Here is a 461,373-nt window from a genome sequence, read left to right as displayed (position 1 = left end):
AATCCATTGCGCGAGGCATTGCTAACCAGTGTCGCGCCATTACCTGCGCCACTGGCAGCCAAATCAATCGATGAACTGAGAAAACAGACTTCAGATGCTGAGTTGGCACGATTGGCTGGCCCGGTATTGCAAGGCAGTGGCACACAGTTGGAACAACTGACACAGTTACCGCCGTTATGGATGCAGGTTAAGGGGGATGCCTTGCTATCTCAGGCGCAACAACTGTGGCCCGCCAGTCAAGAAGTCAAACGGTTGAGTCGCTTGTGGCAACAACAGCGAGAAGCCGGGGCGGCCCCGCTGGTGGAGTTAAAACACTATGCCTTGGCACAAGAGCGTTTGCGGCAACTGGCAGACCGACTGAATGGATTGGATGAAAAGAAGGGGCGTTATATGACGGTATCGGAGCTTAAATCGGTGGTTTTTGCGATTCAGCAACCACTGACACAGGCATTACCTCTGGAAGAGTTGTTGCGTCAGTATCAGGTGCAGTCCGAGTCAGGGCAAACCCCGTCTTCGGCACTGCGCCAACAGATTGACAGCCGGTTTACTCAACTGCTGAACCGCTATGCGTTGCTGGCCTCATCCTCTAACGCTCGGTAAACCTTCATTTATTAGGGAAGATAGCCTGGTGAATGGAAAGGATATCCTCTCAGAACAACTTTCTTTGCCGGACAGGTATTCGGTTGTTTTTTCGCATCTGGATGCGGTGGAGTATAGCCATTGGCGGATGTAAAACTATCCCATCCCAGTGAGTATCCAGACTCGATTAAAGCACGGCACATCGGCGTGCGAACACCATGCGATTATTGGTAAAAACGAAATCGGGCCCGCTTTATTCGCAAAAGGGTATGGTTTTGAGTGGTTTTTCGTGAACGAGGGTAAGCTGAAGAAAGAGATAACCAATTGATAAAATGCAAAAAAGCAGACGTTTGTAAACGTCTGCTTTCTTTAATTTGGCTCCTCTGACTGGACTCGAACCAGTGACATACGGATTAACAGTCCGCCGTTCTACCGACTGAACTACAGAGGAATCGTGTGAACGAGGCGAATAATAGCGAGGGTGGTGACGTTTGTCAAAGTAGAAAAACACTAAAAATGTGCGTTTGCTGAGAGAATGAGCTTATTGGCTTGTTTTTCAGCAAACTTGTTTGTTTTATCGTGAGTTTTACCGCGAAATGATGATTTTTTAATTAAGTTAGAGGCCCACATCCGTTAGGGTGGTGGGGCTGTCAGGCTTTTGCCCGCCATCAGCAAGGCATTCTTGCTGCCAATACGGTTAATAATCCACGGTGCGCAGAACATTAACAGAGCATTGACCAACTCGCCGATGGTGGTGACGTAACCGAATATCTCGATGCCGCGCTGTTTTGAGGCGAGAACGATTTAAAAAAGCCAGCAAATGTTACGGTGTAACTTTAACTAACTGACTGTTTTTTAGCTGATTGCCAGCATCATCGAAATAACTATAGTTCAAAGTTACTGCACCAGTGAGTGAGATAGGCTGCTGTTCAAAATGATATTGGCGCTCGGCAAATGGGGCGACCATCATGTCCATCTCTTGTGCTATCAGAAAACGTTGCTGTCGGTTTTCTAGCTGAATCTGGCCAAAAGAGACATAGTATGGAGTAGGGTTATGGGCGGTTAGAATGTATTCTCTATTTTTCTTCTGAAGGGTAAAACTGACTTTTTTCATGGCGTCAGCCGGTTTTGGCGTTAACCCATCAGGGCGATAGAATATCTTCATTTGGGTGTTCATCGCCATAGCAACCTGGGCCTGGGCATTGGTATTTTGTCGCGATTTAGGTGGGATTTCATACAAGTTTAGCCAATAAACAGACTCTCGATCCGTTGGCAGATCATCACCTTTATTGATAATGCGCAGACCCTGTGCCGCTCCTGCCTGCATTTTGAAAACGGCAGGTAAGACAATAAAGGGTGCTTTGCTTTGATCTGGCGTGCTGTCCACATCGCCATCATCAATCCAGGTCTGTACCACCACCGGGTAGTCATTGGTATTAGCCAACATCAAGGTGCGTTCGCGCGATTCGGGCTGATAAATCATGCGTGTTGAACCTGCCACTAAACCAGCCATGGTGTGTGGGCTGATACTCAATATCAGCAAAAACAGACAGAGGAGCCTCATTGTATCTTCACCAAAACGTAAGCCGTCGCATCGACCTTACCCGCAGTAGGGGTGCCGTTAGGCAGTTTTTTTAATGTAGCGGTAAAGTGATGTAAATAATTATTGTAACCTGCGCCATTGCTGCCATTAGAACTGGCCCCGGTAAGAACCGGATACCAACCTGCGCCAGTACTGGCGCTGCAATTGCTGGCACATCCGCCCCAACCAACAAAATTCATCGCCGCTCCACTGCTATCACTCAGGCTGATACCCACTCCCGTGGCAATATTTTTGTCAGTGCCATAGTTGTCTGATAGTAGATAACTCACGCCGCCGGCTGTGTTCACCAATCCGAGCCCTTGCGCCTTCAGATAACCCGGTAATGATGTTTGGATGCCCAGTGCAGTTTGCCCACTATTAATACCAGACTCAGTACCGGACTGGCATTCGATATCGACGGTGATATCTGCGCTACGTGATTGGTTATCGTTAAGTTCATTCACGGTAATAATGGGGAAAACCACATAAGGTGTGACGTTACGCACCACACAGGTATTTTTGCGTGTCAGGACTGAAACCGGCGCGGTATTCATGCCAAATGCCATATAGCGGCCACTTCCCCATGTTTGGTAATTGGTTGCTGAGTCATAGCCGGTTTCAGGTACTGGCATACCAGGCCCTTTGAATACCACATACCCATTGGGTTGATTGCAGGAATAGCTACCCGAATAGTTATCAGCCGCAGGACCAGAACATCCCCAACTGGAAGGGCCGGGCGTGCGGTCTACAGAACCCACTTTTTTTAGCTCAGCACGAATTTGGCTGAAATGTTTACCCTTAATTTGAATTTTATTCCCCACTACGTCGTACTTTCTCAACGGGACCTGCTGCCAGATGCGGGTGAATTCGACGCCAGTATCAACATGAATCAGTTTCAATGCAGTATAGGGGAAGAAAGTCTGAAAATAGTTATCACCCATATTGCTGTAGCCGCCGACATTACTGTCGCCATTAGTCGCAAAAACTTCAAATAAACTGTCTTTATCGGCCACATCACATTCATAGATAACCGCTTCTGGGTCTGACCAGAAACGGGCGGGTACTAAGCTGATAATGCTGGAGGCCAGGATTGAATCGACAGGCTGAATGTAATTACTGGTTATATTGATATTGCCTAATTGCAAGGACGCACCGTAGTTATCACCACCGATATTGGCACCTTTCCAAACACATTGTGCATAACTGGGTAAGCTGATGCTCAGTAATGCGAGTGAAAAGAATAACCCCATATAGTGTGAGAATAGGGGCTTGTATTGGTACAATCTGGTGTGGTGAGTCGTTATAGGTTTCATACTGTTTCTCTGATTCAATGCTGGGTAACGACACACAAGGCATCGAGTTTATATAACTGTTTATCGTTATTGGGCGTGCCTAAGTCGTAATCCAACTGGCAGCGTTCATTGGCTGCATCTCCCCATACGAGAATGAGCGTGCCACTCGCTCCTTCAGCTCGAACATAGGCCTGGCTGGCTTGACCGACCATGCCAACCTCATTCTGCTGTTGAGCAGCTTTGCCGCTCTCGGTGGTGGTGCTATACACCACTGCGCCCAGAGGCAGTTGGCTACCATCCGCCAGCCGGACAGTAATAAGCAGTGGATATCCACTGAGGGTGCGAAAAATGACTTTGACGGATGATCCGGCGTAGGGGGCAATTTGCCGTTCACCATCTTGAAGCTCAGTATTGAAATCCATACCATCAGGGCTGAGCGTGATGGTGTTGTAGCGATATGGGGTGAGTGTTGGCACCAGTGCATAGCCAAATCGATCAATACTTGAACCTTGCCCATACATCACTTTGGCTCCACTGGCCCCTTTGGCCTCGATCAAGGCAAAAGTATCGCTTAGATAGGGCCCTAACGTGACACCGCCGCTATGAAAGGCCACCGCACCACGGGCACTGGCTGAACCTTGCCAATAACCGGGGCTGCTGGACGCGCTGCCACTCAAACTGGTTGAGGGGAGCCGTTTCTGTAAGCTGCCACTAAAGGTATTTTCTTTAGTTTGTTCACTGCGGGCAAAATCCATACTGTAACTGGCGGACTGCTCCTCACCCATCACACCGGATAATGAGGTTTGATAGCTGGCACCACTAATCTTACTGTTGACGGCACCGGCCGAGATATAGGGTGCATGCGCACTACCCCCCAGTGGGAATGAGACGGACATTTGCACTACAGTTTCACTGGTACCAAGAATATTTGCGCCATTGGCCGCAGGCATGCCACTGCCGGGGTCGACAAAGTAAGTTTCGTTGCTGACCCCCCCGGTTTTTTGTCGCGAAACGGCAATATTCAAACTGGTATCGCGCCACAGGGTATTGGCATAGCCTAGTTGTAACTGCGAATCCCGCTTGCGGTCATTACGATAATCCTGCGATGAGGCGGTTAAATACAGTGAACCGTAGCTGTTAAGATTTTGATTCAGCGATATTTCTGCTCGGCTGCGTTGCCGATAAGTATCTGAGTTCCAGACTTTGCCATTGTTGGCTGCCCGTACTCCTAATACATCACTTAAATCACGATAACCTTCCGTGGAATAACGGTAACCCGCCACGGATAGCGTGGTATTGGTTGTTTCAAACATGCGGCTGAAGGAGACTCGCGCCATCCAGCCACTCTGTCGTTCACTCGCGGAATCGTTGCTATCAGATAGCCTGGCATTCGAATAGGTGGCATCCAGCCCTAAAGCACCAATATAGTGGGTAAACACACCACCCAACATGATGGCCTGATAACCAGAGGCCATGCGTAGCCCGGTATTAGCGGTAATGGCGTTACTGATCCCACGTTGATAGGTCAGCTCACTGAACACTTCACTACTGTTCAGGTCACGCACCTGCCCGGCGGCGAAACTATAGCGGGAGTAACCGGGGCGCAAGGATTCTGGTACTGAGGAGAACGGCACCTGGAAGGTGCTGACACTGCCATCCGCTTCCTGAATTTCAATCGTCAGGTCACCACCGAAATTGGTGGCAGATAAATCATTAAATTCAAATGGCCCTGGCGACACCGTGGTTTGGTAAATAGGCCGATTGTTTTGATAAACCGTCACTTTGGCATTGGTTCTGGCAATCCCGCGCACAATAGGGGCATAGCCGCGTTGTGATTCAGGCAACATGCGGTCATCAGTTGCCAGTGCAATGCCGTTAAACCCCAAGCTGGAGAAAAACTGACCAGAGCTGAAGGTTTGGCCCAAGGTCACTTCACTGCCCATCGTGGGCAGTGCGCGTTGGCTATACAGTCGGTTGGAAGTCCAGTTGGTTCCTCGGGTCGGGTCGTAGCGCAATGAACCTTGTTGCCGCAAACGCCACATGCCAGCATTGATACCATTGGTCAGGCTGAGATAGGTTGAGTTGGTCGAACGCTTAATCCCATCTTTGTTATAGCCCACGTGATATTGGTTTAAGTTGTAATTGCTGAAACCAATGGTATCCCCTGAGGTTAAGTTCAGAGGATCAACATAACCGCGCGGCACTTTCTTAACGAACAGATGCGGCACCGATAAATCAAAACGTAATTTGGCGTAATCGAAACGGTAGTCACTGGCTGGCAAAATAGTTCTAAAATCCAGACAGTTGTCTTTGGGGTCGCTGTTTTTCAGCGCCTCTTCAGTGACACCGGCTTGTAGTAGCTGCGCGCCTGACAAACAGGGAATAACATCATTATTTTTTGCAATAAATTCTATTTCGACACGATCAACAAACTTGTTGTTAATGTAGAGATCAACCTGATACTTGCCTTCTTGATAGGCGTTTTTTTTATTAAAGCGGGAGATAGAACCTAAGCCGAGTGACGAACCGCGGACTAACGCATCCTCAAACACATATTCGTCTTGATTACTCTGATCTGCTGCTGACACGAAATGGCTGGCCAGTATGCCGTGCGTTAGCAAATAGGATAACCAGGGAGCAAACCTCACTGGTTATCTCTATAGCTGGGCACGAACTGAATTATCATCACGGTTGAATTACAAATGATAATCAGTGGGAATAGTGGTGCCGTAATCATTAACCACATTCAGTGTCAGTAATTCGCCTTTTTTAGCTTTCACCCCTGCGGGTAAGACTAAATCAGTGGTCGAATTGGGTGGAAACATCTCACTGGTGGCGAACGAAATCGTTTTCCCATCGCTGACGAATTTGGCATCACGCAGGCTGATATAGTAACCCGTAGGGTTACTTATCTTGATTTTATCTCCACGAGTGTCGTCTAGCGTAACGCGTATTTTTTCACCTAATGTATCGACGTTTTCTTTTAATGCAGCAGGGCGGTAAAAAACTTTTATCCGGTTATTCACGATCAAAACCAGTTTGTTTTCAGTCTGTTTATCTGCTTTTAATGCGGGGATCTGCAAAAAGTTAAGATAGAAAACTGACTCACGATCTTTGGGTAAATGGCGCTCAATGTATGACAACCGAACGACTTGCCCACTTTGGGCTTCCATACGAAATATCTGTGGTGTCAGTGTAAACGGGACGTCACTTTTTGAAGGTGAAGACTGGTTGTCACCATCATCCATCCATAATTGGACCAAATTTGGGTGTTCATCTTTATTGCTTAGTTGTATTACTTTTTCCCGCGTACCTTCAGGATAAATGATTCGGGTACCGGTCATGACAACACTGGCTTGCGTCCATAAGGGTACGCCGCTGAGCAGCAGCAACGAGCAGGCGATTATTCTGTGGGCAATCAGTGTCATAGCGCTTACTTATCCTTGATTATTCTGGTTTTGTTTAGGCTCCGTTACCGGTTGGCAACGTATTCATGAAACGGCTTGGATCTCATGAATAGTCAGGGGTAGGTGATCGCGTATTGTGCAGAAGCAATAACGCTCCCGGCAGTTGCGCGGCCTTCTTCCGTAATATATTGCGCAGCCAGATCTTGGGATGCTGAGGTTGCACCGGTGGCTAAGGTAATTCCAGGGACTTCAACGCTACCACCTGACATGCGAATCGGTGCACCATTGGTGTCAAGCAACTGAATAGCAACATTTTGTGCTGTACCCACATTGCCTAAATTACCCGCTGGAGTGACATTCATGCCTTGAAAAACCGAACTGATTTTAGTGTCTTGAATGGCAATGTTGCAGCCGGTTAGGTTAATCGTAAAATTGGTTTTACCGGCAACTGAATTAACCTGATTCAGGTTGCTGGTCGAAACGGTGGGTAGCAAAACGACAGGGGTGTTGGCTGTACCATTGATATCCACCATGCAAGTTTGTTCGGCCACCTCTCCTTGAAATTTGATCGTGTTATTTGACGTTGCAGCCAACGCTATGCCCGGTAGGGTAAGCAGCACCAACGTTATTAGAGTTTTTCCCATTTAATTCCTACTTAATTTTATAATTTATATTTTGGTGAACGGAGACCCTCAGCATTCATCAAAATGAGCGATCATTAAGTTGAATAAGGTCAGCCGTTGTTATTGAGTTGCGCTATTCGATATCTGGGCCGAGGCCAGTGTAGGGGGAAATAGAGTCGGGTAAAATGAGATGCGTCCTTGTTTTATATGTGAAATTTCCCACTATAGATGTAGGAAATCCATTCCTTAAGAAAGTGAAAATAATAAATTACTTCTATTCCAAAGACTTGGGCGTTTTTCCGTTATTGGCGGTGAGATGTTTTTTTTTGCAGATGGGCAAGAATAGTGATTATCTAAATAAGAAAGCCCACCAAGTTATACGGGGGGGCTTTAGATGAAAGGGCAATTTTAATATTTATTTAATCGGGCTAGCGCTATCAATTTCTGCGTATACAGTAACTAACTTAGCTAATAACTGATTAGTGCCCGTTAACAGTTCCAGATAATCAGCCCCGAATGAAATGACTGCTGGTTTATCATTAGCGAGGATCATGGATTCGAATTTGATACAATATTCTACCAGATCTTGTGCATCGATCAGTTGTACCGCACCTTTGATCCGGTGCACTAAGCTTGCCATTTCTTTATAAGTATCGGTAGCCACCGTACTGCTCTCATCTGCCTTTAGCTGGTTGTACAGTGCCGTTAGTGCCGCCGCATCCTGCACATTGCTTTCCAGCAACGATTGCAATAACTGCACCTCTACCTCAGTTCGTCCACCTGAGAGCGCCCTTAATTTATCTTGGGCTGCGGCGAAGGAAGTCTGTGGCACTTTGGGGCTTTCACTGTTATCTGCCGCTGAGTGTGTGTTTTCCCGTTGGCTCATCTCCAATGGATTTACGCGATAGTCATCATTGGTGTGATGATAATTTGCCTCCAGATTGATATCGGCAACCTCTTGGCGCAACAGAACGGTACGTAAGGTATCAATAGTCACTGGTTTAACCATACAATCATTCATACCGGCATCAGAACAACGTTCGGCGCTCTCTTGCCGTGCATCCGCAGTGCAACCAATGATGATCATATCTTTTATTGCCGGGCTATTACGGATATGGGCGGCAAGTTCATAACCATTCATCAGTGGCATGTTGTAATCGGTGATGACGACATCAAAGCTGTAATGTTGCAATATCTGCCAGGCTTCAGCGCCATTTTCTGCGCTCATCACCTGTTCGATACCGATAAAAGCCAATTGTTGTTGAAGCAACTGGCGGTTGGCGGGAAGGTCATCCACTACCAGAACCCGCAGGTTCTTCAATTGGCCCAACTGCTTTTCATCGGCATGGATAATGGTTGCATCAGGCGGTAAATCGTCTGTAGTGGCAATCGTCAATGGCAACGTAATAAACAAACTGGTGCCTTTACCAAGTTGGCTTTCCATAGCGACTTGCCCACCCATTTTGTGAATCAATTGATGACAAATCCAAAGTCCCAGCCCCGACCCACCGAAACGAGGTGATTTACCTTCGTTAGCCTGGCTGAAGGGTTGGAACAGCGTTGCCTGTGCCGCTGGCGAAATACCAATACCCGTATCGGTAATATCGATATTCATGACACCCTGTTTGTCATCCGTCGGCTCCCAAGTGACATCCACTGAAACACCACCCTGTTCGGTAAATTTCAGTGCATTACCCAATAGATTCCCCATGACCTGCCGCACTCTGAGCATATCTGCCATCAGTAAGTGCGGGATTTGGTCATCCAACCAGCCAGAGAAGCGAAGTCCACGTTCATCTGCGATAGGTTGATAGATAGTGAGCATCCGCTCCATTTCTTGGCGGAAATCTACTGCGGCGGGATGAACACTCAGTTGCCCGGCTTCAATTTTGGCAGAATCGATGATGTCATCAAGCAGTAACATCAGCGATTGAGCTGATTTGGACACGGTAACCAGCGTATTTTTATCGACCGGCTGGGCACTACGTATCTCCAACTCCAGTAAGCCCATAATGGCGTACATTGGTGTGCGTAGTTCGTGACTGATGGTGGCCAGGAAAGTGCTTTTGGTCCGGTTGGCGCTTTCCGCTTCGAGGCGTGCGGCTTCCAACTCCCGCTCCACGGTTTTACGTTGACTAATATCCAGCCAGCCGCCCAGCAAACTGCGCTCAGCATTATCCAATGGGATAATCCACAGGAAGATATCCCGCAGATCACCATTGATCTCCAGAGATAAATCTACCATTTGTGGTTTTCTGTCCTTCAAGACATAACGGCAGTATTTATCTATTTCGCGATCAAGTGGGCTGGTCATTGGCCAGTTAGCTTGTTCAACGTTCTGATTGAGCAAGTCGTGAAGCTTATCGTGGTGGGCTGCTGCAAAGTGGTTGTTATAAACCGCCAGCTCGCCAGTGGTGGTACGAATAAATACCGCGAAGGGCAATGCATTGATAACCGATTCTTGCTGTAGCAAGCGGGCATGTAACAACTTGGCCTGACGACGTTTATTGAATACCAAGTAGCACAGGTATAAACCGAAGACCAATAATATCCCTGAGCTTATTTTCAACGCCAACATCAGCCATTCATTATCTAATGAGTCCTCATCAAAGCTTGTTGGCTTAGGTTTGAAGGTACTCCATTCGCTGATTAAGTTGTCTAACTCTTCCGGTGGAATAGATTCAATTACTTTATCAATGATGGCTTTTAATTCAGGCAGGTCTGGGCGGATGGCGAATGCCATCATCAGTGGTTCTTCGCCTGCCACGGCGACCGTTTTTATATCTGGGGTAAAGTTCTGGGCTGACAGATAGTTGGCTGTCATCATATTTTTGACGACAGCATCCACTTTGCCTTGCTGCAACCAACGTACCAGTGTCATGGTATCCGGGGCTTGAACAAAGGTGATTTTCTGGGCTAACAGGGGGTTACCAATAATTCCGCCAGAAGCACTACCCGATTGTATCCCCACCCGCTTTCCTGCCAGATCTGCCACATTATTGATATCCAGGCGGTCTTCGCGCGTCATTATGCCCCATAATGATTGAGCTACCGGTGAAGAATAAAGGCTGTTGCCATACATGCCGTTGCGAACGGCCACAATTGGCAGTAAATCAATTTTACCGGCAATAAAATCACGCACCCCTTCCCCGGTATCTTTGGTATAAACTGGCTCAAATTTAATCCCAGTTCGGCGCGCAATAATATCGATAAGATCGATTGAGAAACCAGCCATTCTCCCCGTTTGACGATCACGAAATATCAGTGGGGCCAGATCAAATGGGGCGACATAGGTCACTACCGGATGGCTCTGAATCCAGCTTACCTCTTGTTCGGTCAACAGCAACTTGGCATCAATGTTGTAATGATGCTTGCTACCAAACCAGCGCTGCTGAATATCACCCGTCGCACGGGTAGGTAATAATTCTAAAATCTGATTAATGTAGTTAATCAGCTTTTGATTACTTTCCTTTGCCAGAAAGGTGTAGGGGGCAGGGTGGTAAGGTGTAAAGTTGCGAATTTGCAACGTTAGCAATTGCAACTGATCGATAAGATAGTTAGCCGTTGTGGCATTAGCGACAAAGACATCGGCATTACCATAGGCGACAGCCAGTAACCCTTGTAATTGGTTAGGGTAGGCAACAATTTTATCGGCATGATAATTAAACAGAAACTCAGGTGATAATGGCTCATTATTGACGATAGCCACCGTCTCTGGGTGGGTACGTTTGGTCGGATCCCAATTCTTGCTGCGAACTTCGACATGCCGGTTAGTAAAGAAGGCATGAGACGCTATCAGCCCCGGCTGAGCGGGCATTGGCGTTCCTGCCATTAAGTCAATTTGGCCATTTTCCAGCGCATTCAACACTAACCCGTAATCGCAATAACCGATCATCTGGAAAGATAATTGGCTGGCATCACTGATTATTTTCAGGTAGTCCGCAACAATGCCTTCAATAGCATTATCATCACGGTTAACCACAAAAGGAGTATTGGCATCAATGACCACCCCCACTTTCACCGTACGCCGGCTTGATTGGCGAGTGTCTGTGGAAGGCGTAAGTAATAGGTCTTCACTGTAGCTATTAGCGATACTGTGTATCGTCAATGGTTGTCCAGTATCACACCCCTGACGACCGGTCATCATGGCAGCATTAAGCTGCCCGCTAAGCAACAGCAAACAGTAAAGAAGAATTCGCCAAGAGAACCTACTACGTAAAGATAGCGTTGTCAGCGCTAAAGCAGACCAGCCTGAATTATACCAAATTATGGGTATGTGCATAATCTGCCAGTTCAATTACAGAACTTAGCCCTAATTTGGTCAGGATACGGGTTTTATAGGTACTGACGGTTTTGTTACTGATAAACATTTCGTCAGCAATCTGTTTATTTGACAAACCATTCACCAGATAACGCAAAACATTAATTTCTCGCTCTGACAACAACCTCGCCCGATTGACAGGGTCATGGTTGGAAGGTTGCCCGGCTAATTGGGTCAACGTTTCAGAGGGGAAGAATGAATAGCCGCGTAATACGTTCTGCGCAGCAAAAAGAATTTCGCTAATATCTTTATTTTTACTGATAAAACCGTTAGCGCCTGCCTGTAATGCCCGCACTGCAAACACTTGCTCATTCTTGGCGGACAAGAATAATGATTTACCGGTAAATCCACGTTGCTGCAGTTTTTTCAACAACGAGAAACCATCAAAGTTAGGTAACTCAATATCAATAATAACCAAGTCTACAGGGTTATTTTTTAATATTTCTAAGGCTTCACTACCGTCAACTGATTCATAAATAGTTGAAAAGTCTTCACTTTGTGATAGTAATGCCCGAATGGCGACTCGAATAGCCGGGTGGTCATCAACTATCATCACTGATTTTGTCATGTTCTCTCCGTAAACCGTTATATCTTGGGATTCGCAGAGTTAATTCACTGCTCCTCGCTTGCACCGATCGACTCCAAATGATTACCCAAGACGAGATAAACAAGAACCACTGCTGCCGATGCCCAAAGTACTATTTCGGTGATTCTAATCTCTAATTATAGATTATCAAGAAAAGATTCTTGTTCATGTTTAGATCACTTAAGCCAACTCAGCTCAGCAAGCTTATTCTACCTAGTGAATTGATTATAAACGAATTAGGATTTTTTTTATTAATTTTAAAATGGCTTATTCAGAAAAATAGAGAAGAAATAGTTAATTTATAATTCTAAATGTAAATATATACGATTTTTCAGCTCTGTGTGTAGGAAACTTCTATAATCCATCGCATGGATTATTCTGGTATGAATATCAGGGAGATAGGTCCTATCTGATAATGGTTTTTCAGGCAGTAACGTAATGTAATTAATGATAATACATTACGTATCTTAAAATTGCGGTAGAGCGTGAAAAACAGAATTAAAACAAGAAACCCGCTTAGTTTCCTAAGCGGGTTTCTCTAAATTTGGCTCCTCTGACTGGACTCGAACCAGTGACATACGGATTAACAGTCCGCCGTTCTACCGACTGAACTACAGAGGAATCGTGTGAACGGGGCGAATAATAGCGAGGTATGAGGAACATGTCAAAGGGGAAACAGCAAATTTGGATTGTTTGCTTACAGTTTGCGCAACTTATTGAGATTTTTGGCTTTTAGCTCAATGCTTGCGCAAAAAAATGCAGGCCATTCAACGTAAGGGGGCAGCGCATTTGCGCGCCGCCCACCAATGAGTTTACTGCGGTGTATCAGCCAGTACAAACATGCCATAGGGGTGGATTTGCAGATAGTAGCTGTCACCTGGGGCGGGTTGCAGTTGCGTGGCATTTACCTGCAAGAGCAAAGATTGGCCTTGCCAATCCACCAGAACTTCATACTGCGGCCCCATATAAGCTACTTTATTAATGGTGCAGCGTTGGCTTGGTTCACCTTGCTGACTCAGCGTGATAGCCTCCGGCCGCACACCCACGGTTGACTGTTGCCGTTGGGCTGCGAATCCCTGTGGTTTAGGAATATGATAACCAAAGATTTCAACACTGCTGCTGTGAATAGTAGCTGGGAAGACATTGGCATCCCCCATGAAACTGGCCATGAAATGTGATGCGGGTTGACGGTACAGTTCTTGTGGCGCACCAATTTGCATTATTTTGCCTTTATTCATCACCAGCACGGTATCAGAAACGGCAAAGGCTTCACTTTGGTCGTGGGTGACATACAGTGAGGTAATATTAAACTGTTGCTGTAATTCACGAATTTTATCACGCATGCTGCGGCGCAAGTTAGCATCCAGATTACTGAGTGGTTCATCAAACAGTAGTACTTTAGGTTTGAGGATTAGCGCCCTTGCCAGCGCAACACGTTGCTGCTGCCCACCGGATATTTGATCCACGAAACGATCGGCAAAGCCGTCTAAATCCACTAACGCTAACGCTTCCTGCACACGATCGCGAATCTCATTTTTTGGTCGGCCCAGCATTTTCAGGCCATAACCAATATTCTCACCCAGCGACATATGCGGGAACAAGGCATAGGACTGGAACACCATGCAGATATCCCGCTGCTGGATAGATCGGTCAGTCACATCTTCACCATCGATAAAGATTTGTCCACCGGAAGGCTTCTCTAGCCCGGCAACCAACCGTAATACCGTGGTTTTACCACAGCCCGATGGCCCCAGCAGGGTAACCATTTCCCCTTTAGGGATAGCCAGGTTGAGACCGTCAATCACGATATTGCTGCCAAAGCGCTTGGTAACGTGCTTTAGCTCGACGAAATGTTTCTTATCGGTAGTCACTGTCTGTTGATCTGACAGGTTATTTTGAGTAGATACTGTATTTATAGTAGACATAACATTCAGCCTTATCAGTACGTCATTATTCAGCATTACTGGCTTTCGAGCGGGCAGTTCGTGCTTCGCCGACCAGATAATCAAACAGGAAGATGATGGCGAGCATGACCACTATCAGGATCGAACCATAAGCGATGGCAATGCCATATTCGCCATCTTCCACCCGGTTAAGGATGTAAGAGGTGGCGACCCGGGTATCGGGTGTTACCAGGAAGACGATGGCACTGACGGTCGTCATGGCGCGTACAAAACTGTAAATCAGCGCCGACAGAATCGCCGGGCGTAGCAACGGCAGCAGAATATAAATCACAGTACGCAGCGAACCTGCCCGCAGACTAAGCGATGCCTCATCCAATGACTTGTCCAGTTGCCCCAGCCCGGCAATCCCGGCGCGTATCCCTACCGGCACATTACGCATCACCATAGAGATAATAACGATGGCGGCAGTACCGGTCAGGTATACCGGCGCACTGTTAAAGGCCAAAATGTAGGAAACCCCTGCGACCGTTCCCGGTACCGCGAAGCACAACATGGTGCTGAATTCGATGGTTTTTTTACCACGGAACTGTTGGCGTACCACGATATAGGCAATCAGCAGACCAAAGGCGGCGGTGATAGGGGCAGCAATACCCGCATAGAGCAGCGTATCAAGCAGAGAAGGCCACGCGCCATCACTGAAACCTTGGCCAAATAGCTGATTAAAGTTATTCAACGTCAGAGTGTAATCGACCCCCCAGTTGACGGTGAAACTGCCGTAGAAAATGCTGCCATACAATAAGACGTTAAAGGCAATCCACACATACAGCATGGCGGTGGTCCCCCACACCAGTGATTCCGGTAATGGCTGAACATCGCCCCGAGAAGATTTGCCGGAAATGGTGACGTAAGAGCGTTTGCCTATCCACATATACTGAATACAGAAGATAAACAGTGAAAACATCAGCAAGATAACACCCAGTGTGGATGCCGCCGGATAGTCAAGCTGTGCGCCGGTAATATAGAAGTAGATTTGCGTGGCCAGCACGTCAAAGTTACCACCCAATACTAATGGGTTACTGAAATCCGCCAGCGATTGCACAATGACTATCAGGAATGAGTTGGCCAGCGCAGGTTTTAGCAACGGTAAAAATACCTGCATAAAGGTCTGCCAACGGCTGGCGCGCAAGGTATAAGACGCTTCTTCCAACGACGGGTGAATAGTTTTGATTGCGCCATCGAGGATCATAAATGACATTGGCGTAAAGGCCAGAACTTGTGCCAGCCAGATGCCAGTGAAACCATATAACCAGTTAGTGTTGGTTAGCCCGAACCAGGTGACCATCAGTTCTGTTACATAGCCGGAGCGGCCCATCATCAAGGTTACGCCCAGCCCGACGACAAAAGGTGGGGTAACAATGGGCAGAATTGAGAAGATGCGCCCTAGCAAAGCGGAACGTTTGGCAATCCGCGTAGTGTAGATAGCCAGTACCATGCCGAAGAAGGTACAACCTATGCCAACCGCCACTGACAGCAGGAACGAATTCCAGATAACTTGCAGGATATGCGCTTGTCCGAGGATTGCCATAAACTGCCATGGGGCAAAAGCACCACTCTCATCGGTAAATATTGGGACAAAAATGGCAATACTGGGGAACAGAATAAAAACAGTGATCAGCGCAATAATGGTGACCAGTGATCCGAGCACAAAACGGTCACCGCCGAGCCATTCAAGGCGTGCCAGCGCCAGGGTAATTATTGCCCCCAAGGCGATAAACAGCGCGATAGTGGCAAATCCTAGTCCGCGCCCGAGCCAGGCCGAGGTGACCACCACCAGCAGTGCGCAGAAGAGGGCATAACCTGCATCAAACAGATGGCGGTAACGGTGTTCACGACCACTGGGTGACAATGGCCTGAAAAGCAGCAGTAACGGCAGACCAAACCACAGCATACTGATATTAAGACCGGACCAGCCATAAGACGCCAGTAGCTCGGAACGGCTGGCTTCAAGCAGGCCGTAATCCAGGCTAAAAGCGGGTAATAGGGCAAAAGCAGCCACGGCGAAAGCCAGCCAATAGAAAATGGCATCCCGTGTCTGCGCAAGCCGCAGAGCATGTGCATGTGTCATGGTGTTCCCTAGATACCCTTTGTCCCTGGCGTTGCAGCGATGTTCGCTTAGCTTGCGTGCGAGCATAAATGCTATTCAAACCGGCCCCCCGACCGATCTGTTATTCACTTGCTGCCTTGCTGCAACGCCAATGACTTGGTTATAGAAATAAATTATTTATATGAGTCGGAGTGCTTTGTGGGCTTTTATTGGCCCATCTTGACGTCGTTGACCCACTTGGTGATCAGCTTCTTACGCATATCAGTGGCACCATAAGTGTCCATGTCGTAGTTAATCAGCTTCAGATCATCCAACTTGAGCGAGTTAGGCGAGGTTGCCGCCGTGGTATTGGTCAGAATCTGGTAGGACTGGCCTTTCTGCCATGCCAGTTCCTGTGCTTCTTTTGATAACACCCAATCAACGAATAACTTGGCATTATCCAGATTGCGTGCGCCCTTCAGAATGCTTACTCCGCCAATTTCATAACCTGAACCCTCGCACGGCGAAATCAATTTCAGTGGTGCGCCTTTCTCTTTTTCCAGTGAGTAGTCATGCAGGAAGCCAATACCAATCGTGGTTTCGCCACGGGCAGCATTACGGGCCGGGGCAATACCGGATTTGGTGTATTGCGATACGTTGGCATTCAGTTTTTTCAGGTAGTCGAAGGCAGCATCTTCACCCCATAATTGTGAAAAAGTTGCCAATGCGGTGTAGGCGGTACCGGAACTTTGTGGGTCAGCAATCTGGATTTCACCTTTGTAGACCGGGTTGGTCAGGTCTTTCCAACATTTTGGCTCTGGCAGACCCTTTTCTTTCAAGCGGTCGGTATTCACCCCCATCCCCAAAATACCGATGTAAACTGCTGAGGAGTAGTTACCTTTGCGTTTTGCCGGATCACGGAATTGCGGCATGATTTGCGCCAGATTAGGCGATTGGTAAGGATAGAGCAGGTCCATTTCACCCGCTTGAGACTGCGGATCCAGCGTACCGCCATACCAAATATCGGCCTGCGGGTTCTTTTTCTCCGCATCCACTTTAGCCAACGTGCTGCCAGAACCATTACGAATAAAACTGGTTTTTACATCGTATTTTGCCCCAAAGGCTTTGGCTTCTTCTTCACACATCGCATTGGTGGCACTGCAATAAATCACCAGGCGGCCTTCGGCTTTAGCCACGGTAGTGAAGGCGCTCAGGGCGAGGCCGGCGGCAATCAGAGCTGAGAGTGGTGTAAGTTTCATAACATTATCCTTTTATCCCCTTCTGAACCCGAAACCGAGTGACATACGGGGTTGATATTGTAGGGTTGAGGTATTGTTGATATTTACTTAACGTATTGTTTTATTTTCTTTTTTGGTGCTACTAACCTGCGATCCATTGCGGGCTAAAGATGATTGTTGTCTCTTGGGGCGAATCTCTTCTCGGCAGGCTCAAACCCCAACAAATTCATACCGGTCATCAATAACGGCATCAGTAACAACCCGACGCAGGCTGAAGCCAGTGTCAACAAGGCAAAAAAGCCTTGCCAGCCATAATGTTGCAACACTTGTGCCAGTGGCCATCCCGCCAGCGCTGCACCGAGATAGGCAAATAATCCGAGAAATCCAGTGACGGTACCGGCGGCGTCTTTATGGGTATATTCCGTTGCCGCCAGTCCAATAAGCATTTGCGGCCCGAAAACAAAAAAACCGATACTAAAAAACGTCACTGACAGCAGCGGATAGTTATGTACCGGTGCCAGCCACAGTGCGGTCATCGTCAAAAATAACCCCAGTGCAAATAACAAAATCATCGGCGCACGCTGACCGCGAAATAACAAATCTGATCCCCAGCCAGCAAACAACGCGCCAAATAATCCACCTAACTCAAATAGTGATAACGTGGCGTTGGCACTGAGCAAATTGACCCCATGGCTCTCCGCCAGCCAGATATTGCCCCAGTCGTTGAGGGCAATGCGGATCAGATAGACCAGCACATAAGAGACCCCCAGCAACCAGATGGTGCGGTTACGTAAAATGGCATCACGAAAAATACGCCCCATCGGCATGGGCGGGCTTTGTTGCTCCTGCCATTGATCCTGTGGATCGCGCCGCCATTGGCCGATAGTCGGTAAACCTTGCTGTTGCGGCTTATCGCACAACTGCCAGCACAGCCAAATCCCTAATACGATGCCTATCGCACCCGGTACCAGTAGTGCGGCTTGCCAGCCATAGTGCGAGGCCAGAAAGGCAGACAGCAGAGGCACTGCCGCACCACCGATGCTGATCGAGGTATTCCAGCATCCCCACCAGCTACCGCGTTCACTGCGTGAATACCATGTGCTGAGTAATTTGGCGCATGGCGGCCAGCCCCACCCCTGAAAGAAGCCATTCAATGTCCACACAATTAACAGTGCGGGTAGGGTATGGCACAGGGTGAACACTACATTCAGCACCCCTGTCATCATCAGGCCGATACCCATAATCCAACGGGCTTGAGTACGGTCGCTGACGATACCGGAGACAAATTTAGAACCGCCGTACGCCAGGTAAAACAGGGTGCCCAGTAAACCGATATCCCCTTTATCCAACCCCAGCTCCAGTTGCATCACTGGCATGGCGTAATTGACACTTTTGCGCGTTAAATAAAAGGCGGCGTAGCCCATCACCATGGCGGCCATCAGGCGCGGTCGCCAATAGCGATAACGCGCGTTTACCTGTTCTGGCGTCAAAGGCTCAGGGGGTAAAGTCTTTGATGACATGTGTGATGCAGGCATGGATTCCTCCAGTAAGTGAGTTGAGTGTAGGGAAGGCGCAAGTGAAAGAAATGAGACAAGGTTGTAGATGGCTAGGAATAATGCTTATTTATGAGGATGTTTGATCCAATTTTGTGGGCAGGTTCACAGTGTCATTGCTGCGGACATGTGTGGGCAGATTGACCACCACCCGAGTACCTAATCGCCGTTGCAGTAACCAGTCACCGCCCAGTGCGCGTACCCGTTCTTCAATACCGCGCAAGCCAAATCCGCCGCCGGGGGGTTGCACCGGAATGCCCATGCCATCATCGCGCACGTCCAGGGTGATAATGTTGTTACCCATGCGCAAGCTGACGTGAATATTGCGTGCCTTAGCATGTTTATTAATATTGTTCAGTAACTCCTGTACCAGCCGATACAGGGTAAATATCACCGCATCTTCACCAGGCTCGGGTGGCAGTGCATAATCCAGTTGGAAGTTGATACCTTGCTCGGCAAAGGCAAACTCTTCAGCCAGATGGTGCAGCGCCTGATCCAGCGGCATTTCATCCAATACGGGTGGGCGTAACTGCCGCAACAGTTGACGCGTGGTTTGATGAATGCGCTGTGACAGGGTGCTTATCTGATTCGCTGCGCATTGCGCTGCCGCAGAGGGGGCGCTGCGGTTGACTAACATCGCCTGGATTTGAATTGCGGTGATATTCTGGCCAATTTCATCATGCAATTCGCGCGCGATCTCTTTGCGAACATCTTCCTCGGTATGCACCAACCGCTCCATCAGCTTACGGCGGGTTTGCAGTTCTTGTTCTAACTGATTGCGGTAACGGTGCAGATGTTGGGTCAATTGCTGTTGGCGGCTGATGGCGATACCCAATGTCATTCCCAGTAAGGCTTGGGTCGAGAGAAACAGCTCCAGTTCCGCCAGATCATGAAATGCACCACTGGCCTGGCGGGTGACGGTTATCATCAGACTGCCTAATACCGCAGCCAATACCCCTCCTTGCCAACCGAATTTGTAGGCCATAAACACATTGGGCAGAAAAACAAAAATCAGTAACAGTCGCTCCATATTTGGCGTAATAGCGACCTGTATACACACGCCAATGGCAAAAATCAGCGAGCACCAAATCAGCAGCGAAGTGCGCAGCGGCGGATCAGGCATCTGTTGGGAAAACAGATTGCGGATGTGCTGCTGCTTGAGGTATTCGTAGATAAGATAGGTAAAGGGGACTAACAAAATACCGCCGGTAAAGGTGGCGAGCAGGGTTTGCGTTAGCGGCAAAGGTAACCACAAGCCCAGAAGGATGCCGTGCAGCAAGCTGTTACCCGTCACTGCGGTTAACAGCAGTAATAGCCGTTGCCAGTAAAGCGTGTAGTGATGCCAGAAGCGTTGAGTCAGCCAGGCGGGCAGTAAACTCAATGCTGGAGAAAGTATAATTAAGGCAGTAGCTTGCAACTCTTCGCTATGCAGCCACCACAATACCCCGCACTCGGCCAGCAGCAGTACCGGCCAATAACGGCGGGGTAGCAGAATCATTAAGGCCAGCCGTAGCCCTTGCGGCAGCAGTAAAACAGCGTGTAAGCCGTCATTACTGAGATAAAAACTGATGGTCCACAGGGCGAGCCAACTCAGAGAATAGAAGATAGTCAGAAACAACGACAGCCCCACCGACCGTAGTTGCAACATCCTTAGTTACCTACCAACAACTGATGCTGTAGGGCAAAATGCACCAGTTCGACAGTGGTTTCACAGTGGAGTTTGCCCAGAATATTGGCGCGATGGACGTGGACGGTTTTGTGGCTGAGTGACAATTGATCGGCAATGGATTTAACACTTACCCCGTTGATCAATAACTGGAAAACCTCTTTTTCGCGCGGCGTTAATATCGCCAGTTGTGGCGGATGTTGTGGCATATAGCGCAGCGCTCGCAATGCGTCAGCACACAGATATAAACCGCCGCCACTGACCGTCCGCAGCGCTTGAACCAATTCATCCGGGCCACAGCGCTTAGTCAGATAGCCGCTGGCACCGGCATCCATTGCACTTTGCACAAAGGCGGTGGTGTCATAAATACTTAGAATAATCGCGCGGAAATTCGGCATAGTTTGACGCAGGCGTTTGAGCAGACTTAGCCCACTTTCATCCGGCATCGAAATATCCATAACGGCAACATGTACATCGATAGTCGGTAGCTCGGCCCACGCCTGCGCCGCCGAGCCATATTCACCAATAATGCGAATATCTTTTTCCAGCGAGAGCAGTTGGGCAAAACCAGAGCGGACGACGACATGGTCATCTATCAATGCAACATTAATCATGATTTTTCTGTATTACGGAACCTAACCTGCATGATGCTCATCAATCTTTGTTGTAGCAATAATTGTTATCAAAAATGTTAGAGGCTTAACACATGTAGGAAAGAACTGACGATTAAGTAGACAGTTTTTATCTGAGCAATAAAGCGTTCCACGAGATTGACTGTGGAACGCATTTGCTGTCGAGTGCAGTACCGCGCCGACTACATTGATTTTTTACTGCGATAAATCCGCTGTGGCCGGCCCACCTTGCCATAAATAATTTCTGCCTGTAAGGTTTGATTAGTGGCACAGAATTCTAGATAACGGCGCGCTGTGGTACGGCTTAATCCCAGAATCTGGGCGACGTTTTCTGCGGTGTATTCCGCCGTGTTATTACTGAATAGGGTTTGTATTTTGTCCAGTGTCATCTGGTCTATGCCCAAGGGTAGCGTCACTTTCTGTTCACCACGGGCATAGGTATTGTACATCTCATCGATCTGGCGCTGATTGACCTTGGTGCCATCTTGTAATACCTGATGGCGGTGGCTGTAACGGGCTAATGACTGCTCCAACCGCTCATAGGCTACCGGCTTAATCAGGTAATCAAAAACACCATAACGGATTGCTTCAGATACCGTCTCACTGTCGCTGGCAGCGGTGACAAAAATAATGCCGCCAGAGAAGCCCTGTAAGGTCATTTCACGCAGTAATTCCAGGCCACTACCATCAGGCAGATAGTTATCCAGCAAAATCAAATCAGGTTTGAAGCGTGTCACCATGCTGCGGGCTTGTTGCAAGTTACCTGCGAGCCAGACTTCATGGCAATAGCTGCTTTGCTTGATAAATTCTGCATGCATCTCTGCCAGCGGTGTTTCGTCTTCTACCACTAAAATATTAAGCCATTCCATGGGATCTCCTCGTCTTTGAGATCAACGCGTCTTCGGAATAAAGACCGTAAATAAGGTGCCGCGCGGCGGATTTTCTTCTATCGTAATGGTGCCACCACTTTGCTGAACATAGGTGGCAACCAGATACAGGCCAATCCCGTGTTCGTCCGAGTTTTTAGAACTGATACCGCGTTCGAATAAGTTATCTTGCAGTTGTGGATCGATACCGCAACCGTGGTCGGCAACCTCCAAAATCAAGCTATTACCTTCATCAGATAGATAAATCTCAATCTGTTTATCGCACTCTGGGTTCTTCAAGCTAGCCTCAAAAGCGTTATCAAGTAAATTCCCCATGATGGCGGCTAACTCGTTCTCCCCGATGGTGGGCGGCAGTATGCCTAACTGACAACCAGGAATAAAGTTCAAGCTCAGCCCTAACTCCTTGGCACGGTGGTATTTACCGAAGAGTAAAGCGGCAATTTGCCGGTTACTGAACGCAGTGCGTAACATATCGATCAGCGCCTGATGGGATGAAGACTCGGTTTTGACCATTTCAAGAGCCCGATCAAACTCTTTCATCTGCAATAACCCGCTCATGGTTGACATCCAGTTCAGGTGCTCGTGGCGCACGGTGCGCAGATTCTCGACATATTGCTTAATCTGGCTCAGTTGAGCACTGAGAGTATGGATATCGTCCTGGCTACGAAAGCTGACCACCCAACCTTGAAACACCCCTTCCTCAGACCAGATACCCGCGCGATTGGCAATAGTGTTCAAGCCATTAAAGGTACACAGCTCATCCTGTCGGTTATCGCCGGTTTGATCGAGGAAGAAATGGTCAGGTGAGACCACTTCACTGACGTTGCAACCAATTAACTGTTGTGGCGTGGCTGAGATGTGCAGCATTTTACGCGCATTTTGATTGATTGCAGTGATCCTTCCCTCAGGATCAACGGCCAGTAGCCCTTCAAATACGGCACCGAACAAAGCCTCTTGTTGGCGCAAAACCCGCGCTATCTCTTTCGGCTCCATCCCCATCATTTGGCGGCGGATGTGGTGCGCAAACAGCCATGACAGTAGCAGCAGTACGATCAGCACTATGATAAACGAGCGCGTAAGGGGTAGCAGATAAACGAGCCGCCAATGGTCTATCTTGCTTATCAGGTAGCCCAGAGAAACTATCCCGATGATTTGCCCGTGTTCGTCGCGGATCGGGGTTTTAGCCCGCATCGCTTCCCCCATCGAACCTTTACCGAAAATGATATAGCTTTCACCTCTTTCCAGCGCGCCGGGTTTAGTCCATTGCATCGGATAACCAATCTTTTGCGGATTAGGGTGATACAGGCGAATTGATTTAGTATCGCCAATCACCAAGTAATCAAGATCTGAGGTATCACCCAGCCGACCCACAATTTCTGCTAACTGAGCTTTATCACGGCGTTTTACTGCATCCACCACCGAATCCATCGCCGCGATAATTTTGGCCTGATTCATCGCGGTTTTACTAACCTGATCCAGTAAATATTGTTCAAAACTGTGACTCAGAAAACGATCAAGTGCACCGACTAAAATGATCGAGACGGCTAATAGCAGCAAAAAGATGCGCAGCGGGAAGGCAATATTCTTCAAGCGATTCCATTTTAGGCCGCGCCATTTAAATTTGCGTAATGGGGAAAAACCTGAAGAGGAACTGGGCACGCTACTCACCTTAATTAACATATGAACCATTAGCACAGGCATTAACATAAGTGAATTTAAGCAATAATTAAATAGCTAAGAGAAATAAAAAACCATATTAATAATTAAAGAAATTAAAACCATTAAATAACTTATATTTACTCTCTTATATGTGAAATAGGTCAATTAACCACGCTATTTTTATGTTTAGCATGTGGTCGTAAATTAATTAAAATTAAAAATTAGTTTTTTAGTCTTTATTTTATATTGTTGTTTTTATGTGAATTTTTAATTTAAATCGCACGCTTTGGCTTGCCTGAACATCAGGAATTCAATTTGTGCTTTATTTGTTATGTAAACGTTATGCTAGAGAGTGAATTATGGATACGGTATTTAGTCAAATTAATCGTTCAGAGCATCAGCAAATTGCAGAAATAACACGTTTCTTGCGTGCTAACGATCTGAATATAGATACCACTGTTGACGTATTTATTACCGTAAGCCGTAATGAAAAACTCGTGGCCTGTGGTGGGATTGCAGGCAATATTATCAAATGCGTGGCAATCAGTGAGCAGGTTAGGGGGGAGGGATTGGCGCTGACCCTGGCGACCGAACTGGTCAATTTGGCCTATGAACGTCACCACAGCCATCTGTTTATTTATACCAAGACCAAGAATGAAGACTTATTTAAAGCCTGTGGCTTTTATCCGATAGCCAGTGCTCCGGGGATTGTGGTGCTGATGGAAAATAGCGCCTGCCGCTTGCAGCGATATGCCAAACAATTAAGCCAGTTACGCCAACCGGGGCAAAAAATTGGCAGCATCGTAATGAATGCCAACCCTTTTACCCGTGGACATCAATATCTAGTCCGCCAGGCAGCGGCACAGTGTGATTGGTTGCACCTGTTTTTGGTGAAAGAAGATAACTCGCGTTTCCCTTATGAAGACCGACTGCAATTAGTGCTCAGTGGTACTGAGGATATTGCCAATCTCACCGTGCATCCCGGCTCGGAATATATGATCTCTCGTGCCACCTTCCCGTGTTATTTCATTAAAGATCAAGGTGTGGCAGATGACTGTTATACCGAAATCGATCTGAAAATATTCCGCCAATATTTGGCCCCAGCATTGGGCGTTACTCATCGCTTTGTTGGTACCGAGCCGTTTTGTACCGTGACCGCCAAATATAACCATGACATGGGCTACTGGTTGGAAACCCCGTTATTAGCCTATCCCCCCATCTCACTGGTAGAAATTGAGCGCCTTAAATATCACAACACCGCCATTTCTGCTTCTTGGGTACGCAAATTACTGGCTCAGGGGGATGGCGAAACCATTCGCAAATTGGTCCCCCCCGCCACCTGCCACTACCTACAACGCCTGCTGGCGCAGCGTGCGAAAAAGGTAGTCGGTAGCGAAAGCATAACCTCAGCAAAGGATCCAGCTCTGTTTTAGCTGATAAAGCAGGGCGCAAAGATAGGTACAGATACGTAGATCAGAAACCTCGAATTTGATGACAAGTTAATCAGGTGAAAAATGAAAATTATCAGAGAGGCCGTCGCCGGAACACTGGAGTCGAGCGACGTGATGGTGCGCATTGCACCACTAAATCCACCCGAAATAGACCTGCAAATTCATAGCAGTGTGGATAAGCAGTTTGGTGAAGCTATTCGTTACAGCGTTTTGGCGTTGTTAGAACAGTATCGGGTAAGCGGAGTGCAACTGATTATTGACGATAAAGGCGCACTGGATTGCGTTTTGCAGGCACGGTTGGAAACCGCGCTGCTCAGGGCAAGTGACGAAAAAATTCTGCCATGGAGAGCATCGTGATGAAACCTGAAATGAAACACAGAATGCGTCGCAGCATGTTATTTGTTCCCGGTGCCAATGCGGCAATGGTAAGCAATGCCTTTATTTATCAGGCTGATGCGTTGATGTTCGATCTGGAAGACTCCGTTATTCTGCGCGAAAAAGATGCCGCCCGACGTTTGGTCTATCACGCTTTGCAACACCCGCTTTATCAAGATGTAGAAACCATTGTGCGAGTCAATGCGTTGGACTCAGCCTACGGCTTGGCCGATTTGGAAGCAGTGGTTCGAGGGGGGGCCGATATTGTGCGCCTGCCTAAAACTGACAGTGCGCAAGATGTGACCGATATGGCGCGGGAAATCAGTCGGATCGAGTCAGAATGCGGCCGCGAAGTTGGCAGTACGGGTCTGCTGGCCGCGATTGAATCGGCTCAGGGTATTACTCAGGCACTGGCTATCGCACAGGCATCTCCTCGCCTGATGGGTATTGCATTAGGTGCGGAGGATTATGTTCGTAACTTGCGTACCGAGCGCTCTCCAGAAGGTATTGAGTTGCTATTTGCGCGCTGTTCAATTTTGCAGGCGGCCCGTGCTGTTGGGATTCAGGCGTTTGATACCGTCTATTCCGATGCCAATAACGAAGCCGGTTTCTTGCAGGAAGCTGCATTGATCAAACAACTGGGCTTTGATGGCAAATCGCTGATTAACCCACGTCAAATTGAACTGCTACACAACCTTTACGCCCCAACCGAGAAAGAAGTCCACCACGCGCAACGAGTGGTGGATGCGGCGGCGGCTGCCGAAGCCGAAGGACGTGGCGTGGTCTCCCTGAACGGCAAGATGGTAGATAGCCCGGTGATTGAACGGGCGCGGTTGGTTTTGCAACGTGCAGTCAGTGGCCTGCGTGAGGAATAAAAGATGAATAGGCAACAACGAGTAGAAAGTTTAAGTCACAGTCAGGATAACGGCCCGATGTATCACCTGTATCAAAACACCTCAAAAGCCAATTTACAGGCACAGAAGCCGCGCGATATTAAAATATGTGACTCGCTGGAGACAGTTATCCGCCGTTCCGGGTTGCAGGATGGCATGACTATCTCCTTTCACCACGCTTTCCGTGCCGGTGACTTAACCCTGAATCTGGTGATGGATACCATTGCCGCCATGGGATTCAAAAACCTGCGCCTGGCCTCCAGCTCGCTGAGCGACTGCCATTCGCCGCTGGTGGATCATATTCGCAATGGCGTGGTCAGTGAGATATATACCTCCGGCCTGCGTGGGCCGTTGGCAGAGGAGGTTTCACGTGGGTTACTGGCTAAACCCATACAGATCCACTCCCACGGTGGTCGGGTTAATCTGATTGAATCCGGCGAATTGACCATCGATATCGCCTTTATCGGCGTACCGGCCTGTGATGAATTTGGCAACGCTAATGGCTTTAGTGGCAATGCCTGTTGTGGCTCGTTGGGCTATGCCAGGGTCGATGCAGAATATGCACACTGCGTGGTGTTGCTGACAGAAGCGGTGGTGACCTATCCCCATCATCCGGCCAGTATTACCCAAGATCAAGTTGACCTGATTGTGCAGGTTGAAAAGGTCGGTGATGCCGACAAGATCGGTGCTGATACCACCCGAATGACCTCTAATCCCCGTGAGTTACTGATTGCCCGCCGAGCCGCCGAGGTGATTGCCGGTTCTGGCTATTTTGTCGATGGATTTTCTTTGCAGACCGGGACTGGCGGGGCGTCGCTGGCGGTAACACGTTTCCTTGAGGATAAAATGCTGCGGCGCAACATTACTGCCGCTTTTGCCCTCGGTGGCATTACGTCAACGATGGTAGAACTGCACGAAAAAGGGCTGATTACCAAGTTGTTGGATGTGCAAAGCTTTGATCGGCAGGCCGCTGCCTCACTGGCTCGTAACCCACGTCATATCGAAATCAGTGCCAATCAATACGCCAATTTTAGTTCAAAAGGGGCGTCAGTCGACCGACTGGATGTGGTGGTGCTCAGTGCACTGGAGATTGATACCGGTTTTAACGTCAATGTACTGACCGGCTCCGATGGAGTGTTACGCGGTGCCTCTGGCGGCCATTGTGATACGGCGGTGGCCGCACGGCTGTCTATCATCGTCGCTCCTTTGGTTCGTGGCCGGATCCCGACGTTGGTCAATGAAGTCACCACCTGTGTAACCCCCGGTTCCAGTATCGATATTTTAGTGACCGATCACGGTATTGCGGTTAATCCAGCCCGGCCCGAATTGGCGGAACGCTTGCAACAAGCCGGTTTACCTGTCGTCACTATTGAATGGCTGCATCAGCGCGCGTTGCTGCTGACTGGCGTGCCACAACCAATCGCATTTACTGATCGCGTCGTAGCGGTGGTGCGCTACCGCGACGGCTCAGTGATTGATGTTGTTCATCAGATACAGGAGTAGGCGATGAACACACTCTCTCCTGCGTTAGCGGCCAATCGGCCCATCAGCTTACCGGAGTTGCTTACCAGCCGTGAGTCCCGCCAGAGCAGACAACAGGCGTGGCTGGCACGCCATCAGGTGACGCTGATTTCACTTACGCTGGTGGCACCCGGTGCGGTGAAAGATAACCCATTGACACGCAAGTTATTTGCACTGGCATGGCAGGCAATAACTTCACTAAGCCAACAGCAGTGCTGGCCGGTGTTGCAGCAAGAAATTTTTCCACTGCCGACCGGCTGCGAAGGTTTGATTGCGGTGGATTTACCTGCGGAACAGGTGAAGGACGCTGCGTTATTACTGGAGTTAAAGCACCCACAAGGCCGGTTATGGGATATCGATGTGCTTGATGCATCGGGTCAGATCTTGTCGCGCCGTGATGTGGGGTTAGCGCCGCGCCGCTGCCTGCTATGTCACCGCCCAGCCAATGTCTGTGCCCGCGCGCAAACCCACAGTATTGACCAATTATTGGTTCAGATGGAGTTGATGCTCAATGCCACAACTGCAACGCACTGACAACAAGGTGGCTCAATCGCCTGCTGTGTCGTCTGATTTTGCCAAAAAATATGGCGCACTGGCGTATCGCGCCATGCTGGCGGAGGTGAATCTGACACCGAAACCGGGCCTGGTGGACCGTTTCAATTGTGGGGCACATAAGGATATGGCGCTGATCGATTTTTATCACAGTGCCGATGCCATTGCGCCGTGGCTCCCGCGCTTTATCGAACAGGGTATCAACCACGCTCAGCTTGGTGGGCAGGCTGCACTGAATAGCCTGCGACCACTGGGATTGGCGTGTGAGAACAGCATGTTCCACGCCACCGGGGGGGTGAATACCCATAAAGGTAGCGTTTTTTCGCTGGGGTTAATTTGCTGTGCGTTGGGCCGACTGAAAGCGCGAGGTGAATGGATTAGTGCTGACACCATTTGCCAGGAGGCGGCACGCTTGTGTTGTGGGCTGACAGAGCGTGAGTTGCGCCAATCGAATTCACAACAAACGGCTGGCCAACGGTTGTTCTATCACTATGGACTGACCGGCGCACGCGGCGAGGCAGAATCTGGCTTCGCGACGGTGTTGAATCATGCCTTACCCGCTTACCAACGCTTATTAGCTGACGGGGCGGAGCCCGACCATGCCTTATTGCACACCTTGCTGATTTTGATGTCCGTCAATCGCGATACCAATGTGGTATCCCGTGGCGGTATGGCCGGGCTGCAATGGCTGCAACAACAGGCGACAGAGATTCTGGCTTCACTCTCATCGGCAGGGATGGGTTCTCCTCTCAGCCAGATGCGAGTGCGAATGTTTGATGCCCAATGTATCGCCCGCAACCTTAGCCCCGGCGGCAGTGCTGACCTGCTGATCCTAACCTGGTTTCTGGCGCAGTTCCCTCATCATCTCCCTCACAAAAATAATAGCGTTGCTATTGAACCAGTAACAGCTATAGGAGTAGCTCTATGTTGAAGTCGCAAGAGAAATTATGGAAAGCACTCGCGCCTTTTGTGGTGCTGGCTGTTCTGCTGTTGATTCCCACCCCAGAAGGTATGCCACCTCAAGCCTGGCGCTATTTTGCGATTTTTGTCGCCATGATTGTTGGGATGATTTTAGAACCGATTCCCGCTACCGCGATAAGTTTTATCGCCGTGACGATATGTGTACTGAGTTCAGACTGGGTGCTGTTTAGTGCGGCTGAAGTGGCCGATCCCAGCTTTAACGGTGGCAAAGAGTCTTTAAAATGGGGGCTGGCTGGATTCTCCAGTACCACCGTCTGGCTGGTCTTCGGGGCATTTATCTTTGCGCTGGGTTATGAAGCCACCGGACTTGGCCGCCGTATCGCCTTGTTCATGGTGAAATTCATGGGCAAACGCACACTGACGTTGGGTTATGCCATTGTTATTATAGATATTCTGTTGGCACCGTTTACGCCATCGAATACGGCTCGTACCGGGGGTACGGTATTCCCGGTAGTAAAAAACCTGCCACCCTTGTTTGACTCATTCCCCAATGATCCGTCGTCCCGGCGTATCGGTGGTTACCTGATGTGGATGATGGTGATCGGTACCAGCATCAGCTCTTCGATGTTTGTTACTGGTGCAGCGCCTAACGTGCTGGGTATTGAGTTTGTGAATAAAATTGCCGGTGTTCATATCGGTTGGATGCAGTGGTTCCTGGCGTTTCTGCCTGTCGGGTTAATTTTACTGATCGTGGCTCCTTGGCTCTCTTATGTGTTGTATAAACCCGGCGTGACCAAAAGTGACGAAGTAGCCGCTTGGGCGCAAACAGCACTGGCTGAGATGGGCGCGTTGACGCGCAAAGAAGCAATTCTGATTGGTTTAGTACTGCTGAGCCTGTGCTTATGGGTGTTTGGCGGTAAATTTATTGATGCGACGGCGGTAGGCTTGCTGGCAGTATCTCTGATGTTGGCACTGCATGTGGTGTCATGGAGGGACATTACCAAATACTCAAGTGCCTGGAACACGCTGGTGAATCTGGCCACACTGGTAGTGATGGCTAATGGCTTAACGCGTTCAGGTTTCATTGATTGGTTTGCTAAAACCATGAGTACCCATCTGGATGGTTACTCGCCGAATATGACAGTGGTGGCGCTGGTACTGGTGTTCTATTTCTCCCATTATCTGTTTGCCAGTTTGTCTGCCCATACGGCAACTATGTTGCCGGTTATTTTGGCGGTCGGTAAAGGCCTAAGTGGTGTGCCGATGGAGCACTTATCCATGCTGTTGGTGTTATCCATTGGGATTATGGGGGTTCTGACGCCGTATGCGACTGGCCCTGGTGTGATTATCTATGGCTGCGGTTATGTGAAATCGAAAGATTACTGGCGGTTGGGTGGCATCATGGGGGTGTTCTACATCACGATGTTACTGCTGGTGGGTTGGCCAATCATGAGCCTGTGGTATTAATGACGAGCTAACCATGAGAAGGGCCGGTCAGCGGCCCGACTCATAATTATCGGTTTATCAGCCGGTGTAAACACCAAATACCCTTGGTAGCCACAGTGATATCTCAGGAATATAAGTGACCAACATCAGCACTAGCAGCAATGCACCATAGAACGGCAACATCGCTTTTACCACTTGTTCAATCTTCTGTTTACTCACCGCACTGGCCACAAACAGTACCGAACCAACCGGTGGCGTGATCAGACCAATCCCCAGATTAATCAACATAATCATACCGAAATGGACTGGATCAATACCTAATGAATTGGTCACTGGCATCAGTACCGGCGTTAGGATCAGAATCAACGGTGCCATATCCATCAGCGTGCCAATCAGCAGCAGCATGATGTTGATACACATCAGAATCACATACTTGTTATCAGAGACCGAGGTGAAAAATTCAGTGATACGTTCTGGCAACTGCATGTAGGTCATGATGGCACCGAAACTGGCAGCAAAACCGATCAAAATCATCACAATAGTGACGGTTTTTACTGTGCGGTACATCAGCTTAGGCAATTCGGACCATTTATAGTCGCGATAGATAAACATAGTGACGAAGAACGACCACAAACAGGCTATCGCGGCAGATTCTGTGGCGGTAAATATCCCGGAAAGAATTCCCCCCATGATGATGACAACCGTCATCAGCCCCCAAAGGGTGTCGACAAAGATTTTGAACGCCTGACGGAATGGCACCCGTTCACCTTTAGGGTAACCCCGTTTATAGGCAAAACCGACACACATTAACATCAAGGTAAAGCTCAGCAGCAAACCGGGCAAAATCCCGGCAATAAACAGTGCTGCGATGGAGACGGTGCCGCCAGTTGCCAGTGAATAAATCACCGAATTATGGCTGGGTGGGGTCAATATCGCCTGCACTGAACCACTGGCGGTGACTGCGGCGGCAAAGTCACGCGGATAGCCTTTTTTATCCATTTCCGGGATCATCACCGAGCCGATAGAGGCGGTATCTGCCACTGATGATCCTGAAATAGCGCCGAAGAACGTTGAAGCAACAATGTTAACCAGCGAAAGACCACCACGGATGAAACCAACGAAAATATAAGCGAAGCTCACCAGGCGGCGTGCAATGCCACCTTCGGCCATAATGGCTCCCGCCAAAATAAAGAATGGAATGGCCAGTAAGGAGAATTTGTTGACACCACTGGTGATTTGAATCATTACCGCTTCCAGCGGCAGATCAATCCAAAATGCACCGGCGATGGCACTTAAACCGACGGCATAAGCCACCGGGACACCAATAGCCAGCAAAATTGCCAGAGTAAAAACTAAAATAAATGCGTCCATAAGGCAAAGTTCCCTAAATTATGAATTGCCGATCATCACTACCGGGCGGTGGGTCTGCGGGCCAAAAAATAGCCGCTCGATGATAAACATCAGAGTAATCGCGGAGCCTATTGGCAGCGGAATATAGGTCTGCCCGGCGGTCAGTAATGGGAACTCAGCCACCGGTTGCGTCCAAAGCTCGCTACACAGAATGTAGCTGTAGACCAAAATAAAAAGACTTATCAGTACCATCAGCAAATCAACCAGTAACAGGCATCCTTTTTTACCAGCCCCAGAGAGTCGATCTGTGACCATACTGACTGCAATATGTGAACCAGACCGATAACTGGCGGCGGCACCAATAAAAGTAAATGTCACCATACATAATATGGCGACGGGTTCTGGCCAAGATAAACCATCGTTTTGGACATAACGGGCAAATATCCCCATAGGGATAACGGCAACCATGATGATTAAAGCAATACCGGCTACCCAGATTGACAGGCGATATAACGCATCCATCGTTGATAGATAATAGCGAGCCATAGCGGAGACCTCTGTGTACCCAAGGTCATTGGCTGCAACACCCATGACCTTGGGCAAATATCAGTAGTATTAAAATATTTAATACTGTCAGAAAGATGTTATTGCACGGCGGCAATCTGCTGGATCAGTTCTTGATGATCCTTGCCGAATTCATCACGAACGGGTTGAGTGGCTTTATAATAATAGTCATGATCCATTTCATGATATTGCACACCACCGGCTTTCATTTTGTCATGAGACTGCTGTACATAGGCTTGCCATAATACGCGTTGCTCAGCTTGTGTTTCTTTTGCCAGTTTCAGAATGGTTTGTTGATCTTCAGCAGATAATTTATCCCATTTGGCTTTTGAATAAAGGAACAGTTCAGGAATAATAAAATGGCCACTCAAGGTATAGTTTTTGACAACCGGCAGGTAATTGTGGGCAACAAAGGTCGGTTCATTATTTTCGGTACCGTCAATAACCCCGGTTTGCATACCACTGAATACCTCGCTTACCCCCATACTGAGTGAGTTAGCACCCATAGCTTTAAGGGTTGCCAGTGCAATTGGACTGCCCTGAACACGGATTTTCATACCTTTGAGATCTTCTGGTTTAATCACCGGTTCTTTGGTTATCAAGTTACGGGTACCGGCATCCATCCAACCGAGAAATACCAATTTTGAGTTTTTATTGTTAGTGATTTTATCACCGATTTCTTGGCCGATTTTACCATCAAGAACTTTATGTAAATGATCTTCATCACGGAACATATAGGGCAGGGTAAAGACACTTATCTCTGGCAAAATAGAGGCCACAGGGGTCATAGAAACACGGATAATATCAATTGCTCCCATTTGTGCCTGTTCTATCATTTGCTTTTCATCACCTAACACGCCCCCTGGGAATGTTTTAATTTCCAGGCGGCCATCCGTTGCGATCTTTAGTTTTTCGCCCATATTTTTAACAGCAACCACATTGGGATAATCTTTGGGATGAACATCGGCAGCTTTAATTTGTTGAGCAGAGGCCATTTGACTAAATAATATGGCAGAAATAGCCAGGCACAGTGTGGGCAAAGGCTTTGGGAATTTCATTCAGTGATCTCCAGAAGTCGCTATACAAAAGATAAAATGGATTATTCTTAATAATGGGATAGTTATATGCTCAAAAGATTTCAAGATGCAGGAAGCAGGTACACACCTGTAATCTGAAAGTGACGGATATATCAATATATAAAGAGAGGTTATTCATTTATCCCCCTGACAATTAACCTAGCGTTTTACTTTTGCTTTTAAATTGACCATTGTCACAGAAAAAGAAATGTTAGGAACTGCGTTTCAATAATTGTGAAGTGACATTTCATAATGAATTACGCTAGCCTGCGTTATCCGCCAAAGGTATTGGTGTTTTGGCTTTTAGCTGTAACTGTGCTTTCACGAAGGGGGTTTTAGACGAAGGAAGAGGTTCTGATATTGTGGTGGTGTGGGTTAACTACTATTATAAAGGCCTATGAATCCAGATGATTAGGATAACGCGTGACGTCGGTATTTATTCGTAACTTTACCTTTGCCGCACTGCCAGCCAGCGGTTTAAATGGCCAGCCATTGTTTCACGGCCTGTTGGCAAAATGTGATTTTGATGTCAATGAATACCGGGATGAGTTGTTTGCCGTTTATGGTATTGCCTTTCCTGGCAGTTTACAAAAAGCAGTGGCAAAACGGCGTGCAGAATACCTGGCGGGCCGTTTTGTCGCCCGACAAGTGCTGAACATGCTAGAAGTACGTGATTATCCGTTGGCAAATGGGCTAGATCGCGCACCTCTATGGCCCGCCGGTTTGATTGGCAGTATCAGTCATAACAACCAACGTGCTCTGTGCGCTGCGCAAATTATAACGCCTGCTATAGAGCATTCTGATGAAAGCGGCTATGTCCATGGCGTCGGGCTAGATATAGAAAGCCTGATTGCAGTTGAAAGGGCGAATGATTTATGGCCTGGTATCCTTAGTGAGGAGGAGTACCGCAATCTTCAGGAAGGCCCATTAGCATTCAACCATTTACTGACATTGGCTTTTTCAGCCAAAGAGAGTCTATTTAAAGCGGTGTATCCACAGCTCGGGCGTTATTTTGACTTCCTGGAGGCCCGTTTCCTGAGTTATTCCATGGCGTCTGGGCGTTTTGAATTGCAGTTATTGCGGGATCTGAGCAGTGACTTCCCCGCAGGCCGCATTTTTACGGGATGTTTCACTGTTAATGACAGTGATATTCAAACATTTATTGCTTACTAAGTTGGGCCTATCCACTTTTTGTAATAATGTTTCAAGTTGGAAATTCTAATCAAATACTGGCTGGGGTGCAATTTAATGAGTTCAGCCACTGCTCCCAACGAAGAGGGGGCGGTACCCCAGCTCACTTTTATTTTTTAACGCATGTACTCCGCCGCAAATCTAGACTCAGACAAACAGTTCACCAGAAAGTCATCCTTGAAACCGTCAAAATCCCAATGAAATATTTTATTCTATTAATGATTTATTTTGAAATAAAATAGTTATCTAAGTCACAAAAGTGTAAATTTTTTTTGTAATCACAACGTGAATAACTCGTTTGTCTCACTCCTGCCTTACATTTAATTCAATTATATATCAGTAGGTTATATTGTAATTTTGTGGTGGAATACACCAAGCATCCAAAAAACCTTTATCTTTCAATGAAATCTAAATGCCATATTGTGATCAATATAGAATTTTAATTTCAATTGAAGTGATATGTTGTGTCACAGTGAGTTAACATAATTATCAGTGATAACGCCAGTTCAGGATCGCCAGAAACAGCTAGCGAGCATTCATTGATATTCTATTTTGTCTCGTCAGGAGGATATAGATGAAAGAAGTCAGTTTTGGATTGATTGGCGTTACTCATTACAGCCAAGCCATCGGCTGGGTTCAGGCCGCAACCCTTGTTTCCGCTGTCGGCAAGATAAATGACGGATACTTCGGCTGAGGGGGTAGCGAAATATAACGTATTGCCAGTACGACAACGGTAGTCAGTACTTTTTAAAAATCGGGAGCATAAAAGGATCATGCAAAATAAAAAACTGGCAAGAGTCATATAATATCGCACTCTGGAATGAAATTTATTTGGCTTCAATAACTGTATTTATCTAATTAATAAATCAGAGTGTCAAAAAGTTCTTCATCACCTCCATTTTTCACGGTGGAGAAGGAGTCGTTTTTGTTTTTTAAACCCCTTTTTGACATTAAATGGATAATCAAATAAAAAGGTAACGATATGTCGTTAATGATGAATCTCAATGCACAACAGAGAAAACGATTACATCAAATAACATTAGTCGCTACGTTTGGTGGCTTGCTCTTTGGTTATGATACGGGTGTTATTAATGGTGCCTTTTCTTCATTGAAAGAAAATATGGCCCTGACGCCGACAACCGTAGGTCTGGTAATGAGTGTGTTGTTGGTCGGTGCCGCTATTGGTAGTGTTTTTGGCGGAAAACTGGCTGATTTCTTTGGCCGCAGAAAATACCTACTCTATCTCTCCTTTGTTTTCTTCTTTGGTGCGTTATTGTGTGCATTATCGCCTAATATCACCACTCTTTTGATTGCCAGATTTTTACTTGGTTATGCAGTGGGTGGGGCATCGGTTACTGCACCTACATTTATATCCGAGGTTGCACCGACAGAAATGCGGGGCAAACTTACGGGGTTGAATGAAGTCGCCATTGTTATCGGTCAATTGGCGGCATTTGCAGTAAATGCGATCATTGGCATTGTTTGGGGCCATCTGCCTGAGGTCTGGCGCTATATGTTACTGGTTCAAACCATTCCCGCTATTTGCTTGTTAGTCGGAATGTGGCGTTCGCCAGAAAGCCCTCGTTGGTTGATCAGTAAAAATCGGCGGGAAGAGGCATTAGCGATTTTAAAACAGATTCGTCCTGAGCCACGGGCGATTAAAGAGTTCAACGATATCGTAACGTTAATTGATATCGAAAATGAAAAGCGGTTGTACGCGAAAAACGATCTGGCCATTATTTTCCAAACGCCGTGGATCTTAAAATTAATCTTGGTGGGTATTGCCTGGGCAGCATTACAGCAAACCACTGGGGTCAATGTCATTATGTATTACGGTACCGAAATACTAAAAACTGCCGGATTCTCAGAAAGAATGTCGCTAATCTGTAACGTGTTAAATGGCGTCTTTTCTGTAGGGGGAATGGTTATTGGGGTTATGTTCCTGGTTGATCGTTTTAAACGAAAAACGCTGATTGTGTATGGTTTTGCCCTGATGGCAACGCTACACCTGATTATCGCTGGGGCGGATTATTATCTAGTCGGTGAAATAAAGGCCACCGTTATTTGGCTGCTGGGGGCACTGTTTGTTGGGGTTATGCAGGGTACGATGGGCTTTTTGACTTGGGTAGTATTAGCCGAACTGTTCCCATTAAAGATTCGCGGTTTATCTATGGGGATCTCAGTGTTTTTCATGTGGATCATGAATGCTATTGTGAGTTACTTGTTCCCCGTGCTTCAGGCGAAACTTGGCTTGGGCCCGGTCTTCTTGATTTTTGCTCTCATCAACTATCTGGCGATTATCTTTGTGGTTACCGCTTTACCAGAAACATCCAATAAATCATTAGAACAACTTGAAGAAGAACTGTCTGTCGGTAATTAGTAATATAGTGTTTTATATGAGAAAAGATAAGTCATATCTAAAAGGAGACAGGCAATGATTGATAATATTACTGCTGATAATCTACATCTAGGATGTCATGCAAAAAATAAGGCTGAAGTTTTAGCCATGATAGGAAAAGAGTTTAAATTGAAAGGTTATATTAACCAAGACTGTATCTCATTTCTTGCTGAAAGAGAGCAGCAAGTCTCCACGTTCTTGGGAAATGGTATTACCTTGCCTCATTTGCCTAAGTCGGCCACAAATATTATTGTCAAAACGGGTGTTGAGATTTTTCAATTCCCAGATGGAGTTATCTGGGATAGAAGCAATGTAATGTTTATTGCCATTGGAGTTATTGCTAAAGAAAAAGAACATATTGATGTGCTAAAGGACATAGCGTCGATCTTTAGTGATGAAATCATTGCCAATGCACTTTCATTAATCTCAAATAAGCAAGATTTTCTTCGTATCCTTAATCGTAAATAGTGATGATTTGCCATGTTAACGTGAATGCTTAACCAGAGCGCTGTTAGGGGGATCTGAGAGGGCTACTGGCCGTATCGTTACTCACAAAACGGTGTGGCTTCGATTGATTTTTAGCAGACATGCATTGGCACAATGTAAGATACTATTGTTTTAAATGCCAAAAGCAGGCGCCTGTGGACGTCTGCTTTTCTAAAGTTGGCTCATCTGGTGTAATGTAGGGAAAACAGTTCTAATTAATTTAATGTCCCCCCTTAATCTATTAAGTTAGATTCTCTTTATTTATTCAGCGAAGGGTGAAATCTTCCTTGCTTTAATTCCTCTCTAATTATTGCGTGCTTATCTTCGGTGAATTTATATTTTCTCATAATAAGAATACGGATTACTGCACCCAATGCGGGCAGCAGAGAAATACAGAAGAATAAACCGTTTAATGTCCATTCTGACTGAGTCACATTAGGTATATAGCCTAATATTGACAGGATCAAACCTGAGGCGCCACCCGCAACGGCAACTGATAATTTACCGACAAAAGTCTGTCCAGAGAAGGTGATGGCCGCACAACGTTTACCGGTGTGATAGTAGGAATACTCTACAGTATCAGCAATCATTGCGGAAATAAGTGGGTTGGTCATCATGAAAATTGCAGTGATTATGGTTAACCACACCATGACTGCCATCACGTTATTATACCCAGTGAACCAGAAACCAATACGCGCTATTATTTCCAATGCACAGAGTGCAATGAATAAGTCTCTCTTTTTAAAATGACGAGTTAAAAATGGCGTTCCCAGGCAAGCTAAAGCACAGATGAAAGTAATTAAACCTATAACAGAAACAAGTTCAGCATCTTTCATATTGTAAGTAAAAAAGAAAATATAAAATGCATTAATAATGTTCGAAAAAACGTTCATAAAAAAGGCACTAAGTATAAAAAATAGTGGTTTATTTTGCCAAACGACAATAAATGTCTGCTTTAAAGTTACTTTTTCAACAATAGTGACTTTGACACGTTCTTTGGTATGAAAAAATCCATTCAGCATCAGTATCACCCCTAAAACCATAAGAATGATAACGCCTGCCAGATAGCCACGATCTGCGCTGTTTTCAGCAAATAATCCACTAATATAAGGAAATAAAACCATTGTGGCACCAATACCTGCATTCACACCCAACATCGCACAGGTCGCTGTCTTGGCACGTTCTTGTGGTTCATCCGTCATTACTGTACTCATTGACCAGAACGGAATATCAGAAAGGGCATATAATGTCCCCCACAATATATAGGTGACACCTGCATATATTGTTTTGGTCATCAGACTGGCTTCAATATTATAAAACGCTGCTACGGTGACGATGAAAATCAAAAAGGGTGTAAACAGTAAGTATGGGCGAAATTTTCCACGCCGCATGTTAATCGTATCCATTATGCCAGCAATTAATGGGTCATGTACCGCATCCCACACTCTGGCGATCAAGAAAATCATACTTGCTGCTACCGGTGAGATTCCCATAATGTCAGTATAGAAAAAGAGAATAAAACTACCCACTAGCCCGAAACTAAAACACTGGCCCATGCCATACCCGAAATAAGAAGCGAGTTCTTTCATCGGGATTTTTGTACTTGAATGATTTATGTCCATTCTTAGCCTTTTATATTTTGTAGGATATAGATTTTTTAATTTAAGCTATGGCTATGTATAATATGTTGTGCCATATCCTAATGTGCCGTATTTATTTGTTCGTTAATGTTTTAATAAGTTCCATTTCAGATGGGTCGTAAGCAATGCCATTCTCATTAAAAACATCATGGAACCAACGGGCTGCATAGTTATTATCGATGCGTTTAATTTCAGGCCACGGAATATAAGTTTGGGTTTTCCCTTTGACTAATCCCCATTGGTAACAACCGATTCCTTCAGCTTTAAATAAGGGTAGTTGCTCATGCATTTTCGATTCGGCATGACGTGCCAACCATTCCGTACACAGCATTGGGCGGTTATATTCTTTTAGGATACTGATCGTTTTTTTCATTAAATCTAATGGCACGTAAGCATGAAATGAGATGATATCTGATAATTCCAATGCCCGTTGATCGGTCGGATGCTGATAAATAGGCGCGCTGAGATCCAAAATATTGGCGATATGCCAAGCCCCTACCGTTAATGGCTGTACCGGGTTGATTTCCCTTGCCCATATAAATGCTTTTTCCATTAGTTGGTGGCTGTATTCTTCCAGCGCCGAGTCAAAAGCATATTCCCCGGTTAAGGTGAAAATCATACGATTGGTAGGTTCGTTGTAAAGATCCCAGATAACGATTCGTTCATCGTGGGCGAAATGACCGATAATATCTTTGATATAATGTTCAACTTGCCCCCATAAATAAGGCTGCATAACGATATTGCGACCGGGACTGGCCGCTGCCTGGCTATTATGTAAACCAGCAACAGGTTGTTTTTGTTGCCCAATAAATGGATGGTCACCCGAAAATCCACAGTCATCCATTAGGGTTAACATCACTTTGATACCCGCACGTTGACAAATATTGAGGAAATCTTCAATTCGAGCCATTAACCCATCACGATCATGCTGCCAAACAACAAAGGGTAAATTGGTTCGTAACGTGTTGTACCCGACCTCGGTAGCCCATTGCAGCTCTTGAGCAATGCATGCGGGATCGAAAGTGTCTTGTTGCCACATTTCTGTCCAATTGACCGCAGTACGCGGTAAGTAGTTAAAGCCACGTAGCCATCCCTGCGCTTTGTGCCATTCCCATGATTTTTCTTCAGACCATTTGTTCATCATTACTTTTTACCTAATAATTAATTAACTCATTAGCTAATATATTAGCTAATGAGTTAATCTCAAACGGCCGTATCATTAAAAGCGATGTGCATCACGAAATTATTTTTTGATAAAAAATAAAAATAATCATATATAATTGTATTTGTTAATGTTTATTCTATATGTGGCGACTGGGATGTTAAGCGTGGAGTACCTCATTGAGGTATTAGTCTGGTAGGCGGTTAGGTCTCCAATTTTGTTAGGCTAAAATCTGTTAGTATAAAAAGAGATGAAGCATAGCCAGTATGAGTAAAATATGAGTAAAAAAACTAAAGTCACTATGAGCCACATAGCTGCCCAAGCTGGTGTTTCGCAATCGACGGTTTCCTTAGTGCTAAACGGGTCTTACAGCATCAAATTAGCCGATGACACCAGAGAAAAAGTGCTCCGCATTGCTCAGGAGATGGGTTATGTGCATAAGGCGGTGGAACGCCTGATCGTTAGAGAAAAAATAGCATTAATTATCAATGGGCTAATAAATCATGATCCCTTTATTGAAGCTATTAGTGCTGTTCAACAGGCCGCCTGGCAACATAACAAATTATTGGCAATTTTTGATCAAGAAAATGAACCAGAACATTGTGCCGCCCTCGAAGAAGAGATCCGTGGGGGAAGTTATCATGGGGTGATTTATGCGTCCTGCATGACCAGTCAACTGGCTCCAATGTTCCAGAACCTGTCTATCCCGATGGTAATGCTAAATGGTTACTGCCCAGAGTTACCCGATATCCCCTGTATTTTACCGGCCGATAAAATCGGTGCTTATAAGGCCACTAGCCATTTATTGCAGCAGGGATATAAGCGGATTGCTATTCTGGCTGGTGAGCTGTGGATGGATGCTGCGAATGATCGTATCAGTGGTTACAGACAGGCATTGATCAACCATGATATTTGCCCAGATGAGTGCTATATCCAGGTAACAAACTGGTCATTGAAAGAAGCTTATAAGAAGACACTGGAATTACTGGCGTTACCTTCCCGACCTGAGGCGATTTTTTGTAGTAGTGATTATATTGCGTTGGGATGTTATCAAGCCATTTTGTCACAAGGATTGCATATTCCTGATGATATAGCTGTGATTGGTTATGATAACCAAAGTATTTCCTCTGAACTCACGCCAGAGTTAAGTTCAGTAGATTTACCTTATGGTGAAATGGGAGAAATGGCTCTACACACTCTGCTAAAAATAACTCAGCGACAACCGTTACTGTCGTTGAAAATGAAAGTTGAGGGTGAATTGATCATCCGGCAGTCTTCCCTAAGGCCAGTGAAATGATCTCCCCAGTCCAGTACGAACAAAAATAAAGGGCTCATCTCCCTTTTTTATTCTGCGTTCGAAATTACATATGTGTAATTAACTTTAGTTTTAGCTGCACTAAGATAACCTCAGTATTCAATCTTGGCGTGGCCATGACACAGTTGCACTATTTCTCAGCCAACGAGGTGAGATAGCTTCGCTGGCGAGACGCAATGATAATACCGATAGCCAGCGAAGCACTGGCATATCTATCTCACGTTGTAACGCCATTTTCGGGTGTGTAGGTCACCCTTTCTGCAATTTGGCTAATAACGTTTTCCTTGTGATCTTCAACCATTTCGCCGCTTCCGTTTTATTGCCATCTGTCTTCTCAAGCGCGGCCAGGATAGCTTGTTTTTCAACCTGCTCAAGGGGCTGTATTTCTTCATTTGTTGGGCTACTGTATGGATGCTGCTCAGCGAATTGATGGATGCACAATGGCAGTTCTTTCTCACTGATAAAATCGCCAGTCAGCAGAATAACTGCGCGCTCTACGGCATTCTCCAATTCGCGAACATTACCGGGCCAGTTGTATTTCAACAACAAATCCATGGCTTGTGGCGTAAAACCTTTAACTGACTTCCCATTTCTGCTGGTAAATTTCTCAAGGAAGTGCATGACCAGTGCGGGAATATCTTCACTTCTATCCTTGAGTGCGGGTGTGTCAATGGTCATTACGTTTAAGCGGTAATAGAGATCTTGGCGAAACCTGCCACTGTCTACATCGGCTTTCAGGTCACGGTTGGTTGCCGCGATCAGCCGGACATCGACAGTGAGTGTCTGATTGCTGCCAACGCGCTGAATTTCTCGTTCCTGGATCGCGCGCAACAGTTTTGCCTGCATTAACAATGAAATTTCGCCAATTTCATCCAGAAACAAAGTGCCTTTATCCGCCGCCATAAAGCGCCCCTCCCGGCGTTTATCCGCGCCGGTAAACGCCCCTTTTTCATGGCCAAACAGTTCTGACTCTAGGAGTGATTCGCTTAATGCAGCACAATTCACTATCACCAGCGGCTGATCCCGGCGAGCACTGTTAGCGTGTACTGAACGGGCAATCAACTCTTTACCTGTTCCCGATGCCCCGCAAATTAACACCGTAGCATCGGAAGGGGCAATCATGGCAACCATATCCATCAGTCGACGCATGGGCGGACTGCGGCCAATCATGTTTTGTGGTGAAACAGTCAATTGCTGTTTAAGCTGTTTATTCTCATTTTTAAGGCCTGTATGCTCAAGTGCTCGCGCCAGGGTCAGTTGAAGCATATCGAAATCAAGCGGCTTGGTGAGATAGTCGTAAGCCCCTGACTTAATGGCATCAACTGCCGATTCAATGTTTGAATAAGCGGTCATGATCAGAATAGGAATGGCCGGATTATAAGCTTTGATAGTTTTAAGCGCTTCGATACCGTCCATTTCAGACATGCGAACATCGGTCACGATCAGGTCGAAGGGGATTTCTTTTGTCCGTTCCACGGCTTCACGGCCATTATGGGCAAGACTCACCTGATATCCCCAGCCTGTCATCAGTGCCCGAATAATGGTGCAGTGGCTCAAATCATCATCAACCACCAGTATGTGTGCTTTATGCGTTGTCATTACGGGATACCTTTCTGAGGGTGACACGGTGCATGACCGGGATCGTCAGGCTAAAAATTGTACCCGACTGCGGGGTGCTCGTGACAGATATCTGGCCCTGATGCTCTTCGACCACTTTCTGTACAATAGCCAGACCAAGACCGGTTCCTGAGGCTTTGGTCGTGAAGTAAGGGTCAAAGATATGGGGCAGGTCGTCAGCAGTGATCCCTTTGCCTGAATCTTTAATACTGACTTTCAGGTGTATTCCTTCGACCAATTCGAGAGAAATTGCAAGGGTTCCATTTGCTCCAATGGCCTGGATTGCATTGAGATAGAGATTCAACAAAACTTGTGTAAAACGATCAGGGTCGAGTTCTACCCACGGCAGGTGTCTATCACCGGCGAACAGGATCTTAATGTGCTTGCTTTCCGCATCCTGTCGGACAAGATGCAGTGAATGTTCGATGATTTCATTTATATTGACCCGTTGGAAACGAAGGTCTGTGGGGCGAACCAGTTCGAGCAATTCGGAAATGACACGGTTCAATCGGTCCACTTCTTTGGCCATCACTTTCGCCAGCCCTTGCTCCTCGCTCCCTGGCAATGAACGGCTCTCAAAATACTTGGCAAAACCTTTAATAGAAGAGAGTGGGTTTCTGATTTCGTGGGCCACACCGGCAGCCAGATTCCCCATTACGGCCAGTTTGTCTTTACGCCGTACTTCTTCCTGCAATTCTCGGCTTGATTGCTGATATCGCCTGGCCCAATACAAGGCCAGAATACTCGCCAGTGCTAACAATAGCAGAATAGACACGAATATCAGGGTATTACGAATATCTCTGGCCTGGACCGTATCCAATGTTGTGGTGTCGAAAGCGGCGAAAATCACGTTATTCTCAGCGTCATCAGCCGTAATTGGCTCGGAACTGGCGACATTACGCCGATTCATATGCCCACGGTGCGCCTCGTCGTGTTTGGTGAGTTTAAAAATGCGATAGACCTCAAACGCATTCTGATTGCTGTGTGGTTCGCCCATCAATGTCGTCAGGCGCCATTGTTCGGAAGGCCCTGCATTTAACGATTTCATCACTTCTGGACTGTACAGTTGGGTGCCCACGCGAGTGGGATCACTGTGGGCCACTATCTTCCCTGAAGGGGTTGTCACTGCGATATAGAGCACGCCCGGTTGATAGGCCATTTCTTCCAACAGGGTCTGACGCAAATCGTGACGCCAGCGCATCCCCATGCCGGTTCGGGTACCTGATTCAAACGCGCGGATCAATACGGTACTTTTCTCCAGCAGGGTTTGGGTTTCAATCTCACGCCCACGATTCAGATCTTTTATTGCCATGGAGACGATGATTACCACAAATACCAGCACCGAACTGATAAAAAACCACGATGGAAGCAGGGGCAGTAATCCATGCTGACCTTTCAATTCCTTCACAACACTCTCCCGTTAGGCGTTACCCATCCAGTGATATTGTTTTGCGAGTCATAATGACTCACATGATAAGTTTTATGAGTAATTATTACCCGGTCTCACTTAACGAATAACACCAACAATTGTGACTATTTTGCCAATATGAGTGTATAGGAGGTGATTACCCGACAATGCCTTTAAACCACCAAGCGGCAGCCGGCGGCCTTTTGGCGGCGATTATCGATAAAAACGCATTGTTGCACTGACCTGATGAGTATCAAATTTCATGCCAGAAAAAGATGGCCTGGTTATTGCAAATCTCTTAGGGAGAAACAAAAAAACACCTTATTGATTGATAATCAGACCAAAGGAAAGTCATTATGAAATTCAATAGAACAGTGATCGTCACCCTCATTTCATTGAGCTCTCTGATGGGCATCAGTGGTTCGGTACTGGCTCAACCGGGTATGGGGAATAACATGATGAACAGGGGAGGCGGCTACGCGGCGAATTTGACGGCTGAACAACAAGCGATATATCAAAAGGCGTTTGATAATTTCCAGACAGCAACAGCAAATTTACATCAGCAATTGCTTTCTAAACAATATGAATACAACGCGCTGCTCACCCGTGCTCCTGTCGATGACCAGAAGGTTCTGGCAGTCAGCAAAGAGATTACAACGTTGCGCGATAACATCTACCAACAACGTGTCACCATGGAGACCCAGTTAGCAAAAGACGGCGTGCCGTTGATGGGGCATCATCGTGGCATGATGGGCAATACTGCAAAAATGGGTGGTCAGGGCCCGCACTGTGGCAGAGCTTATCAATAAATATCCGTGTGGGTTAGGGATGATAAGCTGATGTTCCCTATACCCACATAAGTCTCAACAAAATTCGCAGGGCCAATCACTCGGCGACCTAAAGGCTATTTCACCGCCTGGCAAGTGGATGATGCGGCACGGGCTATTGCCGAGCTGGAACTGGCAAACACCCAAGTACGTGTGCTTCATGATGGTCGGGTGGTGGGGCTGACAATCTCTGCTGGGGAATTCGTTGTCCCGAATCAAGTCATAAGAATTTACCTATATAAACGAATCACTTATGTGGAGGATGATGGCAGCTAAAAATACGCATCTACGCCAAAATATGTTGTCTATATTTAATTGTGTTTGCTAATATTGCCTAATAAAATAAGTAATGAGGATATGAATAGTGTCAATATTTACTGATGTAGTTAATGGTATACTCGTTAATTCAATGTTTTTATTCTTATCTTTTTTTGTTTTATTAGCATCCTCTGCATATATTGGAAAGTTTGTCTTTAAAAAAAGACATAACGAGAGCGCCATAGTGGATGATGAAACTAAAGTCATCCTTGGCGCTACCTTATCCCTTCTTGGTCTACTACTCGGATTTATATTATCAATTTCAATTAGTGGATATAATACCAGGCAACAATCACAAGAGATAGAGACGATTGCTATCGGGAATGCTTACCAACGTTCAGAATTATTGTCTGTTAATGACCAGGGAAAAGCTAAAGATATTTTAAAGCAGTATTTAGAAGCGAGAATTCAATTTTTTAAATCAGGCGTGAAAGATAATGATAATCAGTGGCGTGAATTATCTTTAGACAAACAAACGCAACTTTGGAATATTGCCTCTTCAGAGGCAATATCAAATCCTAACCCAGTGACTGTATCAGTGCTATCAGCTTACAGCGATTTATATACTTCTCAGCAAAAAACGATGGCAAGTTGGCGATATCAAATCCCGGTCGCTGCCTGGATTTTACTAATATTCTTTTCTGTGTCTTCAAATATATTAATTGGCTATAATATCAGAGGGCTACATGGTAGTAATATGCTAATGTTAGTTTTACCTTTTCTAACCACTCTTGCCCTTTTTATGATTGCTGAGATTGATATTCCAGGAGAAGGTATCATACATGTCACGCCCGATGATCTTGAAACATTAAAAATAGCAGTTTTTAAATAATGAAATTTATTTTCTATGCAATAATCTTTTTTATTCCCATGACTATTTGCGGGCCTCCCAATCTTCCGAGGCCAATCGCCGCATGGCAATAGTGTACCTATTTAAACAGGTTATTTTTGCACTGCTTCAAGCTTTATTGCTTACTCAAACCATCAAGTTGATCTCAGTCGGAGCACTATCCTATTTTCTCATTAATCTCCACGGCCTGAGTATAATGCGTGCTATGTTTATTACTTGATGAATAAAACCTGCTCACACAGCAATGACTCGTGTATGGGAAGATATTCATTTTGAGCGGTAATTTCTTAATTAAAAAAAATCCAAAAATATATTTCATGTGTAGACGGATTGTGGTTCTCGGATTCTTAGTACCACAGATATTGAGAGGGATTTCAGTATTAATATACGTTGGGGAGAGTTAAAGGATATCCGTGGAGAGCGGCATTTGTGGCAGTATGCGCCTACCAGGGTAGGCGTGATGTATATTTTGATATAGTAAGCGCAGAAGGAGGGGAGTTACCCTCCCTTTTAACTCGTTATGCTGAAGGTATAACAGGCTCAAATACAAACGGTTTTTCTGGTTGGAAATGTGCTGAAACATCGCCAGTATACTGAGCCGCTTGTGGGGTATTTAGCTTCAGCTTTTTAACTCCATCAGATTTTGAAAAGTCAATCTTATTAAAATCAACCCAAAACGTATTTGGCATTAAAGTGGATTCAAAATAGTAGATCTTGTTTTTCTGATCTGAGAGTGTTCTCCAGCGAGTAGATGAAATATTGGGTTCATCGGGGGTGCTGATACCATAAGGAACGGACACCGAGCGAATAACACTCAGTACACTCGCGGTAGCCAGTTGCTTATCAGTATATTTAGGGATCGCATTAATATAAAACTGTGCACGAACAAAACGATCACTGGAGCTATTGGTACCCGGTAGCATGTTAGTACCACCAATTTTTTGCCAATAGGAGTTGATGGCCAGTTGCTTATCATAGGTTGGTGAATTCGTGACAACCTGATACTCCCGGCTATGGTGAATAATGAGTTTTCCATCAATATATTCAAATATAGCACTATCACCACTGGCATCGGACAGCGTGAGGTGAATAGTGCCAAGCCTTTCTTGACCGGGGACTTTACTGGTTAATACAGTAATAGGCTCTTTTTTAAAGGCATTAACGGCTTCATCGACGTTAGCAAAATTATCAAGAACATATTGCCCCCATGCTGCCAGCGAAATATTGGGTTTAGCGGGTGTTGGCTCTGGGTATTGGGATTCAGCCAACCACAACATATTAACCACCAAGCCCTTTTCATTCATCCCGTCAGTGGTGGCAATGTTGTAGGCTGCAGTGATCACGCTACCATATTTTGACGTCCAGGCCACCGAGTTAGGCCCTGCATTTCCTGTGCGCGCCATTCCTCGCGGGAAGACCCACAGATCGGAATGAAGATCCTCTTTCCAATCCATCGACCTACCGGTGATCACTAAATCGTCCGGCCCCAAATACACTGCTCTGGTACAGGCTTGTGCCGCAGGAATCAGTGTAATAGTGCCAATAAAGGCCATAACCCCCAACAGAATTTTAGATATCCGGTTTTTATTCATACATTACTTTTCCTATATCACAATAATCAAAATACTTTAATGGTAATCCGAAGCGGCAAACTTAAGCTAGTGTCATCAAATCTATCTCATCGCCAAGGTTTTAAGTAAGTCGAGGTCGATGAGTTCCTCTAATCGAGATATTGGTTGGCGGTTAACGATCAAGCATAATAAAGTTTTTAGCTGTTGCAAATTAACCGGTTTAAACAGGTGTAAATTCATCCCAACGGCGAGGTTGGGCTAATCCATCGGGAGTAGGTCAGCTATAAAAGCCACGCTTTAAAGGGAAACTATATGTTATCAGCAAGCGTTATATCCAGCGTATTACGCACGATCCACTGAGCTGATTAATACACCACAATGTATGCCCGCCCCCCTTAGCCGACCGCCAGAAACCACTAAAAGCAAAAAGCCCGCTTAGTTTCCTAAGCGGGCTTCTTTAATTTGGCTCTCTGACTGGGATCGCCTTTGCCAGTAACTGGCTAATAAGTAAGCCAAACCTGAATTGCTAGTCTGTCAAGACCACCAGAGTGACCACCAATCGACGCTGATGAGCGAATCAGGGGGCTGGGATGTAGTTACTTATTGTTGGAATTTGGGACATGCTGCTGCATCAATTCAACGATCCAATCAATAAAAACTCGCAGTTTGGCGTTGACATGGCGGTTCGGCGGAAACGCCAGGTGCAGGGGCATTGGACTGATACGCCATTGTGCAAATAACGGAATTAAAGAGCCAACAGCCTGATGTGCCGCCGCCATATAGATTGGCAGCGCAATCACGCCTAACCCGGCTAACCCAGCTTCGAGGTAAGCATTGCCATCATCCACGGCAAGTACATAGCTGCCCGTGATTTCAATATGTTCACTCTCACTGCGCAGTACCAGAGGATCAATCTTACCGGTGCGTGAGGACAAGAATCCCACTATGCGATGGTCGGTGTTTTCCAGCTCTCGCGGATGCGCAGGGGCGCCAAGGCGTTCCACATAACTGGGGGCGACATAAACGCCGATTTGCAAATCCCCGACATGGCGTGCGATCAGGGACTGGTCGTTGATTTCGCCACCGCGCAGGACGCAATCTACGTTGTCGCCGATCAGATCCACCATCCGGTCGCTCACGCCCATGTCGAACTGGATATCAGGGTAGCGTGCGTGGAAAGCCGGTAGCGCCGGCACCAGGATGAGGCGGGCCAGCGGACTGGGCACATCCACCCGCAGCCGTCCTCTGGGCGTAATCGCCGCACTGGACAGGCTGTTTTCAGCATCCTCCATGTCCGCCAGCAGGCGGATGACGCGTTCATAGTAGACCGCGCCATCGGGAGTCACGCCGAGCTTGCGGGTGGTGCGATGGAGCAACTTGACGCGCAGGCGCGCTTCCAACTGCTGAATGAGTTGTGTCACCGTGGTTTTGCTCATATGAAGCGTTTGGGCAGCCTTTGTGAAGCTACCTGCCTCCACCACGCGAGCAAAGGCGCGCATCGCATCGAAACGATCCATTCCTTATCCTCTCTTTTCACCGATTGTTTGGATTTTACAAACAATGATGAACAAAGTCGCTTGTTTATCCGCCCGATCTAGCACCTGTAAAGTGTCTTTATGTTCACCGGGCAGATTTCGCCCAATTGCAAAGGTACAAACATGACAGTACGCGAAGCAGTTTTTCCCTTCGGTCGGCAGGCGCTCTATGAGCGTAATCGTTATTCACCGGCCATCAAATCCAACGGTTTCTTGTTCGTTTCGGGGCAGGTTGGTAGCCGCGAGGATGGTTCGCCTGAGCACGATCTAAAAGCGCAGGTCAGGCTGGCATTCGATAATCTTAATGCTGTTCTCACAGCTGCGGGCTGCACGTTCGGTGACGTGGTTGACGTTACCCTCTTTGTCGTCGATCCCGAGTCAAACCTCGACGCTATCTGGAGTATCCTGCCAGAATATTGGGGGGAAGCGCCTTACCCTACGTTGACCGGGATCGGCGTGACGTGGCTTTACGGATTCAAGTTTGAGATTAAGGTGATTGCCAGGCTGCCCTAAGCGTTACGGGTCTTTATGCCAGTCGAAAATTCAACAGGGCAGCCCGCGCTACCTGTAGAGGCAACAGAGAGATTGCTGACGTGCTATATGCCAGATCGGGATGGTTTGCCAGACTGGTCTGGATTTACTGATGAGACAGAGGGAAATTTATGAAAGCAGCGGTTTATGACGTGGAAGGCGCTCCCAGCGTCCTGAAATATGTCGATATCCCAGAGCCGGTCACGGCCAGAGATACATCAGGATAGGCACCTAAGCCAAGGCGAGATTCTTTTTTGTTGATACGATATTTAAGATACCAGAGACGTGAACCGTTTGGATTGACTAAAAGGTATAGACCGTGGGAATCGGAAACTTTGAAAGGTTTTTCAGAAGGCTTGAGACTGCGGATTTTAGTGTCGTTCAGAGATATAGGGTGGTCACTCCATAATCGAACTGAAATGACCCCAAATCAGACCACCAATCTTGCCCGATGCGGAGGGGGAAATGAAAATGCATCGGGAAGACTTTTCACACTAACTCGTTGAATCTAAATCTTATAAAGATTCGTGAAGATGCATGAAAACACAAATTTGGCTCCTCTGACTGGACTCGAACCAGTGACATACGGATTAACAGTCCGCCGTTCTACCGACTGAACTACAGAGGAATCGTGTGAACGGGGCGCATGATATCTAGCATGCCCGATACTGTCAACGCTAAATTAGTGCATTGCAGCTAACTGCTCAGCATCTGAGCAAAGGCGGTGTAAATAACCGTTGAATAGGGCAATACCGCCATTTTTTATTAGCCATCAGACCGCTACTGCCTCTGCAAATGACGAGGTAACTAGCTCTGCGGCGGTATATTATCGGTATCTTGATTATCCCCTAAGGCATTTTCCCAACGTTTCAGCCGGGCGAGGGGATCTTGGTGATAGAATGCGCAGAAATGCTGATAAACAACAGGAAAACGGCTTTCTAATAGTTCAGGCGCACTGAAAAAGTACTCTGATAACACCGCGAAACATTCGGCCGGATCACTGGCGGCGTACGCATCCATACTGGCAGCCTCAACACCCACCATATCTATCTCGTCTTGAATGCTGTCCATTGCCTGATGCAGGTCATATTCCCATGCTGCCACATCACGCATGGCAATAGGGGGCACACCGTTAGCATTACCACCATTGCGCATATCCAGCTTATGCGCGGCCTCATGAATAACCAGATTAAAACCTGATAAATCAAATGAGTCTTGAATATCTTGCCAGTTCAAGACAATCGGCCCTTGTTCCCAACTTTGACCCGATTGTACTGTTTGACCTGAATGCACCAGGCCGAGATCATCTTGCCAGTTGTCATCAACCACAAACGGAGAAGGATAAATAAGGACTTCATGAAAGCCATCTAACCATTTGGCCCCAAGCTCCATGACGGGTAGTGCGAATAGCAGGCAAAGGCGTGCCTGCATCAACGGTGTTAACTCTAACCCTTGCAATGGTACCAGTCGCTTTTGTTGCAGCAAATAACTGGCAACAGAAGCCAGCCGCTGTTGCTCCTGCTCATTCAGCGGAGCCAACAGTGGGATGTTCAGTGCTTCACGCCACTGCGCAAGCATCTCCGCTTGCGGTTGATTTGCTTTCCACAGCCACTTAATCATCAGGTTGCTCACAAAGTGATAATTCGAATATCTAAAGCAGGGAGGTGTTGCCATAAACATGCCGTAAAAAGGTGCATGATCGCAACCGTTTCATAGAGAGATACCGGAACGGCTGAAGAGGTTGCCCCGAAAATGACTGATAAGATAACCTTTCTGAGAGGGAAATCCCGCATGCTCCACCATTATTCAAGCACTTATAGAAAAAAAATTCAGCGATCCTTATCACACTAAGTCGGCGTAGCAAGATGATAAATAATAGATCTGGGTTGCTGATTGTTTGCTGATATTTAGGCCTATATTTAATATGACATCAGGTAATTCTGGCTGATGAACCCAAGTGTAGGAGAAGGCTATTCGCGGCTTAACCGGATCCATCATAATACTGGCGGTACTTTTGATATCGGGCCGCGTTGCCTATGCAGCGATGGTGGCAGATGGAACGCGTGATGCCAGCATGATAGTCACGCCAATATCGGGTAGCCGCACATCTGACCCGATTAGGGTTGCGCAATACCATTTTGAGCTGATTGAATCCTATCAAGTTAGAGTTAGCTCCTTGTCAGCACAGGGTGATGCGACGGTAATTCGTTACAGCTACCGTAAGCCGGGATATGTGCGCATGGATTTTACTGAACCCCACAATGGAGCCGCGCTGATTTATAGCCCTGACAGCGGCCAGGTCAGATTATGGCCATTCGGAATGAACACGTTACCCGTACTGAGCCTTTTGCCCACGAATACCTTGATACGCGATAAGAGTGGTCACCGTGTGGATAAATCTGATATCGGAACGTTGTTACACAACATCCGTCTCCTGCAACAAGGCGGCAATACCGTTATTCTCGGTGATGAGGTTTTCGCGCACCAGCCGGTATCGCACCTCTCAATAACTGGCCCTGCCGGTTTCACGGTGGATAAGGTACATCGCTGCGACATCTGGTTAGATAATCGATCCCACTTCCCAGTCAAAGTGATCAGTTATGGGGTGGAACAACAGCAACTGGAAACGGTCATTATGGAGGCGATGATTATCAATCTGCATTTTCCTGAACGTTTTTTCACCCCTTGATACGGAGTTCGACGGTATGGCTGAGTACCGGTTTTCCACCACTTGGCAGGTCAAGGCACCGCTTCAGACGGTATGGGATATTCTATGCCACCCGGATATGTGGCCACATTGGTGGAAAAGTCTGGAGCAAATCATTGAGATAGAAAAAGGTGATCTACAAGGTATCGGCGCATTGCATCGTTACACTTGGAAAGGTGTACTTCCTTATCGGATAACCTTTGATATTCATGTCTTAACCATTATGCCGTTACGCTTGCTAGAGGGGCAGGCGAGTGGTGAGGTTGAAGGGATTGGGCAGTGGTCATTATTTTTCAATGGCACCGACACTATTGTTCGTTACGATTGGCACATTCGAACCAATACGCGCTGGATGAACTGCCTGGCACCAATCGCAGCCCCATTATTTCGCTGGAATCATGACAGCGTCATGCGCGAAGGTGCCAAAGGATTAGCGCGTAAATTAGGCACACGGGTGGAGATGCGGTGATGCTAGCCATCCCTTGTGTGGCCGACGGACATTGCCTTATACCCAAGCATTCGTATTTTCACTAATCCCGCAGGTTGGATCAGTCATCTCACCGGCAGTGAATTACCTCAACGCATTCCTTTGTACCAAAGAGAGTTCGGTGGCATAAGTGCGGTACATATTATCCGCTCACTGCAATAACAGTGGGCGTGACATTATTTTTTGCTGTTTTATCTCATCATTGCTTTTTGGGGTGACATTCCCCCCAACTACGGGCTTTGCATGTCTTGTTCGGCGTAACCGGGGAGTTCTGTAAATAGAACACGATATTCAGTAGGTACAGAAGGACGCGACCCCATAAAGCTGAGTTACAAGATATGATAACGAATGAGAATTACTACAGTTAATAATCTAATCTACATGGTTATTTTTGTTAACCATTATGATGATCAATGTTGATAATTATTGATTTTCGCAATAAACAAAATATTTTTTACTTTAAAATCGTTAATAATTTGTAAAGATAATTTTTGAATGAATTTATGTTTTCAATTATTCGATGCGATATATCGAATAGTCGTACTTTTTAAGATATTCTCATTTGCAAGGGTGGGAAAAATCCTACAATCCTGTTTTGTATTGTTTTTTTTATTTGTTAAATATTAGATGTATTAAATATCCCGCATAATCTAATTTTATATATAATTATTTCTTGTATGAATATTCCTACAGATTCGGAAATAAATCCTACAAACAACTCTACTATTCTTTTATTTATATTCATGGGTTCTAATTATTTAACAATGCATTTATAACTTTACGTTTTGGGCTGGATTGACAATATTCTAATTCGCTGAAATAATAACCACTCGAAATAGAATTAACCAATTCAATGATATTAGGTATTAAGTTTAATTAATATTATTGGCCTAAACATTACTTTAAATCACGGGTTTTAAAGCTCGGGGAAATAAATATGAAAATTAAAACTAGCAATGCATTAATCGCGGCTATCGCCAGCGTATTTATTGCACAATCAGCATTCGCTGTTGATGGAACTATTACCATCAACGGTCAAATCACTGATACGACTTGTAGTATCGCTGTCAACAACGGCACTAATGATGGGACGGTTACCTTACCGACTGTTTCTGCAAATGCCCTGAGTAGTATTGGCTCGGTTGCGGGTACCACACCTTTCAATATCGTGTTGTCTGGCTGTGCTGGGTCGACACTGAATAACGCTTATGCCTACTTTGAACCAGGCCCTACTGTTGAGACCAGCACTGGCCGGTTGAACAACAGTAGTGGAACAGCGACGGGCGCTCAGGTTCGTTTGTTAGACAAAGTCAGCACGCCAATCGTGGTCGGCGGTACTAGCCAGGGCGGTGTGGTAGAAGATGTTTCCGGTGGTGGTGCGACATTGGGTTATTACGCACAATATTATGCTAATAGCGCTGTTACGGCGGGTGTTGTTGCAACACAAGTCAACTATACGATTGTTTACGATTAATCAAAACGTTTGATATAGCGTGGCTGATGGCGATGCGTTGTTTATAGCGAATGTTATCTGTTACCCCATGGGAGCTTAATGCTCCCTGTTTCATTCGCTCTATAATGGGAAGTTCTATGCGTAAAACATGTTTTATAGCTTTTTCTTTTGTCGCATTACTGGTTGCTGCCACGGTTGCCCGCGCTGAAGTGATGATCACGGGTACGCGCGTTATATACGATGAGAAGCAACGTGAAGGCGTGGTTAAGGTTTCCAATACCGGTAATATGCCCGTTCTGCTGCAAGCCTGGATTGATAACGGTGATGCGAACGCGCGGCCTGATACTATCAAGGTGCCTTTTAGTGTTACGCCACCGGTGGTGCGTTTAGATCCTAAAAGAGATCAGACTATCCGTTTGTTCCGAACTGGCAGTGGTTTAGCGGCTGATCGTGAAACACTTTTTTGGTTTAACTTGTTAGAAATCCCGCCTAAACCTACTAAAAAAGCCGTGGGAGATGATAACAAATTGCAATTGGCTTTCCGTACCAGAATTAAAATGTTTTATCGCCCGGCAGAATTAGCCATGCCAATAGAACAGGCTATTATGAACGTGACCTTTTTTAAAAAGGGTAATCAACTGGTTATAAAAAATGCGTCACCCTATTATATTACTTTTAGAACACTGGAATTACGTGCATCAAAAGATAGCCCGATTGTGGCAAGTTTGAGCAAAATAAATAATAAGATGATTGCACCTTTTGCTGAGCTTAGCTTACCGGTTAATGCTAACGGCCCAATAAATAATACCACACAAGTTTTTTATTCTGTTATCAATGATCAAGGTGGCGAGACACCGGGTACTCAGAAGTTAGTGCAATAAAAACATAAATATAATTAATCAGTGTTTCTCTGTATCCACAGGGGGCACTTTTATTAAATGGCCTCGATATAATGCTTAATTATTACATGTATTATCAAAAACACGAGCGCCCGAAATATTTTCCGGTATTCTTCTCCCTGGTTATTTCTAGCTTGGGTGGCATGCTATTTAGTTTACCTGTCTGGGCTGAAGATTCTGAACATGTTGAGTTCAGTGACTCTTTCCTGCGATTTTCTGTTGATGCCAGCCGCTACAGTGATGGCAATCCTGTTGCTCCAGGTGAGCATAGCATTGATATCTATTTGAATGAACAGTGGATTGGGCGTCAGACTATGCGCTTTGAATTGCCGTCGCCAGAATCTAAAGTGGCCCTTCCGTGTTTTGATTTAAAGCTGTTTGATGAATTAGGGATTGATACTACTAAGGTTACGCCTGATGTACTGAAAAAACTCGCAAGTGCGGGTGTTTGCTCATCATTGAGCACTCTTCTTGACGGTGGCAATGCCATTTTTGATGAGAATATCCAACGGTTGGATATTCAGGTTCCACAAGCCTTTTTAATCCGTCAGGCGCGTGGCTATGTTAATCCTAAATATTGGGATGATGGCGTGACGGCGGCAACGTTGAAATATGACTACACCGGTTATCGCAGTAATCAGCGTGATGCCAGCAGCCAGACTTATCAATATCTCGGGTTGTTAGGCGGATTCAACTGGCAAAGTTGGCGTTTATATTATCGTAGTGCATTGAATCGCAGTGACAGTCAGGGGTTTGATTATCAAAATCTGGCCACCTACGCTGAGCGTGCAGTGCCATCTTTATACAGCAAAATGACGGTGGGTGATTCCAATACTGATGGTCAAGTATTCGACAGTATTAGCTATCGTGGTATTGCATTAAGTTCGGATGACCGCATGTTCGCTGATTCTCAGCGTGGTTATGCGCCAGTAGTGCGTGGCATTGCTCGTACTAACGCCCGCGTCGTTGTTCGCCAACAGGGCCAATCTATTTATGAAACTACGGTAACACCGGGGCCTTTTATCATCGACGATCTCTACCCTACAGGGCAGGGCGGTAATCTGATTGTCACTATTACCGAAGCTGATGGTAGCGAGCAGTCGTTTACCGTGCCATTTACATCGATTGCCGAGCTATTGCGGCCGGGAACCACTCGTTATTCCTTGATGGCCGGGGAATATCGCGACAATTCAATGGTGGAAAAACCGGCTCTCTTTATGGGGACGTTTCGCCATGGCTTATCCAATTTAATGACGGGTAACGGTGGAGTGGTTGCGGCCGAAGGGTATCTATCTGCTTCTGCTGGGCTGGCATTCAATACCCCGGTCGGGGCGGTGGCCTTTAATCTGACACAAGCGCAAACCAGGTTGCCCGGTGAAAATGACCAAAGCGGTCAGAGTATGGGGATAACCTATGCGAACTCATTGCCGGAAACGAATACCAGCCTGACCATCGCCAGTTACCATTATTCCAGTGACGGTTTTTACACGCCGTCAGAAGCGATGCGTATGCGTGACTATTTGCAACATGGCGAAGTTAATAACACTATTTTCAATTCAAGCCTGCCAGGTGATGGCACCCGCTACGATGACAGTTTTAAATATCGCCGCCGCAATCAGGCACAAATCAGTATTACCCAAGGTTTGCCCGAAGGTTATGGCTCGTTTTATGCCAATGCCAATGCGCAGGATTATTGGGGCGGGCAGCGCCGCGATATGAATTTCCAGTTCGGCTATAATAATAGCTATAAGTCACTGAGTTATAACGTGGCCCTTAATCGGCTGCGCAATATGTCCAGTGAGAACTGGGATAATCAACTGAGTATCTCTTTCTCCATCCCATTGGGGAGCAAACGGGGTTCACCACGTTTGAGTACCAGTTACACCAATACTCGTGATAGCAGTTCAGTTCAAACCGGGGTTTCAGGCTCTGCTGGCGACGATAATCAATTTAACTATGGTGTTTCGGCGGCAAGTAACCGCACTGATGTGAACGGCAATTACAACTCCGTTGGCATGAGCGGTAGTTGGTTGGCCCCTAAAGCGACGCTTGGCGGCAGTTATTCTAAAAGTAAGGATTACGAGCAGGCCAGTGCCAGTGTGTCTGGTGGCCTCGTCGCATACCGTGGTGGCGTGGTTTTTGCCTCCTATTTGGGCGATACCGTAGGGATAGTGGAAGCACCCGATGCTGCGGGTGCCCGTGTCGCCAACTATTCGGGGATGCGTCTCGATGGCAGTGGCCGTGCAGTTGTGCCTTACTTAAGCCCTTACCGGCAGAATGATGTAGAACTGGATCCAACAGGGTTATCGTCTGATGTGGAATTTAAAACCACCAGTCAGCGGGTTGCTCCTACTGCCGGTGCGGTGGCACTGGTGAAGTTTGAAACCTCCAGCGGTTATTCGATGTTATTGACCGGACATCGGGCGGATAACACGCCGTTACCGTTTGGTGCCGAGGTGAAAGATGCCAAGGGTACCAGCGTGGGCTATATCGCTCAGGGTGGGCAAGCCATGGTGCGTGTGAACCAGCAAGACGGGCATCTGCGCGTGATCTGGGGGGAAGGGGTTGGTGAGAGTTGCGGCTTTGATTATAAATTGCCCAGTAGCGCATTGGTTCAGGGTGAATTCCGGCAGTTAGAGGTGATATGCAAATGAGTTCTTATCGAAATATAGCGCAATATTACATCGATAGACTGTGTGGTGCCGTCAGGGATTCGACAGGGCGCGGGTACCGTCAACTCAAACAGTTTTTGCTGTGGTCACTGGTGATGAGTGGTTTAGCGATTAGCCATCATGCTAATGCGTTGGGCTATGCCATGGATTGTGACTATAGCGGGACTTACTATATTTATGGACCGACAACCACATTGCGGGTTCCACCCAATACTGCGGTTGGCTCGCCGATTGGCTCATGGATAAGCTTCCCTGCAGGGGGCTGGGTGTGCCATATATTACCCGATTCAATGAGTGACAGTATTAAGGCTGGGGTAGGACTGTACGCGCCGTACAGTATTGATCGAACCATCAACATTGATGGTAATAGCCACAGTGTATTTTCCTATACCGGTAAAGCGGGCTTAGGGTATGCACTGCGTTTTCGCGTGACTGGCGCAGGTTTTAGCAGCGACTGGAAGCCGATGAATGGCTTTAGCGCGGCAAATATGGTTTATTCTTCACCGCTGTTAGGCCCCATTCCTTACAACAATGGGGCTAATTTTAACTTGAACGTAGAGCTACAAATCAAGTTTGTTAAAATTGCCACGACATTAACCAGTGGATGGGCTGCCGCTTTTGACCCTGCTTATGCCTATGATTACCGTACCTATAACAATGGCACCAGTAGTTATGTTGAAACAACCCGCTACCGATTATTTGATTTTGCGCCAAATTCCCTGAATATCCAATTAATGACACAAACCTGTACCACCCCGAATGTTATCGTCAATTTACCCGATGTCGCTACCAACAAATTTACCGGGATTGGCGATATCAAAGGGTTAAAATTGTTTAATCTCAACTTTAATAATTGCCCCGGTGGGTTGGCGGGCATTAATTATACATTTGGTGCGACAACCAATGTGCTGAATGTGGCAAATGGGGTGGTAGCGCTGGATAGTGGATCCACCGCCAGAGGCGTGGGGTTAGTTTTGCGTAGCCAGACAAATACACCGATCGTGTTGAATACCGAATACACGTTGAGCGGCTATAATTCAGCTAGCACGCAGAGCTACACCGTGCCCATGAACGCAGGGCTTTATCAAACGGCAAGTACCGTGCAAAGTGGTTCCGTCAAAGGCGCATTTACTTTTACGTTGATTTATAAATGAAAACGTTATCTTACAGGCTCATGCCGTATATCCGCAGGTTCACGCATCGGTATAACATATATGCGGCGATGGCCCTTGCCACATTCTTGCTCAGTACCACTGCGCAGGCGGGTATTGCTATTGGTCTGACCCGGGTGGTGGTTACTGGGGGTGATAAATCAGGTAGCGTGCAGATCCTCAATAAGGGCAACCACCCGGCATTATTGCAACTGTGGGTTGATAATAATATTACTGAAATGGATAAATCCATTGAGCAGATAAAGGTGCCGTTTGTCGTTGAGACTCCGGTTTTTCGTCTTGATCCTCAAACCAATAAATCTGTTCGTATTTACTATACCGGTACTGCCAGTCAACTGCCGCCGGATCGCGAATCGATGTTTTGGTTGAATGTATTAGAAGTGCCCCCGAAAAGCGCCTCGTCGCAGGCTGCCAACAATCAGGCTGCCAACAATGAAGTACAAATTGCCTTCCGCTCACGCATCAAACTGTTTTATCGCCCGGCGGGTATTCCAGCCAGTTCAGAGGGTGTGCTTAACCAACTCTCTTTCGGATGGATCCCCCAGGGGAGTGGAGGGATCTTTCGTGTAACCAATCCGACGCCATTTAATGTGACCTTCCAGACTCTGGAGATTGCGCAAAGTAAAAGTGCCACGAGAACCACGGTTAAGTTGGGGAATGACGATATGGTCGCACCGAAAAGTAGCACTGATGGCGTGCTGGTTGGTAACCAAGTCCCTGCAAAGAATATGACGGTATTCTTCTCAATTATCGATGATTTTGGCTCAACAATTGAAGGCCAACAGTCATTACAATAGCCAAGCTGGTGTAGCATGCGGTTTGCCCTCACGGCGGTATTTGCTTATCGATACCGCGCCGCTGTTATTTCATTTATGACCGGAATGTTGGCATGAATACAACAGTGAGCAATATCGTTTCCGCTTAGGGTTACGTTACACCTTCTGATAGATGATAAGATTGCAGTCACAAAAAAGACGGCACAGTGATGCGCCGTCTTACTCTATCAATACCCGTAATACTTCAAGCTGCATGTGTGTTGGCTGCGCTCACTACTCGGCCCATCTGTGGGCCTCACCACGTTGAGGCCGCTGTAACTTGAATTATTTAGGGTATATTCTGACAACTGAAAAGGTTAGCGGTCTTTCTTCTTACCAAAAATCTTCAGTAAAGCGCCAACAGCACAACCAATAACCACACCCAATATGACCCATTCAGTAAATGACATAATCAGACCTTTTGATTTGTTTGGCCTGATTATATAAATTATTGCTCACTTGTCCATGTCAGGCCACTTCTGTCCTTATAGCTTTGCCAGCATCTCACGGGTGACTAATACAATGCCGCTCTCTGAACGATAGAAACGGCGGGCATCTTCATCTGCATTCTCGCCAATCACCATTCCCTCGGGGATAGTACTTGCACGATCAACTACACAACGGTGCAGACGACAAGAGCGGCCGACATTGACATCAGGTAGCAATACGCAAGAGTCAATATTACAGAAGGAGTTGACCCGTACCCGAGAAAATAGCACGGAGTTGACTACCACTGAGCCGGAAATAAAACAGCCGCCAGAAACGAGTGTGTTCATGGTCATTCCGTGACTGCCTGAGCGGTCCTGAACAAATTTCGCTGGGGGTAAAGGTTCGGCATAGGTACGTATTGGCCAATGGGCGTCATACATATCCAGCTCTGGCGTGATAGCCGCTTGATCGAGGTTGGCCTGCCAATAGGCATCCAATGTGCCTACATCGCGCCAATAGTCAGGCGCATCGGGTGACGTAGAGACACAAGACAGTGAGAACGGATGCGCCCAGACATGGCCTTGTTCAGTGATTTTCGGCAGAATATCTTTGCCAAAATCATGACTACTGTGTTCATCAGCATGATCGCTCTCGAGTAACTTGAACAGGAACTCAGCGTTGAACACATAAATTCCCATACTGGCAAGGCTGCGATCAGGGTGACCGGGTAATGTCGGTGGATCTTCCGGTTTCTCCCAAAACATTTTCACTTGTAGATCTTCAGACACTTCCATTACACCGAAGGCCTTTGCTTCCTCTTTCGGGACTTCAATACACGCCACGGTACAGGCTGCTCCGCTTTCCACGTGATCCAACAGCATGCGTGAATAGTCCATTTTATATATATGGTCCCCCGCGAGGATCACCACATATTCAGAACGATAGCGGCGGATAATATCCAGATTCTGGAAGACGGCATCAGCGGTACCGGTATACCAGTGTTCCTGTCCTTGGCGCTGTTGTGCCGGTAACAAATCAACAAACTCATTCATCTCTTCGCTGAGAAATGACCAGCCATGCTGGATATGCTGCACCAAAGTATGTGATTGATACTGTGTTATCACGCCAATTCGACGAATACCCGAGTTGAGGCAGTTAGAGAGCGCGAAGTCGATAATGCGGTATTTCCCGCCAAAGTGAACTGCGGGTTTCGCCCGAACGGACGTAAGATCTTTAAGGCGTGAACCACGACCTCCTGCAAGAATCAGTGCTACGGCTTTGTTTGGCAGTTGTCTTGCCGACATGACTCTGTCGATATCGCCTGTTTTCCGCATGTCAGACTCCTTATGATTTGTATGTATAGCTACCGGATTACGGGCTATATTCTCCAATCCTAATGCGCCAAATGCTTTTATGCGCTAAATGCTTTTCGGACAATGGCCGGAATGATAAAACGGGTTTTTACCCTACCTCCTTTCAATATAAATATCGCTAATGACATCATCGGCTAATTACCGTTCTAACACTGAGAACCGAATCAAGTTTAGCGCCAATTGACGTGTTTTTTTGCTCAATAGCACCAATTACCACTCCTATTGTTTATTGTTTTCACACATTGTGAGGTCAGCGATCGTCGACCATACTCGTTGAGGTAAAAATATTCGTAGTTTTAATAAGGATATAAAATTATGACAATAACAGTAGATAGTCTGCGATTATCCGCACTGACCTTGATACTCAGTAGTTATGCGATTAGTGCCGCGCCGGTTGCCATACAACCCACGGGCTATACATTGGAGCGAGTGGTTATTTTGAGCCGCCATGGTGTTCGCTCGCCAACCAAACAAACACAGTTAATGAATGATGTTACCCCTGACAAGTGGCCACAATGGCCGGTCGCCGCAGGATACTTAACCCCCCGAGGTGCACAATTAGTGACATTGATGGGCGGATTCTATGGTGATTACTACCGTAGCCAAGGGTTACTCGCAGCAGGGTGCCCAACTGACGCGGTTATTTATGCGCAGGCCGATGTTGATCAACGAACGCGTTTAACGGGGCAGGCATTCCTTGATGGAATAGCTCCGGGGTGTGGACTGAAAGTACATTATCAGGCTGATTTGAAAAAAGTGGATCCGCTGTTTCACCCCGTCGACGCGGGGGTGTGTAAGTTAGATTCGACACAAACCCATAAGGCTGTTGAAGAGCGACTTGGTGCGCCATTAAGTGAACTGAGCAAACGCTATGCTAAGCCCTTTGCCCAGATGGGTGAGATTCTGAATTTTGCTGCATCTTCTTACTGTAAATCACTGCAACAGCAAGGAAAAGCATGTGATTTTGCCAACTTTGCAGCGAATAAGATCACGGTGAACAAGCCGGGGACAAAAGTTTCGCTCAGTGGACCATTGGCGCTATCATCAACCTTAGGTGAGATCTTTTTGCTACAAAATTCGCAAGCGATGCCTGATGTTGCCTGGCATCGGTTAACGGGAGAAGATAATTGGATCTCGTTATTATCGTTGCACAATGCGCAATTTGATTTAATGGCAAAAACACCTTATATCGCTCGTCATAAGGGCACACCGTTGCTGCAACAGATCGAGACTGCCCTTGTCCTTCAGCGTGATGCTCAGGGGCAAACATTGCCATTATCACCCCAAACCAAAATTCTGTTCCTAGGGGGACATGATACAAACATCGCCAATATTGCTGGAATGTTGGGGGCTAACTGGCAATTACCACAGCAGCCCGATAATACCCCTCCTGGGGGCGGATTGGTCTTCGAACTATGGCAAAACCCAGATAATCATCAACGTTATATCGCGGTGAAAATGTTCTATCAAACAATGGGCCAGTTACGAAATGCTGAGAAACTAGACCTGAAAAACAATCCGGCTGGTAGGGTCCCTGTTGCAATAGACGGCTGTGAAAATAGTGGTGATGACAAACTTTGTCAGCTTGATACCTTCCAAAAGAAAGTGGCTCAGGCGATTGAACCTGCTTGCCATATTTAAATAGCGCTTGTCCGGTTGGCAGTGATTAATGTCAGCCGGATATATTACTGGAGTTAATCGTAATACGTGTTAATTAGGATTTTACTCCCAGTTTTTATGGTTTTTATGGTTTTTATAGTCGAGCCATCAAATACCGTAATTATATAGATGGTAAGGCCGGGGTAACCGTTTTAATATAGGCTTCCCCGGCGTATTAGTGCCACTGCTAATACAGCATTATCTCATTTCTCGGCAAGCAAACTGCATGTTTAAATTTATTGATTATATACACGCAGCACTATTAGCCTAGTCGGACTAAATCGAAAGGCACGTAACGCTCACCTGTATGCTGCAATTCAACCACTCTTTCCCGTTCGGCCTGCACTGGGGATAGCCCGTCGGCATGGATCGCTTTTGCTACGTCAATTTCCCCAGTTTGTGCGACCATGACACGTTTGCCTGGGATGATTTGGTTTCTGTTTCTATCATAGACCTTAACCATATTAACCTCCAATCGCCATCTGATCAGATTCCATGATTATAGGATGCGGTAATAATCTATATAATAAAACCGACATCTAAGATATATGCCTATAATTAGCGAAAACAGAGCAATAATATACCCTGTATCGATTGCGTACGATGAGGTGAGTTTATTTACCTCAAGTCAACGTATGGTGAAGTTGGCTTACATAATGTGGGAGATTATATTTATTTTTTATCGAGGATCAAGCTTCAGAATGATTTTTTTTTGCTAACTCACTTGCGATATAACCGGTGAGGCTTGGTCAGCAGGCATTTAATATATAGCCCGCCATCTTGGCGGGTTAGCAACATGAATTATATTAGCGACTTGTGCATCAATGATTCCAGTATTTTTAGCGGGGATTGCTCTGGGTATTTCATGCCAGTAACAGGTAGCAGGAACGTTTGTTCTAACATATATTGCCCGCCCATTGCGGCGTGTGGGGTTTGATCTGAAAAACAGATCCAACTGCTGCCTGATGGGAAGTCAATGGCTTGTTGCAGGCCATTTTTTTGATAATCCAAATCGGACTTCATCTTGTCGTGTAGCTGAAGCATCAGATAGTCGTAATGGCTACGGCGGCGTTTAGTGATACCTACTTTATTTTGCAGCCAACTACTAATAGGCGAATAGCGACCCAGTTGTGATAAATAGCGGCTGGCCAGTTGGGTAAAATCTTCACCTACACGCCATGACCGAGGTTCGCCGTGAGGGTTGATATTGGTGAATATACGGATGATACGTTCACCATAATTAGGGCGCGAAGGGAAAGCATCAATATGGAGGCGGCTATCGTCTTTACGCCACGATGTATTATCGCGCCAGGCAGTAACTGGGTGTAAACGTAAGCTGTTAGTTGGGTTGCGCAGGGCAGATTTATATTCTGGCAGTAATTGAGTAACTAAACTTAGGCAACTTTGGTAGTAGCGTTCAAGTAACTGACGGGTTAAGGCAACTTTGCTCTCATCAGTGACTCCGGTTAACGTGCCTTCCAGCGGCTTGAAACTGATATTTTTACGCTTAACATCAACTAAAGCAGGGTTCAGCAGTTGTTTTTCCTGCTCGCTTAGTTCAAAAGCCAGATGAGGTAAAAATAGCACTTTACCTTGTTCCAGAGCCTCAACAGCGCTGGCTCCTTCTGTTTCACACTGATCCCAATGGCTATTGGGGAGCGTTAGAATCAATGACTCTGACGCTTGACTTAGGGTTCCACTGCTCATCAACTATCCGTTTCTTGATATCTATCTAATGGTAGAAAGCATAACTCTTTATTATAAATAAAGTGAGTCTGGAGGCACAGATTTTAGATTTTTTCTCTCTGGGAGGGTTGCATTAATGGGGGTAGTCGCCGCATAACAGGGGATGATTTTACGATTGAGGTATGAATGTCGGCGTGCTCAGCCCAGCGGTCAGTGATGGTATCTAATTGCTCCAACGACTGAATGAACAGACGGCTAATGAAGCAATCGTCGCCGGTTATTTTGTCACATTCAACACATTCAGGTGTTTCCTGAATCATCTGTGCAACCCGGTGCAACATTCCCGTCTGTGGCTTTATACGAACAATGGCCTGCAAATTATAGCCGAAAGCTCTCTGGTCTAAGTCGAGAGTGTAGCTGCGGATGATCTGGCGCTCTTCAAGACGCCGCAGACGTTCGGATGTACTTGGAGACGATAGGTTTACTTGTTGTGACAGATCTTTTAGAGATATCCGAGAGTTTTCCGCTAAAATAGCTATCAGTTGCTCGTCAATTTTATCCATGTCTATCAGCCTCTTTTTATTAGGTATATTACGCTTATTATAGGCAATATTTAAATATATTAACTATATCTGCCTAACAAAACCAATGTACGTGATAGATAAAAAGGCTAATTAGATATTACGATTGAAAGCCCCTGGCGGGGCAACAGTGTTCTAAATACTGGCGTTTACTGCCCGATAACTGACGAACTGGCTAACGATGATATGACGTTTGACTCATTGAATTGTGCGGACTTTTTTTGTAAATAGGCCAAATCATAGACATCATAAAAATCTATTTCGCCTTTATTATTAATAATATGTTTAAAGCGAAGTTTAAAGTCATCACTGATATTTTTGTTATTCAATATTTCATCAATCGCTTGTGCCGATAACGCACGACTAAAGAACCATTCACCGTTGTAGCAAACGCGTAAGTCAAGGATGCCAATATCTTCAAACTTAAATACGGGCTTGATTTCCATCATTAGCACAGCGGACATTAGCGCAAAGAAAGCAGTAAATGCAATCATATATCCAGTGCCAAAATAGGGTGTTAAGTACATTAAAACTAAGACTAAAAAATATGACACCAGCATTGCCAGGCAAAGATAGGGATGTTTGTAGACAAAATCGCTGTTAAACTTTAACCGACCATCTCGTTTTTCTTTTTGATTTATTCTTGCGATGTCGTCAATTAATATTTTTTTAATTATGTCCATAATTATGACCTTGTGATTAATAACTCATAAAAACTAAACCATAATGGTTCGTTCTAGATTAGCACGGAAGGTTAAATCTAAAGTATATCAGTTGAATAAATTAGTTGGTTAAACTGTTATAGGTAGATAAGGGCTAACAGTGATGTATATTATTCATTCGCTGAAATCAACCCCTTGAGTGTCGATTTCAGCGAATGAATGTTAATAATAGCGGTATTTACAGTTCTGTGCCGTGTTAAACGGTCAAAACAATTTTCCCGATATGTGTGCTACTTTCCATTAGCTCATGTGCTTTTGACGCTTCTGCCAGTGGGAATGTTTGGCAGATTTGCGGTTTCATGTTGCCCTTACCCAGCATAGGCCAGACCTGTTGTTCCAGTTCTTGAGCAATCAGTGCTTTTTCTGCAACGCTGCGCGAGCGTAAAGTGGAACCGGTGTGTGTCAGGCGTTTTAGCAACATTAACATTAGGTTAAGATCTTTAGCGTTACCATTTTGTGTACCAATTTGAACAATACGCCCATTCATGGCTGCCGCTTCATAATTACGCCCGACATAATCTCCAGCAATTAAATCAACAATGACATCAGCGCCTTTACCTGCAGTCACACGTTTAGTTTCAGCGACAAAGTCCTGAGTGTGGTAGTTAATAGCGACATCTGCCCCTAATTTCAGGCACGCTTGGCGTTTTTCCTCTGAACCCACAGTGACAATCACTGTCTGTGCGCCAAATGCTTTACTCAGTAATATTGCAGTCGTCCCAATACCCGAAGACCCACCATGAATTAAGACTGTTTCACCAGCGCTAAAATGGCCTCGTTGGAATAGGTTGGTCCATACGGTGAAGAATGTTTCTGGCAGCGCCGAAGCTTCGATATCAGTCAGGTTGGCGGGAATCGGTAAGGCATTGGTTTCATGTATGACGCAGTACTGAGCATAACCCCCGCCAGCTATCAACCCACACACGCGGTCTCCTATCTTAAAGCGGCTAACATCAGCCGCAATGGCGACTACTTCGCCGGCAACTTCCAATCCAGGAATATCTGAGGCTCCTGGCGGTGGCGCATACTGGCCACGGCGTTGCATTACATCAGGGCGGTTAACACCTGCGGCTGAAACTTTAACCAATATTTCGCCCGCAGCAGGCATAGGTGTTGGGCGCTGTACGGCGGCTAAGACTTCTGGCCCACCAGACTGAGTGATTTCAATCGCGACCATATTCGCCGGGAGGTGTGTTAACGATGTCATAATATTCCTCTTGTCGCCTAAAGGTGGTAACTCCGATGCTATGCCGATGATTACGAGAGTATCTTAGTCTGGTAATGGAAATAATTCATGACGAGAATGTGCTTAAGTGATTACAGGGGGGAGGCGTCAGAAAATATCAGTGAAGTAGAAAACAAAAAAGCGCCCAACAGTGTGGGCGCACAAATTTGCAAAGGAGTCGTGCATGTATGGCTTACTTGCAGGGCTACAATCAAGACTAAGAGATGTTTGGAACGCTTTGATTGTATGAACATTACTTTTCTTACGCTATAGGTATAAATCTGAAATTTTTGCCAAAAACCATCCCAAAGTACGGCGACGAGATAGCAGCCGTATTGTCAGCTAAACCTAGCCCTTATAGTGCCAGCAGACCTGATAGTGATAGCTTTCACCTGTTAGCAAGTGATCAGCGTGAACACTTGGACTCCATGAATCGTCACCACCGACCCCCATATGGAACCCATCGATATTCAACCAAGTACCTTGATCTGGTTTTAGTAAGTGCTGGTGGCTGGTTGTCATCAGTTGCTGCGTGCTGTAACGGCTGATACCAAAATGGAAGCGACCGGTTAATTGCCAGTTGCCGTAATGCAGGGTGTGGGTATTACAGCGTAAACCATTTTCACTTGGGAAAATGTAGGGGGTATGCATCTGCTCAAGCGGCTGTGACCACTGACCATATTGTGCCGAAAGCTGGCGGTCAGGGTAGTTTTCATGTGGCCCTAATCCTAGCCAGTCAACATGTGGAGCGAGATCTGATAGTTGGCAGCACATGCCGATTCTGGCCGGAGGGGGAAGTGATGTTGCCACTCTAACCTGAACATCAATGGTCATACGGCCTTGCTGATCAAAACGGTATAGCCAATGTGAATGCAATAGCGATTCATTGGCAAACTCATAGCTGTAGTCGGCACAGATTTGTATTGAATGGGAGAGGCTATCAGCGTGCAACGATAGACATCGTTGTTCCAATTGATACATCCCTGCTTTTTTCCAACGCTCCACCCAGGCATTGGGGTCGATACGGGTTGCTTCGCTAATACCGATGTCGTTATCCAGTGGCGCACGAACAAATTGATCGCACAGCGGGCTAAGTAACATCGGTAATTCACCCACCCACCATTGTTCCAACAAGCCAGTTTGGCGATTGAACTGCCAACGCTGCCGCTGGTGAGTCACCATAATAGCGTGTGCATCTTGGATGAGCTGAAGCTCGCTTGGCTCGGTACTGTTTAGCTCAGTGCTATTTGGCACAGAGCGGCAGGGTATAGATAACGCTTGAGGTAAACGCCATTGCTGCCAGGCGCTGCGATGGTTACTGGCTGACCAAGATGTTTTTGTTCTCAGCCTGACGTCGACGTTTAACCATAAATCACCGGGTTTAGTTGTAAGAGGTAATTGCTCTGCCAGCCTATAGTGCTGCGTAGCCTCAGGAGATAAATCAAGAGAAAAATCACCCTCCAGTATCGATTCGCCGTCTAATTCAATTCGCCAATAGAGCTGTTCATTATCGCTGTGCCTGAACAGATATTCACTGGTAACACTTATCACCAGTGGCGTGGTGCTCAGTAATGAAAATTGGAAAAACTGCTGCGCGCATTGTGCTTCATACAAGCTGGGATGAGGGCTGCGGTCAGGGAAAACTAACCCGTTCATACAAAATTGACGGTCATTGGGGCTATCACCAAAATCACCACCATAAGCCCAATAAGGTTCGCCATTCTCATCATCGCGGACAAGGCTTTGGTCTACCCAATCCCAAATAAACCCCCCTTGTAACCGAGGATATTGGCGGAATGCCTGCCAGTAACGGGCAAATCCACCAAAACTATTCCCCATTGCATGAGCGTATTCACACAGTATCAATGGGCGAGATTCATCAGGCAAACCAATCCATTTCTTGATTGCCCATTTGGGCACCGCTGGGAAAGGTTGGTCCTCATCAACGCGAGCATACATTGGGCATACAATATCGGTCGCGGGCGTGTTTGCTCCGCCGCCTTCGTATTGCACCGGACGTGTTGGGTCATTGGTTTTAATCCAGCGATAGAGGGCATCATGGGTTGCGCCATGGCCAGATTCGTTGCCCAAAGACCAAATAATGATACAAGGGTGATTACGGTCACGCTGAACCATGCGTGTGACTCGTTCGCTGAATGCAGAAAACCACTGAGGATCGTCCGCTAACCGCCCCATAGGTTGCATACCGTGTGTTTCAATATTGGCTTCGTCCACAACATACAGGCCATAGTGATCACACAGGCGGTACCACAATGGATGGTTTGGATAGTGTGAGCAGCGCACGGCATTAAAGTTATGCTGTTTCATCAGAATGATGTCTTGTCGCATGCTCTCTTCATCTATGGTCTGACCGGTTTGCGGATGATGTTCATGACGATTCACCCCCCGAATTAATACCGCTTTACCATTAACCTTAAGCAAACCTTGATGGATGGCAACCTGTCGAAAGCCGACATCATAGGCTTCTGACTCAATCAGTTCTTGCTGCTGCGTGAGCAGTGAAATCACAGCGCGATACAGCGTGGGCTGTTCTGCACTCCATAAAAAGGGGGATTCCACCCGCAGCTTAAGATGGGTACGATCAGTGTATTGCCCTCGCTCATCAATAGCTTGGGTACCTAGCGGTTGCTGCAAACTGCTAATTAACTTATCTGCCAGCCACAATTGTACGCGAACTTGGTAAGCCCCGGTAATGTGCGGGTCGTTGATGCTGAGGGCGGGGATATTTATTGCTGCCATTACTTCTAAATTAGCAGAGCTGAATTCTGGAGATAAATGAGTGGTGATATGAATATCCCGCAAATGAATCTCTGGTTTGTGAAGCAAGCTGACATCACGGAAAATGCCGCTCATGCGCCACATATCCTGATCTTCCAGATAACTACCGTCACTCCAGCGCAGAACCAGAACGGCGATGCGGTTATTACCGTCCTGTAAGTAAGGTGTGAGATCAAACTCTGCGGGCAGGCGGCTGTCTTGGGAATACCCCACCCATTTCCCATTACACCAAAGATAAAATGCGGAACTGACACCATCGAAAATAATGCGTGTTTGGCCAGATGACAGCCAATTTGGCTCTAAAGTGAAATTACGTGAATAACAACCGGTAGGGTTCTCTTGCGGTACTCGCGGCGGATCGACCGGAATAGGGTATTGGACATTGGTGTAAATAGGGGTGTCGTAACCATGGCGTTGCCAGTTGGCAGGGACGGGCAGCAGTGTCGCACCGGGTAAATCGTGCTCAACCCACTCATCTGGTACCCTTTCTGGCTGGTCGAAATAGCTGAATGACCATTGTCCGTTGAGTAAACACCGTTGTGGCGAAGGGATATCATTTTTTGCGCTATCGCTATCACGCCAACTGTAAAAGGGAGGATGTGCCTCAAGGCGGTGATATTGCGTCACCTGCGGGTTTTCCCAATCTCTACGCGACAAAATCTGTGCCAAGGGGGGTTGAACCTGCTGTTGAACCTTTTGCTGTGACGTCATGATATCAGCCTCATTTCTGCGATGTACGTGGATACTTTTTAGCGCTGGCAAGTGATCAAATAGGAAAAATGTTATGCGCTCACAATTCTAATGCGGTAAAGATGAATTCAGCGGCAGGTAAAGTAAATAGCGGTTGGATAAATAGTCGAGAGCGATCGCATTTATTTGTTTTTAAGGATAGAGCGCTTAAAGCGTGCTGTTGTTTGGCGTATTGTCAGTTCAGTGGCTAACAAGAGAGACCCAGACGGTGGCTCAATGGTGTGGTGCAGCCTGACAATCAGGCGGGAAACGCTCTCTTCCCCTAATTGCTTGAAGTCCTGCCTGATCGTTGTCAGTGGCGGTTGGAAATAGGCGCTGTCTGCGGTGTCATCGTAACCAATGACCGAGACTTGCGCTGGCACGTTGATATTGTGCTCATGCAGCGCGCGTAATACACCAAGAGCCATTTGATCGTTAGCGACCAATATAGCGCTAAAAGGAATATTGCTGGCAATGAGCCTCTGTGTGGCCTGATAGCCGCTTCGGGCGTTCCATTCGCCGTAGTAGACCGCCTGAGGGGTTAACGAGGCGTCATTGAGTGCCTGTAGCCAGCCCTGATAACGTAACTGGGCTGAAATCGCGCTTTTCGGCCCACAGATAAAGGCAATCTGCTGGTGGCCTAAGGTAATGAGGTGCCCAGCTCCCTGAATGGCTCCAACCTTGGCGTCAAACAACACACTGAAAGCGGTGGATTGTGGATCCACATCCAGAAACAATACCGGAGTATCCGCACATTGCTGGGCAATTATCGCACTGGCTTTAGGTTTCAGAGGAATATTCACTAAGATGCCATCAACCCGTTGGGCTAGCAGTTCATTTATCGCTTGCTGGCAAGCAGGGGCAGTTTGATCATCGACCATGGCAATCACTACTGCGTATCCTAGCTCACGCGCTTTACTTTTTATTGCTGCGGCTATTTGAGAGGGGGCATGTAACGCGAGGTCTGTGGTTGCCAGCCCAAGCGTAAGGCTATGTTTCCCTGCCAATTGCTGTGCTACACGGTTAGGGACATAGTTTAAGTCAGCCATGGCCTGTTCGACCTTGCTGCGGGTTTTTGGTGAGACATGAGGTGCTTGGTTTAAAACACGTGATACGGTTTGATATGACACTCCCGCCTGGCGTGCGACATCATCTAAAGTGACAGACTTAGGCCTCATGTGTTCCTCTCAGGGGTAGGTGGGCGCATATCATAGCAAATTCATGAGATAAACTTTCAGTACCCGCTGGCAAACATGGCGTAAAACTGCCCATTTAACGCATTTTGTCCTTTTCATTACCATACGCGTTTGGTCAGCAGTAGTTTAGTAACAATAAAAATTATGATTATTCTGCGTAAAAACGGGCTGCAAGAGTATAATTAATAGCTTTTTTGGTTTTATTTTAGCCATGTAAACAAGAATCTACAGTTTGCCAGCTAAAAACAGTTGCTATTAAAAGCCGGTCATGAGTTAATGCGTCTCGGCCTGTGGTACAGACCTATTTATGCACGACATCTTGAGTAAAGTGGTTCATATTTAAAGCGTTATCGTTGATAGCTCTTCACTGACGAATTTCCTTCATAGTGCCTCCATAAGTAACGACTGATAACCGGCTATAACACGCCCATGGTGGCAAATTTTTTTAATAAAGGAAATACACATGTCTAACATGATGAAAGGTCAAGTAAAGTGGTTCAACGAGTCTAAAGGCTTCGGTTTCATCACTCCAGCTGATGGCAGCAAAGACGTGTTCGTTCACTTCTCTGCAATCCAAGATCAAGGCTTCAAGACCCTGGCTGAAGGCCAGAATGTACAGTTCTCTATCGAGAACGGTGCTAAAGGTCCGTCTGCAGCAAACGTAACTGCAATCTAATTGGCCTTTGGCTGATTATAAAAAAACCCGCTAAGGCGGGTTTTTTACTTTCTGCTATCCGGTAAGACCCTCTGCTTCATCTTCCTCTATTCTGATTCACTCAAGTTCCCTTATTAAGTAAACCGGCACGGCTATTATCCGCAATTATATTTAGCGAAAGCATACCGTTGTTTATACGTAAACCTTATCATTCTCACCTGATTCTGTACTACACTAGCAGCATTGATTTAATTGAAGGTAATATCATGAAAGTGAATGATCGGGTGACAGTAAAAACTGATGGTGGCCCACGGCGCGAGGGGGTTGTGTTAGAGGTCGAGCAGTTTAGTGAGGGCATCATGTATTTGGTTTCGTTGGAAGATTACCCGGCAGGTGTCTGGTTCTTTAACGAGATTGATAGCCATGATGGTACCTTTGTCGAGCCGCTACACCAGTAACATTTGCATTCAGCCTGTTGTGCTGTGAGTAATGCAAAAAACCGGAGGAAGGTGAGTGCGCCTTGCCTCCGGTTTTGCTATCTAACTATCTAAATCATAGCTTGATTGAACGATTTTCTAGCGCTAACTCAGAATGTTTCCCAGTTTAGTGCGTCGTCACCGGACTTCTTATTCTTGGCCGCGTTGTTTTGCATGGCAGACATCGGTGCAGGTGTTTTAACTGACGGGGCAGGGTTGTGACCCTTTAAATGGAATACTGCAACAGCTTGAGTCAATATTTCAGCTTGTTGTTCAAGAGAAGCTGCCGCCGCTGATGCTTCCTGAACTAAAGAGGCGTTCTGTTGCGTAACATTGTCCATTTCTGAAACTGCTTGGGCAACCTGGCTAATACCACGGCTCTGCTCATCAGAAGCGGATGCAATTTCACCCATAATATCAGTTACATGAGTAACGGCCGTTACAATCTGGTTCATCGCTTTACCGGCATCCGATACCAGAATTGATCCATCACCAATCAGATCAACTGAGGCCTCAATCAACGATTCTATCTCTTTGGCAGCATCGGCACTGCGTTGTGCCAGATTACGGACCTCACTGGCCACCACGGCAAAACCACGGCCTTGTTCACCCGCACGGGCAGCTTCAACCGCCGCATTCAGTGCCAGAATGTTGGTCTGGAAAGCAATGCTGTTAATTACATTGGTGATTTCAGCAATTTTCATGGAACTGAGGGATATTTTATCCATAGTACTAACAACATCATTAACAATATCGCCACCCTGAGCAGCTTTACCTGAGGCATCAGCAGCCAACTGACTTGCATGATGGGCATTCTCCGCATTTTGTTTCACAGTTGCGGTCAGTTGCTCCATGCTAGCGGCTGTCTGTTCAAGTGATGCGGCTTGTTGCTCGGTACGCGCTGAAAGGTCGGTATTACCCAGAGCAATTTCACTAGAGCCTTGGTAAATAGATTCAGCACTGCTGCGCACGGCTCCAACAGTGATGGATAACGAATCCTGCATTTGCTGAATATTGTTACCCAGCACACCAATTTCGTTACGACCAAATGAGACTGACGTTTGTGTCAAATCCCCCTGAGCAATACGCTGGATACGTTCTACCAGCCAATTAATTGGCTTGATGATGACTTTGCTGATCACTAAAAAAGCCACGATTGTCAGCAAGATAGCAAGAATAAAAGCACCACCCATCAGCATGTAACCAAGCCGTGCTTCTTGTTGGGCTGCTTGATTAATTTGATTAGCCTGTTCGGTACGGTATTTAAGGGCTTTCAGCAGTGGCTCATTATAAGCATCATCTAACTGATTAAGTTTTTCAGTCTCAAGGGAGATAACTTCTTCAAAATGTCCTTCTTTCGTCGCGTCGAGCATGATTTTCATCCCCTCGTCGCGATACTGTTCGTAGGCTTTTTTCAATGGTACATCTAATGCGGTATCCGTTTGGGATTTAACCGGACGGTTATAGTAGAGATCAAACATTTGCTGCGATTGAGTAATACGACTCTCAGCGTTTTTTAGCCCTTGTTGATAACCCTCGGTATCACCGATGCGTGCCGCTGATGCTGCTTGAATCAGAATAAGGCGTGCAGTGCGCAGGTGGTTCGAGCTGTTGGACAGGCCAAGGCGAATATCCAGCTCTTGTGTCGCCTCTTCCAGTGATTGGTTACTCTGTTTTAAGAAATAGCCAGACGTCCCAATTGCGGCTGCAAATAAAAGCAGTATTCCCGCCAAGATGGCGATAAACAAAGTAACCAGACGCATGTTATTGATAAATAATACTTTCGTATCTTTATTCTGTTCTGGCGCTATTTTTATATCCAATGGCTGATGCGTACTTCCACGTTTCATTGTTAGTTCCGTTTCTATAGTCGCTCGAGGAAAGGTCCTGGCCTGATGTACCCGGTATATCTGATGCTATAGCTTTGTGCGCTGTAACACCGATTACTGCGGGTATAGGCATCGCTACTTAAAGTTAATCCACCCCTATATGTAAAAAAAATCTCAACAGTCCTTTAAGAACCTATCGGCAACGGTCCTAAAATAGTTAGGGTTATAAATGAGATCACGATCGCAATTTGGATTAAAGACTCATTATATTTTTGTAATTGCGTCAATGACTTGATGGGGAGAACACCGGAATAGGCGGTGCTGGCTGGATGAGGGGCTATAGACGTTATGCCTCAGTTACCTTTACGTTAAGGTCATTGAGCGAGGCGAGAAGGATATCGGCGTGAGTAACGGCAGGTGAGAGCGCTCAAATTGATTCTCGCATCCCTGCTTTTATTCTTATGCATACCTAATATAGGCTCAACGGCTTGATGATGGTGCGACACAAATAATCGATATATTATAAATATTAAGTTTATTATTTAATTCACTGGAGCTGGTTTAGGTTTTGTTTAGAAATATAGGCTTTACATAATTATCACACGCAACTATACTCTTGGAAAATTTAGGTGGAGAAATTAATGGATACGCAAAGTAGTAGTCAAATAAGCAAGGCAAGCTAACCTATCTCTCTACTGATTTGTTGCTTGCCGAAAATGGCGGGCAGCACCCTCTCTAATATCCTGAGTTGTGCATACCCAAGTAGATCCTAATTAGTTGAAGTTATAGTGGTGTTGATGGTGTTTATTCACTTAAAACACAAACTTGAGCCAGCCGTCGAGATTTATTCGTTTGTGGTCTGGTTATAACTTCAATTACTGTGGGTTTGATATATAACTCGATGTTTAATCATCGAGGGTATTGTTTCGGGTTTCTATTATGGTATTTAACAACCACGCACTATTTCCTCCTGGCATAAATACAGGCTATTGCTGATTCATAACTTTAGGTTATATGTTTCAGCACAATTACCTGTGTGCTAACTAGCACATGATTATTCTACCAATGATTAATTCATGGAGAGAATCATGGCATTAACTCCTTTTGTCGTAAATTTATTACTGGCGATGTGCTTGGGCGCATTAATTGGCGCAGAAAGACAATGGCGTCAGCGTATGGCGGGTTTACGTACTAATGCATTGGTTGCGACCGGTGCCGCAGTATTTATTCTCAGCTCTTATGCTACATCCCCTGATAGTCCTGGCCGTATTGCCGCTCAAGTTGTCTCTGGAATTGGTTTTCTGGGCGCGGGTGTCATTATGCGTGAAGGCATGAATATTCGTGGCTTGAATACCGCCGCAACGCTCTGGTGCTCGGCGGGGATCGGTGTGCTTTGTGGCTTGGGATTATATTGGAATGCGGTGGCTGCCACTGCGGTTATTCTGTGTGCCAATATATTATTACGTGAGGCGGCGCAACGGATTAATATGCAGCCTCAGCAACAAGCTATAGATTTAGAGGTTCGTTACCGGATTCAGGTCACTTGTGGTGCGGAAGATGAGATATTGGTTCGCACCCTTATTTTGCAGGCGTTAAATGGCGTCGCATTACGGTTACAGTCGCTTTGTAGTGCAGATATTGCTAAACCCGGCCAATTGGAAGTGTGCGCAGAAATAATGGCGACACCCGCAGCGCAAAAAGAAATTGAAGGTATTGTTTGCCGTGTCAGTCTGGAGCGGAGCGTCAGTGCAGTTCATTGGCGCATTGCATCTGAATTACCGGTTTAATTGCAAAGTAGTTTACTCACTAATAAGTGACTTAAATTCGCAGTAAATAATTAAATGCTGACCCATGTGGTAGTAAGGAGTTGCTATGGACGATCACCCCGGAGTTAACCAAATTAGCTGCTGCTAATTAAATATAAAATTAGCAGCGCAATAATAGTTCAGCACATTTATCTCTCGGCAATTGAGCGGATAAGCCCTGTGCGTTTAGAATTAAAAGAGAAGCGTTATGACCCAATTCAAAAAAACAGCCACTGGCCGTAGCAATAATAGAAAACCTTTTGCTATTGCGCAGGAAGCCAAAAACAGTCTGGATCAAACATTATCCAAGTTGAATGCTAATTTAAATGGCCTGACAGAAGAGGATGCCCGGGAGCGGCTGGAATTATACGGTATTAATCAGGTTGCGCATGAGAAAGCGCCCCCAGCATTGGTTCAGTTACTGGCGGCATTTAATAACCCCTTTATTTTTGTTTTGATGATATTGGCGGCAATCAGTTTCTTTACTGATTATTGGCTGCCATTACAACACGGAGAGGAAACTGATCTGGTTGGTGCCAGTATTATTGTGACAATGGTATTGATCAGTGGGTTACTGCGTTTTTGGCAGGAGTACCGGACCAATAAAGCGGCTGAAGCTCTGAAATCGATGGTGCGAACCACCGCCACAGTATTACGTCGTAGTAGCCATAGCGCCCAACCGGCAAAGCAAGAAATTGCGATTAAGCAGTTAGTGCCCGGCGATATTATTCTATTATCAGCCGGAGATATGATTCCAGCGGATTTACGGCTGATTAAATCCAAAGATTTGTTTATCAGCCAAGCGATTCTAACTGGAGAGGCTATCCCTATTGAAAAGTATGACGCAATGGGGACCATCAGTTCGAAGTCAGTCGATGCGGAGGTCAATAGTGAGAGTGAGTTACTTGAGCTATCCAATATCTGTCTGATGGGAACGAATGTTGCCAGTGGAACGGCAATGGCCGTGGTTGTGGCTACTGGCGGGCATACTTATTTCGGCTCGCTTGCTAAGTCGATTGTTGGTACGCGTGCGCAGACGGCATTTGATCGTGGCGTCAACAGTGTCAGTTGGTTATTGATCCGCTTTATGCTGGTAATGGTACCAATAGTATTGCTGATTAATGGTTTTACAAAAGGTGATTGGACTGAAGCGGCACTATTTGCACTGGCAGTGGCGGTTGGGTTAACCCCTGAAATGTTGCCGATGATTGTCAGTTCTAACCTGGCAAAAGGCGCCATTGCTATGTCGCGGCGTAAAGTTGTGGTTAAGCGATTGAATGCAATACAGAACTTTGGTGCTATGGATGTATTGTGCACGGATAAAACCGGCACATTAACCCAAGACCGCATCATTCTTGAACACCATCTGGATGCCAGTGGCAGCAATGACAGTAAAGTACTGCAATTGGCATGGCTTAACAGTTTCCATCAAAGTGGTATGCGAAATCTGATGGATCAGGCGGTGATAAAATTTAGCCGTGGTAAACCAGAAATCGATGCTTTGCGCAGCTTTAACAAAGTGGATGAGTTACCGTTTGATTTTATCCGTCGCCGTTTGTCAATTGTGGTAAAAGATGAGCAACAGCATCAGCGCTTAATCTGCAAAGGCGCAGTGGAAGAGATGCTGAGTATCTGCACCCAAGTTCGCGAGGGGGATAAGATATACCCACTGGATGACGTCCGCAGAGCCAAATTACTGGCGTTAGCTACACAATATAATGAAGACGGTTTTCGTGTTTTGTTACTGGCAACCCGTGAGTTAGGGACTCAGATTAGCGAATTACCGTTAAATATTGCTGATGAATGTGATTTGGTTGTTCAAGGGCTACTGACTTTCCTCGATCCGCCAAAAGAGAGCGCCGAGGCTGCTATTACCGCACTACGTGAAAATGGTGTTGCAGTTAAAGTCTTAACTGGCGATAACCCGATTATTACGGCAAAAATTTGCCGCGATGTTGGTTTGGAACCGGGGGAGCCGCTGAGTGGTCGTGACATTGAAGGTATGGATGATGAAACACTCGCGCGTGAAGTGGAGTTGCGCACGGTGTTTACCAAGCTCACCCCTTTGCAAAAATCACGGGTGCTAAAAATGCTGCAAAGCAATGGGCATACCGTTGGTTTTCTTGGCGATGGCATCAATGATGCCCCGGCATTACGCGATGCTGATGTGGGGATATCGGTTGATACCGGCACCGATATCGCTAAAGAGTCGGCTGATATTATTCTGTTAGAAAAGAATCTGATGGTGCTGGAAGAGGGGGTCATTATAGGGCGTGAGACCTTCGGCAATATTATCAAATACCTGAATATGACGGCCAGCTCGAATTTCGGCAATGTGTTCTCAGTATTGGTTGCCAGTGCCTTTATTCCTTTTTTACCGATGTTAGCTATCCACCTGCTGTTACAAAACCTGATGTATGACATCTCCCAGCTCTCTTTACCGTGGGATAAAATGGACAAAGAATTTTTACGTAAACCACGTAAGTGGGATGCTAAGAATATTGGCCGCTTTATGCTATGGATTGGGCCGACCTCCTCAATTTTTGATATTACAACTTATGCACTGATGTGGTTTGTTTTTGCTGCGAACAGCGTTGAGCATCAGGCTTTATTCCAATCAGGTTGGTTTATTGAAGGTCTGTTATCGCAGACGTTGGTTGTCCATATGTTGCGCACGCAAAAAATACCGTTTATCCAAAGTACAGCCGCCTTGCCGGTGCTCTTGACGACCGGATTGGTCATGGCTATTGGTATCTATATTCCGTTCTCACCATTAGGAGCATTAGTCGGATTACAACCATTGCCGTGGCAATATTTCCCATGGTTAGCGGGTACATTGATAAGCTACTGCGTTGTTGCGCAAATGATGAAGCAGTTCTATATCCGCCGGTTCGGCGAGTGGCTGTAATTGCTTCGATTAATGTTTAGGTTTTATATCCGGCAAGGCTATTTGTTGCTATTAGGGTATTGATATAACAGTTTCCGGGGCGAGTTGGCCCCGGAATTATTTCGACTATTCGTTACTGACGCGAATCACCAGCTTGCCAAAGTTCTTGCCTTCCAGTAGGCCGATAAAGGCTTGTGGCGCATTTTCTAGTCCATCGACCAGGTCTTCACGGAACTTGATTTTGCCTTGATCAACCCATTGCGTCATTTGCTGTAAAAAATCACCAAAAAGATGGCCGTAGTCATCAAAGATGATGAACCCTTGCATTCTAATCCGCTTGCGCAAAATGATACTTTGCAACAGCGGCAAACGATCCGGGCCATCCGGTAATTCCGTGTCATTATAGCGTGCTATCAATCCACATACCGGGATACGGGCGCGTGGGTTCAACAATGGTAATACAGCGTCAAATACTGCGCCACCTACATTTTCATAATAAATATCAATACCTTCAACGCATACCTTCTCCAATTGTTGCGCAAAGTCGGTTGCCTTGTGGTCAATACATGCGTCGAAACCTAGTTCTTCCACCACATAGCGGCATTTCTCCAACCCTCCGGCTATGCCGATAACTTTGCATCCTTTTAGTTTACCAATTTGTCCGACAACGGAGCCAACCGCACCGCTGGCTGCGGCAACGACCAGAGTTTCGCCTGCTTTGGGCTGACCAATATCTAATAGCCCCATGTAAGCGGTGAAACCAGGCATGCCCAAAACGCCCAGAGCGCGTGAAGGATGGGAGAGCTGTGGCCCCAAGTTGCGGACACCAGAACCATCCGATAGCGTGTAGTCTTGCCAGCCACTGTTGGCCAAAACCCAATCCCCCACTTGAAACTCTGGGTGATTAGAGGCTTCAACGCGTGAAACGGCCCCACCCACCATGACATCGCCAATTTCCACCGACGCAGCATAAGAGGGGGCATCGCTCATGCGGCCACGCATATAAGGGTCAAGAGACAAATAGCGAGTGCGAAACAGCACCTGACCTGCTGCGGGTTGCGCAATAGGTTGAATATCTAATGCGAAATTTTCACTGCCAGGCGTACCATGCGGTCGAGAAGCCAGCAGAATACGGCGGTTATTGATTTTATCTTGAGGCATCAGATTCCCTTACTTGGACGTAGTAAAAAGGTAGGTAGTGAACATAGCAAATAGTGAACATAGCGAATGTTGAAAATAACGTGTGTTGAAAATAATAGTAGAACTTGGCGGGATGGTTTCAGCTAATAGTGCGACAAGACAGCGAAAGGTATCGCTGTGTTAATCGCATGGTTATCGCATGTGCAACTATGGGTCAATCAAAGTGGGACAATCAACACATCAACAGTACTGGTATTAATCAGCTTGGCAGCAGAGCAGGAGAATTTATTCATCAGCCGGGTACTGTGATTACCGCAGATAACCAAATCAATGTGCTGTTGCTGGCAAACATACGCCATGCTATCAGCGAACTCACCATGCACAATGGATCTATCCGTTATGGGATAATCAGCATTAATCGCCAATTCTTCCATAAATAGCTGCGCTTCTTCTTGTAACACAGATCGCAAATCACCCAACATGGGAGCGGCGTAACTGCTGTACATTTCCGGTTCGGTAGTCAGGGTAATTAACGAAACCTTCCCATTATAGGGCCGTACGATAGAAACGGCTTTATTAACCAACTGCTGACTATCGGGTGAAAGAGCAACTGCGACCAGTACATTCCTGTATCCCATCATTAAGCTCCCATAAGCACGGCTACAGATTAAAGGTTAGGGGAATACACATTTGATAAATGAGATGTCAGTCACATTTGGTTACGAGGTAGCAATAATATGAATTGTGATAGGAACTTAATTAAAATAATGGCAATTTAACGCATTTTGTAACTTATGCTTCAAACATTATTAATTAAACAATATAACAATTTATTTACAATTAATTATCAAAGATGTATCTATGGACCAAAATTTAAAATGTGCCTAAGTGAAATGTATACGCTAGCGTTGGTCTGAAACATGCAGTTACTTCTGTTGCCTTTTTTAATACGTGTTGTCAGGTTTATTAACGTTAAAAGTTGAGTGGGTTAATAAATAAGCGATAAACGTTTTTTTGAAATTGCATAAATATTCGTTAAAGCAAAATAGTTTCGGATTGTTACTGACAGGATAACCGAGCTATAACGGGCTCAATTAGATCTTACCACTACAAATTTCGGGTTATGACAGATTTATGTGCTGCTATTTTGCTTTGGGAATACTTTTGTTCGAAATGATCTAAAAACGCTAAGAATTTGGCCTATATATCTAGTTTTTTAGCTCTTTTCTGACTTGTGAGTGTTTTTTAACCAGTGTGGTGGGTGAAAAATGAACGATTTTGGGGGTAAAAAATGACTTTATATTTTATTTTTGTGATGCATATCACATTACATTTAAAATGAATCACCAGTCACGTTGTATGTGCTAACGATTCGGGAGTAGAGTTGGGCCTCTTTAGGAATAATCCTAATATTTTGTAAGAAAAGTTTCACAGCAAGATGCACTATCAGAGCAGCGTTCAATAAAGCTGCCAAGTTTACGACATGTTATTTCATACCAAAATGGTATTTTTGTAATGTAACACCAGTAGGTTTTAATTACTTTTAGTTCTAAAGGGCTTAATTAACTGTCTATCGGGAAGGATCCCAGGTCTTGGGTGAAAAATACTATCATCCAACTTATGTTTTAAAACATAATCAGTCGGGATGTATAAAATGAGTACGTCTGAATTACTCAAACATATTTATGATATTAATTTGTCTTACTTGCTTTTGGCTCAACGGCTAATTAATGATGAGAAAGCTTCAGCGATGTTTCGTCTGGGTATTACAGATACTATGGCCGACGCATTAGCGCAGTTAACTTTGCCACAAATGGTTAAATTAGCTGAGACTAACCAGTTAGTCTGCCATTTCCGTTTTAGTGATCACAACACTATTCATCATCTGACGAAAGAGTCTCGTGTAGATGACTTGCAGCAAATCCATACAGGGATCCTTTTGTCGAGTCATTTACTCCACGAGCTATCGTTACAAAACGGTAGTGCGCCTAAAAAAAGAGCATGACTGATGGTTGAGAAAAGTATTGTCCAGGAAGCCAAAGACATTCATTTGGCAATGGAGTTAATCACTTTAGGTGCGCGTTTGCAGATGCTTGAAAGCGAAACGCAACTTAGCCGAGGGCGTTTAATTAAGCTCTACAAGGAGCTAAGAGGCAGTCCGCCGCCTAAAGGAATGCTGCCATTTTCGACTGATTGGTTTATGACCTGGGAACAGAATATTCATTCATCGATGTTTTATAACGCTTACAGCTTCTTGCTGAAAAGCGGGCAATGCACCGGTGTCGAGGCCGTTATTAAGGCCTATCGTCTTTATCTGGAACAGTGTCCTGACCAGTCTGGAGTGCCGCCATTACTGGCGTTAACTCGCGCCTGGACTCTGGTCCGATTCGTTGACAGTGGTATGTTGCAACTCTCTGGTTGCAATTGCTGTGGTGGGACTTTTATCACCCATGCGCATCAACCACGAAACAGCTTTGTTTGCAGTCTCTGCCAGCCACCTTCCCGCGCAGTAAAAAAACGTAAACTTTCTCCGCCATCTGCCGATATTACTTCACAACTGCTGGATGAGCAGGTTAGACGCGCAGTTTGAGTTTCTTTGAGTTGTCAGAGTTTTTGGTTGCAGCAGCGGTATGGATACCGTTCCTGTAGCCAGCTAATGGCAATTCATCGTACTCAAAGAGTGCTAACGCCTCACCTTCCACCCATACACTTTGCTAAGGATGTCGCGTGTTAGTTATTTTGGGTTATATCGTGGTCTTAGGTGCGGTCTTCGGTGGCTACATGATTGTTGGTGGCAACCTTGGCGCACTGTATCAGCCAGCCGAATTTTTAATTATCGGCGGTGCGGGTGTTGGTGCATTTATCGTGGGTAACAACGGTAAAGCCATAAAAGCCACAATAAAGGCCATGCCAAAATTGATGCGCCGTTCTAAATATAACAAAGTCCTGTATATGGACTTAATGGCGTTGCTTTACCGTTTATTAGCTAAATCCCGCCAACAGGGGATGCTGTCACTAGAACGGGATATAGAAAGTCCGCGTGAAAGTGAAATTTTCTCTAATTATCCTCGGATCTTGGCCGATAAGCTATTAGTGGAATTTATTACCGATTATTTACGGTTAATTGTCAGCGGAAATATGAATGCTTTTGAAATCGAAGCTCTGATGGATGAAGAGATCGAAACTCACGAGCAAGAATGTGAAGTTCCCGCAGGTAGCCTGGCGATGGTGGGGGATTCGTTACCCGCATTCGGTATTGTTGCTGCGGTTATGGGGGTGGTGCATGCCCTGGCTTCCGCCGACCGGCCAGCTGCAGAACTTGGGGCGCTAATTGCCCATGCAATGGTGGGGACGTTCTTGGGTATTTTGCTGGCATACGGATTTATTTCACCCTTGGCCACCTTGTTGCGTCAACAGAGTGCAGAAACCACCAAGATGATGCAGTGCATCAAGGTGACACTGCTTTCCAGTCTGAACGGATATGCGCCACAAATTGCCGTAGAGTTTGGCCGCAAAACGCTATACACCACTGAGCGTCCATCGTTCATTGAGCTGGAAGAGCATGTGCGCAGAGTGAAAGCTCCGGCACCGCAAGCGACAGAAGAGGACGCATGAAGCATCAGAACCACCCCGTTATTGTGGTCAGAAAGCGAAAAGCCAAGCATGGTGGCGGTCATCATGGTGGGTCATGGAAAATTGCTTACGCTGACTTTATGACAGCGATGATGGCTTTCTTTCTGGTGATGTGGTTGCTATCGGTTTCCAGCCCGCAACAACTGACACAAATTGCGGAATATTTTCGTACCCCATTGAAAGTAGCATTAACCAGTGGTGATAAGAGCAGTTCCAGTAGTAGCCCGATTCCGGGGGGCGGTGATGACCCAACTCAGCAAGTGGGTGAGGTACGCAAGCACATCGATTCGGAAGAAAGCCGCAAAGAAGAGTATCGACTTAATAAGTTGCGGGAAAAATTGGATCAATTAATCGAATCCGACCCGCGACTGAGAGCATTACGGCCACATCTTCTGATCAACATGATGGAAGAAGGGCTAAGAATTCAGATTATTGATAGCCAGAATCGGCCAATGTTTAAGATGGGCAGTGCGCAGGTAGAGCCGTATATGCGCGATATTTTACGTGCGATCGCGCCTATTTTGAATGACATACCAAACAAAATCAGTTTGTCTGGGCATACCGATGATTTGCCGTATGCCAATGGCGAACGAGGTTACAGCAACTGGGAATTGTCGGCTGATCGCGCTAATGCTTCACGGCGTGAATTGCTCGTCGGTGGTTTGGATGAGGGAAAAGTGCTGCGGGTAGTGGGCATGGCCTCGACGATGCGCTTGAAAGAGCAACCAGGGGATGATCCGGTTAACCGTCGTATCAGTATTTTAGTGCTGAACAAACAGACGCAACATGATATTGAGCATGAGAATTTAGATAACAAAGCGCTAGATATAGAAAAAGCCGCGAGCTTAAAGCAGCTTGAGACCAGCGGTACTGCGCCAACCGCTACTCCTGCTGCTGCGAATGCAACAGCGCCAGCAGCGACGGGTACGGCAACGGCCACTGAGCAACCTGTCGCTGCGGGGTCAACAACTGGGGCGGCAACAGTACCGGCGGTAACAGCACCGGTAACGGCAGCACCGGTAAAAACGATAGCGCAGCCGGCAACAGCACCACAAACACAACAATCGAGCACGGGGAACATCACTCGAGCTGCCACTGGACCAACGACATCGTTGCCTGCGGCACCTGCAAGTAATGCACCGGTCTCTCCGACAAGCCGCGACGCACAGTAGAGGTGACACCGTGAGCATGGATATTACCGCGTTTTATCAGACTTTCTTTGATGAAGCAGATGAATTACTGGCAGATATGGAACAGCACTTGCTATTGCTGGACCCGCTAGCACCAGATAAAGAACAACTCAATGCCATTTTCCGCGCAGCTCACTCGATTAAAGGTGGTGCCGCGACGTTTGGCTTTACGGTATTACAAGGGACAACTCATCTGTTGGAAAACCTGTTGGATGGTGCCCGCCGCGACGAAATGCGGTTGAGTACTGATATCATCAACCTGTTTTTGGAAACGAAAGATATTATGCAGGAACAGTTGGACGCTTATAAAACCTCACAGGAACCTAATGCGGAAAGCTATGAGTATATTTGCCACGCATTGCGCCAACTGGCCTTAGAGGCTTTAGAACAACAAAACCCGAGTAGCAGCGTGCCTGTAGCTCAAGGGAGCGGTGGCGCGGTAGCGACCGAAACCAAAGTTGGCGGTAAGTCACCGGCGCTGGTTCAGGGGGGCATGCGTATTCGCTTGTCTGGCCTGAAAGAACAAGAAATCCCGCTGATGTTGGAAGAGCTGGGCAATCTGGGTGAAGTGAAAGATCCGCATCAAAGTGCTGATAGCCTGGAAGCTACCTTGATTACATCTGTCAGTGAAGATGATATCAGCGCGGTGCTCTGTTTTGTGCTGGAACCAGAACAGATCAGTTTTGTTCAAGCTGAGTTGCAACCAGAATCAGAGGCTGAAATTGCTGTGGTTGCACCGGTTCTCGCCGAATCACCGCAAACCGTAGCCGCGCCGGTTGCAGACATCAACAGTACGCCTAAAACGGCGGTTATTGCTGCACCGACCAGCCCGGAACATGTCAGACCAAAAGCGAAGGCTAGCGAGTCGACCAGTATCCGAGTGGCGGTTGAGAAAGTTGACCAGTTGATTAACCTGGTAGGCGAGTTAGTTATCACTCAATCGATGCTGGCACAGCGCTCCAGTACTCTGGACCCTGTTATCAACGGTGATCTGCTCAATAGCATGGGGCAGTTGGAACGCAATGCGCGCGACTTGCAAGAGTCGGTGATGTCTATCCGTATGATGCCGATGGAGTATGTATTCAGCCGCTTCCCTCGCTTGGTGCGCGATTTAGCCAGCAAGCTCAATAAGCAAGTCGAGCTGACGCTGCTTGGCAGCTCAACGGAGCTGGATAAGAGCCTGATTGAACGCATTATTGACCCTCTAACCCATCTGGTTCGTAACAGTTTAGACCACGGTATTGAAGATGCGGCAACCCGTATTGCTGCGGGTAAACAGCCGGTCGGGAATCTGACACTCTCCGCAGAGCATCAGGGTGGGAATATCTGCATTGAAGTCTTGGATGATGGTGCAGGACTAAACCGGCAGAAGATTCTGGCAAAAGCCCAATCTCAAGGCATGGCTGTTAATGAACATATGAGCGATGAAGATGTGGGGATGCTGATTTTTGCCCCCGGATTCTCCACCGCCGAGCAAGTCACTGATGTTTCCGGCCGTGGTGTCGGTATGGATGTGGTTAAGCGAAATATTCAGGAAATGGGCGGCCATGTGCAAGTCAGTTTCCAGGCTGGTCTTGGCACGTCAATCCGTATTCTATTGCCATTGACGCTGGCTATTCTTGATGGAATGTCAGTAAAAGTCAGTGATGAAGTCTTCATTTTGCCATTGAATGCGGTAATGGAATCGCTGCAACCTTTGGCTGAAGATTTGCATCCGTTAGCCGGCGGTGAGCGGGTATTGCAAGTGCGCGGTGAATACTTACCTTTGGTTGAGTTATACCGGGTATTTGATGTTGAAAATGCCAAAACTGAAGCGACTCAGGGCATTGTTGTGATTCTGCAAAGTGCCGGGCGTCGCTATGCACTCTTGGTTGATCAATTGATTGGTCAGCATCAGGTGGTGGTGAAAAACCTTGAGAGTAACTATCGCAAGGTGCCAGGTATTTCTGCCGCAACCATATTGGGTGATGGCAGCGTAGCATTAATTGTTGATGTGTCGGCTTTGCAGGCATTAAACCGGGAAAAGCGCGTAACGGCTGATGATGTGGTCGCTGCCTAACAGGTGGACCTCTATGAAGCCTGTATTAAACCCGTATGAAAACAGGTATAGGGCGCGGAATTTATTCCGGTCCTGAAAACAAACATAAACTCAACCTATTGATTGAAGGGTGAAAACATGGCAGGACTAGCAACCGTCACGAAGCTGGCTGGCGAAACGGTAGGACAAGAGTTCCTGATTTTTACGCTGGGCGATGAAGAGTACGGAATTGATATTCTGAAAGTACAAGAGATCCGTGGTTACGATCAGGTGACCCGTATCGCTAACACCCCAACGTTTATTAAAGGTGTCACTAACTTACGTGGTGTCATTGTCCCCATTATTGATTTACGGGTTAAGTTTGCACAAAGCGGCGTGAGTTATAACGAAAATACCGTGGTGATCGTGCTGAATTTTGATCAGCGCGTGGTTGGTATTGTTGTTGATGGGGTGTCTGATGTGCTGTCATTAACCACTGAACAGATACGCCCAGCACCAGAATTTGCCGTCACTTTGGCAACTGAGTATCTAACAGGTTTAGGTTCACTCGGGGAAAGAATGCTGATTTTGGTTGATATTGAAAAGTTGTTAAGCAGTGAAGAGATGTCGTTGATTGACTCTGTCATTAAAGGGTAAGTTTAAGTTAGTCTGCCCAGAAGGTTTCGGTTGATATTCGTTCAGTGATCAGGTGATCACATGTCTCATATCAACCGAACCAATCACCATCGCGTTCTTCGCCGAAACAGCGGGCCGCTTTTAGCCGATCAAGCCTGATTAGCTCGGTTTCTACATCGATAATAACAAACGGCTAACACTCACACCCATCTCGTTAAAATAATGTCTCTCTCCGGTAAAGTTCCCCCTCCCAGTGCCGATAACACAGTTAATTAGACGTCCTATGTTTTGGCGTACCCGTGTTTTGACGTACTTATGAAGGGATAACATGTTTAAGCGTATGAGAGTGGTCACCAGCCTCCTGTTGGTGTTAGTGCTATTTGGTGCCTTGCAGCTCGTTTCCGGCGGGCTTTTCTTCAATTCCCTGAAAAATGACAAAGAGAACTTCGCAGTCTTACAAGTTATTCGTCAGCAACAGTCGGTGTTGAATGAAAGTTGGGTAAATCTGCTGCAAACCCGTAATACGCTGAACCGCGCAGGCATCCGTTACATGATGGATGTGAATCACACCGGTAGTGGCCCTACGGTGAATGACCTGTTGGCTTCAGCCAAAGGGACATTGGGTGTGGCGGCGGAGCGTTTTAAAAGTTACGAACAGATCCCGTTGGATAGCCAACAAGATGCTGAGTCAGCTAAAAAATTAAAACAGACTTATGACCAATACTTTGGTGCTTTGACCGAACTGATCCAATTGATGGAAGCTGGCAAGATCAATGAGTTCTTCGATCAACCCACCTCTAGCTTCCAAAATGCTTTTGAGCAGGACTACAACACTTACCTGACACAAAATGATCGCTTGTATGCCGCCGCAGTGGAAGACAGCAACCAATCATTTAGCTTCGCGATGGGTGTGATTATTACCGTACTGATTGTGGTATGTGCGGTGATTATTGTTGTTTGGCTTGGTATGCAACACATCTTGATTAATCCGCTTAAGCACTTGATCGAGCATATTAAACATATCGCTAACGGTGACTTAACCCAGACTATCGAAGTGCATAGCCGCAACGAAATGGGCACATTGGCAGCCAGCCTGAAACACATGCAAACGGAATTGATTACTACCGTCAGTGATGTGCGTTTAGGTGCCGATGCCATTTATAGCGGTGCCTCAGAAATTTCCGCCGGCAACAACGATCTGTCGGCGCGTACAGAACAACAAGCCGCCTCACTGGAAGAAACCGCCGCCAGCATGGAGCAGTTAACTGCCACCGTGAAACAGAATGCTGAGAATGCCCGTCAAGCTAGCCAACTGGCCTTGAGTGCGTCGGAAACGGCACAGAAAGGTGGCAAAGTGGTGGCGAATGTGGTGCAAACCATGCATGAAATTGCCGGCAGTTCGCAGAAGATTGCTGATATCACCAGCGTTATCGATGGTATCGCTTTCCAGACCAATATCCTGGCACTGAACGCCGCCGTTGAAGCTGCGCGAGCGGGTGAACAGGGCCGTGGTTTTGCTGTGGTGGCAGGTGAAGTTCGTAATCTGGCACAACGCAGTGCGCAAGCTGCAAAAGAGATTAAGGGCCTTATTGAAGACTCGGTTAGCCGTGTCGATATGGGGTCAGTACTGGTTGAAAGTGCGGGTGAAACCATGGGGGATATCGTTAATGCGGTAACACGCGTCACCGACATCATGGGGGAAATCGCTTCTGCTTCTGATGAACAAAGTCGCGGTATCGATCAAGTGGGTCAAGCGGTCACTGAAATGGACCGTGTCACCCAGCAAAACGCCTCTTTGGTGGAAGAGTCAGCCTCTGCCGCCGCCGCACTGGAAGAACAAGCCAGTATGTTAACCCAATCCATGTCTGTATTCGTTCTGCGTATGGATAACGGTAGTACTACACGAGATGCTAGAAAAATAAAACAGCCGGCACAGGATTTGAGCATCACGGCTAAAAAAACACTGGGAAGTGACCTGCAAGACAATTGGGAAACTTTCTAGACCCTACACAAAAAAATATACCCTAAATAATTCGAGTTGCAGGAAGGCGGCAAGTGAGTGACAAATTGGTTGTAAACCATTTTGAACAGCGCCAGCGCTGGCCCGTAGGGTGGGCCTCTGATGAGGCTCCTAATCCCCAAGAGCTGACACAAGTCAGTGACTGGGGTGATTGAGCGCAGCCAACGTGCAGCTTGAAGTATAACGGGAATAGATAAAGCCGGCCAATGAGCTGGCTGAGAAGAGGTTACGATGTTTGGCCGAATTCGGATTTCTACCAGCTTTTTCCTGTTACTGATATTGATTTGCTCGATACAGTTAATTTCAAGTGGTCTGTCATTTACTGCTTTTCGCTCAGACTACCAAAATTTGAACCGGGTGGATCTCAGTAGTCAGCAACGGGATGCATTAAGCCTCAGTTGGGTATCCTTGCTTCAGGCGCGTAATACCTTAAACCGGGCGGGGACGCGCTCGGCTCTCAAAGTACCTCAGGAGCAAGTCAACGCATTAATGGGCAATGCGCGCAGCTCATTACAGAAAGCTGACCTCTACTTCAATCAGTTTATTGCTGTGCCACGCCTTGATGAGAGTGATAACGGTAGTGAATTGTTGGATGCCACCAAAAACAGTTATCAGAACTTACGGACGTCGTTACGACAACTAATCGATTTTCTGGAAGCCGGTAATTTACAAGGCTTTATGGATCAACCCACCCAGAAAACACAAGATTTGTTCGAAGCCGATTTTTTACAGTATTTGCAGTACGCCAATGAAGTGATTGCTGAGGCCGGTACCCAAAACCAGCAGGCGTATCATCTCTCCATGTGGATATTTGGTGCTGCGATTGTCATGGTAATCGCCATGGCGATTTCGTCGCTTGTTTGGCTGCGCACCATGTTTGTCACGCCGCTGAAAATTATGCGCGCGCATTTTGACCGCATCGCGCGGGGGGATTTATCGGCGCAGATTTATGTCTCTGGGCGCAATGAAATTAGCGAGATGTTTGCCAGTTTACGCATCATGCAGCAGTCGTTGATCACCACCGTTAGCCATGTCCGAGATGGTACTGAAGCCATGCTGACGGGGATTCAGGAAATTTCTGCGGGTAACAATGATTTGTCGGCAAGAACCGAGCAACAAGCGGCATCGTTGGAACAAACAGCAGCCAGTATGGAACAACTGACCGCCACAGTGAAACAGAATGCAGATAATGCACGTCAGGCAACATTACTGGCAAAAGACGCATCAGGGACCGCCGCCAAAGGGGGCGAGTTGGCAGGCAGTGTGGTGACAACCATGCATGATATTGCCACCAGTTCACAGAAGATCGGTGCCATAACCAGTGTTATCGACGGTATTGCCTTCCAAACCAATATCCTGGCGTTAAATGCTGCTGTTGAGGCAGCTCGCGCCGGTGAGCAGGGGCGCGGTTTTGCTGTCGTCGCCGGTGAAGTCCGTAATCTGGCCCAGCGCAGTGCACAAGCAGCAAAAGAGATTAAAGGGTTGATTGATGAGTCGGTCAGCCGTGTTCGACAGGGATCCACTCTGGTCGAAAATGCGGGTACTACCATGGAAGAGATTGTTCGCTCAGTGACTCGGGTTACCGACATTATGGGTGAAATCGCTTCCGCCTCGGATGAACAAAGCCGAGGTATTGAGCAGGTTTCACTTGCAGTAACACAGATGGATCAGGTCACTCAGCAAAACGCCGCATTAGTGGAAGAGGCTGCGGCTGCGGCCAACGCACTGGAAGAGCAGGCAAGTAGGCTCTCCGATGCAGTGTCTGTCTTTCGTTTGGAGCAGGATAGCGACAGCGGGGAGGGGCAGGCAGCAGACGGCAGTGGTAAGCAACCGGCTGTTAAGGAAATTCCAGATTGTCAAACGGCGTAACGAAGACTTTGTTGTGGGGTGAGGCCGGATGAAACCATCATCGATGAAACAGCCATTACCCCAAGAGTCTGGGTCGATCCTGACTCAGATGATTCAACGGCTCCCGCTGTCGGATGTTCACTTCCGACGCATATGCCAACTTATTTATCAACGAGCCGGGATCGTACTGGCCGATCACAAACGGGAAATGGTCTACAACCGCCTGGTCAGGCGACTAAGATTGCTGGGAATTAATGACTTTGGTCAATACCTTGCTTTGCTGGAGTCCGACCCGAACAGCGCAGAGTGGCAAGCATTTGTTAATGCCTTGACCACTAACTTGACGGCATTTTTCCGTGAGGCGCACCATTTTCCGATTCTGGCTGAGCATGTTCGTCAGCGGCCGGGGAGTTATTCGGTGTGGAGTACGGCAGCATCGACGGGTGAAGAGCCTTATTCTATCGCGATGACACTTTCTGATGTGTTGGGAAATCGTGCGGGTTCGTGCCAGGTGCTAGCCAGTGATATTGATACCCAAGTACTGGAAAAAGCGACCAGTGGCATATACCGACAGGATGAATTGCGTTCATTGTCGGCACAGCAGATGCAGCGCTATTTCTTGCGTGGTACTGGTCCACATCAAGGCATGGTGCGAGTGCGCCCGGAATTGGCCAATATGATCCATTTCCAGCAACTCAATCTGTTGGCGCCTGAGTGGGCATTGCCTGGACAATTTGATGCAATTTTTTGTCGTAACGTGATGATTTATTTTGATAAAGAAACGCAGGAGCGCATTCTGCGTCGCTTTGTCCCTTTGCTAAAACCCGGCGGCCTGATGTTTGCAGGTCACTCGGAGAATTTCAGTCAAATTAGTCGGGAATTCTATTTGCGCGGGCAGACCGTTTATGGACTGACCAAGGAGAGGTGATGAGTAAAATCAGAGTATTGTGCGTTGATGATTCTGCATTGATGCGCCAGCTAATGACAGAGATTATAAACAGTCACCCAGACATGGAAATGGTTGCAGCGGCTCCCGATCCGTTGGTTGCCCGTGATTTGATCAAAAAATTTAATCCGCAAGTTTTGACGCTCGATGTTGAAATGCCGCGGATGGATGGTTTGGATTTTCTTGAAAAATTGATGCGGTTGCGGCCGATGCCGGTAGTGATGGTGTCATCACTAACCGGTAAGAACTCCGAGATAACCATGCGTGCGCTGGAATTGGGGGCGATTGATTTTGTCACCAAACCTCAGCTAGGTATCAGAGAGGGAATGCTGGCTTACAGCGAGTTGATTGCGGAGAAAATCCGTACCGCCGCTAAAGCCCGCCTGCCACAGCGCGGACCGGAAAACGCCCCGGTTATGCTTACGCATACGCCGCTGCTTAGTAGTGAGAAGTTAATTGCAATTGGTGCCTCTACCGGGGGGACGGAAGCTATCCGAATGGTATTGCAACCGTTACCACCAACCAGCCCGGCACTATTAATTACTCAACATATGCCGCCGGGTTTTACCCGTTCATTTGCTGAGCGGCTGAATAAACTGTGCCAAATCACCGTGAAGGAAGCAGAAGACGGTGAACGGGTATTACCGGGGCATGCCTATATTGCGCCTGGTGATCGGCATATGGAGCTGGCGCGTAGTGGGGCTAACTATCAGGTTCGCATTCATGATGGGCCTGCGGTTAATCGCCATCGTCCCTCGGTTGACGTCCTGTTTCGCTCAGTGGCGCAATATGCCGGGCGTAATGCCGTGGGGGTTATCTTGACGGGGATGGGCAATGATGGTGCAGCCGGATTATTGGAGATGCATCGCGCCGGTGCTTATACCATCGCGCAAAACGAGGCCAGTTGTGTGGTATTCGGCATGCCGCGTGAGGCGATTGGTATGGGGGGCGTTAATGAAGTTCTGGATTTGAACCAGATAAGCCAGCGTATGTTGGCGCAGATTAGCAGTGGTCAAGCCTTGCGAATCTAGTTCCCTTCGTCCTTGATGTTGCAGCAGTGTGTGCTCACCCGAATCACTGACTTGTGTCAGCTCATCGGGATTCGTTTACTTGCTGGTGTACTGTAACGCCAATGACGTTGGGGTGAAATTTTTCGGGCGTGTGTTTTTAATCGCTCAGCGGTGAGCAACAAACCTTAGGAGTTGGTATGGCGGATAAGAATCTCAGATTTTTGGTGGTAGACGATTTTTCGACCATGCGTCGTATTGTCAGAAACCTGCTGAAAGAGCTGGGTTTTAACAATGTGGAAGAGGCCGAAGATGGCGTCGATGCATTGAATAAATTACGCGCGGGTGGTTTTGATTTTGTGGTTTCTGACTGGAATATGCCAAATATGGATGGCCTTGACCTGTTAAAAACTATCCGTGCCGATGGTGCTCTTGCTACTTTGCCGGTTCTGATGGTAACCGCCGAAGCGAAAAAAGAGAATATCATCGCAGCAGCGCAAGCAGGCGCCAGTGGTTATGTAGTGAAACCTTTCACTGCCGCTACCTTGGAAGAGAAGCTCAATAAGATTTTTGAAAAGTTGGGTATGTAAGGAGGCGAGATGAGTAACCATCAAATGCCCGCAACAGATGCGGCATCAGCCAGTGATATAATAAGTCGCATTGGCCAATTGACGCGGATGTTACGCGACAGCCTACGCGAATTAGGTCTTGATCAGGCGATTGCACAGGCTGCGGAAGCCATTCCAGATGCCCGTGATCGACTGGATTACGTCGTTCATATGACGGCTCAAGCCGCAGAAAGAGCACTGAACTGTGTTGAGGCAGCACAGCCGCGCCAAAATGAGCTGGAGTCATCGGCGAAGGCGCTTAAAATTCGCTGGGACGAATGGTTTGCTAACCCTGTCGAGTTATCAGATGCACGTGCTCTGGTTGCTGATACCCGTGAATATTTGGATGTTGTGCCGCAACATACCTCATTTACCAACGCACAATTGTTGGAAATCATGATGGCGCAGGATTTCCAGGACCTTACCGGTCAGGTTATCAAACGCATGATGGATGTGGTGCAAGAGATTGAGAAGCAACTGTTAATGGTACTGATGGAAAATATTCCAGATATGCCCTCTAAACCGCAAAAACCTGCTGACAGTCTACTTAACGGGCCACAATTGGATAAGAATGGTGCTGGTGTTATTGCCAACCAGGATCAGGTTGATGACCTGTTGGACAGCTTAGGCTTTTAAGCCGGCTGTGGGTCATAATTGGCAGGTGAGGGGGATCTCTCATCTGCCGTTATTTCTCGCTGCATTGTTCTTCGCGATAATTTCATTTTAGACAGCCTATTTCAGGCGTTGTGGCTGGTAGTATCCCCCCTCATCATCTATCACTGGCTGTGTGTTCTTGGCTAGCAGAATTTGACGACAGCTAGCACCCTACAGGCAACTGAAGCTGACACGACGTACTCATCCGAGAAATAACCCCCTAATTGCTGCTTTGTTCCATCCATAACCTTGCTGAATATTTGTCATGCTATACAGCAATTTTTCATTTCCTCATTATTTGACATGGGAACGCTTACGCTGAACAGGAAAACCTGCTGTGGCTGAAGATAGCGACGCGGAAAAGAGCGAGGAACCCACAGCCCACAAGCTGGAGAAGGCTCGCGAAAAAGGCCAAATACCGCGTTCGCGCGAACTGACCTCGATGCTAATGCTCGGGGCCGGTTTGGCGATCCTGTGGGTGTCTGGTGAGTCGATGGCTCGCCAACTGGCGGCTATGATTTCACAAGGGCTGCATTTCGATCATGGCATTATCAGCGATGATAAACAGATGTTGCGCCAGATAGGGATGCTGCTGAGCCAAACGATCATGGCATTGCTACCCATTTTTGCCGGATTGGTGATCGTGGCGTTGGCGGTGCCGATGCTGTTGGGTGGCGTGCTGTTCAGCGGCGAATCCATCAAGTTTGATTTGCAGCGGATGAGCCTGATTGCGGGTTTAAAGCGTATGTTTTCCTCGCAGGCATTGGCTGAACTGCTGAAGGCTATCCTCAAAGCCACGCTGGTCGGTTGGGTCACCGGTATATTCCTCTGGCATAACTGGCCAGATATGATGCGCTTGATGGCCGCCCCCCCAGTGGCTGCTTTGGGTGACGCAGTCCACTTGATTATCTTCTGTGGACTGGTGGTGGTATTGGGCCTGACTCCGATGGTTGGATTCGACGTGTTCTTCCAAATAACCAGCCACATTAAAAAATTACGTATGACCAAACAGGAGATACGTGATGAATTTAAAGATCAAGAAGGTGATCCGCATGTGAAAGGGCGCATTCGTCAGCAGCAACGGGCGATGGCTCGCCGCCGGATGATGGCTGATGTCCCTAAAGCTGATGTGATTGTGACCAACCCAACCCACTATGCTGTTGCCTTGCAATACAACGAAGCAAAAATGAGTGCGCCTAAGGTGCTGGCGAAAGGGGCTGGTGCGGTGGCACTGCGTATCCGTGAGTTAGGTGCAGAACACCGCATTCCGTTATTAGAAGCGCCGCCGCTGGCCAGGGCATTATTCCGGCACAGCGAGGTGGGCCAACATATTCCCGCCACCCTGTATGCTGCGGTGGCAGAAGTCCTTGCCTGGGTATACCAATTGAAACGTTGGAAACGGGAAGGCGGGCTAATCCCGAAAAAACCTGAACATCTGCCAGTGCCGGAAGCGCTGGATTTTGCAACAGAGAGTGAGACTGACTAATGGCTAATTTGGCCGCCCTGCTACGTTTACCGGGCAATTTTAAAGATACGCAGTGGCAAATCCTTGCCGGGCCAATTCTGATCCTGATGATCTTGTCGATGATGGTGCTGCCGCTGCCGCCCTTCATCCTTGATTTACTGTTTACCTTTAATATCGCGCTGTCCATTATGGTGTTGTTGGTTGCCATGTTTACCCAACGCACGCTGGATTTTGCCGCATTCCCAACCATTCTGCTGTTTTCAACACTGCTGCGTCTATCCCTAAACGTAGCCTCCACCCGTATCATTCTGATGGATGGGCATACCGGTGCGGCGGCTGCGGGCCGTGTGGTGGAAGCATTTGGTCACTTTCTGGTTGGTGGCAACTTTGCCATCGGCATCGTGGTCTTTGTTATTTTGGTCATAATTAACTTTATGGTTATTACCAAAGGGGCGGGGCGTATTGCTGAAGTGGGGGCACGCTTTGTTTTAGATGGTATGCCCGGTAAGCAGATGGCGATCGATGCCGACTTAAATGCTGGCTTGATTGGCGAAGATGAAGCAAAAAAACGCCGTTCCGATGTTACGCAAGAAGCTGATTTCTACGGTTCAATGGACGGGGCCAGTAAATTTGTTCGTGGTGATGCGGTTGCCGGGTTACTGATCATGGTGATTAACGTGGTCGGCGGATTACTGGTGGGTGTACTTCAGCACGATATGGGCGTGGGGCACGCAGCAGAAACCTATACATTGCTGACGATCGGTGATGGCCTGGTGGCACAAATCCCAGCATTGGTTATCTCGACGGCAGCGGGCGTTATCGTAACTCGCGTCAGTACCGACCAGGATGTTGGTCAGCAAATGGTCACCCAGTTGTTTAATAACCCACGCGTGATGGTGCTAAGTGCCAGTGTGCTAGGGTTACTGGGGATGGTGCCTGGCATGCCGAACTTTGTCTTCCTGCTGTTCACCGGCGCGCTGTTGGCATTAGCCTGGCGTTTACGTGGCAAACAAATGCAGCAACCCGTGGTGGCGGAATCACCGGTGGTGCAGGACCAGCAACAAGCCGCTGAAGCAACGTGGTCTGATGTCCAACTGGAAGATCCGCTGGGTATGGAAGTGGGGTATCGCCTCATTCCGATGGTGGATTTCCAGCAAAATGGCGAGTTGCTGGGTCGAATTCGCAGTATTCGTAAAAAGTTTGCTCAAGAGATGGGCTACCTGCCACCCGTGGTGCATATCAGAGATAATCTGGAACTGCCGCCAGCAAACTATCGGATATTAATGAAAGGGGTAGAGATTGGCAGTGGTGAAGCTCATCCTGGCCGTTGGTTAGCAATTAACCCCGGCAATGCGGTCGGCTCGTTGCCGGGCGAGGCCACTCATGACCCCGCTTTTGGATTAGCGGCGGTTTGGATTGAAAGTGCATTGCGTGAGCAGGCGCAGATCCAAGGCTTTACCGTGGTTGAGGCCAGCACAGTAGTGGCGACCCATCTAAACCATTTGATCAGCCAATATGCCAGCGAACTGTTTGGCCGTCAGGAAACCCAGCAATTGCTGGACCGGGTTGCACAAGAGATGCCGAAGCTGACGGAAGACTTTATTCCCGGTGTTGTCACCTTAACCACGCTGCATAAGGTACTGCAAAATCTGTTAGTGGAGCGGGTATCAATTCGCGATATGCGTACCATTATTGAGACGCTGGCTGAACATGCACCAAATCAGACTGACCCTTACGAATTAACGGCGGTAGTCCGAGTTGCATTAGGGCGTTCCATCGCACAACAATGGTTCCCTGGAACCGGCGAGATTCAGGTCATTGGGCTGGATGCAGCATTAGAGCGTTTGCTGCTACAAGCACTGCAAGGCGGTGGTGGTCTGGAACCGGGGCTGGCTGACCGCTTGTTGGAGCAATCCAAACAAGCGCTACAACGTCAGGAAATGCTGGGTGCACCGCCGGTGTTGCTGGTTAACCATGCACTGCGCGCACTTTTAGCCCGTTTCTTGCGCCGTAGTTTGCCACAGATGGTGGTGCTATCTAATCTGGAAATTGGCGATAATCGCCAGATCCGTATGACATCTACGATAGGAGCTGCTTGATGCTGATTCGTCTCTCCCAGATAATGTTGGCTACGCTGCTTGCGGTGAGTGTATTGCCGTTGAATGCTGTCGCTTCAGGCACTTGGGTCGCGGACGATATCGGGGTTACACAGGGTTTGCGCGGGGTCGCCACCTCTTCGGCGGTACTAAAACCACCGGTGGCGTTGGCGTCGGAAAATGCGCGTATCGTGTCTGTTGGCTGGCGCTACCAATTGATGTCAACAGCGCCAGAGGGTTTACAGGTTAAATTATGCACCCCGAACCGCTGTATGCCACTTGAGGGGGGCAGCGGGCAGAGCCGAGGGCTGGCGGGGGAGGCTGCGGCAACTCAACTGACGTTTGTTTACTTTATTGCCGGTAAAGGCCGTGTGAACCCGCCGTTGCAAGTGATCAGCAATCAGGTGCTGGTCAATTATCGTTAAAACCAGACTAAGGGGTAATAGCAACTCACACAGAAATAGACCGGATGCTCTAACTGATTGTAGACCTCAACGGCTTGCACCGTTTGACTCATAGTTAGTGCTGCCGCACCACAGAAAACCCACCCCAATAACAGACTTAGATGCCGTTTTTTCATATCTCCTCCTTTAAACTAAGCACATTTGCTCAGTTTCAGCAGATTAATGCATCGGAGAAAAGCAGGAAAACCCATTTTTTGAGTAGGTAATAAGCATTGGAATTACGGCTGAATGGACATGGGAAAACCATACGGATATAAGCCTCGGCTGTGCGACGGGTTATATCCGTAGACATGGGATCTTAAATCCCGATCTTGCGCCCCAGTAGACTGGCACCTTTAGAATGACCATCAGGCCCATACAGTGACTGCCCGTGGCGGGTATTCAATACTGCCAGCGCCTGAGTATTATGCTCAATATGCTGTTGTAACAGTAATCCATTGTGCAAATTGCTGTACTGAAGGTTCTCAGCCAACTGCAAGATACGTTGCCAACGCATCGCCAATTCTTGAACCTCGTCATAAGGCGCCTGGAGATTGGCCGCAATTTCAGTGGTGAGCCGGGTTTGATCCAGATAAGCCAACGTAGCCAGTATTGAACTTTTTTGTTCAGTCACACCTTGCAAGACGACACCTTGAATCCGACCGGAGCAGAGTAATTGCTGCTCTTGCGCTACAACAGTCGTCAGTGACGCGAGAAGTTCCAGTTGCTGGTCCAGGTTGGTCTGTAATCTTTCCACCACCACGTATCCTTTTACGGTTAACGATTGTTCTAGGGTTAACGATTATTGCTACGTTTAGTTATTTTTCAGATCATCTGCGACATTCTTGAGCAAGGCATCGGCAATTTTACCGGTGTCCATCGTCAGTTGACCTGAGCGGATTGCCTGTTTTAACGTTTCTACACGTTCTACATTGATGTCCTGACTGCCCGGTTGCATCAGTTTTGCCTGCGCATCACTCAATTTAACCTCAGTGCCACTTACCTGCGCTTTTGTCTGGGTAGAAGACTTACGCATCTGTTGCGCAATGTCACTGGCTTCCCGTGGCTGCACTTGTGTTACCGGTAATAACGGCTGAGTGCGATCAATACTCATGTTGTGTTGCTCCCTTGATAGCGGGATTGACGTTTATCGACCCGCGAGACTTTTATCTTTTAACAAAAGAAGGGCGGGATAGCCGATGTTTCACCCGCAGATAACTGCATATCAGAGTTATCGGCAAAGGTTAAAAAAACTTTAATCACTATAGCATAATCCGTATTGTGCCATCTTCGCCTACGGTACCACTGACGATTTGGCCTGATGCCATGCGCACCCGAACGTTATCTTGTATGGCGGCGTTGTTCATCGCTTTACCATTACTGTTAACATTAAACCCTTCTCCCTGCGCTAAGACTTGCACTTCTTGCCCTGCTTTAATGACCCACAATCGCCGTAACATATTGCGCGTCAGAGGCTGACCGGCATTGATACGCCGCAAACTCACCGCGCCCTGGGCAAAATGAGGTTCCAGTAAAGCCCCTGGGGGGAGGGTATCCAACCGGCCTTGTTTCATCTGGATATCAGATGCGGCAATCTTCTCGCCAACAGCCAGTTGGCGGCCAGCTACCGCGTAATGCCCACTGACCTGCACTTGTGTCTGAATAAACCGCCGTACCCCTTCGCAGCGCACGGACAAACTGATATTGCCCCACGGGCGGGCATTGGCAGGCAGGGTGATGTCTGGCAATTCACATTGTGGCCATTGACTCTGTGGCGTTTTGATAACCACCTTAACCTGACTCTCTTTATCAGGATATTGCTGTTGGAAGAATTGATTTACCTGCGTTGATAAATCTGCCGCCATTGCTGGATGAGTGGCGGTCTGACTCAGCAACAGCACCCCCCACGCCAACTTTATGACGTCATTTTTTTTCATTGCCATCAATTTCCTCTCCGCCTGTGCAACCAGGTAATACAAGGGCGAACCCCTTTTGCATCTAGTGTACCCGTACCTCGATAAGGTTAAGGGGACAAATAGCGACGCATTTTGCTCTTATTCTGGCGATAGGCTTTCCTATACGGCGTTTATGCTGTCGACTCCAAATTCTAACCTTGCGGGGGGACTATGCTCGACAAACTGGACGGTGCTCTGCGTTTTCAACAAGAGGCGCTTAATTTACGCGCGCAACGGCAGGAGATCCTGTCGTCCAATATTGCAAATGCGGATACACCTGGCTTTCAGGCGCGTGATATCGATTTCTCCAGCCAACTGAAAAAAGTGATGGAGCAAGGGCGTGCCAATGGTACAGGGGTGTCGCTCAGTTTAACGTCAGCCCGTCATATCCCGGCAAGTACGGTTCAACCGCCTGACCTTGACCTCTTATTCCGCGTGCCAGATCAGCCAGCGATGGACGGTAACACGGTCGATATGGATCGTGAGCGTACTAATTTTGCCGATAACAGCCTGAAATATCAGACCGATCTGACCGTTCTTGGCGGCCAAATCAAAGGGATGATGTCAGTGTTACAACAAGGATAAGACGCATGTCTTTACTGAATATTTTTGATATTGCCGGTTCGGCATTATCAGCCCAATCGCAGCGGTTGAACGTCAGCGCCAGTAACATGGCCAACGCCGATAGCGTTACCGGCCCGGATGGTCAGCCTTATCGTGCCAAGCAAGTGGTGTTTCAGGTAGCGGCTCAACCAGGGCAGGAAACCGGTGGTGTACGTGTATCCCAAATCGTTGACGACCCCGCACCGGATCGCTTGGTGTATCAGCCGGGTAACCCACTGGCCGATGCCAAGGGCTATGTCCGCATGCCTAACGTTGATGTGACAGGGGAAATGATTAACACCATTTCGGCCTCGCGTAGCTATCAAGCCAACGTTGAAGTGCTTAATACCACTAAATCTCTAATGCTCAAGACGCTGACACTAGGTCAATAACAGGAGCTTGCATATATGGCCATTACCAATTCTCTGACTGAGAGCGATTACGGTATTACCAACGCAACCGGGGCTAATTCCACCTCCGGTAGCGGTAGCACCAGTCAGGATTTGCAGAACAGTTTCCTGACGTTGCTGGTTGCCCAGTTAAAGAACCAGGACCCGACTAACCCAATGCAAAACAACGAGTTGACAACGCAGTTGGCGCAAATCAACACCGTGAGTGGCATTGAAAAGTTGAATACCACACTAGGTTCCATTTCTGGACAGATTGATAGCAGTCAGTCACTGCAAGCCAGTAGCCTGATTGGTCACGGCGTGATGATCCCCGGCACTACGGTGTTGGCAGGCAGCAAAGATGGCACCGTCACCACCACGCCATTTGGTGTTGAGTTAGAACGTTCCGCAGACAAAGTGACGGCGACAATCAGCAACAAAGATGGTCTGGCAGTACGAACTATTGAGATTGGTGGCTTGTCAGCAGGTGTCCACTCCTTTACCTGGGATGGTTCACTGGATGCCGGCGGCAATGCGCCTGATGGTGCTTACACCGTGACGATTACCGCCAGCAGTGGTAACGAGTCACTGGTTGCCACTCCACTGAGCTACGCCGTTGTTAATGGTGTGACCCGTGGCAACGATGGTTCCAAACTGGATCTGGGTCTGGCGGGGACCATTACCCTGGATAAAGTCCGTCAGATTTTATAGGTCAGCTTTCAGTTTGCAGCAGTAATTAAATATATGCATGGTGAGTTAATATATTGAAAATACTCACTTTAATTTTTAAAGATAGCGATTGATATACCATCAATGCTTAAGGTCTTTAATGGACCCCGAATCTAACGGAGAAGAAAATGGGCTTTTCTCAAGCAGTCAGCGGTTTGAACGCAGCATCCAGCAATCTGGATGTGATCGGTAACAATATCGCCAACTCGGCGACATCAGGTTTTAAAGCCGGCTCAGTTTCTTTTGCCGATATGTTCGCAGGCTCTCAGACCGGTATGGGGGTTAAAGTTGCCGGGATTACTCAGGACTTTAACGATGGTACGCCAACGACCACCAACCGCCGTTTGGATTTGGCTATCAGCCAGAGTGGTTTCTTCCGCATGCAAGACAGCAGCGGCGGTGTGTTCTTTGCCCGTAACGGTCAGTTCAAACTCGATGAAAACCGCAATATCGTTAACATGCAAGGGCTGAGCCTGACCGGCTATCCGGCAACTGGCACTCCTCCTACCGTGCAGCAAGGGGCAAACCCGGTACCCCTGTCTATTCCTCAGGATATGATTGCCGCGAAAGCGACCACCTCAGGCAACATGGTCGCTAACCTGACCTCAACCCATGATGTTATTACCGCAACCTTTGACCCGCAAAAACCAGACACTTACAGCTTTGTGAATAACATGACCACCTACGATAGCTTGGGTAACCGCCACGTTATCAATGTGTACTATGTGAAAACAGCTGAAGATGCAGTAAATGGTAATAGCTGGAATGTCTATACCAAGGACAGCAGCGGGACACTGGCCGATGCGACCAAACCGTTTGACCCTGCTGACCCCGCTGCCGCCTCTCTGCGCGGAACGATGGTATTTGATACCAATGGCGCACTGAAAAGCGTGAAAAATGGTGCGGGTGCTGCCAGTACTACCGATTTCAATTTGACCGTCCCTATGGCGGTGGTAAACGGTGCTCCGGCGCAAACTTTCGCGCTGAATGTGGCGGGCAGCAAGCAGCAAAATACCGGTACTGACGGTATCGTGACACAGAACCAAACGGGCTATGCCGCAGGTGAGTTCACCGGCTTCCAGATCAACAACGACGGCTCGGTTGTAGGTACCTATTCAAACCAGCAGACCCAACTGCTCGGACAAATTGTGCTGGTTAACTTCTCTAACCCTGAAGGTTTGTCTCCTGAGGGCGATAACGTCTGGAAAGAAACCAAGTCTTCCGGTAACCCGATCCTCGGTACTGCAGGCGGCGGCGGTTTCGGCACCCTGACCAGTGGCGCGTTGGAGTCTTCTAACGTGGATTTGAGTAAAGAACTGGTGAATATGATCGTGGCGCAACGTAACTATCAGTCCAATGCGCAAACCATCAAAACCCAGGATCAAATCTTACAAACACTGGTTAACCTGCGTTAATCGAACTGACGGGATAAGCTCATGGATCACGCAATATATACCGCGATGGGGGCTGCCAGGCAGTCGCTGGAGCAGCAAGCGGTTACGGCTAACAATCTGGCTAACGCCTCGACGCCGGGTTTCCGTGCGCAGTTGTCAGCGATGCGTGCCGTACCTATCGACGGGCCGAGCATGGCAACCCGCACTATGGTGACGGCATCGACCCCCGGTGTGGATATTAGCCAGGGGACAATGAACTATAGCGGTCGCCCGTTGGATGTGGCTTTGCAGCAAGATGGCTATCTGGCAGTGCAACTGCCTGATGGCACTGAGGCTTATACCCGTAACGGGAATATTCAGGTTGCGGCTAACGGTCAAATGACCGTGCAGGGCTACCCACTGATGGGGGATAACGGCCCGATTGAAGTGCCACCGCAGGCCGCAGTGACCATTGCCGCCGACGGTACTATTTCGGCGCTGAATGCGGGTGACTCACCGAATACGATTGCTCAACTCGGTCAAATCAAACGCGTTAGGGCCAATGCCGGTGAAGTGATGCACGGTGATGACGGTTTATTCCATCTCACCCCGGCAACACAACAGGCGCGTGGTGCTCAGTTGGCCAATGACCCGTTGATTAAAATTATGCCGGGCGTACTGGAGGGCAGCAACGTGAAAGCGGTTGAAGCCATGACAGACATGATTGCCAATGCCCGCAGTTTCGAAATGCAGATGAAAGTCATCCACAGTGTGGATGAAAACGAACAGCGTGCTAATCAGTTGTTAGCAATGGGCTAAGCGCGCAGGCGCAGAGGAATAAACTGATGATCCGATCATTATGGATTGCCAAAACCGGTTTGGATGCACAGCAGACCAATATGGATGTTATCGCCAACAACCTGGCGAACGTCAGCACCAATGGCTTTAAACGCCAACGGGCGGTATTTGAAGATTTGCTTTACCAGACTATGCGCCAGCCGGGGGCACAATCCTCCGAGCAGACGACCCTACCTTCTGGTTTACAGATTGGTACCGGTGTTCGCCCGGTAGCGACTGAGCGTTTGCACAGCCAGGGCAACTTGTCCAAGACTGACAATACCAAAGATATTGCCATCAAAGGGGAAGGGTTCTTTCAGGTGCAAATGCCTGATGGCACTAATGCTTATACTCGCGACGGGTCTTTTCAGGTGGACCAAAACGGCCAGTTGGTGACATCCGGCGGTTTTCAGGTTCAACCGGCGATTACCATTCCGGCCAATGCCTTGAGCATGACGGTGGGGCGCGATGGGATAGTCAGTGTCACCTTGCAGGGGCAAACCGCCACGCAGCAAGTTGGGCAACTGACCCTGACCACATTTATCAATAACAGTGGCCTGGAAAGTATTGGCGAAAACCTGTATCAGGAAACCGCCAGTTCTGGTGCACCAAACGAAACCACGCCAGGTCTGAACGGCGGTGGCTTGCTGTATCAGGGGTATGTTGAGACCTCTAACGTCAATGTGGCGGAAGAGCTAGTCAATATGATCCAGACGCAACGGGCCTATGAAATCAACAGTAAAGCGGTTTCAACTTCAGACCAGATGTTGCAAAAACTGACCCAACTGTAAATCCGCTTTCAGGGGGCAATTTAGCCCCCTGACTGCAACAGAATAATGAGTATCTGAGGCCGACTGTGTGGCCTCTTACCGGTTACAGGACTGATAATCAGAGATGGACAAAAAGCCGCTGCGCACATCAGGTGGATTGAAATGGGTTTGTATGCCGTTGACGGCGATGCTACTCAATGGCTGCGCGTATATTCCGCATAAATCACTGGTAGATGGCACCACCTCGGCACAGCCGGCACCGGCCAGTGCGCCGTTGCCAAATGGCTCTATTTTCCAGGCGGCTCAGCCGATGAACTATGGTTATCAGCCTTTGTTCGAAGACCGTCGCCCGCGTAATGTCGGTGACACACTCACGATTACTTTGCAGGAAAATGTCAGCGCCAGCAAAAGCTCCTCTGCCAATGCCAGCCGCAATGGTGCAAGCAAATTTGGTGTGGCAACTTCGCCGCGTTATCTGGAAGGATTATTGGGTAATGCGCGGGCTGATATGGATATCTCGGGTGATAATACCTTTGGCGGTAAGGGGGGGGCGAATGCCAACAACACCTTCAGTGGCACGATCACCGTTACCGTCGATCGTGTGCTGGCTAACGGCAACCTGCATGTGGTCGGTGAAAAACAGATTGCAATCAACCAGGGGACCGAATTTATCCGCTTCTCTGGGGTAGTAAACCCACGCACCATCAGCGGCAGCAACACCGTGACCTCAACGCAGGTTGCAGATGCGCGCATCGAGTATGTGGGTAATGGTTATATCAATGAAGCGCAGACCATGGGCTGGTTGCAGCGGTTCTTCCTTAATATCTCACCGTACTAAGAGGCCGTCGATGCGTAAACAGTCACTTGTCACTCTATTTGTTATACAGCTTATTGCGCTGCTCACGCTGGTGTCCTTACCTGCAACGGCAGAGCGTATCCGCGATTTGGTGACCGTTCAGGGAGTGCGTGATAACGCATTAATCGGTTATGGCCTGGTGGTCGGCCTGGATGGTTCTGGTGACCAGACTATGCAAACACCGTTTACCACGCAAAGTCTGAGTAACATGTTGTCACAGTTGGGCATTACCGTACCGCCAGGTACCAATATGCAGCTCAAAAACGTGGCTGCGGTGATGGTCACGGCCAAGTTACCGGCATTCTCCCGTGCCGGGCAAACCATTGATATTGTGGTTTCTTCAATGGGTAATGCCAAAAGTATTCGTGGCGGTACCCTACTGATGACTCCGTTGAAAGGGGTGGATAATCAAGTTTATGCTCTGGCGCAAGGTAACGTACTGGTGGGCGGCGCGGGTGCGTCATCGGGTGGCAGTAGTGTACAGGTTAACCAACTGACCGGCGGGCGTATCAGCAATGGGGCCACTATCGAACGTGAGTTGCCCACTACCTTTGGTACCGATGGTGTGATTAATCTTCAATTGAATACCGAAGATTTCACCATGGCACAGCAGGTCAGTGATGCCATTAACCGCCAGCGCGGTTTTGGTTCTGCGACAGCGATTGATGCTCGCACCATTCAGGTTTTGGTTCCGCGTGGCAACAGCTCGCAGGTGCGTTTCCTGGCAGATATTCAGAATATCCCGGTGAATGTCGATGCGGGTGATGCCAAGGTGATTATCAACTCTCGTACCGGTTCGGTAGTGATGAACCGCAATGTGATGCTGGATTCTTGTGCCGTAGCGCAAGGGAACCTATCGGTGGTGATTGATAAACAAAATACCGTCAGCCAGCCGGATACCCCGTTGGGCGGCGGGCAGACCGTAGTCACCCCGAATACTCAGATCTCCGTTCAGCAGCAAGGTGGGGTATTGCAACGCGTAAATGCCAGCCCAAATCTGAATAATGTGGTTCGTGCTCTGAACTCGCTGGGGGCAACTCCAATCGATTTGATGTCTATTTTGCAGGCAATGCAAAGCGCTGGCTGCTTGCGGGCTAAATTGGAAATTATCTGATGAGTGATCTGATGGCAATGTCTGGGGCGGCCTATGACGCCCAATCACTGAATACCTTAAAGCGTGATGCGGCCAGAGATCCACAAGGCAACTTGCGGCAGGTTGCCCAGCAGGTAGAGGGGATGTTTGTGCAGATGATGCTGAAAAGCATGCGTTCTGCCTTACCGCAAGATGGCGTGATGAACAGTGATCAGACCCGGCTTTATACCTCTATGTATGATCAACAAGTCGCGCAGCAAATGTCGGCCAAGGGGTTGGGGCTGGCCGATATGATGGTGGAGCAGCTTTCAGGTTCTACCTCGCCAAGTGAAACGGCAGGGACGGTGCCAATGATGCTGGATAATGAAGTCCTGCAAACATTACCGGCACAGGCATTGGCACAAATGGTGCGTCGCGCCATGCCAACACCGCCCACCAACAATTCAGCGCCATTGCCACAAGGTACCGGTAATTTCGTGGCGCGGATGTCTATTCCAGCACAAATTGCCAGTCAGCAAAGTGGTATTCCCCATCAGCTTATTGTGGCTCAGGCAGCATTGGAATCAGGTTGGGGTCAGCGCGAAATTCCGACGGCAGATGGCAAAACCAGTTACAACGTGTTTGGCATCAAAGCGGGCAGTAACTGGGATGGCCCAGTCAGTGAGATTACTACTACCGAATATGAGCAAGGTGTGGCGAAGAAAACCAAAGCTCGCTTCCGGGTATATGGCTCCTATGTCGAGGCTGTCACTGATTATGTCAAATTACTGACGCAAAACCCGCGCTATGCCAACGTTGCCGCAGCACGCAGCCCTGAGCAGGGGGCACATGCGCTGCAACAAGCCGGTTACGCCACCGATCCGCAGTATGCGCAAAAATTAGTCAGTGTGATCCAGCAAATGAAAAATACTGGCGAACAAGCAGTGAAAGCTTATAGCAGTGACCTAAGCCAGTTGTTCTAAATAGGCTATTTTATTTGTCATTTTTGGGATTGGACAGTGCTTGGTGCCGTCACGTAGCCATAATTTACCAAGTCATGGTGTACGCACCGTTGCCTGTGCGCTGGCGCACCCAAACTGTCCGCGACAATACGCCTATTGGATTGGTGAGGATCGAGATTTACACCCATATTTTGACTCAAGTTTTCCAAAGTCGAGCCGATAATAATCACAGGCTGTGCGGAGGCTAAGGTCTCCTCAGGCAGTATCCCAATATTAATTAATGCAGGCGCTGCGATGCTCGTCGTCTGTGGTAAAAGGATTTCTTCATGTCCAACAGTTTAATGAATACTGCGATGAGTGGTCTGAGCGCAGCGCAATATGCCCTGAGCACCGTCAGTAATAACATCACCAATTTCCAAGTGGCTGGTTATAATCGCCAGAATACTATTTTTGCACAAAACGGTGGAACCCTAAGTCCCGCCGGTTTTATTGGTAATGGCGTTGCGGTAACCGGTGTTAACCGTGAATATAACTCCTTTATTACCAACCAATTACGTTCTTCACAAACCCAGAGCAGCGGGTTAACCACCTATTATCAGCAAATTTCGCAAATCGATAATTTGCTCTCTAATTCGTCCAATAACCTCTCCAGCACCATGCAGGATTTTTTCAGTAACTTACAAAATTTGGTGAGTAACTCCGGTGATGATGCGGCACGTAAAACGGTATTGGGCAAGGCTGAAGGGTTGGTTAATCAGTTCCAGAACGCGGATAAATATCTGCGTGATATGGATACCGGCGTAAACCAGAAGATCACCGAAAGCGTTACGCAAATAAATAACTATGCTGACCAAATTGCCAAGTTAAACGATCAAATTACTCGTTTGCGCGGCAGCAGTGGCAGTGAGCCAAATGCGTTACTCGATCAGCGTGACCAACTGGTCACCGAATTGAACCAGATTGTTGGCGTAACAGTGACCCAGCAAGATGGCGATGCTTACAACGTTTCTTTTGCCAACGGTTTGCCATTGGTGCAAGGGCCGGACTCTTATAAAGTTCAAGCAATACCTTCCAGTAGTGATGCCACTCGATTAACCATTGGCTATAAATATGGCAGTGGTGACGTGCTTGAAGTGGACGAAAGCCGCCTAACGACTGGCACCTTGGGCGGGACGCTGAAATTCCGCAGTGAAGCACTCGACAGTGCTCGTAACCAACTGGGCCAATTAGCATTAGTCATGGCGGATAGCTTCAATACTCAGCATAAAGCCGGGTTTGATACCAGTGGTGATCCCGGTACAGATTTCTTCAGCTTTGCACAACCTAATGTACTAAAAAACGCAAGAAATCAGGGTGATGCCAGCTTGACTGTGTCTTATACCGATACTTCAAAAGTCAAAGCCAGTGATTATAGCGTAGAGTTTGATGGAACTGACTGGCAGGTCACGCGCCTGTCGGATAACACCAAAGTGCCCGCTAACCCAGTGAAAGACGGCAGCGGTAACACTACGGGGTTGAGCTTTGATGGTGTCGCCGTCAGTGTTGATAACGGCACTACCGGCGCGCAAGCCAGAGATAAGTTTATCGTCAAAACGGTCTCTAGTGTGGCCGCTAATTTACAGGTCGAGATTACTGACTCAAGTAAAATTGCGGCTGCCGGTACCGCTGATGGTGGCGCGAGTGACAACGTTAATGCACAGGCATTGTTAAGTCTGCAAACCAAAAAACTGGTTGATGGTAAAGCCACTCTGTCTGGTGCTTATGCCGGTTTAGTCAGTAATGTGGGTAACCAAACCAGCACCGCGAAAACCAACAGCACAGCACAAGCCAATATCGTCAAACAATTGACCGCCGAGCAGCAGTCTATTTCCGGTGTGAACCTGGATGAAGAGTACGGCGATTTACAGCGTTTCCAGCAATATTATTTGGCGAATGCCCAGGTCATTCAGACGGCTTCGACGCTGTTTAATGCGTTGCTGAGCCTGCGCGGTTAATTTTTTGTCAGCGGCAGAGAGTACCTGCCGCTACTTATCTTATCTAGCGGTTAGTTAGCATCACTGTTTAGACAGATTGATTGTTGCGATAGGGTTGCGGGCTGAACGATTACTAAAAGGAACTGGCATCATGCGCTTAAGTACCAGCATGCTGTATCAGCAAAATATGCAGGGCGTGACTAACGCCCAGTCACTGTGGATGCAGTCGGGCCAACAACTCTCTTCCGGCAAGCGAGTCGTTAACCCCTCCGATGACCCGATGGCAGCATCTCAAGCGGTGATGGTGTCACAAGCTCAATCGGAAAATAGCCAATATACCTTGGCGCGTAGTTTTGCTCGCCAGAGTTCATCGCTGGAAACCACGGTTCTGGCGCAGGCTACCAGCACTATTCAGTCAATTCAGACATTAGTGATCAGTGCCAAAAGCGACATATTGAGTGACGATGACCGTGCCTCTTATGCGACTCAGTTACAGGGTTTGAAAGACCAACTGGTCAACCAGGCCAACACCACGGATGGCAACGGCCGTTACATCTTTGCTGGCTTTAAAAGTGACAAACCGCCCTTTGCGGTCAGTGCGACCGGTGATGTGACTTATCAGGGGGGCAATGTCGCCATTGAACAGAAAGTCGATGCTAACCGCTCGATTACTGTTGGGCACACCGGCTCCAGTGTCTTTATGGCATTGACCAGTAATGCGAAACCCGAACCTAATGATGCCGGTGGTAACCCGGTTGCGTCAGAAAGCAATATTTTCAATACCATTGATACCGTACTCAAGTCGCTGAAAGTCCCGTTACAAGGGGCGACTGATGCGGTTAAAGATCAAGCCACTGCCGATATGGATAAAGGTATCCGTGGGATGTCCAACTCATTGAATAATGTGTTGTCGGTTCAAGCCGAAATCGGTACCCAACTGCAAGAGTTAGACAACCTGGATAGTTTGGGCAGTGATCGTAGTTTGATTAATAAACAGCGTTTGAGTGATTTGCAGGATGTGGATTGGACTGCTGCTATCTCTTCCTATGTGATGCAACAGGCAGCACTACAGGCCTCTTATACCACATTTACCAATATGCAGGGTTTGTCCCTGTTCCAGCTTAATAAGTAATCCGTCTTCTGCCTGTGGGCTTACCCCACAGGTCCCCTATTAAGTGTACTTAAACCGGGTGCACTTTTTGGTATGTCATCTTCTTCCACTAAGGTTTGGGGTGACATACCTTTTTTTTTGTTACCAGTCAACTTTGTTCTATCACTCAAGTCGTTGCTATCACTCCCGTCCCAAGCTGGAAAACTTAGCTCGCCATTCCGCTCAATACGCCTGCTAACCGGTCAAATACCTCACCGAACAGGTGCTCTGCAAAGGGGGGCAGCAATGGCATTATCAGCCCGATTGAGATGATCCCGACGGTCAAGGTCAGTGGAAAACCGATAACGAACACCGAAAGCTGTGGGGTCATGCGGTTAAGCATACCTAACGCCATATTCAGGGTTAACAACAGCGTGATCAGCGGTAATGCCAGCATCAACCCATTCATAAAGATTAATGAGCCAGCCTGAGTCAAGGCCAGAAAACCATTACCATTGAGCGGTTCGAACTGAATGGGTAAGGTATGAAAACTGTCGGCCAACAATGAGATTAGCCATAAATGGCCATCAAAAGTGAGGAATAACAGCAGGGCGAGCAAGTTAAGTAACCGGGCTAAAACTGGCATGTTCGGCCCACCTGACGGGTCAAAGAAGGTGGCGAACGATAGCCCCATCTGTAAACCAATTACTTCACCAGCCAGCCGGATAGCGGCAAAAGCAAACTGCATGGTCAAGCCAATAGCGACGCCAATTAACACCTGCTGGGCGGCGACCCAGACAGCACCGGTTGAGACTAAAGGAATGTTGACCGGGGGCAGCGAAGGGGCAATCAGAAAGGTAATTAATAACGCTAAACCAACTTTGACTTTACGGTTGATCTGCTTTTCGCTTAACACTGGCGCGGTGGTGATTAGCGCCAGCACACGAATTAACGGCCAGAAGTACTGGCTGACCCAGACGCTAAGTTGAGTGGTATCGAGGGAAAGCACCGTTAGCCAATCAACGTGGGCAGGCTGGTGAATAAATTACGCATATAATCCAGTATCAGATTTAGCATCCATGGGCCTGCAATCACCATAGTGGTGAACACCGCCAGTATTTTTGGAATGAATGACAATGTCATTTCGTTAATCTGCGTTGCTGCCTGCAACAGACTAACAATCAGGCCACTTATCAGGGCGGCTAATAGCAAGGGGGCGGCTAGTGCAAGCGCAATTTTCATTGCCTCAACGCCGAGGGCCATTACCGATTCAGGAGTCATGATGAGCCTACCTTAGCTATAAAAACTCTGTGCCAGGGAACCCAGTAGTAGCTGCCAACCATCAACCAAGACAAATAGCATCAGTTTGAAGGGCAGTGAGATACTGGCGGGGGGGACCATCATCATCCCCAGGGCCATCAGTACGCTGGCTACCACCAGATCGATAATCAGGAACGGAATAAATACGGTAAAACCGATTTGAAAGGCCGTTTTTAGCTCACTGGTGACATAAGCGGGTAGCAGTATCCGCATCGGGACCACTTCCGGGCCTTCCAATGGTGGCAGATTTGCCAACCGTGCGTACAGGGCAAGATCCGATTCGCGGGTTTGGCGCAACATAAATTCACGCAAGGGTTGCGCGCCTTTATCTATTGCCACTTCCATGCTTATCTTGTCCTGACTGAAAGGCAGATAAGCATCCTGATACACCTTGTCAAATACCGGCGACATAATAAAGAAAGTCAGAAACAGCGCCAGGCCCAACATCACCTGATTGGGTGGTGCCGAGGGGGTGCCCAATGCGTTGCGCAGCAACCCGAGTACAATAATGATACGGGTAAAGCTGGTCATCATCAGTAAGGCGGCGGGCAAGAAACTCAGCGTGGTGATAAAAACCAGCGTTTGCACCGGTAAAGACCAACTCTGTCCACCATTAGCCAAGGGTTGGCTGATGATGCCCGGCAGTTGAGCAAATACCGCCGGAGAGCAGAGTAAGCTCAATAGTAGCAGGGTGGTTTTATTGGTGAGTACCTTCAGAAAACGACGAAGCAGCAACTGATAATTAAAATCAGTGTTGTGCGTAGCGATTGCTACGATATTTGCTGAGGCAGCCACGGGGCGAAGAGACATCATGCCGATTTTCCCGGATGTTTCAATTTTTTGTTAAACAAATGGTTGTTCAGTAGCTGGCGAAAATCGGCCGGTTTCACATTGTCGGACGACGAAGCCGCGGTGGCTTCATCAACCACAGGGCGTGTCAGAGTGTGGAGTTGTGTTACCTGTTGTGCGGTTACGCCTAACACTAACCAGGTATTGTCGACTTCAACAATGACCACCCGTTCGCGCTGACCTACCTGACAACTGGCCTTCACATTCAATAATTTGTTGTTACGGGCCTGTGGGGCAAAACCTAAACGCCGCACCAGCCAGGCACCACATAAAATCAGCAGTAAAATACCCCCTAGCACGCTGCCAACCTGAGTTAACACCGATCCTGCGGGCATGGCGGGTGCTGCCTGCTGCGCCGTAGTACCGGGGTGGCTGGCCGCAAAGCCAGTAACGGGGGTTTGCGGGGTGGGCACTGCGACATCGGCTGTAGGGGCGTGTGTCACCACCGCAATGGCAGCATCCGCTGGCGCAGTCACCTGTGTCGTAACAACGGGTGCTGTAACCGTGGACGTGGCAGTATCAACTTGCGCTACGGTCATTAGCGGCTCAGACGGCGCATACGTTCTGACGGGGTAATGATGTCAGTGATACGTACGCCGTATTTATCAGCGACCACCACGACTTCACCCTGCGCAATTAGATAGCCGTTAATCAAAATATCCAATGGCTCACCGGCCAGGCCATCAAGGGAGACCACCGAGCCTTGAGACAAGCGCAGTAACTCTTTGATAGTCATTTTGGTGCGGCCTAACTCAACGGTCAGCTTTACCGGGATATCCAGAATTAAATCGATATCCTGTAGGTTACCCATCGCATCCGGTGCTTCCAGTGATTTAAATACGCCCTCGGTGGTGGCCGTTGGTTTATCCGCTGCCTGCTGCTCATTAAACGCATCAGCCCACAGATCGTCCACGGATTCCTTTCCATCGTCAGACGGAAGCTTAGGGTCACTCATTGGGCTGTTCCTCATTCAGAGCATTCAAAATAGGGTTAATCAAATGTTCAACACGTAGGGCATATTGCCCGTTTAATGTCCCGTACTGACTGGTCAGTACCGGTACGCCGTCGACATGCGCAATCAGTCGATCCGGTTTATCTATGGGTAATACATCCCCCGGTTGCAGCTTGAGTATCTGCGACAGTCTCAGCGGGATATCGACAAAATTAGCCACCAGCTCCAGCTCGGAGTGTTGCACTTGCTTCACCAGCGTCTCACGCCAATGGCTATCTTCCTGACGGGAATTTTCCAACGGTGGATTGGTTAGCAGCTCACGCAACGGCTCAATCATGGCGAAGGGAATACAGATATTAAACTCACCACTCAGCGCCCCGATCTCCACATGGAAAGGGGTGGTGACCACGATATCGTTGGGGGAGGTGGTGATATTGGTGAATTTCACCTGTATTTCAGAACGGACATATTCCACATCAATTTTATAGATAGGTGCCCAGGCATCACGATAGGCATCCAGCGCCAGCCGTAACATGCGGTTAATCACACGTTGTTCGGTGTGAGTAAACTCGCGACCTTCTACTTTGGTTGGGAAACGACCATCACCACCAAATAAGTTATCAACCGCAATAAAAACCAGACTCGGGGCAAAAACGAATAGCGCGGTACCACGTAGCGGTTTGAGATGAATCAGGTTGAGATTGGTTGGTACTGGCAGATTACGGGCAAAATCGTGATATGGCTGAATTTTGATCGGGCCGACAGTGATATCAGGGCTGCGGCGTAATAGGTTAAACAGCCCCATGCGGAACTGACGGGCAAAACGTTCATTGATGATCTCCAGCGCTTGCAGGCGTTCACGCACCACACGTCGCTGGGTCGTCGGATCGTAAGGTTTAACGTCTGTTTCATTACCGGTAACCGCAACTGGCTCATCGCCACCGCTGTCACCGTTTAACAGTGCGTCAATCTCTGCTTGTGAAAGAATGCTATCGCCCATAATGATTATCGCAATATAAATGCGGTAAACAGCACATCGCTGACTACCTGATTAGGTTGGCCTTTAACCATTGGCGGGCTAAGTACGTTTTTAATTTCACCCACTAAACGTTGTTTGCCTTCTTCATTCGACAAGCTATCGGCGGACTGACGAGACAGTAGCAACAGCAAGCGGCTACGAACTTCCGGCAGATAGTCGTTGAGTTTTGCACGGGTGGCATCGTCAGGCAGTCTTAACGTTAATCCGATATAAAGCACACGGTCCAGATTGTTATCTGGCGTGATCAGATTGACCGTAAAGGTCTCAAGCGGCATAAACACCGGAATAACCGGAACGGCTTTCGCAGTGGTAGGTTTACTCTTATGGAGTACCCACCAGCTATAACCGCCACCTGCAGATGCTGCCACAGCAATCAGCACTAGCAGGATCACCCAGATCGAACTCTTACGCTTGGCCGGGAAGTTATTATCAGACATGGAGAAGACAAATTCCTGTTTCGGTATCAAACCGGTGAATCACGACAATAACCTGGGGTATATCATTGGTGGGTAGCACAAACAAACCGCTGACCACCGACAAATAAGCCCACGCTATCCGAATTATTACTGATGATTATCCCGCGTATCCATAATGCCAATAGGCAGAATAGATGGGGAAAAACGGCCTAACTTGTCCGTTTGTCACCTTTTGCTGAAACTAACAGCAACTTTAGGCGAAAATATCAACACCACCATTGCCATTAGCCAATGACTGCAAGGCCGCTGGTGTCACCAACGGTGTGCTGGTCGGGGCATCAGTGGATGCGGTGCTACCGTATGCAGGTTGGCCGCGTGAGGCGAAACCTTGCTGGTTTTGTTGGCTCTGCTGTTGCGCCTGCTGCCACTGTCCTTCACTGCCGACGCTGCTTTGGCCCAACTGGATACCACTTTCAGCCAATGCCGAGCGTAAACTTGGCATCGCCGCTTCAATGGCGGCCCGAACCTGGCTGTGTGCTGAAGCAAAGTGCAATTGGGCCTGGTTATCTTCCATTTTCAGGCTGATTTGCAATGCGCCTAATTCTTGTGGATGTAGCCGCAGTTCGGCATTTTGCTGGCCGTTACGGCTAAACATCACCACTTGTTGCCCCAGTGATTGCTGCCATTCTTGGCTACCCAACTGAGCGCTTAAATGACCACTGACTGGCACGCTAACCGGGCCACTGGCTGCCGCTGGCAGAACAGGGCTGGAAACCGGGGGGAGTGATGGTGTCACGGTGGCTGAACTCACTGCTATTTTATCCACAGCGGCTGTGGCAATAGTTTTGTCAGCCTGTACTGCTACAGGAACGGCTTTCGCACTGAGGTTGCTATCTGCATCCTGTGCTGCTGTTAGGCGCACTAATTTATCTTGGGCTGTGGTGGTTTTAGCCTTACCGGGGGTGGCCGGTAGCAGTGCGTTGTTGGTGGCATTGTCGCTTTTCGCATTGCCGACAGTGCTGCCGATCAATGCCGCCAGACCTTTATCTTGTGAGGTTAGACTGGTCAGCGTGGCTAAGTCCTGCTTAGTACTGGTTTTGCCACTTGTCAGGCCATTGCTGTCGGTTAGCAACGGTTTTTGCCCGTTGCTGGCGGTGCCCAGCGTGGTGGCAACTTGGTGAGGTAACATGGCTAATAACGACTGTAACGCACTGACGTCGACTTGCTCAGTCGTTTTATCCAGTTTGCCGTTATCATCTAACGTGGTTTTCTTCACATTATTGGCTTCCCCAGTCTGCCCTGCATGGGTCAGGCCGGCTGGCAGTGTGGCACTGATATCACCTAAGGCGGCCAATAACTGATTCAATTTACTGTTACCGCCGATTGATTTTCCACCGTCTACATCGGCAGTGATATCAGTGGTCGCCGCCAGCGATGATTTCAATGTCGAGGCATCCAGGGCAGTCAGCTCTTTACCCAGTTGGTCGCCCAATAATTTGGCAAAATCAGCCGGCAGCCCAGCATCAGTAAATAACGCAGCAATCGATGAAGAGGATGATGCGCCCTCAGTTTCACTGGCAGTTGCAGTGGCAGGCAATAGGGACAGATTCATGAATTAAGACTCCTTTGTGAGGCGCGCTGTGCGAACTCATCCATCAATTTTTGATCCAAACGGCTTTCTTGCAGACGCAGGGTAGTTTCAGCCCGCTCATTCAAGGTTTCAAATGCATTTAACCGTTGCTGCTTTTCTTGCCAATGCTTAACTGCCTGTTCAACTTTGACATTCCACTGAGCCAATTGATGGCGATGTTGGTCAATGGCTTGTTCCAGAGTTTGAATAAATTGCTGATAGTTTTGCCAACTGGAAGAGGCCATCCCGTTACTTAGCGTGTCATTCAACCGCACCCGGTATTCATCCTGATAAGTTAGCAACATCGTGAGTTGCTGCTCAGCATTCTGATATGACAGGCGAACCTGACCCAGTTGCGTACTTGCCTGTTCGACGGCCTTTTGGGCCAGATCGCGCAGGGTGATGAGAGGTGACTGACTTTTCATCGTATTCCTTATACCCTTCGTACTTGATGCTGCAGGGTTGTTGGCTACGTTCACTTACCAAAATCACTTAACTGTTTAATTTGGCTTTATCCACTTACCGCTTACCTGCAACGCCAATTTCTGTGGATAGGCGACAGGGGCTGTGGTTTGAGTCACTGGCTATCAACCCGGAAATAAACTCTTCAAATGCTGACATGCATCTTCGTAACTGCTGCGTTCAAACATGCCTTGCTGTAAGAAGATTTCCATTTGCGGGTAAAGGACGATGGCCTTATCCAGTAGCGGATCACTACCGGCGGCATAGGCACCCACACTGACCAAATCACGGTTACGCTGATAACTGGCAAGGAGCTGTTTAAACTGGCGAACTTGACTGTAATGGTTCTCATCGATCAGCGATGTCATGGCACGGCTGATCGATGCTTCAATATCAATGGCCGGATAATGGCCGGATTCAGCCAAACGGCGTGATAACACCACATGCCCATCGAGAATGGCGCGTGCTGAGTCGGCAATCGGGTCTTGCTGGTCATCACCTTCGGTTAATACGGTATAAAATGCAGTAATCGAGCCACCTCCGGTGACACCATTACCCGCACGTTCCACCAGCGCCGGTAATTTGGCAAATACGGAGGGCGGATAACCTTTCGTTGCCGGTGGTTCGCCGATAGCCAGTGCAATTTCACGTTGCGCCATGGCATAGCGGGTCAGGGAATCCATAATCAGCAATACGTGCTGGCCACGGTCACGGAAATCCTCTGCAATGCGAGTTGCATAAGCAGCACCTTGCATACGCAGTAATGGCGACACGTCGGCAGGGGCAGCTATTACTACCGAACGGGCACGGCCTTCCGGCCCCAAAATATTCTCGATAAAGTCTTTTACTTCACGGCCACGTTCACCAATCAGACCCACCACAATCACATCTGCTTGGGTATAGCGCGCCATCATGCCAAGTAGCACACTTTTACCCACCCCCGAACCGGCGAACAGGCCCATACGCTGCCCTCGACCCACGGTGAGTAGGGCATTAATCGTTCTCACCCCCACATCCAGAACCTGCTCAATCGCGGTACGTTGCAGCGGGTTAATCGGCGGGGTGATCAATGGGGCGCGATAACTGGTTTCAGGTGCGGGTAGGCCATCAAGGGGTTTGGCACTGCCATCTAATACCCTGCCTAAAAGTTCCGGGCCGAGCGGCAGTTGTTTACTGGCTGAAGCACCGCCAGTGGTCACGCGAGCATAAACTCTGGCTCCTGGCACAATGCCTTCGACTTCTTCCAGCGGCATCAGAAACAGGCGTTGGCCGTTAAAACCGACCACTTCACTTTCAACTTCCTGCACTGTGCCGTTATCGTGGCGTTCAATCAGGCAAGTTGCGCCCAATGGCAGTTGTAACCCTGTGGCTTCCAGGACTAAACCGGTGGCGCGAGTCAACCGTCCGTAGCGGCGGATAGTGGTTGACTGACTGATGCGCTCTTCGAATTTATCTAAAGAGGCGAGCCAACGGCCAAGGCGCGCGGTCATCATAATTCTCCCGGCGCAGCCAGGCGGCATAACTCATGCCAGCGGGTAGCCAAGCTGGCATCCAGATCACCCTCTTCAGCACTGACTTTGCAGCCACCCGGATGAATTTGACTATCACCCAGCAAGCGCCAGCCATGCAGGCTTAAGGTGCTGCCTAAGCGTTGCTCGACGACAGCCAGATCATTAGGATTAACCCGTAATTGTGGCTTACCGGTAAACATGGGTTCCTGCTGGATCAGTTGCTGTATTTGGGCCAATAACGCTGTGCCATCGCAGATTGCGGGTTGGCCCAGAATTTGTTTGGCGGCGGCCAAGGCCATTTGCATCAACCGTGAGGCAATCACGCTGTCGAGTGCATCGAGGGTACTTTGGAAGTCGTTTACCATCAGTTGCCAGTGGGCGGTCATCGGGTCCAATTGCTTTTGAGCATCGGCCAGTGCTTGCTGATGACCTTCCTCCAGACCTGTCTGGTAGCCTTTATCCAACCCTTCTTGTAACCCTTTGGCGAATCCTTGTTGGCGGCCCAGTTTCTCAGCTTCGAGTTGCAGATTGGCTAATGTTTGTTGCTCATTAACCGTGGTTGATTCGCTATCGCTACCCGTATCCGGTTCATCAGTAAACAGCATACTGAGATCCGGCGCTGCCGCTGCCGGCGTGGTATCTGATGTACTGGCAAAGTCGTTGAGTGACCAAGGTTGCCAGGGCAGGGCATTTATCCTGTCAGACATAGATATCCTCGCCACCGCCAATGACTACCTCGCCGCTTTCCGCCAGACGACGGACGATAAGCAAGATGGCTTTCTGTTCGTTTTCCACCAGTGACATACGTACCGGCCCACGGGTTGCCAGATCGTCACGCAAGATTTCTGCTGCACGCAATGACATGTTGCTGAGGAAACGTTCGCGCAATGCTTGGTCGGCGCCTTTCAGAGCGATCAATAGTGATTCGTTGTCGATCTCTTGCAGTAAACGCTGAATGCTGCGGTCGTCGACACTGACCAAATTCTCGAACAGGAACATTTCGTCGATAATTTTTTGAGCCAATTCGCCGTCGTATTCGCGCACCGCGTCCATGACCGTCTCTTCCTGCTGTGTTTTCATCAGGTTGATAATCTCGGCCGCTGTGCGGATCCCGCCCATTTTGCTGCGTTTGAGGTTCTGGCCATCGAGCAGGTTGTTCAATACTTCAGTCAATTCAGCCAAGGCGGCTGGCTGGACACCACCAAAGGTGGCGATACGTAACATCACATCGTTGCGCAGGCGCTCGTCGAACAGCGCCAGAATATCGGCGGCCTGAGCGCGTTTCAGGTGGACCAGGATGGTGGCGATAATCTGCGGATGTTCGTCGCGGATCAGGTCGGCCGCCATCTGCGGTTCCATAAAGTTGAGGGTTTCCATCCCGCTGGTCGTTTCGCGTGACTCCAGAATATCTTCCAACAAGCTGGATGCGCGCTCTTCCCCCAAGGCTTTTATCAGCACACTGCGCAGGTAATCACTGGCGTTCACGCTCAGTGCGGCATATTGTTCAGCATCGTCTTCAAATTCAGCCAATACATCAATCAGTTGCTGGTGAGAAACCTGACGCATACTGGCCATGGTGGTACTGAGTTGCTGCACTTCGCGCGAGGAGAGGTGTTTAAACACCTCGGCGGCGTGGTCTTCACCCAGAGTCATCAGCATGATGGCGCTTTTTTCAGTTCCGGTCAGGCTCATTGGTCATTACTCATCCATTGACGGATAACCAGCGCAACAACACGTGGGTCTTTATCCGCAAGTTCGCGTATACGCTGGGCCTGAACTTCAGCACTCACCCGCTGCTGATTTTTCTTACGCAAGGCCAGCTCTTCTTTACTCTGTTTCGCATTTTCAGACGCTACCGCAGTCTGGACAATGTTATTGATTGATGCCGCAGCTTTATCAGCAACTTGTTTCTTGGCCATCATAGGGCGCACTAATTTGCGCCATAAGATCCAAGCCACCAGCAAGATAAGCAGATAACGGCCAGCGTTTAACATCTGATCAAAGAACGACTGCTGCTGCCAGAATGGCAGTGTGTTACCGCTAGCATCGTCAGTGGCGCTAAATGGCGTATTCACCACATTTAATGTATCGCCACGATCAGTCGAGAAGCCCATCGCTTCGCGCGTCAGGGATTCCACTTGCGCCAATTGATCTTTCGTCAGCGCAACTGGCTTGCCCGCCTTATCACTGCCGTAATTAACGACAACGGCAACAGAGAGGCGCTGCACCATGCCAGCTTGTTGCTGGGTATGGCGGATTGTGCGGTCAACTTCAAAGTTAGTGGTTTGGTCATGGCGGCTATTGCTTGATGTCGCTGTCGATTTAGCGGCGGTGGTGGTGGCCGGGCGATTCGCCGCGTTGGCATTGTTCGCTGTGGCACCAGCAGCACCAGCAGCAGGCGTCGCTTGTGGGGTTTCAATGGGTGCGACCGGTGTGGCAGATGGCTGATTGGATAATGCTCCCGGTACACCGCCGACATTGGTTCCCCCCAGTTGTTCACTGGTACTAACTTGCTGTGAGCGGACCGCGCCTTTATCGGCAGCCTGGTTAGGCTTGTACTCTTCATCGGTCTGTTCACGGCTGGCAAAATCAACTTGTGCCGTGACCTGCGCATGCACATTACCGTTACCAACCATCGGGGCGAGTATGGTTTCAATACGGCGTTGGAAGCGGTTTTCAACTTCGTTAGTAAATTTGAGTTGTGCGGCGTTTAAATCACGACCCGCACTGTCTGATTGCGTCAACAAACGGCCGGTCTGGTCAACGACAGTCACGTTACCCGGTGGTAAACCGGCCACACTGCTGGAAACCATGTACACAATGGCGTTAATTTGCCCGTCATCAAGGGCGCGGCCTGGTTGCAACGCGAGTGTTACAGATGCGGTTGGGGATTTTTGTTCGCGGACAAAAAGTGAGGGTTTCGGCATTGCCAAATGAACACGGACATTCATCACTGGCCCAAGGGTGCTGATAGTTCTGGACAGCTCACCTTCCAATGCCCGTTGATAGTTAACTTGTTCACTGAACTGGCTGATGCCAAATTTTTCCTGGTCCAGCAGTTCAAAACCTACCGCACCACCTTTCGGTAAGCCTTGTTGTGCCAGACGCAGACGGGTTTCATGCACCTTATCTGCCGGGATCAACAACGCGCCACCATTATCAGCGAAGCGGTAAGGGATATTCAGTTGTGTCAGTTGCGTAACGATATCACCACCGTCACGATCATTCAGGTTGCTATAAAGGACGCGATAATCCGGGCTTTTAGCCCATAACATCAGCGCGACAATAATAGCGACGGCCGCAGCCGCAGCAATCAGCAATGGAATTTTTGGATTCGCGCGTAGGCGTGCCAGTGTTGTCGTAAAAACATTTTCACGATTTTCACCGCCAGTTATCGAGGCATTCATACACGTCCTTGGCCAAGCTGAACAACGTTTGAGTTAGTATTTTTTATGTAAAAAATGTGTCGAAACAAAACAGACTCCCAAGTGCTGTGAGCGATAAAGCATCAATAGCTGATCTCCCCTTTTATGGGCATGCCATTATTTGCTGTAAGTGATGAATTCGATGGCTCAATAAGCCGGTATTTTTGTATCTAATTAGCGGCTTTAGTCCAAAAATGATGTGTTAGGGTGTCATCCTGAAAATAGTGATACGTGGCGAGTGGCGAATAACCGCATTAGCGTACTCACTTTCCATGTTGTTATTTGACTCACTACGTCGTCTGAGGATGAGCATGTCTGTTCAAGGTATTGAAGGGGTTTTACAGCAGTTGCAGGTCACTGCGTTGCAGGCATCAGGTTCGGCAAAAATGTTGCCAGCAGAGGCCGGTTTTGCCAGTGAGTTGAAAGCGGCCATCGGCAAAATCAGTGAAAACCAGCAGCATGCCCGCACTCAGGCGCAGAATTTTGAATTGGGTGTCCCCGGTGTTGGCCTAAATGATGTGATGGTAGATATGCAAAAGTCATCAGTATCTTTACAACTGGGCATTCAGGTTCGTAATAAGTTGGTTGCGGCTTATCAGGATGTGATGAATATGGGGGTGTAAGGCGGCTTATACCGTCTCATGTGACAGTGCCCATAGATAGAGGGATGCGGTTGTTCCATAGGGTGTGTAACGGCGGCGGTAGCGTTCAAAACGTTCTCGTGGCAGCGTTTTATGACCATATAAATTCATCATGCCGCGCCGGATGGCTAGATCTCCCCAACTGACAACATCGGGTCGGGCAAGTGAGGAGATCAATAACATCTCTGCGGTCCAGATGCCGACACCGTTGAGGTTTGATAACTGCGCAATAACGTCGTTATCGGGCAGCAGGGATATAGCAGATAAATCCAGCGAGCCATTAAGTGCAGCATCCGCAGCGCCTTTAATATATCCCGCTTTCTTCATTGTCATACCGCATCCTTGAATCGCCTCTACAGAGGCAGCGGCAACAGTTATTGGCGTCACGGCGCCCAGTAATGTGAGCAGCCGTGCGTTGACTGTTAGTGCCGCCTTGACCGAAATCTGTTGGTCGACGATATTTCTGATCAATGCAGCAAATAAATCAGGGGATAGCGGGCGAGTTATCATCCCTAATCGCTCGATGGCTGCCGCCATCTTTTTATCGCGCCGTTTGAGATGGTTAATTTCTGTTTCACCGTAACGATAGAACATGCCAGATCCCCTGTTATATAGCTGAGAAAATGTACGACTGAACAGCATAACGTTAATTCTTGATGTGGCACACTCTGTTTGTTGCTGATGTTTTTTGCAATACCATTCAGATAAATAACGTGCCTTGCGGCTACGCTGTCTGCGCCAATGATATATCCTGGTGACCAATTCGTTGCAATAATACAGGTATATCAATTGGATCAATTTTATCTGCTTGCAGATGAACAACGGCATATTCATGCCAGATACCTGATTGCAGGAACAAGATGAACAGTTCGCGATCCAGGTGATTTTCATTCACCATATTGACCATGATATTGAGTGCTTCAGATAATAATTTCCCCGGTTTATAAGGGCGGTCGGCGGCTGTCAGGGCTTCAAATACATCGGCTATAGCCATCATCCTCACCGGAATACTCATTTGTTTATAGGTGAGCTGATAGGGGTATCCTTTGCCGTCCATGCGCTCATGATGCCCACCGGCAATAACCGGGACATTCGCCATGGTGCGCGGGAAAGGAAGTTTATTTAACATCACTATGGTCTGCATAATGTGCTCATTTATTTTATAGCGGTCCTCGTCGGTTAGCGTGCCACGACGGATACTGAGGTTATAAATTTCACCTCGGTTATAGAGGAACGCGGGTTCCTGTACTTTAAAGTCATAATATTCTGGGTGTTTATTTTTATTATCGCGGTAAATAATATGTTCTTCTTTGTCCGCCAGCATCGGTTCTTGTACTGGCAGTGGAGTAGCGGGTTGTCTGGCTTTGCGTTCTCGCTCTTCATGGGAGATACCCGCATTATCATCTAAGGTGCGAGTCCAACGGTAACCGGCGATTTGCTGAATACGCGCAATGGCTTCATCAGACATAAACTCGCCACCGACATTGCAGTTGGCAATAAAGTAAAAATCTTCATCTAATTGGTGCAATTCATCAGCTAACAACCGTTGATCGGCTTCACTGGCGCTCACCGCACCATATTGGCGTAAGAAAGCGATTTCTTTCTCACGTTTTAATACTTCAAACCGCATGCGTATTTCGTGGATGCGATCATAAATCAGCTCCAATTTTGTTGATTTATCGACCACAAACTCTGGCGTGGTAATTTTGCCACAGTCATGTAGCCAGCAGGCTGTATGTAACTCTTCCCACTCATTTTCTGATAACGTAAAGTTGGCGAAAGGCCCCTCTTTACTATTGACTGCGGCACGGGCGAGCATTTTGGTTATTTCAGGCACCCGCTGGCAGTGTCCACCGGTATAGGCACTTTTGGCATCGATGGCTCCAGCAATAAGCTCAATAAAGGCGTTGAGCAGGTTTTTCTGCTCTTGCAATAATCGCTGTGTTTCTACTGAAACAGATAAACTGCCCACGAGGGCATTAACCAATTGAATTTTTGAGCGTTCACGTTCAGCATTCAGCTCATAAGGATTAAATAGCAGCAGGAATCCGAGCAATTGATCATCATGTGTTTTCATGGGTACGGCAATAAAACGCAGCGGCAGATAAGGCTGTAGAAAATCATGTAGTTGGCTGAAAAAATTATCTTTATTGAGTGTTCCTACAATGGTTTTCCCTTCGAGTACGGGTAGGAAGGTAGCGAGATTATCTTCTTTGATCTGTAATGAAGACATTTCTGCTACCGGGATATTTTCACCATCCCAGCGAAATGCCGTCGGTGTAAAGGTTCCCTCATCTTTATCTGACAAGAAAATAATCCCACCAGTCATGGCTGCAATGTCCGTGGTTTCATTTAGTAGCCCTTGCATTTGACGGGAGAAATTACTTTCTGCTGTCAGCATATTGCCCATCGAAATAAACTGCTTCAGTGTTGACTTCATTTTTGACATCGATTTGTGGAGCTCATCAACTTCCTCAATAATGGAGTGTTCTAATGCGCGCTCTTCAAAATAGAGGTTACTGATGGAATCAGCGTCTTGGCGTAGACGAATAAGGGGCTTGGATATTTTTCGGGAGAAATACCACACTAATGGCAAACTGAGCATTAACAGGATAAATGCGATAAAGGTTGAGTGATTACGGATAGAATTTGCATCGGCTGTCAGATAGCTTGCCGGTGTGGCAATAATCAACTGATAGGTATTACCGTTGCTATTAATCTCAACAACTGAGCCGAACCAATGCTGATTTTGTGCTTCAAACATGATACTACGATTAGTATTGTTTGCTGGTAACTTGCTGCCCGCCTGGTTGTTTTTTTGAGCATTGAGCAAAGCTTGCAATACAGGGATTTGCCGATCTGGATTGGTGCTATCTGCCACCTTATTTTTAGGTTTCGGCAGGCTAGCGATAACTTCACCCTGAGTGTTAGTAATAATGGCCTGGCTACCGGGTGGCAGATTTTGTTTTATTAAAAATTGCGAAAGTGAGGCCAAAGAAACATCCAATCCAATGATTGCTTGTTTATTCTCAGCCTGACGGCTATAAGTAAAACCGACTTCTCCGGTGCCTTTAAAAATATAAATAGGGGAGGTAATCAGAGTAGGACTTGCGGCGGCCAGAATAAACCAATCTCTGTGCCGTGGGTCGTAGCTATCATTGTCTCGTGGCATAACAGCGATGACCTGCTGCTGCTTATTCAAATAAATAAAACGTTTCTCCGGTAAACTATCGAGAAAACGATTACTTTGAACCACCCATTTGGCATCTTCAGGGGCATGGAATAATGCCCTGTTAGCATCCGTCAAACGCCGTAACATAAAGAAATCACCGTTAGCATAAGCACTATAGACGGCACTGGCATAACTATTCTGATTCAGAATTTCAATAAATTTACCGACAAAGGCCATTCGCTGTTCAAGGGTCGCCAATTCGGTGATTTGCATGCTTGCCAGAATATTAACCGACATGATCATTGGCCGCGTTACGGCATCCAATTCTGCAGCAATTGCCTCACCGGTTTTTTGATACTGACGATTAGTGCTGATTTCAGTCAATTTAGTCAGTTGGCTATGACCGAAAATAATAATGACGGTGCCTATTGAGACGATCAGCAAGGTAAAGAGCGCTGCAATTTGAATATGTAAAGGATAGCGGTTTTTTAGCCCGAACAGATTACTTAGCATCGTAGCCATCCCGGAAGTTTATTATTTAATTACTTATAATCATAGAATGCACTGACATAATCAGCATATTCTCCTCTTTTGGGGTGTATTTACCATAACAGTATGATTTTAAATAATTTACTTTAACTTTCATCAGGATTTTGGATGAAAAAACTAATCACAGTCAGAAAAAAATAGTTTTAACGTGCAGAATATCTAAAAGCAGTATTTAGCAGTCCAGTTTTAGACTGTCAAAAGGACTTGGATGGGTTTGAATGGGATGCTACGGTTTTTACTGACAGGTGTTAAAAAAGCTATATCGGAAATTATCAAAATGATCATCTCAAAAAGGGTTATATTGAACCTAAATCAGGCGTATGAAGGCCTAAATAGCGATGATAGCTTTCAGGTGGTGGGTCAATATCTGCTGCATGTAAGCGATGATGCCCACGGATGGCGGTAGGAGCAAAGCCAAAACGTTTGCGGAAACGTTCAGCAAAACGTGATGCACTTTCGTAACCCACCTGGCTGGCGATTAATGAAATTGGCCAATCAGTACCTTGCAATAAACGCAATGCACTGGTCATGCGAACATCAATCATCAAATCACGTAATAATATTTTTTCGGCGGCTAACTTACGCCGTAATACAACTTCACTCATCGCCATATGGTCTGCCACCTCTGATGCCGACCATATTTTGTGCGGGTCAACCGCTAGGCAACGGCGCACTCGCTCACTTAACGAGTCACTTTCATTTAATATGAATTTAACGCCACGCTGAGCCAACCAAAGCAACAATTCAAGCATACGGTGCCTGACGATAGTCGGTGGAATATCACCGGTATCAGATATTGCTTTAAATGTATTGCTAAAAGTATTAATGAATTCAGGTGCCAAATTACGCACGGGCATAACGCCGGTAACATACCCAAGACCAGCCGATGCTGGATGACTGGCAAAGGTTGCAATCAAGCGAGGATCACAGCGAAGTTGGTGGCTAAAAAATAGCCCGTCGTCAGATAAACCATTAATTACATCAACTGTTTGGCCACTGCTCACCGCAACTATTTCACCGGCTTGAATAATACATTCCTGATTATCCCAGCGAATGATCTTGTGTCCACGATTAACCATAATGAGCAAGGGGTGCTCAATATAGACTGAGGTGAGTAGTAGCTCTGTGTGTTGAATAACATGTGCCGAGCTACCCACACCGGGGCAAAAATTAATTGTACGTTCCATCGATATTCATTTCACAATTTTAGCCTGAGAATATCTTTACGCTTTGAGTGGCAGAGTAGCAACTCATTTTAATAGAAAATTTACAGTAACTGGCTATTTTAGCGAAAAAGATTAATGGTGAGAATAATAGCCAGCTCGATATGAGTGATTGTTACTGTCAATATAATCCCATGTTAAAAACAATGACAATAAAAATTAATTGGCATGTTAATAATTGCAGTGACATGTAATTGCTTTACAACAAAAGGTGTAATCGTTTTCGGCAACTGGCCGCTACTGTGTTTCACCCAGCAGCAATGCATGATCAGGGAATTGACCATAAGTATTATTAACAGCTTGCTGCCGGGTTGATTGCCCGACTAATTCACTGAGTGCATCCAGGCGTAACTGTAATAGACGTTTAATTTCTATTTCATTTTCCAATATAGCTCTCAATTTCTCACGTAACAGCTCTTGCAACACCTGAGATGAGCATGAGGATATAGTGACATTTGCCGTGCTTTCTACCGCTTTAAGGTAAGTCATTTCGAGATCAACCAGCGCATCCCAATTCCCCTCAATGGCTAATGCAAGCATTTGCTCACTGAGTGTCAGGATTTGTTGATATTCGGACAAAAGGTGCTGGTGACGTTCCATTAAATGGGGTCCTAATCAGGTTGATAATTGGGGCCGATCTGCCGCCAGGCGTCTGCAATATTTTCGAGCAAAGCAGACACTTCATTAATTGCCTGTTCGTCATTATGCAAATTGGCATGCAGCAAGCGCCGCGACATATAGTCATATAAAGCTGACAAATTCTGTGCCAGCTCACCGCCTTTTTCCATATCCAGTCCTGCACTCAGCCCATTATCAATAATATTAATGGCTTTTGACAACGCAGCACCTTTGGCCGGAATATCTCCCTGACTCATCAAGATGCGAGCACGAACCAGGGCGCTTTGCGCCCCGTCGAAGAGCATCACGATCAATTGATGAGGGCTGGCACTCATTACACCACTTTCGATCCCTACGGTTGCGTAAGCTTGAACCCCTGATCGGCTGTACATGCTCTATCCTTTTGAAGAGAATTGTTGAGTTAAGAAATTGCCGGTATTGGTTAATGAACTCACCAATTTGTCCAACTGGGTAAATTGTGCCTTATAGCGTTCAATAGTAGCATTAATGCTATCAGTGGTTGAGGTAACCTGTTTTTCTAATGATTTTAAGGTCTTGTTGATACCATCAGTGGCTGTTTTTAATGAGCCTTTGGTGGAATCTAATGCAGTATTTAGCAGGTTATCCATCTGGGTGGCGAAACCGGTGGTTTTACCGTCACCGACAAAAAATGTGGTTACACTATTAGGTTGGTCAGTCAACGCCTTATCAAGCTTTTTGGAGTCGATGACTAATTTTCCAGAAAGATCTTGAGTAATACCCATGGCAGCCAGAGTTTTTACATCTCCTCCCTGCGCTGAGGCCAATTGACTTTTTAGCTGTGTCTGAATACTACGTAAGGTCCCATCGCCAACCAACGCGCCATTACTGGTTGATTGATCCTTACCCGGTTCAACCGCAGTATATTTGGTTAAAGAAGCAAACGTGGTTTGTAATGAATTATAAGCATCGACAAATGATTGAATCGCCGCTTTGGTTGCGGAAGAGTCACGCGTAATTGTCAGTTGCTCAGGTTCATCTTTTTTGGTTAAGGCTTTCAGGCTGAGTGTAACGCCTTGCGGTGCATCAGTAATGGTATTGCTTTGGCGGGTAATGGATACGCCATTTACTGTTAGTGTTGCATCTTCAGCTTTTACTTTTTGCGTTAAAGCGCCACTACCACCGGTAGTGCTTGGTGTGTAGTTCAAAAAGTTGTTTAAGGTATCATCACCAGAAACACTGACTGTCATTTCAGACTTAGTCCCTGTTTCCTTGGAGGTTAATGCGAGGTAGTAAGTATCATCATCCGCTTTCATGATACTGGCGCTGACACTACCTTCTTGTTTATTAATCGCATCGCGAATACCGGTCAACGAGGTCTGCTCACTGGTCAGTTTTACTTCCAGTGGTTTTGTTTGACCGGGTTGAGTGATAGTAATTGTCCGGCTGTCGTTACTATTACCCAGTTTATCTGTGGCATTCGGCACATCAGAAGAGAGTAATGATTGCGCTTTAGCCAGATTAGTCACTTCAACCGTATAATTTCCTGCTGTAGCACCACTACTGGTAGTGGCAGCGAAAGCGGTATTGGTGCTGTTAACAGATGTCGAGGCTAGGGTATCGGCTTTTTTTAGTGCTGCAGATGCCGTTTCGACTTTAGCCAGGGCACTTTGTAATACACCATAGGCAGTAAGCTTGCCTTTATAACTGGTCTGCTGGTTGGTTAGCGGAGTTAAGCGGGTTTGTTCCCCGGCACTTAATTTATCCAGTAAAGTGCCTAGCTCTAAATTTGAACCGATACCCAGAGAACTGATACTTGCCATGTCTAATCCTTAATATTCAAGTGTCGTTACAGGGTTATCGGCCAGAGAATTGAAAAGTTTACACATAAAATGGAATTTATGATGGCTGGAATAACGGGGGATAACAGGGCGCTATTTGCCCTATTGAATAGAGTGATAATTAAAGAAGAGAGAGAAAATAATTTTACCTAAATTTAAAATTATTTCACAGAATGGCTAAAGGTTCCTTAAAGAGCGCCGATACAAGTTGTGACGGTGATGAAGCCGTGGGCAGTAAGCCCAAACCATAACCCAACAGCATTTAAGGAATAACATTATGGCGGTAATTAACACTAACATTCTGTCTCTGACGACTCAGAACAACATGAACAAATCCCAGTCAGCTTTAGGTTCCGCCATTGAGCGTTTGTCCTCTGGTCAACGTATCAACAGTGCGAAAGACGATGCTGCGGGTCAGGCAATCGCTAACCGTTTCACTTCTAACATCAAAGGTCTGACTCAGGCTTCCCGTAACGCAAACGACGGTATCTCTCTGGCACAAACCACTGAAGGTGCGTTGGGCGAAATCAACAACAACTTGCAACGTGTGCGTGAGTTGAGTGTTCAGGCTGCTACCGGTTCTAACTCATCTTCTGACCTGAAATCAATCCAGGACGAAATTAAACAACGTCTGGACGAAATCGACCGTGTATCTGACCAAACTCAGTTCAACGGCGTGAAAGTTCTGGCTGGCAACAGTAGCATGAAAGTTCAGGTTGGCGCTAACGATGGCGAAACTATCAGCATCAATCTGGAAAAAATCGACTCAAAAAGTTTGGGTCTGCAAGGCTTCAACGTTGATGGTGCAAAACAAGCCTCTGTTGATGATCTGACTTCTCAGTTCAAAGCTACTGGGACTAACAACTTTGATGTCGGCGGTGTTGCATATAAAACTGATATCAACAGCGGTGCAGTGACTAAAGCCGGTGTAGCACAATATATTGATGCGGGTACCGGTGCATTCTCCGGCACTGCGACTGCTGCTAACACAGCATCAACTGTTTACACAACTACAGCAACCGCTGGCGCAGAAGCTACTTCTGTTGCCTCTGCCTCTCTTGGTAAAGCTGTTGGTGATAAATTCACTGCTCAAGGCATGGAATTTACCGTTAAGACTGCTTCTGATGCAAATGGTAACGGTGTTTTCAGTGCAACAGTTGACGGTAAAAGTGTTGATTTCACCACTACTGCCAGTACTACGGCTGCTGCTGCCGATGCGAAAATCGCAACCTCTAGCGCATTGTACACTTCTGTTGTTGGCGGTGGTTTAACCACTAAAACGGCTGAAACCAACCGTGCTGCAACCTTAGCTGATCTGGATTTACAAGGTGCTACCAAAACTGGCAGTACTTTGACTGTTAACGGTACTGCATACACCGCTAACGCCAAAGGTGATGAAATCACTAATGGTGCTGGCAAAGTAATGTACATGTCACGTACTGCTAACGGCAACACCACCCTGATCAATGAAGATGCTGCTGCATCTCAGAAATCAACTGATAACCAACTGGCGACTGTTGATAAAGCGCTGGCACAAGTTGATGCGCTGCGTAGTGGTCTGGGTGCGGTACAAAACCGTTTTGACTCAGCTATCACCAACTTGGGTAACACCATCAATAACCTGACTTCAGCTCGTAGCCGTATCCAGGATGCTGATTACTCTACTGAAGTTTCTAACATGAGCCGTGCTCAAATCCTGCAACAAGCAGGGACTTCAGTATTGGCACAAGCAAACCAAGTACCACAAACTGTGCTGTCTCTGCTGCGTTAATTCGCCAGAAAGACCACATTATGTCAACCCCGCTGCGGCGGGGTTTTTATATTACTCACTGGAAATAGAAAAGAGCGCTCTTTCCAGTGGGAATAAGTTTAACCCGGCGCTAATGGCTTATTTTTAGCGGTTTTAATCTCTATTTATCGCTCTGTTTTTTCAATGACGGCAATAGGTTAACGGTAAAACTAATGGGCATAAGCCAAATAGCCGCCCTTTTATAGGCCTATTCAAGCGATTGTCTGGCTGACCTGACAGGATAATGGTACGACTCTCTTACCCTTAGGTGCCTGTCTAGTGAGCGATCTGTATACCGCCGAAGGCGTGATGGACAAAAATTCCCTCTGGCAACGCTATGTTCCTTTGGTGCGCCATGAGGCACTGCGTTTGCAGGTTCGCCTGCCGGCCAGCGTGGAGTTGGATGATTTGTTGCAGGCCGGAGGTATTGGTCTGCTGAATGCTGTCGAGCGTTATGACGCTTTGCAAGGGACTGCGTTTACCACTTATGCGGTACAGCGTATACGGGGTGCCATGCTAGATGAACTGCGTAGCCGAGATTGGGCTCCACGCAGTGTGCGGCGTAATGCACGTGAAGTTGCCAGTGCCATGCAAAAGGTTGAACAACGGGTGGGGCGCCCTGCAACTGAGCAGGAAGTCGCGCAAATTCTTGATATTGATTTGGCGGAATACCGCCAGATTTTGTTGGATACCAACAATAGCCAGCTTTTCTCCTATGACGAATGGCGGGAAGAGCATGGCGAAAGTGTCGAACCCTTGCTGGAAGGGCATGAGGATGCCAACCCATTGCAACATTTGTTGGAAGGAAATCTGCGTCAACGCGTGATTGAAGCGATCGAGGCATTGCCGGAGCGTGAAAAGATGGTGCTGACGTTGTATTACCAGGAAGAGCTGAACCTGAAAGAAATCGGAGCCGTGCTTGAAGTCGGGGAATCCCGTGTCAGTCAGCTTCATAGCCAGGCGATAAAACGCTTACGCGCCCGCTTGAATAACGACTCTTAATTCACTTCCGCTCACTGATATCACCGTTTCTATTTTATTAATGTAGGTCTTCTTATGCCAGGACTTCAGTTAAAAAAACGGCCACTGAGCCGTTATTTAAAAGATTATAAGCACGGCCAAACCCATTGTTCACATTGTCATAAAGAACTTGACCGTATGGCGTTGGTTTTCCGTGGACAAATCATTAATAAAGAAGCTATCTCCGGTATGGATCAGCCTATTGACGATCAAGTCTGGTCAAAACTTCAGCATGAGTTGACCGCATTATGTCGTTTTTGCAGCGAAATATATTGTAATAGCACGCCAGGTTACTTTGATATTATGGCGTTCAAGCAGTATTTATTTGAACAAACTGAGATGAGCCACAGTACAGTTCGCGAATATGTTGTGCGCTTACGTCGTCTGGATGAAATGTTGGTTGCCACTAATTATCCGGCAGAAAAGTTTGCTAGTGAAACTATGCATCAGCGCATTATTGATGAATTGCCTAATGCGGCGCATAACAATTATCGTATTGCTTTGCGTAAATATGATCAGTATTTAGAATGGCAAAAAAATTACTGAGACTTACGGGGGCATTCAGGTAGTTGAGAAAACTCTGTATTTTTATTAACGACACCTTGTGTGCAATGCAAAACCCACCAGTCATTATTTTACGCCCGGCAAGGTTCCTCGTGCCGGGTTAATACCCTTCACTCTGTACGCTGTAGGAGGGTTAGCAACCCTTGCTCACGTAAGTGACTTTCTGAGTTAAGCATTATCAATGCTGCCTTCTGCCGCTCGCAATCGATGAGTATCGTCTATTTATCCCGCATCTTACGTTATTCCCCTGTGTTATCGTCAACGACATCTATAATAAAAATAAGTGATTATTCGTGTTACATCTGATAAATCTATATTTCCCCTTGGTGCTTGTAGCCGTAGGGTGGCTAGTTACGTTGACTTATCCGAATCATTCGTTTGCTACCTACCAGTACGCCAAGTTCTTTGGGCAACAGTTGACTTATTAATTCCCCTGGGGGAAACGTGACGTTTCAACACAAACTGGCGCAATTTCCGCGTCTGGATCTGGTCGGTAACGCGACGCCATTGGAAAAACTATCTCGACTCTCCGATTATCTGGGGCGCGAAATTTATATCAAGCGTGATGATGTAACACCTCTGGCATTAGGGGGGAACAAATTACGTAAGTTAGAGTTTTTGGCCGCAGATGCGTTGAGTCAGGGGGCGGATACACTGGTTACCGCAGGCGCTATTCAGTCTAATCACGTTCGCCAAACGGCGGCAGTCGCGGCGAAATTAGGGCTGCGCTGTGTCGCATTGCTTGAGAATCCAATTGGCACGACTCAGGAAAATTATCTGACCAACGGCAATCGGTTGCTGTTGGATTTATTTAACGTTGATGTGGTGATGTGCGACGGGTTACATGACCCGAACCAACAACTGGCAGAGTTGGCAACTCGTCTGGAGGCTCAGGGCTTTCGGCCATACGTGGTGCCAGTTGGCGGTTCTAATGCCTTAGGCGCTTTGGGTTACGTGCAATGTGCATTAGAAATTGCGGCTCAGTCGGCCGGGAATGTTGCCTTTAGCTCGGTGGTTGTGGCATCGGGCAGTGCAGGTACCCATGCAGGTTTGGCGGTAGGGTTACAACAGTTATTGCCGGATACGAAACTGATTGGGGTAACGGTATCGCGTAAAGCGGCTGAGCAACGCCCTAAAGTGGCGCATATTCAGCAAGAGTTAGCTGTGTCTCTGGGGATTACAGGAGAGCAGGCAGAAATTATCTTGTGGGATGATTATTTCGCCCCGCAGTATGGCATGCCGAACGAAGAAGGGCTGGCGGCTATTGGGTTGCTGGCAAGGCTTGAGGGTATATTGCTCGATCCGGTGTATACCGGTAAGGCGATGGCAGGCTTACTTGATGGTATTGAGCAGAATAAGTTTGTTGATGATGGTCCAATTCTGTTTATCCACACCGGTGGTGCACCAGCATTGTTTGCTTACCATCCACGGGTGTAACCTTTGGTTATGGCTTATTCCGTTTATAGCTATCGTTATTAGTTTATATTCCTTTATTCCATTAACAGCACTGATAAAGTGTTGAATATCAAAAAATAAACATGACAGTCGGGGTATTTATGGGTTTTTCAATGGTTCGTCGCCGGGTAGTTCTGGGCATGGTGGCAGTCGCACTGGCAACAGGCTTGAATGTGAAGTCTTATGCTGCAGGCGATTTGCTGAGTCAGGTCAAGGATCGAGGAACCCTGATTGTTGGGCTGGAGGGCACTTATCCGCCATTCAGTTTCCAAGGTGAAGATGGAAAACTCACTGGGTTTGAAGTGGATTTTGCCAATGCATTGGCAGAACACATGGGCGTTAAGGCCAAAATCACCCCGACTAAATGGGATGGCATGTTGGCTTCATTGGAATCCAAGCGTATTGATGTGGCGATTAACCAAGTCACCATTTCTGAAGAACGTAAGAAAAAGTATGATTTCTCAACGCCTTATACCATCTCTGGCATTCAGGTATTGACTAAAAAAGGCAATGAAGGCAACTTCACCAAGCCTGAAGATTTGGAAGGCAAAAAAGTCGGTGTTGGTTTGGGCAGCAACTATGAGCAGTGGTTACGTGACAACCTGAAAGGTGTTGATATTCGTACCTATGATGATGACCCAACTAAATATCAGGATCTGCGTGTAGGCCGTACTGATGCCATTTTGGTTGACCGTTTAGCTGCATTGGATCTGGTGAAGAAAACCGGCGGTACTCTTGCTGTTGCTGGCCCGGCGTTCGCTCGTCAAGAGTCCGGTGTGGCATTGCGTAAAAACAACCCTGAGTTGTTAGCGGCAATCAATCAGGCAATCACTGAGATGCAAAAAGATGGCACGTTGGCCAAAATCTCTGAGAAATATTTTGGTGCGGACGTAACTAAATAATGCAAGAAAGTATTCAATTGGTGCTGGATTCAGCACCATTTTTATTGAAAGGTGCCTGGTTTACCCTCCAGCTCAGTCTGGGGGGGATGTTTTTTGGTCTGGCATTAGGTTTTATGTTGGCCATGATGCGGTTATCTCGTTTCTTGCCGTTATCACTCCTTTCTCGTTTCTATGTCTCCATTTTCCGTGGCACCCCATTAATTGCCCAACTGTTTATGATCTATTATGGTCTGCCACAGTTCGGCATTGAACTGGATCCGATGCCTGCTGCATTGATCGGCTTGTCACTTAATACTGCCGCTTATACATCAGAGACATTGCGTGCCGCTATTTCGTCAATTGAAAAAGGGCAGTGGGAAGCCGCCGCCAGTATCGGTATGACGCGTTGGCAGACTCTTTATCGGGTGATATTACCGCAAGCCGGGCGCACCGCATTACCCCCGCTAGGTAACAGTTTTATCGGTCTGGTCAAAGATACCTCTTTGGCGGCAACGATCCAGGTTCCTGAACTTTTCCGGCAGGCACAATTGGTCACTTCCCGTACATTGGAAGTTTTCACTATGTATCTGGCGGCTTCGTTGATTTATTGGATTATGGCGACGTTATTGTCAGCATTACAAAATCGGCTGGAAGCCCATGTTAATCGTCAGGATCAGGAGTAGCCATGAGTGCCATAGACATTAAACAACTGACTAAACAGTTTAAAGGTCAGCAGGTGCTGCACGGTATCTCACTTGAAGTAAATAGCGGTGAAGTGGTGGCGATCATAGGGCCGAGTGGCTCAGGTAAAACGACTTTATTGCGCAGTATTAATCTGCTGGAGGTCCCTGATTCAGGGATTATTCGTGTTGGTGATATTGAGATTGATGGCAGCATACCTATCAGCAAGCAGCAACGTCAGGTGCGAGCGCTGCGCCAACAAGTCGGGTTTGTGTTTCAGAGCTTCAATTTGTTTCCACACCGTTCGGTGCTGGAGAATATTATTGAAGGGCCGGTTATTGTTAAAGGCGAAAAACGAGCTTCTGCGGAGAAACGCGCTCGTGAACTGCTGGCAAAAGTAGGGCTAAGTGGCAAGGAAGATGCTTATCCACGCCGTTTATCCGGTGGTCAGCAACAGCGGGTTGCCATAGCACGAGCATTGGCCATGCAACCACAGGTTATTCTGTTTGATGAGCCGACGTCAGCGTTGGACCCTGAACTGGTGGGGGAGGTTCTCAACACTATCCGCGCACTGGCTGAGGAAAAACGCACCATGGTTATTGTGACGCATGAAATGAGCTTTGCCAGAGATGTGGCTGATAGGGCGATTTTTATGGACCATGGGCGGATTGTTGAACAAGGCCCAGCGAAAGAGTTGTTCGCCCACCCGCAACATGAGCGTACTCGGTTATTCCTTGATAAGTTTCTGAATAATCACTGAGCAGTTTTCTTGCGACGTTATAACCAAACCTATTGAAGTATGGGGGCATTTTGCCCCCAATTTTATCAAGCAATGCTACAAAAAAGCCTCCAACTTAAGGCGGAGCGCGGTGGCTTTAACCTCTTTCATCTGCCCATGGCCCGGTAATACTTTTTGTTCAACCGTGACTAAACCGGCCTTTTCCAAAATGGCTACATCACGAGTAACAGCACTGCGATCCCTTTTTAAACGTGTTGAAAGGGAGGTGATTGAGCCGGGGTACATTTTTACCGCCCGCAGTAGGACAATACGCGCAGCACTTAATGTCCTAACCATCTCTAAGGGATCTTCAAAAGTAATCGTGTGTTCTTCTGGCAAGGCTTTCCCCGCATCCGCCAAGGCTGCAAGTTGCTTGCCTCGTTTGAAAAAATCACCTTCCGTTGCTGTTTTGATGACAAGTTTGTCCATTAACTTCTCCTTAGTGAAGTCCAATCCTTCTGAAAGCAATCCTCTATCTGTTCAAAACTGACAAAATCAACTGTTTCAATACCGCCTAAGTAATGGCGATGGTGAAAACCATGCGCGTTGTCATAACCCACTACGCGGCCATTATCACCCTGTGATAAATGGTGATTGATATAGGCTAAATTATAGCGGGTGATAGTACCAACCCGGTTAGCCCATATTTCACGGCGTAATTGACCATTACCCCGTCGCTTAGCAATTTGATGAGTCTCATCGACAATTTTTTATCAGACATGAATATTATTATCACTCCTGGAAGGGTTTGTACATAAGATCTTCACTAAGAAGAAAGCTAGGGACGTATGCAGTCCAGTAATTTGTCAGGATTAATAATGGGTTAGTTAGAGGGAAACACTCAAGAGAACGATAGGCAATGTGCGAGAGGCTGCCAGAACAAAATAGTTTCATACCCATTTTACATCAGGGAATGCGGCACATATCGAATACTATCCCGCCAGTTGCTACCCAAGTCTGCGTAAAGAATAAGGCCCCGCAGGACCTTATTGGTGAGTCGTGATTCAGCATTACATGTGCGAAAAGGCGTGTGCTTATTAAGCTAGCCGATGGTCATCAGGCTGGCATTTCCTCCCGCTGCGGCGGTATTCACACTCAATGAGTGCTCAATTAGCAGGCGTTCCAGCAGTATATTTGTTTCACCACGGGCGAAGCCCTGTACCGAGACAATTGGCCCCTCAATTTGAGCTATCTGCTCACACAAGGTGCGCAATTGATCCGCATCACCGTGATAGATAACGGCATCAAACGGTACGTTAGCGGTTTGCCAGTCATGGGTAAGGGTAATTCGGGATTGCACTACCGCAGGTAATTGGCGTAACAGATCCTTTTGTATCCCTTGTTCTGGCCATAAGATCTCACAGCCAATTGCCAGGACGGCTGCCAGTTGTATTAGAGCATCAGCGTCATTATCCGCCAGGCAAAGAACACGCTCACGTGGTAGTAGGGTATAACTGTTGCGTTCACCGGTTGGCCCTGGCAACAATTGGATGGTCCCACTTTGTGCCAGTTCGCCATAGCGCTGCGCCAAGGGTACTAATTCACCGTATTGTTGTTTGTCAGCCCATTGTATTAGGGCGCGATGGGCTATTTGTAATGCTTCGCGACCCGCCATATTCTGTGGTTGCTCAATATTTTGATGTGCCAGCGTATTAAGAACCGCATCTTCTGGGCGGCTGCACAACAGGCGATACAGATACAGTGGACCACCGGCTTTAGGGCCGGTTCCTGACAACCCTTCACCACCAAAAGGTTGTACGCCAACCACCGCCCCGACCATATTGCGGTTAACGTAGAGGTTGCCTACTTTCGCTTTTTCAGTGACTTGAGCGATAGTTTCATCAATACGGGTGTGAATGCCCAAAGTTAATCCATAGCCAGATGCGTTGATTTGATCGACTAAGGAACTCAGGTCCTGACGTTGGAAACGCACGACATGCAGTACCGGCCCAAAGATCTCTTTTTTCAACTCATCAAAGCTATCCAGTTCTATTAATGTTGGCTTAATAAAGGTACCGCGTTGCCACTCTGTCTCGTCCTGACTGTTGGTGCGGGCAGCCTGGTAAACTTTACGCCCTTTGGCGCGCATGGCCTGAATATGGCGCTCAATCCCGGCTTTCGCCTCGGCATCAATCACCGGCCCGATATCCGTGGACAGGCGTTCTGGATTACCCATCCGGCACTCTGCCATCGCGCCGCGTAACATTTGCAATGTGTGCTCAGCAACATCCTCCTGAATACACAGAATGCGCAAAGCCGAGCAACGTTGACCCGCGCTGTCAAAGGCTGAAGCGACGACATCAGTCACCACTTGTTCCGTCAATGCAGAGGAATCAACAATCATGGCATTGAGACCGCCGGTTTCGGCAATCAATGGTGTTGGGCGGCCTTGGGGGTCAAGACGGCCTGCAATACTGCGCTGCAAAATGGCGGCGACTTCGGTTGAACCGGTAAACATCACGCCGCGCACACGGTTATCATTGACCAGCGTCGCCCCGACACTGTCGCCTCGTCCAGGTAACAGTTGCAGCACGCCTTGAGGAATGCCGGCCTCTAGCAGGATACGTACAGCCTGAGCGGCGATCAGTGGCGTTTGTTCTGCCGGTTTTGCCAATACACTGTTACCGGCAGCTAATGCTGCGGCAATCTGGCCGGTAAATATTGCCAACGGGAAGTTCCACGGGCTGATACAAACCACAGGGCCAAGAGGGCGGTGGCTATCATTGGAGAAATCGTTTCGTACCATTCCAGCATAATAGTGCAGGAAATCAACAGCTTCACGTACTTCTGCAATGGCATTACTGAAGGTTTTACCCGCCTCTCGTACCAGTATCCCCATCAATGCTTGCATCTGACTTTCCATCAGCTCAGCGGCGCGAACTAAAATAGCCGCACGTTCGGCTGGTGGCGTTGCAAACCATATAGCCCCGGCGCTGCCAGCTACATCCAGTGCACGACTGACTTCTACTCCCGTTGTTTCACGAACGTAGCCGACGATATCAGTAGGTTCTGCCGGGTTGATAACCGCTTGTTCTGTTAGGTTATCAAGCACTATACCGCTATCACTCTCTGCGCCAATGATGGGTTCTGCACGCCATATCTGGCTGGCACTGGTGAGTAGGGCGCTGGAGAGTGAAGCCAGACGATGTTCGTTCGCTAAATCTAACCCGCTGGAATTAGCGCGATCTTTACCGTATAACTCGCGTGGTAACGGGATCCGTGGATGAGGTAAACCGAGCTGTCCTTCACTTGCGGCGATGGCTTCAACAGCACTAACGGGATCTGCGACCAGCTCATCCAGTGGCAACGTGGCATCGGCAATGCGGTTTACAAACGACGTGTTGGCCCCATTCTCCAGCAGGCGGCGTACCAGATACGCCAGTAAGGTTTCGTGGGTACCTACCGGAGCATAGATGCGGCATGGGCGATTAAGCTTGCCATCGGCAACTTTTCCGACAACCTGTTCATACAGCGGTTCCCCCATGCCATGCAGGCATTGGAACTCATACTGGCCGGGGTAATAATTTTGCCCGGCAAGATGGTAGATGGCAGATAAGGTATGTGCGTTATGAGTGGCAAATTGTGGGTAAATCAGATTGGGTACGGCCAGTAATTTGCGTGCGCAAGCCAGATAAGAAACATCGGTATATACCTTACGGGTATAAACCGGATAACCTTCCAATCCATCAACTTGAGCGCGTTTAATTTCGCTGTCCCAGTATGCGCCTTTGACTAAGCGAATCATCAGCCGGCGGCGGCTGCGCTGGGCCATATCTATCACAGCATCAATAGTGGCGGGGCAACGTTTTTGGTATGCTTGAATGACAAAGCCGATACCGTTCCAACCCGCCAATTTTGGTTCGAAACAGAGTTTTTCCAGCAGATCGAGGGAGATTTCCAGACGATCGGCTTCTTCTGCATCAATGTTAATACCGATGTCATACTGCCGCGCTTGTAAGGTCAGCGATAATAGCCGTGGATACAACTCATCCATTACCCGTTCATATTGGGCACGACTATAGCGAGGGTGCAGGGCAGATAGCTTAATTGAGATGCCCGGCCCTTCATAGATACCTCGGCCATTTGAGGCTTTGCCAATAGCATGGATTGCTTGCTGATAAGAGAGCAGATAAGCCTGAGCATCAACCTCTGTCAGTGCCGCTTCACCCAGCATATCGTAAGAGTAACGGAACCCTTTATCTTCCAGTTTGTTCGCGTTCGCCAATGCTTCGGCAATGGTTTCACCGGTCACAAATTGCTCGCCCATCAGGCGCATAGCCATATCCACACCTTTGCGGATTAATGGCTCACCACCTTTACCAATAATACGATTTAATGAACCGGAGAGCTTAGCCTCATTATGAGTAGAAACCAGATGGCCGGTAAAGAGCAGCCCCCAGGTCGCCGCATTAACAAACATCGATGGGCTGCGCCCCAGATGAGAGTGCCAGTTACCGTTGCTAATTTTATCGCGGATCAGTGCATCACGAGTGGGTTTGTCAGGAATACGCAGCAGCGCTTCTGCGAGGCACATCAATGCCACGCCTTCCTGTGAAGAGAGGGAGAACTCTTGCAGTAAACCTTGCACGATACCCGCGCGGCCATTGGTACTTTTCTGATTACGTAACTTCTCGGCAATGGAATAGGCCAGTTTGTGTGTTTCTTGTGCTAAATCTGCCGGTAAACGAGCCTGTTCCAATAACATCGGAATGGCTTCAGTTTCTGGGCGGCGATAGGCCGCAGTGATGGCCGCTCGAATAACGGACTGCGGCAACACTTGCTCCGCAAAATCTAAAAATGGTTGGTGGGCGCTTTCAGTGACTTGCGGCATAATATCGTCCGCTTCTGCGATAGGGGTCACATGCGTTGTTGGCAGCTCGGGTAGCACACTGCCATTTTCCAGTCTTTCCAAATAGTTAAAAATGGCCTGCTTAATCAGCCAGTGTGGTGTGCGGTCGATACGCTGTGCTGCGCCCTTGATACGGTCGCGTGTTGCTTCATCGAGTTTCACGCCCATTGTGGTGCTACCCATGCTGTCCGGCTCCTTTTAATAAGGGTGATTATGATTTGATTCCTGACAATATCAGGCATGTTGCAACTTTGTGCAACTGTGTTAAATCAGGGCGTGAATGAAGTGTGAATTGCGTCTTGTTTTTAACAATTAAGGGGAGTGACGGATTATTCGGATATTATGTTTGATAGAGGCTAATGCTAACAATAGTAGGAAAGATGAGGCATTAACCTTAGGTGTAACTCATTTTTCAATGGAAGGTGTAACTTCCAACATGGCTTAATGTGATGTGGCGTGAATTTTTTGTAAAAAATTTGTTTAATTTGTTGTGGGTGAGGAAACTCCTCCACTAGGATAGCAACCGCGAGATAGCCGCTCGCCAGCGAATAGTTGCGCTGGTAGTTTATCTGAGGTTCTACATTCATCTCTGGTGCCACTCAGTGTCACGTTCCGACGATCCAGAGTGAATACATGACACCGCACTGAGCGGAAAGAACTCAAAATAGCGGGATATATTAAAACGATAATACGCACTATGGAGACGTTGCATGACCATGAATACACCAATGCTGGTGACTTTTTTAGTTTACATTTTTGGGATGATATTTATTGGCCTCATGGCCTACCGGGCCACTAATAACTTTGATGATTATATTTTGGGCGGGCGGAGTTTAGGCAGTGTTGTGACTGCATTATCTGCTGGTGCTTCTGATATGAGTGGTTGGTTATTAATGGGGCTACCAGGGGCCATTTTCCTATCAGGTATTTCCGAGAGTTGGATAGCCATTGGTTTAACGATTGGTGCTTATCTTAACTGGAAGTTGGTTGCAGGTCGTTTGCGGGTCCATACCGAAGCCAATGATAATGCTCTGACATTACCGGATTATTTCACTAGCCGTTTTGAAGATAAGAGTAAATTACTGCGAGTGATATCAGCCGTAGTTATTTTAGTCTTCTTTACTATTTATTGTGCTTCAGGGATCGTTGCCGGTGCGCGTTTATTCGAAAGCACGTTTGATATGAGCTACGGCACTGCATTGTGGGCAGGTGCTGCCGCAACCATCGCTTATACCTTTATTGGCGGCTTCCTCGCGGTAAGCTGGACGGATACTGTGCAAGCGACGCTGATGATTTTTGCTCTGATCCTGACCCCGATTATCGTTATTCTGGCCGTGGGCGGTATCGACACTTCCGTGATGATCATTGCCGCGAAAAATCCCGCGAATATCGATATGTTTAAAGGGCTGAATCTGGTTGCTATCCTCTCTCTACTTGGTTGGGGATTGGGTTATTTTGGTCAGCCACATATTCTGGCGCGTTTTATGGCCGCAGACTCTCACCGTACCATTCGTAGCGCCCGCCGTATCAGCATGACCTGGATGATCCTCTGTCTGGCGGGGACCATTGCAGTCGGCTTCTTTGGTATTGCTTACTTTGAAAACCATCCTGAGCAAGCAGGGAACGTGAGCCAGAATGGTGAGCGTGTCTTCATCGAACTGGCTAAATTACTGTTCAACCCATGGATTGCTGGTATTTTATTGTCCGCCATTCTTGCGGCAGTGATGAGTACCTTAAGCTGCCAGTTGCTGGTGTGTTCTAGTGCGTTGACCGAAGATCTGTACAAAGCATTCTTGCGTAAAAAGGCCAGCCAGAAAGAGTTAGTATGGGTAGGTCGTGCCATGGTGTTATTGGTGGCATTGATAGCTATCGCACTGGCAGCGAACCCTGATAACCGGGTTCTTGGTTTGGTTAGCTATGCATGGGCAGGTTTTGGTGCTGCATTTGGTCCAGTCGTTCTTATCTCAGTGATATGGCCGCGAATGACTCGTAATGGTGCGCTGGTGGGGATGTTGATCGGCGCGATTACAGTTATCGTCTGGAAGCAATATGCCTGGTTAGGCTTGTATGAAATTATCCCTGGTTTCTTATTTGCGAGTATCGCCATTGTGGTGGTGAGCTTGCTGGGGCGTGAGCCAAGTAACACCATTACAGAACGTTTCCATAATGCCGAAGCGGAGTTTAAAACCGTTTAATAGCCTGCACGGGTTGTTATTAATCGTTTTTACGTTTGCTTAATATCGCCTCCTGTTACACAGGAGGCTTTTTTTTGCTGGAAATTTCACCTGATGCCGCTAAACCGACGAAGAGAACAGTGTGATGTGAAAATTCATATCATAATGAATTTACTCGTTATTTAACTTGACGGAAACAACTTGCCACAGTTTGTTTAACAATATTCTTATTCAGCCACTTGAATTTCTTTTTTCCAGAATGATAATCACTATCGTTCTTAGTTTTACTTTTCTTTACGTAAATTGACGCTACTTATAATTACACCTTTATACCCATATCCAGCGCAGGGGTGCTTAGTATGTTTGTCCCATTTCTTATTATGTTTCGTGAAGGGCTGGAAGCCGCGCTGATTGTTAGTTTGATCGCCAGTTATCTTAAACGTACTCAACGCGGTCACTGGATGGGGGCGGTGTGGATTGGCGTGATAACAGCGGCAGCGCTGTGCCTGGCTATCGGCATCTTTATTAATGAAACCACCGGTGAGTTTCCGCAGAAACAGCAAGAGCTGTTTGAAGGCATTATTGCGGTGGTCGCAGTTTGCATTTTAACTTATATGGTGTTCTGGATGCGCAAGGTATCCAAATCAGTCAAAGTCCATTTGGAAGGGGCAATTGATCATGCACTTAATTCAGGCCGTAGTCAGGGCTGGGCATTAGTGGCGATGGTCTTTTTTGCTGTCGCCCGAGAAGGGCTTGAATCCGTGTTCTTCTTACTGGCGGCTTTCCAGCAAGATGTTGGGATTGGTGCACCTATTGGCGCAATACTTGGCCTGGCCTGCGCTATTTTGGTGGGCATGGCGATCTACTGGGGTGGCGTTAAGTTGCATCTGGCTAAATTCTTCAAATGGACCAGCCTATTCATTCTGTTTGTCGCCGCAGGCTTGGCCGCCGGAGCCATTAGAGCTTTCCATGAAGCCGGTCTGTGGAATCATTTTCAGGATATCGCATTCGATTTGACTAATGTGCTCTCCACGCACTCATTACTTGGCACCTTCCTTGAAGGCATGTTTGGCTATCAGGAGGCTCCGACAGTCAGTGAAGTCGCAGCCTATTTTATCTACCTGCTTCCGGCGCTGATCCTATTTTTCCTTCCACCACGCACCACTGCAGCCACAACTGCCTCTGTTGCGCGGAAAACTAACCAATAATTCAGGGATTTTCACATGTCTAACCGGTTCTTCCGTCGCACCGCCTTGCACGCTGCACTATTGGCACTACCTGTTGTTGCTAGCAACGTACATGCGGCTGATATTCCACAAATTAAAATTACCGTTAACGACAAGCAGTGTGAGCCAATGGTGCTGTCTGTTCCTGCCGGTAAAACTCAATTTATTGTTCATAATGCCAGCCAGAAAGGGCTGGAGTGGGAGATCCTCAAAGGCGTTATGGTGGTTGAGGAGCGTGAAAATATTGCACCGGGCTTTACTCAGAAGATGACGGCTAATCTGGAGCCGGGTGAATACGATATGACCTGCGGTTTACTCAGCAATCCGAAAGGCAAATTGACTGTGACTGCGGCAGGGGATCAGACTGCGGTAAAACCAGATGCGATGGCATTGGTTGGGCCGATTGCAGAATACAAAGTCTATGTGACACAAGAAGTTGCCCAATTAGTGACGCAAACTAAAGCTTTTACTGATGCAATCAAGAAAGGCGATCTGGCTCTGGCCCGTAAGTTGTATGCGCCAACCCGCCAGCATTATGAGCGCATCGAACCTATTGCTGAATTGTTCTCAGATTTGGATGGCAGTATCGATGCTCGTGAAGACGATTTTGAGCAGAAAGCTGCTGATCCTAAATTTACCGGTTTCCACCGTTTAGAGAAGATCCTGTTTGGTGACAACACCACCAAAGGTGCGGATAAATTTGCCGACCAACTGTATAAGGACACCCTTGAACTACAACAGCGCATTAGTGGCCTGACATTTGCGCCAAATAAAGTGGTCGGCGGTGCTGCGGGCTTAATCGAAGAGGTTGCGGCCAGCAAAATCAGTGGTGAAGAAGACCGTTACAGCCGTACTGACTTGTGGGATTTCCAGGCTAACGTTGATGGTGCACAGAAAATTGTTAATCTGCTGCGGCCATTGCTGGAAAAAGCCGATCAACCGCTGCTGCAAAAAATTGATGCTAATTTCAAAACCGTCGATAGCGTATTGGCAAAATATCGTACGAAAGCGGGTTATGAGTCTTACGAGAAATTAACTGATGCTGATCGCAATGCCATGAAGGGCCCGATTACGGCACTGGCGGAAGACCTTGCTCAGCTTCGTGGCGTATTAGGTTTGGATTGAGGCGTTCAGATGAGTAAGAAAACCGGCCCGCAACACGGGCCGTATCCACATGATAACGGGGCGGCCTTGCTGTCCCGCCGGCGTTTATTGCTGGGTATGGGCATGATGAGTGGCACTTTGGCGCTTGGTGGGGCAAAAATAGCCCGTGCCGCTGATTGCCCGGCACCTGAAGCCGCGCTTGCGCAAGATGAACGCTGGCAGAAGCAGCCCTTTTATGGTCAGCATCAGTCAGGGGTATTAACCCCACAGCAAGCGGCCATGATGCTGGTAGCGTTTGATGTACTGGCCACCGATAAGGCGGCTTTGACCCGATTATTCAAACTGCTGACTGAGCGACTGGCCTTCCTGACCAGTGGCGGGCATGCACCTTCGGTGAATGCCAAATTACCCCCGCTGGACTCTGGGATCATGGGGCCGGAAATTTACCCGGATAACCTGACCATCACAGTTTCTGTCGGGGATTCCTTGTTTGATGAGCGGTTTGGTTTGCAGGGGCAAAAACCCCTACGGCTACAAAAAATGGCGCGTTTCCCCAATGATTCACTGGATGCAGGCTTGTGCCATGGTGATATCTTGCTGCAAATTTGTGCCAATACTAATGAAACAGTGATTCATGCGCTACGCGACATTATCAAGCACTCGCCGGACTTACTCAGCGTAAGGTGGAAGCGTGAAGGCTTTATTTCCGCTCATGCGGCCCGCAGTAAAGGCAAAGAAACACCAATCAATTTGTTGGGCTTTAAAGACGGTACGGCAAACCCGAAAACCAGTGATAAGCCATTGATCAATCAAGTGGTATGGGTTCAGAGCAATATGGGGGAGCCTGCGTGGGCCGTCGGTGGTAGTTATCAGGCTGCGCGGATTATTCGCTTTAAAGTGGAGTTCTGGGATCGCACACCGTTACAAGAACAGCAAACCATCTTTGGCCGTGATAAACACAGCGGTGCGCCCTTGGGTAGCATACATGAACATGATGAGCCGGATTACACCAAAGATCCCGATGGCAATGTGATTAAGCTGGATGCACATATTCGGCTGGCAAATCCGCGTACCGCGGAAACCCAGAATAACCTGATGTTACGCCGTGGCTACAGTTACTCGCTGGGGGTGTCAAATTCAGGGCAACTGGACATGGGCTTACTGTTTATCTGCTATCAATCTGATTTGGAAAAGGCGTTCCTGACAGTACAAAAGCGCTTGAATGGTGAGGCGCTAGAAGAGTATGTCAAGCCGATCGGTGGGGGATATTTCTTCGTTTTGCCAGGGGTGACTGATGCTAACCACTATCTGGCTCAAGGGCTGCTTGAAGCCTAAATCTGTTTAATGAGCAAATGAGAGCACCGCTTTTATGCGGTGCTTTTTTTATTACCAGACAGCAGTATCTGTGCTCAAAGCAGATTAGAACGCTGTTTACGAAACCCGAGGCGAGGCCAGATATCGAGCAAAACTAACCGCTGTAGCATCAAGTCCAAAGAGAATTAGCTTACCAGTTTGGCGGTAATTTTCGCTACATGCTCACCCTGGAACCGGGCAATGGCAAGCTCTTCAGCACTTGGCTGACGGGAACCATCACCACCGGCAATAGTTGTTGCGCCATATGGAGTGCCGCCACGGGTTTGTGAAACATCAAATAACTCTTTGGCCCCATAACCGATTGGCACGATGATAAAACCGTGATGGGCTAGTGTGGTCCACGTGGAGGTGATGGTGTGCTCTTGCCCGCCGCCAGTACCGGTGGAGGAGAACACACTGGCAACTTTGCCGAACAGTGCGCCAGAAGCCCATAGCCCGCCGGTTTGATCAAGGAAGGTGCGCATTTGCCCTGCCATATTACCGAAACGGGTTGGCGTACCAAAAATGATACCATCGTAATCTGCCAGTTCTTGCGGCGTCGCGACCGGGGCTTGTTGGTTAGTTTTGCCGCCTGCGTTGGCGAAAGCGTCTGGCGGCATGGTTTCAGGGACCCGTTTGATGGTCACTTCAACGCCGTTAACTTTTTTGGCACCTTCGGCAATCGCACTGGCAAGTGTCTCGATATGCCCATACATGGAATAGTAAAGCACTAAAATTTTCGCCATCTCGCTATGCTCCAATCAAATTTATTGAATAATGCTGATGATGTAATCATAGTCGCTGCTAATGACACCTATTAACCATACGCCAATACAATCAGGCTGCAACTTATTAGTCGAGTGGGAAGTGCATAGGTTATGAGATAACCTTCTCTTTCTGCTGATTTTTTAGTGCAATATCATTACAGATTACGTAACTTTTTTTGTAAGCGTTTTTGCTGCCAGCGCTCTACCCAATTGCCTAGCAAAAACTGATTTATTGCCCGCAGACACAGCGGAATACTTAGCCCTAGGACTACCCACCAGGCCCACATATAGCCAGGTGAAGTAAACCAATTGATAGCAAACAGTACCGCACACAGGATAACCGCCCGCAGCAACTGCCGCACGAAAGCCATTTCATCCTCAACCGCTTTGCGGGCATCAATGACGCGCTGGTCAACGGCTTGCGATGGGGTATCTTGTTCCTGAGAAGCATGTGGGCAATACAGTTCACCGACTTTCAGATCCATGACTGCTGCAATGGCACTCAGTGTTTCCAGACTGGCTTGTTCACCATTCTCTATGCGTTGAATCGTGCGCACACTCAAACTACAAAGCTCAGCCAATTGTTCTTGTGACCAGGCCCGGGCCAACCGTAATTCACGAATACGATACAGGTTCATACAAAGTTTCCTATGAGGTTTGAAGTGATATCAACAAACCTATGCCTAAGCCCTCGTCACTGCCACGACAGCAGCATGACATGTTCCCGACTCCTATCTGACAGTGTTACCACGACTTATTTAACTGACGCTTGTGAGCATTTCACCGTATTGCGTCACCTCTCCAGTATAAAACGTCTTAACGCTCTTGATTGAGCTTTTTGGCACAATAACAGAGCGTTATGGCACAATGTAAAAAAGCCTGTTTGCGTAAGCTACTCACTTACCTCATAGGAGAACCATCATGAAAAAAATAGCACTGTCTCTGGCGATTATCGCAGTATCGTTATCTGCTCAGGCACAAACCTTCAGCGTCAAAAGTAGCGATATGTCTGAAGGTAAGCCTTTACAAACCCAGCAGGTTTTTAACGGATTTGGCTGTGAGGGCGGGAATCAATCGCCACAGCTTTCATGGCAGGGCGCGCCAGCAGGAACCAAAAGTTTCGCCATAACCGCTTATGATCCTGATGCACCAACGGGGAGTGGCTGGTGGCATTGGACGGTGGTAAATATACCCGCCGATGTTCATTCATTGGCAACTAACGCTGGGCAGAGCAAAAATGGCACGTTACCTGTTGGTGCCGTTCAGGGGCGTAATGACTTTGGCTATGCGGGATTCGGGGGGGCTTGCCCACCAGTAGGGGATAAACCCCATCGCTATCAGTTCACGGTGTGGGCATTGAAAACCGATAAGTTACCTCTCAATAGCGACGCCAGTGGTGCATTGGTGGGGTTTATGCTCAACAGTAATGTGATTTCGAAAGCGCAACTGGTGGCCACCTATAGTCGCTAATTATTAACCCAAGAGCAGAAAGTATGCAGCAGATAAATCATAGCCAGATGGTCATCTCCAGCGCTGAAATTGTTGCCCGCCGGGCGCATACGTTGCATCAGGTCACGGTGTTTGCACCTGCACTGTGCCATGTCCGTCAGGGCAGTAAATTGGTGCAATGGGGGGCTCAGGCAGCGAGTGCCGGCCAGTCGTCGCTGATTTTGTTTCCTGCCGGTGCCGAAGTCAGTATCGCTAATACCCCGGAACGTGGGCATTACTGTTCTGATATGGTCTATCTGCCGCAAAGTTTATTACGCCGGTTTCGCCACTGGTACGGTGCCTTGGCGGTGACGCCAGCGCCTGCGCCATCGTTATGTGTTCCTCTGGATATCCATACTCGCCTTGCGTGGGATAGCTTATTACTCAATGTGAAGGGGCATGCGCCGGATGCACTATTACAGCATGCAGCTATGGGGGTTTTATTGGCACTTTATTTAGCCGGGCAGGCAGGGGTGCTATTAATCGACCGCCGGGATAAATGGGCGGAACAGGTACAACAAGTTTTACTGCTCGATCCGGCACGCAACTGGAGTGTGAGTGACGTCGCCCGCTCTTTGCATATTGGGGATTCAACTTTGCGGCGCAAACTGATGCAAGAAGATCGCAGTTTCCGCATGATTTTAGAGGAAGTCCGTATGGGGTGTGCGTTACATGCGTTGCAAACCACCTCACTTTCGATCGGCGAGATTGCCGCACAACACGGTTATATTTCACCGTCCCGTTTTACGTCGCGTTTTCAGCAGCATTTTGGCTTAACGCCACGCCGATTACGCGAAGCAATTACGACAGCGTAAGTCTGTAGGTAAAAAGCTGACTCCCGCGCCGGGAGTCAACTGATGATAATAAAGCAACCGCTATACCTGATGATGGCGACTTACTGATTACGATTGTCGTACAAGTAGGTTCTGCGTTTTTTCAAGATGATATAACCAATGGTCAGAATGACAAACCACAGCGGTGTCACCATCAGCGCTTGGCGGGTATCACTTTCCAAGGTTAATAGCACCAAGACAAAGGCAAAGAACGCCATGCATACCCATGACATGAAAATACCGGCTGGCATTTTGTAGATGGATTTTTTATGCAACGCCGGGCGTCTTTTGCGATACACCAAGTAAGAGCAAAGGATAATGGTCCAAACGAACATAAACAAAATCGCTGAAACCGTGGTGACCAGTGTAAAGACAGTCATTACGTTCGGGATTAGGTAAATGAGAACCACACCGCCTAGCAAACAGATACAAGAGAATGTCAGGCCAGATGCAGGGACGGAACGGCGCGACAGCTTACCAAATTGCTTTGGAGCATCACCTTCTTTTGCCAAACCGAACAACATCCGGCTGGTAGAAAATACCCCGCTGTTAGCTGACGACGCCGCCGAGGTCAGGACCACAAAGTTGATCACACTCGCAGCGGCGGGTAACCCGACCAGAACGAATAACTCAACAAACGGGCTTTTATCAGCAACCACTGAACTCCATGGCGTTACTGACATAATCATAATCAATGAGAAAACATAGAACATGATGATGCGGATAGGGATGGAGTTGATAGCACGCGGTAATACCACTTCAGGATCTTTGGTTTCAGCGGCGGTGGTGCCAACTAACTCAATACCAACAAAAGCAAAAACGGCGATCTGGAAGCCCGCAAAGAACCCACTGATTCCTTTCGGGAACATCCCGCCATCATTCCATAAATGGGTAAATGACGCGGTGGTACCCGAAGGGGAGTGATAACTCATTAACACCATGGTTAAGCCGGCAAAGATCAGCGCCACGATTGCCACAATTTTAATCATGGCAAACCAGAACTCCATTTCACCGAACATTTTCACCGTGGCCAAATTCAGTGATAGCAACAGTAAAACTACTAGCAATGAGGCAACCCACTGGGAGAACCCGGGGAACCAAAACTGGGCGTAAGCCGTGATGGCAACCACGTCAGCAATACCGGTGATGACCCAACAAAACCAGTAGGTCCAGCCGGTGAAAAAACCTGCCCAAGGGCCGAGTAAGTCGGCAGCAAAATCACTGAATGATTTATATTTCAGATTCGATAGCAGCAGCTCACCCATAGCCCGCATCACGAAAAACAGCATAAAACCGATTATCATATAAACGAAAATAATCGACGGCCCGGCAAGGCTGATGGTTTTACCCGATCCCATAAACAATCCGGTACCTATAGCCCCACCAATAGCAATTAGCTGGATATGGCGGTTGGAGAGGCTCCGTTGAAGGTGCTCTTCAGGTTCCGGCAACTGTTCTGCCACTATTTTGGATTGGTCTACCATCTTTCCCATTCCCTCTTCCTGTATTTGTGAAGTTGTTGAGCTCTATGTTGGCTCTTTGGTCTTAGCATGTCTGTCTGTCTGTCTGTCTGTCTGTCTGTCTTTTGGATTTTTTGTATGCTTTAAGTACAATCAGTGAATTATTTAATATCTTCGCAACAATAATTACACAATACGCCTCGTTTTCCAGTGTTTATATTTCACACACTGAATTTTGTTAAGTTCATCACAGCATCTGGAATTACAACATGAAGTTACATAACTAACAATAATCGTAAAGGACAGATGAATAAATAATCTCCAGAGAGGGATATAAAACAGTATAAACAGAAAAATCTGATGAAATGTTTGACAGCCAAGGCTAACAGGAGAATAATTAACGCCGTTGGGTCGTTAGCTCAGTTGGTAGAGCAGTTGACTCTTAATCAATTGGTCGCAGGTTCGAACCCTGCACGACCCACCAACAAACACATAAATATCAATAAATTACAAAACCCTCAGTTAAAACCCCCAAAAGTAGTGGCGACAAAATGGCGACAGAAATCTGTGGCAATGGCGATATTTTGACGCAAAAAAACCCGCGAGTTCGCAGGTTATTTTTTAGCCAAATAATATAATTAGAAATTGAGCGTAGATTATCTTTGGGCCGTTGAATGTGGCGGAACTTTATTAATAATACCCGGCGTCATAATAGAGCGAATAAATGTCTCCATTGTAATAAAGGTGTGTCCGCAATTAATATTGGTACACTGATTATATCTCTCTTTAGTTTCGGCAGATATTTCACGACTGGATCGAGTATGTGCTGTGCAACGGCAAATAGGGCATCGCATCATAATAAACACCTCAACGTTCATTTGAGCTTATTGGCTATTTTAAATTATTCAAATGAATAAATCATCTGTTTGTATTCAACAAGTTATCCATCAATAGCTTCATAGCTTATATCTGATAGTAGAACTTCAAGTTCGAGGTTTGTCGTATAACCGCTATTATTGAGCGAATGAATAACTTTAGTAATTATCCACGGCTGGTTATCGATCACTGACTTAAATCCTTTCACTTTGACAGGGGTTTCCGGGTATAGCTCTGGCCTGCCAACGGCCAAAGTAATAGAAAATTCCGCCACACCACGTTGTAATTTATCCCATTTTGCCTGGGCAGCGCGTATGGCTTGCGCTTTGCTGGCATAAGTTGTCGTCAGGGTAAACGTGTTATCCGCTTCGCCCACCATATATTCACCCTCGCGAGTTTCCTGCTCTTTAGTGGTTTTTTTCTTCGCTTCCGGTTTCGCTTTGGGGTGTTGTAACGCCCTTAAATGCTGTTCCTTGGGTTTGCGCTGGAGCTTCACTTTTTGCTTTTGCGGCTTCGGGTCTTTGGTGTGTAACCACTTAGCTGTAACGCCGGTGTAAGCGCCCCGATCAGCGATGGCAAATTGGTGCCGATCGCCGTCGCTGCGAGTGAGAGTGACTGGTGGAATGGGGTGACCACTGGCCGTTACGCCGCGACCAGCTACGAGAAACAACAGCTTCCCCGCTTTGACGGAGACTTCGCCTCCGTTCCGTTCTGCAAGGCGAGTGAGGAATTTAGCGTCGGACTCCTGCGACTGGTCGATGTGCGGAATTTTAATTGAGGCTAATGCCGGAGCTACGCTGGCAATGAGTTTGTTCCGCGTGGCGATGGCTTCAACGATAGCGCCGAGCGTGGTGTCATGCCATGATCCCTCGCGTCTGGAATTTAGTGTTCCACGAAAATCTGCACTTCTGGCACGGATGGTCACGGTATCCGGTGCGCCGCGATGTTCCACTTCATCAACGGTAAAGCTGCCTTTACCGATCAGCGCAAATCCTTTCCAGCCGAGAAACAACGTCAAAACAGCACCGCGTAGCGGCAACTCAACCCGTCCGTCTGCGTCATCAAGCTCAATATCAAGCTGGTCGGCTTCAAAGCCGCGATTATCAGTCAGCGTTAGATTTATCAAGCGGTTGCTGATATTTCCGGTAATATCACGACTATCAAGCGTTAACATAAAATCCGGCATCAAGATGCTACCCGCATATTTTGTCAGCACATCTAACATTAACTCGCCCCCACTGCGCCAGCCAGTTTTGCGATCATATTGCCGTTATTGCCGATGAGCGTTTCGCTCTGTTTACCTATATCGCCATATAGCGCTGCGAGCGATTCATCCACGCGGGTGAGAGTTAGCGTAAAATCGATTTTGCGCGGAGTACCGTCGGCAAAAAACACGCTACCGGTTTCATTCACCGAGTTAATGACATACATACCGTAAATCATGCCGGTGCCATCCAGCAATGGCCACGCGCGGCCTTCTTCCGCCATCAGTCTAAGTGTGGTCATAGTCATTTTACCGCCCGTGAGTTCGGGATAAAGCACACCCCCAAGTGTGATTTTCTCTTCGCCAACCCCAAGAAACTGAAAAGCATCACGCTGACCAACCCGACTATTAGACGGCCAGCGATACTCCGCATTACGCTGAAAATTCTGGTAGGGCAGTGTCTGCCGCATAAAAACAAACATACCGAGTGCGAGCATCATGGTGTGTTATCTCCTTATCCATCGAATGTCATGCTGGCACGCATACGGGCGCGCTTTTCCCGTTCATATTGTTCGAGAGCATCGCGAAGCTGGCGGTTAAGATTGTCACTCGTTGAGACGTCACCAGAGAGCGTGATGTGGTAATCGTTTTTGCTCTGGTCAACGAAAGAGCGGCCCGCAGGTGCGGTAACTGGCTGATAGGCCTGATAGCCACCATAAGTACTGGTCGCTGGAATGTAGGAGCCGCTCTGGGTCACGGCACTGGCTTTAGCCGCAGTTTGGTCAAGTGTGCTGGATTCCTTATTGATAATACCGAGCTTTTCCAGCACCCAATCAATACCACTGCGCAATTTGTTAAAGGCATTGAGCGGCAGCATCAGCGCATCAGCCAGCGCCTGACCAAATATCACGCCTGCATTGCGGCAACTGTCGAGTGTTTCTTTACTGGATTTCACTGGTGCAATGAGGTCTTTAAACCATTGCCAGACCTTTTGCAGGCCTTCGCCGAGGGAATCAAACATCGGCTTAAGCGGCGCGAACATTCCACCGATCGGTGCAAATGCTGCCTTGAGTCCAGCAACTACACCACCAAAAAATGCGCTGATAGGTTGCCAGTATTTACGGATAAGTAACGCGCCGGCGGCAATGGCTGCTACAACAGCCACCACCGGCCAACTGATCGCACCAATGGCAGTCATAATCGCGCCGCATACCGAGGTGAACACGGTGCCTAGCGCGCCAGCCGCAGCAATAATGGCATTCACACCAGTGATAACCGGCCACGCCACGAGGCCAATGGCTCCAATTATGCCGACAATGCCAAGGGTCACCGCAGCAATAGTGCCTAATGTCTGAGCCAATCCTTTGTTTTTCTGGATCCAGAGATCCAGTTTCAACACATATCGGGTGGCCGTGTGTACCAGTTTGCGCAGTGAAGACTCCTGTTGGTCATATAGGTCAGTCCCCACGGCCTGATATGCCGACTGAAATGCTTTAAAGTTGCCGCCGAGGTTGTCCTGCATAATGTTGACCAGTTCCTCGGTTTTGCCGTCAGAAGCTTTAAAAGCAGCGGTAAGCTGGTCGAGTTTACCGGTTACCGCAGCGGTCATTAAAACTGCAGCGGCCGAACTGGCTTCCTCGCCAAAAATGGTTTTCATGTATTCGGCGCGTTGGGCAGTACCCAGTTTATTTTGCTCAAAGCTGGCCTGCATCTCTTTCAGGATGGTAAAAATTGGCCGCGTGTTGCCTTTGGGGTCGGCAGTTTTTACCCCCAGCTCTTTTATTGCATCCCACGCCTTACCGGTCGGAGCCTGTAAGCGACTCAATACTGCACGACTTCCCGTACCCGCCATTGAACCGGTGATTTTTGCATCATGCAGTGCGCCGACCATAGCGGCGGTTTCCTCAATACTGACACCGGCATTTTTCGCCACCGGGGCGGCGTAGGTTAATGCATCACTGAGACCATCAAAATTAGCGGCGGTCTTATTCATGGCCATTGAGATCACATCACCTATATGCGCGACCTTATTGTTTGCAAGCTGAAAGGCTGATTTCATCCCCATCAGCAATCCGGCGTTTTCCTCCATCGTGCGTCGATTCGCCAGAGCCATATTTAGCGTGACCGGTGTCGCAGCCTGAATGGCGTCCACATCACCGCCCGCTTTGGCGATAATAATCTGCGCACCCGCAGCATCGTCGGCAGAGGCTGCGGTATTATCGCCAAGTTGGCGCGCCTGTTTGCGTAATGCCGCCATTTCTGTGGAGTCTTTTGCCACGCCGAGCACCGCCTGTAACTCGGAATTTTTCTGTGCAAAGTCATAACCGGATTTCAGCAGCGCAGCACCGGCTAACGTGCCAGAAGTTGCAATCCCTACACCAGCAGCCCCGATTGATGCCGCATTACCCGCCAGCTCTTTACCCGCCTGATAGCGCTGCTTTACCGCGTTGAGTTTTGCCTGTTGCGCACTGACCCGCGCCAGCGCTTCACGCTGACGATTGAGCTGTGCCGTGGTTTCGCTAATGGTGCTTTTCAGACGTCGTTCATCTGCCGCCAATGTGCGTGTATTAATACCCGTCTGGTTGAGTTCCTGACGCTGGCGCTGTACTGCCTGTCGTAAGCTATTATGTTTGAGCTGAAGAGCGGCGGCATTTTTGCGGGCGGCCTCCATCGCCTGAGCCTGTGCGCGGGTCGGCTGTTCGGTGTTTCTAAACTGAATAGCTAACGCGTGAGCTGCTTCTTTTGCTCTTTTCAGCTCCTGACCGGTGACGGCAAGCTGCGCGCTGGTCTTACGGAATCCCTCAATACGGGATGCCTGACCGCTCAGTTCGCGTAATGATTTTTGCGTTTCCCGAATATTCCCAGACAGCGATTTACTCGCTGTCTGAATGGATTTAAACGGGCGCGTTGCTTGGTCAACAGCCTTGAGTAATACCTGTAACTTAACGTTGTTACTCATGGGTATTTCCACTTCGCTGGAGCGCTTTTTCGCGCCATGTGATGAGTTCGGTCAGACTCAGGGGATATAACTCTGATGGTGGCCAGTGGAATATCACGGCAATATCTGCCATCAAATCATCGACCGAAAGTTTCTTCGGGAAATCTACTGCACCGAATTCGGCGATAAAAAACCCACCACCTTACCAGCCAGTGCCACAAGGTCGGGCAGTTCTAATGCGGCGATTTCCTGTTCAGTCAGTGACGGATAAGTCATACGCGGCAACACCTTAATCAGCGCGTCAACCTCAGAGTTCGCTACTGCCGCCAGACTGACACCGCGCAGGGTCCCGGCATTGGGTTTGATCAGGGTGATACTCGCGACTTCCTGCCCGCCACGTTTAACTGGGCTTTCCAAAGTGACGATATTCTCGTTTTCTTTCGTCATAATTTTCTCGTTTCACTTAGTTTCAGGGGAAACCGACCAGCCTGACTGACCGGGTAAAAATTACAGGCCGATATTGCGGCGATGCTGTTCGAGGCGGTCGACGCCATTCACCTTCTCAATCAGATTAAGGGTGTCTATTTCGACCAATTCTTTACCGTCCAGCGTCAGCTTGAAGTAAGTGCAGACCACCGAGATTTTCGCTTCAGTATCCTCTCCCTCTTTGCCTTCGCCGGTGTCGATCTCTTTCTGGCGACCGCGCATCACGACTTCGACGGCCACCGTTTCGCCACTATCATCGCGCTGGTAAGAGCCAGAAAAACGAATCGGTACCGCATTGATACCAGTGGCAGCATACAACTCCCAGATAACCGCATCAGGGAAACCGCCAAGCGACCATTCCATTGACAGGGCATCATCATCCAAACCGAGATCGACCGGAGCACTGCCATTCATGCCCGCACCGCGATAGTTTTCGAGCTTACGGGTCAGTTTGGGTAACGTAATTGACTTGGCGACGCCCTGATAACTGTAGCCATTCAGGAACACATTCATCATTTTCAGTTTGCGTGGCATTGCCATTGTTCAGGCTCCTTATTTGCTGTTAACCGAGGAGACTAGATTTGCCAGATACTTATCGGTGATACGCTGGCGTAAGGTCAGGTTTTCTAGTGGCGGTACCGGCGTATAGTCATAATCAATATACAGTTTTCCGGCTTTCAGGGTTTCGGCGTCATTGGCTTCTTCATCAAACCAGCAGCTTGCATCGATGATATAGCCGTTAGTTTTCAGCTCGCGAAATTTGGCATTGATGCCATCTACGATGTCGCGAATCAATGTGGCGGTGACAGGTTTATCCACCGCCCATCTATGCCCCTCGGCCAGGGTATCGGCGATAACCTGTGCGGTGCGGGTATAGTTTTCAAATAGGAATAGTGGGTCATCCGCGCAGGTACGGTTGCCCCAAAAACGAAAACCATCTTTGCGGATCAGCGTGGTGACACCGGATTCATTGAGCAGGTCGGCATCAGTACCCGGTTCTTGTAAATCCCAGAATACCGAGGCGCTGATACCGGTGACGCCATTGATGCCGACGTTAGACAGCGTTTTGTGCCAGCCCTGTTCATGGTCGATCTTGGCACGCAGACCAAGTGCGCGAGCGGTGGCGTAGGCAATAGTTGTCGTGTTAGTCGCAGTATTCCATGCCAGAAAATCCGGCCAGATCACCATCAGCTCACGCTGGTTGAAACTCTCGCGATAGGCTTTCGCTTCGGAAACAGTCTTACAGTCCCACGCGCTGACATAACCAAATGCACGTAGTTTCTGGCAAATTGGTGCCAGTGCGGCAGCGACCTCTTTGGTGTCCAGTCCCGGTACCCCAAGAATACGCGGCTTAACACCAGTGACCGCCTCGGCGGTGAGTAGGGCTTTCAGGCCGGTGTATTTACCGTTTTCGTCAGTGGTGCCAATGATGTTGGAAACTGTCTGCGCGAGTTTGGCTTCATCATCATCGCCGGAACCCTCCTCCACACGCACAACAACAATGACGGGTTTCGACTGATCGGCAATAGCTTGTAATGCTGCGGCCAATGTGCCTTTTTTACCAGCTTTGGCGATGGCGCTCTGTACATTGGTAATTAACACCGGCTCATTGAGGGGAAATGTTGCTGCATCTGCATCGCTGGCCGTGCAGACCATACCAACAATCGCGGTTGAGACAGTAGAAATGACACGGGTACCGTCGTTGATTTCGATGACCTGTACGCCGTGGTGATAGTCACTCATCTGTTTAACTCCGTGGTTAAGAGATGAGTGTTATTGTCCAGTTGGTCTTTATAAGGTGCTATTTATCCGGGTTGGATAAGGTCTGACACAACAGCAAGAATAAGAAACGCGGGCAACTGCCCGCCCGAATTACTCCGGTTGCTCCGGCCAATCAATATCCGGTGCCGCTGATATATCTAACTGATTAAGCTGAACGCGATATTTACGCCATGCTACCAACTCAGATTCGGCTGTTGGAGTGGCTATATTAAACTCAATACTGTCTTTGAGGATTTCAATTTGAGTCTTGGCTTCCTCCAGTAAAATACTTTTCTTTTGCCTCGCTTCGGTTAGGTAATATTGTTTTTCTGCATCGGTATCTTTAATCCATTGGGTGCCATTCCAGCGATCAAACTGGCTTGTTGGAGCAAGTGGTGTGGTATTTTCTGGTAAGAAACCGAGCTGACTGATGGTTTGCGGCTCCCCAGTTTGTGTGTTGTACACTTCGGTTTGGCGATGATCTTCGATATATTCCCACTGTTGGGTTTCTTCATTAAAAATAACCGCATATCCCTTTTTAGCGGGTAAAGGTTTTATTTCTGTGCAGGATGCGGGTAGCCCAGTATAGGGCGCAATGTAGTAATTACTTTTCCCAACAAATTCTTTAGTCTCATAATGATAATTAAAAACAGTAACAGTCTGCTCTTTGTCTGACATTACAAAAGCCATGATTATGCAGCCCTCACAATGTAGTTAAATGCCATATTGACGGGACGGTTTTCATTGGCAGTAGGCACTACGCGGGAAGCATCAAATCTCTTGGTTGTTGCTCCATTACCACCACTATTATTGGCATGGTGTCCAAAAGCATTACCTTCCTGATAGAACGCTCCCCCACAGCCATTCCAATATGAGTTACCGGCCAGATTTTGTATGTAGAATCCGGTAATGTTCCTGATGGCATCCCCCTGAAAACTCAGCAATGTACGACCGCCATCAAGGTTGCGTCCATTGTCCCAACCACGAATAAACAGGCCACGCAAATCAGGTAATACACCGCTCGGATAGGCCAGCGCCAATTGTGGGCAATGTGCTTTATCAAACGCCTGACCATTACAAATTATCCAACCTGTTGGCGGTGTGGCTAATGGCCACGGCAGTGGAATACCGACAGGTAAATTATCTTGTGCGCGTAAATAACGAGAATCGCTTTCTGCTTTGTTGTAAACCCCAATGTTATGAGCAAACAACGGTTTGTTGGGGATGTCAGAGCCATTACTGTCTTTTGCCAACTTAGTATCAAGAGCGTCTGCAAGTGCCTTCAAGCTACCAAGTTCAACCGGAACATCACCTTTCAGAAAATTAATCCATGTACGCACAAACTCGGTGGTCGCTATTTGCTGATTATTGGTATTTTGTACTGGTGTTGGTGCTGTTGGTATTCCCGTCAAAGCTGGGCTGTGTTTGAACGCGTATTGGCTATGTGGGTTCGCGGCATCAATATGCTTTTGATGTAAAGCATCGGCGTACTGTTTAACCTCAATGATTTTATTATCAACATGTTGACGCGTTGCCAGCACTACTGACGGATCAATTTTTAACTCTACTGCACTGGCACTGGAAACAATTAAAATCATTCGAATAGTTTGAGTTCGTCCACTTCCCTCCTGTAACAATGGCTTGTATGTTTCAGGGCAGTTTGCGACGGCAATTAACATTCCTTCACTGTCAAACAGACCGATTTCACGAATAAACCAGCCGCCCTCATTTTCGGGAATAACCTGCTCGACAATAATCTGATTTATATTTTGCGGGTAGAGCATATTAACTACGCCTCGCCTGACTTCATTTATTAGCGTTGTTTGTTCTGGATTTGGCGTTACAGCCTTTCCGCCACCATCCCCGACAGACATATGGGTAATTTTTAACGTTGTCTCTAATGCTGCTGCATTGGCCAACCGGGCCGCACCCTGATTAGTCAAAATTGCAAAATATTTCGTAGTCATTGGTTTACACGTTCAGTGAGTCAATTAAATGTATAGCTGAAGCTGGGAAGAACTCGCCCCCGACGGTGATTTCATCCGCTATATAGGGGTAGATGGTCAGCGTTTCACCGTGATAACAACTTGCACCGACAAATAGGCTACCGCTTGAACTTAGACTGATATTAAGGCCTATTAGGTGGCGGCTTGCTGGTTTGGCATCATTAATTAAAAGCTCGAGCACCTGATACATTTCGTCAGTAATACCACTGTCGAGCACTCCAATAACGAGGCGAAAAGTGCCGGGTTCCTCGTTAAGCTGCCACCACTCTTTAATCTCAATCAGATAGCCAAGCGGTTCCACCGCCCGCCGCAATGCACTGATAGTGCCTTTGTGTTGATGGATAAAAAATGAGGATGCAATAACATGGCGTTTAGTCGCTTCCGGCCAGTTAAAATCCCACCGGTCAACCGACAGCGCCCACGCCAAATAAGGTAACAGTGCGACAGGACATCGCTGCGGATCCCACAATGTGCGCAGTGGCACTGGCACTCGGCTAATTTCAGCCGCAGCCATTGCGGTGGCGACTTCCAGCACCGACGAACCCACGGGCAACAAGCGATTATCACTCATCCGTCCCCCCTATAGTGATCGTATATTCAGTGCAATAAGATGCCTGGTATTTATCGAGCACCATGTCATGTGCCGGCGAAGCCAGTTCCACACGCTGCACTCCTTCAACGTGAAGCGCGGCATGGATGGCCGACAAGCGAATATCCCTCCCGATCCGATGCTGCAAGCTGATATAGGTTTTGAGTTGCTGTTCTGCCGCTTGTCTAATGGGTTCTTGCTCGGGACCGGGGTAAAAATATAACGTCGCATTAATCTGATATGGCACAATCTTGGCGCTCTGTACTGTTACACGGTCGCCCACCGGGCGCACGTCATCAGCATTGAGCGCTTTTTCTACGGCGGCCAGTAGATCAGAATTAGCAGTGCCGTCATCTTCACGTGATAGCACAGTAATGGTCACACAAGCAGGGGTAGGACTGACAACAGAAATATCCGCAACACGCCCGTCAGCGCTGCGACCATGATACTCATAAGCCCCGACCGGCCCCGCCACACTCAGCCCCTCGAATGCCTGCTGTGCTCGCAGACGCAAATCGGTGTCAGACTCCATCACTGCCGGTGTGGGTGGAATTGTGGTGTTATCTGCCGGGGTGATGGTAAGCCGCTCGGTATTGTTGTTTGCCGCCATCACGTCAAGATCATGACCAACGGCATAGGCCAGCATATTGGCGCGGGCTGCTTCGTTAACTCGCTGACGCCAGATAACCTCACGGTAAGCATTTTCTTCAAGGAGTTTGGTCAGCGGTTCTGACTCCAGTGCTAGCGTGCGTGCAACGGCTTCCTGCTGTTCTTCGGGGAACAGAGAAATCAGTGTCGCTTTGCGCTCGGTGAGGATGGTTTCGAAATCAAGCTTCTCTACCACATCCGGCGCGGGGAGCTGGTTCAGGTCGATAATCGGCATGGTTTCAACTCACAGGAAGGGTTAACAAAAGATTTTCGCCCGTTTCAGCGTGTTGGCCAGTCAAGTTGACCACCATCTGACCGTTAAACCGGTGTTCTGTGGTCACCGAGGTCAACTTTACGCGCGGTTCCCATTTGAGGATCGCCATGTAACAAGCCACCTTGATTTGCAGCTCAAGGGCGGGAGTTTGCGGCTGGTCAATCATGGAAGACAGCAACGAACCATAATCACGGCGCATCACACGCGAACCAATGGGCGTAAGCAAAATATCACTCACACTTTGACGAATATGCTCTGCATCGGTGATCGCCCGACCAGTAGTGCGACTGATACCGATGTAACCTGCGGTCATAGTGGCGCTCCTGTTGTGCCGCCGCTGTCGCCTGGGTGTTGGTGGGTATGCAACACTTTGCCGTTTGACGACAATGAACCGCCGCTATGTTCAATATTGCCGCTCATCTTGCCGCCTTTTTGTACCTCTAGTGAGCCAGCAATCAGCGTATTGGTGCAAATCACTTCGGGCGAGTCGAGAGTAATGCGGGTTGATGCGCTAACCCGTACTTCTGGCACGGAGGCGATAAGAGTTTGCGATGCGCTGATATCGGCGGTTTTAATGCCGCACACCTTCAGGGCGCTGGTTTTCGGTTCATACTCAATAATGGCACCATCAGGGAAAGCTAGATGTAGGGCATCCGCCGATTCCGAAGGCGCGGGATGGTCATCAGAAAAAATCCCCGGCAGCACAAAAGCAGTGTCGAGTTCACCGCCGACCGCCAGAATTAATACCTGCTCACCTACCGATGGAGCCCACCATATGCGCGAACGTCCAGCGCGGTGAGTCAACCACTGGAGCCAATCGGTATAAATACCCCCCGTTTGCACACGGCAGCGGCCAGCAATCAGGTCGGTTTCGACAATCACGCCAGTGCGGATCATATTGCGCAGCATGCGGGCAAGTTCTTGAATATTAGCGAGTGTGTTCATAACAAATAGATTGCATAAGATATTGTTGTAAACCAATTAGTTGATGCTCTGCTATCGTTGATACAACCTGATTAGAGATTATTATTCTGAGTTCAACTAAAAGATTAAGGAAAGAACATGAAGGAAAGTGACTACAACAGGGCGTTTGGGATTAGGAAGTTCTATGCCAGAAAGGCAAGATACGACAGAAATTTGCTGGCGCTTGAAAAGGCACATGAGATTAGAAAATTTGAAATTGAGCTGTATTGGAAGCGAACTGCTTATTTTTGGACATTAATCGCAGCAATGTTTGCTGGGTTCTTACTGTTAGCTTCAAAGCATTCTGAAAAAGCCATTGATAATGCTGACCTGTACCTTATTTTCATTGCCTCAACCGGTTTTGTCTTCTCATATGGTTGGTTTTTAGTTAATAAGGGCAGCAAGTTTTGGCAAGAAAATTGGGAGTTTCATATTGATAGGCTTGAAGATGAAATAACGGGTCCACTTTATAAAACAGTTCTACACCGACAAAACTGCATGGAAAAAAATAAAAAATGGAAAGAGTTGATGCATGCACCACAAAATTTTTCAGTATCCAAAGTTAATCAGTTTATAGCGGTATATACAATGTTTTTGTGGGCGATATTGATGAGTATTCCAAGCATGTCATTTGGGAACTATTTATTTATTATGCTATTTATCTTTTTTATTCTTAAACTCATGAATAAGCATTGTCAGAGCGAGATAAAGGCTGAGGAAGAACCAATGAAAATCAAAACTATAAATAGGAAAACTGAGTTTTAAAGTACATTGAAAGTGAAAGTATATTGCCAATAATCATGACAGAATTTCGGTAATTATTTTCTCAATGACTTTATAATCCTCAGAGTTAAACCCCATCAATGGTCGTTCTGGATATTCCACCGCAGCACTGTTGCGACCCGGTTTATCCTTTAGGCCATATTGATGCACTCGGGCAATACGCTGTACCTTGCTGGTAAACTCCACCACGGCAGCATTGTCATCGCCTTTGGCTTTCATAAAGCGGTTGGTACGCAATTTTGTGAACATCTCCCGCTTGATTCGGCCTTTCTTTGCTTTGATCGGTTGGCGTTTTCGCGGAGCATAGGGCGTGCCATCAGGCGATTTTTGGGATTTGATTCGCTGCTGCTGACGTTGGCGCAGCTTCTTCGCAATTTCGACAGTCATACGGCGACGGCTTGCGGGTGATAGTGCAGCAATCAGACCAGCCAACTTATCTTCAAATGGTTTAAATTCATTCATTCCACTGACTCACCAGTTCACCATTAATCCACATTTTTGCCGGTCGCGTTATCGGTTCTGGTCGCGGTGGCTCCGGTATGTTTTGTACATGTAACGCGCCGTCGCCCTCCCTGACAAGGGTACGCTCGGTCAGTAACAGGTTGATACTGATATCAATGCTATTGTCGTTATTGATATCGGTATACCATGTAAAGCCTTTTTTCTGGCCTTCATCAGTGGTCATAATGTCGGGCTGACTTTCACGTAACCATGCCATTATCGGCACCAGCAGTAAATCAATATCACCAGTGAAATCCGTCACCACTACATTGAGAGTGTACTGTTTTTCAAATGACAGTGAGGCGGCCAGTGTGGCGGCAATTTTGCCGTTATCGACAAATAAACGCAGCATATCGGGATTGGTACGCAACACCGGCACAGCATCAGTGAGGGTCTTGCGCAAACTGTCGGGTTTCAGCATCTAATTCATCCTGACATTGTTTAACAATTTCAACCTGTAACGCACAACGTTCAAGTGCATGCTCAAGCTGACGAATATCGGCACTCAAATCGCCGTTAGTTGTCGGGTCGCTGCCGGGCATCGGGCAAAGGCTGACTCTCGGGCATCCGCTGTAAACAATGACTGGCGGATGCACAGGCGGGGCGTCGGTGCATCCGGCGCACAACATCAGGCAAATCAGTGCGGTACCAGCGGCGAAAGGTTTCGTTTTCATTGAGTAATCTTGTGATGGTTTGTTCTCGCTGTGCTGCCAGTTTTCCGGCGGCATCAAGCTTCCGACGCAGGGCAACCTGTGCTCTCTCATTTTTCTCAGCTCGGTTGGCAGCAACGTTAAGTTGATTTTTTAGCATGCTAATCGTGTTTTTTTGCTCGTTAGTGACACGATTAGCTCCCTCAAGCGACCGGCTTAATTTGTCGTTCTCGTCACGCAGCCATAGCACACCGAACACGGCCAGAATTAGCAACACGATGAGTGTTTTCATTGCGTTCCCTTAAGACAATAAGCACGTTCACGCTGGCGGCGATTCTCCAGCCCTTTACTTTTGACTCCATTGACGTATACCCAGCGAGAGAGTTGATTACATGCCTGTTCCCATTGTCGGTGTTTTAGATACGAAACCAGCGTTGAGCGACAGGCGGCTGCCGTACCGACGTTAAACGAGAAACTGACAAGTGCATCGTAAACCGGCTGCGGCATGTCTACCGGCACACAAGCCGCCAGTTGTTGCTCAACATGGAGAACATCGGCGACTAAGTTTTCCGCCGCATCACGCTCGGTAATATCTCTTTTAGGTACAACGCCAGCAGTGTGACCAATACCTGATGTCCACACTCCTGCGCTGCATTGATAGGGCCGTAGACGGCATCCCTCAAGGTCTGCGATCAGATCAAGACCTTCCGGCGAGGTCTGTAGCAAATGAAAATCGGGCATCAATATCGTCAACGCCAGCACCACACCGATACTGCAACGTTTAACGATTGAGTTCACGAGTCACCCCTGTATTAAGCCCCATAGATCTGAGGTAATTAAAGGTTTTGCGGCGATACCAGAAATTAACCAGCGCGGTAAAAATGGCGCAGCTCCCACCGATATAGAGTGCAAACCTATCTGGCGTCTGTGTACCGAACCATGCAAGTGCTACTGATAACCAGTAAGTAATAAATGTGCTGATCTTCTCCATTGTCAGTCCCACAGGTTTACAGTCTCTGTGACAGGTGAGGTTTGAACATCTGGCAACTCAACGGGAGTGCCATGTGACAGCACTGCCCCAAGTTCTGCCAGCCCCGGATTCGCGGCGAGCACCGTTTCAAATACTCCCTCTGTGTACCCGTAATATCGAGCGCAAATGAGGTCAAGGGTATCGCCTTGTTGTGCAATGATTTGCATCAGATGTGGCCCACAATACAGCGTGGTTTATCTTGGATGCGCGAGACCGACCAGCGCATATCCCGCCACAATTCATCAATAGTACTGTCGATACTGTCAGCTTTTTTGTCGCCTTTGGCACTGGCATCCACGCCGCGATAACGTTCATACAAGGTCGCGGTCGCCATTGCACAAACGGCGCGCACATAATGGAAAACACGAATATTCTCCCCATCGACTTCATCCGACGGCACATCTATAAGGCGGTTAAACCCAGCGGCGACTTGCTGTTCGCGAAAATCGTGTAACTCTGCATTGGTTTCTGCCATACCGGTTTTAATGGCCTCCCGTAACCGGGCTGGGGCGATGGTTTGCTCAAGGCGCATCAGGTCACGAACGCGCTTCGGATCAATATCGGGAAAGAAGAATGTGTTCTTTATCAGTGGCTCGTCATGTGCAGATGGCGGAATGACTACGGTACCACCATGTGGCTGTTTATCTTTTGGGGAAATAATCACTGTCGTCATGACAACCTCAAAATAGAGGGCGGTGAACGCAAGCGTTGATCTGGCAAGTTGTCGCGGCTTGCGTGCCGCCCGGCGCGGGGCGCGTTTGGTTAGCGGCTGGCTCTGCGCAGTTGGCTCTCCAACCGTTCAATATCTTTTTTCACACCGCAATGGCTATTGAGCTGTAACGCGCGCCTGAGATGTACCAAGGCTGATTCGGTTTTGCCATTGTCCCGCAGGACTATACCAGCGATTTTGTGTAGCTTGGCGCGCACTTGATCGGGCATATCTTCGGCATCGGTCAGTTCCATTGTGGCCAGCAGGTGGTCGATATTGACGGGCTGGCCAGCACTATGGGCGCGAGTGGCGGCATCGGCCACATCTTCAGCCAATAAGTAAGGCGTAGAACGTTTATAGCGATCTGGCATCACGAGGCGATGGTGCAAAGCATAACGGGCAATCTCCAGCGCACCGGCAATATCGCCAATATCCAGCTTCCACACCATAACCGTCATCAATACCGCATCTTGTGCGCCTCGACCTTCGCTCAATACTCCGTTCACCCAAGGGGCGTAATAGGGCAGCATTTCCCGTTTGCGTTCAGCTTTGCGCTCCATTGAATGCACATTTTTCAGAGCGCGAATATCTTCAGCCAGTTTTAGTAGCATCAGTTCATAGCGATTGGCATGGCGCAGCGGCTCATCAATTTGCTGCGCCGCCTCCGCCGCTAAAACTCGCATCATGTGCCGTCTGGCGGGGCTTAACATGGTTTAGGCTCCAGTCTCTGAATGTTCGTTTTTTGTTTCAGTCAATAGTTGGATATTTTCAATCAGGCAACCACAACCGTATTCCTCCACCACATAATCCTGTTTGATGGATTCGTAGTTTTCGATGCGATCGCGGCGGGCAACTTCTTCGATATGACGGCGGTGGCTGTCGTCCATAAAATAGATCGATAGGTTGTCCAGACGGGTTACTAACATGGCGTTGGCAGGGAAGTAGGGTACGCGCACCGCTGGCAAGTTGCCGATACGTTTCTGGCTGACAATCACATCCGCTGTCAGCATTTCGCTATTGGGTTGTTTTTGGTTAATCAGTGGGAAATATTTATCGACTAACAACTCACGGCCACAGATCACCACTAAATCGGGGTCTTCCTGATGCCAAGGGTCAATCATGGTATTGGTGGCATCAAATACCAGCGCATCGAGGTTTTTATAGTCGCCATTTTCGCCGACACGAATCACGCTGGAAATTATCGCACCCTCTTTACCGGTCACTTTATCCATCACCCGTTGCGGTGCTTCGTTGCGGTATTTTTGCAACCAGCCTACGGCTACATCTTGCAGCATTGGGTTTTGCTGACGATTGGAGGTAGCCGCACGTTTCACACCGTTAAAGCCCGCCATGATGTAATCCAATGCCTGACGTTTGGCGATGGCATCACGTAGCCGTAGTTGAAAATCCTGATACCGCGCCCACAGATCCAGCGTGTTATAGCGGATATGAAAATCGAAGTTCATCTGTTCACACTGATAACGGCGAGCTTCTAGCGCGGCAAAGTCAGCGGTTTCACGCTCGTCGCCAGTCGCGGTATCGGTAGTGCTGGCAATAGAACCGGTGACGCCGATACCGATTTTCTCACCCGTTAACTCGGCCACCGGCACCATATTGATACGGCTGAGAAACTCGGATGACTCCTGCACTCGGGTCATCAGGGTTTGGGTAACCGACGGCTCGACGCTGAATTTCTTCGTCACATCGCTCACCTCAATGCCATTCAATTTGGCAACCTGAGTCAGGTAAGCGTTGAATTTGATTCGGGTATTAGGTCGCATGAGGCTCTCTCAGTCTGGTTATTAACAGTTAGTCAGAAAGGTTTCGTCACCATTACCGCCGTTGGCCATCGGGCGGCGCAGTTGGATCAGGCTTTCGCTCTGGTCGAGGCTGGCGTGCAGGTGAGAAAGTTGCTGCTGATTGGCTTCAATCTGTTGCTCAATTTGTTGAAAACGCTGCTCGTTAGCATCAGCCTGAACTTGCAGCTGTTCGGCTACGGTGGTCACAGCGGCGTGGATATCAGTAAAACGGGCATCGTCAGAGGATTGCTTGCGATTAAACAGCTCTTTTACCCGGCTAAGTAGACTGATTCCGGGTTCAGGAATTTCTTCAAATTCAATCGCGGCCTCAACGGCAACAGAGAACAGATCGGTGGGTTCCAGTTTCTTACCCGCCAGCGGATTAGTTTTGGCGCGGGCGCAGAATTCCAACATTTCAGTCCCCAAGCTGGCTGGGTCATCAGTCACCGCCAAGCCAATCAGATAGCATTTACCGCTGTTGGAGAAATTCGGGCGAATCTCCATTGAGGTGTAAACCTTTTGTCGGGCTTGCACCATCGCGACCAGATCGTCGGTCGGCACCACCTTGGCATATAACGCCCACTTACCGTTTAGCGCGGAATCATCGTTGATTTTCTCGGCTTTTAGCTCAACCACATCACCGTAACGACGAAAAGGGCTGTCAGGCAGTAAACCTTTAATGTGTTCCAGATTAATGCGGCAGCCATACACGCGCGGGTCAAAGGTATCGGCCATTTGCTGAATGTCATTACCGTCGATAATACGACCATCGCAAGTATCACCTTCGACGCCGATACGGAAAAACTTAGAAATTTTCTTGGCCATAATGGGAGTCCGTGAATGGGTCAGTTAAATCAGCGCTAGTTTCCTGACTCCCAAGCTCCATCGCCACCACTCTAAATCCTTTAATCACTGACACAACAGTGAGTTGAGGAAGAATTAAACTCGTTTTCGTAGCCTTGCGCTCATGATGACGACCCCAACTACTCTTATCAGTGACCCACGGCGGCAGGCGGCTTTGCTTTACTGGCAGGGCTTTTCTGTGCGCCAGATTGCCGAGATACTGAACCAGAAAGCGCCAACCGTGCAGAGCTGGAAACAGCGGGATGCCTGGGAGGACGTTTCCCCGGTATCGCGCGTGGAGAGCAGTCTGGAAGCGCGGTTGATTCAACTGATCATGAAAAATAACAAGGAGGGTTGCGACTACAAAGAGATTGACCTGCTAGGCCGCCAGATTGAGCGATTGGCACGAGTTAACCGCTACAACCAAACCGGCAATGAAGCCGATCTGAATCCGAAGATACGTAACCGTAATAAAGGGGAACGTAAGGCAGCCGAGAAGAATGTGTTTAGTGACGCGGCTATTGACGCGCTGAATGATATTTTTCTGGAAACTACGTTTGAATATCAGAAAGGTTGGTATCGGGCTGGCTTGCAGCACCGTATTCGCAATATTCTTAAATCGCGCCAAATTGGCGCGACCTTCTACTTTGCCCGTGAAGCACTAATAGATGCGCTAACCACTGGGCGTAATCAGATCTTCCTGTCAGCCAGTAAGGCACAGGCCCATGTATTCAAAAACTACATCATTGATTTTGCCCGGCAGGTAGAAGTTGACCTGAAAGGCGATCCGATGGTGCTGGCCAACGGTGCGCGGCTGTTCTTTCTCGGCACTAATATCCGCACCGCTCAGAGTTACACCGGCAACCTGTATCTTGATGAATACTTTTGGATACCCAAGTTTCAGGAGCTGCGCAAAGTGGCTTCGGGTATGTCATTACACAAAAAATGGCGTACCACCTATTTTTCCACGCCATCCAGTCTGGCCCACAGCGCTTATCCGTTTTGGTCTGGCGAACTGTTTAATAAAGGGCGTAAAAACAAAGAACAACATATTTATGTCGATCTCAGCCATAGCTACTTGATGCACGGTGCGCTGTGTGGCGACGGTCAGTGGCGGCAGATTGTCACTGTCGAAGATGCGTTGGCAGGCGGCTGCAACCTGTTTGACCTCGACCAACTCGCGCTGGAATACAGCCCAGCGGAATATCAAAACCTGCTGATGTGCGAATTCGTCGATGATAAAACCTCGGTATTTCCGTTCGAAGAGTTGCAGGGCTGCATGGTCGATAGTCTGGAGGAGTGGGACGATTTTAATCCTTACTCCTATCGACCTTTTGGTTATCGGGCGGTTTGGTTGGGTTATGACCCATCTCACACCGGTGATAGTGCGGGATGTGTGGTATTGGCTCCACCGCTGGTCCCCGGCGGCAAATTCCGCATTTTGGAACGCCATCAATGGAAGGGAATGGACTTCGCCACTCAAGCTGAATCCATCAGAACCCTAACTGAAAAATACTGTGTGGAATATATCGGTATCGACGCCACGGGCATTGGGCAGGGCGTTTATCAACTGGTGCGGGAGTTCTTTCCGGTGGTGCGGGAAATTCGTTACAGCCCGGAGATTAAAACCGCGCTGGTGCTGAAAGCCAAAGACCTGATCACCAGTGGGCGGCTGGAGTATGACTCCGGCCACACCGATATCACCCAATCTTTTATGGCTATCCGCAAAACCATGACCGCCAGCGGTGGCCGAGCCACTTACCAAGCCAGCCGCAGCGAGGACGCCAGTCATGCAGATATCGCATGGGCGGCGATGCACGCGATGATTAACGAGCCGCTAACCGCCGGTAACGGTTATACCCAATCTTCAATTCTGGATTTTAACTGATGAGCAAACGCAAAGGCCGCAAGGCAGTAAAATCAACCAATCTAACTCGGCAACCGCAGCAACCAATGGAAGTGTTTAGCTTTGGCGAACCTTCTGCTGTGTTGGATCGCCGTGACATTCTGGATTACGCCGAATGCATTGGTAACGGCAAATGGATTGAGCCGCCGATCAGTTTCACCGGGTTGGCCAAAAGTCTGCGTGCGGCGGTACATCACAGCTCCCCGATTTATGTGAAACGTAATATTCTGACCAGCACTTTTATCCCACATCCGCTGCTCAGCGCCCAAGAGTTTAGCCGCTTTGCACTGGATTTCTTAGTATTCGGTAATGCCTTTTTGGAGAAGCGCTTCAATCGCTTAGGCAAGTTAATGCGGCTGGAATGTTCACCGGCCAAATATACCCGCCGTGGAGTAGAAGATGATGTGTATTGGTTCGTGCAATCTTTCCGCGAACCGCATCGCTTTGAGCCAGGCACGGTATTTCACCTGATTGAACCGGATATCAATCAGGAGCTTTACGGCTTGCCGGAATATCTCAGTTCACTCAACTCAGCATGGCTGAACGAATCGGCCACGTTATTTCGTCGCAAGTATTTCCAGAATGGCGCACATGCCGGTTATATCATGTATGTCACCGATGCGGCCCAAAGTAATACCGATGTAGAAACCTTACGCAACGCCATGCGCAGTACCAAAGGGTTAGGGAATTTTAAAAATCTGTTTTTCTACGCCCCAAATGGCAAACCTGACGGTATCAAGATCGTCCCACTCAGCGAGGTGGCCACCAAAGACGATTTTTTTAATATCAAAAACGCCAGCCGCGACGACCTACTCAGCGCCCACCGCGTACCACCGCAGATGATGGGTATCATCCCCAATAACACCGGCGGATTTGGTGACATAGAAAAGGCCAGTCAGGTGTTTGTAAGGAATGAGTTGATGCCGTTGCAGGAACGAATGAAAGAGGTGAATGAGTGGGTAGGGGAGGTGGTTGTGGGGTTTAGGGGGTATCTTCTGTGATCCATATCTTATCAGTAATAAACGGAAGTCAATTATTGTGCCACATTGCATTGATTTGCAGCGTGGCACATGGAAAGTTTATTTTATAAACAGAGAAACCACGTCATCAAATTCCAAGCAGGCCCCTCCTTGCTCAAGTAAATTTAGAATGGGCGAATATTTGGGGGACACAATATATTGTTCAAAGTTTGGTTTTTTCTTGTCAATATATTCTAATATTATTTTGTTTTTTATTAGCGTGGGCAAAAATCGAGAGGTAAAGACTTTAGATCTAACCTGTTCTTGTTTTTTAGGATAGAAATTTCCTCTCTCATGAAATATTTTAAATAACCTTATTAAATCGTCTCTTATGATTTTTAATTGGTCTGATACGTCATCATTCCGCGTTGTTATTATTTCTTTTATACCATTGATGTCACAATCAGGGCCAAAAGTATCTTCATAGAATGTTGGTTTCAATCCACTCCTTGGTGTTAATGCGTTGAAGTATCCTGATTTGAATCTGGTATTTTCATTTAATTGGCAATCCCAAAAATACTCATAATTATCAAAAGTACAGTTTTCAAGGGTTTTATTTCTAAAATCAAAAGTTGGTTTTGATGCTTCATATCCAAATATATTTATCAAACTCATTTCTTTGATAGATCCTTTTTCTTCAAATAGATCCAACATTATTTTTGTTCTACTCTCTAAATTACTATTTAAACTATTGGACACTATTAATAATGTCAGGGGTAACATGAATATAGATGACATGAAATGAGGTTTGTTGATGATTTTTTCATTAGATTCAATTGATTCAATACATTCTATTATGAATAGAGTCAAAGCTTCTGATGAATTAATTCTCTCGCAAACGGCGCGTGAAAAGCTATTATTGTATCTAACGTATCCAGAAATTAAGTTTATAGTTTTATCATCTAGATTTTTTATTTCAGATGAATTTAAGAAGTTAGAAATGTATAGTGATTTGAAATACGAGTTGAAGAAGTCATACCGAAATGATAATGAGTTACCTGAACATGTTAGTAATGGATGCCCTTTTATTTTATCAACTAAAATATCATCAGCATTAATGCCTTGCTGGTTGAGTATTAATTTTACATCGTATAAACTAATAGAGCTGTTGTCAGAAATAGCTATGTTAATAAGAAGTTTTAGCTGAGCATCAAGATCTAATGTCTCTAGCTTCTTAACTTCTCTAGAACATACGCTTGCGACCACAAAATCATCTTGGAAATTGGAGTTTATAATTTCACTCTTTAAATTTTCTTTAAGGCCAATATTCTCGTCTTTACTTTTCACCAAATACTTAATTATGTCTAAAACATAAGGAATATAAACAGCATCAGAATATTCATCATCATCATTACTTTGGATTGCAATTTTATCTGCTATAGCAAGAGCTCTGTTTGTTTTTATTTCATCATTTGAGAAAGCTTGATTGAAAAAATTTGTTGCTAGAGAAATATTAAATGGTTTTAACGTTACCTCTGGTATTTGCATATCCATACCAGAGTTATCCCAGAAGTGATCTCGACAAGTAATAAGTATTTTAGCCTTTTGTAATGTATTTGAATAGTTGCTAAAAATAGAACTGAGGAATGCAGTTGTATCAAATCTAACTCCAAGTCTGGCTATCACTTCATCTAAACCATCTAATACGATAATTAAACTACCATTATCAATCGATAGCCGTAACAATTCTTTTGAAAAAATTTGTTCATTCGAATCATAGAATCCGACCTGAGCACTGTAAAAATCAAAGATATCGTCAATTTTTCCAGTGGAGTCACTTATTTTTGCTAATTCATTTATGATTTCGTTAGAGTCAATAAATAGAATTCCAGATTTGGGATTTAATCCATATATATGGTCTAAAAATTGTTTGGCTAGAGTTGTTTTTCCAATGCCACCATGCCCTTTAATGACAAATATAGGTTCTGCATCTTTAATGTACCACTCATGAAGGTATGAGTGCGCTGATTTATTATCTTCAGAGTTTTCCACCATACTATCAACATAGATAGGTAAGTTGTATTTTATATAATCTGCAATGCAATCTTTATATAGATACTCATAGCCAAATTCATCTATAAAATAAACTTTATCAGACAAAAATTGAGACTTAATATTTTCTTTTCTCTTTTCATTGTCCTTTATATTCGGTCTTTCGGTTAATATTATCAATCTATTATTTGTTTTTTCATCTAATATATTTTTATGCTTTAAGTAACCAAATGTTTTTGCTTGAGTGGAACTTTCATGTAAATATAAAAAATATATTTTATCTGATAATATATCAGATAATCGATAGAATTCAAAAATAATGTTTTCGTCCCAATCTTTATGCTTTATGGGGTAATCAATATCAAGTGAATAATTTTTGTTTTTATCGATGAAAAGTTGAACTGTTTTTTCGATGCTTCTATCTTTACTGGTATCTCTTACTTTTGTCTTTGTTTTTTCGTTTTCAAATAAAGATTTCTGTTCACGGTAGGTTTTTAATTCATAATTGAGTTTTTTAGTTTCTTCTTGGGTTGAAGTTCTAACTTGTTCGTTAGATTGACCTTTTCTAACGAGAATAGCACCTTCATCATGGTGCCTGGTTTTAGTTTTGAGTTCTTTTTTTAGTTCAAATAAATACGATGGAGGTTCAATAATAAAAACAAGAATTTCTTTTCCTTTAATTTCTAGAAACTCAATGGAAAAATTATTTAAAGCAGGCTTTGTAATTAATTCCAATTTTTGGATGATACTTTTTTTAAATTCCCTTTTATCAGATAGTTGTTTTATATTGGTTCTATTAATATCAAAAAAATCACCATCTTCGTCGGAATATCCAATTATTAGATAGCGTTTTTTTCCTTGCTGTTCAAGATAAGCATTACTTAGAGATATTAGATCTTTTTGAAACTCCCCCCATTTAGCAGCCATTTCATTCACTGGGGTACTATTGTCCCAATACCATTGGCGTTTAAACTCTAAAATTGGAGATTCATCTTTTCTTGTAAGCTCGATAACTTCTTCTACAAGTGACATTGTAAAATTACCCATAAAATTGAAAATAATTATGTATGGTAAATTAATATCATCAACTTGCATGAATTCAAAGATAATTCATCAAATTTATTGATATTTTACAGTGGGATATCACATAATTGCATGCATAAATTATGTAACGTCATATCTCAATTTATAACTGTATAGTTTGTGTACAAAAAAGAGATCATTGCGTGTTTTACTTACTTTGCAGATATGAGTTGCATGTATAAGCATTAATAATACTATTCTCTATGAGTGATTAATGAGTTGAAATGTAATGACTTTTACCCATAAAGATATCAGTATCTTCATTAATTCATTGATTGAGTTATCGGTAACTTGAACGGCAACAGTAGTGCCTGATGGCACTCAGATTCTTATCTATGTTTAAGCCATAAACTCATATATCGTTTATTATCTTTTATATTACAGTCATCTATAATTTAACCCCGCAGGCAGCAGAATAGCGTTCCAAAGTGAGCATACTGTCACTCAATGGGTTGCCTTCTAATTGATTGATTACCTGTGGTTTAGCGCCTAAACGTTCCACAAGCTCGGTTTTGGTCAAACCTGCTTTTTCTCGCATATTATCGAGTAACTAGACGAGTTTTAGCTCGTAATCTGTTTTATCGCTGGTCTGTTTAGCTTCAGGGTTACTGATTATTTTAGTCTTCAGGTCATTAAATGCGATGCCTTTCATTAACCTACATAGCCTTATTTTATTAGTAGGCTCTGAATCATAAATGCTGCTTACTATGAAGCATTCAGGTGGTGCTAAATATATAACTGATTGAATAATCAAGTATATTTCTGCATAACCAGATCTGCACCTTCATTCAGTAGGTCATTGATCGAATGACCGGTAGCTTGAGCGGTAACAGTGAGTGCCTGATGGCGCTCAGGTGTTAGCCGTGCAGTGACTTTACCGCTATAAGATTTATACGGCTCGATACCGTCTTTTTTGCACTCATCTAAAAATACCGATAGGGAGAGTGAACCCTCTTTTTTCAGTTCTTCCACACTATAAGCGTAGAAATCAGCGCCACCATTCAAGCCGATAAACTCACCCCGAAACATTTCAATTTCTGGATCAAAGTTGATGATGGCAGTGTGGCCGTCAATTTTCATTGTGTTGTTCATGGTTTTATTCCTAAACTGTCAAGCCATAACCTGATGGAGTTAACCGCTCCCTTATCAGTGGTCGGTCTGGGGTGGGGGCGGTGAAAAATACGCTTTTCACCTTTTAACAGCACCGCAATCCTTGAGCCTTCCCGTTCGTGTATCTCTGCCCCTAATCCAATAAAAAGCGCTTCAATATCAGACCACTTTATTGAACCACTTACTGGTCGAGCATATACATCTAATAACGTCTTTTGGTGTCGTTTGTTCATAACTATTATGGTACCAGATTTTGACACTATGACAACCTAATAGTGGTGTCACTTTATGGTGCCTATTTGTTAAGAATAGATAATTTCGTTTACTCTGTAAATGTCACAGTCCATCCATATAGTGATGACCAGCAGAACCCATCGCGCGCAATCGTATCCCCGCCACTCCTGCCCGCTTTATAGGGCCTTTTCATGCAGTTGAGTGATCATGGTAGATCCGCGCCAGTACTGGCTTAGTACGCTCAAATCTGGCAGCGGATCGTCATGCAAATTCATGCGCTCAATGCATGCATGGGTTGCGAATAGCATCTACCGTTTCAATCAGGGTTTCTTGCCGGTGATGGATAGGTTTTCACCCTAGTAGAAATACGTTGCCAATATAGGCCTATGGTGCGATTGCTTTTCGTTGGGTTTAACTCATAAAGCCCTTTAAAGCGGTAAAGAGTCATTCCTAAATTATCTTTGGCTTTTGCAAAAACCAGACGTTTATTTCTCGTTTCTGCCATCCATTTATCAAAGTGAGCCGCTTGGGCGTCTTCGGACTTAGGTATTTCAGTAATGACGTTTTCATCATTAGAGATCTGATTGCTCCAGTGCTCATTATCAAAAAGTTTGGGCAACCAGATAAGTATATCGTCATGGTAGGGATGTTTGGCTCCGGCTTTCTGGAGAAACTTGTAGTTATGTCCGAAACAGTTACAGGCATCAGTAATCCTGCGGAATGCTACGTTATCTTTCACATCGATATAGCCTCTGTGGATGTGAGGTTCGACAGATAGCTCTTTATCCATATCCCAAGGCTCAAAGCAATCGCCTAATGCACCGATCTTAGACTTGATTGCAGCAACACAATCGTCTATACGTTCGTTCATCTGACGTAATGAACCATCAACTGAGATGCGAATAACCTCATGGCCAGTAGCATCAATAATATCAGCTTCTCGAAGATTATCGTGTTCGGCTTGTTTGAGATGGAAGGGTTCATCGATCTCAATATGCAGGTTAATGGCTGGGAAATAAAGATCGGTCAGTGCTCGCCCTGATTCTCTTTTCACGTACTGCTGAGTAACAAATTTTATGTCATCGCGGTTTAGCTTATGCACAATGCCAGTAACGACATATTGCTCGTGTTTTTTGTTTTTCGTCCTAGCTAATTGGCGAACGACGTATTCATATTGTGAAATCATTTAGCTGCATATTCTCAAGGTTCACAGATGATTAATGATATCACCTGTAGTTTAAGGTGGTCCAAATAGGGTTTTAAACTCTGAAGGTATACTACTTGGGAATGTCCCTAGGCAGTTGATGTATATCAATCCCCACTTTCTATGGTATAGCGTCATGAGTTGAATGATAAAAAGTGACAAAGTACCCATGTTACTCACCGAAGTTTGGCCTACATCACATCAAGGGAGCTAACGATTGGGTCTTTGTCACTGTTTTTGGCCCGGAATACGTCTAGTGGCGGTTTAATGTGGCCATCAATAAAAGCGACAGAGACAAAAAAGCGATTACGTTATTCATGGTATTCCTTTCTGCGTGTGCTGATGAAAAATGCAGGCACATATTAGCAAACATGAATTTACTATTGGAATATCGCCAGTTTCACGTTTGGGATTCACTCCTGATAAACATTTTTTAATCATCGTGTGCAGTCAGGTGAAGCCTTATAGAACACTTCCTTATGCCCATTATTCGGCAAGCATTCGTCCGCTAAATCAGAGATTAGGTAGAGTGCCATTTCCATTTCTTCATGCTTGCAGCATGCGGTGAGGGAAATCTCAGCGATGAATTGTATACGTGACAGGGCAAGATAGATTTGTTCAATGTGTTCCATATTTATCTCTCCTTACTATCTGTATAAATATACAGTATTATTGTTTCGAGCGATTTCGTTAGTCAAGTACATCAATGTTTTTATGAGACTTTGTTCGGATATGGCGATTTAGCTATAAATCTTTAGTCATATCTCCCCATGTATCTAGCCGTGGATAGTGAAACACCAGATCGCCAAAGTGGATTTTGGCTCCGCGTGTCAGTGCCTCCAGTTCCCACCGTGTAGGCTGAATACCTTTAGCGGTCAGTTCGGCTCGAATTTTGGGCAAACGTGCCCGTTCTTCTTGTGTCAGGCGGGCAGAAGGAGCGGCCTCGCGACAGTGATACGGATCATAGGGGCGCTGTTTATGGTTAATAGTGGGAGTTTGCCCGCGTAAAATTGACTTAATCAGCAGCACATTGCCTTCATCATCCCAATCTATCGGGGTATTTACCGGTGAATAGATGCTTTCAGGTGGTAATTTTTTCGGTTCAATGGTGGTTACTTCAGCAGCCAACCCACAGTTATTGACAGAACTCCGAGGCGCGCCAGAGGCGCTTTTTAAAGTCAAAAGCTCAACGTCAACGGCCTTGGCGACAATACGCCATTGGGTTGAACGGGTTTCATAAATCTTAGATTCGCCGAGATGAGGGGCATAAATGCCGATCACCTTTTGTACTTCTTCGTCATAGGCGTTGAGTTCTTCGGCTACCTTACGGGCTACACGAATGGTTTGCTGATCGCGCGGTACGTTGGCCCCACCTTGTTGAGTGATATAGGCGGCAAAATCAGCGGCATCAGCTGCAGCACGTACCGCCTCAACCTGATCATCGAAACTTTCGGCAAGGCTTAGACCACGAATGCGGCGGCATTCACGGTAAGCACCCATTGTCGGAACACCAATCGGATGAAATTGAGGTATGCGCCACGTTGCCGCCCAAGCGGTGACGGCAGTAGCAGTTTCAGTTAGCGGCTGGCCAGTTTCATGATCCAATTCGCCATCCAGTGCATAACCGTCGATATTCTTGGCAATGTATTTCGCGATATAGCCAGCCGCACCGCCTTTTTTCAGATGTTTGCATTCAAAGCGATTTTTTTCTGCGCCACGTTCGTCACCATCTTCCATTAGAGAATAACGGCGCATGATGTCGATCACCTGTCGGCGTTGCTGACGCTCACAAAACAGCATCATATGCCAGTGAGGGGTGCCATCGTGGTGAGGCTCGACCACGCGCATGCCGTAAACTTTCAGGTCGTTATCTTTGAACGCTGTGCGCATCTTACTCCAGATTTTGCACAGGTAACGCTGACCATCTTTGGGCGTAAACGCCTCTTTATCCCATTTGTGATTAAACAGGACTTTCTCTTTTTCACTATTCTCTACCACGCGAGTTGGGTGGTATTTGGAAGGGGTTGTGATGGTGATGAACATGCCGACGTGTTGCATATTAGCGGCATATTTCTCAATACCGGCGATGGTATTCATCAATTCCATGCGGCGAATTTCTGGATTAGAGATACTGGCCAACACTTTATCGATCAGATCAATACGCTCACCGGTATCAACATTTTCCAGTTCGCAGCCCTTCAGAAATTCCATATTAGACAAACGGCGCGATTGAATATCTTTAATCGCCTGCTTGCTGGCATAACCGGATTTGTGACGATTTACTTCGCCGACGGCAATTAATAGTGCTTCCCGCCAACGAATGCGCAGGGCTTTAAGCTGACGTGTCCACCATTCATCATTGACCAATCGGGCAATAGCGGAGAAAGCGTGGCGCATGGTTAACTTACCTTTACGATATTTACGCCAGTGTAGCGGGGTAACATTTAATGACCGTGCCATGCCAGCAATATGGCCATAGAGTTTGGTTTGTGCGCTATCGTTGAAGAGTGCTGTTTTATCGCCATTATGTTCAGCAATATAGGTATCGCTAAGTTCTTCATAGGCAGAAAATAACTGTGCAGAAATACGGCCTGCAAATCTAACCAGTTCTTTATCATTCATGCCTGGCAGACTTAAATAAGTCTCTTCCTCGCTTAAAAAGCCAAGGGCGATATCGTGTTTTAAACCATGCTTTTGGTTTACGGTTTGAATGCGTGGCCAAATAAGCTGCATAAAGTTGAGAGCCAGATACTTATTAGCAGCTAATTGGCCTTGGTGCTTTTGTAGATTGGCATGGCGGCTGATAAACAGCGAGCGCAGGAAATACGGCAGACTGTTGATTTTATTTAAAACAGCTTGCCCCTGAAGGTATTCTTCACGGGTAAGTTGTCTTTCACGACCTATGGCTTTGCGTGGTGCATTCCACGGATAAGCGCCGACGAAAGTCTCGCGGCAACTTACCGTAAATGGCGGCGGTGGCGAGGGGGCAAAACGCCCCCGATTAACTGAAGTCATACGCGGACGTGTTTGCGTTTTATTTCTCGGATCTGCTGGCAGTGGACACAGCACTGCACACCCGGCAATGCGGCGCGACGTGCTTCAGGAATTGGAGAATCACAGTCGGCGCATATAAAAGCGGATGGCATCAGGGTGTTGGTTCTGGCTGCTGCTATCTGGCGTTCCAACTGGAGCAGTTGCAGCTCTTGAGAGTGATCGAACATATCGGGCATTTCAGATCTCCTTAAAAATCACTCTGGTGGCATTCAAAACCACGCTGTTGAAATTGTTCGGATTCTTGATGCAGCAACTCGACAATTTCATTGCTGGAAAGCTGTTGATTGGCGGCATGGGTAGCGAGACGGTCTAAATATGAAGAGAAACTGATAGCTGCATCGGCTTTAGCCTCCTTACGTGCTTGATGGAGTTGGTGTTGGCGCGCCTGTTCAAGGGCGCGGGTATGCATATCTTGTCCTATGGTTTTATACATGTGCATGGTTATGGCCTTATTCAGGGCGTAGGCAACCCGGCGGGTCATACGCCAATTAATTTAAATACGATAATTAGTTGAAATAAGCGTCAGGTTTAACCGCAGTTAAAATATCCGGCGCATCCTCGAATAAATTAAGTAATTCACGTAATGCTGCTATTAAAGTTTCCCGCCACGGGCAAGCGTCTTCTTCTAGATAACTGGCCGGTTGATTAAACTCTTTGTGACTTAATCCAGCATGAAGAAATAGGGTTTTACGCACGCTGATAGGCAGTCGTTGAATAAAGGCGACATTGCTAATGGCGTGTTTGCGATATTTAGCAAAGTGATGTCGTAATTCATCCAACGCACTGACGATGCGTTGCCGCTCGTTATCATCCATTTCCGCCAGTTGGAGTAGGGCGTAGCGTTTTTTCAGTTCAGCATGAAAACAGACGGTTGCCCGGTAACGTTCAGGCATCGAGTCGTAAAAGTTACAGGTATCCCGCCAGCGAGAGCCAGCAAAGTGTTTGCCAATAACGGCGCGCAAAGGAAGTGGCATTGCGCGAAGGTGTTCTGGACCGAAAGCGCAGCGAATATTCATTTACTAATCCTCCGATGAGAATCAGTAAAAGTGCCTTGTGGTGGTGCCCAACGGCGACCATCAGGGCGAATAATAATGCCTGGTTTACCTTTACCGTGTTTAATCTCAACGCGGCCAGCATTGTGGCCTTGTTGACGCCAGAGTAATGGGGCAATTGAGATTGGGTTTTGCATTTTTCGACTCCTAAGATATTGATACCGGGATATTTCCCCACGCCCGGTTCGTGGCTTTAGTGGTATATTTGTCGTGCCAACAATCAACCAACCACTTAAAGGAGAACTTCCATGGCAGATACTGAAGACTTCCATGTGTTACACCGTCCGGCTCCAAAACCACAACCGGAGCCAAACGAAGACAAAAAATAAGGAACCGTTATGGATGAACAAAGCTCCGCCATTTTTCAGTTACGTTATTCCTACTATCTTGAAACTATGACGGCGGTTTTTCACAACCGGGCCGACAAGCTAATGACAGCAATTCAATTGATCAGTGGTACGGCTGTTTTCGCCAGCACTGGCATTGAATGGCTATTTGCGTTACCGGTTGTCGTTATCGCTACTGTTCAATTGGTATGGCAGCCGTCTATCGTTGCAGAACGAGCTTCTGTTCAGCGTCGGCAGTATGCCGATTTGCTGTTTAGCAGCGATGAGATGACAGACGATGTGATTCGAACGCATCTGAAAACTCTCCATCACTCCGATTCAACACCTTTCGGTGCTTTGTTAAATCCAGCTTATAAACGAGCGGCAATTGCATCGGGTCTGCCGGATGACCACAAACTGACATTCTTTGAAAAAGTAATGGCGTGGTTTGCTGGAGATCTCCCTCGTTAATTAATATGTCAATCCCGGTAGACCAGAATTACAGGCAATATCGAAAGTGGTACTGAGTACCGGGATTGAGTGAAATTTCTCTTCAATGGCATATGCAAATAGCATCAGGTCACGGACCGCTTTATTAGCGCGGCTGACAATAGCGTCTTTGCGTTTTTTGGTGAGCCGACTGCCGGATATTAATTGCAGTGATTCGCTAGCCAATTCTCCTGCGACTGAACTGATTTTGAGAGCCTGGGTTGGAATATCAGTGGCTTCCTGCGGATTTTCCAACGGCAATGAAGGTAAGCGACCCAGTTCAGCCAGCGCACCATCCAACAGGGTGTAATTCTGCGTAGCGTGGGTGATACGCAGCAATTCCACTGTTGTCAGTTCGTGCGGCTGTGCCGGATTCAACTTATTGCGCAGTGTCTGGGGATTCATGCCAATGGTTTCGGCGACTCGCTTGATCTCGACAGTATCGGCAAAGCGTCGCAAGGCTGAATCCCAATGAGGGTGTTTGTCAGTTCCATTTGCAAACATGGCGCTAACCTCAATAATTCAGGAGAATTACCGTAATGGTTTATCGTTCAAGCGAACATCAAAATTAGACTCAGCAAGAGCGCGTAACGTCAGCTCGACCATATTGATTTCGATTTTAGATTTGGTTTTGGGCCTACCGGTTTTCTCGCTGATGGTATCGGCTTTACGTTTGATGGTAATTCGCCCGTCTTTGACCATATCAACCACGGTTGTTTTTGCGTGGCCAGTCTGGCGGCAGAACTCTTCAATAGGGAGGTAGGGGTTAGGAATTACAAGATTGATTGAGATCACTGGTTTCATAAGGCATCATTCCATTTACGTCGATGAAATATGATTAATGAAAAAAGGTCTACGTGGCCCTGAAAATAAAATTACAGGTTCATTTGGCCTTGGTCAATAGGGGTTAATGAAAAAAATGAAGCTATTTGACCCAAATGGAGGTGGCAGGGATGCAATTGAAAGAACGATCAAAGCGTTCGGTTTGAACAAAAGAACGGAGCTTTCTGAAAGAACAGGGATCAGTATTGCTACTATAGCCACTTGGTGGAAAAGGGATTTTTACCCTGCTAACTTGTTGATTGGCTGTGCTTTAGAAACTGGTGTTTCACTTCGCTGGTTGGCAACTGGTAATGGGCCAATGTACGACGATGCAAAAGATGATGTGATTGCACTGAAATCGGAAAGGCTGTTTAAGGGAAAACTCGAAGATAGTGGTTACAGGGTCATCGATAAAAGATTATTAGAACAAGAAATTAAAGAGGCCAAGGCCATACTCTATGGAGATGAAACTTATATAGTGGATTGTTCATTTGAGCCTGTTATCGATGGTGTCTGGCTGGTTGAAATTGAAGGGCAGACTAGCATTCGTACTCTTGAACTAATACCTGTAGGAAAAGTAAGGGTCAGTAGTAGCGAATTGAAATCGCCATTTGAATGTGCTTTATCTGATATTAAGGTATTAGCCCGAGTAGATAGTGTTTTAAAGAAGGTGTAAGCACGCTGTATGGCAGTAAGAAAGTTGATTTCCGGGAAATGGATTTGTGAGTGTTATCCGGCAGGTAGAGAAGGGAAGCGAGTAAGAAAGCAGTTTGCGACTAAAGGTGAAGCATTGGCATTTGAGCGCTTCACGATGGAGCAGGTAGATAACAAACCTTGGTTAGGTGAAAAGCAGGACACGCGGTTGTTGTCAGAACTGATCGAGATTTGGCATCGGGCGCATGGCATCACTTTGAGCGATGGCAAATCTCGTCATCAGGTTTTGCTCAATATGTGCCGTGACCTTGGTGATCCGCGCGCCATAGATTTTACTGCAAAAGCATTTTCGCAGTACCGTGAACAACGCCTCAATGGGAAAATATTACGTGGCACCCGCACTATAGGCGTAACACCACGCACGTTGAATATTGAATTGGCGTACATGCGGGCGATGTTTAACGAACTCTCCCGCCTGAGTGAGTGGCGCTACGATAATCCCCTCCGTGGTGTGCGCCAGTATCGAACTCATGAGCAAGAGATGGCGTTCCTGACCAAAGAGCAAATAGCCAGCCTTCTGAAAGAATGTGAAAACAGCACAGTACCTGAGTTGGCTACCGTTGTACGGTTGTGTCTGGCCACTGGCGCACGTTGGTCTGAAGCGGAAAGCTTGACTCATACGCAAGTAATGCCATATAAAGTCACTTACACAAAAACCAAAGGGAAGCGCAATCGTAGCATCCCAATTAGTGAAAAATTATTTAACGCTTTACCCAAAAAGACCGGTCGTTTATTCCCCTCATGTTATGCCGCTTTCCGCACCGCACTCAAAAGAACGAACATAAAACTACCAGATAGACAGTGTTCACATGTTCTACGTCACACTTTTGCTAGTCATTTCATGATGAATGGTGGAAATATTCTTGTTTTACAAAGAATATTAGGGCATAGCGATATAAAGATGACAATGCGTTATGCGCACTTTGCGCCAGAGCATTTAGATGATGCAGTAAAATTTAATCCTTTGATAAAACAATTATAGGAATCTGTTATGGTTACTCTACCTAATGATTTGGTGAGGCAAGCAGATGGTCATTGAAACAAACAGGAGCAATGGAATTGCTGGTACAGATCCAAGTATATCGGTAGAACCTAATACAGCACCTGTTGAGAACGATGCATCTAATGGCTCAGGTAGTGCATATTCTGAACCCGTAAATGAAAATAGTAGGTCTCCTGAAGAGCCTGCGCCAGCTAATGCAACTAAAGATTCAACAGTTAATAAGTATCATAGTACTAATGTCACTTTTTTGACGATTGCTTTTTGCTCTGTTGCAACCATTTTGATCTGGTTAGTTGTATTGCATTCTGTTTTAGAACCAAGTTTCTTTAAAAATTTGGGTTTTGCGAAAGATTACGTACTGAAGAAGCCAGATCAACAATTCGATCCTGTAATGATGCACAATATTGGGGAAATGGTTACAAATGGCACTCTTCTCAGCTTAGATGACTTTTGGTCATTTCAAAGTAATCTATATCAAACAATTATCACCTTCCTAATTGCTTTGAACGGTGTTATAGCCGCATTCTCATTTTTCATTATTAAGACCTCTTCAAATGCGAAAGCTAGAGAAGAGGCAAGGGCTGAAGCGAGTAATGAATTAAAAAAATATTTGGAGAGTACTCGTTTCGTTGATGAAGTGAAACGTGTCGTAAGGAACAAAGTCGAGGCTAATTTAAGTGAAATTGTTAGGTCATTTCAGTTCGATCTCGAAGAGAAAACAGCTGATATAGCAGAACAGATTGATGCAATTGCATTACTGAGGAAGGATCTTAAGCTAGATATTGATACAATTGAACGTATTAATAAAGAGCATGAAGATTTTAAACGCTATATAGCAATATTGGCGAAGAGCTTATCCTTAGTGGATAGAACAGAAGATGCTGGTGCTGATTTGACTTTAGGAGGTAAATAAATGGCATTTATAAAAAACAAAGAACGATTTAGCCAAGAATTAGATGATCAGGTATTTGCCTTGAATTCAGTTGATGAACTCATAGCTTTTGCTAAGCAGCATCAAATAGTAACATCCCCTTTAGATGTATCACGCCTCACTAAGGAATTAGGGATTACTATGCGTATGCAGCCAATGGAAGGGGAAGAGTCAGGTTGTTTAAAGCAAACTAGAGATGGTAGCTGGGTTATGACAGTGAACTCATTACATCATCCACATCGCCAACGCTTCACTATTGCTCATGAATTAGCCCACTATGTCAAGCATACCATACATACTAAGGAGTTCATTGATAAGGCCTTTTTTAGGGATGGACAAATAAATGCGATGGAGTCCGAGGCTAATAGGTTTGCAGCAGAACTGTTAATGCCAGAAGATGAGTTTAAGAGGTATGTGACTGAAAAATCTAAAAAAGTTATGGATATAGCTAACTATTTTCAAGTATCTTCTATGGCCGTTAGGATTCGAGCTAAGCAGTTAGGCTACTCTGGACATGACATATAATGAGCGAATATAAATATTTCCCGCTGATAAAAACAAGAGATGCTGAGCTGAAGGCCCTCTCAAAATTTGATTCGAAATATTTTAATGAGACATTACCCATATATGAGTTGACTAAGTCCCGAAAGGCTAAAGTAGCCCCTGATGGTGATATTCATCGAAGAATGTCAACTATAAAAGAGGTTCAGGGGGATCGTCCATTTATTCTAGATTTGACTTCAAATGAAAAATATATCAATCCTCAAATTGAGCAGTTGTTAAATGAATCCAAAGGATTCTCTGAGTGGAGATATTTTCTGGATTTTTATCGAGACTTAAATATCATCCCTATGGTTCATATTTATGATGATGACGACTTTACGCAGGTGCAACATTTTGTACGTGAAATATCATTGATTAAAGATTATTTAGCTGTAAGGCTTCCCTATAATCTTGATGAGTATAAAAAATATATACGCCCAATTGTAGCCTCTTTAGATCGTGGTTGTAAGATTTTCGTTATTATTGATGGTGAACAGGCTACTCGTGATAATGTAAATGATATTACTAATGGCTGTATTTTTGCATGTGAAGAGTTAGATGAGTTTAATGCAAGTATTGAGGATATTGTCACTGTTTCGACATCTTTTCCTTTAAATCCAAAGGATTATGGAACTGACGAGGCCGGAGACATTCCTATACTTGAAGAAACGATCTTTAGAGATGTATCTGCTCAATATCCGATTAAATATGGAGATTATGCATCAATTAATATCCAACAGGTCGAAATTAGAGGTGGAACTTTTATTCCAAGAATAGATATTGCTTTGGACCAAATATTTATCTACAAGAGATATCGTCGAGAGAAAGGAAGCTACCCGTTATGTGCAAAAATGGTCCTTTCCGATGTAAGATATCATCAATTGGGGATTTGGGCTGATAAAGAAATTGCGTTAGCAGCAGCTGATTCTCCTAGTGGGATAAGTCCATCGTTTTGGATTGCTGTTAGGATAAATTATTTTATGACTAGTCGTGTTTTGTTGAGAAACAAAATATTATGATAGAGTTCCAGATGACGTTCTTGTCAGTGTGAGGATGTCATCTGGTGTAATAATGTCCCCTAGTTCATTATAGAATGTCGAAAAGCTATCCGATATTTTTCTCTTTAAATTACTTCGTGATAACGACTTTATTTCATCAAAAGAGTTATATAGGCAGGCGGATAAACAAAGTTCATATTTAGATTTCGCTGCTTTATCATGCTTTAATTTTTTTAACTCTGGCACGGGAATGGTACTGCAAAGCGATAATTTATCTTGTTTCTTGAAAACATAGGCTTTCCTGACGATCTCTATATAGGAGTCTGTTACAAGAATAATACCAATTCCCTTCGAAGTAAGTTTTCTTACCGAGGATATATTACTTTCTACACATACTACGTAACAAACGTCAAAATAGCTGATATAACTAGCTATCTGATATTGTAGTCTCTCGACAGAATCTCTAGCACTTTTTATTTCGAACGCAATGGCAATGTCATTATCCAGAGCGATAACATCCGCTCTTCTAGAACCAAAGTGAAATCTGACCTCACTAGAAACCAGCGCCCCCTTAAATTTATCTAAAATGAATCCAATTAGTTTTATTTTTAGCTCTAATTCCTTCATCATAATATCTTTTCTAAAAGATTTTGTTTATTTTATCTGATGTCTGTTTATTTGTACAGTGCTAAGGTGGACACATTATTTTGGGCTACTGATACCAATACGTAAATGGCGACAAAATGGCGGCAGAGCTTCGCAAAACTCATAGTTTATCGAACTTTGCCGTTCTTTATCTAACTGATTTATAAGTAAATTGTTGATTTTAAAAATCTGTTAGATTTACTCTTAATCAATTGGTCGCAGGTTCGAACCCTGCACGACCCACCAACAAAATCAATCACTTAGCATTAATCTCTAATTTCAAATCTGTTTCATGGGACATATTTGGGACACAATCATTAAATATTGCGTCTATTTGTCTGGCATGTTCATTTAAATTATTCGGTGAAAGATGGGCATATCTTTTCACCATTTCAATATCGTCCATCCTCACATTTTTTATAATATATAAATAGTGAACCCCGATTAGGCTAATCAACTTCTTTATGTAAGTCTTAACCATAACAATGGGTAGATACTTTAAAACGCCAATATCAATTGAATAAATAAAATTGAATAAATATCAACCATGATTATCGGCTTGTGCTGGTGACTTTATTTTTCTGTGTGGTTGTGATAATCGTAATAATTTATTTGCTAAGATTGTACAATAAAAATCTTAGTTTCCCATAATATCCAGGGGCAGTGATAATGAGGGGTTTGTGATCAGTAAATACCCATGGTGATCGAAAGCGGAAATCGCTCAAACGTTTGATACTGCCTTTCCTGAGCATATCCTTTCTATTTTAGGCTAAACGTCGAGGCACGATGGCTGGATGCCAGCCATGCTGGGCGGGGTTCAATGAGTCAAACAACTATTTTTTGTATTAACACGACAATTTATTGTACTTTTTATCTCGGATAAAACAAAAGAGCCGCGCGTTAGCGTGACTCTTATAGTGGTTACTGAAAAATAAAATTGATGGTTCCAGCAACCAGTAGCAAAAATACAGCATATTGTAAGTAGTAGGCAGACATTGTTTTCATATTTTTCCTCCTGGGTATTGTTACTCTTAGTTAAGCAATATCTGCGCCATATCTAACTAATTGAAAAATTGGTTATTTCTATTATGGATAACTAAGGTGGTGCCCCTATTTAGGGAGTTGGCACCATTTAGGGGCATATCGCCTATCTCTCTTCTGGCTGATTTATTGTTTAGGCCGTTAGTTTTGATTTGATTAATTATTAACTCGACGGCTTGCTGATGCTTTGATAAGTGTAATAGCACATGAAATTAACTCTTAGATAAAGGGGGCTTTTTAGTGCGTAACTCTAACTTATGCGTGTACATGGAAGAATCGGCGGCAGCAAGTAATTCATTAATCGGTGTGTCTTTATCTAAGTTGCAATTGGCATATCCCACACTAAAGCCAATATTATAACCACGCAATTCTTGGCTATTACGTAATTCTAAGGCAATTTTAAAGCGATTTAATATTTCTGGTATATCGTTGCAACTCGATGCCGTTAGTAATGTGACAAATTCATCGCCACCCAGGCGGGCGACAACATCCGTCTCACGAAAGAAAAGCTGTAACTCTTCAGCGAAAGTCACTAATGCCTTATCACCTTCGGCATGCCCATAACAGTCATTTATTTCTTTAAAATCATTTAGATCAAAGAAAATCAAAGTGGCAGGAATATTATTATGCGAACAAAACGTTAGTGCATGCTGAGCTAAAATCTCAAAACCCCGACGATTGGTTAACTGTGTTAACTCATCAATAGTTGCCAATTGAACAGCAGCAATTTCTTGCTCGGCCATTTTTGCTAAATCACATAAAAGTTGCTGATCGTATTCATCCAAAATGCGTGGTTTAAGGTCGATAAGACAAAGTGTCCCAAGTTTACTGCCATTGGGAACAACCAGTGGACAGCCTGCATAAAAACGAATGCCAGGATCGTCGGTAACTAATGGATTGTCACTAAAACGGATATCGTCAAGGGCATTGGGCACTAAGAGGATATCGTCACCTAAAATGGCATGACCACAAAAAGATATATCTCTGGGCGTCTCGCTGGTTACCAACCCTGGATGTGATTTAAACCATTGACGATTTACGTCAACGATAGATATGAGCGCAATAGGCACATCAAATAACCGTTTAGCTAAGCGGGTGATACGATCAAAGCGTTCTTCAGGAGAAGTGTCGAGAATATTATAAGCGCGTAATGTAGCAATTCTCTTAGCCTCATCTTGAGGTATTAGGGGAGCTTGCATATTCATCCTCTCCTGTGGTTTACCCTACCCACTAAGCGCAGAAGGTTGCTAACAAGGATTAGCTACAGTGAACAATAATTATTTGGCATGGACACAAATTAGTATCATAAAAGAAAATAAACGCGTTGAAAAATAAAGAATTTTATCAACTATGAGACAACACTTAGTCGCCGTAAACTCAATCCAAAAGTCGATTTAAAACATCACACGTTGGCAACCATAACCATGCAGTGTTCACTGTCATCAGACTCAATTCCCCGGCCAAATGATCGCTTGTGCCGCAATTATCGTCTTTTTCTCTGTGTCATAAGCGATTGAGGGGGAGCCGTATAATACATAACCAAGCATCAATTGATCTGAAACTCGGTTACAAAATGATGAGTCATCGGGTCCGGTAATCAATCGGTACATCGGTAATCCATCTGGCGGTATAGTGTTCATATACAACCCTCATTTTAGTTCACTAGTCGTGAGTATGTTTTTGTACATTTTCTCTGGCCGCTGCTTTGGCGTCTTCAGCCAACTGCTCAATTTGCTCTTCAGTAAGTTGTTCTGAAGCTTCATGAATTTTGGCTAACCCTTCATTAACTGTTGTTTCTTCGTGATTTTTATCAGGCATACTGCACTCCCTTCTCGTGTTAGATTCAATCTATACTATAGGTCATTTAACCCTATTAAGGGTGTTTATAATGAGAGAGTGGATCAAATTGTAACGACCAAGATCTACAATTTTATTCTACTAACAGCGGCGGCAACATCTGACGAATGGTTTCCCACGCTGGCGCGCCAGCTAATCTATCAACGGAACGGTTACGTTTTACATAATTTGGAAAACAGCCTGATTGTCATAAATATTTTGAGTCATATCGCTTTCCCTTTAAATTAACTTCTAACGACTGAATGAAAATAATCAATAGTTTAGCACTAATAGTAGGATATTAAATATGCAGGAGGGAAACGAATGTTATTCTTTCGTTGTAAATACGTGATGTCTGAGATTAGCCAGATGCTATTGAAATAGAATATCGAATAGTTAAAACTATTTAATATGGGCCGTGGGATAAGATTATCACTATTCGGATTCTGTTATTTATCGGAAAATAGCCTAAACTTTATACAGTGCGTGTTGACGACCTTGGTTAACCGTTCTGGAAGGGGTTCCTTCCGTTTGGCGTTTCCCAAAGACTGATAAAGCGTGAATATACTGCGAGGGCAGGTAGTCACTATGCCAGATTAAGGCACTTTATCCCTGATTAGATGCTTCTCTTGAAGGAGATAGCGATGACTCCCGCACAAATACTGATTATTCTGGTGCTAACACTCTTTGCATTATACCGCCAGTCGGTCAGCCATGAGATGTCTTTAGGCCCCGCCCGTTTTAAATGGGCCTGGGTTTACGGGATGGTCGGTCTGGTAGTTGGTGGAACATATATGCCAGCTACAATGACTTCCTGGGTAGTTCTAGGTAGCGCTGTTTTATTTAGTGTTGTTGTTGGTGTTTTGCAAGGCCGCCTTATAGAGATTTGGCGTGAACCTGATGGACGTATTTTTTGCAAGGGTACACCATTGACGATAACTTTATTTCTGTTACTGGTTGGTTCTAAATGGATTATAGGGACACTGCAATATCTTTATAATCAACCGACTGAGCAAGGTGGATTTGGTGAAATCCTGATCATGATTGCAATAATGGCAGCATTTCAGGTTGAAATTGTCAGGCGGCGTATTCGGGTCTTATACCCTGATAATCCGGTTGATTCATTGCCTGAAGGACAGTAAGAATGCCTATTTTGGCTAACAGTCGAAGGACTGACTGCTAGCCGAATATAGCGGGCCCATAGGCATTTTCAAAAGCTGTATCAATCGACAATGAAAAGTTTGGCCCCTGATACTGTTGATGAACGATGTGCTTCTGCGTCATCAGCAACCTGATAACTCATACCTGCTTTCAATACGAAAACTCGACCATCGTTCAATTCAGTGCTCAGTTCGCCGTCGAGGCATAGCAAAATATGCCCTTTAGAACACCAATGGTCAGCGTTGTATCCGGCACTGTACTCAACCATACGGACTCGAACACTTCCGAAAAACTGTGTTCGCCAGTAGGCGACCCCTTGCTCCCCTTTATGCTCGGTTTTTTCTATTACTGACCAATCGGTGATACCGAAGGGGATATCCACTATTCTCATTTAAATTACCTCTTGTTAATGCTGGCAAACCTTACATTAACTCACTATTAAAACGAATACACAGTCTATTACTTTATTACCAATCCAACTTTTATAAAGTGGGCCATACTGTGAGATATACGGTTAAATGGAGTCATCAAGTCTATGAATAATCCGACAATTTTCCAGTTTTTTCATTGGTACTATCCTGATGGTGGTAAGTTATGGCAGGAAGTCTCAGAGCAAGCTGCACATATTAGCCAACTAGGAATTAATATCGTTTGGCTTCCTCCTGCATATAAAGGTGCTTCAGGAGGATATTCTGTAGGATATGACACCTATGACCTGTTTGACTTAGGGGAATTCAATCAAAAGGGCACTCAGGCAACTAAATATGGCGATAGAGAAGGTTTACAGAATGCAATTAATCGATTGAAGGAAAATGGCATAAAAGTTCTTTTTGACGTGGTATTCAATCACAAAATGGGGGCGGATGAAAAAGAACAGGTAAGTGTCCGTAAAGTCAATCCTGACAACCGAACTGAAATAGACGATGATATTATTGACGCTCTAGCCTACACCCGTTTTACCTTTCCTGGTCGCAATAAAATTTATTCATCCTTTGTTTGGGATAAACAGTGTTTTACCGGAGTCGATTATATTGAAGAACCTTCAGATGACGGTATTTTTAAGATAGTAAACGATTACAGCGATGAGGGGTGGAATACAGAGGTTGATGATGAGTTAGGTAATTTTGACTATCTGATGGGGGCAGATATAGATTTTCGTAACCCTGACGTCATGTCGGAGTTAAAATACTGGGGAAAATGGTTGCTGGAGACACTGCCAATTGATGGTTTTAGACTGGATGCAGTAAAACATATCCCTGCATGGTTTTTTAAAGCGTGGATAGAATATATACAAAATGAAATAGACCATGATTTACTGATTATTGCGGAGTATTGGTCCCCTGACATCGAAAAGTTACAACAATATTTGGCACGGGTAGAAGGCAATGTAATGTTGTTCGACGTTGCTTTACATCACACGTTTCATGAAGCGTCAAAACAGGGTGAAGATTTTGACCTGACGCAAATATTCAACGGGTCCTTGCTTGAAGTTGACCCGTTACATACCATTACTTTAGTGGCCAATCATGACACTCAGCCACTTCAATCACTGGAAGCACCGGTAGAACCTTGGTTTAAGCCTTTAGCTTACGCGTTGATTTTAATCCGAGAACAAGGTATCCCATGTATTTTTTATCCCGACCTGTTTGGTGCTAATTATCAAGATAATGGCGAAGATGGGGGGACTTATCAGATAGAAATGCCGGTTGTTGCTGAATTGGAGGCGTTAATTCAAGCCAGGCAACGTTTTGCCCATGGTGCACAGACTGATTATTTTGATGATAAAAACTGTATTGCTTTTGTGCGTGCAGGCACGGCGGAGGCACCGGGTTGCGTAGTGATTCTTTCTAATGGTGCTGAAAGTGAAAAAACAATCACCTTTGGCGAAGGTTTTGAAAATAAAGAGTTTGCTGACTATTTAGGTAATCGTCAGGATATTATTACTACCGATGAGGGCGGTGGGGCAATATTCCCTGTCAATGGTGGGAGTGTTAGCCTTTGGGTATTGAAAGAGCTTCTGTAGCAAATGGGAATGAACATTTTCATATAATAAGATGAAATATCACCTTAAATGAAGCGCTAAGCCGTTATGTTTTGCACGACTTAGCGCTCAGTCATTATTTTCTTAGTTCAATGATGGCTGATTAATTTGAAAGAAGCGGATAATCTGACGCAATTCTGCACCTTGCTCAGTTAATGATTGAGCAGCAGCAGCAGCCTGCTCAACCAACGCCGCATTTTGTTGAGTAACTTGATCCATTTGCTCTACGGCAATACCGATCTCTTGAATACCAATATGTTGTTCATGTGATGCAGTAGATATTTCCCCGACAATATGGGCAACTTTCCCCACCGAATCGACAATCTCTCCCATCGCTTGACTGGCATGGTCAGCGCGTTCTGAACCCGCATTGATTTTTTCAACAGTACCGACAATTAATTGTTTTATCTCTTTGGCTGCATTTGCGCTTTTCTGAGCCAAAGTGCGCACTTCGCTTGCGACAACGGCAAATCCCTTACCTTCAGTGCCAGCTCGTGCGGCTTCAACTGCAGCATTTAGCGCTAATATATTGGTTTGAAAGGCAATACCTTCAATAACAGCAATTATATCGACAATCTTCTTCGAGCTTTTCGTTATTTCCTGCATGCGAAGTAGCATTTCATCAACAATAGCCCCGCCTTCAGTCGCGGTCGCTGCTGTATTAACCGCCAGCTCACTTGCTTGTCGGGCATTATCCGCATTCTGACGTACAGTTTGGGTTAATTCTTGCATATTAGCGGAGGTTTGAATCAGAGAGGATGCTTGCTCTTCAGTTCGTTGTGATAAGTCCGCATTTCCCTGAGCAATCTGATTCGAGGCGACAGAAATTGATTCACTGCCGTGCATGATCTCATTAATGGTTTTCTTCAATTGCTGGTTCATGATGTTCAGAGAAGCCAGCAAGCTATGATTATCTCCTGGGCGAAGTTTTATTTCAGTCGATAAATTCCCGGCTGCGATATGCCCCATAATAGCTACCGCGTAGGCCGGTTCGCCCCCTAATAAACGAGACAAATTACGGGCAATCATGACCGCAAGCAGTGCGGAGATGAAAACAGCGAAAAGTAATAAAGCGATGAGTACGTTTTTGGCGGTATTAAAACTTTGTTGACCATCCGTTGCAGCTTGTTCTCCACCTTGAACTTCCAGTACGACTAATTCAGCGAGATCTTTCATCAACTGCGTACGGTATTTTCTTGATGTATCACCACTAATTTTAGTGGCTTCAGCTAATTGATTATTATTAACCGCATCAATAACGAGACTGTTTGCCTGAGAGAAATGGTCAAAATCTGACGTTATTCTCTTGAATAACATTGAGTGATTGTAACCTTCCGGTAATTTTATAAATCTATCTTGTGCAGCACGGAAATTATCTACAGCTTGTAATATCTCCAGACGATGCCCTTCACGCTCTTTTTCTGTCGATGAAGCGATGTACTGAACTTGCTGTAGGCGCAATTCTGCTAAGACGCCCCGCATTTCTAATGCATAGCGAACACCTGGTAACCAACTGTCACGGTAAGCTTCCAGTCTGGAGTTATTATTGCTTAACTGCGATAGGGCCACTGCACCTAGCAATAACATCATGACAATAACGACAGAGAAACCTGAGAGTAACTTTGTCAGAATGGAGAGGTCGGAGAACTTTTTCATAAACATTACGCATATTAAATTTAGGTATAATGTATAACGGCAAATGACATGAATTCTTGATGTAATAAAACTACTTAATTTAATTTTTTAAACATTTTTCATGTCATTACAAAACATAGAGTAATGTTACATTTTTAGGCTTTTTTATCGTTTTTTATATTAGGTGTAGATGATTAGTCTTATAATTTAGTTATTGCTCTATCTTCTGCTTTAAAATTATGAAGGTTTGATACTGTTGTATTTTTAAATTAACTATTTATTAACGTTATTCTGGTGTTTATGATGTTTTTAGACAGATATTTTATATTTTCCGCATCCCTTCCTTTATCTTGTCTGTGGGCCTTAATCGTTTTTAAGGAGTGTGCTAAGCTCGAAGTATCAAAACTTTAGGTGGTTCATCATGGTCTTTGTCATTCTTTGGTTTGCTATTGCAGGGTTAAGTGAGTATCTGGTGTGGGGGTATCCACTGTTGGCAGTGTTTCTGGCTCTGTTTTTTGTGGTGCTCGGTGGGTACTGGGTTTACAGAATCAGAAAAATTCAAGTAAGTGATGAGCCTTCTGATGAATTAAGATCAAGATCTATCAGTAATTTGAACCTGACCTTCTCTGTGATCATGCTGGCTATTCATGCTCTCGTTTTATTACTACTACGCTGAAAATGGTATGGTTTTCGCTAACGGTGCCATTGGCTCCAAACGGATATGAGTATCCAGGCAGCGATGACCCAACATAAAACGGCAGCGGTCAAGGCAAGTGGTAAGCGTAGATGGTTAATTAGAAAATAAAGTGATATCAAATAGATAAAGTAAGGAATTATAGCCCATAAGCCGAATATAATTGTTGTGCGTAGTGCTTCGATACTACGTTCACTGGCTACAATATAGTGTGCGATGAGAGCAAACGTAGGGAATAGTGGGATTAAACCGGCAATATAGTAATTGCGTGTCTTTGATAATAACCCAATCAATACTACAACCGCAGCTCCGATTAACGCTTTAAGTAACAGTCCCATCACTATCTCGAAAGATTAAAAAAGAAGCTGCCAATAGAATATATCTCAATGAAAAAAAAGAAATTCCTATATCTGGCAGCATAATAGAATAGGACTATTGCATCTTGTTGCTTATTGACGATAGCCGTTTTTGATTTGCGCAAGGGTATTGGTGAAAACTTCAGCTTGAGCACTGTCTTCGATACCGGCAATGGAACGTTCGATATTCAAGATTACTTTCCCAGCATCGGCTTGGCCGATCGCTTTTAGCATTAGCGTTAATGTTGCTTTCAAGCACGCAACTTCATTTGCTAAAGTTTCTGGGTCAGCAGAAGTGGTAAAGTCTGGATTACTCATTTTTTTTCCTGAAGTGAGAGCTTGCCTGTGGACAAAGTGATTTGGGTTAACCCAGCATCGCAGTGAACATTCGCGGCATTATTAAACAGTTATACCATTATATCATAAACTGATGGTCAGCTTTGATAACCTGTGCTCAATCTTTATTTCGTGGTTAAAAACTGGGTTGGTGGCGGGCAGGGAGGTGAATGCTTGAACGATGATTCCTACGATCATGTGAGTATTATCTTAATTAAGTAAGATTTGTTCATAAAAATCATATCATTTCTGAATACATAATTGGTGTCAAAAAATCACTCATTTTGAGAGTGAATATGAGATAAACAATAAATAAACAAAACTAAGAATAATTCCTATAGCGTAGAAATAGCCGATCCTGTGTGGTATCAATATGTTGTGCTTTTTTTCGTGAAAATAATTTTCAGAATGTCAGCAATTAGCATTTTTATGAAAAACGGTGCTGTGCCAAGAAAACTCTCAAAAAAACTTTTCTTTTTTATCATGTCGTTAATTGATAAGTCAGCGATTTTATGTACATAGTCAAAATGATGATAAAAATAATATCTGTCAAACAATATAGATATGAATTTGCAATTATTCTGTATTCATTCTTTGGCCGAAAACAAGTAATATCATTGTCGTAAACATAGCGTGATTAGGTTACTCCCTTATTTTTGGAGAATTTTCTTTGATTAGCGTTCTTCTTGTTGATGACCACGAACTGGTGCGCGCAGGGATTCGACGCATTCTTGAAGATATCAAGGGTATCAAAATAGCGGGCGAGATGCAGTGTGGTGAAGATGCGGTAAAATGGTGCCGTAGCCACGCTGTCGATATCGTTTTGATGGATATGAATATGCCCGGTATCGGCGGGTTGGAAGCAACCCGCAAGATTTTGCGTTTTTCTCCAGATACTAAAGTTATTATGCTAACTATCCATACTGAAAACCCATTGCCCGCAAAAGTCATGCAGGCTGGCGCCGGTGGGTATTTGAGCAAGGGTGCGGCACCTCAGGATGTTGTTACGGCGATCCGTGCTGTTCATTCGGGGCAACGTTACATAGCTTCTGACATTGCACAGCAGATGGCGCTGGGCCAGTTGGAACCTCCGGTGGAGACGCCTTTTAGTTGTTTATCAGAGCGTGAGTTACAAATTATGCTGATGATCACAAAAGGGCAAAAGGTGAATGACATCTCGGAGCAACTTCATCTGAGCCCGAAAACGGTGAACAGTTATCGCTACCGGATGTTTAGCAAACTTAATATTAGTGGTGATGTTGAATTGACCCATCTGGCCATTCGGCACGGTCTGTTTAACGCGGAGACGTTGTCTAATAGTGACTGATTGTTTTGATTCTAAAGAGTTTTTGAAAACTGTCACCAGCCAGCCTGGCGTTTACCGTATGTATGATAAAACGGGGACAGTTATTTATGTTGGTAAAGCAAAAGACCTTAAGAAGCGTCTGACGAGCTATTTTCGTGCTCAGGTTGCCAGCCGAAAAACGGAGACCTTGGTTAAGAATATTGCTCAAATTGATGTGACCGTGACGCATACTGAAACGGAAGCATTACTGCTTGAGCATAACTATATCAAGCTTTATCAGCCTCGTTACAACGTATTGTTGCGTGATGATAAGTCATATCCTCTTATTTTCTTGAGTGCGGATACTCATCCGCGCTTAGCAATTCACCGTGGAGCTAAGCATGAGAAGGGGGAGTATTTTGGTCCGTTCCCAAACTCTTATGCTGTCCGCGAAACATTAGCATTATTGCAAAAACTTTTTCCAGTAAGACAGTGTGAAAACAGTGTCTACCGCAACCGTTCACGGCCTTGTCTACAGTATCAGATTGGCCGCTGTTCTGGCCCCTGTGTCGCGGGGTTGGTGAGTGATGACGAGTATCAACGTCAGGTCGATTATGTGCGTTTGTTCCTTTCGGGCAAAGACCAACAGGTGCTAACACAACTGATTTCCCGTATGGAAGAAGCCAGTAAATTGTTACATTTCGAGGATGCGGCACGTATTCGAGATCAAATACAGGCTGTAAGGCGTGTTACGGAACAGCAGTTTGTTTCTGGCGACAGTGAAGATCTGGATGTTATCGGTGTGGCGTTTGATGCCGGATTAGCTTGCGTTCATGTGCTATTTATCAGACAAGGAAAAGTGCTGGGCAGTCGAAGTTACTTCCCAAAAGTTCCCGCAGGGACTGAACTAAGCGAAGTGGTCCAGACCTTCGTCGGGCAATTTTACTTGCAAGGAAGTCAAGGGCGAACGCTTCCTGGTGAGATTTTGCTGGATTTCACCCTTGAGGAAAAGGATCTGTTGGCCTCCTCACTTTCTGAGCTGGCCGGAAGAAAAATTCAGATTCAAAGCCGCCCGAGGGGGGACCGAGCACGCTATCTTAAACTTGCACGCACCAATGCCTCAACCGCATTGATAACTCGCTTATCACAGCAGTCAACAATACATCAGCGAATGAAAGAGCTAGCTAAGATTCTTAATATTGATGAGATCAACCGTATGGAGTGTTTTGATATCAGCCATACGATGGGAGAGCAGACTGTTGCGTCTTGTGTCGTATTTGATGCAAATGGTCCTGTACGTTCGGAATATAGGCGCTACAATATTAGTGGTATAACGCCCGGTGATGATTATGCGGCTATGTCTCAAGTGCTTAAGCGCCGATATGGTAAGGCATTAGATGACAAAAAAATTCCTGATGTTATTTTTATTGATGGCGGGAAAGGCCAGTTATCTCAGGCTTTTGACGTATTTGCTTCTCTTACTGTTCCTTGGGATAAGCAAAAGCCTTTATTGGTTGGTGTTGCCAAGGGCAGTGATCGCAAAGCAGGGTTGGAAACATTGTTTCTGGAGGCTCAAGGGGAGGGTTTCTCGTTGCCGCCAGACTCACCAGCATTGCATTTGATTCAACATATTCGTGATGACTCGCATAATCATGCGATAACCGGACATAGACAGCGTCGTTCTAAAGTAAAAAATACCAGTGCATTAGAAACGATAGAGGGAGTTGGCCCTAAACGGCGGCAAATTTTGCTGAAGTATATGGGGGGACTGCAACCTTTACTTAATGCGAGCGTCGAGGAAATTGCAAAAGTGCCGAGTATTTCACAAGCATTGGCAGAAAAGATCTACAATGCATTGAAACACTGAGGCTAATGTTGCACCATACTCATAATATCCACCCCAGCCAGATAGTTATCGTAGCATTATGCAATTGAATATACCGACTTGGCTTACCCTGTTTCGTGTTGTACTCATCCCATTCTTCGTTCTGGCGTTTTATTTGCCATTCGTTTGGGCTCCGATGGTTTGTGCCATCATATTTGTGTTTGCAGCAGCAACCGATTGGTTTGATGGCTTTTTAGCCCGCCGCTGGAAACAAACTACCCGTTTTGGGGCTTTTCTTGACCCTGTAGCGGATAAAGTTATGGTTGCCATCGCATTAGTGTTGGTTGCTGAGCATTATCATGTCTGGTGGATCACTCTACCGGCGGCAACGATGATTGCCCGTGAAATTATCATTTCTTCCCTGCGTGAGTGGATGGCTGAAATCGGTAAACGCAGCAGTGTTGCGGTATCATGGATTGGTAAAGTGAAGACAACGGCTCAAATGGGATCTTTGGTGGGGTTACTTTGGCGTCCAGACCATAACATAGAGCTTGCCAGTTTTGTTCTTCTCTACATTGCTGCGGTACTGACATTCTGGTCAATGTTTCAATATTTAAACGCTGCCTGGAATGATTTGCTCGAACCTTGATCGAAGCGCCGCAAAAAGCAGCAAACGAACACATTAGTCAGATAATTTTATTGACTCATTGCGTCAGGTAAGTAGAATGCATCGCATCAGACGGCAGCAACCAAATGTCGAAAGATAGCAAAAGAATCAGTAAGTTCTGATGTTGCGGGAATAGCTCAGTTGGTAGAGCACGACCTTGCCAAGGTCGGGGTCGCGAGTTCGAGTCTCGTTTCCCGCTCCAAATTAATAGGTTGGCTTAAAAGCGGACCTAAGCTGTAAAGGCAAAGAAGAATAAGGCGCGTTGGCAGAGTGGCCATGCTACGGATTGCAAATCCGTCTACCTCGGTTCGACTCCGGGACGCGCCTCCAGTTTTCCAGAGCCCGGGTGGTGAAATCGGTAGACACAAGGGATTTAAAATCCCTCGGCTTATGGCTGTGCGGGTTCAAGTCCCGCCCCGGGCACCATGGAAAATATTCTAAGTAAAACAAAGTAGTATGAGTATGTCGTTAACCGCCGAGAGGCGGTTTTTTTGTGCCTAAAATCACCTTTCACCATTGTTTCGCCATATCACTTCGCCACATCTTGCCCGCCCACAACTGGAACAATATTAATTTTTCTATCATATCTTGCGGTCTGTGATGCGTTTTTGTGCCCAGAGATTGCCTGCTTGTCATATAGCGAACCAGTTAGATCTGAGATACCTTTTGCTTTCAGATCATGGAACGTGAAATTAAACTCCAGTTCTGGATATTTCACAGCAGCCGCTTTTTTTGCTTTCATCCAGTGTGCGTTAAAACTATCGCGGGTGAAGCGTGATCCCGATTGCTGGTGTAACAAATAGATACTCATAACACCGTGGTTTAGAGGAAGGGTACCCGCCTGCCGTATAGACTCATGCAGCCTAGGTGCCCAAGCTTTAATTTGGGCAATGCCAGTTTTGCTCTGTTGTATAAATATACCATTCTCCAGCAACTAAATCGCCGCATGTCTATCGGTGAGGAAATGCAGCATCGGTTTGCTATTAAAGAAACTCGGTCAAAATTGAAAGGTACTATTGGCAGTCGCCTGATGAATGAGAGGAAGAAGGAAAAGAGTATCTTGGTAGTTGAGCATGACCACATAATGCAGATTACCGCCCCTGCAATGCTTTCCATCATGGAAGCTAAAGACTGTTCACATCATCAATAATACAAAATCCCAGATCGTTGATTGATGTAGGGCGTTTAGGCATTCTCTTCTCTAGTTGTAGTGGCAAAGGCGGTACTCCTCGAACGGTATAGTATACTATACTGAGCGCTGTCATCTAACGAACAATCCAAGCCACTGGCCTTATAAGCTGGTGGCTTTTCATTTGAAATATTTATCTAGTGGATCGAAGTATCTGTACTTTCTGTAGAAAGCTAACCAGTAAGCTAGTCCCATCAAGCCCCCGACAGCAGAAAGCTTGAAACAAGTTATTTTTCGGTTTGTAAGAAACTTAAAAAATGAGTATTCACCTTTCCATATATCAACCAGATCACCACCAATAATCAGATCTAGTACCAGATACATTGCTGGGATAGCGGCAGCATAGGCTGCTGTTAGATAGATGAATAGAAATAGTCGATACTTTGTATCAATATGCATGCAAAAAACTCGTTAAAAGAAATAGTAATACCAAGCCATCGAGACATCTTAGCAAGTATTTCAGAGCTTCGGCATAGCCCGAGGCTTTTCTATTTTGAGTAATACCATGCCACCCACAATACCGCGACCGCGAGCCTGATGTAAGCATGGTTGCCGTCATACTACCACTGACCGTTCGAGCTACTGCACCTAACACCAGATGTTATGATGCCCCCAAGAATAAAGAAGCCCTGTAGGCACAGCGGCTGCGCAGCTCTAACTATTGATATAACGGGCTACTGTGATAAGCATAAGCCTGAACATGCGAGTGATGGCTGGAAGCGGCATAAGCCGGGACAATCACGGCATGAGCGTGGTTAACAGCGCTTTCATACCGGTATAACGACAATCCGGCGTGGATCCACCAATAATATTGGATGTGGTTTCAGCTTCGGTTTCACCCTGTGCCACACGAACAACTACGGTGAGTGGCTTGGTCTGGTCGCTGATGGCATCCAGTGAATGGGCCAATGTGCCGGTTTCACCGGCCTTGCCGCTGGCGGCCAGCACATCGGTGAGTAATACCGGGGTATTGAGTGGAAACAGGGTGGCGTCAGCATCATCGGAGGTACAGACCATCCCGACCACCGCCGTACTGACAGTGCGGATCGGGCGAGTGCCTTCGCTAATTTCAATGACGCGCACACCGTGGTGGTAATCGGTTGCAGACATGCGGTTTTCTCCGGTTAAGCGTTCATTCGCTATGATGCCGGATTACTACGCGCGGGGCAGGTGGTGGTGGTTGTGTGAGGGATGACACAAAAAACCAGATACGCAGATCAGCGATATTATCGGCATGAAAACCGACTACATCACGAGTATTATTACTATGCCAATCAGGGATTGGTGTGCCGTGCTGTAGCCGATTTTTGCAGTATAACCCTTAAATATCGTTGTATTTACAGCTCAACTCCTACAGCTTCAAGGCTATTGCGGATAGGTTCACTGTCAATTCATTTCTATGGCGGCCTATCCGATGATTAATGGGGCGTTAAAACAAATTAAGCCACTTCGAGCGGCTCCTCACTATCCCGCAGATAAGTACTGCGTAACGCATCAATTTGCTGCCACAAAATAAGAGAAAGAACCTCTTTAGCATCATCACGATCAGTTGTCACGATGGCGTAAATCAGCGCACGGCAGTGGTCGATAAGTTCTTCTACTTCGCGGGGAGTGTCATCGTACATAGCGCACCTCCGGCAGCAGAGGGGCAGATGAAGCAACAGGTGTGGGAATAGCAACGATAGTGCAGGTCAATAATGACAGGTGTTTAGTCGTCAGATCCATGATGACTACCTCTTCGATGGGGACAATTATCACCACCAAGAACTGTCAATTTCTTATGGGTGGTGAACTGGGCGGGGTTGACAGACCGGTCATCGAAGAACCCGGCGCATCTTGCGATGCCCCCGCCCAGCTCACCATTGCTTACTTATTACAGGTGTCACTGTGCCCGCACATAATAGCCGAAACTACGGTTGTGCGTTTCAATGAATTCCGGACTGTCAAATCCGGCAGCGGATTTTGCCGCTGCGGCGTGACTATAGCCCAGCGACGTTCTACCGTGCAATCAGCCAGCATCACTTTAGGACAAACATTTTTTCTGTAAAAATAGTGAGTTATCGCGGTGATGCTTTAAACGATGGAAGAGGTAACAAGTAGTAAGGAAGAAAAAGGGAAAGGGGTAATAAACAGCGCAAACAGACGACGTTTAAGGCAACATCGCCTGTTAAAAGTAGGGATTTAGCTAGCAACTTAATGGCAAATTTGTGCCAGTTCTTTATCGCTTAGACCGGTCATTTTCATTACTGTGGCACGGTCAAGACCATTGGCTAACATAGTTCGGGCAATTTTCAGAGTGGCATTCTTCTCGCCTCTGGCTTCACCTTTTTGTTCCAGTTTTTGTGCAATTGTCATCAGTGACTCCTCGTGCTGCGGTAAGCGGTTGGCCAGGCTGCGGAGGAACGCTTCTGGGTCTGCCGTATCACCAACCTGTATGATGTAATTTATCGCCGCTTTTAGTTGATCTTCTGTAGTGTAACCACTTGCTATCACCATGACCAGTTGATCCGATAATTCAGATAACTCACGCTGACGAATATGTTTTTGCAACAGTTCCAGCAGAGCAATGCGTCGATGGGTCATGATTTCGTTATCGGGGATTACCGTCACATCGATCAGCGGGAAGTCACGACTGTACAACCTCCCGGCGAGTGCGGGTTGGTTAAAGGCATGCAGCCAGCTCATGGGATACGGATACGGCGTGACCATGCCATGATAGAACAACATGGGAATGACCAGCGGCAACTGGTCGTTCCCCGCTTCCAAGTGGCTCTGCATGGCGGCAATAGCGTAGCGCATCATGCGAAAAGCCATGTGTTTATCAGGGGAGCTTTGATGTTCAATGAGGGCGTAAACATAACCGTCCCCCGCAGTCGTTTTGAGCGAGTAGAGCACGTCCGAGTAACAAGCACGCAGGTTGTTTTCAATAAAACTGCCAGATTCCAGCCGTAAGGTGCTCAGGTCACAAAGTTGCCGCAATTCAGGCGGTAAATGGAACTCCAGCAGGTCACACGCCGTCGCGGGCTGGGGTCATAAAATTCTTAAAAAGTGCATCATGGGGTGTAGGGGTCGTTTTCATCGGGCGATAATAGTCATGGGGATCAGTGTGAACAATCACTCCGTACCACTTTAGGATAAACATTTTTTCTATTTAAAATAATGAGTTATCGATATGAATAAGAGAGAAAAAACAATCACAGAGCGGAATAAATAGGGTGCGAAAAACTGGCAGAAATAAGGCAACGTCTAACACAACATCGCCCGTTAGAATGGGGGTTAACGCGTTATTGCGTCAGGTCTTCATCACGTAGGCCAGTGACTTCCTTTACCAGAGTGCGATCAACACCTTCGGCCAGTAAAGACCGGGCGATTTTCAGTATCGTCTCCCGCTGACTTTCCTGATAGCTTTCAGTGTATCCTTTCAGATAGCCTTCTAGTTCAAGTGATTCTGCAATTGCCATCAGTGCTTCCTTGTACTATGCCGAGTTGCTATTAGTCTTTCTCAGTTGACGGTGTTGATACTCACCATCTTGAGATTTTCATCTCTATGGGTGGTGAACTGAGCGAGGTTGGAACTACCGGCCACCAAGAAACCGGTGCATCTTGCAATGCCCCCACCCAGCTCACCATTTCTTGCTTATTACCATGTAACCGTATCTATATCATGCGCTTTGGTCTATGCCGGACTGCCAAATCCGGTAAAGGATTTTACCGCTGCGGTGTGACTATAACCCGATGAGATTCTGTCGAGCAATTAGGCAACGCCACTTTAGGACAAACATTTTCCCACGTTAAAATAACGAGTTACAGGTGTAATTAAAGGAGTTTCATAGCGTTTTCACTGAATACAATATTAGCTCCATGAGTCTCTATTGAGCACAGACTTAATCCCAAATTAGGACAAAAATTTCCCCATTAAAATCACCCCTTATTGCGGCAACTCCGGCCAGTCAATCTCTGGCGCAGCGCTGGTGTTGATGCGCATTAACGCGACGCGGTAATGTTTTAACGCCGCTACAGTGTGATTTTTACCGAGGCAGTACAGGTGATATTGGGGGCGATAACATCCACCGATTTACTGGCGTCAATCACTGCCGTTGCGATCCCGGTTACTGTCAGGTGGCTGGTTTCCGGTTCATATTCAAAGCGAGCACCATCAGGAAAAATGATCACCACAGCATCCGCCGATTGTGACGGTGCGGAATTAGCATCCGAAAAGATGGCGGACAGCACAAAGCCGGTGGTGAGTTCACCGCCGATACTGAGCACCATAACTTGCTCACCCACTGACGGCGCAGACCAAAAACGCACCCGACCAGTGCGTAGGGTTAACCAATTGAGCTAATCGGTTTCAAGGTTGCCTATTCTGACCCGGCATAATCCGTTGGTGAGATCGACGTCGGAAACGATACCAATACGGATAATGTTAGCCAACAGGCGTTTAAGACCAGCAATGAGGATATTAATGCGACCAGTGTGCCGTCTACGGGCGCGCGGGGCATGTGATGGGTTTTGTGTGAGGGATGGCACAAAGGAAAAAATAAGAGGTATTGGGTAGGATAATAGAAAGGAAGAGCTATTTATTACATGAATTAATCAAAGGATGACTGTAAACAGTCATCCTTTGATTTTAGATATATTTATTAGGCATTATTTTACATGATACAAAAAATACAATCACAATTGTTACTAATGTCAGCTTACCAAAGTGATTAGGAATGAATTCTAAATAGAAAACTGCGAATAAAACTATAAAAATAAATGGAATCGTCGAAAATAATATATTATATAATATCCTTTTCATTACCTTCCCATGCCATTAAGTATATTCACAATTTCGTCAAAACTTAAATTGGCGTTCGAACGTATCTTCTCCATGGCTTTAGAAATAGCCGGATCGATATATACATAAAGCATTTCTATATTATTGATTCGTAATAAATTATAATATCCAAGGTTAATGATTTGCAGCTTCCTGAACTTTGCCATATAAATCAGCAGCATTAATTAAAAACAAACCTTTTTTATTTATTTCCGCTCGAACAATATTCGATACAGAGAGTGACCCAGAAACCGTTTTAGCTATAGAGTAAGCCATTGATTTTTTTGTAGCCATTGAAACTGCGAGATTGGCACCCACATGGGATGAGTGATAAGCAGAACTCTGCGCATTCTCACGCAGCGTATATTTATCAAGGACATACTCGACATAAAGCTTTATCATATCAAAGATAACATCAGATCTTTTGTATATCTCTGATATTGCCTTTATTATTCTTGCATCCTCAGCCTTTATCTCCTGACATTCACTCGCATATTTTTCAAAGAAACAAGATGTATACCAACTGGCTCTCTCTACGCCACTGTATACACTCTCGATTGTTCCCTTGGCAGAATTCATAGTTCCTTTTATCCCACGATCTAGTGAGAGTGATAACATACTATCTGCATTTGGCTTTTCTTTTAAATAAATAGAAGCATTCATTAACTAGCACTCCATTGATTGTTAATAATCGTGTACTATACGTTATAATTATGGATTTTAAATACTACAAAGGAGCTGTATGATGCGATTGGCTAAATTTGGGACTTTTCTCGTTTTATTTGTTATCTTGACCTTCCTTATTCCAGAGGTGCTAGTCTTGGTATTGTCAAGCGATCAGTTTGGCGATGCAATCAGTTATTTTAACTTTCTTAATACGAATATTCTGATAGCGCTCTATTACGAAATGGCTATTCTTGCTCTTATTCTGTCATATCTAATGACAAAAGTGATTTTTTATTTAATGAGAAAAAATAAATAACTTAAGCAGGAATAACTAGTTAGCGATGTGTTCTAATGCCAGATCCCCAATCCATTCACTATCGCCGTCAGTAAAGCCTAGCAACTGGCGGCATTCGTATTTCACTGTTGGCCCGTTCTTTGTGACTTTATCGCGCAAGCCGTAGTGATGCACTTGCGCCAGATTATTGACCTTACCGCTAAGGGTAACGACGGCTTCATCGGCGTTGGATTCGTTTTTGATATAACGGGTGGTGCGCAGCTTAGTAAACATCTTGCGTTTGATACGTTCTTGCTTATCGCGGCGCTTTATTCACTCCATCCTATGATGCATTTAAACATGCATTGAAAAGGGCGGTTTTTTTGTGCCTGAAATCTCATTCCTAAGATGTTCCTAACGTCATTTCCTAACATGATTTTGGTAATCTGAATAAAAGCTCACTTTTTCTGTCCGCCTACCACTGGCACGATTTCTGTTTTTCTATCATATGTTGCTGTTTGAGCCGTATTCTTATGTCCTGAAATGGCTTGCTTCTCTTCGAGCGTTCCCTCTAAATCGGATATTTCCTTTGCCTTTAAATCATGAAACGTGAAATCAAAATCCAATTCAGGAAATGTTTTTGCGGCCAGTAATTTTGCATTGCACCACCGACTACACCTGAGGAGGCAATGCCGCGTCTTCGGGATTTTTGCGCTTATCAGCCGTATAGCTGTGGTATTGCAGTTGCAAATAGCTAAAATGCATCTTGGTGGTTATTTCATGAACAGTTTATGGTGGTGACCAATTTTTGTTGACCACTACTCAGTAGATATTGCTACAAAAAGAGGATGTATTTGTATTGAAGTACACAAACACTCCGCAGAACTGATACTCATTGATTTTATTACCGCCAGAGATATTCAAAGTTTCCTGAATATGTATGTGAATCAATAAATAAAGGTTGGGTGATATGATTTCTATCAGAGTAGCAATAGTGAGTGATGCAACACTGTTACAGGATCTTTTCCTACAGTTAGGGTATCAAACAAAATGTGAAAATCTTGAATCCCAACTTAAGAGGGAAAGCGATAATCGATGCACGTTAGTTGCTGTATCTGGTAAAAATATATGCGGTGTGATTGTTATTAACTTCATTATACCTGTTCATGAAGAGGGTCTTTGGGGCGTAATTTCTGCGCTGGTAATCGATGAAGCATACCGTGGGAAGCGGATTGGCCAGAGACTTCTTACTGAAGTAGAGTCTATTGCAAAAGATAAAATGTGTACGCATATTGAACTTTCGAGTAGCGAAGTTAGAACGAAAGCTCATAAATTCTATGAATCTAATGGCTTTAAAGAAGTCCGAAAGCGTTTTGTTAAGCAACTGAAGTGATAACGCTATAATGATTTTAACGTGACACTGAACTCTTAACGCTCTCTTGAATAGCATAGCCGCCAAGTAAGGCGGCTTTTGACTGCACGCTAGCTGCGAAACGTGAATTGCGGAATCTGTAAGGGGTGATTCGATGAGGTCATTAGCGGGCGGCTGAACACCAAGGGGATATAATGAACTACCTCAGTTCTATTGGTAGCTATACTATTTTAAAATAGGACCATTCCATATAGCTTATATAGATAGTATTGACTAGATTTAAGCTATATCTGATGACCATTGAAGGTAGTAAAGAATGTTTAAGCAACGTTTGTCTGTTATTGCATTAGCGCTGATTGCTTCTCTATCGCTATCTTCAGCCCCTTCCATGGCTAACCCCGGCAATGGGAACGGGAATGGTGGTGGGCACGGAAACAGCGGCGGGAATCACGGGAATCACGGTAATAGTGGGGGCGATGGTCCCGCTAATAAGGGGAGTAAAGCTAAGACAGGGCGTGATAATTTGGTGTCAGTGAATGTAACCTATGACCGCATACGTCCATTGGCTGTTAATTACGGGTTAACTGGGTATCAATCATTACCTCCGGGCATCGCTAAAAATTTAGCCCGTGGTAAGCCACTTCCTCCCGGTATTGCTAAAAAAGCAGTTCCTGCATCTTTACTGGAACAACTACCTTCTTATCCAGGGTATGAGTGGCGTATTGCTGGTAATGACTTAGTGCTTATTGCATTAAGCACGGCCATTGTTGCATCCGTTATAAACGGCGTATTTGATTAAATAGTTAACTAAGAATACGCATCGGCGGCTAAATCTAAGCATCTGCGACCGAGGGCACTGGTCGCAGACCTGCGCCTCGACAAGAGCATGCTGTAGGATGTAATGTCAAAAGCGCTGACGCTGGCTAGGATCAGGGATTTGCAGGTATGGTATGTTGCCAGCCAGTGGCAGTTTTTTGCGCTTAGAATCTGCCCAAATTCAGCATGCTACCAGTCAGTTAAGCGGAGAACAGCGCCCTGTGACTGCGTATCCGCGAGATCACCGACAGGCGAGTGCATTGGCTCCTTGGGTATACATAATACTACGACGTGAGGGCTGGCCGGATATCACTATTAGTTTTCTCTTCGACTGCATTCTTGTCATAAACTTGTCCTTAAGCCCTGTTTCGAAGAGCAACACAGGAAAAATATTTTCGCTGAAAGCAGCCTTAAATCAGGGAAACAGTGTACACCAGACAGATCTCTTACTGAGGACAACGATAGATCCCGAGTTCAATCCCTGTACCTTAGGGGAGCGACAGCGTTAGCGTGGTAGAGCCAGAGACCGCACCAGATGATGTGTAGTTATTTACAATATTCAATATACTGCGGATCTCAAAGTTTGTTGTGCCCGTGGTGACATTTACCTGATTACTCCCCAACGTACCGTTGAGTGCCAGCATAGTGCGTAAAGTCCCCCCCGAGTCAGTGGCAAGACTGAGGAAACCAGTGTTAGGCACGGATAAATTGACTGTACCACTCCCACTTCCGGTACAAACAATGTTGCCTGTGATCGTTTTTATGGCATTGTTAGCGTTATTTTTGATATCAGTAATAGATACATCCCCGTGGGCAATAATAAAACTTGAGGTTGAACCGAAATTACAACTCAGCGGTTGAACTATCGGGGGCGTTTGGCAAGCCAAATTATATTCATTTAATATTCCGTAATCCAGATACCTTACCGTAGGGCATACGTTCTCCCTAACCAGACCGAGTGGTACTCTCAGTTCTACAATGTCCATCAGCCATTGGCTACTATACTGCCAACCATTCCAGGTACATTGTGCGTATGAGTTTGGCCCTGGGTAGCCATATCCTGGATAACCAATATCCCATGATCCACCAGGGTTTGTCGGGGAACCATCACCCATACACAGCACTGGTAATGTAGTTGATGCGGCGTATTTAAATACCACAACCCCATTAGAGACGCTGGAACTGATAAAACCTAACATATATGACGCTTGGCAGTTCGAGGTAAATACCAGCCAAAAAGTGATAAATATATGCAAAAAAATTGGCATTTTTAAGGATGAAAATATAGTCATCGTTCCACCAGTTAATTATCGTGAAAGATAAGATCTGTTAATTAATTAACCTGTAAACAGTTGGTTCCAGGTATTCATTTTAAGAGTCAGAATATTATTATCTATGCCTGCAACTCTTGAGCACCGCGCATTATTCTTCTGTTATAACCGGCTAGAAGTATTCAAGGGTAAACGTGGCTGTGGACGTGAATGATCCCGGACTGATAGTCTGGTTAAGCAGCGCATTAGGTTCTCCCTGAAGATAGGCATTCAGCTTAAGTACATTATTTCCTGCTAGCAGGGCATAATTTTCACTACTTCCCAACGTTAATGCTTGCCCGCTAGGTGTCTCCAGGCCAATTGCTACGCCGCGAACCGTTGAGCCATAGACAATCAAGAATGTGGGTAAATTTGCATTACGCACACCATCAAATGTTATTTTCACCTTATTGGTATGGGTAAGATCGCAAGATTTTAAAAGTAGCTCAAATGGCGTGCCTACCGTCCTCTGATATTTATACAGATATTGTGTATATGTCATACCCATATTGACCGGGATGGTGTCTTTATCAAGGGAGCAGGCAGGCTCAATTAACTCACCGGAAAATGCCATATTGGCCGCAAATACCGAACTGCTGCAGATGAGAGTGCCCGCGAGCAATAAAGCAGGTTTAAAAGAATGTAACCTCATTGCAGCATGCCCCCTTTATGGATAATCAATTGACATCGTTGCTGATGCTGTAAAAGCCTGAGCTGCTAATGTGCTTGCTGGCTTTTTTACCGGTACTGCATAGAGTGCCGGTTTAGTTCCCGCAGGATTAAATGACCAGGCGGTGTTTAAGGTAATGGGTGTTGACCCTAGTTGCAGTTGAATACCTAAATCACTCACCGAGGTTTGTAGGGTTCCAGAGGACGTAAAACTTGTTGCGGTTCCCGAAATCTTCATATTGATCGGAATGGAGGCCTGACAAGTCAGTGTGTATGGCACCTCCATTCTTTTATAGGTTCCATCGACCTGGGTCGTCACGACGTTGCCAAAAGCTACGGTAATTGGCCCCCCGTTATTAATCACACATGGAGCTTCCACTAGGTTCCCGGTGAAAGACATTGCGGCATCAACCGCATGTGCGGAATGACTGATTGCACCCGAAAAAAGTAATGTCAGTACTATGGTGTATTGTTTCATTGCAAACATGCTCCCGTTGTTAATATCTTCCTAAGGGAATTCAACTCTCATCGTTGCACTGGCAGAGTAAAAAACGGCTGCACTCAACGAAGAACCGGTGCGTTTTACCGGCACAGCATACAATTTCGGTGGCGTCGAAGAGTTAAACGGCATGGCATCATTAAAAACCACGGCTGTACCGCCTTCCTTCAACAACTGGATACCCAAGTTTTGATTATTTAATCCAACCGTCGCTAATGTGCCGTTTCCGTACCATGTTGCAGCACTGCTGGTGAGGATGGTCATCTTCAGGTTGGTCGGGGTCGTGCATTTCACTTCATAAGGGATCAGCATTTTTCCGCTAATCCCGTTGACTTGAGTCGTGACCATTTCACCCAAATCCAGTGGGTTGACCTTACTGACGTCAATCGTACAGGGTACTCCCCCCAGGATATTCGCCGTCACAATCAGTGGTTTTATGTCTGTGCTTGCTGCCTGTACTGGCTGTAATAGAGAGAGGTACACCCATAAAATTCGGATAGGGATTACCCTTAGGTTTACCGCTTTTGCAGCGTATCCTTTTAATCCCCACCATCGCGCGGGTAATGCGAGGAATGTCATTTGCATACTCTCTCCTTGCAATACGGAATATTTCCGCATTATTAACTGCGCTTTTCTGGTATCACATGACAAGTCGTCGAAGGGCAACTGAATGTAAGCGCTGGTCTGCCACCGTAATCATTGACATAAGTCAGCACTGGGGCTGAGCCCAGCGTATTTGCACTGATGTTAAGCGTCCCACTATCTTTGGGTGCAACCATCAATGGCTCGAAACCTTTTATACTCCCCGCACCTTTTTTGGCGGCGGCATCGACGATCGTTACATAGTAAGGTGTGGGATTATTGACCTGATACCTATCTCCAATCCGCGTCAGCGTTACCTGCTCTTGCCAAGGATTAGCTTGGTTTGCTGTGGTAACTTCAATGGCTTTTGGGCGGTAGAACAATTTGATACGCGTTTGCAGGGCAATTTGCAGTGTATTTCCCTCCTCACTACGTGGCGGGACTTCACGTAAGTTGAAGTAAAACACGGACTCTCTATCCTGCGGCAATTGTGCGACGGCTGGCAGTGACTGAACCTTTATTTGACTCTTTGCTCCAGGTTCAATCCGTTGCAACGGTGGCAGTACCATCAATGGACTTTTTATCTTTTGACCTTCTGCATTTTCAATCCACCCTTGTGCCAGATAGGGGTACTGTTTATTGTCGTTGCTGACGTTGAGGCTGACAGATTTATCGCCGCCATTAAAAACTACCCGTGTCCGATCGAGTGCTATGGCTGCCAGTGCTGACTGTGACGCCACTGCATAAATCAGTACACTCAACGTTGATATGACACCTACATGCATTTTCATCATTTTTCTCATTAGTAACGTTTTCAATAACCCATCTGTGCTATGTACGGGAATGACACCATCCCTTTCACAGCATGATTAAGATGGCTTGCTTTCTTTCATCTGATGGCAAGGCAGCAATAGCTCCGCCATGGCGTTGTTGGGTAATGTTTGCGGTAACGAAATGACGCACTGGGCGCTACCACTCCAATAAACGGTCAGTTCATCCCCAAGCAAGACCCCACTCAGATACGTGCTCCCCCCATCACCTACCATGCCGGTCGTTTTCTCTTTCCGGTTAACCACGGTTGCACCAAATGGGGGTGACGAACCATCAGCTAAACGGATCAGTGCCATAATTTTCTCACCGGAGGCGACGTCAAAGCGACGATAACCGATAGCGCCTTCGGTCAGGGTGGCCTGGACCACTGAACTGACGACTTCGGTATCGTCCGATAGCCGATTCAGGTCAATGTTGACATTGTCACGGTAGTAACTGGTCATATCGGCCACTACCGCCTTGCCGAAATAGTTACTTCGAGTACGGCCGACGCTGTTACCATAAATAGGAACATTCGGGACACCATCGGTATCCAACAGCAAGCGAGCCCCCCCCATAGAACCGACGCGGTGTAAAGCACCACCTTGCGCTGTCATGGTTGCCCCCCCTTGCAACGACATGCCCAATGAGGTGTAAAGTCCTTGTGAGTAGCTGGCACTGGCACTCATCAACGCACTATCTCCATAGTGGTTATAGAATCCTGCCAGTTTCACGCCATTACGGTCGCCACCACTACTGAGCTGATAATTGTCTTCTTCATTAATTTGGCCAAAATAGCTCACGCGGTGGTCGTTATTTTCTTTAGAGTACGTACTGCTGTAACTTATCGAATCGCCATTTCCCCACGGCAGGGCGAGTGATATAAACGCGCCATCGTCATTGGCATTGTTGTATTGATTACGGTAGGCGTTAAGTGACAAACTAATGTTTTTGAAACGTCCTATATCAAAATAGCGTGCCAAAGACAGGCTATAGCGGTCGTTGTCAGCACGATCCCAATACGTCTGATGTTCATAGTTCAGGTAAGCACTCACCCCTGATTCTATAAACTGTTTGGTTAGTGACACCGTGTACATTTCTTTACTGTTCTTCGACCGAATGCCACCGGAATTACGCATATCCAGAAACTCAGACATGCTCATAAAACCCTCTTGTGAAAAGCGATATCCGGCAAATGCCACTTCACTGTTGTAATCATCAAAGCGTTTCGAATAGCTGAGGCGATACGAATTCCCTGAGAGCGTATTATTTGGTTTAGTCAGGTTTGCACGCGAATGGGTCGCATCAAATGCCAGCGCACCGAATATATTCAAATCGCGACCTATACCTAACGCTTGTGAGTTGTATTTTTCTGCCACCATGCTGCCGCCATAAAGTGACCAGCCGTTACTCACCCCCCATGAAAACTCGCCAGCAGTAAAAACTGAGCCATTGATATTGTGCTGGGCATTGGACGGACGCCCTGCAACCAGTTTGTATCTTAACGTCCCAGCTCTGGTCAGATAGGGGATGTTAGCCGTGCTCATGCTGAAAGATTGCACAGTGCCATCTTGCTCTTCCACGCGCACATCAAGCTGGCCGGAAACCGCACTGTTGAGATCCTGAATGCGAAATGGGCCGGCAGCCACTAACGCCTCGTACAGTACGCGCCCCTGTTGACTGATAATCACTTTGGCATTAGTGCGAGCAATTCCCCGTACCTCTGGTGCATAACCGCGGAGGTTTGGCGGTAACATTCGGTCATCTGTGGTCAGGTTAATGCCGGTAAAACGAAAGCTATCAAAAAGATTAAAATCCAGAAATTGCTCACCTAACGTCAATTGTGCTTTCAGCCGCGCGATCGCTCGGTATGCGTAGAGGCGTTCCCAATCCCAATCCCAGTTCCTGTTGCTTGATTGCCCAGTTCCGGTCTTATGTTCCAGTTGGCTCTGCCAATTGGCGCGCAGCCGCCAGGCTCCCAGATTGCTTCCCAGAACCCCGTTACCGCTCAGGTTCTGGTTTTGGCTACCCTCTTGTTGATTCTGTCGCTGCAACTGGGCATTGATGTTGTAATCCAACAATATGCCAGGGATACCGTTATCCCATCGTGACGGCGGCTCCCAGTTAGCCGCAACATATTCGAGGTAGGCCTGCGGAATACTGATATAAAGTGTTGATGTCGCTAAATCCCCTCGTGCACTCATCCCCTCAAGGCTGCTGACCAGCAAACATTGCCCTTGATGCCACCAACCCAGATTGGCCACAATTGAGGTTTTAAACCCGAGTTGTTCTACTAGCGTGGGAGAAATACAGGCTTCACTGCCTTTCGGGTCATCTTCCGGTGGGTAAAACGGTACGCTCTGTTCTGGTAAGCTCACGTCATTAATCTGCACTGCCATACTGTATTCGCCGGGCATAATGTAACCACTTCGGGAAAACTGGCCCAGATCGATTTGAGTATCTTCTTTTAAATCTAAGACATCAGTATTGAACTGAACATCTTCAGCATTCACCCGACAGTTTCCTCCCCATAAGACAAGGAAAATGAATCCACGTAACAATCGAGACTGAAAGATTGGTAACGAGAAGTAGGGTGAGATCATCATTATCCGTTGACCTTTAATTATATTAATTAATAATCCAACCATTATTTGTTTTACGAACGCGACTGCCGTGCAGGGCAATATCGCCTATCTTTTATAGTTATTAGGTAGTGTCGAAATAAAACAAATTCAGTATTAGTAATAATCTATTTTGAATCGTATAACCGAGGAATAGCCTCCCACTTGTAGTTGCTGTGAGTTACTCACCAGTTGTACATTATATTTTAGGGCCATATCCTCGGAACTGAGTTGCCCGATTGGTAAAGGGATACCTGGGACAGCAATATTCCCTTGACGATCAGAAATTTGTACTGCCACCCCTTTAGCATTTCCTTCGATACCAAATTTTCCATTATCATTTCGACCATCAAAGGTGATTCGGAAAAAACGCCATTCAGGCAGTTGATTATTAATCTGAGATAAAAGGCAGTTCATGAGTTTTATTGTAAATTCCTGGGAAAACCCCTGACCCTCACGGAGGATTCTCTTGGTTGATAAGACTCCCATGTCCAGTGTCTGATCAAAACTGCCGGTATCAATGGAGCAGGGCACATCAATAATCGAACCAGATAGCGTGACTTCTCCAGCCTGGCAGTTTTTGAATAGGGCACTTCCACCTAACATGCACAGCGAAGAAATCATGGCTAAAGTCGACATTTTCCAGAACATACAACGGCTCCATAGCTGACCGTACTGCAAACAGAATAGACATCCATTCGGATGCAGTACGGCCAAGAACTACAAACTACTGTGCCAATTACTCGTAATTCATAATGAAGTTAACTGTAGAGGTAAAGTTGCCTTCCACAATGTCTGAGGCCGCTACACCTGGATTTGGTTTCAGATAGGCGGTGAACTCCAAATCTGTGTTACTGCTTTGAGCGAGTTCTTGCAGGGTGGTTTTTTGACCCAAAATTACTGGTTTACTGGAATAATCAATAAGTTGGATGCTGGCACCTTTTGCTGAACCGGTGATGCCCAGTAAGGTGTTGGTCACCCCTGTACCTGGGTACCCACCTTGAGGACCGGTAAAGGTTACACTTACATTATTGCCTATCGGGGATCCTGGCGCAGGAGTTGACATCGCGAATGAGCAGTTCAATAGTTGAATCTTGAACTTCTGCTCTGGACCACTAATACCGCTAGCTAAGCCAGGTTTAGACACAGCCCCTAACTTCACAGTTTGTTTTACACTGTCAGGATGTATGGAGCAGGGGGTATCAGTGATTGAACCCTCGAAATTAACCTGTCCTCCGGTCGCTGCGTTTGCCAGTGATATAGAACCACACATCAGCATAGTAGCCAGCGCCATCTTATTCATATTCATATTTCATCCTTAAAAGATTCATTAAATTTAATTAAAAGTGGCGGATTCAATTCTAAAGTGCAGAGCTAAGCCGCCTTTCTTTGCCCTGCATACATTACCCAGACTGCCTGCTCCCAAAATTCGTGTGGTCAACCATTCAGGACTGCCTGATAGCGTATTAAATCTTCTTCTGGCATGGTTATCAGGTCCGCTCTTACCTAGATAAACAGCGGTAGGAAGCCGTCGGTGCTCCCATTCAATCCATGCTCATATGGGGCATACTGATAGGGTCGTCAGCCCACATTCGTTACTGCAAATATCAATGAATTTGACGGAAAAGCTCTGCATTACTGCACACCCCAAGCTTTTTCATGGCTGACCGTTTCTGACCACTGATGGTCTTTTCACTTCTGCCCAGAATTTTGGAAATATCTTTTCCCGTAAATCCCTGTTTAAGCAGGTCAATAACAACCGACTCACAGGGTGTAAGTGGCGTAAAGTAATTCGCTGTGGCTGGTGTTGGCCTTTCACGTAATGGTGTTAACGGGTCAACCACCCGAGAGCCTTGCCGGTTTAATACCTGTCTGATTTTGTGCTTAATCTCAGCTTTTTCGTCCGTTTTATACAGGATGCCTGCGACGGCATTGGGCGAAGCAACCCACGGCGAGAAGGCATTTTTTGAACTGGAAATAATGAAAATAGTCAACGGATAGGTCAACTTAAGGTAACTGGCCTGCACAAATACTGAATAAAAAGAGGCAGAATCGGCATCAATAAACGCCACTTGGGTCTTTTCATTTAACTTATCCGTAAGAATAGCTGTCGATTCAAATGGGTATTTCGCCAGAGCTTCATTGATCAAGAGCAACAGGCCGTGCCGAAAGTAATTATCTGTCATTGCTATTGTACAATTAAACATATCTCCACCCTGCGGAATAACCTGCGAGTCAGGTTGTTAAATAAGGCAATGCAATAAGAATATTTAACAGATAAGTTTTATCTGTTACTGAATAGGGCAATAACGGAAGGTGCTAATTAGCAATCATAAATAGCCGACTTCCTGAATATAGAGATTGTGGTGATAGGTCTCAGTAGTAAGCTTTTAACGTAGCTATCACACACATCGCACCTTTTACACGCTTACACGATTTATCCATCCATTCGTACTCATTGCGACAGATTATACAAGTAAACATCATTTTTGCGAAAGATCAGATCGATAACGCAAATTGTGCGATATAAAATTCTAAATAAATATGCTATTACGTGTTTTTACAAAATAAAAAACTATATACTATAAAGTATATAGATCTATAGAATGTATAACGAAACAATTGAAAGATTTAAAACTAAATATGTATTTCATTGTCCCCTCCCTAAAATGATAATAAGAAAACGTCTGTGATAATATGTATTGGCCTGTTTTTTAAACACTGCAACTCGCTACGGATAAATAATCTCTTTGTTTTGTAAGGTGTTATTTTTTTACGCGGTCATATTTTAATGATAAAGATGGCCAATTATGAACCATTATTATTACAATATAACATTTTGATTCCTACAGTTAAAATGTGAAATATCCTACAAAAAAAATATAAATTAAAACATTGTTGGCGCTGTTATTTTGCTTATTAATCATCTCTCGCCTCTCATCTAAAGGCTTACAGAGAAAAAATACTCTGAGTGGTGCTGCTGTTGAACGGCAATTTTGTGCACATTGCGCACGCAGGCTGTATTTTGTTGGCGGAGATACAGCAGTGTGGAGGGGCGGCTTGGCGCATGAGTGGGGGGGGGGCCATCTTAAAGCGTTTTCTGGTCTGCGGTTCACGATATTCCAAATGCCACCAGACAGTTTTTCGGAGTTACCGATATGTGGGCAATATCAATAATGTAAGCATCACTTTAGTTTCTTATTCATAATATAAATTGGATTTACACTACTGCGAGATAGTTCGAAATAAAGCGCGACTTATTTAAGTCAGCCCTATCGATAGCAATATAAAATCTGTTGGGAATGATACGGTCACACGGCCTGTTAATGGGGATTACTCTGGTGGGGAATGGGTTGGGTACGTAGAAACTATTGTTCGATTATAAATGCAAAAGACCGCCACTAGCACCGGGTTACCAGTGGGTACGATGTTTCGTGGCGGAAGAAAAACCGAATCCATAACCTTTTACAGGGTCTTATAGCGTGCTCGCAGGTTGACAGACATGAAAGCGCTGTGGATTTGGCACTGAGATGATTGATCAAAAAATGATCAGTATCAATGAGTTTGAAATGATACATATCACATAACGGCAAGTTTACTGGCTGGTCAGATTGTTTATACGGCAGGGCCCACTCAAGGTATCGGGGTGAGCTATATATGTAGGGTGCATTTAAGCATTACTTTGCTGAATGGTTTTTCAGGGGGGTATAGAAGGATTACAACCTTCGCTTTGATACTTCAACCTGATGAGGTTAAATCAGAAGATAATCATAGGCCATCATTCAGTAATCATCTTCAACGTCTTTAGCGGCTGAGCGAAGGACGAGCCAGATTATCACCGCGATGACCACAACCACACCGACTATTATCAACGTTATCTTCAATTCCCGAATAGCCTTATTCAAAGTGGTACTATTACTCATCGCGGTAGAGTAACGAATAAAATAGCGCATAACGCCCGACATTGCTGGATTGAGCGCGTTTTCTAATCAATTAAGTTGTGTGGTAGCGCTGACAGGGATGCTAGCAGATATTAAAAGCATAATCGATATGCGACATAGCGATTAAGATTTTTGCTTAGCACCGATGGCGGATATCAAAATTGATGAGCAAAGGCCAAGCATATCATCGGGGAATAGGCATTCTGATTAGATCTAGCCTTTATAGACTATTTACCATGGTAAACCGCTTCAATATTGTAACCATCAGGATCGAGAATAAATGCAGCATAGTAGTTTTCATGGTAATGAGGGCGATAGCCTGGTTCCCCATTCGATACTGCACCAGCTTCCATGGCAGCACTATAGAATTGATTGACCTCATTTTTGCTTGCAGCACGGAAAGCGATATGGCTTCTTGGGGTATAAGGAATACCTTGCATGATCCAAAAGTCGCCACCGGGGTCATCCCCATTTGCTGAGATTTTTACACCAAAACCATAAGCATCACCAAGGTTTAGACGTATTTCGTAATTGAGAGGTGCAAGAATGGCGCTATAAAAATCCTTGCTTATTAATATGTTAGTTACATTAAGCCCAGTATGGTCTATCACTTTTTATTCCTTTGGTTAAATGCTAGCCATTAATCTCACCAGAGTATAACTCACACTGAACATCTTATAATTTGATGCTAATCTCAATCCTTATTAAGACATTGCATAACTTGCAGCCAGGCTGTTTCTGTTTCTTTTCCCAACTGTTGGAATACCTGCTGTAGCAGTTGTATTTGTGTATCTGTTAATTGAGATTCAAGCTTTTTACCGGCAGGGGAGAGAGATAACTGCCGCACTCGTTGATCATATTCGGCGGTGGTAACCGTGATTAACTCCATTTTAACTAATTGTTTTAATGGCGCATTAAGCGCTTGTTTACTGATTTTTAAAATTCCCAACAAGGCATTGATGGCGATATCAGGATTGTGTCCGACAAAGTACAAGATGCGGTGGTGCACCCGACCTAATCCTCGCTGGGCCAGTAATTTATCCGGCAGTTCAGTAAATTTCCGATAACCAAAATAGAACTGTTCGATGGCTTGATGAAGTAATAGGTCTTCCTGTTGTGGGGCTTTTTTGGAGGTTGCCATCGGATTTTTATCACAAATTAAAAAAATAATTAGGTCAATGGTATTGACGTAATTGGCCGCCCAATTTACTGTCCATAAAGGTCAAATGTGTTGACCTTTATGGAAGGACTGCCATGAATAAGACTGTAGTGGATCAGAATAATCGATTTTCCTCACGGCTGCACGATCTTCACCCCTCGCCTATACGGGAAATACTCTCTGTTATTGAACGGCCTGGGATGATCTCATTTGCTGGCGGCTTGCCTGCGGTTGAGAGTTTCCCGCACTTGCATCTGGAAGGAATGCCGCAATCGATGTTGCAATACGGGGCCAGTGAAGGGGAAACAGAATTGCGCAGGGATATTGCGCAGAATTTATGTAAGCGCGGTTTATCTTGCACTGAGGAGCAGGTACTGATTATTTCAGGCTCGCAACAAGGAATTGATCTGGTCGCTAAGTTATTTATTGATGCAGGAACACCTGTCGCTGTTGAGTCGCCCACTTATTTAGCCGCATTGCAGGTATTTCGCTTCTTCGGGGCACAGTTTGTAGCCTATGATTCGGCGCAACCGGATATTGATAAACTTAAAACAGAAAAACCGGCTTTTGCCTACAGCATTCCAACGTTCCAGAATCCAAGTGGTCACTGTCTTGATAGTACGCAGCGAGCGACATTGGCAAAGGCATGTGATGACATTATGTTGCCACTGTTTGAAGACGATCCTTATCATGACCTGGTTTATGATCCGTGCGAGCGAAAACCGGTATGCGCCTTATTACAGCACGCACCGTGGATTTATCAGGGGTCCTTTTCCAAAAGTTTATCCCCGGCACTGCGGTTAGGCTATCTTGTTGCTTCGCCAGAGTTAATTCCCTATCTGACACGGTTAAAGCAGGCGGCTGATTTGCACAGTAGCCGAATCAGTCAATGGCTGGTATTACAACAGTTGCGTGCTCCTAATCATGCTGAGCATATGAATGAACTTGCTGCATATTATAAAAGTCGTCGTGATGCATTTGAGATCTCTTTACAGCGCCATTTTGGTTCTCTTGCCTCTTGGGAGAAACCTGCTGGTGGGCTATTTTTCTGGCTGACGCTTAATCATTGTATTGATACTCGTAAGCTATTGCCTAAAGCACTCGAAAGAAATATTGCATTTATGCCGGGCGAGTCGTTCTTGCCCTATCCGTCAGAAGGCTGTGGCCAGTTACGACTTAACTTCAGTCATGCAACAGAGGAGCAGGCTGATATGGGTTTACAGGTACTAGCAGCGTTGGTGAGAGAGTATTGTTAATATTCTAAAATAGACTACAAATAGAGTGGCGAAAGCTGCAATAACAAAGAAAAATGGTTAATAGGCGGGAGCCATTCCCGCCAATTTATTTCCGGTCATTAAATACGGCTTATACGAAAGGAGGTTGTTTTTTTAGAATTTCATCAATTATATTTAATACACCAGAGTCGTTATTTGATTCGGCCTGATATTTTGCTATTTGTTTAATGTTATCTGGCGCATTTGCCATAGCATAACCAAAGCCTGCGTACTGCAACATCTCAATATCATTACCACCATCGCCAAAAGTGACAACCTCTTGATCAGTTACATTCCACATTTTTTGGAGCAATTTAATGCCATTGGCTTTGTGAATACCCGGTATTATAAGGTCTACAGAACCATGCCCACTTGAGACTGGTGTTACGATACCTGCGAGTTCCTGCTCAATAAATATCATAAAGTCTGCCAGTTTCTCATTGGGTAAACTTATCGCAAATTTGAATGCAGGCTCTGTCACTTGTTCGAAATCATCGATGATTTTGAGACGATGGTAGTATTTACTCATGGTCGTATAGAAATAGTTATCTGAGGAACGCAGCATGTAAGCGCTATTTTTCCCACAAACAATCACATCAAGATAGGGGATGGGTAGTAGCGTTTTTAGCACTTTATTGCCCTTTTCCGCGGAGATTGCACCGCAGAAAATTTCAGTATTTTCGTTACTGACATAAGCCCCATTTTCAGCAACAAAAGCGATTTCATTGGCTATATCAGGGAAAAAGGAAATTAACTGGTAATATTGATTGCCACTGGCAACCACAAATTTTATTCCATTCTCCTTTAGTTGTGAATATTGAGTACTAAACCGCGCCCTATCAAAACTCATTTGATCATTGAGAAAGGTTCCGTCCATATCAACGGCAATTATTTTAATGCTCATATAAATTCCCTCTTTAACATATTGGTTTGATAGAAAATATTTTGGCATAGTCCATTGAAAAAAAAGCTAGCATAATTTTGCTAGCAGGTAAAATTACCATACTCAGTCAAATTTTTATCTTCAAAAAACGGGTTGCCCCACAATCCTGCTACTTTATTTTCGGTAGAGAAATGTTTAGTCAGTGGGGTATTTCAGTTTAAATGCTCCTACTGCTATGACAATAAATGTCAGAGCAACAACGGTGAATGCCGTGTAAAGGTCAGTTAAGTGCGCAATAAAACCGATCAGTGCCGGTCCGCCCAAGATACCGAAGTAACCCAGTGTTGCTACCATGGCGACTGACATGTTTACCGGCATTACTTTTTCCTGCCCAGCAAGAGTGATAAGTACCGGAACAATATTAGCTGCTCCTATACCTACCAGAGCAAAGCCAAGCAATGTGGATTTCCAGTCAGGTATGATGACGGCAATGGCATAACCGATCATGGCGATGACACTGCTAAAAATCAGCACCTGCTTACGTCCCAAAATACTGACAACTTTATCACCAGTAAAACGCATTACAGACATGGTGCCACCGAAAATAGCAAACCCCCAGCCAGCATGTGCTATATCAAGACCACGGTTATTGGTTAGAAATACGCCACTCCAATCTAATACTGCGCCTTCTGCCATAAAACAAATCATGCACATAAGTGCCATTAATATGAGCCGGAAGTTGGGACGTGGTTTTGCTTTGGGTTGTTCATTAGGTTCTTTATGATCGCCAAAAGGGATTAATTCCTTGAAAACGACGGATGTGATTATAACCATTATTGCAACGGCAATGAGTGTTACAGGGAGGGGCATCAAGCCAAGAGTAAATAAAATTGCACCACCGCCAGCACCTGCAATTGAACCCATGCTGAATAAACAGTGGAAGCCTGACATCAGTGGTTTATCCGAGGATTGTTCAACCAGAGAGCCTTGGACATTAACTGCGACGTCCACTAAACCAATACCTGCACCAAAAAGGAATAGACATAATGCCATGAAAGGGAACTGATCAATAATTGCTAATGTGGGCAGGAAAACAGCACTAAAAGCGATGCCTAATAGTATTATTTTTCTACACCCGAAGCGGCCGATCAGTTTTCCAGAGAATAACATAGCGAGCAGGGAGCCCGTTCCCAGGCAAAGCAATAACATCCCCAAAGAACCTGCATCAAAATGAAGTCTATTCTGTGCATAGGGTACTAACGATGCCCAAAGGCCCATTGCAAATCCGGCTACAAAGAATATTGAGCGTGTCGATGTGCGCTTAGCCTGTGTATCCAGAGGGTAGTCGATGACATTGCTAGACATTTAAGCACCTTTTTCTGGTCAGTGGCAGCATGCAAGTAATGAGTACAAACCACTTAATAAAAGACTTATATTAAGTTATGAAATATACAATGGACACATGGCCTGTCAAGAACATTTTTGCCTATTAAGGTGGTTTACAGACTAGAGAGCAGGGGATACGGCGGTTAAGATAGCCTGAAGGCGCGAAAGGGGGTTCTAGAAAATTTTATCATCATAGATACCGGTGGGCACTAGATCTCAAATACCCGAAAATTATTGTAGGCATCAAGAGTGTATTCTGATATTCCATTGTGATAATCGTATTTAATGTCGTCGCGATAGACAAAACGGGGTATGTGTTTGCAATCAAATTTTTTGAGTAATTGAGCCGATAATTCTGCAATACAATTCTGACTGATATGCTCCCCCGAGATAGCTATGGTTACAGGGTTAATCATGGCGATCAACGATGAAGTAATATAAATAAGTCTTTGTTGCACCAGTTCATAGTGAGAATTTATTTTGCTTCCCAAATTGTCATAAAATGGCAGTTTCGACACTTCACCTGCAAATTGGCTTGCACCACGCAGCATTTTACCTGAAATAACAATGCCACAACCGGCACAATGTCTCGGCGGCATAAAAATATAGGCGATAGGCTCATTTATATTACGGCAGTGATTACGATAAAAGCCAAATGCGGTATAATTCATGTCATTTCCAACCTGAACAAAAACACCGAATCGGTTACTTAATAATTCAGTTATTGCCAATCCCTCCAGGCAGGTAATATCGCAAGTAAGTATTTTTCCATCCACAATAACTCCGGGCAGACCTAAGCCTATTGCTTTGATATTACTGAATTTATCTGCGAATTCTTGGATTTGCGCGAGTAACGTATCTTCAGTTAAATCAGTATATATTTTATCGTGCTCTACAATAGTTTTACCATCTGCAGATCTTAGGGATGACGATATAACGCCGGAGGTATCGTTCCCTTCAATATAAATGCTTAATATGCTAAAGTAATTTGAATTATATATATAACGCTTTGCTGGCCGACCACCACGTGATTCATCAATGGATTCTTCAATGATTTCACCCTTTGAGCATAATTCATTCAAAATGGTGCCGCATGTAGCCAAACTTAATCCAGTTTGAGCAGATATATCGCCTTTGGTTGCCGATGACAGCGATTTTAATGTGCTCGCAACCAGCATGATATTTTTTTGTTTCATCTGCCGAGTGGTATTAATCGGTATTGTGGTCATTTTGTTCACCAATGATTCAACTGAAATAAATATAACATGTTCGTTTTTATGAAGAAATAATTATCATGGCATTTACCTGTAGGACGTGGCGATTAAACTTTGCTATTAATACCCTTGACCCTACAGGGTGTTGACCAGATACAGCTAAAATTTCCGGTATGGAAAGTGGTGACGTATTTAGGTGCTTCAGCCGTAACCGAATGAATAAAATCTGTGGTTGGGCGACAGACTCTTGTTGATAGGGTTGCTAACATGGTGCATATACCGGACAAAGGAGAAGTACAACGATGGAAAATCGCATCACTTTAGCGCGAGTTTACGATGTTCAGCCACCATATCAAGCTAATACTTTTCTGACTGATCGGCTGTGGCCGCGAGGCATTAGCAAAACCCGCCTGCTAGGGGTGGTATGGTTAAAAGAAGTCGCACCAGAAAATGCATTACGAAAATGGTTTCATCAATGTTTAGATTGGCCAGAGTTTGTGGTGCGTTATCAGGCCCAGCTTGATAGCTCAACGGCCTGGCAACCTTTACTGGACGTACTGAAACAGCAGCCAATTACGTTACTGTATGGCAGTCGTGATGCGCAACAGAATCAGGCGGTGGTGTTGCGTGATTTTCTGCTTAGCAAGTTATAGTATTTTCTCTTGTAATACCCATACTGCGGCTTCAACCCGTGATTTCAGCTTCATTTTTTTCAACAGATGTTTGACATGAACTTTAACGGTGCTCTCTGCAATCAGTAGTTTTCGGGCAATGGTTTTATTCGGTAATCCTTTGGCAATGAGCTTCAGGATGTCGCGTTCGCGTGGGGTGAGGGTGTTAATATCGCGCTCATTATCAGACCGATTCTCGCGTAGGTTGATCGCCAGTATCGACATCAATGCGTCGCTAAGAACCATTTGCCCTGCTGCCGCATCATACAATGAGACCAACAAATCTTCAGGATCCATATCTTTTAGCAGATAACCATCGGCCCCGCGTTTTAAGGCACTGATGACATCATCTTGATGGTCAGAAACGGTAAACACAACAATTCGCCCGGATAGTGGCTGCTGACGCAATCTATCCAGTGTTTCCAATCCATTCATGCCTGGCATGTTTAAATCCAGCATGATCAAATCAGGATCAAGATTGGTGGCGAGAATAATGCCCTGAGCACCGTTACTGGCCTCACCTGCGATGGATAATCCAGGTGCCATGCTGATTAATTGCTTAATACCGTGCCTTAGCATCGGATGGTCGTCAATCAACAGAATGGTCGCGGCGTCTTGTTCACTCATGAATAATTCCTGTAGCTGAGAGGGTAAATACCTCGAACGGAATGACTTATCGATATTCTTCCTCATACTTGGCTATTACCCCATAACCAATAGGGAGTACTCCCTAATAGCCAGCAGGTGTATTACTCAGTTTCAAGAAAATATTCGCATCGGCAACCAAATGAAAATAGGCTATTTTTTGCCAAAAAAGCCACTACCCATAAATGATGTGTGGTTATTGTTAGCTGAAAGTTAACTTCACATCCTCTTGATGTAAATCAACTTTGTAATAGCCTCTGGTGCCTAGGGTGACGCATTACTTCCCGTTTGTGGTCACCCTGACTGAGGTTTTTATGTCGCACTCTCCGACGCCATTAACTAACTCATCACCTTCAGCTATCCCGACAAAATTGGCCGGTGGCCAATCAATACAGCAGTGGTACCCGGAAGATCCACAGTTCTGGCAACAGGTAGGGCATCGTGTCGCCCGGCGAAATTTGTGGATTTCAGTACCGGCATTGTTACTGAGTTTCTGTGTCTGGATGCTGTTTAGTGCGGTTGCAGTAAATCTGAATAAAGTGGGCTTTAACTTCACCACCGATCAATTGTTCATGCTGACAGCATTACCCTCGGTATCGGGGGCGCTGTTACGTGTTCCATACTCGTTTGTTATACCGGTCTTTGGTGGCCGTCGCTGGACGGCTATTAGCACACTGTTTCTGGTTATTCCCTGCCTTTGGTTAGGTATCGCGGTACAAGACAGCGATACCCAGTATGGAACATTTGTATTGATTTCATTGTTGTGTGGTTTTGCTGGTGCGAATTTTGCCTCCAGCATGGCTAATATCAGTTTCTTCTTCCCGAAAGCAAAACAGGGGGGAGCGTTGGGCCTCAACGGGGGATTGGGGAATCTTGGCGTCAGTGTGATGCAGCTTATCGCCCCTATGGCTATTTCAGTTGGGGTGTTCAGTGCTTTTATGGGGAGTGGCTATCCGCAAGCGGATGGTAGCCAGCTCTGGTTGCAAAATGCCGCCTATATCTGGATCCCATTTTTGCTGATATTCAGTGTGGCGGCCTGGTTTGGGATGAATGATTTGTCTGCTGCCAAAGCTTCGATCATCCAGCAATTACCGGTCCTAAAACGTGGGCATTTGTGGATTTTGGCCGTGTTATACCTGGCAACTTTTGGCTCATTCATTGGTTTCTCAGCTGGATTTGCTATGTTGGCAAAAACACAATTCCCTGATGTCGTTATCCTGCATTACGCCTTCTTCGGCCCGCTATTGGGTGCACTGGCTCGCCCGATGGGTGGTGCGCTTTCTGATCGCTTTGGCGGCATTCGCGTCACCTTAGTCAATTTTATCCTGATGGCAATATTTGCGGCATTACTCTTCCTCACCTTACCGGGTGCCAATGTTAACGGCTCCTTCTTTGCCTTTTTTGGCGTATTCATGCTGCTGTTTCTGACGGCGGGACTGGGCAGCGGATCAACGTTTCAGATGATTGCGGTGATCTTTCGCAAGCTAACTGTCGATCGGGTGACCCTCGCGGGGGGGAGTGATGAACAAGCGCAGCACGATGCCGTTAGAGAGTCAGCGGCGGCACTGGGTTTCATCTCAGCCATTGGCGCTATCGGCGGTTTCTTTATTCCTAAATCTTTTGGTACGTCGCTGGCCCTGACCGGTTCACCGGCCGGCGCGATGAAGCTATTCGTGGTTTTTTATGTGGTTTGCGTATTGATCACCTGGTTTGTCTACGGGCGCAAGCTTAACGCGGGTATGGCGACCAAAAAAACACGTTGACCGGTACGGTCCGATAAATAAGCAACATTGAGCAATGTTAATCCACTTATAAAAATAAACAGGGCTGTTATGTCCCCAATCAGGAGATCTCCCGATGAGCAAATTTCTTGACCGATTTCGTTATTTTAAACAACTTGCTGAGCCTTTTGCACAAAGCCATGGCCAGACACTGGACACCAATCGTGATTGGGAAGATGGCTATCGTAGCCGTTGGCAGCATGACAAAGTGGTACGTTCAACTCATGGTGTGAATTGTACAGGTTCATGTAGCTGGAAGATTTATGTCAAAAATGGTTTGGTCACTTGGGAAACCCAGCAAACTGACTACCCGCGTACCCGCCCGGATTTACCTAATCATGAACCCCGTGGCTGCCCACGAGGAGCCAGTTACTCCTGGTATTTGTACAGTGCTAATCGGCTGAAGTACCCGATGATGCGTAAGAATCTGTTGCAATTGTGGCGTGCCGCCAAAGTGCTGCACAGTGATCCGGTGGATGCATGGGCTTCAATTGTTGGTGACAGTGTACAATCAAAGGATTACAAGCAAGCCCGCGGCCGGGGAGGTTTTGTCCGTTCGAACTGGCAGGTAGTGAATGAACTGATTGCCGCCGCTAACGTCTATACCGCCAAACAGTATGGGCCAGATCGGATTATCGGTTTTTCACCTATTCCGGCAATGTCGATGGTTTCCTACGCGGCGGGTGCGCGCTATCTCTCGCTGATCGGCGGTGTTTGCCTCAGTTTTTATGACTGGTATTGTGATTTGCCTCCGGCATCACCGATGACCTGGGGTGAGCAAACTGACGTGCCAGAATCCGCTGACTGGTACAACTCATCCTACATTATTGCCTGGGGGTCAAATGTTCCGCAGACCCGTACACCTGACGCCCACTTCTTTACCGAAGTCCGTTACAAAGGGACCAAAACTGTAGCAGTGACGCCGGATTATGCAGAAGTCGCTAAATTGTGTGATCAATGGCTGAATCCGAAACAAGGAACAGACAGTGCCATGGCTATGGCAATGGGGCATGTGATCCTCAATGAATACCATCTACAACGACAAAGCAGCTACTTTGTTGAATACATGCGTCAGTACACTGACATGCCGATGTTGGTATTACTTGAGCCTCGTCATAGCGGCGATTATGCCGCCGGGCGGTTACTGCGCGCCGCCGATCTGGTGGATAATCTGGGAGAGGGGAATAACCCAGAATGGAAAACCATTGCCATTGACGGCAACAGCGGGCAGTTAGTCGCGCCGCAAGGATCTATCGGTTATCGCTGGGGTGAGAAGGGCAAATGGAATCTTGAGCAGCGCGATGGCAAAACGCAGCAGGAAGTCTCATTGCAACTCAGTTTATTGGGTCAACATGATGCTATTGTTAACGTCGGATTTCCCTACTTTGGTGGCGAAATCAGTGAGAATTTTCAAAGTGTTGCACTTGAGGAAGTACTGCAACACAAGTTGCCGGTAAAACGGTTGCAATTAGCCGATGGCAGTGAAGCACTGGTGACCAGTGTTTATGACCTGATGATGGCAAACTATGGCCTGGATCGTGGTTTGGTTGATGACAACTGCGCCAGTAGTTATGACGATATAAAAGCTTATACCCCTGCCTGGGCTGAAAAAATTACTGGCGTTGCACGTCAGGATATTATCCGTATTGCGCGTGAATTTGCGGATAATGCAGAGAAGACCCATGGCCGTTCGATGATTATCGTCGGGGCCGGTATTAATCACTGGTATCACATGGATATGACCTACCGTGCACTGATTAATATGCTGATTTTCTGCGGCTGTGTTGGGCAAAGTGGTGGCGGTTGGGCGCACTATGTGGGGCAGGAAAAACTGCGACCACAAACCGGCTGGTTACCTTTGGCATTTGGCCTCGATTGGCAGCGCCCACCGCGCCATATGAACAGTACGTCATTTTTCTATAATCATTCCAGTCAGTGGCGTTATGAGACCGTCAGTACCACCCAATTGCTCTCTCCGTTGGCCGACAGTTCGCGCTTTAGCCCAAGTCTGATTGACCTTAATGTGCGCGCCGAACGTATGGGGTGGTTGCCTTCGGCCCCGCAACTGAATTGCAATCCATTAACCCTTGCCGCCAGCGCCCAACAAGCCGGTCAAACACCGGTGGAATATACCGTCGATAGCCTTAAAAATGGGTCACTGAGATTTGCCGCCGAACAGCCTGATGATCCACAAAACTTCCCACGAAACTTGTTTGTCTGGCGTTCCAACCTACTGGGTTCCTCCGGTAAAGGGCATGAATATATGCTCAAGTATTTGTTGGGTACGGAAAATGGTATTCAGGGTAAAGATCTGGGCCAGCAAGGTGGGGTGATGCCGGAAGAGGTTGAATGGCAGGATCAGGGGGGGGAAGGCAAACTGGATTTAGTTGTGACATTGGATTTCCGCATGTCCAGTACGTGCCTCTATTCAGACATCATTTTACCCACCGCAACCTGGTACGAAAAAGACGACATGAATACCTCGGATATGCATCCGTTTATTCACCCGTTGTCTGCGGCGGTAGACCCCGCCTGGGAGTCTAAAAGTGACTGGGATATCTACAAAGGTATTGCCGAAACCTTCTCTCGCGTTTGCGTCGGCCATTTAGGTCAGGAAACTGATGTGGTGACCTTACCCATCCAGCACGATTCGCCAGCCGAACTGGCACAGCCATATGGTGTGAAGGACTGGAAAAAAGGTGAATGTGAGCTGATACCGGGCCAAACCGCGCCGCACATTTTGGTGGTCGAACGCGATTACCCAGCAACCTATGCTCGCTTTACTGCCTTGGGTCCTCTATTGGATAAATTAGGTAATGGCGGCAAAGGGATTAACTGGAATACTCAGACTGAAATTGATTTCCTCAAAAAACTTAACCATACCCAGCCTGACGGCCCTGCCGCCGGACGACCAAGAATTGATACTGCTATTGATGCCGCAGAGGTGATTTTATCCTTGGCCCCTGAAACCAACGGCCAGGTGGCGGTAAAAGCCTGGCAGGCTTTGGAACAACTTACCGGTCGCCAACATGCCCACTTAGCACTGAATAAAGAAGATGAAAAGATTCGTTTTCGCGATATTCAGGCGCAACCGCGCAAAATCATTTCCAGCCCAACCTGGTCTGGTTTGGAAGATGAGCATGTTTCCTATAATGCATGTTACACCAACGTTCATGAGTTGATCCCGTGGCGCACCCTTTCAGGCCGGCAACAACTTTATCAGGATCATGAATGGATGCGTGCTTTTGGTGAGAGTTTGCTGTGCTATCGCCCGCCAATAGATACCCGTGCGGCTCAGCCTTTGCTTAATAAGAAGCCGAACGGTAACCCAGAGAAAGCACTTAATTTCCTGACACCACATCAGAAGTGGGGCATTCACTCAACGTACAGTGACAACCTGTTGATGCTGACATTGTCGAGAGGTGGCCCTATCGTTTGGCTGAGTGAAGATGATGCCAAAGATCTACTGATAGAAGATAACGACTGGATTGAGGCGTTTAACAGCAATGGCGCATTAACTGCTCGTGCTGTTGTCAGTCAGCGAATTCCGTCAGGCATGACCATGATGTACCACGCGCAGGAGCGCATTATTAATATCCCCGGTTCTGAAATTACCGGCCAACGTGGTGGTATTCATAACTCAGTCACCCGTATCAGTCCGAAACCAACCCATATGATTGGTGGATATGCGCAATTAGCCTACGGCTTTAACTACTACGGCACGGTAGGGTCCAATCGCGATGAATTCGTGGTGGTGCGCAAGATGAATAAGATTGATTGGCTGGATGACGAACAGCAGAACGAGAGCAAAACCGGGGGCAAACTATGAAAATCCGTTCACAAGTTGGCATGGTTCTGAATCTGGACAAATGCATTGGCTGTCATACCTGTTCAGTAACCTGCAAAAATGTTTGGACCAGCCGTGAGGGTATGGAATATGCCTGGTTTAACAACGTTGAAAGCAAACCGGGACTGGGTTATCCGCACGATTGGGAGAATCAGGATAAATGGAAGGGAGGCTGGATCCGCAAGATTAATGGCAAACTGACCCCGCGCATGGGGAGCCGAGTCGGTGTCCTCGCCAAGATATTTGCTAACCCTGATGTGCCAGCATTAGATGATTATTACGAGCCTTTCGATTTTGATTACCAGCACTTGCACAACGCACCTGCTGGGAAACATCAGCCAGTAGCTCGCCCGCGTTCGCTGATTACGGGTCAACGAATGGAGAAAATCGAGAATGGTCCTAACTGGGAAGAGATCCTGGGCGGAGAATTCTCTAAACGTTCCAAAGACCAGAACTTCGCCCATATTCAGAAAGAGATGTATGGGCAATTTGAACATACCTTCATGATGTATTTGCCACGTTTATGTGAACACTGCCTTAACCCCGCCTGTGTCGCAACTTGCCCTAGCGGGGCAATTTATAAACGCGCTGAAGACGGTATTGTGCTGATTGATCAGGATAAATGCCGCGGCTGGCGTATGTGTCTGACCGGTTGCCCGTATAAAAAAATCTATTTCAACTGGAAAAGCGGCAAGTCAGAGAAGTGCATTTTCTGCTATCCGCGTATTGAGTCTGGTGAACCGACCGTTTGTTCAGAAACCTGTGTGGGGCGCATCCGTTATCTGGGGGTACTGCTGTATGACGCGGATGGCATTGAACAAGCCGCTGCGGCTACTGATGAGAAGAACCTCTACCAACGGCAAATGGATATCTTCCTTGATCCCCATGATCCGCTGGTGATTGCCGAAGCGCAGAAACAGGGTATTCCCTTAAGTGTCATTGAGGCTGCTCAACGCTCCCCAGTTTACAAAATGGCAGTGGAATGGAAATTGGCGCTGCCGTTGCACCCCGAATACCGAACCTTGCCGATGGTATGGTATGTCCCGCCGTTATCGCCCATTCAGTCAGCGGCAGACTCTGGTGCGCTGCCCCACAGCGGCGTGCTACCGGATGTGGAAAGCCTGCGTATCCCGGTACAGTATTTGGCCAACTTACTGACTGCCGGTGATACCCAACCGGTATTAATGGCACTGAAACGGATGTTGGCAATGCGGCACTATAAACGTGCTGAAACCGTTGAGGGTAAAACCGATCTCAGTGCACTGGAGGCGGTTGGACTGACGGAGGCTCAAGCGCAGGAGATGTACCGCTATCTGGCGATTGCTAATTATGAGGATCGCTTTGTCATACCATCCAGCCACCGTGAAATAGCCCGTGACGCGTTCCCGGAAAGTAAGGGGTGCGGTTTCAGTTTCGGTGATGGTTGCCATGGCAGTGACAGCCGTTTCAATTTGTTCAATAGCCGCCGCATTGATGCCGTTGATGTCACACGTAAGACTGACCAGGGGGCCACTCATGATTAGTTTGAGAATAATTTCACGTTTGCTGGAATACCCAGATGTTGATCTGTGGCAAAACCGGCAAGAACTTGTTGAGGCGCTCGACAACGCCGACGAACTCACGACGGAACAGGCTCATCTGCTCAGGCAATTTATCAACACATTATGTCAGAACGAATTGCTTGAGTGTCAGGCTAGCTATTGTGGCTTATTTGACCGGGGACGAGCCACCTCACTGTTGTTATTTGAACATGTGCATGGTGAGTCGCGCGATCGTGGTCAGGCCATGGTGGACCTCATGGCACAGTATCAACGTGCGGGGTTAGTACTCGACTGTAAAGAGTTGCCTGATTTCCTGCCTCTTTATCTTGAGTATTTGGCTAATCAGCCAGCGCAGGATATCACCTTGGGTTTGCAGGATATCGCACCCATTTTGGCGCTGCTGGGGGCACGGTTACATCAGCGGGATAGCGACTATGCCCAGTTGTTTGATCTGCTGTTAGTGCTGTCTGGCAGTGCTATCCGCAGTGAAAATCTTGGCGATAAAGTAGCGAGTGAAAGCCGGGATGACACAGCCAAAGCACTGGATGCGGTATGGGAAGAGGAGCAAGTGAAATTCCTCGGCACACAGGGGTGTGCATCAACTCAACAGGGGATGCCGCCAAAATACGTTGCTGATGCCGTACTACCACAATATCTCAGTATTCAGTCTGCATCAGAGGGCAAAAAAGTCGTTCAGTCCCATTTGGTGGCGGACAATAAAGGAGCCATCTTATGAGCTTTCTGAATAAATTCTTTTTTGATATTTATCCTTACATGGCTATGGTGATTTTCTTTGTGGGCAGTTGGTTGCGCTACGACTATGGGCAATATAGCTGGCGAGCAGGTTCCAGTCAGATGTTAGATAAGAAAGGTGTATGGCTGGCATCTAATTTATTCCACATCGGTATTCTGGGGATATTCTTCGGCCATGTGCTGGGTATGCTGACACCACATTGGATGTATGAATCTTTCTTACCGATAGAGATAAAACAAAAAATGGCGATGATTGCTGGCGGTGCTTGCGGTCTTATGATGTTAGTCGGTGGTGCCATGTTGCTACACCGCCGCTTGACTAACGCCAGGATCAGGGCAACCAGTACCCGGGTAGATATCCTGATTCTGATATTGCTGGTGGTGCAAGTTAGCTTGGGGCTACTGAGTATTCCGTTTTCCGCTCAGCATATGGATGGTAGCGAAATGATGAAATTGGTCGGTTGGGCGCAGTCAATTGCGACTTTCCGCACCGGTGCCTCTGGCTATCTGACGGATGTAGCCTTGATTTTTAAGTTGCATATTGTTTTGGGATTGACTCTTTTTGTCTTGTTCCCGTTCTCACGCTTGGTACATATCTGGAGCGTACCCATCGAATATTTAACTCGCCGTTATCAACTGGTACGTAACCGCCACTAAGCGTATCGATCCAGCCCGTAGGTATCGTGCTATCGACCTACGGGCTAACGATGGGCTTTAACTGGTGGAGTTTTGTTCGCGTAACTTAGCCAGAGCCACTTCTGAAGCGCTTATATCTTCCCGCGGGCGCTGTTTGGGCATTGTATCTATCGGTGCAGCAGCGACCTCAGTGGCGCGTTTACGTAAGCTAAACCAACCAGCAACCAATAATAGGGCCACCACCGGTAATGTGGCTATGGTCCAAGTCCCATTTGGATAGTCAAAAGCCATCATCACTAAAACACCCGCCAGGAAAAATAGTGTTAGCCAGGATGTGACTGGCGCACCGGGCATTTTAAACGAGACAGGTTTTGCCGTTCCCTGTTTTATTGCCTGACGTAATTTCATCTGACAGACGATGATAAATGCCCATGAGCTTATTATGCCCAAAGAGGCAATATTAAGAACAATTTCAAATACCTGTGATGGTACCAGATAGTTAAGTAATACCCCGAAGACATAGATACCCACCGTAACCAATATGCCGGCATAGGGAACAGATTGTGGGCTCATTTTAGACATAAATTTAGGTGCTGATCCGCCCATGGATAATGAGCGCAGAATTCGTCCTGTAGAGTAAAGCCCAGAATTTAAACTGGAAAGTGCAGCAGAGAGCACCACGATATTCATAATGGTCCCGATATAGGGGACGCCTAAATTACTGAAGAATGTAACGAAAGGGCTTTGACCTGCCTGATAAGCATTCCATGGTAGTAGGCACACCAACAGCACCACGGAACCGACGTAAAAGAGCCCAATCCGCCAAATCACACTATTAATGGCTTTTGGCAGCATTTTTTCTGGGTCTTTACATTCACCGGCCGCCGTACCAATTAATTCAATACCAGCAAAGGCAAATATCACCCCTTGAACCAGTATCAGCGCAGGTAATAGCCCGTGAGGGAACAACCCGCCATTGTCGGTGATTAAGTTTAGACCAGAAGAGTGCCCGGCAACACTTTGCCCTGTGCCGAGGAAGACCACACCGACCACCAGAAAGATTGAAATGGCTGCGACTTTGATCAACGCAAACCAAAATTCCATTTCTGCAAACCATTTAACGCCAATCATATTCATGGTGGCGACAATTGAGAGTGCGCCCAGCGCAAATAACCATTGGGGAACATCAGAGAAGGTTCCCCAATAGTGCATATAAAGAGCTACTGCGGTGATATCGACGATCCCGGTCATTGCCCAGTTGAGAAAATACATCCATCCGGCAACATAGGATGCTTTCTCACCGAGGAATTCGCGGGCATAAGAAACAAAGCTGCCACTGGTTGGGCGGTGCATAACTAATTCACCGAGCGCTCTAAGAATAAAAAACGAGAAAATTCCACATACCAGATACACTAAGGCCAGTGCAGGGCCAGCCATTTGCAAACGGGCACCGGTACCCAAAAATAAACCCGTACCAATAGAACCGCCGATGGCTATCATTTGTATATGACGCCGCCCCATACTTTTGTGATAGCCCGTTTCATGAGAATCTAGCCAGCGTTTTTTAGCGGCTTGATGGGCCTCCACAGTGTTTTTTCCTGACATCATAGCTTTCCCTATTTTCCTGTCTGTCGTGCAATCATCGTGAATGTATTACAGCAACTGATTGCTAAAGGTTAATGCATAAATAGCGTCTTAGCGCCTTCGGTTATTATGGTTTTTATTGCTGCCACTGGATTCTGGGAGGGCATGCTATCGTTTCTATCGAGATGAGGCAAAAAAATATTCACTTATAAATTATTTTTTTTGTTCTATTACTGTAATCAGTAATTGCAAGTGAATGGTTAATTTATGTGCAGTGGGAATGCCTCGGTGCTCATGTATTGGTTGTATTTATAGGATGAAAAGTAAAAAAAACGTAACTCATTGTTACGCCCGTGAAAATAGAAGAATTACTTCCCGAAAATATATCTTGACTACATATAATTTAGCTCTAAATCATTTTCGTACTGAGTTTATTTTTTAAGACTATTTCTTGACATAGAATTGCAACTTATCTTATTAAAGATAAAAATCAGATATGGGTTTTATAGATATTTATTTGTGAATTTATAATTTATTTTTATGTAGCACAGTTAATATTCAGTATGATATTTATCTAGCAACTAGATTGTTGTATTAACGCGAGTCCATCTAATAGGTAAGTTGCAGAAACTCTTAATTTGTAAGATCGTGGGTTAGCGCTCAACGTGGAAAAGGGCAGTGGAATCCAGTCACTGGGCGGTAGGATTTTGTCGCAGTCAACTAATCATTCATTTAGTGTGTATCACAGGTTCACCAATAGACGAAGAGTAGCACCAAATAACAACAGGTCGTATTCAGTGTGGGTTTGTCTGTCAGCGACTGAAAAGTATAACAGACAAATCTCATCATCTTCAGATTATTTAATTACAAAACACCAAGTTAAGTTAATTAAAATAAACTTGACGATATCCTCGCAAATACAATATATCGCCACGGCTTAACTGTTTTTTTATTTTAAAGAGAGTGGTAGTTTGCCATTCTATATTCACATTTTAATCTTTTGTGTTGTTTTTAACATCAATGATGATTTTTGAATGCCAGATTGGTGGATGTTTCTCAGAGAAACATCAGTCAAAAGAATATCAAACCACTATAACTGGCTAAAGCAGTAGATCCATTACCTCCCGTTCCTTAGGTGCTACCCAACAGTAGGTCTAAAATGAAAAAAATAAATCAGGATATCGCTCTTACTCCCGTTGATGAGATTGACATGACGGGGAAACCTGCAATCAAGAGATTTATTGCGCATGTAAATCAAATGAGCATAAATACTATGCCAATGGCATTATTTATGACTATTTCAGCCATTGTATTCATTTCGGCTTATGCGAGCTATTTACCGAAAAACATGATTGGTGGCCTGGCCGTGATCATGACAATGGGCTTTGTTTTATCACATATTGGCCGTCATATACCTGTGTTGAAAGATATCGGTGGGCCAGCTATTTTGTGTTTAATGGTACCCTCGGTTTTGGTTTACTTTGGCATTTTCCAAACTAACACCTTGGATACGGTCCACTTGCTGATGAAAGAGGCGAACTTACTCTATTTTGTCATCGCCAGTCTGGTGGTTGGTAGTATTCTCGGGATGAACCGTGTGGTGCTTATTCAGGGGATGACCCGGATGTTTGTCCCGCTGGTGGTGGGCACCATTACGGCGGTGGTTACGGGTTTGTTGGTCGGTAAACTATTTGGTTTTACCCTTTATCACACCTTCTTCTTCATCATTGTACCTATCATCGGTGGCGGTATTGGTGAGGGTATCTTGCCATTGTCGTTGGCTTATTCGGCTATCCTTGGGCAAGCTCCTGATGTGTATGTTGCTCAACTGGCACCGGCTGCGGTGGTGGGGAATATTTTCGCTATTATTTGTGCCGGGGTGCTGGCTCGCATTGGTATGCGCCGTAAGGATCTCAATGGCGAGGGGATGTTAATTCGCTCGGCACAAGATAACGCAGTGTTCACCGCCCAAGAAGCGCCAAAGCAAGCCGATTTCCAACTGATGGGTGGCGGGCTACTGATGACCTGTGCTTTCTTTATTGTCGGGGGCTTGTTTGAAAAGATTGTTCATATTCCCGGCCCGGTGCTGATGATTCTAATTGCGGTGATGTGTAAATATGCGCAGGTTATTCCGTCGAAAATGGAGCAAGGCGCGCACAGTTGGTATAAGTTTGTCTCCACCACACTGGTGTGGCCGTTGATGATTGGGTTGGGGATGCTGTATGTCCCACTGGAAAGTGTCGTCGCCGTATTCTCTGTTGGTTACGTGGTGGTGTGTGGTGCCGTGGTGTTGTCGATGGCCGCAGTCAGTTTTATTATTGCGCCCTATCTGAATATGTACCCGGTTGAAGCCTCTATCGTCACCAGTTGCCACAGTGGGCTTGGTGGTACAGGGGATGTCGCTATTTTGTCCGCTTCGAACCGGATGTCACTGATGCCATTTGCCCAGATAGCAACCCGTATCGGCGGCGCATCTACCGTCATTGGGGCTACGTTACTATTGGGTTGGATTATGTAAATAATCGCCCAATAAGACTGACGTCATCAGCGGCATCCCTTAACGGATGCCGCTTGTTTTTTATGAAGACAGTTTTTGCGTGTGTTGTTTTATAAAAACAGGTTCCGGGCAGCGCGGCTCATTACTGGCAATACTGCTTTAATACTTCTTGCTGGCTGGGTAGCAACTTGTAGAGATAAACTGGCCGACCTGTCGCACCGTAAAGTACCTTAGTACTCAAAACTTCAGTATCAGAAAGGTAAATCAAATACTTGCGGCAAGAAACTCGTGAAATACCAATGGCGTTCGCCATCTGCTCGGTTGAAAATTCCCCATCCTGCATACCCTGAATCCATTCACACACTGTGCGCAGTGTTTGTGCTGTCAGCCCCTTTGGTAACTTCTTGCGCTCGGTTGGTGTCGCATTGCTACGCCGCAGTAATGAGTCGACATCTTCTTGAGCACAATATTCACGTTGCCCCAGCAAACTCTGTTTTTCACGGTAAGTGGAGAGTGCCTCTTCGAAACGAGAAAACTGGAAGGGTTTAATTAAATAGTCCACTACGCCGTATTGCAGTGCTTTCTTGATGGTATTCACATCAGTGGCAGATGAAATAACAATCACGTCAGTATGTTCGCTGAATTCACGCAACACTGGCAGCAAATCCAACCCATTGTCTTGGCGCATAAAAACATCCAACAACACCAGGTCAATGGGTTGTTCTGTCGTCATCAAATGTTCTTTAGCTTGCTGTAAACTGGAAACTGTACCACAGCAGTTAAAGCCTGCCACTTGGCTCAGATAACACTTGTTCAGCTCAGCTACCATTGCATCATCATCTACTATCAATACATTAATCATGATTTACCGCGCTGATGTTGTAAGGAAGGTTGATAAAGAACTGGGTAAAAACGCCAGCTTCAGAATCAAATTCTATATTGCCACCAATACTCTCTAAACTCTGGCGGACCAGACTCAAACCGATACCGTGTTCAGTCCCTTTGGTGGAGAAACCATTATCAAAAATACGGCTTTGCAATTCTGATGCAATACCTGGCCCATCATCGCTGACAACACAATGTACCCGGCCATTTTGATAGTGGAAGCTGACATTGATCTCCCGTTGACTCAGGCTACCGATGGCGTCCATAGCATTCTCAATCAGATTGCCCAACACCGTAATCAAGGTGGTGGTCACTTGTTCATTATCCGTATCGGGGAGCAGGCTATCGTCGCTGATGGATAAGGTTATCCCCAAATCGCGTGCACGGTTAATTTTCCCCAACAGAAAACCGGCTATCACCGGCGATTTTACTTTACGCAACAGTGATCCAATTTCTGCCTGATAATTATTGGAGGTTTTCACAATATAATCTTCGAGTTGCTGATAATACTTCATATGCAACAGGCCCAGAATGACATGAAGTTTATTCATAAATTCATGTGACTGCGCCCGCAACGCATCTGCATAGTGCACCATACCGGTCAAACGTTGCATCAGTTGGCTCACTTCAGTTTTATCGCGGAAGGTGGCGATTGCGCCGATAATATCGCCTTTTACTATTACCGGAACGGTGTTGGTCAGTAATATGCTGCCATTAAAGTTTATCTCTTCGTCACGGCGAGCGATGCCCGTTTCCAATACCTGCTGTAAGTACAAGCGCACCGGCCAATATTTGCTGGCATTACTGAGTAATAAGTTCTCCATCGGCCCACTTTGTTTAAATAAGCGCCGCGCTTCATGGTTAACGACGGTAATGCGTGAGTTGGTGTCAACCGCGATGACGCCTTCCTTAATTGATTGCAACATAGCGTTGCGCTGTTCGAATAAATTCGATATTTCATAGGGTTCGAAGCCCAGCATAATTCGTTTAAGTGCTTTGACCAAAAACCAGGTACCCAAGGAACCAATCAACGCACCAAATAATATGGTCCACGGAATGGTCCAACGCGTTTCGCTCACCACCGAATCAATACTGGTAAGTGAGATACCAATAGCAACTACACCTATCTGTTTGCCGTGCGGTTCATAGACCGGAATAAAAATACGCAATGCCCGTTCAAGCACCCCACGGTTTATCGCAATATTCTCTTTCCCGGCTAATGCTGGTTGCAGGTCATTACCGATAAAATGCTGACCGATCATTTCAGGATTAGGATGTGAGTAACGGATACCTTTTATATCGGTCACTACGATGAACAACAGGCCATTGGCTTTTTGAACTTCACTGACATAAGCCTGAATCTGTTGCCCGGCAGCCGGGTCACTCAATCCGTTAATAATGGTTGGCGAGAAAGATAATGCGCGTGCAACGGCGACGGCTTTGTTTTGCAAACTATCCTGTGCCATTTGACTGAGCTGAATAAAGAACAATGTGTGAACCACCAAAAGCACCGAGACAATTACCCCAGAAACCATCAAGGTAATGGTGGTGCTGAGCCGTAACGGCACTTTTTGCTTTGCTGCCGTTGTTGCGTTGTTCATGTCATGCTCCAGAGACACTGGCCAGGGTGATGCATAGACCGCTAAATTGAGGTAATGGGTATGGTGCGAATCAGCAGTAAGCTAAATAAACGGTCAAACTCAATGATTGCTTAGTTTACGCCGTTTATTTATTAGGATGCTAAGACTTAGAATTACTTTAACTACATAACGATTTATATAATTATTCAAACTGAACACGGTCAGGTGGTTTTATCATTTGCCCCAAAAGGGACCGCCAGAGGCTGTTTTAACATCAGTTCGGCTGGTGGAGGGCGGGGGCGATGATCAGTTCAATCTCTTTATCGGCCAGTTCTTCATGGGCAGTTGCTGATAAACTGCTATCAGTGATGACCACATCGAAGTCTGCAAGGGGTAATGCCAGATAGGTAGCTATTTTGCCGTATTTTGATGCATCAGCCAGTAACACGCGTTTACTGCTGACGTCACAAACGGCCCGTTTGACCACCACCTTATCTTCGTCTGGCGTAGATATGCCACGCAACCCCCAGCAGGATGCCGAAATAAACGCGATATCAATAGATAAGTTTCGTAGTGCTCGTGCCGCTGCCTCCCCGACACATGAACGGTTTTCACGGCACAGCGTACCGCCGGAGTGAATCATTCTGCATTGGCAGGATTCAATCAGAAAGTTGGCGATGACGAAGTCATTAGTCACTACCAATAAATCATCTCTGGCTTCCAATTGGCGCGCCAGTGCCAGTGTGGTTGTTCCAGCATCAAGATAAATACAGCTATTACGGGGAATATGCAGCGCGGCTGACATGCCAATGGCATTTTTTTGGCTGCTGTACATCTGTGTCTTATCCAGATGTGACGGTTCGGCGGCCAGGCGCTCAGTGGAGCGTACTCCGCCTGACACCGATAATACCGCACCTTGCTCTTCCAGTTTCTGCACGTCGCGGCGAATCGTCATGTGCGATACGCCTAAACGATCGGTCAATTCAGCAATGCTAACCACTCCACGCTCGGCAACCAGTGCCAGTATCTGTTGGTGACGTTCAACCGGTATCACATTAACTCCTCGCCAGGTTCGCCCCTTTCGGGGATAGGATGGTAATTAATGTGATTATACGCCAAGAGTGAAAATTTCTTTCTCATTTTTTAACGTAAATGTTACGTGGAGCAGCGAAATTCGCGAGGTAAATGGCTAAAGAATACAGTCAAAAATGGCTAATTGATTAATTTAACTGCTGAATATAGAGGTGCATTGCAGAGTGATGGGATGTGAAACGATGTGATTTAATGTTTTTTAGTGTTAATTACTGTGATTTAACTCACGACGGTTACCCCTTCTTGCCGCTATGCTTAACATAAGAAATCAAATTATCACCAAAATTAACATGGAGAGAATATGACTCACGCAGAAACATTATTAGTATGCGTTATTGGGCTAGGCTCTATGGGGATGGGGGCAGCACAGTCTTGTATTAACGCCGGGCTACAGACCTACGGTGTTGATCTTAATCCGGTGGCATTGGAAACCTTACAAAAAAATGGCGCTATTAGCGCACAAGTCAGCGCGGATGATTTTGCCAACAAATTGGATGCGGTCGTCGTGCCGGTGGTGAATGCCACCCAGGGAAAACACATTACCTGGCCGGAAAAACAGGAGAATATCTGATGCGACTCGGTGTTATTGCGGATGACTTTACCGGTGCGACGGATATCGCCAGTTTTCTGGTGGAAAATGGTATGTCGACGGTTCAAATCAACGGTGTGCCCGATGCCGGTTATCATGTGGATGCTGATGCGGCCGTGGTTAGCCTGAAATCACGCTCTTGCCCAACGACAACAGCGGTGGCGGACTCACTGGCGGCACTGGCATGGTTACAAGCGCAGGGCTGCGAACAGTTCTACTTCAAATACTGCTCAACGTTCGATAGCACCGCGCAAGGCAACATTGGCCCGGTCACTGATGCATTACTCGATGCACTGGATCAGCAACAAACCATCATCTCTCCGGCGCTACCGGTGAATGGAAGGACGGTATATCAGGGCTACCTGTTTGTGATGGGGCAACTGCTGTCGGAGTCGGGAATGCGTAACCACCCGGTAACACCGATGACAGACAGCAATCTCTTGCGTCTGATGGACGCGCAGGGGCGTGGCCGCAGTGGATTAATCAATAGTACGGTGATGGACCAAGGGGTTCAGGCGGTGAGGTCACAGCTCGCTCGCTTAAAGGAAGAGGGCATACGTTATGTGGTGCTGGATACCTTAAATGAGAGTCACTTGCTAACACAGGGTGAAGCAGTACGCGACATGGTACTGGTGACCGGGGGATCCGGCTTGTCCATCGGTCTGGCCCGGCAATGGGTGGCTAATGAGCGCCATCAACCGCAAGCCACATCTGCTGGCGCACCACAAGGTAAACTGTGTGTGGTTCTGTCGGGGTCGTGCTCGGCGATGACCAACCGTCAGGTGGCTCGTTATGCACAGCAAGCACCTTGCCAATCAGTCGATATCGCCCGTTGTCTAACCGAGCCTGAATCTTATGCTGAAGAGTTATGCGCATGGGTAATGGAAAATGCTGTCGGTCCGCTGGCGCCGTTACTGTATGCCACCACTGAACCTGAGGTGTTACAAAAAATTCAACAGCAATGGGGGGCGGCCGCCAGTAGTGAGGCGGTAGAGCGGTTGTTCGGCACCATTGCACGCCGTTTACAACAACTTGGTTTCCAACGCTTTATAGTTGCAGGTGGCGAAACTTCGGGAATTGTCGCGCAATCTTTGGGTATTCAAGCTTTCCATATCGGCCCGGCAATTTCACCGGGAGTCCCTTGGGTAAAATCTACAGATCATCCGGTTTCACTGGCGTTGAAGTCAGGTAATTTTGGTGACGAAAACTTTTTTGCCAGAGCACAAACGGAGTTCGCAGTATGAATGAGCAGCAAGCGCGGGAAGAGATGGTTAAGTTAGGTGCGTCCTTTTTCCAACGGGGTTACGCCACAGGCTCTGCGGGAAATCTGTCAATGAAACTGGCTGATGGCACATTATTGGCCACGCCAACAGGTTCCTGTCTGGGGGAGTTGCATGCGGAGCGGTTATCAAAAGTCAGTTTGGAAGGTGAATGGATCTCAGGTGATAAGCCGTCAAAAGAGGTCAGTTTTCATCGCGCAATCTACCTTAATAACCCTGCGTGTGAAGCGGTTGTTCACCTCCATTGCCTCTATCTGACGGCGCTGTCCTGCTTACAGGGGCTGGATAGCCGTAATGCCATCAAGCCCTTTACACCTTATGTGGTGATGCGGGTCGGCGATGTTCCGGTGGTGCCATATTACCGTCCTGGCGACGCTCGGTTGGGGGAGGAACTGGCAATGTTGGCCCCGTACTATCGTGCTTTCCTGTTGGCAAATCATGGCCCGGTTGTGGTGGGTAAAAGTCTGCGGGAAGCCGCTGATAATATGGAAGAGCTAGAGGAAACCGCCCGCCTGATATTTACGCTGGGTGACCGGCCTGTTCGCTATTTGACGGATGACGAAATTGCAGAATTAAGGAGTTAAAAATGCCTAAGTTTGCTGCTAATCTATCAATGATGTTTACCGAAGTTCCTTTCCTTGAGCGCTTTAAAGCGGCTAAAGATGCCGGTTTCAGTGCGGTGGAATTCCTATTTCCATATGACTATCCGGCGGCACTACTTGCACAGAAACTGGCAGAAAATAGCTTGCAGCAAGTGCTGTTTAATACTGCACCCGGAAATACCCGTCGCGGTGAATGGGGGCTGACTGCACTACCTGGGCGGGAGCAGGATGCACGGCGCGATATTGATTTGGCGTTGGAGTATGCATTAGTGCTGGAGTGCCCGTCAGTCCATGTGATGGCCGGTGTAGTGCCAGTGGGTGCTGATCGGGCACCTTATCAGCAGACGTTTGTTGACAATATTCGCTATGCGGCAGACCGCTTTGCCGAACATAATATTAAGGTAATGATCGAGGCGTTAAATCCGAAAATAAAGCCTAATTATCTTTTTTCCAGTCAGTATCAGACCATAGAACTGGTTAATATTATCGATCGCCCTAATGTATTTACTCAATTGGATCTCTTCCATGCGCAAATAGTGGATGGCAATCTCAGTCACTTAATTACCTCTTTAGCTGGCCGCTATGGTCATATTCAAATTGCGTCGGTACCGAATCGTCATGAACCGGATGAAGGGGAAATTAATTACCCGTACCTATTCGATTTGCTCGATAGCATTAACTATCGCGGTTGGATTGGTTGCGAGTACCAACCACGAGCTAATACGGTGGCAGGGTTAAGTTGGATAAAACCTTATCAATCATAGCTGCTGACCCTGTGGCGGCGCTGATGAGTGACGCTCGTTTTACAACGTCAATATCGTAATCGACGGGAACTGCAAATGATGCATAAACTCACGCAGGATCAGCAGGCGTGCGGCAAACACATTATCTGCCGGTATCCCTTCAGATGCTGCGGGCCTGCCCATCATCACCGCCGCCAGCCTGTCAAACATCCGCTCTACGGCCTCAAGTGATAAGTGCGTTTCACCCTGTAATGGTAAACCCGCGAGTTGAGCTATCTCGGCTATCTCGCTATCGGTGGTGACTAATTGCGAGGTTTTATTCACCGCAGAGCTAATACGGATAACTTCATCTTCAACCACCATAATGGCGGTTTCCATCTCATCAGCCGTCGGAGGATTGTGGTGGAAATAGTGTTGAGCGGTATTGGTATCACCCACGGTAAGCTGCCATTGTGGGCTAGTTGGGTCAGTGATTACGGTGCTTGTATCACGACCAATGTGCAGCAGGATGATCTGCGCGCTATCACTGAGCGAAGCGCGGAGAGTTTCATATTCTGTCTGAATGCGATGCATCATCTACCACCTAAAGGGCTAGCGTTACTCTATTAATCCGTGTGGAACAACCAAATTACCCCGGAAAACCTGCGGATTTACATGTTTACCCGCGCGGGCATCAATTAAGTCGACAACCTTTCTCGCCAATGTTTCTAATGAATACTCTATTGCCGGTACTGCCGGGATACCGGGTAATTGTACTGAACCATCCAGGCTGAAAACCATCACTTTATCAGGAACGGTACGCTTGAAGACATGCAATAACGAGATGGCTTTTTGCGCTTCGATTTCATCCATTACCAACAGCGCATTAAATTGTGCGCCGTTATTCAATAGCGTCTGTAACGCCTCTGAAGAGGAGTGAACGTTACCCATGACTAAACTACGGTTATAGGGAATCAGGTAATTTTCCAGCGCCCTTTGATAACCCAGTAGCGTCTGTTCCGCTACCGTGCCAGAGGCATGATTTAGCAGCGCAATATGGCGGCGGCCTTGACTGACCAAATAGTGGCAGGCCGTTTCTGCCGCAAATGAATGATCGAATAAAATACTGTTCGGGGTCGAGGACTCAAGACAATCAATCATGATGGTATTTTCATCAGGAGATGGCAGCGGAAAGCGCGCGCCGATGATGATAATGGCATCACACAAACCATTGGCTAACTCAGCGACGGCATTTGCCACCCCGACGCTATTGTCGGCAAAGCGCAGTAATAAGTGCTTTTGATGCTGGCTGAACTGTTTTTCCAAGGCAAACAGATAACTGGTTGTTTGCTGAATGTGTTCAGTAGCGCAAATCACACCGACACACCCGGTTGACTGTGCGGTCAGAAACTGAGCGATAACGTTCGGTTTATAATTTAAGGTTTCAACGGCTTTCATCACTGCCAGGCGGCTCTCTTCCTTGACGCCGCGTGAACCGCTTAACACCCGGGACACTGTAGCTTTAGATACGTTGGCTAACCGCGATACATCATTAATAGTCGACATAACTTAACTCCACTTTATCTGATCAATGGCCAGAGGGCCTGGTCAGTTCCCTATTTCCTTGGTTCCAGTCTTACTGCATCTATTCTATACCGTGATGAACATAACGGAAACCGTTGTTACGCGAGAGTATCCAATAAAACAGCATCCGGTGCTTAGCTTTTTGTGACGTCTTTCACAACTGCATATCTTTCAGTGGTTAAATATTTGAGCGCGCTCTCATATCTATTCTGTTTGAATGGAAACCGGTTTCCATTTTGTTTCCAATGAGGCTCAATATGACAAAGTTACTCTGAGGCGAAACGTAATGAAAAAGATAATGTTGTGCTGCTCCGCCGGGATGTCTACCAGCATGTTAGTGAAAAAGATGTTGGCTGAGGCAGCAACGCGCGGACTTGAGGTTCAGATTGATGCTTTTGGTGCCAGTGAATTCAATGAACAGTTTAGCCGCTATCAAGTTGTGCTATTGGGGCCACAAGTGAAGTATATGCAACGGGATTTGGCTGCAATCGCTGAGCCTTTGGGCATTCCGGTGATGACTATCGACATGATGGATTACGGTATGCAACGTGGTGATAAGGTGCTCGATTTTGCCTTATCTCTTATTAATGCAGTGAAATAAAAGGTATCTGCAATGAGTTCTCTTTACCAAACAATGGTTGGGATGATTGAACAAACCATCACACCACTGGCCGGGCGGCTGGGGCAACAGAAGTACATAATCGCTATTCGTGATGGATTCACCTCGGCACTGCCGTTTATGATTATCGGCTCATTTATGCTGGTGTTTATATTTCCGCCGTTTTCTGCGGATACCACATGGGGGTTTGCCCGTGGCTGGTTGAACTTCTCTAGCACCTACCGTGAGCAATTGATGTTGCCTTTCAATCTCAGCATGGGGGTGATGACCTTCTTTATCTCGGTTGGGATTGGTGCCAGCCTTGGGCGGCAATATAAGTTGGACCCGATCATGACTGGACTACTGGCATTGATGTCCTTTTTGCTGGTAGCAGCACCTTATGCTGATGGGCACATTTCAACCCAATATTTCTCAGGGCAAGGGATTTTCACCGCCATCGTTACAGCGGTGTATTCCACAGAGTTGTATGCATTCCTAAAGCGCCACAATATTACTATCCGCTTGCCGAAAGAGGTGCCGACTGGGGTTGCACGATCTTTTGAAATTCTGATCCCCGTAGTGGCAGTGGTTGCGACATTGCATCCACTGAATTTATTTATCGAATCCTCCACAGGAATGATTATTCCTGAAGCGATTATGCACCTGTTGGCACCTTTAGTTTCTGCCTCGGATTCGCTGCCTGCCATTTTGTTGTCGGTTCTGTTATGCCAAATTTTGTGGTTCGCCGGTATCCATGGTGCATTGATTGTCACTGGTATCATGAACCCGTTCTGGATGACCAATTTAGCGTTAAATCAAGCGGCTTTAGCTGCCGGAGCGCCGTTACCTCATATCTATTTGCAAGGTTTTTGGGATCACTATTTATTGATCGGTGGTGTGGGTTCGACTTTACCTCTGGCCTTCCTGCTATTACGCAGCAAAGCTATTCATCTGCGCACTATTGGTAAAATGGGGATAGTCCCAAGCTTCTTTAATATTAATGAACCGATTCTGTTTGGTGCCCCCATCATCATGAACCCGGTGTTCTTCCTGCCTTTTATCTTCGTTCCGATGATCAACGCCACATTGGCCTATATAGCGACCAAATTGGGGTGGATCGCTCAAGTTGTGTCATTAACGCCTTGGACGACGCCTGCGCCGATTGGTGCCTCTTGGGCCGCTAACTGGGCATTTAGTCCGGTAGTTATGTGCCTGTTATGCATGGTGTTCTCTGCGGTGATGTATTACCCGTTCCTCAAAGCTTATGAGCGCAGCCTGCTGAAAACTGAGCAGGAAAAAGAGCAACAACAGAGCTTTGCTGAATCAGCCGAAACTCGCTAAGTCGTGATTCGATTAATCTTTACGGAGAGTATGATGAAGTATCAATTTCCACGTGATTTTTGGTGGGGCAGTGCCAGCTCAGCCCCACAAACCGAAGGTGAAAGCTTGAATGGTGGCAAAAGTGCTACTGTCTGGGACACTTGGTTTGATAAACAGCCAGGTCGTTTTCATCAGCAGATTGGGCCGCAACAGACATCAACGTTTTATCAGCACTGGCAGCAAGATATTGCTTTGTTGAAACAGTTAAATCACAACAGTTTCCGCACCTCCATCTCATGGGCACGGCTGATCCCTAATGGACGAGGTGAAGTAAATCCGCAGGCCGTAGACTTTTATAACGGTGTCATTGACGAACTGCTGGCGCAGGGGATAACACCATTTATTAATCTGTTTCATTTTGATATGCCAACAGTCATGCAAGAGTTGGGGGGCTGGGAGAGCCGCTATGTGGTGGACGCCTATGCTGAATATGCCGATACCTGTTTCCGTTTATTTGGTGACCGGGTACAACATTGGTTTACCTTCAACGAACCTATCGTGCCAGTCGAAGGTGGCTATCTCTATGATTTCCATTATCCGAATGTCGTGGATTTCAAACGGGCGGCTACGGTGGCTTATCACACTGTGCTGGCTCATGCTTTAGCGGTAAAAAAATACCGTCAACGTGAGTTAGGTGGTGAGATTGGTATTATTTTAAATCTTACACCGTCGTATCCGCGTTCTGAAAATCCTGCTGATGTAAAAGCAGCTAATATCGCCGACTTGCTATTTAATCGCAGTTTCCTTGATCCGGTATTGCGCGGTGAGTATCCGGCTGAGTTGATCGCATTACTGAAAGATTATGATCAACTGCCTGCTTGCCAACCCGGAGACAGTGAATTAATCGTTGAGGGTAAAGTAGATTTACTCGGTATTAATTATTATCAGCCACGTAGAATTAAATGTCGCGATAGTCGAGTCAATCCAGAATCTCCCTTTATGCCAGAATGGCTGTTTGATTATTATCAGATGCCAGGCTGTAAAATGAACCCGTACCGGGGTTGGGAAATTTATGAACCAGGTATTTACGATATCCTGACTAACTTGCGCAAAAACTACGGTAATCCGCGCTGTTTTATTTCAGAAAACGGTATGGGGGTTGAAAATGAACAGCGATTTAGCCACAACGGCCAGATCGATGATAGCTATCGTATTGAGTTTGTTTCTGAGCATTTAAAATGGGTGCATCGTGCCTTGGCGCAAGGGAGTCATTGCCTTGGTTATCATATGTGGACGTTTATTGATAACTGGTCATGGTGTAATGCCTATAAAAACCGCTATGGCTTTGTGCAGTTAGATTTGAAAACACAGCAACGTATTGTGAAAAAAAGCGGCGAATGGTTTGCAGCAACAGCAAGCAATCAAGGTTTTGATGAGGTAGAGAGAAATGATTGATTTGGAAGAAGCCGTAATGGAGATCATTGTCAATGCCGGTCAGGCCAGAAGTCTTTGCTTTGAGGCATTGCGCGCCGCCCGCGAAGGTGATTTTGTTCAAGCGCATGCACTGTTATCGGAATCAGATGGTTTTACCAAAGCGGCTCATCGGATGCAAACCAAGCTTATCGAGCAAGATGCCGGTGAAGCCAAAGCACCGATGACATTGATAATGGTCCATGCTCAAGATCATTTAATGACATCGCTATTAGCCCGTGAATTAACCAATGAATTAGTGTTGTTATATCAGCGAGGATAAATTTTATTGTAAAAATTAAATTAATTGTATAAGTCAAATAAAAATTCAAATCAATTATTGCATTGAGGTCAAATATGAATATTTAGCCATTGGTCATTATTTGCCAAAAGATACTTCTGGGTATAAAAATAAATAAATCATTAACTCTTTAAATTAAGGGGGGATAAGTATCATCCTTATTTAAATGAGTAATATTTCACTTCACATTATCCTAAATAGAGATGGTTATTATGAATAAGTTTATACTGGTTGGACTTACCAGTCTTTTATCATTGCCTGCGTTAGCTGAAGTATCCTGGGAAACTCCACAAGGGAATCTGAAATTATACGGTGATGTTGAGATTAATATGGATGCTGCCAGTAAGAGCGGGCAACTCACATCTCTACGTACCAGTGCAAATAAGGACTGGAAAGCAGGCAGTAGAGAACAATGGGATATTAATGGACGGATATTGATTGGCCTGGATGGTTATCGGCGCATGAATAACGGCAATTTCGCAGGTTTCACTGTACAGCCACTGGCTGATATTGGTGGACATATGAACCTCGATGACGCAGCGTTCTTCTTTGGTAATGAAAAAGATTGGAAAGTTAAAGTCGGTCGCTTTGAAGCCTATGATATGTTCCCGCTAAATCAGGATACTTTCGTCCAACATTCGGGGAATACCGCGAATGATCTCTACAGCGATGGTTATGGCTACATCTATATGATGAAAGAAGGCCGTGGGCGCAGCAACAATGGCGGTAACTTCCTGGTGAGTAAATATCTGGGTAACTGGTATTTTGAAGTTAACACCATTCTAAAAGACGGAACCACGTTATTCGCCGATAAAAATTATCATGGCAATACGTTGGAAAACGAAAAAAATGTGGCATATATTCGCCCAGTGATTTCGTGGAAACAAGATAGTCTTTCTGCGGCTATAGCAATGGAAAGTAACGTTATCAGTAATGCCTATGGTTATCGTGATGATCAGGGTCAGTTCCAGGATCAATCGAAACGCAATGGTTATGGGGCAACATTGACTTGGAATAATCAGGATAAAGATCCTGAGAATGGTATTGTCGCTAATCTGAGTTCAGCTTATATGGATGCTACCAATGAGAAGAACTTCAGTGCGGGGGCTAATATCTTATGGCGAAACTTTGAAATTGGTTATATTTACGCACACAACGACATCGAATATTTCAACAGTGCAAATGCAGGGTTGGTTACTTCAGGATTATTGACCTCGCCAGATAAATATGATGTTCACACGATTCATACTTCCTATAAAATTGCCAATATTATGGATATGAATAACTTTAATTTATATCTTGGTGCTTACTGGTCTAAATTGGAAGTATCACCTGACAATAAAGTGGTCAATGCTGAAAATGATGACCGCTATGGTGTCCGCGCCAGATTTAAATATTTCTTCTAATAGGTTACTGGCGACCAGGTGCTTTAATTAGCCATTAAGTATTTTTACTCAGATAAATATTTCACTTACATAAACGCCTGTCTGCGGAATTAGGTTATGCACGCCTGTGGTACTTCCGCAGCAGGCCAGGTGATTTTCTGTCTCACCGCAACTCACTGAATGAAAAAATCTGCTGTTTGCCTTGCGTTTACTCTTTCCCAATATGAAATTGCGGGGTGCTCCGCATTTTTAAACAAAAATTCAAGAAACCAAATATTTTTTGATGCGGATCAAGACACATTTCGATTGTTTAGTGGTAATGTAAATAAATCTCATTATCAACATCATGTGCGTTACTTAAATATGCGAATTTGGCACAAGCTCTTTCTACTTTGCTGCTGTTGGTGGCTATCTGCGTCAGTAACCTGGGCTGCTGTGGATTACCCGCAGTTGGTTAATGATATCCAATCCCGTCTTGATAAAACGTCTCAGTTGTACCAACAACAGAACAATGATGAAGCCCGTACTACGGTGCAGATGGCTTATTTTGAGGTATTTGAGAACCTCGAAGGCCCGATTCGTATCAATATCTCCGCCCAGAAGAGCTACCAGATGGAAGCCGCATTTGGCGAAATCCGGCGCATGATTGGTGAGGGCAAGCCGCAAGCTGATGTTGATAGTAAAATCGATTGGCTTAAAAGTGAGCTAACGGCGGTGCTGCCGGTATTGGCCGATGGGCATAGACTTAACGCAGAACAGCAACATGCTGCCTATGAAAACAGCGAGATTGCGCTGTACTGGCAGCAGAGTTTCAAAATCATTGATGACTTGCTGGCACAAGCCATCAGTGAATATCAAGAAGGGAAGTTCGCGGCAGCCAGTAACAGCGTGCAACAGGCTCATTATCAAGGTTTTAAAAACTCTGAAATGGAAATGTCAGTACGGGGCAACCGTTCCGCACAAGCAGCGGCAGCGATTAACCAACAATTTACCGCATTAATCGATCTCACCCGCAAGCCAGACCAAATGACCGACGTGGCCTATCGTGTCACCGCTTTACTGCAAACTATCGAAGATACCCTTCCGGGCTTACCAACAACGCGAGAACAACAACAAGTCACCGCAGATCAAGCCAATGTTGGGCAATCATCGGCGTCAGATGCCAATGCTGATGGGCAAGCGAATGCGGATTGGGCGGCGGTTTCCAGCAAAATAGATCAGGCAATTAGCCGGGCTATCGGTCAGTACCAAAAGGGCCAGACCACACCCGCAATGATGGCGGTGCAGGATACCTACTTTGATTTGTTCGAAGCCAGTGGCATGGAGAATAAAGTTGGTTCACGTGATGCTGCGTTTAAATCGACGTTAGAAGGGCATTTCACCCGTTTAGTTAGTCTGATGAAAGCCGGTCAGCCAGTCGAACAGTTACAAGCTGAAGCCGTCACGTTGCAAAAGGATCTGGCCAGCGCTGTAGAGATGCTGGGTGGGGGGGATGAAACTAACTGGAGTCTGTTCATCTATAGCCTGCTGATTATTGTGCGTGAAGGTCTGGAGGCCTTACTTATTGTTGCAGCAATAGTGGCTTATCTGGTGAAAAACAACCATCAGGATAAATTGCCGCTCATTCGCCAATCCGTCGTAGTGGCCTTAATCGCCAGCGTGCTAACCGCTTTCGTCTTCCAGTGGCTATTTGCCAATTCAGGGCAAAGCCGGGAACTATTAGAAGGTTTCACCATGATGATTGCCGTGGTGATGCTGTTCTCAATGAGTTACTGGCTACTGTCGAAGACTGAAGCGCGCCAATGGAAAGCCTATCTTGAAGGGAAATTTTCTAAATCACTCAGTAGTGGTTCGATGGTCGGGTTATGGCTGACAAGCTTCCTGGCGGTATACCGTGAAGGGGCTGAAACCGTACTGTTCTATTTGGCCCTGATGGGCGATGCCAGCACCACCAGCGGCCACTTGTCCATTCTGGCGGGTTTTGGCGTTGGCTGCGTATTCTTGCTGGCCGCTTATCTGGTCATGCGTTTTACCGTCGTCAAATTGCCACTTAAACCCTTCTTTATGTTTACCGGCGGTTTTATGTACCTGATGGCGTTTGTGTTTGCCGGTAAGAGTGTCCTTGAACTAATTGAAGGTAAATTATTTGAGCCGACACTGCTAGCTGGCATACCTGAAATCAGTTGGTTGGGGATCTATCCATATCTGGAAACCCTGATCCCTCAAGGGATATTACTGATTGCTGCGCTGGTTGCTCTTTGGGTAATGCAACGGCGTGGTCGTACTGTCTTAGCGTAATGGTCCGGCATGATGCCGGTGTGAATAACGACAATGTAATTATCATTTGATACCAGAGGGTGTGCTACATGACCATGAAGAAAACGATTATTGCCAGCAGCATTATCGCCAGCATTTTTGCAGCGCCTGCAGCTTTCGCCTTTAAAGAGTATCCGGCTGGCGAGCCTATCAAGATTAATGATATGGAAATTGCTGCGGTTTACTTGCAGCCAATCGATATGGAACCGCGTGGTATGGGGTTGCCAGCCGCGAAAGCTGACATTCATCTGGAGGCAGATATCCATGCCACCGAAGGCAATAAAAATGGGTTTGGTGCGGGTGAATGGATGCCGTACCTGACTATCGCTTATACCTTGGTGAACACGGACACTGGCGCAAAACAAGAAGGCACATTCATGCCGATGGTTGCCAGCGACGGTCCACACTACGGTGCCAACATTAAAATGATGGGTGTAGGTAACTATAAAGTCACTTACCACATCAGTGAGCCATCTAAAGCTGGGTTACATCGCCATACTGATAGCGAAACCGGTGTTGGCCGCTGGTGGAAACCGTTTGATGTGAGTTATGACTTTAAATATACCGGTTTGAATTGATAGTAATGACCGCGATGGCTTAAACAGTTATCGCGGTTTTTTCTTAATGCTAGACGGTCAGAGCGTTTTTATTAGAGCATTGTTATCAGCGCGATGTAAAAGCTGGTCAGTGATAACTGGCAGGTGTTGTGATTTTCTTGCCCAAGGTGTGTGCTAATGAGTTATTTTTTTGTTTCCGTGCTACAAGCCTTTTTACCGGTAGCGTTGTTATTGGGGTTAAGTTGGGCATTCAGGCCAGCCCCTGCATTGAACCGGGTGGTATGGATAACGGTACTCATGGCTATCGTGGGTATTTGGGCCGGTACTCATTACCCAAAATCGCAGCAATTGCAGCTAGTTCTGGCGGGAGGGCAACTTCTCGCACTGCTGTTATTCTTGTTAAGTCAATTTACGCTCCGCCAGTCGTTAGGTTATGCCTGGCAAGCCCTGTTGGTATTGGGGGCGGCCTTCAATTGGGGCAATAACCCGAATCTCGGTGCCTTTACCAATACCCATGTCATCAACACCGATTTACTGCTCAATCTGGCGGCTATTGTCGTGGCATTCGGCTGGGTTATTTTCAGTGCCGTATTATTGCTGATGATGGTCAGGCAGTTGCCTCGTTGCCGTTGGCCGTTATTGATACTGATCACGGTATTACTGATTTTGCCACTTAGTGGCAATGGCATTCTGTTATTAATGAAGTTACAGGTTGTGCCACTGACTAAATCACTACTCAGCTATGTCGCTTTAGTTACCAATGGGCATGCCTGGCTGAGTTACATTTGTGCGCTGCTTCTGGCCTTTACGACCTTTTGTTACTTGATACCGTTACGTAATTTCCGCCGGGTTGTCGGTGAAAATTCAGACCCGATTGCTCACCGTAAAGCCTTAGCTGATTACCGTAATGTACGCAGAATCTTTGTTTTTTCCTTGCTGGCATGGGTTATGGTCGCCGGCGCTCAACTGTACTGGGACAACGTCGCCTCTCAACCACCGCAGTTGTCTGAGGCCTTGCCTGTGACACTCTCGGCTGATGGTTTAGTCCGTATACCAGTCGAGCAGGTACGCGATGGTAAGTTGCATCGTTTTGTCTGGGTCGCCGAGGATGGCAAAGCAGTGCGTTTCTTTATTATTAACCGTTATCCCGATCGTCTGCGCCTGAGTGTGGTCTTCGATGCCTGCTTGTTGTGTGGTGATCAAGGGTATGTCATGGAAGGCAACCAGGTTATTTGCGTTGCCTGCGCAGTGCATATTTTCATTCCGTCGATCGGTAAAGCAGGGGGCTGTAACCCGATACCGTTGGAGGGTTGGAAAAGTGATGATAAAGAGTTAGTGATTCCCAAAGCCTCTTTAGAGGCGGGAGTCAATTACTTCACCACGGTAGTGACGCTTGATGTAATTGATCCGGTTGATAAGACTCGCCTCACCAATCAAAAGGCAGAATTTAAGTACAGCTATGGCGATAAAACCTACTTCTTCTCCTCTGAGGCGAATTACAACCGTTTCCGCGAACACCCGGAGCTGTTTGTGACACCCGTTGCCAGTAGTGAAGGCAGTGACACGCAGGAGAATCCATAATTATGTTATGGCGCATGCTCAAGCAGTCTTGGTTCAGGAATGTCCGGCGTAAATCCCTGGCGGTATTTACGGTCTTCCTCGCTGCCGGACTCATCTCGTCATTGTTGGCGGTGTCGATAGATATTGGCGATAAAATGTCGCGTGAGTTGAAGTCTTATGGTGCCAATATTTTGATTGAGCCTGCTGGACAGGTGGCACTACCTTCACTGTTCGGTGAGCAGAGTAACCCACTTAGCGGGCAGGATTTCCTTGATCAAGCTGAGTTACCCAATATCAAAGATATTTTTTGGCGTAACAATATTGTCGGTTTTGCGCCACTACTGAGCGGTGAAACTGATGTTAAAGGCCAGATTATTCCGCTGCTGGGGACCTATTTTAATCAGCCGGTTGATGTACCCGATGAAGAGGACTATCACACCGGTCAGCAAATTATCAGCCCGTATTGGCAGGTTAAGGGTAACTGGCCGCAGGAGCCAGTTAAAGCCGATGCTATAGCGGTTGAGGCGTTGTTAGGTAAACAACTGGCACAGCAAACTGGCTGGAAAGTCGGTGATGAGTTGCACCTCAACGGTGCCTCTGGCCCACTAACGGTGAAGATAAGTGGGGTGCTGAGTAGTGGTGGTGAAGAAGAGAGCCGCCTGGTGTTACCCCTAAGCGCAGTACAATCACTACTCGGTCTACCAAGGAAAATCCAAGCGGTGCGGGTTTCAGCATTGACTGTGCCGGAAAATGAGTTGTCGCGTAAAGCGCGCGAAAACCTTGAAGCCCTCAATGCCGAAGAATATGACCTGTGGTATTGCACCGCCTACGTTTCTTCAATTGCGCACCAACTAGAGGAGGCGATTTCCGGCTCAGTAGTGCGGCCTATCTGGCAGGTTGCTGCATCTGAAGGCGTGGTGATTGAAAAAATACAACTCCTGTTGGCGGTGGTTACGCTGGCTGCGTTGATAGCTGCGGCAATGGGAATAGCATCGCTGATGACCAGCACGATTATGGAACGTGCTAAAGAGATTGGTTTGATGAAAGCATTGGGGGCGCGTCAGTGGCAAATTTTGATGCTGTTTTATCTTGAAGCAGCAATCAGTGGCTTGATTGGTGGTTTAGCGGGCTGTTTGGCTGGCTGGGGCTTGGCAAAAACTATTGGCCTGATGTTGTTCGGCGCTCCGCTCAGTTTTGCCTGGATGGTGGTGCCTTGTGTGCTGGTGATATCCGTGTTGATTGCCATCATAGGTACCTGGTTCCCTGCCCGGCGTATTGCCAGTCTCTATCCAGTGGAGGTGCTTTATGGCCGCTAATCATCGCGCAATACAGCATAAAGGCAGTAATAGTATGTTCTGGCGATTGGTATTACGTGCACTGCGCCTGCGGATGCAACGGGTCAGTGTGGTATTTGCCGCACTCACTGTTGGCGCGGCAATTGTCACCGCGATGTCGGCAGTTTATTTCGATATTAATGCCAAGATGAGCCAGGAGTTAAGAACCTTTGGTGCCAATTTCTATATCGGCCCAGGGCATGGTAACTCTTTTGAACAACAGCGATTTCAACCGATTATAGATGCGGCCCCAAAAGGGCTTATCAATGCCTCCAGCCCCTATATTTATGGTATGGCCCGTACCGAATTAGAAAAAGTGGTGCTGATGGGGGTGTGGTTTGAATCTCTACAACAGCTCGTTCCCTACTGGCAAGTAACCGGCAACTGGATCGGCGTCAGTTTTGATGATCGCAATGCCATGATTGGTGTCAAACTTGCCGAACGCTTGCACGTCAAAGTAGGCGATAGCATTACATTAGTGAATGGAGCGACTCGCCAGCGTCTACAGGTCAAAGGTATTGTTGAAGCGGGTGACGCCACGGATAACATGTTAATCGTCAATCTTGAACTGGCGCAAAAATGGCTCAATCAACCGGGGCATATCAGCAATGCGCTTCTTAGCGTCAGTAATGATGTTGGGCAGGTTGAAACATTCGCCAGCCATCTGCGTGAACAATATCCTGATCTTGAAATTCGGCCAATCCGTAAGGTCTCCGCTTCTGAAGGTCAGGTGCTTGATAAAATAAAAGGGCTGATGGGGCTGGTCTCCGTAGTGATCCTTATTTTGTCATCCCTGTGCGTTAACACCACCTTAATGGCGATAGTGGGTGAGCGTTCGAAAGAGTTCGCCCTGCAAAAAGCATTGGGTGCCAGTGATGCCGATATTATTCGTCAGATGCTGACTGAAACGCTGATTATATCACTGGCTGCCGCAGTCTGCGGTGCTCTGCTTGGCTATGTATTGGCGCAAGTATTGGGTCAGACGGTGTTCAGTGCGGCAATCGCTTTGCGGGCACCAGTACTGCCATTGACCCTGGTATTGTCATTGTTAGTCGCCGCCGTGGCGGCAATTGTTCCCACCCGCCGGGCTATTCATATTGAACCCGCTAAAGTCCTGAAAGGAGAGTAGCAAATGACATCGCCACTAACACGGGTGAAACCTGAACACCCCACGGATGCCGTCATTGAAACCCGACATTTATATAAGCGTTTTGGGCAAGTTACAGCGCTGGAAGACATTAATATCCGCATTAATCGTGGTGAGTTTGTGGCGATTATGGGGGCATCGGGTTCAGGTAAAACAACATTAATGAATATCCTGACCTGTCTGGATACCGTTAGCGAAGGGCAGGTGTTACTTGATGGTATTGATGCCGCAGGCTTAGACGAAGAAGGCCGCAGACAGTTTCGGGCTGACAAGATAGGGCTGGTTTTTCAACAGTTTCACCTGATCCCTTACCTGACCGCGTTAGAGAACATTATGTTAGCGCAGCATTATCACAGTGTGGTTGATGAAGACGCGGCGCGGCAGGTTTTGGAACAAGTCGGGATGACACCGCGTATGGGGCATTTACCTAGCCAACTCTCTGGTGGTGAGCAACAGCGGGTATGTATTGCGCGTGCACTTGTTAATCAGCCTCCTATCATTTTTGCGGATGAACCGACCGGCAACCTTGATGAAGAGAATGAACAGCGGGTGCTGGATCTGCTAAATCATATTCATCGTCAGGGTAGAACCATTGTCATGGTCACCCACAATCCAGATTTAGGGTGTGTTGCTGATCGGGTAATCCGGCTCCAGCACGGCAAATATCTTAATGAAGAGAGCCGTCATCATGTGGCGTAATCGGTTAAAAATTATCGGTGTGTGTGGTGTGTTATTGCTACTTAGCGCATGTAAACAAGAAGAGTTAGTGGTGGGGGAAGTTGCCCCTCAATTGGCGGCTTATGACCTGCAAGGCAAGCCGGTAGCACTTGATCAATGGAAAGGTAAGCAGGTGTACCTCAACTTCTGGTCAGCTAGCTGTGGCGGTTGCCTGGCTGAAATGGCGGCGCTGGATAAACTGAGTCAGGAGTATCGGAATGATATCGTGGTTGTGGCGATTAACACCGATCCTGAGCAGGTGGATATCAATCCTGTGCTGGCTCAGAGGAATATTAGCTATCCGGTCATTCGTGATCAATTAGGTATCACACAAGAACGTTACCAGGTTATTGGCACCCCCACTTCTTTCCTGATTGACCGCAGTGGTAAAGTGACGCAACTGCATCAGGGCGCACGTAATGAGCAGGCGCTGGTTACGTTGTTCCAACAATGGTCGGCGGGTGCATAATGAAGGTAGTGCTGTTGTTAACCGCCGGTGTCCTGCTGCTCAGTGTCACGGTTCAGGCAGCCACTGACGGTGAACATATTTATAAACAAACTTGTTCAAGTTGCCATGGGCGCTCGGCTGATCGCAAAGGCTTGGATAAAGCGCCGCCACTGATATCGTTATCGCGTGATGAGATTGTTGATGGTCTCACTGCTCGCCGCGATGGCAAGATTGTTGGCCGAGGCAATAAGGCCAAAGCACATCTGACGGATGACGATATTCAAAAACTGGCCAGCCATATCGAAAGTTTAAAAACGATTAAACGCACGATGCCTTGATGTAATATTATCTTTTATTTCAATTTGTTGACTGATTTAAACAAACCAAAGTCCGTGCCGAATTTGTTTGTTCCGACGACTTCATTTGATAATGTTAATGCTGTACTATATGTTGCATATTAAATGCATCTTTAAGTTATCTGAGGAGTATCAGTATGGAAAATACATCAGCGCTGCTGTGTTATAAAGAGTTACCTGTCTGGAACAGCGCCGCTGTACCGGCGATGTTTCGGGAAAAACACAATACCAAGGCAGGTACTTGGGCCAAACTGACCATCCTAAGTGGGGAGATGGATTTTCTGATCCTCGATGAAGCAGGGAACACTCTGGCAAGGCATAGCTTCTCTTGTGAGCAGCAACCGCCGTTTATTGACCCTCAAGTCTGGCACCGTATTGCCTCCTGTTCAGATGATCTGCAATGCCAGCTCAGTTTCTATTGCACGGCGGAAGATTTTTATCATAAAAAATACGATTTAACCGCGACGCACTCTGAAGTTATTGAAGCGGTGAGAACGGTTAAACCGGGCAAAGCATTGGATTTAGGCTGTGGTTCCGGTCGGAACTCGTTGTATCTGAATTTGTTGGGTTTTGATGTCACGGCGGTAGACAAAAATAGCTACAGTATCAGTAACTTGCAGCAAATTATTGCACAGGAAGAACTGCAAAATATTACCGCCAGCACTTACAATATTAATGATGCCAGTGTAGATAACCGCTATGATTTTATTCTGTCGACCGTGGTCCTGATGTTCCTGCAACCGGAAAGAATTCCCTCTATTATTAATAATATGCAAGAGTGCACCTTGCCCGGCGGTTATAATTTGATTATCTCTGCCATGTCTACCGATGACTTCCCTTGTACTGTGCCGTTCTCCTTTACATTAAAGTCAGGTGAGTTAAGTCATTACTATAAAGATTGGGATATTATCAAGTACAACGAAGATGTTGGGCAATTACATAAGACTGACGCCCAAGGCAACCGGATAAAATTGCGCTTTGCGACATTACTGGCGAAAAAGCGATAATTGTACCGCAGGTACCCAACCAGCCACTTAGTGGGGGTTAATACAGCAGATTAAATCGCTGGTAGTTTAACCGCAGCGGGGGGTAAGTTGGGTTCATCATGTAAACAATTGACAATATAATCAATAAACACGCGGAGTTTGGGGGGTAAATAGCGGGTTGGTGGGTAGAGTAACCACAAGCCGCCGCTATACGAACTGGTAAAGCGCCACCCCGGTAATACCTGCACTATCAACCCCTGTTGCAATGCTGTTCTGGCCGTAAAATAAGGCAGGCTACCAATACCTATATGCTGTAAGACGGCATCTAGTCTGACACCGGTATGGTTAGCTGCGTAGCGGCCCCGTACTGCGACAGTCGCCGCTTTGCTACCTTGGCGGAATTTCCAGCGGGCATCCCCCGGTGTTTCTCCGAGATAAATACAACTATGGTGTGCCAAATCATGAGGATGTAGGGGAACTCCATGAATAGAGAGATACTCGGGTGTGGCACACAGCAAGTGTTCGATAGTCATCAATTGGCGGCCAATCATTCCCGGTGGGGGTTGGTCAGTAATGCGAATTGACAGATCTACATTTTCTTCAATTAAATCAACGTAGCGATCATCTAAGATCAGTTGTACATCTATTTTACTGTGGCGGCGCAAGAATTCAGGTATATGCGGGTGAACGACAAAGCGGCCAACAGCTTTTGGCACACTGATACGGATGAGTCCTTCCGGTTCCTGATTGTACTGACCACTCACCTCCATCACTGAATTGGCTGCGTTAAGCATCATATGACAGCGTTTAAAAACTTCCTCGCCGCTTTCGCTCAAACGCAACTTACGTGTAGTTCGGTGTAATAAGCGCGTTGCCAGTGCTTTTTCGAGCCGGCTGACGCTGCGACTGATTGCTGAGGGTGAAACACCTAGCTGGCGTGCGACAACAGAGAAACTGCCGGTTTCTACCACTTTAACGAAAACAGCCATCTCACTTAGCAGAGTCAGAGATTGATTTGTGCTCACAACGCAACAGTCCTTTGAGTTCATGATGGATTATCACGACAGACTGACATCAATATAATCATAATGGAAATGATAAAAGGACAATGACTATGACAATTCGCCTATTTTTTGACAACGATACACTGGCTGCGGATGTAAATGTCCTGAGCTGCACGCCTGACGGTGAACAATTCGCCCTAATATTGCAGGAAACTATTTTCCATCCGCAAGGTGGTGGGCAACCTTCCGATATCGGTTCAATTGGCGGTAGTCCGGTATTACATGTGGTTCAGCAACAAAATCAAGTGGTTCACTATGTGGCCCTGCCTGTTGCCTTGGGTAAACAGCCTGCGCATGTCGACCGTGAACGGCGCATCTTGAATACACGCATGCATTCCGCTGGACATGTGATTGGTAATATTGGCGAAAGCTATGGTTGGTTGCCAATAAAAGCCCATCATTGGCCAGGGGAGGGGCGAGTCTCATTTAAGCGGGCCGAGAAGCAACATCCTATTGATATCAATATTATTCAGACAGCCTTAGAGCAATTTATTGACCAGGATTTACCAAGACAGACGCGGATACAGGGTAATTTCCGCGAAATTGGATTTGGCAAATTACCGGCGTATGCCTGTGGCGGTACCCATGTTTGTTCTCTGCGTGAGTTGGGCCATGTTGTTATACAGTCTATTTCGGAGAAAAAAGGGGTAATGTCGGTGAATTACACTATTGATTAGTCGGCGATAAATTGTATTGGTTCCGTACCTGCACCTTCAATGACTTTAGGTATATTATTCAACACACAAATAAAGTAAATCTTGAAGGACAACGTGGTGAATAAAGAAAAGATTGCACATCTTGATGCGGTAAGTCGCAAAGCCCGCACGGTCATGGAGCGAGAAGGGCTCGACGCTCTGGTGGTTACAGTATGTGATAATTTCTATTATCTCACTGGGTTCGCCAGTTTCTTTATGTATACCTTCCGGCACACCGGTGCGGCGGTTGCGATTATGTTCCGTGATGCGGCAATTCCTTCGCAAATCATCATGAATGAATTTGAAGCAGCCAGCACCCACTTTGATATGCCTAATATGGTGCTAAAAACCTTTCCGGTGTGGGTCGATGTCGACTCTCCACGTAATCCGCTTAATCACCAGAAAAAGCGTGAGCGGCCGATAGGCCCGCCAGTTGAAGCTGTTTTTAGTTTAGTGAAAGCCGCTCTTGATGATGCTGGAGTGCTGGGTAAGACCATTGCCATTGAATTACATGCCATGTCTAACGGGGGAAAAGCTGTTCTGGACAAAGTAGCGCCAGGGCTGAAATTGGTTGATTCGACTCCGTTGTTTAATGAAATAAGGATGATTAAAAGCCAGTGGGAGATTAAACACCTGCGCAAAAGTGCTGAGATCACCGAGTTTGGTATTGCCAGTGCGGTGAAAGAAATTCGCGTCGGTTGTACTGCAGCACAACTGACAGCGGCATTCAAAGCCGCAGTGATGACGTTCCCAGAAACAAACTTCTCCCGTTTCAATCTTATTTCTGTTGGCGATAACTTCTCGCCAAAAATGCAGGCGGATGACACCCCAGCCAAGCTGGGAGACTTAATTAAGTTTGACTGCGGTGTGGATGTTGCAGGCTATGGAGCCGATCTGGCCCGAACTTTTGTTCTGGGAGAGCCGGACCCACTAGCAAAGCAAATATATGACACCATTAGAATTGGTCATGAACATATGCTCTCGAGGGTAGCTCCGGGGGTTAAATTAAAAGATGTTTTCGACTCGACGATGGATGTCATCAAGAAATCTGGCCTACCACATTATAATCGCGGTCATCTTGGGCATGGTGACGGTGTATTTTTGGGGTTAGAAGAAGCCCCTTTTATTAGCACATCAGCAACTGAAACCTTCCAGCCTGGGATGGTGTTAAGCCTTGAAACCCCCTATTACGGTATTGGGATCGGTTCGATCATGTTGGAGGATATGATTCTGATTACTGACAACGGTTATGAATTTTTAAGTAAACTCGATCGTGGCTTGCAGCGTTGTGATTGATTTGTGCTGAACACTGCGCTTTATATGAATTAAATTCATCTTTGAAAATAGACTCTTGCCATTTTAACAGAGTCTATTTTTATTTCGTCAAAGACATGGATACCAAATAGTTAAATGCTACTGGAAATTAACTATATGAAATGATGAGTTAAAATATAAAGGTATGTTACGGTTTGATTGTCAGGATCCTATCCGTGATACTCGGTTTTCTGACAGTTTGATTCTTAATGATAACGTCTGTAATAATCCATTATTGCTAATAATAGCAGACTTGTATTTTTATTATAATATAAAGAATATGTTAGATATTTAAAATCTAACCTGGCTAAAACAGGCCAAACCAGCCTAAAAATCAAATCGTGCTGCGCTTTGCAGAACACTGTATCGCAGGATTGACTTAGTAAAAAAATTTAATCTCTAAATCTTATCTTTTTGCAGAATTTTAACCTAGGATTATTCTTGATTTCATCAAGATTAACCGCTATAACACATTTATACCTCCATTAATCGCTGGAATAACAATATCCTATAATAATTCGACAACAGTATTTTCTTTCAACTATCCTATGTAACATGCTGTAATACATTTTAAGGACTTCATTTCATCATAATCGATAATGAAAAATGGACGTTCGGGAAGTAACTTTCCTTAATTATCAAACAAGTTGCTGGCTTAAGGGTTATATAATGTATAACGCATTTACGACACTACTGCGCCCGTTGCACCGGCACAGAATAACTTTATTAGCGCTATTAATTTCCGGCCTTTCAGTTAATCCAGTTTTGGCGGATACACAGTATGATTCGTTAATCATCCAAGCCAGATCAGGAGATACCGCGCCGGTCCTTGACTACTTACAAAAAGAATCCAAATCTGGCCCTCTCAATAGTGGGCAGGTCGACGACTGGTTACAAATAGCCGGTTGGGCAGGGCGCGATCAAGAGGTTATTGAAGTTTACGAAAGATACCACTCGTCAATGAATCTTTCTTCGCGCGGCTTAGCGTCTGCGGCACGTGCATATCGCAATGAAAAACGTTGGGATCAGGCGTTGGCATTGTGGCAAAGCAGTTTAAAGAAAGACCCAACCAACCCAGACCTTATCACTGGCATGATAATGACTCAGGCGGATTCTGGGCGTGGTGGTGAAGCTTTACAGCAGGCAAAAGACTTGGCTGCGCGTGACCCTTCCGCAAAAAACTATATGACCCTTTCTTATCTTAATCGAGCAACCAACCGCAATTACGATGCTTTGCAGGCCTCCAGCGAGGCGGTGCGACTGGCACCTGAATCTGAGGAAGTATTAAAGAATCACCTTGAGATTCTGCAAAGAAACCGTATTGCCGATCCTGCGTTGCAACTTGCTAAAGAGAATCCAAAATTAGTGACCGCAGAGCAATATCGACAACTTGAGCGAGATGCTGCTGCAGAACAAGTCCGTATGGCGGTGTTACCAACGCGCAGTGAAACGGAGCGATTCTACATCGCTGATCAAGCGTTGGCTGATTACCAGGATTTGTTAACCCGCTGGAGCAAAGATCCTGAAGCACAGGCCGACTATCAACGTGCGCGCATCGATAGATTAGGCGCATTATTGGTTCGCCGTAATACCGAACAACTTATTAAAGAATATGAAGGCATGGAAGCCGAAGGCTACAAAATGCCGGATTATGCGCGTCGCTGGGCGGCATCTGCTTATATCGATCGCCGGATGCCAGAAAAAGCAGCACCGATCCTGACCAGTTTGTATTACGCCGATGGCAAAACATTCCGCAACAGCGATGATTTGCTTGATGCGGATGATCTCTATTACGCGTTGAATGAAAGTGAGCAATTGGACAAGGCGCATCAATTCGCTAAAAACTACAGCGAACAAACGCCGTATCAGGTGGGGGTTTATGGTCTGCCGGGTAAAGAGCCAAATGATGATTGGATGGAAGGGCAGACCTTGCTGGTTCAATCCCTGGTGGCACTCAATGATCTGCCTGCGGCACAGAAAAAATTGGAAACGCTATCTAGTACCGCGCCTGCTAACCAGAATTTACGTATTGCATTAGCCAGTGTTTATTTGGCAAGAGATTTACCACGCAAATCTGAACAAGAGTTGAAAGCAATAGAGTCATTGGCCCCGCGCAGTCTTATTCTGGAACGCGCACAAGCTGAAACTGCGATGGACTTGCAGGAATGGCATCAGATGGAGTTACTCACTGATGATGTGATTACCCGTTCTCCTGAAGATGTCCCCTCTCAGGAACTCGATCGCCAGCGCAAAGTGCATAACATGTATGAATTGCGTGTGACCGGTAATCGAACTATTTCTTCTAATAGCCCAATTAGTGGCAACAAGGACTTTGGCGTTGAAACGTTGCTGTATAGCCCTCCGATAGCCGAAAACTGGCGAGTATTCGGTGGTGGTAGCTACGACAATGCGCAATTTGAAGAAGGAAAAGGCATTAATCGTGCTATGCGGTTAGGGGGCGAGTGGACTTCCCGTGACCATTGGGTTGAGGCCGAAGTGAATAATCAGAATTACGGTTTTGGTAACAAAACCGGTGCTCGGTTATCGACTTGGTACGATTTTAATGATCACTGGCGGGTGGGCGGGCAGGTTGAGAGATTGGCCAAAGATACCCCATTGCGTGCCTTGAAAAATAATATATCCGCTAACAGTGCGTCAGCTTATGTGTTTTGGAAAGCGGATGATCGGCGCGATGCTGAACTTAGCGTGACACCGTCACGTTTCTCTGACGGCAACAACCGGTGGGAATATGAGTTCAATGCACGCCAGCGTATTTGGACTGGCCCTTACCTGACGGCAGATCTTAGCTTAGGGTTAGCGTCGAGCCATAACACCAAAGAAGACGTAATTTACTATAACCCGAAAAGTGATTTCACCTACGTCCCTGCCATTACCTTAAATCACATCATGTATCGCCATTATAAAACCGTCTGGAGCCAACAAATTCAGTTCGGTGTCGGTGGTTATTGGGAGAAAAACTACGGTAATGGTCTGGTAACCACAGCAGGCTATGGGCAGCGTATTCAATGGAATGATGTCGTGGATACGGGAGTGGCAGTGACCTACGATAAGCGCCCTTATGATGGTGCTCGTGAGCACGATCTCTCGCTCGCTTTCGATTTGAATTACCGTTTCTAAGGGATCAGCGTCATGGTGAAGATACTATTTTTTATACGAATACTTGTAGTAGGAATGATAACGGTACTGGCCTCTGTCTGCTATGCAGAGAAACCGGTATTTGTTCCCCCGGCTGAGCGTGCATTGCCGCTAAGTGAACGGCCGTGGCAAAAAAATACCTTTGTGGTTATCGCTTATCACGACGTTGAAGATGACTCCGCAGACCAACGTTATCTGTCGGTAAGAAGCAGCGCATTAAGCGAGCAATTGGCTTGGCTAAAGGATAACCGCTACAACGTGGTGTCAGTTGATCAAATTCTAGCGGCCCATAATGGTGGTGCACCACTGCCGAATAAAGCCGTTTTGCTGACCTTTGATGATGGTTATAGCAGTTTCTATAACCGTGTTTACCCATTGTTAGAAGCCAATAATTTGAGCGCAGTACTGGCTCCGGTGGGGACTTGGATAGATACACCATCAGATAAAAAGGTCGATTTTGGTGGTTTGAGTACCGATCGCGATCGTTTCCTTACCTGGAAACAGATCAGTGAAATGGCTAAATCAAAACTGATTGAAATAGGCGCTCATACTTACGCTTCGCACTACGGTGTGATAGCCAATCCACAAGGCAATACCGAGCCGGCAGCAGCCAATTTGATTTATGACCCTAAAACGAAGAAATACGAAACTGAAGCAGCCTTCAAGCAGCGGATGGAAAAAGACGTAACCTTGATAACCCAGCGCCTTATTCAGGCTACAGGGAAACAGCCGAGAGTGTGGGTTTGGCCATACGGTGCAGCCAATGGAACCGTGATAAATATCTTACGCCAACACGGTTACCAAATGGCGATGACGCTGGAGCCGGGCATTGGCAACGTCAATGATCTGATGAATATACCGCGTATTCTGATCAGTAATAATCCGTCGTTGAAAGACTTTGCCCAGTTGGTTACCTCCGTGCAGGAAAAAGACATCATGCGGGTAGCGCATGTCGATTTGGATTATCTCTACGATCCAGACCCGGTACAGGAAAAGGAAAATCTCGATAAACTGGTTCAGCGGATTTCTGATCTACGTGTCACGACCGTGTTCCTGCAAGCCTTTTCTGATCCAAAAGGGGACGGCAATATCCGTCAGGTTTACTTCCCTAATCGCTGGATACCAATGCGTCAGGATCTGTTTAACCGCGTTGCCTGGCAATTGGCATCACGCCCTGATGTGGATGTTTATGCCTGGATGCCCGTGCTGGCGTTTGAGATGGACCCGTCGTTACCTCGGATTAAACGTATTGATCCGAAGACAGGTAAAACCAGCATCGACCCGGATCAATATCGTCGCCTATCGCCATTTAACCCGGAAGTCAGGCAGCGCATCATCGATATTTATCGCGATATGGCCTACAGCGCCCCAATTGACGGGATTCTCTATCATGACGATGCTGTAATGTCTGATTTTGAAGATGCATCGCCGGATGCTATCCGCGCATATGAGAAAGCCGGTTTCCCAGGCTCTGTTGCAGAAATACGTAAAGACCCGGAAACCATGGCCCGCTGGACGCGATATAAAAGTAAATATCTGGTTGATTTTACTAATGAGTTAACACGCCAGGTGCGTGATATCCGTGGCCCGCAAGTAAAATCCGCCCGTAATATATTTGCTATGCCGATCTTAGAACCGGAAAGTGAAGCATGGTTTGCGCAGAATCTTGATGATTTCCTGGCTAACTATGATTGGGTTGCCCCGATGGCAATGCCGCTAATGGAGAAGGTGCCGTTATCAGAGTCTAATGAGTGGCTATCGCAACTGGTTAATAAAGTTGCACAGCGCCCTGGAGCCCTGAATAAAACCGTATTTGAACTGCAATCGAAAGACTGGACCAAGCCTGAGGGCAGCAATGCCATCAGCGGCCCGATACTGGCGGGATGGATGCGCCAGTTGCAGTTAAATGGCGCGCAAAATTTTGGTTACTATCCGGATAACTTTATCACTGGCGAACCACCGCTAAAAGATGTCCGCCCTGTGCTATCTTCTGCCTGGTATCCTTTATATGATCGATAGAATTATTGCGTTACTCATCCTATGCCTGGTACTGAGTATACCTGCGGGTATGATCCTGCTCTTTACCGGTGATGTGTTACTGAATTTTGTTTTCTTCTATCCGCTCTTTATGTCCGGTATTTGGATAACCGGTGGTGTTTATTTTTGGCTACGCCGAGAAAGACACTGGCCATGGGGCGATGATGTGCCAGCACCGGAGCTGAAAGGCAATCCGTTAGTGTCTATTTTAATCCCTTGTTTTAACGAGGGGGAGAATGCGCGTGAAACCATCCACGCGGCGTTGGCGCAGACTTACACCAATATTGAAGTTATCGCTATTAACGATGGCTCCAGTGATGATACTGCGCAAGTGCTGGATAGCCTGTTGGCCGAGGATCCGCGTTTACGTGTTATTCATCTGGCTCATAATCAGGGTAAAGCTATTGCTCTGCGTATGGGGGCGGCAGCGGCACGTAGCGAATATCTGGTATGTATCGATGGTGATGCCTTACTGGACAGCAAAGCGGTGCCTTATTTGGTCGCGCCGCTGATTGCGAATCCACGCACGGGTGCCGTTACCGGTAACCCACGTATCCGTACGCGTTCAACGTTAGTTGGTCGGGTACAGGTTGGTGAGTTCTCTTCTATCATCGGGCTGATTAAACGGACACAACGTGTCTATGGCCAAGTTTTCACGGTATCGGGTGTCGTTGCTGCGTTCCGCCGTCGAGCATTGGCCGATGTGGGCTACTGGAGCCCGGACATGATCACGGAAGACATCGATATCAGTTGGAAATTACAAATCAGGCACTGGTCAGTATTCTTTGAGCCTCGAGGTTTGTGCTGGATTTTGATGCCGGAAACCCTACGTGGTTTATGGAAGCAGCGCTTGCGTTGGGCGCAGGGTGGGGCTGAAGTTTTCCTGAAAAATATGTTTAAGCTGTGGCGCTGGCGTAATCGCCGTATGTGGTTACTGTTCCTTGAATATTCACTGTCGATAACCTGGGCGTTTACTTACCTGTTCAGTATTATCCTGTTCCTGCTGGGATTGGTTATTACTTTGCCGCCAGGTATCCATGTTCAAACCGTCTTCCCGCCAGCCTTTACCGGGATGGTTCTGGCGTTGACCTGCCTGATGCAGTTCGCGATAAGCTTGGTTATTGAACGGCGCTATGAACCTAAACTGGGTAATTCACTGTTTTGGATTATCTGGTATCCCATGGTCTACTGGATGCTGAGTTTGTTTACCACAGTGGTTTCGTTCCCAAAAGTTATGCTCAATACCAAGCGTAAACGTGCGCGTTGGGTTAGCCCTGACCGTGGGATCGGGAGGGTTAAACCATGAGTGCTCCTCTTATTCATACTGAACAACGGCTGATACCCCGCTGGATTGATATTATTATCACGGCATTGGCTTGGATCGGTTTTATCTTTCTGTTCGTGAAGGGTTTTCTCGATATAATTGGCAGAGCGCCAAATATGGGGCCGATTCCGTTCAGAATATATATTATTAGCGGTCTTACTACCCTGGCATTGTATCTGGCAATTGCGGTATTCAACGCCGTGGTCATCATCATCTGGGCCAAATACAATCAGGTGCGTTTCCAGGTGGAACGCCGTGGGCACCGGCCACACCTGAATGACGATGAGTTGGCTAGCAGTATGGAGCTTTCAGCAGAGATGATTGCTCAGCTTAAAGCCGGCTCCTGCCTCACGTTATATAACGATGAACATGGGCAATTGCTGGAAGTCAAAGAAGGGCTACAGCTTCCCACCGTTGCACCGGTAGTCAATCTACGCCGGGGGTGATGGGCCACAACTAACACCTCTGAATACCTGATAATAAGCCATCCTGTGCTTATATCGGGTATTCAGACCCAACTGCTATTGTTTCAACTATTCCCTGCCAAAAAACGCCACTTTCTTTTGCCATTCTTGCTTTATATATTGCTATGATCTAGCAGGGATTACCGCGTGCGAAATCATTGAGTATCGTGATAATTGATATTCCTCTGTCAGTTGCGTTTAAAGGGATCATACAGTGAAGCAAAATCATTTCGGGCAAACTATTGGCACTGAATTACCGGATTGGCAATCAGCGCAACAACCTCAACGTGAAATTTTACCAGGCCATTTTTGTTATCTGGCACCAGTTGATGCAGATAAGCATGAAACATCGTTATACCAGGCATATCACATGGTGGAAGATGCACATGACTGGACTTACTTTTATTGTGAACGGCCTGAAAATGAAGCTGACTTTCATCACTATCTGCAAACACTGATCAAGGCGAAAGGGGCGCTCCACTACACGGTTATTGATGCACAAACTGGCCTTGCAATGGGGACGGTTGGTTTGCAGCGGATTGATGAGGTTAATGGTGTTATTGAGATAGGTTCAGTGAATTGGTCGCCGCGTTTAAAACGTAACTCGGCGGGGACGGAAGCAATATATTTACTATTACACTATGTCTTCGATAAATTAGGCTATCGGCGCTGTGAGTGGAAATGTGATTCATTGAATGAACCTTCAAATGCTGCTGCGGCTCGATTTGGTTTTCAATATGAAGGCCAATTTCGGCAGGCCATTGTGATTAAAGGGCGCAACAGAGATACCAATTGGTACTCCATAACTGACCGTGAATGGCCATTAATTAAGCAGTCATTTAATGACTGGCTAGCGATGGAAAACTTTGATAGTCAGGGTAAGCAAATAGCGCGTTTACAGGATTTAAGAATCAGCCGCTAGCAGGGTTCAGTAAATTACATTTTAGTTTATTTAGTTGTATTAACTATATTTTTTTATTTTCGTCTTTACTTATAACTCAAATAAAAAGGGTAAAGACGAATTTATGCAGATTGTTTAATGTGGCTGGTAAAACAGGGCTTAATAGTATAGCGCGATGTAAAAAATAATTAGAGGAAAAAATGAATAAATAAAAAAATTATATTTTTTTACATTTTGGGATCGCGAAACTTAAGAGTGTCATTATACTGTAATCATCTGGCGGTATTTTTCACACGGTGCATAGCTTAGGCTGTTGTTTATCACTGCGGGGATCGCTAATGGTAGAGTCCATGATTGGGCTGTTAAGACAAGACCACTGTTTTACTCCAGCAACTCGTTGTTACGAGTGCTCCACCTCCGACTCTCATTTTCCCGCAGTACTGTCATTATCTATTCCTACTATATTTTTGTTCCCAGCGTTATTGTTTCAAGTATTCATGTCACGTAACACTCCCCCTTGCGATACTGTTCTCACCTCTGTCCTATTTTTACCCAAGTCATTCTGGGGCTTAGGTGCTGAGGCTACTCGCATTTTTAATTGGCTATTATTGGCTGCGAAGGAAGCCAAAACCTCATCCGTATGTGAAACATATACCCAAAATAATTCGAGTTGCAGGGAGTCAACACACATGCAGCTTGAAGTATGGCGGATATAATCGCGCAGGCAAGCGCTGCTGCGGTTGGTGAAACAAACTGTAAGGTGCCACTATGGGAAGACAGAAAGCAGTGATCAAAGCTCGTCGTGAAGCGAAACGCGTAATTAGACGTGATTCACGTAGTCATCGTCAGCGTGAGGAAGAAAACGTGACATCGTTAGTGCAAATGGGCGGTGTTGAATCAATAGGTATGGCACGGGATAGCCGTGATACCTCCGTTATTCAGGCGCGTACGGAAGCTCAAGGTCATTACTTATCAGCCATAGACAATAAACTGCTCATCTTCGCGACCGGCGAAGCTGGGTGTGGTAAAACCTTTATCAGCGCGGCTAAGGCCGCAGAAGCACTGATTCACAAAGAAGTTGATCGGATAATTGTAACGCGACCGGTATTACAGGCAGATGAGGATCTGGGGTTCTTGCCTGGTGATATCTCTGAGAAATTCGCGCCTTATTTCCGCCCGGTGTATGACATTCTGCTGCGCCGACTCGGCTCATCTTTCATGCAATATTGTCTGCGCCCGGAAATCGGCAAAGTGGAAATTGCGCCTTTCGCCTATATGCGCGGGCGTACCTTTGAGAATGCGGTAGTGATCCTCGATGAGGCACAAAATGTAACCGCCAGCCAAATGAAGATGTTTCTGACCCGTCTCGGTGAAAATGTTACGGTCATTGTCAATGGCGATATCACCCAATGCGACCTTCCGCGTGGTGTGAAATCAGGTCTCAGCGATGCGCTGGAGCGTTTTGCTGAGGATGAAATGATTGGTATCATCCGCTTTGATAAACAGGATTGTGTTCGCTCTGCACTCTGCCAACACACCCTAAATGCCTATTCATAACTCAGTGTTATGAATGGATGACCCGATAAAAAAGGGCAAGCGCGATAAACGCTTGCCCTTTGCTTATCCCTGCGGGCATGAAGCTACAGCATGATAGTCATCATATAAGCCGCAAACAGTGCCAGATGGGCGGTACCATTAAGTACGTTGGTTCTGCCGGTGGAAAATGATATTTGCGATAAAATCAATACGCTCACCATCACCACGATATGTGGTGCTTCCAGACCAAAGTTCAACTCTTGCCCGGTGAGTACCGCAATCAAAGTAACCGCAGGAACGGTCAGTGAAATGGTTGCCAGCACTGAGCCGAAGAACAGGTTCATCGCGCGCTGTACCTGATTAGCCAACACCGCTTTTAATGCACCTAACCCTTCAGGGGAGAGGATAAGCAGGGCAATCAGGAAACCGGTAAATTTAGCGGGTGCATTTAACTCAGTTAGCAGCGCTTCTAATGGGTTGGCATCAAATTTGGTCACTGCAATTACTGCCACTAAATGAATTAGCAACCAAAAGGTGTGCCACAAACTGCTGTGTGAGGATGGCTTACCATGATGAGGGTCACTCGGGTCGTCACCTTCATCCTCATGTTCATAGACAAACAGGCTTTGGTGCGTTTTGGTTTGAATCAACAGGAAAACACCGTACATCGCTGCTGAAATTGCTGCGACAACCAGTGATTGTGCCACACTAAAATTACCGTCGGGCAGTGTGCTGGGTAATACCAACACAATGATCGCCAACGGGAATATAGCCATCAGATACTGCTTAATACCCACCAGATTGACATGTTGGGTAGCAAATTTGCGCCCGCCGAGCAGCAGGGAAACACCGACTAATCCACCAATTACAATCATGATGATTGAATAGAGGGTATCGCGCATCAGGGCAGGTGCCGCATCCCCTGTTGCCATCATTGCTGAGATCAAGCTAACCTCAAGCACAACAACGGACAGACTGAGGATTAAGGAACCATAAGGTTCACCCAAACGGTGTGCCAGTACGTCTGCATGACGTACCACGCTAAAAGCACTGCTCAGGATACCTACCAGCGCTATCAGGTTGATGATGATAACAGCAGCAAAATTACTGGTATTACCCCAGATATTAAGAATAACCAATGCAATGATTGGCAGAATAAGGGAGTATTCGTGATGGCGGGATTTAGATCGGCCGGGATCATTTTGCGACTTCATTTCGAGAGCGCTCCTAATAACTTTACTGCATTAAACGGGCGTTAGAGCCATTTAACGATAATTAAGTGCCATATTGTAGGCTAAGTAGCTTTAAGACTAACAAATAACAGGGAATTGTCGCAGAAAATTTACAAGGTTTTAACTGGAAAGGGTAAAAAAAAACGGCCATGAAAATGGACACTACAGGTAATGTCCATTGATTTTATAGATATTAATTAATCTTACTCGTCAATATTGTCCATAACTTCATGGCGCTTATGGTGATAATCTTCTTCATTCAGGCCTTCGCGCCAGTAGGGCACAGCATAGAGTTGTTGCCGCTCACATCCCCTTTCTCGGCGTAGATAACGGCGCAATTTCACCACCATACTATCCTCACCCGCCAGCCAGAATGTTGATGCTTCCATCAGCAAATTGAGTGCACAGAACTGGGTTATCACATCATCTGTTTTTTCCGTACCGCCAATGACCCAGCTTAGCTCCAATCCGGCAGGTTTGATCAGGTTCAATACATCTTGCGGACTATCTACACGGATGATGGCATGGCCTTCGGCATTTGCTGGCAGGGTTTCCAGTAATGCGGCGATGGCGGGCAGTGAGGAGGGGTCACCCACCAGATAGCTGTATGCCGCTGCTGGCAACATTGTTTCTGGCCCACCGGGATTAGTAATCCCTAACCAATCACCGACTTTGGCATTGCGGGCAAAATCGACCGCCGGGCCACGGTGATCATGGATAGCAAACTCAATATCCAGCTCACACAGATCAGGGCGAACAGCACGAACAGAATAGGTACGAACAATCGGACGCCGCTCGGCGGCAGGCCAGATCGGACCTTTTTCGCCCAATACTGGCAGTTCCGGTTGAGTTTGGCTTGCCAAAGGTAGGAAGATTTTCAAATGAGCGCCCGCACAATCTGATGGATAATTCTGCAATGTCGGGCTATGGAAGGTGATTCGACGTAAATGCGGCGAGGTATCTACTACCTTTTTCACCTGAACCAGACGTGGCGGAACTGGGCGATACGCGGGTTTTGCTGCAGTTGATCCTGTGGTCACAGTTTATCCTTCTTATCCTATGGTGTTTTACTCTTAGCCACTAGCCAGCAGAGGTTGTGGCTTATAAGGGGATAAACTATAACATTAACCAATGTTAATGATAATTATTTGCATGAGAGGAGTGTGATAAATACAAAGGCTCATTTGCCCGACAAAAGTGTAGGGCAAGATGAATTGATTACTTAATTGATGGGTTGCACAATTGCCGTCCGACGGAAATGCAATCTTAAACGCAACATAGTGACCAGTGCGACTGCCATTACAACCATTGCAGCCAGTGGAAGCTGTTGTAACTGCAGCCCAAATGCCAGCAAGGTGCCACCCAACCAGGCACCTAATGCATTGCCTAAATTGAACGCGCTTTGGTTAAAGGTTGATGCCAGATTAGGGGCGTCGCGGGCCTGATCCACCACTAACAGTTGTAACATTGGGCACAAGGCAAAGGCCACAATGCTCCAGATAAACAATGTCAGTAGTGCCGGTAAATAAAAACCAATGGTGTAATGCAGTGCTAGTAGGATTGCTATCAGTATAGCTATTAGCCGGGTCATGGATCCCACCAGATTTTTGTCGCCTAAACGACCCCCCATTACGCTACCGATGGACAAGCCAATCCCAAGAATCAATAACACCACGGTAACGCCATGTTCAGAAACACGAGTCACCTCACGCAGTAATGGCGCAATGTAAGTGAAAACAGTAAACAGGCTGGTATTGGTTAATACTGATAGCAGTAAGGCCGTTTGCACTTTTTTCTGCATCAGAGTTTTGAATTCCAGCTTAGGGCTGATTCTCTTCATTGGAATATTTTTTGGTAACCAGGCGATCACTGCGATGATAGCCACAATACCGATAGCACTGACCCCCCAGAAAGCTGCTCGCCAACCAAAAGCTTGCCCAACGGCTGTACCCAACGGCACACCTAGCACATTTGCCAGGGTGACTCCCATAAAGACTAATGCTATTGCCCGTGCACGGCGGTTAGGTTGGACCAAATCGGTTGCAACCACCGATGCCAAACCAAAGAAAGTGCCATGGCAAAGGGCTGCAATAATACGGGCAGCCATCAACAAGTTATAGGTTTGTGCCAATGCACACAGGATATTGCCAATAATAAACAGGACAATTAAGCCCAAAAGTGTGGATTTACGCGGGATTCGTGCCGTTGCGATAGCCAATAAAGGTGCACCGATTACCACACCCATGGCATAAACAGAAACTAGCATCCCGGTTTTAGGGATACTGACCCCCAGATCATGGGCAACTTCCGGCAATAACCCCATAATTACAAACTCGCTGGTACCAATGCCAAATGTAGCAATGGTGAGTGCGATAATAGCCAATGGCATGAATAACTCCTGATCAGCCTCATATACATAAAAAGGCTGAATAACATCAATATCAACTCACTCCCTGGCATGAATATGAAGGAGATAAAGTCTTGGCAGGTGAATTTAATTGGGCGATTCTAGCACCGAGCTAAAAGGGCGTCTAACGGCAAAGTGCGATCCTACCTGAAGCCGCAGGGGATAGCTGGCGGTCTATCGGCAACGCCAACAACTCTTAGTATATTAAAAAGTAATTAAATATAGCTGACTTTAATGTTTATCCCAAACCTCGCTCAAAACGAGACGGTCATCTATCTGCCTATCATTTTGATAAACTTGGTTATTTCAATTTTTATCGCAACGATATAGTAATTAACATATGTCATAAGCTTTACTTAGCACAAAAAAACATAAGCAACGGTTTTTTTGTATTTGTTGTTAGCCATTTTCCCCCGTAAATCTATCTATTAAATAGCGTGAAATCGAAAGGGGCTAAATGTGAATTTCCAACAGCTTAAAATTATTCGGGAATCAGCCCGTTGCAACTATAACCTGACCGAAGTGGCTAATACCTTATTTACCTCACAATCGGGGGTTAGCCGGCATATTCGCGAGTTAGAAGAAGAACTGGGTATTGAGATCTTCGTTCGACGGGGTAAGCGGTTGCTGGGGATGACTGAACCGGGCAAGGAGTTGCTGACAGTAGCTGAACGCATGCTGAATGATGCCAATCAAATCCGCCGCCTGGCTGATGTATTCAGCAATAATGATAGCGGACAGTTGCATATTGCTACCACACACACTCAAGCCCGCTATAGTTTGCCACGAGTGATTAAAGAATTTCGCCTGTTATACCCACAAGTTAAGTTAGTTATTAGCCAGGGAAACCCGCAAGAAATTGCAGCTATGCTGCATTCGGGTGAAGCGGATATTGGTATTGCCACTGAGCTACTAATGAGTGACGCATCAGTCGCAACATTTCCTTATTATCGCTGGCACCACGCAATTGTCGTGCCCGAAAATCACCCGTTAACACAAGAACCTCATATCACCCTTGAAACCCTGAGTACGTTGCCATTGATTACATATCGTCAGGGGATTACTGGCCGCTCACGATTGGACAATGCTTTCAAAAATGCCGGTCTGACACCGGATATTGCGCTCAGTGCGCAGGACTCAGATGTTATTAAGACCTACGTTGAATTAGGTATGGGGGTAGGCATCCTGGCGGATATGTCCTATGAGGCACATCGTGATAAAGGGTTAGTACGACTGAATGCAGAACACCTGTTTGATGCAAATACTGTCTGGCTAGGACTAAAAAGAGGCCAGTTACAACGTAACTTTATTTGGTTCTTTATACAGCTCTGTAATCCAACACTTTCTTTGCATGATATTAAAGAGAAAGTGCTGGCAGAGGCAACGGATGATGTGGTGATTGATTACCAGATCTAGGCGCTAACTAAGTAGTATAGGCCGGTAATTTAGGCGGAAGCATCAGTCAAGAGAGTCATTATCTGGAGCAAATCGCACCTGAACCTCTGTTCCGCCATCGTCCCGTTGGCGGATGTTACAGTCACCATTCAGGCTATTTGCTCGATCCTGCATAATCATCAAACCATAATGATTTGGCCGCTCGCTGTCCTGCCCAATCCCGCAGCCGTTATCCATGATCGACATGACGACATCACCTTGTTCAAAAGTGACCCGAACCAACGCCATACTGGCATGAGCATGCTTATAGATGTTGTTCAGTGCTTCACGGGCAATGTTAACCATGTGGATCGCTTGATGGTCGGGAACGCAGTCAGATGGCAAGTCAAACTCAAGGGTAATGGGCAAGTTGGCCCGTTCACTGAATTCATTTACCAGTGTTTGAAGCGCCGCTTGTAGAGTCGCCTCATTTAGTTTCAGACGGAAGGTTGTCAGTAATTCACGTAGCTGGCGGTAGGCAATGTTAAGCTCATCGCGCATTTGCTGTACTAAAAGTTTACTGGGTTCAGGCATGTCGGGCGCTTGCATTTGCAAACAACTAATTTGAATTTTGAGGCAGGAAAGAGACTGGGCGATGGAGTCATGTAACTCCCGCGCAATGGCTGAACGCTCTTCCATCAATAATAATTGCTGCTGATGCCGGGCTTGGCTTTCCAGCGCCAATGTGCTGCTCAGTTGCTCCACCAGCATATTGACCAGTTGCTGCTGATCAGAATTGAGTGATTTATCCGTGGGTAATTTTGCCAGTAGCAACCCATATTGACCAAGCTTATCACTCAGACTCCAACTCAGAGACTCCCGCAAAACGGCACTACTCACTCCGTCAGATGAGCTGCTAATCGTTAATTGTGTTGGGCGATTCTGTGGCGGCAGATACTCACCATCGGCATTATCTATGAGATGGGCGCGATAAAGATGATTTTCATATAAACAGATCTGCACATTTTCCAGCGGTGTCAGTGTTTGTAGCTGCTCGATAATTGGAACTAAGCGCTCGCTTAATGGCTGGTGGGTATGTAATTGACGGCTGCTATGATACAAAAAGGCCAATACTTGATTTTTTTGTTGTAAATCAGCCGTTTTCTGGGCGACGCGCTGCTCCAAATCACTGTATATCAATGAAAGTTCCTGCGACATTCGATTCAATGCGGTACCCAGCGTCCCCATTTCATCTCGTTGATAAGACAACGTGTAGCGCTTGCTGAAATCACCGCGACCAATCGCATTCGCCATAGAAATTAATTGCAGCCATGGGCGGAGTAGGCGACGGCGCAAATAATAGATAGTAGCCAGTAGTAAACTCATTGTCAGAACAATGAATACCAGTTGGATCATGGTAACTAATAACAAGCGTTGTTCAGTTTTATGGTCAATAGCCAATACCAGTGCATCTAGCTGGTGGACAAAATCGGCCACATTGGCGGCAACCTCGTCGGGATGTTTAGCTTGCAGCAACTGTGTTTTTAGCGTGGTTTGCCAGTAACGCTCTATTTGTTGATATTGGCTGGTTAAACCTTCTCGCTGTAATGCTTGCTGCAAGTCGCCACTGGTTTTGTCTTGCTCCAGTGCAACCAAATAGGGCAAATCACGCTCATCCAACGGTACCATTGAAAGCAGCCGATAGCTTTGCATGCGTAGCGATCCTGCTTTGTTGATGGCATGCGCGTTACCTTGAATGCTTTGTGCCATCCATGACGAGATAGTCATGCCAGCAAGGCCCAGCAAACCCAGTAATATCATCAGCAAAGCGATCTGATTAACTAAGGGGATGAGGAAACGTTTCATAGCATAGTATTCCTTTGACCAATAAACGCGGCAACCTTACCGCATTTTAATCACGTAATGTTAGCGTTAGTGGGACTTCATACCTGCCGCAGTCATCATCATACGAAACAGCATTGAAACGGCTAATAAAGCCAGTACGCTACCGCACCAAATAAGCAGCATCCAGCCGATTTTCTTCCACCAAGGTAATTTTACGTGTTCAGTTGGCAAAGAGGGTGTTGTTGATTTTATCGTTTTATTTTCAGACATATAAGTCTCATGCATACAAATTATAATATTCACTATAAGAAAATATCAGGGCCAGCGAACTAGCCCATGATCGTCATTATCTACTTGGTACTCAGTGGTAACCTTGATCGTGATTGATTTTCCCCCGGAATACGTAGTAGCTCCAGAAGGTGTAAACCAAAATAATAGGAATAATAAAGAGTGCGCCGACCAGCATAAAACCCAGACTTTGCGGCGGAGCTGCCGCTTGCCACAAAGTAATGGATGGTGGAATAAGATAAGGCCAGATGCTAATACCCAAGCCGCTATAACCAAGGAACACCAGCAATAACGTCAATAGGAAGGGGGCATAATGCCCACCCTGCTTAACTGATCGCAATAATGCCAAACTTGCCAGTGCTACCAGTAATGGCACCGGTAGGAACAAAAACAGATTGGGTAAAGTAAACCAGCGTGCGGCAATTTGTGGATGTGCAAGCGGAGTCCATAGGCTAATGATGGCAATAACTAATAACATCACGAATGTCAGTGGTATGGCTAGCTTATGCATGACCTGCTGCACATGCCCTTCGGTTTTCATAATGAGCCAGGTACAGCCAAGTAGTGCATAGGCTATGACCAGACCAAAGCCGCAAAACAGAGCAAAAGGTGTCAACCAATCAAATGGGCCGCCACTATAACTCCGGCCCGTTACTGGGAAGCCGTGAATAAAAGCACCGACTACCATGCCCTGAGTAAAGGTGGCAATCAATGAGCCACCGATAAAGGCTTTATCCCAGATATGCTGTTTTTCAGCGCTGGCCTTAAAGCGAAATTCAAAGGCTACACCACGGAAAATTAAACCCAACAGCATCAAGGTTAGGGGAATCGCCAGCGCATCCAGAATAACCGCATACGCCAACGGGAAAGCACCTAATAAGGCTGCTCCCCCGAGAACCAGCCAGGTTTCGTTGCCATCCCACACGGGGGCGACGCTGTTCATCATCAAGTCCCGGTCACGGCTGTGTTTTACCAGTGGAAACAGGATCCCGATACCTAAATCAAAACCATCCATAACCACATACATCATGGTACTGAAAACGATAATGACAAACCAAATCAGTGGAAGATCAATACCCATAATTAGCTCCTGTTTTGGTGGTTGTCAGAACTAAATGACTCACTTACTGCCGACAGCGGTCGTGATGGCGTATTGGGCTGACCGGGGCCGCCGGATTCTTGCTGGGCACCTTCATGGGCTTTTGGCCCCTTGCGAATAAGCCGCATCATGTAAGCGTAACCAACACCAAATACCGAACCATAAACCACAATAAAGACCAGCAGGCTGATACTCATATGCATTTCGCCATGAGATGAAACTGCATCACTGGTGCGTTGCAAACCATAGACTATCCATGGTTGGCGGCCCACCTCGGTGGTGAACCAACCGGCCAGAATAGCAATCAAACCAGATGGCCCCATCCACAGCACAAAATAGAGGAAAGGGCGCGATTGATATAAGCCGCCGCGCCAGCGTAGCCATAAACTCCAGCAACCGGCCAAGATCATCAACATGCCTAATCCGACCATAATGCGAAAGGACCAGAAGACAATGGTCGAGTTAGGGCGGTCTTCCACTGGGAAAGATTTCAACGCTGGGATCTGTTTCTCCAAACTGTGAGTGAGGATCAAGCTACCTAAATAAGGGATTTTCAGCGCAAAATGGGTTTTCTCCTGCTTCATGTCTGGCCAGCCAAACAGAATCAGTGGTGTGGGTTCACCCGGTTTGTTTTCCCAGTGCCCTTCAATCGCTGCAATTTTAGCTGGTTGATATTCCAGTGTATTTAAGCCATGGGCATCGCCAATAACCGCCTGTAGTGGGGCAACAATCAGTGCCATCCACATTGCCATGGACAGCATTTTCCGCATGGCGGGAGTATCCCGTTTACGCAGTAAATGCCAGGCGGCAGAGGCACCGACAAAGAATGCAGATGCAAGGAAAGCTGCCGTTGACATATGCAGTAACCGATAAGGGAAGGATGGATTAAATATCACTTTCAACCAATCGACAGGCACCACTTGCCCGTTAATAACTTCAAAGCCTTGTGGGGTCTGCATCCAGCTATTGGAGGCGAGTATCCAGAAGGTAGACATCAACGTGCCTAATGCCACCATGCAGGTTGCAAAGAAATGTAAACCAGGCCCAACACGGTTCCAGCCAAAAAGCATCACCCCGAGGAAACCGGCTTCAAGGAAGAACGCAGTCAGCACTTCATATGTCAGCAACGGGCCGGTGATACTGCCGGCAAATTCGGAAAAAAAGCTCCAGTTAGTGCCAAATTGGTAAGCCATGACCAGGCCGGACACCACACCCATACCAAAGTTAACGGCAAAGATTTTCGACCAGAAATGATAAAGGTCGCGATAATCTTCATTTTTGGTTTTTAACCATAAACCCTCCAAAACCGCAAGAAAACTGGCCAGCCCAATAGTGATGGCCGGGAAGATGATATGGAATGAGATGGTAAAAGCGAATTGGATTCGGGCCAACTCAAGAGCGGTTAAGCCAAACATAGTGACCTCGCTGCAAACATGGTACTGCCTCATCAATCTATAAAATGAATCACGCCGGTATTAGTCATCCTGACAATAGGTAGTGACAACAGGCGATTATTTCGGGGTGTAAACTTGGCAGTTAGTTAACCATAAGTTAAAGTGACTATAATAGTGACAATTAATTCAATCTTACCTATAACAGTTGGCCTATGACTCGATATGAACAGTTAGCTCAGCAAATACGAGCACAAATACAATCCAAGGTCTGGCAGGCGGGTGACAAGCTGCCTTCATTGCGGGAAAGTTGTAAACAATCAGGATTAAGTCTGATGACCGTAGTGCAGTCTTATCAGCTATTAGAAAGCCAGGGTTGGATCGTGGCCCGGCCGCAGTCGGGATATTATGTTGCTTCACGCCCGACACAATTACCCCAGCCACAGCGAGGGAAAAAACTGCATCTGGATGAACAGGTAGACATTAATGCTTTTATTTTTGATGTTCTACAGGCAGGGAAAGATCCAGCAATAATGCCATTTGGCTCGGCATTTCCCGATCCGAGTTTATTGCTACAACCCCGATTATCACGGGCGCTGGCCAGCGTTGCACGTAAGATATCACCACAAAGTTCGGTGACTAACTTGCCACCGGGTAACGAAAGTTTACGCCGCAATATTGCTCAGCGTTATGCCGCCAGTGGAATGAATGTCTCTCCCGAAGAAATTGTTATCACTGCGGGCGCAATGGAGTCACTAAGCCTGAGTTTACAGGCGGTTACTCAGCCCGGAGATTGGGTAGTGATTGAGTCACCCGCATTTTATGGTGCATTACAGGCGATTGAGCGTTTGCGGCTAAAAGCGATTGCCATTACAACCCACCCGCAACAGGGTATGGACCTCGATGCGCTCGAACAGGTGATCAACCAATATCCCATCAAGGCTTGCTGGCTGATGACGCATTTTCAAAATCCATTGGGTTGCACGATGTCATGGCCACAGAAAGAACGGCTCGTCGCCCTGTTACAGCAGAATAATATCTCGTTGATTGAAGATGATGTTTATGGTGAGTTGTACTTTGGCACGGATCGCCCGTTGCCCGCTAAAGCACTCGATCAGCATCGGCAAATTCTGCATTGCTCATCGTTTTCTAAATGTCTGGCGCCGGGGTTCCGTGTCGGTTGGGTCGCCGCAGGGGAACATGCGCAGCGAATTCAGCACTTACAACTGATGAGTACAGTTTCGGCCAGTGTGCCAACTCAGTTGGCGATTGCAGATTATCTCAGCCAGGGGGGATATGACACTCATCTGCGCCGCCTGCGCCGCTTAATGGAACAGCGGCTCAATACGCTGCATCAGGCAGTTATTGAGCATTTTCCTAAAAATGTCAAAATCAGCCATCCTGCGGGGGGATATTTCCTTTGGCTGGAGTTGGAACCACCGTTTAATGCCAGTGAATTATACCGGCGGGCCTTGGAACAGGGCGTTAGCATCGCGCCGGGGAGAATGTTTACCACGGGGAATCAGTTTGATCACTGTTTCCGCCTGAATGCTTCGTTTGCCTGGTCGGAACAAAGCGAACAAGCCATCCGCATACTGGCGCAACTGATTAATCAACTCACCAGCGCCACAGATAATAGTCGTGCGCGTCGATAACAATCTGATGTCCACTATGAGTCTATTTACCTGGCTCCAGAAAATGGAGCCATAACAGCATTATCTTCTGCCACTATTTCTGCAATATCCCTCATTCCATTATGCATAAACGGCGTAATTCCTTTCGTATCGCCTGCTTTGTTAGCAGAAGAAATGCACTTAATTGATGCATGCACTGCCCATTTATAGGGCATTGGAAACCTTAATTGTTATTTTTGTGTTGCCATAATGTGATCTGACAGAGCAAAAATCAAAATTGATGTCAAATGCATATAATTTCTACTCAAACCCACCTGGCTGGCTTGTTTATCAACCAAAATGCAGTATGAATGCGACCAATCTGCATAGTTATGCATTTTAAATTATTGTTTTAATGGAATTTGTACAATTTATTCACATTGGATCTGGTGTGGCATGAAAGCTGCTGTACACTTTATATCAGGTGAATATATTTCATTTTTTATTGTTAACAGAATAAGAGATTTTTGTTGAGGCATGGTGACCTCAAACGATGAGTCTCTCAACCCCATATTTACGCTGATCAAAGAGGCCACTATGGAACACCCAATCCCCGTTACCCGACAGTCTTTTGATGAATGGATCGTGCCAACCTATGCACCAGCAGATTTTATTATCGTGCGGGGGGAAGGGGCGACACTGTGGGATCAGCAGGGCAAATCTTATATCGATTTTGCTGGTGGTATCGCCGTAAATGCCTTGGGGCATGGCCATCCGGCAGTAAAAGCGGCACTGATTGAGCAGGCCGACAAAGTATGGCACCTGGGTAACGGCTATACCAATGAGCCGGTACTGCGCCTGGCAAAACAATTGATTGATGCCACTTTCGCCGAAAAAGTTTTCTTTTGTAATTCTGGGGCTGAAGCCAATGAAGCGGCACTGAAGCTGGCCCGTAAATATGCCTTGAACAATTTTGGTAATAAGCCAGGGCTGGCAGGCGAAAAGAACCAGATTGTGGCATTCAGAAATGCGTTTCATGGCCGGACGCTGTTTACCGTTTCTGCGGGCGGGCAGCCGAAGTATTCGCAAGACTTTGCTCCGCTACCGGGGGGGATCAGCCACGGTATTTTCAATGATATCGCCTCGGCTGAGGAACTGATTAATGACCAAACCTGTGCCGTAATTGTGGAACCGATTCAGGGCGAAGGTGGTGTGCTACCCGCTGATAGCGAGTTCCTGCATGGCTTGCGGGCTTTGTGCGACCGTCATAACGCATTACTTATTTTTGATGAAGTACAAACTGGGGTTGGCCGCACCGGAGAACTCTATGCCTACATGCACTACGGTGTAATTCCTGATGTGCTGACCAGTGCCAAAGCACTTGGGGGCGGCTTCCCGATTGCGGCAATGCTAACAACGACCAAATATGCCAGCGCACTTAATGTCGGCAGTCACGGTACAACCTACGGCGGTAATCCACTGGCCTGTGCCGTGGCGGGTACTGTCTTGTCCCTTATCAACACACCAGAGCTTCTCGCAGGCGTAAAAGAGAGACATCAGTGGTTTTTGGCTGGATTGGCTGAAATAAACGCTCGCTACAAAATCTTTTCTGAAATCCGTGGGCGCGGCTTGCTGATTGGCTGTGTGCTCCACAAGGATTATGACGAGAAGGCTAAAGAGATTGTTCAGGCCGCCGCACAGTACGGGCTTATTGCTCTGATTGCTGGCCCGAATGTGGTGCGTTTTGCTCCGTCCCTGATTATTTCTCAACAGGATATTAAAGAGGGCTTAGCCCGGCTTGCCATGGGTATTGAACAGGTTTGTCGACAGGCTAAGTCATAACATTGATGCAGTAAGCAAGGGACCTTGACTATGATGATAGTTCGCCCGGTAGAACGCCGTGATCTGGCCGATATCCTTGAGTTGGCAGGAAAAACTGGCGTTGGCATGACTTCACTGCCACAAAATGAAGAACACCTCGCCGCTCGGATTGAGCGTGCGTTAAATACCTGGCAAGGTTCTTTGGCTGCGGGTGAACAGGGCTACCTGTTTGTTCTGGAAGACAGTGAGCGAGAAAAAGTGGTGGGCGTTAGCGCTATTGAGGTGGCCGTTGGTTTGCATGACCCTTGGTATAACTTCCGTGTCGGCACGTTGGTTCATGCATCCAAAACCCTCAATGTGTACAAATCGGTACCGACCCTGTTTTTAAGCAATGATCACACCGGGTATAGCGAACTCTGTACGTTGTTTCTCGATCCTGAATACCGTAAAGATAAAAATGGCCCCTTCTTATCAAAAGTGCGTTTTCTCTTCATTGCCGCATTCCGCCAGTATTTCTCCCGCAAAGTGATTGCGGAAATGCGCGGCTATACCGATGAACAGGGGCGTTCGCCATTTTGGGAAAATGTAGGGCGGCACTTCTTTGCCATTGAATTTGCGAAAGCTGATTATCTCAGTGGTACCGGGCAGAAAGCGTTTATTGCTGAATTAATGCCAAAACACCCGTTATATGTGGATTTTTTGGCAGAAGAGGCGCGGGCAGTCATCGGGCAGGTCCATCCACATACGGCTCCTGCACGTGCAGTGCTGGAAACTGAAGGCCTGCAATATCAGGGATACGTGGATATCTTTGATGGCGGCCCAACGCTGGAGGCCAACACAGATGAAGTGCGGGCGGTGCGCGACAGTAGTAAGCGAATCGTGGTTATTGATGACATTGATGTTGACCCGAGTGGCACTGCTTATTTAGTGGCTAATGATAACTATCAAGATTTCCGCTCAATATTGATTACTACTCATCTTTCAGACGAGCTACTGCATTTAACGACTAAAAATGCGGCAGCGCTGGGTGTCGTAGCCGGTGATTCGGTTCGGATAGTCAGCCTTTTTGCCCCGGAGATTAAAAAATGACTCACCCAGCACTGTTTATTCAAGGGGAATGGCGCACCGGTAACGGCGCGCATTTCGATAAACTTGACCCCATAGATCAGCAATTATTGTGGCAGGCGCGCGCCGCAGACAGCCATGATGTCGCAATGGCTTGTCGTGCGGCACGGCAAGCTTTCCCTGCTTGGGCACGAGCACCGTTGGAACAGCGGGTCGCGGTGATACAGCGTTTTGCTGCATTACTTGAGCGGCACAAGCAGCAACTGGCTTGCACTATCAGTTTGGAAACCAGTAAACCACTCTGGGAAACACTGACAGAAGTGCAGGCCATGATTGGCAAAGTGGCTATCTCGTTGCAAGCCTATCAAAGCCGAACTGGGAGTAGCCAAATGCCGATGGCTGATGGCATGTCTGTGTTACGACACCGTCCCCATGGCGTATTAGCAGTATTTGGCCCCTACAACTTCCCAGGACATCTCCCTAATGGGCATATCGTTCCTGCATTGCTGGCAGGTAACACGGTGGTATTTAAGCCCAGTGAATTGACACCAAAGACGGCGGAAGAAACCGTCAAATTGTGGCAGCAGGCAGGTATGCCTGACGGGGTATTAAACTTAGTACAAGGTGGGCGTGAAACGGGCGAAGCCCTTGCTGGACAACATGATATTGATGGTTTGCTGTTTACCGGCAGCGCTAATACCGGCTATCAGTTGCATCGCCAACTGGCCGGCCAACCGGAAAAAATCCTGGCACTGGAAATGGGTGGCAATAATGCATTGATTGTTGAGCAGGTAGCAGACTGTGATGCGGCAGTAAATCTTGCTATTCAGTCGGCGTTTATCTCTGCTGGGCAACGCTGTACCTGTTCGCGCCGTCTATTGGTTAAATCTGGCGCTGAAGGCGATGCATTTTTACAACGGTTTGTCGCTATTGCCAAAGCCCTGCGTATTGGGCGCTGGGATATGCAGCCAGCACCCTTTATGGGGGCGGTAATTTCATCACAAGCAGCAGAAAAAATGCTGGCAGCGCAACAACATTTGCTGGATTTAGGTGGTAAGTCATTATTAACCATGACTCGCCCTGATAGCCAAAGTGCGGTGCTTACGCCGGGTATCATTGATATTACCGGTATCAGCGATGTCCCTGACGAAGAGTATTTTGGCCCGCTGGTCAGCGTTATTCGCTATGGTGATTTTACGCAAGCATTACAGATTGCGAATCAAACCCGGTTCGGTTTGGCGATAGGGTTAGTTTCTGAGGACCGGCAACAATTTGAACAACTGTTATTGGAAGCCCGAGCGGGTATTGTTAACTGGAACAAACCGTTGACCGGAGCATCAAGTGCTGCGCCCTTTGGTGGGGTTGGGGCATCAGGTAATCATCGACCAAGTGCCTTCTATGCTGCTGACTATTGTGCCTGGCCAATGGCATCACTCGAAAGCGAAAGTTTGACGCTACCAGCAACATTGTCACCGGGTATCTCTTTCGATTTGCCCGATAGCCATTGAGCCATGAACGGAGAATACGATGGCAGGATATGAGGTTAATTTCGATGGATTGGTTGGGCTGACACATCACTATGCTGGATTGTCATTTGGCAACGAAGCTTCTACGGCGCATCAAAATAGTATTTCCAACCCTCGTCTCGCTGCGCGGCAGGGGTTGCTAAAAATGAAAGCATTAGCCGATTTAGGTTATAAGCAAGGCATTTTGCCACCACAGGAACGGCCAGCCATAAGCGTTTTGCGCCAGTTGGGCTTTAGTGGTTCAGATGAACAAGTATTGAGTGAAGTGGCGCGTAAATCTCCACGCCTGTTATCTGCGGTAAGTTCCGCATCATCAATGTGGACGGCGAATGCGGCGACGGTATCACCTTCTGCGGATAGCGCGGATGGGCGGGTTCATTTTACTGTGGCCAATTTAAATAACAAATTTCACCGGGCAATTGAGGCGGAAACTACGTCGGCTTTGCTCAAAAGCGTTTTCAATAACCATCGCCACTTTGTTCATCACGATGCGTTACCTGCGGTGGAATTGTTTGGTGATGAAGGTGCGGCTAATCATAATCGTCTGGGGGGAGAGTATGACTCGCCGGCGGTTCAGGTCTTTGTTTATGGCCGCAACGCGCTGGAAAACGGAGTAAGCCCTAGCCGATACCCTGCTCGCCAAACGCGAGAGGCCAGCGAAGCAGTGGCTCGGCTGCATCAACTGGCGCCAGACCGAACTGTTTTTGTGCAACAGAACCCCGCCGTGATTGACCAAGGGGTTTTTCACAATGATGTCATCGCTGTCAGCAATCAGAATGTGTTATTCCATCATCAGCATGCATTTGTCCCTGGCATTCAAGCTATGGATGAGATTCGCCGTAAAATGGGTAACATTGAACAGCAACTGATCAGTATCGAGGTTCCTGACGCTGAGGTGTCTGTTGCTGATGCGGTATCAAGCTATCTGTTTAACAGCCAATTATTGAGTAAACCGAACGGCAAAATGCTGTTGGTTATCCCGCAGGAAGCACAAGACAATCCGGCCGTGTGGCGATATCTGTCGGAATTGATCAATAGCGGTGGTCCGATTGATAGTGTCAAGGTATTCGATTTGCGCGAGAGCATGCGTAACGGAGGAGGCCCTGCCTGCTTACGCTTACGCGTTGCCTTAAACGATACTGAATTGCAAGCCGTTAATAGTCGAGTAATGATGACACCCGCGCTGTTTGTGACGCTGAATAACTGGGTTGACCAACATTATCGTGATCATTTGCAATTTAAAGACTTGGCTGACCCTCAGTTATTGCAAGAAGGGCGGCAAGCATTAGATGAATTGACACGGATACTTAATATTGGCTCGGTATATCCGTTCCAGCAGAATTAAAAGGAACAATGATGCTAGATCTCCTGGCGATAACACTTTCAGGCCATCCGCCAAAACAGACCCGAGGTGCGACACCGGGTATTGAGTGGCAATGGCTCGATGAAGGGATACTGATGCTGACACCTGTTGGCAATTGTACTCAGTCGGTGGTGTTATCTGCCGGTATCCATGGAAACGAAACGGCTCCGATTGAAATCTTGAATCAATTGGTATCAGATTTGTTAGCTGGTGAATTAACGCTGGCCGTCCGTTTGTTAGTCATATTTGGCAATCCAGCGGCGATAAGTGCAGGGAAACGTTATCTCTCAGCGGATATCAACCGTATGTTTGGTGGGCGGTACCGGCGTTATCCTCCAGGTAATGAAACCCGACGGGTTGAAATTGTTGAGCAAGCTGTGTTGGCGTTTTTCCAGGCAGAGTCTCAATTGACGCGTCAGCATTACGATTTACACACGGCAATTCGCGGATCTCATCATACTCGATTTGGATTGTTGCCTTATCAAACAACACCATATAGCGCAGCAATGCTGCGGTGGTTACAAGATATTCAACTGGATGCATTAGTGATGCATACCTCGGCTGGAGGGACTTTTGCTCACTTCAGTAGTGAGCACTGTCAGGCAGCAAGTTGTACCCTTGAGTTGGGAAAAGCGCTGCCATTTGGCGAAAATCAGCTTGCTGAATTTACGCATATCATCGGTGGATTACGTTCATTAGTTAGCGAAGAACCATTGCCTGTGCAACCCTCTGGAGGAATGGTGTTTTATCGCGTGGTGCAATCACTGCTAAAACAGCATCCTGATTTTAAACTGTGGGTTGACGAGGAGACAGTTAACTTTACTCGTTTTAGCCAAGGAACATTGTTGGCAGAGCAATCAGGTGAGCATTATCGTGTTAAACATAACGAGGAGTGGATCTTGTTTCCAAACCCTCAAGTAGCCTTGGGGTTACGTGCAGGGATTATGTTGGTACGAATGGATAAGAGTGAGATACCAACGGTATAAATAAGGCTGTGTTACCAATCCCGCCATAGATAGTTACTTGGGGTAATATCACCACCAGAACTACGACTTAAGCCAAATTTTAAGTAGTATATTGTTTCTAACCTATAAGAAATGAGCTTTTAGCCATGGCAGTTCATTTCTTATGCATTAAATTAAAGTTTTTCTTATTGCGATTTTTATAAAAAATCCACTTCCAATGAAAATTCCGATAATTAATAACCAGACAAACCCATACTTTCTATAATCCTATTAACACACTTAATGTTTAACTTTTATGTTATTGCACCAAAGGTGATACGACAACACTCTCTATTTATACTTTAAATAGTCATCTAATCACTTTGGATATATAAAAAAGTACATTAGAGCTGTGATATTCGCCCCATGTCACAAATATGATGCCCAAATAGAACAAAAAAGAAACAAGCTGAAATGAATTTGCACCATTTTGGTGCGTATGCACTATTTTGGTTATATGTAATTGCTTAAAAATAAAGATAATCAGTAAGTTATGGAAAGTTCCATTAAAAATATTTTGTTACAATTGATTACCTGTTTATACCTGTATTTCTTCAATTTTATCGTTTTAACTTTTCGTGCTTAGTGATAATGTCTCTTCGCTTTACAAGACAGGTAATTATAAAAAATTAAAAGCTAACTTTTATGAGGCTGAAAATTTAATTCAGTCCGGCGGGTTAGTTTTATTAAAATTTAAAGGAAAAATAATGATGAAGCGCAGTGTACTGGCCTTGGCGGTCACCTTGAGTATCATTCCTACTCTTTCAAACGCAGCAGAAATTTATAATAAAGACGGCAATAAGCTGGATCTTTATGGCCGCGTAGCCGCTAAATATCTTTTCTCAAACCATAATAACGCTGACGATACTTATGTGCGTTTCGGTTTTAAGGGTGAGACACAGATTAATAGCCAACTGACCGGTTTCGGCCAGTGGGAATATAACGTAGCTGCTAAAAATGCAGAATCTCAGGGCGATAAAGGCAATAAAACCCGTTTGGGTTTTGCAGGTCTGAAATTTGCTGAGTTTGGTTCTTTCGACTACGGCCGTAACTATGGTGTAGTTTATGATGCGCTGGCCTATACCGACATGCTGCCAGAGTTCGGTGGCGACTCAATTGCTTATACCGACAACTACATGACTGGCCGTTCTACCGGTTTGGCAACTTACCGCAACTCTGATTTCTTCGGCCTGGTTAAAGGCTTGAATGTTGCTGCTCAGTATCAAGGCCGTAATGACGACGGTGATACCACTAAGAACGAGCGCGCAATCCAGAAAGCCAATGGCGATGGTTTTGGTCTGTCCGTTGATTACCAAGACATTGAAGGCAGCGGTATCGGCTTCGCAGGTGCATATTCTTCTTCCAATCGTACCTTAGGCCAGAAAACATTGGCTGGCAGTGCGACAGGTGATAAAGCTCAGGCTTGGGCTACTGCGCTGAAATATGATGCAAACCAAGTTTATATCGCAGCAATGTACGGCGAAACGCTGAACATGACGCCATATAAAGCACTGATTGCAAATAAAACCCAGAACGTTGAATTGGTTGCTCAATACCAGTTCGAAAATGGTATTCGCCCGTCCATCGCTTATGTTCAGTCTAAAGGTAAAGAACTGGCCGTTGTTGGCGATGCAGACTTACTGAAATATGCTGAAATCGGTGTGACTTACTATATTAACAAAAACATGTTTGCCTATGTTGACTACCAGATTAACTTGCTGGATGAAGACAACAACCCACTGGGTCTGGGCACTGATGATACTGTTGCAGTTAACCTGACTTACCGTTTCTAAGTTAACTTAGCAGCAATTATTACCCTTTTCTGTGTCGGAAATAGGTGAATTTAAAAGGCGGGATTAACCCCGCCTTTTTTGCATTTCTTACCGACTGAGACTCAGTGAGTGGGATGTGACGTTTCAGCGTTGATAGCGTTGTTCGCCCCAGGACAACATAGTATGAATTAACTGTTCGAGTAACTGCTGCAAATGCACTGCCCGTTCAGGCAGGTAGTGATAAGGCTCAGTTTCGGACATATAGTTTAACTGTGATAGCTCCAGTTGCACGGCGTGTTGTTGATTTTGGGGAAGACCATATGATCGCGTTATGTGACCACCTTTAAAGCGCCCGTTCAATATATGGCTGAAGGTAGATTGATGTTGGCAACATTCAATTAATTGATCGCTTAATGAAAGGTCACAACTAACACCACTATTGGTACCAAAATTCAAATCGGGTAATTGTCCTTCAAATAATCTTGGAATCACTGATGCAATTGAGTGTGCATCTAACAGCAACGCATAACCAAACTGTGCTTTAAGCCGATCCAATTCTGATTGAAGTTGCTGGTGATAAGGCCGCCAGATATGTGACAGGTAGGATTGACGTTCCTGAGGCGACGGTGTTTTGCCTGAGATAAAACAAGCTCGCCCATCGAACAACGTTTCGGGGAATAAACCGGTTGTCGCGGTGGTATACAGTGGTTGATCGTCCTCTGGGCGATTAAGATCGACGACTAAGCGGGAGTAATTACCGATTAGTAAGCTGGCCCCCATATTTCTGGCAAAGTCATAGAGACGAGGAATATGCCAATCAGTATCTGATAAAGGGCGAGCGGCATCCGTTAGTCCGGCCTCAACAACGGGTGTTAGCTGAGTCCCTGCATGAGGAATACTGATTAATAAAGGCAGTTTACCAGAGTGGAAACTTAGCGGTTCGGTGAGATTCATGAGCGAACTTCTCCTTGGAAAACGACCGTCGCAGGTAATTGGCCACCTAGCCAGTAAGCTAACTCGGCCGGGCGGGATAGTGGCCAATGAACCCAGTTTGCCTGTTTGCCTATTTCTAATGTGCCTTGAGTCTCTTGCAGGCCAAGTGCCTGAGCAGCATGGCAAGTGACCCCAGCCAGCGCTTCTTCTGGTGTCATGCGGAATAATGTGCAAGCCATATTGAGCATCAAGCGCAAAGAGAGTGCAGGGGAGGTTCCTGGATTAGCGTCGCTGGCCAAGGCCATTGGCACACCATACTGGCGAAACAGGTCAATAGGGGGACATTGAGTTTCGCGTAACAGGTAATAAGCCCCCGGCAGCAGCACCGCCACTGTACCCGCCTGTCTCATCGCCTGAACATCAGACTTCGTGGCATATTCAAGATGGTCGGCCGACAATGCCTTAAATTTTGCTGCGAGAGTACTGCCACCAAGTGCTGACAGTTGTTCGGCATGCAGTTTGATCGGCAAACCCACTTTTTGGGCGGCCAAGAATATTCGCTCGACCTGTGCCGGTGAAAATGCAAGGTGCTCACAAAATGCATCAACGGCATCGGCTAACCCCTCTTCGGCTACCCTAGGAATTATGGTATTACAAACGAAGTCAATGTAGTCGTCAGCCCTGCCGGCAAACTCAGGCGGTAAAGCATGTGCTGCCAAACAGGTTGTTTTAACTGTAATGGGGAGTAACTCACCTAAACGGCGGGCAACCCGCAGCATTTTTATTTCACTTTCAAGACTAAGGCCATAACCGGATTTAATCTCAATACAGGTTACACCCTCCGCAAGTAGAGGCTTTAGCCGAAATAAAGCTTGTGCGAGCAATTGTTCTTCACTGGTGTTCCGCGTTGCCCTAACCGTCGAAATAATTCCACCACCATTGGCGGCAATCTCTGCATAGCTAACCCCGTTAAGGCGTTGCTCAAATTCAGCGCTGCGATCACCGCCAAAGACGAGATGCGTATGGCAATCAATTAAGCCAGGGGTAATCAGACCACTTTGAAAGACAACCTCACGTGAGGCATGGAATGCGGGCAACTCTTTATGTGGCCCAATCCAGACTATTTTACCGCCTGTGACCGCTATTGCCCCTTGCGGTATCAGATGATATTCCCCTCCACACATGGTCACGATATCGGCACCGTACCACAAACTGTCACAGTGAATTACTGACACCATCTCACTCCTTCAAGCTATACCTTGGTATCCGACGCCACAGCGATGCTCACCAGTTGAATCACTGACGTGAGTCAGTGCTCCGAGATTCATTCATTTGTTGCTGTAGCATGAGCAATGCGAGTATGCAGCGAAATTAAGTTGTATATACAATCATGGACAACCTAGCGCATAAAGTCATTATCAGCAAGATAGAGATTTAAACAATTGCGTAACACTTCGCAGTTCTCAAAGAGAAATAAAATTGATCAGGACGTCACAGTACCTTGTGGGGTAAAACGACCATAGAGTTGATAGCGTGAACCTGGATACAGTAATTGCGCAGCGGTGACGATTGCTTTTCCATACCAAGTTCTGCGGCGAATTAATAGACAAGGCTCATGCTCATCCAGTTGGAGTAGTTGTCGCTCAGTCTGGCTCGGGATCACGGCTTCAACAATATGTTCACCTTCGGTAAGAGGAGCGGCTTGTGTGAGATAGCTGTAAGGGGTTATGTGATTGAAATCCTGCTTCATATAGTCGGGGGCAGTGCTTGGGTTAACACAGCGATTTTCGACTTGAACGGGGAAGTCATTCTCATAATGCACAATTTGTGAGTAGAACAACTGTTGGCCGGGCTGAATTCCTAACGCTATCGCTTCTTCAGGGCTTGCCGGGCGAGCTTCTAATTGCAGAATTTTACTGCTGTGACGATGACCTCGAGCGGTTATCTCGTCAGCAATGTTATGAACTTCAAGTAAGGCACTGTGCGCTTTTGCTTCAGCAACAAAAGTTCCCACGCCTTGCATACGGATAAGGAAACCTTCATTGGTTAATTCACGTAATGCACGGTTGATGGTCATACGGCTAACCCCCAATTCTGTGACGAGCTCGCTTTCTGAGGGGACTCGCTGATGGGGCAGCCAGACCCCGGTTCGGATCTGGCGGATAATAGCCAACTTAACCCGTTGATAAATCGGCGCAGGAGTATCGTCCATTGCGGCACTTAATTGTAAGACTTTTTGTTGTTCCGCCATGGCGTTAACCTCGTCAAATAAAAAATTTATATGCTAAGTCTACGGTTGAATTTAGCGTATGTATATGTCTATACAAGTGGGTGGTTTAATTAATTGACGCCGCTGCTGCTTAGCGGGTTTGACTCTGAACAAAATATTGGGATATCGCCATGCCAGTTTATTTTACCGAGCGTGCTTTCTTACCGAATGGATGGGCTGATAACGTACAGATTACTGTTGACGAACAGGGGTATATTCAGCGCATTGTGACCGATAGCAATGGTACTGGTTGTCAGGTTTTATCCGGCCCAATAGTGCCGGGTATGCCGAATCTTCACTCCCATGCCTTTCAGCGCATGATGTCAGGATTAGCTGAAGTCGCTGGCAATCCGCAGGACAGTTTCTGGACTTGGCGAGATCTGATGTACCGCTTGGTTCAGCAATTAACACCGGAAGATGTTGGCGTGATTGCCCGCCAACTGTATATCGAGATGCTGAAAGGCGGCTACACCCAAGTTGCAGAGTTCCACTATCTACACCATGACCCTGAGGGTAATCCATACAATTGCCCCGGTGAAATGACTGCTCAATTGAGTCAGGCTGCGCAAGAGGCCGGTATTGGGATGACGTTGTTACCTGTACTTTACAGTTACGCGGGGTTTGGCGCTCAGCCTGCTCAGCAGGGGCAGCGCCGCTTTATTCAGAACACAGATAGCTACCTCAAACAGCAGCAGATCATTAGTAAACAATTGGTTAATCAACCATTACAAAACCAAGGTTTATGCTTCCATTCATTGCGTGCCGTAGAGTTAAGCCAAATGCAGGAGATCCTGCAAGCTTCGGATAATCAATTACCGGTACATATTCATATTGCTGAGCAGCAAAAGGAGGTTAACGATTGTCTGGCGTGGAGTAGCCAGCGCCCCGTGGCATGGTTGTATAACCATTTGCCTGTCGATAGCCGCTGGTGTTTGGTTCATGCTACACATCTGGATCAATCCGAGCTTATCCGCTTGGCTGAAAGTCAGGCGGTGGCAGGATTATGTCCAACAACAGAAGCTAACCTTGGGGATGGCATTTTTCCAGGTGTTGATTATGTACATCGTCAGGGGCACTGGGGTATCGGTTCAGATAGCCATGTCTCGTTAGATGTAGTGGAAGAGTTACGGTGGTTAGAATATGGGCAGCGCCTGCGAGATCAACGCCGCAATCGTCTGACTGATGAACAACATCCTGCTGTTGCTGACTTACTTTATAGCCAAGCTTTAGCGGGGGGGCGACAGGCTTGTGCCAGCAAAATTAGCCAGTTAACGGAAGGATACCGCGCTGACTGGTTAGTATTGGATGGTGATGATCCCTATATTGCGGGTACAAAATCGGCATCTTTGTTGAATCGGTGGTTATTTGCGGGGGGCAAATCGCAAATTCGCGATGTTTATGTGGCAGGTAAAGCGGTAATAGTGGATAGATATCATCCAATGCAACAGCAATCTGCACAGGATTTTCTGACGGTATTGAAAGCCTGTCAACAGGAGGTCTGATGAGCTTTACCCTTTTTGATTTTGCCAGCTTACCCGTTAGTCGTTGGCGAAATGGTGGCGGCGAAACCCGTGAAATAGCATGTTGGCCCGTTGGCGGCGATGATTTTGCCTGGCGCGCCAGCATTGCTACTATTGAACGAGATGGTCCATTCTCAATGTTTTCGGATATCGATCGGTCAATTACGTTGCTCTCAGGTGATGGGGTTGAACTCTCCAGCCCCGGCTGGGAGGCTCATACTCTTTCCCAGCAATTACAGCCGTTTGCTTTCCCTGGCGACATTCCTATTCACGCGCGTTTGTTAGGGGGAAGTAGTCAAGACTTTAACATTATGACACGGCGTGGTTGCTGGCAGGCGACGGTTTTGTCAGTAAGTTCAGTACAAGAACTGCCCGCATCTCATGGTGGGTTGATCTACGTTGTGAAGGGGAACTGGCTTATTTGCCATACGGAAACGCACCAGCTTACTGCTTCGCAAGGCTGTTGGTGGTTGCCTGCAATTAAGGGCGGGCAATTGCAGCCTCTTACTGCGGATAGCATGCTGTTATGGGTAGATTTATTCCCTTGTAGGTAAAACCGTCACTTTGCTAATTTTCATTAAAACTAAAGTGATAAATTTTTTGAGATTATTTGTTTTCATCACATACAAGATTCCTATAACTGATGCTCACATAGATACTGTGAGCATCACTCAAATGCTTTTGACTGTATCCCTCTCTCACTCAAACTGCAGCTAAGACGATTTCCTCATTACCAAGGTGTGTCTTTGGTCACTCTCCATGTTCAAATTACGAGCATTTGTTAGATCCCTGTCATATTTTTGTTATTTGCTCTGTGCAAAACACACATTTCGATTGTTTGGTGTTAAAAATTTCAATAATCTTAATTATGAAATAAACATTTAAAAAAAGAAGGTTAGCTTGAGTAGGATGTAAGAGATAGTTAATTTATTGTTTAACAATGGTTATTAGTGATTTATAGGCCGGGGATGGTGCAGTTGCATTCACGGGAGCGCATTGAAGTGCCTACAGTAACTATTTTTACCTCCTGCTGAGTTAGGCAGTTGTAAAAAATTATTTTCAATAAGTGGCACTGAGATGTTAATGCATTCCATTTTTGAAGGATATAGACCATGAAGCTGAAAAAAATCATTATCACCTCACTCGCTATTTGTATGTTGCCATTGGGTGCTTATGCTAAAGATCTAAAAATTGGCGTTTCTATGGCTTACTTCGATGACAACTTCCTGACAATATTACGTCAGTCCATGCAAAACAAAATGAAAGAGGAAGGAAATGTCACTGGCCAATTCGAGGATGCAAAAGGGGATATTGCCCAACAAATTCAGCAGGTAGAGAATTTTGTCAGCCAAGGGGTAGATGCCATTATTCTGAATCCGGTAGACACTCAAGGTGTAAAGCCAATGATCAAATTAGCTGAACAGGCGAAGATCCCCTTGGTTTTTGTAAATCGCCGTCCTGAAATAACGTTGCCGGCTGGTATGGCCTATGTGGGCTCAGATTCTGAACTTGCTGGTCGCCTACAGATGGAGGAATTAGCAAAATTGATGGGTGGTAAAGGTAACGTAATGATCCTGATGGGGGAACTCTCTAGTGAGGCTACTCGCGATAGAACTCGGGGAGTAGAGAAAGTTGCCGCTCAGTATCCAGATATTCATATTATTGATAAGCAAACTGCAAAATTTTTCCGCAAAGAAGCAGTGGACGTTACTACTGATTGGGTTTTGTCTGGGCAACAAATAGATGCCATTGCGTCAAATAATGATGAAATGGCTATTGGTGCTATCTTAGCCTTAAAACAAGCGAAGAAAAAAGGCGTAGTGATTGGAGGTATTGATGGCACACCCGATGCACTTGAGTTTATTAAGAAAGGCGACTTGAGTATTAGTATTTTCCAAGATGCTAAAGGTCAAGGGGAAGGGGCTGTAGATACCGCGATTAAATTAGTTGCCGGCCAAAAAGTTGAAAGCAGTGTTATGATTCCTTACCAGCTTATCACGAAAGATAATTATCAAGATTTCGCGAATAAAAAATGAAAATATCCGCTGCTCCCCAGACGAATAGTTAATTATAAAAACACAGGGAATAACTTAATTTCTTGAAATTCGGCTTTTATACATGAATAAGTAAAGCATTAATTAAATCTATTTTAATAAGTAGACTGTGCCGTATTTATCATTGTCATTTATTTGATAAATACGGCACTTACTAACTGAACGTATTATAATGACCCCGGAGATGATGATATGCATCCTTACATTCTCGAGGCTGAAGGCATCAGCAAGCAATTTCCTGGTGTAAAAGCGTTGAATAAAGTGGGCATTAAAATAAAAGCAGGAAGTGTCCATGCATTAATGGGAGAAAATGGTGCAGGGAAATCAACCTTGATGAAGTGTCTGATAGGAATATATCATCCCGATGAAGGAACAATAAAAGTAAAAGGTGAAGCGATTACCTTCAGTGATACATTAGATGCACTCCATGCCGGTATTGCAATGATTCATCAGGAGCTAAATCTAGTCCCCCATATGACGGTGGCAGAAAATATTTGGCTGGGGCGTGAGCCTGTTCATTATGGTTTTGTTAACCATGATTTGCTCAACAGCAAAACTAAGGATTTATTAAAACATTTAAATATAAATTTGAAACCAGACGTATTGGTTGGTGAATTGAATATTGCTAGCCAACAAATGGTGGAAATTGCTAAAGCGGTTTCTTATGATGCAGATGTTTTAATCATGGATGAACCAACATCGGCACTGACTGAAGGTGAAGTTTTTCATCTGTTTGCAATTATTACTGAGTTAAAAGAGCAAGGGAAAGGCATTATCTATATCAGCCACAAGATGGATGAAATATTCGAAATTACTGATGAGGTTAGTGTATTTAGAGATGGTATGTTTGTTGCCACAGATAAAACTGCAAACCTGACAAAACAGTCACTAATTACGATGATGGTTGGTCGTGAACTCACCCATATGTTCCCAAAGTTTAATAATAATATTGGTGAAGAAGTGTTACGGGTTAGTGGGTTACGACGAGATGGGTTATTTCGCGATATCTCCTTTTCCATAAAACGAGGCGAGATATTGGGTGTTGCTGGCTTGGTTGGTGCTGGTCGTAGTGAAGTTATGGAAAGTTTATTTGGCATGCATCCCGCAGACAGCGGCGAGATCTTTATCGAGGGTCTTCCAGTCAATATTGACTCCCCGTCAAAGGCTATCGAACAAGGACTGGCTTTCCTTACCGAGGACCGAAAGAAATCAGGCTTATTTTTAGTTTTGTCTGTAGTTGAGAATATGAGCATTGTGAATCTTTCGGAGTACATTAATAAAAAAGGGTTTGTCAGTCACGGGCAAATGGCCCAAGACTGTATGGATCAAATTAAAAGATTAAATATCAAAACACCTACGATGGATCAAATAATTAATAATCTAAGCGGTGGTAATCAACAAAAAGTGCTCATAGCACGCTGGTTATTAGCTCAGCCAAAAATACTTATTCTGGATGAACCTACGCGAGGTATTGATGTCGGGGCAAAATCAGAGATTTACCGTTTGATTAGCGAACTGGCAAACCGTGGTGTTGCCATTATTTTAGTTTCCTCTGAGTTACCTGAAATTCTGGGCATGAGCGACAGAGTCATGGTTATGCACAGTGGACACATCACTGGAATACTCGATAAGCAAGATGCTAGCCAAGAAAAAATAATGGCACTGGCCTCAGAATAATTACTGGGAGGTAACGATAATGAGTAATGTTAAAATTGAGAAATCATTAACGGTTGAGTCAACAAAAGCATATTCATTCATGTCTGGATTTAAAGGGAGATTACCTAAAGATACCGGTATTTTTATTGTTATGATCGGTATTGCATTGATTTTTGAGTTTCTTGGCTGGTTTATTCGCGACCAATCATTTTTATTGAACCCTAATCGATTATTATTAATCGTTCTACAAGTATCTATTATAGGTATTATTGCCGTCGGGGTGACACAAGTTATTATCACTACCGGTATTGATCTCTCATCAGGCTCTTTAATCGCATTAACTGCTGTCGTCGCTGCGAGCCTGGCTCAGACATCAGAAAGTATTTCACCTATGTATCCGCACTTATTAGATTTACCTGCTGCTATTCCCATTACTGCTGGAGTAGGGGTAGGGATACTGTGCGGATTTATTAATGGCTTTTTGATCACCCGTACAAGTATTCCACCCTTTATTGCTACATTAGGGATGATGGTTTCTGCCAGAGGGCTTGCCCAATATTACACTAAAGGCAATCCGGTAAGTTTTCTCTCTGATGATTTTACAGCGATTGGGCAAGGTGCTATGCCTGTTATCATCTTTTTGGTTATTGCAGTGATATTCCATATTGCACTGAAACACACCCGTTATGGTAAATATGTCTATGCCATCGGCGGGAATATGATTTCAGCAAAAGTCTCTGGTATTAACGTTAATAAATATCTGGTAACGGTTTATACCATTGCCGGGGGATTAGCTGGCTTGGCTGGCGTGGTGCTGGCAGCGCGCGTCAGTAGTGGGCAATCAAGCATGGGCCAATCTTACGAGTTGGATGCGATCGCGGCTGCCGTTATTGGTGGTAGCAGCTTGATGGGTGGGGTTGGTCGTATTACCGGTACGGTAATTGGTGCTGTGATTTTAGGACTGATTAAGAGTGGTTTTACTTTTATTGGTGTGGACTCCTACATTCAGGACATTATCAAAGGCATCATTATTGTCAGTGCCGTCGCCATCGATATGCATCGTAATCGTAACAAGCGCTAATGCATTACTCTGGCTTGGCTTCATGTTCACGAACAGACTGGGTTATCTACCCGTACCGATAACCACAGTAGTTTAATAAGATAAAATCGAATGGCAGATAGGTAGTTATTAGTAATAGAGAGCAAATTGGCTGATTGGTACATTCTTATCAACAGCCAGTTGCTTTATCGCAAGTAAATGCATTGTCTCACACCCCCGGAGTTTTTCCCAAAGCGTCTATTGATTATCATTTATGTTATAGTATAACATAACATCTTTGGTGTTCAACAAGGAGCTATTTATGCCTAAAAAATATAACTACCTATCCATAATTACATTGAGTATTTGTGTTTCATTGATCAGTTTTAAATCATTTGCGCATGGTAAACATAGTCACTCACATGAACACCATCAATCAGACGCTGCACGCAAAGCAAGCGAGGGGATTTTTGCAGATAAAGATGTTAAGGATAGGGGGTTGAGTGATTGGGATGGAGTCTGGCAATCGGTTAATCCTTATTTATTGAAAGGGGATCTCGACCTGGTATTAGTCAATAAAGCGAAAAAAAATAAAGATAAAACAGTTGAAGAATACCGAGAATATTACCGCCAGGGCTACGCTACAGATATCACTATGATTGGCATTGAGAAAAACACCATTGATTTCCACACCGCAGATGCTGTTAATTCATGCAAGTATAGCTACTCTGGCTTTAAAATAATGCACTATGACTCAGGGAAGAAGGGAGTACGCTATTTATTCGAATGTAAAGATACTAACTCAAAAGCACCAAAATTTGTCCAATTCAGTGACCATATAATAGAACCACAAAAATCCCATCATTTTCATATTTACACGAGCAATGCGTCGCATGAAGTATTGCTTAAAGAAATGGATAACTGGCCAACGTTTTATCCAATCACATTAGGCAAAGATGAAATAGTTCACGAGATATTGCACCACTAAAGTTGGTGTTACCCATTTTTTGCCAATAAGAGAAGACCATGCATCTGCATGGTTTTTTTGTATGTTATTCAAGCGAGTATTTTGGTCGGCAGGCTAAATATTAACCCATTTGATTTTGTATTTGCCACAGATGAGCGACGCACACAGCTACATACACCTGCTATTTTTATGGTTATTCGGTAGGATACATGGCGGCTAAATCTCAAAATGTGATATTTATAAAACATCTTTTCATTAAAATTGAAATTTTGTTTTTAGAGTGCTATGTTCTGCACAGTCAAGTCTAACTATCACATCCAATGGGCCACAGCTCATTGGCGCAAAGGAGAGAACATAATGAAAATTGCACTGATGATGGAAAACAGTCAGGCAACTAAAAACGCCATCATTCTGAAAGAGCTGAACGCTGTAGCCTCGGAAAAAGCGTACCCGGTATACAATGTGGGCATGAGTGATGAAAACGACCATCATCTGACTTATATTCATCTGGGGATCATGGCCAGCATTCTGCTCAACTCCAAAGCAGTGGATTTTGTGGTCACTGGCTGTGGTACTGGCCAAGGCGCAATGATGTCATTAAACATCCATCCAGGTGTTGTATGTGGGTATTGTATCGATCCTGCTGATGCTTTCCTGTTTGCTCAGATCAATAACGGTAATGCATTGTCACTGCCATTTGCCAAAGGTTTTGGCTGGGGTGCTGAATTAAATGTGCGTTATATCTTTGAAAAAGCATTTACTGGCGTGAAGGGGGAAGGTTACCCGCTGGATCGTAAAGAGCCACAGGTGCGTAATGCCGGTATTCTGAACCAAGTGAAAGCTGCGGTAGTGAAAGAAAACTATCTTGATACACTGCGTTCTATCGATCGCGAATTAGTGAAAACCGCCGTAAGCGGTGCACGTTTCCAGCAGTGCTTCTTTGATAACTGCCAAGTTGAAGAGATTAAAGCTTTCGTGAAAGAAGTGCTGGCGTAACGATAGCCTCAAGTGCTTACAGAATAAAACAAGGCTCCTGAAAAGGAGCCTTTTGCTTATTTGATACCGCTATACTCTAAATAATTCGAGTTGCAGGAAGGCGGCAAGCGAGTGAATCCCGACGAGCTTACTGTAGTAAGTGATTCGGGTGATTGAGCGCGGCCAACACACATGCAGCTTGAAGTATGACGAATATAAAACACCTAAGGCCAACTGTTAACACTTAGGCGATGCCCCCTGTGGTGGTAGATAGCGTAGTGGGTCAAGAGCGGTTGCCCGGTAACGGATTTGGAAATGCAACATCACCGTATCTGTACCTGTGCTGCCCATGGTGGCTATTTTTTGCCCTGCTTTTACATCTTGAGCATTATTCACTAGCATGGTGTCGTTATGGGCATAAGCGGTGATGAAATCCTCACCGTGTTTAATCATTATCAGGTTGCCATAACCACGTAACTGATTCCCGACATACACAACTCGCCCTTTGGCCGACGCGTAGATTGGCTGCCCACGTTTAGCCGTAATATCAATGCCTTTATTGCCACCGTCGGCGGTGGAATAGCGCGATATTATTTGGCCATTAGTCGGCCAGCGCCAGCACCGACTCGCACCTGGTGGTGGTGTCGATTTAGCGAGTACAGTACTTGAGGATTTACGCTTAGTTGATGTTAGTCGCCCTGACGCAGCAGAACTGCTGAGCTGAAGTTTTTGTCCAACTTCAAGTCTATAGGGGGGGCGGAGCTTGTTGATGCGGGCCAGGTCACTCACTTCGCTGTCACTGATCCATGCAATAAAATAAAGCGTGTCGCCTGATTTAACGGTATACGACTTATCGTTATAACTGCCTTTTGGCAATTTGGTGTAGTCACGATTGGATTTGTTTGAGCACCCAGCCAATAGCAAGACAACCATTGCATATACCGCCAACCATGGCCACAACTGCATTCTACTTTTAGTGTTCAAAACTTTTCCTTTATCATCATCATCGTGATATCAAACTCCCTCAGCCGCTATATTAACATTTGAACTATAAGGTTCAAAAGCCTGTGTAAGGTTATCGTTTAGGATCTATGGTAATTGGCAAGACTAAGATGGTTCACAAAATTTTGTGATACGGTAGTAACCCCAGATGAGCGCTTTCCCGTGGAATGAAGCTCTCTGGCGGGTAGTCGCCGTTGCTGCTTACAGTTTGTGAGCTTATGAGTCGTATAATATCATCATGGCTAATATAGTTGAGCCGGTTTATTATTTTGTGATAAATATGTCATTACTAATTAGATATGTCTTATTCATAAAATATTAATCTGTATATAAATAAGCGTATATGCTTGCTAATGAATATGATAGGCGAAATTAAATGTAAGGTTGTAGGTGAGGGTAATATAGACAGCGCCAGACAAGATAACGAATAAAGGATTTTTATGTACAGTAAACATACTCTGGTGTATTTACCCGCGCTGATGACTGCGGTATTTCTGCTTACCGGGTGCCCACCACCACCTGATCTAACTCAATGGCAGCGCCCTAATACCACGGTGGATGAGGTGCGCGTAGCAATGGGGCAATGTGGTATTCCTCTGCCAGGGCCTGAGCCAGATTTTACTGATAACGAAACGGCCCTGTATTACCAATGCATGGAACAAAAAGGTTTTACTTTTAAACACGGATTTAAAATTTGTGATGTGTACAAACAAACACCGGCCTGTATTAATAAGATACAGGGGTATCCATTAAGCTTGCAGCAACTCGAAGCCCTGCCTTTTGTCGCTGATAGTGGATTTCACCCTATTAAGGCAAGTTCAGGTGTCGATGAATCTTCGCTGATAAGTTGGCGTAAGGCAGGAGCTTCACTGCATTTTTCACACGCGCTTGATAATAACGCGGAGGCGTTACAAGTAATGTATCAATGTGGTTATCCACAACCACTGGGTTCAAATCCTTTCGATCCTACAATTAGAAAGGCCGCCGAAGTGCAGCGGTGCATGTTGGATAAAGGCTTTGAGCCCAAAAAGAAACTCGCTTTAGTTTGCCATAACTACCCACAAGTAACGGGTTGCCAGTAATGATATTTTCATTTTGCGGTGCTAAATACCGTAACATCCATACCGCTGGATATTCTGGTTTAGGCACATGTAAGAGTGGTTAGCTCAGGGAAAAATTCAGCCCTGGCTAATTCAGGGGCATATTTAGCTAAAATATCTTTAGACTCCCATCTATGACATAAAAAAACCACGCGATCGCGTGGTTTTAAAGTAATAACTGAAGCTTGTGGAGGCGAGAGTATTAGACGTTAAACAAGAAGTTCATCACGTCGCCATCTTTTACGATGTACTCTTTACCTTCTGAACGCATTTTGCCGGCTTCTTTCGCGCCTTGCTCACCCTTGTAGGTGATAAAATCCTCAAAGGCGATAGTTTGCGCGCGGATAAAACCTTTTTCGAAGTCAGTGTGAATTTTACCGGCAGCTTGTGGTGCAGTTGCACCTACTGGGATGGTCCAGGCACGCACTTCTTTTACACCGGCAGTGAAATAGGTTTGCAGATTCAGCAATTCATAACCGGCACGGATCACACGGTTCAGACCGGGTTCTTCAATACCTAACTCAGCCATAAATTCAGCACGGTCTGCATCTTCCAACTCAGCAATATCAGACTCAACAGCAGCACAAACGGCAACCACTACAGAACCTTCCGCCGCAGCGATGGCACGAACCTGATCCAAATATGGGTTGTTTTCAAAGCCATCTTCATTGACGTTAGCAATGTACATGGTTGGCTTCAGGGTCAGGAAACTCAGATAACGGATAGCGGCTTTATCTTCTGCAGTCAGGTTCAACGCACGCAGCATGCCAGCATTTTCTAAATGTGGCAGGCATTTTTCCAGCGCTTCCAGTTCCGCTTTAGCGTCTTTATCGCCGCCTTTGGCTTTCTTCTGAACACGATGCATCGCGCGTTCACAGGTTTCGAGATCAGAAAGCGCCAGTTCAGTATTGATGGTATCAATGTCATCAACTGGATCAACTTTACCAGCAACATGGATGATGTTGTCATTTTCAAAACAACGAACTACGTGACCAATTGCTTCAGTTTCACGGATGTTGGTCAGGAACTGGTTACCCAGGCCTTCGCCTTTGGATGCGCCTTTAACCAAACCTGCAATATCGACAAATTCCATGGTCGTTGGCAAGATGCGCTGAGGCTTAACAATCTCGGCCAGTTGGTCCAGACGCGGGTCCGGCATTGGCACCACACCCGTGTTGGGTTCAATGGTACAGAACGGGAAGTTAGCTGCTTCGATACCCGCTTGTGTCAACGCGTTGAACAGGGTGGATTTACCAACGTTAGGCAGGCCCACAATACCGCATTTGAATCCCATGTTTTATATCACCTTAAATAACTTAAAAATCAACTCGTTAGGGTTAACGTGCTGATGTAATCAAAATTTATATCGCCATTATACACATAATGATGATTTATCTCGATCATGCTGTTTCACCACCGCAAACGCTTATGCCGTAAGGGCAAGTAGGTAATTGATTTTTCTAACTCTGTGGCCAAGGTCACGCTTATGCTATCTGAAGTTTCCTGGGCAATGTCCGATAACTAACTATTACAGTCCGCATACTGAATTTGGATAGTTCCAATGGAAATGAGTATCTATAAATGGCTGATAGTCATCTTGTTCGCAGGCATGGTGGGTATTATGGGAATGCGCTTTCTAACGGCAGATGTTGAGCCTGCAGCACCTTCATTTGCCGAGTTAGTTGATCAGTATGGTGTAGAAATTGAAAATCACTCGGGCAAGAGCGTTAGGTATGTAGGATACAAAAAAAATACTCTTTATGAAGATTTCGACAGTATCCAGTTGAAATTTTCCGCAGTAACCGACAGGTTTGAACGCAGCCATGATCTGTCGGATAACAAAAGAAAGGCATCGGATTGGGATACGCTTTTCTGTACCGATAAACTGGGTGATATTGCGGATGAATATGATGGTAAAAGTAACAATTTTCTCGGGCGGGTGAGGGTGATATTCTCCGGTGTGGTGCTAACGGCTGAGGGGCAACAGGGAATTAATGCGCTGTGCAACAAAAATGAGTAACAGCTGGTACAGGCACCCCGGCTAATGCTCGTTCGCCGGGGAACCGGGCAAGTGTTATAGACTGGCCTTAAAGGAGTGCAGGCGATTCATAGCCTTGGTAATATCTTCTTTGAGCAGTATTTCAGTACAGCGGATAGATTCATCAATGGCATCGTCAATTAAGGTCTGTTCGCTGCTTGGCGGTTTACCTAAGACAAAACCAGTAACTTTGCTTTTATCACCCGGATGACCAATGCCGATGCGCAAACGGTAGAAATTAGGGTTATTCCCCAACCTGCTCTGAATATCTTTCAGGCCGTTATGACCACCGTTCCCACCCCCTAGTTTTAATTTAGCCACGCCCGGCGGGATATCCAACTCATCGTGCGCGACTAAAATCTCTTCCGGCAGGATACGGTAAAACCCAGCCATGGCGGCTACGGCCTTACCACTGAGATTCATAAAGGTAGAGGGTACCAGCAAGCGAACATCTTGCCCTGCCAGATTTAGCCTTGCAGTATAACCGAAGAATTTGCTCTCTTCTTTCAGTGGTTGATTATGGCGCTGCGCCAATAAGTCCACATACCAGGCACCCGCATTGTGGCGGGTTTGGGCATATTCAGCACCCGGATTTGCCAGCCCAACGATTAATTTAATACTGCTCACGTCGCCATTCGCTATAACTAAAGGAATTAAAGTGCCATAGTTTACCTGTCATGGGGCGTAATAACAAAACCAAGCGGTAATGGAAGTCGTAAGGGAGCTACGCGGCCCATCCTTCCTGTGGGGTTAATAGTTCAAGATGTGAATAGTTACCAATATGTATAATTCAAGTTTGATGCCAAATGTCTGGATTATGTAAAGATTTGTTGAAATATATCTGCCAGTTGTGATCACAAGCGCAATACCTTCATCACAAGCCTGACTATACTTAGTTATTAAGTGGACATGAATAATCGCATTAAGCAAGCAGTTTCCAGTGCTCGGCTCAGTGATTATTTATTGGCAACCTAAGTGGAGGTGGCATATGAAACGTAAAAGCGCAGCAATGGTTGGTAATGTGCTGATGGGATTAGGTTTGGTTACCATGGTCGGAGGGGTAGGTTACTCAATCCTGACCGAGGTTTCTCAACTGGGTCTACCGCAATTCTTTGCCCATGGTGCCGTAATGAGTATTTTCGTCGGTGCACTGTTGTGGTTAGTCGGCGCACGTATCGGTGGGCGTGAGGAAGTTGCAGATCGCTATTGGTGGGTTAAGCACTTTGACAAACGTTGTAATCGTAATCAGCGCCATTCATAGCAATTAACGAGCCATTAGCGGCTAATAATCGCGTAATAGCGGAGCTGCAAACATAGAACCTGTTTTTTTGGCTTTTAATTGAGCTAATGGTCAGGAGGGGTAAATAATGGCTCGACGAGCTATTAGACAAGAATTTACTGATCAAGGTGTTATTGATCAAGAGTAGAAAACCCGTTGTCGCATCTGCTTCAACGGGTTTTTCTTTATCTGCTTTAGCTCACGCATTATCTGCATCAGCTAATGCATTGCACAATATCAACTCGTTATGAATCCCGTTTGCAATGCCCACCAAGTGACCTGTCGCAAAAATAGCCTAACGGTTAACTGCGGCCAAATAGCACCGCAGGGATATCCACAACCTAATACTGATTAATGCTCAAACATCGCAGAGATAGACTCTTCATTGCTGATACGGCGGATAGCTTCAGCCAACATGCCAGACAGAGTCAGAGTACGTACATTTTTTAATGCCTTGATTTCAGCCGACAACGGGATCGTGTCACAAACAATCACTTCATCGATAACTGAATGTTTGATATTTTCAACCGCATTGCCAGAGAAGATCGGGTGAGTCGCGTAAGCAAATACACGCTTGGCACCACGTTCTTTCAGGGCTTCTGCTGCTTTACACAATGTGCCACCGGTATCGATCATATCGTCAACCAACACGCAGTCACGGCCAGCCACGTCACCGATGATGTGCATCACCTGAGAAACGTTAGCGCGTGGGCGGCGTTTGTCGATAATCGCCATATCAGTATCGTTTAGTAGTTTTGCAATGGCTCTGGCGCGAACAACGCCGCCGATGTCTGGAGAGACAACAATTGGGTTTTCCAGATTCTGCTGCAACATATCTTCCAGCAGGATTGGGCTACCAAATACGTTATCAACCGGAACATCAAAGAAGCCTTGGATCTGTTCAGCATGAAGATCCACTGTCAATACGCGGTCAACCCCAACACTTGAGAGAAAATCGGCAACAACTTTGGCAGTGATAGGTACACGGGCAGAACGCACACGGCGATCCTGACGAGCGTAACCGAAGTAAGGAATAACAGCAGTAATACGTCCTGCGGAGGCGCGACGCAGGGCATCAACCATGACAACCAGTTCCATCAGGTTATCGTTCGTGGGTGCGCAGGTGGACTGGATGATGAAAATATCACCACCGCGTACATTTTCGTTGATTTGCACGCTCACTTCGCCGTCGCTAAAACGACCTACAGCGGCGTCACCAAGACTGGTGTACAAACGGTTGGCAATACGTTGTGCTAGTTCCGGGGTGGCGTTACCAGCAAAAAGCTTCATATCAGGCACGAGAAGAACCTCAGGCATGCGTCCAGAGAAGATATTGTCATATCAGTAATCAGGGGCGATTATTCATACTGATTGCAATATACATACGGGTATTTAAAGCCCAAACACGGTGAATAACCGTCATCATTCAAATTACAGGTGTGTCGACTGCTCTCGTTCACCCGCATCACTCACTCATGTAAGTTCATCGGGATTCGCTCGTTTGCCGCTTTCCTATATCTTGAAATCTATTGGGTACAAAACAGTATTATGAACCGGCTTTCAATCAAGTGGGACAGGTATTTTCAGAACTCAAGGTGAGTAGAGCCATTACATCGGCCGTACTCACGCTGTAAATCGCTACCTGTGCTCACTGCTTTCAATTTTCCCAGAGCGTACACGATGCAGGGGCGAAACATTCACACCACGAGCAACAAAACCATGCAACCACTGCGGGGCAATACTTAACACCTGCCGGGCCGATGCTTCAGTGTCGAATTCTGCAAACACACAAGCGCCGGTTCCGGTAAGGCGTGACGGAGCGTATTCTAACAGCCATGAAAGAGCCTGTTCAACCTCGCGAAAACGTTTTCTTGCGATCGGTTCGCAATCATTTGCGTATGGAGTGCTTAAAAGCGCCGCCAGTGGGCGAACTGGCGTATTTCTTTTTAATTCAGGATCGGAAAAAATAATTGGTGTTGGGATGCTTACACCGGGGTGTGCGACCAAATACCACTTCTCTAAAGGCTCGGCTGGCTGCAATTTCTCGCCAATTCCTTCAGCAAAGGCCGCATGTCCACGAACAAACACCGGTACGTCGGCACCTAATGTTAGCCCGAGGGTGGCTAATTTTTCATCAGACAAACCACATTGCCACAGCAAATTGAGTGCAACCAACACCGTTGCCGCATTGGAAGAACCACCACCCAGTCCTCCCCCCATCGGCAAGCGTTTATCAATACTGATATCGGCCCCCCGAGGTATTTTTACCGCGCCGGGTTGTTGTTGTGAGTGTTGTTGCAGCAATCGTGCCGCTCGCATTATCAAGTTCTGCTCGTTGGCAACACCCGCAACTGGCGTTAATAAGCGAATCTGATTGTCATCTCGTGGCACAATAGTCAACTGGTCGCCATAATCGAGAAACTGGAACAGGGTTTGTAACTCATGATAACCATCAGCCCGTTGCCCGGTGATGTAAAGAAACAGATTTAATTTGGCCGGTGAGGGCCACACATGTTGCTGCGTGCTAACCATGTTATTTGACAGTCCAATTATCCATTTTTAGTTTAATTCGCTGCCCGCCCTGGCTCAGTTCCATGCGGCTTGGTAATGCTGGCGTCACTTGAGTATTGTATTCCTGATAATCCACCACCCACGTCATCCCATTTTGTTTATACGTCAGTTGCTTAAGGCGGTATTTATCATCAAGGATGAAGTCAGTGGTATCACCAGGTAACCCGAGAATCCATTGGCGTAGGCTTTCTAATGGAATGGACATCCCGGTCAACTTCTGAATCATTTCTTGTGGGTCATCACTGACATAGCGTTTACCTTGATTATCAGTTAACTGGGTCACGCCGGGTTGTACCACTAATTCCAGTTCCGTGCTGCCCAACGGGTTGGTCAGTAATAGGCGATAACGCTCAGGTGCGGTTTGCTGCCAGAAAAAACGCGCATAGACTTTTTGTTTTTCAGAGATATAGGCAAAAGCACCCCGCGTCTGGAATTGGCTCAATTGCTGTAATTGTTGCTCATGTTGACGCCACTGTGGCGATGTTGGGCTGGTCGCTGGCCCTGTCGGTGGGGTGGTGCTACAGGCAGCCAGTAACAGTGTTGCTAAAGGGAGCAGGCGATAAAAACTGATTTTATACATCGACATATGGCTATAAATCCTATCGGCCGCAGGGTTTTCACTGGCGACGCGTCTTTGATGAGGTCATTTCGATAAGTAATCATTATTGATAAAACAAATCATTTGATACGTAGCTTATTGGTATCTGAGGTGCTCACGCTAACGGGCTGAAGGCCTAGCGTCAATATCTTGTTCTATTTTGTACTGGGTCTACACAATATTGTTGTACAACAGATAACCAAATTATGACCATAATGTATGATAATAGTTAGGATATTGCACTGTGACTTTTATTGAACCCGCGCATCAAGTAGAATGCGGTTCAGACGAGAATCCATACTAACATCAGTATTACTCGAAGCCGTTCTCATGACTCTGCTCGCATTAGGCATTAATCACAAAACTGCTCCTGTATCGTTACGTGAACGGGTGACATTTTCACCGGAATCGATCGATCAGGCGCTTGTCAGCTTGCTCCAACAACCGTTGGTGCAGGGCGGTGTCGTATTGTCTACGTGTAACCGGACTGAGTTGTACCTCAGCGTAGAACAGCAAGAAAATCTGCATGAACAACTTATCGCCTGGCTGTGTAGCTATCACAAACTCAGCCCGGATGAAGTGAGAAAAAGTCTGTATTGGCATCACGGAAATGACGCAGTCAGTCATTTAATGCGCGTTGCCAGCGGGTTAGACTCGTTGGTCTTAGGCGAGCCACAAATCTTGGGGCAGGTGAAAAAGGCCTTTGCTGAATCTCAGCGTGGTCAATCATTGTCTGGTGAGTTGGAGCGCTTGTTCCAAAAATCTTTCTCGGTGGCCAAGCGAGTTCGGACAGAAACAGAGATCGGTGCCAGTGCCGTTTCGGTGGCTTTTGCTGCCTGTACCCTGGCGCGTCAGATATTTGAGTCGCTTTCTGAACTGAATGTGTTGTTGGTTGGTGCCGGGGAAACCATTGAGCTGGTGGCACGTCATCTGCGTGAACATCAAGTCAAGCATATGATTATCGCTAACCGTACCCGTGAGCGAGCACAAGTGCTAGCGACAGAAGTGGGGGCCGAAGTGATCACGTTGCCGGAAATTGATGCCCGGCTGGCCGATGCCGATATCATTATCAGTTCAACTGCCAGCCCACTGCCTATTATTGGTAAGGGGATGGTCGAACGTGCGTTGAAAAGCCGCCGCAATCAGCCGATGCTGTTTGTCGATATCGCCGTACCACGGGATATCGAACCGGAAGTGGGTAAACTGTCTAATGCCTATTTATACAGTGTTGATGATTTACAAGCGATAATTCAACACAATATGGCGCAACGTCAGGCCGCTGCAGTACAGGCCGAATCGATAGTACAGCAGGAAAGCATGAATTTTATGGCCTGGCTCCGTGCGCAAGGAGCGGTTGAAACTATTCGTGATTATCGCTCTCAGGCCGAACAGGTTCGCAGTGAAATGACGGCTAAAGCCTTGGCCGCCATTGAGCAGGGCGCTAGTGTAGAACAAGTGGTGAATGAATTGGCCCATAAGCTCACTAACCGCCTGATTCATGCTCCTACCAAATCCCTCCAGCAAGCCGCCAGCGATGGCGATATGGAGCGGTTACAATTATTACGCGACAGCCTCGGGCTGGATCAGCATTAGTTTCCTCTAATTACAGGGTTTAAAACCACGGATGAAGTCTTCTATTGTTGCCAAACTGGAAGCGTTACAAGAGCGCCACGAAGAAGTGCTGGCGTATCTTGGCGATGCCAGCGTTATTGCCGATCAAGACCGTTTCCGCGCGTTGTCACGTGAATATGCGCAATTGACGGATGTCACCCGCTGTTTTAAAGAATGGCGCAGCGTGCAAGATGATCTCGAAGCCGCAGAAATGATGCTGGAAGATCTTGAAATGCGCGAAATGGCTCAGGAAGAATTGAAAGAAGCAAAAGCGCGCAGCGAAGAACTGGAACAGCAGTTGCAAGTGCTGCTGTTACCCAAAGACCCTGATGATGAGCGCGATTGTTTTCTGGAAATCCGTGCAGGAACCGGTGGTGATGAAGCGGCTATTTTTGCCGGTGATATGTTCCGCATGTACAGCCGTTATGCCGAAGCGCGTCGCTGGAAAGTTGAAATCATGAGCGCCAGTGAAGGCGAGCATGGTGGGTATAAAGAAGTGATTGCCAAGGTTTCCGGTGATGGAGTGTTTGGTCAGTTGAAATTCGAGTCAGGTGGTCACCGTGTGCAACGTGTGCCTGAAACCGAATCACAAGGGCGTATTCATACATCTGCTTGTACCGTCGCGGTAATGCCCGCTATTCCTGAAGCCGAAATGCCAGAAATCAATGCCGGTGATTTACGTATTGATACTTTCCGCTCGTCAGGTGCCGGTGGTCAGCACGTTAACACTACCGATTCGGCAATCCGTATCACCCATATTCCAACGGGTTTGGTGGTGGAGTGCCAGGATGAGCGCTCACAGCATAAAAACAAAGCCAAAGCGATGTCGGTGTTGGGTGCACGTATCCGTGCCGCTGAAATGCAAAAACGCCAATTAGCAGAAGCGTCCGAGCGCCGTAATTTACTTGGTTCTGGTGACCGTTCTGATCGTAATCGGACCTATAACTTCCCGCAGGGCCGTGTGACAGATCATCGGATTAACCTGACCCTCTATCGTTTGGATGAAGTGATGGAAGGCAAGCTGGATATGCTGATTCAGCCGATTGTGCAGGAATATCAAGCTGACCAGCTCTCTGCGTTGTCAGAGCAAGATTAATGGACTATCAGCAGTGGCTGTCGCTGGCGGCAGCCCGTTTCAGCCAGAGTGACAGCCCCAAGCGCGATGCCGAGATTCTGTTGAGTTTTGTCACCGCAAGGGCGCGAACTTATGTGTTGGCGTTTGGAGAGACCGAGCTGGCAGCCGATCAGTTACAGGTATTAGAGCAACTGGCAACCCGGCGTGAGCAGGGGGAACCCATTGCTTACCTGGTCGGGGAGCGCGAGTTCTGGTCACTACCTCTGAGTGTCTCTTCTGCCACGCTTATTCCACGCCCTGACACCGAATGTTTGGTTGAGCAGGCGTTGGCGCTTCTGCCAGTCACTCCTTGCCGTATTCTGGATTTAGGTACTGGTACCGGTGCTATTGCTTTAGCGTTGGCCAGTGAGCGGCCAGACTGTGCTGTGGTGGGTGTGGACATCCAAGCCGATGCTGTTGCTCTGGCTTGCCATAATGCAGAAAAACTTGCGATAGAGAATGTGTGTTTCTTGCAAAGTAGCTGGTTTGACACGGTCAGTGGGCGGTTTGCGCTGATTGCCAGCAATCCTCCTTATATTGATGCTAATGACCCCCACCTTAACGAAGGCGATGTTCGCTTTGAACCACACAGTGCACTCGTCGCACCTGCCGAAGGTATAGCTTCGCTGGATGAAATTATCCGCCGGGCACCTGCTTATTTAGAGGCTGGTGGCTGGTTATTGTTGGAACATGGTTGGCAACAGGCCGATGCAGTACAGAAATTACTTAACACCGCCGGATTTAGTGCTGTAATGACGCATAAAGATTATGGTAATAATGATCGTGTTACTGTGGGGCAATGGATCGCCTAATCAAGAAAAGTCCGATTTTTGGATGGCATTTATTCTGCAACGAATAAAAAAAGCGACAAATAACTAACGTAAATAAGGAAGCGAGAGTCATGTGGGTTGATTACATCGCCATGAAGTATTTGCATTTACTCACAGTGGTTATCAGTATTACGCTGTTTGTATTACGTTTCTTTTGGAAATGTCGCGGTTCAGCTATGATGGACAAACGCTGGGTAAAAATAACACCGCATATTAATGATACGCTGTTATTTGTCAGCGGCATTGTGCTGATTTTTATTACCGGGTTTTACCCTTTCAGTCCACAAGGAACATGGCTGACTGAAAAGCTGTTTGGCGTTATTATCTATATCCTGCTTGGCTATGTCGCATTAGGTAAGCGAACCCGCAGCCAGAATCGTCGCTGGCTTGCCTTTATACTCGCATTGGGTTGCCTGTATTTAATTGTCAAACTGGCAACAACTAAGTTACCACTGCTGATGGGATATCTATGAGTAGCATTGCTGATTTTGAATTTAACAACGCGTCCCTGTGTGATGGGGTGCTACTGGTTACCCAGGAGATTCGACAAAATTTTCCACTGGCTGATGTACGCAAGCAATTGCAGCAGCTCGTTGATGATGCACGGGCTGCGATGCCCGCCGATCTCAATCAGGATCAGCAATTAGAAGTGCTTATTGATCTGTTTTACCGTAAATGGAAATTTGGTGGCGCTGGTGGCGTTTATCGCCTGTCCGACGCGATCTGGCTTGATAAAGTGTTGGATAAACGCCAAGGGACTCCGGTATCGTTGGGCGTTATTTTCTTACATATCGCCCATCAATTGGATCTGCCTTTGATGCCAGTTATCTTTCCCACTCAATTAATTCTTCGAGCTGATTGGCTAGATGAAGAAATGTGGCTGATTAACCCGTTGAACGGTGAAACACTCAACGAGCATGTGCTGGAAGTGTGGATCAAGGGCAACCTTGGTTTGAGTGCTGAACTGGAAGATGAAGATCTGGAAGAGGCAGAAAACACGCTGATTGTGCGCAAAATGCTTGATACCTTGAAAGCGGCATTAATGGAAGAAAAACAGATGGAATTGGCATTGCGCGCCAGTGAAGCGGTATTGGCTTTTGATCCCGATGACCCCTATGAAATCCGCGATCGCGGCCTGATTTATGCCCAATTGGATTGCAACCATATCGCCATCTCTGATTTAAGCTATTTTGTTGAACAGTGCCCTGAAGATCCAATTGCTGAAATGATAAAAATGCAGATCCACTCCATTGAGCAACAGCGAGTGACATTGCACTGATTTCTTTTATACAGCGGTTATGTGGCAATCACATTTTGCCGCATAAATCGTTGTAATTAATCTCGATTTACCCTTTATAAAGGTATTAGTATGAAACAGAAAGTGGTTAGCATTGGCGATATCAACGTAGCGAACGACCTGCCTTTCGTGCTGTTTGGTGGCATGAATGTGCTTGAGTCGCGCGACCTGGCGATGCGCATCTGCGAACATTATGTCACGGTGACCCAAAAGTTGGGCATTCCTTATGTGTTCAAAGCCTCGTTCGACAAAGCCAACCGTTCTTCAATTCATTCTTACCGTGGTCCCGGCCTGGAAGAAGGGATGAAAATTTTCCAAGAGCTGAAACAACAGTTTGGCGTTAAAATCATCACCGATGTGCATGAAGCCAGCCAGGCAAAACCGGTATCCGAAGTCGTTGATGTTATTCAATTGCCAGCATTTTTAGCTCGTCAAACTGATCTGGTTGAGGCCATGGCCCGCACTGGCGCGGTTATCAACGTGAAAAAACCTCAGTTTGTTAGCCCTGGGCAGATGGGGAATATTGTCGATAAATTTAAAGAAGCCGGCAATGATCAGGTCATCTTATGTGATCGTGGCAGTAACTTCGGTTATGACAATCTGGTGGTTGATATGTTAGGTATCAACGTTATGGTCCAGGCTACTGGCGGTCATCCGGTTATTTTCGATGTGACACACGCATTGCAATGCCGTGATCCGTTTGGTGCCGCCTCCGGTGGTCGCCGTGCTCAAGTGGCTGAATTGGCGCGTGCTGGTATGGCCGTTGGTTTAGCAGGGCTGTTTATCGAAGCGCACCCAGAGCCTAACAGCGCCAAGTGTGATGGCCCATCAGCCTTGCCATTAGACAAGCTGGAGCCGTTCCTGGTGCAGATGAAAGCTATCGACGACTTGGTGAAGAGTTTCCCTGTGTTGGATACCAGCAAGTAACAAGTATTTACGCATAAAGTCTTAATCGAAAAAAGGCAGTGTAGTTACCTACGCTGCCTTTTTTGATACCCGTATCGCTAACTCAAACGTACTAGCTTCTCACGCGTAAAGCCTCTAGCGCCTCTGGCAGTGATCCATAAAAACTCAACTTGCCTTCAATTGGCTGCACTCTGGCTCTTGCCAGCGTCTTCAGCGGCTGGAAAGGAATATCAGTGATAACGAGTTGTTGTTGCTCACTCAGCGCCTCTGTGAAGCGCAGGAACGCATTTAGGCCACCGGCATCCAGAACCGGTACCGCATCCCATTGCAAAATAATGGTCTGATAATTCTCACTGCGGCTGAGTAATTCATTAAATATCCGCTCTGCGGCAGCGAAAAACAGCGGCCCGTTCACTCGCAAAACCAATGTATGCTCATCAACTGCTGCGGGTATCTCACTCAGGCGCGTCATGCGGGCAATACGCCGCATAAACAGCAGTGAGGCCAACACAATACCTACGGTTATTGCGATCACCATGTCGAATAATACCGTTAGGCTCATGCACAGCAACATCACGATAATGTCATCTTTAGGCGCTCGGCGTAGTAGGTCGACGACTTTATGTGCCTCGCTCATATTCCAGGCCACAATCAGTAGCAGGGACGCCATCGCTGCTAAGGGCAGATAAGACAACATCGGTGCCAGCACCAGTAAGGCCAGCAGGACTAACAGTGCGTGGATAATGGCTGATACCGGAGAGGTTGCGCCAGCGCGAACATTAGCCGCAGAACGAGCAATGGCGGCGGTCGCAGTGATCCCGCCAAAGAACGGTGCGACCATATTCCCCAGTCCTTGCCCCACTAACTCACTGTTGGAGTGATGCTTTTGTCCCGTCATGCCATCCAACACTACCGCGCAGAGTAACGATTCAATTGCTCCCAGCATTGCCATGGAAAAGGCTGCAGGCAGTAATGCAGAGAAGGTTGCCCAATCCAATACAAATGGCTGACCATTGGCGGCAGGTAAATTCCACGGTAAGACAAATTGCGGCAGTATTGGCGGAATACCGTGGCCTTGGGTACCATCGGCCAGTAAATAGCCAAAGCGCGAACCGATAGTCGCCACTTGATGATCAAATAGGGATAACACCGCCATGACGGCAGTACCCGCAACCAATGCCGGTAAGTGACCCGGTAACTTTAGTTTTAACCGTGGCCAGAGAATTAATACCAGCAGGGTGACGGTTGCAATTAACGTATCACTGAGGTTGATGGTTGGCATGGCCTGTGCCAGAGCGGCAACCTTGCCGACATAATTTTCCGGCACTGCTGTTAGGTGCAGACCAAAAAAATCTTTTACCTGCATGGTGGCAATGGTGATACCAATGCCAGAGGTAAAACCGAGGGTGACTGACAGCGGGATATATTCAATCAATCGGCCAAGTCGCCCCAAGCCCATAAATAATAGAAATATACCGGAGATCAGTGTCGCCAGGAGTAAACCCGCTAAACCAAACTGCTGTGATACGGGATAGAGAATAACCACAAAAGCGGCAGTTGGGCCGGATACGCTGTAACGGGAACCGCCGCTAACAGCAATGACAATACCCGCGATAGCTGAGGTATATAAGCCGTACTGTGGTGGGACACCACTGGCAATCGCCAGTGCCATCGCCAGTGGGATAGCAATAATACCGACTGTAACACCGGCAATTATATCTTTTAGAAGCCTTTGAAAGGTATAGGTTTCTCGCCAGCAAGCGTCTATAAGCGCGCTGAACGGCCTAATGCCGTTAATTCCGTGCGTTTTCATCTAAGGTGCGAACCAAATAAAGAAAAGACAAAATAAATGGCGGGCCAGTAAGGGTCCGTCTCGAAGTAGCAGAACACAACGATACGCCAATTAGACGACTAAGATCTAGATGTATATCAATCTCAGCCGGAAAATTAGATAACTGCTGGTTTTATGAGAGGGTGGAAATCAACGGATTCATGGTAGGCCAGTGAATTTCTTCTGTGATTAAATGAAAAGTGGTTATTATCGCCCCTAGCTCTTTCTTTTGGCCCCAAGCATCGGAAACTGAATTATAGGCATCCAGTTCAGAGGGTTATCCTGTGTGTACCGCTGAACTAGTGTGATGAGTAGATATCTTGTTACATGAATGGAATAGCTGGCCTCATAATGAAATTATTCAAGAATAAAACCAGCCTCACAGCTAAGATTTGAGTTAGGAACTGTGACTATTAATCAGAATCAACTTTTAGGATTTCCAATGAATAAATTCAACGTAAAATGTGATTTAATATTGGTGGTAAATCAGCCAAACCGATGCCAGTCAACATCCACGCTGAGGATTCAAAGGATTGATACAACGCCATGAGCGAATTAGAGTCTCTCTCGACACTATACCGGGATGCATGTGTTACCTATGCTACTCTCTCAATCAGTTATTTCGCCTTAAGTAGGAATAGTGCATTTTCTTACAATGGGGACGTTTGGAAACGTATTCTATTTGGTCTCACATCGGGGCTGGTTTCACTTTATCTGAATCAGGATCAGTGGGTGATTTCAGGTACATTTTTCTATAGTTTCGAATTGATTCCGATTATTTTGGTCACCTTCTATGGTGGGTGGTTAAGTGGCTTGACTGCATTGTTAATTAATTTTGCTTTCACAGGCTGGCTTACACTCGATAATATACTCATAACCATAATATTTATTCCGCTCATACTGTCGCGAGTATGGGAGAAAAAAAGTAATCGTATTTTTTATACCACAATCTTCGCTATCGCGATTTATCGTATAGTTGCTGCTCTATTCGTTGTCCCGCATACGCTGTCCTGGGCTCCGATCGTGGTTTATCAACTGATTTCCGCGCTCTGTCTGGCGATTTGTTACCATGCGCTGAATTTTAAAGAGCGCCATATCTACGCTTATTTTTCGATGAAAAATCGGGTCAATATCGATAAATTGACCCAGTTAAATAACCGGTCAAGTATCGATTATCGTTTAACGGCAATTCACAACAGTCGCCAGGCGTGTGGCTTACTGATTCTGGATCTTGATCATTTTAAGTCGGTAAATGATACCTATGGTCATAATGGTGGTGATTTACTTCTGACAGAAGTGGGGAAGTTATTGACTTCAAGCATTCGTGATGAGGATTTTGTTGGCCGTTATGGTGGTGAAGAGTTTATCGTTATAACCCGCCGCCACGAACCACAAACGATTAAAGCGGTTGCGGAACGAATTCGTCAACAAGTTGAAAATCTGGCGGTGGTTTTGCCTGATGGCCGTAAAATTAAGGCCACGATATCGATAGGCGCTTCACTTTATTTGCCAGGGATGTCGATGCTAAAAGCATTGAAAATGACCGATGAAGCACTCTACCAAGCGAAGAAACAAGGGCGTAATCAAGTTGTGTACAGCCGACTAATGCCATTTTCCCCATTGGGAGACAACATAAATAAAGAAAAGCGCCGCCGCAAGTCGTAGTGCTAAAAATCCCTTATTAACACAAAAGAAAAAGGCCCTGACTTTCGTCAGAGCCTTTTGCTCGAATATGGCGGTGAGAGAGGGGTTCGAACCCTCGATACACTTACGCGTATACACACTTTCCAGGCGTGCTCCTTCAGCCACTCAGACACCTCACCGTTATGTTACCGCGCTACGCACTGCAACGGGGCGGTACTATAAGGACCGGCAGGCTGATGGTCAAGAAGTATTTATCCGTTGTCATTCATCTGGTTATTCTGCGTGCACATAGCGTAAATCACAGACAAACCTGAGGGGCTAACGCCACTCTTTTGCCTGTAGTGGTGAATCAACCATCACATAATCGGCACCTAAATCTTTAGCTAATTGATAATCTTTGGCAGAATTTATGCCGATCAGCATGATTTTCGCATCTTCATTGTCCTTGAAACAGTCCATGGCCTGTTGATTCCAAACCAATTGGGTCCGGGTTGTCCCTTTACCCAAGGTGAATTTCTCCACAACTTTCACATCGCGTCTTAATTCAAAAGCATAATGCCTATTCTGACTGCTAATGAATGAATTACCCTTATTTTTGGCGATAATGCACTTATCTGCCATAATTGCATTCGCCAATATTTTACGGGTTTTATTACGTGACTCGAATTTACTTATATAATCAGGTAGCGCATCAAGATATTTTTTCTCCGTGGAATAGAAAACAAGGCGGTCAGGTGACAGAATATTCCCCCTCATTTCTGTTATGGCACTTGCTAGTATTTTGGGATCGGCGTCAGGGGATTTTATATCAATAGTGAATTTTGCTTGTGGGAATGATAATAACATATGATGTAATGAGGGGATCTTCACTCCCCAGCCGCGAAATACATATTGATCGTTACTTTTAAAATGATAGGCAGCATCCAATAACTGTAACTCTTCCCAAGAGTGGTCAGAGACAAGGCCGCTACCGTCAGTCAGTTCACTCAAGTCCTTGGGCCGGTATAACACCAAAACACCATCTTTACTGAGTTGGACCGAGACCCAAATAATATCGGCATCATTTGATAGGGCTTTACTGATGGCATATCGAGTATTCTCTGGGAAATCGGCTGTTCCTGCCCGGTGAGCAACAATTAAGGGCGAGGCTGATAGTGGGCTAATACACAACGTTAATAATAAATAAATAAAATAAAATCGATTACGTTTCAATTTACACCTCGATAGTTGCTATTGAGTATTTGAAATACGTCTTATCTTGTAGCATGTAAATTTGAAGTGAAATAAAACAATTAATAATAGGGGTGTTTAATAAAGTGGTTGTGTTTATACCGTCATACTTCAAGCTGCATGTAGCGTTGGCTACGCTCAACAACCCGAATCGCTTACAAATGTAAGTTCATCAGGATTAATGAGCCTCATCCTACGGGCTAGCATAAGTGCTGTTCAAATCGGTTCCCGACCGATTTGTATTTCGTTTTCCGCCTTCCTGCAACTCGAATTATTTAAGGTATATATGTCTGAAACGACATTCGGCAGGAAATAAAGCTATTTGAAGACAAAAAAAAACGGCAATCGATAACAGCCAGATATGAAACCAGACATGTTATCGATTGCCGCTTCGTTTGCTGTAGAGACCGACGCTCATCTACTGGCAAAATATGGCGGTGAGGGAGGGGTTCGAACCCTCGATACGCTTACACGTATACACACTTTCCAGGCGTGCTCCTTCAGCCACTCAGACACCTCACCGTGTTACAACAATCTACTGTGTTACAACAATCAACCGTGTTAACGCGGTCGACCGGCGTAATGTAGGCAAAACTATGTCCAGCGTCAACCCTCTTATGTTGGCTTTGTTACTGTTTAGCTAAAGTTACAACAGTTTGCTGATTTCATCGGCATTTATTGCGGGTAGCACTTGCATCTGATAGTTAATCGCGGAAATCTAGCAGGTACTTTCGCAAGGAGCTGGCAAATAATGAATATTATTTTTTATCACCCGTTTTTTGAAGCAAAACAGTGGTTGTCAGGCATCGAATCTCGCTTACCCTCGGCGAAAATTAGGCAATGGCGGCGTGGCGATACACAACCAGCGGATTATGCCCTTGTCTGGCAGCCGCCTCATGAAATGCTCGCCAGGCGCGTTGACCTGAAAGGTATTTTTGCATTAGGGGCGGGGGTGGATGCTATTTTGGACCAAGAGCGCCGCTATCCAGGCACATTACCCACTGGAGTGCCGTTGGTACGTTTGGAAGACTCAGGCATGTCAGTACAAATGCAGGAATATGTTGTTGCTAATGTATTGCGATATTTCCGCCGAATGGATGAGTATCAACTGCAACAACAGCAAAAAATGTGGCAACCGTTGGAGCCGCATCAACATGATAACTTTACCGTAGGTATTCTTGGGGCTGGGGTTTTAGGAAAGAGTGTGGCCCACAAATTAGCTGAGTTTGGTTTTACTGTGCGCTGTTGGAGCCGAACACCAAAACAGATTGACGGTGTAACCAGTTTTGCGGGTAACGAGAAATTACCGGCATTCCTGCAAGGAACACAATTGTTGATTAATTTGCTACCTAATACCCCTGAAACGGTAGGTATTCTGAATCAATCACTGTTTTCACAACTGAATAACCGTGCTTATGTCATCAACATTGCGCGTGGCGCACATTTATTAGAGCGTGACCTATTGGCTGCAATGCGTGCTGGGAAGATCGCGGCGGCAACCTTGGATGTCTTTGCCGAGGAGCCATTACCGCCGATGCATCCTTTCTGGACCCACCCACGTATTACTATTACACCGCATATTGCAGCAATAACGCTGCCGGAGGCGGCGATGGATCAAGTGGTTGCCAATATTCATGCCATAGAAGCAGGAAGAGTGCCGGCGGGCCTGGTTGATGTGGTACGTGGTTACTGATTTACATACTGACTCGGTTTGATTGGATATAGTGATAGCCCTGCAAGTAAGGGCTTTTAGCGCTGCTGATGAGAAGAATTCCTGCTATCATTATCGGTCTATGCTTTACCTGCAAAAAAGCCATCCTGCCTTAAAAGATTTTGTGGAGTAGTCATGTATCCTGTTGATTTACATATGCATACCATCGCCAGTACCCATGCTTATAGCACCCTGCACGATTACATTGCCGAAGCTAAGTTAAAAAATATTAAGCTGTTCGCCATTACAGACCATGGCCCGGATATGGCTGATGCCCCGCATTACTGGCACTTTATGAATATGCGTGTCTGGCCACGGTTGGTGGATGGCGTGGGTATTTTGCGTGGTATTGAGGCCAATATTAAGAATCTGGACGGTGATATCGATTGTACCGGTCCGATGCTTGATGCTATAGACCTGCTGATTGCTGGCTTCCATGAGCCTGTATTTCCGCCACAAGACAAAGCCGCCAATACTCAGGCGATGATTGCGGCGATGGCACAGGGGAATGTGCATATCATTAGCCACCCGGGGAATCCTAAATATCCTGTTGATATTCCAGCTATTGCTGAGGCTGCGGCAAAATACAATGTGGCGTTGGAATTGAATAACTCATCCTTTACACATTCACGCAAGGGTAGCGAGGCGAATTGCCGGGCGATTGCCGAAGCGGTTCGTGATGCTGGTGGCTGGTTGGCATTAGGCTCTGACTCCCATATCGCCTATTCGTTGGGAATGTTCGAGCATTGTGAACGGATTATTACTGGGGTTAATTTCCCGCAAGATCGTATTTTGAATGTTAGCCCGCGTCGGTTGCTGAATTACCTTGAGCAACGTGGTGGCCCGGTAATTACTGAGTTGGCAGATTTATAAAACATATTAATACGATAAGATGTGACGTTGTCACATATCATTTGAAAGTTTATAAGACACAGGAAGATGTAAATGAATGATTTCTCTCTGGTATGCCGGGTTCTCGGGTCACTGTTTTACCGCCAACCACAAGATCCGTTACTGGAACCCCTGTTTGAGCTGATAAGTCAGGGAAAATTAGAGCAGCATTGGCCACTAGAGCAAAGTGAACTTCTGGTGCGTTTGCAACAAGACTATCAGCCTCAGGCTGTAGCTGCTGACTATAACGCGTTGTTTGTCGGCGACGACCGTAGCGTCTCACCTTATGGTAGCGATTATGAGGATGCTTGCCCAGAAGCTGAGGTTAGAGCATTTTTACAGCAACGCGGGATGCCATTGGGTGACGGGCCAACGGATCATTTTGGCGGATTATTACTGGCTGCCTCTTGGCTGGAAGATCAGGCGGCGGAAGATGAAGTTGTGGCCCAAATCGCACTGTTTAATGACTATTTACTGCCCTGGTGTGGTCGTTTTCTCGGCAAAGTAGAAGCCCATGCCACCACCGGTTTTTATCGGACGTTGGCACAGTTGAGCCGCGAAGCGTTGCAAGCGATGTGGGATGAGTTGTCTGAAGATGCTCCACTTTGAGGATTTATCCGTTGGCTGTCTTGCTGCAACTCCAATGATGTTTGATATCAGTGAAGATGCAGCAGACTATCTCGTGTAAACCTCGACGTGCAGTCAGTTAGTCAGTCAGTGGGATGACTAACTGGCCTGGTTTCACTTCTAAACCTTTTGCCAGCTTTTTCGCCATTCCCTCTGCTTTACTCTTTTCACTGTCCAACACATAGGCAGGTTGCTGATCAAAGTAGGATTTCAATGACTGGTTCAGATAAGGTGCCAGTGCTTTCATCACTGAATCCATTTTCTCTGGCTTAACCGTATAATCAGTCAATTCCATATCTTTCAGGAAGATAGCGCCTTTTTCACGATCGAATGTTGGCTGCGCTTTTAGGGTTAGCGTCATATCAGCGCTTTGTGGCCCAAGGATCGAGGTAATATCTACTTTGGCATTACCGGTTAACGTAACTTTGCCAGGTTCTGCGCGGCCAATCTGGCTCTGTAATTGTGTCAAGGTAATGTGAGCGTCAACCAAACCGGGTATGCCAATCTGCTTTTCATAGTTATTGTGTTTTTGCAGATATTCATTGATTTCCTGCTCACTCAATGTGTATTGAGTTAATTGGTTACAGCCGACCAGAGTAGTGGTCACGATCAGCGCAGCAGCGCCCCACGTTAATGTCTTCATCAAAGCCTCATAGCAATATGTACTGAACAAACAAAATAGATTCGTCAAATCAAACCAGCCAAACAGGCCCAATAGTAACCGGTTAATCCACAGTTTTGTATTATTAACCGTATTTGTTCAGCCAGTGTTCAGGATAACGGACAATAATGCGGCGGTGTGGGGCACAGGCCAATCAGATAAGCCTGAATTACAGCTTATGTGAAAATAATAGAAAGTGATGCCGGAGGGCTTGGCTACTCCGGCGATAGTGCTAACGGCAGAAGGGTACTAACGACAGAATCGTGTTAACTGCCACTCAGCATGGCTGACTCAATGCGGCGCTGATTAAACTGCCAATAAAGCCCCACCAACGTCACTAATCCAATAATCCCCAGCAGGAACCACGGTAACTCCGGCATTTCCAGCGTGCGGCCGGTATCGTACATCCACCCGCCGCCGGTATAGCCTAATGCGCCACCCAGTGCCAAACCTAAACGGCTAAAGCCCATGTAGCTGCCACGGGCGCGGGAATCGGCCAGCGAAGCCCCCAGCGTTTCACGCGCCGGTTCAGCAATAATTGAACCCATGTAAAAGAAACAAATAAACATAAACAGTGTTTGCAGATGGGAGATCAAGCCGATCGGGAATAGGCTTAATGTCATGATTAATAGCCCAAACATCAGGCGTTGTTCAAGGCGAAAACGTTTTTCGCTCCAGCGAGCAAGCGGATAAAGCAATGTCAGAGAAAGTGCGGCCTCAATGGCGTACATCCATTTTACGGCTGCCGGTGATCCTGCAATTTCATTTACCACGATTGGTAGCATGAGCATCACCTGTACTGACAGCATGTAATAGCCTGTTAGCGTCAGGACGTAAGTCACAAAGCGGCGATCACGTAGTACCCGCATCAAACCTTCTTTCATTGGTGCGCGCACAGTGGAAATGCGGTACGCGGGCAGCAACCAAAGGTTCCAACCTGCCGCCAAAATGAAGATTACTGCGCCGGTCCAACAGACAAAATGGAAGTCGTATTGCAGCAACCAACTGCCGATCAATGCGCCGATCACCGCACCGGCACTGTCTTGCATCATCAGCAGGGAGTAAAAACGGCCACGTTCATGGGGGCGGGTTAACTTGATAACCAACGCAGTTCGCGGCGGATCAAATAGAGTGCCACCTAAGCCAGACAGCGCGCAAGCGAGCAGGAGTATCCAAGGTTCATCGGCCATTGCCATAAATGCGAAGCCAGCAGCGCGCATCAGCATACCGGTGACAATCATTGGCTTGGCACCAAAACGGTCAGCAATCGCCCCACCAAAGATGCCTAAGCCCTGTTGGACAAGTTGCCTTAATCCTAAGGCAAGACCAACGAGCACCGCAGCCCAACCCAGTTGATCGACAAATCGGATAGAGATGAGTGGGAAGACAACAAAGAAGCCCAACACAACTAATAAGTTATCAAGCAATAAAAAATACTTACCCAAGCTCCGAGCTTGCGATACCAAGGCCATGCTTCACCGTCAGAAATTAAATAGGGAGGGAATAAAAAATACGCTTATAGTTTGTACCCAAATTGCCAGAAACGATAGAGGCTAGATTGATAATATTTTTTTATCGTCAATACGTTATCTCATCAAAAATTCATAATAATATGTATTTTGGCGCTTTAGCTGCGTGATTTCATTGTGCCCCTGTATGCAAAGTTTGCAAGGGTGGTTTTACGCAGGGTATGAGCAACAGGTATATTGAACTAAAAGATTGTCGCTAAATTAAGTACAGAGTGCAGCCCAAGGGGAGCAGATGTTCGGCTATCATTCAGCAACACCTAAAATACGCCTGACGACGGACCGTATGTCATTGCGGTTGGTTTATGAACGTGATGCTTACCGCATGGCGGAGTATTACGCTGAAAATCAGGTATTTCTCAAACCGTGGGAGCCGGTACGCGATCAAAGCCACTGTATGCCTTCCGGTTGGCAGGCGCGGCTGGGAATGATCATGGAGCTGCAAAAACAGGGGAGTGCCTACTATTTTATTCTGCTGGACCCCGAAGAGAAAGAAGTGCGTGGGGTGGCGAATTTTAGCAATATATTGCGAGGTTCGTTCCATGCCTGTTTTCTGGGCTATTCACTAGGTGAGCGCTGGCAGGGGCAGGGTTTAATGTTTGAAGCGTTGCAGCCGCTGATTCGCTATATGCAGCGGCAGGAACGGATGCACCGTATCATGGCTAATTATATGCCGCACAATCATCGCAGTGGCAAGTTACTGGAACGCCTCGGTTTTGAGCGTGAAGGTTACGCCAAGGATTATTTACTGATTGATGGTCAGTGGCGCGATCATGTGCTGACTGCTTTGACTAATAAAGAATGGACGCCAACTCGCTGAGGTCAGGATGAAACACAGTTTAAACGCACTGGAAGCCAGAGTTATTGGCTGTTTGCTAGAAAAACAAGTGACAACACCGGAGCAATATCCGATGTCGCTCAATGGTGTGACCGTCGCCTGTAATCAGAAAACCAACCGTGAACCGGTGATGGAGTTATCTGACTCAGAAGTCCAGCAGACACTGGATTTCTTGCTCAAAAAACACCTTATCCGCACCCAGAGCGGTAACCGAGTAATGAAGTACGAGCACCGCTTTTGCAATTCAGAATTTGGCAACCTAAAGTTCTCATCCGCTGAGTTGGCGGTGATTACCACGCTATTATTGCGTGGTGCACAAACACCTGGAGAGTTGCGTACCCGTACTAACCGGATGCATGAGTTTGCTGATGTTACTGAAACGGAAGAGGTATTAAACCAACTGGCAATCCGCGAAGATGGGCCATTTGTGGTGCGTTTGGCCCGTGAGCCGGGTAAACGTGAAAGCCGTTTTATGCATCTTTTTAGTGGTGATGTGGCCCCGGCATCAGCAATAGCAGAGAATGCTGAGGGGGAAAGCAGCGCCCTTGAGGAAAGAGTTGCCCAACTTGAACGGCAAGTGATCGCACTGACACGTCGGCTGGATGAAGTATTGATTCAGTTGGATGATTAATAAGGATCCTATGGAAAAGCTACGTATTGGTATTGTCGGCTTGGGCGGTATTGCGCAGAAAGCCTATTTACCTATCTTGACTCAAGCACGGGACTGGCAACTGGTTGGTGCGTTCTCCCCCAATCAAGTCAAAGCGCAACCCCTGTGTGACAGCTATCGTATGCGCTATTTTTCTCGATTAGATACGTTAGCTGCTGAATGCGATGCTATTTTTGTTCACAGCAGTACTGCCAGCCATTTTAAAGTGGTAAGTGAACTGTTGCAGGCAGGGATTCATGTTTATGTCGATAAGCCGTTGGCCGAAACACTTGAGCAATCAGAACAATTGATAGCGCTGGCCGCGAAACGGCGTTTGGCACTGATGGTCGGGTTTAATCGACGTTTTGCTCCGCTCTACCAGCAGCTTAAACAACAAGTCATCCACCCGGCATCGCTGCGGATGGAGAAACATCGCCAGAACAGTGTGGGCCCGAATGATCTGCGCTTTACCTTGCTTGATGATTATCTGCATGTGGTGGATACCGCACTGTGGCTTGGTGGCGAGGCGGCAAGGCTCCTAAGTGGAACGGTTCAGACAAATGCTCTGGGGCAGATGTTGTATGCAGAACACCATTTCCAAGCGGGGAATGGTCTGATAACCACCAGTATGCACCGCCAGGCAGGGACACAGCGCGAAAGTGTGCAAGCAGTTAGTACCGGAGCCTGCTACCAGATAAACAACATGAGCCATTGGCAGCAGGAGTCTGATGGGCAGGTGCTAAGTTTGCCTGCACCCAGTTGGCAAACCACGTTAGATCAGCGTGGCTTTACTGGAGCAGTGCAGCATTTTATTGATGCAGTAAGCAACCAAACGGCACCACAAGTTTCGGGCGACCAGGCTATTTATGCACAACGGATGATAGAACAAATTATATCGCAGGGTACTGTTCAATAAGTCGGTAATGCAGATCATTACGGTGCAAAAAGCGGGCTAAGTCAGTAATTTGTTACACCTTGCGATGGATATTCATCGCCGGATACGTAGACTGGCGGCTGTGTTCAAACCGTTTCAGGGGCACCTTAATTTTGGCACCTCAACAATTGGGTAGAAGCAACGCCTGCTAATGCAGGCGTTGATATTTACGACGTATTAAAAAATAGATCGGAAAACAGATCAGAACCCCATATCAGACAACCTATGAATCTACTGAAATCACTGGCAGCCGTCAGTTCCATGACCATGTTTTCCCGCGTATTGGGCTTTGCCCGTGATGCGATAGTGGCGCGGGTTTTTGGTGCCGGGATGGCAACGGATGCCTTCTTTGTGGCGTTTAAATTGCCTAACTTATTGCGGCGTATATTCGCTGAAGGGGCATTCTCACAGGCTTTTGTCCCCATACTGGCTGAATATAAAAGTCAGCAAGGTGAAGAGGCAACGCGGACTTTCATTGCTTACGTCTCTGGTCTGTTAACGCTGATACTGGCCGTCGTAACCGTATTGGGGATGTTAGCCGCACCTTGGGTGATTTTTATTACTGCCCCTGGTTTTACTGATACACCGGATAAGTTTGCGTTAACCTCCGCGTTGCTACGCGTGACTTTCCCCTATATCTTGCTGATTTCGCTGGCCTCTTTAGTGGGGGCTATCCTTAATACTTGGAATCGTTTTTCTATTCCTGCCTTTGCACCCACCTTCCTTAATATCAGCATGATAGGTTTTGCGCTGTTTGCTGCTCCCTACTTCAATCCACCGGTAATGGCTCTGGCCTGGGCGGTGGTGGTTGGCGGGGTGCTGCAATTAGGCTATCAACTCCCTCATCTGAAAAAGATTGGCATGTTGGTGCTGCCGCGGTTATCACTGCGAGATGCTGGTGTCTGGCGAGTTATGCGCCAAATGGGGCCGGCGATCCTTGGTGTGTCAGTCAGCCAAATTTCTTTGATTATTAATACCATTTTTGCTTCATTTTTAGTGTCAGGCTCCGTTTCCTGGATGTACTACGCTGACCGTTTGATGGAGTTTCCATCAGGTGTGCTGGGTGTAGCACTAGGCACTATTTTATTGCCCTCACTGGCAAAAAGTTTCTCCAGTGGCAATCATGATGAATACTCCAGGTTGATGGATTGGGGCTTGCGTTTATGTTTCCTACTGGCGTTACCCAGTGCTGTCGCATTAGGGATTTTAGCTAAACCGCTGGTGGTGTCATTGTTCCAGTACGGTAAATTCAGTGCTTTTGATGCAGCAATGACGCAACGAGCGTTAGTGGCTTATTCCATTGGTTTAATGGGGCTTATTGTGGTGAAAGTGCTGGCTCCTGGCTTTTACTCGCGCCAGAACATTAAAACACCGGTAAAAATTGCCATTATCACACTGATATTGACTCAGGTGATGAACCTGATATTCATTGGGCCGCTCAAGCATGCAGGGTTATCACTCTCTATCGGTTTGGGGGCCTGCCTTAATGCTAGCTTGTTATATTGGCAGTTACGCAAGCAGAAAATATTCCAGCCACAACCGGGTTGGGCTGTGTTCCTGACTAAGTTGGTTATCGGTGTAGTGGTGATGTCGGCTGTGTTACTGGGGCTGCTCTGGGTGATGCCTGCGTGGGATGTGGGGGGGATGGCCTATCGCTTGTTACGGTTGTCTGCTGTCGTTGCCGCAGGGGTGATTGCCTACTTTGCCGCGCTGGCGTTACTCGGATTTAAAATTCGGGATTTTGCCCGGAGAACGTCTTGAGTCAATCAATCAAAATATAATTATATGTTAAATAAATAGTTTAGCGAAAGCCCCGATAATTTATTGGGGATTTTTTTATACTTTAATACCTTACATTCATTGCTTTGCATAATACAATTTTTATTTCTATTAAATAAATACAACTAAATCGACTAATTGCATTACTAATCATTAAAAATCATTTCATTAGCTTATCATGTACTTTATTGGGTTAGGGCATTATGTATTTTGAATAGGTGCTGACATGTGCACCAATTTAAATAAAATCGTCCATATTGACCTTTCACTATCCGTGAATTTACTCGTCTCTATGTATATGAAATAGTTGAAGTGCGTATTCAAGGTATTTGATAAATGCATATTTTACGGTTATCTATTTTAATCGCTTTCTTTACATGTAATATTGCTCATGCAGATAAGACTGATTTGACCGGGAATGATAAAAGAAAACAGTGTTTGGCAATATCAGGTCTCTTTGTTCAAGGAAATACACTTATCTCATTAAAGGAGATAGAGCGACTCATTAATGTCAAAAGCAACTGTATTACAAATAATGACATTAACGCTCTGGCCAAAGACATCACTAACGAGTATATAAAAAAAGGCTATATTGCCGCGCGTGTCAGATTTATCCCCATAAATGCGCAGGGACAGCTTGGATTGCGGGTGACCGAAGGTATTGTTGAAAAAATTACCGGTGGGGATAAACGCACACATTACAACATGTTATTTCCTGGCGTGGTGGGTAACCCCATCCAAATATCACAACTTGATCAAGCCATAGACCAGGCCAACAGATTGCAATCTAACCAAGTTACGCTGGATATATTACCAGGCAGTAACGAGAATAACTCAATTATTCTGATAAAAAACAAACAGGCTATGCCATGGCATTTATCAGGTTCAATTGATAATTATGGTTATAAAAATATTGATGAGTGGAAGAAAAAGATGTCTTTTACTCTGGATAGCCCACTCGGGCTGTCAGATGTGATCAGTGTTAGTCTGAATAAAACATTAGATAACGAGAGAGTGCGCTATAAAAATGAAACAATAATATCTTATTCAATCCCTTGTGGCGCATTTACATTCAGTGCCTTTATTAACCAAATGCAATATAGGCGTTATGAAACACTGACTTATAATAGGGTTAAGTTTCATGGGAATGTAAGAGCTGTTAATTTTCTCTCTGAATATACATTTGAACGCAGCAAGAACAAGATAAATACACTCAGTGTGCAGTTAAAAAATAAGAAAACAAATACCCATCTTAATGATAAGAAAATCGAGGTAAGTAGTTATCAATTTACTACACTGAAACTTGGTTTAAACCAATTTTTCATCAAGCCAGCAAGAATAATTGATATTAATACTTATATCGAAAGAAGTATTCCATGGTTTGGTGATGATAAAACTCGTGGTAATAAAAATGCGTTTCAAATAGATAATAAATTCACAAAAGGAGGTGTCAACTTTAATTTAAATTATGGATTTATGGTTCTTAATTCCCGGTATCAACTAAACAGTATTTTATCCTGGCAATATAGTTATGGGCAATTGCCCAACTCGGAGAAATTCAGCATAACAGAACGTGATGCTATTCGCGGATTTAGCCGAGAAGCCAGTAAAGGGCACTTAGGTTGGTATATCAAAAATACACTTTCACGACATATCTCGAGCGCTAATTTAACCTTTATACCCCGTGTGGGCATAGATGTTGGGCGAGTATTGCAACGTGATAATAAACAAGGTTGGCAAAGCAGTGCTGGCTTGAGTGCCGGTGTCGGGCTTTACTACAAAAAGGTAAGTCTTGATGCCGAGGTAAGTCGTGGTTGGCTGTTATCAGAACGTTCAACTCGTAAAGAACCCATCCAGATATTAGGACGGCTAAGTTACGCATTTTAATTTTAATACAAAACTGATTAATAAGGATAATAATTCATGGGGAAAAAAGAATTTAAACTTTCGCCAGCAGGTAAATTAACCGTTCTATTGGCGATGATGCTAACGCCTATCTCTGTTATTCACGCAGCGGAGTCGAGTCTGGCAGCAACAGCGGGGGCACATAGTCCTGATATTCATGTTGCCACTAATGGTGTGACCGTGATTGATATCACCCCACCTTCGGAATCGGGAATGTCTCACAATCAGTATGAGGAGTTCAGTGTGGGTCATGAAGGTATGGTATTTAATAACTCATTGGAAAGTATTAATTCAAATGCGGGGCAACTCAGTGCCAACCCTAATCTGCAAGACAAAGCCGCCAGCTTGATTCTAAATGAGGTGGTTGGTCGTAATGCCTCGCTGTTACTGGGGCAACAGCAAGTTGTTGGTATGGCCGCTGACTACATTCTGGCAAATCCGAATGGTATTAGTTGTGATGGCTGTAGCTTTGACCCTAATTTCAATCAGGTAACCATGGTGGTGGGACAGTCTGTGGTGAATGACGGGGTATTACAGCAATTTGATACTTCAAATAATACACAAAGAATGACAATAAAGAACACCGCAGCCGCCGATCTGGCGACTGTATTGACGTTAATCACCCCGACTCTCGATGCTCACAGTGATATTCGGGCAACTAAGGATATAAATGTTATTGTTGGGCAAAACACGGTTTCTAGCCAAAATGTAGTGCTCGACTCTGATGCTGGTGACGCCAGCAAGACGATGATTGACGGATATTACCTTGGCAGTATTGCGGCAAATCGTATTCAACTCATCGATACCCGTAAAGGGAGTGGTGTGGCGTTGAGGGGCGATATCACGGCTCAGGAGGAATTAAATATAAATGCAGCAGGCACTATCTGGCTACAAAGCGATGTGGTAAAGGGAGGGACTATTGATCTACACGCCAAGAATGTAATCATGGCTAAAGACTCTTCAACCTTACAAGAACCGAATCAAGTAGTTAAAACTATTTCTGTGGACGGCGGTGATGTCAATATTATCGCTAGCGATAAAACCCAACTAACCAGTGTTCAAATTAGAGCAAGTGACATATTGGTCAAAGGTTCTACAGTAATAATAGAAGGTTCAGCACGCGAAAAGAAAACCATTATAGATTCAGACAAACAGGGTGATGGTCTTGGTGATAAAATCACCGAGTATACTCAAAGTGTGAAGAAATTTGACGAGAGTGTAATACTCGGTGACAGTAGTTTAAATATTGAGGCTACTGATGGTGATTTGGTTATAAAAGGGGCGACTCTGCGAAGTTTTGATGGGGTAAAATTGGATGCAAGTCGTGATTTACTTATCAGCGGGAATATTGGCAAGGAAACGACTGATAAATTGGTTGTAATGAAGAGTTTTGGTTCGGATCTAAAAAATGGCAATAAAAGAGAATTGATTACATTTGAGAATTTAGGTAAAGCAAACATATATGCTAATGGAAATACTGAGTTGAAGGCTGGGCGAGACATCAATGTTGCTGGCGTGAAAGTTAATGTCGATGGGGGGGGGCATCTTAAGTTAAATAGTGGCAATAATATTAGTGTGAATCCACAAAAAATTGAAGATTCCAAAGTGAATTATACGGGCTTTACTCAATGGGACGCGTTAGGTGGCAGTGAAAAAGATTTAGATAAAAAACATACTTATATCCATAAGCCGTCAGAATTATCTGGCGGCAATGTTTATATCAACGCCAAAGAAAATGTTTCTATTGTTGCTAGTAAAGTTAATGCGTTAAATGACACGTCGATTAAAGCAGCAGGCGATCTGATTTTGGCGGGGGTGCTTAATAAAATAACCGAATATCATGACAAAAAAACCGGTGGTGCATTTAATATCATTACTGATTCTAGCAATAAGGAAAACAGCAATGAGCGTTTTGTTGATACTGAAATAATATCTGGGGGCAGCGTTGCTTTAGACTCAAATAATGTCTTTATTGATGGTGCACTGGTTAATACTGGCGGGGCATTAGGCGTTGATGCCAAGGGTAATTTTGTTGTCACAGCAGCTCGCCAACAACAGCAGAGTGATGAAGAAAATAGTCGCCTTAGCTGGGAATGGTTTGCTAACAAACAGAAAGATAAGCAATTTCGGGCAGGATTTGAAATTAAACATGTTAATAACAAAGAAAAAAATAGTAAGACAAAGAGTCATTTCGCTACATTAACGGCAAATAAAATTAATATTAATGCAGATAAAAACATTAGGTTTTACGGTACTGCGATAAAAATAAATCAGGGGGATTTAGCGTTGTCGGCTAAAGAGGGAGTTCAATTTCTGGCGGCGATTGATTACCATCTGACGGATAAAGAACGCACGATTTACTCTGGCGGTGCACATTATGATGGTGGAATAGATATGTTTGGTAGTGGTGTTGAGGGTAAATATAGTTATTATGAACACCATAAGATGACCAACACCAGTATTGCCTCAAAGACTGACATCAATGGTAACATGTTAATTACCGCTGGAGAGGATATAACTCATCAAGGTGCTCAGCATCAGGTTAATGGGGAATATCATGAAAGTGCAAAAAATATCTATCATATGGCAAGCAATGATAAAACCATCAGTAACAGTACAGAGAAAGAAATTAAATCGGGGTTAGGTTTTAATATTAATTACAGTAAATATACCCGGCAAATAGAAAAAATCATAAAGGACCCGGCGAATGTGCTTCATCATTTGGGGGGCACAGGGAGTATCAAAGGAATTTCAGATCCTAATGCTGGTGTAGATATCTATGCCAGTGGTGGTAAGACGACTAAATCAGGTCTCAGTTCATTGGCTTCAGTAACTGAAATAGCCGCTGCAGATATTACTTTACTGGCAAGAGAAAATATCATCGATGATGGGACGCAGTATCATGCCAAGGGTCTTAATAAGGAAGGCGGGCTGTTTAGTTTGGATGCAGGCCATCATTTCAGTCATGCAGCAATAAATTCAAGTCAGTCAGAGGTTGATGGTGAGAAAGGTGAGGGCGCGATTCGGGTATCAACCATGACGGGTAAAGATATAAAAGTTGTATTATCGGGTGCAGCCGAGACGTCTAAAAAAATAATGCTAGTAGCATGTTGTTACCCTCATCTATTAAGGCGGGTAGTCATATTCTGATTAAAACAATCGGCAATGCTTATTATCAAGCGACTGAGTTCTCTTCTGAGCAAGGAGGGGGGCATATTAAATCTGGTGGGGATATATATTTTGATCAGGTCATTGATAGCCGCAGTAATAACGCCACAGGCACTCATGGGAAAGGCAAGTTAACACTGGGCGGTGGTATGGGGTCTAAAGAGTTACGCCTTGATTTGGGGGGAGGTTACCAAAAGAATGATGATCATGAGTCTAATGCAAAAGTGAGTCAAATTAATGCACGGCATGATGTCATTTTTGACGCTGCTAACATTACTCTCATCGGGACTGAAATAGGTAATGAAAAAGCCAAGGTTGGCAATGTTCAGATGATGGCAGGCCAAAAATTAATATTAGGGGCCTCGCTGTCAGACAGTGCTAATAATGGTCTTAAAGCCGGTGGGAATATCAGAGTTGGGGGCAAGGTCTCCGCTTCTGTGACTGATAGCAGCAAAATGGGTTTCATTGGCGGTGATGGTAATGCAGATAAAGTCAATGAATCCCAAGTGGTCCGTAAAGGAATGAAAATATACAGTGCCGGGGTGCTTTCATTACAAGCGGGTAGCGATGATAATCAGGCTATTTATACTCAAGGGCTACAGGTTGATGCAAAAAAAGTAGATGTCAGTGCCAATAAAGGAGGCATATTTATGGAGTCTGCGTTAACTATTTTACCAAAAGACAATTGGAACTTTGATATTAACGCCGACTTAGTGCTAACCAGTAAATTTAATAAAGATAGCGATGGTCTTATTGACAAAAGTAGTGGTAGTAAAAGCCATTATACTGGTGCAGGAATAAAAGTGGGTATCGATAAGCAAGATATCGTTGAGCACCAAAACACCCATATAAAGACGGACACTTTCACACTCAAAAGTCATAAAGATACCCGCATGGTCGGTGCTGATGTCTCGACTGATATCGCACTGGTTGATGTTGGCGGTGATCTCCATATAGAAAGCCAGAAAGATAAACAAGATATCACTAAGGTATTGGTCAATTTTGCCCTGAGTCATACAAATGATAAAAGTAGCAGTGTGGTCAGCAATATATCGAAAATCGGCACCAAGCGTTTTGAGGGGCAGATTAAGGATATATTAACCAGAGGGATTAACAAGACAGGTGCGGCGTATAATAAAAGATTTCCACCCAAAGATACCATGGGAGGGGTTAGTTTTAGCAAAGATAAGCAAACTGTAGCATTGCCGCCACTATCAAGCAAAACTCAATCACAAAACCTTGCAGATAAGACGGCCCGTTTTCTTGGCGATAAATTTAAATCGGGATTAACCGGCCCTGCAGGATTAGCCGGTCATGCTAATTTAGATGTCAATATAGTTAAAAATGATGCCATCGATCATGTGTCAGGCATTTTTGCGCAAAAAATGGCTGATATTAAGGTGCTAGGAAAAACGACATTGATAGCCGCTCAAATAAATAACACGGAGAATAAAGTTATTGCTAATATCAAAGAACTGCACGTTGGGAATATAAGTAATAGCTATCATCAAGGTGGTGGTGGATTTAATCTTGCATCTACTATACTGGGTGTTGCCCGAGGCACTATCTCTGATTCAGCTTCAGGGAAAAAATTACTGATACGCACCCCCTATAATACTAACAAGGATAACAATGTTCAGGGCGGAATTTTTAATTATTCAAGCGGTGAGTATATTATGCCTGACGTCCCTGAGAGTAATTAGCGGTCGGTGATTTAGTTTGTTGGCTCGTATTATAACAAAGGCACCAGAAGGTGCCTTTTTCACTGAGATACGACTCACTTTCACCCTGTATTTGGCAGGGCGAAAGTGAGTTGATGTCGCCACCAATTACATCCGTTCTACCGTTTGAATACCTAAAGTATCCAGACCTTGTTTCAGTGTTTTTGCTGTTAGCATCGCCAGTTTCAGGCGGCTTTGTCGGATTTCTTCACTTTCTGCATTCAGGATCTGGCAGTGTTCGTAGAAGCTGGAGAACAAGCCTGCTAAATCATACAGGTATGAACACATCACATGTGGTGTGCCTTCACGGGCCACCGTGGTGATGATCTCTTCAAATTGCAACAGGCGGGTAGCTAGTGCCGCCTCACGGTCTTCAGTGATAACCAATGGCAATGTCAGGTTGCTTTCATCAATACCGGCACGTTTAAAGACTGAAACCACGCGGGTATAAGCATATTGCATATAAGGCGCCGTGTTACCGTCCAGTGCCAGCATGTTATCCCAGTCGAAGATATAGTCAGTGGTGCGGCTCTTAGACAAGTCGGCATATTTCACTGCACCAATACCAACGGCGTCCACCACCTGCTTCAGCTCATCTGCGGGCATATCGGGGTTTTTCTCGGCAATCAATTTACCAGCACGCTCAATAGCTTCATCCAGTAAATCGGCAAGCTTCACTGTACCGCCTGAGCGCGTCTTAAACGGTTTACCGTCTTTACCCAGCATCATGCCAAACATATGGTGCTCAAGGGGCACTGACTCAGGAACATAACCGGCTTTACGAACGATAGTCCAGGCCTGCATCAGATGCTGGTGCTGACGGGTATCGATGTAATACAGCACGCGGTCTGCGCCCAAGGTTTCATAGCGATATTTGGCACAAGCGATATCAGTGGTGGTGTAGAGGTAACCGCCATCCTTTTTCTGAATGATGACACCCATTGGCTCACCATCTTTATTTTTATATTCATCCAGATACACCACCGTTGCCCCTTCGCTTTCCACCGCCAGCCCTTTGGCTTTCAGATCAGCAACAATACCCGGCAACATGGCGTTATACAGGCTTTCACCCATCACATCATCTTTGGTCAGTGTGACATTTAACCGATCGTAGGCAATCTGGTTTTGCGCCATGGTGATATCCACCAACTTGCGCCACATCTGACGGCAATACTCGTCACCACCTTGCAGTTTTACCACATAGGCGCGGGCGCGTTGGGCAAACTCTTCATCTTCGTCATAGGTTTTTTTGGCTTGCTGATAGAAAAGCTCCAGATCCGATAAGCCCATATCACTGGCATTTTCATTCTGCATTTTTTCCAAATAGGCTATCAACATGCCGAATTGGGTACCCCAGTCACCCACGTGGTTAGCGCGAATAACATTGTGGCCCAGGAACTCTAAGGTGCGCACCGCTGCGTCACCGATGATGGTCGAACGCAGGTGCCCAACATGCATCTGTTTAGCCACGTTGGGTGCCGAGTAGTCAACCACGATAGTTTGCGGTTCTACCGGTGCGACACCGAGTTTCGGTGCCGTCAGCGCATGTTCTACTTTTTCTGCAACCCATTGGCGGTCCAGAAAAATATTGATAAAACCGGGGCCGGCAATCTCAACTTTGCTGGCAATGCCTGAAAGATCAAGCAGCTCGATGACTTTTTCCGCCAACTGCCTCGGTTGCATGCCAAGTTTTTTGGCAACGGCCATTACGCCATTAGCTTGATAATCGCCAAATTGAGCTTTAGCAGATTGGCGAACCTGAGCTTCGCTGTCTGCTGGAGCACCTGCTGCAATCAGCGCCTGGCTGACTTTATCTGAGAGAAGAGCCTGAATATTCACCGGGTTACCTTAATTACGCACAAAAGACAGATTAATGACGCACAAGAGAATCTCTGTGCCAGTTAATTCAAACAAAGCCAGAGCCTTGCACCGCAAAAGACTGACGGGCGGCAGAGTGGCTTGGTGGATGGTTAGTCACAATATGGCAGGATTTATACCATATTTGACCCTCGGCGTCAGCATCAGGCCAATGGTTGTGGTGAATCTCATGGCTAAATAGATTAACCGGTTATTTTATTAGCAATGGCGGATGTGAAATAACAGAACGGTTAGATTAAATATGGCTGATAAGCGGTAATAACGGTAGATTATGGCCGCGTTACTGCACGCAATAACAATTCAAAAGGAGATCCGAATGCGCAGCCTGAAAGATATTGTTGAGCTACAGGACTTATTAACTGACCTGCCCTATTTTGAGCAAAAATTGGCTAACTTCGCCGCCAGATTGAATTTGGATTTAATGCAGTTTAGCGCTGACCATATTTCGCTGCGTTGCCACCAAACCGAAACCGCGCAACGTTGGCGCACTGGCTTAGCCCATTGTGGTGATTTGATGTCCGAGACACTCATTAATGACCGAGTCATTTGCCTGTTTGATCTGGCTCAACCACTGGTGGTCGGGCCATGGTTGATAGATTGCGTTGAACTGCCCTATCCGGGGAAAACCCATTACCCGCATCAGGGATGGGAGCATATCGAGCTAGTCCTGCCTGGCTCTCCAGATACCTTGAGGTCACGTGCCCGTGCTTTATTGCCAGCCACATTGCCGGAGGGTATTAGCGAGAAATTCAGTTCTCCACAAGGGGAACATGAGCGCTTAGCCAACCCGACACTGGCGGTGAGTGATGGTGAGATAACTATTAAGTTTCATCCCTATACGTTGCGCCAGATTGTGGCCAGTGAGCGTAATGATTAACGTGAATGGGTTATTTATTTCGATAGCGACTTTCACTTATGGTTATCACTGTGACTGACATCTACTCATAGATTCAAAATGAGTGCCATAGTAAACACTTAAGTATGATTTATTAGTTTGTGTTTTAGTTCGAGAGAGGTTTGGCTATTTATTCATTCAATAGATGAATTATTTAATTCTTATTAATATGCCCGCAACTCAGCAGGGTATAGATACTGTCGCTGTGGCGTTCGTCAAACGGGAGAGAGAATGACTATATTGGAAATTTGTTGCTATAGCGTTGATTGCGCGCAGATAGCAGAAAAGGCAGGAGCCGACCGGATTGAATTATGCTGCGGTCAGTCCGAAGGGGGGTTAACACCTAGCATTGGCATGTTAATGCAAGCCAATGAAACCGTCACTATTCCGGTGCATCCTATCGTAAGACCACGGGGTGGCGATTTCTGTTATAGCAATAATGACTTTGCAATCATCAAGAATGATATCGCGCGAATCCGTGATATGGGATTTGCGGGGGTAGTGGTTGGCGTACTGGATGAAGATGGCCACATTGATATGCCACGGATGCGGGAGATAATGTCCATCAGCGGCCCGTTGGCGGTCACTTTCCACCGGGCATTTGATATGTGCCAGAACCCCATGACTGCCTTACAACAATTGGCCGACCTGAGAGTGGCTCGAATTCTGACTTCGGGCCAGCAGCCAAATGCTGAACTGGGACTGGCATTATTAAAGGACTTGCTTGCTGCAACCCAGGATTCCGGGCCGGTGATTATGGCTGGTGCGGGAGTCCGCTTGACGAATATGCAGAAGTTTATCGATGCCGGTATCCGTGAGCTGCACAGCTCTGCCGGGCGGGCTGCCCCATCGACCATGAGATATCGCAAAGCGGGCGTCACAATGTGTGCCGACAGCGATGCTGATGAGTTTGCCCATTATTGTGTTGATGGTGACGTTGTGGAAGCGATGAAGAGTCTGTTAGTGATGGGCGCACCTCTTTCGCAAAGCGCCTAGATCCTGCGTACTTGGCTCACCGGTTGTACACCGCCCCCGGCTGATTAAATCGGGGGCGGTTTTATTATGGCTTACGCGCGATTAATACTGCTCTGAGAGGGGCAGGGTAGCCTTCTACCGTTTTGCTTGGGTCATGTGGGTCAAGGAATTCGGCTAACGATTCGCTGGTCATCCAGCCGGTTCGGCGCTGTTCATCGGTGGTGGTCAGCGCCATATCAGCGATCCTGACATCGACAAACCCGCACTTTTCCAGCCAGGCTTTTAATGCCGGTGCTGATGGAATGAAATAAACGTTGCGCATCTGGGCATATCGGTCACCGGGGACTAATACCTGCTGGCTATCACCTTCAACGACTAAGGTCTCAAGTACCAGTTCGCCGTCGTTGACCAACTGATTTTTGAGCTGATAAAGGTGGTCCAAAGGTGAGCGGCGGTGATACAGCACCCCCATTGAGAACACAGTATCAAAAGCTGCCAGCTCCGGCAGTTGTTCAATACCCAGCGGCAGTACATGCGCTCGCTGATCCCCCCCCAACAGTTTACGAATAGCTTCGAACTGGCATAAAAACAGTTGCATTGGGTCGATGCCAACAGCCAGGTGGGCACCTTCACCAATCATGCGCCACAAATGATAACCACTACCGCAGCCGACATCCAAAATGCTACGACCAGCCAGTGGGCTGATATGGGGTAACACGCGTTGCCATTTCCAGTCAGAACGCCACTCGGTATCAATATCCAGCCCATAGAGAGAGAATGGGCCTTTGCGCCACGGCATCAAAGTGCGCAACATATTCTCCATCCCTTCCCGCTGGCCGGCTGAAAGGGGGGGCGACATCTCAGCTCGCACACCGTCACGTAAATCCAATGTGGTCGGTGTAAGTAACGGCAAATGCTCTACCGCGTTAAACCAAGTTTTAAACTTACCGTGTAACGACTCCCGCTGCCAGGCACTGAGCTGCGCGGGCAGGATATCTAACCATGGACTTAATGGGCCTTTGGCAATCAGCCGGTAAAAATCGCCAAATTCAATCATTGCGCCTCTCCTGCTTTCAGCGCGATCAACGAGCCAAAGTTAAAGCATTGGAACCAGACTTCTGCGTGTTCAAAACCCGCCTGATGCAAGCGTTGTTTATGGGTTTCAACCGAGTCGGTTAACATGACGTTCTCCAGCATGCTGCGTTTCTGACTGATTTCCAGTTCGCTGTAGCCATTGGCGCGCTTAAAATCGAGGTGCATATTGAACAGCAATTCACCAATATCGTTATCTTCAAAATTGAATTTTTCGGATAATACCAAGGCACCTCCTGGGCGTAACCCTTGGTACACTTGATTAAGTAGCCGCTGGCGATCTGCGGGTTCAAGGAATTGCAGTGTGAAGTTCAGCACCACCATGGAGGCATTTTCTAGCTGAATATCCAGAATATCGGATTCTATGACGTCCACCGGCGTTTCCGCCCGGAAAGCATCCAGATGGCGGCGGCAACGTTCAACCATTGCTGGCGAATTATCCACGGCAATAATTTTGCAGCCCTCAGCCTTAATATTACGGCGCATTGACAGTGTTGCCGCACCCAGCGAGCAGCCGAGATCATAAATCTGGCTGTTAGGCTGCACAAAACGTTGCGCCAACATGCCTATCATCGAAATAATATTGGAGTAACCTGGGACCGATCGCTGGATCATATCGGGAAATACTTCAGCGACCTTTTCGTCGAAGGTCCAGTCACCTAACTGGGCAATAGGGGCTGCAAACAGGCTGTCACGCTGTGGCTCTATCGCCTCAGACGGATGGCGCTGTGTGTCGTTTTGAGATTGAGTGTCGCGATTTGGCATGACTGTCATTGGCATTAACAAGAAATTTAAGGCGCATATTATAACAGAAATCTGTGTAGATCAGCGCGATAATACGAGTGACGGGAGCAGATGGGCATGAAGGCGGTAGTCAGCCGCCCAAACTAACGGTGTTGCGGCGATGTCACTCTCGTAACGGATCAAGCGACAATTCAGATCAGGTCAGACTGAAAACCTGATCCCAAGGCAAATAGTAAATATTAGCAATAACCATTAATACCAACGAAACGTAGGTGGCACTCATCCCGGAGCGACGCCAGCGAATTTCACGATGGCGCAAGCCATAATAATGCAGCAGACGGCCAATTATCAGCATTAATCCACAGATATGGATCATCCACGTTTCAGCACCGTTCATCTCCATCATAATGAGTAAAATAACAGCAATAGGGATATATTCTACGGCGTTCCCATGTACTCGGATGGCAGTTTGTAATTCATAAAAGCCGCCGTCGCCATAAGCGACCCGGTACTGGTTTCTCAATTTAACCACATCAAATGAAAGCTTTATCAATAACAGTGCGCCCAACACGACATAAAGCGAGCTAACCATTTTCAACTCCATTGCCCAACCATAACTGGCTGAATAATGATAACCGCCTGTTGGGTTACTGTCGCTAGAAAAATCGCTGGATTATCATTTCTTGAGGTTCAGTTTAGTGTTTGGAAAGATGAGGTTAAAACAACGTCGCTTGTTCGGGCCAGTCAGGTGCAGTTGCTAGCGTCGGTATGCGTGCTGCTAACTGTTGCCATATCTTTTGCGCTTGCTGCGGCGAATCACTGTTATCAGGGGTATGAATGAATAAATAAGGCTGATATTGCTGTTCCCACTGTGGCAGCCTTTGTAACCATGGCGAAAATAGCGCTAAATTATCATCCATTTGGTCACCACCAATAAATCGTACTAAGGGCTGATTGCCAGTGACGACGGCATGTACGGGGAGGCGGGGTTTCTTGCTTTGCGCATCCCGTACTGCCGTTGTTGCCGGTTTGGCTGCATGAATAGCGCGGCTATCTAATATCACCCGATTGATTGACCGTTGGTGCAAACCTTGGTTGAGCGCCAACTCAGCGGCCCCTTTGGCAAAAAACTCAGGATGGCGTACTTCGACCCCATAATTGAAGCCAGCAGGCAATTTATCGAGAAATTGCCACAGATGATTCAACGCATTAGGCCCAAAAGCTGCGGGCAACTGTAACCACAACTGACCAATGCGTTCATGCAATGGGGCCAAACAGTGATAAAAAGCCTGTAGATCCGGTTCACATTCGCGCAACGCAGACTGATGGCTAATCGTTGAGGGGAATTTAAAGCAAAAGCGGAAATTGTCCGGCGTCATATCGCGCCAGCGCTGTACGATCTCCAGCCGTGGCAATGCATAAAACGTCGTATTCCCCTCTACACAATTAAAGTAGCGGCTATAGTCAGCTAAATCCTTGATACCCAGCCGGTTCCAGGTTGGGTGTTGCCATTGCGGCAGTCCGATATACATTTTTTACCCTTCTTACTCGGCGCTACAGCGTTGTTAGCTGCACTGACGTTATAGCGTTACGCGCTAAGGGCCGCAAGAATTTCGCGGCTACTGCGCACGCGGGATATCCGGGGGAAAATATGCGTAAATGCGAACTGCTGCATCTCATTGCTCGCCGTACTGCAACCGTCTTCGGCAATCACCAATTCATAACCGTGCTCCCAAGCTGCACGAGCTGTTGATTCCACACCGACATTGGTGGCAATCCCCGCCAATACGATGGTTTTGATGCCGCGCCGGCGCAATTGTAAATCCAAATCTGTGCCGTAAAATGCGCCCCACTGGTGTTTAGTTATTTTGATATCTTGATCAGCCACCGCGAGTTGTTCGGGGAACGTCCACCATGAGTCTGGCAACCCGCCTTTGGGGGCAGGGCTTGGCTGATCTACCGGTTGTTTTAGTGCCTCGGCGAAGGAATCGGACCAACCCACACGCACCAAAACCACCGGAGCATCCAGCAAGCGAAACTGTTCTGCCAATTGCGCGTTGGTCGCGATGATCTGTGCTGCCGTGTAGGGGCCTTTGGCAAAAGGTAAGATCCCTTGTTGTAAGTCAATCAGCACCAGTGCGGTGGTTTTTACATCAAGTTTCATTCTGCTACGCCTTAATATCATTATGCGAAAGTTGGGATGAGCGGTTTCACCCGTTGCCCTGTTTATGCCAGCATATGTTATCGAGCGGTCCTTGTGAGGGGATAAATTTGTTAAATGATGTGTTAAAACATCGCTGAAAGGGATTTTGTCGTGCCTGAGCTGTGCGTTCGCTCTTATCTATACCATGAAATTCCTTTATAATGACCCCCATTTTTCAAGACTCTTTAATCCAAAACACCTAAGAAAACAGTCGCACGGACAGTGCATAGCGCGTGCGGCATCGGCTGAGTAAAAGGATATTGTATGCGTACTGAGTATTGCGGGCAGTTGAATCTGTCCCATGTGGGCCAAAGCGTTACACTTTGTGGTTGGGTTAACCGTCGTCGTGACCTGGGTGGTCTGATTTTTATTGATATGCGTGATCGCGAAGGCATCGTTCAGGTATTTTTCGATCCAGACCATAAAGCCGCTTTTGAACAGGCTTCAGAGTTGCGTAATGAGTTCTGTATCCAGATTACCGGCACCGTGCGCGCCCGCCCTGATAGCCAAATCAATAAAGATATGTCGACGGGCGAAGTGGAAATCTTTGCCAATGCGCTGAATATCATCAATCGTTCTGAGCCGTTGCCACTGGACTCAAATCAAACCAACAGTGAAGAACAGCGTCTGAAGTATCGCTATTTGGATTTGCGCCGCCCGGAAATGGCTGATCGCCTGAAAAGCCGTGCCAAAATCACCAGCTTTGTCCGTCGCTTTATGGACAGCCATGGTTTCCTCGATATTGAAACCCCAATGCTGACCAAAGCAACCCCAGAAGGTGCGCGTGACTATCTGGTGCCAAGCCGTGTACACAAAGGCAAGTTCTATGCATTGCCACAATCACCACAGCTGTTTAAACAGTTACTGATGATGTCTGGCTTTGACCGCTATTATCAGATCGTAAAATGCTTCCGTGATGAAGACTTGCGTGCTGACCGCCAGCCTGAATTCACCCAAATTGATGTTGAAACCTCTTTCATGACCGCCGATCAAGTGCGTGAAGTGATGGAGAAGTTGGTGCGTGAATTGTGGCAGGAAACCAAAGGCGTGGATCTGGGTGACTTCCCGGTGATGACTTTTGCTGAAGCTATGCGTCGTTTCGGTTCTGATAAACCAGACCTGCGTAACCCAATGGAATTGGTGGATGTTGCGGATCTGGTTAAAGACGTTGAGTTTAAAGTCTTCTCTGGCCCGGCAAATGATGCCAAAGGCCGTGTTGCCGCACTGCGTGTTCCCGGTGGCGCACAGGTTACCCGTAAGCAAATCGATGAGTACGGCCAGTTTGTCAGCATCTATGGCGCGAAAGGCTTAGCATGGTTGAAAGTCAATGACCGTGCAGCAGGTGTTGAAGGTGTGCAAAGCCCAATTGCGAAATTCCTTAGTGCAGAGGTGCTGGAAGCCATTCTGGTTCGCGCTCAGGCTGAGAGCGGCGATATTCTGTTCTTTGGTGCCGATAGCAACAAAATCGTCACTGATGCGATGGGGGCATTGCGTCTGAAAGTAGGTCGTGACCTGGAACTGACCAAACTGGGGACATGGGCACCGCTGTGGGTTGTTGACTTCCCGATGTTCGAAGATGATAGCGAAGGTGGCCTAACGGCGATGCATCATCCGTTTACCGCACCAAAAGAGATGAGCCCAGAGCAATTGGCTGCGGCACCGACTACGGCTATCGCCAATGCGTACGATATAGTGATTAACGGTTATGAAGTCGGTGGCGGTTCAGTGCGTATTCACCGTACCGAAATGCAGCAACAGGTGTTTGGTATTCTGGGTATCAATGAACACGAGCAGCGTGAGAAATTTGGCTTCCTGCTGGACGCATTGAAATATGGCACACCGCCACACGCAGGTCTGGCTTTCGGCCTGGATCGTCTGGTGATGCTGCTGACCGGTACTGATAACATTCGTGATGTTATTGCTTTCCCGAAAACCACTGCGGCGGCTTGTCTGATGACCGATGCGCCAAGCTTTGCTAATCCTGCTTCTCTGCAAGAGCTGTCAATCAGCGTGGTGGCGAAGAAAGGGGCAACAGACGTAGCGGAAGAAGAGAATCAGTAATGAATTATATATACCCAATAGATTTCAAGATGCAGGAAGGCGGCAAGCAAGAGAATCCCGGAGAGCTTACACCGGTAAGTGATTCGGATGATTGAGCGAAGCCAACACACTTGCAGTTTGAAAGATGACGGGTATAAGCGCCCAGAATCAATACTGGCGGTGATCTACGCCAGATCCAGTGGTCGGGTGCTGATGTTGCAACGGCGTGATGATCCTGATTTCTGGCAGTCGGTGACCGGCAGTCTGGAAGAGGGGGAAGCGCCGTGGCAAACCGCGCAGCGCGAAGTAAAGGAAGAAGTCGGCATTGATATACTGGGTGAAAACCTTGATCTGTTCGACTGCCAGCGTTGTGTGGAATTTGAACTCTTTGTGCATTTGCGCCGTCGCTATGCGCCGGGTGTTACGCGGAATAAAGAACATTGGTTCTGTCTGGCGTTACCCGAAGAGCGGGATGTGGTGATCACCGAACATCTTGCTTACCAGTGGTTAGATGCAGCGACTGCCGCAGCATTAACTAAATCCTGGAGTAATCAGCAGGCGATTGAAGAGTACGTTCTTTATTCAAGCTAGTATTTTTGGAGATACTTATTTATGGCAGGTCATAGTAAATGGGCCAACACAAAACACCGCAAAGCGGCACAGGATGCCAAGCGCGGTAAGATTTTCACTAAAATTATCCGTGAGCTGGTGACTGCAGCACGTCTGGGTGGTGGTGATCCCGGTGCAAACCCACGTTTACGTGCGGCCATCGATAAAGCGCTATCGAATAATATGACGCGTGACACGCTGAACCGCGCCATTGCCCGTGGTGTTGGTGGTGACGAAGATAACAACATGGAAACTATTATTTACGAAGGCTACGGCCCTGGCGGCACTGCCGTGATGGTTGAATGCCTGAGTGATAACCGTAACCGTACCGTATCTGAAGTCCGCCATGCATTCACTAAGACCGGCGGTAATTTGGGAACCGATGGTTCTGTTTCCTATCTGTTTACCAAAAAAGGCGTCATTTCTTACGCACCAGGGCTGGAAGAAGATGCCGTGATGGATGCGGCATTGGAAGCGGGTGCTGATGATATCGTGGTATATGATGACGGTGCTATTGACGTGTTCACGGCTTGGGAGTCACTGGGTGCGGTGAAAGATGCGCTGGATGCGACAGGTCTGGTGGCTGAAGGTGCTGAAGTTGCGTTGATTCCATCAACTAAAGCAGATCTGGATGCAGAAACAGCACCAAAACTGCTGCGTTTGATCGATATGCTGGAAGATTCTGATGATGTACAAGAGGTTTACCATAATGGTGAAATCTCTGATGAAGTGGCGGCAACATTGTAAAACAGCGTCATCCCATCGGGCTGTTCAATGAGTTATGTCATTCTCTCTGGCCGCACTATGTGGCCAGTGTTTTTAGAGACACCCACGGTATTGCACAGGTGCGGTGCCTTTGCTCATTAATGTTACTCAACATAATATTAATGAGAAGCAATGCAGCGAATAAGGTAAAGAAACTGGTATGGCGATCGTATTAGGCATCGATCCCGGTTCTCGTGTCACCGGTTATGGCGTTATTCGTCAGCAAGGCCGTCAGCTCACTTATCTGGGCAGCGGCTGTATCCGCACTGTTGTTGACGATATGCCTACTCGTCTGAAGCTAATTTATGCCGGTGTGACTGAAATTATCACTCAGTTCCAACCTGATTTTTTTGCTATTGAACAAGTGTTTATGGCAAAAAACCCGGATTCGGCGTTAAAGCTGGGGCAAGCACGTGGTGCTGCAATTGTCGCTGCGGTCAACCTGAATTTACCGGTTTCTGAGTATGCAGCCCGCCAGGTAAAACAAACCGTCGTGGGGACTGGGGCGGCAGAAAAAAGTCAGGTTCAACATATGGTGCGCTCACTGTTGAAACTGCCAGCGAATCCTCAGGCCGATGCTGCCGATGCATTGGCTATTGCAATAACCCATTGCCATCTTAGTCAAAATACCTTGCGATTGGGTAATGACCAAATGACATTGGCGCGGGGCAGAATACGCTGATCATCCCCTTAGACTTGAGAGCGCAGGGTGGTGCGGTGTTTATTACTCGGCCTTGCCTCTAAGAGGCTGCCTCCCTGCAATCCCAGGTTCTTTGAGTAAAGCCTCATTACTAGACGAACAGGTTAACAGTAATTGTTGGCTGTATATCCATCCAGCCTTTTTTGTGCTATAAACAGCCATTATGCTTATACCCGGTTGTGGGTAAACGAGGAGAGAGTCAACGTGATAGGGCGCCTCAGAGGTATCATTCTGGAAAAACAGCCACCGTTGGTGCTGTTGGAAACAAACGGTGTTGGCTATGAAGTCCAATTGCCAATGACCTGCTTTTATGAGCTGCCGGATCTGGGGCAGGAAGCCATTATTTTCACCCAATTTGTGGTGCGAGAAGATGCCCAACTTCTGTATGGCTTTAATGATAAGCAGGAGCGCGCGTTGTTCCGCGAACTGATTAAAGTTAACGGTGTTGGGCCTAAACTGGCGCTGGCCATTCTCTCCGGCATGTCTGCGCAGCAATTTGTTGCCGCAGTTGAACGGGAAGACATTACTACTTTGGTTAAATTACCGGGTGTCGGCAAGAAAACTGCTGAACGGCTGGTGGTGGAAATGAAAGACCGCTTTAAAGGCCTTAATGGTGATCTGTTCAATAATACCGGCGATATTCAGTTACCCGCCAGTTCATCGCAAACATCGGATGCTGATATAGAGGCGGAAGCCGCTTCTGCACTGGTCGCTTTAGGCTATAAACCACAGGAAGCCAGCCGGTTGGTGAGCAAAATTGCTAAACCGGGTGCTGACTGTGAAACCCTGATCCGCGACGCTTTGCGTTCCGCACTATAAAGTGAGTCATACAGGATGATTGAAGCAGACCGCCTGATCTCCGCAGGTATCATCAGTGATGAAGAGAGCATTGATCGGGCTATCCGACCGAAGCTATTAGCTGAATATGTCGGGCAGCCCCACGTCCGCGAGCAAATGGAAATCTTCATTCAGGCGGCAAAACAGCGCGGCGATGCGCTGGATCATGTCCTGATTTTCGGCCCGCCAGGGCTGGGCAAAACCACATTGGCAAATATTGTTGCTAATGAGATGGGGGTGAACCTGCGAACGACCTCCGGCCCAGTCTTGGAAAAAGCTGGTGATTTAGCGGCGATGCTGACCAATCTTGAGCCACACGATGTCCTGTTTATTGATGAAATCCATCGATTATCGCCGGTTGTAGAGGAGATCCTCTATCCGGCAATGGAAGATTACCAATTGGATATCATGATTGGCGAAGGCCCAGCCGCCCGTTCAATCAAACTTGATTTGCCGCCATTTACCCTGATAGGTGCGACCACCCGTGCCGGCTCGTTAACCTCTCCACTGCGTGATCGGTTTGGTATTGTGCAGCGCTTGGAGTTTTATCAGGTGGCAGATTTAGAACATATTGTCGCGCGCAGTGCCAGGTGTATGGGGTTAGAATTGACGCCAGAAGGGGCTCATCAACTGGCGCGTCGCTCAAGAGGGACGCCACGTATCACTAACCGCCTACTGCGGCGGGTGCGAGATTTTGCTGAAGTCAGAGCCGATGGCGCGATTAACGGCGATGTGGCGATGAAAGCTTTGGATATGCTTAATGTCGATGCCGAAGGGTTTGACTTTATGGACCGTAAGCTGTTGCTCGCCGTAATCGATAAGTTTATGGGGGGGCCGGTAGGGCTGGATAACTTGGCCGCCGCAATTGGTGAAGAGCGGGAAACGATTGAAGACGTGCTGGAACCTTATTTGATCCAACAAGGTTTTATTCAACGCACACCTCGTGGGCGAATTGCCACCAATCATGCCTATAAACATTTTGGTATTACCCGCGAAGAGTAAATTCTTTTGATGCAGGGCTGAGCCAATGCCAGCCCTGATGGTGTGATAATCAGGCAGTTGCTTGTTCGCCGACCGGTATGTTAATCATTCGGTTAAGCCATGGAATGAGTAGCGCCATAACCAGTGCAATGGCCAGTGTAGTCATGCCAATCTTACCAAAAACATCGGTATAGATAGGCAGTGTCTCGAGTGGGTCCGTTATCCCTTCAGGTGTTGCGGTAAAGGTGGCAACATAACCGCCAATCAGGAACGATGCAGCTTGCGTCAGGAACCACATCCCCAGAATAAAGCCCATCAGATATTGTGGTACCAGCGCTGCTACCATCGCTAAACCTAACGCACTGATCATCAATTCCCCCAAGCTCTGGAATAAATAAACCAGAACAATAAACCAAGGTGATGTTAGACCTTGTGCATCAGCAAACCACATCCCCGCAGCCGCCGCTGTCAGAAAACCCAGTGAACATAAAAACATGCCTAAAGTAAATTTGGCCGGCATCGATAAGTCACGGTTTTTACTGCCTAAACGAGTATAAATTGAGGCTAAAATCGGGCTGGCTACCACCACCCAGAATGGATTCAGCGCCTGGAAACTCACCGGGTTTATAGTGAAGCCCAGAATTTCATGATGAACATTATTGATAGCGAAGAAGTTGAGTGACGTCGGCATTTGTGCGTACAGCACGTAGAAGACGATCGCTTCAATCATCAGAATAAAAGCGACATACATTTTATTGCGGCCTAATTTATCTTGCTTAAATGCTTCTTTGAAAAAGATAAATACGACAATCAACGATAAAACGATTAGCACCAGATTGGCAATCACCACATGGTTCATTAACCAGGCACAGATACATATCATCACCGCACTGCCAGCCAGTACCAGTAGCAAGTTTCGCCAATTTAACGGTTTGGCATCAGGCTCGGAACCGATATGGCTCACCATATGGCGGCAGCAAAAATAGACCAGCAGGGCAAAGATCAGACCAATGCCGCACAAATAATAGGTCACGGTATAACCGAAACGTTCGGCAATAACCGGAGCCAATGACAGTGAAATCAAGGAGCCGATATTGATCGACATGTAAAACAAAGTGAAAGCCCCATCAAGGCGTGGATCTTTGGGGGGATAGCATTTTGACAATAAACTGGCCGGGTTAGCTTTAAATAAACCATTACCAACAGCAATGGTCCCCAAAGCAAAGAAAATCAGATTTGGGTTATACAATGATAAACCGGTAGCGAAGTATCCGAGAGCCAGCACTATAGCCCCTAATACCATGGTGCGTTTAGTGCCTAATAAATGGTCGCCGACATATCCACCAATCGAAATCAGGCCGTAAACCAAAGCGGCAAAAGCACCAAAAGTGACAAAGGCTTGTTCTTGTGAAAACCCTAACTGTTTGACGAAGAAAACAGCAAGAATACCCTGAACACCGTAATAACCGAATCTTTCCCATAGTTCGACAAAGAAAATCATAAAGAACGGTTTGGGTTGCTGAAGTAAACCAGTTGGTGTGGATCTATCCATGAGAGGCCGCCTCTGCGGAATAATCATTCTGCATAAATTGGGAGCATACAAGCCCACGCAGAGACGAGATACGTATCTGCATAACCATTATATTGCTCATTGGTTTGAGTGTTAGGCAGGGTATTACACTGCAATTATATTGTATTTGTGGTTGATCACACTAATTAAAATATAAAAAGTAGAATTGATGATTGTCGATATATTTGGCAATAGGCGTTAATAGTGAGCCTGGTTATTGCTAGCAGTGGCGGGAATACATGGTTTGATAAGATTAATGGCAAGGGTGGATAGGGGTTTATCACGTTAAACCCCATCTAATTGAGCAATTATCCACGCGCTTTTTGTGACAGGCTCAGTACAAACATGACGGCAGCACAAAGTACCACTGAAGGCCCAGCGGGAGTGTCATAGAAAGCAGAAAATGTCAGGCCACCGGTCACCGCAACAATACCGATACCAATGGCAATTCCAGCCATTTGTTCGGGAGTTCGAGCAAACCGACGAGCCGCAGCGGCAGGGATTATGAGCAGCGAGGTGATGATCAATGCACCGACAAACTTCATCGACAACCCGATAGTCAGTGCGGTTACCAGCATCAACAGCATCCGTACCCGTTCCAGATTGACTCCATCGACATGAGCCAGTTCCGGGCTAACGGTCATTGACAGCAGTGCCCGCCATTGCCAGCCAAGTACCGCCAAAACCACAATCACACCCGCAGCAATCAACCAGATATCACTCAGTGTTACGGAAAGCAGATCACCAAACAGATAGGCCATTAAATCGACCCGGACGTTATGCATCAGGCTGACCACCACCAGACCCAGTGATAATGCACTGTGAGCCATAATCCCCAGCAGAGTGTCGACTGCAAGCTGTGGGCGACGTTCTAACCACACCAGAATCACAGCTAGCACCATAGTCATCGCAATTACTGCATAAAACGGATTTACATTTAGCAGCAAACCGAAGGCAACACCCAGTAAAGAGGCATGGGCCAGAGTATCACCAAAATAGGACATTCGACGCCAAACGACGAACGACCCCAGCGGGCCTGCCGCAGTTGCCAGCAATACTCCCGCTAACCAGCCAGGCAACAATAATTCAATCATGCCTCGCGACTCCCACTGTTTTTCAAAATAATCTTTCCGTGCAAATCGTGTCGATGATTATGGTGATGACGATAAACCGCTAACTGTTCAGCACCACGATTGCCAAACATGGCGATAAATTCAGGGTGAGTGGAAACAACCTCTGGCGCGCCAGAGCAGCAAATATGTTGGTTAAGGCATAATACTTCATCGGTTTTGGCCATGACTAAATGCAAGTCATGGGAAACCATCATAACAGCGCAGCCTAACTCTTTACGCAGTTGTTCGATTAAGTCGTATAGCGCTAATTGACCGTTAACATCAACACCTTGCGTTGGCTCGTCCAGTACCAGTAACTGCGGTTTGTTCAGTAGCGCACGGGCTAACAGCACGCGTTGGTTCTCACCGCCAGACAATTTTTGCATAGGTTGGTCTAATAAATGCGCGGCATGTACGCGCTTGAGGGCGGGTAGGATATCCGCCTGCTTGACACCTGGTTTCAAGCGCATAAAGCGGCTTACAGTGAGTGGTAATGTGGCATCCAAATGGAGTTTTTGCGGAACATAACCGATACGTAAACCCGGCTGACGGATAAGGGTACCGCTGGTGGGCGGAATTAGGCCCAACACCACGCGAACCAGCGTTGATTTACCCGCCCCATTTGGCCCAAGCAGGGTGAGAATTCTCCCTGGGCGCAGCGAAAGGGAAATATCATTCAGTACCCGTCGACTACCAAAAGTGACGGATATATTACTTAGAGTTACCAATGTGGACATTATGATTACGTTTGCAGAACCGAGTGAATGTTATAATATTACGCTTTACCCAACAAAACGTCGAGAATTCGTATTATGTTACATAAAAAAAAGTGGTTAAAGCGGGCGATGTTAGCCAGCGCAATTTTACTTGCTAACCCATTTAATATTGCCTCTGCTGCGGTCGTTACATCGATACGACCGTTAGGTTTTATTGCTTCAGCCATTGCCGATGGCGTTTTGCCAACTGAAGTCTTATTGCCTGATGGCGCGTCGCCGCACGATTATGCGCTTCGTCCATCGGATGTCCAGCGGTTACGCAGTGCCGAGCTGGTTATTTGGGTCGGACCAGAAATGGAAGCATTTTTAGCAAAACCGTTGACACAAGTTACTGATAATAAAAAGATTGCATTGGCTGAGTTACCTTCAGTTACACCTTTATTGATTAGAGGTGACGAACATGATGAACCTGAAGGTGAGAGCGCAGGGCATGACCATGATCATGCTGAAGATAATCACAGTGATGAGCACCATCATGGCGAAAACAACATGCATATTTGGTTGTCGCCAGTAATTGCGAAACAATCTGCAATCGCTATTCACGATAGATTATTGGAACTTATGCCACAAAATAAGGACAAATTAGATGCAAACCTGCGCCGATTCGAGGATCAACTAGCGCAAAATGAAAAAAATATTGTTACTATGCTGAAGCCTGCCCAAGGTAAGGGATACTTCGTTTTTCATGATGCTTATGGCTACTTTGAAAAATACTTTGGCTTGAGCCCGTTAGGGCATTTTACAGTCAATCCCGAAATACAACCTGGTGCGCAGCGTTTACATCAAATTCGAACACAGTTGGTTGAGCATAAAGCGGTATGCGTTTTTGCTGAGCCACAATTCAGGCCGGCCGTCATTAATGCCGTTGCTAAAGGAACAAATGTGCGTTCAGGCACCTTAGATCCCTTGGGCAGCGGTATCGTATTAGGCAAGGACAGCTATGTGAACTTTTTGTCTCAGTTGTCGAACCAATACGTGAGCTGCCTGAAGTAAGATTAAAAGGATACTCATAAGTGCAGCAGATAGTCCGAACTATCACCTTGGCGTATAACAATCTTCCTCGGCCCCACCGCATTATGCTGGGGTCGCTGACTGTAATGACACTGGCCGTAGCTGTTTGGCGGCCTTTTGTTTATCACCCCGAGCATGAACCTGTCGCCAAGAGCGTGGTATTAGATAACAGTCAACCCCGCATTTTATTACCAGAAGCCAGTGAACCCATTGATCAGCCCACGCCTGATGATGAAATCCCGCAAGATGAGCTAGATGCTAAAGATGCCAGTGAAACCGGTGTCCATGAGTATGTGGTTTCAACTGGGGATACCTTGAGCAGCATTCTTACCCAGTACGGTATTGATATCTCGGATGTTTCCCTGCTGGCCACGCAAAACCGTGATCTGCGTAATCTGAAGATCGGGCAGCAAATCTCTTGGACCGTCAATGATACAGGTGATTTACAGAGCTTGACTTGGGAAGTTTCTCGTCGTGAAACGCGCACTTATGATCGTGTTGGCAATAATTTCAAAGAGACCAAAGAGCTACAAAAAGGTGAGTGGAGCAACAAGGTTCTGACGGGCCGCCTTGATGGCAGCTTTGTCACCAGCGCCAGGAAGGCGGGCTTGACGGCTTCCGAGATTCGCGCGGTCACTAAAGCATTACAGTGGCAGCTTGACTTCGCCAAACTGCGTAAAGGTGATCAATTCTCGGTTTTGATGTCACGTGAAATTCTTGATGGTCGCAGTGAGCAAAGCCAACTGGTCGGGGTGCGTATGCGTTCCGGCGGTAAGGATTACTTTGCTATCCGTGCCGATGACGGTAAATTCTATGACCGCCAAGGCTCTGGTCTGGCCCGTGGTTTCATGCGTTTCCCAACCATGAAGCAATTCCGTGTGTCCTCAAACTTTAACCCGCGCCGGCTTAACCCGGTAACAGGGCGTATTGCACCGCATAAAGGTGTGGATTTCTCTATGCCCGTCGGGACGCCAGTACTCGCCGTCGGTGATGGTGAAGTGGTCATCGCGAAACGCAGTGGAGCAGCCGGTAACTATGTCGCTATCCGCCATGGTCGCCAGTACACCACCCGTTATATGCATTTGAAAAAGTTATTGGTCAAGCCTGGTCAAAAAGTCAAACGTGGTGATCGTATTGCACTGTCAGGTAATACTGGCCGTTCAACCGGCCCTCATCTGCACTATGAATTCTGGATGAACCAGCAAGCCGTTAATCCATTAACCGCTAAATTACCGCGTTCAGAAGGCTTGAGTGGTAAAGACCGCAGTGAATATCTGGCTATCGCTAAGCAGGTCATTCCGCAGTTACAACTGGATTAATCGTTATCCAGTCACCACTATCTACCTGAGTGTTATACCCAGAAAGTGGCGTCGCAGGGGCGGCAAACCAACGAAACTCGATTAACATGACGTTAATGGGTGAGTGAGAGGCGTAACCAACCCTGCGGCTTCATAGATGAAAGGTATACTATTATTAGCCCACAGAATTCCAAGAGCTTCCCCATGCATAAAGATAAAAACGACGCCGCAGGCTTTATTCCGGTATTTAAGCCCTCTTTCCTCCACCCACGGTTTTGGGGGGTATGGCTGGGGGCCGGGACGATGGCTGCGATGGCTTATGTGCCACCGAAATTCCGTGATCCTTTATTGGCAGGAATAGGCCGTCTGGCGGGCAAATTTGCCAAGAGCGCCCGTCGTCGCGCCCGTATTAATCTTCTTTATTGTATGCCAAATCTGCCGGAAGCTGAGCGCGAATATATCATTGACCAGATGTTTGCCACTGCGGCGCAACCGTTGATGATGATGGCAGAACTGTGCTTTCGTGATCCAAAGAAAGTATTAACTCGGGTTCATTGGCATGGGTTGGAGATTCTGGATGAGCTGCAACAGCAGCAACGCAATGTCATTTTGTTGGTGCCACACGCCTGGTCGATTGATATTCCTGCAATGCTGCTCGCTGAACAGGGTAAACCGGTTGCAGGCATGTTTCATCACCAGCGCAATCCGTTAGTCGATTATTTATGGAATAGTGCCCGCTTGCGGTTTGGTGGGAGAATTCATGCGCGTGAAAGTGGTATTAAGCCATTTATCAGTTCAGTGCGTCAGGGGTTTTGGGGCTACTATTTGCCTGATGAAGACTATGGCCCTGAGCAAAGTGAATTTGTTGATTTCTTTGCTACCTATAAGGCGACCTTGCCCGCAGTAGGGCGTTTGATGAAAGTGTGTCGTGCGGCGATCGTCCCCATGTTCCCAGTCTATAATTATCGTGAACATCGCCTTGATATCTATATTCGTCCACCGATGGATGACTTAGCCGACGCTGATGACGCCTATATTGCTCGCCGTATGAATGAAGAGGTTGAGCTGTTAGTTAACCCTAACCCAGAGCAATATACCTGGATTCTTAAGTTGTTGAAAACCCGTAAAGAGGGTGAGATAGAACCTTATGTCCGTAAGGATATCTAGCCGCCGCTATCGCGATTAAACATAAAAAAGCCCGCATATCTGAGTTGCGGGCTTTTGTGTTTAATGGTTTACAACAAATTACTCAACGCGCAGGATGCGGCTAGTATTGGTGGTCCCAATCGTTCCCATCACGTCGCCCTGAGTAACGATAACCAGATCACCAGAGACCAGGAAACCTTTATCTTTTAATCGGTTAACCGCTTCACTGGCCGCCAGAACACCATCAGTGTGAGTATCACAATAAACCGGGGTAACACCACGGTAGATTGCCGTCAGATTCAATGTATGATCATGACGCGACATGGCGAAGATAGGTAAACCGGAGCTGATACGGGACATCATCAGCGCGGTACGGCCTGATTCGGTCATTGCGATAATGGCCGTGATACCTTTCAGGTGGTTTGCTGCATACATGGTCGACATCGCGATGGCTTCTTCGACATTGTCGAATTGCACATCCAGGCGGTGTTTAGACACATTGATACTTGGGATCTTCTCTGCACCGAGACAAACCCGTGCCATCGCCGCAACGGTTTCTGCTGGATATTGGCCGGCAGCGGTTTCTGCTGACAACATAACCGCGTCAGTACCATCCAGCACGGCGTTAGCAACGTCCATCACTTCCGCACGGGTTGGCATTGGGTTGGTTATCATTGACTCCATCATTTGCGTCGCGGTGATAACCGCGCGGTTAAGCTGGCGCGCACGGCGGATCAGTTTCTTCTGAATCCCCACCAGCTCTGGGTCACCAATTTCCACACCCAAATCACCACGAGCAACCATTACTACATCAGAGGCCAGGATGATGTCATCCATCGCTTCATCGGTTGCTACCGCTTCAGCACGTTCAACCTTTGCCACGATTTGTGCATTACAGCCAGCATCACGCGCCAAACGACGGGCATAATTCAAATCTTCACCCGTCCGTGGGAACGAAACGGCCAGGAAGTCCACCCCGATTTTAGCGGCGGTAATAATATCGGCTTTGTCTTTTTCTGTTAGCGCTTCTGCGGACAGACCGCCACCGAGCTTATTAATGCCCTTATTATTGGAGAGCGGGCCGCCGACGGTAACTTCGGTGAAGACTTTCATACCCTGAACTTCAATAACTTTTAGCTGTACCCGACCATCGTCCAACAGCAAAATATCACCAGGAACCACATCGGCTGGCAGGCCTTTATAATCGATGCCGACTTTGTCTTTATCACCTTCGCCTTTTGCCATATTGGCATCAAGCAAGAATTTATCATGCACATTAAGGAATACTTTACCTTCCTTAAAAGTAGATACCCGGATTTTAGGACCTTGCAAATCGCCAAGAATAGCAACATGACGCCCTAATCTTGCAGCGATTTCACGGACTTTATTGGCCCGTAATTCATGATCTTCGGCGCTACCATGGGAAAAATTCAGGCGGACTACGTTAGCACCAGCAGCAATAATCTTTTCCAGATTATTGTCGCGGTCAGTAGCCGGCCCCAGTGTAGTAACAATCTTGGTCCTTCTGAGCCGTCTGGACATCTCTTACTCCGTTGACTGATGAAGCATGGTGTTGTTAAAACAGCGGATAATGAATCCGATAGTAAAAAATAATTAAGATCAAATTTTACGACGACATGCTATACGACAACCCTGTGTTACAACACGAACCCTGCGTTAAAACACGGTGCCATGCATGTTATCCGCTTGCGGATGTAAAACGATTGATGCAACAAATGGCCCCATTCGGGTGCTACCTGCACATCAATGACAACATTACAAAAGCGCGCTATTTACCCCTTATCGGTTTTGGTAACGCTTACCGTCACCATAACAAGGACTATTTTCTAATAATACGTCAAATTATTACTCCAGAAGATGCGCTAACACAAAACAAAGCGACTTCTGCCTCTGACGCTATTCGCCGCTGTTGACACGCGGCGAACCTTTATCAAAACGTGATTCTTTTAATGCATCTTTTACGCGTTTCAGGTTATCCCTGAACTTTGCCCCGCGCCGTAGGGTAAACCCGGTTGCCAGTACATCAATTAATGTCAACTGAGCAATACGGGACACCATCGGCATATACATATCGGTGTCTTCCGGCACATCCAGCAGCAGTGATAGCGTCGCTTCACTTGCCAACGGTGTATCGCGTGAGGTAATAGCAATCACTGTGGCATCGTTTTCACGGGCTAACTGCGCCAATTCGACCAAACTTTTTGTTCGGCCAGTGTGGGAGATCAAAACCACCACATCACCCTCACTGGAATTCATACAACTCATACGTTGCATAACGATGTCATCGAAATAAATTACCGGAATATTGAAGCGGAAAAATTTATTCATTGCATCGTGGGCAACAGCGGCAGATGCGCCAAGGCCAAAGAACGAAATTTTCTTCGCCTGAGTTAATAAATCTACTGCCCGATTAATGGCTGGAATATCTAAATTGTTCTTCGCCATATCCAGGCTGGCCATGGTCGATTCGAAAATTTTTGCCGTGTAAGCGCCTACACTATCATCTTCTTCAACATTGCGGTTCACATAAGGTGTGCCATTTGCCAGACTTTGCGCCAAATGAAGTTTAAAATCAGGGAAACCTTTGGTGTCCAGTCGGCGGCAAAAACGGTTTACCGTGGGTTCGCTAACGTTCGCCATTTTGGCCAGTGTCGCGATACTTGAATGGATAGCAGTTTGTGGGGAGGCGAGGATCACCTCAGCGACTTTCCTTTCTGATTTGCTCAGGAGGTCCAGACTATTTTGGATATTTTCCAGCGTATTCATATATCGAGAGTCACCCATGGGTTTTACCGATTTCATTTAAAGGAGAAATCTATGCCAGTTTAATGAAAATATACTACGAGCTGGGACCCGTTGGCAGTGGCATAGGGGGTGAAGTAAGGTTTTTTCACCAGAATATGACCTGTGTCTAATTTTCATAATGGTAAATAGTTGTCAAAAACGTCATAAAATTACATTTTAAAGTTGCACGGCCTGATTTGGCGCGGTCTGGCACCATGATGAGTGTTTTTTAACCTTTTTTGCTCTGCTTTTATCTGGGTTTACTGGCTATAGTCAAAGAGAGTACATTAGTAATGTAAGAAAATTACAAATATCCTGCAACGAGGAGAATAACATGGCGGTAACTAATACAGCCCAGGCAGCCCAGGCGTGTGATCTGGTGATTTTTGGCGCTAAGGGAGACTTGGCTCGCCGGAAACTGCTGCCTTCCCTTTACCAATTAGAGAAAGCGGGTCACATCCACCCAGATACTCGCATCATTGGCGTAGGCCGTGCCGAGTGGGACAAAGACGCGTACACAGCCGTGGTAAAGGAAGCCCTCGATACCTTTATGAAAGAGAAGATGGATGATGAATTGTGGCAAAAGCTCAGTTCTCGTCTCGACTTCTGTAATTTAGATGTCAATGACAGCAAACACTTTGCCAAATTGGGCAAGATGCTGGATCAAAAAAATCGCACCACCATTAACTACTTTGCTATGCCACCCAATACGTTTGGTGCAATTTGTAAAGGATTGGGCGAAGCAGGGCTGAATAAAGAGCCTGCTCGTGTGGTAATGGAAAAACCGTTAGGGAAGGATTTGGCCTCTTCTCGGGTGATTAACGATCAAGTGGCAGAATATTTCAACGAGTGTCAGGTTTACCGTATCGACCACTATTTAGGTAAAGAGACGGTACTGAACCTGTTGGCTCTGCGCTTTGCTAACTCACTGTTTGCCTCTAACTGGGATAATCGCACTATTGACCATGTGCAGATCACGGTTGCAGAAGAAGTCGGGATTGAAGGGCGTTGGGGCTATTTTGATCAGGCCGGTCAGATGCGTGACATGATCCAGAACCATTTGTTGCAAATTCTGACCATGATCGCGATGTCACCGCCAGCAGATCTCAGTACTGACCGTATTCGTGATGAAAAAGTGAAAGTACTGCGATCGCTGCGCCGTATCGACCACACTAATGTGCGAGAAACCACAGTGCGAGGTCAGTATACCGCCGGTTTCGTCCAGGGTAATAAAGTGCCCGGCTATCTAGAAGAGGAAGGGGCGAATAAGAACAGCAACACTGAAACGTTCGTTTCTATCCGTGTTGATATTGATGACTGGCGTTGGGCTGGGGTACCGTTCTATCTAAGAACCGGTAAGCGCCTGCCAACAAAATGTTCTGAAGTGGTGGTTTACTTTAAGAATCCTGCACTGAATCTGTTCCGCGAGTCTTATCAGCAATTGCCTCAAAACAAGCTGACGATCCGCTTGCAACCAGATGAAGGCATTGAGATTGAAGTGTTGAATAAAGTGCCAGGTCTGGAGCATAAGCACCGTCTGCAAACCACCAAACTGGACCTCAGCTTCTCCAAAACCTTTAACGAGCAGCATATTGCTGATGCCTACGAACGTCTGTTGCTGGAGACCATGCGTGGGATCCAGGCGCTGTTTGTGCGCCGCGATGAGGTTGAGGAAGCCTGGAAATGGGTCGATTCCATTATGGATGCATGGGCAGCTGATAATGACGCACCTAAGCCATATCAATCAGGAACCTGGGGTCCGGTGGCATCCGTTGCCATGATTACCCGTGACGGTCGTTCATGGAATGAGTTCGAATAAAAATTTAGGTTATGACTATACCCTAAATAATTCGAGTTGCAGGAAGGCGGCAAGCGAGAGACAAATCGGTCGGGAACCGATTTAAACAGCATTTATGCTAGCCCGTAGGGTGAGCCTCAAGGATGAGGCTCACCATCAGTAAGTGATTCGGGTTATTGAGCGTAGCCAACGTACATGCAGCTTGAAGTATGACGGATATATTCCCGATAACAACGCCGCACCTAGGCGCAATAATAAAGAGTCGTTAGCTGGCTCGCATTGTGATTCTTTATGGCAGACAGAAATCCGTTGTAAGTGTTCTGCCTGCCATATTTCAACTGGCACCTTAGGGTGAGTACATGCCAATCGGCATAAGTGGAGATAACAACTGATGAAAAGCTGGAAAACGAGCGCAGAACAGATCATGACCGCAGGCCCTGTTGTCCCGGTGATTGTGATTAATAAGCTCGAGCAGGCGGTACCGTTGGCAAAAGCCCTGGTGGCCGGCGGTGTTCGGGTGCTGGAAGTGACGTTGCGCACCCCTTGTGCTGTTGAGGCTATCCGCGCTATCGCAAAAGAAGTCCCTGAGGCGATTGTCGGCGCAGGGACTGTGCTTAATCCGCAGCAATTGGCTGATGTGGTTGAGGCTGGTGCGCAATTTGCTATCAGCCCAGGGCTGACGGCTGAATTACTCAAAGCGGCAACTGAAGGTTCAATCCCATTAATTCCAGGGATCAGCACTGTTTCAGAATTGATGCTGGGCATGAGCTATGGCCTGCGTGAGTTTAAATTCTTCCCTGCGGAAGCCAACGGTGGTGTTAAAGCATTGCAAGCCATTGGCGGCCCATTCTCGCAAGTGCGATTCTGCCCAACTGGCGGCATTACACCTAACAACTACCGTGATTACCTGGCGCTGAAAAGCGTACTGTGTATTGGCGGTTCATGGTTGGTTCCGGCTGATGCGCTGGAAAATGGTGACTACGCTCGCATTACTGAATTAGCCAAACAGGCTGTAGCGGGTGCAACAGCGTAAGTTGCTCTAACGCCATGAACTGACGAGATAATCTCAATATTCTCGTAAAGTAATTAACCTCTGCCATGCAGGGGTTTTGTTTTTTTAGAATAACTAACTTATTATTTTTTAATCTCTTTTTTTAAACTATTTATAAAATTGATGGTTTGCTTTATAAAATTGACTGTGGTAAAAATACAGCAGTTAATTATTCCATTTTGATGAGGGTTTTAGGCGTATCACACTAGGTTTGGCAAACAAGTATGTGGCTAAAGCATGTGTGGCTAAAAAAAAGAGATATATTATGATTAAAACTAATGGAATTACTTTCAAACCTTCTACCTGCCAACTTTTCCTGTCAGCCATTCTGGCCAGTGAGCATCACTGGTGCAGTGAGCTGTAGCGTCTTTCTTCTTCCATCTTAAATACCCGTCATGCTTCAAGCTGCATGTGCGTTGGCTGCGTTCAATCACCCGAATCACTTACTGATGTAAGCTCATCGGGGGCTCTCGCTTACCGCCTTCGTGCAACTCGGATTATTTAGGGTCTAAAAGTTTATACGCCAAGTGAGTTTCTATTTCTTACGGCCTGCGCACATCTGTTCCCAGTGAATAGGGTGCCGAGTGAGGATAACCGTAACAAATAGACCTTAGCGTGCGTTTTACCCGTGATTGTTCAAAAAGCTGGGATATTTCCCTGCACGTTGAAATCGATAGGGTAGCTGTGTGTTAGGAGAAGAATGATGATTTATTGGATATTTTTAGGTTTAGCGATTGTCGCAGAAATTATCGGCACGTTATCAATGAAATACGCCAGTGTCAGTGGTGAGATGGCCGGACATATCGTGATGTATTTTATGATAACCGGTTCATATATTTTACTGGCTCTGGCAGTGAAGAAAGTCGCGTTAGGGGTGGCCTATGCCCTGTGGGAAGGGATTGGTATCCTGATTATTACGGTCTTCAGCGTGTTGTGGTTTGATGAAAGTTTATCACCACTGAAAATTGCCGGTTTAGTGACCTTGATTGGCGGCATAATGCTAGTGAAATCAGGGACGCGTAAGCCGAAGAAACCAAGCAGTCCGCGCAAGAATTCAGGTGATCAGCATGCAACAGCTTGAGTTTTACCACATCGCGTTTCTGATTTTGGCGGTCATCCTGGAAATCATTGCCAATATCCTGCTGAAAATGTCAGATGGTTTTCGCCGGGTATGGTTGGGCATATTATCACTGCTGTCAGTGTTAGGGGCATTCAGTGCTTTGGCACAAGCAGTAAAAGGCATTGAATTATCAGTGGCTTATGCGTTATGGGGTGGATTTGGTATTGCCGCCACCGTGGCAGCAGGTTGGATTTTGTTCAATCAGCGCCTGAACTATAAAGGCTGGGTCGGTTTAATACTGCTGCTGGCCGGGATGGTGATGATTAAGCTGTCCTAATCTGGCGTTTGCGGGGTGACTGCACCGATGGGCGCTCCGGCGGCTTATGCCGCTACGGCCCATTCGGTACATTTCCCCGCGTTCTCACTTTGTGATTAGTTTGAGAGAAGCCAGGTACATTTAGCGGCTAATCAGAGCGCTGCAATAATTTTGATTTCAACTTTATACTTCGGATTCATCAATTTGGCTTCGACGGTACAACGCACTGGTGCATTGCCATCAACCACCCAGGCATCCCATGCCGCATTCATCGCCGCGAAGTCCGCACTGTCTGCCAGAAAAATGGTGGCATCCAAAATACGGCCTTTATCTGAACCGAGCTGATTCAGCATCATATCTATCGCTGCCAGAGTGTCGGCCGTCTGTGCCGTGGCATCTGCATCCAAATTTTCCGGTACGCTGGTGTAATAGATAGTGTTGTTGTACACCACCGCATCTGACCAACGTTTTTCTGGATTAATTCGTTCAATACTCATTTTCACTCCCTTGTGTGAATGTCAATGTCAGTTATCAGCAGTAGGGTAGCATAGCTTGTGATGAGAATGTGTGGTCGCGGGGCGATAGGCTTGGCATAATCACCGCTGATTTCGCCCGGAAGAGAACGCGTGACAGACGATTTTGCTACAGACGGCGCATTAGCGCAGGCCATTACAGGTTTTAACCCCCGAGAGTCTCAGCGCCGAATGGCTGCGGCCATCAGTGAATCTATTGATGCCAAACAACAATTAGTGGTAGAGGCAGGTACCGGTACCGGTAAAACATTTGCCTATTTAGCGCCCGCACTGCGTGCTGATTGCAAAGTGATTATCTCCACAGGCTCGAAAGCGTTACAAGATCAGCTCTATTCGCGTGACTTACCCACGGTAGCCACTGCTCTCAAATACAAAGGGAAGTTGGCCTTATTAAAAGGGCGCTCAAACTATCTTTGTCTGGAACGCCTTGAACAGCAATCATTGGCCGGAGGCGAATTAGCCAGTGAGACATTGGTTGATTTGGTTCGTTTGCGTGGCTGGTCAGCCGAAACCATCGACGGTGATATCAGTACCTGTGGTCAGGTTGCGGAAGATAGTTTTGTCTGGCCGTTGGTCACCAGTACCAATGATAACTGCCTGGGCAGTGATTGCCCGCTGTATAAAGATTGTTTCGTGGTAAAAGCCCGCCGTAAGGCGATGGATGCGGATGTAGTGGTGGTTAACCATCATCTGTTCCTGGCGGATATGGTGGTGAAAGAGAGCGGTTTTGCCGAACTGATCCCCACTGCGGATGTGATGATTTTCGATGAAGCCCACCAGATCCCCGATATTGCCAGCCAATACTTTGGTCAACAACTGACCAGTAGACAACTAATGGATTTGGCAAAAGACATTATTATTGCCTATCGCACCGAAGTGCGTGACTCGGCCCAATTGCAAAAAAGCGCTGACCGCCTGACGCAAAGCACACAAGATTTCCGTCTGGTACTCGGCGACCCAGGGTATCGTGGCAATTTACGCGATGTGATGGAACAACCGGCGATTCAGCGGGCGTTGCTGTTGCTCGATGATGCGTTAGAGTTGTGTTATGACGTGATGAAACTTTCCCTTGGTCGCTCAGCCATGCTGGATGCCGCTTTTGAACGTGCAACGGTGTATCGCAACCGCCTTAAGCGCTTAAAAGATGTCACTACGCCTGGCTACAGCTATTGGTATGAGTGTAATTCACGCCATTTCGTGCTGGCGCTGACACCGCTGTCGGTTTCTGATCGTTTTCGTGAACTGATAGAAGAAAAACCGGGAAGCTGGATTTTTACCTCAGCCACGCTATCGGTTAATGATCAGTTGTCACATTTCACCTCAAGGTTGGGGCTAACGAACGCCAAAACGCTACTACTGCCCAGTCCGTTTGATTACGCCAATCAGGCATTGCTCTGTGTACCACGCAATTTGCCGTCGGCGAATGAACCTGGGGCTGCCCGTAAACTGGCGGTGATGCTAAAACCATTGATTGATGCCAATAAAGGGCGTTGCTTCTTTTTGTGTACCTCACACCAGATGATGCGTGGTTTAGCCGAAGAGTTCCGCGCCAGTATGACACTGCCAGTTTTGGTTCAAGGCGAAACCAGCAAAGGGCAATTGCTGGCACAGTTTGTCGCAGCAGGCAATGCGCTGTTAGTGGCGACCAGCAGTTTCTGGGAAGGGGTGGATGTGCGGGGCGACGCGTTATCTTGTGTCATCATCGACAAGCTGCCGTTTACCTCACCGGATGACCCTTTGTTGAAAGCCCGTATCGAAGATTGCCGCCTACGCGGCGGTGACCCGTTTAATGATGTGCAATTGCCTGATGCCGTTATCACGTTGAAACAAGGTGTGGGGCGTTTGATTCGTGACATCGACGATCGTGGGGTGCTGGTTATCTGTGATAATCGCCTGGTGATGCGCCCTTATGGCGCGATGTTCCTTAATAGCCTCCCGCCCGCACCCCGCACCCGTGATTTGGCGAAAGCCATCGCTTTTCTCAAGCAACGCGATTAAGGGAAAAGCGAGGAGGGGTGTGCTATCATGCGCGCCCTGTATTGAATTCATACTCTTTTCCTGCCGAGGTTGGCATGTCCACGCGAATTTTAGCGATCGATACCGCAACAGAAGCATGTTCTGTTGCACTGTGGAATAACGGCGAAGTTCAGGCGTTGTTTGAGCTTTGTCCACGGGAACACACCCAACGAATTTTACCGATGGTGCAGCAAGTCCTGGCTGAATCGGGTTTATCACTGACGCAACTCGATGCATTGGCCTTTGGCCGTGGCCCAGGCAGCTTTACCGGTGTCCGTATTGGCATTGGTATTGGCCAGGGATTAGCATTGGGAGCTGACTTGCCGATGATCGGTGTTTCCACCTTGCAGACTATGGCTCAGGGCGCATTTCGCCTGACGGGAGCATCTCGCGTATTGGCTGCGATTGATGCCCGCATGGGGGAGGTTTACTGGGGTGAGTTTGAGCGTGGCGCACAAGGCGATTGGCTTGGTGAACACACTGAGGCAGTCATGACGCCGGCACAAGTATTGGCGAGCGTACCATCACTCAGCGGCCATTGGGCAACGGTAGGCACTGGCTGGCAGACGTATCCTGATCTGGTTAGCAGCGATAATGTGGTGCTGGTCGACGGGCAGATGCTACTGCCGCAGGCAGAAGATATGTTGCCACTGGCGTTATCATCATGGGCGAGTGGGCAGGCTGTCAGTGTAGAAAATGCCGAGCCGGTATATCTGAGAAATGAAGTAACCTGGAAAAAACTGCCAGGCCGCTAGAACTGGCCTGCGCCACAGTCATGTGAAAAATTAAGGATATAGCAACTTGTCATCCTGTTTAGAGTCTAAAATATTCAGATAGCTATAGATATGATAAGGAGCAGCACACGATGGCGATAAATACGTCAACAACTCAATCTATAAAGAATAGAAGCCGTAAATGGACGTGTGGCTGGCTAGGATTGGGCGTTTTGCTCCTGTCCGGCTGTATTACGGTCCCGCCCGCTATTCAGGGTACTACTGTGACGCCGCAGCAAAATCTTAATTTGGTTCGAACCGATCCGAAGGTATTTGTAGGTCAGGAAGCGCGTTTTGGTGGGACAGTCATTAATGTGGCTAACGAAGCGCATCGCACCCGGCTTGAAATCGCCAGCGTACCCTTAGATTCAGGTGCTAGGCCTATTTTGGGGGAGCCTTCACAAGGGCGAGTGATCGCCTATGTTAATGGTTTCCTTGAACCAGTTGATTTTCGTGGTCATCTCGTGACCGTGGTTGGGCCGATTACCGGTGTTGAAGCCGGTAAAATTGGGATGACACCGTATAACTTTGTGGTGATAAATGCCACCGGTTACAAACGTTGGAATCTTGCACAACAAGTGATGATGCCACCAGCAATGGGCCCGTGGGGTTATCATAACCCTGGAATGTGGGGGCCGGGATGGGGTGGTTGGTACAATCCAGGGCCCGCGCAGATTCAAACTATCGTTACGGAGTAGTTAACCTAACCGGTTTGGATTACTGTCAGAAGTTATAACGTAATACATGAAAGGCGCTGAATTTAGCGCCTTTTTTACGTGGATAAAACATAAAAGAGTCTATAATCAAAGGCTTATAGTGTAAAATGATAAGAATTTCTTGTAATATTTTGATTTTATTGAATTTTAATGGGCGGCATTGGCCGCCTTGATTATTTTTGAGATCTCAGCGCCAGAAAATAGTGATGTATATCCCAACCTCAAAATTGTTTAAAAGCAAACTGGTAAGCTGAGTTAAAATATTGTTAAAGTTCTGGTGCTAATTTGCGTCTTACCCTGGCGACCAATAATAATTTCAGGAGTACTACCTTGGAAAAAGTATGGTTAAAGCGCTATCCGGCGGATGTCCCCGCAGAGATTGATCCGGACCGCTATTCTTCTTTGGTGGAAATGTTTGAGAATGCCGCACTGCGTTATGCGGACCAACCTGCATTCATCAATATGGGGGAGGTGATGACTTTCCGTAAGTTGGAAGAGCGCAGTCGTGCTTTCGCCGCCTATTTACAGCAAGGCTTAGGGTTGCAAAAAGGCGACCGTGTCGCATTGATGATGCCCAATCTGCTGCAATATCCTATAGCATTGTTTGGCGTTTTGCGTGCAGGTATGGTGGTGGTGAATGTTAACCCGCTGTATACCCCGCGCGAGCTGGAGCATCAACTGAATGACAGTGGGGCTGCGGCAATTGTCATTGTCTCGAATTTCGCTCACACACTGGAAAAGATCGTTTTTAAAACCCAGATCAAGCATGTCATCTTAACGCGTATGGGTGACCAGCTATCGACGGCTAAAGGGACGCTGGTTAATTTCGTGGTGAAATACATCAAACGACTGGTACCAAAATATTATCTACCTGATGCTATTTCGTTCCGTACCGCGCTGCAAAAAGGCCGTCGCATGCAGTATGTTAAGCCAGATGTTATCAATACTGACCTGGCATTTTTGCAATATACCGGTGGTACTACTGGTGTGGCGAAAGGCGCAATGCTGACACACCGCAATATGCAGTCGAACCTGGAACAGGCGAAAGCGGCTTATGCGCCTTTGCTGCAACCTGGTCACGAACTAGTGGTCACGGCGTTACCCCTTTATCACATATTTGCCTTAACCATGAACTGCCTACTGTTCATTGAGTTAGGTGGGCGCAGCTTATTGATAACCAATCCGCGTGATATCCCAGGGATGGTAAAAGAGCTAAGTCGCTACCCATTCACGGCAATGACGGGAGTGAATACCTTATTTAACGCCTTGTTAAATAATGAAGAATTTACCAAGTTGGATTTCTCTACATTGCGCCTTTCTGTTGGTGGTGGCATGCCAGTGCAGAAAGCGGTTGCTGAGCGCTGGGAAAAACTGACCGGGAAACATCTGTTGGAAGGCTATGGTTTGACCGAGTGCTCGCCGCTAGTGACTGGCAACCCTTATGATTTGAAACACTATAGTGGCAGCATTGGCCTGCCTGTACCCTCTACCGATGTTCGGTTGATAAATGATGAGGGGAACGAAGTGGGATTAGGCGAGCCGGGCGAACTATGGGTGCGTGGGCCACAAGTTATGTTAGGCTATTGGCAGCGACCAGACGCGACGGATGAAGTGTTAAAAGACGGTTGGCTGGCAACAGGCGACATCGCGACGCTTGATGAGCAAGGTTTTTTGCGCATCGTTGATCGCAAAAAGGATATGATTCTGGTTTCTGGTTTTAACGTTTACCCCAATGAGATCGAAGATGTGGTAGCGTTACATTCGAAAGTGCTGGAGTCTGCTGCGGTTGGCGTGCCTAATGAGGTCTCTGGTGAGACGGTAAAACTGTTTGTCGTGAAAAAAGATGCCTCACTGACACCCGAAGAGCTGCTAACCCATTGCCGACGCTACCTTACAGGGTATAAAGTACCGAAAATAGTAGAGTTCCGTGACGAGTTGCCGAAATCAAATGTCGGCAAAATTTTGCGTAGGGAACTGCGTGACGAGCAAGTTAAGGCTAACGGTAGCGAACAAAGCGCCGCCTAATTTAACAGCGTCACTCCATTATCAACAACGCCGGTCATCGCCGGCGTTGTTGTGTTTGTCATAGACTAACGACCAAGAGAATCACGTTTTGAATTATCAGTTGATCACGACCAATAGTGCGTTGCAGCAGGTCTGCGAGCAAGCCCGGACACATGCTCATGTTGCGTTGGATACGGAGTTTGTCAGAACGCGCACCTACTATCCTCAGTTGGGCCTGATTCAACTGTATGACGGTGAACAACTTTCACTCATTGACCCCTTACCCATTACTGAATGGCAACCTTTCAGTGAGTTACTGCAAGATTTGAATGTGGTGAAATATCTGCATGCTGGTAGTGAAGATCTCGAGGTATTTTTAAATGCCTTTAGCCGGATGCCGACGCCAATGATAGATACTCAGATATTGGCGGCATTTTCTGGCCGAACCCTATCTTGCGGTTTTGCCATGCTGGTAAATGAGTTTGAAGGTGTCGAGTTAGATAAAAGTGAATCACGTACCGACTGGATTGCCCGCCCACTCAGTGAAAAGCAATGTGATTACGCCGCCGCCGATGTTTTCTACCTATTACCCTTGGCAGCTAAATTAGTTGAAGCCACTGAAGCCGCAGGGCGTATGGATGCGGCAATAGATGAATGCCAATTGCTGTGTCGCCGCCGCAGTGAAACACTTGACCCAGAGCTTGCCTATCGTGAGATAACGAATGCCTGGCAGTTACGCGGCCAGCAGTTGGCATGTTTGCAGAAACTGGCGGCATGGCGCTTGCGCCAAGCGCGTGAGCGTGATCTGGCGGTTAACTTTGTGGTGCGTGAAGAGAACCTGTGGCAAGTTGCCCGTTATCAGCCAACATCGTTGGGTGAGCTAGATTCCCTGGGCCTGAGTGGGCAGGAGATTCGCTATCATGGGCGTATTTTGTTGGCGCTGGTGGCTGAGGGGAATGCTGTACCCGAAGAGCAGCTCCCGCAACCGGTGGCTAACCTGATTGACCAGCCAGGCTACAAGAAAGTCTTTAAAGATATTAAAGCGTTAATCCTGTCAGTTAGTGAGCGTAGCGGGTTGAGTAGTGAGTTACTGGCGTCGCGCCGTCAAATAAACCAATTACTCAGTTGGCATTGGAAACTAAAATCAACGGATACGCAGCCTGAATTATTAAGCGGGTGGCGGGGCGATTTGTTATCACTGGAATTGACTGAGATTTTGAAGCAGTATTAATCTATATTCGGGGTGGGGGGTAACTTCACTCTGAGTGTTTCAATTTAATTCATATGTACTTTATGGTTAATTGAAATGGAGATTAAGAACTTTCTTGTTTTGGTGGCGGATATATTTATTAACGTTATTTGCTGGATGTATATACAGTTAATTAAACGAAAGTACCCCCTGTAAATAAATACAGGGGGTAGTTATTGCGAAGAAATCATTTAGGCGTTTCTTCCGTTTCCGGTAATGTCACGTTAAGTTCAAGTACCGAAATATCATCTCCTTTCTGCTCAAATTGCACATGCAGCATTTCAGGATCGATCTGTATATATTTACAAATAACCGCCAAAATATCGCGTTTCAAGTCAGGCAAATAGTGGGGCTCACTGTCCCCACGACGACGCTCAGCGACGATAATTTGCAGCCGTTCCTTGGCTATATTGGCTGTCGGTTTTTTGCGGGACAGAAAAAAGTCTAACAAAGCCATGGTTTATCCCCCAAAAAGGCGTTTCAGGAAGCCCTTCTTCTCTTCTTCAATGAAGCGGAAGGGGCGTTCTTCTCCTAGCAAACGGTCAACGGTATCGTCATAAGCTTTACCGGCATCTGACTCTTTGTCCAGAATCACAGGCTCGCCCTGATTCGAGGCGCGCAATACAGATTGATCTTCTGGAATAACGCCAACCAGTGGGATCCTCAGAATGTCGAGGACATCTTCCATGCTAAGCATATCGCCGCGATTAACACGCCCAGGATTGTAGCGGGTCAACAGCAGGTGTTCTTTAATTGGATCTTGCCCATTTTCAGCACGGCGTGACTTGGACGACAGTATCCCGAGGATGCGGTCAGAGTCACGAACCGAGGAGACTTCAGGGTTAGTGGTGATAACGGCTTCGTCAGCAAAATAGAGTGCCATCAAGGCACCGCTTTCGATACCCGCAGGGGAGTCGCATACCACAAACTCGAAATTCATATCGCCAAGATCGTTTAAAATCTTTTCAACACCCTCTTTGGTCAGGGCGTCTTTGTCACGGGTCTGAGAAGCCGGCAGGATATACAGATTATCTGTACGCTTATCTTTTATTAATGCTTGGTTCAAAGTGGCATCACCTTGAATCACATTAACAAAATCATAAACTACCCGGCGCTCACATCCCATGATCAAGTCTAGATTCCGTAGGCCGATATCGAAATCGATCACCACGGTTTTTTTACCTTTTTGGGCCAAGCCGGTTGCGATAGCCGCGCTTGATGTGGTCTTGCCAACGCCCCCTTTACCCGATGTAACAACAATAATGCGTGCCATGAAATGGATTCCTTGTCAAAAGGGCTTAATTTAAAGGTTGTATAGTTAATGCGTTATCCAGCAGATGCAAACGCGCAGCCTGACCAAAATAGTTACGCGGGATCTGATCACTCAACCAGTACTGCCCCGCGATAGAGACGAGTTCAGCGCCTAGATGTGTGCAAAAAATCTGGCATTGGGCATCACCGGATGCACCTGCTAGCGCACGGCCTCGCATCATTCCATAGATATGAATATTGCCGTCGGCAATTAATTCAGCACCGGCACTGACACTGCTGATAACAATCAAATCGCAATTACGGGCATAAATCTGTTGGCCGGAACGAACAGGTGTGTTGATGATGCGTGTCTTGGTAGGCGCGTTTTCCGGCGGGCTGGTAATGGATTCGGGGGCCATCTTCTGGCCTTTACCCTCACTCAGTAACGGCAAACCTGCACGTGCTATCGCCCGTTTTTGGCGCTCATCCTGACAACCACTAATGCCAACAATTCGCAGACCTGCTGAAGTGACAGCCTGTTGGAGATCCTTCCAGTTAGCACCGTTTGGTAACGTTGCAACGTTAATCACAACAGGGGCGTTTTTCAAGAAAGCGGGGGCTTGATCCACCTTTTCTTGTAATGCCTGACGGATTACCTCCGGCCGTGAATCGTGTAAATGAACGACCGATAGGGTAAAACTACTGCCTTTTAACTCAATTGGCGATTGTGACATCTATCCTGACTCAGTTTCAGCTACGTTTAATCCCCAAAATACCATTCGGGGTACAATATTCTGATGTTCCTAAGCATGTTATAGGTAATATAAAGATAAATCTATCCGTATCAATATATTGAAATCCTAAGGTCAGAATAACTTCAATCTGACAAGAAATTACAGCATAACTTCTGCTTATTCGCTAGCCCTGACATGCCTATATTTGGCGGTTATCACTTCCATTGTTAAATTGTGTATTTTTTCAACAAGAAAACCTGCTTATGGCCGGTTTAGCTCCACCCATAAAAGTCGCAATTTTTAATCTGATATGGGCATTTTTTTATCAAGTGAAGCCGATTTTTATAAAATAAAGTAATGGTTCACCATTATTATCACTTTGAAGCTGATGAAATAGGGATATTGAGTGGGGCTATTAACGACATAGTGAAATAGTTCACACTATTATTTCAGAGAAATCTCACTCAGTAATCTGCGCATCGTGACATTCCACGAGCAAGTAGTAATTTAAAACACAGCAGAGCCTATCTTTCGTCTCAGTGATAAATGGCACTAACCACTATTATTTCTTTTAGTGATTTTTCATTGAGAATGATAATCATTTTGTGATATTTTTCAGTTTCTGCACTCATTGTTCTGAAGGAAATCAGTAATGAAAAGGAGTTTCATCCCACTACCATTTATCTGCTTTATGTTTTTACCGATTTCATTTACTGCATTAGCGGACTTTGGCTATCACGCTGAAATCCCAAAAGACAGTAAGGTTCCCACCGATTATCTTGAAAAACGTAAGGCGCTTGGATCCGCGGCGCCAAGTGCTGAGTCATGGCAAAAGCAATTGGATGAGGAAAAAGCGCGGATAGATGCCGAAGCGGCAAAGCGGGAAAACGAAAAACAGGCCAAATGTCAACAGCAGGAATATTACCCACCTCGGCGCGCCGAAAATGATAAACGCCAATATGCTGTGCCTGATCCCTGTGCCGGCAGTATAGGCATCAATATCTATTGATATCCCAAGCCTCTCTGCGAGGCTTGCGTGTTATAATATCTACAGTCTACTTATGAATTCATCAAATAGAGTCCAGAACATGCTTTGTGCTATCTATAGAAGCCCTAAACGGGATCAAACCTACCTGTATATTGAAAAGAAAGATGATTTTTCGCGGATACCGGCTGAATTACTGATCAGTTTTGGCAAGCCACAGTTTGCTATGTTGCTGTCATTAAATGAACGCAAAACCTTGGCAACGGCGGATATCGAGAAGGTAAAGAGTGCACTCATTGAACAGGGCTTTTATCTGCAAGTCCCACCGCCACTTGAAAGTTTATTAAAAATGCATTTGGGCGAAACTAACGTATAGCGTTGATTGTTCATAAAAATTACCTGCCGTTATGGCATCCATCACAACACTAAGGTGGATGCCCATGTATCAAATCTGACCTAACTTTAAATTTCCAGCTTCCTCTCTGGTTGTTTTTTACACAGGAACGCGTCGATGAAATTGTCAATGATTGCGGTTGCTCTGCTAACGCTTATCTCGGTGGGATGTACCAATAAGAATGCTGCGGCCCCACTAACCAAACAAACGGCAGCAACAGCACCACAAACCATGCTGAATCCACCCGCTGCTAATAGCAGTACAAAAATGACATTATCCCAGCAAGGGCGCGATCCGGCGCAGTTTCCTGCTTATGTCGAACAGTTAAAGGCACAAGCTCGCGCCAAAGGGATCAGCGATGCTACGCTTGATAAAGCGTTTGCTAATATTCATTTTGTGGACCGGGTCATCCAATCAGATCGCAATCAGCTAGAAAAAAAAGTCACATTGGATGATTACCTGAACAAAGTTTTGACTGATGCAAAAGTCGCACAAGGTAAAGAGATATATCAGCGCTATCAGCCTCAGTTATCACAAGTTACTGCGCGTTATGGCGTGCCTGAGCGCTATATCGTGGCGCTTTGGGGCATGGAAAGTGGGTTTGGCAAGTTTCAAGGCAAAGAGGATGTCATCTCTGCCTTATCAACCATGGCATTTGAAGGGCGGCGAGAGGCGTTCTTCACCAAAGAGTTGATAGCTGCATTGCAAATCATTCAGCAAGGCAAGATTGACGATCCAGAGTTGAAAGGATCATGGGCCGGAGCAATGGGGCAGAGCCAATTTATGCCTAGCTCTTTCCTGACCTATGGCGCTGACGGCGATGGCGATGGGAAAATTGATATTTGGAATAATATCGATGACGTATTTGCTTCTACTGCTAATTATCTGTCTACTGAAGGTTGGACGCCTGGTATTGATTGGGGCCAGGAAGCAACGTTGCCTGAAGGGTTTGACGTTAAGCTTGCGGGCTTAAAAGACAGTCAGGCCAAAAGCGTTACGCAATGGCAGCAACTCGGGGTAATTCCAGTACCCGGTGGCAACTTTGCCAACTCAGATCTACGGGCTTGGGTCATCATACCTGATGATGGACAAGGGCGGGCATTTCTGGTTTATGATAATTTCCGCACTATTATGCACTGGAACCGTTCTTACTATTTCGCCATCAGTATTGGTATGATGGCAGATAGAGTAAGTCAATAATGTCTGCGAACACATAATCATTGCGGATAGGTTGTGTAACTGTGGCGCAATGGTTAGCGGAATGCAAATTCAGGCAGGATGTCAATTCAGGAGAGCAGTATGTATCAACATAGAGACTGGCAAGGGGCTTTGCTGGATTTTCCAGTGAGTAAAGTGGTTTGCGTTGGCAGTAACTATGCCGAACATATTAAAGAGATGGGAAGCACCAAGTCAGTTGAACCGGTGCTGTTTATTAAACCTGAAACCGCGCTATGCGATATTCGCCAGCCCGTGTCGATCCCGAAAGAGTTCGGTGCAGTACACCATGAAGTAGAATTGGCCGTTTTGATCGGAACGCCGTTAAAACAAGCCAGTGAAGACCGTGTGGCGCGTGCAATAGCCGGTTATGGCATCGCATTGGATTTGACTCTGCGCGAGCTGCAATCTGACTTAAAAAAAGCGGGTCAGCCGTGGGAAAAATCTAAAGCATTTGATGGTTCTTGCCCGATTTCCGGCTTTATTCCGGTGGCTGAATTTGGTGATGCACAACAGGCTGACTTAGCGCTGATCATCAACGATGAGGTTCGCCAGCAAGGCAACACTCGCGATATGATCACACCCATCATTCCGCTAATCAGTTACATCAGCCGTTTCTTTACTTTGCGTGCTGGCGATATCATTCTGACGGGCACCCCACAAGGGGTCGGGCCGATGAAATCAGGCGATATGCTGAAAATTATGCTAAATGGTAAAACGTTGAACACCCGCATAATCTAAGCGGCTTTTTGCCGCTTAAGCCAATAGGCTGGGCGGCAAAACTTGCATCTGGCGGCCAAAGCGTCTATAACGACCCGCTCATTTATTCACACCGGATACCGATATGTCACAACTTCCTTTTTGGCAACAAAAAACACTCGCTGAAATGTCAGATAGTGAATGGGAATCACTGTGCGACGGATGCGGCCAATGTTGCTTGAATAAACTGATTGATGAGGACACGGATGAAATTTATTTCACCAATGTGGCCTGTGATCAGCTCAATCTCAAAACCTGCCAGTGCCGCAATTATGAGCGCCGCTTTGAATTAGAAGAAGATTGCATCAAGTTAACCAGAGAGAATCTGGTGACGTTTGAGTGGTTACCCCCTACGTGTGCTTATCGCATGGTGGGCGAGGGCCGTGGTCTGGCGAGTTGGCATCCCTTGTTAGCCGGTTCAAAATCCGCGATGCACGGTGAGCGGATCTCGGTACGTCATATTGCCGTACGTGAGAGCGAGGTTATCGATTGGCAAGACCATATTTTGAATAAACCGCAGTGGGCCAGATAACCATTGATATATAAGTAATTTATATCGTAGTCTCTCAGGTAACTGATACCTATTCAGAAGCCAGATATGGCATACTAACGCCGAAATTTAACCAAGAAACTTAATAAAATGAAATATTCAACGTTAGCCGCGATTATCGTCGGCATATCCGCTACTGTAGGTAGCGTTTCGCACCAGGTCCAGGCCGCTGGGACCACTCTGATTAATCTTGATTGTAAATTGAAAGAGGGAGCCAACTTGACCGCAGTGTTGGATGGCCCGAATCAACAATTGACCATTGATAAATCAGTGTTCCAGTTTGTAAAAGTTAATCCAGAAGGCCAGGGTGAGGCGTTAATATTCCAGAAAGCCAACAGCCAAGAGCAAGTTATCGCTTCTCTCAATATCTCTGCGATGCCGATTCGTTTGGCGGTGGTTGATGGTGAGCAGGCTAACCAGTACATTTGTACCCACACTGAAGCTTAACTGGTTTATAATCGAATTAAAGTGAGGCTGCCTTCTGGTGGCCTTTTTTTGTATGACCATTTATGGCTGTAAATTTGATTAAACCACCGGATGGATTAGTCCTGAGTTGATGTTGAAGTTACCCACGAAGTAGTAACGTGAGTCCTCCATCTGGAGAGTGAAATAGCTTGATTGATAACACCGCGATAGTTTCGGCCTCTGCAATTATTGAGAAGGGTGCGGTGATTGGTGCGAATGTGCAGATTGGTCACTTTTGTTACATTGGTTCTCAAGTCACTATTGGTTCCGGCACGGTGCTTAAATCGCATATTGTAATTAATGGTATTACCGAGCTTGGATGCGACAATAATATTGGACAATTTTCCTCTATTGGAGAGGTTAATCAGGATCTTAAATACCAGGGTGAGCCTACACAGGTTGTGATTGGCGATCGCAACGTGATTCAGCAAAATGTCACGATACATCGCGGTACGGTTCAAGGACATGGTAAAACCCGCATCGGTAATGACAATAGACTGATGAATCATGTGCATATCGGGCATGACTGCATCATCGGTAACGACTGCTTATTGGCGTCGAATGTGGGATTAGCCGGCCACGTAGAGGTCGATAGTTTCGCCATTATCAGCGCGGCCAGTGCCGTGCATCAGTTTTGTGTTATTGGTACCCATGCATTGATTAGTGAAAGCGCCTGTGTGGTACAAGATGTGCCCCCTTATGTTATTGCCGCGGGTAATCGCGCTGTACCGATAGGTATCAGAGGGGCAGGAATGGGCGACGCTTGGCTGAACAGTGATGATTACCGAGCCGTTCAAAATGCCTATCAGCTTATTTATCATAACGGTGGGCTGGTGGGGGATGTCAGTCTGGAAATTGAGGTTTTGGCCAGAGAATGGCAAATACTCAAGTCCTATAAGCCTTTTTTCTCTCGCTCTGCGCGTGGGATTATCCGTTAATACAGTCTTACCTAAAAACAATGGCACCGAGCGGTGCCATTATCAGATAAAGATATGTATGAAAATTATCGACTGAACAGGTCACGTCTTTTCGGTTTAACGAATTGGCTGATCAGCACCAATACGCCAATCAATAAGTATGCAGCAAAGATACCCACCAACCATTGCGGCATTTCTAATGACATAAATGCCCATTGTTTTACCGAACAATCACCACTGGCAACAAAAATCGCCGGCAACCATTTGTCCAACGGTAACCATGATGGGAAGCTGACAAAGAAATCACAGGTCGTGAAAGGTGAAGGATGGAGTTGCAGCATAGTATGTACCCAGGCGAGCTGAACGCCGCGCCATGCGCTGTAAATCCAGATGAAAATTGCCAGGTAGCGCAGGGGTGATTTAGGTGCAATTGCACCCAATAACGACGCACCGAGAATACCGAACAACGCGGCACGTTCGTAAATACACATTACGCAAGGCTGTAACAACATCACGTGTTGAAAATAGAGTGCAACCAATTCTAGTGCAAGTGCAGTCAGGGCCATTAAAAGCCAAGCACCGCGCCCTTTAGAGCAGCGGTTAAGGAATTGCAACATATCTTTATTTTCCATGCAGTAAGCAATTGTACCGGCAGTGTAAACCAATTCATCTTTGCTGCCAGCCACCCAAAGGTAAAATTAGGCAAAAATCAGCTCTTTCTCGCGTGTAACATGCTATCACAAGCATGAATTTTACTTTAGGTGAGATATTTGGTTTGTTTTGCCAGCCCATTATTCCTTGAAGCTAATAACAGCCCTCGCGGCGACGAAAAGTGTAGGGCTGGCAGATACTGTAATGCAAGCGATCAATGAGTGATGCTAACCTCGGTTGCCAGATGAGGCAAACTTATCCAGCCACTTTGCATCATCCATTCGGTTATTGGCACTAATAAGTACTCTACACCTAACAGGCCGACGATGGTCATCACAATAGTATAGGGTAGTGCCATATACACCATACGCCCATAAGAAAGGCGAATTAAAGGGGCCAGCGCTGAAGTTAACAGGAACAGGAAAGCGGCTTGACCATTCGGTGTGGCAACCGAGGGGAGGTTGGTCCCGGTATTGATGGCAACCGCCAATAACTCAAACTGCCCAAGCGAAATAATGCCGTGTTCAAAAGCTGTGCGCGCCTCATTGATATAAACCGTACCGACAAAGACATTGTCTGATACCGAAGACAGTAAGCCGTTAAACAGATAAAACAGTGATAACTGTGCTGATGGTGACGATTGTAGAACAAACTGAATAATCGGCGAGAAGAGGCTTTGCTCAATAATGACGGCCACCACGGCAAAAAATACCGTGAGTAGGGCAGTAAAAGGCAATGCTTCCTGAAACGCTTTACCCAGTGCATGTTCATTAGTGATACCGCAGAGGGAGGTGGCGAGAATAATCACTGACAAACCGACCAAGCCTACCTCAGCTAAATGCAGTGCCAAGGCGAGCACCAACCAGACACCAATCAGTGCCTGAATCAGTAGCTTCACCTTTTCTTGTTTGCTGCGTTTCGCACTGGCTTGTTGATCATAGTCAGTCAGAACCTGGCGAACGCGCTCAGGAAGCGCTGCACCATACCCAAATAGCTTGAATCGCTCGACCAACAGACAAACTAATAGCCCGCAAAACAGAACGGGTAGCGTCACGGGCAGCATGCGAATAAAGAAGTCGGCAAAGTTCCAACCGGCACTTTTAGCGATAATCAGGTTCTGCGGCTCGCCCACTATGGTCATCACGCCCCCCAGTGCAGTACCTACCCCGGCATGCATCATCAGGCTGCGCAAGAATGCGCGGAACTGTTCCAACGTTTTACGGTTTTCCTGATTATCGATCCAGCTGTCATCAGAAAGGTCTTTCTCGGTATGGTTTGATGCAACATGATGATAGATAGTATAAAAACCGACAGAGACACTGATAACCACGGCAATAACGGTTAAAGCATCAAGGAATGCCGAAAGGAATGCAGAGGCGACACAGAAGGCTAATGAAAGAATGATCTTGGAGTGAATCGTCAGCAGCAGTTTGGTAAAGACAAACAGCAATAATTGCTTCATAAAATAGATGCCTGCCACCATAAACACCAACAACAGCAAGACTTCCAGATTATTAGCAATTTCTTCTGCAACCTGATGCGGACTGGTCATACCGATGGCGACGGCTTGGATGGCCAATAAACCGCCGGGTTGCAGTGGGTAACATTTTAGCGCCATCGCCAATGTAAAGATAAATTCAACTACCAGCATCCAGCCAGCAACAAATGGGCTGACAAAAAAGAATACCAGTGGGTTAATAATGAGAAACCCGATAATTGCCAGCTTGTACCAATCAGGTGAATTACCCAGGAAATTCTTAAGTACAGCTTGTCTAATGGTCATATCCATTGTGAGTTATGGTCTCCTTAATAAAATTATAATGGCGCAATTACTGCCCAAAGTTACATTTTACTTTACGTTGTTGCTCTAAAAGCAACACGTATAATCTGTACATCATTGCATCTGCGCAATTTTTACAACTTTATGACTGCTTTCATCATTTGTTCGGCCCTGACGCTATATCACAATAGCGTCGTCTGGTATGATGAGCGTTCTAAATTGCTGATATGTATCGCTACGGAACGTCAAAAATATGGTTATAAAGGCGCAAAGTCCTGCCGGTTTCGCGGAAGAGTATATTATTGAAAGTATTTGGAATAATCGCTTCCCTCCAGGCACTATTTTGCCCGCGGAGCGTGAACTTTCAGAGCTGATTGGAGTGACCCGCACTACATTGCGTGAAGTGTTACAACGCTTAGCCCGCGATGGCTGGCTCACTATTCAGCATGGTAAACCGACGAAAGTAAACAATTTTTGGGAAACGTCTGGTCTTAATATTTTGGAAACACTGGCGCGGCTTGACCACGACAGCGTGCCGCAATTGATAGACAACTTACTGGCTGTTAGAACAAATATCGCTACCATCTTCGTTCGCACCGCAATCCGTAATCATCCCGAAAAGGCACAGGAAATCCTGGGGCAAGCCCAAACTGTTGATGATAACGCTGAGGCATTCACTGCACTGGATTACGGTATTTTCCGTGGTTTGGCTTTTGCTTCGGGTAACCCTATTTATGGGTTGATTCTGAATGGCATGAAAGGGCTTTATACCCGTGTAGGGCGTTACTACTTCTCTAATCCTGAAGCCCGTAAACTGGCACTGACCTTCTACAGCAAGTTGTCAGCGCTGTGTGATGAGAAAGCCCATGATCAGGTGTTAGAGTGCCTTAGAGCATACGGTAAAGAAAGTGGTGCTATTTGGCACAGTATGCAGGGCACTATGCCAAGTGATTTGGCAGAAGCGCGCCGTTAGGTGAATACCGCGTAAAATAGCAACGTAAAAGGGGCATTAAATGCCCCTTTTTCATGGAAAGATGTGGCTAATAGTTGGCGCGGTTACCCACATCAGGCTGGCGCGGGCTAGAGTTTATTGGCTTTGGGCGGCACACTGTCGAGTAGCTCAATTGAACCGTCGTCATTCAGTTGCTCCATATGAATATCAAAACCCCATAACCGGTGAATATGTTTCATCACTTGCTGGCGGCTTTTGTCCAGTGGTGCCCGGTCATGAGGAATATAGCGTAGCGTTAGGGAGCGGTCTTCGCGTAGATCAACGTTCCATACCTGAATGTTTGGTTCGTGATTACTCAAATTATATTGAGCAGACAATTCATTACGTATAGCTCGATAACCTTCTTCATTATGAATGGCTGAAATCTCCAGATAGTTATGCTTATCATCATCCAGTACGGTGAATAGCCGGAAGTCACGCATCACTTTCGGTGATAAGAACTGGCTAATGAAGCTTTCATCCTTAAAGTCGCGCATGGCAAAATGCAGCGTATCCAACCAATCTTTACCGGCAATATCCGGGAACCAATAATAGTCCTCCTCAGTCGGTGACTGGCAAATGCGCTTGATATCTTGGAACATGGCAAAGCCAAGGGCATACGGGTTAATACCGTTGTAATAAGGGCTGTTATACGGCGGTTGATACACAACGTTGGTATGGCTGTGCAAGAACTCCATCATAAAGCGGTCAGTGACCTGACCTTCGTCGTACAGGTGGTTAAGAATAGTGTAATGCCAGAAGGTCGCCCAGCCTTCATTCATCACTTGTGTCTGTTTTTGTGGATAAAAATATTGGCTGACTTTGCGCACTATTCGCAGCACTTCTCGTTGCCATGATTCCAGCAGCGGGGCATTTTTCTCCATGAAATAGAGCAGGTTCTCCTGCGGCTCACTGGGATAGCGCTGAGCCTGGGCTTGGACTTCCCCCCGATCTTTGCGCGGCAGCGTTTTCCACAACGAGTTCACTTGGCTTTGCAGATACTCCTCGCGGCTTTTCTGCCGGGCGGTTTCCTCAACCAAAGAGATTTTTTGTGGGCGTTTATAGCGGTCCACCCCATAATTCATCAAGGCATGACAGGAATCGAGTAGCCGCTCAACCTCTTCTACGCCATAGCGTTCTTCACATTCACTGATGTAGTGACGCGCAAACAACAGATAATCCACTATGGAGCTGGCATCGGTCCATGCCCGGAATAAGTAATTATTCTTAAAGAAAGAATTATGACCGTAGCAGGCGTGAGCCATGACTAAGGCCTGCATGGTAATGGTATTTTCTTCCATTAAATAAGCAATACAAGGATTGGAGTTAATCACAATCTCGTATGCCAACCCTTGTTGGCCGTGCTTATATTTTTGCTCTGTTTCGATAAATTTCTTACCAAAAGACCAGTGGGTATAGTTGATAGGCATGCCGATACTTGAATAGGCATCCATCATTTGTTCTGAGGTAATAACCTCTATCTGGTGGGGGTAGGTATCTAGCCGGTAATGTTTTGCCACCCGATCTATTTGGTCCAGATAGACCTGTAACAATTCAAATGTCCAGTCCGGGCCGTCAGTCAGGCGCTTATCTTGCGCGGTTTGTTTCGGTGTTGAAGTTGTCATTAGCGCATCCTCACGGTTTTATAACCCTGCAAAATACTGGTCACTTCAATAATCCTAGCTCAATATAAACAAATTGAGGCATGGCAAGACCTTATGTCAATGAATATCCGTCATCTTTCAAGCTACAGGTGTGTTGATTACTCCCTCTTAGCCGCACCAGACCAATGAGTCTTGTCCTAATGGCTCCCTTGTGGGCTAGCATTCATGCTATTCAAATCAGCCCCAACCGATTCGGTTCTTGGTTATCATCGGCCTGGTATCTGAACCCTAATGGTGTGCGCAGAAGGGATAATCTTAAATTGATTTTTTTCAGATTATTATTCTGAGTTTATCGCCATTTTGCAGAATATAAACCCAACAAAATCACCTTGCACAACATGCTAATTATTCATGCTGTTAATCATGATATTTACGGCGGATTCTCGCCTTTCTAGCGCTTAATCGGCCAAAAATAGCATCTTATCGTTATTTCTCTAAAACGATTGAACTGAAAAGTAACTGCATTGTAAATTAATTGTGAACTAACTCACGATCTATAATTAATATGTTGGCTAGTTTTTTCTGCTGGGTTAATTTTCTGTCAACAGAACATTATGCTTTTGGTGTTATTTGGGGTGAGGATGATATGCGAATTGTCATTTTAGGAAGTGGTGTGGTTGGGGTCGCCAGTGCCTGGTACTTAGCCAAAGATGGTCATGAGGTTACGGTTATCGATCGCCAGGCGGGGCCAGCTCAGGAAACCAGTGCCGGTAATGCAGGCCAGATATCACCGGGATATGCAGCACCTTGGGCCGCGCCGGGTGTACCTATTAAGGCCATAAAATGGATGTTCCAGCGGCATGCGCCATTAGCTATCCACCTTGACGGCAGTAGCTTCCAGTTACGCTGGATGTGGCAGATGCTAAGAAACTGTGACACCTCCCATTACACCCTTAACAAAAGCCGTATGGTGCGCCTGGCAGAATATAGCCGCGACTGTTTAAAAGAGCTGCGTGAAGATACTGGTATTCAATACGAAGGCCGCCAGGGCGGAACACTGCAACTGTTCCGTACTGAACAGCAATTTGATAACGCTGCCAAGGACATTGCGGTGTTAGATGAGGCAGGTGTGCCATATTCACTGCTAACGGCTGATCAACTGGCAACAGTGGAACCGGCATTGGCAAAAGTCGCCCACAAACTGACTGGCGGTTTACGTTTACCCAATGACGAAACCGGTGACTGTAAGCTGTTTACCGAGCGCCTGGCCAAAATGGCCGAGCAGGCTGGGGTAAAGTTTGTATTCAATCGTTCGGTGGATAAACTGCTGGTGGACGGTGACCAAATCGCGGGTGTGTTATGCGGTGACGATATTATTAAAGCGGATGCCTATGTGGTGGCGTTTGGTGCTTACTCTACAGCACTGCTGGCTGGGCTGGTGTCGATTCCGGTGTATCCACTAAAAGGCTACTCACTGACTATTCCGATTACAGACCCAGACTCGGCACCTTTCTCCACGGTACTGGATGAAACCTACAAAATTGCCATTACGCGCTTTGATGATCGGATTCGGGTTGGGGGAATGGCTGAAATCGTTGGATTTAATACGCAATTGGCGCAAGCGCGTCGTGAGACGCTGGAAATGGTAGTGGGTGATTTGTACCCTCATGGGGGCAATATCAGTCAGGCTACGTTCTGGACCGGGCTACGCCCGATGACTCCTGATGGTACGCCTATTGTCGGGCGAACCTCGCTGAAGAATCTTTATCTGAACACCGGTCATGGCACCTTAGGTTGGACCATGGCCTGTGGGTCGGGGCAATTATTGGCTGATATTATGTATGGGCGTCGCCCAGCTATTTTGGCGGATGATTTATCTGTCGCGCGTTATAGCGCTGGCTTTCGGCCACTGAATATTACGCCCTTACACGACATTCACCCTGTGCGCTAAAAATGCGCCGATTGGTCATTACAGCCCACCGCCGGGCTGTAAATAGTTGAATACCGTTCTGGAAGGAATAAGCATGTCTCGCCCGATATCCGCTACGCTGCATTTATCTGCCTTGAGTCATAACCTCAGTATTGTCCGCCGTCATGCGGGGGCCGCTAAAATCTGGTCAGTAGTTAAAGCCAACGCCTACGGCCATGGTTTGGCCCGAATTTGGCAAGCATTGGACGCAACCGATGGTTTTGCTTTATTGGATTTAAATGAAGCCATAATGTTGCGTGAACAAGGCTGGCAAGGGCCAATTTTGCTGCTTGAGGGGTTCTTTCGCACACAAGATTTAGCCCTGGTGGATCATTACCGGTTGACTACCGTGGTACACAGTGACTGGCAGCTTGACGCCATCAATGCGGCGCGTCTGACCGCACCGCTCAATATTTATTTAAAACTTAATAGCGGCATGAACCGCTTAGGTTTTCCCATCGGGCAGGCAGATGCTGTGTGGCAATGGGCCAACAGTATAAGCAACATTGGTGAGGTGACGTTAATGAGCCACTTTGCTAATGCAGATAATCATATGGGTGCCAGCGAGCAATTCACCCGTATTCAGCAGGCCAGTGGGCATATAGCGGCTGCGCGCTGCTTTGCCAACTCGGCAGCAATATTGCGTAATCCTGAAACCCACTACGATTGGGTGCGGCCAGGTATTATCCTCTATGGCGCATCACCCAGTGGTGATGTAAACGATATCGCTGGCATTGGATTGCGGCCGGTCATGGGGCTGCACAGCGAAATTATTGCCACGCAGATGCTCTCAGCAGGGCACAGTGTTGGCTATGGCAGCCGCTACAGTGCCACAGGCACACAGCGCATTGGCGTTGTTGCCTGCGGTTATGCCGATGGTTACCCACGGCTCGCCCCCAGCGGAACACCCATCAGGGTGGATGGCATACTGACCCATACTGTGGGATCGATTTCAATGGATATGCTAACTGTCGATTTAACACCCTGCCCGCAGGCGCAAGTGGGGAGTAAAGTTGAGATCTGGGGCGATAATCTGCCGATAGATGATGTGGCAGCGGCGGCAGGAACCGTGGGGTATGAGTTGATGTGTGCGCTGGCGAGTCGCGTTAGCGTCATCACCGAGCGCACTTAGGTTGTTTTTAGTTTATTTTCTGCAAATTACCGCGAACATGCCTACTGGCACGGCGCGCCTGCCATGCCAGCAGGCACCCTGCCAGCATCACGATGGCGAGTGACAACTTAGGCTCAATCGGTAAGGACATCGCCAGTAAGCCTAATCCAGCGCCCCCGGCCATCTGCACAAAACCCACTAACGCGGAAGCGACACCTGCTTCATTGGCATAGGGTTCCAGTGCGTAACTGGTAGCTGGCCCCATCATAAAGGCTAAACCGGCACAAGCACTGGCAACGGGTAACATGTACACCAGCCAATGCTGCTGTATTTCTGCCGATAACTGCGTCAGACCAAATAATAACCCCAGGCACCCCAACGCCATCAATACGCTGCCCATCATCAGGCAGGTCGGGCGGCCAATCTTTTGGATAATCCGGTTGGCAACAAAGCTGACTGCCATGATCCAAAAACCATTGGCCCCGAACGCCAACGAGAATTGTAATGGGCTGAGCCCTGCACCCACCATCAACACGTTAGGTGCCAGCGAAACATAGGTTAAGGCCATGCCCATAGCCCCCGCGTTCACCAGAGCGAAAATTAGAAAACGGTCATCACGTAAGATGCGCAGATAGTTTTTTATCGGCAAGCTCTTTACGGGTTGCGTATCCACCGGACGTGTTTCTGGCAGGAAGAGAATTATCAGAATTAATACCAGCAAGCCATATAACGCCAGGAACCAGAATGGGGCGCGCCAGCCAAAGGCTTCTGCCAGCAAACCACCGAGCAATGGGGCCAACGCCGGTACGATATTTAACGTCCCGTTAAGAAAACCAAAGGCTCGAGCGGCCTCATTACCATTAAGGCGGTCACGCACGCCACTGAATGCCACCACCGCAGTACAGCAAACCGCAACACCTTGTAATAGGCGGGAGCTGACAAACATCAGCGGGCTGACTGCCAGTGCAGCCATGGCGGCACCCAGCATGTAAAGAATAATACCAATGATGGCAATTGGCTTACGCCCATACTTATCAACCAATGGCCCGGCAATAAGTTGACCCATACCCAGCACCAGAATAAACAAGGCAATAGTGGATTGAATCAGTGATTCGCTACTATTTAAGCCCTTGGCGATAGCGGGAATAGTGGGTAAGTAGAGATCGATGCCCAGTGGGCCGAGTAGAATCAGGCTTAACAGCAGAAAAAGAAATTTTTGCATAACAAAAAAACAACATCCAGATTACAAGGGTGACAAGGATAAAGATTTTATCGATGAATGAAAAGGTTGGACATAGCCAAACCTAACGGTAGTGACAACGTCACTTATTAGTGGTCTAAATCGATTAATAGGGTACTACAACTAATAATTTATCTCTTGTTATTCATTAGCTACTGGCCGTGCGTTGTTCCAACCACTGCTCTAGTTTACCGGCAGATAGGGCCTCGGAAAAAAGAAAACCCTGACCAATCTTATAACCTTGACGGCTCAATAACGTGCGTTGTGCCTCATTTTCTACTCCTTCGACAATCACGGAGAGTTGCAAACTCTCGCCAATACGGATGACCGCTTCACTTAACGTTCGGCTGGTTTCGTCATGTTCAAGGTCATGCACAAAACTTTTATCCAGTTTGATTTCATCAAGATCCAAACGGCGCAGATAACTTAGACTGGAATAGCCAGTACCAAAATCATCCATTGATAGGCGTACACCCAGGCGATGAATCTTTTCTATGATGGCAAAGATCGCCTGATTATTTGTAATTAAGATATCTTCAGTAATTTCCAGCGTGAGATCCTGCGGCGGCAAGTGATAATGCTGCAAGATATGCAAAATCATGTCTGGCAACCCCTGATTATTGAAATTGGTCGGTGACAAATTCACTGAAATTGAGGGAACATCAATACCGCGTAAACGCCAGTCAGCTAACTGGTGGCAAGCCGTTTCGATCGCCCACAGTGCCAGTTCGTTGATCAGGCCGCATTCTTCAGCGATAGGAATAAAACGCTGTGGGGGGATGTTCCCCAGTATGGGATGCATCCAGCGGCTGAGAGCCTCTACGCCATATATATTCCCATCTTTTAGCATCACTTGTGGTTGATAAAATAACTCAAGAGAACCGATATGAAATGCCTGACGCAGGGCATCTTCCATATCCTGACGCTGCTGATTGAGAGTATTCATCTCCGCACTGAAGAAATTAAAATGCCCACGCCCCATATCTTTGGCTTTATGCATGGCAATGTCAGCGTGGTTCATCAGCGCATCCATTTCTAAACCATTTTCAGGATACAAACTGATCCCAACACTGGCCGAAGGAATAATATTGACGCTGGCGATCTGGCAGGGTTGAGATAGCAGACTAAGCATTTTCTCAACCTTCACTGTAGCTTGCTGCATCGTACAGGGGGCTAAAATGATAATAAACTCATCGCCCGATAAGCGGCCGATAATGTCATCTTTTGACATTTCACTCCGCAGACGCTGGGCAATCAAGGCCAACAGCTCATCACCGGCGGCAAGACCGAGTGAATCATTAACTTGTTTAAAACGGTCCAGATTAATGACTAACACTGCCAGCGTGTAATTCGTTTCAGTGGCAAGGGCGAGGGCCTGTTTGGCATAAATCAGAAATTGAGTACGATTAGGCAGACCGGTCAGGGAGTCATAAAAAGCCAAACGCTGAATTTGCTTGTGTGATTGTTCCCGCTCCATCGCCAACGAGCACAAGTTTGCGATCAATTTCACCAACTGAATGTGGAACTCACTGGGGCCGCGAACTTCTTTGTAGTAAAAAGCAAGTGTGCCCAGAACATTCCCCTGGCTCGATATAATCGGGCTGGACCAACAAGCTAGCCAACCATAAGGTAGAATCAGGTGCCGATAGCTCTCCCATAAGGGATTGGTGGCAATATCACGGACTTCGACCGGTTCTTTACGAAACGCGGCAGTGCCGCATGAGCCAGATATCGGGCCAATAGGCACGCAGGCCAGCGCTGCGGTATAAATCAGGGGCAGGCTGGGTGCTGCGAGATGATTGAGGTGGTTTTGCCCGCTGACTTGCAAAATACTGGCGGTCACCTCTGGCGCAATCCGTTCAACTTCGTGGCACAGCAAAGACATCACCTCTTCCAGTGGGCGTTCTTTGACTAGCGCTTCCAGCACTTTATATTGCAACACTTCATACATTTTGGTCAGTGTGATATCAGTCAACACACCGATGCTATAGCTCGGTTTACCTTGCTCATCAACCAGCGAGTTGATGATGGCAGAACACCAATGCGGTTGCTGGTCTTTACTGTAGAACAACTCTTTGGGTAGCAATTGTTGGCGCGAATTTGGCGAAGTAGAATCCATTAACCTCAGTTGTTCTGGGTGTGCACTTTGGAGTAAATCGACCATGTTCTGGCCCAAAGCCTGTTCTGGGGTATAACCGAATAACTTGGTAAAGCCTTGATTAATATATACTGCTTGTTGCCCTTGCTCACTATTGGCAGCAATAAACATCGCGCTATCGCTGCGGTCAGTTAATTGCGTTAAAAGTTGTACCCACTCTTGAGTGGCTTTTTGTTGCTCAATTAAAAAAGTAATGTCCTTAGCGATTTTCACCATCCGGGTAACCGTACCATCCGGGCCAGGGACCGGTTGATAAATGGCGGCCAGCCAGACTGTTGATCCGTTTTTGTGCAATCGCTCAAAACGACCCTCAACAGATTTCCCTGCCAGTAAACATTTCTTCAGCGTTTGATATTCTTCACTATTGGCATATTGTTGATGGCAAAACATAAGATGATGTTGGCCAATGACTTCATCACGTTGATAGCCAAAATAATCAAGGTAGTTTTGATTAACCGCGATGATACGACTGTTAAGATCAAACTCAATAATGGCTAATGAGCTATCTAATGCGCTTAATAGCGCATAATTCTCATCGTACTCAGACTGTGTGGCACCCTGTAATGCTGCTGTTTTTCTGTGCTCCATAATAAATTCCTATGAAAAATAAGCGCTTGGCAGTCATGTCGCGTTAACAAATTATCACTGTGAACATTGAGATAGCATTATTCATAAATCAATAAAATAGGATAAATGACAAATATTCAAATATGAATTAACAGCTCCGATGTTAAAAAATATGGCAGTCTTATTTAACGGACGATATACCCATACGCAGCTCATTGGCGAGAGGCGCGAACTGCTGGATACAGAACATAACAACACCCCCAATTTTGTTAATCAGCCAGTGCTAAATAGATAAAATAGCCAATAAGTAATATTAAGTTTAGTCGATATACAGATAACTAAATGTGGGACTGATTGCTGCCTCGTGACAGCAATCAATCTCTTTTTCACTAAGGTCTATTTTTAAACGGGGATACTTTGCTGGACGGTAACCTGCCATTACCCGATAAGAACGGCGTCAGGTAATGGCAGACAGATGAAGGGGTATGAGTGGGCATCCATTGAAGCCAAACGACCGCTGTTAAAATCAGCGATAGCGCCGGTTATCTGCTGCCTCGATCATCTGGCGGTGCGTTTTAGCCAAAAGAGCGATAACCAGGCATCTACATAACTGAGCCGCTGGTAAAGCGGCAAGTTATATCGACTCAATGCTTGTGGCGGTGATGTGAATCCGGGTAGTGCGGGTGAGTGTGGGCTAGCGGCCGGTGTTGATGGTGATGCTTATGCGCCACACCGTCTGCAACAGGGAAGTCATGTGTATGCTGATGATGCTCGTCATGGTGATGTTCATGTTCATGCATTAATTCGTCATGGATATGTTGATGGGCATGCTGTTCGGTGAGATGTAACGCGATCCCGACTGCCATCAGTAAACCCGCCACGATGAGTGGCATTGTGACAGTGTCACCCATAATGACGGCCAATACAGCCCCTAAAAATGGGGCAATAGAGAAATAAGCACCAGTGCGAGCAGTACCAAGATGGCGCAGGCCGATAACAAAGAGTGCCAAACTCACGCCGTAGGCAAAAAATCCCACCAGAAGAGCACCGGCCAGGTTGGTCAGTGGTGGCAATGTTGCGCCCAGTACAAAAGCCAGTCCGAGATTGACGATACCGGCAACCAGTCCTTTGACCGATGCAATCCAGGTGGCATCGGTCAATGAAACCTTACGGGTCAGATTGTTATCAATCCCCCATGCAAAGCAGGCCCCCAGAATTGCCAGTGTTGGCCACCATCCGGCAAAGCGCGCTTCACCCGGCCAACTTAAAATAGCCGCACCGGCAACAATCACTATCATGCCAAGGGCGATGCGGCGGTCAAAATTCTCTTTGAACGCGAACCAGGCCAGTAGGGCGGTAAATACGCCTTCGGCATTGAGCAGTAATGATGCGCCAGATGCAGGCATACCTGTTAGCCCTATCATCAGCAGAACCGGGGCGATAATCCCCCCAGCCGTAATAGCGCCGATAAACCACAGCCGTTCGTTGCGAGGCAGGCTCACGGCCTCTGCACGGCTGATCAGACGGTAGAGCGCCAGACCAGCGCCGGAGCCAAAATAGAGCAGGCCCGCCAGTAGCCACGGACTGACCGTATTGAGTAACTGTTTTGCCAGCGGGGTGCCAGCGCCAAACAACACCGCAGCAGTCAATGCAGCTAATACACCGGGCTGTCGTAGTCCATCATGCCATTTCATCAATTCAACTCTGAAAATAAGACAGTAGTGGCAATTTTAACCCATGAAAAAGCCGGGAAACCATTCCTGTAATAGAAAAAGTTGACCGGCTAATTTTAGTATTAATTATCAATGGTTTGTTTGTGGAACAACTCACGAAATACCGGGTAGATATCTTCAGGCTCCCGGATATGTTGCATCGCAAAATTGTCAAATTTTGCCTGTAAGTCTTCATATTCCCGCCACAGAGTCTGGTGTGCGCGGCGGGTTATCTCAATGTAGCTATAGTAACGCACCATGGGCAGGAGCTTTTGGGCCAGTAACTCATGACACAGTGGTGAATCATCGGCCCAGTTGTCGCCGTCTGAGGCTTGGGCAGCATAGATATTCCACTGTGTTGGGTTGTAACGTTCCTGAACCACTTCATCCATTAATTTCAAGGCACTGGAAACAATAGTCCCGCCAGTTTCCTGTGAATAGAAGAACTCTTGCTCATCAACTTCTTTAGCTTGAGTATGGTGACGGATATACACGACATCAACGTTTTTATAGGTGCGGCTCAGGAACAGATAAAGCAGGATGTAGAAGCGCTTTGCCATGTCCTTGGTGGCCTGATCCATCGAACCTGATACATCCATCAGGCAGAACATTACCGCCTGACTGGATGGCTCAGGACGCCGTTCATAGTTTTTATAACGTAAATCGAAGGTATCGATAAACGGTACCCGTGCGATTTTTTGCTTTAACTCAGCAATGGCATTACGGACACGTTCTTCTTCCAGCAATTGCGCTGGCTCCGTATTTTCCAGTACGTTCAGCGTTTCTTCCAACTCACGTAACTCACGGCGCTTACTGGCCGTCATAGCGGTACGACGGGCCAGAGAGTTTTGCAGTGATCGCACTACGCTGATATTGGCGGGCACGCCATTAGAGGTATAACCCGCACGATGGGTCTTGAATTCGGTCAACTGCTTATACTGATTTTTCTTCAGATTGGGCAGCGCAAGGTCTTCAAACAGTAAGTCCAGGTATTCATCTTTGGAAATCTGAAAGACAAATTCATCCTCACCTTCACCGTCTTGACCCGCATTACCCTGACCACTGCCGCCGCCTCCACCGCCACCTTGAGGGCGTTCCACCCGGTCATTGGTGACAAAATGGTCATTGCCAGGATGCACCCGATGGCGTGACCCACCACGACCCTGATGGAACATCGGCTCATTGATATCATCAATAGGTATCGAGACTGACTCGCCGCTCTCAATATCAGTAACTGACCTTTTATTGATGGCATCGGCAATCGACTGTTTAATTTGCGACTTATAGCGGCGCAAAAAGCGTTGGCGGTTGACCATGCTCTTATTTTTGCCGTTAAGTCGTCTGTCAATAAAGTAGCCCATATATCCCCCAAACGACTTTGTCACTGTCCCTGCATCTTTCACGCTGTAGCTGCGTTGGCTGCCATCACTCACCCCAGTCACTTAGTAGACTAAGCTCCTGGGGCTTCGTTCAGTTGCCGCCTGATTACAACGCGAAATCTATTGGGACTATCCCTGCATCTTTCACGCTGTAGCTGAGTTGGCTTTACCCTTCACACTTGACGTCGCAGGGGTGTTAGCTGCACCCGTTACTCGGCCCATCCTTGGGCCTCACCTCTGCGAGGCCGCTGCAAGCAGCGTTCAAATCTGCTCCCGGCAGATTTGTCACCTGAATCACTTACCTGAGTAAGCTCATCGGGATTTGTTCGCTTGCTGCCTACCTGCAACGCCAATTGTTTTGGGTATAGATTCAGGCGACTTCGTTCAGTTGCCGCCTGACTACAACGCGAAATCTATCGGGACTGTCCCTGCTATGCCGTAGTGAATCGGTTAATGGATTATGACGACTTCCTTACCCGCAGATACCATTCGCACAGCAAACGAACTTGCTTACGGGTATAGCCTTTCTCCATCATCCGATCGACAAAGTCATCATGTTTTTTCTGCTCATCCGTTGAGGTCTTGGCATTAAAGGAGATAACTGGCAGTAACTCTTCGGTGTTAGAGAACATCTTTTTCTCGATAACCGTGCGCAGCTTCTCGTAACTGGTCCAGTTTGGATTACGACCATTGTTATTGGCTCTGGCGCGCAACACAAAATTGACGATTTCATTACGGAAATCTTTCGGGTTGCTGATACCCGCTGGCTTTTCAATTTTCTCCAGTTCAGCATTCAGCGATTCACGGTCAAACAGTTGCCCAGTATCTGGATCACGGTACTCTTGATCCTGAATCCAGAAATCGGCGTAGATAACATAACGGTCAAAAATATTCTGACCATACTCCGAGTAAGACTCCAGATAGGCGGTCTGAATCTCTTTACCAATAAATTCGGCATATTTCGGGATTAAATAGCCTTTCAGGTGTTCGAGATATTTTTCCGCAACATCTTGCTGGAATTGTTCGCGCTCGATCTGCTGTTCCAGTATGTAGAACAGGTGCACTGGGTTGGCTGCCACCTCAGCGTGGTCAAAGTTAAATACTCTGGAGAGGATTTTAAAGGCAAAACGGGTAGAAAGACCGTTCATACCTTCATCGACCCCAGCGTAGTCGCGATATTCTTGATAAGACTTGGCTTTAGGATCGGTATCTTTCAGGCTCTCACCGTCATACACCCGCATCTTGGAGTAAATACTGGAGTTTTCCGGCTCTTTCATCCTCGATAGGATAGAGAAGCGGGCCAGCGTTTCCAGCGTGCCGGGCGCACAAGGCGCATGGGTCAACTCACTGTTATTTAACAGTTTGTCGTAAATTTTGATCTCTTCTGATACCCGTAGGCAATAAGGCACTTTGACAATATAAACACGGTCAAGGAATGCCTCATTATTCTTGTTATTGCGGAATGCTACCCACTCTGATTCATTAGAATGCGCGAGAATTATACCGCTGAATGGTAGGGCGGATATCCCCTCGGTCCCGTTATAGTTACCTTCTTGCGTTGCGGTCAGCAGTGGATGCAACACCTTAATGGGAGCCTTGAACATCTCGACGAATTCCATAATCCCTTGGTTAGCGCGGCACAAAGCACCGGAATAACCATAAGCATCAGGATCGTTTTGAGCGTGATTTTCAAGTTTACGGATATCAACTTTACCGACCAGTGCAGAGATATCCTGGTTGTTTTCATCACCGGGCTCAGTTTTCGCTATCGCAATTTGTTCAAGGATAGAAGGCCAGACCTTGATAACCTTGAACTTGGTAATATCACCGCCAAACTCGTGCAGACGTTTTGCCGCCCATGGCGACATAATCGTACCGAGATAGCGGCTTGGAATATTGTATTCTTTGGCCAGGATCGCCGCATCTTCCTGCGGATTGAACAGACATAACGGGTGGTCATTGACCGGGCTACGCTCACCGTTAGCACTCAAAATATAGATAGGCACCCTTTGCATCAGAGCTTTCAGCCGTTCAGCCAATGATGACTTACCACCACCCACCGGACCCAGCAAATATAGGATCTGTTTCTTCTCTTCCAGCCCTTGGGCGGCATGCTTGAGATAGGAAACAATCTGTTCTATGGCTTCCTCCATGCCATAGAACTCTTCAAAAGCAGGGTAGCGAGCGATAACTCGATTAGAAAATAGTCGAGACATGCGGGACTCAAGCGCGGTATCGACCATGACTGGCTCACCAATAGCCATCAGCAAACGTTCAGCCGCATTAACATACGCGCTGCGATCTTGCTGGCAGATTGTGAGGAACTCTTGGAGTGTGAACTCTTCGTCCTTGGCCGCCTCATAGCGCTGGCGATAGTGATCAAATATGTTCATAGCGATGCCCGTCCTGTTTGAATGGTTGGGAACATAAAATAGTAGTAGCGCTTTATTGGGTTAAAATTTTGAAACTACTACCTTATTGTTATGGTCGTGTCTCCTCCAAAGGTCAAGTTAAGCCAGACCATAGATTTGCCACCCCTCAAACAATAAATAACCATTATTCGGTAATTAAATCTATTTTTTATTTGATTAGTAGTGTTTTATATATGATTTATGGGTCTTATCTGTTTGAATATCTCGATATTTTATTGTAATCAAATCTACGTAAATTTTTAGGTTGTAAGCCTGCCGGTTATAGGCGATAAGTTATACAAGCAATATTGATATCTGGTCGACATGTGTAAAGATTTCGCCACGAGCAACCATTTGATTTACACTAAGTTAACTAATTATTTTGTTACTAATGGGATTTAATCCGTGAAAAAACACTACATAAAAACCAGGCAAATAAAAACTCTGGCTGCGTTGGCGATTGCTACGGTGGTTTGCATGCCAACGGCAATGGCTGGGACTTGGTCTGTGGGGGCTTCTGCGTTAGTCAGCCCAGATCCATATCGTGGCAAGAACGACCGTGTCTATCCGGTACCTATTATTTCTTATGAAAGTGATAATTTCTATTTCCGTACTTTGGCTGCGGGCTACTACTTGTGGAAAGATGACAATAATCGCTTATCAATCGATGCTTATTACTTACCACTGAACTTTAAGCCGGGTGACAGTAATGATCAGCAGATGAAACAGTTGGATAAACGCCGCAGTACCATGATGGCCGGTATGTCTTATTCTCATATTGAGGATTGGGGGACTCTGCGTGCTATGTTCTCTGGCGACGTGCTGGATAACAGTGGTGGTTTTGTCGGCGATCTGGCTTATCTCTACCGCTTTAATGTGGATAGCTGGACATTGACACCGGGCGTCGGTGTGAGCTGGAACAGTGAAGATCAGAATAATTATTACTATGGTGTGAGCCGCGGGGAGTCTGCCCGCAGTGGCTTAGCACAGTACAGCCCTAATGATAGCTGGTCATCGTATATGGAATTGACGGCTAACTATAATATCAATCCAAACTGGAATGCTTTCTTTACTGGCCGTTATATCCGTCTGGCAAATGAAGTGAAAAATAGCCCGATGGTGGACGCATCATGGACTGGTGTGCTGTGGACCGGGGTAACTTATACCTTCCGCTAATTAATGGCAGCGTACTGTTGAGTCATAAAAAATGGGGCATCGCGCCCCATTTTTGTGCCTGATGGTCTATCGCGTATTAGCTATTTTTACGGCTACGGATGGTCATGGCGAGGCGCGCAGGGGCATCTGGTGTTGCAACCAATGGTTTATTAACTCGCGCTGTTTCCACGCAAACCATGGTCTTATAACCCTCATTTGGCATGTCAACCATGCTACTGGCTACCTCTGCACCTGGATTCCATGCCACAACATCACTTTGATGATGATGATGTATTTCAATGGTGCGTTTGAGTGCCGCATCTTTGATTAAACTATAAGCTTCGGGGTGCGTGTAAATACGATCAGTCTGGCCGTTGAACACTAAATCGCCTTGTTGTGTGGCATCAGCAATTTTTAGCACTTTATCGAAGTATTTCTCACCCAAACCACTGACTTTAATCTGGTCGATATCGCCAATTTGGAAGTAAGTATGTAGCGCAGCGACTGCTTGGTAATCACCGTGTGATTCCAATTCCATCTCGCATTCATCACCCAGCTTGAAGCGGGCAATCAATGTGAAGGCATGTGGCCAATATTTACGTGATTCATCACTGTCTTCCAGGGTGAAGGTCAGGATAACCCCATTTTCATTTTCGTCATGGGCACTGAGCGTCCATGGCAGTAAGCGGGCAAAACCATGGGAAGGTTGTGCTGATGGACCAAACCATGGCCAGCAAATCGGCACGCCACCACGAATAGCGACGCCATCTTTAAATGGCGTGTTATTGCTCAGCCAAATAACAGGCTGTTCTCCGCTAGGCTGATAGGCCAGCAAATGAGCACCTTGTAGGCATACAGCGGCACGCACCTTCGGATGAGAAACAACCACCACCGGCAATTCATCCAGTTGGCGTTGGCTGATGTAAGGCGAAATTTGTTCAACAACAGGGAGGGTGAATACTTTCTCGTTCATTCGTTTGGCCTTATGGGAAAGGGAGCAGGGATCCTTTGAACTTCAGACTTTCGATAATATCACAGGCTGTAAATGTTGTAGCAAATGGACGACACAGTAGTGGTGAATCATTGATATTGCGCAATTTATTATAGCTACAAATAAAAAAGCCACCCGAAGGTGGCTTTTGACAGAAATCTACATCAATCCATTATTACTTGGAGATGTGAGAGATCAGGTCCAGAACTTTGTTTGAGTAGCCAGTTTCGTTATCGTACCAAGAAACCAGTTTCACAAAGTTATCGTTCAGTGCGATACCGGCTTTAGCATCGAATACTGAAGTCAGTTTTTCGCCGTTGAAATCGGTAGAAACAACGTCGTCTTCGGTATAGCCCAGAACGCCTTTCAGCTCGCCTTCTGAAGCCGCTTTGATAGCAGCACAGATTTCTTTGTAAGAAGCTGGTTTTTCCAGACGTGCAGTCAGGTCAACAACTGAAACGTTAGGAGTAGGAACGCGGAACGCCATACCAGTCAGTTTGCCGTTCAGTGCTGGGATTACTTTACCAACTGCTTTAGCTGCACCGGTAGAAGAAGGGATGATGTTCTGGGATGCGCCACGACCGCCGCGCCAGTCTTTGTGAGACGGGCCATCAACAGTTTTCTGAGTTGCTGTAGTTGCATGCACAGTGGTCATCAACGCTTCAACGATACCGAACTTGTCGTTGATAACTTTAGCCAGTGGAGCCAGGCAGTTAGTGGTGCAAGAAGCGTTAGAAACGATTTCTTGACCCGCGTATTCTTTGTGGTTGACGCCCATAACAAACATAGGGGTGTCATCTTTAGAAGGACCAGTCAGAACCACTTTCTTAGCACCAGCAGCGATGTGCTTACGTGCTGTTTCGTCGGTCAGGAACAAGCCAGTTGCTTCAGCAACAACGTCAACGTTAACTTCGTTCCACTTCAGGTTAGCCGGATCTCTCTCTGCGGTAACACGGATGGTTTTACCGTTAACAACCAGATGGCCGTCTTTTACTTCTACAGTACCGTCGAAACGACCGTGGGTAGAGTCGTATTTCAGCATGTACGCCATGTATTCAGCGTCCAACAGGTCGTTGATTGCAACGATTTCGATGTCAGAACGTTCCTGAGCAGCACGGAAAACAATGCGACCGATACGGCCAAAACCGTTGATACCTACTTTGATAGTCATATATTCCACCAGCTATTTGTTAGTGAATAAAAGGTTGGTTGTAAAATTACAAAAACCTTACCGAGCGTCAAGCGGAATCGTGTCAATTATTGCTACAAATCAAACCAACGACGTTAGATCGAACATTAATCACGCGTTTCCAGATACGATTAGCCTCATTTTTATATTGGGGCGAATTATTCAGTTTAAAGTGAGAATCAGTAATATTTGCGATTTTTATCGTATTTATACCCAAAATGTTGGGCGTTGCAGGTAGGCAGCTAGCGAACGAACCCCGATGAGCTTACATGAGTAAGTGATTCAGGTGAATGAGCGTAGCTAACAACCCTGCAGCGTCAAGTATAAAGGGTATATGCGGTTGTCACTTTGATGGCATACAGTTTAGGACAATTTTAACTGCTTTGTTGTTAATTTTTTGTTATTATTAGGCATTGTTTTCGTTGACTTTATTCCCTGCCAGAGAACCGCACAAATGGCTAAACAACTGAACCCTGTACCAGATATTGAGAAACTGTCCGATATTCAGCGTCATGTGACCCAACAGCGCGGGACAGAAGCCCCTTTTAGTGGCAAATTGTTGCATAACAAACGTGATGGCATCTATGAGTGCCTGTGTTGTCATCAACCTTTGTTTGTCTCAGAGTCGAAATTTGACTCTGGCTGTGGTTGGCCGAGTTTCTACCAACCCATTAAAGATGACTCTATCCGCTATATTGATGATAATTCACATAATATGAATCGAGTTGAAATTCGCTGTGGTCATTGTGACGCGCACTTAGGCCATGTTTTCCCCGATGGCCCGCAGCCTACGGGCGAGCGCTATTGCGTGAATTCGGCGTCATTGAATTTTGTTGATGACCAGAATGGCGAGCAGATTGCCGGTTGATACTCAACGATTATGCATGTTGAAAAATCGATTCAGCTTATTATTCGTTTTGTTAAGGATACTTTGATGGAGCTTGAAGACCTGATTTCAGTGATGACCCCCGAAATTTACCAACGTTTGATGCAAGCGGTTGAGTTGGGTAAATGGCCTGATGGTGTAGCGCTGACGCCTGAGCAGAAAGAGAATAGCTTGCAAATGGTAATGCTATGGCAAGCCCGCCACAATGAGGATGCCCAGCATATGAGCATTGGCACTGATGGCCAAATTGTGATGAAAACCAAGCAAGAGTTGAAACAACAATTCAGCCAGCCAACATTGGTAAAACTGAAGCCACAATAGGGTGGTTGCCCGCAAAATTTATCAACATTAACGGAGCCGAGTAAGGCTCCGTTGGTTATGTTTTTACTGCCAGTTATTTTCTTGCTGAATCAATTTCAGCAAAAAATTGTTCTAGTGTTTGTAAGTTTGCCCCTGCTTTACTCATCGAATTAAGGGCATGTTGGCTGTCATGTGGTTGTAGATTGACCCCACGACAACCGTCACTGATGACCGTTGTTTGATAACCCAGAGACAATGCATCCAAGACGCTGTATTTCACACAATAGTCAGTTGCCAGCCCCATAATGAACAGCCGATGGATTCCTTGCTGCTGTAGCCACCCATCCAAAGGCGTTTTTGCCCGCCGACCATTGTCGAAAAATGCACTGTAGCTATCGATATCAGGATCTTGGCCTTTGCGGAAAATGGCCTCAATGGCATTTTGTTTCAATTGCGGATGCAAGGCTGCCCCTGATTCATTTTGCACGCAATGCATGGGCCACCAGACTTGTGGCAACCCATTCAACTCACCCACAGTACCTGATTCTGCATTTGAATTGATGGCAAAACTGCGGTGCTCGGCAGGGTGCCAATCTTGACTGGCGATGACAGGTATCTTTTTGCTAAGACAAGCATCAATCGCCTGATTCGCAATGGCAATAACTTGATCACCCTCAGCAACAGCCAGTGCTCCTCCCGGACAAAAGTCATTTTGTAAATCAATTAAAAGCAGTGCTGCGTTCATTGATGTTCCACCAAATCAGTTAGTGTCAGTGAGTTCGCCACGCAGGTTCTGTTGCATTAACCGGCGAATGTCTTCAGGGGTTAAAGATTGACTCAATAAATAATGCAGTTTGGTCAGTGCGGCCTCAACCGTCATATCAAAGCCACTGATAACACCCGCGTTGGCGAGCGCGTTACCGGTTGCATAGCCTTCCATATTGACTCGACCGGAAATACATTGCGTCAAATTCACCACCACAATACCTCGCTCACTGGCATTTTTTAATTCATCCAGTAACTCGGCTTTCTGAGGTGCGTTTCCCACACCATAAGAGCGCAAAATCAAAGCCTTGACGGGCTGCAACAGGAAGTTGCGCACCACAGCACCTGATATCCCAGGATAAATAGTCACCACACCAATCGGTTGAGGGGTGATGTTATGGACAACCAGTGGCCCGTTATTCACCGGTGACTCAACTGATGCCATGCGCCGAATATGAATACCTGCCTCAAGCAGTACTGAGAGATTAGGGGAGGCAAAAGCATCAAAACCATCCGCATGGGCTTTCGTGGTGCGGTTACCACGGAACAGTTTGTTGTTAAAGAACAGACTAACTTCATTCACTGGGTGGTTAGCGGCCAGATAAAGTGCGTTGAGCAAGTTGGTTTGCCCATCAGAACGCAATTCTGCCAACGGGATTTGAGATCCGGTAACAATCACCGGCTTGGCCAGATTTTCTAACATGAATGAAAGGGCCGAGGCAGTAAATGCCATGGTATCTGTGCCATGTAAAATAACAAAGCCGTCGTATAAGTCGTAGTTTTGCTCAATATCGTTGGCAATATGCTGCCAGTCCTCAGGTGTCATATCTGAGGAGTCAATCAATGGCGCATATTCATGGATAGTGAAATCAGGCATTTCGGGCCGGTGGAACTCAGGCATCAGAGCAAGTTGGCGTTGCAAATGACCGGAGACTGGGATGTATCCATGATCCGAGCGTTGCATACCGATAGTACCGCCAGTATAGGCAACATAAATAGATTTCTTCTGCATGAGCATGAGAACCTGAAAGTAGGACTGAATGAGATGGGTGAATTATAGGGAGACTGGCGAGGAAAAAAAGCCCGACAGATGCCGGGCGGAGTTTTTTGATTGATTTTCTAGCGAACATCACCACAGGTTAGGCATAACGCATAGCGATTCTGCGGATCATTTAATGTGCTCAGCAAACTTGGCTGATCTTTCACGGCCTGTGCCATGGCAGATATTGGCGCGGGTATCCAAGCCTGAATGGCAGCCGGTAACATGGCCTGTACCGATGCGCTCATTTGGCCGAAAATTAAGTCACTAAGACTCGGCTCATCAACAAACCAATTCAACTGCCAGGTTTTCAGTTTTGCCAGTTCCGCAACTTTTTTCACTGCGTCGTCAAAGTCACCTAACTGATCCACCAGACCGTTATTTTTGGCATCAATCCCCAGCCACACATGACCCTGTGCGATTTGATCGACTTGTTCAGGCGTTTTATGACGTGACGTTGCGACCAGGTCAATAAAGGTCTTGTAGCCATTTTCGATATTGATTTGCATCATCTGCGAGAACTCAGGTGGCAAGTTTTTGGTAACCGAAATATCTGCTAATGGCGACGTGGCTACACCGTCAGTATGGACACCAATACTTTCCAGTGAATTTTGGAAGGTATTAATAACACCGAAAATACCAATCGAACCGGTAAGGGTGCTCGGGCTGGCAACGATATAGTTAGCAGGTGTGGAGATCCAATATCCACCCGATGCCGCCATTCCCCCCATTGACACCACTAAGGGTTTATTGGCTGCGCGTAATGCGGCTAATTCAGAACGAATCAGCTCAGAGGCACTGACACTGCCGCCGGGGCTATTTACCCGCAGGATAACGGCTTTAATCTTCGGATCTAAACGCGCTTGGCGAATCTGTGCTGCCAGCGAGTCGCCACCCACGTTGCCTGGGGTTTGTGGACCATCAATGATGGCACCGTTAGCAAAAATAACGGCTATCTGCTCACCTTGCTGTGGTGTAGGTACCGGTTGATAGTCATAAATACTGACGTAATTGAAGTCGTTATTCTTTTTATCCCAACCAAAAGTTTTAACTAACTCGGTTTCTACCTCAGGGCGTGACGCCAATGTATCCACCAGTTTACTGTCCAGCGCATATTTTGCCGGAGAGCCGCCAGCGGTTTGCAACCCACTGATAACGCCTGCGGCACCAGGGAACAGTTGCTCCGGCGTTAACTGCCGATTAGCAGCAACAGCAGTAAGATAATTTTGCCATAACCCACCAATCCAGCGGCTGTCTGCTTCACGTGCAGCCGGTGACATATCATCACGAATCATCGGTTCAACCGCAGATTTATAGGTGCCCACCCGGAAGATATTCGTGGTGACTTTAAGTTTTTCCAGCAACGACTTGTAGTAGAGGTTATTGCTGGCGAAACCATGCAGATCGACCGCCCCTTGTGGCGAGAGATAGATTTTATTAGCAAAGCTGGCTAAATAGTATTGGGTTTGATTATAACTATCGCCAATTGCATAGATGGGTTTGCCGCTATCACGGAATTCCCGCAGCGCCTTACCTATATATTGCAATGAAGGTTGGTCGGCACCGGTAAAATCACTCAGCGACAGCACTAAACCGGTAATATTGTTATCGGTTTTTGCCAGACGAATAGTTTCGACGATATCAAACAGAGAGTTTTCCTGTAGGCGATTACTGGATGCACCTAAGAACTCACGCCCCAGTTGACGTAACTTATTATTCACTGCGGGCTGATCCACCACCACGCCACTTAAATTCACCAGCAGCGCGCCTTTAACCGGTTCTGCCGGTTTACTTTGGAACTGAAGGTAAATACCCACGCCAACTAAAATTAACAGTATCAAGAACAGATTAAGAATAAATTCCCTGACGAAATTCAGCAGACGCCAAGTCCACTTGAAAAAACCAGCAATAATTCGCCACAAAGTGCGCATGTTATCTCCAACAAAACCGGGCAAGTACGGTTATCCTAATGACCTGACGAACAAAAGTCAGCTTTAAATCACTGTTAAGCCTAGCTGAAAGGTCAACACTGGCAACAAAACGACAACTTATGCTACCGTGCTGAAAATGAAAATCGTTATCAGGAGAAAATGATGGATGCGTTAGAACTGTTACTTAACCGCCGTTCGGCGTCCCGTTTGACCACCCCAGCCCCAACGGGTGAGGCATTGGACCATATTATCCATGCGGGCATGCGGGCACCTGACCATGGCACATTACAACCATGGCGCTTTGTTTTGATTGAAAATGAGGGTCTGGAACGTTTTAGTCAATTGTTACAACAAGCGGTGCAACATGATGGTGCTGATGACGCGGTATTGGAAAAAGCAAAACAAGCGCCGTTTCGTGCGCCGCTGATTATTACCGTTATTGCCCATGTCACTGAAAACCCTAAAGTGCCCAATTGGGAACAAGTGGTTTCCGCTGGTTGTGCGGTACAAGCGATGCAAATGGCGGCACTGGCTCAAGGCTTTAATGGTATCTGGCGTACCGGTTCCTGGACCCATCATCCCGTGGTTCGTCAGGGATTTGCCTGCCGTGAACAAGATGAAATCGTCGGCTTCCTTTATCTTGGCACGCCACAACTGAAATCAGCGACGAAAGTTACCCCACCCGATTACACCACTTTTGTTCGCTATTTCTGATAGTTATACGGTCTATAATCAACAGGTTCCAAGGTGCGGCAAAGCGGCAACGGAGAGCCGCATCGTTTAGGGCCGTCTTGGGCAGCGCAGCTTATGCATTTTGCGGTTATAAGCTGCGTTTGTGCCTGCTTTGTGACCAACCTATCTGCCCGACTGCGGCCTCTACTTACCAAGCCACGCCATAGGCGCTACCATAGGCTGTCTGGATACCAGGCCTACGAGCATAATTCCTGAATAAATAGCTTATTACTGAACCATCACACGGGAGAGTGTTATGACATCGCCAGCGATACGTCTTACTCAATACAGCCATGGAGCCGGCTGTGGTTGCAAAATTTCGCCCAAAGTTTTGGATAAAATATTGCACACCAACCAGCAGAAGTTTCTTGATCCTCATTTGTTGGTGGGGAATGAAACGCGTGATGATGCAGCCGTTTATGATATTGGCGGTGGTGTTGGGATAATCAGTACGACCGATTTTTTTATGCCGATCGTGGATGATCCCTTTGATTTTGGCCGAATTGCAGCCACCAATGCCATCAGTGATATCTATGCGATGGGCGGTAAACCTATTATGGCCATTGCCATCCTGGGCTGGCCGATAGATAAACTATCGCCTGAAGTTGCCCAACAGGTTATTGAGGGCGGGCGTTATGTTTGCCAGCAGGCAGGTATTTCTCTGGCAGGGGGGTATTCCATTGATGCGCCTGAGCCAATTTTCGGTCTGGCGGTCACTGGCATCGTCAGCACGGAGCAGGTGAAGAAAAACAGTGCTGCACAGGTAGGCTGTAAACTGTTTCTGACCAAACCACTGGGGATTGGTATTCTGACTACGGCAGAAAAGAAAAGTAAGTTGCGGCCTGAACATCAAGGGGTAGCAACGGAAACCATGTGCCAGTTGAATCGTTCAGGCGCTGACTTTGCCAGTGTTGCCGGTGTCACTGCCATGACCGATGTTACCGGGTTTGGCCTGTTAGGGCATTTAAGCGAAATTTGTCAAGGATCCGGTGTTCAGGCCAGGTTACATTTCTCGGCTATACCACGGTTACCGGCGGTTGAAGAGTATATTGCTGCGGGTTGTGTGCCAGGGGGAACAGGGCGCAATTTTGACAGTTATGGTCACCTGATTGGCGAGATGACCGAGTTACAGAAAACGTTATTGTGTGACCCACAGACTTCCGGTGGTTTGCTGTTAGCCGTATTACCTGAAGCGGAGGCGCAGGTACAAGCTATTGCGGCTCAGCACGGCATGACGCTCAGTTCTATTGGCGAGTTAAGCTCTGTGGATAATCACCGGGCGTTGATTGAGATTACAGAATGACCTTTTCTTTGATGCATTTTTGCGGTGAATGATGCGACTTTTTATTGCTGAAAAACCCAGTTTGGCGCGGGCGATTGCCGATATTCTGCCAAAGCCGCATCGTCGAGGCGATGGATTTATTGCCTGTGGTAGTGACCAAATGGTGACATGGTGTGTTGGTCACTTGCTGGAACAGGCCCAACCTGATGCTTATGACAGCCGCTATGCACGCTGGTCGTTAGCTGATTTACCCATTATTCCTGAAAAATGGCAGCTACAGCCTCGGCCCTCAGTCAGTAAGCAATTGAATGTTATCAAACAACTTTTGCAACAGGCCGACGAAGTGGTTCATGCAGGTGACCCGGATCGCGAAGGGCAACTTTTGGTTGATGAGGTATTGGATTACCTCGATTTGGTGGCAGAGAAGCGGCAAAATGTCCGCCGTTGCCTGATTAACGATCTCAATCCGCAGGCAGTGGAACGTGCGGTGGAGCGTTTGCGTTATAACCGCGAATTTATCCCGTTATGTGTTTCGGCATTGGCACGCGCCAGAGCAGACTGGTTATATGGCATCAATATGACTCGTGCCTATACCATTCTTGGGCGCAATGCAGGTTATGATGGCGTTTTGTCAGTAGGGCGGGTGCAAACGCCAGTATTAGGTTTGGTTGTTCGCCGTGACGAAGAAATTGAAGATTTTATTCCCAAAGACTTTTTCGAAGTCAAAGCCCATATTGTCACACCTGCGGATGAGCGTTTTATTGCCCTATGGCAGCCGAGTGATTCTTGCGAGTCGTATCAGGATGAAGAAGGGCGCTTGTTGCATCGGCCACTGGCTGAACATGTGGTTAATCGCATCACCGGTCAGCCTGCATTTGTAACTTCCTATAATGATAAACGGGAATCAGAAACCGCACCGTTACCCTTTTCCCTTTCAACATTGCAGATTGAAGCCGCCAAACGCTTTGGTTTGAGCGCCCAGCAAGTGCTGGATATTTGTCAGCGTTTATATGAAACGCACAAATTGATTACGTATCCGCGTTCAGATTGCCGATACCTACCAGAAGAGCATTTCGCTGGGCGTCATTCGGTCTTAAATGCCATTAGTATCCATCAGGCTGACTTATTGCCGTTAGAGGTAATGGATAGCGATCGGCGTAATCGCTGCTGGGATGACAAAAAAGTCGATGCCCATCACGCGATTATCCCAACAGCGCGGGCCAGTAAGGTGAATCTAACCACTGATGAGAGCAAGGTTTTCCGATTGGTAGCACAGCAATATCTGATGCAATTTTGCCCAGACGCACAATTTCGTAAATGCGTCATTGAACTCGATATTGCTGGTGGGAAGTTTGTTGCTAAAGCCCGTTTTCTGGCGGAGGCTGGCTGGCGTACCTTGCTTGGCAGCAAAGAGCGCGATGAAGAAAACGAAGGCGCACCTTTGCCAGTGGTGGAAAAAGGTGCTGAATTATTATGTGAGCGGGGTGAGGTTGTTGAACGTCAAACCCAGCCGCCAAGGCCATTTACCGATGCCAGTTTGTTGTCGGCTATGACCGGGATCGCGCGATTTGTGCAGGACAAAGAGCTGAAAAAGGTGTTACGCGCAACGGATGGTCTGGGTACTGAGGCCACGCGCGCCGGGATTATTGAACTGCTTTTCAAACGTACTTTTTTATTCAAAAAAGGGCGTTATATCCACGCAAGCCCAGCGGGAAGAGCATTGATTCACGCGCTGCCTGATATTGCAGCACGGCCAGATATGACTGCACATTGGGAATCGACACTGACACAAATCAGTGAGAAAAATTGCCGATATCAGGATTTCATGCAGCCACTGGTGGCAACATTGCAACATTTAATCAGTCAGGCAAAACAAAATCGCTCACCTCAGGTATTTCGTGGGTTGCCAGCGGCACCGTCTGGGGCGATAAAGAAACGTAAAAAAGCACCATCTAAAGCCAAGGAGAATAAGTCATGAGAACATGGTTATTGCTGAGTTGTATTGGTTTTTCCTCGTTTATGTCTGGTGCTGCTATGGCTAATCGTAACAATGTTGATGTTGTTGTTCCTCTGCCACCAGAGGTATGGAATAACTCATCCAATCGCAACACGAACAACAATCCTTGTACCCGCTGCTGTGTGTATCAAAATCAGAATTATTCTGAAGGTGCTGTATTGCGCGTTGAAGGAGAAGTGTTGCAGTGTGTGCGTGATAGCAGTGTAGTAGGTACCAATCCATTGATTTGGAAGCGGTTGACCAGATAACGGGCTACTGTTTTTGGGCAATAAAAGCATCTAAAAGCGGAATATCGGCAGGTGCCAGAGGGTAACGGTAAGCCTCCTCTGGTGCCAGCCAAACGATAGCGGAGTGACAATGCAGTACCAGCTCACCGCTGAAACTCTCAATCAGCCAGGCGTGTAATCGGATGGTCTGTTTATCTGAATGCCATTGATTAGTGGCAATATATCTGGTCACTGATGCCTCAATATTCAATTCTTCGGTCAATTCACGTATTAGAGCCTGAGGCTGGCTTTCTCCTGCCTCGACTTTCCCCCCTGGAAATTCCCACAATCCTGCTTGATCACGGCATGAGTCCCGTTGAGCCAACAAAATTTTGCCATTTTGTTCAATAATGGCGGCAACAACATCAATCATTTTTTTGTTTATCCAGCTTTGGTCGCGTATTTGCCAGTGGTAGGCCTGTGCTGCCAGGACTACCACTGCCGTTATCAGAGGGCGAATTCAGACCATACTGGCGCGTGGTCTGAGGGCTTTTCCATACCGCGAATTTCGTAATCAATCCCTGTCGCAATGCAACGGGTAGCCAGTGGCTGGCTTGCTAACAATAAATCTATGCGCAGGCCTCTGTTCTCATCAAAACCACGAGAGCGATAATCAAACCACGAAAATTGATCGTTACATTCAGGATTGGCTGCGCGGAATGTATCAACCAGCCCCCAGTTTTGTAATCGCGCCAGCCAGGCCCGTTCTTCTGGCAGGAATGAACACTTCCCGGTTCGCAGCCAACGTTTACGGCTATCTTCGCCGATACCAATATCGAGATCAGTTGGGCTGATATTTAAATCCCCCATAATCAGTACCTGAGCATCCGCTGAAAGTTGTTGCTCCAGGTATTGCTGTAGGTCAGCGTAAAAACGCTCTTTTGCTGGGAATTTTATTGGGTGATCACGGCTTTCTCCCTGAGGGAAATAACCATTAATAACAGTGAGGGGACCATTTGATGTTGCGATATCAGCCATAATAATACGGCGTTGAGCATCTTCTTCATCTGTTGGGAAGCCACGACGAACCGCTAAAGGCTCATTTTTGGTTAACAGCGCCACACCATAATGGCCTTTTTGCCCATGATAAAAAACGTGATAACCATGCTGACTGACATCCTCAAGGGGAAACATATCATCATGGACTTTCGTTTCCTGAAGGCCAATCACATCTGGTTGATGTTGCTCGATGATCGCGGCTAGTTGATGTGGTCGAGCACGTAGGCCATTGATATTAAAAGAGACAAACTTCATGGTCAGCACCGTTTATTCGATAGAAATGATTTCAGATATTAGCAGATACTGAATAAAAATGTAACGCACGGAGAAAGAATAAAGAAAGTTAATAATATTTTTGACAATAAGAATTAAATAAAGTCGTGCTAATGACTTAGGTAATAAATGTACTTATTCTTGCTGGTTTTTAATTTCTTTAAAAATATTTTAATATCTATCGTTGTGTTTTTTTAGTTAATCGTGACAGATGGTGGGAAATATGGTTTTTAAGGTGATTTGGTTATTTTTAAATGTATTAATTATAACTTTCATCATCTGTTTGATTTAAATTCAGCCCGTTATTTTCAAGGGGTAACCACAAACTAAGTTGAGGCTAAAAATATAATATTGCTTGCGTCTTGTAACTGTGGTTTGCGATTTAACCCCAAGAGTCCTGCTGTTTTATCTGCGCAGGTTAACTGATTTTGTAATGGGGTGGATAAAAAATAGTTATTAAATATCATAGAACTACGAATGGTTGTCTGTTAAAAGTATGTGTAATGTCGAGCTGTTAATAGGCAGGATTTTCCAGTTTTTTGTAAGAAATACTGCTTTACAGTGTTAATTTCTGCGCGGTCATAAATTTTTATAATTTACCTCTCAATTATTTTAAATGCAATTTATGCAATTAATTTATTTAATATTGAATAATATCTACAGCTAGCCTTGTGCATGTTTACATGCCTGTCATTTTTTTTGGATAAATTTTACGCAAAGGATTAGTGAATTATGTTTCTATCTCGAAAGTTAGAAGCCTTTATGGCCGTAGTTGAAAATGGTTCGCTGAGTAAGGCTGCAAGAGTGATGAACAGGACGACACCTCCGGTAGCTAAGTCGATAAAAGATTTTGAAAATATAATAGGGAAAAAACTGTTTAAAAGAGAGAAGTTTGGTATGAGTTTAACCAGGGATGGTGAGATTTTATATAATGATCTAAAAGATTTGTATCAGCAAGAAAAAGAAATCACAAAAAACATCTTACAGGCCATGTATCTAATGTTATCAATATTTACTACGATTGGGGTAAAAGTGAAAACTTAACGAAACTGTATAAAGAGGCAGAAAAGAATAACATTCAAGCTAATATAATTAAGTTTTATTATGAAAATATTGATGAAATCGGAGACTATGATGGTAATTCACTTATCCTTTCATCAGAAAAAATCGCCAGCGAAAGGTTTACGTTGTTAAATGAAGTGCCAGACAGTGGTTTTGGTATCTATGGGCGTAAAGATATAATAAATGAAAGTCAAGATATAATAAATATTCTACATAAAAACGTTTGGTTGTGTAACCCAACACTGTATAGAAGTGATTTCGTTAAGAATCTTGAAGAATCAGTTAAAAAACAGCATGATAAAGTTAGTGTTAGGCAGGTTGATAGCCTGGCATGCTGCTTGAATTTTATTTATTCAGGCCGATATATATGCATTACCGATTCAGTAATGGATGATTTTAACGGCGACTCAAAATTGGATTTCATAAACTTGGCCAGTTTTCAAAGCGAGAATAAATTGTATTTTTATAAGTCACGCTCACATTCAAGTGTATTAAATAGGCTTATTGAATATATTCATTCGATGGTGTAAAGCTATCTGGATTATCAGTAAGTTGTCTCGCTACGCTCGGCGCGAACCTTGTCGAAGGTTCTTACCTTCCCCGATGATAATATCTTTGATTTTTATTGTTTTTATCGAATGGGAGTATTTTTCTGAGAAATGGTGGTGGGGGAAGGATTATTCGTCACTGTGTTCCTCACCCTTCGGGCCGCCGCTGCGCGTCGTTGTCTCGCTACGCTCGGCGCGAACCTTGTCGAAGGTTCTTACCTTCCCCGATGATAATATCTTTGATTTTTATTGTTTTTATCGAACGGGAGTACTTCTGAGAGATGGTGGTGGGGGAAGGATTATTCGTCACTGTGTTCCTCACCCTTCGGGCCGCTGCTTCGCAGCGTTGTTTCGCTACGCTCGGCGCGAACCTTGTCGAAGGTTCTTACCTTCCCCGATGGTAATATCTTTGATTTTTATTGTTTTTATCGAACGGGAGTATTTCTGAGCGATGGTGGTGGGGGAAGGATTCGAACCTTCGAAGTCGATGACGGCAGATTTACAGTCTGCTCCCTTTGGCCGCTCGGGAACCCCACCACTGTATTTGTGGTTTTTGTAACTAAGATACTTGGCCGTATCTGTGGTACGAACCTTATCGAAGATTCTTACCTTCCCTTAAGTGGCTCATTTTGATTCCTAACTCTGAATCGATTTGAGACTCAAGGGTAAAAATGGTGGTGGGGGAAGGATTATTCGTCACTTCGTTCCTCACCCTTCGGGCCGCCGCTGCGCGTCGTTGTCTCGCTACGCTCGGCGCGAACCTTATCGAAGATTCTTACCTTCCCCTTAAGTGGCTCATTTTGATTCCTAACTCTGAATCGATTTGAGACTCAAGGGTAAATATGGTGGTGGGGGAAGGATTATTCGTCACTTCGTTCCTCACCCTTCGGGCCGCCGCTGCGCGTCGTTGTCTCGCTACGCTCGGCGCGAACCTTATCGAAGGTTCTTACCTTCCCCTTAAGTGGCTCATTTTGATTCCTAACGCTGAATCGACTTGAGACTCAAGGATAAAAATGGTGGTGGGGGAAGGATTCGAACCTTCGAAGTCGATGACGGCAGATTTACAGTCTGCTCCCTTTGGCCGCTCGGGAACCCCACCACTGGCCTAACCGCTTATCAAGACTGTCTTGGTAAGCGGGGCGCATCATATCAAATGAAACGCCCCTGTAAAGACTTGAAATGAAAAAAATAAGTCGTTCGGTGCTTTTTTGTTCTCAGCGATGTTTATCTGGACAAAAAACATCTGCTTATTGTGCGCTTACAGAATAACAGTACGGTTACCGTAAACAAAAACACGTTGCGCCAAAACACGATACAGGGCGCGACTCAGAACGTTCTTTTCCACATCTCGCCCGGCTCGCATCATATCCTCAGCCGTATACGAATGATCAACGTGAATAACGTCCTGCATGATGATTGGGCCTTCATCCAGACTATCGTTTACATAGTGAGCTGTGGCACCAATAATCTTCACACCTCTTTCATAAGCCTGGTGATAAGGGCGAGCGCCAATAAATGCAGGTAAGAATGAGTGGTGAATATTAATAATCTGATAAGGGAAACTCTGGACAAAGGCTGGCGTCAGCACGCGCATATATTTAGCCAGTACCACGTAGTCAGGTTGGTATTGTTCAATTTGCTCAATCAAACGTTGATCATGTTGATCTCGGGTTAGACCTTCGTGGCTGATAAGGTGGAAAGGTATATCAAAGCGCTCCACCAAATTCTGCAACGCGTCATGGTTACCAATCACTGCCGCAATTTCTACATCCAGACCACCATAAGCACTCTTCATTAATAAGTCGCCGAGGCAATGCGCCTCTTTGGTGACCATAATGACAATGCGGCGGCGCCCTGCAGTATGCAATTCACGGTTAGTGCCTTCTGGCAAAGCATCATCTAAGTCTGCCAGCAGGGTGGTATCGTTGAAAATACCTTCAAGCTCGGTACGCATGAAAAAACGACCAGTCAGATGATCAACAAATTCATTATTCTGCACGATATTTAACTGGTGCTTGTAACAAATATTGGTAATTTTTGCGATTAAGCCTTTAGCATCTGGGCATATAGTGCGTAACACTTTCTTTTGTACATTCTGGTGTGGCATAAGGTGGTAAATCCTGTCTTAACAGTATTTGATGTTATGTAAATGTTTGATGTTACGGTCAGTAATGAAACGATTTTACTGTTAATGCCCGCAGCATTTCTTATATTTTTTTCCTGAACCGCAAGGGCAGATATCATTTCTACCTACCGACGGCCGGACTCCGTCGATATAGTACCAGTGTTCTTTTATTCGAAGGAAGCGGGAACGTTCGTGCACTACGCTTATCTGTACATTGTTGGGATCTGTAAAACGAGCAATGAACTCCACAAATGCTTCGTCATCATGACTGCCAGCGGTTTGTGCGATGACGGTTAATCCATGCCAGACAGTATTGGTGAAACTTTGAATTATCCCATCTCGCCATTCTTGTGCTTTGCAGTCGGGATGCCAGGTTTTAACGAGATAATCCGCCTCCTTTTTTACATAGGCACTATAGCGTGAGCGCATCAGTATTGCAGGTTCGGTCGCGACTTGCGTGTTAAGAATATAAGGCGCACAGCATTGTTGATATTCAAAGCCGCTGCCGCATGGGCACTGTTCTGACAAAATTTCTCCGAAAAATCAATAATGCCATCGTGTTTGCTACTGAACGGTCAGCAACAGAAGAGGGCGGGTAATCCAATAGGGGGCAAATAAGGGCCCATCTTACCTAATCATGTGGAGAGGTTCAAAGTTGATAACGTTGTGCAGACTAGTTGATGGGCTAAAGTTTTGTGATGTTGCTCACAAAAATAGTTGACCGGTGTTTCATTATGGAGTAACTTAATAACTGTGATGTGTGTCACATAAAAATAATGATATTTACAGGAGCAACCCATGAAACTGATCAATAAAGTTATCGCTATGTTCGAAAAAATGAGCGTATCATTCGGTACTATCAACGGCTAATAATCCGTAATATTTCATAATATTCTGATAAGGGTCGAAATATAGTTAATAACACCATAGCCAGTGAGAGCTAAAGGTGAAATGACAGCATGTAATGCGATTATCTATTTATCGAGTGCCATATTATTAGATAATATTAAATCTTATAATTTCTCTTAACTCAGAATATTTACTCTGAATAGTCACTATTATAGTGGCTATTTTGCTTTTTTATATAGAAAATCAAAACAATAAAATTCAAAATAGCAACGGTTACCAAGTAGCTGAGTGCTACCTCTCTATTTTACCTTTCACTGAGTACTACTCGTCAATTTTTTTACCCTATATAGGCTAAGTGGATCGTATTGATAACAACCAAATGCCGACGTAAGTTCAAAATCCAACCGCTGGTATAATTTTACCGCTACAGGTTGATGAATTCCTGATTCCAAATAAAAACATTTAAATTCAAACAGATGGAATTATAGAGCAACGCAGTCCCTAACATTGATGCGATACCAATACCTCGACTGTCAGGTTTTTTTTCTGAACCATACTCTCAATTGACTCTACATGGTTGCTGTCAGCCGGGTAGCGTGATTCTTGATAGGCATCTAATTGAGTAATTAATGTAATAAGATCTCGATTAAACAGATCGGTTTGGCATATTTCGATATTTACTGTATATCCCTCGGCTTTAACCCTATATCTTAGTAATGATATGTAAACTATTTGTATCAATTCACCAGAAGGATAAATGTTCACTATAGTTCAATCAGTAAGATTATAACGCGGGCTTGGGAATATGAGCTTTTCCTCTGAGTGACAGCTACTTTGTAGCCGTTTGCGTTAAGAAATATGCGGCAGTGCCGATAACAAGATTAGAATCGACCTTATTTTGTCGAGCGGTAAAGTGCCCAATTGATCGGAAATGGACGAAATAAAATGAGAAAAATTAAGATTGGACTGGCTCTTGGTGCGGGGGCTGCGAAGGGATGGGCACATATCGGGGTGATCAACGCACTGGAAGAGATGGGTGTTAAAATCGATGTTGTTGCTGGTTGTTCGGTTGGTGCGTTGGTTGGTGCAGCGTATGCCAGTGATCATATTAATATCATGGAACGCTGGGTCCGTTCGTTTAAGTATTGGGATGTTATTCGATTGATGGATTTCTCCTGGCGTCGTGGTGGATTACTGCGGGGGGAGCGGGTTTTTAATGCAGTCAATCAAATAATTGAAGTGCAGGATATCGCTGAATGCAAGTTACCCTTTGGTTCTGTCGTAACCAATTTAACCACAGGCCGTGAGTTATGGCTTACTGAGGGGGACATTAAGCAGGCTATTAGGGCCTCATGCAGTATGCCTGGATTGTTTTCCCCTGTTTGGTTCGGCGGTTATTGGTTGGTTGATGGCGCAGTAGTCAATCCTGTTCCTGTTTCTCTGGCAAGAGCGATGGGCGCTGACGTCGTGATTGCTGTTGATTTGCAACATGATGCGCATTTGGTCCGGCAAGATCTGTTTTCCTCTCAATTATCCCCTGAAGGCAAACCCGCAGATATGCCCGCGAGTTGGCATCGGCGCTTGACAGCACGAATAACCAATATGTCTGGTAGCACAACAATGGCCGTTCCCAGTGCCATGGAGATAATGTCTACATCAATACAGGTGTTAGAGAACAGGTTAAAACGCAATCGGATGGCGGGGGATCCTCCAGATGTGTTGATCCAGCCCTACTGCCCACAAATATCAATGCTGGATTTCCATCGTGCCGATGAAGCAATTGCCGCTGGGCACTTGGCGGTGGAGAAGAAAATTGAACAGTTAAGCCCTTTGATAAGGGGTTGATGAATCATCAATGTATGTCCGTAAAGTAGTACGTAACAATTTCAGTCAAGCATAAACAATCATTTTGAGCCACTATTACCTTAAGGTTAGCAAGAGAAGCAGTGCATGGAAAAACCATTAGCAGGTAAGAATATTTTAGTCGTCGAGGACGAAACGGTCTTCCGTACAGTAATCACGGAATTTTTAAAATCACTCGGCGCGATGGTCCAGCAGGCAGGAAATGGCCTGGAGGCGCTAGCGCAGATTAAGGTCCAATCACCGGACTTGATACTTTGTGATCTTGCCATGCCTAAGATGGGAGGAATTGAGTTTGTTGAGCGTTTACTCGCTCAAGGAGTGAATATCCCTATTTTAGTTATATCGGCCACTGATAAGATGACTGACATTGCTAAGGTTATGCGTCTGGGGGTTAAAGATGTGCTGCTAAAGCCAATCGTGGATTTGAATCGATTACGTGAAGCAGTGCTGGCTTGTCTTTATCCCTTACTGTTTACATCCCATGCGATTGAGGAAACAGAACTTATTCAAGATTGGGAAGCGTTACGCAAGAATCCTCATGATGCTGCGCAGTTACTCAAGCAATTACAACCTCCAGCACAGCAAACCATTGCGCGGTGTCGGGTAAATTACCGGCAATTAACCATGGTCGAGCAGCCAGGGTTAGTGCTTGATATTGCCGCATTGTCAGATAAGGATTTGGCTTTTTATTGTCTGGATGTTACGCGTGCCGGAGATAACGGTGTTTTAGCCGCATTATTATTACGAGTATTGTTTAACGGAATTCTTCAAGAGCACTTGGCACACCAACAGCAGCGCTTACCGCAGATGTCAACGTTACTCAAACAGGTAAACCAACTATTAAGGCGTACCCATTTGGATGGGCAATTTCCTTTGCTCGTTGGTTATTATCATGTGGAGTATAAAAATTTGATTTTGGTTTCGGCAGGCCTGCATGCGAACGTTAGCGCGGGTAAAAATCAGATTCAACTTAGTAATGGTGTGCCTTTAGGTACGTTAAAAACAGCACATCTAAATCAAATTAGTCAGCGCTGTGAATCATGGCAATGTCAGGTATGGGGGGGAGGAAGTCGTTTAAGGTTGATGCTTTCAGCCGCTGAATAGTTCATGTTTTGAAAATACTACTCAATAAATAGTTCATGTAACTAATGTATTTCTCTCACTTGTTTGCCGCTAAAACCCCCAAAGTATAAATGGTTCTATAACGAATCTGCGAAATAAACCTCATTTGTTTCAATCAATGATTATGACAGAGAAGTAAGAAATATCGGTTGATATACTTTCTTCCTTGCTTTTGTCTGAAAATTTCCAGGCAACTTTTATTACTTGCTGGCAATAAGGTTGACTACCTCAGGCTAAATTAAGGTTAGTTCCTTATAATGGTTGTAGGTATGTCCCTTATCGAATTTCAACTCGAGGATTGATTGAATGAAAGTGACAGTTTTTGGTATTGGTTATGTAGGGCTTGTTCAGGCGGCAGTGCTTGCCGAAGTTGGTCATGATGTCCTATGTATCGATATCGATGCAAACAAGGTTGCTGATTTACAAAAAGGCCGTGTCGCTATTTTTGAACCAGGATTAGCACCACTGGTAAAAGAAAACTTCGACGAGGGTCGGCTTCGGTTTTCAACAGATGCGGCAGCAGGCGTTGCACATAGTACCATTCAGTTTATTGCTGTTGGTACACCTCCTGATGAGGATGGCGCAGCTGACCTTAAATATGTGTTGGAGGTCGCCAGTACCATTGCAAAATATATGGATGCGCCAAAAGTTATTATCGATAAATCAACCGTACCGGTGGGTACGGCGGATCAAGTGCAGCAACGGGTGAAAACGATTTTACAGCAGCGGGGGCAGGATATTGCATTCAATGTGGTATCGAATCCCGAATTTTTAAAAGAAGGTGCAGCAGTTGCTGACTGCAAGCGCCCTGAACGTATCGTTATTGGGATTGATAGTAATGACAATGGTGTCATCGATTTAATTAGTGAACTATACGAACCATTCAACAGAAATCATGACCGCATGATAATTATGGATGTTCGCAGTGCAGAATTGACCAAATATGCAGCAAACGGTATGTTGGCAACAAAAATCAGTTTCATGAATGAAATTGCTAATATTGCTGAACGATTAGGCGCAGATATCGAAAAAGTACGGCAAGGCATTGGTTCAGACTCGCGCATTGGTTACCATTTTATTTATTCTGGCTGTGGCTATGGCGGTTCCTGTTTCCCAAAAGATATCCAGGCATTAATTCGTACCGCCGAAAATTGCGGCTATCAACCACAGTTATTGCGTGCGGTGGAGCAAATCAATAACGAACAGAAGTGTAAGTTAACTGAATTTATTCAGTATCATTTTGATTCGCAGCTTGCAGGAAAAACATTTGCACTCTGGGGGTTGGCATTCAAACCCAATACTGATGACATGCGTGAGGCTCCCAGTCGGATTCTGATGGAAGCCTTATGGCGTGCTGGCGCTATTGTTCAAGCTTATGATCCAGAGGCAATGGATGAAGCACAGCGCATTTATGGTGCAAGGGATGACCTAAGATTAATGGGCACGAAAGAATCGGCGCTACAGGGAGCCGATGCTCTGATTATTTGTACTGAGTGGCAGAATTTTAGAGCGCCTGACTTTGATATGATCAAACTTCGATTAAAACAGCCAGTTATCTTTGATGGGCGTAATTTGTACGATCCTGAGCGATTAAATAGCCGGGGCTTTACCTATTATGGGATTGGTCGCGGTAGCTCGATTAATCGAGCGTAATAAGCGTCGAAGATGATTTTATGTGTGAGCGCAAAACAAAATTAGTTTCTGTTTTGTGCTCAATTCTCATGCAGAGCGGCAGCACAACCTTTTCACGTCACGATTCTCAGATATCACAATATTATGGGGAATTTAGTCAGTTATATCGATTGTTGTATTGCTATAAATTAGCAGAGCATTCTTATAGCTTTACAAACAGAGTGATAACTAAGGGTTATTTATCGAATACGATATGTTTAGGCCAGTTGCTCTCTGCCAATTGTATGTTAATGCTGCAATCGCATTGGTGAGCATTTCAACTGTGATTGTTGGATAAGATATCATTGCTGGGTAACATAGAGGCAAAAAAATACCCCCCGTATAATAGGAGGGCATTTTTATCATAATAGTAAATTAACTAATACTATTACAGCAGGAAATCATCCAATGATTTACCTTCGTCTTCAATGGCTTTCTTAATCACTGCTGGAGTGCGGCCTTGGCCTGTCCAGGTTTTAGTTTCGCCATTTTCGTCTACATACTTATATTTAGCTGGGCGTGCAGCACGCTTAGCTTTAGTAGTAGCTTTAGTTGCACTCATAGTATGCAGCAGTTCATTTGGGTCAATACCGTCTGCAATTAGCATTTCACGGTACTGAGCCAATTTACGTGTGCGTTCTTCAATTTCAGCTTGTACTTGAGAATCTTCTTCGCGGCGTTCGTTAACGACCACTTCAAGTTTCTCCAGCATTTCTTCTAAAGTTTCAAGAGTGCATTCACGTGATTGTGCACGCAGAGTACGGATGTTGTTAAGAATCTTTAACGCTTCGCTCATTGTCCTGGTCTCAAATTATAATTGGTGGGGGGGCGTCTGGATAATAATAGAGTGCTATTTTAATTTCTGCAATAGCCAATTTGATTAGCATCCTCGAATTTACGTATTTTATTAGCGAAAAGTTGCTGCTTGCTACTAATAAGCGATAGCTACTTGTTATTCTCTGTAGTGTTTTTAACGGAAAAGTTCATTTTGCTCGCTAATGACACTACATGAGAACATGATTTTCTCACTAAGTTATAAGTTTGCTTTATATCAATAAAGCGGAAATAGGCGACTTATCACTCTGGCATGAGCAATAACGGATCATGTCAAAAAGTGCGATAACGATATAGTTGTGATGAAAGATTGAGTAAGGAAAAAACAGGCTGTATTGGATTTGTCAGGTTATGACAATATTTGTTATCACTATTTTACGAATTAACCATGCCCATACATTACTTGTATCATTAATGAACCAATTGCCGTGTACCTTGGCAAACCCTATCGCCAGGTTGGGGGGCTAATCCGGTTAATGTTCAAGCGAAATGTGTTTGCTGTACCAATATTGTGAGATTGGTCATGTAATGAACCTAATAATAGCAAGGAGTTTCAAATGAAAGTGCCAGCAACTACATTAGCGCTTTCATTACTTAATATAGAAAACAGTAATATAGCGCCGTAGTCTGCTCATCGTAACATCTGAATTTATGATAAACTTGCTGTTCGTTGTCATTGTGACCATTTATTATACCATTGGAGTTACGGGCCCATGGCTCAACTTTATTTTTATTACTCTGCGATGAATGCAGGGAAATCCACCGCGCTGTTACAATCCTCATATAACTACCAAGAGCGGGGTATGCGTACCTTGGTGTTTACAGCAGAGATAGATAATCGCTTTGGGGTAGGGACCGTAAGTTCGCGCATTGGTCTGTCCTCGCATGCGCTGCTTTATAATAGTGAAACCCCACTATTATCTATTATCGCCGCTGAGCATCAGGACAAAACCGTTCATTGTATTTTACTCGACGAATGCCAGTTTTTGACCAAAGAGCAAGTTCAGCAATTGTGTCAGGTAGTGGATGAACTGCATATCCCGGTATTGTGCTACGGTTTGCGTACCGATTTTCTTGGCGAATTGTTCCCCGGTAGCAAGTATTTGTTATCATGGGCTGACAAATTGGTTGAACTGAAAACAATCTGTCATTGTGGCCGTAAAGCAAACATGGTGTTGCGTTTAGATGAACAGGGCAGAGCGGTGCACGATGGCGAACAAGTCGTTATTGGTGGCAACGAAAGCTATGTTTCTGTTTGTCGCCGCCACTATAAAGAAGCAATTAAAGCCGCCTGCCTCCAACATCCTTCTTAGATACTCATTATCCACAAAGGATACCCCACGGGATTTCTTATTGAAGCTGTGGGGTAGCCAGCCTCTTACTGCGTTCGCGCCATACGCGGCCATACAGCTTAACACCATGCATTTATACTGGGTAATAAGCTTCAGCCTAATGCTATATCCCATGCTGAGTCTATATAGGGGTTTTATCGCTTCATTTCTTCAATTCGAATAAATAGACAGAACATAACGACGGTGATGTTAAATTTCTAAACAATTGTGGATGCATGGCATGACATTTAACTTATTAAACGCCGTTAGCGGGGGTTGGTAGCGGCATAGTAAGCCTTACAGCGAAGAAACCAGGGGATTGGATACGCTATCCGTGGAGGCCAGCTACAGAGGTTTGAGCGAGCATATGCGGAATATCATTATGTGTGATTATAAAAAGAAACCCCCAACAGCAATGGCCATTGGGGGCTATATCTTCCGTTGCAAACCCCAGCAGACAGTGGGGTTTACACCTTAAGATTACTTCTTAGCTTTCTTTTCAGCTTTTGCTGCTGGAGCTGCTGTAACAGCAACCTCTTCACGGTCAAGTTCTTCGCTAAATTCACGGCCGTAATAAGTATCCATCAGAATCTGTTTCAGCTCAGAGATCAGTGGGTAACGTGGGTTAGCACCGGTACACTGGTCATCAAATGCATCTTCAGACAGTTTGTCTACTTTAGCCAAGAAGTCAGCTTCCTGAACGCCCGCTTCACGAATTGACGCAGGGATACCTAATTCCGCTTTGATTTCATCTAACCAAGTCAGCAATTTCTGAATTTTCTGCGCAGTACGGTCGCCCGGTGCACTCAGACCCAGATGGTCTGCAACTTCAGCATAACGACGACGCGCTTGTGGGCGGTCATATTGGCTGAAAGCAGTCTGCTTCGTTGGGTTGTCATTCGCGTTATAGCGAATAACGTTAGAAATCAACATGGCGTTTGCCAAGCCGTGCGGGATATGGAACTCAGAACCCAGTTTATGGGCCATTGAGTGACAGACACCCAAGAAGGCGTTAGCAAACGCGATACCAGCGATGGTCGCGGCATTGTGTACACGCTCACGAGCTACTGGGTTCTTAGCCCCTTCATTATAGCTGGCTGGCAGGAATTCTTTCAGCAGTTTCAGCGCTTGCAGAGCCTGACCGTCAGAATATTCATTTGCCAATACAGAAACATAGGCTTCCAGCGCATGGGTTACTGCATCCAGACCACCGAAGGCACACAGTGACTTAGGCATATTCATAACCAGGTTGGCATCAACGATTGCCATATCTGGAGTCAATGCGTAGTCAGCCAATGGATACTTCTGACCTGTTGCATCGTCGGTGACGACTGCAAATGGAGTCACTTCTGAACCAGTACCTGATGTAGTGGTTACAGCGATCATTTTCGCTTTCACACCCATTTTCGGGAACTTGTAAATACGTTTACGGATATCCATAAAGCGTAATGCCAGTTCTTCGAAGTGGGTTTCAGGGTGTTCGTACATAACCCACATAATTTTGGCAGCATCCATCGGTGAACCACCACCCAGCGCGATAATTACGTCTGGTTTGAAGGAGTTCATCTGCTCTGCACCTTTGCGCACGATGCTCAGGGTAGGGTCTGCTTCAACTTCAAAGAAGACTTCAGTTTCGATACCGTGAGATTTCAGCACACTGGTGATTTGATCGGCATAACCGTTGTTGAACAGGTAGCGGTCAGTCACGATGAAGGCACGTTTTGCACCGTCAGTTGCCACTTCTTCCAGCGCGATTGGCAGAGAGCCACGGCGGAAGTAAATAGATTTCGGTAGTTTATGCCACAACATGTTTTCTGCTCGCTTAGCCACAGTTTTCTTGTTGATCAAGTGTTTCGGCCCAACGTTTTCAGAGATGGAGTTACCACCCCATGAACCACAACCCAGCGTCAGAGATGGCGCTACTTTGAAGTTGTACAGGTCACCGATACCACCATGAGAGGCAGGGGTGTTAATAAGAATTCGGGCGGTTTTCATTTTATCGCCGAAATACTTAACGCGTGCAGGTTGGTTATCCTGGTCGGTGTACAGGCAAGATGTATGGCCGATACCACCCATTTCTACCAGTTTTTCCGCTTTATCAACCGCGTCTTCAAAACTCTTCGCACGATACATCGCTAAGGTAGGCGACAGTTTTTCGTGAGCAAAAGGTTCTGACTCGTCAACAACCTTAACTTCACCGATAAGAATTTTGGTGTTGCTAGGAACTTTAATACCTGCCATTTCAGCAATTTTAGTTGCTGGCTGACCAACGATAGCTGCGTTTAGGCCGCCATTTTTCAGGATGATATCCTGAACCGCTTTCAGCTCTTTACCTTGTAACAGGTAGCCGCCATGAGAAGAGAAGCGCTCACGGACTGCATCGTAGGCTGAATCAACCACGATGATAGACTGCTCAGACGCACAAATCACACCGTTATCAAAGGTTTTAGACATCAGGATAGATGCAACAACACGTTTGATATCAGCGGTTTCGTCGACCACTACAGGGGTGTTACCAGCGCCAACACCGATAGCCGGTTTACCCGAACTGTAAGCTGCTTTAACCATGCCTGGACCACCGGTTGCCAGAATCAAGTTAATGTCAGGGTGGTGCATCAATTGGTTAGACAACTCAACTGTTGGCGCATCAATCCAACCAATAATATCTGCTGGCGCACCTGCGGCGATAGCGGCTTGAAGCACGATATCTGCGGCTTTATTGGTTGCGTCTTTAGCACGTGGGTGTGGAGAGAATACGATACCGTTACGCGTTTTCAGGCTAATTAATGCCTTGAAAATAGCGGTAGAAGTCGGGTTAGTTGTTGGTACGATACCGCAGATTAAACCAATAGGTTCAGCGATAGTAATAGTACCGAAGGTTTTATCTTCTTCTAAAATGCCACAAGTCTTTTCATCTTTGTAAGCATTGTAGATGTATTCAGAAGCAAAGTGGTTCTTGATCACTTTATCTTCAACAATACCCATACCTGATTCCTCTACAGCCAGTTTGGCCAAGGGAATACGGGCATCCGCTGCAGCCAAAGCTGCGGCACGGAAGATTTTATCAACCTGCTCTTGAGTAAAGTTGGCATACTCGCGCTGGGCTTTCTTGACGCGTGCTACTAGCTCGTTAAGTTCAGCGACATTCGTTACAGCCATAATGCTCTCCTGATAATGTTAAACTCTTTTAGTAAATGAGCTGTTGAAGCAACTAGTATAGACAGGCTCTAGTATGCCGTAAGGTCAAATAGAGATAGTTTTATAGCTTACTTTCTCATTTTTTACCGCTGATTTACTGAAAGAGCTTCTGTTTCATTAGAAATAAGGTGGGCGGGGAAATGCCAATTTCAACCTTTATACGCTATTTCTCAGTGAACTTACTCTCGACCACTGCTCAGAGCTTAACTATTCTTAGGTATGTTTTTCGTGATTTATATCACAAAATCGGCAAGCTGACACCATTCAGCAATTATTTGTTGATAGTAATTATCATTAACACGAATAAATTGATAATTCATGACGTTAAAGCTTCATTAACGCCACAGGGCATTAACAAGAGTTATCATTTTAAGCGGTAAAATTTAGTCTTCTATAAATGCTGCTTTATTACATAGATTCCTGCGACTAATTCTATTACATTAGCGCGCACACCTGTAGATGGGGGCCTTAAGGGTAATTTTTAGTGAAAAGAACTGCGGTGAAATGCTTGAATAATGTGGGTGCAATTCTGCATGTTAACGACATTATTTTTGTCGCAAATTTTCCAGGCTCGGGCCATAAGATGTGTTGTCCTGGGGCATTAAGTTATAATGGCCTGTTATCTGTGTCGTTTTTATCAGCAATTGCGCGGAGTGATGTGTGAGTCAATCATTGTTGGACCTTTCAGGTTACATCAAGTTTTTTGTTGGCTTATTTGCGCTGGTGAACCCGGTTGGCATATTGCCGGTATTTATCAGTATGACCAGCTATCAGGCGGCAGCGGGGCGGGATAAAACCAACCTGACAGCTAATCTGTCAGTGGCGATTATCTTATGGATATCCTTGTTTTTAGGGGATGCCATCCTGAAAATTTTCGGTATTTCCATCGACTCGTTCCGTATTGCTGGTGGGATACTGGTGGTCAGCATTGCGATGTCGATGATCAGCGGTAAACTCGGTGAGGATAAGCAGAACAAGCAGGAAAAAACCGAAACTGCGGTTCGTGAAAGTATCGGTGTTGTCCCACTCGCATTGCCGTTGATGGCGGGGCCAGGAGCGATCAGTTCCACAATTGTTTGGAGCTCCCGCTACCATAGTTGGCAAAATTTGTTGGGATTGACGCTAGCGGTGGCCTTGTTTGCCTTCTGTTGCTGGCTGCTGTTCCGGGCGGCGCCACTGCTGGTCCGGTTGCTAGGGCAAACTGGTATTAACGTTATAACGCGTATTATGGGGTTATTGTTGATGGCTCTGGGCATCGAGTTTATTGTTACAGGCATCAAAGCGATTTTCCCCGGATTGCTTTAATCCATCCCCACATCCCGCAGTATGGAGGCTACCCGTGTGTTACTGGTGGCCTTTTTCGTTTTTCCAGCCTGATATTTAAATCATAAAGCATTAATTTGGTGCGAATAATGTATTAATTTTAATCTGTTGCACTTAAATAATGCAATAAAAGCCATTCTATATAACTAATTTAGCTTAAGGCCTATTTGTTCATCTTTAATGAATCACCCATTGCCCGGTAGCGTGAATTAAACACCCGAGTTGTTGTTAAAATGCTCACATCATTCTGTAGAGCTTGTGCGGAATTTATCTAGATGTTATTAGTGATTACACCGCAATGATTAGATGTTTATTCTGACATTGGTGCTAATGTTAACTTTATGTTTCTAGAACGGTTTTTTAGACATTTTTTTTGACGTGAATTTAAACTTCAACCCAATATAATTTAATAAAATCATATTGTTATCTTGTCTTTGGCTGGCAAAGTTAGTTAGCTACTATCGTTAGCTACTCGGTAGAAAAGAGAATTACTTAACATTTCTGTAAAATTTATTGGCGTCAGATTTCGGGTTCTGTTAGTTTTCGGACAACTCTGTGATAAGAGATATCTTATTTTTTAATAAAACTAAACTGAATTTTAATTTTTGGAATAGTTATTGCTAGTCGTTGTTGGTAGCCGATTGACATAAACCTTGAGAAAAACATCACCAAATCTCGTAAAAGGCGGTTTGAAATGCAAATAAAGTTTACGCGACGACCACTGGCAATAATTGGCACTGTGTTGGGTTTGTCATTTTCGGCTGTATCGATGGCGGCGGCAGTTCCGGCCGGTGTGATATTAGCTACAGATCAAAGCATTACCATTAATAATGGTTCTGAGGTCGCCTCATTAGACCCCCATAAGGTCGAAGGTATCCCTGAAACCAATATTATTCTGAATCTATTAGAAGGCCTGGTAAGCAATGATGCCACTGGACATATTATTCCAGCCGTTGCAACTCGTTGGGACAATGAAGGTTTTAAGGTCTGGACTTTCCATTTGCGTGACAACGCCGTGTGGAGTGATGGTACTCCGGTCACCGCGCAGGATTTTGTCTATAGTTGGCAGCGCTTGGCTAACCCAAAAGTGGGTTCACCTTATGCCAGTTATTTGCAGTATGCCCAAATTGAGAATGTCGACGAGGTATTGAAAGGCACCAAAAAGCCGGATGAGTTAGGTGTTAAGGCATTAGATGCCAAAACGTTGCAAGTTACCTTGACGCAACCCGTGCCTTATTTTATCAGCATGTTATCCCACACCTCGATGAAGCCAGTTAAGCGTGAGGTCGTTGAAAAGTATGGTGATAAATGGACTCTGCCACAAAACTTTATTAGCAATGGCGCTTTTCAGTTAAAAGATTGGGTAGTTAATGAGCGGATTGTGCTGGAACGTAGTCCGACTTACTGGAATAACAAAGAAACGGTTATCAACAAAGCGACCTTTTTACCGATAACGTCGGAAGTCAGTGATATTAATCGCTATCGCAGTGGTGAAATCGATATTACCAACAGCGCAATACCCCCTAATTTATTTGCCAAAATGAAAAAGGATCTGCCATCGCAGGTTCATATCAGCCCATATCTCTGTACTTTCTATTACGAAATTAATAATAAAAAACCACCATTTACCGACGCCAGAGTAAGAACGGCAATTAAGTTAACGCTGGATCGTGACATCATCGCAACGAAGATTATGGGGCAAGGGCAGATTCCTGCGTATGGCTTTACCCCGACATTTACCGATGGCGGCAATTTCGCCTTGCCAGAATGGTCCAACTGGACTCAAGAACAACGCAATGCTGAGGCGAAAAAAGTGCTCGCCGAAGCCGGTTTCAATGCCCAAAATCCCTTAAAGTTTACATTGCTCTATAACACCTCAGATCAAAACAAGCAGCAGGCTATTGCCGCTGCATCTATGTGGCAGAAAAACCTGGGTGCTACCGTCACTTTACAGAATCAAGAATGGAAAACCTCATTAGAAAGCCGCCATCAAGGGCAGTTTGATGTTGCCAGAGCAACCTGGTGTGGTGACTACAACGAGCCGACTGCTTTTCTGAATATGCTGCTGTCTGATAGTAGCAACAATACTTTCTTCTATAAAAATCCTGAATTCGATGCGCTGTTAGCAAAAACGCTGACCATGCCGAATGCCACTGCGCGCACTGCTTTGTATCAAGAGGCTGAGAATTTACTGGATAAAGATTCTGCGCTGGTGCCGGTTTATTATCGAGTGAGTGTCCGTCTTATCCGGCCAACCGTCGGTGGATTTACGGGTAAAGATCCACAAGACTTAGTGGACTTAAAAAATCTTTATATTCGCAAGTTGTAGAAAAGTTGAGCAATAAAACGCTATGGCAGTAAAACAATCTTATATGCCAATTGTTCACAACCGAGAGTCGCTGTGGCGTGGCAGTAAATAAGAATATAGACAAGATAATAGGGGTGTATAGCACAGCACCGATTTTAGTCTGATGCTAATACATATAGGGCATTACATGGCCGGGTTCGTTCCCCGTGCAATGTGATTTAAAGATACCTTTTAAAGGTGAGGCTTGCTCAGTTTCTGAGCGACGCAATAATAAAATCTGGAGTAGATATCAGCATGACCAACATCACAAAGAAAACTTTCCTGGCCGCAGGCATTGCTGCTGCTATGGGTATGATGGCTGTAGGGAATACTTTTGCAGCCAATGTGCCAGCAGGTGTCCAACTGGCTGAGAAACAAGTTTTAGTTCGTAATAACGGCTCAGAACCTCAGTCATTGGATCCGCATAAAATTGAGGGTGTGCCAGAATCTAATATATCGCGCGATTTGCTGGAAGGGTTGGTCGTTAACGATCCAAACGGCAAGATTTTGCCTGGTGTAGCTGAAAGTTGGGATAATAAGGATTTTAAAGTCTGGACTTTCCATCTGCGTAAAGATGCTAAATGGTCAAATGGTGACCCTGTAACGGCACAAGATTTCGTTTATAGCTGGCAACGACTGGCAGACCCTAAAACAGTTTCTCCTTATGCCAGTTATGTACAATATGCTCATATCGCGAATATCGACGATATTATTAGCGGTAAAAAATCACCTGATGCCTTGGGTGTAAAAGCGTTAGATGACCATACGTTGGAAGTCACGCTGACTGAACCTGTTCCTTATTTGGATAAACTGTTAGCTCACCCCTCTATGTCCCCGGTGAATAAAACCGTGGTTGAGAAGTTTGGTGAGAAGTGGACTCAGCCACAGAGCTTTGTCGGTAATGGTGCCTATAAATTAAAAGATTGGACCGTTAACGAACGTATTGTGTTAGAACGCAGCCCGACCTATTGGGATAATGCTAAAACGGTTATCAATCAGGTTACTTACCTGCCAATCTCGTCTGAAGTGACTGATGTTAACCGCTACCGTAGCGGCGAGATCGACATGACCTATAACAACATGCCGATTGAATTATTCCAGAAACTGAAAAAAGAGATCCCACAAGAAGTTCATGTTGACCCATATCTGTGTACTTATTATTACGAAATCAATAACCAAAAAGCGCCATTCACCGATGCACGCGTTCGTGAAGCACTAAAACTGGGCATGGATCGCGATATCATCGTGAACAAAGTGAAAAACCAAGGTGATTTACCTGCCTATGGTTTTACGCCGCCATATACCAGTGGCGCTGAATTAACACCACCAGAATGGTTTGGCTGGACTCAGGAAAAACGTAATGAAGTGGCTAAGAAGTTACTGGCTGAAGCGGGTTATACACAAGATAAACCACTGAAGTTCAATCTGTTATACAACACTTCTGATTTGCACAAAAAGCTGGCTATTGCTGCGGCCTCTATCTGGAAGAAAAATCTGGGCGTTGACGTTAAGCTGGAAAATCAGGAATGGAAAACCTTCCTTGATACCCGCCATCAAGGGACTTTCGATGTCGCGCGTGCTGGCTGGTGTGCCGACTATAACGAACCGTCTTCATTCCTGAATATGATGCTATCTGACAGCAGTAATAACACCGTACATTATAAAAGCCCGGCATTTGACAAGCTGATCCAAGATACGCTGAAAGTTAAATCCGAAAAAGAGCGCGCAGGTTTGTATCAGCAAGCTGAAGTATTGCTGGATAAAGATTCTGCTATTGTGCCGTTGTTCTATTATGTTAATGCCCGTTTAGTTAAACCTTATGTCGGTGGATATACCGGTAAAGACCCACTGGATAATATGCACGTTAAAGATCTGTATATTATCAAGCACTAATATATTAAGGGCAGCCGCTGCATCAGCGTGTTGCCCTTTTTGTTTTGATAATATCTACCCAGAGTAGTTGGTATGACAGGGTCGGCAACCAGCGAACGAAGGGGATAAAGTGCAGTAAAAGGCTAAAGGTACAGGCAATGTTAAAATTTATTCTACGCCGCTGTCTGGAAGCGATTCCGACACTGTTCATTTTGATAACCATTTCATTTTTTATGATGCGTCTCGCCCCAGGAAGTCCCTTTACCGGCGAACGTAATCTTCCTCCAGAAGTTATGGCCAATATTGAGGCGAAATATCACCTCAATGACCCCGTCTATAAGCAGTATTTCAATTACTTGGGTCAACTTGCGCACGGCGATCTTGGGCCTTCGTTTAAATATAAAGATTACACCGTGAACGATCTGGTTTCTGCATCGTTTCCTGTTTCGGCAAAGCTTGGTTTTGCCGCATTTATACTCGCAGTCGTGTTAGGTGTGAGTGCCGGTGTTATTGCGGCATTGAATCAAAATACCAAATGGGACTATACGGTAATGGGATTTGCCATGACCGGAGTGGTCATTCCAAGTTTTGTGGTAGCTCCTTTATTGGTGTTGGTCTTTGCCATTATATTGAAATGGTTACCGGGTGGCGGTTGGAATGGCGGATCACCAAAATATATTATTTTACCGATGGTCGCGTTGTCGCTGGCTTATATCGCCAGTATTGCGCGTATCACACGCGGATCAATGATTGAAATTCTCCACTCTAACTTTATCCGCACGGCGCGAGCGAAGGGATTGCCACTGCGAACCATTGTATTCCGTCATGCACTGAAACCTGCATTGCTGCCGGTGTTGTCCTACATGGGACCTGCGTTTGTTGGGATTATTACTGGCTCGATGGTTATTGAAACCATTTTTGGTTTGCCGGGCATTGGTCAGTTGTTTGTCAACGGGGCGTTAAACCGCGATTACTCTTTGGTGCTGAGTTTGACCATTTTAGTCGGCGCTTTGACTATTTTATTCAACGCGATTGTTGACGTGCTGTATGCCGTTATCGATCCTAAAATCCGTTACTAGCACTGGAGCACGCCAATTATGTTGAGCAATAAAAATAGCGAAGCTCTGGAAGTTTTCAGTGAAAAACTGGAAGTTGAAGGGCGCAGCCTTTGGCAGGATGCCCGCCGCCGTTTTATTCATAACCGCGCGGCGATCACCAGTTTGGTGATCCTGATGTTAATTACCTTATTTGTTATTCTGGCCCCCATGTTGGCGCAGTTTACCTATTCGGATACGGACTGGGGCATGATGTCAGCCGCCCCCAATATTGAGTCCGGGCACTATTTCGGTACCGATTCCTCAGGTCGCGATCTGTTAGTTCGTGTTGCTATCGGTGGTCGAATTTCATTGATGGTGGGGGTGGCTGCGGCTTTGGTTGCCGTGGTTGTTGGCACCTTATATGGTTCGTTATCGGGGTATCTCGGTGGGAAAATTGATTCACTGATGATGCGCCTGCTGGAAATTCTTAACTCATTCCCCTTTATGTTCTTCGTTATTCTGCTGGTGACCTTCTTTGGCCAGAATATTCTATTGATATTTGTGGCAATCGGCATGGTGTCCTGGCTGGATATGGCGCGTATTGTGCGCGGGCAAACATTAAGTCTAAAACGGAAAGAATTCATTGAAGCAGCAGTAGTTGGTGGTGTTTCCACTCGCAACATCGTATTACGCCATATTGTTCCGAACGTTCTGGGTGTGGTGGTGGTGTACGCTTCGTTACTGGTTCCTAGCATGATTTTGTTTGAATCCTTCTTGAGTTTCCTTGGGTTAGGCACACAAGAACCTTTGAGTAGCTGGGGTGCATTGCTCAGTGATGGTGCTAACTCCATGGAAGTGTCGCCGTGGTTACTGATGTTCCCTGCCGGTTTCCTGGTAGTGACTTTGTTCTGTTTCAACTTTATCGGCGATGGCTTGCGTGATGCCCTCGATCCGAAAGATCGCTGAGGAGTAGCACTATGACGACTATTGATAATCGGTCTGCTGTTCAGCAATCTGCATTGTTGGCGCAAGATATACTGCTGGATGTAAAAGATTTAACCGTGACTTTCGGCACGCCAGACGGTGATGTGACCGCAGTTAACGCCCTTAATTTTGACCTGCGTGCTGGCGAAACATTAGGCATTGTAGGGGAATCTGGATCTGGTAAATCACAAACCGCTTTTGCATTGATGGGGTTGTTGGCCAGTAATGGCCGGATCGGGGGGTCTGCAAAGTTTAATGGCCGTGAAATCTTAAATCTGCCAGAAAAACAATTGAACCGCTTACGGGCTGAGGAAATCTCGATGATATTCCAAGACCCAATGACCTCTCTGAACCCGTATATGCGCGTCGGTGAGCAGTTAATGGAAGTGCTGCAACTGCATAAAAAGATGAGCAAAAGCGAAGCATTCGAAGAGTCGATCCGTATGCTTGATGCGGTAAAAATGCCGGAAGCGCGTAAGCGCATGCGCATGTATCCCCATGAGTTCTCTGGTGGTATGCGTCAGCGGGTAATGATTGCGATGGCGCTGTTGTGCCGCCCTAAATTATTGATTGCCGATGAGCCAACAACCGCACTTGATGTAACCGTTCAGGCGCAAATCATGACTTTGCTGAATGAGCTGAAGCATGAGTTCAATACTGCAATCATTATGATCACCCATGACCTTGGCGTCGTTGCGGGGATCTGCAATAAAGTTCTGGTGATGTATGCAGGGCGAACTATGGAGTATGGTCAGGCTCGCGATGTGTTTTATCACCCAAGCCACCCTTATTCTATTGGTTTGCTGAATGCTGTTCCTCGTCTTGATGCTGAAGGCGAATCTCTCATGACGATACCGGGTAATCCGCCGAATTTATTACGCTTGCCTAAAGGTTGCCCATTCCAGCCGCGTTGCCAATATGCAATGGATCGCTGCGGAGTTGCTCCGGCATTGGAGCATTTTGGTGAAGGCCGTTTACGTGCCTGCTATAAGCCAGTGGGGGAATTAGTATGAATGTCATGACTGAGAAGAAAGTATTGCTAGAAGTGGCTGATCTGAAAGTTCATTTTGATATTCATGATGGCAAACAATGGTTCTGGCAGCCAGCGAAAACACTAAAAGCCGTTGATGGTGTAACACTGCGCTTGTATGAAGGCGAAACCTTAGGTGTGGTCGGCGAGTCTGGATGTGGCAAATCAACATTCGCCCGCGCCATTATTGGTTTGGTGAAAGCGACCAGTGGCAGTGTGGCATGGTTAGGTAAAGACTTGCTGAGCCTGAGTGATGCGCAATGGCGTGAGACCCGTAGCGATATTCAGATGATATTCCAGGACCCGCTGGCGTCATTAAACCCGCGAATGACCATCGGTGAAATCATCGCTGAGCCGCTGCGGACTTATCATCCCAAAATGCCGCGTCAGGAAGTCAAAGATAAAGTTAAAGCCATGATGCTGAAGGTTGGCTTGTTACCTAACCTAATCAACCGTTATCCTCACGAGTTTTCGGGGGGGCAGTGCCAGCGTATTGGTATTGCCCGGGCATTGATTCTTGAACCTAAACTGGTGATTTGTGACGAACCGGTTTCTGCACTTGATGTATCAATTCAGGCGCAAGTGGTGAACTTGTTGCAGCAATTGCAGCGTGAAATGGGGTTATCACTGATTTTTATTGCCCATGATCTGGCGGTGGTAAAACACATTTCTGACCGGGTGTTGGTGATGTACTTGGGCCATGCAGTAGAGTTGGGAACCTATGATGAGGTTTACCATAATCCGCAGCATCCGTACACCAAGGCGCTGATGTCGGCGGTACCTATTCCTGATCCTGACAAAGAAAGGGCGAAAGTGATCCAGTTGTTAGAGGGGGAGCTACCTTCACCAATTAACCCGCCATCAGGCTGTGTATTTCGTACTCGTTGCCCCATCGCCGGGCCAGAGTGCGCGAAAACCCGCCCACTATTAGAGGGCAGCTTCCGCCATGCGGTATCTTGTCTGAAAGTTGATCCGCTATAGCATGCGCTGAGTGATCGCCCAATAGCAAAATCCCCGCCAGAGAACTGACGGGGATTTTTGTCATTACAGCATTAACAGCCATGGGGTAAAGGGGGTATGACGATCACTCTTTCCACAAAATATGGCAAAGCTTATGGTCTTTTTCACGGCACAAGAGAACACGCGCAAACACATCATTAATCTCTTCACCATCACTATCAGCAAGACCAATAACAACTTCGGCAAAAAAATCAGGGTTTACATCAAAATCGACATGTTCCTGCCAATCTTCGGCTGGGTCAAATAACTCTGCACCGCCACGCTCTTCAAACTGAAGGTTAAACAACAAGATATCCGCTGGGTCAAGGTTGTCACCCGCCAGCTCCAGAAAGATATCGTAAGCCTGTTCCAGTGTTTCATCTTCAGTCAGGCGGTTATTGAGATCCATTAAGCTTGGCTCTTGTCTGTTCTGGTCCATTTGCCGATTCCCATTTGTTATTTGCAGATTGCGCTCATTAAAACATTCTCTATGCAGCTTTTACAATTATTATGCTATCTGAAGTCAATAACTCAGAGAATCTACAATTTGATGGCCCTGCGGCCTAAGTTACTTACAGTAACGGACTGAAAAAGTAGAATAATCGTTCAGTAACGCGGTGCCAGAGAGGGCGCTTATTCCATAATTCACCATCTAACAACACCGAGCGGGCAATGTAATCGTCTTGAACTTGTGCCAAATCTGCACCAAAACCATCATCATCAATGACCAGCGTGATTTCAAAGTTCAACCATAAGCTGCGCATATCCAGATTGACCGTTCCAACCAAACTCAGTTGGCCGTCGACCAGCACACTTTTGCTGTGCAACAGCCCGCCTTCAAACTGATAAACTTTAACGCCCGCTTCCAACAATTCAGAGAAGAATGCTCGGCTTGCCCAGCGGACCATCATCGAGTCGTTATCTCGAGGAACAATAATGCTGACATCAACTCCACGCTGCGCTGCGGTACAGATGGCATGTAGCAGGTCATCACTAGGCACGAAATACGGTGTCGTCATGATGAGCTGCTCACGGGCGGCATATACCGCCATTAATAAGGCCTGGTGAATCATTTCCTCAGGGAAACCAGGACCAGAGGCGATAACCTGGATGGTATGGCCGCTCTCTTCCTCAAATGGCATGATATTCGCATCAGGTGCCGGAGGCAGAATGCGTTTGCCGGTTTCAATTTCCCAGTCACAGGCATACACAATACCTATGGTGGTAGCCACCGGGCCTTCCATTCTGGCCATCATATCGATCCATTGACCCACGCCAGCATCTTGCTTGAAAAAGCGAGGATCAACCATATTCATGCTACCGGTATAAGCAACATAATTATCAATCAACACGACTTTGCGGTGTTGGCGTAAATCCATTCGGCGCAGAAATACCCGGAATACATTAACTTTGAGTGCTTCGACTACTTCAATTCCCGCATTGCGCATCATAGCCGGATAGGGGGTGCGGAAGAATTGCTGGCTACCGGCAGAGTCCAGCATCAGTCTGCAATGGACACCTCGCCGTGCTGCAGCCATTAAGGATTCGGCGACCTGATCAACCAAGCCACCTGGTTGCCAGATATAAAACACCATCTCGATGTTGTGACGGGCCAGTTCAATATCACGCACCAGCGCTTTTAATGTGTCATCGGTGGTGGTTAATAACTGTAATTGATTACCTTTAACGCCACTGATGCCTTGGCGGCGTTCACATAATTGAAATAGTGGGGTGGCGACCTCGCTATTTGAAGTGGCAAAAATATGCTGGCAGTCTTTCAATTCACTAAGCCAGCGGGCGGTGGAAGGCCACATCGCTTTTGCACGCTCAGCGCGGCGCTTGCCCAAATGAAGCTCACCAAACGACAGATAAGCAATTATCCCAACCAATGGCAGAATATAAATAACCAGTAGCCATGCCATGGCCGAAGGAACGGCTCTGCGTTTCATCAGAATACGCAATGTAACCCCGGCAATAAGCAACCAATAGCCAAAAACTGAGAGCCAACTGATTACGGTATAAAATGTTGTCATAAGGGCGGAAGTCCTGTTCACAAACGGTCACTAAAGAGTGTACGCACAGTATTGCAAAGGCGAAACCTTTAATCAGAGATATTACTGGATAAAATCTTTTAAGCTAAAGGACTTGCAACGGTAAATTAAACATTTAACGGTATTATTTTGATCTTCTCACACTGAGATACACCGGCTATTTAGGCTAAACCCACGATTTTGCCGCGCAGCGACTTGGCTCAAGAGATGAATGGTTTATAATAGCCCAGTTCTCAGCTTTGGAAGAAATGTTTCATGAGACGGAGTAAGAATGAGGTGGGCCGCTGGCGTATGCTGCGGCAAAATCAGCGCCGAAGAAATCGCTGGCTTGAAGGGCAATCACGGCGCTATCGCCATATCTATTGTGTCAGGCAACTCCACGAGCATCAGCATCGTAGGGCGTTATTGTTCACTGTGGCTTATGAATGGTAGTTCACTGTGATGGTAATAAAAACAGTCTCTTTATGAGGCTGTTTTTGTTTTCATCTCCACCAATTCCCAGCTTTTATTAACTTTTTACTACAGGAAATCTCATATTACACACGTTGCTACTGGATTATTCCTGATGAACTTGTCAATAATTTGTTGCCTGCGTTAAAATCTAGAATGATATTTTCCACTTAAAATATCGTTTTTGTTCGAAGAAAAATCACTCATATCCTAAATTATCAAAATGCGATAATTCTGATGTTACTATTAATAATAAAAGGTGCACAATAATACTTTATAAGTTTATTTCACATCAGAATGACATCGCGCTACCCTATATATTAGGCCGCTTCGTTCTAATCGTTCAGTTTCAGGGGTGTTACTGTTCGGTTGTTCGATGCGGCCATTCCGCTATGAAATAAATGATTATGAAATAATAATCTTAGTCATTATCATGATTGAGTAACACTTTCTTATCTATCAATGGGTTGTTCGTTTTTGTTGCTTCTTTTAGCGATTTCTTATATCGTTTTTAGTGATCAATAATAAAAAATTGATCAATTTTATCAATTGATCAATACTGCTGTTCTAATCAAATAAAAGGGTTTTACTGTGGATAGCAGGCTAAACATTGCAGTTGATTGCACTTTTATCTGTGAACCAGTTTACCGGCAGAACGGTAAGTTATTTGCTGTGGAATTATTGAGTCGTTTCACAACGGCCTCTTTTAAATCGCCTATTTATACCGAGCGTTTCCTCCATCAACTTAATGCTCAGATGAAGGCTAAACTGCTACTTGACCAATTATGTGCAGTAAAAACACAGCAGGAATGGTTTATTGACCAACAAATAATACTCTCAATTAATATAGATTTTGATATGGCCCAAGCGGTGCTGTATGACGAGGAAGTCATCTCATTATTAGCTATGATGCCTTTTATCCGGCTGGAGATAATGGAGAGCTTCCCCAATCTCAGTGATGGGCCAAAGAACACATTATTAAGTAAGTTGGCTGAACGATACTCGCTGTGGCTGGACGACTTTGGTAGTGGCAATGCTCACCTGGCTGCGGCTGCCAGTGGTTTCTTTGAATGTGTCAAGATTGATAAGCATTTTTTCTGGCAATGGGGAGGGAGTGTCACGTTTGATAATTTGCTTATCCAACTACGTGAACACTGCCAGTATGTGATAGTTGAAGGGGTAGAAACCCACCAGCAACTTACTCAACTATCTGACCAGGGAGTGGATGCCATGCAAGGTTACCTATTTAGTTCATTTTCATTGAGTGAGGTGAATAAGTTATCACTCGGATAATTTCAGATTTTGCCGATAGGACATCAACTTAGGGTGCTTTTGCTGCGAATATCACAGTTATATGCGGCAGATGAGCGGATGATAAAGTCCCTATTTCAGTAAAGGCTATAGTTCATGTCTCAATATAAATTAGCTAAAACAGTATTCTTCGGGGATTTAAAAGTCAGCACTGCACTTTATAAGTACGAGATTTATTGTGAAGAATCTGAGCTGATATATCATGCTGCTATTTATTGTGAGCAAGTCATTGCTGCTGGCAAACACACTTATTCGGTTTGGGTAAGAAAAGACCATATGATTTTAAAGGCACCGGCGCATATGTTGGATAAAGCTGTTGATGCATGCGAAGAGCACTGGCTTAAACACTACAAAGCCTGATGAGCGTAGCCTTAGATCATCTGTTTTAAATAACAGCATAAATCAAATACGCCTGTGTTCAGGCGTATGATCACGTTAGGTACTGTTCACGACCACATCAGAAAATTACCTACTGAGTTAATCAAATAACTCTGACAGGAAACTTTTCTTTTTGTAGTGCTTAGGCTTTGAATATCCGTGATTATCGCGATCGTGTTCACGGTCTCTGGCGTCAGTGTATGGTGCTGATGTTGATGTCGGTGTACTTTCAACTGATTTTTCAATGATTTTATCTAGCTCGCCACGATCCAGCCATACACCACGGCAGTTCGGGCAGTAATCGATCTCAATGCTTTTACGTTCAGACATCACCAGTTGGGTATCTTTGCATACTGGACACTGCATAGTCTTCATCTCCGCATTTAACAAAAATGACTTAACGTCACGATAGAAAAATCGATATGTGATTAGACAATGATTCTCAGTAATTATAAGTAAAGATAATTAAATACATGTAATAACCCGATGGGGAACGTATATTCAACCTGAGTTGCCTATGGCTGAATATACGTCACAAACTTGTCGTGATTCAGAATACCCGTTTATAGGGTTTTACAATAACCGACTGATACACGCCAGCGGCAATATAAGGGTCTTGCTCCGCCCAACGCTCGGCCTCTGGTTGCGATGTAAATTCGGCAATAACAGTAGATCCTGTAAATCCGGCGGCACCAGGGTCTGCACTATCAATTGCAGGGTTTGGGCCTGCGGTCAGTAAACGCCCTTGATCCTGCAATGCTTGCAGGCGGGCCAGATGTGCAGGGCGAACAGATAAGCGCTTCTCCAGCGAATCAGGAACATCAGTTGCAAAGATTATATAAAGCATGTTTCACCTTTAAAATTATCATACCCGCCATACTGCAAGCTGCATGTGTGTTGACTGCCTTCCTGCAACTCGAATTATTTAGGGTATATACTTCAATATGATGGTTTGTACTCGGTGTGCCATAACACCATGTTCTACCCATAAATTCAATAATATGCGGGAATGTCACCAACCCTGGTTAGCAGACGAATACACCGGTAGTTAATAATGGAATAGAATGATAACTAAGCGTAAATGGAAAGTGTTATTCCGTTAATATTGCCGTTTAAAGCATCATTTAAGGCTGTTGAGGAAGATTGTTTGCGGTTGCTTATTGAATATGATTGCTATTTGCATTTACACTTAGCTGCATTAGAGGACATTGAATTATTATGCAGCTAAATAAATTTTTCTTGGGTCGTCGGCTTACATGGCCAATCGCATTTTCAGTTGGTTTACATGGTAGCGTAATTGCAGCTCTGCTGTACGTTTCAGTAGAGCAAATGAAAATACAACCTGAAATAGAGGATGCGCCGCTTGCCGTTACGATGGTTAATATAGCCACCTTTGCTGCGCCACAACCTGCGGCGGCAGAGCCACAGGTTGAACCTGAATCTGAAAAGATTGAAGAGGCACCGCCAGAGCCTGAAGTGCTGCCTGAGCCTGTTGCTGTCCCCATTCCTGAACCGGTGAAGCCAAAACCGAAACCTAAGCCGAAACCGGTAAAAAAAGAAGTTAAAAAGCCGGAAGTGAAGAAGACCGAGGCACCACCGGATGACAAACCGTTCAAATCTGATGAGCCAGCACTGGTTGCCAATAATGCGCCGGTAAAAGCAGCGCCGAAAGCGTCAGTGCCGGGTGCATCAACCACTGCCGGGCCAAAAGCCTTAAGTAAGGCAAAGCCAACTTATCCGGCAAGGGCACTGGCTTTGGGTGTCGAAGGGCAGGTTAAGGTTCAATACGATATTGACGAAAATGGCCGTGTCACTAATGTGCGTGTTTTGGAAGCGACGCCGCGTAATACCTTTGAGCGTGAGGTGAAGCAAGTGATGCGTAAGTGGCGATTTGAAGCGGTTGCCGCTAAAGATTATGTCACCACCATCGTATTCAAAATCGGTGGCAATATGGAAATGAATTAAGGTTATTAGGGTATTGGTGATTGAATAACCGGTAAATACCGTAATAAGAAAAGGGTCGCTCTTATGCAAGGCGACCCTTTTTTGCGTCAGGACAAACTCGGTCAGCGGTTATTGCGTCGCGCCAACTTCGAAATTCCCTCTACCACTCGGCAAGGCGCGGGCCTTACCCGCATCATCTACAGCGACATAGGTAAATACCGCTTCAGTGGCACGGTAGCGCTGCCCGATTGGCTCAGAAGAGACCTTTTTCACCCAGACTTCAATATTGATAGTAATTGAGCTACGACCGGTTTTAATACAGCGGGCATAGCAACAAACCACATCACCAACAGCGACCGGCTTGAGGAAGGTCATGCCATCAACCCGTACCGTGACAACTCGCCCCTGAGCTATCTCTTTAGCTTGAATGGCACCGCCGATATCCATTTGTGACATTAACCAACCGCCAAATATATCTCCATTTGCATTGGTATCGGCTGGCATTGCCAGGGTACGAAGTACCAATTCACCGTTAGGTAATGATTGCTCACCGCGAGGTGATAATTGTTCTTGAGTCATCTCTGCCTACTTCTAAAAGTAAATCTATTCACCTGGAATGGCTCACTGAAATTTCAATAAGCATAAAATATACCAACGTCATTGAGGCCCCTGCGGTGTTGCCTGCCTGTGGCCTCAATGATGTTGGGGGGTATTATTTAAATTATGACTTTTTCTGTTCTTCCGGCATATGTCGGTAAATATAAACGCCGCTGATCAATGTGAATATCAGGGTGAGTGCGGTTAAACCAAAGACTTTAAAGTTTACCCAAATATCTTGCGGTAACCAGAACGCGACATAAATGTTTAGCAGGCCGCAGGCCAAGAAGAACAGCGCCCATGACATATTCAGTGTTGACCATACCGCATCTGGTAGCGTTAGCTCTTTCCCCAGCATGCGCTGAATCAAGGGTTTTTTCATGACCCATTGGCTTACTAATAAAGCCACGGCGAACAGCGCATATAACACTGTCACTTTCCATTTAATGAATAAGTCACTGTGGAATGTAAGCGTCAAAGTACCGAATACCAGCACCATAACTGCGGTAACTAACGTCATCTTTTCTACTTTACGATACTTAAGCCAAGTAAAGGCTAACGCGAGTAATGTTGCGACAATCAGCGCCCCTGAGGCGACAAAAATGTCGTACATCTTGTAGAAAATAAAAAATACGACTAACGGAAGAAAATCTAAAAGTTGCTTCATGAATCAATCCATCATTTGTACACAGCCCGACTATACCGGATTCAGTGAGGTGAGGGTACCAGCGCTAAAACGCTATTATCCTTAATTATCTATCGGAATGCGCGCTCTGCCAGTGGAATTTGCAGAAACTTACGATAAACAAGTAACAGATTTTGTCAGCATATTGCCAGTAGTGCGTTAACCCAGCATGATAAGTAATAAATATTGGGTTAGGGTGTGTGGAGTCGCTATGCAGAAAAAAACACTGCGGTATTGGATGCCGGGTTTGACCCAATTGATGGCATATGAACGCGACTGGCTCAAACCAGATGTCAGGGCTGGCCTATCCGTGGCTGCCGTCGCATTACCTATCGCTATTGCTTATGCTGAGCTGACCGGTGTTAGTGCCGCCGTCGGCTTGTATTCATGTATTTTACCGATGATTGCCTACGCTTTTTTTGGTTCATCGCGGCAATTAATCGTCGGGCCTGATGCGGCGACTTGTGCGGTGATTGCCGCCGTGGTTGCGCCACTGGCGGCGGGGAATAGTGAAGTTCACTGGCAACTCACCATCATGATGACATTAATGATGGGCACATGGTGTCTGGTGGCCAGTCGTTTCAAGTTGGGGGCTTTGGCTGATCTATTATCACGACCAATATTGACCGGGTTACTTAATGGGGTAGCAGTTACCATTATTGTCGATCAGCTAGGTAAGGTTTTTGGTTTTATGACCCGACCACCGCAACTGATTGAGCGGGTACTGGCGCTACCCCATAACTTAATTAACAGCCATTTGCCCACGGTCGCTATTTCGCTACTGACCTTTGTGGTGTTGTATGGCGTTAAGTGGTTACGGCCCAACTGGCCTGCGCCGCTGCTGGCAATTGTCATTGCGACCTTTGTTTCCTGGGCTGCCAATATGCAGCAATTTGGTGTGGCGGTGGTAGGGGGGTTCGATGGGGGCTTGCCAATGGTGCATTGGCCTGATTTCCAGCCAGGCTTGCTGCGCGATATGGTTATTCCTGCACTTAACCTGGCAGTGGTCAGTTTTGTCAGTATGATGCTGACCGCCCGTAGTTTTGCCGCCAAAAATGGTTATGAGGTTGATGCCGATGTAGAACTGCGCGCATTGGGGATTACCAACATTGTTTCCGCGTTATCGCAAGGTTTTGCTATCAGTGGGGCCAGTACCCGCACTGCAGTGAATGACGCCAATAATGGCAAAAGCCAGTTGGTTTCTATTATTGCTGCGTTGATGATTGCGATGGTATTGCTATTTTTAACCCGACCGCTGCAATTTATTCCGATCGCCGCATTGGGCGTGGTGCTGATTTATGCTGCCTGGTCGCTGCTGGGGTTCAGGAGTTTATGGCAATTACGTAAACGTAATTCTCAGGCTTTCTATTTGGCGATATTTACTTTCGTCAGCGTAGTATTGGTCGGCGTGATTAGTGGTATCGGATTGGCGGTTCTGTTGGGGCTATTGCAGTTCTTGCGCACAGTTTTTCGCCCAACAGAGCAACTGTTAGGCGTTAATGCTGATGGGATGATCCATTCAATGCGCAGTGGCAATGGGATCAAATCGGTACCCGGCGTGATGATTTACCGCTTTAACTCACCTCTGACCTATTTCAATGTGGCGTATTTTAAGCGGCGGATTTTGAATTTGGTTGATAGCACACCACATCCAGCGGACTGGGTGGTTATTGACGCCGTTGCCAGCTTTACCTATGCCGATATCAGTGTACTGTCGGCGATTGATGAACTTAAACGTGACCTAAAACAACGTAATATTAAGTTGATACTGGCCGGTCGGCGCACCGAGTTGACGCGCTGGTTCCGAATTAATCGCTTGAAAAGCCAGGATAATGATCTGATCCTGGTGCCTGATCTCTACTTGGCACTAAAACTGATCCAAAGTAAGCAACGGGTGGCAGAGAAACAGGAAGCAGAGATAACTGCGGAGCCTGAAATTAGCTGATAGGCATAGAGCATTAGATAAGCAAAAAGGGCCGTAATGGCCCTTTTTGTTTTTATCTGAAGGGGTATTTATTCCGCTGGAGTTGCAGGGCGCAGCAACATATATAAACGGAACAGATACACCAGTAGTAATGCGGAAACCAGATTACTAAGTGCGCTTAAAATAATCGTCGCAATCGGTGTTGGCAAAATAGTCAGGTGGCTGACCAGATACAACAGAATCAGTTTAGCGGCTATCCACAGCATCATAGCGGGTACGATTAATCGCACATTGGCAAAGGCCAATTTGATACTGACTCTTATTGCAGAGAAAACTCCCATTTTCTCTGTGGTCACGATAATCGGTGAGAGTGATAACGCGACAGCAATGACCACGCCAGGCACGATAAATATTGTTAATCCTAATTGAATCAACAAGGTACCGATAAACATCAGCAACAGTAAACGTGGCAAGATCGGTACTGAAATACCAATAGCTTGCAAGGCACTGACCCGGCGGCCCATCGATACCATAGAAATCAGGGTTAGCATTCCACCGACTAATAACACGTTACCGACTAAGGCAGAAAAGGTCGCCGCAGCAGAGACTTTCAGCAGTACCATCTGCTGCTCTGGTGTCATCTGCGAGACTATCTCACTGATGCTGACACTTGCGGATGACGCAATATCACTGTCCGCAGCACTTAAAATACCCAGTTGTTCAGCATCAGGGATAAATGCTTGGTTCAGCATGACGGTAATGAACGCAGTCAGCAAAGCCAGCAGCAGGATTGCTGGCAGTTGATTACGTAAAAAGTTAAAACTGTCACGGTATAAACTGTTCGCCGTGATAGGCATGAAAGCTCCTTGAGATCGAAAAAATAGCGCTAGCCGATGATTATACCTTGTTATGGGGCGCTGTGGGATCCTGTCATTAATCTAGCTGTGATTTCTTCTAATCTGATTACCTCGAAGTTATCAATAGGTAACGGCGGTAACCCATAGCGTGCGCGGGCGCGATCACAGTGCGGATTATGAATCCCGGCATCTCCTGACCGTTCAAATTCATGGCAGGGGGATGGGCGGTCACTATAAATTGAACAGGAAACAACGTGACCGACTTCGCCCTGAAGTGCACTGCAACGGGGGGATTTACAGTTAGTGCCGGACATACAACTGATAAAGGGCGTGACTTGTTCGGTCATGGCATCGGGCACTGTACCGCCTCCCTCTTTGGCTTCAGCCCAATAGAACGACACTCTAAAATAGGCGCAACAAGCGCCACAATTTTCACACGGATTAATTTTAGCGCTCATCTTGAATCTACTGCTCCTTACAAAGTAAACAGCCAACCGATCGCGATTTCACACATACAACATCCAAGCATAGCAGCATGACAACGGTTCTATTTTTCAGCAATGGGCGTTAGCACTATTTGCCCCAAAGTGGCTTTTATGATCCAGATCAATTTCAACGTTATTAAGGAATTAAATAACCTTACATAAAATAGGATTTATTTAATTTGTTACCAAAGATGTGATCCCGATTGGATCATGAATACTCATTTATGGGTATATTTTGTCCGCGAATAAACCTACAAATGGAATGGATAATGAAAAAAGTCACTTTGGCATTGTTAGCTGTAGCAGCTCTGGCTCCCACTGCGGCAAGCGCGCATCAAGCAGGCGATTATATTTTCCGGGCAGGGACAGCAACTGTCAGACCAAATGCCGGGTCTGATGATGTACTAGGTTACGGTTCCTTCAAAGCGGATAACAATACTCAGTTGGGCCTGACTTTCAGCTATCTGGTTACTGATAACATCGGTGTAGAACTTTTGGCAGCCACACCGTTCCGCCATAAAATTGGTCTGGAGGCAACCGGTACTATTGCTGAAGTTAAGCAATTGCCACCAACCTTAATGGCGCAATACTATTTCCGCGATAAACAAGACAAACTGCGCCCGTACCTGGGTATCGGCCTGAACTACACCACCTTCTTTGATGAGAAATTCAACAACACAGGGCAAGGTGCCGGTTTGACGGATTTAAGTGTTAAAGATTCGTGGGGTATTGCCGGGCAAGCGGGTATGGACTACATGGTCAGTGAAAACTGGATGCTGAATATGTCGGTCTGGTGGATAAATATCGAAACTGACGTGAAATTTAAACAAAATGGTCAGGAACATAGTATCAATACCCGTCTTGATCCATGGGTGTTTATGTTTGGCGCGGGCTATCGTTTCTAATTACCCTTCGCTCTTGCCGCTGCAGGGGTGTTGGCTGCGCTCACTTACCCGAATCACTGACCTGAGTCAGCTCATCGGGATGCGTTTGCTGGCCGCCTACCTGCAACGGCAATAACTTTGGGTAATAGCTTTCGCTCTTGCCACTGCAGGGGTGTTGGCTGCGCTCATTTACTCGAATCACTGACCTGAGTCAGCTCATCGGGATGTGTTTGTTGGCCGCCTGCCTGCAACGGCAATAACTTTGGGTAATAGCTTTCGCTCTTGCCGCTGCAGGGGTGTTGGCTGCGCTCACTTACCCGAATCACTGACCTGAGTCAGCTCATCGGGATGCGTTTGCTGGCCGCCTACCTGCAACGGCAATACCTTTTGAGGAATCTCTGATGTGATTGCGGGGGGGCCTGCAAAGGAGGCGCGCAAAGCGCCTCCGATAAGGGGATTATTTGATTTGCATCTTATCACTAACAGATTTCACCCCTGGTACGGTACGGGTGATCTGTACTGCACGGTTTGCATCCTGACGCGAACTAACAAAGCCGCTTAACTGGACCCGCCCTTTAAAGGTCTCAACACTGACTTCAGTAGATTTAAGATTCTTCTCAGCCAGCAACGCCGATTTTACCTTGGTGGTCACCACGGTATCATCCAGGTAGCCACCGGTGCCTTCTGATTTTGGGGTTGGTGCACAGGCCGCTACTGCCATGGCCATGATTACTGCGATACACAAAGCTGAAAGGGTCTTAAAAAGCTTCATAATTACTCTCCATGTTTACCAATGTCTTAACTGAACATGACGAAAAAAATAACTTGTCGAAAGCGCAATTAATTCATATTAACGTCGTATTACTGATCACTCATAGCATCCTAAATGTAAAGAAATGCTTAACGTGTTACATAATTATTGGTTATGAATGATGTTTATTCAAATTTGCAGCAGATATATAGCGTGGCAGGCGAGAATTTCGAGCGAATATAGCGCCTGATTTGAACGGGTAATCAGGCGCTGATAGTGAAATTAACGGCGAGTCGCCGCTTTCATTTCGGTCACAAAACGGGACAATTGGGCCAACATCTCTGCGGGCTGTGAGACATTGTTTTCAATGATTTTTACAATTGCGGAGCCAGAAATTGCCCCGGCAGCACCTGCTGCCAGGCTGGTTTTCACTTGTTCCGGCTCTGAAATACCAAAACCTTGCAGTGCTGGGGCGGCATGGTACTCACGCAGTTTATCAATCAGATGATTCAGCGGAAGGTGGCCATGATTCTCAGCACCAGTGACACCTGCGCGTGACAGTAAGTAGGTGTAACCACGGCCATGAGAGGCTATCTCGCGCAGTAAATCATCGTCCGCATTTGGCGGGCAAATAAAGATAGGCGCGATGCCGTGGCGCAGTGCCGCTGCGCGGAACGGGGCTGACTCTTCAAACGGTACGTCAGCAATGAGCACTGAATCGACACCGACAGCAGCACAACGCTGGTAGAAACTATCAATTCCATTGTGGAATACCAGATTCGCATACATCAGTAGACCAATGGGAATAGTAGGGTGTTTTTTGCGGATTTCTGCCAGCATCTCAAAGCAGATACCGGGCGTCACGCCAGCGGCAAACGCACGCAATGCTGCATTTTGAATGGTTGGGCCATCAGCCAACGGATCAGAGAATGGAATACCTAACTCCAACGCATCTGCACCCGCCGCAATTAATGTATCAATAATGTCTAAAGATAGAGCAGGTGTTGGATCACCTAACTGTACGAAGGGAACAAATGCACCTTCTTTTTTTGCTGCCAACTGATTGAAAAGCTGCTGATAACGCTCCATTAAATCTCTCCCCGTGCTTTCAGAATATCGTGAACGGTGAAAATGTCTTTATCACCGCGCCCGGACAGATTCACTACCAATATCTGTTCTTTTTCCGGCGACGCTTTAATCATTTTTAAGGCATGAGCCAAGGCATGGGAGGATTCCAGCGCTGGAATAATCCCTTCTTTGCATGACAGTGCTTTAAAGGCATCTAATGCTTCGTCATCGGTAACGGAAACATAATCAGCACGACCAATACTATTTAAATAGGCATGCTGTGGCCCTACGGATGGGAAGTCTAACCCGGCAGAAATAGAGTAGGACTCTTCGATTTGACCGTCACTGGTCTGCATCATCGGCGATTTCATACCGAAGTAGATACCCACTTTACCGTGCTTGAGTGGAGCGCCATGCTGGCCGGTTTCAATACCCAGCCCTGCCGGTTCAACGCCAATCAGACCAACACCTGGCTCATCGATAAAATCAGCAAACATACCAATCGCATTCGAACCACCACCTACGCATGCCAGTACCGCATCCGGCAGGCGGCCTTCTCGGGCTAACATCTGCGCTTTGGTTTCTTCGCCGATCATCCGTTGGAATTCACGCACGATAGTCGGGTAAGGGTGTGGGCCTGCTGCGGTTCCCAACATATAGTGGGCGGTTTCGTAGCTGCCAGACCAATCGCGCAGTGCTTCATTACAGGCATCTTTCAAGGTGGAAGAACCGCTGTGCACCGGGATCACTTCAGCCCCCATCAGGCGCATACGGAACACGTTTGGTGACTGGCGCTCAATGTCTTTGGCACCCATATAAATACGGCATTTCAAGCCGAGCAGGGCGCAAGCCAGTGCTGAAGCCACCCCATGTTGACCTGCGCCGGTTTCCGCAATGATTTCGGTTTTACCCATGCGTTTGGCCAATAAAGCCTGACCCAGAACCTGATTGGTTTTGTGCGCGCCGCCGTGCAACAGGTCTTCACGTTTCAGATATAACTTGGTTTTTGTCCCGGCGGTCAAATTCTGACACAGGGTTAGTGCGGTCGGGCGACCAGCATAGTTCTTTAACAGATCTTGAAATGCTGCCTGGAACTCAGGGTCCAGTTGAGCACTGACAAAAGCCTCTTCCAGTTGCTTCAATGCTGGCATCAAAATCTGCGGCACATACATGCCACCGAACTCGCCAAAATAAGGATTAAGTGTGGTCATTTTTCTGTCCTATGGGGTTACTAAAGTGTGTCCATGAATAAAGTTAGCCAGCAAAATCATCCATCAGTAAGCGCGTAACGTCTGGAAAACAGCGGCGATCAGTTGTGGATCTTTGATGCCGGGGGCACTTTCTACACCGGAGTTGAAATCAAGACCGGCACAACCCAGTTGGGCTGCTGCACAACAGTTGTCAGCACTTAACCCACCCGCCAGCAGCACATTATCCAGCGGTTGACCGGCCAATAATGACCAATCAAAGCGTTGACCAGTGCCACCGTTGCCGTGGTCCAACACATAACGCTCGACATGCTGTAAGTTGCGTTGCGGCACGGCATCGTCAACACGCAGCGCCCGCCAAATTTGGCAACTGGCCGGCAGTATCGCCCGCAGTTGATTGATATAGCTCTGATCCTCTTGCCCGTGCAATTGCACTGCTGTTAGCGACAGCCGCTCGGCTGTTTGCTGCACGGTTTCAATTTTGGCATCACGGAATACCCCGACATACTTCAATGGTGCTCCGCTAATAACAGTACGTGCTTTGGCAATATCGACATAACGCGGCGAACTGCCAACAAAGATCAAGCCACCATAGACGGCACCTGCGTGATAAGCCGCCGCGGCGTCTTGAGCGCGGGTCAGACCGCAGACTTTATTTTCACCCAATAACACGCGGCGCACGGCAGCGTTGAGATCAGGTTCAGACATCAACGCACTGCCAATCAGGAACCCATTGGCAAAATGGCTCAGTTCACGCACCTGTTGGTAATTGTTAATGCCCGATTCACTAATGACCGTGACACCTTTTGGTAGCCGTGGAGCCAGTTCGCGGGTGCGATCAAGGCTTATCGACAAGTCGCGCAGATCCCGATTATTAATACCGACCACTTTGGCACCCAATGCAATAGCACGATCCAGCTCTTTAGCGTTACTGGCCTCGGTCAACACCCCCATATTCAGGCTGTGTGCTACGGCGGCCAGTTGGCGATAACGGTCATCATCAAGCACCGATAACATCAGTAAAATGGCGTCTGCCTGATAAAACCGCGCTAATTGAATCTGGTAGGCGTCGATAATAAAGTCTTTACACAGCACTGGCTGAGTGACGGCTGCGCTGACGAGTGGCAAGAAGTCAAAGCTGCCTTGGAAGTACTTCTCATCGGTTAATACCGAGATGGCCGACGCATAATTTTTATACACAGCCGCAATATCAGCCGGATTAAAGTTTTCGCGAATAACCCCTTTGGACGGGGATGCTTTCTTACATTCCAGGATAAAAACGGTCTTACTGCCTTGCAGCGCGTGATAAAAGTCGCGCTGGCTCAGGGTGATATCGTTTTGAAAGCTAGCCAGAGGCTGTTGCAATTTCCGCGCGGCAACCCAGATTTCCTTATCGTGCACAATGTTGTGGAGCACGGTTTTATTAAGCCCAGTTTCCTGCATGATTTATCCTCTCGCCGCCAGAGCGGTAACACGATCAAAAGCCTGACCGCTGTGAATCATTTCCAATGCCTGCTGCGCGTTATGGCGCAGGTTTTCCTGACCGTGCAACTTCAGCAATAACGCCACGTTAGCCGCCACGGCTGCGGCGTGTGCCGGTTCACCTTTACCTTGTAACAACCGTGCTAAAATGTCACGGTTTTCTTCCGGTGCGCCGCCTTGTAACGCGCCAAGTGGATAGCGGTTCAGACCAAAATCTTCCGGTGCCAATTCATAGCTTTCGATGCTGCCGTTATTCAGCTCAGCAACCTGAGTCGGTGCATGAATTGCCACTTCATCCATTCCGCCACCGTGCACCACTGCGGCACGTTGGTAACCCAACACTTGCAGGGTTTGCGC

At 46.4% G+C, this 461,373-nt stretch carries 412 protein-coding genes, 11 tRNA genes, 4 other RNA genes and 12 pseudogenes (2 of these 439 running past the window's edge); 214 read left to right on the top strand and 225 right to left on the bottom strand.

Going from position 1 to position 461,373, the window contains the following annotated elements; all coding sequences use genetic code 11:
* Positions 1-600, top strand: the end of a protein-coding gene (locus A6J67_RS17395) for a VasL domain-containing protein (RefSeq protein WP_050297593.1). Its footprint begins 798 nt before the window's first position; the window shows 600 of its 1,398 coding nt (coding positions 799-1,398); its start codon lies beyond the left edge, outside the window; it ends in the stop codon at positions 598-600.
* Positions 601-954: 354 nt separating this feature from the next.
* Here the strand turns inward: A6J67_RS17395 and A6J67_RS17390 are convergent.
* The 18 genes and pseudogenes from A6J67_RS17390 to dpiB all read right to left on the bottom strand — a co-directional run bounded on the left by A6J67_RS17390 (position 955) and on the right by dpiB (position 23,934).
* Positions 955-1,030: transfer RNA gene (locus A6J67_RS17390), tRNA-Asn, on the bottom strand.
* 209 nt (positions 1,031-1,239) lie between these two features.
* Positions 1,240-1,400 (bottom strand): annotated as a pseudogene (locus A6J67_RS17385) (MFS transporter); the annotation flags it as partial.
* Positions 1,401-1,402: 2 nt separating this feature from the next.
* Positions 1,403-2,143 (bottom strand): molecular chaperone, encoded by a 741-nt coding sequence (locus tag A6J67_RS17380; RefSeq protein ID WP_042569527.1) that lies wholly within the window; start codon positions 2,141-2,143, stop codon positions 1,403-1,405.
* Complete coding sequence (locus A6J67_RS17375; protein WP_390898231.1) at positions 2,140-3,411, bottom strand: fimbrial protein; 1,272 nt, start codon at positions 3,409-3,411, stop codon at positions 2,140-2,142. The genes A6J67_RS17380 and A6J67_RS17375 overlap by 4 nt, the downstream gene beginning before the upstream one ends.
* A gap of 77 nt (positions 3,412-3,488) precedes the next feature.
* On the bottom strand, positions 3,489-6,101 hold the full coding sequence (locus tag A6J67_RS17370) for a fimbria/pilus outer membrane usher protein (protein ID WP_032906436.1): 2,613 nt from the start codon (positions 6,099-6,101) through the stop codon (positions 3,489-3,491).
* Between the two features lie 48 nt (positions 6,102-6,149).
* Positions 6,150-6,881: a molecular chaperone gene (locus A6J67_RS17365; RefSeq protein ID WP_042569529.1), complete on the bottom strand. Its 732-nt coding sequence runs from the start codon at positions 6,879-6,881 to the stop codon at positions 6,150-6,152.
* 92 nt (positions 6,882-6,973) lie between these two features.
* Positions 6,974-7,504: a fimbrial protein gene (locus A6J67_RS17360; RefSeq protein WP_032906438.1), complete on the bottom strand. Its 531-nt coding sequence runs from the start codon at positions 7,502-7,504 to the stop codon at positions 6,974-6,976.
* A 394-nt stretch (positions 7,505-7,898) separates the two neighbouring features.
* Complete coding sequence (locus A6J67_RS17350; protein ID WP_050288067.1) at positions 7,899-11,660, bottom strand: response regulator; 3,762 nt, start codon at positions 11,658-11,660, stop codon at positions 7,899-7,901.
* 79 nt (positions 11,661-11,739) lie between these two features.
* Positions 11,740-12,372 carry a response regulator transcription factor gene (locus A6J67_RS17345; RefSeq protein WP_005185509.1) on the bottom strand — a complete coding sequence of 211 codons (633 nt, stop codon included), beginning with the start codon at positions 12,370-12,372 and terminating at the stop codon, positions 11,740-11,742.
* Positions 12,373-12,935: 563 nt separating this feature from the next.
* Positions 12,936-13,011 (bottom strand) — tRNA-Asn (locus A6J67_RS17340).
* Positions 13,012-13,202: 191 nt separating this feature from the next.
* Positions 13,203-14,315, bottom strand: a complete 1,113-nt coding sequence (fbpC, locus tag A6J67_RS17335) for a ferric ABC transporter ATP-binding protein (RefSeq protein WP_050072944.1) — start codon at positions 14,313-14,315, stop codon at positions 13,203-13,205.
* A 25-nt stretch (positions 14,316-14,340) separates the two neighbouring features.
* On the bottom strand, positions 14,341-16,419 hold the full coding sequence (locus A6J67_RS17330) for an ABC transporter permease (protein WP_050297591.1): 2,079 nt from the start codon (positions 16,417-16,419) through the stop codon (positions 14,341-14,343).
* Between the two features lie 185 nt (positions 16,420-16,604).
* Entirely contained in the window at positions 16,605-17,636 is a 1,032-nt protein-coding gene (locus tag A6J67_RS17325; protein ID WP_005185514.1) for an ABC transporter substrate-binding protein, read from the bottom strand.
* 143 nt (positions 17,637-17,779) lie between these two features.
* Positions 17,780-19,150, bottom strand: a complete 1,371-nt coding sequence (gene uhpC / locus A6J67_RS17320) for an MFS transporter family glucose-6-phosphate receptor UhpC (protein WP_074006553.1) — start codon at positions 19,148-19,150, stop codon at positions 17,780-17,782.
* Positions 19,151-19,238: 88 nt separating this feature from the next.
* On the bottom strand, positions 19,239-20,816 hold the full coding sequence (locus tag A6J67_RS17315) for an MASE1 domain-containing protein (protein WP_042569533.1): 1,578 nt from the start codon (positions 20,814-20,816) through the stop codon (positions 19,239-19,241).
* 2 nt (positions 20,817-20,818) lie between these two features.
* A complete protein-coding gene (locus A6J67_RS17310) occupies positions 20,819-21,448 on the bottom strand; it encodes a response regulator transcription factor (protein ID WP_005185521.1) in 630 nt (209 codons plus the stop codon).
* A 200-nt stretch (positions 21,449-21,648) separates the two neighbouring features.
* Entirely contained in the window at positions 21,649-22,335 is a 687-nt protein-coding gene (dpiA, locus tag A6J67_RS17305) for a two-component response regulator DpiA (protein ID WP_005185524.1), read from the bottom strand.
* 21 nt (positions 22,336-22,356) lie between these two features.
* Positions 22,357-23,934 carry a sensor histidine kinase DpiB gene (dpiB, locus tag A6J67_RS17300; protein WP_042570137.1) on the bottom strand — a complete coding sequence of 526 codons (1,578 nt, stop codon included), beginning with the start codon at positions 23,932-23,934 and terminating at the stop codon, positions 22,357-22,359.
* Positions 23,935-24,371: 437 nt separating this feature from the next.
* Between dpiB and citC the strand changes: the two genes are divergently transcribed.
* From citC to A6J67_RS17265, 7 genes are all read left to right on the top strand, one after another.
* The gene (citC, locus tag A6J67_RS17295) at positions 24,372-25,445 is read left to right on the top strand and encodes a [citrate (pro-3S)-lyase] ligase (RefSeq protein ID WP_042569534.1); all 1,074 of its coding nucleotides are present in this window, start codon (positions 24,372-24,374) and stop codon (positions 25,443-25,445) included.
* An 81-nt stretch (positions 25,446-25,526) separates the two neighbouring features.
* Positions 25,527-25,820, top strand: a complete 294-nt coding sequence (gene citD / locus A6J67_RS17290; RefSeq protein WP_032906444.1) for a citrate lyase acyl carrier protein — start codon at positions 25,527-25,529, stop codon at positions 25,818-25,820.
* Complete coding sequence (gene citE, locus A6J67_RS17285) at positions 25,820-26,713, top strand: citrate (pro-3S)-lyase subunit beta (protein WP_005185530.1); 894 nt, start codon at positions 25,820-25,822, stop codon at positions 26,711-26,713. The genes citD and citE overlap by 1 nt, the downstream gene beginning before the upstream one ends.
* A 3-nt stretch (positions 26,714-26,716) precedes the next feature.
* Positions 26,717-28,234, top strand: a complete 1,518-nt coding sequence (gene citF, locus A6J67_RS17280; protein ID WP_042569535.1) for a citrate lyase subunit alpha — start codon at positions 26,717-26,719, stop codon at positions 28,232-28,234.
* Positions 28,235-28,237: 3 nt separating this feature from the next.
* Positions 28,238-28,786, top strand: a complete 549-nt coding sequence (gene citX / locus A6J67_RS17275) for a citrate lyase holo-[acyl-carrier protein] synthase (protein ID WP_005185535.1) — start codon at positions 28,238-28,240, stop codon at positions 28,784-28,786.
* Positions 28,764-29,735 carry a triphosphoribosyl-dephospho-CoA synthase CitG gene (citG, locus tag A6J67_RS17270; RefSeq protein ID WP_050297590.1) on the top strand — a complete coding sequence of 324 codons (972 nt, stop codon included), beginning with the start codon at positions 28,764-28,766 and terminating at the stop codon, positions 29,733-29,735. Before citX ends, citG begins: the two co-directional genes overlap by 23 nt.
* Entirely contained in the window at positions 29,729-31,192 is a 1,464-nt protein-coding gene (locus tag A6J67_RS17265) for an anion permease (protein WP_050088142.1), read from the top strand. The genes citG and A6J67_RS17265 overlap by 7 nt, the downstream gene beginning before the upstream one ends.
* Before the next feature lie 57 nt (positions 31,193-31,249).
* Here the strand turns inward: A6J67_RS17265 and A6J67_RS17260 are convergent, their stop codons facing one another.
* The 3 genes from A6J67_RS17260 to A6J67_RS17250 all read right to left on the bottom strand — a co-directional run bounded on the left by A6J67_RS17260 (position 31,250) and on the right by A6J67_RS17250 (position 34,143).
* Complete coding sequence (locus A6J67_RS17260) at positions 31,250-32,542, bottom strand: TRAP transporter large permease (protein WP_005185544.1); 1,293 nt, start codon at positions 32,540-32,542, stop codon at positions 31,250-31,252.
* Between the two features lie 18 nt (positions 32,543-32,560).
* Positions 32,561-33,067, bottom strand: a complete 507-nt coding sequence (locus tag A6J67_RS17255) for a TRAP transporter small permease (RefSeq protein ID WP_005185547.1) — start codon at positions 33,065-33,067, stop codon at positions 32,561-32,563.
* A gap of 98 nt (positions 33,068-33,165) precedes the next feature.
* Positions 33,166-34,143: a TRAP transporter substrate-binding protein gene (locus A6J67_RS17250; RefSeq protein ID WP_005185550.1), complete on the bottom strand. Its 978-nt coding sequence runs from the start codon at positions 34,141-34,143 to the stop codon at positions 33,166-33,168.
* Between the two features lie 441 nt (positions 34,144-34,584).
* On the opposite strand from A6J67_RS17250, the gene A6J67_RS17245 reads away from it, so the two are divergent.
* The 3 genes from A6J67_RS17245 to A6J67_RS17235 all read left to right on the top strand — a co-directional run bounded on the left by A6J67_RS17245 (position 34,585) and on the right by A6J67_RS17235 (position 38,218).
* Positions 34,585-35,334 carry a 4'-phosphopantetheinyl transferase family protein gene (locus A6J67_RS17245; RefSeq protein ID WP_050297588.1) on the top strand — a complete coding sequence of 250 codons (750 nt, stop codon included), beginning with the start codon at positions 34,585-34,587 and terminating at the stop codon, positions 35,332-35,334.
* Between the two features lie 1,000 nt (positions 35,335-36,334).
* On the top strand, positions 36,335-37,732 hold the full coding sequence (locus A6J67_RS17240; protein WP_005185558.1) for a sugar porter family MFS transporter: 1,398 nt from the start codon (positions 36,335-36,337) through the stop codon (positions 37,730-37,732).
* 54 nt (positions 37,733-37,786) lie between these two features.
* Positions 37,787-38,218 (top strand): PTS sugar transporter subunit IIA, encoded by a 432-nt coding sequence (locus A6J67_RS17235; RefSeq protein ID WP_005185561.1) that lies wholly within the window; start codon positions 37,787-37,789, stop codon positions 38,216-38,218.
* A gap of 275 nt (positions 38,219-38,493) precedes the next feature.
* On the opposite strand, the gene A6J67_RS17230 is transcribed toward A6J67_RS17235, so the two are convergent.
* The gene (locus tag A6J67_RS17230) at positions 38,494-39,858 is read right to left on the bottom strand and encodes an MFS transporter (RefSeq protein WP_042569539.1); all 1,365 of its coding nucleotides are present in this window, start codon (positions 39,856-39,858) and stop codon (positions 38,494-38,496) included.
* 91 nt (positions 39,859-39,949) lie between these two features.
* Entirely contained in the window at positions 39,950-41,017 is a 1,068-nt protein-coding gene (locus tag A6J67_RS17225; protein ID WP_105165882.1) for a cellulase family glycosylhydrolase, read from the bottom strand.
* A gap of 298 nt (positions 41,018-41,315) precedes the next feature.
* Between A6J67_RS17225 and A6J67_RS17220 the strand changes: the two genes are divergently transcribed.
* The gene (locus A6J67_RS17220) at positions 41,316-42,335 is read left to right on the top strand and encodes a LacI family DNA-binding transcriptional regulator (RefSeq protein ID WP_032906454.1); all 1,020 of its coding nucleotides are present in this window, start codon (positions 41,316-41,318) and stop codon (positions 42,333-42,335) included.
* 267 nt (positions 42,336-42,602) lie between these two features.
* On the opposite strand, the gene A6J67_RS17215 is transcribed toward A6J67_RS17220, so the two are convergent.
* Together A6J67_RS17215 and zraS are read right to left on the bottom strand one after the other, a co-directional pair.
* The gene (locus A6J67_RS17215; protein WP_042569540.1) at positions 42,603-43,952 is read right to left on the bottom strand and encodes a sigma-54-dependent Fis family transcriptional regulator; all 1,350 of its coding nucleotides are present in this window, start codon (positions 43,950-43,952) and stop codon (positions 42,603-42,605) included.
* Entirely contained in the window at positions 43,939-45,378 is a 1,440-nt protein-coding gene (gene zraS, locus A6J67_RS17210) for a two-component system sensor histidine kinase ZraS (RefSeq protein WP_080608303.1), read from the bottom strand. The genes A6J67_RS17215 and zraS overlap by 14 nt, the downstream gene beginning before the upstream one ends.
* A 356-nt stretch (positions 45,379-45,734) precedes the next feature.
* Here zraS and A6J67_RS17205 point away from each other — a divergent pair, with 356 nt between their 5' ends.
* The 3 genes and pseudogenes from A6J67_RS17205 to A6J67_RS17195 all read left to right on the top strand — a co-directional run bounded on the left by A6J67_RS17205 (position 45,735) and on the right by A6J67_RS17195 (position 47,355).
* On the top strand, positions 45,735-46,187 hold the full coding sequence (locus tag A6J67_RS17205) for a periplasmic heavy metal sensor (protein ID WP_050297586.1): 453 nt from the start codon (positions 45,735-45,737) through the stop codon (positions 46,185-46,187).
* Positions 46,188-46,271: 84 nt separating this feature from the next.
* Positions 46,272-46,430: pseudogene (locus tag A6J67_RS17200) on the top strand (multidrug transporter subunit MdtN); the annotation flags it as partial.
* 184 nt (positions 46,431-46,614) lie between these two features.
* Complete coding sequence (locus tag A6J67_RS17195; protein WP_042570140.1) at positions 46,615-47,355, top strand: membrane protein; 741 nt, start codon at positions 46,615-46,617, stop codon at positions 47,353-47,355.
* A gap of 536 nt (positions 47,356-47,891) precedes the next feature.
* On the opposite strand, the gene A6J67_RS17190 is transcribed toward A6J67_RS17195, so the two are convergent.
* A complete protein-coding gene (locus A6J67_RS17190; RefSeq protein WP_390898740.1) occupies positions 47,892-48,926 on the bottom strand; it encodes a linear amide C-N hydrolase in 1,035 nt (344 codons plus the stop codon).
* Positions 48,927-49,540: 614 nt separating this feature from the next.
* Entirely contained in the window at positions 49,541-50,461 is a 921-nt protein-coding gene (locus A6J67_RS17185; protein WP_005185600.1) for a LysR family transcriptional regulator, read from the bottom strand.
* Positions 50,462-50,602: 141 nt separating this feature from the next.
* Between A6J67_RS17185 and A6J67_RS17180 the strand changes: the two genes are divergently transcribed.
* Positions 50,603-50,992 carry a RidA family protein gene (locus A6J67_RS17180; protein WP_050297584.1) on the top strand — a complete coding sequence of 130 codons (390 nt, stop codon included), beginning with the start codon at positions 50,603-50,605 and terminating at the stop codon, positions 50,990-50,992.
* 223 nt (positions 50,993-51,215) lie between these two features.
* On the opposite strand, the pseudogene A6J67_RS17175 reads toward A6J67_RS17180, so the two are convergent.
* From A6J67_RS17175 to mtfA, 3 genes and pseudogenes are all read right to left on the bottom strand, one after another.
* Positions 51,216-51,401 (bottom strand): annotated as a pseudogene (locus A6J67_RS17175) (Arm DNA-binding domain-containing protein); the annotation flags it as partial.
* Between the two features lie 161 nt (positions 51,402-51,562).
* A tRNA-Asn gene (locus tag A6J67_RS17170) sits at positions 51,563-51,638 on the bottom strand.
* A gap of 179 nt (positions 51,639-51,817) precedes the next feature.
* The gene (gene mtfA, locus A6J67_RS17165) at positions 51,818-52,630 is read right to left on the bottom strand and encodes a DgsA anti-repressor MtfA (RefSeq protein ID WP_050072958.1); all 813 of its coding nucleotides are present in this window, start codon (positions 52,628-52,630) and stop codon (positions 51,818-51,820) included.
* Positions 52,631-53,024: 394 nt separating this feature from the next.
* Between mtfA and A6J67_RS17160 the strand changes: the two genes are divergently transcribed.
* The 7 genes from A6J67_RS17160 (at position 53,025) to A6J67_RS17130 (ending at position 61,197) form a co-directional block, all read left to right on the top strand.
* Positions 53,025-53,699 carry a DUF1571 domain-containing protein gene (locus A6J67_RS17160; protein WP_226718932.1) on the top strand — a complete coding sequence of 225 codons (675 nt, stop codon included), beginning with the start codon at positions 53,025-53,027 and terminating at the stop codon, positions 53,697-53,699.
* 16 nt (positions 53,700-53,715) lie between these two features.
* Positions 53,716-54,186, top strand: coding sequence for an SRPBCC family protein (locus A6J67_RS17155; protein WP_005185616.1), 471 nt, complete (start codon positions 53,716-53,718; stop codon positions 54,184-54,186).
* Between the two features lie 955 nt (positions 54,187-55,141).
* Positions 55,142-55,678 carry a fimbrial protein gene (locus tag A6J67_RS17150; protein WP_050072960.1) on the top strand — a complete coding sequence of 179 codons (537 nt, stop codon included), beginning with the start codon at positions 55,142-55,144 and terminating at the stop codon, positions 55,676-55,678.
* A 116-nt stretch (positions 55,679-55,794) separates the two neighbouring features.
* On the top strand, positions 55,795-56,538 hold the full coding sequence (locus tag A6J67_RS17145; RefSeq protein WP_050072961.1) for a molecular chaperone: 744 nt from the start codon (positions 55,795-55,797) through the stop codon (positions 56,536-56,538).
* A 71-nt stretch (positions 56,539-56,609) separates the two neighbouring features.
* Complete coding sequence (locus A6J67_RS17140; protein ID WP_080608301.1) at positions 56,610-59,210, top strand: fimbria/pilus outer membrane usher protein; 2,601 nt, start codon at positions 56,610-56,612, stop codon at positions 59,208-59,210.
* Positions 59,207-60,382 (top strand): fimbrial protein, encoded by a 1,176-nt coding sequence (locus A6J67_RS17135; protein WP_158505890.1) that lies wholly within the window; start codon positions 59,207-59,209, stop codon positions 60,380-60,382. The genes A6J67_RS17140 and A6J67_RS17135 overlap by 4 nt, the downstream gene beginning before the upstream one ends.
* Positions 60,379-61,197 (top strand): molecular chaperone, encoded by an 819-nt coding sequence (locus A6J67_RS17130; protein WP_080608300.1) that lies wholly within the window; start codon positions 60,379-60,381, stop codon positions 61,195-61,197. Before A6J67_RS17135 ends, A6J67_RS17130 begins: the two co-directional genes overlap by 4 nt.
* Positions 61,198-61,700: 503 nt before the next feature.
* Here A6J67_RS17130 and glgC read toward each other — a convergent pair.
* Complete coding sequence (gene glgC, locus A6J67_RS17125; protein WP_005192479.1) at positions 61,701-62,978, bottom strand: glucose-1-phosphate adenylyltransferase; 1,278 nt, start codon at positions 62,976-62,978, stop codon at positions 61,701-61,703.
* A 354-nt stretch (positions 62,979-63,332) separates the two neighbouring features.
* On the opposite strand from glgC, the gene A6J67_RS17120 reads away from it, so the two are divergent.
* Positions 63,333-64,658 carry an AppA family phytase/histidine-type acid phosphatase gene (locus A6J67_RS17120; RefSeq protein WP_050297581.1) on the top strand — a complete coding sequence of 442 codons (1,326 nt, stop codon included), beginning with the start codon at positions 63,333-63,335 and terminating at the stop codon, positions 64,656-64,658.
* Between the two features lie 280 nt (positions 64,659-64,938).
* Here the strand turns inward: A6J67_RS17120 and ydfZ are convergent, their stop codons facing one another.
* From ydfZ to A6J67_RS17080, 7 genes are all read right to left on the bottom strand, one after another.
* On the bottom strand, positions 64,939-65,139 hold the full coding sequence (gene ydfZ / locus A6J67_RS17115) for a putative selenium delivery protein YdfZ (RefSeq protein ID WP_032907920.1): 201 nt from the start codon (positions 65,137-65,139) through the stop codon (positions 64,939-64,941).
* 338 nt (positions 65,140-65,477) lie between these two features.
* Positions 65,478-66,383, bottom strand: coding sequence for a Kdo hydroxylase family protein (locus tag A6J67_RS17110; RefSeq protein WP_005192483.1), 906 nt, complete (start codon positions 66,381-66,383; stop codon positions 65,478-65,480).
* An 83-nt stretch (positions 66,384-66,466) separates the two neighbouring features.
* Entirely contained in the window at positions 66,467-66,925 is a 459-nt protein-coding gene (locus tag A6J67_RS17105; RefSeq protein WP_050297580.1) for an Lrp/AsnC family transcriptional regulator, read from the bottom strand.
* 167 nt (positions 66,926-67,092) lie between these two features.
* Complete coding sequence (locus A6J67_RS17100) at positions 67,093-67,626, bottom strand: YlaC family protein (RefSeq protein ID WP_005192485.1); 534 nt, start codon at positions 67,624-67,626, stop codon at positions 67,093-67,095.
* Positions 67,627-67,861: 235 nt separating this feature from the next.
* Positions 67,862-68,872, bottom strand: coding sequence for an NAD(P)H-quinone oxidoreductase (locus A6J67_RS17095; RefSeq protein ID WP_042569580.1), 1,011 nt, complete (start codon positions 68,870-68,872; stop codon positions 67,862-67,864).
* A 366-nt stretch (positions 68,873-69,238) separates the two neighbouring features.
* On the bottom strand, positions 69,239-72,400 hold the full coding sequence (locus A6J67_RS17085) for a beta-galactosidase (protein WP_050297578.1): 3,162 nt from the start codon (positions 72,398-72,400) through the stop codon (positions 69,239-69,241).
* Positions 72,401-72,561: 161 nt separating this feature from the next.
* Positions 72,562-73,596: a LacI family DNA-binding transcriptional regulator gene (locus tag A6J67_RS17080; RefSeq protein WP_042569583.1), complete on the bottom strand. Its 1,035-nt coding sequence runs from the start codon at positions 73,594-73,596 to the stop codon at positions 72,562-72,564.
* Between the two features lie 481 nt (positions 73,597-74,077).
* Here A6J67_RS17080 and cspE point away from each other — a divergent pair, with 481 nt between their 5' ends.
* A complete protein-coding gene (cspE, locus tag A6J67_RS17075) occupies positions 74,078-74,290 on the top strand; it encodes a transcription antiterminator/RNA stability regulator CspE (protein ID WP_002210893.1) in 213 nt (70 codons plus the stop codon).
* A 245-nt stretch (positions 74,291-74,535) separates the two neighbouring features.
* Positions 74,536-74,727: a protein DsrB gene (gene dsrB, locus A6J67_RS17070; RefSeq protein WP_005192489.1), complete on the top strand. Its 192-nt coding sequence runs from the start codon at positions 74,536-74,538 to the stop codon at positions 74,725-74,727.
* A gap of 128 nt (positions 74,728-74,855) precedes the next feature.
* Here dsrB and A6J67_RS17065 read toward each other — a convergent pair whose 3' ends face one another.
* Entirely contained in the window at positions 74,856-76,595 is a 1,740-nt protein-coding gene (locus tag A6J67_RS17065) for a methyl-accepting chemotaxis protein (protein ID WP_050297577.1), read from the bottom strand.
* 1,067 nt (positions 76,596-77,662) lie between these two features.
* Here A6J67_RS17065 and A6J67_RS17060 point away from each other — a divergent pair.
* Positions 77,663-78,361: an MgtC family protein gene (locus A6J67_RS17060; protein ID WP_005192492.1), complete on the top strand. Its 699-nt coding sequence runs from the start codon at positions 77,663-77,665 to the stop codon at positions 78,359-78,361.
* Between the two features lie 226 nt (positions 78,362-78,587).
* A complete protein-coding gene (gene mgtA / locus A6J67_RS17055) occupies positions 78,588-81,287 on the top strand; it encodes a magnesium-translocating P-type ATPase (protein WP_050297576.1) in 2,700 nt (899 codons plus the stop codon).
* A 105-nt stretch (positions 81,288-81,392) separates the two neighbouring features.
* Here mgtA and A6J67_RS17050 read toward each other — a convergent pair whose 3' ends face one another.
* Positions 81,393-82,427 carry an NADP-dependent oxidoreductase gene (locus A6J67_RS17050; RefSeq protein WP_050297575.1) on the bottom strand — a complete coding sequence of 345 codons (1,035 nt, stop codon included), beginning with the start codon at positions 82,425-82,427 and terminating at the stop codon, positions 81,393-81,395.
* A gap of 197 nt (positions 82,428-82,624) precedes the next feature.
* A complete protein-coding gene (uspC, locus tag A6J67_RS17045) occupies positions 82,625-83,044 on the bottom strand; it encodes a universal stress protein UspC (RefSeq protein WP_042570145.1) in 420 nt (139 codons plus the stop codon).
* A 1,016-nt stretch (positions 83,045-84,060) separates the two neighbouring features.
* On the opposite strand from uspC, the gene flhD reads away from it, so the two are divergent.
* From flhD to A6J67_RS16965, 15 genes are all read left to right on the top strand, one after another.
* Positions 84,061-84,411 (top strand): flagellar transcriptional regulator FlhD, encoded by a 351-nt coding sequence (gene flhD, locus A6J67_RS17040; protein ID WP_032907926.1) that lies wholly within the window; start codon positions 84,061-84,063, stop codon positions 84,409-84,411.
* 3 nt (positions 84,412-84,414) lie between these two features.
* Complete coding sequence (flhC, locus tag A6J67_RS17035; protein ID WP_005192497.1) at positions 84,415-84,996, top strand: flagellar transcriptional regulator FlhC; 582 nt, start codon at positions 84,415-84,417, stop codon at positions 84,994-84,996.
* Between the two features lie 137 nt (positions 84,997-85,133).
* Complete coding sequence (motA, locus tag A6J67_RS17030; protein WP_005192498.1) at positions 85,134-86,021, top strand: flagellar motor stator protein MotA; 888 nt, start codon at positions 85,134-85,136, stop codon at positions 86,019-86,021.
* A complete protein-coding gene (motB, locus tag A6J67_RS17025; RefSeq protein WP_050072969.1) occupies positions 86,018-87,211 on the top strand; it encodes a flagellar motor protein MotB in 1,194 nt (397 codons plus the stop codon). Before motA ends, motB begins: the two co-directional genes overlap by 4 nt.
* 16 nt (positions 87,212-87,227) lie before the next feature.
* Complete coding sequence (gene cheA, locus A6J67_RS17020; protein WP_005192501.1) at positions 87,228-89,288, top strand: chemotaxis protein CheA; 2,061 nt, start codon at positions 87,228-87,230, stop codon at positions 89,286-89,288.
* A gap of 117 nt (positions 89,289-89,405) precedes the next feature.
* Positions 89,406-89,903 carry a chemotaxis protein CheW gene (gene cheW, locus A6J67_RS17015; protein ID WP_005192503.1) on the top strand — a complete coding sequence of 166 codons (498 nt, stop codon included), beginning with the start codon at positions 89,406-89,408 and terminating at the stop codon, positions 89,901-89,903.
* Positions 89,904-90,210: 307 nt separating this feature from the next.
* A complete protein-coding gene (locus tag A6J67_RS17010) occupies positions 90,211-91,884 on the top strand; it encodes a methyl-accepting chemotaxis protein (RefSeq protein ID WP_032907928.1) in 1,674 nt (557 codons plus the stop codon).
* A gap of 249 nt (positions 91,885-92,133) precedes the next feature.
* Positions 92,134-93,771 carry a methyl-accepting chemotaxis protein gene (locus A6J67_RS17000; protein ID WP_005189295.1) on the top strand — a complete coding sequence of 546 codons (1,638 nt, stop codon included), beginning with the start codon at positions 92,134-92,136 and terminating at the stop codon, positions 93,769-93,771.
* Between the two features lie 88 nt (positions 93,772-93,859).
* The gene (gene cheR / locus A6J67_RS16995; protein WP_230678711.1) at positions 93,860-94,678 is read left to right on the top strand and encodes a protein-glutamate O-methyltransferase CheR; all 819 of its coding nucleotides are present in this window, start codon (positions 93,860-93,862) and stop codon (positions 94,676-94,678) included.
* Positions 94,678-95,727, top strand: a complete 1,050-nt coding sequence (locus A6J67_RS16990) for a protein-glutamate methylesterase/protein-glutamine glutaminase (protein ID WP_005189298.1) — start codon at positions 94,678-94,680, stop codon at positions 95,725-95,727. Before cheR ends, A6J67_RS16990 begins: the two co-directional genes overlap by 1 nt.
* 176 nt (positions 95,728-95,903) lie before the next feature.
* A complete protein-coding gene (gene cheY, locus A6J67_RS16985; RefSeq protein ID WP_032907145.1) occupies positions 95,904-96,293 on the top strand; it encodes a chemotaxis response regulator CheY in 390 nt (129 codons plus the stop codon).
* Between the two features lie 9 nt (positions 96,294-96,302).
* Positions 96,303-96,947, top strand: a complete 645-nt coding sequence (gene cheZ / locus A6J67_RS16980; protein ID WP_005189306.1) for a protein phosphatase CheZ — start codon at positions 96,303-96,305, stop codon at positions 96,945-96,947.
* Positions 96,948-97,302: 355 nt separating this feature from the next.
* The gene (gene flhB, locus A6J67_RS16975) at positions 97,303-98,451 is read left to right on the top strand and encodes a flagellar biosynthesis protein FlhB (protein WP_032907147.1); all 1,149 of its coding nucleotides are present in this window, start codon (positions 97,303-97,305) and stop codon (positions 98,449-98,451) included.
* Positions 98,451-100,529: a flagellar biosynthesis protein FlhA gene (flhA, locus tag A6J67_RS16970; RefSeq protein ID WP_050084360.1), complete on the top strand. Its 2,079-nt coding sequence runs from the start codon at positions 98,451-98,453 to the stop codon at positions 100,527-100,529. The genes flhB and flhA overlap by 1 nt, the downstream gene beginning before the upstream one ends.
* Positions 100,529-100,951 (top strand): flagellar protein FlhE, encoded by a 423-nt coding sequence (locus tag A6J67_RS16965; protein WP_042569586.1) that lies wholly within the window; start codon positions 100,529-100,531, stop codon positions 100,949-100,951. The genes flhA and A6J67_RS16965 overlap by 1 nt, the downstream gene beginning before the upstream one ends.
* On the opposite strand, the gene A6J67_RS23525 is transcribed toward A6J67_RS16965, so the two are convergent.
* The 4 genes from A6J67_RS23525 to flgA form a co-directional block, all read right to left on the bottom strand.
* On the bottom strand, positions 100,948-101,106 hold the full coding sequence (locus A6J67_RS23525) for a hypothetical protein (RefSeq protein ID WP_153802301.1): 159 nt from the start codon (positions 101,104-101,106) through the stop codon (positions 100,948-100,950). The two genes, A6J67_RS16965 and A6J67_RS23525, sit on opposite strands and share 4 nt — an antisense overlap.
* Before the next feature lie 182 nt (positions 101,107-101,288).
* Positions 101,289-101,729, bottom strand: a complete 441-nt coding sequence (locus A6J67_RS16960; protein WP_050072830.1) for a flagella synthesis protein FlgN — start codon at positions 101,727-101,729, stop codon at positions 101,289-101,291.
* 54 nt (positions 101,730-101,783) lie between these two features.
* A complete protein-coding gene (gene flgM, locus A6J67_RS16955; RefSeq protein WP_050084357.1) occupies positions 101,784-102,083 on the bottom strand; it encodes a flagellar biosynthesis anti-sigma factor FlgM in 300 nt (99 codons plus the stop codon).
* A 148-nt stretch (positions 102,084-102,231) separates the two neighbouring features.
* Positions 102,232-102,912, bottom strand: a complete 681-nt coding sequence (gene flgA / locus A6J67_RS16950) for a flagellar basal body P-ring formation chaperone FlgA (protein WP_005189317.1) — start codon at positions 102,910-102,912, stop codon at positions 102,232-102,234.
* A gap of 183 nt (positions 102,913-103,095) precedes the next feature.
* Here flgA and flgB point away from each other — a divergent pair, with 183 nt between their 5' ends.
* The 11 genes from flgB (at position 103,096) to flgL (ending at position 113,620) form a co-directional block, all read left to right on the top strand.
* The gene (flgB, locus tag A6J67_RS16945; RefSeq protein ID WP_005189319.1) at positions 103,096-103,509 is read left to right on the top strand and encodes a flagellar basal body rod protein FlgB; all 414 of its coding nucleotides are present in this window, start codon (positions 103,096-103,098) and stop codon (positions 103,507-103,509) included.
* Between the two features lie 5 nt (positions 103,510-103,514).
* Entirely contained in the window at positions 103,515-103,919 is a 405-nt protein-coding gene (gene flgC / locus A6J67_RS16940; RefSeq protein ID WP_005189321.1) for a flagellar basal body rod protein FlgC, read from the top strand.
* A gap of 15 nt (positions 103,920-103,934) precedes the next feature.
* The gene (flgD, locus tag A6J67_RS16935; protein WP_050297574.1) at positions 103,935-104,627 is read left to right on the top strand and encodes a flagellar hook assembly protein FlgD; all 693 of its coding nucleotides are present in this window, start codon (positions 103,935-103,937) and stop codon (positions 104,625-104,627) included.
* A gap of 146 nt (positions 104,628-104,773) precedes the next feature.
* Positions 104,774-106,060, top strand: a complete 1,287-nt coding sequence (gene flgE / locus A6J67_RS16930) for a flagellar hook protein FlgE (RefSeq protein WP_042569588.1) — start codon at positions 104,774-104,776, stop codon at positions 106,058-106,060.
* 21 nt (positions 106,061-106,081) lie between these two features.
* Positions 106,082-106,837, top strand: a complete 756-nt coding sequence (locus A6J67_RS16925; RefSeq protein ID WP_005189342.1) for a flagellar basal body rod protein FlgF — start codon at positions 106,082-106,084, stop codon at positions 106,835-106,837.
* A 26-nt stretch (positions 106,838-106,863) separates the two neighbouring features.
* On the top strand, positions 106,864-107,646 hold the full coding sequence (gene flgG, locus A6J67_RS16920) for a flagellar basal-body rod protein FlgG (RefSeq protein ID WP_005189344.1): 783 nt from the start codon (positions 106,864-106,866) through the stop codon (positions 107,644-107,646).
* A 103-nt stretch (positions 107,647-107,749) separates the two neighbouring features.
* Positions 107,750-108,463, top strand: a complete 714-nt coding sequence (flgH, locus tag A6J67_RS16915) for a flagellar basal body L-ring protein FlgH (protein ID WP_005189346.1) — start codon at positions 107,750-107,752, stop codon at positions 108,461-108,463.
* Positions 108,464-108,473: 10 nt separating this feature from the next.
* Positions 108,474-109,595 (top strand): flagellar basal body P-ring protein FlgI, encoded by a 1,122-nt coding sequence (locus A6J67_RS16910; RefSeq protein ID WP_005189350.1) that lies wholly within the window; start codon positions 108,474-108,476, stop codon positions 109,593-109,595.
* On the top strand, positions 109,595-110,536 hold the full coding sequence (gene flgJ, locus A6J67_RS16905; protein WP_032907151.1) for a flagellar assembly peptidoglycan hydrolase FlgJ: 942 nt from the start codon (positions 109,595-109,597) through the stop codon (positions 110,534-110,536). Before A6J67_RS16910 ends, flgJ begins: the two co-directional genes overlap by 1 nt.
* Before the next feature lie 305 nt (positions 110,537-110,841).
* Positions 110,842-112,509: a flagellar hook-associated protein FlgK gene (flgK, locus tag A6J67_RS16900; protein ID WP_042569589.1), complete on the top strand. Its 1,668-nt coding sequence runs from the start codon at positions 110,842-110,844 to the stop codon at positions 112,507-112,509.
* 130 nt (positions 112,510-112,639) lie between these two features.
* Complete coding sequence (gene flgL, locus A6J67_RS16895) at positions 112,640-113,620, top strand: flagellar hook-associated protein FlgL (RefSeq protein WP_050089625.1); 981 nt, start codon at positions 112,640-112,642, stop codon at positions 113,618-113,620.
* 184 nt (positions 113,621-113,804) lie between these two features.
* On the opposite strand, the gene fliR is transcribed toward flgL, so the two are convergent.
* From fliR to fliF, 13 genes are all read right to left on the bottom strand, one after another.
* Positions 113,805-114,587: a flagellar biosynthetic protein FliR gene (fliR, locus tag A6J67_RS16890; RefSeq protein ID WP_005189358.1), complete on the bottom strand. Its 783-nt coding sequence runs from the start codon at positions 114,585-114,587 to the stop codon at positions 113,805-113,807.
* Between the two features lie 2 nt (positions 114,588-114,589).
* Positions 114,590-114,859, bottom strand: a complete 270-nt coding sequence (fliQ, locus tag A6J67_RS16885; protein WP_004700941.1) for a flagellar biosynthesis protein FliQ — start codon at positions 114,857-114,859, stop codon at positions 114,590-114,592.
* Between the two features lie 12 nt (positions 114,860-114,871).
* Positions 114,872-115,711 (bottom strand): flagellar type III secretion system pore protein FliP, encoded by an 840-nt coding sequence (gene fliP / locus A6J67_RS16880; RefSeq protein ID WP_226967851.1) that lies wholly within the window; start codon positions 115,709-115,711, stop codon positions 114,872-114,874.
* Positions 115,708-116,286: a flagellar biosynthetic protein FliO gene (fliO, locus tag A6J67_RS16875; protein WP_005189360.1), complete on the bottom strand. Its 579-nt coding sequence runs from the start codon at positions 116,284-116,286 to the stop codon at positions 115,708-115,710. Before fliO ends, fliP begins: the two co-directional genes overlap by 4 nt.
* Positions 116,286-116,702, bottom strand: coding sequence for a flagellar motor switch protein FliN (gene fliN / locus A6J67_RS16870; RefSeq protein ID WP_032907154.1), 417 nt, complete (start codon positions 116,700-116,702; stop codon positions 116,286-116,288). Before fliN ends, fliO begins: the two co-directional genes overlap by 1 nt.
* Positions 116,695-117,699 (bottom strand): flagellar motor switch protein FliM, encoded by a 1,005-nt coding sequence (gene fliM, locus A6J67_RS16865; RefSeq protein WP_005189361.1) that lies wholly within the window; start codon positions 117,697-117,699, stop codon positions 116,695-116,697. Before fliM ends, fliN begins: the two co-directional genes overlap by 8 nt.
* Before the next feature lie 5 nt (positions 117,700-117,704).
* The gene (fliL, locus tag A6J67_RS16860) at positions 117,705-118,175 is read right to left on the bottom strand and encodes a flagellar basal body-associated protein FliL (RefSeq protein WP_005189362.1); all 471 of its coding nucleotides are present in this window, start codon (positions 118,173-118,175) and stop codon (positions 117,705-117,707) included.
* Positions 118,176-118,407: 232 nt separating this feature from the next.
* Positions 118,408-119,766, bottom strand: coding sequence for a flagellar hook-length control protein FliK (locus tag A6J67_RS16855; protein WP_050072825.1), 1,359 nt, complete (start codon positions 119,764-119,766; stop codon positions 118,408-118,410).
* Positions 119,763-120,209: a flagellar export protein FliJ gene (gene fliJ / locus A6J67_RS16850; protein ID WP_005189365.1), complete on the bottom strand. Its 447-nt coding sequence runs from the start codon at positions 120,207-120,209 to the stop codon at positions 119,763-119,765. Before fliJ ends, A6J67_RS16855 begins: the two co-directional genes overlap by 4 nt.
* Positions 120,210-120,371: 162 nt before the next feature.
* Positions 120,372-121,736, bottom strand: coding sequence for a flagellar protein export ATPase FliI (gene fliI, locus A6J67_RS16845; RefSeq protein ID WP_080608299.1), 1,365 nt, complete (start codon positions 121,734-121,736; stop codon positions 120,372-120,374).
* Entirely contained in the window at positions 121,736-122,464 is a 729-nt protein-coding gene (gene fliH / locus A6J67_RS16840) for a flagellar assembly protein FliH (protein WP_032907157.1), read from the bottom strand. The genes fliI and fliH overlap by 1 nt, the downstream gene beginning before the upstream one ends.
* Positions 122,457-123,449: a flagellar motor switch protein FliG gene (fliG, locus tag A6J67_RS16835; RefSeq protein ID WP_032907159.1), complete on the bottom strand. Its 993-nt coding sequence runs from the start codon at positions 123,447-123,449 to the stop codon at positions 122,457-122,459. Before fliG ends, fliH begins: the two co-directional genes overlap by 8 nt.
* Positions 123,446-125,164, bottom strand: coding sequence for a flagellar basal-body MS-ring/collar protein FliF (fliF, locus tag A6J67_RS16830; protein ID WP_005189372.1), 1,719 nt, complete (start codon positions 125,162-125,164; stop codon positions 123,446-123,448). The genes fliG and fliF overlap by 4 nt, the downstream gene beginning before the upstream one ends.
* A 329-nt stretch (positions 125,165-125,493) precedes the next feature.
* On the opposite strand from fliF, the gene fliE reads away from it, so the two are divergent.
* Positions 125,494-125,805, top strand: a complete 312-nt coding sequence (gene fliE / locus A6J67_RS16825; protein ID WP_005189374.1) for a flagellar hook-basal body complex protein FliE — start codon at positions 125,494-125,496, stop codon at positions 125,803-125,805.
* 6 nt (positions 125,806-125,811) lie between these two features.
* On the opposite strand, the gene A6J67_RS16820 is transcribed toward fliE, so the two are convergent.
* From A6J67_RS16820 to fliD, 6 genes are all read right to left on the bottom strand, one after another.
* Positions 125,812-126,417 carry a DNA-3-methyladenine glycosylase family protein gene (locus A6J67_RS16820; RefSeq protein WP_042569598.1) on the bottom strand — a complete coding sequence of 202 codons (606 nt, stop codon included), beginning with the start codon at positions 126,415-126,417 and terminating at the stop codon, positions 125,812-125,814.
* Positions 126,418-126,547: 130 nt separating this feature from the next.
* Positions 126,548-129,508 (bottom strand): HD domain-containing phosphohydrolase, encoded by a 2,961-nt coding sequence (locus A6J67_RS16815; RefSeq protein WP_005189378.1) that lies wholly within the window; start codon positions 129,506-129,508, stop codon positions 126,548-126,550.
* A gap of 332 nt (positions 129,509-129,840) precedes the next feature.
* Positions 129,841-130,731, bottom strand: coding sequence for a helix-turn-helix transcriptional regulator (locus A6J67_RS16810; RefSeq protein ID WP_005189381.1), 891 nt, complete (start codon positions 130,729-130,731; stop codon positions 129,841-129,843).
* A gap of 273 nt (positions 130,732-131,004) precedes the next feature.
* On the bottom strand, positions 131,005-131,367 hold the full coding sequence (gene fliT, locus A6J67_RS16805; RefSeq protein WP_005189383.1) for a flagella biosynthesis regulatory protein FliT: 363 nt from the start codon (positions 131,365-131,367) through the stop codon (positions 131,005-131,007).
* A gap of 11 nt (positions 131,368-131,378) precedes the next feature.
* On the bottom strand, positions 131,379-131,777 hold the full coding sequence (fliS, locus tag A6J67_RS16800; RefSeq protein ID WP_032907161.1) for a flagellar export chaperone FliS: 399 nt from the start codon (positions 131,775-131,777) through the stop codon (positions 131,379-131,381).
* 3 nt (positions 131,778-131,780) lie between these two features.
* Positions 131,781-133,187 (bottom strand): flagellar filament capping protein FliD, encoded by a 1,407-nt coding sequence (fliD, locus tag A6J67_RS16795; RefSeq protein ID WP_005189388.1) that lies wholly within the window; start codon positions 133,185-133,187, stop codon positions 131,781-131,783.
* Between the two features lie 292 nt (positions 133,188-133,479).
* On the opposite strand from fliD, the gene A6J67_RS16790 reads away from it, so the two are divergent.
* From A6J67_RS16790 to tcyN, 7 genes are all read left to right on the top strand, one after another.
* A complete protein-coding gene (locus A6J67_RS16790; protein WP_105165847.1) occupies positions 133,480-134,976 on the top strand; it encodes a flagellin in 1,497 nt (498 codons plus the stop codon).
* 297 nt (positions 134,977-135,273) lie between these two features.
* A complete protein-coding gene (locus tag A6J67_RS16785; RefSeq protein WP_005189394.1) occupies positions 135,274-135,996 on the top strand; it encodes an RNA polymerase sigma factor FliA in 723 nt (240 codons plus the stop codon).
* A gap of 54 nt (positions 135,997-136,050) precedes the next feature.
* Positions 136,051-136,560 carry a flagella biosynthesis regulatory protein FliZ gene (gene fliZ / locus A6J67_RS16780; RefSeq protein ID WP_005189397.1) on the top strand — a complete coding sequence of 170 codons (510 nt, stop codon included), beginning with the start codon at positions 136,051-136,053 and terminating at the stop codon, positions 136,558-136,560.
* A gap of 462 nt (positions 136,561-137,022) precedes the next feature.
* Positions 137,023-138,015: a D-cysteine desulfhydrase gene (locus A6J67_RS16775; RefSeq protein WP_005189399.1), complete on the top strand. Its 993-nt coding sequence runs from the start codon at positions 137,023-137,025 to the stop codon at positions 138,013-138,015.
* Positions 138,016-138,134: 119 nt separating this feature from the next.
* Positions 138,135-138,935: a cystine ABC transporter substrate-binding protein gene (gene tcyJ / locus A6J67_RS16770; protein ID WP_042569601.1), complete on the top strand. Its 801-nt coding sequence runs from the start codon at positions 138,135-138,137 to the stop codon at positions 138,933-138,935.
* On the top strand, positions 138,935-139,597 hold the full coding sequence (gene tcyL, locus A6J67_RS16765; RefSeq protein WP_005160319.1) for a cystine ABC transporter permease: 663 nt from the start codon (positions 138,935-138,937) through the stop codon (positions 139,595-139,597). The genes tcyJ and tcyL overlap by 1 nt, the downstream gene beginning before the upstream one ends.
* 2 nt (positions 139,598-139,599) lie before the next feature.
* Positions 139,600-140,355, top strand: coding sequence for an L-cystine ABC transporter ATP-binding protein TcyN (gene tcyN / locus A6J67_RS16760; protein WP_005189402.1), 756 nt, complete (start codon positions 139,600-139,602; stop codon positions 140,353-140,355).
* 75 nt (positions 140,356-140,430) lie between these two features.
* Here the strand turns inward: tcyN and A6J67_RS16755 are convergent, their stop codons facing one another.
* The 3 genes from A6J67_RS16755 to putA form a co-directional block, all read right to left on the bottom strand.
* Positions 140,431-140,802 carry a hypothetical protein gene (locus A6J67_RS16755; RefSeq protein ID WP_005189404.1) on the bottom strand — a complete coding sequence of 124 codons (372 nt, stop codon included), beginning with the start codon at positions 140,800-140,802 and terminating at the stop codon, positions 140,431-140,433.
* Entirely contained in the window at positions 140,802-141,080 is a 279-nt protein-coding gene (locus A6J67_RS16750) for a DUF6516 family protein (RefSeq protein WP_071843543.1), read from the bottom strand. The genes A6J67_RS16755 and A6J67_RS16750 overlap by 1 nt, the downstream gene beginning before the upstream one ends.
* Positions 141,081-141,415: 335 nt before the next feature.
* A complete protein-coding gene (putA, locus tag A6J67_RS16745) occupies positions 141,416-145,405 on the bottom strand; it encodes a trifunctional transcriptional regulator/proline dehydrogenase/L-glutamate gamma-semialdehyde dehydrogenase (protein ID WP_080608298.1) in 3,990 nt (1,329 codons plus the stop codon).
* 527 nt (positions 145,406-145,932) lie between these two features.
* Here putA and putP point away from each other — a divergent pair.
* The 4 genes from putP to efeB all read left to right on the top strand — a co-directional run bounded on the left by putP (position 145,933) and on the right by efeB (position 151,061).
* Positions 145,933-147,417 (top strand): sodium/proline symporter PutP, encoded by a 1,485-nt coding sequence (putP, locus tag A6J67_RS16740; RefSeq protein WP_042569603.1) that lies wholly within the window; start codon positions 145,933-145,935, stop codon positions 147,415-147,417.
* Positions 147,418-147,755: 338 nt separating this feature from the next.
* Entirely contained in the window at positions 147,756-148,604 is an 849-nt protein-coding gene (efeU, locus tag A6J67_RS16735; protein WP_032907163.1) for an iron uptake transporter permease EfeU, read from the top strand.
* Positions 148,605-148,619: 15 nt separating this feature from the next.
* Positions 148,620-149,747, top strand: a complete 1,128-nt coding sequence (efeO, locus tag A6J67_RS16730) for an iron uptake system protein EfeO (RefSeq protein WP_005189427.1) — start codon at positions 148,620-148,622, stop codon at positions 149,745-149,747.
* A gap of 9 nt (positions 149,748-149,756) precedes the next feature.
* Positions 149,757-151,061, top strand: a complete 1,305-nt coding sequence (efeB, locus tag A6J67_RS16725) for an iron uptake transporter deferrochelatase/peroxidase subunit (RefSeq protein ID WP_005189430.1) — start codon at positions 149,757-149,759, stop codon at positions 151,059-151,061.
* Positions 151,062-151,225: 164 nt separating this feature from the next.
* Here efeB and wrbA read toward each other — a convergent pair whose 3' ends face one another.
* Both wrbA and A6J67_RS16715 read right to left on the bottom strand, forming a co-directional pair.
* Complete coding sequence (gene wrbA / locus A6J67_RS16720) at positions 151,226-151,825, bottom strand: NAD(P)H:quinone oxidoreductase (protein ID WP_005189433.1); 600 nt, start codon at positions 151,823-151,825, stop codon at positions 151,226-151,228.
* 176 nt (positions 151,826-152,001) lie between these two features.
* Positions 152,002-152,484, bottom strand: coding sequence for a helix-turn-helix domain-containing protein (locus A6J67_RS16715; protein WP_005189436.1), 483 nt, complete (start codon positions 152,482-152,484; stop codon positions 152,002-152,004).
* A 283-nt stretch (positions 152,485-152,767) separates the two neighbouring features.
* On the opposite strand from A6J67_RS16715, the gene A6J67_RS16710 reads away from it, so the two are divergent.
* Positions 152,768-153,316 carry a kinase inhibitor gene (locus tag A6J67_RS16710; RefSeq protein ID WP_005189438.1) on the top strand — a complete coding sequence of 183 codons (549 nt, stop codon included), beginning with the start codon at positions 152,768-152,770 and terminating at the stop codon, positions 153,314-153,316.
* A gap of 23 nt (positions 153,317-153,339) precedes the next feature.
* Complete coding sequence (locus tag A6J67_RS16705) at positions 153,340-154,149, top strand: helix-turn-helix transcriptional regulator (RefSeq protein WP_005189441.1); 810 nt, start codon at positions 153,340-153,342, stop codon at positions 154,147-154,149.
* 80 nt (positions 154,150-154,229) lie between these two features.
* Here A6J67_RS16705 and cycA read toward each other — a convergent pair whose 3' ends face one another.
* A complete protein-coding gene (gene cycA, locus A6J67_RS16700) occupies positions 154,230-155,651 on the bottom strand; it encodes a D-serine/D-alanine/glycine transporter (RefSeq protein ID WP_186004461.1) in 1,422 nt (473 codons plus the stop codon).
* 384 nt (positions 155,652-156,035) lie between these two features.
* Between cycA and A6J67_RS16695 the strand changes: the two genes are divergently transcribed.
* Positions 156,036-156,111: transfer RNA gene (locus tag A6J67_RS16695), tRNA-Lys, on the top strand.
* Positions 156,112-156,283: 172 nt separating this feature from the next.
* On the opposite strand, the gene A6J67_RS16690 is transcribed toward A6J67_RS16695, so the two are convergent.
* The 14 genes from A6J67_RS16690 to A6J67_RS16625 form a co-directional block, all read right to left on the bottom strand.
* Positions 156,284-156,484: an ogr/Delta-like zinc finger family protein gene (locus A6J67_RS16690; RefSeq protein ID WP_080608297.1), complete on the bottom strand. Its 201-nt coding sequence runs from the start codon at positions 156,482-156,484 to the stop codon at positions 156,284-156,286.
* 83 nt (positions 156,485-156,567) lie between these two features.
* Complete coding sequence (locus A6J67_RS16685; RefSeq protein WP_080608296.1) at positions 156,568-157,728, bottom strand: phage late control D family protein; 1,161 nt, start codon at positions 157,726-157,728, stop codon at positions 156,568-156,570.
* Positions 157,728-158,207, bottom strand: a complete 480-nt coding sequence (locus tag A6J67_RS16680; RefSeq protein WP_050877693.1) for a phage tail protein — start codon at positions 158,205-158,207, stop codon at positions 157,728-157,730. The genes A6J67_RS16685 and A6J67_RS16680 overlap by 1 nt, the downstream gene beginning before the upstream one ends.
* Positions 158,208-158,221: 14 nt before the next feature.
* Positions 158,222-160,666: a phage tail tape measure protein gene (locus A6J67_RS16675; protein WP_080608295.1), complete on the bottom strand. Its 2,445-nt coding sequence runs from the start codon at positions 160,664-160,666 to the stop codon at positions 158,222-158,224.
* Positions 160,659-160,778, bottom strand: a complete 120-nt coding sequence (locus A6J67_RS16670) for a GpE family phage tail protein (RefSeq protein ID WP_071777697.1) — start codon at positions 160,776-160,778, stop codon at positions 160,659-160,661. The genes A6J67_RS16675 and A6J67_RS16670 overlap by 8 nt, the downstream gene beginning before the upstream one ends.
* A gap of 32 nt (positions 160,779-160,810) precedes the next feature.
* Entirely contained in the window at positions 160,811-161,092 is a 282-nt protein-coding gene (locus tag A6J67_RS16665; RefSeq protein WP_080608294.1) for a phage tail assembly protein, read from the bottom strand.
* 60 nt (positions 161,093-161,152) lie between these two features.
* Positions 161,153-161,671, bottom strand: coding sequence for a phage major tail tube protein (locus A6J67_RS16660; protein WP_080608293.1), 519 nt, complete (start codon positions 161,669-161,671; stop codon positions 161,153-161,155).
* Between the two features lie 12 nt (positions 161,672-161,683).
* Positions 161,684-162,874, bottom strand: a complete 1,191-nt coding sequence (locus A6J67_RS16655; RefSeq protein ID WP_080608292.1) for a phage tail sheath protein — start codon at positions 162,872-162,874, stop codon at positions 161,684-161,686.
* Between the two features lie 129 nt (positions 162,875-163,003).
* Entirely contained in the window at positions 163,004-163,570 is a 567-nt protein-coding gene (locus A6J67_RS16650) for a tail fiber assembly protein (RefSeq protein ID WP_226967850.1), read from the bottom strand.
* Positions 163,571-163,584: 14 nt separating this feature from the next.
* On the bottom strand, positions 163,585-164,859 hold the full coding sequence (locus A6J67_RS16645; protein ID WP_080608290.1) for a phage tail protein: 1,275 nt from the start codon (positions 164,857-164,859) through the stop codon (positions 163,585-163,587).
* Between the two features lie 4 nt (positions 164,860-164,863).
* Entirely contained in the window at positions 164,864-165,469 is a 606-nt protein-coding gene (locus tag A6J67_RS16640) for a phage tail protein I (protein ID WP_050162476.1), read from the bottom strand.
* The gene (locus A6J67_RS16635; protein ID WP_080608289.1) at positions 165,462-166,370 is read right to left on the bottom strand and encodes a baseplate assembly protein; all 909 of its coding nucleotides are present in this window, start codon (positions 166,368-166,370) and stop codon (positions 165,462-165,464) included. Before A6J67_RS16635 ends, A6J67_RS16640 begins: the two co-directional genes overlap by 8 nt.
* Positions 166,371-166,374: 4 nt before the next feature.
* A complete protein-coding gene (locus tag A6J67_RS16630) occupies positions 166,375-166,722 on the bottom strand; it encodes a GPW/gp25 family protein (protein WP_080608288.1) in 348 nt (115 codons plus the stop codon).
* On the bottom strand, positions 166,719-167,354 hold the full coding sequence (locus tag A6J67_RS16625) for a phage baseplate assembly protein V (RefSeq protein WP_080608287.1): 636 nt from the start codon (positions 167,352-167,354) through the stop codon (positions 166,719-166,721). The genes A6J67_RS16630 and A6J67_RS16625 overlap by 4 nt, the downstream gene beginning before the upstream one ends.
* Positions 167,355-167,471: 117 nt before the next feature.
* Here A6J67_RS16625 and A6J67_RS16620 point away from each other — a divergent pair, with 117 nt between their 5' ends.
* Positions 167,472-168,137, top strand: coding sequence for a hypothetical protein (locus tag A6J67_RS16620; RefSeq protein WP_080608286.1), 666 nt, complete (start codon positions 167,472-167,474; stop codon positions 168,135-168,137).
* Positions 168,138-168,170: 33 nt separating this feature from the next.
* Here the strand turns inward: A6J67_RS16620 and A6J67_RS16615 are convergent, their stop codons facing one another.
* From A6J67_RS16615 to A6J67_RS16565, 11 genes are all read right to left on the bottom strand, one after another.
* Positions 168,171-168,617 (bottom strand): phage virion morphogenesis protein, encoded by a 447-nt coding sequence (locus A6J67_RS16615; RefSeq protein WP_080608285.1) that lies wholly within the window; start codon positions 168,615-168,617, stop codon positions 168,171-168,173.
* Positions 168,610-169,077, bottom strand: coding sequence for a phage tail protein (locus A6J67_RS16610; RefSeq protein WP_080608284.1), 468 nt, complete (start codon positions 169,075-169,077; stop codon positions 168,610-168,612). Before A6J67_RS16610 ends, A6J67_RS16615 begins: the two co-directional genes overlap by 8 nt.
* Complete coding sequence (gene lysC, locus A6J67_RS16605) at positions 169,040-169,285, bottom strand: Rz1-like lysis system protein LysC (RefSeq protein ID WP_080608283.1); 246 nt, start codon at positions 169,283-169,285, stop codon at positions 169,040-169,042. The genes A6J67_RS16610 and lysC overlap by 38 nt, the downstream gene beginning before the upstream one ends.
* A complete protein-coding gene (gene lysB, locus A6J67_RS16600; protein ID WP_080608282.1) occupies positions 169,173-169,598 on the bottom strand; it encodes an Rz-like lysis system protein LysB in 426 nt (141 codons plus the stop codon). The genes lysC and lysB overlap by 113 nt, the downstream gene beginning before the upstream one ends.
* A complete protein-coding gene (locus A6J67_RS16595; protein WP_080608281.1) occupies positions 169,595-170,104 on the bottom strand; it encodes a lysozyme in 510 nt (169 codons plus the stop codon). The genes lysB and A6J67_RS16595 overlap by 4 nt, the downstream gene beginning before the upstream one ends.
* Positions 170,088-170,309 (bottom strand): primosomal protein, encoded by a 222-nt coding sequence (locus A6J67_RS16590; RefSeq protein ID WP_080608280.1) that lies wholly within the window; start codon positions 170,307-170,309, stop codon positions 170,088-170,090. Before A6J67_RS16590 ends, A6J67_RS16595 begins: the two co-directional genes overlap by 17 nt.
* The gene (locus A6J67_RS16585; protein WP_080608279.1) at positions 170,300-170,503 is read right to left on the bottom strand and encodes a tail protein X; all 204 of its coding nucleotides are present in this window, start codon (positions 170,501-170,503) and stop codon (positions 170,300-170,302) included. Before A6J67_RS16585 ends, A6J67_RS16590 begins: the two co-directional genes overlap by 10 nt.
* Positions 170,503-171,009, bottom strand: coding sequence for a head completion/stabilization protein (locus A6J67_RS16580; RefSeq protein ID WP_080608278.1), 507 nt, complete (start codon positions 171,007-171,009; stop codon positions 170,503-170,505). Before A6J67_RS16580 ends, A6J67_RS16585 begins: the two co-directional genes overlap by 1 nt.
* Before the next feature lie 89 nt (positions 171,010-171,098).
* Complete coding sequence (locus tag A6J67_RS16575) at positions 171,099-171,755, bottom strand: terminase endonuclease subunit (RefSeq protein ID WP_080608277.1); 657 nt, start codon at positions 171,753-171,755, stop codon at positions 171,099-171,101.
* Positions 171,756-171,758: 3 nt separating this feature from the next.
* A complete protein-coding gene (locus A6J67_RS16570; RefSeq protein WP_080608276.1) occupies positions 171,759-172,826 on the bottom strand; it encodes a phage major capsid protein, P2 family in 1,068 nt (355 codons plus the stop codon).
* 21 nt (positions 172,827-172,847) lie between these two features.
* Entirely contained in the window at positions 172,848-173,669 is an 822-nt protein-coding gene (locus A6J67_RS16565) for a GPO family capsid scaffolding protein (protein WP_080608275.1), read from the bottom strand.
* A 142-nt stretch (positions 173,670-173,811) separates the two neighbouring features.
* On the opposite strand from A6J67_RS16565, the gene A6J67_RS16560 reads away from it, so the two are divergent.
* Positions 173,812-175,575 carry a terminase ATPase subunit family protein gene (locus A6J67_RS16560; RefSeq protein ID WP_080608274.1) on the top strand — a complete coding sequence of 588 codons (1,764 nt, stop codon included), beginning with the start codon at positions 173,812-173,814 and terminating at the stop codon, positions 175,573-175,575.
* Positions 175,575-176,594 (top strand): phage portal protein, encoded by a 1,020-nt coding sequence (locus A6J67_RS16555; RefSeq protein WP_105165846.1) that lies wholly within the window; start codon positions 175,575-175,577, stop codon positions 176,592-176,594. Before A6J67_RS16560 ends, A6J67_RS16555 begins: the two co-directional genes overlap by 1 nt.
* A gap of 78 nt (positions 176,595-176,672) precedes the next feature.
* On the opposite strand, the gene A6J67_RS16550 is transcribed toward A6J67_RS16555, so the two are convergent.
* The 10 genes from A6J67_RS16550 to A6J67_RS23520 all read right to left on the bottom strand — a co-directional run bounded on the left by A6J67_RS16550 (position 176,673) and on the right by A6J67_RS23520 (position 186,478).
* A complete protein-coding gene (locus A6J67_RS16550; protein ID WP_192945337.1) occupies positions 176,673-179,636 on the bottom strand; it encodes an NACHT domain-containing protein in 2,964 nt (987 codons plus the stop codon).
* 801 nt (positions 179,637-180,437) lie between these two features.
* On the bottom strand, positions 180,438-180,779 hold the full coding sequence (locus A6J67_RS16540) for a type II toxin-antitoxin system HicB family antitoxin (protein WP_080608272.1): 342 nt from the start codon (positions 180,777-180,779) through the stop codon (positions 180,438-180,440).
* Entirely contained in the window at positions 180,776-181,030 is a 255-nt protein-coding gene (locus tag A6J67_RS16535) for a type II toxin-antitoxin system HicA family toxin (RefSeq protein WP_050162496.1), read from the bottom strand. Before A6J67_RS16535 ends, A6J67_RS16540 begins: the two co-directional genes overlap by 4 nt.
* Before the next feature lie 317 nt (positions 181,031-181,347).
* Positions 181,348-182,217, bottom strand: coding sequence for an AbaSI family restriction endonuclease (locus A6J67_RS16530; RefSeq protein WP_080608271.1), 870 nt, complete (start codon positions 182,215-182,217; stop codon positions 181,348-181,350).
* 455 nt (positions 182,218-182,672) lie between these two features.
* Positions 182,673-182,867 carry a hypothetical protein gene (locus A6J67_RS16525; protein WP_080608270.1) on the bottom strand — a complete coding sequence of 65 codons (195 nt, stop codon included), beginning with the start codon at positions 182,865-182,867 and terminating at the stop codon, positions 182,673-182,675.
* A gap of 112 nt (positions 182,868-182,979) precedes the next feature.
* Positions 182,980-185,250, bottom strand: coding sequence for a replication endonuclease (locus A6J67_RS16520; protein WP_080608269.1), 2,271 nt, complete (start codon positions 185,248-185,250; stop codon positions 182,980-182,982).
* Positions 185,247-185,465, bottom strand: a complete 219-nt coding sequence (locus A6J67_RS16515) for a TraR/DksA family transcriptional regulator (RefSeq protein WP_080608268.1) — start codon at positions 185,463-185,465, stop codon at positions 185,247-185,249. Before A6J67_RS16515 ends, A6J67_RS16520 begins: the two co-directional genes overlap by 4 nt.
* An 11-nt stretch (positions 185,466-185,476) precedes the next feature.
* Complete coding sequence (locus A6J67_RS16510; protein ID WP_192945372.1) at positions 185,477-185,722, bottom strand: DUF2732 family protein; 246 nt, start codon at positions 185,720-185,722, stop codon at positions 185,477-185,479.
* A gap of 73 nt (positions 185,723-185,795) precedes the next feature.
* The gene (locus A6J67_RS16505; protein ID WP_226967849.1) at positions 185,796-186,305 is read right to left on the bottom strand and encodes a replication protein B; all 510 of its coding nucleotides are present in this window, start codon (positions 186,303-186,305) and stop codon (positions 185,796-185,798) included.
* Positions 186,302-186,478 carry a hypothetical protein gene (locus A6J67_RS23520; protein WP_176393549.1) on the bottom strand — a complete coding sequence of 59 codons (177 nt, stop codon included), beginning with the start codon at positions 186,476-186,478 and terminating at the stop codon, positions 186,302-186,304. The genes A6J67_RS16505 and A6J67_RS23520 overlap by 4 nt, the downstream gene beginning before the upstream one ends.
* 201 nt (positions 186,479-186,679) lie before the next feature.
* On the opposite strand from A6J67_RS23520, the gene A6J67_RS16500 reads away from it, so the two are divergent.
* Positions 186,680-187,138 carry a hypothetical protein gene (locus tag A6J67_RS16500; RefSeq protein ID WP_080608267.1) on the top strand — a complete coding sequence of 153 codons (459 nt, stop codon included), beginning with the start codon at positions 186,680-186,682 and terminating at the stop codon, positions 187,136-187,138.
* Here A6J67_RS16500 and A6J67_RS16495 read toward each other — a convergent pair whose 3' ends face one another.
* Complete coding sequence (locus A6J67_RS16495; protein WP_105165845.1) at positions 187,139-187,660, bottom strand: phage regulatory CII family protein; 522 nt, start codon at positions 187,658-187,660, stop codon at positions 187,139-187,141. It abuts the gene before it with no gap.
* A 27-nt stretch (positions 187,661-187,687) separates the two neighbouring features.
* Entirely contained in the window at positions 187,688-187,960 is a 273-nt protein-coding gene (locus A6J67_RS16490) for a hypothetical protein (protein WP_074008262.1), read from the bottom strand.
* A 106-nt stretch (positions 187,961-188,066) separates the two neighbouring features.
* Here A6J67_RS16490 and A6J67_RS16485 point away from each other — a divergent pair, with 106 nt between their 5' ends.
* From A6J67_RS16485 to A6J67_RS16465, 5 genes are read left to right on the top strand one after another with little or no spacing between them, the layout of a single operon-like run.
* A complete protein-coding gene (locus A6J67_RS16485; protein WP_080608266.1) occupies positions 188,067-188,654 on the top strand; it encodes a phage repressor protein CI in 588 nt (195 codons plus the stop codon).
* A gap of 9 nt (positions 188,655-188,663) precedes the next feature.
* A complete protein-coding gene (locus A6J67_RS16480) occupies positions 188,664-189,674 on the top strand; it encodes a tyrosine-type recombinase/integrase (RefSeq protein ID WP_080608265.1) in 1,011 nt (336 codons plus the stop codon).
* Between the two features lie 46 nt (positions 189,675-189,720).
* A complete protein-coding gene (locus A6J67_RS23710) occupies positions 189,721-190,608 on the top strand; it encodes a hypothetical protein (RefSeq protein ID WP_226967848.1) in 888 nt (295 codons plus the stop codon).
* On the top strand, positions 190,609-191,151 hold the full coding sequence (locus A6J67_RS16470) for an ImmA/IrrE family metallo-endopeptidase (protein WP_080608264.1): 543 nt from the start codon (positions 190,609-190,611) through the stop codon (positions 191,149-191,151).
* On the top strand, positions 191,151-192,188 hold the full coding sequence (locus A6J67_RS16465; RefSeq protein WP_080608263.1) for a beta family protein: 1,038 nt from the start codon (positions 191,151-191,153) through the stop codon (positions 192,186-192,188). Before A6J67_RS16470 ends, A6J67_RS16465 begins: the two co-directional genes overlap by 1 nt.
* Here the strand turns inward: A6J67_RS16465 and A6J67_RS16460 are convergent.
* The 5 genes and pseudogenes from A6J67_RS16460 to A6J67_RS23515 form a co-directional block, all read right to left on the bottom strand.
* Entirely contained in the window at positions 192,183-192,797 is a 615-nt protein-coding gene (locus A6J67_RS16460) for a sce7726 family protein (RefSeq protein ID WP_226967847.1), read from the bottom strand. The genes A6J67_RS16465 and A6J67_RS16460 overlap by 6 nt on opposite strands.
* 271 nt (positions 192,798-193,068) lie before the next feature.
* Positions 193,069-193,215: pseudogene (locus A6J67_RS23705) on the bottom strand (integrase); the annotation flags it as partial.
* 850 nt (positions 193,216-194,065) lie between these two features.
* Entirely contained in the window at positions 194,066-195,058 is a 993-nt protein-coding gene (locus tag A6J67_RS16450; protein ID WP_005189450.1) for a sensor domain-containing diguanylate cyclase, read from the bottom strand.
* Between the two features lie 243 nt (positions 195,059-195,301).
* The gene (locus A6J67_RS16445; protein WP_226967904.1) at positions 195,302-195,463 is read right to left on the bottom strand and encodes a DUF1737 domain-containing protein; all 162 of its coding nucleotides are present in this window, start codon (positions 195,461-195,463) and stop codon (positions 195,302-195,304) included.
* 52 nt (positions 195,464-195,515) lie between these two features.
* Positions 195,516-195,671, bottom strand: a complete 156-nt coding sequence (locus A6J67_RS23515) for a hypothetical protein (RefSeq protein ID WP_005189453.1) — start codon at positions 195,669-195,671, stop codon at positions 195,516-195,518.
* Between the two features lie 662 nt (positions 195,672-196,333).
* Here A6J67_RS23515 and A6J67_RS16435 point away from each other — a divergent pair.
* Positions 196,334-196,831: a hypothetical protein gene (locus A6J67_RS16435; protein WP_005189458.1), complete on the top strand. Its 498-nt coding sequence runs from the start codon at positions 196,334-196,336 to the stop codon at positions 196,829-196,831.
* An 80-nt stretch (positions 196,832-196,911) separates the two neighbouring features.
* Here the strand turns inward: A6J67_RS16435 and A6J67_RS16430 are convergent, their stop codons facing one another.
* A complete protein-coding gene (locus tag A6J67_RS16430; RefSeq protein WP_032907169.1) occupies positions 196,912-197,241 on the bottom strand; it encodes a DHCW motif cupin fold protein in 330 nt (109 codons plus the stop codon).
* Between the two features lie 144 nt (positions 197,242-197,385).
* On the opposite strand from A6J67_RS16430, the gene amyA reads away from it, so the two are divergent.
* The gene (gene amyA / locus A6J67_RS16425) at positions 197,386-198,873 is read left to right on the top strand and encodes an alpha-amylase (protein ID WP_050089643.1); all 1,488 of its coding nucleotides are present in this window, start codon (positions 197,386-197,388) and stop codon (positions 198,871-198,873) included.
* A 102-nt stretch (positions 198,874-198,975) separates the two neighbouring features.
* On the opposite strand, the gene A6J67_RS16420 is transcribed toward amyA, so the two are convergent.
* Positions 198,976-200,547, bottom strand: a complete 1,572-nt coding sequence (locus A6J67_RS16420; RefSeq protein WP_032907171.1) for a methyl-accepting chemotaxis protein — start codon at positions 200,545-200,547, stop codon at positions 198,976-198,978.
* Between the two features lie 400 nt (positions 200,548-200,947).
* Between A6J67_RS16420 and A6J67_RS16415 the strand changes: the two genes are divergently transcribed.
* Entirely contained in the window at positions 200,948-201,202 is a 255-nt protein-coding gene (locus tag A6J67_RS16415; RefSeq protein WP_005189472.1) for a hypothetical protein, read from the top strand.
* 17 nt (positions 201,203-201,219) lie between these two features.
* Here the strand turns inward: A6J67_RS16415 and A6J67_RS16410 are convergent, their stop codons facing one another.
* Together A6J67_RS16410 and A6J67_RS16405 are read right to left on the bottom strand one after the other, a co-directional pair.
* Positions 201,220-201,558, bottom strand: a complete 339-nt coding sequence (locus tag A6J67_RS16410) for a GlpM family protein (protein WP_050297572.1) — start codon at positions 201,556-201,558, stop codon at positions 201,220-201,222.
* A gap of 111 nt (positions 201,559-201,669) precedes the next feature.
* Entirely contained in the window at positions 201,670-201,894 is a 225-nt protein-coding gene (locus A6J67_RS16405; protein ID WP_005189477.1) for a DUF2594 family protein, read from the bottom strand.
* A 688-nt stretch (positions 201,895-202,582) separates the two neighbouring features.
* On the opposite strand from A6J67_RS16405, the gene uvrY reads away from it, so the two are divergent.
* The 6 genes from uvrY to A6J67_RS16375 all read left to right on the top strand — a co-directional run bounded on the left by uvrY (position 202,583) and on the right by A6J67_RS16375 (position 206,115).
* Entirely contained in the window at positions 202,583-203,239 is a 657-nt protein-coding gene (gene uvrY / locus A6J67_RS16400) for a UvrY/SirA/GacA family response regulator transcription factor (protein ID WP_032907172.1), read from the top strand.
* Positions 203,232-205,064, top strand: coding sequence for an excinuclease ABC subunit UvrC (gene uvrC, locus A6J67_RS16395; RefSeq protein WP_032907175.1), 1,833 nt, complete (start codon positions 203,232-203,234; stop codon positions 205,062-205,064). The genes uvrY and uvrC overlap by 8 nt, the downstream gene beginning before the upstream one ends.
* A 58-nt stretch (positions 205,065-205,122) precedes the next feature.
* Positions 205,123-205,671 carry a CDP-diacylglycerol--glycerol-3-phosphate 3-phosphatidyltransferase gene (pgsA, locus tag A6J67_RS16390; RefSeq protein WP_005189490.1) on the top strand — a complete coding sequence of 183 codons (549 nt, stop codon included), beginning with the start codon at positions 205,123-205,125 and terminating at the stop codon, positions 205,669-205,671.
* A gap of 144 nt (positions 205,672-205,815) precedes the next feature.
* Positions 205,816-205,891 (top strand) — tRNA-Gly (locus A6J67_RS16385).
* 54 nt (positions 205,892-205,945) lie between these two features.
* Positions 205,946-206,019, top strand: a tRNA-Cys gene (locus tag A6J67_RS16380).
* A gap of 10 nt (positions 206,020-206,029) precedes the next feature.
* Positions 206,030-206,115, top strand: a tRNA-Leu gene (locus A6J67_RS16375).
* A 103-nt stretch (positions 206,116-206,218) separates the two neighbouring features.
* On the opposite strand, the pseudogene A6J67_RS16370 reads toward A6J67_RS16375, so the two are convergent.
* A pseudogene (locus A6J67_RS16370) lies at positions 206,219-206,623 on the bottom strand (integrase); the annotation flags it as partial.
* Here A6J67_RS16370 and A6J67_RS16365 point away from each other — a divergent pair.
* Positions 206,621-206,839 (top strand): annotated as a pseudogene (locus A6J67_RS16365) (Rha family transcriptional regulator); the annotation flags it as partial. The pseudogenes A6J67_RS16370 and A6J67_RS16365 sit on opposite strands and share 3 nt — an antisense overlap.
* Before the next feature lie 159 nt (positions 206,840-206,998).
* Here the strand turns inward: A6J67_RS16365 and A6J67_RS16360 are convergent.
* The 10 genes and pseudogenes from A6J67_RS16360 to A6J67_RS23695 all read right to left on the bottom strand — a co-directional run.
* Complete coding sequence (locus tag A6J67_RS16360; protein ID WP_050297491.1) at positions 206,999-207,277, bottom strand: hypothetical protein; 279 nt, start codon at positions 207,275-207,277, stop codon at positions 206,999-207,001.
* A gap of 354 nt (positions 207,278-207,631) precedes the next feature.
* Positions 207,632-207,988 (bottom strand): annotated as a pseudogene (locus A6J67_RS16350) (phage tail protein); the annotation flags it as partial.
* A 329-nt stretch (positions 207,989-208,317) separates the two neighbouring features.
* Positions 208,318-208,503: a hypothetical protein gene (locus A6J67_RS16340; protein ID WP_050297490.1), complete on the bottom strand. Its 186-nt coding sequence runs from the start codon at positions 208,501-208,503 to the stop codon at positions 208,318-208,320.
* A 568-nt stretch (positions 208,504-209,071) separates the two neighbouring features.
* Positions 209,072-209,957: pseudogene (locus tag A6J67_RS16330) on the bottom strand (Rpn family recombination-promoting nuclease/putative transposase).
* A 205-nt stretch (positions 209,958-210,162) separates the two neighbouring features.
* On the bottom strand, positions 210,163-210,339 hold the full coding sequence (locus tag A6J67_RS23510; protein ID WP_005184841.1) for a hypothetical protein: 177 nt from the start codon (positions 210,337-210,339) through the stop codon (positions 210,163-210,165).
* Between the two features lie 467 nt (positions 210,340-210,806).
* Positions 210,807-210,923 carry a tail fiber assembly protein gene (locus A6J67_RS16325; RefSeq protein WP_226967903.1) on the bottom strand — a complete coding sequence of 39 codons (117 nt, stop codon included), beginning with the start codon at positions 210,921-210,923 and terminating at the stop codon, positions 210,807-210,809.
* A pseudogene (locus tag A6J67_RS16320) lies at positions 210,896-211,345 on the bottom strand (phage baseplate assembly protein V); the annotation flags it as partial. The gene A6J67_RS16325 and the pseudogene A6J67_RS16320, both read right to left, overlap by 28 nt.
* 490 nt (positions 211,346-211,835) lie before the next feature.
* Positions 211,836-212,363: a hypothetical protein gene (locus tag A6J67_RS16315; RefSeq protein WP_226967846.1), complete on the bottom strand. Its 528-nt coding sequence runs from the start codon at positions 212,361-212,363 to the stop codon at positions 211,836-211,838.
* A gap of 334 nt (positions 212,364-212,697) precedes the next feature.
* Positions 212,698-212,934 (bottom strand): phage virion morphogenesis protein, encoded by a 237-nt coding sequence (locus A6J67_RS16305; RefSeq protein WP_072088637.1) that lies wholly within the window; start codon positions 212,932-212,934, stop codon positions 212,698-212,700.
* Positions 212,935-213,098: 164 nt separating this feature from the next.
* Positions 213,099-213,290, bottom strand: a pseudogene (locus A6J67_RS23695) (integrase); the annotation flags it as partial.
* A gap of 320 nt (positions 213,291-213,610) precedes the next feature.
* On the opposite strand from A6J67_RS23695, the gene A6J67_RS16295 reads away from it, so the two are divergent.
* Together A6J67_RS16295 and A6J67_RS16290 are read left to right on the top strand one after the other, a co-directional pair.
* Positions 213,611-214,033, top strand: coding sequence for a GNAT family N-acetyltransferase (locus tag A6J67_RS16295; protein ID WP_050072703.1), 423 nt, complete (start codon positions 213,611-213,613; stop codon positions 214,031-214,033).
* A 295-nt stretch (positions 214,034-214,328) separates the two neighbouring features.
* The gene (locus A6J67_RS16290) at positions 214,329-214,811 is read left to right on the top strand and encodes an anti-virulence regulator CigR family protein (RefSeq protein ID WP_050287928.1); all 483 of its coding nucleotides are present in this window, start codon (positions 214,329-214,331) and stop codon (positions 214,809-214,811) included.
* A 505-nt stretch (positions 214,812-215,316) separates the two neighbouring features.
* Here the strand turns inward: A6J67_RS16290 and A6J67_RS16285 are convergent.
* From A6J67_RS16285 to A6J67_RS16235, 11 genes are all read right to left on the bottom strand, one after another.
* The gene (locus A6J67_RS16285) at positions 215,317-216,027 is read right to left on the bottom strand and encodes a hypothetical protein (protein WP_125461926.1); all 711 of its coding nucleotides are present in this window, start codon (positions 216,025-216,027) and stop codon (positions 215,317-215,319) included.
* Positions 216,028-216,271: 244 nt separating this feature from the next.
* A complete protein-coding gene (locus A6J67_RS16280) occupies positions 216,272-216,790 on the bottom strand; it encodes a fimbrial protein (RefSeq protein ID WP_050297488.1) in 519 nt (172 codons plus the stop codon).
* Positions 216,791-216,805: 15 nt separating this feature from the next.
* On the bottom strand, positions 216,806-217,285 hold the full coding sequence (locus A6J67_RS16275) for a fimbrial protein (RefSeq protein WP_050089199.1): 480 nt from the start codon (positions 217,283-217,285) through the stop codon (positions 216,806-216,808).
* 30 nt (positions 217,286-217,315) lie between these two features.
* Positions 217,316-217,891 carry a fimbrial protein gene (locus A6J67_RS16270; RefSeq protein ID WP_050297487.1) on the bottom strand — a complete coding sequence of 192 codons (576 nt, stop codon included), beginning with the start codon at positions 217,889-217,891 and terminating at the stop codon, positions 217,316-217,318.
* Between the two features lie 35 nt (positions 217,892-217,926).
* Positions 217,927-218,679: a fimbria/pilus periplasmic chaperone gene (locus A6J67_RS16265; RefSeq protein WP_050089194.1), complete on the bottom strand. Its 753-nt coding sequence runs from the start codon at positions 218,677-218,679 to the stop codon at positions 217,927-217,929.
* Positions 218,680-218,757: 78 nt separating this feature from the next.
* Entirely contained in the window at positions 218,758-221,304 is a 2,547-nt protein-coding gene (locus A6J67_RS16260) for an outer membrane usher protein (protein ID WP_050297486.1), read from the bottom strand.
* Between the two features lie 132 nt (positions 221,305-221,436).
* On the bottom strand, positions 221,437-221,970 hold the full coding sequence (locus A6J67_RS16255; RefSeq protein WP_005184885.1) for a fimbrial protein: 534 nt from the start codon (positions 221,968-221,970) through the stop codon (positions 221,437-221,439).
* A gap of 88 nt (positions 221,971-222,058) precedes the next feature.
* Positions 222,059-222,628: a fimbrial protein gene (locus A6J67_RS16250; RefSeq protein ID WP_032906247.1), complete on the bottom strand. Its 570-nt coding sequence runs from the start codon at positions 222,626-222,628 to the stop codon at positions 222,059-222,061.
* Between the two features lie 298 nt (positions 222,629-222,926).
* Entirely contained in the window at positions 222,927-223,526 is a 600-nt protein-coding gene (locus tag A6J67_RS16245; RefSeq protein WP_080608259.1) for a LuxR C-terminal-related transcriptional regulator, read from the bottom strand.
* Between the two features lie 1,961 nt (positions 223,527-225,487).
* Complete coding sequence (locus tag A6J67_RS16240) at positions 225,488-225,871, bottom strand: VOC family protein (protein ID WP_032906248.1); 384 nt, start codon at positions 225,869-225,871, stop codon at positions 225,488-225,490.
* An 83-nt stretch (positions 225,872-225,954) separates the two neighbouring features.
* A complete protein-coding gene (locus A6J67_RS16235) occupies positions 225,955-226,401 on the bottom strand; it encodes a MarR family winged helix-turn-helix transcriptional regulator (RefSeq protein WP_042569640.1) in 447 nt (148 codons plus the stop codon).
* A gap of 113 nt (positions 226,402-226,514) precedes the next feature.
* Here A6J67_RS16235 and A6J67_RS16230 point away from each other — a divergent pair, with 113 nt between their 5' ends.
* On the top strand, positions 226,515-227,675 hold the full coding sequence (locus A6J67_RS16230) for a PLP-dependent aminotransferase family protein (protein ID WP_032906250.1): 1,161 nt from the start codon (positions 226,515-226,517) through the stop codon (positions 227,673-227,675).
* Positions 227,676-227,784: 109 nt separating this feature from the next.
* Here the strand turns inward: A6J67_RS16230 and A6J67_RS16225 are convergent, their stop codons facing one another.
* The 3 genes from A6J67_RS16225 to A6J67_RS16215 form a co-directional block, all read right to left on the bottom strand.
* Positions 227,785-228,597 (bottom strand): Cof-type HAD-IIB family hydrolase, encoded by an 813-nt coding sequence (locus A6J67_RS16225; protein WP_032906251.1) that lies wholly within the window; start codon positions 228,595-228,597, stop codon positions 227,785-227,787.
* A 174-nt stretch (positions 228,598-228,771) separates the two neighbouring features.
* Positions 228,772-229,941 (bottom strand): MFS transporter, encoded by a 1,170-nt coding sequence (locus A6J67_RS16220; protein ID WP_032906252.1) that lies wholly within the window; start codon positions 229,939-229,941, stop codon positions 228,772-228,774.
* A gap of 230 nt (positions 229,942-230,171) precedes the next feature.
* A complete protein-coding gene (locus A6J67_RS16215) occupies positions 230,172-231,191 on the bottom strand; it encodes an ROK family protein (protein ID WP_050089189.1) in 1,020 nt (339 codons plus the stop codon).
* A gap of 287 nt (positions 231,192-231,478) precedes the next feature.
* Here A6J67_RS16215 and A6J67_RS16205 point away from each other — a divergent pair, with 287 nt between their 5' ends.
* On the top strand, positions 231,479-231,829 hold the full coding sequence (locus A6J67_RS16205; protein WP_032906256.1) for a DUF488 domain-containing protein: 351 nt from the start codon (positions 231,479-231,481) through the stop codon (positions 231,827-231,829).
* Here the strand turns inward: A6J67_RS16205 and narL are convergent.
* Entirely contained in the window at positions 231,824-232,474 is a 651-nt protein-coding gene (gene narL / locus A6J67_RS16200) for a two-component system response regulator NarL (RefSeq protein ID WP_042569642.1), read from the bottom strand. The two genes, A6J67_RS16205 and narL, sit on opposite strands and share 6 nt — an antisense overlap.
* A 332-nt stretch (positions 232,475-232,806) precedes the next feature.
* Here narL and A6J67_RS16195 point away from each other — a divergent pair, with 332 nt between their 5' ends.
* The 5 genes from A6J67_RS16195 (at position 232,807) to narI (ending at position 241,071) form a co-directional block, all read left to right on the top strand.
* Positions 232,807-234,255, top strand: coding sequence for a NarK family nitrate/nitrite MFS transporter (locus A6J67_RS16195; protein ID WP_216594428.1), 1,449 nt, complete (start codon positions 232,807-232,809; stop codon positions 234,253-234,255).
* Positions 234,256-234,349: 94 nt separating this feature from the next.
* Positions 234,350-238,102, top strand: coding sequence for a nitrate reductase subunit alpha (locus A6J67_RS16190; protein ID WP_080608258.1), 3,753 nt, complete (start codon positions 234,350-234,352; stop codon positions 238,100-238,102).
* Entirely contained in the window at positions 238,099-239,643 is a 1,545-nt protein-coding gene (gene narH / locus A6J67_RS16185; RefSeq protein ID WP_050084305.1) for a nitrate reductase subunit beta, read from the top strand. The genes A6J67_RS16190 and narH overlap by 4 nt, the downstream gene beginning before the upstream one ends.
* Complete coding sequence (narJ, locus tag A6J67_RS16180) at positions 239,636-240,397, top strand: nitrate reductase molybdenum cofactor assembly chaperone (RefSeq protein ID WP_050297484.1); 762 nt, start codon at positions 239,636-239,638, stop codon at positions 240,395-240,397. The genes narH and narJ overlap by 8 nt, the downstream gene beginning before the upstream one ends.
* Positions 240,394-241,071 (top strand): respiratory nitrate reductase subunit gamma, encoded by a 678-nt coding sequence (gene narI, locus A6J67_RS16175; RefSeq protein WP_032906261.1) that lies wholly within the window; start codon positions 240,394-240,396, stop codon positions 241,069-241,071. Before narJ ends, narI begins: the two co-directional genes overlap by 4 nt.
* 57 nt (positions 241,072-241,128) lie before the next feature.
* Here the strand turns inward: narI and ansP are convergent, their stop codons facing one another.
* Positions 241,129-242,658: an L-asparagine permease gene (gene ansP, locus A6J67_RS16170; RefSeq protein ID WP_042569645.1), complete on the bottom strand. Its 1,530-nt coding sequence runs from the start codon at positions 242,656-242,658 to the stop codon at positions 241,129-241,131.
* A gap of 1,135 nt (positions 242,659-243,793) precedes the next feature.
* Here ansP and A6J67_RS16165 point away from each other — a divergent pair.
* Complete coding sequence (locus A6J67_RS16165; RefSeq protein ID WP_005184957.1) at positions 243,794-245,152, top strand: 2-hydroxycarboxylate transporter family protein; 1,359 nt, start codon at positions 243,794-243,796, stop codon at positions 245,150-245,152.
* A 121-nt stretch (positions 245,153-245,273) separates the two neighbouring features.
* Here A6J67_RS16165 and dcuR read toward each other — a convergent pair whose 3' ends face one another.
* The 3 genes from dcuR to ygbI form a co-directional block, all read right to left on the bottom strand.
* Positions 245,274-245,993 carry a two-component system response regulator DcuR gene (dcuR, locus tag A6J67_RS16160; RefSeq protein WP_032906262.1) on the bottom strand — a complete coding sequence of 240 codons (720 nt, stop codon included), beginning with the start codon at positions 245,991-245,993 and terminating at the stop codon, positions 245,274-245,276.
* Positions 245,986-247,617, bottom strand: coding sequence for a sensor histidine kinase (locus tag A6J67_RS16155; protein ID WP_042569646.1), 1,632 nt, complete (start codon positions 247,615-247,617; stop codon positions 245,986-245,988). The genes dcuR and A6J67_RS16155 overlap by 8 nt, the downstream gene beginning before the upstream one ends.
* Positions 247,618-247,870: 253 nt before the next feature.
* Positions 247,871-248,650, bottom strand: a complete 780-nt coding sequence (gene ygbI / locus A6J67_RS16150; protein WP_005184965.1) for a DNA-binding transcriptional repressor YgbI — start codon at positions 248,648-248,650, stop codon at positions 247,871-247,873.
* Between the two features lie 339 nt (positions 248,651-248,989).
* Here ygbI and A6J67_RS16145 point away from each other — a divergent pair.
* The 4 genes and pseudogenes from A6J67_RS16145 to A6J67_RS16130 all read left to right on the top strand — a co-directional run.
* A pseudogene (locus tag A6J67_RS16145) lies at positions 248,990-249,244 on the top strand (NAD(P)-binding domain-containing protein); the annotation flags it as partial.
* 14 nt (positions 249,245-249,258) lie between these two features.
* The gene (gene otnK, locus A6J67_RS16140) at positions 249,259-250,521 is read left to right on the top strand and encodes a 3-oxo-tetronate kinase (RefSeq protein ID WP_050297481.1); all 1,263 of its coding nucleotides are present in this window, start codon (positions 249,259-249,261) and stop codon (positions 250,519-250,521) included.
* Positions 250,518-251,141 (top strand): aldolase, encoded by a 624-nt coding sequence (locus A6J67_RS16135; protein ID WP_032906265.1) that lies wholly within the window; start codon positions 250,518-250,520, stop codon positions 251,139-251,141. Before otnK ends, A6J67_RS16135 begins: the two co-directional genes overlap by 4 nt.
* Positions 251,142-251,143: 2 nt before the next feature.
* Positions 251,144-251,923, top strand: coding sequence for an HPr family phosphocarrier protein (locus tag A6J67_RS16130; protein ID WP_005184974.1), 780 nt, complete (start codon positions 251,144-251,146; stop codon positions 251,921-251,923).
* Between the two features lie 39 nt (positions 251,924-251,962).
* Here the strand turns inward: A6J67_RS16130 and A6J67_RS16125 are convergent, their stop codons facing one another.
* Positions 251,963-252,475 carry a hypothetical protein gene (locus A6J67_RS16125; RefSeq protein ID WP_105165843.1) on the bottom strand — a complete coding sequence of 171 codons (513 nt, stop codon included), beginning with the start codon at positions 252,473-252,475 and terminating at the stop codon, positions 251,963-251,965.
* A 24-nt stretch (positions 252,476-252,499) separates the two neighbouring features.
* A complete protein-coding gene (locus tag A6J67_RS16120; protein WP_032906268.1) occupies positions 252,500-253,447 on the bottom strand; it encodes a LacI family DNA-binding transcriptional regulator in 948 nt (315 codons plus the stop codon).
* A 304-nt stretch (positions 253,448-253,751) separates the two neighbouring features.
* Between A6J67_RS16120 and A6J67_RS16115 the strand changes: the two genes are divergently transcribed.
* From A6J67_RS16115 to tehB, 14 genes are all read left to right on the top strand, one after another.
* Entirely contained in the window at positions 253,752-254,066 is a 315-nt protein-coding gene (locus A6J67_RS16115; protein WP_042569652.1) for a PTS sugar transporter subunit IIB, read from the top strand.
* Between the two features lie 12 nt (positions 254,067-254,078).
* Positions 254,079-255,404, top strand: coding sequence for a PTS sugar transporter subunit IIC (locus A6J67_RS16110; RefSeq protein WP_032906271.1), 1,326 nt, complete (start codon positions 254,079-254,081; stop codon positions 255,402-255,404).
* Positions 255,405-255,437: 33 nt separating this feature from the next.
* On the top strand, positions 255,438-256,838 hold the full coding sequence (locus A6J67_RS16105; RefSeq protein WP_050072681.1) for a glycoside hydrolase family 1 protein: 1,401 nt from the start codon (positions 255,438-255,440) through the stop codon (positions 256,836-256,838).
* Positions 256,831-257,136 (top strand): PTS lactose/cellobiose transporter subunit IIA, encoded by a 306-nt coding sequence (locus A6J67_RS16100; protein WP_042569654.1) that lies wholly within the window; start codon positions 256,831-256,833, stop codon positions 257,134-257,136. The genes A6J67_RS16105 and A6J67_RS16100 overlap by 8 nt, the downstream gene beginning before the upstream one ends.
* 221 nt (positions 257,137-257,357) lie before the next feature.
* Entirely contained in the window at positions 257,358-258,560 is a 1,203-nt protein-coding gene (locus A6J67_RS16095) for a carbohydrate porin (protein ID WP_005184993.1), read from the top strand.
* A 342-nt stretch (positions 258,561-258,902) separates the two neighbouring features.
* Positions 258,903-260,837 (top strand): FTR1 family iron permease, encoded by a 1,935-nt coding sequence (locus A6J67_RS16090; protein ID WP_050297495.1) that lies wholly within the window; start codon positions 258,903-258,905, stop codon positions 260,835-260,837.
* Between the two features lie 68 nt (positions 260,838-260,905).
* Complete coding sequence (locus A6J67_RS16085; RefSeq protein ID WP_004390794.1) at positions 260,906-261,433, top strand: iron transporter; 528 nt, start codon at positions 260,906-260,908, stop codon at positions 261,431-261,433.
* Positions 261,434-261,589: 156 nt separating this feature from the next.
* Positions 261,590-262,993, top strand: a complete 1,404-nt coding sequence (locus A6J67_RS16080; protein WP_042569657.1) for a Fe-S-containing protein — start codon at positions 261,590-261,592, stop codon at positions 262,991-262,993.
* Positions 262,994-262,995: 2 nt separating this feature from the next.
* Complete coding sequence (locus A6J67_RS16075) at positions 262,996-264,288, top strand: ABC transporter permease (protein WP_050287919.1); 1,293 nt, start codon at positions 262,996-262,998, stop codon at positions 264,286-264,288.
* Positions 264,289-264,322: 34 nt separating this feature from the next.
* Positions 264,323-265,435: an ABC transporter permease gene (locus tag A6J67_RS16070; protein WP_005185005.1), complete on the top strand. Its 1,113-nt coding sequence runs from the start codon at positions 264,323-264,325 to the stop codon at positions 265,433-265,435.
* Between the two features lie 3 nt (positions 265,436-265,438).
* Positions 265,439-266,152, top strand: a complete 714-nt coding sequence (locus A6J67_RS16065; protein WP_032906281.1) for an ABC transporter ATP-binding protein — start codon at positions 265,439-265,441, stop codon at positions 266,150-266,152.
* The gene (locus A6J67_RS16060) at positions 266,142-266,639 is read left to right on the top strand and encodes a TlpA family protein disulfide reductase (RefSeq protein WP_050297479.1); all 498 of its coding nucleotides are present in this window, start codon (positions 266,142-266,144) and stop codon (positions 266,637-266,639) included. Before A6J67_RS16065 ends, A6J67_RS16060 begins: the two co-directional genes overlap by 11 nt.
* Complete coding sequence (locus A6J67_RS16055) at positions 266,639-266,956, top strand: c-type cytochrome (RefSeq protein ID WP_032906286.1); 318 nt, start codon at positions 266,639-266,641, stop codon at positions 266,954-266,956. Before A6J67_RS16060 ends, A6J67_RS16055 begins: the two co-directional genes overlap by 1 nt.
* A 155-nt stretch (positions 266,957-267,111) precedes the next feature.
* A complete protein-coding gene (tehB, locus tag A6J67_RS16050; RefSeq protein WP_080608256.1) occupies positions 267,112-267,981 on the top strand; it encodes an SAM-dependent methyltransferase TehB in 870 nt (289 codons plus the stop codon).
* Positions 267,982-268,031: 50 nt separating this feature from the next.
* On the opposite strand, the gene A6J67_RS16045 is transcribed toward tehB, so the two are convergent.
* The gene (locus tag A6J67_RS16045) at positions 268,032-268,985 is read right to left on the bottom strand and encodes a LysR family transcriptional regulator (protein WP_005185017.1); all 954 of its coding nucleotides are present in this window, start codon (positions 268,983-268,985) and stop codon (positions 268,032-268,034) included.
* A gap of 89 nt (positions 268,986-269,074) precedes the next feature.
* Here A6J67_RS16045 and A6J67_RS16040 point away from each other — a divergent pair, with 89 nt between their 5' ends.
* From A6J67_RS16040 to phoH, 8 genes are all read left to right on the top strand, one after another.
* On the top strand, positions 269,075-269,701 hold the full coding sequence (locus A6J67_RS16040) for a serine-tRNA(Ala) deacylase AlaX (RefSeq protein WP_050297477.1): 627 nt from the start codon (positions 269,075-269,077) through the stop codon (positions 269,699-269,701).
* A gap of 96 nt (positions 269,702-269,797) precedes the next feature.
* Complete coding sequence (locus A6J67_RS16035; RefSeq protein WP_042569659.1) at positions 269,798-271,015, top strand: M24 family metallopeptidase; 1,218 nt, start codon at positions 269,798-269,800, stop codon at positions 271,013-271,015.
* Between the two features lie 687 nt (positions 271,016-271,702).
* Complete coding sequence (pgaA, locus tag A6J67_RS16030) at positions 271,703-274,171, top strand: poly-beta-1,6 N-acetyl-D-glucosamine export porin PgaA (protein WP_050287914.1); 2,469 nt, start codon at positions 271,703-271,705, stop codon at positions 274,169-274,171.
* A 12-nt stretch (positions 274,172-274,183) separates the two neighbouring features.
* A complete protein-coding gene (pgaB, locus tag A6J67_RS16025; RefSeq protein WP_032906290.1) occupies positions 274,184-276,208 on the top strand; it encodes a poly-beta-1,6-N-acetyl-D-glucosamine N-deacetylase PgaB in 2,025 nt (674 codons plus the stop codon).
* Complete coding sequence (gene pgaC, locus A6J67_RS16020) at positions 276,198-277,532, top strand: poly-beta-1,6-N-acetyl-D-glucosamine synthase (protein WP_032906292.1); 1,335 nt, start codon at positions 276,198-276,200, stop codon at positions 277,530-277,532. Before pgaB ends, pgaC begins: the two co-directional genes overlap by 11 nt.
* Positions 277,529-277,996, top strand: coding sequence for a poly-beta-1,6-N-acetyl-D-glucosamine biosynthesis protein PgaD (pgaD, locus tag A6J67_RS16015; protein ID WP_032906293.1), 468 nt, complete (start codon positions 277,529-277,531; stop codon positions 277,994-277,996). The genes pgaC and pgaD overlap by 4 nt, the downstream gene beginning before the upstream one ends.
* Positions 277,997-278,228: 232 nt before the next feature.
* Entirely contained in the window at positions 278,229-278,936 is a 708-nt protein-coding gene (locus tag A6J67_RS16010; protein WP_005185044.1) for a GNAT family N-acetyltransferase, read from the top strand.
* Positions 278,937-279,683: 747 nt separating this feature from the next.
* Complete coding sequence (gene phoH / locus A6J67_RS16000; protein ID WP_032906294.1) at positions 279,684-280,472, top strand: phosphate starvation-inducible protein PhoH; 789 nt, start codon at positions 279,684-279,686, stop codon at positions 280,470-280,472.
* Positions 280,473-280,555: 83 nt separating this feature from the next.
* On the opposite strand, the gene chaA is transcribed toward phoH, so the two are convergent.
* The 3 genes from chaA to A6J67_RS15985 form a co-directional block, all read right to left on the bottom strand.
* A complete protein-coding gene (gene chaA / locus A6J67_RS15995) occupies positions 280,556-281,665 on the bottom strand; it encodes a sodium-potassium/proton antiporter ChaA (RefSeq protein ID WP_005185050.1) in 1,110 nt (369 codons plus the stop codon).
* A 221-nt stretch (positions 281,666-281,886) separates the two neighbouring features.
* Complete coding sequence (locus A6J67_RS15990) at positions 281,887-282,723, bottom strand: siderophore-interacting protein (RefSeq protein ID WP_005185058.1); 837 nt, start codon at positions 282,721-282,723, stop codon at positions 281,887-281,889.
* Positions 282,724-282,905: 182 nt separating this feature from the next.
* Positions 282,906-284,072: an MFS transporter gene (locus A6J67_RS15985; protein WP_042569661.1), complete on the bottom strand. Its 1,167-nt coding sequence runs from the start codon at positions 284,070-284,072 to the stop codon at positions 282,906-282,908.
* Positions 284,073-284,549: 477 nt separating this feature from the next.
* On the opposite strand from A6J67_RS15985, the gene cbl reads away from it, so the two are divergent.
* Positions 284,550-285,506 (top strand): HTH-type transcriptional regulator Cbl, encoded by a 957-nt coding sequence (gene cbl / locus A6J67_RS15980; protein ID WP_042569662.1) that lies wholly within the window; start codon positions 284,550-284,552, stop codon positions 285,504-285,506.
* Positions 285,507-285,548: 42 nt separating this feature from the next.
* Here the strand turns inward: cbl and narX are convergent, their stop codons facing one another.
* The 4 genes from narX to A6J67_RS15960 form a co-directional block, all read right to left on the bottom strand.
* Positions 285,549-287,330 carry a nitrate/nitrite two-component system sensor histidine kinase NarX gene (narX, locus tag A6J67_RS15975; protein ID WP_005185067.1) on the bottom strand — a complete coding sequence of 594 codons (1,782 nt, stop codon included), beginning with the start codon at positions 287,328-287,330 and terminating at the stop codon, positions 285,549-285,551.
* Between the two features lie 66 nt (positions 287,331-287,396).
* Complete coding sequence (locus A6J67_RS15970) at positions 287,397-287,579, bottom strand: DUF2474 domain-containing protein (RefSeq protein ID WP_050072674.1); 183 nt, start codon at positions 287,577-287,579, stop codon at positions 287,397-287,399.
* A 91-nt stretch (positions 287,580-287,670) separates the two neighbouring features.
* On the bottom strand, positions 287,671-288,678 hold the full coding sequence (gene cydB, locus A6J67_RS15965; protein ID WP_050072673.1) for a cytochrome d ubiquinol oxidase subunit II: 1,008 nt from the start codon (positions 288,676-288,678) through the stop codon (positions 287,671-287,673).
* 2 nt (positions 288,679-288,680) lie between these two features.
* On the bottom strand, positions 288,681-290,111 hold the full coding sequence (locus tag A6J67_RS15960; RefSeq protein ID WP_042569664.1) for a cytochrome ubiquinol oxidase subunit I: 1,431 nt from the start codon (positions 290,109-290,111) through the stop codon (positions 288,681-288,683).
* Positions 290,112-290,302: 191 nt separating this feature from the next.
* Here A6J67_RS15960 and A6J67_RS15955 point away from each other — a divergent pair, with 191 nt between their 5' ends.
* A complete protein-coding gene (locus tag A6J67_RS15955) occupies positions 290,303-291,742 on the top strand; it encodes a PLP-dependent aminotransferase family protein (protein ID WP_042569665.1) in 1,440 nt (479 codons plus the stop codon).
* A gap of 26 nt (positions 291,743-291,768) precedes the next feature.
* Here the strand turns inward: A6J67_RS15955 and A6J67_RS23505 are convergent, their stop codons facing one another.
* On the bottom strand, positions 291,769-291,936 hold the full coding sequence (locus tag A6J67_RS23505; RefSeq protein ID WP_153802299.1) for a hypothetical protein: 168 nt from the start codon (positions 291,934-291,936) through the stop codon (positions 291,769-291,771).
* A gap of 361 nt (positions 291,937-292,297) precedes the next feature.
* On the opposite strand from A6J67_RS23505, the gene A6J67_RS15950 reads away from it, so the two are divergent.
* The 6 genes from A6J67_RS15950 (at position 292,298) to A6J67_RS15925 (ending at position 300,272) form a co-directional block, all read left to right on the top strand.
* Positions 292,298-293,542: an aspartate aminotransferase family protein gene (locus A6J67_RS15950; protein WP_050287911.1), complete on the top strand. Its 1,245-nt coding sequence runs from the start codon at positions 292,298-292,300 to the stop codon at positions 293,540-293,542.
* Positions 293,543-293,572: 30 nt separating this feature from the next.
* Positions 293,573-294,610, top strand: a complete 1,038-nt coding sequence (gene astA, locus A6J67_RS15945; protein ID WP_005185088.1) for an arginine N-succinyltransferase — start codon at positions 293,573-293,575, stop codon at positions 294,608-294,610.
* Positions 294,607-296,094 carry a succinylglutamate-semialdehyde dehydrogenase gene (gene astD, locus A6J67_RS15940; protein WP_032906299.1) on the top strand — a complete coding sequence of 496 codons (1,488 nt, stop codon included), beginning with the start codon at positions 294,607-294,609 and terminating at the stop codon, positions 296,092-296,094. The genes astA and astD overlap by 4 nt, the downstream gene beginning before the upstream one ends.
* A gap of 19 nt (positions 296,095-296,113) precedes the next feature.
* Positions 296,114-297,457, top strand: coding sequence for an N-succinylarginine dihydrolase (gene astB, locus A6J67_RS15935; protein ID WP_005185101.1), 1,344 nt, complete (start codon positions 296,114-296,116; stop codon positions 297,455-297,457).
* An 11-nt stretch (positions 297,458-297,468) separates the two neighbouring features.
* Positions 297,469-298,461 carry a succinylglutamate desuccinylase gene (astE, locus tag A6J67_RS15930; RefSeq protein WP_050089155.1) on the top strand — a complete coding sequence of 331 codons (993 nt, stop codon included), beginning with the start codon at positions 297,469-297,471 and terminating at the stop codon, positions 298,459-298,461.
* 725 nt (positions 298,462-299,186) lie between these two features.
* A complete protein-coding gene (locus A6J67_RS15925) occupies positions 299,187-300,272 on the top strand; it encodes a porin (protein ID WP_032906304.1) in 1,086 nt (361 codons plus the stop codon).
* Positions 300,273-300,395: 123 nt separating this feature from the next.
* Here the strand turns inward: A6J67_RS15925 and hutG are convergent, their stop codons facing one another.
* The 3 genes from hutG to hutC form a co-directional block, all read right to left on the bottom strand.
* On the bottom strand, positions 300,396-301,205 hold the full coding sequence (gene hutG / locus A6J67_RS15920) for an N-formylglutamate deformylase (protein WP_042569667.1): 810 nt from the start codon (positions 301,203-301,205) through the stop codon (positions 300,396-300,398).
* Positions 301,202-302,422, bottom strand: a complete 1,221-nt coding sequence (hutI, locus tag A6J67_RS15915; protein ID WP_080608254.1) for an imidazolonepropionase — start codon at positions 302,420-302,422, stop codon at positions 301,202-301,204. Before hutI ends, hutG begins: the two co-directional genes overlap by 4 nt.
* 245 nt (positions 302,423-302,667) lie before the next feature.
* Positions 302,668-303,435 carry a histidine utilization repressor gene (hutC, locus tag A6J67_RS15910; RefSeq protein WP_005185115.1) on the bottom strand — a complete coding sequence of 256 codons (768 nt, stop codon included), beginning with the start codon at positions 303,433-303,435 and terminating at the stop codon, positions 302,668-302,670.
* 149 nt (positions 303,436-303,584) lie between these two features.
* Here hutC and A6J67_RS15905 point away from each other — a divergent pair, with 149 nt between their 5' ends.
* The 7 genes from A6J67_RS15905 (at position 303,585) to A6J67_RS15875 (ending at position 311,685) form a co-directional block, all read left to right on the top strand.
* Positions 303,585-304,955, top strand: a complete 1,371-nt coding sequence (locus A6J67_RS15905) for a formimidoylglutamate deiminase (RefSeq protein WP_042569669.1) — start codon at positions 303,585-303,587, stop codon at positions 304,953-304,955.
* Positions 304,955-305,527, top strand: coding sequence for a HutD family protein (locus tag A6J67_RS15900; RefSeq protein ID WP_042569670.1), 573 nt, complete (start codon positions 304,955-304,957; stop codon positions 305,525-305,527). Before A6J67_RS15905 ends, A6J67_RS15900 begins: the two co-directional genes overlap by 1 nt.
* A gap of 558 nt (positions 305,528-306,085) precedes the next feature.
* Positions 306,086-307,009, top strand: a complete 924-nt coding sequence (locus A6J67_RS15895; RefSeq protein WP_005185119.1) for a sugar ABC transporter substrate-binding protein — start codon at positions 306,086-306,088, stop codon at positions 307,007-307,009.
* A 210-nt stretch (positions 307,010-307,219) separates the two neighbouring features.
* Positions 307,220-308,704: a sugar ABC transporter ATP-binding protein gene (locus tag A6J67_RS15890; protein WP_050297475.1), complete on the top strand. Its 1,485-nt coding sequence runs from the start codon at positions 307,220-307,222 to the stop codon at positions 308,702-308,704.
* 19 nt (positions 308,705-308,723) lie between these two features.
* A complete protein-coding gene (locus A6J67_RS15885) occupies positions 308,724-309,764 on the top strand; it encodes an ABC transporter permease (protein ID WP_050072667.1) in 1,041 nt (346 codons plus the stop codon).
* A 280-nt stretch (positions 309,765-310,044) separates the two neighbouring features.
* Positions 310,045-310,710 (top strand): metal-binding protein ZinT, encoded by a 666-nt coding sequence (gene zinT / locus A6J67_RS15880; protein WP_050297474.1) that lies wholly within the window; start codon positions 310,045-310,047, stop codon positions 310,708-310,710.
* 336 nt (positions 310,711-311,046) lie between these two features.
* On the top strand, positions 311,047-311,685 hold the full coding sequence (locus A6J67_RS15875) for an RpiB/LacA/LacB family sugar-phosphate isomerase (RefSeq protein ID WP_005185124.1): 639 nt from the start codon (positions 311,047-311,049) through the stop codon (positions 311,683-311,685).
* Positions 311,686-311,901: 216 nt separating this feature from the next.
* Here A6J67_RS15875 and actS read toward each other — a convergent pair whose 3' ends face one another.
* Positions 311,902-312,630, bottom strand: a complete 729-nt coding sequence (actS, locus tag A6J67_RS15870) for an amidase activator ActS (protein WP_042569676.1) — start codon at positions 312,628-312,630, stop codon at positions 311,902-311,904.
* Positions 312,631-313,106: 476 nt separating this feature from the next.
* On the opposite strand from actS, the gene A6J67_RS15865 reads away from it, so the two are divergent.
* The gene (locus tag A6J67_RS15865; RefSeq protein WP_050297473.1) at positions 313,107-313,748 is read left to right on the top strand and encodes a hypothetical protein; all 642 of its coding nucleotides are present in this window, start codon (positions 313,107-313,109) and stop codon (positions 313,746-313,748) included.
* Positions 313,749-313,968: 220 nt separating this feature from the next.
* On the opposite strand, the gene ychF is transcribed toward A6J67_RS15865, so the two are convergent.
* Positions 313,969-315,060 carry a redox-regulated ATPase YchF gene (gene ychF / locus A6J67_RS15860; RefSeq protein WP_005185140.1) on the bottom strand — a complete coding sequence of 364 codons (1,092 nt, stop codon included), beginning with the start codon at positions 315,058-315,060 and terminating at the stop codon, positions 313,969-313,971.
* 267 nt (positions 315,061-315,327) lie between these two features.
* Between ychF and A6J67_RS15855 the strand changes: the two genes are divergently transcribed.
* Positions 315,328-315,786 carry a hypothetical protein gene (locus tag A6J67_RS15855; protein WP_005185145.1) on the top strand — a complete coding sequence of 153 codons (459 nt, stop codon included), beginning with the start codon at positions 315,328-315,330 and terminating at the stop codon, positions 315,784-315,786.
* Between the two features lie 54 nt (positions 315,787-315,840).
* On the opposite strand, the gene pth is transcribed toward A6J67_RS15855, so the two are convergent.
* The gene (pth, locus tag A6J67_RS15850; protein ID WP_005185149.1) at positions 315,841-316,431 is read right to left on the bottom strand and encodes an aminoacyl-tRNA hydrolase; all 591 of its coding nucleotides are present in this window, start codon (positions 316,429-316,431) and stop codon (positions 315,841-315,843) included.
* Positions 316,432-316,792: 361 nt separating this feature from the next.
* Between pth and ychH the strand changes: the two genes are divergently transcribed.
* Positions 316,793-317,065: a stress-induced protein YchH gene (gene ychH, locus A6J67_RS15845; RefSeq protein ID WP_005185151.1), complete on the top strand. Its 273-nt coding sequence runs from the start codon at positions 316,793-316,795 to the stop codon at positions 317,063-317,065.
* 369 nt (positions 317,066-317,434) lie between these two features.
* Here ychH and prs read toward each other — a convergent pair whose 3' ends face one another.
* From prs to lolB, 3 genes are all read right to left on the bottom strand, one after another.
* On the bottom strand, positions 317,435-318,382 hold the full coding sequence (gene prs / locus A6J67_RS15840; RefSeq protein ID WP_004390739.1) for a ribose-phosphate diphosphokinase: 948 nt from the start codon (positions 318,380-318,382) through the stop codon (positions 317,435-317,437).
* A 339-nt stretch (positions 318,383-318,721) separates the two neighbouring features.
* Complete coding sequence (gene ispE, locus A6J67_RS15835; protein ID WP_050297472.1) at positions 318,722-319,615, bottom strand: 4-(cytidine 5'-diphospho)-2-C-methyl-D-erythritol kinase; 894 nt, start codon at positions 319,613-319,615, stop codon at positions 318,722-318,724.
* A 1-nt stretch (position 319,616) separates the two neighbouring features.
* Entirely contained in the window at positions 319,617-320,240 is a 624-nt protein-coding gene (gene lolB, locus A6J67_RS15830) for a lipoprotein insertase outer membrane protein LolB (protein ID WP_050297471.1), read from the bottom strand.
* Positions 320,241-320,582: 342 nt separating this feature from the next.
* Here lolB and hemA point away from each other — a divergent pair, with 342 nt between their 5' ends.
* From hemA to kdsA, 6 genes are all read left to right on the top strand, one after another.
* Positions 320,583-321,845, top strand: coding sequence for a glutamyl-tRNA reductase (hemA, locus tag A6J67_RS15825; RefSeq protein ID WP_005185160.1), 1,263 nt, complete (start codon positions 320,583-320,585; stop codon positions 321,843-321,845).
* 31 nt (positions 321,846-321,876) lie between these two features.
* On the top strand, positions 321,877-322,959 hold the full coding sequence (prfA, locus tag A6J67_RS15820; RefSeq protein WP_005185162.1) for a peptide chain release factor 1: 1,083 nt from the start codon (positions 321,877-321,879) through the stop codon (positions 322,957-322,959).
* A complete protein-coding gene (gene prmC, locus A6J67_RS15815) occupies positions 322,959-323,789 on the top strand; it encodes a peptide chain release factor N(5)-glutamine methyltransferase (RefSeq protein ID WP_032906318.1) in 831 nt (276 codons plus the stop codon). Before prfA ends, prmC begins: the two co-directional genes overlap by 1 nt.
* Positions 323,790-323,878: 89 nt before the next feature.
* Positions 323,879-324,280, top strand: coding sequence for a SirB2 family protein (locus A6J67_RS15810; RefSeq protein ID WP_005185164.1), 402 nt, complete (start codon positions 323,879-323,881; stop codon positions 324,278-324,280).
* Entirely contained in the window at positions 324,277-325,086 is an 810-nt protein-coding gene (sirB1, locus tag A6J67_RS15805) for an invasion regulator SirB1 (RefSeq protein WP_032906319.1), read from the top strand. The genes A6J67_RS15810 and sirB1 overlap by 4 nt, the downstream gene beginning before the upstream one ends.
* Before the next feature lie 90 nt (positions 325,087-325,176).
* Positions 325,177-326,031, top strand: a complete 855-nt coding sequence (kdsA, locus tag A6J67_RS15800) for a 3-deoxy-8-phosphooctulonate synthase (RefSeq protein WP_005185168.1) — start codon at positions 325,177-325,179, stop codon at positions 326,029-326,031.
* Positions 326,032-326,122: 91 nt separating this feature from the next.
* On the opposite strand, the gene dauA is transcribed toward kdsA, so the two are convergent.
* The gene (gene dauA, locus A6J67_RS15795) at positions 326,123-327,823 is read right to left on the bottom strand and encodes a C4-dicarboxylic acid transporter DauA (protein ID WP_050287901.1); all 1,701 of its coding nucleotides are present in this window, start codon (positions 327,821-327,823) and stop codon (positions 326,123-326,125) included.
* Between the two features lie 564 nt (positions 327,824-328,387).
* Here dauA and A6J67_RS15790 point away from each other — a divergent pair.
* Positions 328,388-329,506: a GGDEF domain-containing protein gene (locus A6J67_RS15790; RefSeq protein WP_042569680.1), complete on the top strand. Its 1,119-nt coding sequence runs from the start codon at positions 328,388-328,390 to the stop codon at positions 329,504-329,506.
* A gap of 68 nt (positions 329,507-329,574) precedes the next feature.
* On the opposite strand, the gene A6J67_RS15785 is transcribed toward A6J67_RS15790, so the two are convergent.
* The 3 genes from A6J67_RS15785 to A6J67_RS15770 all read right to left on the bottom strand — a co-directional run bounded on the left by A6J67_RS15785 (position 329,575) and on the right by A6J67_RS15770 (position 331,237).
* A tRNA-Ser gene (locus tag A6J67_RS15785) sits at positions 329,575-329,664 on the bottom strand.
* A 139-nt stretch (positions 329,665-329,803) separates the two neighbouring features.
* Positions 329,804-330,697 carry a glycerophosphodiester phosphodiesterase family protein gene (locus A6J67_RS15780; protein WP_050297469.1) on the bottom strand — a complete coding sequence of 298 codons (894 nt, stop codon included), beginning with the start codon at positions 330,695-330,697 and terminating at the stop codon, positions 329,804-329,806.
* Between the two features lie 450 nt (positions 330,698-331,147).
* Positions 331,148-331,237, bottom strand: a tRNA-Ser gene (locus tag A6J67_RS15770).
* A 229-nt stretch (positions 331,238-331,466) separates the two neighbouring features.
* Between A6J67_RS15770 and ghrA the strand changes: the two genes are divergently transcribed.
* The 3 genes from ghrA (at position 331,467) to A6J67_RS15755 (ending at position 333,926) form a co-directional block, all read left to right on the top strand.
* Positions 331,467-332,408, top strand: a complete 942-nt coding sequence (ghrA, locus tag A6J67_RS15765) for a glyoxylate/hydroxypyruvate reductase GhrA (RefSeq protein ID WP_005185180.1) — start codon at positions 331,467-331,469, stop codon at positions 332,406-332,408.
* A 153-nt stretch (positions 332,409-332,561) separates the two neighbouring features.
* Positions 332,562-333,299, top strand: a complete 738-nt coding sequence (locus A6J67_RS15760; RefSeq protein WP_005185182.1) for a phosphatase — start codon at positions 332,562-332,564, stop codon at positions 333,297-333,299.
* 72 nt (positions 333,300-333,371) lie between these two features.
* Positions 333,372-333,926 carry a molecular chaperone gene (locus A6J67_RS15755; protein WP_050297468.1) on the top strand — a complete coding sequence of 185 codons (555 nt, stop codon included), beginning with the start codon at positions 333,372-333,374 and terminating at the stop codon, positions 333,924-333,926.
* Positions 333,927-334,023: 97 nt separating this feature from the next.
* Here A6J67_RS15755 and A6J67_RS15750 read toward each other — a convergent pair whose 3' ends face one another.
* Positions 334,024-334,587 carry a lipoprotein gene (locus A6J67_RS15750; RefSeq protein ID WP_042569684.1) on the bottom strand — a complete coding sequence of 188 codons (564 nt, stop codon included), beginning with the start codon at positions 334,585-334,587 and terminating at the stop codon, positions 334,024-334,026.
* A gap of 284 nt (positions 334,588-334,871) precedes the next feature.
* Complete coding sequence (gene mdtH, locus A6J67_RS15745; protein WP_005185188.1) at positions 334,872-336,077, bottom strand: multidrug efflux MFS transporter MdtH; 1,206 nt, start codon at positions 336,075-336,077, stop codon at positions 334,872-334,874.
* Positions 336,078-336,366: 289 nt separating this feature from the next.
* On the opposite strand from mdtH, the gene rimJ reads away from it, so the two are divergent.
* The 7 genes from rimJ (at position 336,367) to A6J67_RS15710 (ending at position 347,107) form a co-directional block, all read left to right on the top strand.
* Positions 336,367-336,951, top strand: a complete 585-nt coding sequence (gene rimJ, locus A6J67_RS15740; RefSeq protein ID WP_005185191.1) for a ribosomal protein S5-alanine N-acetyltransferase — start codon at positions 336,367-336,369, stop codon at positions 336,949-336,951.
* Positions 336,952-336,958: 7 nt separating this feature from the next.
* Positions 336,959-337,600 (top strand): YceH family protein, encoded by a 642-nt coding sequence (locus tag A6J67_RS15735; protein WP_050297467.1) that lies wholly within the window; start codon positions 336,959-336,961, stop codon positions 337,598-337,600.
* The gene (locus A6J67_RS15730; RefSeq protein WP_032906322.1) at positions 337,593-338,534 is read left to right on the top strand and encodes a Gfo/Idh/MocA family protein; all 942 of its coding nucleotides are present in this window, start codon (positions 337,593-337,595) and stop codon (positions 338,532-338,534) included. Before A6J67_RS15735 ends, A6J67_RS15730 begins: the two co-directional genes overlap by 8 nt.
* Before the next feature lie 243 nt (positions 338,535-338,777).
* Positions 338,778-340,313, top strand: a complete 1,536-nt coding sequence (murJ, locus tag A6J67_RS15725; protein WP_005185199.1) for a murein biosynthesis integral membrane protein MurJ — start codon at positions 338,778-338,780, stop codon at positions 340,311-340,313.
* A gap of 354 nt (positions 340,314-340,667) precedes the next feature.
* A complete protein-coding gene (locus A6J67_RS15720) occupies positions 340,668-342,218 on the top strand; it encodes a ShlB/FhaC/HecB family hemolysin secretion/activation protein (RefSeq protein ID WP_050072652.1) in 1,551 nt (516 codons plus the stop codon).
* Between the two features lie 36 nt (positions 342,219-342,254).
* Entirely contained in the window at positions 342,255-345,386 is a 3,132-nt protein-coding gene (locus A6J67_RS15715; protein WP_105165842.1) for a hemagglutinin repeat-containing protein, read from the top strand.
* Positions 345,344-347,107: a hemagglutinin repeat-containing protein gene (locus A6J67_RS15710; protein ID WP_050297463.1), complete on the top strand. Its 1,764-nt coding sequence runs from the start codon at positions 345,344-345,346 to the stop codon at positions 347,105-347,107. The genes A6J67_RS15715 and A6J67_RS15710 overlap by 43 nt, the downstream gene beginning before the upstream one ends.
* Positions 347,108-347,233: 126 nt before the next feature.
* Here A6J67_RS15710 and argS read toward each other — a convergent pair whose 3' ends face one another.
* Entirely contained in the window at positions 347,234-348,964 is a 1,731-nt protein-coding gene (argS, locus tag A6J67_RS15705; protein WP_042569691.1) for an arginine--tRNA ligase, read from the bottom strand.
* Positions 348,965-349,319: 355 nt separating this feature from the next.
* On the opposite strand from argS, the gene A6J67_RS15695 reads away from it, so the two are divergent.
* Complete coding sequence (locus A6J67_RS15695; RefSeq protein ID WP_050287896.1) at positions 349,320-349,880, top strand: VOC family protein; 561 nt, start codon at positions 349,320-349,322, stop codon at positions 349,878-349,880.
* A gap of 249 nt (positions 349,881-350,129) precedes the next feature.
* The gene (cutC, locus tag A6J67_RS15690) at positions 350,130-350,894 is read left to right on the top strand and encodes a copper homeostasis protein CutC (protein ID WP_032906326.1); all 765 of its coding nucleotides are present in this window, start codon (positions 350,130-350,132) and stop codon (positions 350,892-350,894) included.
* A gap of 64 nt (positions 350,895-350,958) precedes the next feature.
* Here cutC and cmoB read toward each other — a convergent pair whose 3' ends face one another.
* The 5 genes from cmoB to A6J67_RS15665 form a co-directional block, all read right to left on the bottom strand.
* On the bottom strand, positions 350,959-351,930 hold the full coding sequence (gene cmoB, locus A6J67_RS15685) for a tRNA 5-methoxyuridine(34)/uridine 5-oxyacetic acid(34) synthase CmoB (RefSeq protein WP_050297462.1): 972 nt from the start codon (positions 351,928-351,930) through the stop codon (positions 350,959-350,961).
* The gene (gene cmoA / locus A6J67_RS15680; protein ID WP_032906332.1) at positions 351,927-352,730 is read right to left on the bottom strand and encodes a carboxy-S-adenosyl-L-methionine synthase CmoA; all 804 of its coding nucleotides are present in this window, start codon (positions 352,728-352,730) and stop codon (positions 351,927-351,929) included. The genes cmoB and cmoA overlap by 4 nt, the downstream gene beginning before the upstream one ends.
* A 175-nt stretch (positions 352,731-352,905) precedes the next feature.
* Positions 352,906-353,301: an MAPEG family protein gene (locus A6J67_RS15675; protein WP_032906334.1), complete on the bottom strand. Its 396-nt coding sequence runs from the start codon at positions 353,299-353,301 to the stop codon at positions 352,906-352,908.
* 124 nt (positions 353,302-353,425) lie between these two features.
* Positions 353,426-354,241: a DUF72 domain-containing protein gene (locus A6J67_RS15670; protein ID WP_042569695.1), complete on the bottom strand. Its 816-nt coding sequence runs from the start codon at positions 354,239-354,241 to the stop codon at positions 353,426-353,428.
* Between the two features lie 56 nt (positions 354,242-354,297).
* The gene (locus tag A6J67_RS15665) at positions 354,298-354,873 is read right to left on the bottom strand and encodes a hydrolase (protein WP_050297461.1); all 576 of its coding nucleotides are present in this window, start codon (positions 354,871-354,873) and stop codon (positions 354,298-354,300) included.
* A gap of 303 nt (positions 354,874-355,176) precedes the next feature.
* Here A6J67_RS15665 and aspS point away from each other — a divergent pair, with 303 nt between their 5' ends.
* From aspS to ruvB, 6 genes are all read left to right on the top strand, one after another.
* Positions 355,177-356,973, top strand: coding sequence for an aspartate--tRNA ligase (gene aspS / locus A6J67_RS15660; RefSeq protein WP_080608252.1), 1,797 nt, complete (start codon positions 355,177-355,179; stop codon positions 356,971-356,973).
* A gap of 87 nt (positions 356,974-357,060) precedes the next feature.
* Positions 357,061-357,543, top strand: coding sequence for a dihydroneopterin triphosphate diphosphatase (gene nudB / locus A6J67_RS15655; protein WP_005185234.1), 483 nt, complete (start codon positions 357,061-357,063; stop codon positions 357,541-357,543).
* Positions 357,544-357,564: 21 nt separating this feature from the next.
* A complete protein-coding gene (locus tag A6J67_RS15650) occupies positions 357,565-358,308 on the top strand; it encodes a YebC/PmpR family DNA-binding transcriptional regulator (protein WP_004715224.1) in 744 nt (247 codons plus the stop codon).
* Between the two features lie 178 nt (positions 358,309-358,486).
* Positions 358,487-359,008 carry a crossover junction endodeoxyribonuclease RuvC gene (ruvC, locus tag A6J67_RS15645; RefSeq protein ID WP_005185237.1) on the top strand — a complete coding sequence of 174 codons (522 nt, stop codon included), beginning with the start codon at positions 358,487-358,489 and terminating at the stop codon, positions 359,006-359,008.
* Positions 359,009-359,230: 222 nt separating this feature from the next.
* The gene (ruvA, locus tag A6J67_RS15640; RefSeq protein WP_032906336.1) at positions 359,231-359,845 is read left to right on the top strand and encodes a Holliday junction branch migration protein RuvA; all 615 of its coding nucleotides are present in this window, start codon (positions 359,231-359,233) and stop codon (positions 359,843-359,845) included.
* Positions 359,846-359,860: 15 nt separating this feature from the next.
* Positions 359,861-360,865, top strand: a complete 1,005-nt coding sequence (gene ruvB, locus A6J67_RS15635) for a Holliday junction branch migration DNA helicase RuvB (protein WP_005185240.1) — start codon at positions 359,861-359,863, stop codon at positions 360,863-360,865.
* Positions 360,866-360,914: 49 nt separating this feature from the next.
* On the opposite strand, the gene dtpB is transcribed toward ruvB, so the two are convergent.
* From dtpB to znuC, 3 genes are all read right to left on the bottom strand, one after another.
* Positions 360,915-362,396 (bottom strand): dipeptide/tripeptide permease DtpB, encoded by a 1,482-nt coding sequence (gene dtpB / locus A6J67_RS15630; protein ID WP_050297460.1) that lies wholly within the window; start codon positions 362,394-362,396, stop codon positions 360,915-360,917.
* Positions 362,397-362,722: 326 nt separating this feature from the next.
* Entirely contained in the window at positions 362,723-363,508 is a 786-nt protein-coding gene (gene znuB, locus A6J67_RS15625; protein ID WP_042569697.1) for a zinc ABC transporter permease subunit ZnuB, read from the bottom strand.
* Positions 363,505-364,263 carry a zinc ABC transporter ATP-binding protein ZnuC gene (znuC, locus tag A6J67_RS15620; protein WP_005185245.1) on the bottom strand — a complete coding sequence of 253 codons (759 nt, stop codon included), beginning with the start codon at positions 364,261-364,263 and terminating at the stop codon, positions 363,505-363,507. The genes znuB and znuC overlap by 4 nt, the downstream gene beginning before the upstream one ends.
* Before the next feature lie 75 nt (positions 364,264-364,338).
* On the opposite strand from znuC, the gene znuA reads away from it, so the two are divergent.
* The 3 genes from znuA (at position 364,339) to lpxM (ending at position 367,778) form a co-directional block, all read left to right on the top strand.
* A complete protein-coding gene (gene znuA / locus A6J67_RS15615) occupies positions 364,339-365,295 on the top strand; it encodes a zinc ABC transporter substrate-binding protein ZnuA (RefSeq protein WP_005185247.1) in 957 nt (318 codons plus the stop codon).
* Positions 365,296-365,315: 20 nt separating this feature from the next.
* On the top strand, positions 365,316-366,632 hold the full coding sequence (mepM, locus tag A6J67_RS15610; RefSeq protein WP_032906342.1) for a murein DD-endopeptidase MepM: 1,317 nt from the start codon (positions 365,316-365,318) through the stop codon (positions 366,630-366,632).
* Between the two features lie 183 nt (positions 366,633-366,815).
* Positions 366,816-367,778 carry a lauroyl-Kdo(2)-lipid IV(A) myristoyltransferase gene (lpxM, locus tag A6J67_RS15605; RefSeq protein WP_050072645.1) on the top strand — a complete coding sequence of 321 codons (963 nt, stop codon included), beginning with the start codon at positions 366,816-366,818 and terminating at the stop codon, positions 367,776-367,778.
* Positions 367,779-367,856: 78 nt separating this feature from the next.
* Here lpxM and pyk read toward each other — a convergent pair whose 3' ends face one another.
* Positions 367,857-369,299 carry a pyruvate kinase gene (gene pyk / locus A6J67_RS15600; protein WP_005185255.1) on the bottom strand — a complete coding sequence of 481 codons (1,443 nt, stop codon included), beginning with the start codon at positions 369,297-369,299 and terminating at the stop codon, positions 367,857-367,859.
* A 375-nt stretch (positions 369,300-369,674) separates the two neighbouring features.
* On the bottom strand, positions 369,675-370,562 hold the full coding sequence (locus tag A6J67_RS15595; RefSeq protein WP_269206253.1) for a MurR/RpiR family transcriptional regulator: 888 nt from the start codon (positions 370,560-370,562) through the stop codon (positions 369,675-369,677).
* A gap of 334 nt (positions 370,563-370,896) precedes the next feature.
* On the opposite strand from A6J67_RS15595, the gene zwf reads away from it, so the two are divergent.
* The 4 genes from zwf (at position 370,897) to mdtI (ending at position 374,808) form a co-directional block, all read left to right on the top strand.
* The gene (gene zwf, locus A6J67_RS15590; RefSeq protein ID WP_005185258.1) at positions 370,897-372,381 is read left to right on the top strand and encodes a glucose-6-phosphate dehydrogenase; all 1,485 of its coding nucleotides are present in this window, start codon (positions 370,897-370,899) and stop codon (positions 372,379-372,381) included.
* Between the two features lie 370 nt (positions 372,382-372,751).
* The gene (locus A6J67_RS15580) at positions 372,752-373,393 is read left to right on the top strand and encodes a bifunctional 4-hydroxy-2-oxoglutarate aldolase/2-dehydro-3-deoxy-phosphogluconate aldolase (RefSeq protein ID WP_005190888.1); all 642 of its coding nucleotides are present in this window, start codon (positions 372,752-372,754) and stop codon (positions 373,391-373,393) included.
* A 721-nt stretch (positions 373,394-374,114) separates the two neighbouring features.
* A complete protein-coding gene (gene mdtJ / locus A6J67_RS15575; protein ID WP_032907575.1) occupies positions 374,115-374,492 on the top strand; it encodes a multidrug/spermidine efflux SMR transporter subunit MdtJ in 378 nt (125 codons plus the stop codon).
* Complete coding sequence (mdtI, locus tag A6J67_RS15570) at positions 374,479-374,808, top strand: multidrug/spermidine efflux SMR transporter subunit MdtI (RefSeq protein ID WP_032907576.1); 330 nt, start codon at positions 374,479-374,481, stop codon at positions 374,806-374,808. Before mdtJ ends, mdtI begins: the two co-directional genes overlap by 14 nt.
* A 131-nt stretch (positions 374,809-374,939) precedes the next feature.
* On the opposite strand, the gene A6J67_RS15565 is transcribed toward mdtI, so the two are convergent.
* A complete protein-coding gene (locus tag A6J67_RS15565; protein WP_032907578.1) occupies positions 374,940-375,284 on the bottom strand; it encodes a RidA family protein in 345 nt (114 codons plus the stop codon).
* A gap of 129 nt (positions 375,285-375,413) precedes the next feature.
* Between A6J67_RS15565 and A6J67_RS15560 the strand changes: the two genes are divergently transcribed.
* From A6J67_RS15560 to rnd, 5 genes are all read left to right on the top strand, one after another.
* Positions 375,414-377,318, top strand: a complete 1,905-nt coding sequence (locus tag A6J67_RS15560) for an ATP-dependent DNA helicase (RefSeq protein ID WP_005190904.1) — start codon at positions 375,414-375,416, stop codon at positions 377,316-377,318.
* A 74-nt stretch (positions 377,319-377,392) separates the two neighbouring features.
* Positions 377,393-378,091, top strand: a complete 699-nt coding sequence (gene tsaB / locus A6J67_RS15555) for a tRNA (adenosine(37)-N6)-threonylcarbamoyltransferase complex dimerization subunit type 1 TsaB (protein WP_050072834.1) — start codon at positions 377,393-377,395, stop codon at positions 378,089-378,091.
* Positions 378,092-378,201: 110 nt separating this feature from the next.
* On the top strand, positions 378,202-378,807 hold the full coding sequence (locus tag A6J67_RS15550; RefSeq protein WP_032907579.1) for a Slp family lipoprotein: 606 nt from the start codon (positions 378,202-378,204) through the stop codon (positions 378,805-378,807).
* A gap of 348 nt (positions 378,808-379,155) precedes the next feature.
* Positions 379,156-380,850 carry a long-chain-fatty-acid--CoA ligase FadD gene (gene fadD, locus A6J67_RS15545; RefSeq protein ID WP_050072642.1) on the top strand — a complete coding sequence of 565 codons (1,695 nt, stop codon included), beginning with the start codon at positions 379,156-379,158 and terminating at the stop codon, positions 380,848-380,850.
* An 88-nt stretch (positions 380,851-380,938) separates the two neighbouring features.
* Positions 380,939-382,060 (top strand): ribonuclease D, encoded by a 1,122-nt coding sequence (gene rnd, locus A6J67_RS15540; RefSeq protein ID WP_005190918.1) that lies wholly within the window; start codon positions 380,939-380,941, stop codon positions 382,058-382,060.
* A 205-nt stretch (positions 382,061-382,265) separates the two neighbouring features.
* Here the strand turns inward: rnd and minE are convergent, their stop codons facing one another.
* From minE to minC, 3 genes are read right to left on the bottom strand one after another with little or no spacing between them, the layout of a single operon-like run.
* The gene (gene minE / locus A6J67_RS15535; RefSeq protein ID WP_002211180.1) at positions 382,266-382,535 is read right to left on the bottom strand and encodes a cell division topological specificity factor MinE; all 270 of its coding nucleotides are present in this window, start codon (positions 382,533-382,535) and stop codon (positions 382,266-382,268) included.
* Positions 382,536-382,538: 3 nt separating this feature from the next.
* Positions 382,539-383,351: a septum site-determining protein MinD gene (gene minD, locus A6J67_RS15530; protein ID WP_005190923.1), complete on the bottom strand. Its 813-nt coding sequence runs from the start codon at positions 383,349-383,351 to the stop codon at positions 382,539-382,541.
* A gap of 25 nt (positions 383,352-383,376) precedes the next feature.
* A complete protein-coding gene (gene minC, locus A6J67_RS15525) occupies positions 383,377-384,063 on the bottom strand; it encodes a septum site-determining protein MinC (RefSeq protein ID WP_005190925.1) in 687 nt (228 codons plus the stop codon).
* 652 nt (positions 384,064-384,715) lie between these two features.
* On the opposite strand from minC, the gene A6J67_RS15520 reads away from it, so the two are divergent.
* The 7 genes from A6J67_RS15520 to lpxA all read left to right on the top strand — a co-directional run bounded on the left by A6J67_RS15520 (position 384,716) and on the right by lpxA (position 389,369).
* Positions 384,716-385,072 (top strand): hypothetical protein, encoded by a 357-nt coding sequence (locus A6J67_RS15520; protein ID WP_050072636.1) that lies wholly within the window; start codon positions 384,716-384,718, stop codon positions 385,070-385,072.
* 79 nt (positions 385,073-385,151) lie between these two features.
* A complete protein-coding gene (locus A6J67_RS15515) occupies positions 385,152-385,424 on the top strand; it encodes a YcgL domain-containing protein (protein WP_005190934.1) in 273 nt (90 codons plus the stop codon).
* Between the two features lie 135 nt (positions 385,425-385,559).
* Positions 385,560-386,642, top strand: a complete 1,083-nt coding sequence (locus tag A6J67_RS15510) for a lytic transglycosylase domain-containing protein (protein ID WP_050297459.1) — start codon at positions 385,560-385,562, stop codon at positions 386,640-386,642.
* A gap of 99 nt (positions 386,643-386,741) precedes the next feature.
* Entirely contained in the window at positions 386,742-387,398 is a 657-nt protein-coding gene (locus A6J67_RS15505) for a fumarylacetoacetate hydrolase family protein (protein ID WP_005190938.1), read from the top strand.
* Between the two features lie 103 nt (positions 387,399-387,501).
* Positions 387,502-387,948 (top strand): YcgN family cysteine cluster protein, encoded by a 447-nt coding sequence (locus A6J67_RS15500; RefSeq protein WP_005190942.1) that lies wholly within the window; start codon positions 387,502-387,504, stop codon positions 387,946-387,948.
* A gap of 108 nt (positions 387,949-388,056) precedes the next feature.
* Positions 388,057-388,413: a hypothetical protein gene (locus A6J67_RS15495; RefSeq protein WP_042569702.1), complete on the top strand. Its 357-nt coding sequence runs from the start codon at positions 388,057-388,059 to the stop codon at positions 388,411-388,413.
* 167 nt (positions 388,414-388,580) lie between these two features.
* Complete coding sequence (lpxA, locus tag A6J67_RS15490) at positions 388,581-389,369, top strand: acyl-ACP--UDP-N-acetylglucosamine O-acyltransferase (protein ID WP_042569703.1); 789 nt, start codon at positions 388,581-388,583, stop codon at positions 389,367-389,369.
* 65 nt (positions 389,370-389,434) lie between these two features.
* On the opposite strand, the gene dsbB is transcribed toward lpxA, so the two are convergent.
* Positions 389,435-389,965 carry a disulfide bond formation protein DsbB gene (gene dsbB, locus A6J67_RS15485; RefSeq protein WP_032907594.1) on the bottom strand — a complete coding sequence of 177 codons (531 nt, stop codon included), beginning with the start codon at positions 389,963-389,965 and terminating at the stop codon, positions 389,435-389,437.
* Positions 389,966-390,213: 248 nt separating this feature from the next.
* Positions 390,214-391,788 carry a sodium/proton antiporter NhaB gene (gene nhaB / locus A6J67_RS15480; protein ID WP_050297451.1) on the bottom strand — a complete coding sequence of 525 codons (1,575 nt, stop codon included), beginning with the start codon at positions 391,786-391,788 and terminating at the stop codon, positions 390,214-390,216.
* 244 nt (positions 391,789-392,032) lie between these two features.
* Here nhaB and fadR point away from each other — a divergent pair, with 244 nt between their 5' ends.
* Positions 392,033-392,752, top strand: coding sequence for a fatty acid metabolism transcriptional regulator FadR (gene fadR / locus A6J67_RS15475; protein WP_005190983.1), 720 nt, complete (start codon positions 392,033-392,035; stop codon positions 392,750-392,752).
* A gap of 107 nt (positions 392,753-392,859) precedes the next feature.
* Here the strand turns inward: fadR and A6J67_RS15470 are convergent, their stop codons facing one another.
* Positions 392,860-394,395 (bottom strand): SpoVR family protein, encoded by a 1,536-nt coding sequence (locus A6J67_RS15470; protein WP_080608251.1) that lies wholly within the window; start codon positions 394,393-394,395, stop codon positions 392,860-392,862.
* A 625-nt stretch (positions 394,396-395,020) separates the two neighbouring features.
* On the opposite strand from A6J67_RS15470, the gene A6J67_RS15465 reads away from it, so the two are divergent.
* Both A6J67_RS15465 and dadX read left to right on the top strand, forming a co-directional pair.
* Complete coding sequence (locus A6J67_RS15465; RefSeq protein ID WP_042570163.1) at positions 395,021-396,325, top strand: D-amino acid dehydrogenase; 1,305 nt, start codon at positions 395,021-395,023, stop codon at positions 396,323-396,325.
* 73 nt (positions 396,326-396,398) lie between these two features.
* Positions 396,399-397,475, top strand: a complete 1,077-nt coding sequence (gene dadX, locus A6J67_RS15460) for a catabolic alanine racemase DadX (protein WP_042569708.1) — start codon at positions 396,399-396,401, stop codon at positions 397,473-397,475.
* A gap of 7 nt (positions 397,476-397,482) precedes the next feature.
* Here the strand turns inward: dadX and A6J67_RS15455 are convergent, their stop codons facing one another.
* The 5 genes from A6J67_RS15455 to yeaG form a co-directional block, all read right to left on the bottom strand.
* Positions 397,483-398,676, bottom strand: coding sequence for a Bcr/CflA family efflux MFS transporter (locus A6J67_RS15455; RefSeq protein ID WP_042569709.1), 1,194 nt, complete (start codon positions 398,674-398,676; stop codon positions 397,483-397,485).
* A gap of 166 nt (positions 398,677-398,842) precedes the next feature.
* Complete coding sequence (locus A6J67_RS15450; protein WP_080608250.1) at positions 398,843-401,440, bottom strand: EAL domain-containing protein; 2,598 nt, start codon at positions 401,438-401,440, stop codon at positions 398,843-398,845.
* 623 nt (positions 401,441-402,063) lie between these two features.
* Complete coding sequence (locus A6J67_RS15445; protein WP_042569711.1) at positions 402,064-403,113, bottom strand: DMT family transporter; 1,050 nt, start codon at positions 403,111-403,113, stop codon at positions 402,064-402,066.
* A gap of 101 nt (positions 403,114-403,214) precedes the next feature.
* Positions 403,215-404,492, bottom strand: a complete 1,278-nt coding sequence (locus A6J67_RS15440; protein ID WP_032907596.1) for a YeaH/YhbH family protein — start codon at positions 404,490-404,492, stop codon at positions 403,215-403,217.
* A gap of 476 nt (positions 404,493-404,968) precedes the next feature.
* A complete protein-coding gene (gene yeaG / locus A6J67_RS15435) occupies positions 404,969-406,903 on the bottom strand; it encodes a protein kinase YeaG (RefSeq protein WP_005191016.1) in 1,935 nt (644 codons plus the stop codon).
* A gap of 423 nt (positions 406,904-407,326) precedes the next feature.
* Between yeaG and A6J67_RS15425 the strand changes: the two genes are divergently transcribed.
* Entirely contained in the window at positions 407,327-408,097 is a 771-nt protein-coding gene (locus A6J67_RS15425) for a MipA/OmpV family protein (protein ID WP_005191018.1), read from the top strand.
* Positions 408,098-408,173: 76 nt separating this feature from the next.
* On the opposite strand, the gene A6J67_RS15420 is transcribed toward A6J67_RS15425, so the two are convergent.
* Positions 408,174-409,049 (bottom strand): D-hexose-6-phosphate mutarotase, encoded by an 876-nt coding sequence (locus A6J67_RS15420; RefSeq protein ID WP_005191021.1) that lies wholly within the window; start codon positions 409,047-409,049, stop codon positions 408,174-408,176.
* Between the two features lie 193 nt (positions 409,050-409,242).
* Positions 409,243-410,238: a glyceraldehyde-3-phosphate dehydrogenase gene (gene gapA, locus A6J67_RS15415; protein WP_032819960.1), complete on the bottom strand. Its 996-nt coding sequence runs from the start codon at positions 410,236-410,238 to the stop codon at positions 409,243-409,245.
* Between the two features lie 472 nt (positions 410,239-410,710).
* Here gapA and msrB point away from each other — a divergent pair, with 472 nt between their 5' ends.
* Both msrB and A6J67_RS15405 read left to right on the top strand, forming a co-directional pair.
* The gene (gene msrB / locus A6J67_RS15410; RefSeq protein WP_050297448.1) at positions 410,711-411,124 is read left to right on the top strand and encodes a peptide-methionine (R)-S-oxide reductase MsrB; all 414 of its coding nucleotides are present in this window, start codon (positions 410,711-410,713) and stop codon (positions 411,122-411,124) included.
* A 66-nt stretch (positions 411,125-411,190) separates the two neighbouring features.
* Positions 411,191-411,463 carry a YeaC family protein gene (locus A6J67_RS15405; protein ID WP_032907587.1) on the top strand — a complete coding sequence of 91 codons (273 nt, stop codon included), beginning with the start codon at positions 411,191-411,193 and terminating at the stop codon, positions 411,461-411,463.
* A gap of 73 nt (positions 411,464-411,536) precedes the next feature.
* On the opposite strand, the gene pncA is transcribed toward A6J67_RS15405, so the two are convergent.
* The 3 genes from pncA to sppA form a co-directional block, all read right to left on the bottom strand.
* Positions 411,537-412,187, bottom strand: coding sequence for a bifunctional nicotinamidase/pyrazinamidase (gene pncA, locus A6J67_RS15400; RefSeq protein WP_050297447.1), 651 nt, complete (start codon positions 412,185-412,187; stop codon positions 411,537-411,539).
* A gap of 15 nt (positions 412,188-412,202) precedes the next feature.
* The gene (gene ansA, locus A6J67_RS15395; RefSeq protein WP_005191038.1) at positions 412,203-413,219 is read right to left on the bottom strand and encodes an asparaginase; all 1,017 of its coding nucleotides are present in this window, start codon (positions 413,217-413,219) and stop codon (positions 412,203-412,205) included.
* A gap of 107 nt (positions 413,220-413,326) precedes the next feature.
* Complete coding sequence (gene sppA / locus A6J67_RS15390; protein WP_005191041.1) at positions 413,327-415,177, bottom strand: signal peptide peptidase SppA; 1,851 nt, start codon at positions 415,175-415,177, stop codon at positions 413,327-413,329.
* Between the two features lie 162 nt (positions 415,178-415,339).
* Between sppA and A6J67_RS15385 the strand changes: the two genes are divergently transcribed.
* The 4 genes from A6J67_RS15385 (at position 415,340) to A6J67_RS15370 (ending at position 419,456) form a co-directional block, all read left to right on the top strand.
* Positions 415,340-415,891, top strand: coding sequence for an NAD(P)H nitroreductase (locus A6J67_RS15385; protein WP_032907588.1), 552 nt, complete (start codon positions 415,340-415,342; stop codon positions 415,889-415,891).
* A gap of 274 nt (positions 415,892-416,165) precedes the next feature.
* Positions 416,166-417,212 (top strand): selenide, water dikinase SelD, encoded by a 1,047-nt coding sequence (gene selD, locus A6J67_RS15380; protein WP_080608249.1) that lies wholly within the window; start codon positions 416,166-416,168, stop codon positions 417,210-417,212.
* A gap of 31 nt (positions 417,213-417,243) precedes the next feature.
* Positions 417,244-419,169: a DNA topoisomerase III gene (locus A6J67_RS15375; protein ID WP_050073256.1), complete on the top strand. Its 1,926-nt coding sequence runs from the start codon at positions 417,244-417,246 to the stop codon at positions 419,167-419,169.
* Positions 419,166-419,456, top strand: a complete 291-nt coding sequence (locus tag A6J67_RS15370) for a DUF1496 domain-containing protein (protein WP_042569715.1) — start codon at positions 419,166-419,168, stop codon at positions 419,454-419,456. Before A6J67_RS15375 ends, A6J67_RS15370 begins: the two co-directional genes overlap by 4 nt.
* A gap of 4 nt (positions 419,457-419,460) precedes the next feature.
* On the opposite strand, the gene A6J67_RS15365 is transcribed toward A6J67_RS15370, so the two are convergent.
* Positions 419,461-419,847, bottom strand: coding sequence for a pyrimidine (deoxy)nucleoside triphosphate diphosphatase (locus A6J67_RS15365; protein ID WP_050297445.1), 387 nt, complete (start codon positions 419,845-419,847; stop codon positions 419,461-419,463).
* A 74-nt stretch (positions 419,848-419,921) separates the two neighbouring features.
* Positions 419,922-420,728: an exodeoxyribonuclease III gene (xthA, locus tag A6J67_RS15360; RefSeq protein ID WP_032907592.1), complete on the bottom strand. Its 807-nt coding sequence runs from the start codon at positions 420,726-420,728 to the stop codon at positions 419,922-419,924.
* A gap of 750 nt (positions 420,729-421,478) precedes the next feature.
* On the opposite strand from xthA, the pseudogene A6J67_RS15355 reads away from it, so the two are divergent.
* Positions 421,479-422,338, top strand: a pseudogene (locus tag A6J67_RS15355) (helix-turn-helix domain-containing protein).
* 130 nt (positions 422,339-422,468) lie between these two features.
* Here the strand turns inward: A6J67_RS15355 and A6J67_RS15350 are convergent.
* From A6J67_RS15350 to A6J67_RS15315, 8 genes are all read right to left on the bottom strand, one after another.
* Positions 422,469-422,595, bottom strand: a non-coding RNA gene (locus A6J67_RS15350) — RtT sRNA.
* Positions 422,596-422,638: 43 nt separating this feature from the next.
* Positions 422,639-422,765, bottom strand: a non-coding RNA gene (locus tag A6J67_RS15345) — RtT sRNA.
* Positions 422,766-422,808: 43 nt separating this feature from the next.
* Positions 422,809-422,893, bottom strand: a tRNA-Tyr gene (locus tag A6J67_RS15340).
* A 135-nt stretch (positions 422,894-423,028) separates the two neighbouring features.
* A non-coding RNA gene (locus A6J67_RS15335) (RtT sRNA) lies at positions 423,029-423,155 on the bottom strand.
* 44 nt (positions 423,156-423,199) lie between these two features.
* Positions 423,200-423,326: non-coding RNA, RtT sRNA (locus tag A6J67_RS15330), on the bottom strand.
* A gap of 44 nt (positions 423,327-423,370) precedes the next feature.
* Positions 423,371-423,455 (bottom strand) — tRNA-Tyr (locus A6J67_RS15325).
* A gap of 159 nt (positions 423,456-423,614) precedes the next feature.
* Complete coding sequence (gene purU / locus A6J67_RS15320; protein ID WP_005192203.1) at positions 423,615-424,463, bottom strand: formyltetrahydrofolate deformylase; 849 nt, start codon at positions 424,461-424,463, stop codon at positions 423,615-423,617.
* 81 nt (positions 424,464-424,544) lie between these two features.
* The gene (locus A6J67_RS15315) at positions 424,545-425,009 is read right to left on the bottom strand and encodes a YchJ family protein (protein WP_050296959.1); all 465 of its coding nucleotides are present in this window, start codon (positions 425,007-425,009) and stop codon (positions 424,545-424,547) included.
* 1,266 nt (positions 425,010-426,275) lie between these two features.
* On the opposite strand from A6J67_RS15315, the gene rssA reads away from it, so the two are divergent.
* The 3 genes from rssA (at position 426,276) to A6J67_RS15295 (ending at position 429,968) form a co-directional block, all read left to right on the top strand.
* Complete coding sequence (gene rssA, locus A6J67_RS15305; protein WP_005192210.1) at positions 426,276-427,175, top strand: patatin-like phospholipase RssA; 900 nt, start codon at positions 426,276-426,278, stop codon at positions 427,173-427,175.
* Positions 427,176-427,280: 105 nt separating this feature from the next.
* Complete coding sequence (rssB, locus tag A6J67_RS15300; protein ID WP_050073262.1) at positions 427,281-428,297, top strand: two-component system response regulator RssB; 1,017 nt, start codon at positions 427,281-427,283, stop codon at positions 428,295-428,297.
* A gap of 324 nt (positions 428,298-428,621) precedes the next feature.
* Positions 428,622-429,968: a UDP-glucose dehydrogenase family protein gene (locus tag A6J67_RS15295; protein ID WP_042569719.1), complete on the top strand. Its 1,347-nt coding sequence runs from the start codon at positions 428,622-428,624 to the stop codon at positions 429,966-429,968.
* Between the two features lie 406 nt (positions 429,969-430,374).
* Here A6J67_RS15295 and hns read toward each other — a convergent pair whose 3' ends face one another.
* Positions 430,375-430,782: a histone-like nucleoid-structuring protein H-NS gene (gene hns, locus A6J67_RS15290; RefSeq protein ID WP_005192220.1), complete on the bottom strand. Its 408-nt coding sequence runs from the start codon at positions 430,780-430,782 to the stop codon at positions 430,375-430,377.
* Between the two features lie 751 nt (positions 430,783-431,533).
* Between hns and A6J67_RS15285 the strand changes: the two genes are divergently transcribed.
* Positions 431,534-432,133, top strand: a complete 600-nt coding sequence (locus A6J67_RS15285; protein ID WP_005192223.1) for a thymidine kinase — start codon at positions 431,534-431,536, stop codon at positions 432,131-432,133.
* A gap of 498 nt (positions 432,134-432,631) precedes the next feature.
* On the opposite strand, the gene adhE is transcribed toward A6J67_RS15285, so the two are convergent.
* Positions 432,632-435,310, bottom strand: a complete 2,679-nt coding sequence (adhE, locus tag A6J67_RS15280; RefSeq protein ID WP_005192226.1) for a bifunctional acetaldehyde-CoA/alcohol dehydrogenase — start codon at positions 435,308-435,310, stop codon at positions 432,632-432,634.
* A gap of 699 nt (positions 435,311-436,009) precedes the next feature.
* On the opposite strand from adhE, the gene A6J67_RS15265 reads away from it, so the two are divergent.
* The 7 genes from A6J67_RS15265 to oppF all read left to right on the top strand — a co-directional run bounded on the left by A6J67_RS15265 (position 436,010) and on the right by oppF (position 444,923).
* Entirely contained in the window at positions 436,010-436,654 is a 645-nt protein-coding gene (locus tag A6J67_RS15265) for a YchE family NAAT transporter (protein WP_005192231.1), read from the top strand.
* Positions 436,655-437,366: 712 nt separating this feature from the next.
* The gene (locus tag A6J67_RS15260) at positions 437,367-439,001 is read left to right on the top strand and encodes an ABC transporter substrate-binding protein (protein WP_005192234.1); all 1,635 of its coding nucleotides are present in this window, start codon (positions 437,367-437,369) and stop codon (positions 438,999-439,001) included.
* A 273-nt stretch (positions 439,002-439,274) separates the two neighbouring features.
* Positions 439,275-440,912 carry an oligopeptide ABC transporter substrate-binding protein OppA gene (gene oppA / locus A6J67_RS15255; RefSeq protein ID WP_032907879.1) on the top strand — a complete coding sequence of 546 codons (1,638 nt, stop codon included), beginning with the start codon at positions 439,275-439,277 and terminating at the stop codon, positions 440,910-440,912.
* A 137-nt stretch (positions 440,913-441,049) separates the two neighbouring features.
* Positions 441,050-441,970, top strand: a complete 921-nt coding sequence (oppB, locus tag A6J67_RS15250; RefSeq protein WP_005192241.1) for an oligopeptide ABC transporter permease OppB — start codon at positions 441,050-441,052, stop codon at positions 441,968-441,970.
* A 15-nt stretch (positions 441,971-441,985) separates the two neighbouring features.
* Positions 441,986-442,894, top strand: a complete 909-nt coding sequence (gene oppC / locus A6J67_RS15245) for an oligopeptide ABC transporter permease OppC (RefSeq protein ID WP_032907881.1) — start codon at positions 441,986-441,988, stop codon at positions 442,892-442,894.
* A gap of 11 nt (positions 442,895-442,905) precedes the next feature.
* Positions 442,906-443,925 carry an ABC transporter ATP-binding protein gene (locus A6J67_RS15240; protein ID WP_005192247.1) on the top strand — a complete coding sequence of 340 codons (1,020 nt, stop codon included), beginning with the start codon at positions 442,906-442,908 and terminating at the stop codon, positions 443,923-443,925.
* Complete coding sequence (gene oppF / locus A6J67_RS15235) at positions 443,922-444,923, top strand: murein tripeptide/oligopeptide ABC transporter ATP binding protein OppF (protein ID WP_032907882.1); 1,002 nt, start codon at positions 443,922-443,924, stop codon at positions 444,921-444,923. Before A6J67_RS15240 ends, oppF begins: the two co-directional genes overlap by 4 nt.
* Positions 444,924-445,026: 103 nt before the next feature.
* On the opposite strand, the gene A6J67_RS15230 is transcribed toward oppF, so the two are convergent.
* Positions 445,027-445,350, bottom strand: a complete 324-nt coding sequence (locus A6J67_RS15230; protein ID WP_005164171.1) for an HI1450 family dsDNA-mimic protein — start codon at positions 445,348-445,350, stop codon at positions 445,027-445,029.
* Between the two features lie 163 nt (positions 445,351-445,513).
* A complete protein-coding gene (gene cls, locus A6J67_RS15225; RefSeq protein WP_042569722.1) occupies positions 445,514-446,974 on the bottom strand; it encodes a cardiolipin synthase in 1,461 nt (486 codons plus the stop codon).
* Between the two features lie 273 nt (positions 446,975-447,247).
* On the opposite strand from cls, the gene A6J67_RS15220 reads away from it, so the two are divergent.
* The 3 genes from A6J67_RS15220 to A6J67_RS15210 all read left to right on the top strand — a co-directional run bounded on the left by A6J67_RS15220 (position 447,248) and on the right by A6J67_RS15210 (position 449,113).
* Positions 447,248-447,424, top strand: coding sequence for a YciY family protein (locus tag A6J67_RS15220; protein WP_071843552.1), 177 nt, complete (start codon positions 447,248-447,250; stop codon positions 447,422-447,424).
* Positions 447,425-448,033: 609 nt separating this feature from the next.
* Positions 448,034-448,735: an EAL domain-containing protein gene (locus tag A6J67_RS15215; RefSeq protein WP_032907883.1), complete on the top strand. Its 702-nt coding sequence runs from the start codon at positions 448,034-448,036 to the stop codon at positions 448,733-448,735.
* Between the two features lie 114 nt (positions 448,736-448,849).
* A complete protein-coding gene (locus A6J67_RS15210) occupies positions 448,850-449,113 on the top strand; it encodes a hypothetical protein (protein ID WP_005192258.1) in 264 nt (87 codons plus the stop codon).
* 117 nt (positions 449,114-449,230) lie between these two features.
* Here A6J67_RS15210 and A6J67_RS15205 read toward each other — a convergent pair whose 3' ends face one another.
* Positions 449,231-449,497, bottom strand: coding sequence for a zf-TFIIB domain-containing protein (locus A6J67_RS15205; RefSeq protein ID WP_050073267.1), 267 nt, complete (start codon positions 449,495-449,497; stop codon positions 449,231-449,233).
* Between the two features lie 184 nt (positions 449,498-449,681).
* Complete coding sequence (locus A6J67_RS15200; RefSeq protein ID WP_005192268.1) at positions 449,682-449,978, bottom strand: YciI family protein; 297 nt, start codon at positions 449,976-449,978, stop codon at positions 449,682-449,684.
* 371 nt (positions 449,979-450,349) lie between these two features.
* On the opposite strand from A6J67_RS15200, the gene tonB reads away from it, so the two are divergent.
* On the top strand, positions 450,350-451,096 hold the full coding sequence (tonB, locus tag A6J67_RS15195) for a TonB system transport protein TonB (RefSeq protein ID WP_080608248.1): 747 nt from the start codon (positions 450,350-450,352) through the stop codon (positions 451,094-451,096).
* Between the two features lie 108 nt (positions 451,097-451,204).
* On the opposite strand, the gene yciA is transcribed toward tonB, so the two are convergent.
* Together yciA and A6J67_RS15185 are read right to left on the bottom strand one after the other, a co-directional pair.
* On the bottom strand, positions 451,205-451,654 hold the full coding sequence (yciA, locus tag A6J67_RS15190; protein WP_005192286.1) for an acyl-CoA thioester hydrolase YciA: 450 nt from the start codon (positions 451,652-451,654) through the stop codon (positions 451,205-451,207).
* A 142-nt stretch (positions 451,655-451,796) separates the two neighbouring features.
* Positions 451,797-452,339, bottom strand: coding sequence for a septation protein A (locus A6J67_RS15185; RefSeq protein ID WP_005192287.1), 543 nt, complete (start codon positions 452,337-452,339; stop codon positions 451,797-451,799).
* 229 nt (positions 452,340-452,568) lie between these two features.
* Between A6J67_RS15185 and A6J67_RS15180 the strand changes: the two genes are divergently transcribed.
* Positions 452,569-454,302 carry a SulP family inorganic anion transporter gene (locus A6J67_RS15180; RefSeq protein ID WP_050296961.1) on the top strand — a complete coding sequence of 578 codons (1,734 nt, stop codon included), beginning with the start codon at positions 452,569-452,571 and terminating at the stop codon, positions 454,300-454,302.
* A gap of 68 nt (positions 454,303-454,370) precedes the next feature.
* Here the strand turns inward: A6J67_RS15180 and A6J67_RS15175 are convergent, their stop codons facing one another.
* Together A6J67_RS15175 and A6J67_RS15170 are read right to left on the bottom strand one after the other, a co-directional pair.
* Positions 454,371-455,138 carry a YciC family protein gene (locus A6J67_RS15175; protein ID WP_005192289.1) on the bottom strand — a complete coding sequence of 256 codons (768 nt, stop codon included), beginning with the start codon at positions 455,136-455,138 and terminating at the stop codon, positions 454,371-454,373.
* 50 nt (positions 455,139-455,188) lie between these two features.
* Complete coding sequence (locus A6J67_RS15170; protein ID WP_032907886.1) at positions 455,189-455,596, bottom strand: YkgJ family cysteine cluster protein; 408 nt, start codon at positions 455,594-455,596, stop codon at positions 455,189-455,191.
* Positions 455,597-455,892: 296 nt separating this feature from the next.
* Here A6J67_RS15170 and ompW point away from each other — a divergent pair, with 296 nt between their 5' ends.
* A complete protein-coding gene (gene ompW, locus A6J67_RS15165; protein ID WP_032907887.1) occupies positions 455,893-456,528 on the top strand; it encodes an outer membrane protein OmpW in 636 nt (211 codons plus the stop codon).
* 436 nt (positions 456,529-456,964) lie between these two features.
* On the opposite strand, the gene A6J67_RS15160 is transcribed toward ompW, so the two are convergent.
* The 5 genes from A6J67_RS15160 to trpD all read right to left on the bottom strand — a co-directional run.
* Entirely contained in the window at positions 456,965-457,279 is a 315-nt protein-coding gene (locus A6J67_RS15160; RefSeq protein ID WP_032907699.1) for a BON domain-containing protein, read from the bottom strand.
* Positions 457,280-457,540: 261 nt separating this feature from the next.
* Positions 457,541-458,347: a tryptophan synthase subunit alpha gene (gene trpA, locus A6J67_RS15155; protein ID WP_032907700.1), complete on the bottom strand. Its 807-nt coding sequence runs from the start codon at positions 458,345-458,347 to the stop codon at positions 457,541-457,543.
* Complete coding sequence (gene trpB / locus A6J67_RS15150) at positions 458,347-459,537, bottom strand: tryptophan synthase subunit beta (protein ID WP_005191549.1); 1,191 nt, start codon at positions 459,535-459,537, stop codon at positions 458,347-458,349. Before trpB ends, trpA begins: the two co-directional genes overlap by 1 nt.
* Positions 459,538-459,600: 63 nt before the next feature.
* Complete coding sequence (gene trpCF / locus A6J67_RS15145; protein ID WP_042569728.1) at positions 459,601-460,977, bottom strand: bifunctional indole-3-glycerol-phosphate synthase TrpC/phosphoribosylanthranilate isomerase TrpF; 1,377 nt, start codon at positions 460,975-460,977, stop codon at positions 459,601-459,603.
* A gap of 3 nt (positions 460,978-460,980) precedes the next feature.
* Positions 460,981-461,373 carry the 3' portion of an anthranilate phosphoribosyltransferase gene (gene trpD, locus A6J67_RS15140; protein WP_005191553.1) on the bottom strand. Its footprint extends 627 nt past the window's final position, so only the last 393 of its 1,020 coding nucleotides appear in the window; its start codon lies beyond the right edge, outside the window — the gene reads right to left on this strand; its stop codon occupies positions 460,981-460,983.

The sequence above is a fragment of the Yersinia sp. FDAARGOS_228 genome (assembly GCF_002073315.2).
Taxonomy (GTDB): Bacteria; Pseudomonadota; Gammaproteobacteria; order Enterobacterales; family Enterobacteriaceae; genus Yersinia; species Yersinia intermedia.
This window is presented reverse-complemented; position numbering and strand designations above follow the sequence as displayed.

Excerpts from the sequence above, each read along its gene's own strand:
- A6J67_RS16625 (WP_080608287.1), bottom strand. The coding sequence starts at position 167,354 with ATGAACACACTCGCTAATATTCAAGAACTTGCCCGCATGCTGCGCAAT.
- znuA (WP_005185247.1), top strand. The coding sequence starts at position 364,339 with ATGTTACATAAAAAAAAGTGGTTAAAGCGGGCGATGTTAGCCAGCGCA.
- fliI (WP_080608299.1), bottom strand. The coding sequence starts at position 121,736 with ATGACCGCGCGCCTTGGCCGTTGGCTCGCCTCTTTAGATAAATTCGAA.
- dcuR (WP_032906262.1), bottom strand. The coding sequence starts at position 245,993 with ATGATTAATGTATTGATAGTAGATGATGATGCAATGGTAGCTGAGCTG.
- A6J67_RS16260 (WP_050297486.1), bottom strand. The coding sequence starts at position 221,304 with ATGATGATCTCACCCTACTTCTCGTTACCAATCTTTCAGTCTCGATTG.
- fliT (WP_005189383.1), bottom strand. The coding sequence starts at position 131,367 with ATGGAACGTCACCAGCACCTTTTGTCCGAATATCAACAAATCCTGACA.
- A6J67_RS17225 (WP_105165882.1), bottom strand. The coding sequence starts at position 41,017 with ATGAACAAATGGTCTGAAGAAAAATCATGGGAATGGCACAAAGCGCAG.
- A6J67_RS16285 (WP_125461926.1), bottom strand. The coding sequence starts at position 216,027 with ATGTTAGGTTTTATCAGTTCCAGCGTCTCTAATGGGGTTGTGGTATTT.
- flgG (WP_005189344.1), top strand. The coding sequence starts at position 106,864 with ATGATCCGATCATTATGGATTGCCAAAACCGGTTTGGATGCACAGCAG.
- A6J67_RS17130 (WP_080608300.1), top strand. The coding sequence starts at position 60,379 with ATGAAAACGTTATCTTACAGGCTCATGCCGTATATCCGCAGGTTCACG.
- A6J67_RS15520 (WP_050072636.1), top strand. The coding sequence starts at position 384,716 with ATGAAAAGGAGTTTCATCCCACTACCATTTATCTGCTTTATGTTTTTA.
- A6J67_RS16255 (WP_005184885.1), bottom strand. The coding sequence starts at position 221,970 with ATGTTCTGGAAAATGTCGACTTTAGCCATGATTTCTTCGCTGTGCATG.
- A6J67_RS16990 (WP_005189298.1), top strand. The coding sequence starts at position 94,678 with ATGAGTAAAATCAGAGTATTGTGCGTTGATGATTCTGCATTGATGCGC.
- flgE (WP_042569588.1), top strand. The coding sequence starts at position 104,774 with ATGGGCTTTTCTCAAGCAGTCAGCGGTTTGAACGCAGCATCCAGCAAT.
- A6J67_RS16060 (WP_050297479.1), top strand. The coding sequence starts at position 266,142 with ATGTGGCGTAATCGGTTAAAAATTATCGGTGTGTGTGGTGTGTTATTG.
- prfA (WP_005185162.1), top strand. The coding sequence starts at position 321,877 with ATGAAGTCTTCTATTGTTGCCAAACTGGAAGCGTTACAAGAGCGCCAC.
- ydfZ (WP_032907920.1), bottom strand. The coding sequence starts at position 65,139 with ATGGTTAAGGTCTATGATAGAAACAGAAACCAAATCATCCCAGGCAAA.
- citC (WP_042569534.1), top strand. The coding sequence starts at position 24,372 with ATGGATACGGTATTTAGTCAAATTAATCGTTCAGAGCATCAGCAAATT.
- A6J67_RS16415 (WP_005189472.1), top strand. The coding sequence starts at position 200,948 with ATGGTCTTTGTCATTCTTTGGTTTGCTATTGCAGGGTTAAGTGAGTAT.
- narL (WP_042569642.1), bottom strand. The coding sequence starts at position 232,474 with ATGAGTGAACAAGACGCCGCGACCATTCTGTTGATTGACGACCATCCG.
- citF (WP_042569535.1), top strand. The coding sequence starts at position 26,717 with ATGAATAGGCAACAACGAGTAGAAAGTTTAAGTCACAGTCAGGATAAC.
- A6J67_RS17095 (WP_042569580.1), bottom strand. The coding sequence starts at position 68,872 with ATGACATCGTTAACACACCTCCCGGCGAATATGGTCGCGATTGAAATC.
- oppB (WP_005192241.1), top strand. The coding sequence starts at position 441,050 with ATGTTAAAATTTATTCTACGCCGCTGTCTGGAAGCGATTCCGACACTG.
- A6J67_RS15650 (WP_004715224.1), top strand. The coding sequence starts at position 357,565 with ATGGCAGGTCATAGTAAATGGGCCAACACAAAACACCGCAAAGCGGCA.
- A6J67_RS16675 (WP_080608295.1), bottom strand. The coding sequence starts at position 160,666 with ATGAGTAACAACGTTAAGTTACAGGTATTACTCAAGGCTGTTGACCAA.
- A6J67_RS16090 (WP_050297495.1), top strand. The coding sequence starts at position 258,903 with ATGCGAATTTGGCACAAGCTCTTTCTACTTTGCTGCTGTTGGTGGCTA.
- astA (WP_005185088.1), top strand. The coding sequence starts at position 293,573 with ATGATGATAGTTCGCCCGGTAGAACGCCGTGATCTGGCCGATATCCTT.
- A6J67_RS15735 (WP_050297467.1), top strand. The coding sequence starts at position 336,959 with ATGAAACACAGTTTAAACGCACTGGAAGCCAGAGTTATTGGCTGTTTG.
- A6J67_RS16080 (WP_042569657.1), top strand. The coding sequence starts at position 261,590 with ATGAGTTATTTTTTTGTTTCCGTGCTACAAGCCTTTTTACCGGTAGCG.
- A6J67_RS15285 (WP_005192223.1), top strand. The coding sequence starts at position 431,534 with ATGGCTCAACTTTATTTTTATTACTCTGCGATGAATGCAGGGAAATCC.
- A6J67_RS16070 (WP_005185005.1), top strand. The coding sequence starts at position 264,323 with ATGTTCTGGCGATTGGTATTACGTGCACTGCGCCTGCGGATGCAACGG.
- A6J67_RS16525 (WP_080608270.1), bottom strand. The coding sequence starts at position 182,867 with ATGGAACACATTGAACAAATCTATCTTGCCCTGTCACGTATACAATTC.
- A6J67_RS15960 (WP_042569664.1), bottom strand. The coding sequence starts at position 290,111 with ATGTTTGGCTTAACCGCTCTTGAGTTGGCCCGAATCCAATTCGCTTTT.
- cheR (WP_230678711.1), top strand. The coding sequence starts at position 93,860 with ATGATTCAACGGCTCCCGCTGTCGGATGTTCACTTCCGACGCATATGC.
- fliG (WP_032907159.1), bottom strand. The coding sequence starts at position 123,449 with ATGAGCCTGACCGGAACTGAAAAAAGCGCCATCATGCTGATGACTCTG.
- A6J67_RS16690 (WP_080608297.1), bottom strand. The coding sequence starts at position 156,484 with ATGATGCGATGCCCTATTTGCCGTTGCACAGCACATACTCGATCCAGT.
- ghrA (WP_005185180.1), top strand. The coding sequence starts at position 331,467 with ATGAATATTATTTTTTATCACCCGTTTTTTGAAGCAAAACAGTGGTTG.
- A6J67_RS15970 (WP_050072674.1), bottom strand. The coding sequence starts at position 287,579 with ATGTCTGAAAATAAAACGATAAAATCAACAACACCCTCTTTGCCAACT.
- cydB (WP_050072673.1), bottom strand. The coding sequence starts at position 288,678 with ATGGGTATTGATCTTCCACTGATTTGGTTTGTCATTATCGTTTTCAGT.
- tcyN (WP_005189402.1), top strand. The coding sequence starts at position 139,600 with ATGAGTGCCATAGACATTAAACAACTGACTAAACAGTTTAAAGGTCAG.
- A6J67_RS17120 (WP_050297581.1), top strand. The coding sequence starts at position 63,333 with ATGACAATAACAGTAGATAGTCTGCGATTATCCGCACTGACCTTGATA.
- minE (WP_002211180.1), bottom strand. The coding sequence starts at position 382,535 with ATGGCTTTGTTAGACTTTTTTCTGTCCCGCAAAAAACCGACAGCCAAT.
- A6J67_RS16115 (WP_042569652.1), top strand. The coding sequence starts at position 253,752 with ATGAAAAAGATAATGTTGTGCTGCTCCGCCGGGATGTCTACCAGCATG.
- flgJ (WP_032907151.1), top strand. The coding sequence starts at position 109,595 with ATGAGTGATCTGATGGCAATGTCTGGGGCGGCCTATGACGCCCAATCA.
- A6J67_RS16205 (WP_032906256.1), top strand. The coding sequence starts at position 231,479 with ATGGAAAATCGCATCACTTTAGCGCGAGTTTACGATGTTCAGCCACCA.
- A6J67_RS17190 (WP_390898740.1), bottom strand. The coding sequence starts at position 48,926 with ATGGCCTTTATTGGCACTATTACACTGATTCCTGCGGCACAAGCCTGT.
- flgL (WP_050089625.1), top strand. The coding sequence starts at position 112,640 with ATGCGCTTAAGTACCAGCATGCTGTATCAGCAAAATATGCAGGGCGTG.
- mdtH (WP_005185188.1), bottom strand. The coding sequence starts at position 336,077 with ATGGCCTTGGTATCGCAAGCTCGGAGCTTGGGTAAGTATTTTTTATTG.
- A6J67_RS16530 (WP_080608271.1), bottom strand. The coding sequence starts at position 182,217 with ATGATTTCACAATATGAATACGTCGTTCGCCAATTAGCTAGGACGAAA.
- A6J67_RS16540 (WP_080608272.1), bottom strand. The coding sequence starts at position 180,779 with ATGAACAACACAATGAAAATTGACGGCCACACTGCCATCATCAACTTT.
- A6J67_RS23505 (WP_153802299.1), bottom strand. The coding sequence starts at position 291,936 with ATGCCCTATAAATGGGCAGTGCATGCATCAATTAAGTGCATTTCTTCT.
- A6J67_RS17380 (WP_042569527.1), bottom strand. The coding sequence starts at position 2,143 with ATGAGGCTCCTCTGTCTGTTTTTGCTGATATTGAGTATCAGCCCACAC.
- A6J67_RS16225 (WP_032906251.1), bottom strand. The coding sequence starts at position 228,597 with ATGAGCATTAAAATAATTGCCGTTGATATGGACGGAACCTTTCTCAAT.
- znuC (WP_005185245.1), bottom strand. The coding sequence starts at position 364,263 with ATGTCCACATTGGTAACTCTAAGTAATATATCCGTCACTTTTGGTAGT.
- A6J67_RS15170 (WP_032907886.1), bottom strand. The coding sequence starts at position 455,596 with ATGAGCGCTAAAATTAATCCGTGTGAAAATTGTGGCGCTTGTTGCGCC.
- A6J67_RS16460 (WP_226967847.1), bottom strand. The coding sequence starts at position 192,797 with ATGATGAAGGAATTAGAGCTAAAAATAAAACTAATTGGATTCATTTTA.
- A6J67_RS16810 (WP_005189381.1), bottom strand. The coding sequence starts at position 130,731 with ATGGAACGTACAATTAATTTTTGCCCCGGTGTGGGTAGCTCGGCACAT.
- znuB (WP_042569697.1), bottom strand. The coding sequence starts at position 363,508 with ATGATTGAATTATTGTTGCCTGGCTGGTTAGCGGGAGTATTGCTGGCA.
- ruvC (WP_005185237.1), top strand. The coding sequence starts at position 358,487 with ATGGCGATCGTATTAGGCATCGATCCCGGTTCTCGTGTCACCGGTTAT.
- A6J67_RS16620 (WP_080608286.1), top strand. The coding sequence starts at position 167,472 with ATGAAGGAAAGTGACTACAACAGGGCGTTTGGGATTAGGAAGTTCTAT.
- ompW (WP_032907887.1), top strand. The coding sequence starts at position 455,893 with ATGAAAAAAGTCACTTTGGCATTGTTAGCTGTAGCAGCTCTGGCTCCC.
- A6J67_RS16235 (WP_042569640.1), bottom strand. The coding sequence starts at position 226,401 with ATGGCAACCTCCAAAAAAGCCCCACAACAGGAAGACCTATTACTTCAT.
- astB (WP_005185101.1), top strand. The coding sequence starts at position 296,114 with ATGGCAGGATATGAGGTTAATTTCGATGGATTGGTTGGGCTGACACAT.
- A6J67_RS17260 (WP_005185544.1), bottom strand. The coding sequence starts at position 32,542 with ATGGACGCATTTATTTTAGTTTTTACTCTGGCAATTTTGCTGGCTATT.
- A6J67_RS16450 (WP_005189450.1), bottom strand. The coding sequence starts at position 195,058 with ATGAATATGCAAGCTCCCCTAATACCTCAAGATGAGGCTAAGAGAATT.
- murJ (WP_005185199.1), top strand. The coding sequence starts at position 338,778 with ATGAATCTACTGAAATCACTGGCAGCCGTCAGTTCCATGACCATGTTT.
- ansP (WP_042569645.1), bottom strand. The coding sequence starts at position 242,658 with ATGATGTCAGGAAAAAACACTGTGGAGGCCCATCAAGCCGCTAAAAAA.
- A6J67_RS17330 (WP_050297591.1), bottom strand. The coding sequence starts at position 16,419 with ATGACACATGCACATGCTCTGCGGCTTGCGCAGACACGGGATGCCATT.
- A6J67_RS16630 (WP_080608288.1), bottom strand. The coding sequence starts at position 166,722 with ATGACCGCAGGTTACATCGGTATCAGTCGCACTACTGGTCGGGCGATC.
- hutI (WP_080608254.1), bottom strand. The coding sequence starts at position 302,422 with ATGGTGTCAGTAATTCACTGTGACAGTTTGTGGTACGGTGCCGATATC.
- A6J67_RS17085 (WP_050297578.1), bottom strand. The coding sequence starts at position 72,400 with ATGACGTCACAGCAAAAGGTTCAACAGCAGGTTCAACCCCCCTTGGCA.
- cheW (WP_005192503.1), top strand. The coding sequence starts at position 89,406 with ATGGCAGGACTAGCAACCGTCACGAAGCTGGCTGGCGAAACGGTAGGA.
- A6J67_RS16645 (WP_080608290.1), bottom strand. The coding sequence starts at position 164,859 with ATGACTACGAAATATTTTGCAATTTTGACTAATCAGGGTGCGGCCCGG.
- A6J67_RS16430 (WP_032907169.1), bottom strand. The coding sequence starts at position 197,241 with ATGAGAATAGTGGATATCCCCTTCGGTATCACCGATTGGTCAGTAATA.
- glgC (WP_005192479.1), bottom strand. The coding sequence starts at position 62,978 with ATGCGGAAAACAGGCGATATCGACAGAGTCATGTCGGCAAGACAACTG.
- A6J67_RS16550 (WP_192945337.1), bottom strand. The coding sequence starts at position 179,636 with ATGTCACTTGTAGAAGAAGTTATCGAGCTTACAAGAAAAGATGAATCT.
- trpB (WP_005191549.1), bottom strand. The coding sequence starts at position 459,537 with ATGACCACACTTAATCCTTATTTTGGCGAGTTCGGTGGCATGTATGTG.
- A6J67_RS16135 (WP_032906265.1), top strand. The coding sequence starts at position 250,518 with ATGAATGAGCAGCAAGCGCGGGAAGAGATGGTTAAGTTAGGTGCGTCC.
- pyk (WP_005185255.1), bottom strand. The coding sequence starts at position 369,299 with ATGTCCAGACGGCTCAGAAGGACCAAGATTGTTACTACACTGGGGCCG.
- A6J67_RS17365 (WP_042569529.1), bottom strand. The coding sequence starts at position 6,881 with ATGACACTGATTGCCCACAGAATAATCGCCTGCTCGTTGCTGCTGCTC.
- astD (WP_032906299.1), top strand. The coding sequence starts at position 294,607 with ATGACTCACCCAGCACTGTTTATTCAAGGGGAATGGCGCACCGGTAAC.
- fliQ (WP_004700941.1), bottom strand. The coding sequence starts at position 114,859 with ATGACTCCTGAATCGGTAATGGCCCTCGGCGTTGAGGCAATGAAAATT.
- A6J67_RS16065 (WP_032906281.1), top strand. The coding sequence starts at position 265,439 with ATGACATCGCCACTAACACGGGTGAAACCTGAACACCCCACGGATGCC.
- A6J67_RS16055 (WP_032906286.1), top strand. The coding sequence starts at position 266,639 with ATGAAGGTAGTGCTGTTGTTAACCGCCGGTGTCCTGCTGCTCAGTGTC.
- A6J67_RS15185 (WP_005192287.1), bottom strand. The coding sequence starts at position 452,339 with ATGAAGCAACTTTTAGATTTTCTTCCGTTAGTCGTATTTTTTATTTTC.
- A6J67_RS17205 (WP_050297586.1), top strand. The coding sequence starts at position 45,735 with ATGAAATTCAATAGAACAGTGATCGTCACCCTCATTTCATTGAGCTCT.
- dauA (WP_050287901.1), bottom strand. The coding sequence starts at position 327,823 with ATGAAAACGCACGGAATTAACGGCATTAGGCCGTTCAGCGCGCTTATA.
- A6J67_RS16500 (WP_080608267.1), top strand. The coding sequence starts at position 186,680 with ATGGATGAACAAAGCTCCGCCATTTTTCAGTTACGTTATTCCTACTAT.
- A6J67_RS16230 (WP_032906250.1), top strand. The coding sequence starts at position 226,515 with ATGAATAAGACTGTAGTGGATCAGAATAATCGATTTTCCTCACGGCTG.
- A6J67_RS15710 (WP_050297463.1), top strand. The coding sequence starts at position 345,344 with ATGTTGTTACCCTCATCTATTAAGGCGGGTAGTCATATTCTGATTAAA.
- A6J67_RS15465 (WP_042570163.1), top strand. The coding sequence starts at position 395,021 with ATGCGAATTGTCATTTTAGGAAGTGGTGTGGTTGGGGTCGCCAGTGCC.
- A6J67_RS16130 (WP_005184974.1), top strand. The coding sequence starts at position 251,144 with ATGCCTAAGTTTGCTGCTAATCTATCAATGATGTTTACCGAAGTTCCT.
- A6J67_RS16925 (WP_005189342.1), top strand. The coding sequence starts at position 106,082 with ATGGATCACGCAATATATACCGCGATGGGGGCTGCCAGGCAGTCGCTG.
- A6J67_RS15925 (WP_032906304.1), top strand. The coding sequence starts at position 299,187 with ATGATGAAGCGCAGTGTACTGGCCTTGGCGGTCACCTTGAGTATCATT.
- tcyL (WP_005160319.1), top strand. The coding sequence starts at position 138,935 with ATGCAAGAAAGTATTCAATTGGTGCTGGATTCAGCACCATTTTTATTG.
- rimJ (WP_005185191.1), top strand. The coding sequence starts at position 336,367 with ATGTTCGGCTATCATTCAGCAACACCTAAAATACGCCTGACGACGGAC.
- A6J67_RS16585 (WP_080608279.1), bottom strand. The coding sequence starts at position 170,503 with ATGCAAATCATTGCACAACAAGGCGATACCCTTGACCTCATTTGCGCT.
- nudB (WP_005185234.1), top strand. The coding sequence starts at position 357,061 with ATGATTGAGCGAAGCCAACACACTTGCAGTTTGAAAGATGACGGGTAT.
- A6J67_RS15675 (WP_032906334.1), bottom strand. The coding sequence starts at position 353,301 with ATGGTTAGCTCGCTTTATGTCGTGTTGGGCGCACTGTTATTGATAAAG.
- A6J67_RS17240 (WP_005185558.1), top strand. The coding sequence starts at position 36,335 with ATGTCGTTAATGATGAATCTCAATGCACAACAGAGAAAACGATTACAT.
- cycA (WP_186004461.1), bottom strand. The coding sequence starts at position 155,651 with ATGGTAGACCAATCCAAAATAGTGGCAGAACAGTTGCCGGAACCTGAA.
- A6J67_RS16040 (WP_050297477.1), top strand. The coding sequence starts at position 269,075 with ATGACAATTCGCCTATTTTTTGACAACGATACACTGGCTGCGGATGTA.
- A6J67_RS15855 (WP_005185145.1), top strand. The coding sequence starts at position 315,328 with ATGGAAATGAGTATCTATAAATGGCTGATAGTCATCTTGTTCGCAGGC.
- A6J67_RS15370 (WP_042569715.1), top strand. The coding sequence starts at position 419,166 with ATGAGAACATGGTTATTGCTGAGTTGTATTGGTTTTTCCTCGTTTATG.
- flgM (WP_050084357.1), bottom strand. The coding sequence starts at position 102,083 with ATGAGTATTGATCGCACTCAGCCGTTATTACCGGTAACACAAGTGCAG.
- A6J67_RS17010 (WP_032907928.1), top strand. The coding sequence starts at position 90,211 with ATGTTTAAGCGTATGAGAGTGGTCACCAGCCTCCTGTTGGTGTTAGTG.
- A6J67_RS23510 (WP_005184841.1), bottom strand. The coding sequence starts at position 210,339 with ATGGCAATTGCAGAATCACTTGAACTAGAAGGCTATCTGAAAGGATAC.
- fliP (WP_226967851.1), bottom strand. The coding sequence starts at position 115,711 with ATGATGTCTCTTCGCCCCGTGGCTGCCTCAGCAAATATCGTAGCAATC.
- adhE (WP_005192226.1), bottom strand. The coding sequence starts at position 435,310 with ATGGCTGTAACGAATGTCGCTGAACTTAACGAGCTAGTAGCACGCGTC.
- A6J67_RS17315 (WP_042569533.1), bottom strand. The coding sequence starts at position 20,816 with ATGTTGCAACTACGGTCGGTGGGGCTGTCGTTGTTTCTGACTATCTTC.
- hutC (WP_005185115.1), bottom strand. The coding sequence starts at position 303,435 with ATGGCGGAACAACAAAAAGTCTTACAATTAAGTGCCGCAATGGACGAT.
- A6J67_RS15260 (WP_005192234.1), top strand. The coding sequence starts at position 437,367 with ATGCAAATAAAGTTTACGCGACGACCACTGGCAATAATTGGCACTGTG.
- A6J67_RS16490 (WP_074008262.1), bottom strand. The coding sequence starts at position 187,960 with ATGAAACCAGTGATCTCAATCAATCTTGTAATTCCTAACCCCTACCTC.
- A6J67_RS16565 (WP_080608275.1), bottom strand. The coding sequence starts at position 173,669 with ATGGCCAAGAAAATTTCTAAGTTTTTCCGTATCGGCGTCGAAGGTGAT.
- zwf (WP_005185258.1), top strand. The coding sequence starts at position 370,897 with ATGGCGGTAACTAATACAGCCCAGGCAGCCCAGGCGTGTGATCTGGTG.
- A6J67_RS17345 (WP_005185509.1), bottom strand. The coding sequence starts at position 12,372 with ATGACAAAATCAGTGATGATAGTTGATGACCACCCGGCTATTCGAGTC.
- A6J67_RS16295 (WP_050072703.1), top strand. The coding sequence starts at position 213,611 with ATGATTTCTATCAGAGTAGCAATAGTGAGTGATGCAACACTGTTACAG.
- phoH (WP_032906294.1), top strand. The coding sequence starts at position 279,684 with ATGGGAAGACAGAAAGCAGTGATCAAAGCTCGTCGTGAAGCGAAACGC.
- A6J67_RS17135 (WP_158505890.1), top strand. The coding sequence starts at position 59,207 with ATGAGTTCTTATCGAAATATAGCGCAATATTACATCGATAGACTGTGT.
- A6J67_RS17250 (WP_005185550.1), bottom strand. The coding sequence starts at position 34,143 with ATGAAATTCCCAAAGCCTTTGCCCACACTGTGCCTGGCTATTTCTGCC.
- A6J67_RS23710 (WP_226967848.1), top strand. The coding sequence starts at position 189,721 with ATGGTCATTGAAACAAACAGGAGCAATGGAATTGCTGGTACAGATCCA.
- A6J67_RS15900 (WP_042569670.1), top strand. The coding sequence starts at position 304,955 with ATGAGCTTTACCCTTTTTGATTTTGCCAGCTTACCCGTTAGTCGTTGG.
- pgsA (WP_005189490.1), top strand. The coding sequence starts at position 205,123 with ATGCAATTGAATATACCGACTTGGCTTACCCTGTTTCGTGTTGTACTC.
- A6J67_RS15450 (WP_080608250.1), bottom strand. The coding sequence starts at position 401,440 with ATGGAGCACAGAAAAACAGCAGCATTACAGGGTGCCACACAGTCTGAG.
- minC (WP_005190925.1), bottom strand. The coding sequence starts at position 384,063 with ATGTCACAATCGCCAATTGAGTTAAAAGGCAGTAGTTTTACCCTATCG.
- A6J67_RS15670 (WP_042569695.1), bottom strand. The coding sequence starts at position 354,241 with ATGTATATCGGACTGCCGCAATGGCAACACCCAACCTGGAACCGGCTG.
- A6J67_RS15440 (WP_032907596.1), bottom strand. The coding sequence starts at position 404,492 with ATGGGCTACTTTATTGACAGACGACTTAACGGCAAAAATAAGAGCATG.
- mgtA (WP_050297576.1), top strand. The coding sequence starts at position 78,588 with ATGACCCAATTCAAAAAAACAGCCACTGGCCGTAGCAATAATAGAAAA.
- A6J67_RS16495 (WP_105165845.1), bottom strand. The coding sequence starts at position 187,660 with ATGTTTGCAAATGGAACTGACAAACACCCTCATTGGGATTCAGCCTTG.
- A6J67_RS15405 (WP_032907587.1), top strand. The coding sequence starts at position 411,191 with ATGGAGCTTGAAGACCTGATTTCAGTGATGACCCCCGAAATTTACCAA.
- narH (WP_050084305.1), top strand. The coding sequence starts at position 238,099 with ATGAAAATCCGTTCACAAGTTGGCATGGTTCTGAATCTGGACAAATGC.
- tsaB (WP_050072834.1), top strand. The coding sequence starts at position 377,393 with ATGTCCACGCGAATTTTAGCGATCGATACCGCAACAGAAGCATGTTCT.
- fliO (WP_005189360.1), bottom strand. The coding sequence starts at position 116,286 with ATGACCGTAGCGCAAGTTGATACTGCCACGTCCACGGTTACAGCACCC.
- A6J67_RS16165 (WP_005184957.1), top strand. The coding sequence starts at position 243,794 with ATGAAAAAAATAAATCAGGATATCGCTCTTACTCCCGTTGATGAGATT.
- A6J67_RS15985 (WP_042569661.1), bottom strand. The coding sequence starts at position 284,072 with ATGCCATTGGCTATTATCGCACTCACCATTGCTACATTTGGCATTGGT.
- A6J67_RS17105 (WP_050297580.1), bottom strand. The coding sequence starts at position 66,925 with ATGGATAAAATTGACGAGCAACTGATAGCTATTTTAGCGGAAAACTCT.
- A6J67_RS16215 (WP_050089189.1), bottom strand. The coding sequence starts at position 231,191 with ATGACCACAATACCGATTAATACCACTCGGCAGATGAAACAAAAAAAT.
- A6J67_RS16095 (WP_005184993.1), top strand. The coding sequence starts at position 257,358 with ATGGTTATTATGAATAAGTTTATACTGGTTGGACTTACCAGTCTTTTA.
- minD (WP_005190923.1), bottom strand. The coding sequence starts at position 383,351 with ATGGCACGCATTATTGTTGTTACATCGGGTAAAGGGGGCGTTGGCAAG.
- mtfA (WP_050072958.1), bottom strand. The coding sequence starts at position 52,630 with ATGATTAAGTGGCTGTGGAAAGCAAATCAACCGCAAGCGGAGATGCTT.
- A6J67_RS15160 (WP_032907699.1), bottom strand. The coding sequence starts at position 457,279 with ATGAAGCTTTTTAAGACCCTTTCAGCTTTGTGTATCGCAGTAATCATG.
- ychH (WP_005185151.1), top strand. The coding sequence starts at position 316,793 with ATGAAACGTAAAAGCGCAGCAATGGTTGGTAATGTGCTGATGGGATTA.
- A6J67_RS15175 (WP_005192289.1), bottom strand. The coding sequence starts at position 455,138 with ATGCCTATCACGGCGAACAGTTTATACCGTGACAGTTTTAACTTTTTA.
- A6J67_RS15220 (WP_071843552.1), top strand. The coding sequence starts at position 447,248 with ATGAGACGGAGTAAGAATGAGGTGGGCCGCTGGCGTATGCTGCGGCAA.
- wrbA (WP_005189433.1), bottom strand. The coding sequence starts at position 151,825 with ATGGCGAAAATTTTAGTGCTTTACTATTCCATGTATGGGCATATCGAG.
- A6J67_RS16445 (WP_226967904.1), bottom strand. The coding sequence starts at position 195,463 with ATGTACCGATTGATTACCGGACCCGATGACTCATCATTTTGTAACCGA.
- A6J67_RS16190 (WP_080608258.1), top strand. The coding sequence starts at position 234,350 with ATGAGCAAATTTCTTGACCGATTTCGTTATTTTAAACAACTTGCTGAG.
- aspS (WP_080608252.1), top strand. The coding sequence starts at position 355,177 with ATGCGTACTGAGTATTGCGGGCAGTTGAATCTGTCCCATGTGGGCCAA.
- cheY (WP_032907145.1), top strand. The coding sequence starts at position 95,904 with ATGGCGGATAAGAATCTCAGATTTTTGGTGGTAGACGATTTTTCGACC.
- A6J67_RS15505 (WP_005190938.1), top strand. The coding sequence starts at position 386,742 with ATGTATCAACATAGAGACTGGCAAGGGGCTTTGCTGGATTTTCCAGTG.
- A6J67_RS17220 (WP_032906454.1), top strand. The coding sequence starts at position 41,316 with ATGAGTAAAAAAACTAAAGTCACTATGAGCCACATAGCTGCCCAAGCT.
- A6J67_RS16535 (WP_050162496.1), bottom strand. The coding sequence starts at position 181,030 with ATGAACAAACGACACCAAAAGACGTTATTAGATGTATATGCTCGACCA.
- A6J67_RS16855 (WP_050072825.1), bottom strand. The coding sequence starts at position 119,766 with ATGAATCTGTCCCTATTGCCTGCCACTGCAACTGCCAGTGAAACTGAG.
- A6J67_RS16815 (WP_005189378.1), bottom strand. The coding sequence starts at position 129,508 with ATGCTAAGTAATCTGTTCGGGCTAAAAAACCGCTATCCTTTACATATT.
- purU (WP_005192203.1), bottom strand. The coding sequence starts at position 424,463 with ATGCCACACCAGAATGTACAAAAGAAAGTGTTACGCACTATATGCCCA.
- A6J67_RS15890 (WP_050297475.1), top strand. The coding sequence starts at position 307,220 with ATGCATCCTTACATTCTCGAGGCTGAAGGCATCAGCAAGCAATTTCCT.
- lysC (WP_080608283.1), bottom strand. The coding sequence starts at position 169,285 with ATGTTGTGCGCCGGATGCACCGACGCCCCGCCTGTGCATCCGCCAGTC.
- A6J67_RS16265 (WP_050089194.1), bottom strand. The coding sequence starts at position 218,679 with ATGAAAATGCATGTAGGTGTCATATCAACGTTGAGTGTACTGATTTAT.
- fliF (WP_005189372.1), bottom strand. The coding sequence starts at position 125,164 with ATGAATGCCTCGATAACTGGCGGTGAAAATCGTGAAAATGTTTTTACG.
- sppA (WP_005191041.1), bottom strand. The coding sequence starts at position 415,177 with ATGCGCACTTTGTGGCGAATTATTGCTGGTTTTTTCAAGTGGACTTGG.
- xthA (WP_032907592.1), bottom strand. The coding sequence starts at position 420,728 with ATGAAGTTTGTCTCTTTTAATATCAATGGCCTACGTGCTCGACCACAT.
- A6J67_RS16510 (WP_192945372.1), bottom strand. The coding sequence starts at position 185,722 with ATGTATAAAACCATAGGACAAGATATGCATACCCGCGCCCTTGAACAG.
- A6J67_RS16100 (WP_042569654.1), top strand. The coding sequence starts at position 256,831 with ATGATTGATTTGGAAGAAGCCGTAATGGAGATCATTGTCAATGCCGGT.
- A6J67_RS15565 (WP_032907578.1), bottom strand. The coding sequence starts at position 375,284 with ATGAGTATTGAACGAATTAATCCAGAAAAACGTTGGTCAGATGCGGTG.
- cmoB (WP_050297462.1), bottom strand. The coding sequence starts at position 351,930 with ATGATTGAATTTGGCGATTTTTACCGGCTGATTGCCAAAGGCCCATTA.
- lpxM (WP_050072645.1), top strand. The coding sequence starts at position 366,816 with ATGCATAAAGATAAAAACGACGCCGCAGGCTTTATTCCGGTATTTAAG.
- narX (WP_005185067.1), bottom strand. The coding sequence starts at position 287,330 with ATGAAACGTTTCCTCATCCCCTTAGTTAATCAGATCGCTTTGCTGATG.
- A6J67_RS23515 (WP_005189453.1), bottom strand. The coding sequence starts at position 195,671 with ATGCCTGATAAAAATCACGAAGAAACAACAGTTAATGAAGGGTTAGCC.
- A6J67_RS16470 (WP_080608264.1), top strand. The coding sequence starts at position 190,609 with ATGGCATTTATAAAAAACAAAGAACGATTTAGCCAAGAATTAGATGAT.
- A6J67_RS15500 (WP_005190942.1), top strand. The coding sequence starts at position 387,502 with ATGTCACAACTTCCTTTTTGGCAACAAAAAACACTCGCTGAAATGTCA.
- A6J67_RS17215 (WP_042569540.1), bottom strand. The coding sequence starts at position 43,952 with ATGACAACGCATAAAGCACACATACTGGTGGTTGATGATGATTTGAGC.
- A6J67_RS16420 (WP_032907171.1), bottom strand. The coding sequence starts at position 200,547 with ATGAAAAAGTTCTCCGACCTCTCCATTCTGACAAAGTTACTCTCAGGT.
- A6J67_RS15720 (WP_050072652.1), top strand. The coding sequence starts at position 340,668 with ATGCATATTTTACGGTTATCTATTTTAATCGCTTTCTTTACATGTAAT.
- dtpB (WP_050297460.1), bottom strand. The coding sequence starts at position 362,396 with ATGGATAGATCCACACCAACTGGTTTACTTCAGCAACCCAAACCGTTC.
- A6J67_RS16360 (WP_050297491.1), bottom strand. The coding sequence starts at position 207,277 with ATGCATATTGATACAAAGTATCGACTATTTCTATTCATCTATCTAACA.
- hns (WP_005192220.1), bottom strand. The coding sequence starts at position 430,782 with ATGAGCGAAGCGTTAAAGATTCTTAACAACATCCGTACTCTGCGTGCA.
- A6J67_RS17255 (WP_005185547.1), bottom strand. The coding sequence starts at position 33,067 with ATGGCTCGCTATTATCTATCAACGATGGATGCGTTATATCGCCTGTCA.
- A6J67_RS15375 (WP_050073256.1), top strand. The coding sequence starts at position 417,244 with ATGCGACTTTTTATTGCTGAAAAACCCAGTTTGGCGCGGGCGATTGCC.
- A6J67_RS16435 (WP_005189458.1), top strand. The coding sequence starts at position 196,334 with ATGACTCCCGCACAAATACTGATTATTCTGGTGCTAACACTCTTTGCA.
- A6J67_RS16580 (WP_080608278.1), bottom strand. The coding sequence starts at position 171,009 with ATGACGACAGTGATTATTTCCCCAAAAGATAAACAGCCACATGGTGGT.
- A6J67_RS15750 (WP_042569684.1), bottom strand. The coding sequence starts at position 334,587 with ATGAAGACATTAACGTGGGGCGCTGCTGCGCTGATCGTGACCACTACT.
- narJ (WP_050297484.1), top strand. The coding sequence starts at position 239,636 with ATGATTAGTTTGAGAATAATTTCACGTTTGCTGGAATACCCAGATGTT.
- A6J67_RS16305 (WP_072088637.1), bottom strand. The coding sequence starts at position 212,934 with ATGTTTACTAAGCTGCGCACCACCCGTTATATCAAAAACGAATCCAAC.
- A6J67_RS16155 (WP_042569646.1), bottom strand. The coding sequence starts at position 247,617 with ATGAACAACGCAACAACGGCAGCAAAGCAAAAAGTGCCGTTACGGCTC.
- A6J67_RS16655 (WP_080608292.1), bottom strand. The coding sequence starts at position 162,874 with ATGAGTGACTATCACCACGGCGTACAGGTCATCGAAATCAACGACGGT.
- A6J67_RS16680 (WP_050877693.1), bottom strand. The coding sequence starts at position 158,207 with ATGATGCTCGCACTCGGTATGTTTGTTTTTATGCGGCAGACACTGCCC.
- A6J67_RS16820 (WP_042569598.1), bottom strand. The coding sequence starts at position 126,417 with ATGTTCTATCGTTACGGTGAAACAGAAATTAACCATCTCAAACGGCGC.
- A6J67_RS16965 (WP_042569586.1), top strand. The coding sequence starts at position 100,529 with ATGCTGATTCGTCTCTCCCAGATAATGTTGGCTACGCTGCTTGCGGTG.
- A6J67_RS15665 (WP_050297461.1), bottom strand. The coding sequence starts at position 354,873 with ATGAAACTTGATGTAAAAACCACCGCACTGGTGCTGATTGACTTACAA.
- A6J67_RS16570 (WP_080608276.1), bottom strand. The coding sequence starts at position 172,826 with ATGCGACCTAATACCCGAATCAAATTCAACGCTTACCTGACTCAGGTT.
- narI (WP_032906261.1), top strand. The coding sequence starts at position 240,394 with ATGAGCTTTCTGAATAAATTCTTTTTTGATATTTATCCTTACATGGCT.
- A6J67_RS16405 (WP_005189477.1), bottom strand. The coding sequence starts at position 201,894 with ATGAGTAATCCAGACTTTACCACTTCTGCTGACCCAGAAACTTTAGCA.
- otnK (WP_050297481.1), top strand. The coding sequence starts at position 249,259 with ATGCGACTCGGTGTTATTGCGGATGACTTTACCGGTGCGACGGATATC.
- A6J67_RS15580 (WP_005190888.1), top strand. The coding sequence starts at position 372,752 with ATGAAAAGCTGGAAAACGAGCGCAGAACAGATCATGACCGCAGGCCCT.
- A6J67_RS17140 (WP_080608301.1), top strand. The coding sequence starts at position 56,610 with ATGCTTAATTATTACATGTATTATCAAAAACACGAGCGCCCGAAATAT.
- A6J67_RS15595 (WP_269206253.1), bottom strand. The coding sequence starts at position 370,562 with ATGGGTGACTCTCGATATATGAATACGCTGGAAAATATCCAAAATAGT.
- ruvB (WP_005185240.1), top strand. The coding sequence starts at position 359,861 with ATGATTGAAGCAGACCGCCTGATCTCCGCAGGTATCATCAGTGATGAA.
- A6J67_RS17150 (WP_050072960.1), top strand. The coding sequence starts at position 55,142 with ATGAAAATTAAAACTAGCAATGCATTAATCGCGGCTATCGCCAGCGTA.
- A6J67_RS16670 (WP_071777697.1), bottom strand. The coding sequence starts at position 160,778 with ATGGCAGATATTGCCGTGATATTCCACTGGCCACCATCAGAGTTATAT.
- A6J67_RS17325 (WP_005185514.1), bottom strand. The coding sequence starts at position 17,636 with ATGAAACTTACACCACTCTCAGCTCTGATTGCCGCCGGCCTCGCCCTG.
- A6J67_RS16715 (WP_005189436.1), bottom strand. The coding sequence starts at position 152,484 with ATGAACCTGTATCGTATTCGTGAATTACGGTTGGCCCGGGCCTGGTCA.
- cutC (WP_032906326.1), top strand. The coding sequence starts at position 350,130 with ATGACTATATTGGAAATTTGTTGCTATAGCGTTGATTGCGCGCAGATA.
- A6J67_RS17375 (WP_390898231.1), bottom strand. The coding sequence starts at position 3,411 with ATGGGGTTATTCTTTTCACTCGCATTACTGAGCATCAGCTTACCCAGT.
- putP (WP_042569603.1), top strand. The coding sequence starts at position 145,933 with ATGACCATGAATACACCAATGCTGGTGACTTTTTTAGTTTACATTTTT.
- dsrB (WP_005192489.1), top strand. The coding sequence starts at position 74,536 with ATGAAAGTGAATGATCGGGTGACAGTAAAAACTGATGGTGGCCCACGG.
- A6J67_RS15755 (WP_050297468.1), top strand. The coding sequence starts at position 333,372 with ATGAATGATTTCTCTCTGGTATGCCGGGTTCTCGGGTCACTGTTTTAC.
- msrB (WP_050297448.1), top strand. The coding sequence starts at position 410,711 with ATGGCTAAACAACTGAACCCTGTACCAGATATTGAGAAACTGTCCGAT.
- A6J67_RS16220 (WP_032906252.1), bottom strand. The coding sequence starts at position 229,941 with ATGTCTAGCAATGTCATCGACTACCCTCTGGATACACAGGCTAAGCGC.
- dadX (WP_042569708.1), top strand. The coding sequence starts at position 396,399 with ATGTCTCGCCCGATATCCGCTACGCTGCATTTATCTGCCTTGAGTCAT.
- A6J67_RS17195 (WP_042570140.1), top strand. The coding sequence starts at position 46,615 with ATGTTTTTATTCTTATCTTTTTTTGTTTTATTAGCATCCTCTGCATAT.
- ansA (WP_005191038.1), bottom strand. The coding sequence starts at position 413,219 with ATGCAGAAGAAATCTATTTATGTTGCCTATACTGGCGGTACTATCGGT.
- A6J67_RS16340 (WP_050297490.1), bottom strand. The coding sequence starts at position 208,503 with ATGTACGATGACACTCCCCGCGAAGTAGAAGAACTTATCGACCACTGC.
- hutG (WP_042569667.1), bottom strand. The coding sequence starts at position 301,205 with ATGAATCTCACCGAACCGCTAAGTTTCCACTCTGGTAAACTGCCTTTA.
- A6J67_RS17185 (WP_005185600.1), bottom strand. The coding sequence starts at position 50,461 with ATGGATCGTTTCGATGCGATGCGCGCCTTTGCTCGCGTGGTGGAGGCA.
- flgA (WP_005189317.1), bottom strand. The coding sequence starts at position 102,912 with ATGGCAATGAAAAAAAATGACGTCATAAAGTTGGCGTGGGGGGTGCTG.
- flgC (WP_005189321.1), top strand. The coding sequence starts at position 103,515 with ATGTCTTTACTGAATATTTTTGATATTGCCGGTTCGGCATTATCAGCC.
- pgaB (WP_032906290.1), top strand. The coding sequence starts at position 274,184 with ATGGTGAAGATACTATTTTTTATACGAATACTTGTAGTAGGAATGATA.
- ispE (WP_050297472.1), bottom strand. The coding sequence starts at position 319,615 with ATGGTTAGCACGCAGCAACATGTGTGGCCCTCACCGGCCAAATTAAAT.
- A6J67_RS16275 (WP_050089199.1), bottom strand. The coding sequence starts at position 217,285 with ATGAAACAATACACCATAGTACTGACATTACTTTTTTCGGGTGCAATC.
- A6J67_RS15210 (WP_005192258.1), top strand. The coding sequence starts at position 448,850 with ATGTCTCAATATAAATTAGCTAAAACAGTATTCTTCGGGGATTTAAAA.
- A6J67_RS17145 (WP_050072961.1), top strand. The coding sequence starts at position 55,795 with ATGCGTAAAACATGTTTTATAGCTTTTTCTTTTGTCGCATTACTGGTT.
- A6J67_RS16520 (WP_080608269.1), bottom strand. The coding sequence starts at position 185,250 with ATGACTTCAGTTAATCGGGGGCGTTTTGCCCCCTCGCCACCGCCGCCA.
- A6J67_RS15790 (WP_042569680.1), top strand. The coding sequence starts at position 328,388 with ATGAGCGAATTAGAGTCTCTCTCGACACTATACCGGGATGCATGTGTT.
- A6J67_RS17360 (WP_032906438.1), bottom strand. The coding sequence starts at position 7,504 with ATGGGAAAAACTCTAATAACGTTGGTGCTGCTTACCCTACCGGGCATA.
- A6J67_RS15445 (WP_042569711.1), bottom strand. The coding sequence starts at position 403,113 with ATGAAATGGCATGATGGACTACGACAGCCCGGTGTATTAGCTGCATTG.
- fliM (WP_005189361.1), bottom strand. The coding sequence starts at position 117,699 with ATGGGCGATAGCATTCTTTCACAAGCAGAGATTGACGCACTGTTAAAC.
- A6J67_RS15180 (WP_050296961.1), top strand. The coding sequence starts at position 452,569 with ATGCAGAAAAAAACACTGCGGTATTGGATGCCGGGTTTGACCCAATTG.
- citX (WP_005185535.1), top strand. The coding sequence starts at position 28,238 with ATGAACACACTCTCTCCTGCGTTAGCGGCCAATCGGCCCATCAGCTTA.
- A6J67_RS16685 (WP_080608296.1), bottom strand. The coding sequence starts at position 157,728 with ATGTTAGATGTGCTGACAAAATATGCGGGTAGCATCTTGATGCCGGAT.
- flhA (WP_050084360.1), top strand. The coding sequence starts at position 98,451 with ATGGCTAATTTGGCCGCCCTGCTACGTTTACCGGGCAATTTTAAAGAT.
- tcyJ (WP_042569601.1), top strand. The coding sequence starts at position 138,135 with ATGGGTTTTTCAATGGTTCGTCGCCGGGTAGTTCTGGGCATGGTGGCA.
- ychF (WP_005185140.1), bottom strand. The coding sequence starts at position 315,060 with ATGGGATTCAAATGCGGTATTGTGGGCCTGCCTAACGTTGGTAAATCC.
- A6J67_RS16120 (WP_032906268.1), bottom strand. The coding sequence starts at position 253,447 with ATGTCGACTATTAATGATGTATCGCGGTTAGCCAACGTATCTAAAGCT.
- lysB (WP_080608282.1), bottom strand. The coding sequence starts at position 169,598 with ATGAAAACACTCATCGTGTTGCTAATTCTGGCCGTGTTCGGTGTGCTA.
- fliH (WP_032907157.1), bottom strand. The coding sequence starts at position 122,464 with ATGTCTGACAGGATAAATGCCCTGCCCTGGCAACCTTGGTCACTCAAC.
- A6J67_RS16650 (WP_226967850.1), bottom strand. The coding sequence starts at position 163,570 with ATGTCAGACAAAGAGCAGACTGTTACTGTTTTTAATTATCATTATGAG.
- A6J67_RS15240 (WP_005192247.1), top strand. The coding sequence starts at position 442,906 with ATGACGACTATTGATAATCGGTCTGCTGTTCAGCAATCTGCATTGTTG.
- A6J67_RS17230 (WP_042569539.1), bottom strand. The coding sequence starts at position 39,858 with ATGGACATAAATCATTCAAGTACAAAAATCCCGATGAAAGAACTCGCT.
- A6J67_RS16125 (WP_105165843.1), bottom strand. The coding sequence starts at position 252,475 with ATGCATCGCATTCAGACAGAATATGAAACTCTCCGCGCTTCGCTCAGT.
- dsbB (WP_032907594.1), bottom strand. The coding sequence starts at position 389,965 with ATGTTGCAATTCCTTAACCGCTGCTCTAAAGGGCGCGGTGCTTGGCTT.
- cspE (WP_002210893.1), top strand. The coding sequence starts at position 74,078 with ATGTCTAACATGATGAAAGGTCAAGTAAAGTGGTTCAACGAGTCTAAA.
- A6J67_RS15760 (WP_005185182.1), top strand. The coding sequence starts at position 332,562 with ATGTATCCTGTTGATTTACATATGCATACCATCGCCAGTACCCATGCT.
- A6J67_RS16610 (WP_080608284.1), bottom strand. The coding sequence starts at position 169,077 with ATGCTGAAACCCGACAGTTTGCGCAAGACCCTCACTGATGCTGTGCCG.
- A6J67_RS15230 (WP_005164171.1), bottom strand. The coding sequence starts at position 445,350 with ATGGATCTCAATAACCGCCTGACTGAAGATGAAACACTGGAACAGGCT.
- A6J67_RS17080 (WP_042569583.1), bottom strand. The coding sequence starts at position 73,596 with ATGAGGCCTAAGTCTGTCACTTTAGATGATGTCGCACGCCAGGCGGGA.
- A6J67_RS16075 (WP_050287919.1), top strand. The coding sequence starts at position 262,996 with ATGTTATGGCGCATGCTCAAGCAGTCTTGGTTCAGGAATGTCCGGCGT.
- fliL (WP_005189362.1), bottom strand. The coding sequence starts at position 118,175 with ATGTCTGATAATAACTTCCCGGCCAAGCGTAAGAGTTCGATCTGGGTG.
- dpiA (WP_005185524.1), bottom strand. The coding sequence starts at position 22,335 with ATGGAATGGCTTAATATTTTAGTGGTAGAAGACGAAACACCGCTGGCA.
- A6J67_RS15695 (WP_050287896.1), top strand. The coding sequence starts at position 349,320 with ATGCGCAGCCTGAAAGATATTGTTGAGCTACAGGACTTATTAACTGAC.
- A6J67_RS16105 (WP_050072681.1), top strand. The coding sequence starts at position 255,438 with ATGAAGTATCAATTTCCACGTGATTTTTGGTGGGGCAGTGCCAGCTCA.
- A6J67_RS15730 (WP_032906322.1), top strand. The coding sequence starts at position 337,593 with ATGATTAATAAGGATCCTATGGAAAAGCTACGTATTGGTATTGTCGGC.
- cheZ (WP_005189306.1), top strand. The coding sequence starts at position 96,303 with ATGAGTAACCATCAAATGCCCGCAACAGATGCGGCATCAGCCAGTGAT.
- A6J67_RS17180 (WP_050297584.1), top strand. The coding sequence starts at position 50,603 with ATGACAGTACGCGAAGCAGTTTTTCCCTTCGGTCGGCAGGCGCTCTAT.
- A6J67_RS15905 (WP_042569669.1), top strand. The coding sequence starts at position 303,585 with ATGCCAGTTTATTTTACCGAGCGTGCTTTCTTACCGAATGGATGGGCT.
- A6J67_RS16110 (WP_032906271.1), top strand. The coding sequence starts at position 254,079 with ATGAGTTCTCTTTACCAAACAATGGTTGGGATGATTGAACAAACCATC.
- A6J67_RS17265 (WP_050088142.1), top strand. The coding sequence starts at position 29,729 with ATGTTGAAGTCGCAAGAGAAATTATGGAAAGCACTCGCGCCTTTTGTG.
- A6J67_RS15495 (WP_042569702.1), top strand. The coding sequence starts at position 388,057 with ATGAAATATTCAACGTTAGCCGCGATTATCGTCGGCATATCCGCTACT.
- A6J67_RS16480 (WP_080608265.1), top strand. The coding sequence starts at position 188,664 with ATGGCAGTAAGAAAGTTGATTTCCGGGAAATGGATTTGTGAGTGTTAT.
- rssA (WP_005192210.1), top strand. The coding sequence starts at position 426,276 with ATGAGAAAAATTAAGATTGGACTGGCTCTTGGTGCGGGGGCTGCGAAG.
- yeaG (WP_005191016.1), bottom strand. The coding sequence starts at position 406,903 with ATGAACATATTTGATCACTATCGCCAGCGCTATGAGGCGGCCAAGGAC.
- A6J67_RS16315 (WP_226967846.1), bottom strand. The coding sequence starts at position 212,363 with ATGAATGCTTCTATTTATTTAAAAGAAAAGCCAAATGCAGATAGTATG.
- fliZ (WP_005189397.1), top strand. The coding sequence starts at position 136,051 with ATGCCAGGACTTCAGTTAAAAAAACGGCCACTGAGCCGTTATTTAAAA.
- oppF (WP_032907882.1), top strand. The coding sequence starts at position 443,922 with ATGAATGTCATGACTGAGAAGAAAGTATTGCTAGAAGTGGCTGATCTG.
- nhaB (WP_050297451.1), bottom strand. The coding sequence starts at position 391,788 with ATGGATATGACCATTAGACAAGCTGTACTTAAGAATTTCCTGGGTAAT.
- cheA (WP_005192501.1), top strand. The coding sequence starts at position 87,228 with ATGGATATTACCGCGTTTTATCAGACTTTCTTTGATGAAGCAGATGAA.
- A6J67_RS15955 (WP_042569665.1), top strand. The coding sequence starts at position 290,303 with ATGACTCGATATGAACAGTTAGCTCAGCAAATACGAGCACAAATACAA.
- pgaA (WP_050287914.1), top strand. The coding sequence starts at position 271,703 with ATGTATAACGCATTTACGACACTACTGCGCCCGTTGCACCGGCACAGA.
- A6J67_RS16705 (WP_005189441.1), top strand. The coding sequence starts at position 153,340 with ATGCAGCAGATAAATCATAGCCAGATGGTCATCTCCAGCGCTGAAATT.
- A6J67_RS16280 (WP_050297488.1), bottom strand. The coding sequence starts at position 216,790 with ATGAGGTTACATTCTTTTAAACCTGCTTTATTGCTCGCGGGCACTCTC.
- fliS (WP_032907161.1), bottom strand. The coding sequence starts at position 131,777 with ATGTACAGCCGATCAGGGGTTCAAGCTTACGCAACCGTAGGGATCGAA.
- oppA (WP_032907879.1), top strand. The coding sequence starts at position 439,275 with ATGACCAACATCACAAAGAAAACTTTCCTGGCCGCAGGCATTGCTGCT.
- uspC (WP_042570145.1), bottom strand. The coding sequence starts at position 83,044 with ATGGGATACAGGAATGTACTGGTCGCAGTTGCTCTTTCACCCGATAGT.
- A6J67_RS15455 (WP_042569709.1), bottom strand. The coding sequence starts at position 398,676 with ATGCAAAAATTTCTTTTTCTGCTGTTAAGCCTGATTCTACTCGGCCCA.
- A6J67_RS15515 (WP_005190934.1), top strand. The coding sequence starts at position 385,152 with ATGCTTTGTGCTATCTATAGAAGCCCTAAACGGGATCAAACCTACCTG.
- A6J67_RS15885 (WP_050072667.1), top strand. The coding sequence starts at position 308,724 with ATGAGTAATGTTAAAATTGAGAAATCATTAACGGTTGAGTCAACAAAA.
- zinT (WP_050297474.1), top strand. The coding sequence starts at position 310,045 with ATGCCTAAAAAATATAACTACCTATCCATAATTACATTGAGTATTTGT.
- tonB (WP_080608248.1), top strand. The coding sequence starts at position 450,350 with ATGCAGCTAAATAAATTTTTCTTGGGTCGTCGGCTTACATGGCCAATC.
- A6J67_RS16555 (WP_105165846.1), top strand. The coding sequence starts at position 175,575 with ATGAGCAAACGCAAAGGCCGCAAGGCAGTAAAATCAACCAATCTAACT.
- A6J67_RS16245 (WP_080608259.1), bottom strand. The coding sequence starts at position 223,526 with ATGTTTAATTGTACAATAGCAATGACAGATAATTACTTTCGGCACGGC.
- fadR (WP_005190983.1), top strand. The coding sequence starts at position 392,033 with ATGGTTATAAAGGCGCAAAGTCCTGCCGGTTTCGCGGAAGAGTATATT.
- A6J67_RS15205 (WP_050073267.1), bottom strand. The coding sequence starts at position 449,497 with ATGCAGTGTCCAGTATGCAAAGATACCCAACTGGTGATGTCTGAACGT.
- A6J67_RS16085 (WP_004390794.1), top strand. The coding sequence starts at position 260,906 with ATGACCATGAAGAAAACGATTATTGCCAGCAGCATTATCGCCAGCATT.
- uhpC (WP_074006553.1), bottom strand. The coding sequence starts at position 19,150 with ATGCCTGCATCACACATGTCATCAAAGACTTTACCCCCTGAGCCTTTG.
- A6J67_RS15200 (WP_005192268.1), bottom strand. The coding sequence starts at position 449,978 with ATGCTTTATATAATCTTTGCAACTGATGTTCCTGATTCGCTGGAGAAG.
- fliD (WP_005189388.1), bottom strand. The coding sequence starts at position 133,187 with ATGGCAAGTATCAGTTCTCTGGGTATCGGTTCAAATTTAGAGCTAGGC.
- A6J67_RS16485 (WP_080608266.1), top strand. The coding sequence starts at position 188,067 with ATGAAAAAAATGAAGCTATTTGACCCAAATGGAGGTGGCAGGGATGCA.
- A6J67_RS16660 (WP_080608293.1), bottom strand. The coding sequence starts at position 161,671 with ATGGCAATGCCACGCAAACTGAAAATGATGAATGTGTTCCTGAATGGC.
- flgD (WP_050297574.1), top strand. The coding sequence starts at position 103,935 with ATGGCCATTACCAATTCTCTGACTGAGAGCGATTACGGTATTACCAAC.
- fliN (WP_032907154.1), bottom strand. The coding sequence starts at position 116,702 with ATGAGTGACCCTAAGCTTCCGTCTGACGATGGAAAGGAATCCGTGGAC.
- yciA (WP_005192286.1), bottom strand. The coding sequence starts at position 451,654 with ATGACTCAAGAACAATTATCACCTCGCGGTGAGCAATCATTACCTAAC.
- fbpC (WP_050072944.1), bottom strand. The coding sequence starts at position 14,315 with ATGTCTACTATAAATACAGTATCTACTCAAAATAACCTGTCAGATCAA.
- citE (WP_005185530.1), top strand. The coding sequence starts at position 25,820 with ATGAAACCTGAAATGAAACACAGAATGCGTCGCAGCATGTTATTTGTT.
- A6J67_RS15715 (WP_105165842.1), top strand. The coding sequence starts at position 342,255 with ATGGGGAAAAAAGAATTTAAACTTTCGCCAGCAGGTAAATTAACCGTT.
- flgH (WP_005189346.1), top strand. The coding sequence starts at position 107,750 with ATGGACAAAAAGCCGCTGCGCACATCAGGTGGATTGAAATGGGTTTGT.
- A6J67_RS16515 (WP_080608268.1), bottom strand. The coding sequence starts at position 185,465 with ATGCCCGATATGTTCGATCACTCTCAAGAGCTGCAACTGCTCCAGTTG.
- A6J67_RS17235 (WP_005185561.1), top strand. The coding sequence starts at position 37,787 with ATGATTGATAATATTACTGCTGATAATCTACATCTAGGATGTCATGCA.
- efeB (WP_005189430.1), top strand. The coding sequence starts at position 149,757 with ATGAGTAAGAAAACCGGCCCGCAACACGGGCCGTATCCACATGATAAC.
- A6J67_RS15895 (WP_005185119.1), top strand. The coding sequence starts at position 306,086 with ATGAAGCTGAAAAAAATCATTATCACCTCACTCGCTATTTGTATGTTG.
- A6J67_RS16505 (WP_226967849.1), bottom strand. The coding sequence starts at position 186,305 with ATGAATATTCGCTGCGCTTTCGGTCCAGAACACCTTCGCGCAATGCCA.
- fliJ (WP_005189365.1), bottom strand. The coding sequence starts at position 120,209 with ATGAAAAGTCAGTCACCTCTCATCACCCTGCGCGATCTGGCCCAAAAG.
- A6J67_RS17110 (WP_005192483.1), bottom strand. The coding sequence starts at position 66,383 with ATGAGCAGTGGAACCCTAAGTCAAGCGTCAGAGTCATTGATTCTAACG.
- A6J67_RS15865 (WP_050297473.1), top strand. The coding sequence starts at position 313,107 with ATGTACAGTAAACATACTCTGGTGTATTTACCCGCGCTGATGACTGCG.
- astE (WP_050089155.1), top strand. The coding sequence starts at position 297,469 with ATGCTAGATCTCCTGGCGATAACACTTTCAGGCCATCCGCCAAAACAG.
- citD (WP_032906444.1), top strand. The coding sequence starts at position 25,527 with ATGAAAATTATCAGAGAGGCCGTCGCCGGAACACTGGAGTCGAGCGAC.
- motB (WP_050072969.1), top strand. The coding sequence starts at position 86,018 with ATGAAGCATCAGAACCACCCCGTTATTGTGGTCAGAAAGCGAAAAGCC.
- trpCF (WP_042569728.1), bottom strand. The coding sequence starts at position 460,977 with ATGCAGGAAACTGGGCTTAATAAAACCGTGCTCCACAACATTGTGCAC.
- tehB (WP_080608256.1), top strand. The coding sequence starts at position 267,112 with ATGGAAAATACATCAGCGCTGCTGTGTTATAAAGAGTTACCTGTCTGG.
- A6J67_RS15950 (WP_050287911.1), top strand. The coding sequence starts at position 292,298 with ATGGAACACCCAATCCCCGTTACCCGACAGTCTTTTGATGAATGGATC.
- A6J67_RS15510 (WP_050297459.1), top strand. The coding sequence starts at position 385,560 with ATGAAATTGTCAATGATTGCGGTTGCTCTGCTAACGCTTATCTCGGTG.
- hemA (WP_005185160.1), top strand. The coding sequence starts at position 320,583 with ATGACTCTGCTCGCATTAGGCATTAATCACAAAACTGCTCCTGTATCG.
- A6J67_RS16560 (WP_080608274.1), top strand. The coding sequence starts at position 173,812 with ATGATGACGACCCCAACTACTCTTATCAGTGACCCACGGCGGCAGGCG.
- A6J67_RS15810 (WP_005185164.1), top strand. The coding sequence starts at position 323,879 with ATGTGGGTTGATTACATCGCCATGAAGTATTTGCATTTACTCACAGTG.
- pncA (WP_050297447.1), bottom strand. The coding sequence starts at position 412,187 with ATGAACGCAGCACTGCTTTTAATTGATTTACAAAATGACTTTTGTCCG.
- flhC (WP_005192497.1), top strand. The coding sequence starts at position 84,415 with ATGGTTGAGAAAAGTATTGTCCAGGAAGCCAAAGACATTCATTTGGCA.
- cls (WP_042569722.1), bottom strand. The coding sequence starts at position 446,974 with ATGACAACATTTTATACCGTAATCAGTTGGCTCTCAGTTTTTGGCTAT.
- A6J67_RS16710 (WP_005189438.1), top strand. The coding sequence starts at position 152,768 with ATGAAAAAAATAGCACTGTCTCTGGCGATTATCGCAGTATCGTTATCT.
- A6J67_RS17065 (WP_050297577.1), bottom strand. The coding sequence starts at position 76,595 with ATGAAACGTGGAAGTACGCATCAGCCATTGGATATAAAAATAGCGCCA.
- selD (WP_080608249.1), top strand. The coding sequence starts at position 416,166 with ATGACATCGCCAGCGATACGTCTTACTCAATACAGCCATGGAGCCGGC.
- cmoA (WP_032906332.1), bottom strand. The coding sequence starts at position 352,730 with ATGCCAAATCGCGACACTCAATCTCAAAACGACACACAGCGCCATCCG.
- trpA (WP_032907700.1), bottom strand. The coding sequence starts at position 458,347 with ATGGAGCGTTATCAGCAGCTTTTCAATCAGTTGGCAGCAAAAAAAGAA.
- A6J67_RS16575 (WP_080608277.1), bottom strand. The coding sequence starts at position 171,755 with ATGTTAAGCCCCGCCAGACGGCACATGATGCGAGTTTTAGCGGCGGAG.
- amyA (WP_050089643.1), top strand. The coding sequence starts at position 197,386 with ATGAATAATCCGACAATTTTCCAGTTTTTTCATTGGTACTATCCTGAT.
- A6J67_RS16270 (WP_050297487.1), bottom strand. The coding sequence starts at position 217,891 with ATGCAAATGACATTCCTCGCATTACCCGCGCGATGGTGGGGATTAAAA.
- efeU (WP_032907163.1), top strand. The coding sequence starts at position 147,756 with ATGTTTGTCCCATTTCTTATTATGTTTCGTGAAGGGCTGGAAGCCGCG.
- A6J67_RS15295 (WP_042569719.1), top strand. The coding sequence starts at position 428,622 with ATGAAAGTGACAGTTTTTGGTATTGGTTATGTAGGGCTTGTTCAGGCG.
- A6J67_RS15385 (WP_032907588.1), top strand. The coding sequence starts at position 415,340 with ATGGATGCGTTAGAACTGTTACTTAACCGCCGTTCGGCGTCCCGTTTG.
- flgB (WP_005189319.1), top strand. The coding sequence starts at position 103,096 with ATGCTCGACAAACTGGACGGTGCTCTGCGTTTTCAACAAGAGGCGCTT.
- rssB (WP_050073262.1), top strand. The coding sequence starts at position 427,281 with ATGGAAAAACCATTAGCAGGTAAGAATATTTTAGTCGTCGAGGACGAA.
- prmC (WP_032906318.1), top strand. The coding sequence starts at position 322,959 with ATGGACTATCAGCAGTGGCTGTCGCTGGCGGCAGCCCGTTTCAGCCAG.
- A6J67_RS16290 (WP_050287928.1), top strand. The coding sequence starts at position 214,329 with ATGTTTAAGCAACGTTTGTCTGTTATTGCATTAGCGCTGATTGCTTCT.
- A6J67_RS17060 (WP_005192492.1), top strand. The coding sequence starts at position 77,663 with ATGGCATTAACTCCTTTTGTCGTAAATTTATTACTGGCGATGTGCTTG.
- A6J67_RS23525 (WP_153802301.1), bottom strand. The coding sequence starts at position 101,106 with ATGAAAAAACGGCATCTAAGTCTGTTATTGGGGTGGGTTTTCTGTGGT.
- A6J67_RS16465 (WP_080608263.1), top strand. The coding sequence starts at position 191,151 with ATGAGCGAATATAAATATTTCCCGCTGATAAAAACAAGAGATGCTGAG.
- efeO (WP_005189427.1), top strand. The coding sequence starts at position 148,620 with ATGTCTAACCGGTTCTTCCGTCGCACCGCCTTGCACGCTGCACTATTG.
- citG (WP_050297590.1), top strand. The coding sequence starts at position 28,764 with ATGCCACAACTGCAACGCACTGACAACAAGGTGGCTCAATCGCCTGCT.
- flhD (WP_032907926.1), top strand. The coding sequence starts at position 84,061 with ATGAGTACGTCTGAATTACTCAAACATATTTATGATATTAATTTGTCT.
- flgK (WP_042569589.1), top strand. The coding sequence starts at position 110,842 with ATGTCCAACAGTTTAATGAATACTGCGATGAGTGGTCTGAGCGCAGCG.
- A6J67_RS23520 (WP_176393549.1), bottom strand. The coding sequence starts at position 186,478 with ATGCAAAACCCAATCTCAATTGCCCCATTACTCTGGCGTCAACAAGGC.
- A6J67_RS17155 (WP_005185616.1), top strand. The coding sequence starts at position 53,716 with ATGGCTGAGTACCGGTTTTCCACCACTTGGCAGGTCAAGGCACCGCTT.
- A6J67_RS16665 (WP_080608294.1), bottom strand. The coding sequence starts at position 161,092 with ATGACGAAAGAAAACGAGAATATCGTCACTTTGGAAAGCCCAGTTAAA.
- A6J67_RS17000 (WP_005189295.1), top strand. The coding sequence starts at position 92,134 with ATGTTTGGCCGAATTCGGATTTCTACCAGCTTTTTCCTGTTACTGATA.
- A6J67_RS16910 (WP_005189350.1), top strand. The coding sequence starts at position 108,474 with ATGCGTAAACAGTCACTTGTCACTCTATTTGTTATACAGCTTATTGCG.
- chaA (WP_005185050.1), bottom strand. The coding sequence starts at position 281,665 with ATGAAGTCGCAAAATGATCCCGGCCGATCTAAATCCCGCCATCACGAA.
- actS (WP_042569676.1), bottom strand. The coding sequence starts at position 312,630 with ATGCAGTTGTGGCCATGGTTGGCGGTATATGCAATGGTTGTCTTGCTA.
- A6J67_RS15875 (WP_005185124.1), top strand. The coding sequence starts at position 311,047 with ATGAAAATTGCACTGATGATGGAAAACAGTCAGGCAACTAAAAACGCC.
- A6J67_RS15550 (WP_032907579.1), top strand. The coding sequence starts at position 378,202 with ATGGCGATAAATACGTCAACAACTCAATCTATAAAGAATAGAAGCCGT.
- A6J67_RS17050 (WP_050297575.1), bottom strand. The coding sequence starts at position 82,427 with ATGCCTCAAGATAAAATCAATAACCGCCGTATTCTGCTGGCTTCTCGA.
- A6J67_RS16250 (WP_032906247.1), bottom strand. The coding sequence starts at position 222,628 with ATGAATATGAATAAGATGGCGCTGGCTACTATGCTGATGTGTGGTTCT.
- A6J67_RS15420 (WP_005191021.1), bottom strand. The coding sequence starts at position 409,049 with ATGAACGAGAAAGTATTCACCCTCCCTGTTGTTGAACAAATTTCGCCT.
- mdtJ (WP_032907575.1), top strand. The coding sequence starts at position 374,115 with ATGATTTATTGGATATTTTTAGGTTTAGCGATTGTCGCAGAAATTATC.
- A6J67_RS15365 (WP_050297445.1), bottom strand. The coding sequence starts at position 419,847 with ATGATTGATGTTGTTGCCGCCATTATTGAACAAAATGGCAAAATTTTG.
- A6J67_RS16640 (WP_050162476.1), bottom strand. The coding sequence starts at position 165,469 with ATGAGTGATAATCGCTTGTTGCCCGTGGGTTCGTCGGTGCTGGAAGTC.
- gapA (WP_032819960.1), bottom strand. The coding sequence starts at position 410,238 with ATGACTATCAAAGTAGGTATCAACGGTTTTGGCCGTATCGGTCGCATT.
- mdtI (WP_032907576.1), top strand. The coding sequence starts at position 374,479 with ATGCAACAGCTTGAGTTTTACCACATCGCGTTTCTGATTTTGGCGGTC.
- fliE (WP_005189374.1), top strand. The coding sequence starts at position 125,494 with ATGTCTGTTCAAGGTATTGAAGGGGTTTTACAGCAGTTGCAGGTCACT.
- A6J67_RS16195 (WP_216594428.1), top strand. The coding sequence starts at position 232,807 with ATGTCGCACTCTCCGACGCCATTAACTAACTCATCACCTTCAGCTATC.
- sirB1 (WP_032906319.1), top strand. The coding sequence starts at position 324,277 with ATGAGTAGCATTGCTGATTTTGAATTTAACAACGCGTCCCTGTGTGAT.
- putA (WP_080608298.1), bottom strand. The coding sequence starts at position 145,405 with ATGGGTAGCACCACAATGGGCGTGAAACTCGATGAAGCAACACGCGAC.
- A6J67_RS16635 (WP_080608289.1), bottom strand. The coding sequence starts at position 166,370 with ATGCCGATTATCGACCTGAACCAGCTCCCCGCGCCGGATGTGGTAGAG.
- pgaD (WP_032906293.1), top strand. The coding sequence starts at position 277,529 with ATGAGTGCTCCTCTTATTCATACTGAACAACGGCTGATACCCCGCTGG.
- A6J67_RS16410 (WP_050297572.1), bottom strand. The coding sequence starts at position 201,558 with ATGGGACTGTTACTTAAAGCGTTAATCGGAGCTGCGGTTGTAGTATTG.
- A6J67_RS15470 (WP_080608251.1), bottom strand. The coding sequence starts at position 394,395 with ATGACAACTTCAACACCGAAACAAACCGCGCAAGATAAGCGCCTGACT.
- kdsA (WP_005185168.1), top strand. The coding sequence starts at position 325,177 with ATGAAACAGAAAGTGGTTAGCATTGGCGATATCAACGTAGCGAACGAC.
- A6J67_RS17100 (WP_005192485.1), bottom strand. The coding sequence starts at position 67,626 with ATGGACATAATTAAAAAAATATTAATTGACGACATCGCAAGAATAAAT.
- A6J67_RS17310 (WP_005185521.1), bottom strand. The coding sequence starts at position 21,448 with ATGATTAATGTTGCATTGATAGATGACCATGTCGTCGTCCGCTCTGGT.
- A6J67_RS16755 (WP_005189404.1), bottom strand. The coding sequence starts at position 140,802 with ATGGACAAACTTGTCATCAAAACAGCAACGGAAGGTGATTTTTTCAAA.
- A6J67_RS16615 (WP_080608285.1), bottom strand. The coding sequence starts at position 168,617 with ATGAATGAATTTAAACCATTTGAAGATAAGTTGGCTGGTCTGATTGCT.
- lolB (WP_050297471.1), bottom strand. The coding sequence starts at position 320,240 with ATGTCGATGTATAAAATCAGTTTTTATCGCCTGCTCCCTTTAGCAACA.
- pgaC (WP_032906292.1), top strand. The coding sequence starts at position 276,198 with ATGATCGATAGAATTATTGCGTTACTCATCCTATGCCTGGTACTGAGT.